The following is a 461,373-nucleotide window of genomic DNA, read 5'->3' on the forward strand; positions in this document are numbered from 1 at the left end:
ATCATCAACGCCAGATAGGACGGGATAATAGAGACCAGATCAATGATGCCGTAGAAACTAAACAGGTATTTCGGCCTGTTGGGGGAACAGAATATACGCAGTGCGTATTCAATGGTGAAAAGCCCGGTAAAAAACCATTCAATCACGAAAAAGGTGGTGGAATACCGGCTATTCAAGGCATCTACAGTGGTCAGAATAACCGCCAGCACACTGATCAAAATGGCATAGATTAGAAAAATATCAAAACGCTGCCCCAGGGGTGTATCTGTGCCAAAAATGATCTGGTAAAGCTTTTCACGCAGTTGTTGATAATTCATTGGTGCGATCCATCTCCCTGATTATGTTCGATTATAGATGGCCGAAAACCCCGTGAAGCCCATGCTAATAAAACCAACGCTATTTGAGTAGTAAAACAGGCTCCACTACCTAAAGGAAGGCTCAACCTCAAACCTTGATTTGTATCAGTCAGATGGTTCTGCCTGCTTGGGTGCTATCTCCCGATTATGCTAGCATTGCATACCCGCCACTGACCGGATTTATCATCCTGATATGCTTAGATATTCTGCCCTGCAAGAAACAACTCTGAAAAACGACCCTTACCCTTACCTGGTACTAACGGACGCTTTCGAAGAAGGGACGTTGCAGAAGGTCTTGTCAGATTTTCCGGTGATACAGCACCCCGGCAGCATACCCGTCGCGGAAGTCGAGAGTGGCCCTGGTTTCGAGGCACTGATCAACGAGCTCAACAGCGATCAGTTCAGGTCTGCCATTGAAGCCAAATTTGATGTGGATTTATCCGACTCACCCACCATGTTCACAGTGAGAGGTGTCATGCGTAAGAAAGATGGCCGCATTCACACCGACTCCAAAACCAAAATCATTACCGTACTGTTTTACTTTAATGAAGATTGGGCCAATGAAGGCGGCTATTTGCGCGTTTTGCGCAACGGGACCGATATCGAAGATTACGTTGAGGAAATTGCCCCAAAGGCTGGCACCATGATGGCATTTAAGGTGACAGACAACTGTTGGCACGGTCATAAGCCAGTGGTGGGCGAACGCCGCTCTATCCAGATGAATTATCTTGTGAGTAAAGCCGCATTGGGAAAACATAATTTCTTTCATGGCTTGAGCGCCAAGCTGAAAAAAATCTTTTCATAACCACCAGTATCGTTACTCCGGGTTATGCAATGCTTCCCACACCACAACACCCGACAGATGAAGCGCCTTAACACCTACAGCTTTCAGTATGGCAAGCTGAACACAGTTGATCATTGATGCAAGTACTCATCGTAAAATTAAGCTCCATGGGCGACCTCGTGCAGGCACTGCCCGCCCTCACCGATGCCCAGCGGGCAATCCCCGGCATTCAATTTGACTGGGCAGTGGATGAAGCCTTTGCCGAAATTCCCACCTGGCACCCCACGGTTCGCAACACCATAAAAACAGCTCACAGACGCTGGCGTAAAAACCTCTTCAATTTCTTTTTTGGTGGCGAGTTAACCCGCTTTACCAGAGAATTGCGACAGGTCGAGTACGACATCGTTATCGATGCCCAGAGCAACCTAAAAAGTTCTTTGGTGACCTGGCTGACCAGAGGCTTGAAGTGTGGCCCGGACAGATCTTCCGTGCGGGAGTTCGGCGCACAATTTGCCTACAATCAGACCTATGCCATCGCCAAAAACCAGTTGGCGATTGATCGCTGGCGACAGCTCTTTTCCCAGGTTCTGGGTTATGAATTGCCAGACACCAAGCCGGACTTTCTGTTGACTGGCGATGGAGCGAAATATGCCGAGTGGCCATCACCGAGCGTTGAACTGCCCAATCGGCCCTACCTGGTCTTTGTTCACAACGCCAGTTGGGACAATAAATGCTGGATCAATGAGCACTGGCGCCAATTAATCGAACTGGCCGCTTCAGAAGGGTTTGATGTCCTTCTTCCCTGGGGCGCAGAGTGGGAACGCCAACAAGCCGAACTTCTGGCTGAGGGTTTTGATCACGCCACCGTCTTACCACGTCTACCGCTAACCGATATCGCCTCGGTGTTGTCACACTCGTCTGGTGCCATTTGTGTCGATACCGGACTGGCTCATATAGCCGCAGCTCTGGAAGTACCTATGGTGACCCTCTACGGGCCCACAGATGCCGCGTTGATCGGTGCCTACGGCAAACACTCAGTGCATCTCTCCGCTCAGGGATTTGAGTGCACACCCTGCTACAAGCGCTCCTGTACCTATCAGCACTACAAAGGTCCGGAGGCCCAGTGTCTAAAAACATTTACAGCGCAAAAAGTCTGGCGTGAATGGCTGAAAGTTAAAGAAAATCTTTAGTGTTATCTATCTGTGAAAAGTGCTCTAGCTCCGTCTCTATCGGAACACAGCAACACTCTCAGGAATGACACCAAGTATTTTTTCTCCCATACTGAAAACTAGGCTTAAAAGCACCTCGGGGGAAAAAGCCATGAAATCAATATCATGGGGCATATTGTTCTTCATTGCGGCCATGTCATCAGCGCATGCAGCCGTGACTATCACCATCGTCGAAGATAGCGGTAATGTGGTAGCGACTGCCGAGGGAACCCTGAACCTCGACGCTCTCACATCCAGCGGTTCATCAACTCTCAATCCAGCTGCTGGAGTCATCTCCGGTGAAAAGCTTTCTCCTACCAGTACAGGAGAAATCTTTTTTGGGGGCGCGTCACCCGTGACCCATTGGCAAATCGAAGCGAACGAACCCGCGTTTAGTACATCATATAGACAGATAACACCTATTGCTTCTGGCACTGTCATCGGGGTGAGGACTGACACCAGGGATGGGCAGGATCGTCTATATACCCGAACGGACTATGATTCAGAAGCACCCATATCTGCAACGGCAACCTGGGAAGCTAAAACCTTCGCGGATATGGAGCTAATTCCCGGTATTTATGTTTATTCCTGGGGCGAGGGAAGCACCGCAGATTCACTCACAATAAAAATTGGCGTCATAACCTTTCCCCCCGAACCGGAAGTGCCCCCCTATGCTGAGACCGCAGGCCATGCGGATACGGCCACTTTGGCTGAACACGCAGACACCGCTACTTATTCTGAGACCGCAGGCCATGCAGAAACTGCCGCACAAGCAGATGTCGCTGACCAGCTGTCAATTACCTGTAACGCCGGACAAATACTTGCCTACGATAATGGCAACTGGATCTGCACTAACGAGGCACCCTACGCTGGGTCAGCGGGAAGTGCAGGTGAAGCCGAGACTGCTCTTGAAGCACTCAGCCTGGCCGACAGCATCTGCACTGATGGACAAATTCTGGCAAAAGAGTCCGGAACATGGGTATGCGCCGATATTAAAGCAAAAGACAAATCCCGGTCGGCAGACGTTGCGAAAGAGGCAGAGGTTGCCAAATCACTTAGCCCTGAGACCTGTATGGATGGCGATGTATTGCTGAAAGAATCTGGGGAATGGCAGTGCACCAACCTGTCTCAGGCGACTGGTTCCGGTATACCTTTCTTCAGCAAAGGCATTGCTATTCGCCCCAACCACACCAATAGTCTTGGATTGCAGTTATTCAACCAGCCCAACGAGAGTTCTGATTGCTGCTACACAGATATCCGGAAATCTAACGTAATTTTGCCGAGGGGTGGCGTATTGTCCAGCCTGACTGTTCGACCTATCGGCCCCCCGATAGATCACACTGAAGTCGAAGTTGTGCTGTGGGTAAACAATTCTCGAACCAGTCTATCTGTACAACACATAGCAGACTCAGATGGAAATGTTGCCACCTATAACGACAGTGAGCGTGTAGAAGTGTCTCCAGGTGATCTGCTATCAGTTGGCTTAGTTGAAGAGGGCAGAGCATGTGGGTTCGTATTTGGTTCAGTGCAGGGTAATTTTGCACGGTTTGAATTTCTTGAGTCAGGCCTTCCAGACATCAAAGACCATATAGCCGATAACGTGTTACCGCTGTTGATACCCTATGATGAACGTAAACGCGATCCAGCAGAATGGGCCCAAGATTGGTTTATAGAAGATGCTGAAGATCAGCTTCGGGGGTTGTATGACCAACTGCAAGCGGAAAAGGATGAGTACTTTTACTGTGGAGAATACAGTATCAGTTTTATTCTGGAGTAAGTATTTATCTGTACTTTTTCCAAAGTTTTCTAGTAAGGAAGAGCATAAAAAAAGCCACCCAAAGGGTGGCTTTTTAAATAATGGCGGACCGGACGGGACTGACTCGCACCCTACGGTTCCTCGGGGCAAACCCCGCCGTTGTTCCTGCGGCGCCCTGATTTGCTCCGCAAATCGGTCGACCCGCTTCGCGGGTTCTCGTCCCGGCAAAGCTTTTTCCATAAAAAAACCGCCCAGATTGGGCGGTTTTTCTAAATAATGGCGGACCGGACGGGACTCGAACCCGCGACCTCCGGCGTGACAGGCCGGCATTCTAACCAGCTGAACTACCGGTCCGCGAAACCTTTCTATAAATTGGTGGGTGGTACAGGGGTCGAACCTGTGACCTACGGCTTGTAAGGCCGTCGCTCTCCCAACTGAGCTAACCACCCCTCGAAAGAGACGCGCATTCTACCGAATTATCGGTCTGTGTCAAACATTTCAGGGTGCGATTTGCTATACAGTCCGGGACTGGCAAATTAACATAGGCACCCTGCTATTCAGACCGGAAAAATCATGGAAATTTTCAAGGAATTCACCTTTGAAGCTGCTCATCTTTTACCCAATGTCCCGGAGGGACATAAATGTGGCCGCTTGCATGGTCATTCCTACCATGTACGACTCTATCTCAGCGGTGAGGTTGGCGAAGACACCGGCTGGGTGATGGATTTCGGAGAGCTGAAAGATTATTTCAAACCACTCTATGACCGCCTCGACCATCGCTACCTGAACGAGATCGCCGGGCTGGAAAACCCCACCAGCGAAAATATTGCCCGCTGGATCTGGCATGAACTGAAACCCTCAATGCCCCTGCTGAGCCAGGTGGAAATTCGGGAAACCTGTACTTCCGGTTGTATTTACCGAGGTGACTAACGTCCGTGGCGCCTTCCGGTTACCGACGTCTATTTATCGCCTTGCCGGTACCGGAGGAGACCAGCAAACAGCTGACCCCATACTGCGTCTCTCTTCCCCATGCCCACTGGATTCCCACGACAAACCGCCATCTCACATTGACATTTCTCGGCCACCACACAGAAGACCAAACCCACAGGGCCATTGAGGTCATCGACAGGATCGACGCCACTGTATTTGAAATAACACTGCATTCAATGCAGCGTTTTCCAGATGACCGGGGACAACATATCGTGGCATTACCGACCGACTGCATGCCTCTGAAACAATTGCATCACCTGGTGGCTAGCGCACTCACGACTCGGGGGTTTGCGTTGATGCAGCGGGATTTCAGGCCACATATCACTCTGGGCAAAATTCACCGGGGAAATTGGTCTTCAGTCGCTATTTCTCCAGCCATCGTAATGGTAGTTAAATCAGTGGCATTATTTGAAACTGTGTTTGTTGACGGAGGCGTCACTTATCACTCCCTGGCAACGCAGCCCTTGCGTTAAGCTTCAGACTCCCCGTTGCCGAGAATCTCTGAAAGCGCAAGGCTCAACTCGGGAAAACGAAAGTGGTAACCCGATTCCAGCAGTTTTCTCGGGACGGCTCGCTGGCCAGTTAACAACAACTCACTGGCCATCTCCCCAAACAGTATTTTTGCCACCAGCGCCGGCATTGGAAAAATGACAGGACGATGTAATGCCTTGCCCAATGCCCGGGTAAATTGCTGGTTGGTCACCGGGTTGGGTGACACGGCATTCACACTACCGTGTAGATCACGGCGTTTCAGGCAGTGAAAAATAATCGCCACCTCGTCATTGATATGCACCCAGGGCATCCACTGTGTACCGGAACCCAACCGTCCACCCAACCCCAACCGGAAAGGGGGTAGCATCCGCGCGAGTGCCCCTTCACCCGCCCCCAATACGATGCCTGTGCGCAGGTAACAAACCCGGGTACCCAGCAATTCAAACCGGGAGGCGCTGTGCTCCCAGGCCGAGCACAGTCGATGGGAGAAACTATCGGTATGTTTTCCAGACTCATCTAGCACCTTGTCCCGATGGGGGCCGTAATAACCCACCGCAGAACCGCTCACCATCACTTCAGGCGGTGTTTCAACTTGCTTGAAATAATCGTAGAGCTGATCAGTAATGCCAACGCGGCTGTCCAAAAAGGCTTGTTTGCGGGCTGCATTCCAGCGACCGGCGACCAAGGGCTCACCAGCCAGGTTAACGATGAAATTGATCGGTTGGTCCTGGGGAATATCTGACAGGTCTCTGATGACAGTGACAGTCGGCAAGCTCGAGCGGGCTTTATCCGGGTTTCGGCTCAGTACGATAACCCTGAGACCTTTCTTAACGGCAGCACGGCAGAAGTGAGTGCCGATAAAGCCACTTCCGCCGGTAACCAAAACAGTTTTGTCTTGCATGACATATCTCCCAATACGAATTTGAACTGCCGTCCTTGACAGTCTAGTCAATACGCTAAGGGCCGATACGTTATTCGCTGCCGATCAGATCCAGTAACTCGCGGGTTTTTTGCTGCATCAACTGCGAGTCGGTTGCCTCAACATTCAGCCTCACCACCGGTTCCGTGTTGCTGCTACGCAGGTTAAAGCGCCAATCTGCAAAGGCCATACTGAGACCATCCAGCTCATCCACCTGAACCGCCTGATCAGAGAAGCGGGCTTTAAGAGATGCCATCAGCCGAGCAGCATCATCAACACTGCGGTTAATCTCCCCGGAACAGGGATATTCAGACATTCTATGGGCAACCATCTGGGAGAGGGGCTGTCCGCTTGTGGACAACAGTTCTGCAACCAACAACCAGGGAATCATGCCGCTGTCGCAGTAGAAAAAATCTCGGAAATAGTGATGGGCGCTCATTTCTCCACCATAAACCGCATTCTTTTCGCGCATGGTCTGCTTGATAAAGGCATGGCCACACTTGGTCTCAATCGCATCGCCGGAAAACTCCCGGCAGATGGACTGGGTATTCCAGATCAGCCGAGGGTCATGAATAATTTTCTCACCGGGGTGCTTGCGCAGAAAGGCTTCGGCCAGCAACCCGACAATGTAATACCCCTCAATGAACGCACCGGTTTCATCAAACAGAAAACAGCGATCAAAATCCCCGTCCCAGGCCAGCCCGAGATCAGCGCCAGAAGATTTCACCATGTCACCGGTGTGGTGCCGACACTCATCCAGCAGCGGGTTAGGAATGCCATTAGGAAAGGTGCCATCGGGCTCATGGTTGACCTTTATCAACTCAAAGGGCAAATGGTTTTCCAGTGCATCCAGCACTGGCCCGGCAGCGCCATTGCCCGCATTGACAACAATTTTCAGGGGCCGTAATTGTTGCGTATTCACGTAACCCAACAAGTGCTCGATATAGTCATCAGAACAGCTGATACGCCGGTAGCTTCCCTTTTTGTCCAGGGGTGTCGGCGGGAATTCACCATCCTCGGCCAATGCTTGTATGTCCTTGAGCCCAGTATCGGCACTAATGGGACGAGCACCTTCCCGAACCAGCTTCATACCGTTGTAATCGATGGGGTTATGGCTGGCAGTGACCATAATGCCACCGGATACGTTGAGGTGAGCGGTCGCAAAATAGATTTCTTCCGTGCCGCAAAGGCCGATATCCAACACATCGACCCCTTCGTCTCGAAGGCCATTGGCAAGGGCACTTTTCAATGCCGGACTTGATGTCCGAATATCTCCACCCACCACTACAGTCTCGGGTTGAAGCCAGCGGGCATAGGCCCTACCAATGCGATAAACCGTTTCCGTCGAGAGCTCGTCCTCAAGCTTGCCCCGAATATCATAGGCTTTAAAACAACTGATTTTCATAACATCCAAATGTGCAAAACCCGCGGTTCTGCGCGGGTTGTATCTGTGAAATTACTGACGGGAATCTTCCATGGCCAGTACGTTTTCCTCGTGGTCCTGGCTCTTCAGGTAGTCTCTGACTCCTGAACCAATATCCTTGTGTCTCAGTGCATAGGCAATATTGGCCTGCATGTAGCCAAGCTTGCTACCGCAATCGTGGCTGCAGCCAACAATGCGGTACGCTTCAACTTCTTCCTGTTTCAGAAGTTCCTCCAGTGCATCGGTAAGCTGGACTTCTCCACCGACGCCCGTGGGTGTTTTAGCCAGCAATTCCCAGATTGCAGGAGAAACCACATAGCGGCCCACTACCGCCATGTTGGATGGGGCTATTTTGGCATCAGGCTTTTCGACCATTTTCATAATGCGGGCTACACCACCGGCCATCAGCTCGACGCCTTTACAATCCACCACCCCGTATTTGTTAACCACCTCCCAGGGCACAGCCTCAACCATAATCTGGCTGTAGCCCGTAGACTGATAGTTCTGCACCATGGCCGCCAGGTTGTCCTGATGAAGGTCTGCACGATACTGGTCCACCAACACATCCGGCAACAGAATGGCAAAAGGCTGGTCACCAACCACCGGTCGTGCACAACTGATGGCATCACCAAGTCCCTTGGCATAGGGCTGCCTCACCGAAATGACGGTAACTTCCTGAGGCACAATAGAACGCACCTCATCCAACAATTGCCGTTTGACCCGAGCTTCCAGCTGAGCTTCCAGCTCAAAACTACTATCAAAATGGTTTTCAATGGAGTTTTTACTGGCATGAGTGACAAGAACAATTTCCGTGATACCCGCAGCAATGGCTTCATTAACCACATACTGAATGAGCGGCTTATCAACGACAGGTAACATTTCTTTGGGAATGGCTTTTGTGGCAGGCAACATACGCGTGCCCAGGCCGGCCACGGGAATTACGGCCCTGGTTACTTCGTTTGAGGTCATATCAGACTAAATCCATATTAGTGATTTGCACAGAATTCCTTGGTTTTTACGGGGCATCTGTTACGGGAAACGTTATCACATTCAACCCAGAGCCTCTATAAACCCTTGGGCAAACTTAGCAGTTGACCATGCAGTCACCACAGCGAATATCACACAACAATAGAGATTATCTAATTGGATGATTTTTACTGGTTTAATTCTTAATGAATATACTGAGAAGCAAAACCGAGAGGAACTGCCACTCCACAATGCAGCCGGTCGATCTTCTTAAGGTGCAAAGCCGGAAATAGCTCAAGGATAGAAAGGAAATTTGGTCGGGGCGGCCGGATTTGAACCGACGACCACCACACCCCCAGTGTGGTGCGCTACCAGGCTGCGCTACGCCCCGAATGAGTATGGGTGCTCAAAGAGGCGCACATAATACCGAATGCACCTGACAATTCAAGAATAAAATCAGGCTTTCAGTACGCCTAGCAGCTCTTCCAGTTCACCCACGGTCTGATCAATCAACTGGCGCACCTGAGTCGCTTCAACGCGGGCATCATCACCATTCATGCGCTGCCGGGCACCACCAATGGTGAAGCCCTGATCATAGAGCAACGAGCGAATCTGACGAATCAGAATAACATCCTGACGCTGGTAGTAACGACGGTTTCCCCGACGTTTTACCGGACTGAGATTTGGAAACTCCTGCTCCCAGTAACGAAGAACATGGGGTTTGACATCACAGAGGTCGCTGACTTCACCAATCGTGAAATAGCGCTTGCCGGGGATGGGCGGCAACTGATCGTTATTGCTCGGTTCCAGCATAGCTTTCCACTCTCGCCTTCAGTTTTTGTCCCGGTTTAAACGTCACAACACGACGCGCTGAAATGGGTATTTCCTCACCGGTTTTCGGATTTCGACCGGGCCTGGTCTTTTTGTCACGCAACTCAAAATTCCCAAACCCGGATAATTTCACCTGCTCGTTACTTTCCAGAGCAGTGCGGATCTCTTCAAAAAAGGATTCGACAATTTCTTTCGCTTCCCGCTTGTTAAGACCCAGATCCTCAAAAAGCATTTCTGCCAATTCAGCTTTTGTCAGTGCCGTCATGTTTCCTATCCCCTGAGGCTTGCTGAAAACTGCTCTTTCATGGCGTTAACCACGTCTTCAACAGCCCCATTTATTTCTTCTTCGGTAAGGGTGCGGGAACTGTCCCTGAACGTCAAGCCCATACCAACACTTTTTCTATTTTTTTCAATACCTTTTCCTTGATAGACATCAAATATCTTTAAGTCAATAAGATAACTACCAGCATTCTGACGAACGGCCATCGAAAGCGCTTCAGCGGACACATCTTGGTCAACAATCAACGCCAGGTCCCGTCGTACTTCAGGGAATTTACTGATACCACCGAATGCCGGCAACTGCCCGGCGAGCACCTCTGCGCTCAGCAGTTCGAACACGTAGACTGGCTGGGAAAGGTCCAACCCCTTCTGCACCCGGGGGTGTATCCGCCCCACATAACCGACAAGACGGCCTTCCCGCTCTATCCTTGCAGCCTGCCCAGGGTGAAGTGCCGGATGATTTTTTTCGACAACGTAGCGATACTCACCGTAACTGCCCGCCTGCTGTAACAGAGCATCAACATCGGCCTTGATATCAAAAAAGTCCACATTTTCTTGGCTGTTTGACCAACGTTCCGGCTGACGCGCTCCGGTAATGGCACCGGCGATCATCGGCTGTTGTTGTAACTGGCCGCCGTCCGGAACAAATCGCAAACCTGTCTCAAATATTCTCACCCGGCTCTGCTGACGATTGAGATTGCGACGCACCGCAGGCAACAAACCCGACCACAGAGTCGTGCGCATAACGGACATATCACTAGCTATGGGATTGGCCAGCACCACACTCTCCTGACCCGGTGAGAGATGTTTTTGCACCTCCGGATCAACAAAACAATAGCTGATGGCCTCCCGGTAGCCCTTCGCGGTCAATTGTTGACGCAGTAGTGACAGGGAGATGTTTTTTTCGTCACCACCAGCGATCGGCAAATGGGCGCTGATCGTGGTCGTCGGCAGCCTGTTGTAGCCGTAGATACGAGCGACCTCCTCAATCAGGTCCATCTCAATAGCTATATCAAAACGCCAGCTGGGCACAACACATGTCCAACCCTGATCATTTTCAGCGATCACGTCCAGTCCGAGACGCTCCAGCATTTCTCGCACCACACCAGCCTCCAGATCGAGGGCAAGCTGCTGCTTCAACTTGGCACTTGTTAGCACTACCTCTGGGGTTGCGGGCAGATGAGCTGGCGATGCTTCTGAAACAACGGGACCAGGCTGACCACCGACAATATCAACTAACAGGGCCGTTGCCCGCTCAATGGCCGCAGCTTGTAACTGCGGATCCACGCCACGTTCAAAGCGATGCGAGGAGTCCGTGTGTAACCCGTAATTTCTAGGGCGACCGGCAATCGCGATCGGGTCAAAGTAAGCACTTTCTAGAAAGATATCCACGGTTTCCGAATTCACCGATGAATCTTCGCCACCCATGATGCCAGCGATTGCCAGGGGTTTTTCGCGGTCAGAAATTAACAGCGTATCGCTGTTCAGTGTGGCCTCGGAGCCGTCAAGCAATTTAAGCTTTTCTCCCTGTTCCGCCATACGCACCACGATGCCGCCCTGTAGCGTGGACAGATCGAAAGCATGCATTGGCTGGCCCAGTTCCAGCATCACGTAGTTAGTGACATCCACCACAGGGTCAATACTGCGCAGGCCACTTCGACGCAATTTTTCCTGCAGCCACAGCGGGGATTCAGCCTTGATGTTGATGCCGCGAATAACACGCCCGGCATAACGGGGGCAGGACGAAGGCGCCTGGAGCTCAACGGGTAATACATCCTCGATGGATGCAGACACCGGAGTCAGATCAGGGGACGTGACAGGGTGTGAATTCAATACACCTGTCTCACGGGCCAGACCGCGCAGACTCAGACAGTCGCCGCGATTTGGCGTCAAATCCACTTCGATCAGCTGATCGTTGAGGCCAAGATAACCGCGCAAATCAGCACCCACTGGAGCGCCAGCAGGCAATTCAAACAAACCCTCACCATTGTCACCCAGTCCCAGCTCATCTTCTCCGCAGAGCATGCCAAACGATTCCACATCACGCAGCTTGGCCTTGCGAATTTTCATGTCGTTAGGCAACTGAGCGCCGACTGTAGCAAAAGGAATTTTCAACCCAGCTCGGGCATTGGGGGCACCGCAAACAACCTGCACCTCGCCATCAGGTCCACCGGCCACCTGACAGACTCTCAGTTTGTCAGCATTGGGGTGAGGCTCAACGGCAATAATTTCCCCGACCACCACGCCACTGAACGGTGGCGCCACCGGTTCGACCGCATCCACTTCAAGGCCGGCCATGGTTAATTGGGCCACCAGCTCTGTGGTTTCAATCGCCGGGTTAACCCATTCCCGCAACCAGGATTCACTGAATTTCATTGGTCACCAAATCTATTAATAGCTTTAAATAAACAGCGTAACTATTTGTTTTAAAATTGATTCAAGAATTGAAGGTCATTCTCAAAAAACAGTCGCAAGTCATTGACGCCGTAGCGCAACATGGCGAGGCGCTCCACACCCATACCAAAAGCAAATCCGGAGAATTCCTCCGCATCAACCTTGCAGTGAGCAAACACATTAGGGTGTACCATGCCGCAGCCCATCACTTCCAGCCAGCCTGTGTTCTTACAGATGCGGCAGCCTGCCCCACGACAATTCGTACACTGAATGTCTACCTCAGCAGAGGGCTCCGTAAAGGGAAAATAGGAGGGCCGAAAACGTACGGGAAGATCCGCCTCGAAGAAAGCTTTGAGAAACTGATCAATGGTCCCCTTGAGGTCAGCCATACTGACATCACGATCCACTACCAGCCCTTCCACCTGGTGAAACATGGGGGTATGGGTCAGATCGGAGTCACAGCGATAGACGCGGCCAGGACAGATAATGCGAATCGGCGGCGCCTGGGTTTCCATGGTGCGAATCTGTACCGGCGAGGTATGGGTCCTCAGCACCGTGTTCTCAGTGACGTAAAATGTATCATGCATGGCCCGCGCCGGGTGATGGGCAGGAATATTGAGGGCCTCGAAGTTATGGTAATCATCTTCAATTTCAGGTCCCTCTTCCACCTTGTAGCCCACTTGGGTAAAGAATGATTCTATGCGTTCCATCGTATGGGTGATGAGATGCAGACCACCACTTTCCTCACCGCGACCCGGCAAGGTAACGTCCACCGACTCCCTGGCCAGCTGCTCCTCGACGGCAGCATTTTCCAAGCTGTCCCGACGCACATTGATCTGCACTTGTAGCTGTTGCTTGACTTCGTTGATTCTGGCACCCGCTGCCGGGCGCTCTTCAGCGGACAACTTGCCCAGTCCCTTCAGGAGATCGGTCAATTTCCCCTTCTTACCCAGAAACTCCACCCGCACCTGGTCAAGAGCGGCAAGGCCATCCGCCTGTTCAATGGCCTGCTGCGCCTCGCTGGCCAGAAGCTCCAGATTTTCCATAGTCACAACCTTTACAAGGAGTTATTAGTAACAAAAAAGGGAAAGAGCTGCGGCCCTTTCCCTTTTCAATTGGCAGTATTCAATACCGGTGTACCGGTAGTGAATATTAAGCCAGGGCAGCCTTCGCCTGTTCTACAACAGCGGCAAAAGCAGCCTTATCGTGAACTGCCAGATCCGCCAGAACGCGACGATCAAGTTCGATGTTGGCTCTTTTCAGGCCAGCGATCAGGCGGCTGTAGCTCATACCCTCAACACGGGACTGAGCGTTGATACGGGTAATCCAAAGAGCGCGGAAAGTACGTTTCTTGACGCGACGGTCGCGGTAGGCGTACTGACCAGCTTTGGTTACTGCCTGTTTAGCAACACGAAATACCCGGCTGCGAGCGCCGTAGTAACCTTTTGCTGCCTTCAGGATTTTCTTGTGGCGACGGTGTGCGGTGACACCTCGTTTTACACGTGGCATATCAATATCCTCTCAAATAAATCAGCTAATCAGGAACGCAGCATGCGATCGACCAGTGGTGCATCAGAACCGTTCATGGTGCTGGTGCCCCGCAGATGACGCTTACGCTTCTGGGACATTTTGGTGAGGATATGACTTCTGTTAGCGTGCTTGTGCTTGTAGCCAGCGCTGGTTTTCTTAAAGCGCTTGGCCGCACCGCTATGGGCTTTTGCTTTTGGCATTTTGGTTCTCCGTTTTATGACGGGTTACTAATATGGAGAAGTCACTCCCGGACAGTCTGCCAAAGGCTGAACGCGGGTAGTGCCGTAGGTATTGATTGTGGGATAAACCACAGCTTACGGATTACTTCTTCCTGCTCTTGGGGGCAATCACCATGGTGAGTTGACGCCCTTCCATTTTCGGGAACTGCTCAACGGTTCCCAGCTCCTCGAGGTCCTGCTCAATGCGTTTGAGCATTTCCATACCGAGTTCCTGGTGAGCCATCTCACGACCACGAAACCTCAGGGTTATCTTGGCCTTGTCCCCATTTTCGAGGAACCGGATCAGGTTACGTAACTTGATCTGGTAATCCCCAATGTCCGTTCCCGGACGAAACTTCATTTCTTTAACCTGGGTCTGCTTCTGCTTCTTACGCTGAGCAGCCTGCTGTTTTTTGGCTTCAAACAGCTTTTTGCCGTAGTCCATGACCTTGCAGACCGGTGGTTCGGCATCCGGTGAAATTTCCACCAGATCCAGGCCGGCTGCCGTCGCTGCACTCAAGGCTTCTTCAATACTGACAATGCCAGCCTGTTCGCCATCGGCATTGATCAAACGCACTTCGAGAACATCGATCTCTTCATTCATTCGAGACCGTTTTGCTGTCCCCTTGCCATAATTTTTCTTGATAATCCAATCTCCAACTTCAGTCTTGTAAACGAACGCGACCGCGGCGTTTGACGTCTTGGGCGAGAAGCTCTGCAAAGGCTGAAACCTGCATAGTGCCGAGGTCTTCACCGCTCCGGGTACGTACTGCCACGGTCTGCGTTTCTACTTCCCGATCACCGATTACCAGTAGATAGGGAGTCTTCTGAATTGTGTGCTCGCGGATTTTAAAGCCGATCTTTTCGTTTCTCAAGTCATTTTCAACCCGGAACCCCTTGTTTTTCAAGGCATCCACCACGCCAGACACATATTCAGCCTGGGAATCTGTGATATTCATCACCACTGCCTGGCATGGGGCCAGCCAAGTGGGAAAGGCACCTTCATAGTGTTCAATCAAAATGCCGATAAAACGCTCAAAGGAACCGAGGATGGCTCTGTGCAACATCACCGGCACCTGCCGGGAACCATCTTCCGAGACATATTGGGCATCCAGACGACCGGGCATGGAAAAGTCCACCTGAATGGTGCCGCACTGCCAGACACGCTCAAGGCAATCTTTCAGGGAAAATTCAATCTTTGGCCCATAAAAGGCCCCTTCTCCAGGCAGCAGCTCGTAATTCAGCCCTTTCGCGACCAGCGCGTCGGCCAGTGCTTTCTCGGCCTTATCCCAGACCTCGTCACTGCCAACCCGCTGCTCGGGACGGGTGGAGAGGCGAATAATCACATCCTCAAAGCCGAAGTCTTTGTAGACCTCGAACAACAAATCAGTAAATACCGAAACTTCGCTCTGAATCTGCGACTCGGCACAGAAAATATGAGCGTCGTCCTGCACAAAGCCACGAACACGCATCAGGCCCTGCAGCGTACCGGAGGCCTCGTTGCGGTGACAGGAACCAAATTCCGCCAGTCGCAACGGCAGATCACGATAGCTTTTAAGCCCCTGATTGAAGACCTGGATATGACAGGGGCAGTTCATGGGCTTAACAGCATAATCCCTGGCCTCGGACTCGACCGTAAACATGTTGTCGCGGAATTTGTCCCAGTGCCCGGAACGTTCCCACAAAGTGCGATCAACCACCTGCGGCGTTTTAATTTCCCGGTAGCCGTTGCGAATCTGCACATCACGCATGTAACTTTCAATCTGCGTGTAGATGCTCCAACCCTTGGGATGCCAGAACACCATTCCTGGGGCCTCTTCCTGGAGGTGGAACAGATCGAACTTCTTGGCCAGTTTTCGATGATCCCGTTTTTCGGCTTCTTCAAGGCGATGCAAGTAAGCCTTCAGCTCTTTTTTGCTGGTCCAGGCAGTGCCGTAGATACGTTGCAACATTTCATTGTTGGAGTCTCCCCGCCAGTAGGCGCCGGCGACTTTCATCAACTTGAAATACTTCAGCTTGCCCGTGGATGGCACATGGGGGCCACGACAGAGGTCTTCAAAATTACCCTGGCGATAAAGAGACAACTCCTCATTACTGGGAATGCTCTCAATGATCTCTGCCTTGTAGGCCTCACCGAGACCCCGGAAATAGCTCACCGCTTCGTCCCGGGAAAGTACGCGACGCTCCACAGTGCTGTCCGCCTCTGACAGCTCGGTCATTTTGACCTCAATAGCCTCCAGATCTTCCGGCGTAAAGGGGCGCTCGTAGGCGAAGTCGTAGTAGAAACCGTTTTCAATCACAGGGCCAATGGTGACCTGCGCCTCAGGAAACAGTTGTTTCACCGCCTGCGCCAGCAAATGGGCAGTGGAGTGACGAATGATTTCCAACCCTTCATCCGAGCGCTCGGTGATAATGGCCAGCTCGGCGTCCTGCTCAATGACATGAGAAGTATCCAGCAGCTGCTCATCGATCTTGCCCGCAAGGGCTGCCTTGGCGAGGCCCGGGCCGATATCGGCGGCGATCTCATGAATGGAAACAGGTTTTGAATAGGTACGTTGACTGCCGTCAGGAAGGGTAATTACAGGCATTATGCGATCCTTTCCAGTGGTGACCCCTACCAAAGGCCACATGGTTTATGCTGCATTGCAGCGCCAAAAGAGTGAGCCGGGCATTCTAACGCCATCACATGGAGAATCAAACCGTTATCCAGCCCGAAAAGCCGCGATTCAGGCTTGTCATGCTGCAGGTCGACTGGTAAATTACGCGCCTCTTTGCAGAGCTTCAAGACAATAGGCACGTAGCTCAGTTGGTTAGAGCACCACCTTGACATGGTGGGGGTCGGTGGTTCGAATCCACTCGTGCCTACCAAACAGGAAAGCCCACCCCTTCGGTGGGCTTTTTTTTGCCTGGCATTCAAGCCGGGTGCACAAAAATTGCCAGCAGGGTTACACTGCGCCCTGCTCAGAAAGACAGAATAATGAGGAAACCCCCATGCCAAGAATACTAATAGCCGCCCTTACCCTGTGTTTGTTCCTGGCGGGCTGTGCCACTTCTGCAGAAAAAGCCGCTCTTCAAACGGTTGAAGGCAAGCCTATCAGCCAGTTGGTAAAGATGTTCGGTGAACCGGATGGGCAGTCCAACAAAGGGGACACGACTATTTATTACTGGCAGCAAACCGAGCGCACACAGTTACAGAACACCAAAAAGGATACCGCCTTCACCAACAACACTATTGACGTCAGCTGCCGCCTGTATGCCTATACAGACAGCAACGACATCGTCGAAAAAACCAAACTTGAGGGTGACTATTACGTCTGTGGTTTTTTCACCCACAAGCTCAAGACCTATGGTCGCCGTTAATCTGCAACTATTTTGGTCGCAGCGGGTCTACCGTGTAACACTTGGTAATCGAAACCAACGCCCCTAAACAAAATAAAGGCACTCCGATGAATAAATTAATTGTTTCAGCTATCGCAGTCCTGCTGCTGATGACAGCTAATGTGCAGGCTGCAGATGGCGACAGTTATACCTGCACGATCGCCAGCATCTATCGAACTGGAGCCGGAGCCTCCGTTGACTCGAATAACGAAACATTCAAGTTCAGTATCAGCGGTGACGTGTTGACCATTACCAACAGCAGTGGCAACAAAACAGAAAATCATGACCTGAAGTTGCAGATCAATAACAACTATGCCGCCATGGCTAAAAATGAAGGCATGATCTTCTCCTACCGATTTGGCAGTGGTGCCTTCGAATGGTCCACCGGAATCGGAGAGTCCGGTTTCAACCGGGACCAGGGGCACAGTGGCCAGCAGATGCGCTTTGCCGGCACCTGCGCAGCTGATTAATGCGGTAGCATCGCTTACTGAAAAGCCCACCATTAAGGTGGGCTTTTTGCTTGTGCCGGGTTTATCTTTTCACTGAACGCTGCACCCGGCGATCACGTCGTATCTAATCACCCTGCGCTGCAGCCAATCTTGATCAAGATATTCCCGCACGGATTCATTGCAGAACAGTTCGCCCGCATCGTTTCGATCACGAAAAATCATGACAAGCACCCACACTCCTAACTCAAATTCTAGGAGGGAAATAAAAATGGTGCCATTGAGATAGAAGTTAATCGTTGTTAGGGGAACTACTGGATAACATGAAAGGGTTTTAGGGTACCCCATCCACCTGCTGCTTCAACTTGTGAACCCGATCTCGCAACTGGGCGGCCTCTTCAAATTCAAGATTTTTGGCACATTCGAACATCTGTTTTTCAAGCATATCAATCTGATGCCAGATATCGCCGGAACTGCTGGCAAGAGCTTGCTCGGCTTCATACTTCCCAGATCGCTCGGCCACCTTGCGACCTCCCTTTCCGGGAATGCTCCGGGCTCCTTCCATGATATCAGCAACCGACTTTTTAATGCCCTGGGGCGTCACATGGTGTTCGCGGTTAAACGCCACCTGCTTTTCCCGACGACGCTCAGTTTCATCCATGGCTCGCTGCATAGAACCGGTTATCTTGTCGGCGTATAAAATGGCACGGCCGTTGACATTTCGGGCCGCTCGCCCGATGGTCTGGATCAGCGATTGCTCTGATCGCAGGAAGCCTTCCTTATCAGCATCAAAAATGGCCACCAGCGCCACTTCCGGCATGTCCAGCCCCTCACGCAGCAGATTGATGCCCACCAACACATCAAATTCACCGAGACGCAGGTCGCGGATAATTTCCACCCGCTCAACCGTTTCTATATCCGAGTGCAAATACCGCACCCGCACACCATGCTCATCCAGGTATTCAGTCAGGTCTTCTGCCATACGCTTGGTAAGCACCGTAATCAGTACGCGTTCACCATGGCCGACACAGAGGTTGATCTCGGAAAGCACATCGTCCACCTGAGAACTTGCCGGGCGCACCGTAATCTGGGGATCAACCAGCCCCGTGGGCCTGACCACCTGCTCCACGACCTGTCCCGTTTTTTCCGCCTCGTACTTGCCGGGCGTTGCCGACACAAAGATGGTTTGAGGAGCCAAACGCTCCCACTCATCAAAGCGCATGGGGCGATTATCCAGCGCTGAAGGCAACCGAAAACCGTATTCCACCAGTGTTTCCTTGCGGGATCTGTCGCCCCGGTACATGCCCCCTAACTGGGGAATGGTCACATGGGATTCATCCACCACCAGCAGGGCATCAGCAGGCAAGTAATCATAGAGTGTCGGCGGTGCTTCCCCCGGCTCCCTTCCAGAGAGGTAACGGGAATAATTCTCAATACCCGTGCAGTAACCCAGTTCCTGCATCATTTCCAGATCGTAGCGGGTGCGCTCGCGCAGGCGCTGCTCTTCCACCAGTTTGTTGACAGAACGTAACTGTTCAAGCCGCTCTGCCAACTCCACCTTGATCGCTTCAATCGCCTCAAGAATGGTATGCCTGGGGGTCACATAGTGAGATTTAGGGTACACAGTCACCCGCGGCACCCGTCCAAACACCTCACCGGTTAACGGATCAAATAGCGAAATATTCTCCACTTCGTCATCAAACAGTTCGACCCGCACCGCTTCGTTGTCAGAATCTGCCGGGTAAATATCGATCACATCGCCACGCACACGGTACGTGGCCCGCTGAAAAACAGAGTCGTTGCGACTGTATTGCAGCTCCGCCAGACGGCGTAAAACAGCCCGTTGATCCACCCTGTCACCGCGGACAAGGTGCAAAACCATCTTCAGGTAGGATTCCGGATCCCCGAGGCCGTAGATAGCCGATACGGTGGCCACCACGATGACATCTTTCCGCTCCATCAATGCCTTGGTAGCCGACAAGCGCATTTGCTCAATGTGCTGGTTAATCGAGGCATCTTTTTCAATAAAGGTGTCAGAGGAAGGCACATAGGCCTCGGGCTGGTAATAATCGTAATAGGAAACGAAGTATTCCACGGCATTGTCTGGGAAAAACTCACGGAATTCACCGTACAGCTGCGCGGCCAGGGTTTTGTTGTGGGCCAGAACAATGGTGGGCCGCTGTACCTGGCTGATGACATTCGCAATCGTGAAGGTTTTGCCCGACCCAGTCACACCGAGCAATGTCTGTGCTGCCAACCCGGCGTGTAGACCATCGACCAACTTTTTAATGGCTTCAGGCTGGTCCCCTGCCGGTTGATAAGCACTTTTAACCGTAAACGCTTTCGCCACTCAGGGCTCTCCAGAATCATCCAACAAAACGTCATATTATACGCCACAAAAACCCGTAAAATGGCCCGGGAGCAGGGCTTGACTACCCCAAATGCGATCTATAAGATACGCGCCTCTCAACGAGACCATTCCGCCTTAGCTCAGTTGGTAGAGCAAATGACTGTTAATCATTGGGTCGCTGGTTCGAGCCCAGCAGGCGGAGCCAAATACTAAAAGGGTTGTAGCAATACAGCCCTTTTTTATTGTCCAAAAAATCTCTTTGGATAACAAACGCCCTCCAATTTGAACAGACGTAAAAAACCCCGATCATGGTGAGAGGACCGGGGTCTTTTAGTTGCTTTGGGGAGAAGCATGTTGCTGTTGTAATGAGTTAGTCATCACGAATGGCTAGAAGTTCCCAAATGTATTAACTGCAAAGTATTTTTTTCTATTGAGAATCCCTTCTAAAGCTTGTCATTAGAAGTTCAGAAATCTTATCGCGGGTGTATTCCTAAGCTATTGTTTCCAAACCGGCAGTTCTCGCATCAGTTTGATATCGTTAATCAAGGACAATGCCGCCCATTCTTCCAGGGGAAAACGAATACCCCCATCTTCCTCCCCGTACTTCTCCACCAGCTCTGACTCTATTTCCTGATTCAGGTTAAAAGTACCGATACCCAGCATGCCCCAGCCACGAAATAATCTGGCATCAATGACAGAAAAACTAATGAGAGTTAGCTCTTCATGTCTGTCATCACGGAAAATACGTCGAAAGAGTGCATTAACATCCTCAAACTTACCCTCTAACGCTTGCAGAAAGTGTGTTTCACTCGCCAACAGAACACCTGTAATCCCAGACTGCTCATTTCTTGGCTCGCTGGACATGATGATGTCCTGAACTAAAGTCCAATTTAGAGGAGCAACACTACGGCTCTTGTAGATAATTCGATACATGTCATAACCCGTTCGTCTCTAAAATTTATACGATGTTAGCTAGTTGTTTTCAGTATCTTTTCTACGGCTATACGCCAATCTCGGATCTGTTCGTGACTTAAGCACATTGCCATTCTTTGCCTTGATAGTCTTAAAAAACTAACGTCCAGCAACCACACAAAAAGCTCACTTAACCACTAGAGTGGCCCTAGAGCATTAAAACACCACAATATACACAGTCACAAAAAACCCCGACCATTGCTGTGATCGGGGTTATGACTGCTGTTTGGGGAGAAGAATTTGCTGGGTGTTATCTATTAGTCAACACTGAATCTACTAAGTTCAAACTTTTTTGAAAAAATTTACCGAGACGCTCGAATGGTCATCTATGAGTCTGGCAGACTGGAACCGGCCGGGATATTGCAGTGGATTTTCTATCCCCATACACTAGGGCGGCCACTAGGCAGGCTCGGTGAGCAATCATATGAAAAAGTTCTTCCGACCCTCTGCCTGCATGCCATTTCACATAAAAATAAACCGACAGGCAGTACCTATGATTTTTAAAACTTTACGCTATTCAGTGCTACTTGGCCTGTTGATATCCGGTCAGACCTTCGCCAGCACCGTCTTTGAGGACACCCTGCAGGAAGCAAAGAATGGCAATCCTCAGGCACAAAGCAAGCTGGGCAATATGTATGCCGAAGGCAGAGGTACCGAGCAAAATAACGTCAAGGCGTTTATCTGGATGTCTGCTGCCAAGGCCAATGGTGACACAGCTTCCGAGCACAGCCTGAATACCCTGCGCAAACGTATGTCATTGAAAGAAGTGATTGACGGCCAGGCCAAGGCTGCCAAGTGTATCGGTTCCCACTACCAACGCTGCAAATAGCCTCTCTCACCCCACCCTGCAATCTCGATACTGGGCGAATAGAACCGGATCGTCTAAGGTGTCGTATAGTTAGATACAGGTTTTTTATCAGGAAGGCTGTTTAAGGTGAATTAGTCATGTTGTTATCGCTGCTATTGTTTATCGCATTGTTGGTCTCCGTGCTCTATTACCAGCCTCCGCTGCGACTGGGATCTGTCATCCTGGTCTTGGGCACCCTGTTCTTGACCACTTACAGCGGCATTATGTGGCTTCTGTTATTCCCCACCCTGCTGATCACCGCCATTCTCAATATTCCCCAGTGGCGGGAACGTGCGCTGATAAAACCCGCCTACCAGCTGCTACGCCGCTCCATGCCAAGCATGAGTAAAACCGAGCGGGAAGCTCTTGAGGCAGGCACCACCTGGTGGGAGAAGGAACTCTTTGGGGGCCAGCCTGACTGGTCCATGTATAGCGATATCACCCTTCCCCAGCTCAGCGAAAAGGAACAACAGTTTCTCGACAACGAAGTGGAACAGCTCTGCCAACTCGTGGATGAGTGGGATATCGGTCAACGCAAGGATCTGTCCCCTGAAGCCTGGGATTTCCTGCGCCAGAATGGCTTTTTCGGACTGATTATTCCAGAAGCATTCGGCGGACTGGATTTTAGTCCCTACGCCCAAAGCCGCATCATGAGCAAGATCGCCAGTAAATCACCCACCACGGCAGTGACCGCCATGGTTCCCAATTCTCTCGGGCCCGGGGAACTGCTGGTCAAATATGGTACGGAAGAGCAGAAGCAATACTGGTTGCCACGGCTGGCCAACGGCACAGAACTGCCCTGTTTTGGCCTCACCGGACCCGAGGCAGGCTCTGATGCCGGCTCAATTCCCGATATGGGCATAGTCTGCCGCGGGGAAATGAACGGCGAAGAGGTACTCGGCCTTAAATTAACCTTCAGCAAACGCTGGATCACCCTGGCACCGGTTGCCACCGTGATTGGCCTGGCCTTCAAATTGCGGGACCCCGAAGGCCTGTTGGGCGATCCGGATACAGTCGACTACGGCATTACCTGCGCACTGTTACCCGCCAATCATCCCGGAATCGAGATTGGTCGCCGTCACAACCCCGGCGGACCCTTCATGAACGGCCCCATTAAAGGTGAAGACGTATTTATTCCCGTGGACTGGATCATTGGCGGGGCCAGCATGGCCGGCAAGGGCTGGCGCATGCTGATTGAATGCCTGGGCGCTGGGCGAGGAGTTTCTCTACCCTCACTGGCCACCGCTGGCAGCGAGATGTGTTATCTCAATGTGGGCGCCTATGCCCGGATTCGTCGTCAATTCAATATGGAGATCGGCAAATTCGAGGGGGTTCAGGAAGCGACGGCAGAAATTGCCTCTGGTGCTTATACCCTTGAAGCCATGAGACAACTGGTTACCCGCGGACTGGATGACGGCGCACCATCGGTACTCACCGCCATGGCCAAATACCATGCCACTGAGCGCATGCGCACCATGGTCAACCACGCCATGGATGTGGTGGGTGGGCGAGCCATTCAGTTGGGACCCCGCAATTTTCTGGCCGCCATGTACCACACCATGCCGGTGGCCATTACGGTTGAAGGCGCAAACATACTGACCCGCTCGTTGATGATTTTCGGTCAGGGCTCCATGCGCTGCCATCCCTACCTGTTTGAAGAGCTTCAAGCCCTGCAGAATGCAGATGAGGTCGCAGGTAAAGAAGCATTTGAGCCACTGCTGATGGCACACCTGGCACACACTGGTAGCAACATGGCACGTACCCTGGTGTTTGGCCTCGGGTGTGGACTGGGCAGCCCCCTACCGATCAATGCCAACAGCTTCAACAAACCCTGGTACCAGAAAATCAATCACCTGAGCGCGGCTCTGGCCACCTGTGCCGATGTGGCGCTGGGCACGCTGGGAGGCAGTATCAAGCGCCGGGAACTGCTGTCTGCAAGGCTCGGCGATATTCACAGCGAGCTGTTAATTGCCTGCAGCATTCTCAAATACCATCAATCATTGCCAACCAGCGATGCCAATGACGCCCATGCCTCATTTGCACTCAAGCGCTCACTGAACAATGCCCAGCAGAGCCTGGTGGCATTCTGTGACAACTTCCCACAACGCTGGCTGGGATGGCTTTTGAAGTTCCTCTGCCTGCCCCTGGGCAGACGCTACCAGGCTCCCGACGACAACCAAATCCGTGAACTGGGGGCGCTGATTATGGAACCCAATCCGGTTCGCCAAGCCCTGAAACAGTATGTTTACGTTAGCGAGAGCTCCGACGATGCCGCTGGACGTGTTGAAAATACGTTCAGCGCACTGCTGAAAGTGGACAGTGCCTGGCAGGCATTCAGTCGTGCGCGCAGCAAAGGTGAACTGGGTGCCAGTGGCGATCTGGACACCGAGCTGTCTGAAGCACTGCGGCTGGAGATTATTACTGAAGCCGATGTCGAGCCACTGAAAACCTACGATCAACTGCGCTTTGACAGCGTTCTCACAGATGATTTTGAGGCATTGTGATCAGCCATACCGCCTGAATCACTTTGATCGGTAGGCTACCCGGCGCATCAAGGGAAGGTACAGGCGATAGGGCAGGATGCGTAATAATTTAAGCCAATACACAAAGCGCGCCGGAAACGTAATTTCAAAACGCCGGGAGCCCAAACCTCGATAAATGGCCTCTGCCGCATCCTCCGGTTCCATCAGCGCCGGCATGTGAAAATCGTTTTTATCCGTGAGCGGCGTGCGGACAAAACCCGGATTGATCACCTGCAAGCGCAGGCCGGTGCCCTGAAGATCCACATAAAGCGACTCACACAAACTGATTAACGCCGCCTTGCTGGCACAGTAGGCAGCCGCCTTAGGCAGGCCCCGGTAACCTGCCACCGAGGACACCACAGCAATATGTCCTGCATGTCGAGACAAGCAGTGGCGCAAGACAACATCCAGACAATTGATGGTTCCCTGCAGATTCACATCCAGAAGTCGCCGGCACCGTTGGGCAGAAAATCTCCCCGCTCCATCCGGGTCGTGGGTGCCCGCATTCAACACAAACAGGTCCGGGGACACCCCCTCACTCTCCCAGCGTTCAAACAGTGAGGAAACTTGCCCCGGTCGACGGATATCCAGCGGTGCAGGAATAAATTTTCCTGGAGTACCGGCGAGGCTATGTTGCAGTTCCAGCAGTTCTTCCACCGTGCGCGACGAGCCGTAGACCGTGCAGCCCTGCTGGCATAATTTTTTGGCCAGCGCCGCACCGATACCGCGACCGGCACCGGTTATCCAAGCTACCCGCCAGGGGCAGACACCTTCACTTTTAGTGCTCATCAATCGCCTCCAGCCTCAGTGTTTGAGATCACAAACAGACCACAGGTTTTTTGGCTCTGCCGTTTTCAGGCGATGTATCGACAGAGTGATTTTGCCGACGGGAATACCAAACTTGCTCATGGTCGCCCTATTGAGCAGGTTGTCCTCATCAATCAGATACAACCAGTCATTGAGCTGTAAATGCCGTTCCTTGCCATTCACAGTCACCGCCAGGGTGTAGTGCCAGTTCAACGCATTGCCCCGGGTCACGCCCTCGGCGGTGCCTATCACATCTCCGGCAACACCGGTGTAGTGATTGCCATCCTTGGTGAGCTTCCAGCAGCGCTGTTGGTGTTCGCCATCATCAAAAAAGAACTGCTCGTCCAGCACACCCTGATTACCGTCCCAAGTGGCATGGATGTCGGCCCGGAAACGGCGAATCACGCGGCCTCGAAAGTCCTGCACCATGCCGTAGGCCTCAAGCCTGCCGTTAAAAAACTGATCCAGATGCAGAGCCGGGGTATTGTTCTGGTAATCGTCAATACTGGCCGAACAACCCGCCAGCAAAGCCCCTGCCAGATAAATGGATTTTGCCTTGATGGTTCTCATACCGATCTCTCCATCATTTGAGTTCACCCCGCAGTTTTCGGGTTAGCTTGGGATAGTCACTGTCATCGCCCAGCCAGATATTCAGGAAGGCGTGGGAAAAGTCCTTTTCGGGAAGCGAACCAATGTGCTGTCCCTGCAGATAAAAGTGACCATGGCCATCCTGATCCATGAAAAAAACCATCTGCTCTCCCTTCTCCACGTTGGGCCATATCACCCCCAGATGATTGAGCCAGTCATCGCGTTTTTTGGAGGACATTTCACCCGCCAGTCGCTTGCGGGTTTCCTTGAGCAATCGGGTATTGCTGATATCCCGATGAAAGGTAAGGCGTAACAACAGCGGCCCCTGCAACCGCTGCAACTCGCCGAAAGGGTTCAACAGTTCCGCCGTGTAGATTCTGAAAAAAAGGAAACTCAGTTCTGCCTGCCCGACGGTCAGAAGGTCTTGCGGGAGCGGCCTGGCCACTGCAGACGGAGGGGCAATCAGCAGGACGATCAGGAGCCAGCGATTAAGCTTTAACATGCCAACCTCCAACGATATCTGCCAATTTCAGCAAGGCGGGAAACAGCAGCAGCCAAACCAGGGCCAGCAAAGCTGCCACCTCCAACTCAGCAAGACCAAAGTTCACCGCTCCCAGACGACCGGCAGCCAGATATGTCAACGTGCCCAACAGAGAACCCGCCAATGCGGAAATCAGGTAACGTCCGGAAAACCAGGTCAATCCCTGTCGCAGGGTGGCACTAAAGGCAAACCACAACAGCAACAACCAAAGCGGCGGCCAACCCTGACCAGAGGAAAAGATAAAGACACCATAGCGTGTCAGGAATGTATCCACCGCAAACCCCAGTAGCGCACAGCTGGTGACAACCAAACATTCGGCAAGGGGTTTGCGGTGACCGAGAAGGTGCAACACCAGCAGCGCTATCACCACCCACAGGGCGTCGTTACCCATCAGGATGCAAAGCCACCAGGCCAGTTGGAATCCAGCCAGGTTAACCCACCAGAATTGTGACAGGCCTGAAAACATATTCACTCCAATACATGGTCGCTCCATCGCAGACTAGGCGCATAAATTTCTCACTGTGCAGATTTTACGCAGCAATTGCGCTGGCAGATCATCCACGCCCCTAAGTGATCCGTCATCAGCGGCCTTACGTAAAGTCTGGTGTTAATGGAAAACCATTATGACGACAAAACAACTGGCAAAATTGCGAAGAAGCGGACAACTATCCGGTGTGAAATTTGTAGCAACATCCTGTGGCCCCATGGTTATTCAGGTCTGGTTCCAACAAGACAAAACCATGGTTAAAAAACTCATCAAAGATGTGCATGGCAAGGTAGTGACCTGCCAAAACCTTTCACAGGCTTATGATGTATGCCGCTCTGCGGGTGTCAGACAAGCAGAACTGATGCAGGTTTTGCCCCATACAGAAACCTGCTCCGCACCTGAAGATAACCTGACAAATCCGTCAATGACCCTATGTTTCTAAACTGAGACGAACAGCAATGTCACATTCACCTTCTTTCTCCAAATGGCCGGGCATTATTACCCTGGCTTGCCTGTTTCTAGCACCAATGCCAGGGGTGGCAGACATGAACAACAACCAACAAATCACCAAAGGCAATGAGGCGACCTGTAACAATATCTACCAATTCAGCGTTCCCGATCTAATTACCAATCAACCCGTAAACTTCTGTGATGCATTCAAGGGAAAAGTGCTCATCATTGTGAATACCGCCAGCAAATGCGCGTTTACCGGTCAATACGAAGGGTTGGAAGCTCTCTACAAAGAATATGCCGACCAGGGCCTGGTGGTATTGGGGTTTCCCTCCAATCAGTTCGGCGGGCAGGAGCCCGGCCGACCAGAGGAAATTCATAATTTCTGCAGGGTCACCTACGGTGTTCAGTTTCCCATGTTTGCCAAAAGTCAGGTGCGAAAAGAAGGCGCAGACCCCATATGGAAATTTTTGGGGGAATCATCGGGGACTTACCCAAAATGGAATTTCTACAAATACCTGATTAACCGTCAGGGAGAAGTCGTCGATGTGTACAGCAGTTTTACGTCGCCGGATAGTATGCGCTTTAAACGGGCCGTGAAGGCATTGCTGTAAAAAAACGGTTACATAAGTCTGTTTTAGAGCGTGTACTGCAGCCAAAAAACAGATCGAATCAAATATAGAATCAAACTATGCCATTAAAAAATATCGCCATTATCGGTGCAGGCCTAGCCGGTGCCACACTCGCAAACCGTCTTACACAGGCCGGGCGGGATGTCACGATTTATGAAAAAAGCCGTGGCACAGGAGGCCGGCTTGCCAGCTGCCGCCTGGGCGATACCCCCACCAATCTTGGAGCACCCTGGTTCCAACCAGAATCAAAGGCTTTTCATGACTGGCTACTGAACCAACCGGACATTCAAGAACGGGTTCTGGAGCCTCAAGATTTCAATGGCTCGCCTCTGGCACCTGTGACCGTATTGTCGGTCGACCCCTACCAAAGCTGCATGACCAGAAGGCTTACTGAGGGCGCCATTCTCAATACTGGCGTCCGAATTTCTGCGCTACATAGCTCGGAAAATGGTGTCACCCTGGAAGATGCCAACGGTCGAAAAATAGCCCGTCATGACGCGGTGGTGGTGACAACACCGGCACCTCAGGCGCTACCCCTATTAGCGCCTGTCGATGATTTTGTACGACTCGCGGCGAGTGTTGACACCCTACCCACCTGGGTCACGGTGGTTGGTCTGGAACAGGGCTGCGGTGCGGGCAGCAGTTACCTTTGTGGCCAACACCCGGTGTTATCCAGGGCAATTTGCCATCAGCGCACCCCCCTCCCTGGAACCCACTCCAACACCAAACCGTTCCAGGAAATCTGGCAACTGGAAGCTAACGCGGACTGGAGCCTGGACCACGAGGATTCACCATCCCGCGAGGTGGCAGTAAAAATGCTGGAAAGCTTTTCCAGGATTACCCAACAAACCCTGAAGATCACCGGGCTGCGTAGCCATCGCTGGCTTTATGCACGCCATGAATCCCCACTGACGGATGATTACCTGTGGAGCGATAAACAATATGTTGGCGCCTGCGGTGACTGGTTCAGGCACGATGGCAGCGAAGGAGCCTGGCTGAGCGCCAATGCCCTGGCCGACAAATTGTTGCAGGAAGATGCTTAACCAATGATGTCCCACAGCAGTCATACGTCATCCGGGTTAACTCAGGGCTCAGCGCTGAAGCCGACCATTGTTTTCTACGATGGTGCCTGCCCCATCTGCCAGAAAGAAATTCACCATTACCGGAAACTGAAAAGCCTCAAGCCCATCGACTGGCAGGATATTTCAGGCCATTGCCCCATGCTTGAACAGTATGGCATTGACAAAGAAGAGGCCATGAAGCGCTTCCACGTGATCGAATACAACGGCGTTATTTCTCAGGGCGCGGAGGCATTTCTTGCCCTGTGGCGGGCATTGCCCGGCTACCGGCACCTGGCAAATATCATCGAGTTCTGCCATTTACAGGGATTGCTTGAATGGGCTTACAGGGGGTTCGCCCGACGGCGCTTTCGCCAGGCCTGCCTGCGTAATGACAAACGGTGCCGCACAGACACAAGCCAATAGCTGCAACCTCACGTTGCCCGCTGATAACTGGCCAGGCTTTCTGCTCTTGCCCGAGAGTAATCAATGATGGGTAATGGACGTCCCAGAGAAGCAGCCCGCTCCGGATCATGACGTTGCAGACCGTTCAGGACCCGCAACTCCGGCAACCACTGGGCCACGTATTCACCCTGTGGATCAAACCGTTCAGCCTGGCGCATGGGACTGAAAATTCGAAAATAGGGGGCGGCATCCGCACCCACCGAGGCACTCCACTGCCAACCGCCCAGATTGGACGCAAAGTCGCCATCTACCAAGTTCTGCATAAAAAACCGTGCCCCGTGCCGCCAGTCCTGTCGCAGCAACTTGGTTAAAAATGAGGCCACAATCATGCGCACCCGGTTGTGCATCCATCCGGTGGCCAGCAACTGCTTCATCCCGGCATCGACAATCGGGTAACCGGTTTCTCCACGGCTCCAGGCATCAAACAGCGATTCATCCTGTAGCCAGTGAATGCGAGACTCTACATCCGGCTTGAAGGGCTGCCAGCGATTCATCTCCGGGAAATGCACCATCAGATGACGGTAAAACTCACGCCAGATAATTTCTGTGACCCATTGGTTGTCCAGCCAGCTATCGGGGGCAAACTCAGCCTGGAGTGCGGCCAGGCACTGACGGGCTGAAATCACCCCACAACTGAGATAAGGGGATAGCGAAGAGGTACCTTCGTGGGCGGGGAAATCCCTCTGGCCACCGTAATCCACTGCCTTGTCTGCCACAAACTGCTGCAGGCGCTGGTGAGCGACCTCTGTTCCCGACGGCCAGAGTTCCTGCGACCAGTGGGTGTTGCCCACAGCATAGGCCAGAGAATTTGGTATTTGGTCACCATCCCGCTGCGGCTGCAACGGCATTCGAGGCTGTGCCTCAGGCAACGGCAGCGGTTGCGGGTGCTGCGACGCAAACTCCCGCCGCCATGCATTGCTGAACGGCGTGAACACCCGAAATGGGTGGCCCTGACCGTTCATGATGGTACCCGGAGCAAACACCACGTCGCCGTGGAAGCCGAAGACCTCTATACCTTCTGCGTGAAAGCGTTCGACAACCTGTTTATCCCGTATGACTTCATTGAGGCAATACTCCTGATTGAGGAATAAACCGTCACACTGCAATTCTCGGGCAAGTGAGCAAAGCTGTTCTGGAACGTGGTCAAAGCTACCGGCGTCAATCACCCTGAGAGGTATATTGAGCTCGGCCAGTTCAGTTTGCAGGGAACGCAGGCATGCCAGCCAGAATTCCACCCTGGCCGTGGATTCATCGTGGCTGGACCATTGTTGAGTACAGAGAGTGACAACCGCCACAACCCCGCCGCCATCAGCTCGCCGACAGGCATTAAACAACGCCGGGTTGTCACGACAACGCAAATCGTTTCGAAACCAGACTAACTTCATTGATAACGATCGCGGGTTACAAACCGAGCAGGGGTTGAGCGAGTTTTCCCATCAGAGAGGTATAGCGCAGGGGAAACTCTGTGGCGATCAGGCAAATACAGTCATGGTCACTGTCCACCAGGGGCTGGTGGGTGATACGGTCATCCAGATCAGCAACATCTCCTGAAGAAAAACGGCCCACGTCGTCCGAATAGGAGCCTCGCAACAGCTGTGTAAGTTCGCTGCCCCGATGGGTGTGGGGAAAGGCAGTTTTGCCCGGTGCGACCCGCAACAGTCGGGTAACACCCTCGCCCTGACTCGGTAAATTATGAATCCATAGACCGGAAACAACCTTCTTCCAGGGAATGTCATCCAGGGAGTCACCCACGTAGCTGGCCAGAGGCCTGGGTACCTCCGAGTCCTGCGGTGCTGAAATAACAGAGGTTTCCAGGGGCTCGGCATCGAGACGTTCCAGCACATGCAGTAGTGAATTATCACTCACGGCCGAGAGGCTGCCCTTTTCAAGCAAGGCGCCGCCTATGGTTTCCAGTTTACGAACACGGTGTTGACAGTGCTCGCACACCGACAGGTGGCAGGCAACCACCAGGGCAGCTCCCTGCCCCACAGCACCAGCCACGTAGCTGAACAATGTCGCCTCATCCAAGTGGTGTTTAATATTCATAATCACCTCCCAGTGTCAGCTTAAGTTTTTCAGCAGCCAGGCGAATTCGCGATTTGACGCTGCCCAACGGAATGGAAAGCCGGTCGGCAATCTCGGAATGAGTGCGGCCTTCATAGAATGACATATAGATTACCTGTGCCTGGTTTTCCGGTAGCTGGTGAATGGCCATGGCCACGCGGTCTGAAATCATTGACTGCTCTGCCCCGTGCTCTTCATGCAATTCACCCTCCTCATCACGCCAGGTATCGAGGTCGTATTCCGGGTATTTTTGCTTGCGCATCCAATCGATGCTCTGGTTTCGAGCCAGGGTATAAATCCAGGTGCTGGCAGCCGCTTTTTCCGGGTTGAACAAGTGGGCCTTGCGCCACACCAGCAGCATGGTCTCCTGGGTAAGCTCTTCTGCAGTACCCTCGGTCAGGCCCAGGCGTACAATGTAGCCCTTGATACGCGGCGCGAAGTGACGAAACAGCTGTATAAAAAGCTGTTTGTCCCTGGTCATGGACAGGGATGCCAATATCGCTGACCAATCAGCGCTTTTTGTCTCAGCCATGTCTCTCGCTTTCAGTGCAATTACATTGTCCACCGTTTCTCCCGGAGGTTTATCCCTCATATCTTCTCCTACGAGTAACATGGCTAAATAGATCAACCGAGCAGACCTTGAAAAATGTTTTCGAGGCCGGTGACGCAAGGCAACATTGAACGAAAAACCGGAGTTGATCACTTATCAATGAGCATTTTGAGTTCAATGTTAACCAAGCAGAAGCTAGGCAGATAGTTTTTCAACTGACTCACAGGGTAGTTGCAAGCCAATACAAAGCCAAACAAAACCGGTGATCCCTCTGAAGGGTATTTGCGTAATAGCCTTGTGTAACTGTTGTAGTTGTTCTGTATGAGTAGAGGTTCTGTATGAATGCCACACCCTTACCGGTGAAACCACCCCGCAAAAAAATTGCCGTGATTGGCTCTGGCATTTCCGGCATGAGTTGTGCGTGGCTTCTCAACCAATCCCAGGATGTCACCCTCTACGAAAAAGATGACCGGCTGGGAGGACATTCCAATACGGTTACGTTTGAGCTTAATCAACAGCCTGTCAGCGTTGACACCGGGTTTATTGTCTACAACCCGGTTAACTACCCGAATCTGGTGGCATTTTTTGATGCGCTGGGCGTGACCACCTGCGAAACCGATATGTCCTTTGCTGTTTCCATCAATGGCGGCGAACTCGAATATTCCGGTAGTGGTCTGTCCGGACTGCTGGCTCAAAAATCCAACCTGGCCAAACCTCAGTTCTGGTCAATGCTGAAAGATCTGATGCGTTTCTACCGGGAGGCCGATGAGCTATTACAAGCCCCGGAAAACAGCCATATAACACTCGGCCAGATGCTCAAACAGCATAACTACGGCAAAGCATTTACCTACAACCACCTGCTGCCAATGGGGGCTGCCATCTGGTCCGTGCCGGTAGAAAAAATGCTCGAGTATCCCGCCACCAGCTTTCTGCGCTTTTGTCGCAATCACGGACTCAACCAGTTGCAAAACCGCCCCCAGTGGCGAACCGTGGTGAACGGTAGCCGCTGCTACGTGGACAAAATTGCACAACACCTGGGAAATGCCGTGCGGCTAAACACTCGCATACAGTCTGTCACTCGCTACGACGATCACGTGGTGGTGGATGACATGCTTGGCAACAGCGAAACTTACGATGAGGTAGTATTTGCCTGCCATAGTGACCAGGCGCTGAACCTGCTAAGCGATGCCAGCAGGGAAGAAAAATCCCTATTGGGATGTTTTCCCTACCAGAGAAATTTTGCCTACCTCCATCAGGACACTTCGCTGATGCCGTTGCGCAAAAAAACTTGGTCCAGCTGGAATTACCTTTCCAGCCAGCGGCAAGATGACACGCGGGTCTCGGTGAGTTACTGGATGAATCGCCTGCAGCCCCTTAACACCGAGCAACCGTTAATAGTGACACTGAACCCCCTGCACATGCCCCGCCAAGGGACGATTATTCGCAGTTTTTTCTATGACCACCCGCTGTTCGGGCAGGCATCACTGGATGCTCAACGTCACCTGTGGTCACTTCAAGGTAAAAACCGCACCTGGTTCTGTGGTGCCTACTTCGGATATGGTTTTCATGAAGATGGCCTGCAGTCGGGACTGGCCGTCGCTGAGGCGCTGGGAGGGGTAATGCGCCCCTGGCAAGTGGATGATCCCAATGGTCGGATCATTCTGCCCCCTGATTACGTTGCCCGTCGCGACAGCGCGGAGACACGTCATGCCTGATAGCCTTAACTCTTCGGTTTACCGTGGCCACGTTCTGCACCATCGTTGGCAGCCCAGACGTCACCGCTTTGTCTATCGGGTCTTTTCACTGTTAATCGACCTGGACGAGTTGCCAACACTGCAACAACGTCTGCGCTGGTTATCGATCAACCGTTTCAATCTGTTTTCTTTTTACGAAAAAGACCATGGTGCAGGCACCCCCGGGTTGAAGAACCATATCTACCAGCTGCTTAAAACGCGGGGTTACCCGGAAGCTTGCGGGAAGATTCAGCTACTCTGCTACCCGAGGATACTGGGATATGTGTTCAACCCGCTGAGTGTTTATTTCTGCTTCGACAAGCAACAACAGCTGCGCGTCATTATTTATGAGGTGACCAACACCTTCGGCCAGCGTCATTGTTACCTGCTATCCGTAGAGGCATCCAGCAAGGATTCTTGGGTCAGGCAACAGAGCGATAAACAAATGTATGTCAGTCCCTTTATGCCCATGGACAGCCATTATCGCTTCCGAATTCTCCCCCCGGACGGCGAACGCCTCGCAGTTTGTATCTACCAGGAACAATCCGCACCGAATGATCGTGAAGCCCACAAATTGTTTGCCAGTTTTAACGGCACCCACCATCCATTAACTAATAGAAGTCTACTGGCGCTCTTTATCCGCTACCCGCTCATGACCCTGAAAGTCATTGGCGGCATTCATTGGGAAGCCCTGAGGTTGTGGATGAAGGGACTGAAACTGCAACCGGGACATGAGCACCACGACACCAACGCCATCAGCTGGCGAGACCAACAAGGAGATATGCACCATGAAAAGTTCTGAGCTGACTGTGACGGGAATGATTCCAGAATCAGGCAAACGTCCAGACTCTATCGAATCCTTGCTGGTTGGCCATTTAGCGTCGCGACTGGACAGTTGCCAGGGGCAATTGACGTTGCAATTCCCCAGTGGTTTTCGCAAACGCTTTGGAAACGGGTCTCCCCAGGTTGAAGTGAGATTGCAATCATTGCGACCTTTGTTGCGACTTTTTCTGGGCGGCACCAATGGCTGGTCAGACAGCTATCTTCAAGGTGAATGGCACAGCAGCGACCTGACCGCACTGGTTCGGTGGGCCCTGCTCAATGAACAACACCTCGGTAACGTTGCCTCTGCACGCTGGTTCAATAACCTGATATACAACATTTACCACTGGTGTCACCCCAATTCCCGCAGTGGAAGCCGTCGCAATATTGCCGCTCACTACGATCTCGGCAACAGCTTCTATGCACACTGGCTAGATCCGGGCATGACTTACTCTTCAGCCCTGTTCGATTCTGACGGGACCAGCCTCGAAGATGCCCAGTCCCTGAAATACAGCCGGATTATGGAGCTGTTGGCACCACAAACCGGTGATGACATTCTGGAAATCGGTTGCGGTTGGGGAGAGTTTGCACGGCAGTTGCTGGAGACCCATGACGTCAGTGTTCACGGTGTCACTCTTTCTAAAGAGCAACTGCAATGGGCGCAAGACAAGTTACACACGGCTGGTCTGGAACAACGGGCGGACATTACCCTCACGGATTATCGTGATATCCGGCAGCAGTATGATGGCGTGGTTTCCATCGAAATGTTTGAGGCCGTCGGCCAAGCCCATTGGGATACCTTTTTCACCCAGTTGAAAGGCATGCTGAAACCTGGCGGTCGGGCGGTTCTGCAGATCATCACCATTGATGACGATCGTTTTGCCGGTTATTCCAGACAGGCTGATTTTATCCAGCGCCATGTCTTTCCCGGCGGCATGTTGCCCAGCGTGGCGATCCTCAAGGAAAAATGCTCTCAGCATGGCTTTCGCCTAGCCCACCAACAAATGTTCGGCAAAGACTATGCCCGAACCCTGGCCTGCTGGCGTGACGCGTTTGAAAACACATGGCCGGAAATCACCAAACTGGGTTTTGACGAACGTTTCTACCGTCTGTGGCGTTACTACCTAAGTTACTGCGAAGGTGGTTTTGAAGAAGGCGCTATCGATGTGGGGTTGTTTGTTCTGGAACACGACGAGGCCTAAACACGGGGCTGCCCATTTAACCACGATAGGCTGTACGTTTTTTCAACCAGTGCATTAAGCGCCCAATAAGGGGCAGGCGCCCATACACTGCTGCACTGTCCCAAAAATCCTGGTGTCGTGCCACTCGACCATTGTCCGCTAAGACCAAACGGCTCGTACCCTGAAAAGTAAACTGGCCGGTGAGTTTGCTGCTGGCACTATAGGTCCAGTAAAGATGGGCAACCATGCCTTCCCGGGAAACCTCGTGCACCGTAAAGTGAATATCATCGAGGCGATCAAACATCTCATTGAGCAACGCCAGATAGTGATCAGCGCCAGTGATATCGTTGAAAGGGTCACTGAAATGAATGTCATCGCAGACCAGGTCCCGCAGTTGCCCGAGGTTGGCTGGGGATAACGTCTCGAGATGTGCGATGTAATGATCCAGTGAGCTCATGACATGTTTCCAGAATGACTCTGTCAGCACCCTATCAGCTATTCCGGCCAGGTGAAACTCGAAACATACCCATGAAAAAGGCCAGCCCGATGGCTGGCCGGTTGTGAACAGATCAGGGTTACTTCAATGTCATTTTATCCCTGTTCTGCTCCATCACTTTTTCACCCACGCCTTTAACTTCCAGCAATTGCTCAAGGCTTGAAAAAGGACCATTGGCTTCACGGTAGGCAACGATGGCCGCCGCACGTTTTTCACCGATGCCGGTTAACATCCCGGACAACTGCTCCGCTGTGGCGGTATTGATGTTGACGGTTTCTGTCTGGGCCATCTCCGATGATGACGTTTCAGCAGCGTACGCCAGCTGCCAGACAGGTAGTGACGTGACAGCAATCAACAATAGAACTTTGATCACGCGAATAAGCGCTTGCATAACGAGCTCCTTGTGCCGAGGCACTTCTGTTACAGATAAGCGGCACCCCATGTGCCGCGGTCCCATTATGTCGAAATTTCAGAATTGATGGCAAGAAGAGTGGCAACGGGATCCGAAGCCTGGGTAATCGGGCGGCCAATCACCAGATAACTGCTGCCATTGGCAATGGCATCGGTAGGTGTCACAACACGGCGCTGATCATCCCCCGCTGCAGCTGCAGGGCGAATACCAGGAGTCACCAGAGTAAAGGTCTCTCCCAATGCCCGACGCAAGCCCTGTGCTTCCATGGCAGAACAGACCACACCATCCATACCGGATGACTGCGCAAGAGATGCCAAGCGCAATACCTGCTCCTCGGGGCTGCATTGAATGCCAATCTCAGCCAGGTCTTCTTCGGCAAAACTGGTCAATACCGTGACAGCTATCAACAGCATGTTACTGTTAGTCTGCTCCAGCACTTCTCGCGCGTCTTCCATCATGCGCCGCCCCCCCGATGCATGGACATCTGTCATCCATACACCCATATCTGCTGCTACTCTTACGGCTTTGGCAACAGTGTTGGGAATATCGTGATACTTGAGGTCAAGAAAGACGTCATATCCCCGGCCTACAAGGCCGGAAACAAATTCCGGACCGGATTGTGTAAACAGCTCTTTACCCACCTTCAGCTTGCAGAGTTCAGGGGACACACTATCCACAAACTTCTGTGCCGATGCGGCCGAGTTGTAATCCAGAGCAACAATTACTTTACTGTCGTTATTCATTGATTATCTCGTCATTTTCGTAATATCCGGGTGTACTACTCACCCTCAATTCCCCTCAGCGGGCGAACGGTTTCCCAATGCTGGCACTGGGGACAAAGCCAGTGCAAGTGCGAACCTTTGAATCCACATTGTATGCAGCGGTATGCCGGATTCCTCTCGATCAGCGCACTCAAAGTATGCTTAAACAATTCAAGATGACGACCGACGGCGCCCTCCGAGGGCCAATAGAAGCCCAATAGCGCATTTAACCCTTTCAGAGATGGGTGACGCTCCAGATAGTCCCCCAGAAAACTGATGGCAGCTTCATCGCCTTGCTGTACCGCGATCTCTTCAGCCACCATGTTCAGGAGGCTGGCACTGGGATACTTTTCCAGCCAACCGGATAACTGGCGAAGCAGGCCCGACTTATCCTCCAGAGCCTGATAACAGTCCCTGACAGGCGACAATATTTCGGTCAGGAACTCCGGCTGCTGGTCCGGTACTGCCAGATAACGCTTCAATGCCAGAGAGTGATTATTGGCCAGTCCTTCCAGCTTGCCCCATAACATACTGGCACGCGATGAATTGCGGTTGAACTTGAGAGCCGACTTGAGATGACCCCGCGCTTCCAGCAGGTCACCTCCTGCCATGGCCCTAAGTGCCAGCTCACAGCAGAAATTGGCCTGTTCTATCCCCAACCCTTCAGGCGTGCGACCAAAACGCTTCTTGTCCATCATGCTAGCCGCACGAATGGCTTTCTCCCACTCCTTTTCATGACGGTAGATATCGATCAGATGAAGTAACGAAGACTGTCTGAATCCACCGCTTTCATCATCCACCAAGTCAAGAAACAACCGCTCTGCTCGGTCAAACAGACCGGCTTTTAAAAAGTCTCGACCCAGCTCCAGGCGGGCCTGCCGCAGCTGCTGGCCAGTGAGGTTGGGACGGGATAATAGATTCTGGTGAACACGGATCGCGCGCTCCGTCTCTCCCCGCTGTCGCATGATATTGCCCAGCGCCAGGTGGGTTTCAAGGGTCGCAGGAGTCACATCAACCGAACGGATAAAGGTATCAATGGCCTGGTCCGGTTGTTCATTTAACAGGAAGTTGATGCCCTGAAAATAGTGCTGGGCAAGCTGACTACTGGCCTCCTTAGCACGGCCCCTACGTACACCGTAGAGGTACCCTGCATACCAGCAAAGTGCGGATAACAGAATAAGGGGAACAGCATACGTGAGTTCGTACATCGGGTACGGATGGGCCTATGGATTTTCTTGGGTCTTGACCAGGCGCTGTTTCGTCAATTGCTTGTTTAACCGGTAGGCACGCCGCTTAACACGCAACAGTGCCGGCAGGCTGACAATAATACCCAGTAGGCATCCTACAGATACCGCCAGCAACAACCACAAGCCGGATGGCATCGGGCCCAGGGAATATCCCAAAAGCACCATGGAAATAGGTTCCGGGTTGGCGAGCACTATCGACAAGCCAAGAAGTATAGCTAACACGCAGACAAGCAATATCCAGAGTTTTTTCAGCAGTGCCATAACGTCCTCATAAAAAAACGGCAAGTACGAAGCCTTGCCGTTTATTGTAACCAAACTCTCGAGATTCAGCCCCGGTTATTGTAAGGCAGAACACCTATGCTCAACTTGTCAGGCTGTCGTTTACCCGTTCGCGTAATTCCTTGCCTGGCTTAAAGTACGGCACATACTTGCCGGACAGCTTCACAGAGTCACCGGTTTTAGGGTTTCTTCCCACTCTGGGTGCCCGGTAATGCAGGCAAAAACTGCCGAAACCCCGAATTTCAATACGGTCGTTATTAACCAGCGCCTGGGTCATACGTTCAAGGATCATTTTCACTGCCAACTCCACATCTTTGGGAGGCAACTGATCCTGCTGACTGACAATATGGTCAATTAATTCTGATTTTGTCATAACTACCTGAGTTTAAAGTAGAAAGGGGTAATGTTTCCATTACCCCTATCTAACCATTACTTCTCTTTCGTGTCCATCTGTGCCTTGATCAAATCACCGATAGTCGTCGGCGCGATGTTATCGGCCTCTGATTTACGGTGCTCTTTGATCGCAGCCTTCTCTTCAGCAACGTCTTTAGCTTTAACGGAAAGATTGATAGCGCGGTTCTTGCGATCCACGTTAACGATCTTCGCTTCCACTTCGTCACCAACATTCAGGACATTACGGGCATCTTCAACTTTGTCACGAGACAGCTCGGAAGCCTTCAGCTGGCCTTCCACTTCGCCACTGAGAGTAATGGTTGCGCTCTTGGCATCCACTTCTTTCACGATACCGGTCACGATTGTGCCCTTGTCATTCTCAGCAACATAGCTGGAGAACGGATCGTCAGACAGTTGTTTCATACCCAGTGAAATACGCTCTCTTTCCGGATCAATGGAAAGAATAACGGTTTCCACTTCATCGCCTTTCTTGAAGTTGCGTACTGCATCTTCACCGGTTTCGTTCCAGGAGATGTCGGACAGGTGAACCAGACCATCGATGCCACCGTTCAGACCGATAAAGATACCGAAGTCTGTGATGGACTTGATGTTACCGGCGATTTTCTCACCTTTGCTGTGCAGTGAAGCAAACTCATCCCAAGGATTAACATGACACTGTTTGATACCCAGGGAGATACGACGACGCTCTTCGTCGATATCGAGAACCATGACATCAACTTCATCGCCCAACTGAACCACTTTGGAGGGGTGGATGTTCTTGTTGGTCCAGTCCATTTCAGAGACGTGAACCAGACCTTCCACACCATCTTCCAACTCAGCAAAACAGCCGTAATCCGTCAGGTTGGTAACCACAGCCTTGACGCGGGCACCTTCAGGGTAACGACCGGAGATATCAGCCCAGGGATCTTCACCCATTTGTTTCATACCCAGAGATACGCGGCTGCGCTCACGGTCAAACTTGAGTACTTTCACATCAATTTCGTCACCGACATTGACGATCTCGCTGGGATGCTTGATGCGCTTCCAGGACATGTCAGTGATGTGCAGCAGACCATCGATACCACCCAGGTCTACAAAGGCACCGTAGTCGGTGAGGTTCTTGACGATACCCTTCAGGGTCACGCCTTCTTCCAGTTTCGCCAGCAGCTCATCACGTTCTTCCGTGTTCACCTGCTCCATCACGGCGCGGCGTGAAACCACGACGTTGTTGCGTTTCTGATCCAGCTTGATGACTTTGAATTCGAGGGGTTTGTCTTCCAGATGTGCGGTGTCGCGAATCGGACGCACGTCTACCAGAGAACCGGGCAGGAAGGCACGCAGGCCATTAATATCAACAGTGAAGCCACCTTTGACTTTGCCACTGATAACACCCTTAACCACTTCATCTGCCTTATGGGCAGCTTCCAGCTCAATCCAGGATTCAGCGCGACGGGCTTTTTCACGGGACAGGCGGGTAGCGCCAAAACCATCTTCCACAGCTTCCAGAGCTACCTGGACTTCATCGCCGATAGCGAGATGGATTTCACCATCGTCGTCCAAGAATTGGCTTTTGGGGATAACACCTTCAGATTTCAGGCCCGCGTGAACGGTTACCCAGTCTTTGTCGATATCAATGACAACACCAGTCACGATGGAGCCGGTGCTCATTTCGACGGTCTTCAAGCTTTCTTCAAAAAGTTCTGCGAAACTCTCGCTCATTGAGATTTACCTGTGATAAAAAACGAGTCGTTAGACTCTCAAACCGCACTACCAGTCATGCGGGCTGTTGGTTTCAGGGCAACACAGCGCGTATCTGGTGAAACGCTGCGAATCCCGGTTTATTGCGGCAGATCAATACCATTGGCGGTCACGTGATCTACAACTTTTTGCAATACCTCATCGATGCTCATGCCAGTACTGTCCAGCAGAATGGCATTGGCGGCGGGAACCATCGGTGACACCTTGCGGTTCATATCCCGCTCATCCCGCTTGCGCACCCGCTCGACGAGGGCGGCAAGGCTAACACTTTCCCCCTTATCAATCAACTGGTTATAGCGTCTCTCAGCTCTCTCCTCGGGGCTGGCTGTGAGGAAAATTTTGGCATCGGCATCGGTAAAAACAACCGTCCCCATATCGCGACCATCGGCCACCAGTCCCGGCATGACTGCAAATGCTCTTTGACGTTGCAGCAACGCTGTCCGCACTTCAGGAAAGGCAGCGACCAATGAGGCCTCAGTGCCCACACTTTCCGTGCGAATCAGGGAACTGACATCTTCACCTTCCAGCATCACCCGAGGGGCATCACCGTTATCCTGGGTGCGGAAGGAAATATCCATATGAGCCGCCAACACTGCCAGGGATTCGACATTGTCGAAGGCCACGCCGTGGCGTTTTGCGGCCAGGGCCAGCAAGCGATAAAGTGCCCCGCTATCCAGATAGTGGTAACCGAGCCTGGCTGCCAGCAATTGGCAGATCGTGCCCTTACCCGACCCGCTGGGTCCATCAATGGTTATTACGGGGACCTTTTTTTCAATCATCTTGTTTCCTCGGCTATCTTCAGCCCGGCATTGTTGGCCAACGCCACAAAACCCGGGAATGATGTCGCCACGTTATTGCAATTCCGTATCAGTATCGGCCCGTTGGCCCGCAATGATGCCACGGCAAACGACATGGCAATGCGGTGATCGCCCAGGCTGTCTACTTCCCCACCGCCAATGGGACCACCGGTGATCACAATACCGTCCGGGGTCGGAACAGTTCTGACACCCAGTATTTCCAAGCCATCTGCCATGGCCTGAATACGATCACTTTCCTTGACCCGTAATTCCTCGGCACCGGACAACACGGTCTCTCCCTCTGCACAGGCCGCTGCGATAAACAGTGCCGGAAACTCATCAATGGCCAGTGGCACTTGATCTTCAGGGATGTGTATGCCGTGCAGGGGTGCATAGCGAACACGAATATCAGCGACCGGCTCCCCGCCCACCTCACGGTAGTTAGTGAGCTCCAGGTCCGCGCCCATCATTTGCAGGATATTGATCACTCCGATCCTGGTCGGGTTAACGCCCACATGAGTCAAAGTGATATCCGACCCGGGTGCAATGGCAGCCGCCACCATAAAAAATGTGGCAGATGAAATATCTGAAGGCACATCGATAGGCGTGGCTGTCATTTTACCACCACCACTCAACTCGGCCACGGCACCATGTCGCTCCACCGGGTAACCAAAACCCGTCAACATGCGCTCGGTGTGGTCTCTGGTCGGCGCAGGTTCAGTGGTTCTGGTCATGCCCTGCGCATATAGACCCGCAAGCAGCACACAGGATTTCACCTGGGCACTGGCCATCGGCAATTTGTAATCGATAGCTTTTAGTGTCTGACCACCTTTTATAAGCAGAGGCGGTCGTCCACCTTCTGCCGTTTCAATGACAGCACCCATCTGTCGCAGAGGGGCCGCCACCCTTTCCATCGGACGCTTCGACAGGGATTCATCACCCGTCAATTCAACATCAAATGCCTGTCCTGCCAGCAGTCCCGCCAGCAATCGCATGGAAGTTCCTGAGTTACCCAGATACAAGGGACCCACTGGAGCCTGTAAACCTTGCATGCCAACACCGTGGATGGTCACACGTCCATTGTCGGGGCCTTCGATGACTACACCCATATCCCTGAATGCCTGCAATGTGGCGAGGCTGTCCTCACCTTCCAGAAAACCGGTGACCTCGGTAGTGCCATTAGCCAAGGACCCCAACATGATGGAGCGGTGGGAAATGGACTTGTCGCCAGGAACACGAATGTCGCCTGTTACTGCTTCAGCGGGAGCAACCCGATAATCGATGGTTTGTGTCATTGGTTCCAGATAGGCCTTGTTTTCCAGCATCTTGGCAAAATGATTACGCGCTTCCCTGGCCCGGGTAAACACCCCCAGCAAATGGGCACTGTCCTTGTTTTTTATTGCCTCTTTGAGGCTGCTTACGTGATCGGTGAAGTTGTCCAGCACCTTTAACAGCGCATCGCTATTGGCCATAACGATGTCGTGCCACATCACCGGATCACTGGCGGCAATGCGGGTGAAGTCCCGAAAACCGCCGGCAGCATACCGGAATATTTCCCGGTTTTCTCGCATATGTGCCAGAGCGTCGACCAAGGTATAAGCCAGCATGTGGGGCAAATGGCTCGTAGCAGCCAGTACTTCATCGTGCTCGGGCACCGGCATTTCGCTGATCACAGCACCCACCCCCTGCCAAAGGTCTCGTACCCGCTGCAGGTGATCCGCACCGGTTTCGGGCAAAGGGGTTAAAATCACACGGTGGTCGTCAAACAATGATGAATTAGCCGCTTCAACACCACTTTTCTCAGATCCGGCTATCGGGTGTCCCGGGACAAATTGCTGAGGAATTTCGTTGTATGCATCCCGCACCGAGGCCACCACACTGCCCTTGACCGAAGCGACATCAGTGATAGTCACCTCAGGGGAAAGTATTGCTTGCAACTGATTCACGATGGCGGGGACTGTCAGGGTAGGAACGCCGATAAGCACCACATCCCCTTTGCCGAGCTCGCCAGCAATGTCTTCCAGGCTAGTCACAACACGATCTACAACGCCGTTGGCCAGAGCCTTTTCAAGTGTCTCAGGATTACGTGAACTGCCTATGACTTCAGCGCAAAGGCCACGCTCACGAGCCGCTTTGGCCAGGCTACCACCTATCAGGCCAAGCCCCACCACTAACAGGCGTTGAATTCTGACAGTCATCAGACCGCGCCCCCATCTGACAGCAGCTGTGACAAGGTATTTAAAAAGCGTTCGTTTTCCTCGGGCAGACCAATGGAGACCCGCAGATGATTGGGCATGCCATACAGCGCAATGGGCCGGACAATAATGCCCTTCTGCAGCAATGACCGATAAAGTTCAGAGGCATCACCCGGCACCTGCACAGCCACAAAATTGCCGGCTGAAGGGATATAGTCCAGGCCAAGCTTCTCGAAACCTGAAGTCAGTTGCTGGTAACCTTGGCGATTCATTTCAATACTATTTTGCAGGTACTCTTCATCCGCCAACACCGCTTGCGCAGCGGCCAGGGCCAGGCCGTTGACATTGAATGGCTGGCGCAGACGATTAAGGATATCCGCCACATCGGGGTGGGAGACTGCGTAACCCACTCGCAGAGCAGCCAACCCATAGGCTTTGGAAAAGGTGCGGGTCACTACTAGGTTGGGGTATTGCTTGATGAGCTCAATGGCCGAACCATACCCGGCTTCATCAACATATTCAAAATAGGCTTCATCCAGCACCACCAGCACATGTGGCGGCACTGATTGAAGCAAGCGCTCTACCGAGCTCAACGGCGCCCAAGTGCCCGTGGGATTATTGGGATTGGCAATAAATAAAAGACGTGTCTGGCTGTCAACAGCTTCCGCCATGGCTTCGAGGTCATGACCCCATTGCTTTGCGGGGACAATCACCACGTGAGCATTCTGAGCAGTGATCACCAGCTGATAGACAACAAATGCGTGCTCGGAGACCACCGCATTGTGCTGTTGACCCAGGAAGCCACGAGCCAGTAGTTCCAGCACGTCGTTAGAGCCATTACCCAGGGTCAGTTGATTGGCACACACACCCAGTTGCTTTGCCAGTGCGTTTTTTAGGTAGTAGCCGTTGCCGTCCGGGTATCGCGCCCCGTCTTTCAATACCCTATCAACAGCCTCGCGAGCCTTGGTGCTGAGCCCCAGGGGGTTCTCGTTACTCGCCAGCTTTATGACATCTGATATCCCCAGCTCACGCTCCAGCTCCTCCACGGGCATGCCGCCCTGATAAGGTTGCAAATGCTGTACGCCGGGCAAAGCCAGACTTTTTAAATCCACGCTCATAAATATTGTTCTTGATTGTTGTTACAACACGGCTTTCGGGTAGGAGCCAAGCACTCGGAGGTCGGCGACGATACTGCCCACTTCTGCGAGCACTGCCGATACATTGGGGGCATCCCTGTGCCCGAGAAAATCGATAAAGAACACATAGGTCCACTTACCGGTCCGCGATGGGCGGGTTTCCACCCGAGTCAAATCAACGCCATTGCGGTGAAAGGGCTCCAGCAGGTTGTGCAGGGCTCCGGGTTCATTGCGCACGGCAACGATGATCGAGGTCTTGTCATCACCGCTAGGGGGAATACTGTCCCGGCCAATGATAAGGAAACGGGTTGAGTTATCCGGTCGATCCTCGATTTTTTCATTCAGTTTGGTCAGACCGTAAAGCTCAGCCGCCATGTCCCCGGCAATTGCCGCACTGTTCCACTCCCCTTTGATGCGCTTGGCCGCCTCTGCATTGCTACTGACGGCGATTCGCTCCGCTTTGGGGTAGTGCCCATCGAGCCACTGGCGACACTGGGCCAAGGACTGGGAGTGAGAATAAACACGAGTAATGTGGTCGCTGTGGGTATTGGGCCCAACCAGCAGATGGTGGTGAATACGCAATTCCACTTCACCACAAATATTCAGGGTGGAATCAAGAAAGGTATCCAGGGTGTGATTGATCATGCCTTCGGTAGAATTTTCTACCGGCACCACACCATAGTTCACCGCGCCAGCAGCCACTTCTCGAAAAACCTCATCAATGGCCCCCAAGGGCACGGTGACGGCGGAATGACCAAAATGCTTGAGTGCGGCTTCTTGTGTAAAAGTGCCTTCAGGGCCAAGGAAAGCCACCTTGACGGGCTGCTCCAGGGCCAGGCAGGCAGACATGATTTCGCGAAACAGCCGTGCCATCTCTTCGTTATCCAGCGGGCCCTGATTTTTCGCCATGATATGGCGTAATACCTGCGCTTCCCGTTCGGGCCGATAAAAGACGGCATCGCCCGCAGACTGTTTGACTTCCGCCACCTGCTGGGCACATCTGGCCCGCTCGCTGATCAACGCGAGGATCTGGTCATCAATACTGTCAATCTGATCGCGTAACCGGGTCAGTTGTTTATCATCTGCCATGCTTGCTGCCCGTCACTCCGTCGTTTCTTCATCAAAAGGCTGTTCCTGCTCTTCAATACGTGCCAGACCCACCAGCGATTCGCCCTCCTTGAGGCGAATGGTTCTCACACCCTGGGTATTGCGGCCAAGTACGGATATCTCTTCACTGCGGGTGCGAACCATGGTGCCCTGATCTGAAATCAGCATAATTTCGTCACCGTCAAACAACTGCACAGCACCCACCAACGGGCCGTTGCGCTCGCTGGCCTGAATAGCGATCATGCCCTTACCGCCACGACCCTTGGTGGGGAATTCAGACAGCGCCGTACGCTTGCCATAACCCTTTTCAGACACCGTCAGCACATAGCCCTTCTGCTGGGGAATCACCATCGACAACACCTGATGCTCTTCCGGCAGGCGCATACCGCGCACACCCTTGGAAACCCTGCCCATGGCACGAACGTCTTCTTCGGCAAAGCGCACAGCCTTGCCTTCACTACTGAACAGCATCACATCACAGCTGCCATCGGTGATGGCAGTGCCCACCAGGTGATCGCCCTCCACCAAATCAACAGCACGCAAACCGACGCTGCGGGGACGTGAAAACTGATCCAGAGAGGTTTTCTTTACCGTGCCATTGGCCGTGGCCATGATCACGTAACGGTCTGCACTGTACTCCTCCACTGGCAGGATAGACGTGATGCGCTCATCGTCATCTAGCGGCAGCAGATTCACCATCGGACGGCCACGGGAATTACGGCCCGCCAAGGGGATTTGATAAACCTTTAGCCAGTAAACCTTACCGGCACTGGTAAAACACAACACTGTGGTGTGGGTATTGGCAATCAGCAGGTGCTCGACGAAGTCCTCGTCTTTTACGGCAGTCGCTGATTTGCCCATACCACCGCGGCGCTGGGCCTGGTAATCGCTGAGGGGTTGTGTCTTCGCATAACCGCCGTGGGAAATCGTTACCACGCGGTCTTCTTCAGTAATCAGGTCTTCAATGGTGAGATCGTGCTGAGACTCAATAATCTCAGTACGGCGATCGTCGCCAAATTCTTCACTGACCGCTTTCAGCTCCTCGCGAATCACCTCCATCAGGCGATCGTGAGAACCGAGAATCGACAGGTATTCTGCTATTTCCTCCAGCTTTTCCTGATACTCGGTGAGCAACTTGTCGTGCTCCATGCCAGTCAGGCGGTGCAGGCGCAACTCCAGAATGGCCTGAGCCTGGGCCGGGGACAGGTAGTATTTACCCTCCCGCATGCCGAATTGAGGCTCCAGATCTTCCGGGCGACAGGCATCACTGCCGGCGCGCTCCAGGAACTGGCTCACTGCAGCAGCTGGCCAACCCTCAGCGATCAGTCGCTCCTTAGCCTCCGCAGGGGTCGGCGAGGACTTGATCAGCTCAATCACCGGATCGATATTGGCAATGGCCACCGCCAGGCCTTCCAGAATATGGCCGCGTTCGCGGGCCTTGCGCAACAGGTAAACCGTACGGCGGGTCACCACCTCGCGGCGATGGCGCACAAACGCCTCAAGCATCTCCTTGAGATTGAGGGTACGAGGCTGGTCATCAACCAGCGCCACCATGTTGATGCCGAACACGTTCTGCAGCTGGGTTTGGGCGTAGAGATTGTTGAGCACTACCTCACCCACGTCACCGCGCTTGATCTCAATGACCACGCGCAGGCCATCCTTGTCAGATTCATCGCGAAGTTCGGAAATCCCTTCGAGCTTTTTCTCTTTAACCAGCTCGGCAATACGCTCTATCAGGCGAGCCTTGTTCAGTTGGTAGGGGATCTCATTGATGATGATGGTCTCGCGACCCGTCTTTTCGTTGGTTTCCACTTCTGCACGGGCGCGTACATAAATGCGACCCCGGCCCGTGCGATAAGCCTGCAGAATACCCGCCTTGCCATTAATAATTGCAGCGGTAGGAAAGTCCGGGCCAGGGATATACTCCATCAACTCGTCAATAGAGATATCCGCGTTATCAATCAGCGCCAAACAACCGTTGACCACCTCTTTCAGATTGTGGGGCGGAATGTTGGTAGCCATGCCCACGGCGATGCCGGAAGAACCGTTAACCAGCAGGTTGGGCACCCGGGTGGGTAACACCTCAGGGATCAGTTCGGTGCCGTCATAGTTTTCCACATAGTCGACGGTCTCCTTATCGAGGTCCGCCAACAACGAATGGGAAATCTTCGACATACGAATTTCGGTGTAACGCATGGCCGCGGCTGAGTCGCCATCGATGGAGCCAAAGTTTCCCTGGCCATCCACCAGCATGTAACGCAGCGAGAACGGCTGCGCCATACGCACAATCGTGTCGTAAACAGCGGAATCACCGTGGGGGTGATATTTACCAATCACGTCACCCACAACCCGTGCCGACTTCTTGTAGGGTTTATTCCAGTCGTTATTCAGCACGTTCATGGCAAACAGCACTCGACGATGCACCGGCTTTAGGCCATCGCGTACATCGGGCAACGCTCTACCGACGATGACGCTCATGGCGTAATCGAGGTACGACTGGCGCAGTTCGTCTTCAATATTGACGGGCAGGACTTCTCTAGCTAATTCACCCATGCTGGTGCTCAATCCCCTTTATGCTTGTTTTGTGCCGAGGCGCCAAATAGCGCCAAAACAAGCGCGCGATCATACCATAAAACCGGCCCGCGACGCCTCTGTATCCCTTTGTTTAACGATCTTTTTTCTGCGGGTATACTGCCCTGCCCCAAGGCCGTTACAGGATCGCCGAACCATGACCAATGAACCCATCGATTTGCTGATTTCAGCGCGCTGGATTATTCCGGTCATTCCCGAGGATCAGGTCTATGAAGATTGCAGCGTCGCCATCGACGGCGGCAACATCACTGCCCTGTTACCTTCGGCAGAGGCAAAGCGCAAATACAGCCCCCGCCAGCAGGTGGAACTCGGCAACCACGTGCTGATACCGGGGCTGGTCAATGCCCACGGCCATGCCGCCATGACTTTACTGCGCGGCTTCGCAGATGACTATCCGCTCAAAACCTGGCTCGAAGAGCACATCTGGCCAGCAGAAATGCGCTGGGTGAACGAAGAATTCGTTCAGGACGGTACAGAACTGGCCATTGCAGAGATGATTCGCAGTGGCACCAGCTGTTTTTCCGATATGTATTTCTTCCCGGAGAGTTCTGCCAAAGCGGCGATACAAGCGGGTATGCGCAGCCAGATTGCCTTTCCGGTTTTTGATTTTCCTTCACCATGGGGGCGCGGCCCCGACGAATACATCCACAAAGGTTTGCAGCTTAGAGACGACTACAAGGGTCGCGAACTGATCAGGATAGCTTTTGGTCCCCATGCACCCTACACCGTGAGCGATGAACCGCTGCGCAAAATTGCCACGTACTCCGAGGAGCTGGAGACCTCTGTTCAGATTCACCTCCACGAAACAGCAGAGGAAGTCGCCACCAGTATCAAACAATATGGCGTGCGACCCATCCAACGCCTGAAAGAGCTGGAATTCTTCTCACCACTCACCCAGTGCGTACATATGACCACGCTGGACGACACGGACATAGAAACCATCGCCGCATTCAATGCCCAGGTAATTCACTGTCCACAGTCCAACCTGAAATTGGCCAGCGGATTGTGCCCGACAGCAAAATTACTGCGGCAAGGCATCAATGTGGCATTGGGTACAGATGGCGCGGCCAGCAATAATGACCTGGATATGTTCGGCGAGCTCAATACGGCAACCCTGGTCGCCAAAGCTGTAGCCGGCGACCCCACTGTCGTCGATGCTCACCAGGCACTGCGCCTGGCCACCATTAACGGCGCCCGCGCCTTGGGCTGGGCTGACCATATTGGCAGTATCGAACCCGGCAAGGCGGCGGATCTGGCCGCAGTCGCACTGGGGACAATTGAAACCGAACCGCTGTATAATCCGGCCTCTCAACTGGTCTACACTCAGTCAGGCAGTCGAGTCAGTCATGTCTGGGTCAACGGCACAGTCCTAATGGCAGGCCGACAATTGCTGACCGTCAATGAAATGGAAGTACTGACCAAGGCCAAACTGTGGCGCCGCAAACTGGTTGATGCGTAACCAGTTCAGCTCCCAATTAACCAGAACACACCCGGAACAACCGATGCCCGCACCCAATGTAGACCGCGCTGAAATTGCCAAATTTGAAGCTTTGGCTAGCCGCTGGTGGGACCGGGAAAGTGAATTCAAACCCCTGCATGACATCAACCCGCTGCGTGCCAACTGGATTGATGAACGCTCCCCGGTTGCGGAATGCAAATTGCTTGATGTCGGCTGTGGCGGGGGCATTCTCGCCGAGGCGATGGCCCACCGAGGCGCAGATGTGACTGGCATTGATATGGGGGAAGCCCCGCTGGCCGTGGCCCAGTTACATGGCCTGGAAAGTGGCATTGCCGTCAATTACCAGCGCTGTACCGCTGAAGAAATGGCGGAACAACAACCCGAAACCTTTGATGTTGTCACCTGCCTGGAAATGCTGGAGCATGTGCCGGACCCACTTTCCGTCATCAAAGCCTGCTCCCGACTGGTCAAACCTGGCGGCCACCTGTATTTTTCCACCATCAACCGCAATCCGAAGTCATACCTGTTCGCCGTTGTCGGCGCGGAATACCTGCTGAGAATGTTGCCCAAGGGTACCCATGAATACAGCAAATTCATTCGCCCTTCCGAGCTTGGCATCTGGATACGCGACTGCGGGTTGGAACTGCAGGATATGACAGGGCTGGTTTATAACCCTTTTTCACGTCGCTACCGTCTTGATGAGCGCGATGTGGACGTCAACTACATGGTTTACGCCCGCAAACCTGCCTGATGTCTGAGCCACTCACAACCACACCAAAATACCGCGCTGTGCTGTTCGACCTGGACGGCACCCTGCTGGACACGGCACCGGATTTTCTCACCTGTACTAATCAATTACTGCACAGCAAAGGAATGCCCCTGCTCGACGAGGCAAACATCCGCCGCCTGGTAACCCATGGCTCAGCCGGCATCATCAACAAGGTCTTCCAGCTGGAGCCGGAACATCCGGATTTCGAGCCCATACGCCAGGAATTGCTGACTCTGTATTTTGACAATCTCGCGGACCGTACCCGGCCCTTCCCTGGCATCCCAGAACTGCTATCTAAACTGGAACAACACAACATACCCTGGGGTATTGTCACCAACAAACCTGAGCGCTACACCCTGGCCATTCTTGATCAGCTACCGTTGTGGCCACCACCCGCCACTGTTATCTGCCCCGATCATGTACAACGCACCAAGCCTGACCCTGAGTCCGTGTTGCTAGCCTTGCAACAGATCAATATTGAACCGCATCAAGCGGTCTTTATTGGCGATCACCTTCGTGACATTGAAGCTGGTCTCCGGGCCGGTACCGCAACCATTGCCGCGGCCTACGGCTACCTCAGTGAAGATGAGGACCCCAACGACTGGGGAGCCCACCACACGGTGGCATCTGCCACTCAGCTGGCCAACCTGATTTTTTAAAGGAAAACCCATGAATCCAAAAAGCTACCAGGCACCTGACAGGCTGTTAGAGAATAAAGTCATCGCCGTCACCGGAGCCGGAGACGGGATTGGCGCGGTTGCCGCCAAGACCTTTGCCGCCCACGGAGCCACCGTTATTCTGATCGGCCGCACAGTGCCCAAGCTGGAAGCGGTCTACGATGAAATTGAAGCTGCAGGCGGTCCCCAGCCGGGGATCTACCCTATCTGTCTGAATGGCGCAGTAGAAAAAGACTATCAGGACATGCACGACCGTCTTGAGGAAAGCTTTGGCAAGCTGGATGGCCTGCTACACAACGCCGGGGAATTGGGTCAACGCACACCTATCGCCAACTATAAACTCGAGAGCTGGCAGAAAGTCATGCAGGTCAATGTTACTGCTCAGTTTCTGATGACCAAGTCGTTACTGCCCCTGCTGGAAAAGGCGGATCACGCCTCTATTATCTTCACCAGCTCAGGGGTGGGACGTGTGGGCAAACCTTTCTGGGGCGCCTATGCAGTCTCCAAATTTGCCACAGAAGGCCTCTGTCAGGTACTCGCCAATGAGCTGGATGGCACCAGCAATATTCGTGTCAACTGCATAAATCCAGGCGCCACACGCACCCGCATGCGGGCTGCTGCCTACCCGGCGGAAAACCCAGCGTCAGTGAAAACCCCGCAGGAGATCATGCCAACCTATCTGTATTTGATGGGTGACGACAGCCTCGACATTACTGGCCAGTCAGTGGACGCGCAGTAAGCCATTTCCACTCAACACCCTCTTAACTCTCCACCAGAACCGGCGCTTTAGCCCGTTCGCTGTGACTACTGCGCATATTCATAAACGGTCGCTCAAGAAACAAAAACACTACCAGTGCCACCAATAGACTGATAGAGATACCTCCGACTGTGGTAATGACAATTTTTTGTAGCACCGGAAGTTCAGGCGCAAACTGGAAGATAGCCGTGTAAATACCAGCAATAACAAACGGGTGGAAAAGATAGGTCGAGTAGGCCAACTGGGCGATCGGATAAAGAAATGACGAAGACAGGAAGCGGGAAATCCAGCGACAAATTCCGTAATCCGCGTAAAGGCTACTGACCATGACGATGCAAATAGCCATCGTGAACAGGTGGCGGCAACTGGCGTAGTAGAGAGCACCCCAGAATTTGGGGAAAGTCGCGTGCTGATTGTTCACGGGAATGGTTGAGATAACAGCGATGGCAAGCAACGCTATCCCCGTCAACCAGGTAATAGCCGCACGATTACGGCGAAAAAAGCTGATCATTGCCTGCTGATGGTAGACGTGAAAATACGCCGCAAAAATCCCCGGCAGGAAACTGCCAAACCTGGTCCAGGGTTTGACATATATGTAGTCGATAACGTCAAAAAAACCCTCGCAAGTAGTTTCATACCAGCAGATGGGCAAAAATAATTCATACCGCCAGATGACGGCCAACCGAACCAGGACAAAGGCGATAAACGCCAACAGCATTGACCAGAAAAGGGTCGTTGGGCGGCAATTGCGCATGCCCAACAGCAATAGCAAGGGAAACAAAAAGTAAAACTGCTCCTCAATAGCCAGAGACCAGGTCCAGGGCATGAAATGGGTAGAGGCAGGCAACAGGTTATTGATGTAGAGCAAGTTGCTCCAGATGTATTCCTTATTTGGCGCGGCTAGCAACCCAAACCCCAATGCCAAAAGATAAGCAGGCATCAGCCTCATGAACCGCCGCTGATAAAAACGTCCAAAACGTATACCACCAGTCTTTTTGTATTCCTTCATCAAAATGGTAGAAATAAGAAAACCACTAATAACAAAGAAGACATCCAGACTTAAATCGCCATTGAAAACCCAGTTCAACCAAATGGGGGCACCGTAAAACAACTCCACTACGCTTTCGTCAAAGATGCTTAAAAACCAGACACAGTGGATAGTCAGAACAAGCAAAATTGATAGTGCTCTCAGACCATCAACGGGCCGCAATTGTCCCTGAGTGGGATTAAAGAGAATCCTGAGATTATTTTTGATTGAAAATGGATTGGCGTTATTAGACACGATAACTCTCTTGAATCCTGATCATTTAACCCACTGCAGTTCTTTCAACATTGGAAGGCAGCGCACGACACCTTCAGCAAAGCCGATCTGTGACACATACCCCAATTCCCGCTCGGCCTTATCGGCAGGAAATTCCAAATCCATGGCCAACAGATTGACGGCCACCTTACTGAGCGGAAGAGTCCGAAGCAACTGCACTTTGGCCAAAAACTCCAGAAGACCCGCTATAGGCCTCACTAGTGTGGCTGGGACAGAGCCAGGTTGTGCTACACCAAGCACTCCAGAGAGCGATCGTGCGAAGCCCTGCCAGGTGGGAGGTGCTTTGGAGCAGGCGTTGTACGCCTGCCCTACTGCCTCCGGCCGCACTGCACAGCGCAGCAGCATATCGGTCAGGTCCGAGATATACACTAATGGAATACGGTTAGCGCCCCCGCCTATCAGTTTGAACTTTCCCTCAGCCATCATGCTTGCAAGCTCGGGAAGGAAACCACCACGACGGTCTCCTGGCCCGTAGATAAATACCGGCCTGACGATAGTAGTTTCTAACTGCCCCGCGTGACACGCTTCGAAGCAGGCTTTCTCAGCAGCAATTTTTGCCTGAGCATAGGGATCAATACTACTGCTCAGCAATGCATGCTGTTCATCGCAAACACCCGCATCACTCAATTCATAAACCGCAACGCTGCTGACATACACAAAACGCTGTACCTCCGATTTATAGGCGGCATCCAGCAGATTGTTCGTGCCTTGTGCAATCACACGGTGAATGTCTGCGCTGCGGTGGCCTACCCCTGTCAGGGCCGCGCAATGGAATACCACATTCGCACCGGACATGGCCTCGGCCAAGCCTTCAGGCTGACAAACATCGCCAAAGGCCAGAGAAACATCCAAAGCACTGAGCCTTGCAGTATCACTTTGGGGACGAACCAGCGCTGTTACTGTCCAGCCATCAGCAGTGAGCTTTTCGGCCAAGGCGCCTCCGACAAAACCTGTGGCGCCGGTAATAAAAGCGTGTTTTTCCTTATTCGACATAAACCCAGCGACCCTGCAACGGCTTCAGAAAGTGACCCTGGAATGACTAGCGGCTGGACGGCCCTCTGGAGCGAAGACGCTTCAACTGTCGATCCCATCGTTTTTTATCTTGCGGCGCCTGTTGCCGCTGCTTTTTGCGAACAGATAGATCCACGGCAGACAACACATCGGATAGCGACTTGTCATCCAGCTCAATCCACTGTCCCTTGCGCACATAGGAAGGCATGAAGATCGGGCCAAAACGCACCCGCTTGAGACGGTTCACTTCCACACCCTGTGACTCCCAGAGACGGCGAACTTCGCGATTGCGACCTTCCATCAGTGCCACCGTATACCAGCCATTACTGCCAACGCGCTCTCCAGGCACCACATCGCTGAATTTGGCGATGCCATCATCCAGCAAAACGCCCTCCCTGAGGCGCTTGATCATGGCATCATCCACTTGCCCGTGCACACGCACCAGATACTCACGATCCACCTCGTACGAGGGATGCATCAGACGGTTGGCCAACTCTCCGTTATTGGTAAACAACAACAGGCCCGTGGTGTTGATATCGAGGCGACCAACAACAATCCACCGCTCACCACTCAATCTGGGCAGGCGGTCAAATACGGTTTTTCTCCCCTCGGGATCAGAGCGGGTACAAACTTCACCTTCTGGCTTGTTGTAAACAAGCACCCGAATACGCTGGTCCGTGCCAAGTAATCTGGCTCGTTTGCCATCTACAATCACCGTGTCATCCGCGGAAACGCGGTCACCCAATTTGGCAACCCGACCATTGACCTGCACACGGCCATCACTGATCCACTGTTCCAGTTCCCGGCGCGATCCATAACCGGCCGCAGCCAGTACTTTTTGCAACTTATCTGCCATCAGTTCTGTTGCAACCTGCTTTCTTCATCTGTCTCGGGCATTTCCTGCTCGACCGCTGATTCCTCGAGAGAATCAGATAGTTGTTCCTCTGCGTTTTCTGTTGTCTCAGCTTCCCTGGTCTCAGCGACCTGTAGTGAGAGCTCAGGGTCAATACTGTCAATATCGCGGATCTCACTCAGTGCGGGCAAATCCTCCAGGCTCTTGAGATTGAAATAATCGAGGAATTCGCGGGTTGTTGCGTACAGTGCCGGACGCCCGGGAACATCCCGGTGACCAACAACTCTCACCCACTCCCGCTCCAGCAGGGTTTTGACGATTTCGGAACTGACCGACACGCCACGAATCTCTTCAATATCACCGCGTGTCAGCGGCTGCCGATAAGCAATCAAGGCCAGTGTCTCAAGCAGCGCCCGTGAATATTTTTTAGGTTTTTCTTCCCACAGTCGATTAATCCAGGGCGCCAGCTCCTGGCGCACCTGAAAACGGTACCCACTGGCGGTTTTGGTCAGTTCATAGCCCCGGTTGCCACACTCATTCTCAATATCCTCAAGCACTGCGAGCAACTGATCTTTTGCCGGCACCTGGTCAATATCAAACAACCCCTGCAGGTGCCCGATATCCAGAGAACGCCCCGATGCCAGGAGCGCGCCCTCTACAATTTTTTTTAGGTGATCGTTATCCATTTTTTCCTTTACTCGTTAACGCGCTTTCACATGGATGGGACCATAGGATTCACTCTGCACAATCTCGACCAAAGACTCCTTGATGAGCTCCATGATGGCGAGAAAAGTGACGACCACACCACTGCGCCCTTCGCTGAGTCGAAACAGGCTGACAAACGGTACGAACTGCTTGTCACGCAGTGTTTCCATCACCTGAGACATACGCTCCCGGGTCGACAACTTCTCCAACTGCACCTTGTGACTCTCAAACATTTCAGCACGGCGCAGCACATCAGCCAGTGACAGCAGTATTTCTTTCATAGCCACATCCGGCTGGGGGCGCTCGCTTTGCCGGTCGGGCTCTTTTGCCGTCGCCATAAAGACGTCACGACCCAAGCGGGGTAATTCATCAATATCTTCTGCCGCCTGCTTGAAGCGCTCGTACTCCTGCAACCGCCGAATTAACTCTGCTCGAGGATCATCCTCTTCCTCCTCGACAGCCTGCCGCGGCAGCAGCATACGGGATTTTATTTCAGCCAGCATAGCTGCCATCAACAGGTACTCAGCTGCCAATTCCAGCTGCATGGCCTGCATCATATCGATATAAGCCATATATTGGCGGGTAATCTCCGCCACATTGATTTCGAGAATATCGAGATTTTGCCTGCGGATCATATAGAGCAACAGATCCAGCGGGCCTTCAAACGCCTCGAGAAAAACTTCCAGGGCTTCGGGGGGAATATACAGATCTTTGGGGAGCTCGGTAATCTGGCGCCCCATGATCATAGCGAACGGCATTTCTTCCTGAAGCGGGTGGGAATGAAGCTCCGCTGCCGGGATGTCCTGAGAGGGGTCTACTTCTGGAACTGTTTGGGGTGCCATGGAACCACGGTTCGCGCTGGTGGAAAGGGCCATTATACTTTGATTCGCTGCTGCGACCAGCGGCACACATGGAAGCTGTATTCAGGTGAGGAAGTCTTCGAATTGCCCGACACCCTGTCTGATGATTTCAGGGGTATCCCCGGTCAAATCAACGACGGTAGTCATTTCAAGCCCGCAAAATCCGCCATCAATAATCAAATCCACCCTGCGCTCAAGCATATCCCGAATATCGTAGGGATCTGTCAGTGGGTATTCGTCATCCGGCATAATCAAGGTCACACTCATTAAAGGTTCCCCCAACTCTTCCAACAGCGCCAGAGCAATAGGGTTTGCCGGCACTCTCAGACCGATGGTTTTCCGTTTTGGGTGCATCAGTCGGCGTGGCACCTCTGAAGTTGCCTCCAGAATAAACGTGTAGGAACCTGGGGTGTGGGCCTTCAGCGTACGATAAACCTGATTGTCGACTTTAGCGTACAGCGCCAATTCTGAGAGATCCCGGCAGACCAGCGTAAAATTATGATGCTTGTCCAGATGACGAATCTGCCGAATTCTGTCCAGTGCTTTCTTATCACCTATATGACAGCCTATGGCGTAGGCCGAGTCCGTCGGGTAAATAATGACCCCCCCTTGCCTGATGATTTCAACCGCCTGATGTACCAGGCGTAACTGGGGATTGTCCGGATGAATGGTAAAAAACTGGCTCATGGATCGCTACTGTATGCTGACTGTAGCCATTATCTCACAGCAGTGAGCGGAAGGGAGCAAGGTTTAACCTCGGTGAAGCCGCTTCTTATTGAACTACAGTTTCTTCAAAGTATTTGTTCTGGAACTCGCTCAGCGGCAGCGGTTTACTGAAATAGAATCCTTGGCAACTGTCACACCCCAGCTGCTGCAAGATTCGGTACTGCTCTTCGTTTTCCACACCCTCAGCCACTGTTTTCAGGCCTATGCTGGTGGCAAGTGCCACAATGCCCGCCACAATTGCCTTGTCGTTTTCATTCTTCTCCATATCCCGAATAAACATGCGATCAATTTTCAGCACATCAACCGGCAGACGTTTCAGGTAATTCAGCGAAGAAAAGCCGCTGCCAAAATCATCAATTGCCAGCGTAAGCCCCATTGCGCGTAGCGCATTCAACTCGTCTTCAAGTTCACTAGGGTTTTCCATCAGTGTGCCCTCGGTGATCTCAAGCTCCAGCGTTTTCGGTGCAATCTGGTACTCTTCGACGACACGCTGCATTTTTTCCTTGAAGTCATTCTGCTGGACATCCTTACCAGACAGGTTTACAGCAACCTGTAATTTGTGGCCACTTTGTTGCCATTGCTTCAATTGTTTACAGGCGGAGTGCAACACCCAATCACTGACCTGGTTGATTAACCCCGACTCTTCGGCCATGGGAATAAACATATCGGGAGAGACAAATCCGTGACGGGGATGATGCCAACGAATGAGCGCCTCAGCGCCCATCAGTTCGCCATTTTTAAGATCAATTTTTGGCTGATAATAGAGAACCAACTCTTCATTTTGTATGGCATTGCGCAACTCCCGTTCAATTTCCATTCGGCGGGCAATTTCGTCTTCCATTCCTTCAACATAGAAACAATAGTTATTGCGCTCTTCTTTAGCACGAAACATTGCTGAGTCCGCATGCTTCATCAGTGAACTGCCATCCTGCCCATCCTGAGGGAATACCGAGATGCCAATACTGGCGGTAACAAACATTTTCTGCTGCAGAAAAACGAAAGGCTGGCTCAACGCATCACAGATTTTGCCGGCAATTTTCGAAACGGTCTCCAGGTCTGTCACACCCTCAAGGATGACAGTAAATTCATCCCCACCCAAACGGGCAATAAAGTCCTGACTTCTTACACAGCGACGTATTCGCTCCGAAACCGCCTTCAGCAACAAGTCCCCGGCATCATGCCCGAGGGTATCGTTGATCATCTTGAAGCGGTCCAGATCCAGAAACAGAATAGCCAACTGTTTTTCTTCCAGTTGCGCCCTGTTCAACATCAAACGGAGTTGCTGCATCAGTTGGGTACGATTGGGCAACCCGGTCAGTGGGTCATGATAAGCCAACTGTTTGACGTGCTTCTCGACCTTGTTGGCCTGAATCAACCGTGAAACCCGCTGCTTCAATACGGAAAAGTGAATGGGTTTCGGTATGTAGTCGGTGGCACCAGACGCAAACGCTTTAACAATGGAGTTTTCGTCTTCCAACGCTGTCACCATCAAGACTGGCGTGTCGGCTCCATTGGGCAGTTGACGAATTCGCTCACAGGCGGCGAAACCATCTACTTCAGGCATCATCGCATCCATCAGTACAAGGTCTGGCATATGACGCTGACAAAGGGCGACCGCCTCCTCACCGTTGCTGGCTTCTTCAATCACATAGTCTTCCGTTTTGAAGACGTTTTTTAACGCCAACCGCATGGAGCGGTCATCGTCTACAACCAGAATGCTGTATGTATTCCCTTTGAGGTGTGCCTCGCTGTCACTACCGACAATATAATCTTGCAGCTCCTTACTGAGACTGGCATAGGCCTCTTTCAGTTGCTTGTGCAGATTCTCGGCATCCACAAGATCATCTATGGCACCCTTTTCTTCCAGGATTTTAGAAAGGTCAGCAACCCGCTTGGCACCAAAGTTAGATGCACTGCCCTTGACGGTATGGGCCAACTCGCGAACCTTTTTGGCATCTCCATCAAGAATCGCATGCTGCAGTGATTGCAGGTACACCGGGGTGTCTTCCAGAAAGGCCTCGATCATGGAGACCAGCACTTCCCCGACACTACCCTTCAATTCCTCTATCACCAGGGGATCAAAACCATCTCCCGGAATATTCAGTTGAGTTGTCTCCTTGAAGTCAACTGCATCATCTCCATGACCACCCAGCACCTCACCCTGATCCGCTGGCACCCATTTCAACAGCATCTTTTTCAATTCATTAATGCGCAGTGGCTTGGAAAGGAAGTCATCCATACCAGAGGCTGAACAGCGTTCGGCTTCCTTCTGGGTATTGTTAGCCGTCATGGCAACAATCGGAACACCATTCCCATCGTAACGACCACCTTCATACATGCGTATCTGTTTGGTGGCATCGTAGCCATTCATGACCGGCATGTAGCAATCCATCAGGATCAGGTCAAAGTTTTTGCGCACTATAGCTTCAACTGCAGCCTTGCCATTATCTGCCAGCTGGCACTCACACCCCATGCGCTCGAGCATTCCGATGGCCACTTGCTGATTGGCCCGATTGTCGTCAACCACCAGCACTTGCCGTGGGTTTGCATAAAGTTTTTCAATGGTATGGGGTTCCATACGCTTGTATTCTTTCGCCGCATCGGGGTTACCCAGAAGATACTGGGCAAAGCAACTCTTCAGATCATTTGCCCTCAAAGGCTTGCTGAGATAGGCGACCCCTTCAATTTTTTCCGGACTTTCTTTGTCCCACGGGTTGTTAAAGACCGTGAACACACAGTTTTTGACGGAGGCCTCATCACGCACCAGGCGCAGAAAATCAGGCGCTCGCAATCCAGGCATATCCTCGTCAATCAGCAGCACATCAAGGGATTTACTCTGTCTGGAAAGCTGTCGGATGTGCTCCAGAGCATCGACAGCGGAGTCGATGAATTCACAACTCACCCCAATCTTCTCAATCTGTTGCGAGCCATAGGCACCGACGATAGCACTATTGTCAATTAACAGTGCCCGCTTGCCCTGGTAGTCATTGGTTTTAACTGGCGGAGCCACTTTCTTGAGGTTTTCAACAACTCCTGTCGGCAAAGAAAACAGAAAGGAACTGCCTTTGCCGGTTTCACTTTCGACACGAATGGATCCACCCATCAGCTCCACAATCTGCTTGCTGATGGCAAGCCCCAGCCCGGTACCCTCGTACTTTTTAGTACTTGAAGAATCCACCTGAGTGAAAGCATCAAAGATTTTTTGCTGACTTTCTTCTGTAATTCCAATGCCCGTATCTCGAACCTCGACTTGCAGCATCTGACCCTCTTCAGGGGAACAGGGGTCATCCAGGCAGGAAACGTAAATCGACACTTCGCCTATATCGGTAAATTTAATGGCGTTACCCACCAGGTTAATAATCACCTGCCGAATTCGGGAACTGTCGCCGTGAATATACCTGGGAACGCCTTCCTCAATCAGATAGCCAACATCAATTTTCTTTTTCAGCGCCTGGTTAGCCAGCAGACTGATGACTTCATCCAACAGTTCATGCAGAGAACAGTCTTCCTTCTTGATTGTCAGGTTATTGGAATCAATCTCGGAAAAGGTCAGGATTTCATCAATCAATTCCAGTAACCCTTCGCCGGAAAGTTTTGCTGTCTCGACATATTCCTGTTGTTTGGGGCTCAGCCCCATCGTCATCAGCAAATCGAGCATGCCGAGAACAGCATTCATGGGGGTTCTCAATTCATGAGTGACATTCGCTGCAAACTCACCCTTGATTCGGGCAGACTCCAGGGCGGCGGACATTGCCCTCATAAGTTCCTGCTGACGATTTTCCAGAGCCTCCATCATTGAGTTAAATGCATGCTGCATCTCAGCAATATCAGCAGGGCCACCGAGGTCAGCACGGATCACAGAATCGCCATTCTCGGCTCGCTTCATGCTGCTCGCCAGTTTTTCCAGGGGATTGGTCAAACGACGAGAAATACCAAGCAGCATTAACAGCAGGATGACGGCAATGACCAGAGAGATCAGCAAATTACTGCGCAGAATACTCTGCTCCATCAGAATTGAGGCATCTTTGCCTATCTGAAGCAGGATATAACCAAGCAATTCCTCGCCGTCCCCAGGGGGGCTGTCAAACTCAGCCCAGATATTATCCTGGGATTCGCCGGCCATCACCGGGGCACTGAACAACCACATATCGCTGTCTTCCAGCACTAGGGATACATCATCTGGGCGCCTGGCAATGGGTGACAGTTCATCATTACTGCTGTAGAGCACTTTACCGGTTTCGGTAAGCACTGCTACAGATTTCACACCTGGAAAATTGAGGGCGTTATCCACCAGTTCCTTGGCGCTGTCCCTGCTCTGGTAGAGCAGCGCTAACTCACCCTGTTTGGCCAGAGAGCCCGCAACCTGCAAGCCCTGCTCGACCTGACGATCGCGAAATATCTGACTGGAAATGTTGCTGACAGCGAGAGAGGTAATCAGCGCCATGAACAAAACGCCAACGACAAATATGAGCATCAGCTGATGCCTAAATTTCATTTTATCGGCAGATTTGTTCACGTAGCGATTCATGAAAAAGCGGTTACCTGGCGGGCAGGATCAGGTCGACTTGTTCCCTGACATCATTGGATAAGGAAATACCCAAATGGCTTCCTGTCCTTTCGTTGACCGCCAGAAGGACATCCCTGAGGGGATGCATGGTTGGCTCAGCATTCTTCGCCAACACCTCGTTGGCAATTTTTCCAAGGCTTACACCCATTTTTTTATTATCTGGATACACTGCAAACAACGCCCCATGTTTTACATGCAGGGGGTTGGAGGAAAACACCACCAGGTTTTTGTTCCAGGCAGCGTCCAGCAGCAGTGAAAATATCGCACTATTTACATAGGAACCATCTTGAAGTATCCAAACTGCATCACCTGAATTGGCCTTCTCCAGCATCTCAGCATAAATGGAAGCTGCCGCCCTGATATCTTCAGCCAGATAGACAATCAGCTCAACATTCCTTTTTTTCAAATACTCAACGGCCCCCAATAGCTGCAAGTCATCACCACTGGATTTCTGAACCACATGAACGCGCTTGACCCCGGGGGAGAGCACCAACAAACGGTCGAGAATCACTTCCGGGTCGGGAATCATGACAATACCCGGATACGCATACTCCCCGCTGTTTACCGCTCCAAGCACCAGCGGCGGACGGTTTTCCAACGCATTCGCCGTCAGCAGACTACGCTTACCCAGGGCAAGAACAATATCCGGTTTTTTTCGACTCACTTCCGGCTGTAGGCTGGTCTTTTCATCCAATTTAACAAAGGTTGTATCGCCCTTAAAACCGCTGCGCGCGCCTTCAGAAATATCTTCAAATACCTTTGAAAATGGAGCTTTGACTTCAGGATACAGCACCATGAGCTCAGCGCTCACGCTTTTGCTGCTAAGCCCAGAAGTAAAAATAACAATAAGTGGCAGGAACAGTCTGGCAAGCCAACTTCCCCACCCACTATTAAGGTATGGATTGTGTTTAATCATCCTTGTGCTCTGCTTAACCGCTAACCTGCAGTTTTCCCTAGAATCGGTAACGGATTTCACCCATCACCGTTTGCCCTGCCAGCGGCAGGTCGTCATATATCAGTGGGCCAAAGTCAGAATTTTGGGTTGGCTCCCTAGCATCTTCATCAAACAGATTTTTGACGATCAATGCTACGTCAATATTGTTCCAAAGCGACTTGCGACGGAGGGTTAAATCAACAAGTGCGTAGTTATCAATATCGGAGCGTGGATCTCCACTGGCACGATTGCGATCCATCACCCAGTTAGCCTGCACATTCATAAACCAGTGGGGCAGAAACTCCCAATCAGCCTGTATATAGACCTGCTTCTCTGGAGAATTGGCAGAGTCTTTATTGAGATTTTTATCTTCTGATTTCTGCCAGGCAAGATTACCGATCAACTCCAGTTTATTAGTTGCCTGCCACCTAGCCTCAAACTCCAAGCCATGCCCGGTCTGTTCGCCGGCATTCTGGGCTTGCTTTACACCAGGGGTTCCAGAATCCACATATTGAATAATGTCCTCCCATTCATAGTAAAACGCATTTAGGTTAAACGTGAGGTTGTAACCAGCCCGATAATCGAATGCCAATTCATAGCTTTTCAACTCCTCCGGCTCAAGACCTGCATTGCCCTGGAATAGTGGATTAAAAAGAGCGCGGGTCTGGGCAAAGGAAGGAGCCCTGAAAGCCTCACCATAGAGGAATTTCGTTGTTAAATTCCTAGTAGTCGACCATACCAGTGCCAAACGCGGGTTCACGGTATCTCCAAAGTCCGAGTAGTGGTCATAGCGAACACCCGCAGTTAACTCCCAATCATTAGCTAACTGCCACACATCTTGCAGAAAGACGTAATTATTTTCTCGCTCATCTTCTGACAAAAACGCTAGCGGCGTATCCGTGACTTCGACAGGCGGGTCACCAGGCATAATGGGCAAAAACGTATACGGGTTAATTCCGTAGTTTCTTGACTCTTTTACCTTATATAAGTCGCCATAGTAATAACCTGCCCCTAAGCCGACCTCATGCTTATCAAAGCCTTTGTAAAAAGAGGTAATATTCAGTCTCGAATGACGCTCATAAACTTCGGGGTTACCAATCACACCATCAGGAAAGCCTCCTGGATACAAGGGAAAGCTCGTTATCGGATCAAAGAATGGTCCTGAAGTACCCTCAGGATAGAGAACCAGATCCCCTTCAATTTCCTGGGTAGTACTCAGATAGCTAGCCTGAATCTTTAACGAAAGGTCTTTAATAATCTCAGCAGTTTCGTAGGTGAGGTCGGCATTATATCTTTTACTTGTAATACCATTATCTTCTACCAGAGCTTGCGCCGTTCCAGCCCCGTCTCCCCCATGGCTTCTGACTTGCCCCCCGGCTCTGAAAGTAAATTCCTTGTACGCTAATTCTATGCGGGCATCATAGTTTTCCCGTTCCATATTAACTGGGCCAGGAGCATGGGACGCATTCGTAAATGTGAAAGAATCGAGGACGCTCTGTGCATCAGAAGTTATTTTTTCGTTATAACCATCCGTGTTAAGGCCTTCAAGTATTCCATAAAACGCAACCTCACCGATGGTTCCACTCTTACTCACCCAGTATTCCTTAGTATTGTATGTGCCGTATCTGGCACCCGTCTCAAAGGAATCCTCCCCGTTAGCTTCATGGGTAACAATATTAATCACACCTGCAAACGCATCTGCGCCATAAAGGGCTGATCCGGGCCCCCTAATCACCTCAATCCTTGAGATTGCCTGCACCGGCATCCCCCCCCATCCTGTATTTCTATCTCCTTGGAACAGGTTGGTAATAGGGATGCCGTTAATCAGCATCAAGACTTGTGGATTGAAACTAGCGTATATACCCCTAAAAGTGTAAATGGGGTTATAACCCGCACTATCTCTGGCAACATGCAGGCCCGGAATAGTTTCCAACACCTCATCAATATCACGAGCGCCCATTTTCTCAATTTCTTTCGCCGTAACCACTGAGGCAACAGCTGGAGCTTTTGCGATAGGCTGAGTCATCCCCGTTGCAATACTGATAAATTCTTCCCCACCATAGAGCGACATCAGATCCATATCTGAAGCTTCACCAAAATCATCAGCAAAACACCCTAGCGTGACGAAAAAAACCGTTCCCACATACCATCTGCACTTCATAATCTTGCCTCCCACTTTCTAGTTTCTGCGTGGCCAATACTCTTCACGCGAGATACCTTTAATGGAAAAAATGTTCCCTCTTCTTTATCCATCGCATCTACCATTGCGGCAAACATCCCAGCCGAAAAAGCCATCGATGCCATCAAGTAGTATTCTCTGGCTGCCAGTCCTGCATCAGCAGCTATGGCCGCATTAACAGCGGCTATATTCATTTTCATTTTTTTCTTTGAAAAGAGAATATTCTCAATCTCAAATGCTAACTTCAAAAACTCACCATCCCCATATCCTGCAGCTTTTGCAGCAGAAACAACGGGAATAATCCTTTCATCAGCTGGCGCTAGTGGGCGTCCATAGCCGGGTACTACCTTGTGCTCTTTCAGATAACTCAGCACAAACTCTTCTAGTAATCGTCCAGAAGCTTTTTCTTTTGAAGCCTTATGCAGAAATTCGTAGGCACCTTTAATGGGCTTCAGCCCATAGATTGTCGCCTCAGAAGCTGCGATACCCGCACTGACACCCAGAACACCCGTACTTCTGGTGGTTCCAGCCATTGCTGCAATTCTATTTGGCCACAACCGAGGTTCAGGATAACTAGTGCTCAAAACCCACATCGTCTCAGTTAAACGGCAAAACGTTTTATTTTCGCGGCCAGTGATCACAAAATAGAGATATTCCATCCATGTGGATGATGAAAAGTTGGAAAATAAGTCGCGCCCACGAAGCACAACCCGCTCACTAGCAAACCAGGCTCCCATTTCGGTTTCCCAGTTATCTTCACGATAACGAAGAAGTGGCAGTCCCTTCATGGCGACACCACAGAAGGCTCATCGGCCACTGGGCCAGGATCATTAAGTAATTTCAATCCATCAGCAAAAAAAGGATATTTGCGCCAGCCCAGCTTTTCCTGCTCAAGTGAATGCACGGCAGCACCGGGTAAACGCAGTAACAAATACAGCATTTCCGCCTGTTCCGGCGAGAACTCAAGATCGGCCATAGCCGCAGCTGCAACACCAGACATAGCCAACGGCAGCCCAGCAATTTCTTCCAGCTTCTTGCGATTGCATAACAACCAGGAAAGACAAGCGCCCTGACCAGCGCTCGCCAGATACTCCAGGGTTTGTTTCACCGGTGTCGCGCAGGAAACACCATTAGGGTCAAATCCAGGAGGATGCTCCATCACTGTCCAGACATCAGCATGATCATGTTCAGGTGGCTCTTTTATTAGCCGACTCCAGGCACTGATATCAGTCCCACAGGCTGACCAGTACTGTACTGCCGTCAGGATTTCATGCCCACCACCCAAATTACCTGCGCCTACGGAAAGGGCACCGATAAGTGCGGATGCGTGTGTTGATCCTCCGACGCCAGCACACATGGCTGCACGCACACTGTGATCCCGAGGACCAGGGTTCGCCAAGGCAACCGCCAATCCTTCCAGCAGTTTGGCCTGACTGGATGTGGGTCGCTCCAGCTTGAATAGCACATACAAATATTCTATGTACGTGGCTTTACCCAACAGGTCACCGTAGACATCGTAACCGGCACAGAAGCATGCGGAAGCAGCAAAGGGGTTGTCCTCCTCTGCTGTCTCCCGCCATATTTTTGTCGTGATTTGTTCAGGTTGTTTTTCGTTCATACCATCTGCTTAAGGCCTTTGGCCCGCATACCCATAGGCGGCACTTCATCTCGATCAATACGAACATCCAACAGGGTAGGTCCTTCCCTACTGCAGATTTCGTCAATATCCAGTGACTGCAAATCCTCAGGAGATTTAATGATGTGACCTGCCGCACCCATAGAGTGGGCAAACTGGGCAAAATCGATTACTGGCAACTCAAATCCGATGGGCTCTGCACCGGTCAATTCCTGCCCATGGCGAACCATGCCATAGCAACTGTCATTCAGAACCACGAACACCACCGGCAACTTTTCCTGAATGGCAACGGTAATTTCCTGGCCGCTCATCAACAGGCTGCCATCACCTGTGATACAAACCACCGGATCGCCTTTCTCTGCCAATGCAGTACCCACGGCACTTCCAATGGCCCACCCCATGGAAGCAAATTCCAGGGATGCACGAAACAAGCCACCCCGAGCATTGCGCTTGCCGGCAATGCGGCGGTCATAGGGATGCAGGTAATGGGTTGCCCAAGTAAAGCTGCCCCCGGAATCTGCGAGATAGCGGGTATTCGGGGGGAAAATTCTCGGCAACTCGCGCATCAGACGCTGAGGTTTGATGGGTGTTGCATCAGAGCAATAACCCTCAAGATCTTCCATCTTAAAATGCAGCGTTTTCTCTTTATCTGCCGAGTCATCGGCGGGCTTGATATCGCTGCCAACCACGCGAATCTGACTTCTTAAAGCCTTTTCAAACCGGTCGACCAGTCGGTCAAAGATGCTGGACAGGCGCCCTCTGACATGCAGTTTCGCCATCGGGGTACGGGTAAAATTCTCTTCCACAGATTCCACATGGATCATGCGGGTGGTCAACAGAGACTCGGTATCCCAGCCATCGCTGGCCCATTCACCAAGGGTTGCACCAACGGCCACCACAAGATCAACGTCCGGGTCACACAACACATCTCGGGCGCTCTGGTGGCCGGCAAAACCGATCACCCCCCTGAACAACGGATGATAGGGACTGACCAACCCTTTACCATGGGGCGTCACCAGGATACGGGCATTGAGGTCCACCGCCAGGGTCAGAATACTCCCTATGGCTTCACTCGCCTCATCACCAATCAGAAACACCGGGCTTTTGGCATTAACCAGTTCTTCATAAACTGTTCTACCGCAACGTCATCCACCAGGGAGGGCTTATTCAGTAAATTCACCAAATCATAGCTGGGCGGTGCCGTCGCCAAATCACGCATGATATCCAATGGCACACTCAAGTGTACGGGGCCCCCTGGCGACTGGGTGGCGGTCATAATCGCGGACACCAGCTTGGCCTCGAATTGTCCAGCATGGGAAACCAACGTGTTATAGCGAGTACAGTATTCAAACAGTCCGACTGTATTTGTGCCGGTACAGGATGACTCCTGAAAAGCGCCTCGACCAAAAGTGGACAACGCCGTTTGCGCGGTGATGACCAACATCGGAATATTGTTCTCATAGGCAGAAGCTACACCGGTGATAAGGTTGGTTGCCCCTGGACCTGTGGTGGCACAGCAAACACCCAGCTTACCCGTGTTGCGCGCATATCCATCCGCCATAAAGGCGGCACCACTCTCATGGCGCGCTATCACCGCCCGAGGGCCTCCCCTGCGCTCGCTACGCGCCAGGGCGCTGTAGAAAGGCTCAATGGCACCACCCGGCACTCCAAATACATACTCCACACCCAATTGCTCGAGATAGGCTATAAGCAGGTCACCAAATTCCATTTTTTCACCCATTGAGAGATTTGCATTTTGCTTGCCAACCCTGAGAGCATCCATAAAAATTTCTCTTATTTATCAAAAGGATATGGATATTTCTTAAATCTGTTGTGGCAGTTTAGCCATTATTGCCTTATTTTTGCTTAAAATTCAACCATGAAAGGTGCAAATTTCCGAATGGCACACGGAATCAATTTAGCGAAGTGGGCAGTATTTTTCAGCCTCGATTCCACACCCGCTATCCCTTACAATTAACCCCTTTTCACACCCCCTGACTTGTAACTTGATGACACAATCTTCCCCTACAGACATTAGTCGTAAAGAGCCCCCTAAAAGTGAAAACCTCCTTCTCAACCTGCTCTTCAATATTATTCTGCCTACGGTAATTCTCACCAAACTCAGCGGTGACGAATATCTGGGCACCCAATGGGGAGTAGTGGTTGCGCTGGCTTTTCCCCTGACCTACGGCCTGAAAGACTTTGTCCAGTCCCGCAAAATCAACTTTTTTTCGGCACTGGGGACGATCAGCGTGTTGCTGACTGGAGGGATCAGCCTGTTGGAACTGGACCCGGCTTACATTGCGATAAAAGAAGCTATGGTGCCTGCAATTTTCGGGGTGGCCACCCTTGTCTCTCTCAAAACCCCCTACCCACTGGTCAAAACCTTTCTCTACAACGACAAAATTTTACAAACCGATAAAATTGCCCTGGCGTTGCAGGAAAATGGCAACGGTAGGAATTTTGAAAGATTGTTGGCTAACGCCTCCTGCCTGGTAGCAGGTTCTTTTTTCCTGTCTTCATTGCTTAATTACCTGCTGGCGACCCTCCTAATTACCAGCCAGCCGGGAACGGTTGAGTTTAATGAACAGTTAGGCAAAATGACGGCCTTGAGCTTTCCTGTCATTGCCCTACCGGCAATGATTGTGCTGATGGGAGCTCTGTTTTATCTCTTTCGGGGTATCACTCGATTGACCGGACTAACGCTCGAAGACGTTATTCACCATCACGAGAAAAAGGGAAAATAGTTCATGTGGTACGCCATTATCAGTGAAGACACCGAAAACAGTCTGGCCAAACGGCTCACGGCCCGCCCCGCCCACCTGGCAAGACTGGAGGCCCTGAAAACTCAGGACCGCCTACTGGTGGCCGGACCGCATCCTGCAATCGACAGTGAAAATCCCGGGGATGCTGGCTTCACCGGCAGCCTGGTCATAGCCCAGTTTGACTCACTTCAGGATGCCCAGTTGTGGGCAGACGAAGACCCCTACATTACTGCTGGTGTATACGCCAATGTGACCGTCAAGCCCTTTAAAAAAGTACTTCCCTAAAACGGGGCGTTGTTACCGAAAGTTATTACCGAAAGTTATTACCGAAAGTTATTACCGAAAGTTATTACCGAAAACAGGATCTACCATGAGGATAATTACTGCGGCAATTCTCGTCTTGCTCGCCTTCAACCTTCAGGCTGAAACGGTTTATGTTTCAGATGAATATCGTGTACCGCTTCGCTCCTCACCCTGCCCCCGCTGCAGCATTCTGCACAAGGGCATCAAAAGCGGCACGGCAATGACCCTAGTGGAAACCAACGCAGAGGGATGGAGTCATGTCACCACCTCGAGCGGCCTCGACGGATGGATGCCCTCACATTACCTGCAAAATGAACCAACTGCGCGCAAGCTAATCGAAAGCATGAAGGAAAGAACAGCTGCTGCTGAACAACAGGCCACGCAGCTTAAGGAACAGCTGGCTTTATTGCAGGAAGAGAACGATCAACTGACCAGTCACCTGGAAAGTCTGCAGAGCAATAACGAGGGCATCAGCAGTGAACTGCAGTCCATCAAGAAAATCTCTGCCAACGCGGTCGCGATCAGCCAGCAAAACAAGGAGCTTCTGGAGCGAAACGGCATGCTACAGAGTGAAATCGACGTTCTCAAAGCCTCCAATGAGCGGCTGTCGAATAACGAGCGCAACACCTGGTTTCTCTACGGAGCACTGGCCGTGGTCATGGGTTCTCTGTTAACACTGCTCCTCCCGCGCCTGAAAAAACGTAAACGCTTTTCTGAATGGGCTTAATGATGAAAAAAATTATTCTTACCGTTTTACTCGCTTTCTCTGCACTGTCACTACATGCCGAAGAATCAAAGCCGGTACACATATTGCTGACCACCAGCATGGGCGATATCAAGATGGAACTCTACCCAGATAAAGCTCCCAAATCAGTGACCAACTTCAGCAATTACGTCAAAGCCAAGCACTATGATGGCCTGGTTTTTCACCGTGTTATTAAAGGCTTCATGATTCAGGCGGGCGGCTTCAATGAATACATGAGTCCCAGAGAGCCGTCGGGCAGACCCGTCAGAAACGAAGCCTACAACGGACTTAAAAATGTTCGCGGCAGTGTGGCAATGGCACGCACGAATGATCCTGACAGCGCCATGGCCCAATTCTTTATCAACTCCGTGGATAATCACTTTCTTGACCGCAGTGGCCAGAATGCAGGTTACACGGTGTTCGGAAAGGTGACCGAAGGAATGGACGTCGTCGATAAAATTTCGGCTGTCCCCACCGGCCAGGTTGGCCCCTATGGCGATGTGCCCAGAAAACCGATTCATATCGTCAGCGCACGTATTATTGGCGACGAGTAAGCGTGTCCACAGCTCTCAGCGTCAATCTCAACAAAATTGCCCTGATTCGCAACTCCAGGGAAGGCAACTACCCGGACGTCATCGCGCACGCCCGGACATGTATTGAGCATGGCGCAAACGGTATCACAGTACATCCCAGACCCGACCAGCGGCACATTCGCACCGGTGATGTCAGGGAGCTGTCGTCCTTACTGTTGCCCCTTGGCGACCTCGAATTCAACGTTGAGGGCAACCCCCTTGCGCCACCCAGAGGCTCCTACCCAGGGTTTATTTCCCTGGTGGAAGAAGTTCGTCCGGACCAGTGCACACTGGTCCCCGACAGCGACAACCAGCTGACATCGGATCACGGGTTTGATCTGACCCGCTCGGCAGACCAGGTCGCCCCAATCATAGAGCACCTGAAATCCCTCGGCATACGCGTCAGCCTCTTCATGGACCCTATTGAGGAGCAGATTCGTCTCGCTAAAGAGGTGGGCGCTGACAGAATTGAACTCTACACAGGCCCCTACGCAGCCGCCTGGGGGACCCATCAGCAGGAAGAGGTTTTTCAGCAACATTATCTAGCAGCTGAACTAGCTATGGAGCTGGGTCTGGGGCTCAATGCCGGTCACGATCTGAACCTGAAAAACCTCGCCATGTACGCCACCATCCCCGGGCTGCTGGAGGTTTCCATTGGCCACGCCCTCACGGTGGATGCCATCGCCATGGGACTTAGCAATGCCGTGGAAGCCTATAAAAAGATTCTTACTTCAGCTTAATGGCCGCCTTCACGGGCCTGCTGGCAGCCAAGGCAGAGTACTGACTCAGGCTTGATCTCCAGGCGACGAGGGTCGATGCACTCGCCACAGTCTTCACAGTATCCGTAATCGCCCGTTTCAAACAATTTCAGCGCGCGTTCTACTGCAAGCAAGCGCAACCGATATGAAGCTCGACTGGCCTGACTCATCTGCTGTTGTTGCATGGCATCCATGCGCGACAATCGCCCAACCCGGGATTGATCAAGCGTCACCACATCACTAGCCGCTGAAGATATTTCCAGTAAATAAAAAAGCTCCTGCTTCAGCTCCGTCAGCTGCAACTGAAATTGCTGTAATTGCTGGTCCGTTAAGGGTTCCATCGCTCTATAATAGCCCTTTGAATCCATACTGATAACGCCATGACAAAGCAGGCTGATCACAACCCCCAGAACAACTACCAGCAGCGCAAACGCTTCTTCGGGAGACTACTGACAATCTACGGTCGAAAACCGGTGCTGGAGGCACTGCAGGACAGACATATACCCTGCTATCGGGTACACCTCGCGGATACCAACAAGCCCGGTGGAATTATTGAGGAAATCAAAGCGCTGGCCAAAAAACGGGAGATTGAAATTTGCTATCACGACCGATTGGCTCTCTCCAGAATCTCCCGAAATGGCAAACAGGATCAGGGCGTTGCCGCTGACCTTGACTGCCCGCACCATATGCAGCTGGAAGATTTTGTTGCCAGCCCGCCCAGTGGTAATTTCAGCCTGATCGCCCTGGATGGTGTCACCAACCCACAGAACCTAGGCATGATCATTCGCTCGGTCACCGCCAGTCCCTGCCACGGAATTCTATTGCCCAGGCAAGGCACGGCATCCATTTCTCCCCTGGTAATCAAAGCCAGCGCCGGCACCCTGTTCAAAAGTCGTTTAATTCACTGTGACAACCTTGCGGATGCACTGACAGCACTTAAAGAGTTGGGGATTACCGCCTGTACACTTTCCTCACACAGCGAACAGCGTCTTGCGGATTTCCAGCCGGCAGCTCCAGTAGTCTATGTGCTCGGTAATGAAACGGAAGGTGTGAGCCCACAAGTCCATGCCTGCTGTGATGCCCATGTGCGCATTCCCATGCACAATGAGGTGGAGTCCCTCAATGTCGCCGTGACAGCTGCCCTGCTGGCCTTTCGTGGAGAATATTGACCCTGTCCAGTTTTTATTCGGATACTGAAGACAAGCTGGTTCGTTTAGGCCCCTGCTGTTTCCAGAGGTCGCTGAATAGCATAGCGACAATCGCAGCCACAACCGTCAACAACCCGAGCACACCAATGGCCGGCAGTACACCAAATGCCGCGATGGCCTGGCCACTCAACCAGGCACCAATAGGTGCCGAACCGAACAATGCCAACTGGTAAACAGACACAACTCTGGCCCGGTAGGCCTGCGGGGATTCTTCATGGGTCATGGAGCGACCCAGCATCATCGCCAAACCGGAAGCACCGCCCCACAGCACAATAGTCAGAAACAGCAGCCACTGGGGCGGGTGCAGGGAAATCACCACCAGAAAGAAACCTCGCACCATCAGGCTGACCAACAATATTCTGCCGGGTTTGGCGAAACGGCCCACCAAGCGAATGATCACCAGATTGGACAAAATCACCCCGAACATAAAGCTGAACTGAATCCAGGCGAAGAAGGCGGCCCCCTGATGATAAACCTCACGGGTCAGCAGCGGCATGGCAACCAGATACATGCCGAACCCGAGAAAACCAGTAGCGGCGACAATCATCATCAACTGCAGCAGCCGGGGGTCTTGCCTTACCAACTGCAACCCGGATTTCATCTCCTGCCAGGTCGATCCACTGTGCCGGCATTTCGCTTCACTCAACGTCCCAAGGCTGCGGTGCAGGAACCATCCAGACACACTCAGCAATAGCAGCTGTACAAGTAACAACAGTGGCAAGCTGACCTGTTCCAGGTAACCCGCCAGCACAATCCCAATGCTCTGGGCCGTGAATTGCACAAACGATGCCCGGGCAACCGCCTGTTGCAATTGGGTATCCACGACCCTGGATAGCAGGCTTTCCCGAGCTGGTTGAACAAAGGCGGTGATCGTGCCGAACACAAAACCGAACACCAGCATCAGGCCGTAGGTCAGGTGCCCTGTCACCAGGGCAGCCAGCAACATCAGGCAAGGCAGGTTATACAACAGATACAAGCGCAGCAGGTGACGTCCGGGGTGGCGGTTATCCGACAACACACCACCCCAGAGAACGAAAAGCAGTTGGGGTAACATCAGGGCCATTTGCCCCAATCCGACGCGCTCTGGGGTTTCACCCAGCACACCTACCAGCAACCAGGGAAACAACACAATCTGCAACCCCTGAGCCATGGAGCTGCTGCCAACCCCCTGTAAATAGGCGCGAAAACTTCCTGTGGGGCTGTTAGTGGGGGCTTGAGGTGACATGGGGGTTAGATCAGCTGATGATTCCGGAAAAGTTCCAGCAACGCAGCCTCATCCACTACCGGAATATCAAGCTCCCGGGCTTTGGCCAACTTCGAGCCAGCACCGGGACCGGCCACCACACAGGCTGATCGGGCGGACACACTGCCAGACACTTTAGCGCCAAGCTGCTGTAATTTTTCCTTGGCCTCGGCGCGCCCCATCGTCTCCAGGGTGCCTGTTAGCACCCAGGTCTGCCCGGCAAGAGGCTGCTCAGAGGTATCGGCAGGACTCGGGTCTGGCCAGTGTACGCCAACATCTTTTAATGACCCGATGACGTCCAGGTTTTCGGCCTGCTGAAAAAATTCCCAGACAAAGTGGGCCACCACCGGCCCCACATCCGGCACCTCCTGAAGGGTTTCAGGGCTGGCGGACTGGAGCTCATCGAGACTTCCAAAATGCTGTGCCAGACTGCGTGCTGTCGCCTCACCCACCTCACGAATGCCCAATGCATAAATAAAGCGTGGCAGAGTAATCTGTTTGGAAGCTTCCAGCGCATCAATCAGGTTTGCCGCTGACTTGTCAGCCATGCGATCCAGTGCTGCAAGCTGTTCCCGGGAAAGCCGGTAGATATCTGCCACAGAATGCACCAAGCCCTGATCGACCAACTGTTCCACCAGTTTGTCACCCAAACCGTCGATATCCATACCCTTGCGCGAAGCAAAATGTTTAATCGCCTGCTTTCGCTGGGCGGCACATATCAGACCACCGGAACATCGGGCAACCGCTTCATTCGCCACCCGCTCCACAGGAGACCCGCACACCGGACAGTGATCGGGAAAAGTAATATCCCGGGCATCGGCAGGACGCCGTTCCTCCACCACCTTAACCACCTGGGGAATGACATCCCCGGCCCGCCGTATGATCACCGAGTCACCAATTTTCAGCCCCAGGCGTGCGACTTCATCCTGATTGTGCAGGGTAGCGTTACTGACGGTGACACCACCGACAAACACGGGTTCAAGGCGAGCTACCGGGGTGACCGCACCTGTTCGTCCCACCTGAAATTCCACATCCAGCAGGCGGGTCATTTCTTCCTGAGCTGGAAACTTACGAGCGATAGCCCAACGGGGTGCCCGGGCCACGAAGCCCAGTCGCCGTTGTAGTGAGAAGTCGTTAACCTTGTAGACAATGCCATCAATATCACAGGGCAGTTGCGGTCGTATCTCCGCCATCTTTTCGTAGTAGGCCAGACAACCCTGCAAATCGTGGTGCAACTCGATATTCGGATTGACCAGAAATCCCCACTCGCGAAGACAGCCCAGTGTTTCCATATGCGTAGGTGGCAGATCCAGCCCTTCTGTCAGACCCAGACTGTAGACCGCCATTTCCAGCTGACGGGATGCCGTGATACTGGAATCCAGCTGACGCAGACTACCTGCCGCGGCATTACGAGGGTTGACGAACAATTTCTGACCCGCCGCCCGGGCCTCATTATTGAGTTTTTCGAAACCAGCTTTTGGCATATAAATCTCACCGCGCACTTCAAGGCTGCTCGGTGGATGCTGCATCTGTAGACGTAGGGGAATGGATTTGATGGTGCGCACATTCTCGGTGATGTTTTCCCCGGTAGTGCCGTCACCTCGGGTGGCGCCGCGCACCAGAACGCCATCCCGGTATAGCAAGCTCACCGCCACACCGTCGAGCTTGGGTTCACAGACATAGCTGACCGGTTCGTCCCGTTTCAAACGCTCCATGACACGGCGGTTAAAGTCCTCCAGTTCCTTGTCACTAAAGGCGTTATCCAGGGACAACATGGGTACTTCATGGGTAACGCTCTCAAAGGCAGAAAGCGGTGGCGCACCCACACGCTGGGTGGGTGAATCCGGAGTTTTCAGAGAAGGATACTGCAATTCCAGTTGTTGCAATCGACGCAGCAGACGGTCGTATTCTGCGTCGGGAATAGAGGGGTCATCGAGGGCGTAATAGCGGTAATTGTGGTCGTGCAGCTGCTGACGAAGGGCCGCAGCCTCTTCCTGCAGCGCCGGGTCGGGCTTGGTCATTACTCAATCCCGGAGAGCTGACTGCGGCAATAATCAGTAATACGCTGCCTGTAATGTTCTTCTGTCTGCTTGGTGAGTACGCTGCGACTTTCGTCCTTGAGCACACCACCCAGCTCGGCAGACATCTTTTTGGCTGCGTCGAGCAATAGCGTAAACGCCTTCATCGGATCGTCCACATCTTCCATGGCAAAAAACAGACTCACCCCAGGAGTGGAAAAGTTTTCCATATTATCGAGATCAAAGGTACCGGGGTTGACCGAGTTGGCAACGCTGAAGATCACTGGGCCCGAACCGTCATCACCGGCATGGCGGTGGAAAATTTTCATTGAGCCATAACGCAAACCGGCACCGAGCAGTGAATCCAGCAGATCCTCACCGGGGAAGGGTTCCTCCGGGGGCGCCATCATGTGTAGTACGACTACACTCACCACTGGCGGCCTGGACTCTTTCGGAGCAGAACTCACGGGTTTTTTCTGCTCTTTGGTCGGTGCTGCCGGCTTACTCTTTTCTATAGCTGGCGCTTCTCTCACCTCAGCCACGGGTTCGTCTTCTACAACCTTTGCCTGCGGCTCTTCAGTATTTGGCTGTGCCTGCTTGGGTTCGACTGCTTCATCACCCAGATTGAGGGAACTCTGTTTTGGCTCACGCTTGGGCACGGTGAGCTTCGGCTTGTTGGCCTCAGCTCGTTCCCGTACTTCGCGGCTCAACTGTTCAACATCGGAATCGTCCCGATAACCCACCACCCGGGCACCACCACTGGGCAATTCACTACCGTAGTCTTCGGGAAGATCATCGTCATCAAAAATTGGCTGCTTGCGCCGCGGCATATGAATTTTTTCATAACGGGCATTGCGTATGCGACGGATTACATCGAGAAGAATTGCCAGGGCTACCAAAGCACCCAAAGCAATCATCATTTCGCGAGCTCCAAATTCCATCGTCATTAAATCCTGTCAGGCTTAAGCAATATTGTAATGAGAAATAGCCGCTTTCGACACCGGCTGTGTATTGTCCTGAATCAGGCTTCGGCCAATTCCACGGCCTGATTCACGTCCACACTGACCAGGCGCGACACCCCCGGCTCGTGCATGGTCACCCCCATCAACTGGTTAGCCATTTCCATGGCAATCTTGTTGTGGGAAATATAAATGAACTGCACTTTTTCTGACATCTCCGCCACCATGCGGGCGTAACGTCCCACGTTGGCATCATCCAGCGGCGCATCCACCTCATCCAGCATACAGAATGGTGCGGGGTTGAGGTGAAAGATAGAGAACACCAGACCGATTGCCGTCATCGCTTTTTCTCCACCGGACAACAGGTGAATGGTGGTGTTCTTTTTACCCGGAGGGCGAGCCATGATCGCCACACCCGTGTCCAGCAGATCATCACCGGTCATTTCCAGGTAGGCATGGCCTCCACCAAATAATTTCGGAAACAGCTCCTGCAGGGAAACATTGATGCGGTCAAAGGTTTCCTTGAAGCGCGTGCGAGTCTCACGGTCAATTTTGCGAATGGCGTTTTCCAGTGTCTCTAGCGCTTCTTCCAGCTCGGCATTCTGGGCATCGAGATAGGTTTTGCGCTCTGACTCGATCTTGAACTCGTCGATTGCTGCCAGGTTGATGGGGCCCAGACGCTGGATGCGATTTGCCATTTTTTCCAGCTCAGTTTCCCACTGACTCAGGTCTGCGTCTTCTGCCAACGACGCCAGTAGAGTTTCCAGGTCAAATTTCTGTTCGCCAATCTGTTCGACAATGGTTTTGCTGCGGGTGACAAGATCCTGTGCCGTCAGCCGCTGCTGTTCAAGTTCGCTGCGCTGTTCCTGGATTTGCTGTTCCAGGTTTGCCCGGCGCTTTTCGCTTTCGCGCATCTGGTGCTCAACTGCCTCCAGAGACTGACGGGCATCTGCCAGTTCTTTCTCCACCAGCAAGCGGCATTCCAGTTGCTCTGCCAGTTGCTCCTTCAACTCCTGGGTGGGATCTTCATCCTGCCTGAATGTGGTACGAAGCTGCTCACGGCGTTCCTGCAGGCGTTCTACCTGGGTTTCCAGTCGACCAATGCCCTCGCGGATTGACTGCAACTGTGTGCTAAGGGATTTTTCGCGCATCGCCAGCTCATGCTTGCGATCCCGATCGTGGCGTGCATGCTGGCGCGACTCATCCAGAGAGGTCCGCAAACCGTCCCGTTGCTGTAACAGCTCCTCCCGCTGTTGTGCATCCTTTTCCATGGTCTCAATGGCTGCAGACAGCAAACGTCGAGCTTCGGCAAGGTTCTCCTGCTCCAGGGTCTGCTGCTGTTTCGCTTCCGCCAGTTCGTTGTCTGCGCGTTCACGTCGAGCGGCAAACTGTTCCACCTGCATCTGACTGGCACTGAGTGAAGACCGCAACTCGGCATAGTGGCGTTGTTGTTCGGAGACCTGGCGGCTAATGGATTCCCGCTGCACTTCCAGATCATGCAATGCTTTTTCAGCCGCTTCTTTCTGTTGAGAGGACGACTCAATGGCTGCTTCGGTTTCTGCCTGACGCTGCTCCAGTGACTCCAGTTCCTGCTGACGCTTCAGAACACCAGCTTGGGCATCCTGATCCCTAGCGACCCGAAGCCAGTTAGCACCCAACCAGAGGCCATCACGTGTTACTACTGATTCACCCGCTTCCAGTTTTGCCCTCAACTGAAGCGCATCAGAAAGCTGCTCGACCGCATAGACACCACCTAGCAACTGCGCGGCATGGGGACTGTTCACCCTGGCAGCCAGTCGGTCTGCCGCAACAGAGCCCTGTGCAGTGACAGAGGCATTATCCACCAACACCAGCTCTCCCTTGCTGAAACTGGCTAGCTGTGCCGACAGGTCTGAGAGATCATCGACACACAGTGCTTGCAGGTAGTTACCCAGCACCACCTCGACCGCAGTTTCCCAACCGCTTTCGACCTGCAGGGTTTCCGCCAATCGCGGCTGTGCCTGCAGTTGATTGTTTTGGATCCACTGCTGTTGCTCATCGTCGCCGCCCAACGCCGCCTGTTGGAGAGCTTCCAGTGAGGCCCGGCGCCCCATCAGGGTCTGCAATTGGCCACGCTGCCTATCCAGTTCACTACCGGCCTGATCGCCCTGGAGCCGGGCCTGTTCTATCTTGCCGTTAATTTGTTCAAGATTGGCTTGCTGGTCACCGAGGGTCAGCTCCACTTCGGCCAGTTGTTCCTGAACCAGAGCAATCTCTTCCTGCACCTGGCTGTCGCCCAGGTCCTGATATTCCTGCTGAATACTCTCAATTCGTTCCCCGAGACGCCTCAACACCTGTTCCAGGTGTTGGATACGGGACTGTTGAACCTCTGCCTGCTGCCTCGGGTCTGCTGCGCGCTGGTTGAAATCATCCCAAGCAGATTGCCACTGTTGCATGGCACTTTCCGAGGCAATGAGTTCTGCCTGGGAAAGCTCTTCCGCCGCGGTGACCTGCTGCAGTTCGGGAACAATTTCCTGTAGTTCCCGCTGCCAGCTCTCGGCTTTCTGGCGATCGCTACGCAGATGTTCTTCAGATTCGGCATAATTGCGCTCGGTCTGGGCCAGATCCTGTTCCAGCTCACGAGCACGATCCTGCACGTGCTGAATCGCCTGTTCGATGCGAGCCACTTCGGCACCGATGGCATAGAAGCGACCCTGCACTTCATTAAAGGTGTCACCCAGCTCTGTATATTCCGTGCGGGCACGCTCAAGGGTGGTGTCGCAGCTGCTGCGCTCAGTGACCAATGCCTCTATCTTTAACTCGAACTCAGTGATTACTTTCCTGCGTTCGGTCATCTGCCCTTCCAGCAAACGCCAACGCAGTGCCTGTAATTCAGCTTTTAAGCGACGTTCTTCCTTTTTCAATTCAGCGTATTTTTCAGCGGCCTGTGCCTGCCGTTCCAGGCGGCCTAACTGGCGGCCCAACTCGTCGCGAATATCCGTCAAACGCTCAAGGTTTTCTTGGGTACGACGCATACGGTTTTCAGTATCCTTGCGGCGCTCCTTGTATTTTGAGATTCCGGCAGCTTCCTCGATATAAACACGCAGCTCATCGGGCTTGGCTTCAATCAGGTTGGAAATCATGCCCTGTTCAATGATGGCGTAACTGCGCGGACCGAGACCGGTGCCAAGAAAAATATCGGTGATATCGCGACGGCGGCATTTGTTGCCGTTCAGAAAATAATTGGACTGTCCGTCCCGGGTAACCTTGCGTTTGATGGAGATTTCACTCCAGCTGGCGTACTCACCGCCAAGTGTGCTGTCGGAATTGTCAAACACCAGCTCAATGGACGCCTGGCCAACCGGCTTGCGCCCGCCGGAGCCATTGAAGATCACGTCTGTCATGGACTCACCGCGCAGGTGCTTCGCCGAGCTTTCACCCATCACCCAGCGCACCGCATCAATGATATTGGACTTACCGCAGCCGTTAGGACCTACAACCGCACAAAGGTTGCTGGGAAAAGACACCGTGGTGGGGTCAACAAATGACTTGAATCCTGCCAATTTAATACATTTAAGGCGCATGTATGTCTCTTTGAAGTCGGCTTTCCGGCCAGAACAAACTCTGCGAAATGCCACCTGTATTGATAGCGATTAGACGCAGCTAAAGGTGTTGATTTTACACGGCTGTACCGGGGCCACAAGCGGCCATCGGTTATAATTTTCGGTCGATAATGACAGCTTCTGAAACACTCCCTTGAGAAAGGTTCAGTGCCCCGCTGACGCCCTCCAGGTCACCCGGCGCGGGAATGGCCGAGCCACTTTGAGACACCCTGGCCACCACCTGAACCTGCTCCACGGAAGACAACGGTTTGCCTCCGGGCATGGCCATGGTGTCATCCAACACAACTGAGGCCGGCAAGTCTGCCACCTGCAGTCGTGTTACCGCCAAAGGCATCGGCGGACCCTGCCATTCTCTGGCGAACACATAAACCAGCAGCTCCGGGTCGGCCGCCAGCTCAGGCGACAACGTTACTTGCACCTTGATACCGGGCAGCTCTTCGCCCAACTGCTGCTTGGCACGAGCTATGCCTGCCTGCAACGCCTGTGCTTGGGGAGTGGCGGGTGAAATGGCCCGCAGCGCCGATTGCCAACTGGCAATAGCCAAGGTGTAATCTGCATTTTCAAAGGCACGAATTCCCTGTAAACCCAAGGCCGTCAGATTATTCGGATCCAGCGATAGCGCCCGATCAAGGGCACTTTCCGCGCTTGGCACAAACTTGTTACCTGAAGCGAAATACATGGCCTGGGCATATTCTGCCAACAGATCCGGATCATCCGGGCTCACCGCCACGGCCTGCTGGTAGGTCGCACTGGCCTGCAGCATATCCCCGCTCTCCAACTGCAAGCGAGCCAGGGAAACCAGATAGTAGATATTATCCGGCTGGCTCATCAGACGCCTGCCGATACGTTGCGTCAGCTGCTCGCGAAGCTGTGCATCTTCAGCCTGATCCAGGTTACCCCGCAGTCTATCCTGCATCATGGTCGTGATGGCCACATCATCACTGGCACCGAGCATCTCGTATAGAGTGAACGTGAACACGGGTACGATCAGCAGCCCGGCAAGTAGCAACCAGGCACCACGACCACGGGCCTGGCGATGGGAGTCCGCCAGGTTTTCATCGGCCAGCAGCAACCGCTGTTGTTCCGCCACCAGTTCAGCGTGCTGAGCGGCATCAATTTCTTCATCCGCCAGCTGCCGGTCCAGATCAGCCAGCTGCTCCTGATAGAGCACCACATTGGCATGCACAGGCTCGGTATGTTGCTGTCGGGAAGAACGGGAAAACAGGGGGTAAACCACGAACGCTGCAGCGACCAGCGACAGCAGCGCAAAAATCAACCACATCAATGTGCATCCCCTTTGGTATCGGCTGAATTGCCAGCGCCTGTTTTGGACTCACTCAGCAGGGCCTGCAGGCGGGCCTGTTCATCACCGTCCAGGGATGAATTCGCATCCGCCGCAGGTTGTTGCCGGCGTCGCACCATAAAAACCACAAATAATCCGATTAAGAGCAATGCGGCTGGCATCAACCAAAGCAGCAGGGTTGTCGATTTCACTGGCGGCTTGTAGAGCACAAACTCCCCGTAGCGTGCCACCAGAAAATCAACAATTTCCTGATCCGACTTACCCTCTTCCAACATGCGATAGATTTCATCGCGCAGATCCTCAGCAATGGGCGAATTGGAGTCAGCGAGGTTCTGGTTCTGGCATTTAGGACAGCGCAACTCATTGACCAATGTCGTAAAGCGTTCCCGCTCCGAGTCACTGCTAAAGCTTTTTACATCCACAGCGGCCATTGCTTGAAAGGGTGTGAGCAACACCAGCCATAGCAGAGCGATGCCAAGACACATCGAGGCCCTATTCATTCCGCTGTTAGTCACAAAAAAAGCACGCATAGACATTGCCGTATTAGAGGTCTTCAATCACTTCCTTCGCTGCTCGAAAGGCCTCCTGAAGAGCCGGAGCACCAATGTACGGGGCAGTATGAAGCAGCACCTCACGAATTTCTTCCGGGGTACAACCATTGCGCAGTGCACCGCGCACATGACCTTTCAGTTCAGTGGGCGACTTCAGAGCCGCCAATGTCGCGATGGTGATAATACTGCGGGTCTTCAGGGGCAGAGTGTCCCTCGCCCAGACGGAACCCCAGCAGTTTTCGTTGATGTAGTCCTGCACCGGGCGAGTAAACTCAGTAATACTATCCATAGCGCGATCGACAAACACATCACCCATCACCTGACGGCGAACCTTCATACCCCGTTGATAGTCTTCTTCAGCCATGCTGCTTCCTCATTGAATCTGTTGCCACACCGGCAGGATTTTCTTTTGCCAGACGCTCTCATCGATAACGCCCACATGTTTGTAACGAATGGTGCCATTGGCGTCGACCACATAGGTTTCCGGGGCACCAAAAACACCCAGGTCCAACCCCAACCGGCCGGTGGCATCAATCACACTGAGTTCGTAGGGATCGCCCTTTTCCGCCAGCCATTTTTCGGCCTCGGCCAAGTCATCCTTGTAATTCAGGCCAACAATTCGGACACCCTGTTGCGCCAGCTTGTTTAAATAGGGGTGCTCAACACGACAGGCAATGCACCAGGTTCCCCAGACATTGAACAGGGCCGGTTTACCCTGAAAGATTTTCTCATCCATCATCTGTTGTTGATCACCCAACACTGGCAATGAGAACGCGGGCACCGGACGATCGATCAGTGCCGAGGGCATTTCATTGGGATCGCGGCTCAGGCCATTCAGCAGAAAGATTGCCAATACCACAAAAACCATCAGGGGAATAAATAACTTCAGTCTCGACACAGTGTCAGCCTCCTCAGGCACCTGATGCCAGGGCATCACTGGCGGTCTGGCTTGCCCGCTGGTGACGGTAGCGCTTATCCAACACGGCGATAAAGCTTCCCAGCGCAATCAACAATCCACCCAGCCATATCCAGCGGACAAAGGGCTTAATGTGTATACGCACGGCCCAAGCATCACCTGCCAGCGGTTCACCCAGCGCAACGTAGAGATCGCGCCAGAAACCACTGCCGATCGCCGCTTCCGTCATGGTTTGACCGCTGGCCATGTAACGTCGTTTTTCCGGATGCAGCAGGTCAATGGCATGGCCATTCCGAGTCACCGCCACCACTGCCTGGTCAGCAATATAGTTCGGCCCCTGAACCCGGCGCATTTCAACAAACTCAAAATGGTAACCCAACAGATCTGCCGAATCGCCGGGAACCATGCGCACATCACGCTGCTCGCTGTAGATAGTGGTCATGCCCGCACCCACCATACAGACGGCAATGCCCAGGTGAGCCAGGACCATGCCAAAATAACTGCCCTTGAGGCGCAGCAATCCGTGCCAGCGGGAACGGGAGTGGCCGCTCTTTTGCCAGATGTCTCTCAGCGTGACGGCAAAAACCCATGTGGACACTGCCACAGTCACAGCCGCCATCAACGAATATTCGTCGCCATAGAAAAGTGGGAACAACGCCCCTGCCAGCAGTGACACAACAACCGGCACATTCAGGAAACGTGTCAAATCGCTCAGGCTGTTACGCTTCCAGCGCAATACCGAGCCCACTGCCATCAGTACCGCCAAAACCAGCATCAGCGGCACAAAAAACAGGTTGAAATAGGGAGGGCCCACTGAGATCTTGCCCCAGTCCAGCACATCCGCAATCAGTGGGTATAGGGTGCCCAGTAGAATAATAACCATGGCACTGACCAGCAGAATATTATTGATCAGCAGAAACATTTCCCGAGAAAACCCGTTAAAACTGGTTGTACTTCTTACCGACGGGCCACGCAGGGCATAAAGAAACAGGGAACCGCCCACCACAATAGCCAGGAAGGCCAGAATAAACACGCCCCGCTCTGGGTCCGCAGCAAATGCGTGAACCGAGGTCAACACCCCGGAACGCACCAGAAACGTTCCCAGCAGACTCAGCGAGAAAGCAAAAATAGCCAGCAGTAGCGTCCAGCTGCGGAATACCCCGCGCTTTTCAGTGACCGCCAGTGTATGCACCAATGCCGTACCCACCAGCCAAGGCATAAAGGAGGCATTTTCCACCGGGTCCCAGAACCACCAGCCACCCCAGCCCAGTTCGTAGTAGGCCCACCAGCTTCCCAGAGCAATACCCAGTGTCAGAAACATCCAGGCGATATTGGTCCAGGGGCGTGTCCATCGTGCCCAGGCGGCATCCATACGCCCCGCCAACAGCGCGGCAATGGCAAAAGCGAAAGCAACGGAAAAGCCCACGTACCCCATGTAGAGCATGGGCGGGTGAACAATCAGCCCGAAGTCCTGCAACAACGGGTTGAGATCTGCACCCTCAATGGGTGAAAACGGCAGTTCGCGTTCAAACGGATTGGAAGTAAACAGCAGAAACAGGTAAAAGCCGACGCTGATGATACCCATCACCGAAATGACCCGCGCCACCAGTGAACGAGGCAGCGACTGGCTGAAGAGCGCCACGGCAAAACTCCACAGCGCAAGAATCAACACCCACAATAACAACGAGCCTTCATGGGCACCCCACACCGCACTAACTTTATATTGTGTCGGCAGCAGGGTGTTGGAGTTATTGGCCACGTAACTCACGGAAAAGTCGTCGTTGAGAAACAGTGCCACAAGGCAGCCAAAACTGAACGCCACCATCACTGTCTGCCCGGCAACCAGCGGGCGCGCAGAGGCCATCCACAATCGGTTACCCACAGAGGCTCCAGCCAGCGGTATCACCGCCTGCAGTACTGCCAGCACCAGGGCCAGAATCAGGGCAAAATGGCCATATTCAGCAATCAAGTTTTATCCCCCTTTGAGAGAAAGACTGTTCCATCAACTGTCTTCACTGGAAGATTGTTGAGCCCGCTGGTGAGCGGCGTCCATTGCATCTGCCACTTCCGGAGGTGTGTAGTTCTCATCATGCTTGGCCAGGACTTCCGAGGCCATGAAAACGCCATCTGCATTCAGTTCACCGGTTACCACAGCTGCCTCACCCTCGGCAAACAGGTCTGGCAGAATCCCGGTGTAATGCACTTCGACATCCGCTTCACCATCGGTAATCAGAAAGCTTACAAAGAGCGAGTCATCCGCACGCTTCATGCTGCCATCCACGACCATTCCCCCGGCACGGATGCGAACATCCTTGGGTGCTTCACCAGAAGCAATTTTTGTCGGCGGATAGAAAAGGTTGATGTTTTCACGCAGGGCGAAGCTCATCAAACCCACGGCGATGGATGCTACCACCACGATAAAAATCACCATTACCAGACGTTGTCGACGTATTGGGTGCATGGTTGTCTAACTCCGGTTCTCTGCCACGTAGTTGTCATCAACAGCGTCTTCAGACTGGCGCAGAGCTTCCCGGCGTTGCTGCCGCTGTACATCGGCCAGTATTTGACGGCGACGGCGCAACGGGCTCGCAACGAGCCAGAGCATGACGGCAATAGAGACCGCATAAGCAGACCAGACGTAGGGGCCGTGCCCACTCATCTGCAGAAAGTCCTGAAGACTGTCAAAACGAAATATCATGGTTGCGTTCCCTCCACGGGGGAGACCATTTCCTGCACCCAGCGGGTACGACGTTCACGGTAAAGAATTTCAGCACGGGTATTCAGTATCAGTACCAGCGCGTAGAAGCAGTAAAACCCGAGGATCATGACTAACAGCGGCTGAAACATGTCCGGATGCATGGACGGAGCCTCCGTAAGTTTGATCGTCGCCGGCTGATGCAGCGTATACCACCAGTCTACGGACTTGTAGATGATGGGAATATTCACCATACCGACTAGCGACAACACAGCACTGGCCTTGTTGGCCGCATCCTGACCACTGTAGGAATACTGCAGTGCAATCACGCCCAGGTATAAGAAAAACAACACCAGCATGGATGTAATTCGAGCGTCCCAAACCCAGTAGGTTCCCCAAGTGGGTTTACCCCAGATCGCACCGGTAAAAAGGGCTATGAATGTCAGTACTGCTCCAATAGGCGCCGCAGACTTCATAACCATATCGGCAAGCTTCATCTTCCAGATCAGACCAACCGCACCTGAAAAAGCCATCACATAATAGCCAGCCAATGCCAGAAATGAGGCTGGCACGTGAATATAAATAATTCGAAAGCTGTTACCCTGCTTGGCATCTCTGGGAGCGAATCCCAGCCCCCAGGCAATACCGACAACCAGCAGCAACACAGTTGCTGCCGTTAACCACGGTAACCACTTGCCACTGGCCTGATAAAACCAGCGTGGCGAACCCAGGCGATGAAACCACTGCCACATTCGTTAATTTCCTCTCTTCAGCCGTTTACTGACCATCGCAGATTCAACCATGCATGCCGACACGCAAAGCACCCGCAGTAGCAAAGGGTGATATTAATAGGGAAAAAGCCAGTAACGCTCCGATTACCGCCAAAGGACCCTGCACCGAAAACCCATCTACCGCTCGCTGCACCGCACTTGAGCCAAAGATCAGCACGGGCATGTACAGCGGAACAACAATTAATGACAGCAGCAGTCCACCTTTACGCAGTGCCACTGTCAGTGCAGCGCCAATAGCACCCACCAGGCTGAGTACCGCAGTACCCATAAATAGGCTTGCTACCAATGGTAGATAACCTTCTTTCGGCAAGGACAGCATCATACCCAAAACCGGCGACAAAAGGGTCAGAGGCAGGCCACTGATCAGCCAGTGCGCAAGTATTTTTGCCAATACCATCAAGTAGAGAGGTTGCGGCGAAATCACCAGCTGCTCCAGGGTGCCATCCCTGTAATCACTGAGGAACAGGCCATCGACGGACAGCAGGGAGGCGAGCAGTGCCATCACCCACAGGATGCCGGGGGCAATTTCTGCCAGACGACTGGCTTCAGGGGTCAATCCCAGTGGAATCAGGGTAACAACGATAAAAAAGAAAATGACCGGGTTGGCGATTTCGCCGCGATTGCGGAAAGCCAGCAACAGATCTCGTCGCAGTATGGAGATAAAACCACTTCCCATGACTAGGACACCCTTCCAGAACCCGCCAGAGAGAGACGGCGCATACCCGGAATGCCGACATCCTGGTGGGTAGACAGAATGACCATGCCGCCGCGCCCGGCGTGATTCACCAGCAGGGACTGCAGCTCGGCAACCCCCTGCTTGTCAATAGCGGTAAACGGTTCATCCAGCACCCACAACAGTGCCTGCGTCACCAATAAACGGGCCAGTGCTGCCCGGCGCTGCTGCCCGGCAGACAGGGAATAACAGGGGACATCCTCGTACCCGCGCAAACCGATCTGGGCCAGCACCTCTTCATCGGCCAACGGGTTCTGATCGGTATGCACACGGCGCCACCATTGCAGGTTTTCCAGTGGTGACAAGGATTGCTTGAGGCCCGGCAAGTGCCCAAGAAAAAGCAGGCTCTGCAGGTATTCACTGCGTTGACGACGGATATCGATCCCCTGCCAGCTCAATATGCCGTCAGTGGGCGAAAGAGCCGTAGCAATGATACGTAATAGTGTGGTTTTTCCCGCCCCGTTGGGGCCCTCAACCTGAAGAATGTCGCCGCCATTGAGCTCCGTGTTGACAGTGGAAAACAGCAGTCTGTCATCACGCTCAAAGGCTATGTCATGGAGTTTAAAAACAGCGGGTTGCGACAACGGCTACGGGTCCGGACAGTGGCAAAAGCGCTATTATGCCAAAACTTATGGAGGGGAGGTAAAAAGTTGACACGGCCAGGATCGACGATAGAGCCCGGCCGAAAAGATTAATCCAGATCGAAATCGTAATCGCGTATCATTTTTTGCAGACGACGTTCTTCCAGTCGGTCTTCAAGACGGCGCCTGGATTCAGATGTCATGACTTTTATCGATTCCGCTTCCGGCTCTTCAGTATTGTTGTCATCCTCGACGTCGAAATCGTCATCTTCTACTGCGTCTTCGCTACTCATACCGAAATACCTCCATCTCGATATTGACCACTACAGCGAAACAGTGAATTTATCACTGCATTTTTGCGCAAAATAGGTGCAAATCAATAAACGGTCAAGAAAAATAACTTCTTATATTTCATGGTATTAGTAGTTTTTCGCAAAAAAATCCAGTTTTTTGTGGCCGGATAGGAGGTGTAAATCAGCCGGGCGGTCAATATCGGGTAGCATTTGCAGCTCCCGCCAGTCCCAACCTATCTCCGTTAAACGTGTCCGGGTGACGCCCATGACACCGGACGAACCCCAAGGAATACCTTGGAACAATGCCGGGTCAAACCGGGTTAATCCCACCAGTACATAGCCACCGTCCTCGGCAGGGACAAAGGCAGCCGGCACCTCATCCAGCAGCTGTAACGTGGTATTGAGGGTTTGAACCGAGAGTGCCGGGCAGTCACTACCGATTAACACGACCTTGTCGTAGTGGTGCAAGCAGGTTTGGAATGCTGACGCCATGCGCACACCCAAATCGCTCCCCTGCTGCAGGTGCAGCGAGACAGGAAGACCTTCAACCAATTGCTGAAAATATGGGTGGGGCTCGCTGCACCAGAGCTGTTGACAGACTCCTGTTTCATGCACGAACTGCGACAGCACGTGTTCTACCAGCGCACAATGCAAATCAAGGCAGCCCTGTTCTCCCAGACTGGATTGCAACCGGGTTTTCACCTGTCCGAGGATAGGCGCCTTGGCAAACTGCACCAGGCAGCTAGCGGGGTCGGTCGATGTCATTCGTGTAATAACTGCCAGCCAGATACTGTGGGGACGCCCCGAAAAAATAGGCCAGTCGCAGGCGCCACATCTCCAGAACTGTTCTCAAGATTCCCCGGGTTTCCCAGCGGCGGCTGGAGGTAGTAACAGGGTGACGCTGTCGTGAGGGACGACACCGGCCCTTGAGAAGCCGACAAATAGACACATCTTCCATCAACGGAATCGCCGGGTAACCACCAATAGCGTCAAACAGGTCGCGGCGCACAAACAATCCCTGATCGCCGGTGGCAATACCCGAGAGAGCCGAGCGCCAGCACATAGCCCTCTCAATCACACGAAAAAGCCAGGCCCGACCACTCAGGCGCACCGGGAAAAAGCCCCATGCCGCCCCAAGCAGATCATCCGCTGAAAATGTCGGCGGTAGATGGCTATCCACATGCAGGAACAACAGGTAGTCACCACTGGCGGCGGACGCGCCCCTATTCATCTGAACGCCCCTGCCGCGGTCACTGTCTATCACCACATCCACCAGGGGCTTTGCCAGCCGTACGGTATCGTCCTCGCTGCCGCCATCCACAAGCAGCACTTCAACTCCCTGATCACGCAATAGCTGCAGTCGTGTCAGGGCATGAACAATTTCACCGGATTCGTTGAGTGCAGGTATCACAATACTCAGGGAAACCCGGGGCATCAGGCCAGTGCCCCGCCACAGCTGCTGCCCTGACCTGCCGCACAACCATAACAATGATCACCCACGACAATGGTTTGCCCCTCCAGATTGGATGGCAGCAGGTCTTGTAAATGGCGCTGCCGGTCCGATGCTATCAGCTGGTCGCTCGCCACCATCGGCATTGCCAGCATCTGGTTAAAATCACAATCAAACAGATTCCCTTGCCAATCAACGCTGACCGTATCGCGACACATCAAGCCCTCCAGATTGGCGGCCTGAAAATTATCTTTCAGTAACTGCATGTAGGGCTCGTAATCACCTTTGGCCAGCAATGTCGCGCCAAACCGGCTGATGGGCATGTTGGTAATGGTGTACAGCTCGTTGAAGTCGATACCAAAATCGCGGTACAGGCGCTCCCGATAGGTTTCCTGTAACTGTTGCTGAGGAGGCGGCAGAAAAGCGCCCCCCGGGTTGTAAACAAGATTCAATGGCAGCCCGGAATCCCTGCCGTAACCCAGTTGATTAAGCCGCTGAAGTCCATCAATACTCTGCTTAAAAATACCCTTGCCGCGTTGCTGGTCGACATTCTGCTCGGTGTAACAGGGCAGTGACGCCACCACGGTCACACCCTTCTCTGCCAGAAATTCGGCCGTATCCTCATACCCCTCAGTGACCAGGATAGTCAGGTTGCAGCGGTCAATAACTGTGATACCCAGGGACACAGCTTCGCGTACGATGTCACGAAACTGTGGGTGCATCTCAGGTGCCCCCCCGGTGAGATCGAGTGTGTCCGGGCAAGTCTGGCGCAATACGTCCACAAGCAGAGACACCGTTTCTGCGCTCATCATCTCTGTACGACCGGGTCCGGCATTGACGTGACAGTGACTGCAGCTCTGGTTACAGCGGTAACCCAGATTCACTTGCAGATTTTTAAGACCCTGGCGTTTTAGGGGGGGAAAGTCGGTTTTGAGCAATAACGGTTTGGTATCAAGCATCGGCTCATTCTGCCAAATTATGTGCAGGTTGAGACCAGGCTGAGGTGAAAAAGTTTGCCATTGCTGCTGCATGACCGTTTGCTAGTATGTATCAACTAAAGACTCCTCAGCTGAGAATAGAAGACATTTTTTTATGGGCACTACACCTTATCAGTCTATTGTCGTGCTAACCGGCGCAGGCATTTCTGCAGAATCCGGTATTCGCACTTTCCGCGCCAGCGATGGCCTATGGGAAGATCATCGCATCGAGGATGTGGCATCTCCTGAAGGTTTTGAGCGCGATCCCGATACTGTCCACCGCTTCTATAACCTGCGCAGACACCAGTTGCTCCACGAAAATATTGTCCCGAATGCCGCCCACAAGGCGCTGGCCGATTTTGAAAAACGGTTTAACGGCACATTCACCCTGGTGACCCAGAACATTGACAACCTCCACGAGCAGGCTGGAAGCCGCCAGCCGCTGCATATGCACGGTGAACTGCTAAAAATTCGCTGCAGCGCCAGCGGAAAAATCTATGATTGCTTGGAAGACACGGCTACCCACTCAGTCTGCCCATGCTGCGGTATCCCGGGCCAGTTAAGGCCCCACGTGGTCTGGTTTGGAGAAATGCCGCTTTATATGGATGAGATCTACCGGGTGCTGGATCAATGTGACCTGTTCATTGCCATCGGCACATCGGGCAATGTCTACCCGGCTGCAGGTTTTTTTGAAATCGCCAGGGCCGCTGGCGCCCATACGGTAGAGCTAAACCTTGAACCCTCTGTCAATGGTTCTCGGTTTGAAGAACAATGCTATGGAATGGCTTCAGAGGTAGTGCCCCAATACCTGCATACTATCTGCCCATGACCACCAGAAATCCGGCTGTCAACCTGAGGACAAGGAACCTACCCCAGCAAAAAAATCGGGCCAGTGGTCATCGGTCGGGGCTTCCTCGAGCTGGTGATAGGATTCTTTAACCGCGTACATCAGACAATCGCTGAGTGCTATCCTCGGTGTGGTTGTCACCATAAACAACTTCAGCGTTACCCGTGGAAACAACTTGCCCTGGCGAGCCACGAAATACTGATCTATCACATTCTGCCCTCTGGCATCGACCAGTCTGAGAGCATCCAGCCCCTTCGGCCCCAACCAGGCCAGGGGAGAATCCACCCGAGCAATGCCAAAATTGCGGCGATCGATCTGCGTGGGTAGTGTGATATCCACGCCTTCACAGGGCGTATCTGCATAACAGAGGCTAGCGCCCTTCTGCAGCTCCAGTCGCACCGGGTGGCGATAAATATCCAGCGCCAGTTTTTCTTCTTTGGGCAGTGAGGCCGCCTCTGCCAGATTGCTCGCGGTAAGAAATCGCCGCAGACCTTCAATAGCGACGTAATCAGACAGTCGTTGATTCGCACCACCGCACTCCACAGTCAGGATCGGGCAGCCCAGGTCCATCACCTCCATGAGAGCGCCAAGACGAATGTCGGTAATGATCAAGCGGTGGGTAAAGAGGGGAGCCAAATCATAAAAGCAGTCGTGCTCAGCCGCGCAGACAGCAAATGCAGGCCCGTCCCCGGACGTATTATGAATATCTATGACCGCTTCCGGTTGATGATCCCGGATCAACGCCAGCAGTGCTTGAGCCAGTTGTCCCTGCTCCCCTGCCACCGGGGAGGTAAACAACCGGTTCATATCCTCCAACGGGGGAAGAAAACGGTGGGTAAACAGCGGCTCCGCCAGTGCCGAAGAGACAGACACAATTGCCACAAACATCGTCACCTGGGGCCGAAAACCTTCTAGTAACAGCTGGTGAATCGCCTTGAGCCCCGAGGGCTCGTTACCGTGTAAAAGTGTCACCACAAAGCGGCAACGACCTTGATCTGCACCATCCAGGCGTAGCAGGGTGGGCACAGCCAGCTGCTGCAGAAACTCTTCTACAGATGCTGGAATGGACGAAACCGGCGGGTTATTCAGTTCCTGAAAGGCTGATCCCTGAGACATCGTCGTCTGCCTACCTCACTGTCATCTTCATAAGTTTAACACCGGCAAGTTAAAGGTCCGGCCACTGGGCTACTGGAACATTGGCGTTGGAGTGATGACAGTATGCTTTCAGCAGTTGCAGACAAGCCTCATGGTTCCCATGCCCGTTGCCCACCAAGCGGTTATATTGTTGCAACTGCCAACTGGCACCCGTCTGCCCGCTCTGCAGCCTGTCACTGATTAACGATAACCAGGTTTGGGCTTCTTCCTTGTTCACACCGACCTGAATCAGACCTTTCTCCGCGACGGGCAATAACTGCTCCAGCACAGCGGCTAATGACCGCTCCTCGAGACTGTTCTGATGGGCGTTGGGCCAGTAGATGGACGCCCCCATTCCGTGCTGAGCGGCACGGTAAAAGTTGGTACGGGCATAGGAAAAGGGTAGCGCAGATAGCAACGGCTCCACATCTTCCGACAACCCCTGGGCCAGCCCAATAAACAATGCTGCGTTAGCCGCCATATCCGCAGCACTGGGGCCCGCAGGCAGGACACGCATTTCTATACGCAAATGGGGGTCATTACACGGATCATAGATCGGGCGATTCCAGGACCAGATGGTGCCATCATGCAGGCGCAGCTCCTCCAGTTTCGGCACGCCTCCCTGAGCCACCACGGCCAACGGGTCCTCATCACTGAGTATCGGGATCAGGGGTGGATAGAGCTGAACAGTCTCGCGGAACAGCTCGATTAGACTATGGCGCAACCAGCCCTGTCCGAAACTGACCCTTGGCGGAGGTACGGGATGTTCGGACTGGCTATTGAGCCCATCAATGGACTGGCAGAACAGTGGCACTCGGGTTTCATGCCAAAGGCGATGGCCGAGCAATAATGGCGAATTTGCCGACACCCCCACCATTAGGGGAGTAACCAGCTGCGTAGCATTCCACAGGTTCACCATGTCCTGCCCTCGAGGGCGATAATGAATCTGGAAGGACGTGCAGGCGCCTTCCAGGGTGACATCATCGTGGACCAGATTCATGCTGTCCTGCCCCTCAATACGAATGCCTGTGCTCTGGCGGCGCTGTTGAACCGCTTCCGCAAGCACACGATAACGGGGTAGATCCGTCATCACCTGTGGACCAAAGTCCCTCTCCTGCAAGGTCGGCAAAATTCCGATAGGTAGTACCTGCCCCTGCCACGGGTCCATCTTCTGGTTCAATCCGGCGAGATTGTCCAGTATCTGCTGCTGCAGAGCGGTGAATGGTGCACCGGTGCCAGGAAGGGGGGTGAAATTGAGTTCGAGGTTATACCGGTTTAATTCCAGTGTTAGCGTTGGGTCGTCATAGGTGTCTTGAACGGCCTGGTTTTCGAGCACGGGACGCCCTTCGCCATCCAGCAGATATAACTCAAGCTCCGCGCCGATGGAGGGCTCTCCCAGCCCAAAACCGGGTCGCTCCAGCACCAGTTCAAGAGCCTCCAGGCACTGGTGCAACTTGTCCTGAAAAGCAAGAAAGTCTTTTTCGCTGAAGCTGGTCTTTTGAATAAATTGCCCCATTCAGACCTCCTAAAAACTGCCTACGGCTCGGACGGTTCAAATATCTTCATATGCTCCACATAGGCACCACTGGCCACCGTCGGGTAAAGATGTTCCAGGCTTTCAGAGCGGCCGGAGTGGGTTTCCATCCTGGCGTGCTTGCGCCGCAACTGCCGAGGTTCCAGTGCACCACAGGAGTGGGCAATCATTCCCACATCATAGGTCATGTTGAACACATAGTTGGCCACGCGGTCCGATTTCTCCAAAGGATCAAGTCCACGCTGCAATTTCGGGTCGTGAGTAGTTATACCGGTGGGGCAGGTGTTCTTATTGCACTGCATGGCCTGAATACACCCCAGGGAAAACATGAATCCCCGTGCAGAAGTGATGAAATCCGCGCCCATACAGAGCGCCCATGCCACGCCGGAAGGTACGATCAGCTTGCCTGAGGCGATGACCTTGATACGCTCCCGAAGACCATAGCCACTTAAGAGGTCCACAACCGCCGGCAGGCTTTCACGTATTGGCATGCCCATGTAATCCAGCAATGCCTGAGGTGCGGCACCCGAGCCACCCTCGGCACCATCAATGGTGATAAAGTCGGGCGCGGACTCAATACCGCGTTCCAGAATCAGTTCACAAAGCTCCGCCAGCCACTGGGTATCGCCAACAACCGTCTTGAAGCCCACTGGCTTGCCAGTCACCCGTCGCACCTGATCCACCATATCCAGCAAGCCGGCAGCGTTAGCAATTTCCGGGTGGCGGTTCGGGCTGATGGCATCTTCGCCAATTTCGATGGCACGGATACGGGCTACTTCCTGGGTTACCTTGGCAGCCGGGAGAATCCCACCTTTACCGGGTTTGGCCCCTTGGCTCAACTTGATTTCAAACATCTTCACTTCCGGGTATGAAGCAACAGCCACCAGGCGCTCTTCGCTGAGTTGACCTTTTTCATCCCTTACCCCGAACTTGGCGGTGCCAATCTGGAACACCAGATCACAACCACCCTCAAGGTGGTAGGGTGACAATCCGCCCTCACCGGTATTCATCCAGCAGCCGGCTTTGGCCGCACCTTTGGAGAGTGCCCTCACCGCTGGTTTGGACAACGCTCCGTAACTCATACCGGAAATATTGATCAGCGAGGCCGTAGTGTAGGGGTGCTCGCAGTAAGGGCCGATGGTTAGCGGGCTGGGCGCAACGGCATCCTCCCCACGGGTCGGATAGGCACAGTTCACAAAGTAAATGGAGCCCACCGGCCTCAAATCGCGGGTGGAACCAAATGCCAAAGTGCGATCCACATCCTTGGCCGCCCGGTACACCCAGGCCCTTTCGGCACGATTGAAGGGCATTTCCTCGCGATCCATGGCAAAGAAATACTGGCGAAAAAAACTGCCCATATGCTCGAAAAGGTAACGGAAGCGTCCAATCACAGGATAATTGCGGCGCACGGTATGTTTTGACTGGGTGACGTCCACCACATACATCACCATCACCCATATCAGCCCTGCAATCACGGCAATAACAAATAGCCCCGCCAGGGAGTTCAAAATCGTATAAACCCAGTTTGTGGCTGTGTGCTGCATAAACGAATCCGGAAGTGTTATTTATTCTGTTGGCAGTAACCGTTTCTACCTTGTCTCATAGTACCCCTGCTCCGCCAGCAAGCCAATTGCCCGGCACAGTGGTGTATCGCCATAAAACTCGGCATAATCGCGGCCTCCATTTCTGCCGGCCAGCATTCCATGCCCAGAAAGACCCTAAGGCGGTTTTTACCCGACCCCCATAAAACACTACAGTTAAGGCCTCTCCGCTGGATGGGCCCATTACTACGTGATCCCAACCTGTTTCATATCAACCGCTTCTCTATTGCCTCATCATTCTTTATCGGCCTGTTTTGTGCGTTCTTGCCAGTGCCGGGACAAATGTTCATCGCCGCTTTCCTGGCGTTGCTGTTTCGCACCAATCTGCCCGTTGCCGTGTCGCTGATCTGGATAAGCAACCCACTGACCATTGCACCGATGTTTTTGTTCTCCTACAGCATTGGCGTATTACTACTAGGCCATCAGGAGACCCAATTTACGATTGAACTGAGCTGGGAGTGGGCCTCCGCCCAGGGCAGTGCGATCTGGCTGCCGCTCATTACCGGCTCGCTGATCTGCGGTCTGGTCTCCGGCATCACGGGTTATTTGACGATCCTTTACCTGTGGCGCTGGAAAGTGATCAAGAATTGGGAACAGCGAAAACGCAATCGTCTAGGCCGTCAACAGGTTAAACAGGATAAAACCCTCGACTAGGACCAAAACACTATTCGTAGCGCAACACTTCTGCCGGACGTGTGCCCGCAGCACGGAATGCCGGGTATAGGGTAGCCAGAAAATTCAGGCCCAGGGCAACCATGACGATCATCGCCACATCGGCCCAGTGAACGTCTGCGGGCAAGTAGTCGATGGGGTAAATTTCCGAATTCAACAGCTGATGCCCCAGCAAGGATTCCAGCCAGTGTGCCAACGCTGTGATGTTGTAGGCACCGACCGTCCCCAGCAACACCCCCAATCCGGCACCGAATACCCCGATGAGAAAGCCTTGGGCGAGAAAGGTCATCACAATTTCTCCGCCGGTAGCACCCTGTGTTTTGAGAATGGCAATTTCCGCGCGCTTGTCGATCACTGTCATCATCAGCATAGAAATTACATTAAACACGGCAATCGCAATGATCAGAAAAACCAGCAGTGAAACCATGTTGCGGGACATTTTGATTGCCTGATAGAGATTGCCATGGGTCTGCAGCCAATCAGAAAAATAAAACTCACCGGGTAACAGATTCATCAACTGAAACCCGGTCTGGCGGGCCTGAAATAGCTGGTCAACTTTCACCTGCATACCCTGAGGATGCCCATTGAGGCCCGCGAGTGCAGAAGCCTCCGGCAAATGGATTAACATGAGGCCCTGATCAAGTGTGGTGTGGGTCGCAAAGGTGCCCAATACGGTAAAGGCCGCCACCCGTGGGGCCACATGAATCGCACCCCCTTCACTACGGGAAGGTACGAGTAACGTTACCCTGTCACCGGCTTTAGCAGAGAGGTTTTCAGCAACAATGGTGCTCAGCACGACGCCACCTGACGTCTGATTCAGTTTCATGATGAGACTGTTTGGCAGAAACTGGCCGATAAACTGCCCGCTGAGAGCAGGCTCTATACCCAGCACTTCCACAGGACGGGTTTTACCATTGCGAGTCAGCATCCCTTCCAGTCGCGTAAACGGCATCACCGCTCGGACATTGGGGTGCTCCAGGAGTGTATCCCGAAGGCTGGCTTCATTGTCGATACCTTCATGGCTGAACAGCCTGATATGAGGCACTGCGCCCAGAATTCGCGTCTCCATTTCCCGGTCAAAACCGTTCATGACCGACACAACGATAATCAACAATGCCACGCCCAGCACCAGCCCCAATATGGCCAGCAGGGAAATAAAGGAAACCAGCCGATTGCGGCTACCGGAAGTAAAATTGCGAAGAGCTAAAAAACAGGGCAGAGGCCTGAACACAGCGATTATTCCCTGCCCGTCACGTCAGTGAGCCGACCACCAGTTAACGACAGGGTTCTATCCATTCGGCCAGCGACATCAGGGTCGTGGGTGACTACCACAAAACTGGTGCCGATATCCCGGTTCAGGGACAAAAGCAGTTGCAGAATGGTTTCCGCTGTCTGTGGATCAAGATTTCCCGTCGGCTCATCCATCAGCACACAAGCAGGATTTGCCACCAACGCCCTCGCAATGGCCACGCGCTGGCGCTCACCCCCGGAGAGCTCTGAGGGTTTGTGCTGGAGACGATGCTCAAGACCCACCTTCGCCAACACATCAGTCGCACGCTGCCGCGCTTCTGCAACAGGACGTTTACCGATCAATAACGGCATAGCCACATTTTCGAGCGCACTGAATTCGCCGAGCAAATGGTGAAACTGATAGACAAAACCAAGGTGCTGGTTGCGCCAACGGGCACGCTCCGATTCACCCATTACCGCCATATCTTTGTCCATCACCCAAACGGAACCCGCATCGGGATCATCCAGGCCACCGAGCAAGTTCAGCAACGTAGTCTTACCTGAACCTGATGTGCCGACAATGGCCACGCGCTCGCCACGGCCAACAGTCAGTGCCAGTTTATTTAAAACATCTATCCTGGCCGAGCCCTGACTGTAGTGGCGACTTAAATCCTGACAAAGGAGGACCGGCTGATCAGTGGTCATAACGCAGCGCCTCCGCGGGCAGCACCTTAGCTGCACGATGGGCAGGGTACAGTGTGGCAATCAGGCTCAAGAAAACGCCAAGCAGGCTAATTGCAAGTACATCCTGCCACATCAGGCGTGAAGGAAGTTCACTGATAAAGTAAACATCGGGATCAAACACCTGAAAGCCCAGATAGCGCTCCAGAAGACCGACAATATCGGCAATACCCAAGGCCATTAGACAACCACATATCACACCGGTGACAACACCAAACAGGCCGACCGCTGTCCCCTGAATGCGGAATATCCGCGAAATGGTTTTTCCCTCTGCACCTAAAGTACGCAATACGGCAATATCACGCCGCTTGTCCGCCACCATCAAGGTCAGACTGGCAACAATATTGAATGCCGCCACGGCAACAATCGCAGCCAGTAACAAACCCACCACTTTTTTCTCCATTTCAATGGCCTGAAAAAGATTTCCCATCTCGCCTGTCCAGGTTTTCACTACCAACCCTTCCTTGGATTCCGAACGCAATCTGGTAGCCACCATGTCGACACCATAAGGGTCGTCAACACGCAGCCGAACACCGCTGACCCGACCGCTCATGCGGTAGAGTTTCTGGGCATCCTGATAATGGATAAAGGCCATGCCGCTATCTACTTGGGCACCTACCTGAAAAACACCCAGCACCCTAAATCGCTTATATCGGGGAAAGATCCCTGCCGGGGTCACATTCAGCTCCGGGAGCGAGAGCATGACATGATCGCCGCGAATCACCCCCAGGCTTCTGGCCAATAAGTTGCCCAGCACAATACCGTATTCGCCAGGTTGCAGTAGGGAGAAGTCGCCTACCAGCATATGATTTGTCACCGGACTGACTCCCTGTTCATAACGGGGATCAACACCGTGCAATAACACCCCCTGACTGCCGGTATCAGAGGTTAACAGCCCATAGCCTTCCACAAAGGGAGCAAATGCTTTCACACCAGGATCTTCCAGCGCCCAGTCACCGAGGGCTTGCCAATCTGCCACACCTTTCTCATTCACCAGTGCAGCGTGAGAAACCACACTGAGAATACGCTCCCGAATTTCACGGTCAAAGCCGTTCATTACTGACAACACCAGGATCAGGGCCATCACACCCAGTGCCATAGCAATAAAAGACAGCAGGGAGATAAAGGAAACAAATCCATTGCGCCTTTTGCTGCGAATGTAGCGCAGGCCAATAAATAGAGGCAGGTTGGCATTCATGGCTGGCATTTAATCGGAATCCACAGGGTCAAACAAGCTCCGATTTATGTGATTGACTGCCTGTTTTTTGCTCCTTGGGGATTTTGCGGTTGCACTTGGCACATTTCTGCTTACTATAATCACAGGTAACGCTGCAAAACTCGGACGCTGCCGGTGATCATTAGAACCAAGGAATTAATTCTATGAACAAGCTTTTGCTAGTGCCCCTTCTCGTTTTACTTTCACTGCCTCTGGCTGCAGAGCAGGTGGTGGTACCGGTTGGGCAACAGGCCGCAGAAAAACAGACGCTGGAGAGACCTCACCGCGGCATCAGCAAAGAACGTGTCAGGGAGCAGTTTGGCGAACCATTAACAATGCAGAATGGCGTAGGCGAACCCCCGATCTCCTCCTGGGAATACAGCGATTTTGTGGTGTATTTTGAACATGATCTGGTTTTACATTCTGTCTTGAAGCGCAGCGAGACTCCAACTGAATAAGCCATCAGTTCTCCGTTACAATCAAAAAAGGCGCCGTTAACGGCGCCTTTTTTATCTGTCTGTTTTATCTCACGGGCTCAAACCAAATCTGCTCTCAAGCCCTAGACAACACACCATCTAAACCACCAGTTTGCGGGACTCCCTGCACAGGCGGTTGATGCCATTGATGGCAGCGATTCGGTAAGCCTCGGCCATGGTCGGATAATTAAAGGTGGTGCGAATAAAATATTCGATGGTATTGGCCTTGCCCTCCTGGTTCATGATGGCCTGGCCAATGTGCACAATCTCGGCAGCCTCGGCACCGAAACAGTGAACGCCCAGTATCTCCAGGGTTTCCTGATGAAAGAGGACCTTCAATACGCCAACTTCCTCACCGGAAATATGTGCCCGCGCAATGTTCTTGAAATATGCCCTACCGATTTCGTAAGGGATTTGCTGCTCGGTGAGTTCAGCCTCTGTTTTACCCACGTAGCTGATCTCGGGGATGGTATAAATACCGGTGGCCACATCCTCCACATGGTACTCACGGGCTGTACCGCACATATGAGCTGCCGCAAAACGCCCCTGATCATAGGCCGCACCGGCCAGGGCGGGCCAACCCACCACATCGCCAGCAGCATAGATATGTGACACGCTGGTCTGATAGTGTTCGTTTACCTCCAGCTGGCCGCGGCTATCTGATTCCAACCCTATGGTTTCGAGCCCCATTCCCTGGGTATTACCTGAGCGGCCATTACTCCAGAGTAACGCCTCGGCGTGAATACGTTTCCCAGACTTGAGCTCCATGGTCACGCCGTTATTACGGGTTTCTACCTTTGCGTATTCCTCATTGTTCCTGACGTTCACATTAAGATCCCGCAGGTGGTAGCTCAGCGCATCAGAAATTTCACCATCAAGGAACGACAACAACCCCGCGCGGGTATTCACCAGTTCTACCCGGGTTTCCAGGCCTGCAAATATGGAGGCATATTCGCAGCCGATAACACCGGCCCCGTAGATAATGATATTACGGGGCGTGCGGTTCAGCTTGAGAATGGAATCGCTGTCAAATATACACGGGTGACTAAAGTCCACATCTTCCGGGTGATAGGGACTGGAGCCAGTCGCAATCAAAAAGAAGCGACCCTTGATGGTTTCATGGGTATGGTCAGCCTTTTTGACAGAGATTTCATGGGTATCAGTAAAGGTAGCGCGACCGACATGCAGGCGAATACGATTGCGCGAGTACTCCCGTGTGCGGCCATCCACCTGCTTGCGAATCACTTCATCCGCGGCCTGCATCAGCTCGGGAAAGGAGAACCATCTCGGTTCGCCGACGGCACGAAACATGGGCATGGTATTGAATTGCACCATACGGCGCACTGAGTGACGCAGTGCCTTGGAAGGAATGGTACCCAAATGGGTGCAGTTGCCGCCCACCTGCATGCGCTCATCCACAACCGCCACGGACCAACCCTGTTTAACCGCTGACATGGCGGCGCCCTCACCCGCAGGGCCGCTGCCGATAATCACAAGGTCATACTGAAAATCCGCCATACCTCACTACTCCACTTACACTCCCACAGCACCCCTGACAATCAGCGATACTGCGTCATTCGATATTCGATTGACCCAAATTGATCAGGTCAATATTTGGATGCGACGTCCGCCTGCTCCAGCAGTATCCGCTCATAGGCCTGGTAGTCACGGCTGGCATTAGTCAGGGCAACGGTAGCTGTCAGCAAATTCTGCTGTTCACTGCTCAACTGAGAAAAATCACCTTCCTGCACTTTCACCAGAGACACCAGGACGTAGTCACCATTGTTCAGAATCAGGTTGTCAATCACTGGCTTGCTGCCAGGCTCCGACATGTCGAACACGCGATCACGTATTTGGCTGACCTGATTGCCGGAAAAACGCTTGGTATCCAGGCTCACCTGCCACTCCAGCTCTTCCTGCTTGGCAATATCTTCAATACTTTCGCCGGCCCTTGCCCGCTCAGCCAGAGCCTCACCACGCTGCTGCAGTTCTCGACTGGCATATTGCGCCTTGAGTATAGTTTCAATCTGATCACGAACATCTGCCAGAGGCTGGAGTGTCTCGGGAATCCGTTCTTTCAGTTTCAGTACCAGTACGTGGTCATCGGCCAGCTCCAATACCTCGCTGGCCAAGCCATCGTCGAGGACAGGCTGACTGAAGGCCGCTTGCACAACCACCGGGTTTGACGAAATACCTGCACCCTCTCTGCGGCCAAAGGGCTGAGAAACCTTCAGCGGCACGCCCAGACGGTTCGCTACGGATTCGAGGGAATCAGCGTTGTAGGAAAGATCTTTCAATTCTTCGATGCGAACCGGAAGCAACTCTAAGGCCAGTTGATGTAACAGCTCCTGACGTACGGAGGGTTCCAACTGCTCACGACTGGGGACATCGGCAGACTTTTCATCCAGCAATTTGATCAGATGCACACCCAGCTCACTTTCCACCAGGCCGGAAACTTCACCAACGGCAAGTTGATCCAACGCAGCACCCAGGGATTCCGGCAGGTCTCCTGCCTGAATATACCCGAGGTCTCCGCCCTGCTCTGCCGTACCGTAGTCCTCAGAATATTCCCGGGCCAAATCAGCAAACGATTCACCGGCTTCTAACTTTTTCTGAATCTCTGCCAGCTTCTCCAGATGACTATCATCATCCTGGACTTCGAGCAGAATTTGCGCCACATGCCGTGAGCGCCTGGAAGCTGCCGCGGCAATTTTCGCGTCAACCACTTCATCCACCATGCTTTGTTCCAGATCGACTTCTTCCGTGAAGCTAGCTGGCGTCAGTTCGACGTATTCCACCACCAGTTTTTCTTCTGAGCGGAATTCATCCTGATTGGCGGTGTAATAGGACTCGATGTCGGCTTCCGCCACTTCGATAGTGTCCAGCAGCGGCGCGCGGGGAATGGTCAGGTAATAATAGTCCCTCGTCTGCTCGGTAATACCCGCCAACAGCTTGCTTTCCTGCAGGGTGGAAAATCCTGTTGCGGCAACACCCTGCATAAACTGATTGGTGACCATATCGGTAGTCAGCAGCTTGTTGTAGGAGGTGGGGGAATAGCCCATCTGCCTCAAAACAAACTCATAGCGCTCGGTATCGAACTTGCCATCAGTCTGAAAATCAGGGACCTCTAGCAGTATCCGATACAGCGTCTTATCCACGCCCATGCCCTGATCCACGGCGGCCTGCTCGACAACTTTCTGACGAATCAACTGTTGCATCACCGGCGATCTCAGTTGATCTTCATCCACCAGGGTGGGATCAATATTCTCGTAGCGGTTAAGAATTTGCTGTTTTTGCAAAACCACTGCCTGTTGCAGGCGAAGCTCGGTAATGGTTTCACCATTAACATTAGCGGCTTCTTCCACGGCACTGCCGCTCATAAAGAGTGCATCGACACCGAACAGAGCAAAGGGAACGATAATGATCGCGATCAAAACCCCCTTGGTTGCACCATGCAGGTTATCTCGAAAATTCTGAAGCATAGAGATCTCTTGGGCTCAGGAAAAAAACTTACTCGTTATTCTATAAAAAAAGGCGCATCGCCGATGCGCCTTTTCATAGCAAAAAATCCAACTACGACACTGTTTTATTTGTTAACAGCGTCCTTCAATGCTTTACCTGCTTTGAAGCTAGGGACAGTGGCTGCGGCAATTTTGATTTCAGCACCAGTCTGCGGGTTACGGCCAGTACGCGCGGCACGTTGTTTTACAGAGAAAGTTCCAAAGCCAACTAGAGATACCGCATCGCCTTTCTTGAGGGCGCTGGTAACAGCATCGATGGCAGCATCAAGAGCGCGACCGGCAGAAGCTTTAGACAGATCGGCTGAATCAGCAATAGCATCAACGAGTTCAGATTTATTCACAATAATCCCCTTGTTATGGTTGATTAAGACTGTTCACCTGCAACACACACAACTCAACGGCTTACTGCAGGCTGTGGCATAGAAGACGACTGCAACGTTATACCAATGAGCCCCCTCGGCGGTCAAGCGCTTTAGTGAGTATTTATGCGGCTTACAGCCTCATTTGTCGATTTTTTGTCATCACTGTCGACTCTCTCAAACTCCTCATCGGACAGTGGTTCCGGTTTGCCTGTGAGCGCGATATCCAAAACTTCATCGATCCACTGCACCGGACGAATATCAAGGTCAGCTTTAATATGTTCGGGTATCTCTTTGAGGTCCCTCTCATTTTCCTGTGGAATCACCACAGTGTGAATACCACCCCGATGTGCCGCCAACAGTTTTTCCTTGAGGCCACCAATTTTCAGCACCTGGCCTCTGAGCGTGATTTCACCGGTCATGGCCACATCGGCTCTCACCGGAATTCCGGTGAGCACGGAAACGAAGGCTGTGCACATGCCAATACCAGCGCTAGGGCCATCTTTTGGCGTAGCGCCCTCGGGAACGTGAACGTGCAGGTCCACTTTCTGGTAGAAGTCACGCCGAATACCCAACCCCTTAGCCCGGCTTCTCACAACGGTGAGCGCTGCCTGGATGGACTCCTGCATGACATCGCCCAGGGAGCCGGTTTTCACCACTTGACCTTTACCCGGCACTGCAGAGGACTCAATGGTCAGCAACTCACCACCTACAGATGTCCACGCCAATCCGGTGACCTGGCCAATCTGACTCTCAGCCTCGGCGCGACCATAATCGTACTTATAGACACCCAGCAGATCTTCAAGGCGCTCGCTGGTTATCAGCTGATGGCCTTCGCAGTCCTTACGCACATAGAGAGTGACGATTTTCCGGCAGATTTTGGCAAGTTCGCGCTCCAGACCGCGCACACCCGCTTCTCGGGTGTAATAGCGAATCACATCACGCACTGCAGACTCTTCGATATCCAGTTCGGTGTCTTTGAGGCCATTGGCCTTGCGCTGCTTTGGCAGCAAGTACTTGAGGGCAATATTAACCTTTTCATCCTCGGTGTAACCGGGGATACGAATCACTTCCAGCCTATCCATTAAAGGACCGGGAATATTCATGGAATTGGCGGTACAAATAAACATCACCTCTGAAAGGTCGTAGTCCACTTCCAGGTAATGGTCGTTGAAACTGTTGTTCTGTTCGGGATCCAAAACTTCCAGCATGGCAGAAGCCGGATCACCCCGATGATCCATGCCCATTTTGTCAATTTCATCCAGCAGGAACAGCGGATTTTTGACACCCACCTTGGACAACTTCTGAATCAGCTTGCCCGGCAGAGAACCAATATAGGTGCGGCGGTGGCCGCGAATTTCCGCTTCATCGCGAACGCCACCGAGAGACATACGCACATATTTTCTGCCAGTGGCCTTGGCAATGGATTCACCCAGCGAGGTTTTGCCCACACCGGGCGGGCCAACCAGGCACAATACCGGACCTTTTAGCTTTTTAACCCGCTGCTGCACAGCCAGGAATTCCAGAATCCGCTCTTTGACCTCTTCAAGACCATAGTGGTCTTCGTTAAGGATTTTTTCAGCCCGAAGCAGATCGTGACGAACCTTGGAACGTTTTTTCCAGGGCACACTCACCATCCAGTCGATATAACCGCGCAGCACTGAGGCTTCCGCGGACATCGGCGACATCATCTTCAGTTTGTTCAGCTCGGACTTGGCCTTATCAAACGCGAACTTGGGCATGCCGGCTTCATCGATCTTGGCTTCCAGCTGCTCGATATCGTTACCGCCTTCCTCAACCTCACCGAGCTCTTTCTGTATCGCCTTCATTTGCTCGTTGAGGTAGTACTCCTTCTGGCTTTTCTCCATCTGCTTTTTAACGCGGCCGCGAATGCGCTGCTCAACTTCAAACAGCTCAATCTCCGATTCCATCAACCCCAAAAGGTTTTCCAGACGCTCATTGACCGTCGCCGTCTCCAGAATCTGCTGTTTCTGCTCAACGCTCAGGGTCATGTGTGTCGCCAGCGTATCGGCCAAACGACTGGGATCATCAATTCCGGCAACAGTGCTAACCACCTCGGAGGGAATTTTTTTACTCAGATTGACGTACTGTTCAAACTGGGTCAGGGAGGAGCGCATCAGCGCACCGGTTTCCTCACTGGAAAGGTCTTCCTCCGACATCGGCACATAGGTGCAGACAAAATAACCGGGAGACTCATCAATGGTTTCGATTTTGACGCGCTCGGAACCTTCAACCAGTACTTTGACAGTGCCATCGGGCAGCTTCAGCATTTGCAGCACGGACGACAAGGTACCGACCCGATATAGATCCTCCGGGGTCGGGTCATCCACAGCAGCGGATTTTTGCGCGATCAGCAAAATTTGCTTGTCGTTGGCCATGGCCTCTTCCAAAGCCAGAATCGACTTTTCCCGGCCCACAAAGAGGGGAATTACCATGTGTGGATAAACCACCACATCGCGCAGCGGCAACATGGTCAATTCATTGTGCACCGTATCCTGTCCCATTCTCACTACCTCATTCTTGAGAATTACAATTTTTATAGCTTACCGCAAATATGGGGACACGCCGGATAAAAACAAGTAAAAGTTGACGGATAATTTCGAGAATAATAAAAAAGGGCCCCGAAAGGAGCCCTGTGGAAAATACCTGCTGGCTTTGATCAATCGTCGCTTGATGCAGCCTTTTTTGGCTCGCTGTTTTCATACACCAGCATGGGCTCAGCCTCACCCCGAATCACGGCACTTTCAATCACTACTTTGCCAACATCATCAGTGGAGGGAATGCTGTACATAGTGTCCAACAACACGTTTTCAATAATTGAGCGTAGTCCGCGGGCGCCGGTCTTTCTCTCCAGCGCCTTGTCAGCAATGGCTTCCAGTGCATCACGACGGATATCCAGCTCTACGCCTTCCATCTCGAAGAGCGCTTCATACTGTTTGACCAGAGAGTTTTTTGGTTCAACCAGAATGTTAACGAGAGCATCCCTGTCCAGCTCTTCCAGCGTAGCAATCACGGGCAGACGACCAACAAACTCTGGAATCAGCCCGTAGCGCACCAGATCTTCCGGTTCGACCTCGGCCAGTGTCTGACCGATGTTCTTATCCTTCTGCTTGCTTTTCACTTCGGCACTAAAACCAATACCGCCTTTTTCGGAGCGGTCACTGATTACCTTTTCCAGTCCGGCAAAGGCTCCGCCACAGATAAACAAGATATTGGCAGTATCAACCTGCAAAAATTCCTGCTGTGGATGCTTGCGGCCACCCTGAGGCGGAACGGAAGCAACCGTACCTTCAATCAGTTTCAGCAGCGCCTGCTGCACACCCTCACCGGACACATCCCTGGTGATGGAAGGGTTGTCTGACTTGCGGGAAATCTTGTCAATTTCGTCCAGATAGACGATGCCACGCTGTGCCTTGTCGACATCATAATCGCACTTTTGCAGCAGTTTCTGGATAATATTCTCAACATCCTCACCCACATAACCGGCTTCGGTCAGTGTGGTGGCGTCTGCGATGGTAAAGGGCACATCAAGCAGGCGCGCCAGGGTCTCGGCCAGCAACGTCTTACCGCTACCGGTAGGGCCAATCAGTAGAATATTACTTTTTCCCAGCTCGATTTCGCCATCACCACCCTTACCTCCACTCTGCAAACGCTTGTAGTGGTTGTAGACAGCCACAGAAAGAATCTTCTTGGCACGCACCTGACCGATAACGTACTCGTCCAGAATATTATTGATTTCAATCGGCTTGGGAAGCTTATCACCGGAAGATTCAGCATCAGTCTCCTGAATTTCCTCGGAGATAATGTCGTTACAGAGGTCGACACATTCGTCGCAGATAAAAACAGATGGACCCGCAATTAACTTGCGCACTTCATGCTGACTTTTGCCACAAAAAGAGCAATACAGCAGTTTTCCGTCATCTCCACCACTTCCGGATTTTTGGTCGCTCATAACCACATCCCAACAATTCTCTTCATAAAAATCCGAACACGGACAACAAAAAACTTAAAAATCAGATACATAGCACAACTTTTGTTGTGCTCTTAAAAAAGCGTACCCATTCTAGGGACGCTTGTCCAGTACCTCATCAATCAGGCCATAGTCTTTGGATTCCAGCGCATTCATAAAGTTGTCGCGTTCGGTATCCAGAGCAATTTTTTCTACTGTCTGTCCCGTGTGGTGCGCCAGACACTCATTCAGCCTTGCCCGTATCTTGAGAATTTCCTGAGCGTGGATATGGATGTCAGATGCTTGTCCCTGTGCACCGCCACTGGGCTGGTGAATCATGACCCGGGAATTGGGCAGGCAGTAGCGCTTGCCATTTGCACCTGCCGCCAATAAGAACGCCCCCATACTGGCGGCCTGACCAATACACATGGTGCTGACATCCGGCTTGATGAATTGCATGGTATCGTAAATCGACATCCCCGCCGTCACAGAACCACCGGGAGAGTTAATGTAGAGGTGGATATCCTTGTCAGGATTTTCGGACTCCAGGAATAGCAACTGAGCAACCACCAGGTTGGCCATGTAATCCTCTACAGGCCCTACCAGAAAGATCACCCGCTCTTTCAGCAGACGGGAGTAGATATCGTAGGACCGCTCACCCCGTGCAGACTGCTCTACGACGATCGGCACCAGACCACCGGCACTTTGCACATCGAGTCCGGAAGAGAAAGAGGGATCAAATTTCATAGGAATTCACTCAATTAATGGAAGTCATTGTCCAGCATTGTAACCAGCACTTGGCATAAGGCAAGCAACCACCTGAGGCGAAATTGCTATTTTCAAAAATGAAACAGCCCCGCACGAATTGACCGCCGGGGCTGCATCTGACACCAGCCGGAATCAGTTTCACCTGACCCCAGCAAGTTCGTCTTTATTCCTGTCCGTCAGGCTTGATAGCTTCCTGATAATTGACAGGTTTCTCAGTGATGTTGGCGACGGCCAGCACTGCATCAACAACCTGCTCTTGCAGCACGGTCGCTTCAATACCCTGAAGCAGCTGCTGGTTGTTCAGATAATGCTGAATTACTTCATCTGACTCTTCGTAGGTGGACGCAATTTCTTCAATGCGCTCACGCACTCTGTCGGTATCAACTTTCAGTTTGTTTGTCTTCACGTACTCGGTCACTAGCAAACCGGTGTTGGCGCGACGCTTGGCCTGATCCATAAACATGTCGTCGGGGAGCATATTGGGATCAAAATTATTGGCGCCCTGCCCCATGCTCTGAACCATTTGATGCTTCATTGCTCTCACTTCATTGGCCACCAGCACATCGGGCAGCTCAACATCACTGTGCATATCGAACAGTGCTTCCATCACCCGGGCCTTAACTTTGGCGCGCAATGAGTTTTTCAGATCGCGCTCCATATTTTGTCTGACAATTTCACGGAATTTTTCCTCACCACCCTGACGCAGGCCGTATTGGGCAAAGAAATCGTCATTCAATTCCGGCAGTACCGCTTCTGTTACAGAATGCAGTGTAACGGTGAATTCAACATCAGCACCGCGCAATTCTTCAGCGTGATAGCTCTCGGGGAACTTCAGGGATAAAACCTTTTGCTCGCCCACTGACATGCCGACAACGCCTTCCTCAAACCCGGGAATGGCTCGGCCTGTGCCCAGTTCGATCAGAAAGTCTTCAGCGCTGCCACCTTCAAACTCTTCACCATCTTTGGTGCCCACAAAGTCAATGGCCACTTCGTCACCAATCGCGGCGGGACGATCAACCTCTTCCCAGGTCGCACCCTGTTTGCGCAGGGCATCCAACATCACGGTCACATCGTCGTCGGTCACTTCAGAAACCGGCGTCTCAATGTTGAGCTGGCTGAAATCCCCCAGGGTAATTTCCGGCAGCACCTCAAACACAGCGACGTATTCCAGGTCCTGGCCCGGCTCATTGGTCACAGACTCAATAGAAGGCTGACCCGCGGGGTTCAGTTTCTCCTGACTGACCGCCTCAGAAAACGTCTTACCCATCAGCTCGCCAACAACTTCTTTACGGATATCCGCACCAAAACGTTGTTTGACAACCTGCATCGGTACTTTGCCTTTACGGAAGCCGTCTAATTTGACCGATTTACTGGCACTTTCCAGTCGCTCGGTAATAGCACTTTCAATACGTTCTGCTGGAACACCTACGGTGACTTTACGCCCCAGACCAGAAGTTGTTTCGATGGAAACCTGCATGTTTACCCTCTAAATGTTTTCTTACTTAATCGTATTATGGTGCGGACGGAGAGACTCGAACTCTCACACCTCTCGGTACCAGAACCTAAATCTGGCGCGTCTACCAGTTCCGCCACGTCCGCAAAATGTCGGGATTGATCGAACGGGCGGCAGAAGGTCGCCCTCGACAAAGGGGGTGGATTTTGCCACAGCCCATACCTCCCGGGCAACCACCGCTGCAAAAGGCTTAAAAGCCCGATTAAGTGCTCAGTGCAGACTCTACACAGGCCAAGCTATCAGAATGGTGATATCACCTGAGGATTGACTATTCAGCGTCAGATCATTCCGTCGTGCAGGAATCAGCATGGCCTCTTCCGCACCCAACAGCTGCTCACCGACCTGCACCTCACCCTCAACACTCATCAACAGGGCATAGTTTCCCGTATCGGGAAGGCTGAATTCGGCATCACTTCTAGCCTGTATGGTCAACCGCTCTACCCTGAAGTCATCAAAGCTGACCACTTCCTCCAGGCGGTAACCGCTGCTCTCTGCCAGAACTGGCAAACCGGAAAGCACCGGCCTTTCCAGCGACATGATCTCAACACCCTTTTCAGAATCCCAGTGACTTTGTGTTAACACCTTCTGGGCAAACGACAGAATCTGGCGTTCGTAAACGGGTGTTTGAAACTCCACCGTCCTGACGCCATGTTGCAGAGCATGGGGCGTGCGCAGGGGGACTTTTACCACATCGCCAACACGCAGGGGCAACAGCGAGGTAAAGCGGTTCATCGCTTTGCGCAACTCGAGCTCCCTACTCTGCAGTGCCTCCGGCACCCTGGCCAACCATGCTTTTAACTGGATGGCAGAAACTGGGGCATTCAGATCAACATCCTCAGCTAAACGGTATTGATCCAACAGTGCATCTATTTCTCGCCTGACAGACTCATACTTCCTAACCGCCAACAGATAATCCTTTCTGAAAGCCTGTTCAGTCTCGTAACCGGCAACCACCTTCTCGTCAAAACCAAAACGAATACTGCCGACACCGTCCTGCCATGCCTGCTTATCCACATGGGTCACCACATAAACTTCGCGCTTTTCCTCATGCAGCTCGAAGTAGAGATCGCCGAAAACTTCCTCAGGCAGCGGATCTAGGATTTTTAACAGGTTTATCCTGCGCCCATGGCCCGCAACCAGCCTGTCCGGCATCACCGACAAGACCCAAGGCAAAGGGACTGATGACACACCATCCGTCACCAACGACAGGCCCCGCTCTTCAATGCCCGTATACCAGATCTCCTGCCCCCAGGGTTTGGGGATTGCCACCGGCCGGAGTCTCAGTGGCTGACCTGCTGACAACAGGGGCCAGCCATGATCTGCACAGAATTGTTCCAGGGAGGTGGGCGACCCACTGCCCTCCAGTTCCGCGCAAAGATGATCGCTGGCCTCACCCACGGTAAAAACGAGCTGACCGCCCGAACACTGACAAATGGCCAACAGCCGGATGACAGGTTCTCCATCTAGATAATATTGAGGAAAGCCGTAGCATAGCGACAGCACATCAGAATCTGCCGGCTGGCTTGCCAGCCAATCCTGAATAGCCTGCTCCGGATTGTCAGAGGTCAATAGGGCCACATTTTTACTCCACACAACACGCGGCAGAGTCTACCAAAAATGTACCAAACTCACCGCGTCTATCTCTCCCGGACCGGGATGACATGGCAATGATGCTGGCATACTCATACAGACATTACTTGACGGCAGCCTGGTGCATGTCTTTACTGAAACCTCCATGCCGGACTAAAACTCCATTCCTGCATTCTTCATCGCAAACAAAAAAAGGGACGTATATATGAATACACGCATTAAATTAATGGCTTTCGCTCTGATTTCCACTCTGGCACTACTCACCGGTTGTGGGGGCGGAGAACCAGCAAGTGAAACATCCGCTGAAACCGGCACTCCAGCCAGTCCATCTACCGAGAAGATGATGGAGCAGGCAGAAACAACGATGGAAACTGCCAGTGAAGCAATGGAAGACGCGATGGGTGAGGCCGATGACAAGGCCGAAGAAGTCATGGAGAACATAGAGGAACAGACTGATGAATCCATGGACGCCCTTGAGGAATCAGCCGACGAGGCCATGGACACTGTGGAAGAGGGAGCCGAAGAAGCTGAAGATGCAGCCGAGGACATGATGGATAAACTGGGTGAAAAAATGCAGTAAAGCGCATATAACACCCAATAAAAAAGGCCGGAAGTTATCCGGCCTTTTTTGTCACTGCTGAGAACTCAGCTAATCCGTTCAAAAACTGTGCTAACCCCCTGCCCCAGTCCAATACACATGGTGGAAACACCCAGTGTTCCATCACGCTGCTTGAGAATGTTCAGCAAGGTACCAGAAATCCGGGCGCCTGACGCACCCAGAGGGTGACCGAGGGCAATCGCACCACCGTTCACATTCACCTTCTGCTCCATACTGTCGAGCAGGCCGAGGTCCTTGATCACCGGCAATGACTGCGCAGCAAAAGCCTCATTCAGCTCCACATAGTCGATGTCTGCCATGGTGAGCCCGGCCTTCTTCAGGGCCAGTCGCGTAGAGGGGACAGGGCCATAACCCATAATGGAAGGGTCAACCCCGGCCGCTGCCACGGAAACCACTTTCGCCATGGGTGTTAGCCCCAGCGACGATGCCCGCTCAGCCGACATAACGAACAACGCCGCTGCACCATCTGTCACCTGCGAAGCCGTTCCCGCTGTTACCGTGCCATTTACAGGATCAAACACGGTTTTTAACTGCCCCAACCCTTCCAAATTGGTTTCCGGGCGGATGGTTTCATCTTCCTTCATCATGTACAGGCCACCGTTCTCGTCGTGACCAAGAACCGGAACGATCTCGTCCACGAAACGCCCCGCTGCGCGAGCCTCTGCGGCCAGGTGGTGGGAACGAACGCCGAATTCATCCTGTTGCTCTCGGCTGATACCGTGGATTCGCGCCAGGTATTCAGCAGTCAGCCCCATCATGCCTGCGGCTTTGGCAACACTGAGATTCATTGCCGGGTTAGGATCGTGGTCGTGGGTCATGGGTACATGCCCCAAATGCTCGGCGCCGCCCACCAGATAAATATCACCCAGCCCGGCCATGACATTGGCCGTAGCCATATGCAGTGCCGACATTGAAGAACCGCACAGGCGGTTAACCGTGATGGCAGGCACTTCGTGCGGAATGCGGGTACGCAGGGCCGTCATCCGCGCGACGTTGAACGACTGTTCCCGCCCCTGCATGACACAACCCCAAATAATGTCATCAATTTCTGCCGGGTTGATCTGTGGATTGCGCTCCAGCAGACCCTCAATCAAATCAGCGCCCAACTCATCGGAGCGACGATTGCGGAAAGATCCGTTTCTGGAACGGCCCATGGGGGTGCGGGCAAAATCAACGATGACCGCGTCTCTAGGTTTCAAACTCACTATCCATCTCCTCCGCTGATCAGCCGTAATAGCTTTCGCCGTTAGCTGCCATTTCACGCATTCTCGCCGTGGGCTCGTAGAGCTTGCCCAGGCTGCTGAATTTATCCGCCATCTCACAGAAGCGGGCCAAGCCCAGTTCATCCATCCAACGGAACACCCCGCCGCGGAATGCCGGGAAACCCAGCCCGTAGACAACGGCCATATCTGCCTCAGCGGGGGAACCCACAATGCCCTCTTCAAGGCAGTGCGCCAGCTCGATACACATGGGCACCATGTAACGGGCCACGATATCCTCGTCACTCAATTGGTGATAGGCGCTGATGACAGGCTTGAACAGTTCGGCAACCGACTCGTCGACAAACTTGCCGGGCTTGCCGCGCTTATCCTTCTGGTAAACATAGAAGCCTTTGCCATTTTTCTGGCCCAGGCGATCGTTCTCAAACAGCATACGGGTGGGAGAGACCTGGCAAAGATCACCCATGCGCTCCGGGTAGCCCTCCACCATGGTCGGGAAGCAATGTACGGCGGTATCAATACCGACCACATCCATCAGGTACGCCGGACCCATCGGCCAGCCCCAGGCTTCCATGACTTTATCAATGCGCTGAAAATCCGCGCCGTTAACAATCATCATGTCAAAACCAAACACCGCCGGGAACAGCACACGGTTCACCAAAAACCCAGGGCAATCGTTGACCACAATAGGTTTCTTACCCATGGCCTGAGCATGGGCCACGACCGCGGCCAGGGTTTCTTCAGAGGTCTTCGAACCGCGAATCACTTCGACCAGAGGCATGGCGTGCACCGGATTAAAAAAGTGCATACCGCAGAAGTTTTCCGGACGCTTGAGGTTACCGGCCAGTAAATCGATGGAAATGGTGGACGTGTTGGAAGCCAGAATGGCGTCCTCCCGCAGACGGGATTCAACGTCCGGCAACACCATGCTTTTCACCTTGACGTTTTCAACGACGGCTTCAATCACAATATCGGTATTTTCAATGCCGTCGTAGCTCAAGGTCGGCATGATCCGCGACAATACCGTGCCCGCATCCAGCGGTTTCATCTGGCCACGTTCCACCCGTTTAGCCAACAGCTTGTTGGCTTCATTCATGCCCAGATCAAGGGACGCCAGATTGATGTCTTTCATCATGACTGGAATACCTTTCACAGCATTCTGATAGGCGATCCCACCACCCATAATACCCGCCCCCAATGCGGTGGCATGGCCAATGGTTTTAGTGGCTTTTTTGGCATATTGCTTGGCCTGCCCACTGATGTACTGGTCATTGAGAAACATGCCGACCAGCGCCCGACACTGGGGTGTCTGGGTCAAGTCGCTGAAGGCCTGAAACTCCACCTCCAGCGCCTCATCACGGGACATTTCTGCCGCCTTCGCCAACACTTCAATTGCAACCAGCGGTGCAGGGTAATTGGTGCCAGCTTTGGCCAGCACGGCATCACGGCTGGTATGTACCGACATCCCCAGCTCGATCTCATTCATTTTCAGGGGCGACTGTTTCTGCTCGCGGCGTGACTCATAGGGCAATTCGCCCTCCGCCGCCCGCATCAGCATCTTAAGGGCTTCATCGTGAAGCAGTTCCGGTTCCACCACCGCATCCACCGCCCCGTCTTTCAGGGCGTCTGCCGCCCTCTTGTGCTTACCACCGGCAATCCATTCGGCAGCATTGTCAAAACCGATCAGGCGAGGCAAACGCACCGTGCCGCCCCAGCCGGGCATGATGCCCAGGGTCGTTTCCGGCAAGCCCACCTGCGCCTTGCTGGACATCACCCGGAAATCACAGGCAAGACAGACTTCGAAGCCACCACCAAGGGCAAAGCCGTTGATGGCCACGAGGGTGGGAAACGGCAGCGACTCGATGGTATTAAATGCATCGTTGGCCAGACCGAGAAAGCTGCGGCGCTCGGACTCGCTGGCCTTAAAAGCGTCGCCAAATTCCGTGATATCGGCCCCGGCTACAAAAACGCTTTTGCCACTGGTCAATAACAGCCCTTTCACATCTGTCTGGCTTTGCAGAGCGTTCAGCGCCTCAAGCAATTCTTTCAGGGTCGCCTGGTTAAAGACATTGACCGAACCCTTCTGGGCATCAAAGTGCAGCTCTACAAAACCGCCCTTCAAGGGCTGTAGGCTGAGCATATTCCCCTGGAACATAGGTGCTCCTCTTGTGATCAGGTGTTAGGTGGTTGCTGGCCATGCACGGGCCAGTAGAGAAATTCAGGCAAAGGATAGTAAGCAGGGGTATCGGGTGCAGCAAAGTGCTTTTGTGACCACTGAGTTCTATGCAAATGCCATCTTCGCAACAACTATAGACTAACCCGTTTGCCGATCTGTAACGAATCGCACGGGCACCAACCTAGTTTTTATGAAACAGCACTACGTCAGCATCCGGGTACAGCACCTCGGCCTGCCACTTCAGTCCCAGATGGTCAAAGGTTTCCCTGCTATAAAAGCAGATATGGGTCGGGTCATTTTTATAGTGCCAGTGGGTAAAGGCTTCACGCCCCGAAACACGCTTGGTCATCAAGCCCAACCAACCTCCGGCATTAAGCAACGACCATATCCGGTCTAACTCCTCACCCGGCCGAGACAAATGCTCCACCACCTCGGTGGCGGTAATAAAGTCATAGTGCTGCCTGAGGCATGAGTGATCAGGGGCGTAATAAGGATCAAAAATGGCCACCCGGTGACCGGCTTCGGCCATCATCAGTGACAGGGTTGGCCCCGGACCGGAACCAAAATCCAGCCCGGCAGACTTGTCCGCCAGTTTTTCCAGCAGGGGTGTGGCGAGGCGACTCAGAAATTTCCGGTAGCCCGGATCTCCCGGGTCATTTTCGTGCAAGTCGTAATGGGCCTTTTCCTCCGCTGCGGACAAATGCTGGTGCGGCGGCACAAAAACCAATCGGCATACCCCGCACTGCTGATAGTCGCGCCGACTGTCAGCCAGATAGTGCTCGACCTGTGAAGAGGCACACAGCGGACAAGGCAAGTCCGTGGCTTCAGCCATAATTTCGCTCCGGTAACAAGTCTGTTGCAGGCGGGGCTATTACCCCATAATCGCCACCTGATTGACCAGCCAAGGAAATACCCGATTACGCTCATGGAAAAAATTCAGCAGCAGATTGCCGACGAACTCAACATCAAAACCACTCAAGTCACTGCCGCCGTGCAACTGTTGGACGAGGGCGCGACGGTACCGTTTATCTCACGCTACCGCAAGGAAGTGACCGGCGGACTGGATGACACCCAGTTGCGGACACTGGAAGAACGCCTCGGCTATTTGCGCGACATGGAAGAACGCCGCACCACTATCCTCGGCAGTATTGAGGAACAGGGAAAGCTGACCCCCGAACTGAAGCAGGCCATTCTCAATGCCGATACCAAGACCCGGCTGGAAGACCTTTACCTGCCCTACAAACCCAAGCGGCGCACCAAGGGTCAAATTGCCATCGAGGCCGGGCTGGAACCCCTCGCCGATATCCTCTACAGCGACCCAACACAGGAACCGGAGCAGCGCGCCGCAGAATTTGTGGACCCCAACAAAGGCGTCCCTGATGTAAAAGCAGCGCTGGAAGGCGCCAAGTACATCCTGATGGAGCGCTTCAGTGAAGAAGCCGAACTGCTGGGTCAATTGCGTGCATTCCTGGCCAGCGAAGCCCTGATCAGCGCCAGCGTGATCACCGGGAAGGAGACGGAAGGCGAAAAATTCCGGGACTATTTTGAGCACAGCGAGCTTTGGAAGCGCACCCCCTCCCACCGGGCTCTGGCCATGTTCCGAGGTCGACGCGAAGGCATTCTCTCCATCCGGGTGGATATCCCCACGGAAACCACCACTGCGCACCCCTGTGAAACCATGATCGCCTCTCACCTGGGCATCAAACATGAAAACCGCCCCGCCGATAACTGGCTGGCGGAAGTGGTGCGCTGGACCTGGAAAATCAAACTGCACACCCATATCGAAACAGACCTGCTGGCGGAGCTGCGTGAGCGTGCAGAAGCCGATGCCATTACGGTCTTTGCCACCAACCTGCAGGATCTACTGCTGGCTGCCCCCGCAGGGCAGCGGGTCACTATCGGACTCGATCCGGGCCTGCGTACCGGCGTAAAACTGGCCGTGGTGGATAACACCGGCAAGGTGCTGGATCACGGGGCCATTTTTCCCACGCCGCCACAGAATAAAGTGCATGAGGCTGAAGCCATTCTGGTGAAACTCTGCCAGACCCACCAGGTAACGCTCATCGCCATCGGCAACGGCACCGCCAGCCGCGAGACAGAGCGTTTTGTCAAAGATGTGCTGAAGCGGCACCCGGAGCTATCCATTCAACCGGTGATCGTCAATGAAGCCGGGGCCTCGGTCTACTCCGCCTCGGAGTTTGCCGCCCGGGAATTTCCCGATCTGGATGTGACTATCCGGGGAGCGATCTCCATTGCTCGCCGCCTGCAGGACCCGCTGGCAGAACTGGTCAAGATCGATCCGAAATCTATCGGCGTGGGTCAATACCAGCACGACGTCAGCCAGATCGAACTGTCCCGCAGCCTCAATGCCGTCGTCGAAGACTGTGTTAACGCCGTGGGCGTGGAGGTCAACACCGCCTCGGCAGCCCTGTTGAATCGGGTGGCCGGACTCAACCAGACCATCGCCGACAATATCGTTGCCTTCCGGGACGAGAACGGCCCGTTCTCCAACCGTGCCGCCCTGAAAAAGGTACCGCGACTGGGAGAAAAAACCTTTGAACAGGCGGCGGGTTTCCTGCGCATTGCCAATGGCGACAATCCTTTGGATGCCTCCGCAGTGCATCCCGAGAGCTACGAGCTGGTGTCGCAGATGGCCAATGACCTGGCACAACCCCTGCAATCCCTGATCGGCGACAGTGGCCTGTTGCGCCGTATCAAACCCCAGCAGTATGTGAACGAGCGGTTTGGCCTGCCCACCATTACCGATATCCTGCAAGAGCTGGACAAACCGGGCCGCGACCCGCGACCTGAATTCAAAACCGCCACCTTTAAAGACGGTGTTGAAAGCCTGAAAGACCTGGAACCGGGCATGACACTGGAAGGCACCGTCACCAACGTCACCAATTTCGGCGCCTTCGTGGATATCGGCGTGCACCAGGATGGCCTGGTCCACATTTCGGCGCTGGCCGAGCGTTTTGTCAAAGACCCCAGGGAAGTGGTGAAAACCGGCGATATCGTCACGGTCAAAGTGATGGAGGTGGATATTCCACGTAAACGCATCGGTCTCAGCATGCGCATGTCTGACGAGCCCGGTCAGAAAACCCCGACACGGGAACATCGCGAGGGAAAAGGTAATAAAAAAGGTGGCAGACAGGCGCCACAAAGGAAACAGCAGAACCCACCGGCCAAAACCGGCACCCTGGGTGCGCTGTTTGCCGAGGCATTGAAAAAGTCCTGATCGGGGGGGCTACAGCTGTCCCTTACTAATGCCCGACTAAAGCGTTGGGCAAAGAAAAAGGCGGTCTGAAAAGACCGCCTTTTTTTGGAATGGTGGGGTGGCTGACGGGGATCGAACCCGCGACCACAGGAATCACAATCCTGTGCTCTACCAACTGAGCTACAGCCACCATTGGTCTATTGCTGCGTTCAAGCGTTGGATGGCGCACCCGGCAGGATTCGAACCTGCGACCGACGGCTTAGAAGGCCGTTGCTCTATCCAGCTGAGCTACGGGCGCTCAACACATACTCTATCGCATTTTGACGCATGAGTGAGGTTGGTCGGGGAAGAGGGATTCGAACCCCCGACATCCTGCTCCCAAAGCAGGCGCGCTACCAGACTGCGCTATTCCCCGTTATCACTCAAGTGCCCTCTTTCGAGAGGTGCGCATAATACTGGCGACGACCAGCCTCGTCAATGAAAAAGCCCCTCAATAAGGGGGTGGCGATTCCCTTCACAGGAACGAAGCGAAGTGCGAAAATGCCCGGCTTTCACTATCCAATCAGGAGCTTAACCAACCATGGCCGCACTCATCCTCGATGGCAAAGCCGTCGCACAGAAAACCGAAGCCGCACTGAGTGAGCGCGTTAACGCCCTGAAAGAGAAAAGTGGCGGTCAGACGCCGATCCTGGCCACCATCCTGGTGGGCGGCGACCCAGCCTCCGCCACTTACGTGCGCATGAAACAAAATGCCTGCAAACGGGTGGGTATGGAATCCATTGCCGTGGAGATGCCGGAATCCACCACAACCGAACAACTGCTGGCCAAGATTGAAGAGTTAAATGCCAACCCCAACTGCCACGGTATTCTGCTGCAACACCCGGTACCGGAACAGATTGACGAGCGCCTCTGTTTTGACAGCATCGCCCTGGAAAAAGACGTGGATGGCGTCACCTGCCTCGGCTTTGGTCGCATGGCCATGGGTGAATTCGCCTACGGCTCGGCGACACCCCAAGGCATCATGCGCTTGCTGGAAGCTTACGATATTCCCCTGTCAGGCAAGCACGCCGTGGTGGTAGGCCGTAGCCCTATTCTCGGCAAGCCGATGGCGATGATGCTGCTGAATGCCAACGCCACGGTGACGATTTGTCATTCCCGCACTGAAAACCTGCCAGCTATGATCGCCACTGCCGACATCGTGGTGGGCGCTGTAGGCAAACCGGAATTTATCAAGGCGGAATGGATCAAGGATGGCGCAGTGGTTGTCGATGCTGGCTATCACCCGGGTGGGGTTGGCGATATCGAACTGGCCCCACTGCACGACAGAGCAGCCGCACTGACCCCGGTTCCCGGCGGTGTCGGCCCCATGACCATCAACACTCTGATTCTGCAATCCGTGGACGCCGGCGAGAAAAAGATGGCCTGATCGGCCAACTCACCAAAGCGACAGGGCTGTGACTTCCCGTCCGACTGGACTAGGATAGGAACAGAACGGAAGGGAAAACAGCCATGCTCGCGGATCGACTGGTAGCCCACCGGGGTTACCCCAAACACTACCCTGAAAACACGCTATTAGGCATGGCGGCGGCCATTGATGCCGGCGCGCACTTTATCGAAACCGATATCCTGTTCAGCGCCGATCAGCAGCCCGTGCTGTATCACGACAACCTCATGACACGCATCAGCGGTGAGGAGAATGCGGTACACCTGCTGACCCTCGACGAACTGGTGAGCCGCTCTGCCCATGAGCCGGAACGCCTTGGCGACCAGTTTATTAACCAGACCATCACACCCCTCTGCGATCTGGTCAGCCTGCTGGAGGAACATCCGGAGGTCACCGCCTTTATCGAAATGAAACGCAGCGGCCTGCACATTGTGGGCCTGGAAGCGGCCTATGACATCGTCAGCAAGATACTCACCCCGGTCAGGGATCAGTGCGTACTGATCAGCTTCAGTGATGAATTTATCGACTATGCCCACCAGCAGGGCTTCCCCAGACTGGGGCTGGTACTGAAGGATTGGGAAGAACGTCAGGGCAATCTGATGCAACGTATCCAACCAGAGTTTATCTTCTGTGATACGGACAAAGTGCCGGAAGGCTCTTCTATGGATGAAATCACGCCCACCTGGGTAATCTACGAAGTGGAAGACCCGGATCAGGCCATTGCCTGGTTTGACCGCGGGGCCGATATGGTGGAGACCTTCGATATCGGTGGTCTGTTGGAAAATCTGGCCCACCGGGCGCTCTGAGCTTGGACGCTATTTCACCCACCTCCTCCACCTCTGAAACCACCGTCGATGTACTGGTGGTCGGCGGCGGCATTCAGGGTGCTGGCGTGGCCCAGGCCACACAGGCTGCCGGTTACCAAACACTCATTGTTGAAAAAACCGCCTGGGCGGCGGGCACATCCAGCAAATCCAGCAAATTGATTCACGGCGGCCTGCGCTATTTACAAAGCGGTGATTTTTCACTGGTGAGAGAAAGCCTGAAAGAGCGCAGTCTGCTCCTGAAGCTGGCGCCGGAGTTGGTACACAGCAACTGGTTTAGCATCCCCATTTACCACGATTCCACCTACCGTCCCTGGCAAATCCGCGCAGGACTGACACTCTACTGGCTGCTAACCGGCTGCAGCAGCGAAGGCCGCTTTGAAGTGGTCCCGTCGGCAGACTGGTCGTCCCTGTGTGGCCTCAAAACAGAAGGACTCCAGAAGGTTTTCCGCTACCGGGATGCTCAGACCGACGACACCCGCCTGACTGAAGCCGTGGTCCGCTCCGCCCAATCCCTCGGGGCTGATACCCGTTGTCCTGCCACACTGCGGTCTGCCACACAAACACCGCAGGGCTACCGGGTAGAGCTGGAAACTACTGCGGGTATCGAAACGATCCATTGTCGCTTGCTGGTCAACGCCGCAGGCCCCTGGATCAATTTGCTTGCCCGCGCTATTACCCCCCAGCCACAGATCATCGATATTGACCTGGTTCAGGGAGCGCACCTCATCCTGGATCAAAAGATCAGCGAGCAGTGTTTCTATCTGGAAGCCCCCAGCGATGGTCGCGCGGTGTTTGTGGTGCCCTGGTACGACGGCACCCTGCTCGGCACCACTGAAACCGCTTTTGACAACAACCCGGATAACACCGCGGTCAAAGATGAGGAAAGGCAGTATCTGCTTGAGGTGCTTCACCATTATTTCCCGGACTACCCCGGGCAAGTCTGCGGCGAAATGGCCGGACTCAGGGTTTTACCCAAAAAGGTCTTACCCAAAGAAGCGACGGGATTTCACCTGCGCAGTCGCGAAGTTCAGTTTGTTGAAAGTAACGGTTACCTGGCCATCTACGGCGGCAAACTCACCGGTTACCGGGCTACAGCGGAAAAAGTGCTGCAACGTGTCGAGAAGCAGTTGGGTCGCGCCAACCACATCGCCGACACCCAACACATACGCCTTTGCGAAGAGCCCAAATCGTAACCCACCGAGGTATTTCTACAGAGGTTTGGCCGTAGCCTCGGCCATCCGTTGTAACCAGTGCTGAAAACGGCCCGCCAGTTCGGCATTTTCTCCTGGGCAAAATTCATCCCCGGGATAAACCAGCCAATCCCCCGGCTGGCCCGCCAACAGAAATGCTGCCCCCCTGCCGGTGGCTTCCGTGTCCGCACTGCGTATTACTGGCAGTCCGGACAAATCCGCGAGCCGCTGACAGAAACCATCCAGTTGCGACAGGCCACCCCCCACCAGTATGCGGGTCAGCGGCTCCTGCTCACCCCGCCAGTCGCGAATGCGCAGCAGATTTACCATCAACAGGAAGACGATACTTTCCAGCACCGCCACCAAGGCGGCCTTATTGTTATTGGCATCGAGATCGACAAATCGACTACAGAAATCTCCCCGCCAATAGGGTGCACCCAGCCCTCCCACGCCATTTAAGAAAAGCGGGATGACGGTTTCGGATTTCAGCCACTGATCGAGACTCCGCTGATAATCGGCAACACCCAGTTCCGCCGCCTGTAATTCCAGCGCACTGGCTGCACCATTAACCGTTCCTTCCACCACAAACCAGCGCGCCGATTCTGCTTCAGTCCCTGTTTCGAAAATTAGCGTCTTCAGAAGTCCCGCCGGAGCTGATACCGCGGGAGCACAGCGCACGGCTATAAACGCTCCGGTTCCGGCATTGATGGTCACCTGCTCCCCGGGCAATTCTCCCTGGCTGAAAAAGGCGGCATTTTGATCACCATTGAGCAGTGCGACAGGTAACTGGAGGTCGCCAATCTGCAGGTCACCAAAGTCGCTGGCGCTGGGTTGTAACGGAGGAAGAATAGATTTTGGAATATCAAACTGCGCCAGCAGGACTTCATCCCAATCCCCCGAAGGCAAGTGCCACAACAATGTCCGCTGGGCATTGCCAGGGTCCACCGCAAAGTGATGTTGTCGGGTCAGGGCGTACAGCAGGTAACTGGCCAAAGGCCCACAAGCCAGACGCTGTTCCCACAGCGCCGCCTTCACCCCGGGAATGGTATCCAGACACCAGCGCAGCTTGCTGGCTCCGTAATGTGCATTGGGTCGCAGACCCGTGTGTAGGGCTATTTCCTCATCACTCAACGACAGTGTTTCCATATACTTGGCAGCCCGGGTGTCCTGCCAACTCAACACCGGCGACAGGGGCGCTGCTGTCTCCCGGTCCCAACACACCAGACTTGAGCGCTGGGTTACCAGCGCCGCCGCTTTAAGCCTGTGAATGTCTGCCCCCAATTGATCGGGGAGCTTATCCAGCAACCTGCGAATGGAGGCCACCACCTCAACCGGGTCCTGTTCCACCCGCCCCGGCATGGGGTGCCGGGTCTGTACCGGTTCGCGCAGTAACAACCGTTGCCTGCCCACGGCATCAAAAACCAGCACCCGGCTGCTTTGCCCACCCTGATCCATCACCAGATAGAGAAAATCATTCATGTTTTCATTAAAGCAAAGTTTTGAGCGACGAGTGTTGTTAGAGCGCGATTTCTACCGCGTAGTCAGATCAGGTTGAGATACAGGACGATCACTATCAGGTAGCGCAGGCCTTTACCGATGGCCGTCAGCAGTAAAAACAGTCCCAGATTCACCCGCATGACACCTGCCACAAATGTCAGCGGATCGCCCACCACGGGCACCCAGGCCAACAGCAGGCTCCATACCCCGTAACGCTGGAACCAATGTTGGGCCCGGTGCAGTTTTACCGGCTTGAACGGAAACCAGGAACGATTTTCAAAATGGATCAGGTAACGGCCTATCCCCCAGTTCAGCGCGGCACCCAAGGTATTGCCCACCGTTGCCACCAGCCAGAGCAACATCGGGTTGCCGTCGTCGAGAAAGGTAACCAGTGCCACTTCTGAATAAAAAGGCAGCAACGAACCCGCCCCCAGTGCACTGATAAACATCAGGAAATACATCAAGGCCTCTGCTCCAGAGCAACACTCCCTGTACTGCCGATTCCGATACTCAACGCAGCAGCAGCCCGTCGTCGATGGGAATAAATTCACTGGCGGCATTGATCAGTGCAGCAGCGGTCAGGCCGGGCACGCCATACACCTCAACCTTTTTGTTTTTATCTTCCCGCAGTTTATGCGCCAGCAGGTCAAAGTCGCCATCGCCGGAAACCAGCACTACGGCGTCTACGCCCCCGGCATATTCCATGGCATCAATGGTAATGCCCACATCCCAGTCGCCCTTGGCCGAACCATCGACACGTTGGATGAAATTTTTGAGTTTCACCTCAAAACCAATGGCCCGCAGAATATTCTGAAATTCCCGCTGCTTTTGGTCACCCCGCTCCGTGGCGTAGGCAAAGGCCTTAACCACCTCTCGCCCGGCAGTGGCCCGGGACCAGAACGCGTTGTAATCGAAATTGCAGCCGTATACCTGTCTGACGGTGTAATAGACGTTTTGCACATCCACCAACAAAAGAACTTTCTGCATGAATCACTACCGGTATTCTGATTTGAGTGGGCAAGGCTACGACAACACACCCAAGAGTGATACCCACACTGAACCTGATAGCTCCAATCTGAGAAAAAATAACACTGCAGGAATCGCCAATAGCCACCGTCTGCGCCGGGTTACCAGGTCCGGCGAAGCTGAGTATGGGTTATATCCTTTGGCTTACTTGCTGAATTGTTCAGGCAGATCAGTAAAGCGTTCCACCGTGAGAGTGGGTTGAAGACCCCAGATATCAAAGAGTGCGGCGTTGGTTAACACCATCGGCGGGTGAAATACGTGTTATGTGGATTATTTCCGTTCCGGCAGCAATACCCCTTCACTCACCAGCTTCTGCTCAATCTCTTCATGGGTCGCCTTGAGATTGGCCCAGCGTTCCGCCGTGGACGGGTGAGAGCTGTTGTAGTGTTCACGGATGCCTTCCGGGTGCTCAATCGCCATGCGCCGCCAGAACGCATTGACGACTTCGGTATCCACACCCGCATTGGCCAGGTAATACATGCCCACATAATCTGCCTCGCGCTCAAAATCCTGGCTGTAGAGGCTGCCACCCACATTGCCGAAAGTACCCTGGGTATTGACCCCGTAACCGGCGGCAATGATGTCGAAGATACTGCCCAACAGGTAGTTGCCAGTGCGTTTCTCAATATGCCCCTCGCTGTTATGGGCGAACTCATGGGCGATGACCGTCATCAATTCCTCGTCGGACTCAGCAAACCGATACATACCCGCAGTGATATAAGTGGCCCTCCCATCCGCTGCGGCGTTCAGGTCATCATCCTTTATCAGCACCACCGGGAAGGAGCAGGTGGTTACCGGCACGATATCCAGTGTCACACGCTGATCGTCCCGCTCTACCTCCAACACCAGATGCTGTTGCGACATCGGCATGGACACCGCCTCTAGGGACTTCACAAATACCTCCGAGGCGTTAGCTGCCGGTATCGTCACCCCATTCACCGAACGGATCACATCCAACTCCCGTAAGCCAGCATAGGCCGCCGGACTCCCGAAGATGACGTGGCTTATAACAATCCCATCCTTGAGTCCGTATACCCCTGAAAACAGGGTTCTGTCTTTTTTATCCAACGTGGCAGTATCTTTCCACACCCAACCCACCGACCGGATATTATCGTCGGGGCACAACGGCACGCCCGCCGTTCTTATCCGCCACGCCAGGTCCTGTAAGTGCGCGTTGCGCTCCAGGTAAACCTTTTCCGCCTCAATGCGCTGCCACTGCTGCTCCTCCAACACATCGCTCCCTGCTGGGCGGGCTATCTTGGTAGTCGGAGCACAACCCACACCCCCAAGCAGAAACAGAACTGCCATTAACAGCGGCCACACATACCGGCCACCAGCTCCCGACGATGCGGGTGAAACCGTTTTCCTATTGACTGAAAACCAGGCTGAACCAGACATGTCAGATCACCGGCGGTTGGTCGAGTGAAAGGTGCACCTCTACGGTATTGCCTTCCATAGAGCGCCTCAGTGGCAAATTCATGTTGTAGAGCACATCCAGCATTTTGTAGTTTTCGCCAAGCACGGCGGCACGAAACTCCCGATATCCTGCCGCACGGCCAATATCCACCAGATGACCCAGCAACAACGAGCCCACGCCGAGACCGTGGTATTCATCTTCCACCGCCAGGGTAATTTCTGCGGTTCTTAGCGGTAGGTCATCGCAACGGAAATAACGCGTCACGCCAACCACCAGTTCCAGATCTTCATCCACAGCAACCAGCGCCACATGGCGGTCAAAATCCGGCTCGGTGAAGTCTTTCAGCTCCTGTAACGACAGGTCATTCTTGAAATGGAAGAAGCGGCAATAGGAAGATTCGGCGCTAAGGCGGTGCAACCCCTCCTGCAACACGTCCTTGTCCTGGGGGTTGATGGCGCGTATCAGCAACCCTCTGCCATTACGCAATTGATCGCGGGCAAAAAAGCTGCGCAGTGATTCCGGCGTCGCATCCATCTGGCAAGCCACCTAAACGGGTACGTACTGACCACCCGGTTCGCCGCCGAGGCAAGGCTTTCGCAACAGGGCAAACCGGCGACGCAAACCAATGCCGCCCGTTAATGGCCAGTAACAAAAATGCAGTCTCATCGTTTAAGCGTAGCCCTTCGCACAGCCAGTAGCGCTCTTAATACTGACCGGTGACAGCGTGATTCGTCTGCACAACAATGGATTTCCAGCCCCCTAACACACGAAGCGGTAACCTGAGCTAGAGGTTTACTCGATTTTCAGGTAAGAACTTTTTTCCATAAAGGTATTGCCGGGGGTAGTAGCCGCAAATCGACTTCGCACGATAAAAATGACTTTTCTGTTGGCAATGTCATAGCGCAATTGAACCGGTGAATTCGGTGAGCTGACATTTGCAACATTAAAGGTAAAAGCGCCGAAGTCTATTCTCAGCTCATCGGTCTGGTAGGTGTATTCTACAGAATAGGGTTCAACTCCCGGCCGACCGTTAACAGAATAGTCAGCGTCGCCAACCACAACCCAGCTCCGATCAAAGAAAATCACGTCACCTCGAAATCCCGTCACCCGGTAATACTGGGATGCTCTGCGGGGATTGCGACTACCCGGCTGATGCATAGACCAAAACCCATCTATGCTGCCAACAAAGGTCTCGGGAGTAAGAAATTCTCCGAGCTTATCGACTTTACCCAATAACTCGGGAGTTGCGTCAACGTAGTAACTGATATCTGTATTTTCTATATCTTCGCTCAATGTCACGAATCCTTTTATTAGTATTTTTCCCTACTGCTTTTTGCCAGAATCGTAGCTGTTAATCACAACTACCTTCAACCCAAGAGGCACTAGCCAAGAACAATACCGGGCTAGGTTTGTCATGAATTAATCAAAGCCCTGAGATTGCCAATGGCAGCGGCTGCTGACGATAGAACTGACAGAGCAGCCGATACACTTCGGGCATTTCTTCCCGCATGTTTTCCGGGGCCTCGAAAAAGGCCTCGCTGCACACCGCAAAGAATTCCGCTGGACTGGTCAAGGCGTAATCATCGAGGGGTAATGTTCGGTGGTGTCGCCAATCATTTTGCAGGCGATCCCAGGCCGCGGTAAAAATATCGTGCCACTCACCAGGGCGCATATCCGGGTGCATCGGCGGCGCGCCGTTGGCGCCATCCCGCAGCATATCCAGCTTGTGGGCCAACTCGTGAATCACCACATTATTGGCCTTACCGTGGCGGGTATGGGCACCGGTTTCGCAAATATCCTGCCAGGACAAAATCACCGGCCCCCGATACCAGGCTTCGCCACTCAGCCCCGGTCCCCGGGAATGCTCGACGCCATCCTCGGTGCGATAGGGGCGGTTCGGTACAAAAGCATCTTCGTAGAGAATCACCGTCTTCCAGCGGTCATACCAGTCCAAACCAAGATGCAGCACCGGCACGCAGGCCATGGTGGCGACCTTCAGGCACATGGCATCGGTGAATTGAAAGCCGCTGCCGGAAGCGAAGGTTTTGCGCACCAGAAAGCGGAAGCACATATTCCGCAGGGCGTCGCGCTCGGCACCCTGATAGCGATGCATCACCGGCCAGTCGGCAATGGCGGACTCCCACTGCTCGGCGGTAAAACCCATTTTTTTAATGCGGCGGTTTTCCAGCCAGTTGCGCAGTCGGTTAAACATATTTAGTGCACTATATCTAACTTCAGATAACTGTCTGAAAGATTGGAAGAAGAAATAGTTTTTTCTTTGATATTGATTTCATTCACCATTCGCTTTAACCGTCATACTTTCACTTTTTGGCTTGATTTCGTAGTACGTAACCAGAACATAGCTGAGCAACCACATTGATAACCAAACACCTATGACAAGTGCAAGTGAAAGCCAAAAAGAGCCACTTAAAAGCAAAAAGAAAAGACAAATCAAATGAATTACAGTAGCAATTAAAAGGCAAAAAAGGACAACCGATAAAAGATATCCATCTTCGCTAGAATTTATAGCTAAAAGCGAAAGTCCCAAACCAAGTGACAGAAAAATTGGACATATTAAAATCAAGCCAAACATAACTAAATCTGGGCTTGCTAGATTACTAAGAATAAACCCAAATGAGATACCTCCTTGCCCATAAGCAATCGCTTTCAGTAACTCATGTATTCCTTTGGAATCATTTTTTGACAAATACTGTTGAAAAAATGGTGCAACAAAAGAAAGCACTCTTTTAATTTTTTCATTGAAACCATTCATATAGATATTCTCGCAATCCATTAACATTCATCTACAACCCCCTTTCCCATTCCTGCCTTAGGGAGATTACTCCGGGCTGGTGAATCGCTGTACGCACCTGCTGCAGCAACTGCTCTTTATCGCGGTTGAGGGTGCCTTTCAGTATCAGGTAGTTGGAGGCGTGGTCACTGCGGAACACGGTGCGCTCCAGTTGCAGGGTATCCAGCAGTATTTCCATTTCTCCAAACAGTTGCCGCTGAGTCAACGGTTGGTATTCGCCGCCAAACCCTTGCTGAAAGCGCTCTTCACCCATCGGGAAACTCACCACCAGGGTGGATAGGAATTCTGGCTGGGTGTCGTTCATCAACTTCGCTGAATTTATCGCGTGCTGTTCGGAATATTGCTGGCCACCGAGGCCATTGAGAATCATCACCGAGCTTTTCATGCCCGCCTGCTTGATCTTGTGCAGGGCGTCCAGTGACGAGGCGTAGGTTTCGCCCTTATCAATTTTTTCCAGCACCAGATCGTCGCCGGATTCGCAGCCCACGTACATCAGGCTGAGGCCGAGCTGTTGCAGCTCCGCCAGTTCCTCGACAGATTTGTTTTTCAGGTTGCGGGGCAGGCAGTAGGAGGAGATACGCTGCACGTTCGGCAGATATTGGCGGATAGCCAGCAGGATTTCCCTGAGGCGGCGGAAGGACAATGTCATGGCGTCGCCATCGGCCAGAAATACCCGGCGCACCGGGTAGCCGCTGGCAGCCACCTGTTGTAGTTCGCTTTCGATATCGGATTGGGGTTTGACGCTGAATTTTTTCTGCGGTGCGGTGTACATCTCGCAGAAGGTGCAGTTGTTCCAGGAGCAGCCGTTAGTCACCTGTATGATCAGTGAGCGGGCTTCGCTGGGGGGACGAAATACAGGTTCGATATAGCTAAACAATTATCTTTACCTCCCCTGCTCTGTATCTATTTACAACAATTATTCCCTGCGCCAGGTAGTGCCTTCGCGAGAGTCTTCCAATACTACACCCTGCGCGAGCAGATCTTCACGAATCTGATCGGCACGCGCAAAGTCGCGATTTTTCTTGGCGTCGGCGCGCTCAACGATCAGTGCTTCGATCTGTGCAGCATCGAGGTCACCCTCGCCCCCACCTTGAAGGAAGGCTTCGGGGTCGGCATCGAGAATACCAAAGATACCCGCCATGGCTTTCAGTTCCGCCACCAGTTGGCGCGCCCGTGCCTCATCAGTCTTGGCCTGGGTGTTGATATCCCTGACAAGGTCATACATGGCCGCCAGCGCTTCGCGGGTGTTGAAGTCGTCATCCATGGCGGTCACAAAGCGCTGGTAGTAGTCGCTGTCTTTCAATGTGTCCAGCGCAACGGGCTGCACATCGGCGAAGGGGCGTAGCGCGGTATAGAAACGTTCCAGCCCGCCCTTGGCCTCAATCAGATTTTCTTCCGAATAGTTGATGGGGCTGCGGTAGTGGCTGGACAGCAGGAAGTAGCGCACCACTTCCGGGTGATATTTTTTCAGCACTTCGCGGATGGTGAAGAAGTTACCGAGGGACTTGGACATTTTCTCGTCGTCCACACGCACGGCACCGGCATGCATCCAGTAATTAACGTACTGCTTGCCGGTGGCGGCTTCGCTCTGGGCAATTTCGTTTTCGTGGTGGGGGAACGGCAAGTCCGGGCCTCCGCCGTGGATATCGAAGGTCTCCCCCAGACAGCAGATGGACATGGCAGAACATTCAATGTGCCAACCGGGACGACCGGGACCCCAGGGGGAATCCCAGCTCACTTCGCCGGGCTTGGCGCTTTTCCACAGGGCAAAATCCCTCGGGTCTTCCTTGATGTCACCCACCTCAACCCGGGCACCGGCCAGCAGGTCTTCAGGATTCTTGTTGCTCAGTTTGCCGTATTCGGGGAAGCGGCTGATACGGTAGTAAACATCGCCATTGTCCGCCACGTAGGCGTAATGGTTATCCACCAGAATCTGCACCATGTCGAGAATATCGTCCATATGGCCGGTGGCGCGCGGCTCAATATCCGGGCGCAGCACGCCGAGGGCATCCTCGTCTTCGTGCATGGCATCGATCATGCGGTCGGTAAGATCGGTAAACGACTCGCCATTTTCAATGGCGCGGTTGAGAATCTTGTCGTCCACGTCAGTGATATTGCGCACGTAGGTGACATCCCAACCCTGAGAGCGCAGGTAACGGGTGATGACATCAAACGACACCATGACCCGCGCATGACCGATATGGCAGTAGTCGTAGACGGTAATACCGCACACATACATGCGGATTTTTCCGGCCTCGATGGGTTTGTAAACCTCTTTCTGCCGCGTCAGGGTGTTATACAGTGTCAGTGCCATGGTACTCAGTTCTTTCGGTTTGTCGGGCCACGGTGCAGCCCGTTGTGAATTCAGTAATGTTTGGAATAGTTACTCAGCTTTTCCAGGTATCCCGCAGGCCAATGGTGCGATTGAATACCGGTTTGTCGGCGCTGCTGTAGCCGCTGTCGAGACAGAAATAGCCTTCCCGCTCAAACTGGTAGTGGTCTCCCACACCGGCTTCCGCCAGACCGATTTCACCCTTGCAGCCCTGTAGAATCTGTAGCGACTCCGGGTTGATAAAATCGAGGAAGTTGCGGTCACCCGCTTCCGGGGACGGATCGCTGAACAGGCGGTCGTATAGACGCACCTCGCAGTCCACACACTCTGTGGCGGAGACCCAGTGAATGACGCCACGGGGGCGGATACCTTCGGGCGGGTCCTCGCCGATGGTGCCGGGAATAATTTCCGCAATGATCTCAACAATCTCACCGCTGTCGTCTTTGACAAAGTCGTTGGCCTGAATCACATAAGCGCCGCGCAGCCGCACCCACTCGCCGGGCACCAGCCGCTTGAATTTTTTGCGAGACAACGAGCTGTCTTCATTGAAGTCTTCGCGGTCAATATAGATTTCCCGAGTGAATGGCAACTGGCGCTCACCTAGATCATCGCGGTTGGGGTGACAGGGGGCGGAGAGCATTTCCACTTCGCCCTCAGGCACGTTGGTCAGCGTGACTTTCAACGGCTTGAGTACGCACATGGCGCGGGCGGCGTTGTCGTTCAGGTCATCGCGGATAAAGTGTTCGAACTGGGCCATGTCCACCACGCCGTCGGTTTTGGCCACGGCAAGGCTGTCGCAGAAGTTGCGAATGGCCGCAGGGGGTACGCCGCGACGGCGCAGCCCGGAAATGGTCGGCATGCGTGGGTCATTCCAGCCGTCCACGTGGTTCTCATCCACCAGCTGCTTGAGTTTGCGCTTGCTGGTGATGTTGTAATTGAGGTTGAGGCGACCAAACTCGTACTGGTGGGGTTTGGAAGGCACCGGCAGGTTTTCGATAAACCACTCATAGAGAGGGCGGTTGGCGGCAAATTCCAGGGTGCAGATGGAATGGGTGACACCCTCAATGGCGTCCTCCTGCCCGTGTGCAAAATCGTAGGACGGGTAGATGTTCCATTTATCACCGGTGCGGTGATGGGCGCGTTTCTTGATGCGGTACAGCACCGGGTCGCGCAGGTTGATGTTGGGCGATGCCATATCAATTTTGGCCCGCAGGGTCATGCGGCCTTCGTCGATTTCGCCGTTTTTCATCTGCTCCAACAGCGCCAGGCTTTCCTCCGCCGGGCGGTCGCGCATGGGGCTGGGTTTGCCCGGTTCCTTGAGGGTGCCACGGTATTCACGCATCTGCTCGGCATTCAGCTCACAGACAAAAGCCTTGCCCTCACGGATCAGTTGCTGTGCCCAGGCATACAACTGGTCGAAATAATTGGAGGCATAGCGGATCTCGCCATCCCACTGGAAACCGAGCCAACGCACGTCCTCAATAATGGCCTGAACGTATTCGTCTTCTTCCTTTTCCGGGTTGGTGTCATCAAAGCGCAGGTTGCAGGCGCCGCCGAACTGGGCCGCCAGACCAAAGTTGAGGCAGATGGATTTGGCATGACCAATATGCAGGTAGCCGTTGGGCTCCGGCGGGAAGCGGGTCACGACTTTATTGACCGTACCCTCGTCGAGGTCGCGGGTAATGATCTGCTGAATGAAATTGAGCGGTTTGCTGTCGTCTGCCATACTGCCGGGCCGTCGTGGCCATCCCCCTGAAAAAGAGCCGGATTATAGCGTTCAGGGAACAGCGTATAAACAACTGATACACCCAAAGCCCGAGTTTTCAGAGCATAGCCCTGCATGCAACCCAACACACGCGCCATTCTTTATCTGCAACTCTGCCTGCTGTCATTCCTGATCGGCGACTCACTGGCGAAGAAACTGCTGGCGACAATTCCTTTGGGACAGGTGATGTGCCTGCGCACACTGGTCTCTTTAGTCGTGCTGACAGCCATGGTCATCGCCACCGGTCGCCTGGCGCTACTAAAAACCCGCAGGCCGGTTCATCACTTCCTGCGCAGCCTGTTTTTTGCGCTGATCAGCCTGGGCTATTACGTGGCGGTGAAATATTTTCCCATGAGCGCCGTAGCGGCAGCGCTGGCCGGGGCACCCATTATCATCTCAGCCATTTCACCCCTGCTTCTGCGCGAACATGCCAACAGCATCCAGTGGATTGCCACTATCACGGGATTTGTCGGCGTGAGCCTTGCCCTGAAACCGGATCTGTCCAGCATAAGCTGGAATTACCTGGCGCTGCTGACACTGCCGGTGTCCTACGCCGGCATGATTCTCTGGTCCCGTTATCTGTCGCGCACGGAATCGGACTGGTCGCTTAATTTCTATTTCTACTTCCCGCTACTGGTGCTGGCGTGGTTCTGGCCTGCCGAATGGGTCCCCCTGACAGCCATGGAGCTGCTGCTGATTTTTATCTCCGGCAGCGGTTGTGCCGCGGGGTTTATTCTGATGGTGGCGGCCTTTCGCATTGGCAAACCCGTGGTGGTAGCACCGTTTGAATACACATCCATCATCATGGCCGCCGGTGTGGACATGCTGTTCTGGCAATTTTTCCCGGATTACGTGATGTGGGTGGGCATTTCCCTGATTTTGCTATGCGCTGTTATTCAGGCCTGGCAGGCGCGTATCGAACCCCCTGCCATCACACCGCACCTGCGGGCCGAGGACACCCATCGTCCTTGACCTGAAAACACAACCCGATGGTGTTTGCATCCCCCTCTGAAAAACGTAACATACCCCCCACTTAAGACAGTTATAGGAAGCACGTTACATGATTACCCTGCACACCAATTATGGCGACATCAGCATTGAACTGAACTTTGAAAAAGCGCCAGTATCTTCTGCCAACTTCCTGAAATACTGCCGTGATGGTTTTTATGAAGGAACGATTTTTCACCGCGTGATCGACGGCTTCATGATTCAGGGCGGTGGTTTCACCCCCGATATGCAGCACAAGCCTGCGGGCGATCCCATTGAGAACGAAGCGGACAACGGTCTGGCCAACGCAACCGGCACCCTGGCCATGGCACGCACCAGCGACCCGCATTCTGCGAGCTCACAGTTTTTTATCAACGTGTCTGACAACGCTTTCCTGAACCACAGTGGCAAAAACCCCCAGGGTTGGGGCTACGCAGTATTCGGTAACGTTGTGGATGGAATGGATGCGGTCAATGCCATCAAAGGTGTGGCTACCGGCCGCCACGGCATGCACCAGGATGTCCCCAAGGAGCCGGTGGAAATCCAGAAAGTGACCATCAGCGATGCCTACGCGGACAAGTAATTACCGCGCGACAGGGTTGGCCGATTTGCGCTGATGTCTACGCTGCTGATCTCCGACCTGCATCTCTCTCCAGAACGCCCGGCGGTAACCCGGGCGTTTTTTGCTTTTCTGCACGACAAAGCCCGCGAAGCCGAAGCGCTCTATATTCTCGGCGACCTTTTCGAATCCTGGATTGGCGACGATGACCCGGCGCCACTGCCCCGGGAAGTGATCGGAGAGCTGAAACAGCTCAGCGACAGCGGCACCCTTCTCTACTTTATGCATGGCAACCGCGATTTCATGATCGCTCGCCGCTTTGCCCGTGAAACCGGCTGCACACTGCTGCCTGATCACTACGTGGCCCGGCTGGCGGGTGAACCGGTGCTGCTGATGCACGGCGACACCCTGTGTACCGATGATGTGGATTACCAGAAATTCCGCCGTATCTCCCGCTTCCGTCCACTGCAGTTTGTCATGCGTCACTTGCCCCTAAAAAAACGCCAGAAAATTGCCGCCGACCTGCGCCGCAAAAGCATGTCTGCCAACGCCAACAAAGCAGACAACATTATGGATGTGTCCCCCGTGGAGGTGGAGCGGATGATGCGGGCGTACGATGTAAAGCGGCTGATCCACGGCCATACCCACAGGCCCGACCGACACCGGCTACCCTGTGGGGAGCGTCTGGTACTGGGTGATTGGCACCATCACGGCTGGTATATCGAGATTGAGAAGGATCGGGAGCCGGAGCTGATTTCTTTTCCGATTGAAGACTAGGCCTATTCTGCCCGCAGGGCGTCGATAGGACTGAGCCGCGTGGCATTCAAAGCTGGCCTTACTCCCGCGATCAGACCGATCAGCATGGAGGCCATCAGCGCCACCGTAACAATTTCTCCTTTCAGAGCCACCGGCAATGCCGGCACAAACAACTGTACTGCAACAATTAACAGGGCAATCGCCAACACACCGGCCAAACCGCCAATCAATCCCAGCATAACCGCCTCACCGAGAAACAAGTTCCGCACCTGACCCCGGGTACTGCCCAACGCCCGCAGCAGCCCCACTTCCGAGGTGCGCTCGGTGACGGTAATCATCAGGATGGTGGTAATACCTACCGCTCCCACCAAAAGGGAGATCGCCCCCAGCCCGCCACCGGCATATTTGAGAATGCGCAGGATATTGTCCATGGTGGCCATCATCTGGTCCTGGGTGACGATGGTGAAATCCTCAAAACCGTGGCGCTCGATCAGCAGCCGCTTGACGTTATCTGTCAGCCGGTCGGTGGGCACGGCGGGACTGTAGAAAATATCCACTTCCATGAGGCTCTCGCGGTTGAAGATCTGCAGCCCCTTGTTGGCAGGAATGTAAATCATGTCATCCAGGTCAGTGCCGAGAAACTGGCCCTTTGGCTCCATGACGCCGATCACCCGAAAACGGTTGCCACCGATGTGCACGAATTCACCAAGCGGACTGGTATTACCGAACAGTTCCTGCTTGAGCTTGCTGCCCAGAACGGCAAAGGCCCGCGCTCGATGTACATCTTCAACCGGTAGAAAGGACCCTTGGGACACTTCCAGCTTCCAGGCTTTATCCGCCAGCGCCCCCACACCGGCAACTTCGGTATAACGACTGCGTCCCAGCGCCTTGATCTGCGCAGTACCAAACACCACAGGCACCACCTGCTCCACCCCGGGAATGCGCTCCAGCGCCTCGGCATCCTCCAACGAAAGGGGCCGGGTGGTATTGAGAATACCCCCGAGGCCAAAGGTCTCGGTCTTTCCCGGGGTGACGGCCACAATGTGGCTGCCGAACTGTGTGAACTCCTGAATCACGAACAGCCGCAATCCCTCCCCCAGGGAGCTGAGCAAAACCATGGCGGCAATACCGATGGCAAAGCCGACAATGGTCAGGGCTGAGCGCATCCGCTGCATCCACAGGGCACGAAAGATCCAGCGCAGATAGTCCAGAAACTTCATTGATCCTGACCCCGCATGGCCAGTACCGGGTCGAGGGCTGCCGCCCGGCGTGCCGGGATCAAGGAAAATATCAGCCCGGACAGTAATGCTGTGCCCACGGCGGCGGGAATGGACCACCAGGGCGGTGCCAGCGGAAATACCGGCCACAGTCGTGCCAGAACGTTCACCACCACCCAGGCCACCACAATACCGGCCACCGATCCCAGACTAACCAGCAGCAACGATTCCCCGAGGAACAGTTGCCGCACCTGGCGACTGCTGCCGCCGAGGGCTTTTAGCAAACCGATCTCCTTGCGCCGCTGGCTGACGGATATCAGGCTGATATTCATGATCAGGATGCCCGCCACCAACAGGCTGATGGCAGCAATGGCAGCGATGGCCAAGGTCAGGGTGGTCAGGATATTGTTGAAGGCGGCCAACATGGAGTCCTGACTGATCAGGGTAATGTCGTCATCGCCCTCGTGGCGCTCGCGAATAATGGCTTTGACCCGATCCTCGGCGCGCTTGAAGTCGGCGTTGCCATCCAGCTCCATCAACACCCGAAACAGGCCCGGGGTATTGAACATCTGCTCGGCGGTGCGAACCGGCACGATAATCATGTCCCGCAGATCCAGCCCGAGGGATTCCCCCCGCTCCTCCAACACTCCGATCACTCGCATGCGGCGGTCGCCTACCCTCACCCACTCACCAATGGCGCGGCGATTACCAAACAGTTCATTTTTCAGCTTTGAGCCCAATACACAAACGGCCATGGCCTCGCTGCGGGCGCGCGCTGGCAGTACTTCGCCCTGAGCCACGTTCATCTTCCGCACCTGAAAAATCGCCGCGGTTGTCCCCAGCACGATGACTTCCCTTGAGCGGCTGGATAATGCAACAGAAGCAGTCCCGGCAATCACCGGTGCCACAGCGCGAACAGCGGGGATGCGCTCCAATGCCTGGGCATCTTCCAGAGTCAGGTCACGGGGTGCTGTGCCATAAATAGGGGGGGCTCCACCGGTGGTTTCCTTACGCCCGGGAAGAATGATCAACAACTGGTTGCCGAGGGCAGAAAATTCCCGGTCTACATAACGGCGGGCGCCCTCTCCCAGACTGGTAAGCAGAATCACCGAGGCCACCCCAAGCCCCACTGCCAGTAACAGCAACCCGGTGCGCACCCGGTGGCGCAAAAATAGCTGGCTGTTAAAGCGCAGTTGATCCAGTAGCAGCATCGCTGTCACCGGTATCCTTCTCTATGCGGCCATCCACCATGCGGATGCGCCGTCGTGCCCGCTTACCGAGGGCCATGTCATGGGTCACCACCAGCAGGGTGATACCCTCGCGATTGAGATTTTCCAGCACGTCCACCACCTCATGGCCGGAGGCCTGATCGAGGTTTCCGGTGGGTTCATCCGCCAGAAGAATGCGAGGTTTCATCACTATCGCCCGGGCAATGGCCACCCGCTGCAGCTGGCCACCGGAAAGCTGGTTGGGACGGTGGGTGGCACGCTCTGCCAAGCCTACCTGCTCCAACACGTCGAGGGCACTCTGGCGGCGTTGTTTGGGACTGATGCCCGCCAGCATCATCGGCAATTCGACATTTTCCAGCGTGGTCAGGCGGTTGATGAGATGAAAGGCCTGAAAGATAAACCCGATGTAGTCGGCCCGCAAACGGGCCCGCGCTTCCTCTCCCAGGGTTTCTGTGGCGGTGCCGTCCAGGCTGTATCGGCCACTGTCCGGCCGGTCCAACAGCCCAACCATATTCAGCAGGGTGGATTTTCCCGACCCGGAGGGCCCCATCACCGACAGGTACTCACCGGCATTGATGGTGATACTCACATCCTGCAGGGCACGCAAGGGAAATTCCCCAACCTGGTAGGTTTTATTGATGCCATCCAGTTCAATCATTGGCTGACGGTCCAACCTTCGCCGCAGCCCCCGCCTCGACGCCGGAACTGCCAATGTTGCTGACTATCTGGTCACCTTCCCTGAGGCCACCCAGCACTTCCGTATAACGCCAGTTGGCCAGCCCTTTCTCAATCGCCTGGCGCTGCAGCACACCATCACCATCCAGCACCAGTACGAACGTCTCGTCCACCACCAACTCAGATGGGATACGCAGAGCGTTATCCCCGCTGTCGAGAATAATTTCCATGTCCGCACTGTATCCAGCCAGCAGTTTTATCCCTTCAGGCAGGGCGGAGAGCTCAGCTTCCACCTCAACAGTGCGAGCCTGTTTTTCCTGATCGAGGATGTAGGGGGAAATGCGGCGCACCTTGGCCGGAAAGATCTTATCTCGGAAAGCATCCAGAGTTACCCGAACAGGCAGCCCTACGTCGATTTCCGACGCATCTACCTCGTCAATGGGTGCACTGATGTAATGACAGCCATCGGTCAGCAGGTCGATAGCGGGGGGCGTCATGACGCCGGGTGGGGAGGGCGTGGCATACTCACCAACTTCCCCGGTGACCTCAGCCACTGCGCCGTCGAACGGGGCTCTCAGGAAGGTCTGCTCAAGTAAAGCACTGGCGGTGGACACCGCTGCCCCGGCCTGCACGACCCGAGCCTTAGCGGCTTCGCAACTGGCGGAACTGGCCTCGGCCTTGGATTTCGCCAGATCCGCAGATTCTTCGGACACCAGGTTCTTGCGCGCCAGGTTGGTAAGGCGTTTTGCCTCGCGCTGGTCGGACTCGGCGGCGATACAAATACTCTGTTGCTCCCGCTGTGCTGAAAGCTCGGACGCTTTGGCTACTTCGAGCTGTGCTGCTCGGTCCTCGTTCCACAACACCATCAGCAATTGACCGGCTTTGACCTGATCGCCCTCTTTCACCAGCAGTTGGTCGATGCGCCCACCGATGGACAGCGCCAGTCGTGAGCGCTGACAGGCTTTAACCGTACCTGCCCGGGTGTTGGCTACGGTACGCTCCACAACACCGCGCTCCACCGTTGCCATTGTCACAATGACCGGCTGCGGTCGCGACCAGTAATAAAAGAGCCCGGCGATGACGACCACCACCAGCAGAGTAACCAGCCACTTTCTCATTCAGCCATTCTCCCTGTGTCAATTACCCAATAATCGCTTTTATCATAGACCCTGAAAAGCCAGGGCCGCTTGATGCACACCAATTAGAGGCTTTTCCCCCTAAGCCAGACATAAAAAAACGGCCCGGAGGCCGTTTTTATTCTGCTAGACACATTTTGTGGTTGCCGAGGCATCCATAAAGGGCCCATCCACGCAGAGCCGTCGTCCATCCGGCGCCGCACAGGCACCACAGAGGCCGACCCCACACTTGGTCAGGTAGTCGATGGCGCTGTGGATGCGCGCGTCGCCACAGAACTCCCGCTCCACCGCTATGGCGGCATGCACCATCGGCGCCGGGCCACAGTTGTAAAACATCAGCTTGCTGCGCTCTTCCTCGCCAAGCCCCTGCAGATAATCCCGCAGCAGTTCAGTGACAAAACCGTGATGACCTTCGCTGCCATCATCGGTAGCGATATGCACCGGCGCAATTTTTTTACACTCTTCAATAAAGTAAAGCCGCTCGGCGGTGCGCGCCCCGGTGAAAATTTCAGTGTTAGGAAAATCCCTCGCCACCTGATAGACCGCTGCCAGACCGGTACCGCCACTGACAGTAATAATTTTCGCCCCTTCTGGCGGGTCCACCGCGATGCCGTGGGGACCGCGCACATAGGCTTCCGTTCCCGGCTGCAGACTCATTAGGTCGTGGGTAAAAACTCCCACATCGATCACTGCAAGGGAAAATGGATCGTCAGTGAGCGCCGAGAACGGCTTTTCACCCAGCCCGGGAATCCACAGGAATACGAACTCACCGGCTTTGAGATTGATCTTGCGATCGAATGTGAGGATGCAGATGTCATCGCAGACACGCTCGTTGGACACCAGGGTCACCGGACGGAACTGCATATCCACATCGTAACGAATCTGGCTCTCGGCATTGTTGCTGCCATGTGCCAGATCAGCTTCCAATGTCTTGAAATACTGGCCCATCTCTTCCGTGGTCAGGCCAACCAAAGAGGAACCTATTCCGACTACAGAGGCACCCGCATCCTGATAGGCGCGCACATCATCGGCGCTGCTGACACCGCCGCAGCCGATAATCGGGCAATCTACGGCTTCCGCCACTTCCCGCACACATTTCAGGCCGATGGGCAGTACACCCTTGCCGGACATCCCGCCGACGCCATTGCTGAGGACCGGGTGACCGTGGGCAGAGGTATAACCAGGTCCCACCGTGTTGATGGCACAGAGACCATCGGCACCACCGGCCACTGCGGCCCTGGCGATCTCGGCAATGTTTGGGGTATTGGGGGTCAGCTTCGGAATCACCGGAATATTCACCGCCGCTTTCACCGCCGCAGTAATCTCGCGCACCAGCTCCGGGTCCTGACCCATGGCCATACCGTAGCCCTTCGCGTGGGGGCAGGACAGGTTCAGCTCCAGGCCGTCGGATACCGGTGCCATGATCTTTGCCACTTCGACAAATTCTTCGACACTGCCGCCGAAGATGGAGGTCAGCAGGAAACGATCCTCCGGCACCCGCAGGGTCGCCAGTTGCGCGGCCAGTTGCTCCGCACCGGGGTTGGTGAGACCCACCGCATTGACGAAACAACCGGGGGCGTACTGGCTAATCACCGGCTCACGGTAGCCCGCCCGTGGAGCCAGGCCGACGCTCTTGGTGGTCATCACCCCCACTTCCGGCATGGTGTCAAAGATGCGCTGGATAATGGTGGTGGCGGTGGTGACGATACCGGAGGGAATGGTAAACGGGGAGGTTATCTGCTTGGTAAAAAAAGGTATTTTCGACATCGAGAAAGTCTGGCCTGAACGGTTGGATGGCAAGGTGCGAAGGATAAACGTCTGCGGGGGTTAAATCCACCGGGAGTGCATTGAGCCACACCGTACCGGCCCGTTGCTTTTAGTGCTATGGCTGGCCTTGGCCTGGTTGCCATTGAACTGACTTCAGGGTTTCACAATGCCCAATACAACCGCAATATTGGCCAGTTCTGCGGCAGTATTGACCCTGAGCTTGCTTTTGATCTTGGTGTTGTAATTGGCCACTGTTTTATAACCCAAACACAAATCGCTCGCGGCTTCATGGGTGGTCATCCCGCTCGCCAGCCGACAGAACACATCGAACTCCCGGGGGGACAATAAATCCACCACCTCACGGTAACTCTCGATATCACTATGTCGGACATCACTCACCTCGGGCATCAGCTGCTGCTCAATGTAACGTTTGCCCTGGGCAACGGTTCGCACCGCTTCTGCTAACATCTCGGCAGCGCTGTTCTTGCTGACATAGCCCCTGGCGCCCGCCTGCAGGGCACGTTCCACGTACACAAATTCATCGTGAATGCTGTAGACGAGGACAACGGCATCCGGCGCCTGCTTGCATAAGCGGCGAATGGTTTCCAGGCCACCGATGCCCGGCATGGATAGGTCCATCACCACCACATCCGGTTGCATCCGCGCATACTCCTGAGCCACAAGCTCACCGCGGTTAACATCCCTGATCTCCCCGATAAACGGTTGCGCCGACAACAGGATCTTGAATCCGGCGCGAACAACCTCATGGTCATCGACCAGGAGGATACTAATCCGACTTTGATCCATCTTGCTGTTTCTCAATAAAAGGCATACTGGCTTTTACACTGACACCCTGCCCCGGTTCGGATTCAAAACTGAATCGCCCGCCGAGACTCTCAACCCGCTCGCGCATGGCTCGCACCCCGAACCCCTCGCCCTCAGACTCGCCGCCAATACCGTTATCTTCTATATGGATCTCAACTTGACGATCACCGTTCAGGCCACTGAGGACAACCGCCACGTTGACGCTTTCCGCCCGGGCATGCCGGATCACATTGGTCAGACACTCCTGGACAATCCGATAGACATGGATAGCGACCTCATGACTGAGCAGCTCAAGATTGTCATCGTAATCCAGTGTGATGCGCAGCCCGGAATGCCGACGCCGATATTCGCTGACCAGGTCTGTCAGGGTCGCACCCAGCCCCAGATCGCCCAGGCTCAGAGGATGCAAGGTACGCATCATCAAGCGCACCTCGCCGGACAAGTGATTGCAGATCCCGATGATCGATTCCGCAATAGTCGGCACGTCGGCATCGCTGCTTTTGCATGCCACCGCCATGGCTTTTATGGCTGCTAATGACTGACCCATCTCATCATGCAACTCACGGGAGAGATGTCGCCTTTCTTTCTCCTGAATCTGCAGGGTATGTCGCGCCAACGCCTGATTATTTTTCCGGGCGTGATTCAAGGCTTCCGACAGATGATTGATTTCGACCGCAATGGCATCAAACTCACTGATGTTAATACGAGGCAGTTTTTCGCCGTATTTACCGGATTCGACCTGGCGCAGGCCGGATAAAATGGCGCCAACGGCACGCAACATGGAGTGGAACACCAGGTTAATCGCCAGAAAGATCACCACCATCATCAGCACAATTGACCAAAAATATATCTGCGACTCCCTCCAGGCTTCCGACACCTCATCCATGGGATCTGCACTAACTTTAATGCGCTGCCCGGCACCTTCCGGCACATTCAGTGGGTACTCTGCATGCAGATAATCGGTCATCACCGCAGCAATAAACCATGCAGGCGGTTTTTTTGCCTCCTCATACTCGGGAACGGACAGTATTTCAGTCTCGGCACCCTGCGCATCTATCAGGGAAATCTCCACATGGCGCATGTGCCCCAGGGCCCTGAATGACTGCAACCAATCATCATTGCCACGGATCATGTCTGCCTGATTCACTTCGGACTTGACCATCTGCGAAATCAGCTGAAACGAGGAGCGAAGCTCCCTGTCAACCGACTGGCGCGCCTGCCAGATCGCTATCGCACCGCCCAATATCAATATCAGCAGCACCGACAACAGAATGCGTAAATTAATTAGATTTCTTAAGCTCATTTTTGTCTTGCAACTTTTGTCTTGCAAACCGGCATCATGAAAACTGACAGGCTGACCACACCCCGCAAATCCCACGTGATGAGTTGACCATAAAGCCTACAGCATAGCCAACCTCTGACGGGCAACTGTTCGCTGTGCTGACCTTAGCGCTTAACAGGATGCCCGCACGGCGCTTTGTCATTGCTGCATCATTGCCAATAAAAAAATGCCAGTCAGACGAACTGACTGGCATATCAATGTTGAGGCGGCAGCCTCATTTGACCGGATGGATTAAAGAGATACTTTGAATCCAATCCATCCAGCCCTGGGGGCACCGGCGCCGACAAAACGCGGGTCTTCCAAATCCAGACCAGGCGCTTCATCCGGCTCACCATATAAGCCAAAGTTTTGATACTGACTGTCAAACAGGTTGTCGACTTTTGCAAAGAACTGAACGTTTTTATTCAGCTTGTAACGACCATGCAGGTTAACCACACGATACGCACTTATTTTTTTGTCCTGGTTGGCCTCATCGCCCCGGAAGTACTGGCTCGATTGGTAGGAAGCCGTCGCACCGATGGACAACTTCGGCGTAAAGGCATAATCGACACCAATTTTGATGTTGTGCTCGGGAATACCCGGCAGGCGATCACCTTTTGTTACCTCAAATGTTTCCACATCATCATCGACTTCACGGGCATAGAGGAAGCGATCTTCGAACGTGGCGCGCACATAGGAATAACTGCTAAACCAGCGCAGGTTGTCGTGCAGACCATTCGCCGCCAATTCCAGCCCGGCACGGGCGGTTTTATCGATATTGTCGAAATTACCCAGGGTTAAACGCGGGTCATTCACGTCATCTTCGACATCAGGGAAGAAAAACAGATCATCTTTCAGCTGGGTATAAAATGCCCCGGCACTCCAATTGATGGAACCATTCTGGCCTCTGAAACCCGCCTCAATGGTTCGGGCAATCACATCATCCAACGGCGGATCTGACAAAAAGGCATTGGGGTAAGAACAGGGGCTGCTTTCTTCAGAACAGGTTAATTCAGACGGGGTTGGCGCGCGATTGGATTCACTGTAGTTACCGTAGGCCGTCAGGTTGTCCTGCAATGCATAGGTAAACCCGACCGTCGGATTGAAACGTTTGAAAACATGCTTATTGCCCGATTCGTTCAGATCCTGCGCACCACCTTCACTGGTACCGGAAATGTCAATCTGAATCCAGTTATAACGACCACCGAACGTCAGGTCCAAACGCTCGGTGAGTGACAGGGTATTGGTAAAGAAGAGGCTGAAGATATCCGTTTCTATCTCACCATCAACCACGGTTTCATCGACAATGAAACCGGTTCCAGATGTGCCGCGGGTATCGGTAAACCGGGCAATTTCCGCTTGCGATGAATAATCCACATCCGATGTGTCGTAGGCTGCGCCAACAATCAACTGGTTTTCTCGCTCCAGCACATCGTTTAGAAATGTCGCCTGAAAACCAAAGCCATAACTGTCCTGCTCGGTTTCACTGGTGTTGTTGAGGGCGATAAATTCTTCACTGCCGTTAAAGCCTAACGGCGCAAATGGCGTGATAACGCCCCCATCATCATCCACGATATTGGCGCCATCAATTTCCAGCTCTGAACCATCACCATTGAAGGTGGAGCGATCACTGCGGCGGTAATAGGTATTGGCGGCTAACATTGTGTAATCATTGAGCCAGTGTGACCCGTTCAGGGTAAACATACGCAATTCATTTTGCGTGTTATCCGGGTGGGTAAAGGCGGCCTCACGATCAGCCTTGACCATTTCAACCGGTGCAGGCCCGTTGCCATTCAGGTCACTGTCTACCAGCGTAACGCCGAAATCCAGGCTGGTGGTGTCATTCTGGTAGCTCAAGTTGGTGAAGAACTGTTCAACCCTGGAAGGTGAAAAATCCCGCCAGCCATCCTCCTTGGTAATTGAGCCCGTGGCAAAGTAAGCAAAGTTTCCATAATTGCCGCCCGTTTCAATGGTGCCGGAATCACGACCAAAAGAGCCGCTGTAGGCTTCAAGGCTATGCCCCGGGTGGGTGAAGCCATTTTTGGTATGCAGGGATAAGGCACCACCCAGGGTGTTCAAACCGAATAACGGATTGGAACCCGACATCATATTCATGCTGGCAATGGCAGATTTTGGCAACAACTCAAAATTGACGGCATCACCAAACGGCTCGTTGATGCGGATGCCATCCTGGTAAACAGAAATACCCTGGGCATTGCCGACCAGCGGGGAAGCGGTAAAACCGCGGAATTTCAAGTCGGGTTGAAAGGGGTTGTTTTGTGCATGGTTGATGCTGATGCTCATCATGGCCTGGTTCATAAAGTCAGAAATATCCAACGCCTGTTGACGTTCAATATCTTCAGCCGTCGCTGTCTGGATATTCACCGGGATCTTATTGGCTGCCAACCCCACACCGGATAAGGGTGTGACGCCAACGACTTCAATATTCTCCAATGGTTGTTGCGACTCATCGGCGCTGCCAAGACCAGGCATCAGTGCCGTAGCCAAGAGTATAGACAAGGTGCTGCGCTGAAATGTAATTGCCATGTTTTGCTCCTACTGCCATCCGGCATAACTATCACACCGGGAACTGGGCGAAATTTTTTATTGTTGAATCTATGAACAGAGTTATCGAGGCAGGCTGTGTCGAGCATATAACGCCTGTCTTTTTTATTAGTCCTAGACAGTAATGCTCAAAGGCACAATCTCCTATGGGAAAAATTCCTTTTGTGGAGTGAAAGCCTGTGTTGTTGGTTGTTTTTTAAAGATAGGCAGATGACAGGAAGGCGTGTTAATTGGCGCTATTGAGTATCCCGCTGACAAAATTGTCACGGGTCTGATCAGAGGTGTCCAATAGTCGGGGTGAAACCCGCATGCTAGGTGCCTGTGAGCGACTCGTTACTTCAAGGGTCCCGAGTGAAACCGAAATTCACTGTCCAGCGCTTCCACCAGTTCCTGCTCTTGCTCACGGAATACGGCGATGCGCTTGTCCACTTCCGCATCCCCGGCTGCCTTGCGGGCCAGGATGAGGTAATCCTTGTAGTGGCGTCCTTCAGAAGTAAGCAGTGACAGGTAGAACTTCTGGAGTTCCGGGTCCAGGTATGGTGCCAGTTTGGCAAGGCGCTCACAGGAGCGGGCTTCGATAAAGGCACCGACAATCAGAGTATCCACCAGTTTGGCAGGCTCGTGGGTGCGCACCTTGCTGCGCAGTCCCGCCGCGTAACGGGCTGCATTGATGTTACGGTATTCAATACCGCGTTTTTTCATGATGGCAATCACCTGCTCGAAGTGACGCATTTCTTCCCTAGCTAGCCGCGACATCTTGTTGAGCAGCTCGAAGTTGTCGATATAGCGGTAAATCAGGTTCAGGGCCGTGCTGGCAGCTTTCTTCTCGCAATTCGCATGATCTATCAACAAAATGTCCAGGTTTTGAGGGGCTTTCGCCTCCTCGACCCAGCTATCAGGCGTGGGGCACGGCAAAAACGCCTGGATTTCCTCCAGTGCTGACATGGTGGTAATTACTCTCCGGACTGCTGGTTGAAGAAGGTTTCGCGCTCGTTAAGGATACTTCGATCCAACTCGGCGACAATGGGCCTGCTGGCGACGTTATCGTACCATTGCTGCAACCCGGACACCGCACCCAGTACTGACCAGCCGTAAACCACCTGCATGGTTTTTTCTACTGGCCCAATGGTGTGATAGGCGACGATATCGGCATAGGTGAAGTCACTGCCAGCCAGGTAAGGGTTGAACTGTACAAGGCGCCCGAGCGCCCGCATGCCTTTTTCCACTTGGGGTCTCACCGAATCCACCGTGCGCTGGGAATTGCTGCCACCGAAAAACACACCGTTGTAGAGTCGCCGGGCGGGTAACTCGATGTAAAGCTCGCATACTTTCATCAATTCACGAGCCTTGGCGCGGGCGAAGGGGTCGGCGGGCATCAGCGGCACTTCCGGGGTGACATCCTCAAGAAACTCGAGAATGGCGGAAGTCTCACTGATGAAACCCTCTCTCGCTTCGAGGCAGGGCACCTTACCCATAGGGCTGATGGTCAGAAACTGCGGCTCCTGGCTGGGATAGGTGCGAATTTCCTCAAACTCAAACCCCTTTTCAAGCAAGGCCAGCTTGACCATGTTGAAGTAGTTACTGACATGAAAACCGTAGAGCTTGAGCATAACCATTTCCCCTTGCCAAACGCCCGCCAGGGCTGATTGTTATGGCGGAAAGTGTAACAGAGAATTTACCCGGTGAATGGCGGTTATCCACTTTAGTCACGTTACCTGAAGCACAGATTTGATGTACTATACTGAGCCCTTGCCCGTGGCTCCTATTGTGGCCCAGCAGCCGAATACCCCTCATCGGTATGTGTTACCGATAGACCCCGCCCAGAGGTGATCCCACTGCGTCGGGTAAACTCACAAGATTAAGAAGAGGATGCAAATCGTGCTTGAAGCCTATCGTCAACATGTTGCGGATCGTGCCGCACAAGGAATCCCCCCGAAACCCCTGACACCAGAATGGACTGCCGATCTGGTGGAATTGTTGAAAAATCCACCCGCAGGCGAAGAAGAGTTCCTGCTGGACCTGATCGCCAACCGCGTACCCCCGGGTGTTGACGAAGCAGCCTATGTGAAGGCCGGTTTCCTGAGTGCCGTCGCCAAAGGCGAAGCCACTTCTCCCCTGATCGATCGTCTGGCAGCTGTCAAACTGCTGGGCAACATGCACGGCGGCTACAACGTAGCTACCCTGGTCGAGCTGCTGGATGACGCCGAGTTGGCCTCCCAGGCAGCCGAAGAGCTGAAAAACACTATCCTGGTATTCGATGCCTTCCACGACGTGGCCGAGAAAGCCGACGCTGGCAACGCCAATGCCAAAGCCGTTCTGCAATCCTGGGCCGACGCCGAGTGGTTCACACAGGAAGACGCTGTGCCAGAAAGCATCAAGGCCATCGTTTTCAAAGTGACCGGTGAAACCAACACCGATGATCTGTCTCCCGCACCTGATGCGTGGTCCCGTCCCGATATCCCGCTGCACGCCCTGGCCGCCTACAAAATGGCCCGCGAAGGCCTGTCGCCTGACGAGCCCGGCTCTATCGGCCCGATGAAACAGATCGAAGACATCAAATCAAAAGGTCTGCCTGTTGCCTTTGTCGGCGACGTGGTAGGTACCGGTTCCTCCCGGAAATCCGCCACCAACTCCGTACTGTGGTTCTTCGGTGAAGACATGCCCGGCGTGCCCAACAAGCGCTCTGGCGGCATCTGTATTGGTGGCAAAGTGGCCCCCATCTTCTTCAACACCATGGAAGATGCTGGAGCTCTGGTCTTCGAAGCCCCCGTTGACGAAATCAACATGGGTGACGTGATTGAAATCCGCCCCTACGACGGCAAAATTCTCAGCGAGTCCGGTGCGGTTCTGTCCGAGTTCGCCTTTAAGTCCGACGTGATTCTGGATGAAGTACAGGCCGATGGCCGTATCAACCTGATCGTTGGCCGCGGTTTGACCCAGCGCGCCCGTGAGCACCTGGGCCTGCCCGCTTCCGACCTGTTCCGCCAGCCAGCCCAGCCCACTGACACCGGCAAGGGTTACACCCTGGCTCAGAAAATGGTTGGCAAGGCCTGTGGCGTCGAAGGTGTTCGCCCCGGCACTTACTGCGAGCCGAAGATGACCACTGTGGGCTCCCAGGACACCACTGGCCCGATGACACGCGACGAGCTGAAAGACCTGGCTTGTCTGGGCTTCTCCGCCGATCTGGTGATGCAGTCCTTCTGTCACACCGCTGCTTATCCGAAGCCCGTGGACATTGACACCCAGCACACCTTGCCCGACTTCATCATGAACCGCGGCGGTGTTTCCCTGCGCCCTGGCGACGGCATCATTCACAGCTGGCTAAACCGCATGTTGCTGCCCGATACCGTGGGCACCGGTGGTGACTCCCACACCCGCTTCCCGATGGGTATTTCTTTCCCTGGCGGTTCCGGCCTAGTGGCCTTTGCTGCCGCTACCGGTGTCATGCCGCTGGATATGCCCGAGTCCGTACTGGTTCGCTTCAAGGGTGAAATGCAGCCCGGCATTACTCTTCGCGACCTGGTTCACGCCATCCCTTACTACGGCATCAAACAAGGCCTGTTGACCGTTGAGAAGAAAGGCAAGAAGAACTTCTTCTCCGGCCGAGTGCTGGAAATTGAAGGTCTCGACAACCTGACTGTTGAGCAGGCATTTGAACTGTCCGATGCGTCCGCTGAGCGCTCTGCCGCCGGCTGCACCATCAAGCTCAGCGAAGACTCTGTCGCCGAGTACCTGAACTCCAACATTACTCTACTGCGCTGGATGATCTCCGAAGGCTACGGCGATGTTCGTACTCTGGAACGCCGCGTACGCAAGATGGAAGAGTGGCTGGCCAATCCATCCCTGATGGAAGCTGACGCCGACGCCGAATACGCCGCCGTTGTCGAAATCGACCTGTCTGAAGTCAAAGAGCCCATCGTCTGCTGTCCGAACGATCCCGACGACGCCAAGCTGCTCTCCGAAGTGGCTGGCGACAACGTGGACGAAGTCTTTATCGGCTCCTGTATGACCAACATCGGCCACTTCCGCGCCGCTGGCAAACTGCTGAACGAAGCGGATCGCGTTAACTCCCGCTTCTGGATCAGCCCTCCAACCCGTATGGATGCCCACACACTGATGGAAGAGGGCTACTACAACATTTACGGTAAAGTCGGCGCCCGCACCGAAATGCCCGGTTGCTCCCTGTGTATGGGTAACCAGGCACGTGTAAACCCCGGCAGCACAGTATTGTCCACGTCTACCCGTAACTTCCCGAACCGCCTCGGCGACGGTGCCAATGTGTACCTGACCTCTGCGGAACTGGCAGCTGTGGGCGGTATTCTGGGACGTCTGCCGACTCCAGCGGAGTACATGGAATACGCCAACAAGGTCAACTCCATGTCTGGCGAGATCTATCGCTACATGAACTTTGACCAGATCGAGTCTTTCCAGAAAGCCGCTGACGAAGGCAAGCGCATTGCTGCCGAGCAGATCGTGGATGTTGCCTGATCTGCTGCGAAAGCAACGCACTACCAAAAAAGCCCCGCTTAGCGGGGCTTTTTTTATGTCCAACCATAAATCCGAGCTGGTCTGTGGCTGCTGTAACAGCCTGTTCTCAGGCGGGTAAATTTGTATGTATGCCGGGAGACATCAATCTTTTGTCTAACCGGTTTTAGGTTGCCTATTCTAATCTGCTGTGCATAAACTGGTATCCACTCATGCAGTTACAAAAAATTATGGCAGGTGCCTATGCAATACCATATTTATGATTTATACCGTCAGTCCCTGGTGCCCATCAATACCGCACTGGATCTGACCCACGATATTATCACCCACGAAAAGAACCCCTTTTCCAAGACCAAGCTGGGCCGATTCAGGAAAGCCTTTCTGGAATCCACCATTCGCCTTCTGAAACATTACCCAAAACAGGGTTTTGAATATGAACCGGTGGTTATCGACGATGTGGAATATGCCGTTCACGAAGATATCGTCATGGACAAGCCTTTCTGTCACCTGTTGCGTTTCCGCCGTGAAGGACTTCCGGCTGATGCACCCAAACTGCTCTGTGTGGCAGCACTCTCCGGCCACCACGCCACCCTTTCCAGGGAAACCTTCCGCGAGTTTCTCGATACCTACGAGGTGTACGTCACCGACTGGCTGGATGCCCGTGACGTCCCCCTGACCGAAGGCAAATTTGGGTTTGAAGAGTATGTTGCTTACCTGATCGAGTTCATGGAATTCATGGGCCCGGGCAGCCATATGTTTGCCATCTGTCAGGCTGCCGTTCCTGGCCTGACCGCCGTCGCGCACATGAGCAAACATGACAACCCGGCGCGCCCCAAAACGCTGACCATGATGGCTGGCCCCATCGACATTCGCGTCAATCCCAATGAATTTACCAAGCGGGTGGACAAAATGTCCGCCAAGGCGTTAAAGCGCGTGCTGATTCACAAAGTGCCCTCCCGCTATCCCGGTGCCGGTCGCAAGGTCTATCCGGGCATGTTGCAACTGGGTGGCTTCATGTCCATGAACATGAAATCCCATATTCAGAAACACGTGCAGTTCTTTAAGGATATCGCCCATGGCCGTGTGGATGAAGCCGACCGCCATCGAGATTTCTACGACGAATACATGGCCGTACTGGACATGGACGCCGACTACTACATGGAAACCATGGAACGGGTTTTCCTCGATCAGAAACTGCCCAAAGGGGCCATGACCTACTATGGCGAACCCGTCAGTTGCAGTGATATCAAGGATGTCGCCATTTTTACCCTCGAAGGGGAAAAGGACGACATGATCAGCCTCGGCCAGACCGAAGCCGCTCTGAACCTCTGCGATCAACTGCCCAAAAAGCTAAAGAAACACCATGTACAACTGGATGTTGGTCACTACGGGATCTTCAACGGCAGCAAATACCGCAAGTTTGTGGCACCACTGATCAAAGAGTGGATTGACGGCCACAACTGATAGGCAAGGATTCCTGTTAAAGCCGGGCACCGCCCGGCTTTTTTCATAGCGCCAGCCCGCTGCAGATAGCTGTATAAATCCTGTACAACCATGTAAAATTGCCGCCCTTTCTTCAGGTGACCACTATGAGCGAGCTGCTATCCCCGGCGGGAACACTCAAAAACATGCGCTATGCTTTTGCCTACGGTGCCGATGCGGTCTATGCCGGTCAGCCCCGCTATAGCCTTCGCGTGCGTAATAACGAGTTTAATCACCTGGATGTGATGGCGGATGCCATCGCCGAGGCCCACGCACAGGGTAAGCAGTTCTACATTGCCAGCAATATTTCTCCCCATAACGACAAGGTACGCAGCTATCTTCGTGATATGGAAGCCGTCATCGATATGAAACCGGATGCGTTGATCATGTCGGATCCCGGCCTGATCATGATGGTGCGCGAAAAGTGGCCAGATATGCCCATTCACCTGTCTGTGCAGGCCAATGCCGTCAACTACGCTACGGTGAAATTCTGGCAGCAGCAGGGTATTGTGCGGACCATCCTCTCCCGGGAGTTGAGCCTGGATGAAGTCGAGGAAATCCGCCAGCATGTACCTGAAATGGAGCTGGAGGTGTTTGTCCATGGCGCCCTGTGTATCGCCTACTCAGGCCGCTGCCTGCTATCCGGCTACATGAACCACCGTGACCCCAACCAAGGGGCCTGCACCAACGCCTGTCGTTGGAAATACGATGCCCACGAAGCCAAGCAGACAGAAACCGGTGACATTATTCCCACCAAGATGTGGGAGCCGGAAAAAGCGCCGGACAATCACGATGAAGTGGAACCGATGATGCTTCTTGAAGAGCAGGGCCGCCCCGGTGAACTGATGCCCGCCTATGAGGACGAGCACGGTACCTACATCATGAACTCCAAAGACCTGCGCGCTGTGCAGCACGTCGAGCGCCTGGTCAACATGGGTATCCATTCCCTCAAAATTGAAGGGCGCACCAAATCCCACTATTACGTGGCCCGCACCGCTCAGGTCTACCGCCGCGCCATCGACCACGCCCTGGCCGGCAAGCCCTTTGACATGAATCTGATGGCAGAACTGGACCATCTGGCCAATCGCGGCTACACCGAAGGCTTTTACCGCCGCCATGTACCGCAGGAATACCAAAATTACCAGCAGGGTGTATCCACCAACCCCAACCAGCAGTTTGTGGGTGAAATCTGCGGCGTAGAAAAGGACAAGGGCTGGTTTACCGTCGAAGTGAAAAACCGCTTTGAAAAAGGCGACACCCTGGAGTTAATCACCCCGGCAGGTAATATGACTTTCAACCTCGATGCACTGGAAAACCGCGACGGGGAAAAGATGGATGCCGCTCCCGGTTCCGGCCATGTGGTACGCATACCCATGCCCGTGGACCTACCCCTTGCAGAAGATGGCGGCTACGCCATGCTGATGCGTTATCTGTAAGTCGTTCGGAACCGCTCACTTTCTTACCAGGGTTCCTGTTAGACTTTGAGTTAAAGCTAACGGACGGTTAACGTGGCACGTATTATTCTGTTGCTGGCGTTGGGGATTCTCGCCTACGTCGCCTGGCAACAATTAATCAGATTATCTCCGGAAAAACGCCGTAATTTCCTGATGCGATCAGGGTTCTTTGCGGTGCTGGGTATCGTTCTACTTCTGGCAGCCACAGGGCGCGTTCACTGGATTGTCGCCGCTGTCACTGCCGTTATACCGTTTGCCAAGGTCCTGCTCGGATTGCTGATGCGCTCCCTCCCTTTCCTCCAATTGTGGCTGAAAAAGCGTCAACAACAGCAGCCCCCGGCATCGCAGGAAAACCGGATTCTCACCGAGCATGAGGCACTGCAACTGCTAGGACTGAAACCCGGTGCCAGCCGAGAAGACATCGTCATGGCGCACAAACGGCTTATACAGAAACTCCACCCCGACCGCGGTGGCAACGATTACATTGCATCGCAGCTGAATGCCGCCAGAGACCTGCTGCTAAAGCGCTACGGCTAGTTTTTCAGCAACAGATGTATATACCGACCCAACCACAAATAAGGTTCGCGGCGCGAATAGCGTAACTCCATATCAACCACGGCCTCTGGCACGGTATTGCCACCACGGGGTGACGTCACATAATCAGAAAACACCCGTACACCACTGGTGGCCATCACCGACAGACCGGCTTCCTCGACCCAACGACCAACCTGCTCGGGAGACTGTGGATTGCCGGGCGTCAGGCTACCGGGATCAGCGCTGAATCCCTGATTACCTGCCAGATTTTCACGTTCCAGCAGATTAAAATTGCCGCGGATCAGGTTGCGGTATTCCAGTGAATGGCGGTTGTAGTAGCTGAGGGACAACACACCGCCCTGCGTGAGAAACTGCTTCAATACTGGAAGTAAAGTTTCCGGCTCTGCCAGCCACTCCATCACAGCATGACAAAGCACCACATCGAATGTACCCAGATCAAGGGCTGGCAACTGCTGGAAGGCTCCGTGATGCCATTGAATAAGACCCTCGACGCCCTCTTTTCTGGCGGCCTCCCGGGCAATGGCAAGCATTTCAGCGGAAATATCATTGACCACAACATCATGACCCATAGCCGCCAAACGGATGGCCAGCTGCCCTAACCCTGCGCCCACATCCAGAATCCGCAGAGGCCGACCCTCTTTCAGTGTCGGCACTTCGCTTTCCAGGTCACGCCAAAGAACAGCCAAACGAATTTCGCCTTTCAGCCCACCATAAATTTTGCGCTGAAAGCGCTCGGCAAGATCATCAAAGTTTCGGTCTTGTTGCATAGCGTCGCGGTAGGTCCCTTGTGAAAATTACCTGCTCGTGGGGCTGTCATTTGCCGCCAACTGGTGCGAACGCTAGAATACCCGCGCTGTCACCATATGTCTTCGCCCCGGTAGCTCAGCTGGATAGAGTGGCCCCCTCCTAAGGGGCAGGTCAGAGGTTCGAATCCTCTCCGGGGCGCCATATATTATTCACCCCTTCGGGCATTTCCTGATGAACCTTTTGCTTTTGGAACCCGGTGATTTTATCGATGAAAATCGGGTTCAGTTGCAGGGACGCCGCCTGCAACATATGCAAGACGTTCACGGGGTCACAACCGGTGACACGTTGAAAGCCGGGGTTCTCAATGGAAGCATGGGCACGGCCCGCATCCTACAGTTGTCGCAGACGCTGGCGGAGCTGGAAGTATCCCTGGACAAAGCACCACCTCCCCCGCTGCCCATCACCCTGTTGCTAGCTCTGCCCAGGCCGAAAATGTTGCGCCGTGTATTGCAGACTGTCGCTACTATGGGTGTCAAACAGCTGTACCTGATCAATAGCTGGCGAGTAGAGAAAAGCTACTGGCAGAGTCCTTTTCTCTCTGAACACGCCATCCGTGAACAGTTGTTGCTGGGGCTTGAACAGGGCTGTGACACACTGCTTCCCGAGGTACACATCAGGCAGCGCTTTAAACCCTTTGTAGAGGACGAATTACCCGGACTGGTGGCCGGAAACATGGCACTGGTCGCACATCCCTCTGGCGAGATGCCTTGCCCCACCTCAGTTCAGGACAACCTGGTGCTGGCCTTGGGACCTGAAGGGGGGTTTATTGATTACGAAATCCAAAAATTTCAGGAAACCGGGTTTGATGCGGTGACTCTGGGCGCGCGTATTCTGCGTGTGGAAACGGCTATTCCAGCTATTCTCGGCAGATTGTTTCAATAACAAGGCCTCGCTTACACCCTCTAAATACACTCATTAAACCCCTCCAAAAAGGTCGGGCATTAGCATTTGCTAAAAACTATCAGAATCGGTATCTTACTTTTCTATCCAGACTGACCAGTCAACTTTTGAGCATGGTCAGCACGCCCACAAGTTCAACATCAAAATAATAAAGAGGTAGTCACTGATGAAATTGTACGATTGCGCGGTAGCACCCAACCCCAGAAGAGCCCGGATGTTCATCGCCGAAAAAGGCCTCGATATCCCCAAAGTGGAAGTGGATATCCTGGGTGGAGAAAACCTGAAAGAGAGCTTTCTCGCGATTAACCCAAGAGGCCTGCTTCCCGTGCTGGAGCTTGACGACGGAACCCGTTTTGACGAGGCAATGGCCATCTGCCGTTACCTTGAGGAACTATATCCCGAGCCACCCCTACTGGGAACCACCCCGGTAGAGCGGGCGCAGATTGAATGCCTGCAACGCAAAATGGAATTTGACGGAATGATTGCGACCTCAGAGGTATTCCGCAACCAGCCCGACAATGAAAGCTTTTGCTACCGCAGTCTGCCTGGCGCCGGCGACACCCCGGCAATTCCGGGGCTCATTGACCGCGGTAAAAAATCCCTCGACCGTTTCTTTTACTGGCTGGAAAAATTCCTGGACGGGAATGAATTCATCACCGGTGATCGTTTTACCATGGTGGATATCACCGCCGTATGTGCCGTGGACTTCGCCAAGTGGGTGGACATCACCATTCCGGATAAAAATACCAACAGCCTGCGCTGGTACGAGGAAGTCTCTGCCAGACCCAGCGCGAAAGCCTGAACAAACGATGTTTAACAAAAAAGCCCGGCATTGAGCCGGGCTTTTTATTTTTGGCGGTGAGGGAGGGATTCGAACCCTCGATACGTTTCCGTATACACACTTTCCAGGCGTGCTCCTTCGACCACTCGGACACCTCACCAGATAAAACTGTCTGCTTGTTTTTTTACTCTCAGGATAAGCACGCCAGGCGTACTCGTTACTCGGGGATACTCCCCTCGCCCTTCGGGTCGCCGTCACAAGCTCCGGCGCTCTCTGCGAAACTGCCTGAATCAATGATTCCGGGCATTTGACCGCACTTTTTGAGGGCCGCAACTGTACACAAGCACCCCCAAAAAAGCAACGATCACGGCCAGTTCGCAAAATACTCAGAGACCTCCACTTCCGGTGCGGGGGGTGGTGTGAACTCCATGGTGCCAAGGTAAAGAAACCCTACGATTTTCTCATCCTGTCTAAGCCCCAGGCCGTCCATCACATTGCGGTCGTAGGCATAGTCACCGGTACGCCAGATTGCACCGACATTTTGCGCGTACGCTGCAGTAATCATATTCTGCACTGCTGCACCAGTAGAGATAACCTGCTCAATCTCAGGCACTTTCAGGTTGGCCTTTGGACTGGCAATGGCCACAATCACCATGGGTGCCCTCAGTGGTCTGCCAAGAGCACGTTGGCGCTCTTTGTCACTCAGATCCGGATTCTTTACTGTCTCCGCATGGGCAAATAATTCGCCCAGTGCCACCAGTCCGTCTCCCTCCAAAACCAGAAAACGCCATGGCCGCATTCGCCCGTGGTCAGCCGCCCGGAAAGCCGCCTTCTGAATATTGGCCAGCACTTCACCGGCAGGGGCTGGTGCCGACAATCTCGGACAGGAGATGCGTTCGTGCAACGCTTTAATGGCATCCATCTATAGATCTTCCTCGGTTAGAAACGACCATCCCGATCACCACCTGGGACAAACATGGACATTTACAGCCAGACATCGTGTAATTAGCCGCACTGGATGGCATGTCGGGGCAACATCTTACAGGATGAATGAAGAGAGTTCGAAAGAGACCGCAAGGTTGATCCGTTATCAGGGCCTGTTTCGTTTTCTTAATGGCTTTGCTGGTATTGCCGCCATTGCCCTCAGTCATGAGGCCCTGAGCCAAGACCTGACCAAAGCGCTGCCTATGCTTCTGGCAGCACTCTATATCGCCTCTGCAAATGGACTGTTGCAGCGCTTTGATGAATCCAGGCGTGCTGCAGTCTGCCGGTTGTTTGCCTTTATCGACGCCCTTTTGCTGGGCTGCGTGCTGGGTTTCCTGCAACTGAGCCCCATACCTTCCCTGATATTTTTCCTAGCCCTGCAATTTAATGCCCTGGCTAACGGCACCTGGCAAAAGCTGGTTATCGACAACCTGGCAATGGTAATCGGCATTGCGGCGACCATGTTTGCCCTGCAGCTGTGGTGGACAACGGAAGTCTCTCTGGCGGTATGCCTGCCGCCCCTGATCGCCCTGGGAGTCTATGCCTGCATATTCGGCCGGAACAGCTTGCGGCAGATGCACGATCAGCATGAAAAAATCAGCCAGTTAGAGAAGCAGCAGATTCAGCTGAAACTTCGCAATTACCGCCTGTCTAAATATCTTTCTCCAACATTGCTCAAAGCGATTCAGTCCGGCAAGGATGTGAAGCTTGAAACCCACCGCCGCAAGCTAACCATTTTCTTTTCCGATATTAAAGGATTCAGTGAACTGGCGGAGGAAATGGAAGGGGAACCCCTCACCAACCTGCTCAATAATTACCTGACAGAAATGTCGCAGATCGCACTCAAGCACGGTGGAACCATCGACAAGTTTATCGGTGACGCCGTGATGGTGTTCTTTGGTGACCCAAGTACCAAGGGAGCCAAGGAAGATTGCCTGGCGGCAGTCTCCATGGCCATCGACATGAAGAAACACATGAAAGAGCTGCAACAGCGCTGGGCCAACCAAGGTATTCGCAAGCCTCTGGAAATCCGTATGGGTATTAATACCGGTTACTGTGCGGTGGGCAATTTTGGTACCGAAGACCGCCTGGACTACACACTGCTCGGAACCGAAGTGAATCTTGCCAGCCGTCTCGAGTCCGCCGCGCAGCCAGGTGAAATCCTGATCTCACACGAGACCTACTCGCTGATCAAAGAATTAGTGTTGTGCGAAGAGCGCGGTGAAATCCAGGTGAAAGGCTTTCAACATCCGGTTAAGGCCTATGCGGCCATCGACCTGCGCAAGAATCTCAAGGGTGCCCACCGCTATTTCGAACATATTACCGACGGTTTTTCGTTCTACATGGACACCGACCGCATCCGCAATTACGACCAGGACAAGATCCTGCGTTCCCTGCTGGAAGCGGCAGAACACCTGCAGAAAACCAGAAAGCCCTGAAAGCCCTGAAAGCCCTGAAAGCCCTATTAACCAGCGTTACTGCCTGGAAAGGCGGATACGGGGTGCATCGCTTTTAATGGAACTGCGGTAGGGGTTGATATCCAAGCCACCACGCCGAGTGTAGCGGGCGTAAACCTCCAGCTGATCCGGCGCACAGAGCTCATTGATCTCCGTAAAGATTCGCTCCACACACTGCTCGTGAAAATCCTGGTGATTTCGGAAGGAAATCAGATAGCGCAGCAACCCCTCATGCTCGATGGGCCAGCCCGTATAGCGAATCAGGATACTGGCCCAATCAGGCTGGCCGGTCACCGGGCAGTTGGTTTTCAGCAGATGGCTGTAAAGCGATTCTGTCACGACCTCTCGCTGACCGGTGAGCGCCAACAGTGTGGCATCCGGAGAATAACTGTCGACCTCAATCGGCAGCTCATCCAGACAGGTACCAGGGAATGAGCCTATACCCCGGTGCCTGAAAGTGTCTGCGGGATGAATTCCCACCTGAACCGGCCCGTTAACGCATGCCGAGATATCCTTTTCCAGCAACGTCGCCACATCCTGGGGTGAGTGGTAGCGTTCCTGATTAAGCGAGTTCAGGTAAAGCTTGAGGGACTTGGATTCCACCAGGTTTTCTGTGTGGCATGGCATGGAAATCTCTACCACAGCCACCACGGGTTTGCCGCGCATATCCAGCCAGGAAAGCTCGTAGCCAGTCCAGAGATCAAAACCGAAAAATTTAGGTTCTCCTTCCAGTCCCAACGCCTGACGCCCTTCACTCCGGGCAATCGGTTGCAGAAGTTGCGGGCTGTACTGATCCGGATACTCGGTTTCAGCGCCAAGCAACAAGGGCTTATCGACCACAGTCACCTCAACTGCGCAGCCTTTTGCCGCGCTCCAGCAGATAGAGTGAATAGACAAACAGCACTACACAGAATGCCATCACCATGATGAAGGCCCACACCACGTTGATATCGGAAACACCGAGCAACCCATAGCGAAAGGCATTGACCATATATAGCACAGGGTTGGCCTGGGAGACGCCCTGCCAGAAAGCGGGCAGCATGCCGATTGAATAGAACACTCCGCCCAGGTAAGTCAACGGTGTCAGCACGAAGGTGGGAATAATGGAAATATCATCAAAACTGTTAGCGAAAACGGCGTTAATGAATCCCGCAAGGGCAAACAATACCGCGGTGAGAAATACGATAGCGATGGTAATGCCCAAGTGGCTGACCTGTAACTTGGTAAAGAACAGGGATAACAATGTCACGATCACCCCGACAGCCAGCCCACGCGCCACACCACCGATCACATAGCCCAGCAGAATAATGTAGTTGGGCACCGGTGATACCAGTAGCTCTTCGATACTGCGTTGAAATTTGGTGCCGAAAAAAGACGACACCACATTGGAATAAGAGTTGGTAATCACCGACATCATGATCAGGCCGGGAACCACAAACTCGATATAGCTGAAGCCGGACATTTCACCGATGCGGGGGCCAATCAAGCGCCCGAAAATGACAAAATAGAGGGCAATGGTTATGGCAGGGGGCAACAGCGTTTGTTGCCAGATGCGCATGAAACGACGGATTTCTTTTTCCAGGATAGTGTAAAACGCCACCCACTGCTGCCGGGCATTCATGGCTGCACCTCCTGCTTGCCACCGTTGTGCGACTCCACCAGTGACACAAACAGCTCCTCCAGACGGTTGGCCTTATTGCGCATGCTGGTGACATGGATGCCCCGCTCACTGAGGCTGGCAAACAGCTCATTGAGTGACTGGTGCTTTTCCACTTCCACCTCAAAGCTGTGGTCGTCGAGCAGCTGTCCCGGATAGCCGTCAATGGCTGGAAATTCGCCTAGCTCTTCCCGGGTATCGAGAATAAACACCTCCTTGTTCAGCTGCTTAAGCAGGGCTTTTATGGTGGTGTTCTGAATGATCTGACCGCGATCAATGATGGCGACATTCCGGCACAGGCTCTCTGCCTCCTCAAGGTAATGAGTGGTCAGAATAATGGTCGTACCCTGGGCATTAATGTCACGCAGGAACTGCCACATGGAACGGCGCAGCTCAATATCAACGCCTGCCGTCGGCTCATCGAGAATCAGCAAGCGGGGTTCGTGCACCAGGGCGCGGGCAATCATCAACCGCCGCTTCATTCCGCCGGACAGCATTCGCGAACGCTGATGTCGTTTATCCCAGAGCCCCAGTTGCTTCAGATATTTTTCAGTGCGCTCTTCTGCCAGCTTCGATGGCAACCCAAAATAACCGGCCTGTGTCTTGACGATATCAAAGACTTTTTCAAACTGGTTGAAATTAAATTCCTGGGGAACTACACCGATGTTTTGCTTGGCCAGGGAGAAGTTGTCATCGATATCGGTACCGAATACGGAGACCTTGCCACTGGTTTTCTTCACCAGCGAACAGATGACGCCGATGGTGGTGGATTTGCCAGCGCCGTTAGGCCCCAACACGGCGAAAAAATCACCCTGCTGAACGTCAAGGCTAATACCCTTGAGGGCTTCAAACCCGTTGTCATAGCATTTGTGAAGATCACTGATAGAGAGTGCGGCAGTCATAGTACTCCAAACCTGTCGAAAAGCCCTGGCGGCTGCCCGGCAATCCACAGGGCGTATTACTGAACAGCACACCGAACGCTAGTCTAAAGAAATTTGTGGGAAAAAACCCGTGGCGTCGTAAACCAGGGACACATGACGCAGCTACTATTCTGAAAAAGCAGCCTTCTCCACCAGCGGAACTACAGACTGACAACACAGCTGTCAGTGTAATACCACGCAGAAAAAGGAGTTTCTTAGAGGAGTATGAAAAAGGAGAGATAAACTGGAGCGGGAAACCGGGTTCGAACCGGCGACCTCAACCTTGGCAAGGTTGCGCTCTACCAACTGAGCTATTCCCGCACTTTTTACCAGTATAAACGATAAAAAAGTGGCGTCCCGTAGGGGAGTCGAACCCCTGTTACCGCCGTGAAAGGGCGGTGTCCTAGGCCTCTAGACGAACGGGACACGTGCATCTCATCAAGAGAGGCGCGCATTCTAAGAAGCAGGACTGATGCTGTCAAGCTTACAGTGGTTTTTTATCGCCTCTCATAAAAACCCGGGGTGACCACCACCTCAGCACCACGCGTGAAGCCCGCGCACTAGCCAATGAACCTACTCTTTTTCAAACGTCAACGATGCAGAATTGACACAATACCGTGTCCCGGTGGGGGCCGGGCCGTCATCAAACACATGTCCCAGGTGGCAGCCACAATGGGCACAGGTTATCTCAGTGCGGATCATGCCGTGGCTCATATCCGGGTGCTCGGCGATAACTCCAGCCGCCACTCCCTGGTAAAAACTTGGCCACCCGGAACCTGAATCAAACTTGTGTTGGGAATGGAACAGCGACTCACCGCAACACTTGCAATAGTAGATGCCCGCCGACTTCTCGGCATTGTACTCGCCGGTGAAAGGTCGCTCTGTGCCCTTCTCCCGACAAATACGATATTCATCCGGAGTCAGCTTATCGCGCCAGTATTCATCATCATACTTTTCACCATCCGCCATTTTTGCACCTCACAGAATTATTAGTTATGACAGGGTTTTGATATACAATGAGTTTTTACTCAAGGTTTGACCACCAACAGCGGTTATTTATGCACCATATCAAGAAATCCGACAAATTGGACAACGTTTGCTACGACATTCGTGGGCCGGTACTGGATCATGCCAACCGCCTCGAAGAAGAAGGGCTGCGGATCCTAAAACTCAATATCGGCAATCCAGCGCCATTTGGGCTGGAAGCACCGGATGAGATTATTCACGACGTGATTCATAACCTGACAAAAGCCCAGGGATACTGCCACGCCAAGGGTATCTACAGTGCACGCAAGGCCGTCATGCAACGCTGTCAACTGGTGGGCATTCCCAACGTCGAAATCGACGATATTTTTCTGGGCAATGGGGTCAGTGAGCTGATTGTGATGGCCATGCAGGCTCTGCTCAATAATGGTGATGAGATTCTGGTGCCAGCTCCGGATTACCCGCTTTGGACTGCCGCCGTCACGTTGGCCGGGGGCAAGGCGGTGCACTACCTGTGCGATGAAGACAACGAGTGGCAACCGGACATTAACGATATCGCCAGTAAAATCACACCCAGAACCCGCGGTATTGTGGTCATCAATCCCAACAACCCGACGGGAGCGGTATACGGCAAAACGGTACTCGAGCAGATTGTCGATCTGGCTCGCAAACATGACCTGATTATTTACGCCGACGAAATCTACGACCGCATCCTCTACGATGATGCGGTGCACGTGCCGATGGGTACACTGGCCACGGATGTACTCTGTATTTCATTTAATGGCCTGTCAAAAACCTATCGTCTGGCTGGCTTCCGTTCGGGGTGGCTTGTGGTGAGCGGAGCAAAGCACCGTGCCAGAAGTTACATCCAGGGCATAGAAATGCTGGCTTCCATGCGTCTGTGCGCCAACGTGCCCGCCATGTATGCGATCCAGACGGCCCTGGGAGGTTATCAGAGCATTGGCGACCTGGTCGCACCGGGCGGACGCCTGTACCAGCAGCGAGAAAAAGCATGGACACTGTTAAATGACATCCCCGGGGTCAGTTGTGTGAAGCCCAAAGCTGCCATGTATCTCTTCCCCAGGCTCGACCCGGAAGTTTATCCCATTGAAGATGACGAGCAGCTAGTGCTGGACCTGTTATTGGAGGAGCGCATTTTACTGGTACAAGGTACGGCCTTTAACTGGCCGAACCCGGACCATTTCCGCATCGTGTTCCTGCCCCGTGAAGATGACTTGGAAGAGGCCATTGCCCGTTTGGCACGATTCCTCGAGAAGTATCGCCAGAACAACCCTAAACAAAAGGCCACGCTGGCGCAGGTCGCGCCCTAACCAATCGATTCAGTACCCGGCAGTCTACTGAAAAACGTTTTTGAGGCCGGTTATGCTAGGCAACATTGGACGAAAAAGCGGAGTTTATAACTCATAAATGAGTATTTTGAGTCCAATGTTAACGACGCGGAAGCCACGCAGATAGCTTTTCAACAGGCTGCCAGGCCTACCGGGTAAAGGATTCGATCCCGGTAGCCCGTCAGTACCGGCAAGTAACCTGCCAGTGACTGATCCAACTGCGGGTCGTTGCTGTCCACCAGCAACGGCCTACCACCCAGCTCAGTAATCTTGGTCTTGGTGGCCACCACCAACAGATTATCCCTCCCGACCCGTTTCAGAATGTCCGGGGTTAACTGCTGGTTGCCGCGCCCCAGCAAAATCCCCTGACCGCCAATAGGCGTGATCACAATTTTCACTGGCCCCTGGTGTACCTGCAGCGCACGTTCAATATCACCAGCACTGACATCGGCAGCCAACAGCTGGCGATTACGGATCAGGTCTACCCCCAGTAGGGTATTCGCAATAGACATCTCTTCCATCAGGGCTGCGGTGGTAGAACCGGGACCAATGATATACAGACAATCATCAGCCATCTCCTCCAGAAGCGTGTCCGCAATATCCTTCAACACCAGCGATTCCACTTCCCGGCCACCGGACTTGACCTGCTGCATAAACTGGCCCGCTCCGGGCACCAGCAATTCGCCGTAATAGCGGGATTTGACACGCCCCTCGCGCAGCGCCTGTTCATCGATATCCCGTACCTCCTGGGGGCGGATATCCACCAATTGTCCGCGAACCAACAACCCCACCAGCTCGCCGGCCGCTTCTGGTGTAATGGCATAAACACCTGACTGCATTTTCACCCCGGCGGGCACACCCAGTACGGGTTGTTGTGCCGGGACGGCATTGCAAATATTGCGGGCCGTGCCATCTCCTCCCACAAACAACAACAGGTCCACCCCGGCAGACACCATCGCTGCCGCCACCTGTTCAGTATCTTCGGGCGTGGTTTCCCCGGAATGCACCTCACCCACCACTTGTGGCTTAAACCCACATTCCCTGGCAACGATTTCACCCATGGAGCCGGGGCCTGTGAGCAGCTGAATCGTTTCAAGATTCAGCGTTTCGGCTATCATCCGCAGCGCTCGCAATGCCCGTTGCGGAGCACGGGGCTCGCTGCCACGACGTATAGCCTCACGCGCGGTTTCACGGCCATCGCTCCCCTTCAAGCCTGCAGGCCCACCCAGCCCGGCCAGGGGGTTGATGATCAAACCCAGTCTAAACACTAACTACTCCACATTTTTTATAAAAAGATTTTAACCTGAGGCTTGCCCCCACAACCAAACATGGTATGTTCAGCAAAAAGCAAATTGAGCATTATTGACTGACATGAGCCAGCAACCCAAAGACAACACATCAGATACAACACAGCCACCGGACTTTCACGGGGCCGCTGTCATTGATGAAAATGGCAATGAAATTCCAATTACTGAAGATATGGTTCAAGAAGCCTTTGAAGAGTTGGAGGAAGAAACCGCTGACAAACCCAACGATCTCAAACAGTAATAGACCGGCCAGACGTCCTTACGGCATCCCTTTTCCCCATCAACAGCACCAATCAACCTGACCTGAAACCCAGTGCGGCAAGTTGTTGCTCCAGCGTACGATCACTGCAACCCCTGACCCGATAATGCTGGAACTCCAGGCGCTGGGGATAACTCTTGCGCAGCTGGTCAAAGGCCATACCAATTGACTCACCCTTACCCAGAAGCTCGGCCCGCATTTGCCTGTCATCCCCTGCCACGTCGTAAACGGCCAGCACAGCTTTGCCTAACGAGGACATCTGAATCAGATCGATAATCTCGGTTTTTTCAGAACTACAGGGCTGCGATTCACCCAACCAGTCACAGAAGGCATCTCGCACCATCCGCGAGCCATTGATCTTGCCATCCCAGCTGTAGCCAGCAATATGCGGTGTACCAATGTTGACGGCCTGCAACAGCGGCAGTGAAACCGTAGGCTCGTTTTCCCACACATCCAGCACCACCTGCCAGGCATATTCCGGCAGCAATTCCAGCAGTGCGGCATTATCCACCACTGCCCCGCGACCGGCATTCAGCAACAGTCCTCCAGGAGAAAAGCGACGGAGCACCTGCTCATCGAAGAGGTGATAGGTCGGATGTGGACCACTTGACGTCAGAGGTGTATGTAGGCAGAGAATGCTGGCATCCAGCACCTCCTCAAATGAACATTTATCGGGAATTTGTTCCACCGTCAGGAATGGATCGTAGCAACGGCAGTCAACTCCGAGTGCTTTCAAAGTACGGTAGAGACGTCCACCCACATTGCCACAACCAACAATGCCCACGGTTTGCCTCAGCCAGTCAGGTCGTACCCGAAACAGGGCAGACAACACATACTGGACTACAGCATTGGCATTGCAACCAGGGGCATTGGCAAAAGCAATGTTGCGACCCTCCAGATAATGCTGGTCCACGTGATCGACGCCGACCGTGGCAGAGCCGACAAAGCGTACGCGGCTGCCTTCCAGTAAGGCCGCATTGACCCGGGTAATGGAGCGCACCAACAAAACATCGGCATCCTTTACCTGCTGGCTGTCTATTTCCCGACCGGGACAGGTTGTCACCTCACCGTAGGGTGAGAATAGTTCCCGCACCAGGGGCATATTTTCATCGGCGACAATTTTCACTGGTTATTGGCTTCTCCTGTGAACCGCTGTATCCGCTGAAATATACGCTGATCAAACCCCATGCGCTGACAAAAATCAGCGAGTTCTGACAAGTGTGCGCGGCGGCGCTCAACGGCAGGCTCACCAATGGGCGCATCTTCAGCGATGCCGGTAAGCTGCCTGACCACCGCCAGTTGCTCCCGGTGACTTTCAATTTTTTCCGGTAACCGGGAAGCCCCTCGTACCGCCGCTTCTGCCAACCTATCGCCAGCAGTCAATATTTTATCCAGAGAGCCAAAGTGGTCCAGCAAAGCCGTGGCGGTCTTCGGCCCAATACCCGGAACGCCGGGAATATGGTCCACCGGGTCACCCACCAGTGCCAGATAATCGGCCAGCTGCTCAGGCCACACACCCATAGTGTCCATAACCCCTTGGCGGTCCCTGGCATCGCCGCGTCCAAAATCCCAGATCAGATCGTCAGCTTTAAGCAGCTGGGCCAGGTCCTTATCGCCGCTGATCACAATCACCTGCTGACCCTGCGCCTGCCCTCGCCGTGCGAGGGTGCCAATAATGTCATCTGCTTCGTGGCTGTTACTGGCGAGACCGGCAATACCGAGCAAACCGGTCACCTCGACACAGGCCGCCAGTTGAAATGCCAGGGCCTCGTCGGGCAGTACCCGGTTAGCTTTGTAGGGTGGATAGATGTCATTTCGGAAACAACTGCCCAGACTTTCATCAAACGCAGCGACAATATTTTTCGGTTGTCGTTGTTCCAACAAACTCAGCAGAAAACCAAGGTAACCATAGACAGCCTGCGTAGGAAATCCTTCTTCGCTGTGCCAGCGTTCCGGCAACACGAAGTAATGGCGAAAAATATAAATGGATGCATCAATCAGGTAGAGCGGCAATAGCATTAGAGTCTGGCCACATCATATTGGTGGGGCTGACTGTAATTTGTACCACCAAAAGATTCCACCAGTGCTTCAGCAAGCTGTGCCGCCCTGGTCGGCATGGGCATGTCACACCAGTAACGTGCTTGTTGAGCCACCGCCTCGACAAAGGCCTCACTGGCACCGATACCGCCACTGAGATTATCTGCACTGATTCGAAAACGATGTCCCGCTGCGTTGGAGAGCATCCACTCCAACGCCTGGGGTTTTACTTCCACCTGCTCAAACGCCTGCTGTTGGGCTTCCGTGCGACCGTCCGGTTGATACCAATAGCCAAAATCGACCTGTTCCCGACGTTCTGGACCCGCGATACACCAGTGGGAAATTTCATGCAGGGCACTGGAGAAGTAATCGTGGCGAAAAACCAGCCGGTGATAAGCAAATGCGTCATCGGCAGGGTAGTAAACCGGTTCATCACCCATGGCAATCAAGCGGGTGTTACAACTGCCCGCGAACAACCGATCAAAAATATCGATCAACTGCCAGGTGCGAGGATCAAAGTATTCGCTGTTACCAGATGACATCCACACTCTCACGACAGCGTGTGTTATCAATTCGTTGCAGGTATTCCCGGGTGAGAAATTCGCGTCCGGCAAGCAGGTGTTCCACATACCACCGTGCCGGGAGAATATTATTGTCGATCACAGCAGGGTTGGCGATGTAGGTCCAGGCTGGAATAACCCCTGCCTCTGTTTGCACAGGAAACATTTCCCGGCTGTACATGTAGGGCGTACCTTCAAAAGGGTCCAGCTTGGCAATCTCCAGATGATTAGCCAGGCGATATAACACACCCTCAACGCGTTCACCCTTTGCATAGACAATATTGGCACAAGCCAGCAGTGCGTCATGTCTCGAGCGCTTATTGAAACGCAGGCCAAAGCCGTCCAGCCAGCCGGGGCACAAATCCACGACCTGCAGTGCCCGTTTAGCCATCCGCTCAGGATTCATATTTGAGCCATAAGCAAAATAGTAGCTCACAAAATATACCCAAGGTATTGTGCTAGAAGTTAATCGGTAGTACTTTATCTTGTGTGGGGCGCTGTTATTTAGACTCCCCCTACAAGGTCCCGGCCAGACCAGGACACAGTCCTTCTGGTCGTGATCGAACTGCCATTTGAGGAGGCTGTATTATGACTACCTCAACACCCGATCACAACACGGATAACGTGGTGGATCTCTTCTCGGGTAAACCCTACTCTTCCCGTTACAATCGTCGCATCATTCGTCTCGCTCCTGAACTCGATGGTCTGGAAATGATCTATTCCAACGAGGCTCACCCCAACAAGTTGTTCAGCATTAAAGTGCTGTGTTGGGCGCTCCGCGCAGACGGTGAAGTGGTGGGCCTGGTGCCCTGGCTTGATGACATCATGCCCTGCACAGAAATTCAGGACCCACTTAACGGTCACTGGGAAGGTTACTACGACCCAGGTATAGACGAGGTGTTTTTCGAAGCCCCCATTCACAAGGTTCTGGAGCTGGAAACCGCTGCCGAATACTACGAATTCGAATGCGACAGTGACAAGGACGTGGTGCAGGAGCTTCCCGACACTATCGGCACCCATGCAGTGCTTTCAGAAGACGGCTTCAAAAGCATTACGCTGAAAGAAGTGGTCAGCTGGCAGCTGCTCAGTGATGGTGTTGTCCGGGGCATGCTGATTGATGATGATAAAGTCATCAGCACACCAGTTCTGCCCGGCGATGAATGCCTTTACTCGGCCAAGGATGAAGAGACTTTCCGCTATTTCTTCCAGCATCACATCGCCAACAAGATCAAGGCGAAAGATCCGGATGCGCTGGCGGCAATCTCCATGCTGGTTGAGTCCTGAGCTGACCTGACCAGCCCCTGATGCTGGTCGGCTGACGGGTCCGCCCACAGGCGGCGGGCTGTCACCCCCTGAAAAAACCGGAGTAGTCAACCAACTCCGGACAGGCTTTTCTCCCCCTCAATTTTTCCCTGTTGCAACCCAGCTTTGGTCAATCCGAAAACCAGCGGATATGGCCTGTCACCTCTTCCCGATCGTGATAAAGCTGCCGAAAACGTAATTCATAACGAACCCCGGTTTCATCCATGCGTGTAGCGATCCGCTCCCGGCAATCCAGCACCGCCTGAAAACGTTGTTTCATCGGCAACTTAAGATTGAAGATGGCTTCACGACACCAGCCTTTAGACAACCAGCGCCCCACCAGATCTGCAACTCGCGCGGGTTTATCGGCAATATCGCTGACCAGCCACTGCACAGGCTTGCGGGGTTCGTAGAGAAACGCATCCTCGCGAATATGCTCTACCATTCCGGTTGCCATTAACTCTGGCGCCATGGGGCCATTATCCACGGCATAAACCGAGATGCCGCGCGCCACCAGCTGGTAGGTCCATCCCCCCGGAGCTGCGCCCAGGTCAACGGCGCGGGTTCTCGCCTTCAGTCGATCAGCCCACTCCTCCTCGGGGATAAAAAAATGCCAGGCCTCTTCCAGCTTCAGGGTAGCTCGACTGGGTGCATCCCTTGGCACCTTCAGGCGAGGAATCCCCATTGTCCAGGGGCTGCTGTTTTCCATCGTACTGATGCCCATCCAGGCTTGGCGTCCTGAGAGAAACAGCAGGTGCAGCCGGTATTTACCGGAAGCTTTTATCAGATTCTTCTTTTTCAGCGCCTGTCGCAGCGGGACCGTTATTTTTCGGCAGAATCCCGACAGCGCCTTGCCTTCGTTGGTGTCTACATATTCGACACTGAAGTCTGCCAGCTTGCCGGGAACAATCTCTTCCACCAATTCCAGCAGGGGGCCGATTCGATTCTGTTCAGGCAAATCATCCAGCAGGGGTGCCGCAGCAAACCACTGGCGGACAAACATCAACTGGTGAAAATCCAGCTGTCGCAGCAACTGTAGGGCACCATCGGCATCATGGGTGACATAACAGACATGCGCGCTGCCTTCCGAGGTTTTTACGTAACCATAGACCCCGACCTGATCTGCAAGATTGGCAATTTCTGCGGCGGCTTCTTTTTCAAAGCCCTGGCGGCAATACAGCAGCAGGTGATTTAACACGACAAACTCCCGGCAAAATCCCGTACCTTCAGAGCGACATCATCCAGGTGCTGCTGCTGGGTCAGCCCGGACTTCTTGCGCGGCTTCAGGTCGTGATCGCCATCTTCAATCCAGCACAGCTGCACCGCGGGACTGAATGCCACCGCCTCAAGCTCCGGCGGCTTGCCAAAGGCATCTCGGGTACCCTGAAAAATTCTCGTTGGGGTGACCATACCGGCAAACTGCTCCACTCGCATTTTTTCCGGCTTGCCCGGTGCATGAAAAGGAAATCCAAAACAGCACAGGCCATCGACCTGCAACTCGTCAGCCACAAGACTGGCCATGCGGCCACCCATGGACTTGCCGCCAATCATTAGCGGGCCGACAAGCTCCTGACAATCGCGAATTTCTGCCACCACTTGCCGCCAGCAATCCAGCAGCACCGGTTGGCGATCCGGGGGTCGTTTGCTGCCACCCGAACGTCGCTGTGCCATATAGGGAAATTCAAAACGCACCACGCTGATTTGATGCCCGGCAATACCCCTGACCAGAGCAGACATAAAGTCACTGTCCATTGGCGCACCTGCACCATGGGCAAAAATCAACGTGCCGCAGCTTTGGCCTGCCCCGCCGCGATCTATCAGGTAATTCATGGTTGTATCTGTCGGAATTGGTGTCGGGTGAGCAGGTTACAGGTTTCGGAGTCCGGGTCAAAGGTAATCACGACCTCACCTGCGGCAATCTGCCGCTTGACCTGAGCAACCTTAACGGAAAAATCCACCTCATGAACACCGTAGTCTGTTGCCTCCCGGGAGACAAAATCCTCGATTACCGCCTCCAGCAGCTCGGGCGACAAGTGGTCCATAGGGATTTCAATCACAGCGTTTCAGGCTTCCTGAATTTCAGAGTCATGCGATCGCTTTCACCGATGGCGAGGTATTTCTCTTGGTTTTCCGACCCCAAACGCAGGGTCGGCGGCAATGTCCAGACCCCGGCCGGGTGATCCGCAGAATCCTTTGGATTGGCGTTGATATCACTTTTTGCGTCCAGGACAAACCCTGCATTTTCTGCCAGCTCAATCACATAGGCCTCAGTCATGTAACCACTGGCAAGCATGGCCTGCCGGGTCGTTCCTTCCTTCGCCCGGTGCTCTACCACCCCCAGAATGCCACCCGGCTTTAAGGCCTGGTAAAACAAATTGAAAGCCTGCTGTTCACTGCCTGTGCGCAGCCAGTTATGTACATTGCGAAACGTCAGCACCCTGTCGGCCGTAGCTTCCGGAGTTAGCAACTGACCGCGGACCGGATCAAAGGTAGACAGCTTCACCTTGCCATAAACCTTGGGGAGAGAAAGCAGCTTTTCCTCGAATCGCTGCCGGGACAAGTCGTAGAATTTTACCCCGATACCCGTGGGAAAGTGGGCCGCATAAAACGTGCCTTCCTGCATTAATGGCGCCAGAATTTCGGTGTACCAGCCACCGCCCGGCCAGATCTCGACCACAGTCATAGCGGGTTCAACATCGAAGAATGCGAGCGTTTCCGCCGGGTGACGCCATACATCCCGCTCGGCAAATTCAGGTGTGCGGTGTTCGCCCTGCAACGGATTGGCCTGTGCAACGGCACAAAACAGCACCATCAGAGCCAACCATGGGGTGTATCGGACTGATTTAATCATGTTGCTAACTCCTGAAATCCTTTCATGGTTTTTAACGTCATGGTCTGTGACAGGGAGATGGGACATAATACTCAGAAAATACCGGGGGCCAACAAACCGATGAAACATTATCTCGTACTGACCATTATGGCAGATGACCGACCCGGCATTGTCGAGCGTATTGCCGACGCCGTGGCCGCAACAGGTGGCAACTGGCTGGAAAGCAACATGTCCCGCCTGGGCGGCAAGTTTGCCGGCATTCTGCTGGTAGATATTGCCGAGGAGAAACAGGGCAGGCTCATCGATAGCCTCAACGGCCTGCAGTCACTGGGTATTCGCGTCACCGCCGAACCCTGTTCCAGTGTTCAGGAGTCTACGGGGGAACCTCTGTTGCTAACCGTCGTCGGCAATGATCGACCGGGGATTGTCGGGGAAATTTCCGCCATCCTGGCACGCCTACAGGTCAACGTGGAAGAGCTGGATACCTGCTGTGAAGATGCCCCCATGAGTTCGGAAATCCTGTTCCGCGCCACCGCCATTCTGCAGTTGCCTGCCGACCTTAGCAGAGACAGCCTGCAATCGGCACTGGAGCAGGTCTCCGACGACCTGATGGTTGAGCTGGAAAAACCCGCGCTCTAGCCCACCAACCCCCTGAGCAACACCCCAACCCCATAGGCCATACTGGCAGCAATACCACCGATGCCCACGGTTTCAATACCGGAAATAAACCAGTGCTGGTCCACAAACCGGCCTTTCATGGCCCCCACCCAGAAAAAGGCTACCACGGTCATCAGGGCGGACCATAAAAATGGCTCGCTGATGAATCCCGGCACGATCCAGTTGGCAACATAGGTCGTCAGCGGAATAAAGCCCACCACACAGAAAGCCACAAAAGTCGCCAGACCAGCTTTGAAAGCATTGTGGTTTTGCAGGGACAGACCAAATTCTTCCTGCACCATGGTATCCACCCATTTTTCCCGGTCAGAGACAATCACATCCACCGCCTCTTCCAGTAACTCGCCCTCAAAACCCTTGCGCGCGTAGATCTGACGAACCTCTTCCACTTCCCCTTCGGGAAACTTCTCAATTTCTTCCATTTCCCGCTGGCGGATTTTCTCGCGATGCTGGTTCTCGGCCTTGGTGCCCAGGTAATTGCTAACCGCCATACTGAACCCATCAGCCAGCAGGTTGGCAAAACCGAGAATGATAATCACACCCGCCGACATACCGGCACCAGCGACACCCGCGACGATCGCAAACGTGGTAATGGCACCATCCACGGCACCATAGATAAATTCTTTCAGGTATACGGAGTCCGGCCCCTCTTCCAGTCGCTGCGCGATCAGGTGGGGATGATGGTGAGCACGGTATTCCTCCAGTTCCCTCAGTTGATCATGGTTTTCCATTCAAGCTCCTTGCCACATACAGCTTGTGGGGCAATGAATCCCGCCAGGGGGACAGACTGGCCAAACAGGCCTTTGGGTAGCATGATAGCGCACACCCAAATTGATGTACGTAACCATGCTGAATATTGTTCTTTTCGAGCCGGAAATTCCTCCAAACACTGGAAACATCATACGTCTCTGCGCCAATACCGGATTTCATCTACACCTTATCGAGCCTCTGGGCTTTGAACTGGATGACAAGCGGCTGCGTCGCGCCGGGCTGGACTACCGAGAGTGGCAAGATGCCAAGGTGCACAGCAACTGGCAAGCATTCCTGGAAAATCAGCGCCCCGATCGTATTTTTGCCATCAGCACCAAAGGACAGACCCGCTATACCGATATTGCTTACCGGGCTGGCGACACCCTGGTGTTCGGCCCTGAAACCCGCGGTCTGTCGGCGGCCTTCCGCGAGGCATTACCCGGCGATCACGTCCTGCGCATTCCCATGCAGGCAGAGAGTCGCAGCCTGAACCTCTCCAATGCCGCTGCACTGATTGTCTATGAGGCCTGGCGACAACTTGGCTTCCAAGGTGCGATCTAAACCGTGAGATGCACCCCCGGGGCAATACCCGTAAAATCCACCCCCCAACGTCTTTGAGAATCGGCCCGTCCATGTCCCGAGCACCCATTGGCCTGTTTTATGGCTCATCCACCTGCTACACCGAAATGGTCGCTGAAAAAATTGCGGCCGAGTTCGGAGAAGGTGGCGTGGACGTGCACAATATCGAGACCGTACCCGTCTCCGAAATGGAAGACTATGACTGGCTGATTCTCGGCATCCCCACCTGGGATTACGGAGAACTACAAGAGGACTGGGAGAACTGCTGGGACGACCTTGACGAACTGGACCTCAGCGGCAAGACCATCGCTCTCTTCGGCCTGGGCGACCAAGTGGGCTACCCGGAATGGTTCCTCGATGCGCTGGGTTATTTATGGGCCAAGGTACGTAACCTCGGCGCCAACACCGTAGGCTACTGGCCTGTGGAGGGTTTTGATTTCGAAGCCTCCAAGGCACTTACCACGGACGAACAGTATTTTGTCGGCCTCGCCATCGACGATGAAAACCAGTTCGATCTCACCGACCAGCGCATCAAAGCCTGGTGCGCCCAAATTCGTCGGGAATTCGGTCTCGACGGAGCCTGAGCAGCCCTAAAAACTGTTCGCCAGCACAATCCCCGCTGACAGCAAAATCATGGTCAAGGTGCCCGCCGTACCGAGAAAACGCGGGGGCGACGAGCCAGCACTTTTGCCCAGACCATACGCATGCAGCAAACGACACACCACCAGCAGGCTACCCAGAGCATGCACCGGCCAGGTACTGCTAAGGGTATTTTCAACAGCAAGCAACAACAGCAACGCCATTGGCATGTATTCCGCGGCATTGCCGTGCACACGAATGCGCCGATTCAACTCACGATTGTCGCCGTCACCAATACCCACCCGGCAACTAAAACGGCCGCGGACCACCCGTAGAGCCAACACCACCAGGAGAATTCCACACAACGCCATATAGATGGCGGACACTTCCATACTAAAGGTACTGGGCATGGCAACAATCTCCTGAACAGCCGTGAATGTGCATCAATTAAACCACAGCCGACTTCTGCTGATAAAATGCGCCCCACCGCCAGGAAATACCCATGTCAGACCCATTCTCAGAGCCACCTCCAGACTCCGTGCAACAGGCCGCCATCCACTGGGATGAGCAGGGCCAGCCGCTGTCCGATGCCTTTGATGATGTGTATTTCTCCAAGGCCAGTGGCATTGAAGAAACCCGTTATGTATTCCTGCAGCACAACGGCTTGCCTCAGCGCTGGCGTGAGTTCCCACAGACACAGTTCACCATCGGCGAAACCGGTTTTGGCACGGGCCTTAACTTCCTCACCGTCGCCGCCAGTTGGCTACAACAGGTCGATGACCCAAACGCCCGGCTACATTTTGTCTCGGCAGAAAAATATCCGCTGTCAAAAAACGACCTCGAAAAAGCCCTGGCGCTGTGGCCAGAGTTATCGCCACTGGCCGCCGAGCTGACTGAACAATACCCACCCCCGGTGGCAGGCATCCATCGCCTTTACCTGGCAGACCAGCGCATCGTCCTGACCCTGTTATATGGCGATGCCGGGGAGATGTTCACCAGTCTCAAAGGCACTGACCACCCATTGTTTCGACGAGCTGGCAACCCGCGCATCGACGCCTGGTTTCTGGATGGTTTCGCCCCGGCAAAAAACCCGGCCATGTGGAGCGACGAACTGTTTCAGGCCATCGCCGATTTGAGCGGACCCGGCACCACCTTCAGTACCTTTACCGCTGCGGGAATCGTGCGCCGCGGTTTGCAGGCAGTCGGTTTCGAGGTACAGAAAGTGCAGGGCTTCGGCCACAAGCGGGACATGCTCTGCGGGCAAATGGACGAACCCATCAGCGAGTCAGCAACAGAGAAAGATTGGCTACCAGCGACCTACAACGCCAAACACCAGCCACCCTGGTATCTGGCACCCCAATTCAAACGCCCGAAATCCGCTCTGGTGCTGGGCGGTGGTATCGCAGGCTGTGCAACGGCAAGAGCTTTGGCGGAACGTGGTATTGCCGTCACCCTGATTGAACGCCACGATGAGCTGGCACAAGAGGGCTCCGGTAATCCCCAAGGGATCATTTACCCCAAACTGTCCAACAAGCACTCCCCCCTGGCGCAATTCGGCCTGATGGCACTGCTCCATGCCAGCCGCTATCACCAACAATTTCTGAACAATGGCGGCAGCCGTTGCGGGGTGCTGGTGCTGCCGGAAACAGACCGGGACCGGCAAACATTTCAGGAAATTGCCACGCAGTTCCCCCCTCAACTGGTCCAGTTGGTCAAGGGCACAGCCTTGAGCGATGTAGCAGGAATAGACCTCAGCGCCGAAACGGGGCTGTTTTTCCCGCAACTGGGCTGGATCAACCCACCCGAGGCCTGTGAGTCACTGGCACAACACCCGCTGATTGAACGGCGCACCGCGCACATTGAACGCCTTATCTATGTAGATGAATGCTGGCGGGCGCTGGATGAAGCTGATAACCCAGTGGCAGAGGCGCCGGTAACAATTATCGCCACTGCATACCACAGCAACCGCTTCGAGCAGACCAGCCACCTACCGTTAAAACAGATTCGTGGCCAGATCAGCTGCCTGCCCGCCACGGCAGATAGCCGAAACCTGAAAACCGTTATCTGCGGCGAGGGCTATTTGGCTCCCGCCAATAACGGCACCCATACTCTGGGCGCCACCTACAATATCGGCGAGACCAGTAGCGACGTCCGCACCGAGGACCACCAAACAAATTTGCAGCAATTGGCAAGAACCGATGCCACAGCAGCGGCACTGTTTACATCCGTAAACCCCGAACAACTTGATGGCCGCGCCGCCTTCCGCTGCACCACACCGGATTACCTGCCCATTGCAGGGCCAGCACCGAAATTTGAGGAATTCCTGGAAAGCTATTCACTGCTGCGCAAAAACGCCCGCTCCCACATTCCCGTTGCAAGCCCGGCCTGGCCGGGGCTATACCTGAATTGTGGCCACGGCTCCCGAGGCATGAGCTATGCCCCGCTGTGCGCGGAATTAATTGCCAGTGAGATTTGCCGGGAGGTTCCACCCCTGTCACTGCCATTGCGACAGGCAGTGCATCCGGGACGGTTTATTATTCGGGATATGAAAAGGGGTCGACTATAACCCTAGCAAATTTCAATCTCGCCAAATATTGTGTTTATCACATACAGACAGCAAGACTTTGCGTTTTACCTTCTGGGTTGGTCAAATCACCTGAAACCAAATCGATTTGGTTTATTTTCATTAATGAGACCAATTCTAGAGTACAAAATTTTGTCTCCCATAGCTCTGTCCTTGCTCGGTTAGCAATAAATGCTTTCTGATCTTTATCCGCATTTGGCAAAGACATTAATTCTGTCAAGGCAGTCCTAAAAGTTAATTTATAAGCCCTTAGTGGAAATTCTGTTGTCTTTATTACAGAAACAAACCTAACAGCTCCATTTTCAGTTGATTCTGAGAGTCTATATCCATAACTTTTTAAGCTCTCTAATGTATCTTCAGCATATAAATCTGTACTACCTAAAGAGAGAAACAAGACACATAACAATATTTTCTTCACGAATTCCTCCTTGATTTTTACTCTTCGTAGTCCGCCAGCCTTTTCTTAGCTTCGCGTTTATTTTTCTCAAGCATTTCAGCCGAGCCGGAGCCGCAAGAGATGATGGTGCGCATGGCCTCTTCCACCGTCACATGAGGCAACAACTGCACACAGTTCTCCGGCAAATGATAAGTCAGACCAGAGGTCGGAATTGGTGCAGTGGGCACAAACACCGTAAAAGCGCCATCGGGGTGACGACTGGTAACAATGGCGGTGACGGTGGTCGGCGAATCCGGGCCAAAAATTTTTGCCAGTGCCGCCTGTCCCTTGAGCAGGCTGTCCTCGCTGCCACCTCCCAGCAATTGGGAAACAATTTCACGAATAGTGCGATAACCCGGTGCCAGCTTCGCCAGCCAGCCATCCAGATGGCCGTGCATCCAGCCACCGAGGCGGGTTTTGATCAGCAGCCCCACCACGAAACAGGCGCCAAGAATAATCCCCAGCACCGCCAGGAAGGCAACAAACTCGTTCAGCGCCGTTTCCTGCTGCAACAGCCCGGTGAGCGGACTGATGAGATCGGAAATCACCCCAAACAACCACACGAAGATCATCGCCAGCAGCGCGATGGGGAGCACTACCATCAACCCACCCAGAATTGTCAGGGTAAGAAATGATCGAACACGTTGCATGGTCTATCCTCAAAACAGATATCGGCGGGGCCGGAGAAACACGGCGGAGTTGATGTCTATCAAATCAGAATTGCCTCAGCACATCTACACTGGGCGCACAAAAATGGAGAGCACAACATGAAAACCAATGTCGGAACTGTCGACCGAGTCATTCGCATTGTGGCCGGACTGGTGTTAATTGCACTGGTATTTGTGGGCCCGCAAACACCCTGGGGCTGGATTGGTATCGTGCCTCTGGCAACCGGCCTGATCAGCAATTGTCCGCTCTATTCCATACTTGGGCTAAGCACCTGCCCAATGAAGAAAGGGTAAAAGTAGCGAAACAACAATCCAGATAAGGGAAGGAAAGGGTCGCCCGCCGGGCAATACCGCCTTCCTTTATTTTTTCTATTTCTTTCCCGGTTCGTCTGATCCTTTACCGTAAACCAGCTCACCCACAATTTTCTGGGCAATCTTCTTTTTCAGTTCGACCAGGCCCACTTCGTCCGTAGCGCCCTTCAGAAAATAGATTTCGTAAACTTCCTGAGCCTTGTAAGCAGCGCGTAACTCCGGGTGCTTGGCAAGCGCGGCATTCTTCTCATCGTTTAAGAAGCTCTCCAGCAGCTCGTTATATTTTTTATCTTTGGCTTCAGCAGAATCTTCCGCCGGCTGCTCCGGTGTGGGTGGAACCATTGTTTGAACCTTCTCAACTATCAGCGCCCTGACCATACCCTATCAAGCGGGCAATAGGCCTCAGCCAGTGACACCACCTTTCAGGGAGGCCGCCAGAATACAACATTTACCATGTGGGGAAAAAACACTCTGATGCCTTCGTCTGAACTCGTGACCCTGTACTAATAGGCGCGGCTGATCCAGGTCAATAAGGTCGCTGTTGGGGAAGCGCACTATGAAAAGAGAGAACCATCAACCAGGAGTAAATGAATGATCAATTACGTAAAAGGCGACATCCTTCAGAGCAAAGCACAACTGATTGTCCACAGCGTGGCACCCAATGACAATTTTGGTCAGGGGCTGGCGCTTTCCCTCAGAGAACAGTGGCCTGCCATGTACAAGGACTTTCGCCATTTCTGCCAGGTTAGCCACCCAAAATCAGGGGATATCTGGGTATGGGCCGGAGCAAGCGGCACGCGCATTGCCGCGCTGCTGACCCAAGAAGCCGCCTACGGCCACGGCGAAAAGCCGGGCAAATCCAGTCTGCCCCATGTCAATCACAGTCTGCGCGCACTGCGCCAGGAAATCGAAAAGGAGGGTGTGACCAGTGTCGCCCTACCCAAGCTGGCGACCGGTGTTGGCGGACTCGACTGGGATGACGTCAAACCCCTGATTGAGAATCACCTGGGCGACTGTGGTGCGGCGATTGAGGTTTATGAGACATATGTGGCTGGGGAAGTGGCTTGATAGGTAGCTATTAACGCTCGGCTCTGGGGCTGCATGGAGCGCAGCATAATGCAGTCCCTAGCAGCCGCTTGTTAAGTGCTTTATTCACGACCAAATACGACAATATCTTCATCATTCGGGTTTTTTATAACATCCGATTTGGTTCTAAAATGCACTTTCTTCTTTTCTATAAGATTATGAAACTCAGGTTGCAGTTGCCCATCTATTACTTTGATATTTGTGATGTAGTATTTCTTAAAATAGTTATAGGCATGTTTGAATACTTCAAGGTTTTTAGAGCCTACTGGAGGATTCATTTCATGTATACGAGTAACCCCCACAAAAAGCGATTCATGTGGGTTTAAACCTGCCGATTCCATTTTGTTTACGATTGCCTGCCACTCAGATCCAATGTGAACCTTATAGTCTAAAGGGGCTTTATCAGATATTTCTCCAATAAAACTAAGTCTGATTTCATCTTCACTATCTACATCACCAAACTGTTTTTTTAATGATGAAAATATTTCTTCTCCAGCAGCATCATCTTCGAATACAAACCCCGCAATAGGAGCAGCTTGCAAGCTTGGATCGCTTACAAATGCCATCCCTCTCCACTTCGCCTTATTCCACAAATCAACGTCTATTATGCTACTAAAAAACATTGATTTTCTTTCTTTAGGGTCAAGAGGTTTTATGGATGCTTCAACTTCCGGCTCTGTACCCAAATCTGGTCTTTTTGATTTTGAAAGACCCAATATTCTATTCTTTAATTTTTCTAAGCTTTCTTGGTTATTGAATTGATAATATGTATATGGTTGCAAAGGAAGAGGAATATGCTTTGTATCGGCATTATTCGCTATGATTGGAATGTATTTGTCGTTTTTTGAATTTAGAGTATACAGGTGCTGAAGAATTAAAGTTGTTTCCCATTTTACGCCAAGGCCGCTCTCATCCCCTGAATGATCATTTGCTCTTTTATATAACAACTCAGAGCAAACAACCAATACGTAATCGGCTTGCTGGATTTGTCTCGCCATCCATTTGGGCCACCCTTCCTGGGGAGCTTCTTCATATTGGTCAATTTCTGAATCAATGCCTTTGCTGCGCAGATAATTAGATAGAGATAAAACAGAATCCGAGAGCTGCTCAGACTCGTGCGCGTAACTAATAAATACCTTTTTTGTCATTTTCTATCCCAGATTACTTATATAGCAGACTAGACACTTAACAGTCTGTTTATGAGGCCTTCGGCCTCATAATCATTATTATCGGGGCGCCTTGATAACAAGTTATCGGGGCAACCCAAAAAAATATAACCCATTGATTAAAATAGAATAAGTGTTTTTCAGCTCTATTGGCTAATCAATTATCAGGGCAAATATTTACTGTGTGACCAAAAAAAGATGGGAATGGTGAACAGGCCTTCCACTGGTCTTTTTTCAAGGAGGAGTGTCACCATTCCTTTGGTCTGCCAACGATTAAGCCATAACTCCCGCCGCTACAAAAGTCCCTGATTGTGCGCCATGCCGGATGCCCGCTCAGTGCTCCACAGCCTGCTCATTATCTGCTTGCGGTTTTTTGCCCCTCGCCAATAACACCCACAACTTCTGGTGAATCACCAGCGCCACCAGAATCAGCCCCGCCCCCGCCAGCATGGTCAGGGTGACGACTTCATCCACCGCCCAGACGCCGAGCAGCATCGCCAGAATCGGGGTGATCAGCGGTATCAGCGACACGGTTTCTACCGCCATGTGGTTGAGGATGTAGTAATAGGCAGCAAAGCCCACCAGTGAGGCAAACAGTGACAGGTACAACAGGGATGCCAACCCTATTGGCGTGTAATGGATGGGGCCGACACCAGTAATGGCCACCCAAGTAATCAGCAACCCCGGCAGTGAAAATGCCATGGACCCCAGGGCCTGCTCCATCGGCGGCACGGTCATGGTTTTATTGAGCTTTTTTATCAGCAGAGAACTGGAGGAAAACACGACATTGGACAGCAACATCAGCCCGATGCCGATGGCGCCGTGCTCCCCCATTCTGGCGCGATCATAAAAAATGAACACCAGGCCGACCACGGCTAGCGCGATGGCCAACAACTTGCGGGGCTGCAGGACGCTTTCCCCCAGAATTGGGCGTGTGAGCACCGCCGTGAAAAATGGCGCAAGACCAAACATCAGCGAGATCAGGCCGGAGGAAATGTAGTCCGCCGCCACGTAGATCAGTGCCATGTTAGGAAAAATACCCAGGGAGGCCGCGGCATAGAGTTTCCAGTGGCGGCGAATATTCAGACCGGCGTAACCGCCGATGGTGCAGATGACACTGCCCACCAGAACGGCGAGCAGAATCCGCAGGCTGAGGCCCGCCATGGGGCTGAAGGATTGCCCGCCCAGTTTGATTGACAGTGGTGTGGTGGCCCAGATCATGATCACCAGTAAATAGGCTAGTTGTACCCGCATGGGTATTCTCCCGAATACGTGCCGCTATTCCTCAATCTGGGGCCAACAACGAAAAAGGCCGCAGAGGGGTTATCTGCGGCCTTTGAAAAAATAAAAGTTCTACTAACTCATTTTTCCGCCGCACAGGGTCGCATCCAGCGCATTGCTTGCACTGGCATGGCCACAACTGGTTTGGCGAAAAACAGACACATAAAAATTGTCATTGGTTGAGTTAATGTCGTGAAACTATACCCGCACAACTCCTGAGCGGACAAGCGAAAATGCCAAAAAATAACGTTGGCGTGGTAATAAACCAGACATACTGTCCAACCGGGCGGGCTGGTATGATAGCGACCTGTTTTTTCAACCCGATGTTATGAACGAATCCTCCCCCATTGCCCTGCTCGCCTTTGCCCTCTCCATTACCGGCCCTATTTTTCTGGTGGTGCTGCTGGGACTGTTCCTGAAACGCATCGGCCAGGTGCCACACGAATTTGTCAAACCCGCATCCAACCTGGTGTTCAACGTCGGCCTGCCGGTGGTGTTGTTCCTGAGTATTTACCGGGCCGATCTCAGTAATTTTGATATGGGGCTGCCACTGCTGGTGGCGGTGCCACTAACTCTGTTGCTGTTTGGCCTGTCCTGGCCAGTGGGCAAGTGGCTGACCAGCACCAGTGCGGAACAAGGCATTTTTGTGCAGGGGGCTTTTCGCGGCAATCTGGCCGTCATCGGCCTGGCCTTTTGCAACAACGCCTACGGTCAGGTGGGGCTGGCGACAGCAGCAGTGCCCATCGCCCTGTTGACGGTGCTCTACAACGTGCTGGCGGTCGTGGCACTGAACCCGCTGCAGAGTGACGACGGCCAATCACCACTGCGACGCATGTTGCGGAATACTCTGCGCAACCCACTGCTAATCAGTATTGCGCTGGGCTTTATGATGAAGTTCAGCGGTCTGCCGCTGCCGAAATTGCTGGAGGATACCGGCAATTATTTTGCTCAGATGACATTGCCGCTGGCGCTGCTGTGCATCGGTGCTTCCATGAACCTGAGTGCGTTGTCCCACTCCGGGGCCAGTACATTGGGTGCTGCGCTGCTGAAGCTGGTGGCAATGCCGGTGCTGATTGTTAGCACTGCTGCCTGGCTGGGCGTTGAGGGAATGGCGATGGGAATTCTGTTTTTCCTGACATCCTCACCCACCGCCGTGGCGAGTTTTATTCAGGTGCGGGCCATGGGCGGCAACGGCGAGCTGGCCGCCAATATGGTGGTCTTGTCGACACTACTCGGCATCCTTACCGTTACCAGCGGGCTTCTGGCACTAAAAGCCCTTGGCCTGGTCTAGGTCATTGTGGCGAACACGGCTGATGTAAGTAGCGCTAACGGTATCCATGTTGACCAGGTGATTCATCAACCAACGCGGGAATTCCGTGAGCAGGTAGTCTTTCAGCCGCGCCACATCCCGGTGACTTCGCCAATACCCCAGTTCTTTACCCATGTCTTCAAGCACATGACGGTGCTCGGCCACATGCAATTCGTAAGCGGGAAAACCGTATTTCTCCATTTCCCGGTCTTCATGTTCAAAATGCACGATGTGGTGGTCCAGTAATTTGGCAAACTCCCGCTCTATTTTCTCGGCATGGTCCAGAGGCGAACCCTCGCTGAGCAAGATTTCCAGGTGGTTACTGATATCCAGAGCTTCCTGATGGTCGCGATTCAGGAAAGAAAGGTCTACTTTGGGAATGTTGTGATGATCGAGCATAGCAAGCACCCTCCAACGTTGGAGTTTCAACCTACACGAAAACGGGGTGTCTCGAGATGATGAAAATCAACTCGGATTGCATTCCCTGTAACATGGCTAACCTTCCAGCCCAAAGGTAGAATAACTTTTTTACCCAAACACCCGATTGAGGTCTTCTATGAGTGCACAGGCACACCCTGCCTTCGAATTTCTGCGCAGCGAGCGTGTGGAGTCACTAAACATTGATGTGGCGGAATACCGCCATCGCAAAACCGGCGCCCAACACATCCATATCAGCACCGACAACCCGGAAAACGTGTTTCTGGTGGCCTTGCGCACGGTGCCCCATGACTCAACCGGTGTCGCCCATATTCTCGAACACACGGCACTCTGTGGCAGCGAGAAATACCCGGTGCGCGACCCGTTTTTTATGATGATTCGGCGCTCCCTCAACACCTTTATGAACGCCTTTACCAGTTCCGACTGGACCGCCTATCCGTTCGCCAGCCAGAACCGTAAGGATTTCAACAACCTGCTCGATGTCTACCTGGACGCAGTGTTCTTCTCCCGTCTGGATGAGCTGGACTTCTGCCAGGAAGGCCACCGGGTGGAATTTGCCGAGCCGGAAAACCCCGACTCACCACTGGTCTACAAGGGCGTGGTCTACAACGAGATGAAGGGGGCCATGAGTTCGGTCTCTTCCACCCTGTGGCATACCATGTGCGAATACTTGTATCCCACCACCACCTATCACTACAACAGTGGTGGTGATCCGGCCTGTATTCCCGACCTGACCTACGAGCAACTGAAAAGTTTTTATAAAACCCACTACCACCCGTCCAACGCTATTTTCATGACCTTTGGGGATATTCCGGCGGCAGAGTTACAGGAAAGCTTTGAAGCCAAGGCGTTGAGCCGGTTCGACAAGCTCGACGTGCATATTGCTGTTCCCGATGAACAGCGTTACCGGGAACCCCTCACCGTAGAGCAGCCCTATGCCTTTAACGAGGAAGGCAGCGCCGACGAGAAAACCCATATTGTCATGGGCTGGCTGCTGGGCAAAGCTACCGATCTGGAGGCCAGCATGGAAGCGCACCTGCTGTGCAGTGTGCTACTGGATAACAGTGCTTCCCCTTTGCAGAGAGCCCTGGAAACCACTTCTCTCGGCACCTCCCCCTCCCCCATGTGCGGATTGGATGATTCCCAGCGGGAGCTTTGTTTCCTGTGTGGTATTGAGGGCAGCGAAAGCAACCGTGCCGACGACCTCGAAAAGCTGGTGCTGGACGTTTTGCGGGAAGTTACTGAAAACGGTATACCCCAGGAGCAACTGGAAGCCTCTTTGCATCAACTGGAACTGCAGCAGCGGGAAATTGGCGGCGACAGCTACCCCTACGGCCTGCAACTGATCCTCACATCCCTGACCAGTGCCACCCATCGGGGTGACCCTATCGCCCTGCTGAACCTGGACCCGGTACTGGAGAAACTGCGCGCCAATATTCAGGACCCGGAATACATCAAACAGCTCACCCGTCGGCTGTTACTGGACAATTTGCATCGGGTGCGTCTCACCATGTCTCCCGATACGCAACTGTCAGCGCAACGGGAAGCGCTGGAAGCTGAAAAGCTGGCGGCCATCAAGAACAAACTTGATGCAGAGGGTAAGCAGGCGGTCGTGGCGCGTGCCGAGGCCCTGAAACAGCGGCAAGAAAGAAAGGACGACGAATCCATTTTGCCCAAGGTAGGTCTGGAAGACGTTCCCCCGGAAATGGCCTATGTGTCGGCTACAGATCGACAAACCAGTCCCCTGCCTCTGACCCGCTACAGCGCTGGCACCAATGGGTTGGTGTACCAGCAGGTCATTCTGTCGCTGCCGACTTTTAGTAATGAGCAGTTGGATTTACTGCCCATTTACTGCCAGAGCCTCACCGAGTTGGGCGTGGGCGACAAGGATTATTTGGGCACCCAGCTGTGGCAGTCACGGGTGTGTGGCAGCATTAATGCCTATGCGAGTGTTCGCGGTAAACCCGATGATGTGCAGCACCTGTCGGGCTTTATGACCCTGTCCGCCAAGGGGCTGAGTAACAACCACGGGGAATTGAGCGAACTGATGCAGGCGACACTGGAAAGCGTGCATTTTGACGAACTATCCCGTATCCGCGAACTGATTGCCCAAACACGCGCCCGCCGGGAAAGCAGTGTCACCGGCAACGGTCACAGCCTCGCCATGACGGCAGCATCCAGCGGCATCAGCCCGGGAGCACGGCTCACCCATCACTGGGGCGGACTGGCAGGCATCCAATATATCAAACAACTGGATGCCGCTCTGGCTGACTCGGGCGAACTGGAGAGGCTGGCCCAGCAACTGGTAGAGATTCATCAATTAATACTGAACGCACCCAGGCAATACCTGCTGGTGGGTGAGGAAGAAAAACTGGCGGATTACAGGCAGACCTTGCAACAACATGCCAGCGGGGGTACTTCAGACGGCTTCCAGGCATTCAGCCAACCCGGGGTTAATCAGCCCGTGGCGGAGTTGTGGAAGGCAAATACCCAGGTGAATTTCTGCGCCAAAGCCTATCCCACGGTGCCCACGGCTCATCCGGATGCTGCGCCCTTGACCGTACTGGGTGGTTTCCTGCGCAATGGCTACCTGCACCGGGCCATCCGCGAACAGGGCGGTGCCTACGGCGGCGGCGCCAGCCAGGAAAACAATGTCGGCGCCTTCCGTTTCTATTCCTACCGGGACCCGCGAATTGAAGGCACTCTTAACGACTTTGATGCCGCACTCGACTGGCTACAGAACGAAAGCCACGAATGGCAGCAGGTGGAGGAAGCCATTCTGGGTGTGATTGGCAGCCTGGACAAACCCGGCTCCCCCGCTGGAGAGGCCAAAGAAACATTCCATGCTGAACTGTTCGGCCGCACCCGTGAGGTGCGAGAGAATTTCAGGAACCGCGTACGCCAGGTACAACTGGACGACCTGAAACGTGTCGCTGCCACCTACCTGACACCGGAGCGTGCCAGTACCGCAGTGATCACCAACCCCGACCAGGCCAAGCTGGCGGATGCGCTGAAACTGACCCCGGTATCCCTTTAGTGTTCGAGTTTCATATCGATCCGCGATTTTCGGAAACCGATGCCCTGGGCCATATCAACAACACGGTGTTACCGGTGTGGTTCGAGGCGGCGCGCGCGGACCTCTTCCGCCTCGTACACCCGCGCCTGACCCGGGACGACTGGCCGATGATTCTGGCGAGCATCAAGGTGGATTTTATCGATCAGATCCATCTCGGCGGTGGAGTCACGATCCGCACGGGCATTCAGAAAATCGGCACCAAATCCTTTACCGTCGAGCAGCAGGCTTTCCAACATGACAAGCTGGTCGCCCGGGGAGAAGCTGTGCTGGTGTGGTTCGATTACCGGCAACAGACTTCCCAACCCATTCCCGAAGAGGTCCGTCTTCTGCTGCAACCACACCTGCTGGAAAACAGCCCCGCATGAGCAAAGACAATATTTATGACACGCCGCAATTGAGCATTGCCGGATTCCGCTTTGACCGGGCAGTAGCCTCGGTGTTTCCGGACATGATCAAGCGCTCAGTGCCCGGCTATGAAACCATCATCGCCATGACCGGCACACTGGCAGAAAGATATGTTCAATCCGGCAGCCGTTGTTACGACCTGGGCTGCTCCCTGGGTGCCTCTACCATCGCCATGCGCCATCATATTCCCCACGACAACTGTCAGATCATCGCCGTGGATAACAGCGAGGCCATGCTCGCCCAGTGTCGCGAGGTGCTGGCACAGGACGATGGCAGAGTACCGGTGGAACTGCTCTTCGACGACGTACAAAATGTCGAGGTCACTAATGCTTCCATGGCGGTGCTGAATTTCACCCTGCAATTCATTCCCGTGGCCCAGCGCAGTGAACTGCTCCAGCACATCGCCGACGGCCTGCGACCGGGCGGCGTATTGGTACTGTCGGAAAAAGTCGCTTTCGAGGACCCGCAACACCAGCAACTGATGATAGAACTTCACCACAACTTCAAACGCGCCAACGGATACAGTGATCTGGAAATCAGCCAGAAGCGCTCGGCGCTGGAAGACGTGCTGGTGCCAGAAACCCTGGCCGTCCACCGCCAACGACTCAGAGATGCCGGTTTCAGCAGCGTCGACGTCTGGTTCCAGTGCTTTAATTTCGCCTCACTCATCGCCATTAAATAACCATGATCGACTTTGCCCCACTGATCGCCAAACTGGCCGAAGGCCCCCTCGCACCCTGGGCGGAATTACTACCGCAACAGGTCGCCGACGGCATGGCCGTGGAACGCTGGGGCGACCTGCCAGATTGGCAGGCGGTGCTGGAACAATTACCAGGCCTGCTGCCATCCCACATCGACCTGAAAGACAGCGTGACTATTGGCGACGACGCCGACTGCGACGAAGCTACCCGAAAGCAACTTCGCGAAGTGCTAATGGGACTGCACCCCTGGCGCAAAGGCCCTTACAACCTGTTCGGTCTGCACCTGGATACCGAGTGGCGCTCTGACTGGAAATGGGACCGGGTGGCACCACACCTGGCGCCCCTCAAAGACAGGCTGGTGCTGGATGTGGGCTGCGGCAACGGCTACCACTGCTGGCGCATGTTGGGCGAAGGTGCCCAGCGGGTGATTGGCATCGATCCATCCTGTAAATTCGTGCACCAGTTCTACGCTATGAAACACTTCATTGGCGACTGCCCGGCGGACGTGCTGCCGGTGGGTATCGAGCAGTTGCCGGAGGGTTTACAGGCCTTTGATACGGTGTTTTCCATGGGCGTTTTTTACCACCGTCGCGCCCCCATGGATCACCTGCGGGAACTGAAAGACTGCCTGCGCCCAGGCGGACAGCTGGTACTGGAAACGCTGGTCATCGAAGGGGAATTGGGTGAAGTGCTGGTACCCGAGGGACGCTACGCCAAGATGCGCAATGTCTGGTTTCTACCGAGCCCGGATACCATGCTGTCCTGGCTGCGCAAATGTGGCTTTGCCAATCCGCGCATGGTGGACTTCACCCCCACCACCGTGGAAGAACAGCGACCGACCGAGTGGATGACCTTTGAGTCGCTGCCAGATTTTCTCGACCCGGCGGACCATAGCCGGACTATTGAAGGCCATCCGGGGCCGATTAGAGCGGTATTCCTGGCTGAATCTTGAAGAAGAAACGATGGCTGGCGATCAGTCGTCCAGTTCGATCACGGGGGTATCGAGCCCAAACTCAGCGTGAATCTGCACGCACCAGCGGTTAAGGCGCTCGGCAGTCTGATCGGGCTGCTGGTCCTCATCAATGGCCAGCCCCACAAACAGGCCCTGACCCGGAATCTCAGCTTTGGATGCATCGTAATCGTAGCCCTGGGTAGGCCAGTGGCCAATAATGCGATCCGCGCTGCGTTCCACCACATCATGAAGCATGCCCATGGCATCAAGAAAAAAGTCACCGTAACCAAACTGGTCGCCGAGGCCAATAAAGGCCACGGTTTTACCAGAAAAGTCGAGGGCTTCCACATCTTCCCAGAAATCCTCCCAATCGGACTGGATCTGACCGAAGTCCCAGGTGGGGATACCGAGAATCAGCTTGTCATAGTCCAGGAACTCCAACTGGGTGACTTCGCCGATATCGTGGATGTCCACCACGTCCTCACCCAGTCGGCGCGCAATGCGATGGGCAACGGACTCGGTGTTGCCCTCGTCACTGCCAAAAAACAAGCCAATTTTGCTGGATACTGTGGTCACTAAAGCCCCTGGATAGAATGCCACTGAAAAAATCAGCGCGAATTTTCCCAGCTTAGGTATCTGGAAACAACTGCCGGAGAACAGAAAATTTGGCGACACAACCCGCGGAAGCAGGTTCCACAATCTACTTATTCAAAAATAGCGGCTGAGTTGCAGTTGGATGTAGTCATCCCGACTAAACGAGTAGAGTGGCTCATCCTGTTCCGCATTGGTGATGGTCCGCAGGCGCAGCTCCAGAGAAATACTGTCACCAAAACGCCGCTCGGCTTCTATGTTAAAGAATGTTTCCGAGGTTTTTTTATCGACCACCGCGCCCACCAGAATGGCGGTATCCTGCGGATCGTTTAAGGACCAGCGAACGCCCATAAACACATCATTGTCCGCTGTGGATACCGGCTCCAGAGAAGAGCGTTCATCGTATTGATATTCCAGCAAAATGCCGATGTCGGCATCGGTCTCATTCACCTGGTAAAAGGTGTATTCAAACCCTGCGACACCGGCCGCAAAGGTTTCATCAAAGCCATCCCTGACGATAGCCTCCAGCTTCCACAACCAGGCGTCTCTGGTGTATTGCAGGTCGAGCCCCACCTGGTCAATCTGATCATAAAAGGGTTTCAGCTCACGCCCATTGTCGGCAAGCAACAACCTGGGTTCACGGCTGGTACCGCGGAAATAATAAAGGCCTATGTCCACGTCGCCAAAGTAGTGACTGTAGCGCAGCGCAACATCCACATGCTTTTCTTTAGCACCGGATTCATAGTCAGCATCATCCCAATCGACGGGCAAGGGGGAGCGAAAGCGGCCATCCAGACCGGGAAATGTGCGTTCCCTGAAGTAGGGAAGCAGGTAGACATTAAGCAATCCCCAGTCTTTCTGCACAGCCAGATTGACCATGGGTTGCCCCAGCTTGTCTTCCTGATCGATGTCTTCGACCAGGTCAGTCTGGTTGACGATATCTACTAGGTGAACCGATTCTGTCACGCCCCAGAAAACCTTGTTGAAACCGACCAGAACTTCAAATTGATCGCCCTCAAAAGCCCAATAGGCTTCGCGAAGATCAAGGTGACGTCGCTCCTCGTCGTTTTCATCCCAACGGGCAAAGGGGATAAACGACGCCCTTTGATCACCGTCTTCACTGCGCCAGCGAGCTTCCCATTCTGCCGAGACGGACACCTCTAAATCACTGCTATTTTGTCCAGGCCACAAGGCGTCTTGAGAGAAACCCCGCAACTGCAGTGCAGTATTTCCGGAAAAATCCCACTCAGAATCACCGGCAAGTGCGTGACTGGCAACAATGGCCAGCATCAGCGCAGCAAGTAAACCCGGCATCGACGTACGAAGGCTGTTTTTTAAATCCATCATCGCAAACGGGACAAGCGGCCTTTTACAAAATCGTTGTCGGTTAATCCGACGCCAAATTGATACTCACCGTAAATTAAATCTGTACTTTTATTGGTCTGTATATTTTTCATCACAAGACGGTGGGGCCGCCAGAATTTATCGTCATATTTTCTGTAATCTTCAAACAATAGTTCTTTAAGCAAGCTGCCACGGCGGTCATAGAATTCAATTTTACGAATTTGATATTCGGTGGTGTCCACCCAGGAAATCTGTTTTGTATAACCTGAATTTTCATAACGGGGGTAACGCTCTACCACATCACACACCAAGTCTCCGCAGGGCTCTTCCCTCAAGTATTTATAACTGAATTTATTTAATTCGCTGGCGGTAAAATCTTCAAAGGCAAACTCTGAACCGACAAATGGGCCAGACTTATTCCGGGAAGAGATTCGCTTCACGCGCTTTAGCGCCGGCAGATAGAGCCACTGGTCATCCGGATCAAGAATTTTGGCATGGGAAAGCAATGCTGTTCCTTCGATATCCTTTGGCGTTGAAAATAACACTAGGCTTTTGTCACCTACGGATTCATCGGGTATTTCCAGCGTCGTGAAATCCATACTCCGAACAGACTCCTGTCCTGCGGCATTGCGAAGAACCATGGTCATTTCAGCTTTGCTGTCACCAAAACCGCGATCGGAACGATCCGAGCGCGCCGCCACATCAAATCCATGTTCTTCAGGCGTCTGGGAAAGTGCTGGCGAGGCCACCACAACACTCACCATCGATAAAACGGCGGCAGTCAATATCTGTAACTGTGTCATCTATTTCACCTTTATTTTTTTCATCTTTGGAAAAGAAAAATCTCTATTTTCATCATTTGTTTTATGTTCGTTCTGCTACTGCCTGAGCACGTTCTGTATCCACTTTTTTCTTATCCATCACCAACAGTAACGCCGGAAGAAAGAGGAAATCGAGCAACAGGGCAAACAGAATGGATAAGATGGTCATCAATCCCATATCCACATTCATTTTGAAGGCCGACGTTGTCAGCACAAAAAAACCGATGATCAGGATGATCGTGTTAACCAAAATGGCCACGCCAACATTGCGAAAGGCATAACGTATCGAATCATCAACCGAGATGCCATGTTCATTCCGTGCCCTGACATATTTGGAAAGGAAGTGCACGGTATCATCGACGATGATACCCAATGATACAGAAGCCACCGTTGCCACTGAGAAGCCTACCTCGCCAATGAGCACAGCCCAGGCACCAAAGGTCATCAGGAGCGGCAGCCCGTTGGGTATCATACTTAACAGGCCCAACCTGATGCTGCGTAAGGCAATCACCATAATCAATGCAATCGCAATAATCGCCACCAGAGTTCCGCTAATCATATTGTCGACATTGCGATCTGTAATATAGGTAAACATGACCTGGGCACTGGTTGGTTGCGACTGCATATATTCAGGCCAGTTTTCAGCCATCCATGCTTGCGTGTCCGCCAGGAATGTTTTCGTTTCGGAGGTCGTCACTTTGCGCAAGGTCGCCGTTACCCTTGTGGCTGACTTGTCCACATTAATGCGGTCGTTCAAATCAAGTCCGTAGGGCAAGGACAATTCATAGAGCAGTAAATACTGTGCGGACAACTCGCGATTTTTTGGAATGTGATAAAACGACTGATCATCACCATGCATATTTTTATTCAGGCGCTTCATAATGTCTGAGATGGAGTAAACATGCTTCACCTCAGGCCTTGTGCGCAAATACTGAACAAATTTTTCAAGGTTCTCCAAGTACTCTGGCTCACTGACGCCACCGGGATTTAATGCAGGCACTGAATACTCGATGGGATACATGCCAAAATGCTTTAACGCCTTGTCGGAATCTGTTCGAAATGCCACGCGCTCATCAAAATATTCCACCCATTGATCATTGAACGTCATCAAAGGGATGCAGGCCATAAAACCGACCACGATCAGACAAGCACCCACCAACAACCTACGGTAATGCGCAATCACAAAGTCGGCCAGCCGTGTCATCGCCACTTGCGACCACTCACGTTCGTGAACTTTTTTCACTTTGATGGGCAATACACTCATTAGCGCCGGCAACAATGTCAGGGAGAACAGCCACGCGGCGGCAATTCCCGTAGCGGTGATGTTGCCGAGGTGCCAAAAAGGTGGGGAGTCAGAAAAGTTCAGGGCCAGGAACCCTACAACCGTTGTGATTGACGTAATGGTTACCGGCATAAAATTCAGACGTACAGCCTCTGCTATCGCATCTACCTTTGACATGCCATCCCGCAGCAGGCTGCGCAGAGAAATCAGGATATGAATCGAGTCAGCCACCGCAAGGGTTAAAATCACCGTGGTCGCGCTCATGGAAATTGGCGTCAGTTTTATCGCAAAAAACCCTGCTATTCCCATGCCCACGATACTCGAGAATAGAATAACCAGCAGAACAGATACTGTTCCTGCGAGAGAGCGAAGGATCAGCCATGTCATCACCAGGATCACGAGAAACATCAGCGGTGTCAGAGTACCGGCATCGATCATGCCCACTTCGGAAAAGCTGTTGTTCAGCATGGACACGCCCGTTAGGGAAATATCAATACCGGGAAACTCCGAGCTGATCCGATCACGTAATTGCCTGGCGGCTTCTACGGCTTCGGGCACTTCGGTGAGACTTTGATCAGGGTATTGCAGCACCACGTTGATGGCAGTAACTGCTCCTGTGGGCGTCACCAGCTGATTCACTAATAAAGGCTCATCCACTGAAATCACCTTGCGTGACTGCATTTCCTCTTGCGTGAGGTTTTTTGCATCGATAATCAGATCTTCCACGATCAGATCATCTTCAATGGCACTGGTGTATTGGAAATTGCTGATGGAATCGACACGGATAGCGAAGGGAATTTTCCAAGCTTCTGCAGTCAGCGCTTCAACAGCGGCCAACGTGTTATTGGTAAATGCCGTATCCTCTTCCGGCTCGAGCACAAACAAAATATTGTCATTCTTGGTATAGGTTGCCTGGAGATTCTCAAAGGCAGACAGCTCCGGATTTTCATCGGAAAAAAACACCCGGTAATTAGAAGCAAATTCCAATCGGGACATCCCTGTTCCAATACCAATTGTCACTGCGACAGCGGCAAGAATGACCACCCAGCGATACCGAATAATGGCTCGTGTTAGCTTCTCGGAAAACCTGTCCACCGCGTCAAAATACCGATCCATGATTCAACCCTTATTTTTTACCAAATAGTAATAAATGCGACAAAAAAATGTAACAAAAGCGCCGCGTTAACCAGGCTCGACCCCGGCTCTACGTTTTACAGCCGCCTTATGTGGCTAAAATTAAACCCAGCTAGCCAAAATATCTTCTAATACCTGACTTGTATGATCAGCGCCCGAAAACCCTTTTACCGTTGCCGCGACCCCCGCCAAAGCTACCATTAAAATAGCAGCCAATCTTTCCGGGTCCTGTTCGGTGGTAATTTCGCCACTGCGCTGGGCCTTATCGATCATGTCGGCTAAAAAACGTTTTTTGATGGTATGACTGCGCTCGATCATCTCCTTGACATCCGGGTCATGCGGCGCGACTTCAACCAATGAATTCAATAACATACAACCATTACCCTTAAGGCAAAGGGTGTTAATTCCGCTGAGTAGCGAACGGAGATTTTCCATGGGAGAGTCAGATGAATAAGCGCTCGCGGCTACTTCTTTAAATGTCTGTTCAATGTAAAAACCAAGCGCCTTCAGAAATAATTGATGCTTGTCACCAAATGCCTGATACAGGCTTGCCTTGTGCAAACCGGTTGCTTCAAACAAATCTTTGAACGATGTCCCTTCGTATCCTTTCTCCCAAAACGTGTTCATCACCGCTTCAAGTACGCGTTCTTCCTCAAACCCTCTGGGCCGTCCCACGCTTTTATTTCTTTCTGACAGCTTCATCGAAACACTTAATTTATTACCGATTGGTAAAATATATATCTCAATCCAAACTGCTGTCAACCATAACGTCCGTTCATAGCCTGTCAGACGAAGCGAACCGGAAGCCATGTTGTCATGAAGCGGTGAAGGATGGAGAAAGCTGGCTTTGATGAAACTCCGCAAAAAAACCGTACGAATTTGTCGACACAAACCAACAGCGGCAACCTCAACACAGAACCTATTTTTTCAGTGCCTCAAATGGGTCCTGATAAGGGTAACCCAGGGAATCGGCGACGCCCTTGTGGGTGACCCGGCCAGAATGAATGTTCAGCCCATTGCGCAGGTTGGCATCCTGAAACAGTGCGCCAACCGGGCTTTCTGCCAGCTTCAACACAAATGGCAAGGTAACGTTATTCAGAGCCTGGGTCGCGGTGCGGGCCACAGCACCTGGCATATTGGATACACAATAGTGAACCACGTCATCCACCACGAAAGTAGGTTGTTGGTGGGTGGTCGGCTTCGATGTCTCAAAACATCCGCCCTGATCGATGGCCACATCCACCACGACCGAGCCGGGGTTCATGGTGCCAATCATTTCCCGGGTAACCAATTTCGGCGTAGAGGCGCCGGGCACCAACACAGCACCAATCACCAGATCCGCATGGCTAACAGCCTCTTCAATGGCCGAAGTGGTTGCATACAGTGTAATGACACGTCCATCAAACTGCTGCTCCAGCTCCCTCAAACGGTCTACTGAACGATCAAGTATGGTCACACTGGCACCTAACCCAACGGCTACCCTGGCGGCATTGGCACCCACGACACCGCCGCCAAGAATCACAACCTTGCCGGGAGCGACACCTGGCACTCCACCGAGCAAAACACCCCGACCGCCCTGAGCTTTCTCCAGATGGTGGGCACCGGCCTGCACCGACATACGCCCCGCCACTTCCGACATGGGGGCTAACAGGGGCAAGCGACCCCGATCATCGGTAACGGTTTCGTAAGCGATACCGATAGCCCCGGATTCGAGCAGACGTTGTGCCTGGGCCGAATCCGCTGCCAAATGCAGGTAGGTGAAGAGCACCTGCTCTGGCCGCAGCATACGGCACTCATCCGCCTGGGGTTCCTTGACCTTGATAATCATGTCGGCGTGGGTAAACACCTCTTCAGGGGTAGCGGCAATGGATGCACCCGCTGCCCGATATTGTTCATCGGTAAAATCGATGGCCTTACCAGCATTCTTCTCCACCAGCACCTGGTGTCCAGCACTGACCAACTCCCGAACCGAAGTAGGTGTTAGCCCCACCCGGTACTCGTAATTTTTCATTTCCCTGGGTATACCAACTCGCATACCAGCCCCCTTCTCGAGCGTTTTCAGGCCATGGCTTATGACCAGACCATTGTTTGTTCTATTATCAATATCTGTTTTGATTATAGAAAATAGAGTCATTGGAGAGAAAACCGTTCGACAGGTGTTACCTGATTCAGGTCATATCATCGGCTAGCCTTAACAGGGTTAGATAGGTAGACCCCTCAACATTCCCCAAGCAGGGAGAACATTGCGTTGGCGATACTGAATAATTCCACATTAAAAACTACCATCGGGGTGTTACACCCACGATCGTTGAAACACCTCAGTGATTCCCTCCAGGGGCTGGTGCACGGACGCCTGTGGCTACAGGTTTTGGTAGGCATGGTATTGGGCATTCTGGTGGGTATCCTGATAGGTCCCAGCGTAGGTTGGGTCAATCCAAGCACGGCTGCCACCGCCAGTGACTGGCTGGCGCTGCCCGGCAGACTCTTCCTGGCACTGATTCAGATGATGGTGATACCCCTGGTTTTCGCTTCCATTATCCGTGGGCTGGCGGCGACCGAGGACTTGGAGCAACTGAAAAAAATTGGTCTGCGCGTGGTGCTGTTCTTTATTTTCACCACCGCACTGGCCATTGTGGTTGGGTTGTCCCTGGCCAACCTGATTCAGCCCGGCCAGTACGTGGACAGCCAGGCACTGCAAGCGACCCTGAGCGCTGCACCGGCAATCGATACAACCCCGACGACTGTCGCCGTGTTTGACGATCTGCCCCGCAAAATTGTGACCCTGCTTCCATCGAATCCACTGAGTTCGATGGTGGAAAGCAATATGTTGCAAGTGGTGATCTTTGCCATGGTCATCGGTGTCGCGCTGGTGATGATGACACCCGTTCAGGCAAAACCTCTGCTGGATCTGATGGGCTCCCTGCAGGAGGTCTGTATGACCGTCGTGCGCTGGGCCATGCTGCTGGCACCCTTTGCCGTGTTTGGCCTGCTCGTTCAACTCACTGCCAAACTGGGCCTCGAAGCCCTGTTGGGCATGGCGGTTTACGTGGGCACAGTTCTTTTGGGCCTGTTAGCCATGTTCTGCGTTTATCTGCTGATAATAGCTCTGACAGCGCATATAAGCCCGCGGACCTTTCTGAGCTCGGTAAAGGAAGTCCTGCTGCTGGCCTTTTCCACCTCCAGCTCCGCCGCAGTGATGCCCCTATCCATCAAAACAGCAGAAGAAAAACTTGGGGTACGCCCCTCTGTCTCACAATTTGTCATTCCCTTAGGGGCAACCATCAATATGAACGGCACAGCGCTGTACCAAGGTGTGGCGGCTATGTTTCTGGCGCAGGTATACGGTATTGAGGTTGGCCTCGGTGGCATGGCCCTAATTGTGATTACGGCAGTGGGTGCGTCCATCGGCTCTCCCGCTACACCCGGTGTGGGTATCGTCATCCTTGCCATGGTTCTGAATACAGTGGGCATTCCGGCATCAGGCATTGCCCTGATTATGGGCGTAGACCGCATACTCGACATGAGCCGTACTGCTATCAATGTCAGTGGCGACCTGGTTACCGCCAAACTGATGGATACCTGGGTGGGCAGTAGCCTCAGCCACCACGAAGAACAACTGGCGGAGCAACAGCGTGAACAGATTCGACAGCAGACTGGTGAGGATGTGCTGACCAGCAATGGAATTGGGGAGTCTCGCTAAAAGAATGGGCACAGGGTAAGGAAAATCCTGTTCACAGATTTGATTAGGCATATACTTTTTACATGACAGAACCAGCAGGTTGTCGCGAGCAAGGGCTCACCCCCATTGGATCAATCGTGGAAGTCCACGGGCCGGTGGCAGTTATCGCCTGCGATACCCTGCCACCGCTACACCAAGCCCTCTGCGCCCACATCAACGGCGAAACCTTTCTGTTTGAAGTACACCAGCACCTGGATGAGCACCACCTCCGCGCCATCACTCTACACCGCAGTAGTGGCCTGTACCGCGGCATGACGGTGTTTGATACCGGAGCGCCACTTCATGTGCCAGTGGCGCCGGAATGTCTGGGCCGGTTATTGAACATCTTTGGCGAACCTCTCGATGACAAGCCACCACTGACACCCAGGCAATACCGCAATGTCCACAGCAAACCCGCACCCCTCAGCGAAGCTGTTGGCGTGGGTGAAGTTCTGCAAACAGGCATTAAGGTCATCGACCTGCTCTGCCCCTTTGTCAAAGGGGGAAAAACCGGGCTGTTTGGCGGTGCCGGCGTGGGTAAAACCGTGTTGATTATGGAATTCATGCACTCTGTGGCCACTCTGCATCAAGGTGTTTCGGTCTTTGCAGGCGTCGGAGAGCGCATCCGGGAAGGCCATGAACTGTGGCATGAGATCGAAAAGGCCGGCGTTTTGCCTCAGACTCTGATGGTGTTTGGCCAGATGGACGAATCCCCGGGCGTACGATTTCGCATAGGGCTATCAGCGCTCACTTATGCGGAATACCTGCGCGACAGCTTGCAGAAGGAAGTATTGTTTGTGATGGACAATATCTTTCGATTTGTTCAGGCCGGTAGCGAAGTTTCCAGCCTGCTGGGGCGCATGCCCGCCACAGTAGGCTACCAGCCGACACTCACGACGGAAGTTGCAGAGATGCAGGACCGCATTCTGTCCACCCAAGCCGGTGCCATCACCTCCGTACAGGCGGTCTACGTGCCCGCAGATGACATGACTGACCCCGCTGTGAGCGCCATCCTCAGCCATCTGGACACCACGGTCATTCTCTCCCGCGCCCAAGCGGGCAAGGGGATCTACCCAGCCGTGGACCCACTACAATCAGGCAGCCGGTTGATGGACCGGCATACCCTGGGCGACCAACACTACATCGTCGCCGAAGCCGTCAGGGAACACTTGGCCCGTTACCATGAACTGGAGGATATTATCGCCATGCTCGGGGTTGAGGAGCTATCGTCGAAGGATCGCAAGATTGTCATGAGAGCGAGAAAGTTACAACGCTACCTCACCCAGCCGTTCTGGAGTACTGCAAGCCACTCAGGAATTCCCGGGGTATCCGTACCCCTGGAGCAGACCATCGCCGACTGCGAGGCATTCCTGCGAGGAGATTACGATGACATGCCGGAGGAGCGCTGCTATATGCGGGGCACCATGGCGGGGGTCAAACAATGAAGCAGTTCAGCCTGGTTCTTCAGGATGCTACCCACAACCAGCAAATTGATGGTGTCACATCTTTTGTTGGTGAAGACAGCAGCGGCAGCTTTGGCATTCTTGCCGGTCATGACCGTTTGATCACCGCTCTGGTTATTGGTCTGGCACGCTTTCGGGTTGGTGACGGGGATTGGCAATACCTGGCTGTACCTGGTGGCATTCTCTATTTTCAGGACAACGTGCTGACCCTCAGTACCCGTCATTATCTGCTGGACAACGATTACAACCGCATCAGCCAGGCCCTTCAGCAACAATTGCTGGCGGAAGAAGAACAGCTGCATGCTATGAAGTCCAGCCTGCACCGCATGGAAGAGGAAGTGCTGAAGCGTCTCTGGGAATTGAGCGCCAAAAATGGAAACCTGAGCCATGACGCAATCAGATGAGCTGAGAAAGCAGGTGGAACGCCAGGTTCGGCGTATGAAGAAGGCCGAACGAGAACGACCTACACTGCTCGGTCAGACCGTCTACATCGGCACCCTCGGCCTCCTTCTGGTGCTGCCGGTCGTGGCCGGCGCTTATCTCGGCCAGTGGCTCGATAGCCTGGCCAGTGAATACTCAAGCCGCTGGACCGTCAGCCTGATCCTGGTGGGCGTCATGATTGGTGCCATTAACGTTTACCTCTTTATTCGGGAGTAAAAAAGTGGAAAACCCGGATATCATGATTCACCCACTATTCCACCTTGGGCCGCTGGCTATCACCAGCACGGTGGTTACTACCTGGGTCATCATGGCAATTCTGTGGTTATGTGCCTGGCTGGTATCACGACGGCTGAGCATCACACCCGGTCCGCTGCAATCTGCGATTGAGGGTATGGTAGTTGCCATTGAAAGCGCTGTGTCTGCTGCGGCACCCCAGCATGCGCGGCAGATTATGCCCCTGATCGCCAGCCTTTGGATTTTTCTGGTAATCGCTAACCTGTGTGGGCTAATACCCGGTGTTCACTCCCCTACCCGAGACCTGTCCGCAACCGCTGCCCTGGCCATCCTGGTTTTTCTTTCCACGCACTGGTACGGCATTCGTATCCAGGGGCTGAAGCCCTACCTGAAACACTATCTTTCCCCGAGCCCGATCCTGTTGCCATTCCACCTGATCAGTGAGGTTACCCGCACCGTGGCCCTCGCCGTGCGGCTGTTCGGCAATATCATGAGCCTGGAAATGGCAGCACTGCTGATTTTACTGGTGGCCGGATTTCTGGCCCCGGTCCCTATTCTTATGTTGCACATTATCGAGGCGCTGGTTCAGGCCTATATCTTTGGCATGCTGGCGCTGATTTATGTCGCTGGCGGAATCCAGTCCCAACAATCCCGACAAGCACGGCAAGGAGATAACAATGCCTGACCTATCCACTTTTACCTTAGCCTCGACTGTGGCCGCCGTCTTCGGTGTCTCACTGGGCGTCATGATGCCCGCCATTGCTATGGGCTGGGCCATCAGCCGTGCGCTGGATGCCTTGTCCCGTCAACCGGAGGCTGAACGCTCTATCATGCGTACCCTGTTTATCGGGCTAGCAATGATTGAATCCCTGGCTATTTACGTGCTGGTCATTGTACTGATCATCCTGTTCCGAAACCCGCTGCTGGAATACCTGACTCAGTAGGGCTGATTGCAACGTCATGCAACTCGTGATTCGAGAAGGATACTGTTCGTGGAATTGAACTGGTCGACCTTTCTGCTGGAAATCATCAATTTTCTGGTGTTGCTTTGGATTCTCAAGCACTTCCTATACAAGCCAGTGCTGAACATCATTGCCAAGCGACAGGAAGGTGTCGACAAAGTACTTGATGATGCCCAGACATTGCGTAGCGAAGCCGAGACCATGCAACAACAATACGAAGCCCGGCTGGATCATTGGGAGCAGGAACGTCAGCAGGCGCGCGATACGCTGAAACGGGAGCTGGAAGCTGTCCGCAATAAAAAACTGGAAGAGCTGAAATCGACACTTGCTCTGGAACGGGAAAAAATTCGGGTGGCAGATACCCAGCGACTTGGAGATCAACAGCGCAAGGTGGAGGCGACTGCCATGGCACATGGTGCCCAGTTTGCCGGGCGGCTGCTTAAACAAGCCGCAGGGCCTGAAGTAGAAGCGCACCTTGTAAATCTGGTTATTGCCGAACTGGGACAACTGACCACGGACCAACTGAAAGCCCTTCACTCACACAATGGGGCCAGCCCCAGCCAGGTTATAGTTCAGAGCGCCTACCCCCTCCCGCAAGAACAGCGCCAACTTCTTCAACAGGTCATTAACCAGAATGGTTGGCAGGCCGAGCTGGTATTTAAAGAAGAGCCCGAGTTGCTGGCGGGCCTGCACATCGCCATGGGTGCCTGGATACTGGCAGCCAACCTTCGCGACGAACTGAGGGGTTTTGCAGAATTAACAGCCTTGAGCGATAAAAACAGCCTTGAGCGGGAATAGAAGCCTTGAGCGGGAATCACAGCCTTGAGCGAGCAACAACAGCCATGAGCAATAAACCCTCAACAGAAAATCGCCCCCTGCAACAGCAGGCCAAATGGTTGGAAACCTACCAGCCCAGCCTGCGCATTCATGAGCAGGGAGCCGTGGTTTCTGTGGGTGATGGCATTGCCTGGATTGCCGGTCTACCCTCCGCAGCCATGGATGATGTGCTGATATTTGCCGATGGCAGCCGCGGCATGGTGTTCGATCTTAATGAAGACATGATCGGTGCTGTGCTGTTGAGTGAGACGGATGCACTCACGTCCGGCACAACAGTGCAGAGAAGCGGGCGAACGTTAAGCATTCCTGTAGGGGACGGGTTGCTGGGCAGAGTCGTCGACCCACTCGGCAATCCACTCGACGGGGGAGAACCACCGGCTCATTCGCGCTGGCAACCCCTTGAAGCCAAATCTCCGCCCATCATTGCCCGGGATTTTGTTCACCGTCCCCTGTATAGCGGCATAAAAATCATCGACACCATGGTGCCCATTGGCCGGGGTCAGCGACAATTGCTGATTGGCGATGAGGGGCTGGGTCGCAGTGCAGTAGCTATTGATACGGTGATCAACCAGAAGGATCAGGATATTTACTGCGTCTATGTGTTGATCGGCCAGAAACGCTCCACCGTCGTCAACACCATTGATACGCTTAAAGAATTTGGTGCTCTGTCATACACCACGATCGTGGCGGCTGAAGCCAGCGGCCTGCCAGGACTTCAGCAGCTAGCCCCCTTCGCAGGCTGCGCCATTGCCGAATACTGGATGCAGCAGGGGCGGGATGTTCTGGTGGTTTATGACGACCTCTCCACCCACGCGAGAACTTATCGAGAACTGTCACTACTGTTGCGCCGTCCGCCTGGGCGCGAAGCCTACCCCGGCGATATTTTTTCTGTACACGCTCGGTTGCTGGAACGGGCGACTTGCCTCAATGCGGCCCATGGTGGTGGCAGTATGACGGCGCTACCCATTGTCGAGACCAAGTTGGGAGAAATCGCTGCCTATATTCCCACCAACCTGATTTCCATCACTGATGGCCAGGTTTATCTTGATCGCAGCCTGTTTGCCAGCGGATTTCGACCCGCGATTGATATTGCCCTGTCTGTGTCGCGAATTGGCGGACAGGCTCAGCACCCCAGCATCAAGGAAGAGGCCGGGCGGATGAAACTGGACTACCTGCAATTCCAGGAACTGGAAGTGTTCACTCGTTTTGGAGCTCGCCTTGAGGCCTCCATGGAAACCGCCATTCGTCGCGGAAAACTGCTGCGTCAGATTCTCAAACAGGATCAACTGTCACCACTTCCAGCCACCTGCCAAATGGCGTGGCTGGTTGCCTTCAACAACCATTTATTGGATGACATTGACATTGAACAGGTGGCCACGCACCTGCAACACATCTTTGAGCAGGTACGTGCCAGCGATCTCAACCTGAACAGCCCAAAAGATTCCTGGCTTAACGCTATCTCCGGTTGGTTAAACAACACACCTGTGGACGTTGTCTGATGAGCCGGCGCCGCAGCCTTGAAAAGCACCGCCAGAGTCTGGCGGAAATTAGCGATATCATGAACTCCATGAAAACCCTGGCTTACATGGAAACTCACAAGCTGGGGCGTTTTCTCGAGGCCCAGCAACGGGTGGTAAGAAGTATTGAAACAGCGGCAGAGGATCTTCTCGACGCTTATCCCCAAATACTGCCCCATAGCGAACATATGACGCCTGTTTACCTACTGCTAGGTTCGGAGAGGGGCTTTTGCGGGGACTTTAATCACGCCTTGCTGGATCGTGTCGTCTCAACCCAAACTGAATCCCGAACGGCCAGCATTATTGCTGTGGGCCATAAACTCTGTACCTTGCTGGAAGATGACCCCCGCGTTTTGTTGGCACTGGATGGTGCCGGGGTGGCCGAAGAAGTCCCGCAACTGCTTAACCGTTTGATCGACATATTAAGCCAGCTCCAATTAGAGCAAGGCCCCCTGTCACTGATTTGTCTGTATCACCAGTCAAAAGATCATCTTGTGGAACAACAACTGCTGCCTCCCTTTATGACTCTAACATCGTCGACTCCGGACAAGTTGCACAGTCACCCTCCCCGTCTGAACCTCGAACCAGCCAACCTGTTGTTACAGCTGACAGAGCAATACCTCTTTGCCGCGCTGCACGAAGTGCTCTTTACCTCGCTTATGTCAGAGAACCATCAACGTGTTGATCACCTGGAGGGCGCTGTTAAACATTTACAGGAAGAGTCAACCCGATTGATAAGAACCGGCAACGTGTTACGGCAAGAAGAAATCACGGAAGAAATAGAAGTCATCCTGCTGAGTGCAGACAACGCATTTGACCCAGCGAAACGCAGCCAGGATGGCTGGGAGCATCGACAGCCGGGATCATATCACCGTGATTGACTAAGGCCGAAGAATCCACCAAAAAAGACCACTGCAAAGGTGGCATTGCCCATGATCGCTGTTCTGAAAACCGGGACTATGAGGATTGACTCAAAACGGCTTGATGCCGTTTTGCCCCCTGCGGGGCGGCGCAACCTGCGGTTGCTAGGTCCAACTTCCTGGCGGAAGTTGTCGAACCTCTATCGGTTCGATCTCTGGCGAATACACCATAAACAAAAAGGCCACCCATTTGGGTGGCCTTTTTGTTTATGGCGCGCTCGGGAGGATTCGAACCTCCGACCGCCTGGTTCGTAGCCAGGTACTCTATCCAGCTGAGCTACGAGCGCGTGAGGCCGCGTAATATATTGAAGTGGGCCCTTGTAGTCAAGCCAAAAACCCCATTTCGCAGGCGATTTACGGTCTTTTTGTTACAAAGGAATTTATGCTATCCAACCGGGACTTCTTGATCCCGTTATGCTCAAATTAAAGTATGCACTGACTGTAATATTTACCGCAGTGAGCAAGATAAGAGGTACAACATGATTCGTATCGCTATCAATGGCTACGGCCGCATTGGCAGAAATATTCTCAGGGCTTTTTATGAGCGTCCTGAGCTTAAGGCACAGATGGAGATTGTGGCCATTAATGATCAAGGTGATGTGGTGATCAACACCCATCTGACCCAATATGACAGTGTGCATGGACGCTTTTTTCTTCCCGTTAGCCACGACAAAGACACCATTATTGTCGGAGATGATCACATTAAGGTTCTATCGGAGAAAGACCCGGCAAAATTGCCATGGAAATCATTAAACGTCGATATCGTATTTGAATGTACCGGTCTGTTTACAGAGCGAGAAAAAGCGGCAGCACATTTACAAGCTGGAGCCAAAAAAGTTCTGATCTCCGCACCAGGCAAAGGCGTGGATGCCACTGTGGTTTATGGTATCAATGACCACATTCTGACATCAGAACACCAGATCATCTCCAACGCTTCCTGCACCACAAACTGCCTGGCTCCAGTGGTTAAACCCCTCAACGAAGCCATTGGTATCGAAAGTGGCTTTATGAGCACAATTCACGCCTATACAAATGATCAACACCTTGTAGATGTTTATCACCCGGACGTTTACCGTGCTCGCTCTGCCACGCTCTCGATGATCCCGACGCAAACCGGTGCAGCCAAAGCCATCGGCCTGGTATTACCTGAGCTGGCAGGAAAGCTTGACGGGATTGCTGTACGCGTGCCGACCGCCAATGTGTCATTGGTCGACCTGACCTTTACGGCAAAACGGGAAACTACCACTACCGAGGTGAACGAGGTGATGCGAAGTGCCGCCCTAGGTACTCTCAAACCAATCCTTGCCTATACGGAAGAACCTTTGGTTTCTGTAGATTTTAATCACTCCAGTTATTCGAGTATTTTTGACGGCACACATACACGTGTGCAAGGCAATCTTGTGAAGGTACTCGCCTGGTATGACAACGAATGGGGCTTCTCTAACCGTATGCTGGACACCTGTAATACGTTATTCAACACAACGATGTAGCCTGATACCGCCTGATTGGATTAAAACGACAGCCAATACTGCCATCAGAACAAGGAAACTGTAAAACAAATGATTGAGCTCGATAGTTCGCCGACCACATTACCTGCCTGGCAAAATCTCGTGCAGCTGGCTGCTTCGGCAAACGATATATCAATCACGGATTTGTTTAAGCAAGACCCTGATCGAGCCCAGAGAATGCAAGTTCAACATGATGGGTTGCTGCTGGATTATTCCAAGAACCTGGTTAATCCATCCATATGGCAGCAACTGATTTCTCTGGCTGATCAATCACAACTAAAAGACCATCGCTCAGCTCTGTTTGCAGGCGAAAAAATCAATGTCACCGAGGGCAGGTCCGTATGCCACCCCCTGCTCAGGGGTACCCCGGCATACGAAACGTCAGAAGCCGTTAAAAAAGTCATCGCTGAAAATCAGAATGCCCACGTTAAGATACAAGATATCAGTGAGCGAATCCGCAATGGCGAATGGCTGGGGTCTACGGGAAAAAGCATTCAATCGGTTATACACATTGGTATAGGTGGTTCAGGGCTAGGTCCGGAGTTATGCTGCCAGGCACTTAAGGGCTACGCTCATCCACAGCTCGATTTTTATTTTATTTCCAATGTTGACGGTGCAGAAATTCTGTCGCTTTTGAAGACACTCGACCCAGAACAAACACTGGTGATAGTCGCCAGCAAAACGTTTACCACGCAGGAGACGCTGATCAATGCAAAAGCGACCATTAAATGGTTTAAAGATCGATTGGGGCTAACTTCACCGCAATCAACCAACCATTTCATTGGCATTACCACCAACCCTGACAACGCAGAACAATTTGGTATAGCCGCCGAGCACATTCTTACTTTTGACGAATCTATTGGGGGGAGGTATTCACTCTGGTCGAGTATCGGGCTAACCATTGCTATTGCTCTTGGCAATGACACCTTTGAGGCTATTCTCGCTGGGGCTAGAGATATGGACCGCCATTTCCTGAAAGAGCCCTGGGGTCAGAACATGCCTGTCATCATGGCACTACTGGGTATTTGGTATAACAATTTTCTTAAAGCCCCAAGCCTCGCCGTGATCCCGTACTGCCAACGGCTCCAATTGCTCCCAGCCTACCTGCAACAACTGGATATGGAGAGTAACGGCAAATCCGTCCGCTGCAATGGCGAAAGCGTTACCTACGAAACAGGCCCGATTATTTGGGGTCAAACGGGCACCAACGGTCAACACGCTTTTTTCCAACTACTCCATCAGGGTACTCATCTGGTTCCAGTAGACTTTATCGGCACAGCGAACGACCCCCTTAGCGAGCGCGAGCCTCATGATGTACTTTTGAACAATATGCTTGCTCAATCAGCCGCGCTCATGAAAGGAAAGCAAGACCATAGCCTGCCACCCTCCCGCTTTTATCCCGGAAATCGCCCCTCAAATGTGCTACTTCTTGATGAATTGACACCAAATATCTTTGGCCAACTTATCGCGCTTTACGAACATAAAGTATTTGTTCAGGGCAGTATCTGGAATATTAATTCTTTTGATCAATGGGGCGTTGAGCTGGGCAAGGAGATGACAAGTGGCTTATTGAGCGATCAGAACGATACAACACATATGGACCCATCAACTAACTTTCTATCACAGTTCATCAAAGATAAGACTCGCTGATAGGGCTTACCAAAAGCCTATTCACCAGCAGATCTAAAATAAGCAAAATGTGCTCAATACTTATCGACTGTGTGTCTGTTTGATTAGTTTCCGGCCAAAAAAAACAGGACCCGAAGGTCCTGTTTTTTTATCGACTGCTTTCCCAAACTCAGGCATTTTCACCAAACAGGAATCTGGGTTTGAAGATGTAAGCAAGTGCAGGCATGAGGAACAGTGCACTCAGTGCAGACACTGCCAGCCACAAGCCGATCAGCATACCCATCTCTGCCTGGAACCGCAGGGAGGAGAACAGCCATACACAAACACTAGCTGTCAGTACAAGTGCTGTTACCAACACACCCCGACCAGCACAGTGCAGTGAGATCGAAATTGCTTCTAGGTGGGATTTACCCGCTTTGTACTCACACTGAATACGGTCACAGATGTAAAGAGCGTAATCCACACCTAAACCAATACCCAATGCTGCCACAGGCACAGTATTGATGTTCATACCGATGTTCTGCCAGGACATGAAGGCAAAAGTTACCAGGTTAGACAGGACCACCGGCACCATAAAGAACATACCGGCAATACTCGAACGGTATACAACAATACACATCATCACCAGGATGAACAGAGCCAAAGCGATTGACTGAATCTGACCAGACAGAATCACTTCGTTTACCGCAGCAATTACACCAATGATACCGCCAGCCAGGTGAATGTTGAGGCCTTCAACTTTCATTCTGGAAGTGAAATCTTTAATCCGCGCAACCGCTGTCTGGATGGTTACACCCTGACGGTCTGTGAAGAACAGTGTTACAGAAGCGTTGGTTTGTTTTACGTCAGTGAAACGAGTCAAGTCACCTGGCTCAGCTGCACGTTCAAACATATAGATCAATTCTGCATTGTTGGTAGTGGTCTCACCCAGTTCTACATAACGGAAGTTACCTTCACGCAGAGTCTGGTTAACAGAAGGAAGAATATCAGCCAGTGACAGACTGCCACCGATTTCTTCCTGAGCTTCCATGTAACGCTGGAATCTCAGCATGCTGTCCAGAGTGTCCACATTTTTGATCAAACCTTCCTGATCCATGGTTTCATTACCGAATACCACGAACATACGGTCTGCACCAGGGAACTCACGGTTGATAGCGGCAGAGTCTTCGTTATAGCGGGCTTCTGGCCACAGAATTGGTGAGCCGGGGTTTGCATCACCTACTTTCAGGTGAACTGCAGAGAAACCACAGACAATAAAGAGAGCCAGACCGATCAACACAACGACATAACGCGCACGGGTTTCTACGATTTTCACGCAGAGATTCAGGAAAGGACGAATCACGTGCAGATCAAGGTTAATCGGGTGAGCATAGGATTTTGGTTTTCTTACCCAGGACAGAAGCACTGGCGTCACAATAATGGAGCTGACGGCAACTGTACCGACCCATACCACGGCAAGAACCACCAGTTTTTGCAGCAGGGGGATAGGGCTGATTGCCACAACGGTCACACAACCCGCATCTGTACCAATACCCAACAGACCAGGACGAAGGAGATCTTTCAGTGTGAGACGTGCCGCTTCAGTTGAGCACAGGTCTTCACCTTCGGTCATCTTGTCAATTTCTTCATGGAAACGAGTAATCATCTGTACCGAGTGCGAAACCGCACGCGCAGTGATCAACATCGCCACAACAACAACCAGTGGGTCAAAGTGAATGCCACAGAGATGCGCTACACCCAGAGCCCAGATCGCACTGATGGCACCTGCCAGCATTGGCAGCAGCGTTCCACGCCAGGTTCTGTTGATCACGAAGAGCAATACCAGGAAGATCAGTGCAGCAATCATAATAAGCTGCATGGTTTCCGGCAGATAATGGTTTACCCATCCATACAGGATTGGATTACCTACCAGGCTGATATTGACACTGTCATCATCAAGGCGCTCTACCAGATCATAGGCTTGTTCATAAGCCAGGTTGTAATCCAGCAGGTTGTCGAAGAAATCTACGGTTACCAGTGTGGCTGTCAGGTCTTGAGAAACATAGGGGCCATAAACCAGCGGACTACGCAGGATAGCTTCCTTCAGGTAGTCGATATCAGCCTGTGTCTCCGGAAGATCCGGCCACATATAAGGGAAACTCTCAATACCTTCGGTTGATGCACGTACTTCCTTTAGTTTTTTACCCGCAATGGAGTAAATCTGGAATTCGTTAATTGCATCAATTTTATAAAGACCTTGAGTCAGTTCACGAATCTTGGTCAATACAGGCATCTGGAATATATCGCCTTCCTCGGCCTGAATCATGAAGGTGATAATGTTGGTACCACCAAAGGTTTCCTTATATTCATTATGTACTTGAATATAGGGGTGACTAGTCGGCATCAAATCGTCAAAGACAGTCTTGACTTCAATGCTCTGAGCGAAATAGGCGAATATGCAAGTCAGGCCCAGAACAACTGCCAGAACGAGCTTTCTGAACTTGATACAGCCAAGTGCAAATTTCTCTAACATTCTATCCTCCACCAACCACCCAACTTAATGGGTGGACGCAATTTCTAATTGGTTATTAGTATCTGTTTTTTAACAGATTAATCATGAAGCAGGGACCAGGTCTTAGTTTTAAGATCCATGTACCCTTCAGTCTCACCCACCGCCAGGAAACCATCATCATGGAGTGCCAACTCAGCATGAGAGGTGAAATCTTTCAGCGACAGGTTGCGAGTATCAAAATCTGTCAACGTAGGAGAAAAGGTGATCCATTTGCCTTTGTTGCCAATACCAATCCACTCATTCATATTTTCTGACCAGGCAACATCCATCAAGTGCTCTGACATGCCAGTAACAGGGGTGTCATAGAAGGTCCAAGTAGTACCACCATCAACAGTGGCTACAATAGAGCCTGCAAGGCCAACGGCCACACCGGCTTCGGGGCTTCTAAAATCGACAGAGGTAAAACTGTTAGCGCTATCCGTGTAGATAGTTTCCCAGGTTTCACCGTTATCCTGTGAGCGGAAAATTTGACCAAATTCAGCCGCTATAACGATTGTCTGGTCGTCAACACGAACTACGTCATTAAAAAAGATATCTTCTTCTTCACGCAGACGCTTCCAGGTATTACCGTAATCATCACTACGGATAATCATACCCATTTCACCTACGGCCAAGGCTTCACCATTGGGGTAGGAGTGCACGCGAATCAGTTTATTTGAAATGTCTGATTTGGGCGCCTCAACCTCTTTCCAGGTTTCACCGCCATCGGCAGTCACCACAACACGACCAAAATTTCCGACAGCTACAGCATGTTTATCATCCCATACTGTGATGTCCTGGAAATGTGTATCCATGGTTGAGTCTTGAACAGACCAGTTATGCCCGGAATCTTTAGTTATTAGTATTTTTCCGTAGTTACCAGCTGCTAAAAAGACATCACCTTCCACATGAGCAACACCAAGAATGATGTCTCTGCGGTCAATCGCATGTGGAATAACCTCTCCTATCTCGGGAGTCGGCTTAATAAAGAGTCCTGCATAGAGAAGAGCGGCAACAATTGCCCAGGGCATGATGGAAAGGATAAGCGCTATTATTTTCTGACCTGCTGTTTTTTCAACGTTGTCTTCTGATGCAGACATATTATTTTCAGCAAGGTTTTGTCCAGCAACGTTCATAAAACCCCCAAAGAATCATAAATGGCTATAACAGCCATCCTTACTACTAAAACGCCATATTTTCTTTAATCGTTAATTTTTGTAACTACACCCGGAAACATGGCTACCAAACAGACTTTCGTCTGATTGGCAACCATGCCCCGAAGCGTATTTATCAAATTACCGAGCCAGAGCGATCAACGTTTTCAGAGAAACGTCTTGCTCTTCTACACCTTCTGGGTTGGCTTTCATGTTTGAAGACCAAGTGGTGGAGAACTCAGCTTTCCAGTCAATGGTGTGACCAACAACAGGCATGATGGCTTTGTATCCGTCATCACCAATATCGGCACGGTTTTGGAAGATAAAGGTTTTCCAGAACTTACCGTTTTTGTCGTAGGCCTCACCCTGATAAGGACGTGGGTAGTCAACTTCCATATAAACGACTTTCTTGCTGTAGGGGTGCTCATCAGGAGGCGTACCTTCGATGTGCCAAACTTCACGCGGCTCCCACTGAACCTGAGGCGCAGGGAAGAAGTGTGGAGCGTTATCCATATCTACAGCCGGGAATTCCTCTCTGGTGTTTTTGTAGCGCAGGTCTACAGTCATCAGAGGGGCGTGAGCGATAGCAAACATCCAACGCTTACCTTTCAGGGTTACGTCTTTGTACTTGGTCGGTACCGCATCCCAAATATCCCAGTCATCATACAGCTGTACAGTACCGCCGATGGGATCCATCCAGGCGTTACCAGACAGACGACGTGCACGACGTACAGACTTCAGGTAGGCAAATACGTCATCAGGGGTTTTTGCACTAGGGTCATTGTATCGAGTAGAGAAGATACCAATACCTTTAATATCCTGCGGATAGATCGCCACAAGAACGGTCTTCTGCATGATAGTGCCATCACCTTCTGAAACAGGACCACCGTCGAGACGGCCTTCCATATAGTAGCGACGTGCCCACCAACGCTGAATACGCTCAATACCTTCGTGGGCATCAAGGAATACCCAAGAGATATGACGCAGATCCATGGTTGCACCGTAAGTCGGTGAACGCAGGTTCCAGATCAGCTTGTCACCAGCGTGTGGATCAGAGCTTGTTTGAGTTTTTTCATCAAACGTTTTCAGAATGTCCTGCGGATCGAAGAACATACCTGCAGTCCAGTTACCAACTTCACGAGTGGCTGGATCAAAGGTTACTTTGTCCTTGCCATCGATAGTGGCTTGCATGTACTTCGGATCCATTTCGATAAACTCTGAATGACGAGTATTAATCTTCAGGTTTTTCTCACGGATCATCCACTCAGTGTTTTCGGTGATCATGTCGCCAACACGTTTTCCTTCGAAATACATGTCTTTGACTTTATCGAAGTTCTCAGCACTGATGACAGTGCCGGCCTTCATCACCTGAGCTTCAGTCACACCTGCAGGCAGTGTTTCGCTTGGCTGCGGAGTGCCATCCCAACGACCAGCCTTGGGTGGATCGCCGTAGTACAAGGGATTCGGTTTCTCACCCCAGGCAGTCGGCTGGACGTAACCAGCGTCACGGTCGGTTGCGTAGATACGCGCATCGACCTCTGCCTTGTCGCCTGCAGCAGTAGCGGTCAATGGAGCGGCTACAAACAGCCCCATTGAAACTACTGACGTAGTCAATAACTTCTTATACATAGTTATACTCCCAGTTTATAAAATGAGTCTTATTTGCGACTTTTATTCTGTGAAATAGTTTCGCAAATATACTTTTTTATCTTTTCTACTTAGAACTGACGAGTCAGCTTGACAACGATCTGGTTGTCGTCGGCGAACCAGTCCATCAGAGCAGCACTGTTCTCGCGCTTACCAAGCCAGCCAGCACCAAAGCCCTGCGAACATCCTGCCATACCGGCTGAAGCGGCAGATGCACCTGATGTATCTGGTGTACCACATACTTTCTTCTTGTCACCGTCGTTCCACCACAGATCAGCTTCGACCTTCAGACGCCAGTCATCGCCCCAGACAAACTCTACAGCCGGGATAGCAAAACCACCACCGTTGGACAGGTCAGTACCGATCACGAAAGATGGGTTAATGGTGTCACGGGTGTAGTTCAACAGAGTGAAGAAAGTCAGGTATACAGTGTGTTCTTTCTTCTTGGAGCCAAAGGATGCGAATTCAACGATTTCATCGTCGTCGTCGTAGTTCATGATCCAAGTATCAAACAACTGCACACTGGACAGCGAGGGGCGGTGAGTGCCAAGCACATCCATCCACTTAAACTCTTTGTCGATACGCAACATGATTTTCATGATGTCCTTTTCAACCACACCTTCCCAACCGGGCAGGTCAGATTGAAGCGCACCGTAGTTGTAGGGACGGTTGGGGATATAGGCCACTTCCGCACTCAACGTGGAGTCCAGCTTCATGCTGAAGTAGTTCATACTAAGACCGAAGATATCGATTTCAGGGAAGATCCAGTCACCCAGAAGCTTGCCTTTTTTCGGGTCTTCAGCATAAGAGTTAACGGTAACGCCTTGCATGGTAAAGCCTGGATTGCCACTCATGCCTGGGTTCGGGTTCATCACAGGAATATCGGTTACAAATGCCTTCATGTACGACAGAGAGTAACCCATAGAACCCCAGGTACCATTCCAGCGGATACCGTAGGTGGTCTTATCCCAGTCGCCTGCTTTGTGATCTGTATCATAGATACCGCTGAACTGAGAGAAGTCTGCACCGCGATAGGGGTGTGGAATCCAGCGACCACCTTCCGCGTTATAGTTACTACCCATATCCTCGTTGCGATCCCACTTACCAGGACGAATAAACCAGTTCAGGCTTCCACCCCACTCATAGAGATCGAGGTTGAAGTTGAACAGGAAAAGCGGTTTACGCCATTCTTCGTTGTTCTCGTAGAAGAGGCGACCGCGGTAATCGTAACCGTGCACCACATCCATCGCCTGGAAGAAGTCGGACTCACCCCATACCAGCTGTTGGCGACCAATACGCACAAACAAGCGATCGGTTACTGCCCAGTCAAAGTAGATTTCACGCAGCATATCCATCACTTCATCAGTGGTTTCATATTGCTCCATGAAATCGCCTTTGCGACCACCTTTACCGTAGTTACTGTAGAAGCTACCACCAAAGGTACTTGATGTTTCGTTAATACGGTCCTCGAGATCATCCAGATAATCTGTCTGATGCTCGTGTTCGAAACGGGTAATTACTTTCCAGTTGAGGGGACCGGTCTTGATATCAAAGTCCAAGTTCAACGTGGCGCGAGCCTGGTTCATGCGCCATTTGTCATCGGCTGCAGTCTCATCGTGATCTTCAAGCAGAACACCGACTGTCGCACGGGCATAACCGCTGTACTTGATATCGAAATTCGGGCCATCACCATAGTTAAGGTCTACAGCTAACGCTGGGGTACTGGCGGCCAAAAGCCCCCCGAACCCCAACAGAAAGCCACCAACTTTCATAATGCTGGTGTTGTCTTTTCTCACCATTCTTCTTCTCCCACTTATCGTTGGATATTTTTTATAACCGCCGCATATTGCGCACAGCAATGCGCAATATAAACAGCTTCTACCCCAACAGCAACTACAGATTTACTACGCAAGCACTACGCCATCGACTTAAAACCGGGCGTTTTTGCCTAGAAACTGATGTATTTAATGCTTGTAAAGTGCCTCTCACCAAAGGGGATACCTCAAAAACCGTTTTATTATCGTACGGCTTCGGCTGCAAATCGTATGATTAAAGAAAACACATAGCAACCCCTAATTACGTCTAAAATGGCCCCAAAGGCTCATCATGCCTACCACCAAAGGGCTATAGACTTGGAGCTGACGGCGTTATTTTCGTTAAAAGCCAGCTGATTGTTCCCCCCGTTGCGCACATGCTATGATCGCATCAAAGCTTTTGAAGCAGCTGGCAAATTTAAGAAGTAACCGGTGAACTGTCCGCACTACAACTACAATAAATGCAAGCCCATACTCAAAAGCAATTCTTTATATATAGGCACTCAGCCAGGGGGCATTAAACGTTGAGGGGCTCAGATCCTAAAAAGACAAGTCAACTCTCAGGAAGCGATCTCACTTCCCAGAGGGGTATAGATCATGCCTGGGAGAAATTCTTGTGCACTGGCGGACAGTCTGACGACCTTCCCATTAGAGACGTTATCGCCAGCTCCTGGCAGCGCTGCCTTTCACAAGGTGTCAATCCCGAACAAAAAGCTGCCCCTTTGCTAGCCACAGAAAACAACCTGTACGACTGCCGCCAAAAAAACTCCGAACTGTTGGAATGCGCACAACCGGTTATTGCCCAGGCAAGTGCCTTTCTTCAGGATCTGGAAACTATCCTTTTTTTGACCGATTACCAAGGCCTCAACCTGCAAATCGTTGGCGACCCTCGAACCCTGGATGATGCTAATCACATTGGGTTAGTAGAAGGCAGCGGCTGGAATGAGGTGGTTGCCGGTTCAAATGCTGTAGGCACCGCAATGGCGACCCGGCGCCCCACACAAGTGCATGGTGAAGAACACTACTGCCAGGGATTTAAGCCTTGGACCTGTACTGCTGCCGTTATCGCAGATCCTTATGACAACCAGATGATGGGTGTCATAGATCTCTCCGGACTGTGCAGCATGTATGACAAATTTCACGTTCCCCTTGTAGTTGCTTGGGTCAGCCAGATTCAGTCCGGCTTGGCCCGGAGGACCTCCGAACAATGGAGCTCCATCCTCGAGCACAGTAACAGCAATTTTGGTCGTTTCAGGAATACCGGCAAACTGTTACTCGACAAGCACGGCAGGCTCGTTAACTTTTCGTCAAACTCCAGCGAAGCTCTTGATGCCCTGGGTATCGACTATGACCCTTACTCCAAACGCCGCTTATCCATGGAAAGATTCGGTGGAGAAAGCATTGTTTACCCCCACGACCGCGGCGAATGGGTCTCAGAAGACTGGGTCGAACCCATTCGCCACAAAGGCGAGATCATCGGCTTTCAACTGCTGGTGCCTGCTGGTCGCATCCATTCGGGAAAACCGCAAATCATTCAGGAAACAAGCCCATCGCTAAAACCTGATTTTGACCCATTCCAAGAAATTTACGGCGAAAGCCCCTCGTTCAAATCGAGCGCTAATAAGGCCCGCAAAGCAGCATCAACACCTTTACCTGTTTTGATACTCGGAGATACCGGAGTTGGCAAAGAAGTGTTTGCCAAAGCCATTCACGACAGTAGCCATTATTCGGAAGGGCCATTTATTGACCTGAACTGCAGCTCCTTCTCCAAAGACATTCTAAACAGCGAACTATTCGGTCATGTAGAGGGCGCATTTACGGGGGCGAAAAAGGGCGGCCTGATCGGCAAAATAGAGGCTGCTAATGGGGGCACTCTATTTCTTGATGAGATAGGTGAAATGCCCTTGGAAATACAACCTGTTTTTCTTCGCGTCCTGCAAGAGAAAAAAATCTACCGAGTCGGGGATGTCAAACCCATTCCCGTTGACTTCCGACTTATTGCCGCCACAAACCGAGATCTTAAGGCTGCTGTAAATGAGGGACTGTTTCGCAAGGACCTCTATTTCCGCCTCTCTACGGTGACCATCAGCCTTGACCCGCTATCTGGCAGAAAAGAGGACATTGAAGGCATCGCCCAGTCGGTGCTGGACCGCTTAAACAAAGAGAACCCAGACCAAATTACCGCTAAACGTTTTTCTCCCGCCCTGCTAAATGCCCTCAAAACCAGGGAATGGCCAGGCAACATTCGCGAACTGGTGAATGTCGTTGAGTGTATGTGTTTTATGTCCCAGAGCGAGACGCTCACCATCGATGACTTGCCGGATGGCTATCGCCCAGGAGAAGTCAGCATTCATTCAGAGTTTGCCGCTGGCCCAGCCAGCATACCCCAAGGCAATCTTGACGTGGTTGAGAAAAACACCATTGAGGCTGCGGTCAAGCAATCGAGTGGCAATATGACGCAAGCTGCAAAGCACCTCGGCATTGCCAAAAGCACCCTATATCAAAAGATGAAAAAATACGGGATCAAGAAACCGTAACAAGCTCTCTAGCAGTTGGCCTTAAGCAAAACCCCCTAATTCGAGGGGGTTTTTTGTAGCTTCAAGTGTTTACCTACATACCTGCTGCCGACCAGAACTGCTGCATTCCGGTCACCCCAACAAGGCCTTAGTACATATGTTGGCCACCATTTATTGACAGGGTTGAACCCGTAATAAATCCGCCCTCATCCGACACCAGGAATAGAATGCCCCGAGCAATATCATGGGCTGTCCCCAAACGACCCACCGGTATTCTGGCAACAATTTTCTCCAGAACATCCGCAGGAACATTTCTCACCATATCGGTATCAACGTAGCCTGGAGCTACCGCGTTAACGGTCACACCATACGCAGCACTTTCCAAAGCCAGGGCTTTTGTAAAACCGTGAATGCCCGACTTTGCAGCTGCATAGTTGACCTGTCCGTATTGACCAGCCTGACCATTGAGGGAGCCAACGTTAACAATTCGTCCGAACTTGCGCTCCCTCATACCATCAATCACACCACGACACATATTGAAGCAAGAGCCCAGGTTGGTATCCAGAACTGCCTGCCACATTTCATGGGTCATCTTGTGCATGGTGCGGTCACGGGTAATACCCGCATTGTTAACCAACACCGATACAGGACCAGCATCACGTTCAATCTGCGCAATTCCTTCCTGACATGCATCAAAGTCCGACACGTCAAACTTATAAACAGGAATTCCCGTTCGCTCTGAAAATTCCCGGGCACGCTCATCGTTACCACCGTAGTTGGATACCGTTTCATAACCGGCTTCTTTCAACTCGACAGCAATTGATTCACCAATACCTCTTGTTCCCCCAGTTACTAATGCCACTTTAGACATGCTACATCTCCTGCTTTATGGGACTGCAAAATAACTCTTTTTACATCTTTAACTACTGACACTGATCAAGCAGTGAATTTTTTATAGGCAGACCGCACCACTACTGCCAAGACTTATAGAATAGAAATGATTTTCGATTAAATGAATGCGACTTTTAGCGAACATACATCATCTATAAGGGCTATTAGACAATTAATAAACCAGCAGAAAACAAAATACAAACACAAATCCAACTTTCGGTAGAAAGGAGAAAGGAGAAAGGAGAAAGGAGAAAGGAGAAAGGAGAAAGGCTGCCGGAACACCACGGCCATTGCCATGGCATTCCGACAGGGGGGTAAAACCCATCACTGCATACGGCGCATTACCGTGACACAGTTGGTAACACCGGAACCACCTATATTCACAGTCATGGCGACTTCGGGGTTTCCTTTGTGAGCAACACCGATAGGCTCACCTATCAGTTGCTTGTATGCCAAGGCATGCATGGAGGCACCTGTTGCACCAACCGGGTGACCTTTGGATTTCAGCCCGCCAGACAGGTTGATCGGACAGTCACCATCAGGGTCATATTTTCCAGCCATGAAGTCATAGCCGGCGCGCCCGGGGGCTGACAAGCCAATGGCTTCCGTACAGAGAATCTGGTTGACCGTGAAACAATCATGTACTTCTGCCAGGTCAATATCGTTAACACCAGCTCCCGCTTCTTCCAACGCCAGCTTCACAGCGTGACGTGTAGCCTGCAACTCATGCAAGCGCCCCGCCCTGGCTGAAAGCGTCATACGATCAGTCACATGACCAATACCAGACAGCTCTACGGCATGTTTGAAATTGGCTTTCGCATTATCAGTGGAAGTCAACACAACTGCTGCGGCGCCATCAGTGATCAGAGAGCAATCATGCAAACGCAGAGGTGGAGCAATCATAGGGTTGCTGCCTTTACCTGACTCCGGCAAATTGAGAATAGCCTCTGCCGTCACCAACTGATTCCTGTCCGGGATACTGCCCGGGCCGAAATGGGCCAGCGGGTTTTGAATACCATTGCGATAGTTCAGCGCCGAAACATGGGCCAGCATGATGCGCAACTGCTCATCCGTCAGCTCATTATTGGCTTGATAGGCTTTACCCAATTCGGCAAACAGCCCCGGAAAAGTCATGCCCTTGGCACCTTCATCAGGCCAGTAAGAGCAACAGGCCAAAGCATGAGTTACCCCAGCCGTATCCAGTGTATTCATCTTTTCAACACCGATAGCCAATACGTTTTTAAAACGGCCTGAGGCTACGGCATAGGCCGCGTTATAGATGGCCAGCGAGGAAGTCGCACAGGCACCTTCGGTGCGGGTAGTTGGTTTTAACAGCAGCCCCTGTGGATCAATCTCCAACGCCAGGGGGCCAACATGCTCCTGATTGACGAACATGGAGGGCGAGCAGGAACCGACCCAAATTGCGTCAATATCCTTTGCCTCAAGCCCTGCATCAGCAATAGCGCCAGCTCCGGCTTCTTCCAGCAATTCATAAAAAGATTTGAGATCTTCGATCTCTCCAGTCTCACGATCGCGCTTTACAAAAGCACCAAACTGGGTGTTATAGGCACCCACAATACTGACCTTCACGGCATAACCCTCGTATTGATTAAACGTTGAAAACTAGTAATAACGTGTGAATATTTGCTTCAGATATTTCGACCGGAATCCTTCCAGAAGACCTTGCGAATCTCCTTCTTCAGCACCTTACCGACAGGGCTCCTTGGCAACTCATCCCAGAAATATACCTGTTTCGGGGACTTAACGCTGCCTAATCTGCTCTTACAGAACTGAATAATCTCCTGTTCATCAGGCGCTTGTACATTAGCCTTAAGTTCAACAACAGCCGTCACTTGCTCGCCCCATTTTTCGTCGGGAACGCCAATGACTGCACAGTCCTTGATGGCCGGATGGCCCCAGATAAGCTGCTCGATTTCACTCGGATAGACATTGAAACCACCAGAAATAATCATGTCCCGTTTGCGGTCCACAATAGAGAGGTATCCACGCTCATCCAGAAAACCGATATCACCAGTACGCTGCCAACCATCGCGACGAATCTCTTCAGTGGCCGCTGGGCTTTGATAATATCCTTTCATCAACAGATTACCTTTGACCGCAATCTCCCCCTCTTCACCCACCGACAGTGGCTGCCAGTCATCATCGAGAATTGCCAACTCCACATGCGGACATACCTTGCCGCAGGACCTGAGGATTTCGGGGTGATCGTTTTCAAGGGCGTAGACATGATCCTCGGCACTCAGGAATGTGCAGATCATCGGCGCCTCAGCCTGACCATAGGTTTGCACCATCACCGGACCAAACGCAGCAATCGCCTCCTTGAGCTTGTCCACCGACATTGGCGCAGCCGCATACCAGAAGTAACGCAAACTTGAATAGTCGAAGTCACGAATCGATGGATCTGCAAGCAGCATATAAATGGCCGTGGGCGGCAGGAAAAGATGAGTCACCCGGTAGTCCTGGATCACCCTGAGCAGCCTATCGGGAATCATCCCATCCATGACCACAACCGATGCACCTTGACGAATGGTGGCAAATGACGCGACCCCGGCCGCATGGGTCATCGGGGCTGAGACAAGATAAGAACCGGGAATATCCGGCTCAGGCATAACCTCGTCCTGAATCGCCGTCAACGTTTCCCAGCTACGACTACTCCATTCCGCCAGCTTCGAATCACCCGTGGTTCCACCCGTGGCAAACAGATTAAGGAGAACATTTTCACCCTCAGGTTTCACGTCAAGTGTCAGAGGCATTACCAGCTCATCGGCCAATGCTTGAAGCTCGACACCCAGCACTTGCTGGCCGTTAAATCTAAGAAGCTTATCCTCAAGATAGGTATCTACTATCTGTGGGATGGACGCCAAAATAGTGTCATCCACAAAGAATTTGACTGCACCAGATTTGGCGATCTGCTTCTGATTTGCTTCGAAAGTATTGCGGACATTGAGCGGCAACCAGACGGCGCCCAGACGTGATATAGCAAAAATACAGCAATAAGCGGCAACCGAATTGGGAGCATAAGTCGCGACAACATCCTGCGACTTAACTCCCCTTTCTCGGAGGACCTCCGCAATTTGCACGGAGGCATTCACCATTTGCCGGTAACTGAGAGAGAGCTCGTTGTCCAGATCAATAAACTTGCCAGCGCCCGACCTCACGGCTGGGCTCTCATCAAGAAAATCGACGAGCCGCATACTCACCCCCTATTAAAGATTAGATTAACCCTTAAGGGTAGCAAGTGTATCGAGTACAGTCTCCGGTTTTGTGCCAGCCGGGATGGTCAAATAGTAGAACCCCGAAGTAGCAGGCAGAGAACCAGACTGGTCACCCCACAAATACTCGGAAATATCCACACCACTCACCTTGGCCGCTGTGGGAGATCCCGCTGGAGCGACAGCAAAAGCCACATCGGCAGGAACATCGTAATCCACATCAGGAGAAGGCAAATAGACCCCAACGGACCAACGGTAATGCTTGGCCACATTGTAGATCGGCTGATACCAACTTAATTCCTCACCGCTAGCCGGCGGTAATTCGGGATCTTCTACCAGTAGCACCCCGGACAGATCGGTTTCGCTGAAATAGCGAAGAAAATCTGCCATGTACATTGATGCAGTATCAATGTTCATTTCATCGGGTTCCGCCACTTCACCGTTGGCAGCTTGATGAGCCTTCACCAGCAATGAACGAGGCGAAGGCATCACCAACGCCAGCGGCGTTGAAGCTCCATAATTGTTACTGAAGGCAGTGATCACTTCTGCCAGCAACTCCCTCGGACCATAAGCTTCGAGCATGGCTTTTAATGCCACGGTGACACGACGCTTACCGGCCATGGACGGAATGGCTTCCGGATCTTCCTTCATCCAATGTTGGAACAGGTCCCAGACATCAAGCACTGCAACCTGCGATTTCACCAAGCCATGGGCCTGCCCGTAAAAAGACATGTAGGCAGCGGGATTCGACCAGGGGTTTTCATCCGCACCCAGCAACAGCTTTTTGGTGTAATCGGTAAAGTTAATCCAAAGCCGGGGGGTCTCCCCCCCGGCGGTTAGGTAAGATGCTAAGTTAACAGCCATACTATTTCCTTTCGTTAGAAGGAGGTAAGCCTGCCGCTTCTCTGACTCTGGCAAGCTCATCCTCAAGCTCACTGATTCTAACATCTTTAGGATGGGTCACATAAATGGGGCCCGGGTTTTTAGCATCACGCTTGTCGTTGATATTACCGGCGTACACGTAATCCAGTTCGTTGTTCCAGGAACCATAGAACGGGATATTTTCCGGAGGAGTATCCTTCACATGAGACTTGACGAACTCTGCGTAGGGTACACCCTGCTTCTTACGAGTTTCACGGTAATCTGCACGAAGCTTCTCAGTAGCAGCCATGTCAACCACGAGGGTTTCTTCATTGAACTCCACTTTGTAAAGTTTCTTCGCGACATCCGGAGTGATCAGACCTTCTTCGATGTCCATGATCACATAAGTGGGATCACGCTCGAGAGGGTCACCATAACCACCACCAGAACCCTGGGAGATCATGTACAGCTCACCACGCTTGGAGATGTCGAAACCAAGACCCATGTGCTGGGTGTGGTAACGGGCACCTTCAAAAGGCTGCTCATTCATGATTTCAGCAATGGAGTGCTTAAATCTTTCAGGTTCTTTGAGCAGGATGTCATAGACGTCCACACCAGATACACGACACATCGGGTAAGTACCGCCGGCGTAACCACCGAACAGACCTTGGATAGTCGGTACTTTAGAACCCTGGGTAGTGGTCATGAAGCCCCACTGATCACTGTCTTTGGTAGACGAGATCATGGTGTAGCCCATACCACCACGGTATTTACCAGGTGCCTGGGTGTTGGTGGTCATTTTCTTGGAAACCAACTGCAGGAACGGTACTTCTTCCTCGTTCATTTCCTGCTCACCGATATCCGCCATGGTTGCGAAGATCGGAGACAGCGCATGCTCACCATCGCGGTCCATACGAGCACCACCGCCCATACCATTCAGATCGGCACAGAGGTTACCCAGAGTTTCACCGTGCTGGTTCACACCACCCCAGATGAAGGTGTTGATCATGTTGTGCCAGGGTGCCAGTACACGGGTGTACTTGTCCGGGCAGCTGTACAGGAACTTGGCCGTCGCATGCTGGGCCACGGTGAAGCTGTGGAAGATGGACATCAAGCTCTGTGAGTTAGGCGCTGAGTAGGAACAGTCAACCAACGTACCTTGCTGAGTTACAAACTCAATGGGAGACAGACCCGCTTGACCACGAGGCAGATCAGGCCAGATGTGGTTCATGAACGCTTGGCCCACCATACCTTTCATACCCGGCAACTGGGTGTTGATGGCACGGTTGGTCAACTCAGGGCTGGTACCGGTGAAGTCGAAGATCAGACGATCGCCTTTCTTGGTCACAGCCAGGTTGATTTTCAGCAGAGCGTTTTCACGCAGAGTACTGTCCATGATGGTTTGAGTGCGAACAGTCATGTCAGGCCACTCGGAGATACGGCGACGTACTTCGGTCACAACGCTCTCGTTGGTGTAGCGCAGACAGGCAGTCAGGGCGTCCGGACCGTCAGTGGCCAGAACTTCCTTGATCCGCTTCTCAAGACGCATACAGGCGAACAGTTTCACCTTAATGTCTTCATACTGCAGCTTCGGCTCACGCACAGAGTTCTGCAGGAAGGTCAGCAGGTCTTTCTTGATCTCATAGCCTTCAACAATCTTGAACGGAGACATTTTCAGGCCTTCGTCAAAAGAGGTTTCAGCCATGGAGGGCATACCGCCCGGCTCAATCGCACCGCATTCACCTTCGTGTACGGTGGAAGCTACCCAGCAGACAAGTTTGCCTTCGTGGAACACTGGAATGATCATGCTCTGGTCAGTGTTGTGCACGTTACCGTAGCGGGAATCATTGTGAATAAAGCCGTCGCCTTCATTGACGCCAACGGTTTTTTCCTCGACCCAGTTCTTGATGATGAACTTGATCGGGTGGTGAACCAGTGCAGAGAAGATCAATACACCACCAGCACTACCGATAGTCAGGTCGCCTGACGCGGAGTAGATACCGGTGATAATGTCACCCCATTTTGCACCAGGCGCCGCACCCATCTGCTCAACCATCTCAAAACCTTCTTCACAGGCAGACTGCAGACGGTCACGGATAGAAGCGATCTGGTTCAGGTCGGTAAATTGCCCCATACACTTTTCTTCATCGGCCGTGCGCGGCTCGATGTTGTGGTGGCGCATGATTTCCGGATCGGGACCCAGGAACAGCGTGGTTTCCTTGAGGAATTTTTCAATCAGCTCCTGATCTTCCAGAGCCGGATTTGTGGTTTCGTTATTCATTGTCTAATACCCCTCTTAATTTTGTTCGACGCGGAAGAACCAAACGGCGCCCTGCTCAGCAGAAACATACTTCCAGCCTGGTTCAATCAAGTAGGTTGTTACTTCAGAGGCAACAATGCCTGGACCTACGATCTCAGTTCCCGGGGGAATGTCGTCCTTACGCCATACCGGTGTCTCAATGCCCTTAGGACCTTCACTGACAAAGTAACAGGTTCTGGTGGACAGCGGAGCTGGAGGAGCAAGACGCTCGCTTTCAGGTACCGGTTTGATGTGTTTAAAGTGAACGGTATCGTGCTCAACAAAAGAAGCCACACGAATGGTGTTGATACGAATACCTGCTTCAGGCGCCTGGCTACCTTCACCAAAACGGTGGCCGTAGTCATCCGAGAACTGCTGCAGGATGTTCAATACATCAACTGCCGAATCCAGAGTGTGCTTGGGAATAACAACAGTGGTTTGTACCAGCTGGTTACCATAGCGCATATCCAGTTCCAGAGAGTGCTTGATAGAAGACTGCTCGGCACCCTGACGCAGCAAGTCGTTTGTACCACGCTCACTCAGCTCAGCAACAATGTCATTGAAGCGCTGGTAATCGCTGAAGACCTTACGGGTGTTTGAATCGTACAGCACCAGGAAGAGAGACATTTCGTGAATGTGCATTTGGTGCATGTTGCCGGCACCCACAGCAGAGAACACGGAGCTCATTGGCGGTGCCAGAATCTTGTCCATGTTCAGGTTGCTGGCGATACCACAGCAGTGCAGAGGACCATTACCACCGTAGGCTAGCATGGTGAAGTCCTCGGGGTCATAACCACGAACACGCAGTTCGGTGTGCAGACCGTTAGCCATGTTGCTGTCAACTTTCTCTTTGATCAGCAGCGCCGCTTCGATTGGCTCGACATCCAGATCGTCACACAGTGCTTCTTCAATAGCGAACATGGAACGCTTCGGATTCAGCGGAATGTGGCCACCGGCGTAGTTGGTGGGATCCAGGTAACCCAACGCCAAGTCAGCATCAGTTACAGTCGGGTTCATACCACCGCGGTCATAACAGGCTGGACCCGGGTCAGAACCGGCACTCTTAGGTCCAACGGCAACAGCATTGTACATACGGTCAAAGGAAGCGATAGAACCACCGCCAGCACCCAGAGTTACCAGGTGAACCATAGGTACAGACACCAACCAGCGGTCGATAACCGGGTTAAAGTCATAGTGCTTGATACCGCCTTCTACCACGATACCGATATCGTAAGAAGTACCACCCATATCGGTAGCAACCACACTGCCCAGATCAGCTTCTTTCGCCAAGTGTTCTGCGGCGCTGATACCGGATACAGGACCGGAGTGAATGGTTTGCAGCGCATCCGTGGAGTTCAACTGCGCCATACCACCGGAGTTGTGAATTACCAGCATCGGCTTGGAGTAGGAGTTGGCGCGCAGGTTTTGCTCCAACTGGCTCATCGCGTGATACATGGTGGAGTGCAGGTAACCATCGACGATGGCAGACGTTGCACGCACATACTCACCTTTACGGCCAGCTACACGGTGAGACAGGATCACCGGAATAGAACCCAGCAGGTGAGAGGGGTATTCATCCAGCAGGATCTGCTCAACACGCTTTTCGTGCTCGGGGTTAACCACAGAGTTAATCAAACAAACCACGATAGCCTGAGCACCTTTGTTCACCAGGCTGCGGATTCTTTCACGAACGTCTTTTTCATCCAGCGGCATAACCAGTTCGCCCTGGAAGCCCAGACGCTCACGAACACCTTCGATCATGTGCGGCAGAACCAGAGGAGCAGGACGCTGTGCGTCGGGCAGGTTTTGCTTGCCCAGCTCATCCAGACCTTCACCGTAACCACGACCACGGCTCAGAGGCACCATCGCTTCGTAGCCAGCTGTTACCAGCATACCGATACGAGGACCATTGTGCTCAATCAGCGCGTTGGTACCCAGAGTGGTCGCGTAACGAACGGAGTCAACACCACCAAGGATTTCTTCCATGGTAATGCCGAGTTCGGTGTAAGCCTTTTCGACAGCCTCGTTAAAACCGAGGGCCAGGTTTTGGTGGGTGGTCAACGCTTTGGTTTCAATATACTTGTTGTCCCACACCACAAAGCAATCGGTGAACGTACCACCGATATCTACTGATATACGTTTCATAACCTATTTCCTAAATCAGTCCTAATTTATTCACTAAACCAACTTACTAGCACGATCAGTGCTTGTGGGTGTGGCAGCGATCGACAAGAACGTTGGGGCCTTTCACCGGCTCGGTGATTTCCTCACGGTGGCTCCATTGTTCCTTCAGGGCGTCAAGATCAACTTCCATGTCGTAGAGCGGCATGTGGTTGGGGAAGGTGTATTCAACCTCAACCTGGGTACCGCATGACGGACAATAGAATTCATAGATGTTGACCCACTCTCTGTCTGGACAGAATGTGAAACGGTATTTTTCCGGGTCAATGATGGACGGGTGGATATCCGCGGGGTCACGGTTATAGACCAACAGCCCTTCTTTATAGTTGCCGCGTGCTGAGCCCACTACGTGATCACAAACACGGCACTCCCAGTTTTCCGTATCCAGGTCGATACGAAGATATTCAGTCATCAATACTTTCATTATTTTTCCCCCTTGGTCAGGCGGATATCGCCCAATTCAGTAACAACGAATTCCCAACCTTCGCGAACCAGACAGGTGAAGAATTCTTCTTCAATAACTGCCGGGCCTACGCCGTGGCCGCCTGGCTCCATGAAGCTGACTTCATAAACAGGCAGTTCCTGAGTACCGGTATCACCAGCGAAAAGAGAACGGGTTTTGGTAGCTTTGGCCGGGCTGCCTTTCTTAACAGAAGCGTGAGAGCTGTCTTCGGTTTTAAGCTGCTTGCGCACGGAAACTTCCAGAGTGACCGCATCGGCTTTAGCCATTTCCTGAGGAATAGCGATAGCACCATTGAGCTTGGATACCAGCTCAGCACCATCTTTCTCGGCAACGAGACGCGCTTCAGTCACATAGTCACCTCTGCCATAACCCTCTGCGAACATATCGCGCTCACCGCGCTCAACCAGAGACGCGTATGCAGCTTCCAGCGCTTCCTGGCGGTTGCCTTTCAGCACAACAGCATAGCTTTGACCGATGTCACAATCGCCAATACCGAACGCACTGAATACAGCAGCAGTTTTCGGGATGAATACAGTGGACAGGCCGCATTTTTCAGCAACGCCACAAGAGTTCATCGGACCGGCGCCACCAAAGGCCATCAGAACGGTGTCATCTTCGATCTTGCCGTAAACTTTCAGCTCATTAGCAATTTTCTGCTCGAATGCATCACGCAGCTGGAACAGCGCCTCATCTACAGTGATACCCAGTGGAGTCGCAATGTTCTCGTTGATGGCAGCGCGTGAACGCTCAGCATCAAGAGCCAGACCACCACCGAAGTAGGTAGAAGGATCAAGAAGACCCAACAGCAGGTTTACATCTGTCATGGTTGCATTCTTGCCACCGCGACCGAAACAGGCTGGTCCAGGTACAGCGCCCACACTCTCGGGGCCTACTTGAATAGCGCCATCTTTAACAGACAGGATGGAGCTACCGCCGACACCGGGGCTAGCGATTTCACACAGGCCGAAAGAAATCGGAACACCTTCCACCAGGCCACGACGATCTTCATCAACAGCGTGGTTGATCACCTGACCCACGTCAGTAGTCGTACCACCAACGTCCATGGACAGAACGTTTTTCAGGTTGTACTGCTTGCTGAAGGTTTTAACGCCTTCCATACCACCACGAGGGCCGGAGCTGTAGGTTTTCAGCGCAATCGTTTTAGCAACACGAGAAGCGTCACCATCGTTGCGGAAAATCAACAGCGGGTTTTTGGTGCGGTATTCACGCAGACGGTTTTCTGCGTTGTACAGGAAGTTTTCCATGGCCGGATGCAGGAAAGAGTTGATCATTGCAGTCCAGGCACGACGCTCTTCAGAGATATCATCAGCCAGTTCGCTGGAGAACAGCATCGGCACAGCACCCAGCAGGTGACGTGGATAGTTATCAAACGCCAGACGCTTGAATTGCGCTTCGTACTCATCCGCCTTGTCAGACTCAAAGCTAACAACGATACGGTTGGCACCAACTGAGGTCAGACGAGTGATAACTGACGTTGTATCAGCACCTTTCGCAACATCTGACAGGGCAGCCAGATCCACTTCAGCCACACGATCACCAACGAGGAAGTCATACAGCTCTTCGTCCAGCTTGCGCAGACGTGAAGGCAAATCAGAGCCTTTATTGACAACCAGACCCAGACGCGGACCTTTACGCTCTACGATAGCGTTGGTGCCCTGAGTGGTGGAGTAACGAATATGGTCTACTTCAGCAAGCAATCTGGCGACGTCTTCCTGACCATAGGCTTCTTGAGAAGCCTTACGTAAACCGTCGAAAAAGCACTTACTCAGGTCGTAAGGCGTAGTGAGGGTTTTAGTTTTGTAGAAATTATTATCCTTCAGCACGCAGATATCGGTGAGCGTGCCTCCGTTATCGATATTTATCAGCATTCCCATATCGAGTTACCTTAGTTTAGTTTCTTTCTAGCCAAAATTGATTAGGTTTATATCCCCTTCTGCAAGGTGTACGACAAGTCGAACACATCACAGGGATAAGATTCTTATGCAACGGTCGTACCAACTCAGAAAAAACAGAGAATATGAATTTTATGTATATGTTTTATATTATTTTTTCATGGGTGGGCTGCATCGACCAAACACCAAAATAACTGTTCGGAAATCGTTCACCTGTACTAAAACGCTATACCGACAGCTACCGGCTATGCACTTGAACCGCAACGGTTTTATAGAAAAAACTGCCATCAAACCGGCAGTGCTCAATGAGTATAGTAGAGATGCTGAAGAAGGCACGAAATCCGTGAATCCACGAAGCACCCTTCCTCTTCAGGCGGCGTAATAGTCAATATGGAATGTAACATTCCCCATGGCAGGAAGAAGGTGATGAAGCAGATTCGGCGCCATAACCCCTGCAAACGATGGGTCCAGGAGGAACCCCCTGCTGGCATCACTCTCCGGCTCAATCACGAACTGCAACATCCCCGCTTCCACAACAACCTTGCCCCAGACACCATCAGGGGTTGTGATTCCCGACCGGAGGTGGTCGGGGAAATTGTCGCGATCATAGGCTTCACTACTCTCTTTCAGTGACAGCCCTTCGGGCAGTGCGGGCATCTCACAGTCAATGCATTCAAACTCATCGCCGATATGTTCCTGTCGGCCCTTTCCGGTACCAATCCAGCGGCACTCCATATACGGAGGGTTATGACGCATCTTCAGCTCGTGGCCGCACTCAAGATCAGCTACCCACTCCTGAAACCGGTCCATATGGAAATCTTTGATTGCTCGTTTCATATTTTAATCTCCTCGTCGTGGTTAGCGCCTTTTATAGCCGCCTCCGCGGGCTTCATGCTCTGTTCCACGTTAGGCCACGGTTTGCCCGCTTGCAAAAAACACCAATATATTTGTCAATAGAGCCCTTCACACCGGGCAAACAAGCGGCCTTATTATGATTATGTTTTTTCCTGTTATCACCATAACGCCACTGCCAACCTATAACCCATAGACTATATCTGATTGTGAATGTTCTCCGCCTTTTTGTACTCACACTGTTTTCCCTGACGGCCCATGCCCAGGAGATTAACGCTGCGGTGGCATCCAATTTCCTGCTGCCCATGAGGGACATCGTTACCGCCTTTGAACAGCAGAGCCAGCACAGGGTGTCTATAGCCAGCGGCTCCTCTGGCAAGCTCTATGCCCAAATTATCCAGGGAGCACCTTTCGACGTATTCCTCTCTGCCGATCAGGAAAAACCCTCAGCCCTGTTGGAAAGCGGGCACGGTATCTCTGGCAGTCGTTTCACCTATGCACAGGGATCGCTGGTTGTCATCGCAACCAACGGACTCACAGACGACCCTAAAGCCCTGCTTTCCAGGGGTGAATTCAGCAGACTTGCCATTGCAAATCCGCGACTGGCCCCCTATGGCGCAGCAGCGGTTGAAACCCTGAAGGCGCTGACGCTCTGGCATGCCGTCAGTCAAAAGTTGGTTATCGGCGAAAGCGTTGGCCAGGCATACCACTTTGTCATCTCAGGCAATGCACAACTCGCTTTTATTGCCAGAGCACAGGTTCAGAACTCACAGGGAGAACATCCCTACTGGCCGGTACCCACGAAATTGCATAACCCCATTTATCAAGATGCAGTATTGCTCAAAAAAGGAAGCTACCAGCTTGCCGCCAAACAACTGCTTGCGTTTTTACAGAGTGAACAGGCCCTGAGTATTATGGATGACTACGGTTACCAACCTGCAGGACAACAATAGCCATGGGATTTTCCGCAGCGGACATTGAAGCGCTCTGGCTGACCCTTCGCCTTGCGGCCATTGTCACCCTACTACTGCTGATGATTGGCATTCCAACCGCCTGGTGGCTGTGCCGAACCCGCTGTCGCTGGAAAGGACTTATCAGCGCCATCATTGCTCTGCCCCTGGTACTACCTCCCACCGTACTGGGATTTTACCTACTGCTGGCCATGGGCCCGAATGGCCCGGTCGGTCAACTAACCGAGGCCCTTGGCATCGGCCTGCTACCTTTTACCTTCGGTGGGCTGGTTCTTGGTTCAATTATTTATTCCCTGCCCTTTGTCGTGCAGCCGATACAGAACGCCATGGAAGCCATCGGGGAACGACCGCTGGAAGTGGCTGCCACCCTCGGCGCTAACCCTCGGGATACCTTTTTCAATGTGGTGCTTCCCCTTGCCAAACCCGGCATTCTGACCGCCACCATTCTGGGCTTTACCCACACCCTCGGAGAGTTTGGAGTGGTGTTAATGATTGGCGGAAATATTCCGGGAGCCACACGGGTCATTTCCGTACAAATCTACGATCATGTGGAAGCCATGGACTATGCCCAGGCCCATTGGCTGGCGGCAACTATGGTGCTGTTTTCCTTTGTGGTGCTGGCCATACTCTACTCGCGTAAACACCTGATGATCTGGAAATGAGTGGAGAACCATGAGCACACTGCCACTCGATGCCCGTTTCAAGCTGTCCTACCCGGGCTTTTGTCTGGACGTGGACCTGCAACTGCCCTGCCAAGGAGTGACCGCACTGTTTGGCCACTCCGGAGCAGGCAAAACGACCCTGCTGCGCTGTATTGCCGGTCTCGAAACCGCCGCCACGGGCCACCTGCGTGTAAACGGTCAAATCTGGCAGGATAACAACACCTTTGTTCCCACCCACCGCCGCGCTCTGGGCTATGTCTTCCAGGAGGCAAGCCTGCTGCCACACCTCAGTGCCAGGGAAAATCTGGCGTTCGCCATTAAGCGTGCAACCCAACCGGTCACTGAGGCCGACCGCATGGACACCATCGACTTGCTGGGCATTGCCCCATTACTGGACCGCTCACCCGGGCAACTATCCGGCGGCGAGCGTCAGCGAGTCACCATTGCGCGTGCACTACTCAGCAAACCGGGATTGTTGTTGATGGACGAACCCCTCGCCTCTGTCGACCAGCCTCTCAAGCAGGAAATACTCCCCTACCTGGAGAATCTGAAGACGACACTGGATATTCCCATCATCTATGTCAGCCACTCCGCCGAGGAAGTGGCGCGGCTGGCCGACACCCTGGTTGCCATGGAAAACGGCCGGATCGTTGCCAGTGGTCCACTGAACGACACACTCACCCGGCTCGACTTTCCCATCAAACTGGGAGAGGAAGTGGGATCGGTCATCGAGGCCACTGTGACGGAGCGCGACCCTCAATGGCAATTGGCAAAAGCGACCTTCGATGGTGGCGAACTCTGGTTCCGAGACAGCGGCTATGACGTTGGAAGCCAGGTGCGGGTACGGGTGTTCGCTCGGGACATCAGTCTCTCCCTGCAACACCATAGCGATACCAGCATCGTGAATTCCCTGCCTGCCGTAGTGGAGGAAATATCCACTGAACAACACCCCGGCCTGGCGCTGGTGAAACTCCGCGTTGGCAACACGCCACTGGTGGCCCGCCTCACCCACCGTTCTGCCCACCACCTGGAACTGGCCCCCGGCAAACCCATCTGGGCACAGATTAAATCCGTGGCAATTATCCAGTAACAAGTGCCACACGTCGGCTGAACCGACCTGTTTCACCCTGTCATCTGTACTGATAAAACACGGTTGTGAACACCCATGAAACGGACGATAACGTCGACAACAATTGCCTAAGATCCATAACTAGGTGTCATTACCTAATAAAATCTGATTGACTACCCTCACTGAGCAAAATTATTCGCTTTTTCGTCGATTCCTCATCCGGTTTCGACGCTGACGTGTTTCAATTCACCGCCCCCATACGTTATTAGGTCGCCATGAAAGTTCCAAAACGGATTCAACCGCTGGTAGATATTGGCCTGGTTGATGAAGTCATCTGCCAGCTAATGAGCGGCAAAGAAGCCACTGTCTATATCGTGCGTTGCGGCGATGAAACCCGCTGCGCCAAAGTTTATAAAGATTCCGCCCAACGCAGCTTCAAAAAAGCTGTGCAATACCAGGAAGGCCGAAAAGATCGCAACAGCCGTCGCGCCAGAGCCATGGGCAAAGGTACGCGATTTGGCCGTCAGCAACAGGAAGAACGATGGCAAAGTGCCGAGGTCAACGCTCTGTATAAAGTGGCGGATGCCGGGGTGCGGGTTCCCACCGCCTACGGTTGCATTGATGGCGTGTTGTTGATGGAGCTGGTCACCGATGATACAGGCGACGCAGCCCCCAGACTCAATGATGTCACCATGTCTCCCGAACAGGCTCTGGAAGATCACGCCACCATGATGAACTATGTGGTTCGCATGCTGTGTGCAGGACTGGTCCACGGCGATTTATCAGAATTCAATGTGTTGGTCGACGCCTATGGCCCCGTGATTATCGACATGCCCCAAGCGGTGGATGCCGCAGCAAACAATAATGCACAGGCCATGTTCACCCGGGATGTCGACAACATGACCACCTACTACGGCCAGTATGCGCCGGAGCTGCTAAGCACCCGCTATGCCCAGGAAATCTGGGCGCTATTTGAGCAGGGTGAACTGGACCCTGAAGTCACGCTCACCGGTCATTTTGATGATCCGGACGATGCCGCAGACGTTGGCAGTGTTCTGCTGGAAATCAAGGCGGCCCTGCAGGAGGAAGAAGATCGCAGAGAGCGGATGTCCGAAAGTGAACCTTATTGAGGTCCATTGAGACAGTTTCACCCCGGTTAGACTCGACGAAGCTGCTACCACCCCTTATAGTACGCGCCTCGTCTTACCCCCCATCTTTATCGCGTTAACCGCGCAGGAATGTTCCCGTGATTTCCAGCTCCAATATCACCATGCAGTTTGGTGTAAAACCGCTGTTTGAAAATATCTCCGTCAAGTTTGGCAACGGCAACCGCTACGGTTTGATCGGCGCCAACGGTTGCGGCAAATCCACCTTTATGAAAATTCTCGATGGCAGCCTTACGCCCACAGCGGGCAACGTCTCCATCACCCCCAATGAGCGCATCGGCAAGCTGCACCAGGACCAGTTCGCCTTTGAGGAATACAGCGTGGTGGACACCGTGATCATGGGCCACAGCGAACTGTGGGAAGTCAAACAGGAGCGCGAGCGCATCTATGCCCTGCCGGAAATGTCTGAAGAAGACGGCATGAAGGTGGCCGATCTGGAAGTACGCTTTGCCGAACTGGACGGCTACAGCGCCGAAAGTCGCGCAGGGGAAATCCTTATCGGCGCCGGTATTGAAGAATCCCTGCACTTCGGCCCCATGAGCGACGTCGCACCGGGCTGGAAACTACGGGTTCTGCTGGCTCAAGCACTTTTCTCCGACCCGGATATCCTGCTGCTAGACGAACCCACCAACAACCTGGACATCAATACCATCCGCTGGCTGGAAGGCATTCTCAACCAGCACAAAAGCACCATGGTGATTATTTCCCACGACCGCCACTTCCTGAACGCGGTGTGCACCCACATTGCCGACATCGACTACGGCGAGCTGCGCGTCTACCCCGGCAACTACGACGACTTTATGACCGCCTCTACCCAGGCCCGCGAACTGCAGTTTTCTGAAAACGAAAAGAAGAAAACCCAGATCGCCGAACTGCAACAGTTTGTCAGCCGCTTTTCTGCCAACGCATCCAAGGCCAAACAGGCTACTTCACGCGCCAAGCAGATCGAGAAAATCAAACTGGAAGACATCAAGCCCTCCAGCCGGGTCAGCCCCTTTATCCGCTTTAACCAGGAGAAAAAGCTCCATCGCCAAGCCCTGACCTTCAAGGATCTCGGCCACGGTTACGACGAGGCGCTATTCAGCGGCGGCAAGCTGCTGCTGGAAGCTGGCGCGCGGCTGGCGGTGATCGGCGAAAATGGCGCTGGCAAATCCACCTTACTGCGCTGCCTGGTGGGCGAACTCACCCCCGACAGCGGCACCATCAAATGGGCCGAGAACGCCACCCTGGGTTATTGCCCACAGGACAGCACCAGAGACTTTGATTGCGACCTGAATCTTTTCGATTGGATGAGCCAGTGGCGCAAACCCAACCACGACGACCAGATCGTGCGAGCTACCCTGGGCCGCATGCTGTTCTCCGCCGACACCTACAAGAAAAAGGTCAAGGTCTGTTCCGGCGGCGAGAAAAACCGCCTGCTGTTCGGCAAACTGATGATGATGGACTGCAACGTCCTGATCATGGACGAGCCCACCAACCACCTGGATATGGAGGCTATCGAAGCGCTCAACCTGGCGCTGGAACACTACCCCGGCACCCTGATTTTTGTCAGTCACGACCGGGAGTTCGTCTCCTCCCTCGCCACCCGCATTATCGAAATCAAGGACCACAAACTGATCGACTTCCAGGGCACCTACGAGGAATACCTCGCCAGCCAGGAACTCAACGCCAAACGGGCGTGATCCAGTCATAGCCTGTTTACTAAGGCGCTGAAAACACCATGGGCCGGCATTACTTGTCGGCCCTTTCATTTCTGGAGAGGCATTTCTGGAGAGGCATTTCTGAATTGGGACAGATGCTAAACAACCGGTTGATTCGAAAAGCGAATCGGCTTAACGTCTGACAAATCTCAACAAAACCGATGGAATGGTGATGAAAACGTCAAGGGATTATCGCTGCGAACAGCTTTATTCTCTGGCTTACCAGCTTTTTTTGCTAATCAAACAGAAAGTTGCCCTGATAATTAGTTTCATCACCCTCGCAACCAACTCCTTTTCCATACAAATCAGAAAGTTGCTACCACCCTCTACTGCCCTGATAACTTATTATCAGGGCGCCCCGATAATAATGATTATGAGGCCGAAGGCCTCATTAACAGACTGTTATGCATCAAAAACACATGCTTGACGAACTCGAAAAATATTACAAAGACAACGGTATTCTCGCCACATCATTCACCTGCGCGAATAAAGCCAAGTGCATGGGTGATTGTGCTGAGTTCACAGGCCCTAAGTCGGCTTTCGTGAGTTCTGGCTATGAGCAAAACAACTTACCAAGGCTTCTATTTTTATCACTTGATTCCGGTAGTGGTGATAAAAACGATGAAAATCGTCTCCCTCAAGCCGTGAGGCAACAAGAGGAAATAGACAGAGATGTGCTTTCGTTGCACAAACACAAGCACTGGTATCGTACTCATGAACTAGCATGGTATGTTTTTCGCCATTTTGACAAAGGCATAAAAATACAAGAAGCAAAACAGCATTTCGCTCATGCCAATTCAGCCAAATGTTGCATGAATAAAGCACAAAGAAAAAAGGCAAATGCAGAATTATTTAAAAACTGCAAAAGGTATCTGCGAGGTGAACTTAAAATATTATCCCCAGATATCATTATCACCCAAGGCAATGAAGCTAAAGAAGCAATATGGTCGCTACGCGACAAAGTTATAAGTCGCATTGACGAGTATGCGTCAGTTATTGAGCTTAATAATCAGCTCGTGTTCTGGCTGCATACTTACCACCCAAACAATTGGGGCGCCTTTAACAGGCAGCGTGATTTTGACAAAACCAATAACGTAGCAAAGGGCTGGATCAAGTATTCAGGTTTAATGCATGAGTTTATACAAAATAATGCATAACAAGGCACTCGTTTGGACGCAAACTACGCTGCGCTTCGTTTGCGCCTCACAGTTTGGTCGTTAGGGCTAGATGATGATGCTTATCGTGCTAGGTGCTTTGTTTCTTGCTTGGGTTCTTATCCAAGTAGCGAGGTATGCAAAAATTAGATCATGGCACCAAGCAGAAGGGTTAATAATTCATTCCTCCACCGAAGTACTCAAACAGCCAGAAGTGTTTGTCATGATCGAGAAGGTTAAGCCCGTAGTGGAATATACTTACGAGGTAAATAACCAAAAATATACTGGCTCCACAATATCTATAGAAGATCGAACTCTTAAGGTGAATTCAGAGTCAAAAACATTTCCTTGGCCTGATTTTACGCTAAATCAAAAATGCACGGTCTATATAAACCCTGCCAACCCAAGTGATACTGTGCTAGTTAATAAAATTCTTCCATATCGAATAAGTCACTATGCTGCCTTAACAATAACTGGAGTTCTTCTTATGTTAATTGGCATAGGTCTTAGATATGTGTAGCCCTAACTATTGCATCAAGATCGCTCACTTTCGTTCGCTGGGACGCCGCTACTGCGGCGCCCCTTATGCAAGGCGTTATGCATCAAGATGAACCCGCGAAGATTTTTCAAAATGTATTATCTTTCACTACCGATATTTTTATTGATAGAGCTAATTATCGCCTCTCGAATTCGCGTAATGCTGCCAGAGGAGTATCTTTCAGCGTACTATGCGTATTACCTGATTAGCTTTGTTCTAGGTGGATTTATCTTTACGGGGAGTTTGAATTCACTTATCTATGGTGTTGTAGAAAGCTCTGTGAGCATTTTTATTCTAATCTCTAGTGTAATGATTCCCGTAATGAGTATTGCTAGTAATCCAGAAGCAGCTAGTTATTCTTTTGGAATAAATGAAGTTGTTAATTTTATTCTGGTTGGCAGTGTCTTGGTTTACGGGTTCAACTCTGCTGTTGGGCAAAGAGCCAAGGAAAATGCCTAACAAGACAGACCAGCAAAGGCCCTTCGGGCCAGGTCGCGATAAAGCGCGCCCCTGTTTTTAACGTTAAACGTATCAATTGAAACTCATCACCCAATACCACGATTTAATGCAAGCGGAAGACGCGGCGATGCGGCTGCGTCAGCAAGGCATTCTGACGCATATTTCCTTTAAGAACTCGTTCGTTGTTTCCGGGTATGTGACCGGGGCCTTTAAGGTGGGATTGTGGGCCGTGCTTGACGCCCAATATGAGGATGCCTGCGCTTACCTTGCTGACGAAAACCACGAAATAATATCAGGCCTGCCTGAAGAGGAATTACTGCAACTGGAATCAGCATCCGACCAGCACGCCTACACCGTTTTCAACAAATTTTTATTTGTTACCGGCCTTACTTTGCTGGCCCTGATTCTGGCTGTTGTATTTATCGCCAACCATTAATCAAACAACACAAGCCAGTTTCCAGATTCTCTCCAATTGGAAATCCCATCGATTAACCTGATTATTACCCTGCTCCGTGTCGGCACTTCAATGTCTGTGTGTTGATATACTTAACCCTTGCCACAAGAGGACACGCAGTGACGCTTGCCACTATTATTTCCACCGCCAACCTGAGTACCCTGCTCGACAGTGCGTTCCAGCAGGAGACCCCGCTTGTCACCTCATCGGAATCTGAACTTGGTGAGCCGTTGCAGCACTTTGACAGCCCGGCGGACATTATGGCAAAGGCCGCAGAATGCGCTAAAGCCGGCATTCACAACTACGCTTTCGGTTTCTGGTATCCCTCGATGAAGGGCCACAGTGTGGAGCGCAAGATCATTCTTGATCCACCCCGCGAGGGAAAGTCATTCCGCTATTCACTGGCAGGTTGGGGCATCATCAACCTGCACCTGTATTTCACGCCACCCAATACGATGCAATGCCGGATTTCCGTCAATTCCGAGGCTCGTGCCTTGTCGCGCCAGGATCGCTATCCCGATCTGGGCCCAGCAGCCGATTGGGACTGGCGGGTTGTAGAATCCTACGCCTTCAGACTTTCCCGCCAATTGGCAAGCATGGGGCGCACGGTGCCCGTGGGGCAGAAACCAGCCCCGGCCAAACGCCCCTCACCATGGAAGCGCAAGCAACCCCATGATTAACCCCTACAACGATAGACCTGACCAAAGGTTCCCCAGCCTATGAGAGTGGTAGAAATAACCAGGGAGCCTGTTGAGCTCTACAAAATTCTGAAGTTTGAAGGCATTGTCGCCAGCGGCGGCGAAGCCAAAGCGGTGATCGAAAACGGTCAGGTGCTGGTGAATGGCGCGGTGGAAACACGCAAAAGGAAGAAGATTGTTTCCGGCGACACCATTGAATTTATGGGTGAACAATTTCAAGTTTCACTGAAGTAGCCGTATGCCATAATGAATTGTGACAACGGCCAATAGCAAAAGGATCGACCATGAGCACATACAACCTCCACTGCGCCTGCAACACCGTTGAACTGACGCTCTCCGGGGAGCCCAAGGTCAAAGCCTATTGTCATTGCATCGACTGCCGCGAATTGATGAACACTCCATTTGCTCCGGTCACCGCCTGGACGGAGGAAAGTGTTTCCATCACTAAGGGAGAAGAGAGCATCACCGCCTACCAGCACCCGACACTTCGCATGCGAAAATATTTCTGCAGCAGCTGCGGGGAGGTGCTTTTCAATAGTAACTGTGTGGACTGGCGCGTGGTGCCCCAACTGCTGATAGCCAAAAGTTACGACAACCAACTGCCTGAGGAATTGGCGTCCACCGCCCATATCTTCTACGAGCAGCGTATTGTCAGCGTGAGCGATGACCTCCCCAAACACACACGAGGCTTTAGCAGTCCGGTTTTTGAAGAGTAAATCCTTCCCCTTGAGCCGGCCTTTAAGCCAACACCAAAACGTTTCGGCATGACCAACTGATAACCTGATCGTTGTGGCTCAAACGAAGCCAGAATCTCAGGGCTTTCAGCATTATTCCCATAGATCCCGGTTACCAGTAAAATCGCCACCTTTCTTTTTCTCGTTGACGGAGCATAACCCCATGGGCAGAGCGTATCAGAACCGCAAAGACTCAATGGCCAAAACATCTGACATGAAGGCCAAGGTGTACAGTCGCTATGGCCGTGAGATTTATGTCTGTGCCAAATCGGGCGGTATCGACCCTGCGGGCAATCTGGCATTGCGCAGCCTCATCGACCGCGCCAAGCGCGATCAGGTGCCGGGGCATGTGATCGACAAGGCCATCGATAAAGCCAAGGGCGGCGCCGGAGAAGATTTTTCACCGGCGCGCTATGAGGGTTATGGACCCGGCGGCAGCATGGCCATCATCGACTGCCTGACCGACAACCCCAACCGCACCTTTGGCGACGTGCGCCAGGCCTTCACTAAAACCAAGTGCAAGATCGGCACCCAGGGCACTGTGGCTCACATGTTCGACCACGCTGCCATCTTTGTCTTCCCACACGACGATGAAGACACAGTACTGGAAGCCCTGCTGGAAGCGGATGTGGATGTCACCGACGTAGAGAACGAAGACGGTAAGATCACCGTGTTCACGCCCCACACTGACTACTTCAAGGCCAAACAGGCGCTGCTCGATAGCCTCGGCGAAATAGAATTTGAAGTGGATGAAATCCAGTTCATTCCCCAGAGCTACACCACCCTGAGCGGTGACGACGTGGCGCTGTTTGAGAAGTTTCTGGGAATGCTCAACGAATTGGACGATGTGCAGCAGGTCTACCACAACGTGGAGCAGTCCTGATCTGAGATAAGTATCAACCCAACAGTCCTCTGGGCGCAGTATTTTGATACGCGCCCCAGTGACTGGGTTACACTGGGCCATGGCCATTGAAACCCTTTTATTAACCACCACTGCTATTACCACGTTCTCAGGCAGCCGGGCCCTAACCAACGCCAGCGGCTTTTTCTTTGAGAACAATGGTCACCTGTTTCTTGTTACCAGCCGCCACGTTTTTATCGACAAAGCCAGCTCACACTTTCCTGACCGCATCGTCATTGAACTTCATACCGATCAGGAGAATGCAACACGCTCGGTCAAATTCTCCATCCCCCTCTATCGAGATAAAAGCTCATTATGGCGACAGGGCGTTGATGCGGCGGGCGAAATTGACGTTGCCGTGATAGAAATTGATCGAGAGGCTCTTCCGGCGGAAGCGTTCTACGCAACCTTCACCCCCGAACACTTGCACGAAGCACTTGAGACCGTTGAGATTGGAACCCCCATGCTTGTGGTCGGATTCCCCCTTGGCTTCCACGACACCTTGCATCACCTGCCCGTGGCACGCCATGCCATCAATGCTTCGTCCTTTGCCCTGCGTTTTCAGGGTCAAGGCTACTTTCTTACCGATGCCCGCACCCACCGTGGAGCCAGCGGGGCTGCCGTTGTCATGCGTTCAGCGGAAAAGGGAACAGCGCTCCCGTGGAAATTGATGGGTATTCACTCCGCAAGGCTGGACGTCACACGGGACACTCAACTCGATGAGGCCCTGGGATTAAACTGCGCCTGGTTTGCCGATATTCTGCCAATACTGACCAGTTAGAGCCCACCACAATGACACAAACTTGCTAGCTTCCGCTGACAGAAAGGAGCACATAGGAGGTGCTTGTTATCAAACATACAACTAACGCTCCCGAAAGTTTGTTAAGAAGAATACGGTAGACGTTAAAGCTTCTGACTTCGAATGTGACAAGGTAAAGTTTTCAATTTCAAAAGCTCCGTTTTTAAGCATCAGGTTACCCTTAGGAAGATGCAGCCAGGAGAAGCCGATAACATTTGCCACAACAGTCATCCAGAAGAGCACCCTGAAACTCACCTTTTTAGTTTTATGCCTGAATCTGTACTGTGCGATCAGGGCGCCGGGCCATCCGCAACACAAACTCACAAAGTGTAATCTGCTCTCTGGGACTCTCCACTCTCCCCGCACTGCTGCTGCCTTATCTCTGCGGTAGTAGTAATAAGCAACAAGGCTCATCCCAACAAAAACCACGCCAACAACTGCTGGAGTAAAACCCAAAAGATATGAAACGCTAATTGCTACCAAGGCGATACAGGCTAGATAAGGCTGGTAATGTGTCATGACTTTCTGTTTGCCAGCCCTCAAATACCGGCGCTATAACTTTTTAACTGTTGATTTATAACCAACCGATTACTCCAGATCAACATACAATCATTACTCTTTCAGAACTTAAAAAAATTCCATCAAATCAAAGTACGATATTGCAATATCAGGCCGATGATTTCGTGATCACTTGCAGTTGAATTTAGAGAACTGTTCAGCGAATTTCTTTGCGGCAAATGTATGTTGAATTTATCTCGAAGTATATTTTCAACTTGTTCATCCGAATCAGGATCAATGTCCTTTCCAGAAAAAATACATATTCGCTTACGTAAAAATTCCTTATTGTTTATTTTCATATTCTTCCTTCATGCTTTGAGTAAGCAATAAATAGTCGTTGGTAGAATTCGTATCCATTCACCATTAACGCATGAGCTTAGCTGTGAGGCTTTATCGCCTCGGCTCCAGCGCATTATTTGGTGGCAATGGCGTCATCCATATGAGTATTCGTGCTGGAGAAAGCCGCAGCTTCACGAACGAGTGCCAGATCTTCTGGCAGTTCCAACTTCTTCTCTGCGCGGGCAAGTGCCATCCTCGAGTGTGCCACCGCAGCCTCACGCATCGCCGAATCTCCCAAGCAGGAAAGCGCCTTAAACGCCTTCTGGAGCCGTAGCATCACCTCAACTGTTCCCGCCCCGTCACGTGCCATCGCCGTAAACGCGTCGTCAAACATATCCCTCGTTGATAGCAAAGGAACTTCAACACGATCGCACTTCGGTGCCTGTAAATCCTCTGTGGGCTCGGCCCATAATACGAACAGCCGTACCAGCGATCCTATGATGGTTATAGCCGTACCGGGATCATTGACACCCGAAGACAGGGCTCTGTCGGCGATCTCCGAGAGAGTCACGAGCCCGAATCGGGGGTCCTCTTCGAAAAGCCGCTCTGTTCCGATCACAAATGCGTCGGTAACGGCCTTCAAATCAAGTTCAGCCGTGCTGGCGGTATCATGAGTCACGTACGCTAGCGCACGACCTGGGTCCGCAAACGTGCCCGGGAGAGCCGCTACGACAATCCGCACGTTTACCGTCTCTGCCCAGGCCTGCAAGGTTTCGATATCGATGTGCTGCAGGTAACCCACTGTGGCTGCATACACTGCCGTCCGCTGCATGTGCCGTGATTCTGTCGGGATACCACCAAATGCCGGCGCTTTCCGGCGGAGTTTCATGGCTGCCGTCGTCGCGGCTTCGACCTTTTCAACCGATGCGCCAACCCGCCCAAGACGAGCAATTGTATCCACCCATCGAACGAACGTAATAATAACCACACCGAACACAAACACCGTCAGAACAAAAAGTGCAGCGAGGCCGGGCTCCCGAAAAATATCGTTCTTGGCGGCAGTCAGCGCAAAGATACTGAAGATAAATGAACCAATGAAGATTGAAAGCGCATTCTTTGAAACGTCGTCCGCGATAATTAGTGTGAACGACCTGGGGGTCGCAGAAGTACTTGCCGAGGCATACGCAGAAATCATGGATCCCACCGCGAAGGTCGCAATCACGAGCATGCTGGCCGCCATAATCTCCAAGAGAGCCTCAACTGACTCGGTATTGATGCTCGGAATGCTCCAGCCCAGATTCATGGAATCCGCAGCCTTGGCGATGAAAACCGCCGCGATCGACAACATGCAGAAGACCAAGGGTCTGAGCCATAGCCGCTCCCCAAGTCGCCGAGAAATAAATTTGAGCCGATCAATAACAGCCATGGAGCTATTCCCCTAGTCGAATATCATGCCCTATAACGCTTTTAGCAGAGGCGCGCGTTCTGTTGCGGCAAAATCCAAACCCCTTCCCATATGGACATTGGAATTTGAAGCTATTCTTTGATGCAGTTTATCCATGACTTTCCATGGCATTTAACCCTCGTCTGCCGCGTTTCGTATTGCGGCGTCGATGCGTCAACAGCCACTGGTTATGTGATCATAGCTTATTCTGACAGTCCCTCGAACACGGGGACTTCCCCTGCCTTCCCATCCCAGGCGGCTTTGCTCGATGAAAAGATGTGCGCAGTTGGCAACATAGTGATTTCAGTGTCCAAACATCCTGCGGGAATGACGAGCAAACCTTCGACCTGTGTGTTTGGCAATGCTGAACCACACAACTTACAAAAGCTTTTGCTGTGGCGAGTACCCGGGAGCGTAAAGGCAGCCACAGATTCTTTACCAGCTACCCAGGTCAATTTAGCTGAATGTGAGAATAGATTTGCCGCATGAGCCGAACCTGTATCTTTTTGGCAGTGATGACAGTGACACAGATAAAAGCTGTCAAAGTCGCCTTTTACCTCAAATCGCACAGCGCCACACAGGCAAGAACCCAAATGATCTGCCATTGGTTATCCTTCTATCTATTCACTGCGGGTGGAGTACACATAATGCCTCAAACACTGGCGGTCGAAACGTCGTGCATGCTATCCAGAACAATGCTCTTTCTGCATTGCACAATCGGCCTTGGCCTTGTTATGTGTGTTTATTTGAAGTTTTACTATATTTAAGGCACAAAAAAAGGCAAGCCATGACAGCTTGCCTTTTTTAAGAATTACCGAGCTATCAAATAGCTACGATATTCTCTGCCTGAAGACCTTTTTGGCCTTGAGTAACTTTGAACTCAACCAGTTGACCTTCAGTTAATGTTTTAAATCCCGAGCTAGCAATTGCACTGAAGTGTGCAAATACGTCTGGACCAGACTTTTGCTCGATAAAACCAAAACCTTTTGATTCGTTGAACCATTTCACGGTACCAGTAGTTGTATTAGACATAATAAATATCCTGTATATGAAAAGTATAAGAGTGCCTTCGTGAGACACGAATAAGCGGGAAATATAAATTGAAATTTAGAAACTACAGGACGAAGAACTACAGAGAATACGACGAAATGGAGATAATCAAAATTGATTTACTTTCAAGCTGCGAACACAGTATAGGCCATACTGGACAAAGTCAAACTATTTCCCAGGCTCGTGACACATAACGCATAGGGTGTAGGACAAGTGAAGCAAAGGGGAATACGGTCCCGCACGACCCACTTGTTAAATGCTCGGGGTTGGTTCGCCGTTGCGGGCTCCGGAGTCCATAACACCCGAAGCTAATTTGTTGAATGGGGGTTTTCCCGAAACCGACCATCACTGGGCAATAAAAAACCCGGCTAAAAAGCCGGGTTTTTTTATTGATGGCGGTGAGGGAGGGATTCGAACCCTCGATAGGGGATTAGCCTATACTCCCTTAGCAGGGGAGCGCCTTCAGCCGCTCGGCCACCTCACCAAAACTGTTACTTTATTCTTTTTTATCTACTAACTGAGGCACTCCCCTGGGTCGCGCATTGCTTCGGGCCTCTGGCCCTCGTCCCTGCGGGATCGACCTTCGGTCGCCCAAGTTGACTTGCAACTTGTCAGCCGCTCGGCCACCTCACCTAAAACTCGTTCTCCAGCCACATCACCTGCCAATGGCAGCCTATGCTGGTGAAATCTATTTTGAGGCTAAAAGGAAGGAACCATGCCGCCTCAAAAAAGTGGCGGCATGATAACATACCATCCGGAAAATCAAAGGGGATTCAGATTACTCTGTAGTTCCCTTTTCTTCTTGTATCCGCTGGTAGATTTCTTCTCTGTGAACGCTGACATCCTTGGGGGCATTGACGCCCAGGCGAACCTGGTTACCTTTGACTCCCAACACGGTCACACTGACGTCATCTCCGATAATCAGAGTTTCGCCGACTCGACGGGTAAGAATTAGCATAGTTAGCTCCTATATACTGCCATTCTCCAGTGGTTACACTGGCTTTCCTTTTTTACCCAGTCTTGTTTTTGTTGTTACTGGGGCACCTTTTTAGGTCGTTGCCAACACAATAGGCGCTAAAACTATACCAATCATTCCATAATGGCGTAAATAGCCGATTTTCACTCCACTTTATCTTTTTCTTCCAGCTCAAAGGCACTATGCAGGGCACGCACTGCCAACTCGAGATATTTTTCATCAATCACTACGGTGATTTTTATCTCTGAGGTGCTGATCATCTGGATATTGATGTTTTCTTTTGCCAGTGCTTCAAACATTTTTGCCGCCACACCCGCATGGGAGCGCATACCCACCCCCACAAGTGCCAGCTTGGCAATGCCGGAATTGGTATCAACAGCAGAAGCACCCAGCTCAACGGCGATGGATTCAACAACTTCTTTTGCCTTGGCCAGTTCATTACGATGTACAGTGAACGTCAGCGACGCAGTATTGTCCTCCGCAACGTTCTGCACAATCACGTCCACTTCAATGTTTGCACGACCCACTGCACCCAGAACTTTGGAGGCAATGCCCGGCACATCAGGAATACCGCGGATTGTCAGTTTGGCTTCATCACGGTTAAACGCAATGCCGGAAACAACTGGTTTTTCCATATCGTCATCATCCTCAAGGGTGATCAGAGTTCCGGGGCCGTCCACAAAGCTGGACAGCACCCGTAGGGGTACTTTGTATTTACCTGCGAATTCCACAGAACGTATCTGCAGAACCTTTGAGCCCTGACTGGCCATTTCCAGCATTTCTTCAAAGGTAATTTTATCGAGTCGGCGCGCACCTTCTACCACCCGGGGGTCTGTGGTGTAGACACCGTCGACGTCGGTATAGATCTGGCACTCATCGGCTTTCAGCGCAGCGGCAAGGGCAACGGCTGTGGTGTCGGAACCGCCACGCCCCAGCGTGGTGATATTGCCGCCACCATCAACGCCCTGGAAACCGGCAACCACGACCACGCGACCAGCAGTCAGGTCTTCCTGCATGCGGTGGGCATCAATTTCTTCGATTCGCGCTTTTGAGTGGGCGCTGTCGGTAAGAATACGTACCTGGCCACCAGTGTAGGAGCGGGCATCACAGCCACGTTTCTGCAGTGCCATACACAACAGTGCGATGGTCACCTGCTCACCCGTAGAAACCAGCACATCCATTTCACGGGCACTGGGGTCCGGGTGAATATCCTTGGCCAGAGCAATCAGGCGATTGGTCTCTCCACTCATGGCGGAAACCACGACAACCACATCTTCACCCCGTTCGCGGAAGGCGTGAACCTTCTCTGCTACAGCTTCAATGCGCTCGGTTGTACCAACCGAGGTACCACCATATTTCTGAACTATCAGGCTCATGGATTTTCTTCAAGGTTGTGGGCCAAAAAACGGCGGCAATTAAACACTAATTAATAAACAAAGTTAAGGAAAATACCGCTTAGACCTTAGTCTCCAAGCTGCTCTTTTACCCATTGTGTTGCCGCAACCAATGCGCCAGGCAACGCCGCCAGGTCGGTACCGCCACCCTGTGCCATATCCGGGCGACCACCGCCTTTGCCACCTACCTGTGCAGCAACAAACTGCATCAGCTCACCGGCTTTGATACGGCCCGTCACATCCTGGGTCACTCCGGAAACCAGCGCCACTTTGTCACCACCGCTAGCAGCCAGCAGTACCACTGCAGAGCCCAGCTTGTTCTTGAGCTGGTCCACCGTGTCGCGCAAGGATTTTGGATCGGCACCCTCAAGGTTGGCCACCAGCACTTTGATACCGTCAACCTCCTCCGCCTGTGAAGCGAGGTCACTGCCGGCCGAGCTGGCCAATTTACCTTTTAACTGTGCGTTCTGCTTTTCCAGCTCTTTCAGTTCTGACCAGAGACTGGCGGCCTTCTGCGCCACATTCTCGGCATTGGTTTTCAGTAAACCTGCCACCTCATCGATTTGAGACTGAAGGCCATCAAGATAGGCCAGTGCCTGTGCGCCTGTGACCGCTTCTATACGGCGGACACCAGAGGCGATACCTGCTTCACTGGTAATCTTTAGTAGACCGATATCACCAGTTCGCGACACGTGGGTTCCACCACAAAGCTCCACGGAAAAGCCCTCACCCATGGTCAGCACCCGAACCACGTCTCCATATTTTTCACCAAACAGCGCCATAGCGCCTTTTTCGCGAGCACTGTCCATATCACAAACGTCGGTTTGTACCGGCGTGTTGCGACGGATTTCATCATTGACGCGCTGTTCAATGGCCTTTAACTCTTCCGGCTTGACCGCCTCGAAATGACTGAAGTCAAAACGCAGTCTTTTGCTGTCGACGAGTGAACCCTTCTGGCTGACGTGATCGCCTAGGATTTCCCGCAGCGCCGCGTGCAACAGGTGTGTGGCAGAGTGATTCAGGGCCGTGGCAGTACGCACCCGGCTATCGACCCGGGTATCCAATGACTGACCGACACTAACTTCCCCACTGAGCAGGGTGCCGATATGCAGGCAATGGACACCTTGCTTCTGGCAATCGCGCACTTCAAATTCCATGCCCGCTGCGTTCAGGTACCCACTATCTCCTGCCTGACCGCCGGACTCGGCGTAGAAAGGGGTCTGATCGAGAACAACGACCCCTTCATCACCAGCGGCTAACGTATCAACCTGTTCACCGCTTTTCAGCAGAGCCACAACGGTACCCTGCCCTTCGGTACCCTCGTAGCCGGTAAATACCGTTTCACCGTCCAGATGAAGTTGGTGGGTGTAATCCACTTTGAAGGAACCGGCGGAACGTGCACGTTGGCGTTGTTCTTCCATGGCCACTTCATAACCAGCCATATCCAACGTCAACCCTCGCTCACGGGCGATATCATTGGTCAGGTCCACCGGGAAACCGTAGGTGTCATAAAGGGTGAAAATCACATCCCCGGGAATCACCTCTGACTGCAACTGGTCGAGTGCGTCATTCAGCACTGCCATACCATTGTCCAGGGTTTTGGCAAACTGCTGCTCTTCCGCCAGCAGCACTTTCTCCACCTGGGCCTGAGCCTTGGCAAGTTCGGGGTAGGCGTCGCCCATTTCGACCACCAGCGCTGCAACCAGCTTATGGAAAAATGCCTGATTCTGCCCCAGCTTATGACCGTGACGAATAGCGCGACGGATGATCCGTCGCAGCACATAGCCACGACCTTCATTGGAAGGCAAAACGCCGTCGACGATCAGGAAGCTGCAAGAGCGGATGTGGTCTGCTATCACTCGCAGGGATTTGTTTTCCAGGTCGTCACAGCCGGTAACGGTTGCTGCAGCTTTCAGTAGCGCCTGGAACAGGTCGATTTCGTAGTTGCTGTGCACGCCCTGCATTACTGCTGCGATACGCTCCAGTCCCATACCGGTATCAATGGAAGGCTTGGGCAAGGGCTCCATAGTACCGTCAGCGCTGCGTTCAAACTGCATGAACACCAGGTTCCAGATTTCAATGTAACGATCGAGGTCGTCATTCTCACTGCCCGGTGGCCCACCGGGCACATCGGCACCGTGGTCATAGAAAATTTCCGAGCTCGGTCCACAGGGGCCGGTGTCACCCATCTGCCAGAAATTATCTTCATCCAGTCTGGAGAAACGCTCAGCACTGACACCAAGCTCCTTGAGCCAAATATCCGCAGCCTCGTCATCGGAAATATGCACGGTAACCCAGAGGCGTTCCGGCGGCAGTTGCAGAACCTCTGTCAGGAATTCCCAGGCAAAGCGAATGGCATCGCGTTTGAAGTAGTCACCAAAGCTGAAGTTGCCGAGCATTTCAAAAAACGTGTGATGTCGGGCGGTATAGCCCACGTTTTCGAGATCGTTGTGCTTGCCCCCGGCACGCACACAGCGTTGCGAGGAGGCAGCCCGGCTATAGGGGCGTTTTTCCGCACCCAGAAAGACATCCTTGAACTGCACCATTCCGGCGTTGGTAAACAGCAGGGTCGGGTCATTGCCCGGCACCAGGCTGCTGCTGGGAACAGTGGTATGCCCCTGGTCTGCAAAGTAACTCAGGAAGGCTTCGCGAATCTCGGCACTTTTCATAAACAATCACTTTCCACGACCTGTCTACAGGTCAATTCCAAAACGATAGGTTGGGGGTTTATTCAGAAACCCAGGCTGTCCTCGGAGAACTTCTTGTTTCCGAGTATATGCAGATGCAGGTGAAACACGGTTTGTCCCGCCCCGGCGCCGTTATTGACCACGACCCGAAAGGCTTCTTCTACCCCAGCCTGCCGGGCAATATCACCCACGGTCAGCATAAGATGTCCAAGTATTGCCTTATCTTCTGGGGAAGCATCCACCAGACGGGGTATCGGCTTGCGGGGAATAACCAGCAAATGGGTGGGCGCCTTAGGTGCAATATCGCGTATAGCGATGCAGTGTTCATCTTCATAAACGATGTCTGCTGGTATTTCACGATTGATAATACGAGTAAACAGGGTTTCTTCTGACATGGTTGCAGCCATCTCTGTTAATGGTCGTTACCGAGCTTTTCGTCCACGGTCAGTGGACGCGCCTCGCTCTCCAACATCACGGGAATGCCGTCGCGAATAGGGTAGGCTAACCCACTGGCCCGACACACAAGTTCGTCATGCTCTTTATCGTATTCCAGAGGTGCCTTGCTAACCGGGCACACCAAAATACTCAGTAATTTTTTATCAATCATCAGGGACCCTGGCGACATTAACTCCAGGGGTGAAGTTTAAGGGAAAGGGGACGCTGTGACCACGCCCGAAAGTGTCAGGTGCTGGGGTTCCAGGGAAGAGTTTTCAGGGACGAGTTTTCGGGTTAGGAAAGCTTTCCATAATCACGGCGGGATCGAGCCGCACATCAAACCAGTTAATTCGCCAGTCGAGATGAGGCCCAGTCGCCCTGCCCGTCGCCCCAACCTTGGCAATCAGGTCACCGCTCTCGATTCGCTGTCCATTTTCCACCAGCACTTTGCTCAGATGGATAAACGTCGAGCTGATACCATAGCCGTGATCGATGATCAGCGTTCCGCCGGAATAAAACATATCCTGATGCACCAGTTTCACTACCCCCGGGGCCGGTGAAAACACATCGGTTCCCGTGGGTGCGGCAATATCCAGCCCATAGTGCGGCCTGCCCGGAGTTCCGTTGTAGACACGACGACTACCGTAAACACCGGTGATGGGACCTTCCAGCGGCCTGCGGAATCCTGACAAAAAGTCCAGTCGGGCATCATCCGCCGTTCTCGCCCCGGCAACCATGGCGGCTTCTTTGCGGATACGCTCCAGCACTTCTTTCGGCGGGGTCACCGTTTTCTGGGGCACTCCGTTGACCCGTTGCTCCTCATAGGTGCGTTGCTTCACTGGAAAACGATGCGCTTCGGTGGCCTGTCCATCCTTGACCACCACCTGGATTTCAGCAGGGGCATCACGGCCCAGGCCAAATACAAAACGCCCCGCCTCATCCACTCGAACCGGTCGGCCCATCAACTCTACCTGCTGACCCGGATTGACCTGCCCCACCAGCATACCGCCCTGTATAAGATCACCAGATAGCTCAATGGCGTTGGCGCAAGGAGGCAGCACGGAGAGAAAAACTAGCAACAGGGGTATTCTGAACATAGACGGTGGCGTCTCGACGGGTCTCTGGGTTACAAGATATCAGTTACTGACGATTGTCGTGGTAGGGCTCGAGTGATTCTACTTCACAGCGGGCACCCGTGTGCAACACCCGGATGGCATTGGTACTGGGACAGACCCGGTTATTCTGGGCGGTGTGCACAAAGCCGTATTGCTCAATGCCCTGGCAGTCGCCGCGGAAACGCATCAGCACCCGCTTGCCACCGATCAATTCAATCATGGCCGCATGTGCGTTGAGCACATAGAAATGATGCACCAAGGCGCTGTTGAGACAACCATTCTCGATTCCCCAGAGAGACAACTCTGCGTCCGGATCTGAACTGCCTGTTACGTAGGCCGGGGCGGCGTAAGCCCGAGGGATAAACAGCTGCCCGGCGACAGTGACGACTGCCAACAACAGAAATATCCAGCTCATTCGTGACCGCAAAATCACACCTCTGACGCACTAAGAAACTGTTTGATTAGATTACCCGTCGAACAATCCGTTCCTCGTCAGGCGCATTTATTTTTCTGAATGCTATGATAGCCCGACAGTCAGATCAACGGATAAAGTCACTACCATGCATACTGACCTGCCGCCCTTTTTCCCGCCCAAGGGCATGGGCAACGCCCACCTGCAAAGCATACTTAACAGCATGGGACCCAGGCCCTGGAAAGTAACCCGAAACAGCTCGGCCATGACGGCACGCAGCCAGACCCTGTTACTGGAAGGTCGCTACGAAAACCAACCGGTTAAATTGCTGGCCTATTTTGATCAGGCGGACCGCAGTAACCAGCGTCTCGCCATTCTGCTGCACGGATGGGAAGGCAGTGCACAATCGACCTACCTGTTATCGGCGGCCAACCACCTCTACCGGCAAGGCTTCAACATTCTGCGTCTTAATCTTCGTGATCACGGCGAGAGTTTTCACCTGACCCCGACAGCGTTTAACTCGACTCTATCAGAGGAGATCAGTACTGCAATTGCCTCTTTTCTGAAGGCATCACCTCACCGGGAACACTACCTGGCCGGTTATTCGTTGGGGGGAAATTTTGCTCTGCGTATTGCTGCCGACGCTGGCGAAATACTTGGTCTGTCTGCTGTCACCGCTATCTGTCCGCCCGTCGACCCCGCCCATGCCATGGATCGCATCATGGCGGGTCCCATGTATCGCAATTATTTTCTCGACAAATGGAGCAACTCACTGCGCACGAAACTGCATTACTACCCTGAACTCCTCAACGGCGGCATGCTGCCCCGATTTGAAGTGCTCACCGATCTGAATGATTTTTTTGTCCGTGAGCTCACGCCCTATGGGAATGCCGAAGAATATTTTGCTGCCTATGCCCTGTACGGCGATCGCCTGAACAACCTGCAGGTACCGGCCTACCTGATCACCAGCGAAGATGACCCCATCGTGCCGGTGTCAGACCTCACCAAGTTGAATAAGCCACCATCACTGCGCGTAGTTGTGACACCACGGGGTGGGCACTGTGGTTTTATTGAGAATTACCGCCTCGACAGCTGGGGTGACCGCTGCCTGTCACAGATTTTTAATCATCATCGAAACACGACCTAATCTGCTCACTACTGAAACCCCGATATTGCAAGAAACGGCTGCGGCGCGCCTGCTCCTGAAAACTGTTGCAAGGAGTGCCCCCGTATTTGCGTTGCACCACCTCGGCAGCCAGTTGAAACCAATCCTGCCCACAGGAAGCCAGGGCCTCCTTGGTGTCTCCTGAAGTAACGCCCCGCTGCTGTAACTCCTGACTGATACGGTATGGCCCCTGCCCCTTGCGAATGCGCGATGCAATAAATGCTTCTGCAAACCGGCGGTCACTTTGCAGATTGTCCCGCTGCAACTCGCTTAACACCTGAACGATGTGCTCTTCAAACTCGGGAAATTTTGTTGCCAGCTTTGTTTCCAGCTCGTGGGCAGAATGTTCCCGCCTAGCCAGTAAATCCATGGCCCGGAATCGTAACAATGCCAGCGAGTCCTTCGCTTCAGTGTCACTCATGAGTCACCAGCGGTCAGGACGGTTTTACCGGCGACTCTGTCTGACTGGAAGGGGGAGGCAATTCAGTCATCGTATTGGCCGCCTGTGTTTCATCCGGGTTTTTGACAAGCCCAAGCCACTGACCAACCTTGCGCAGAATACGGGCTACCAGACGGATCAGCTTGGGCAACAACCAAATCACCAATGCGATAAACAGCACCATCAAACACAGGAATAACAGGGGATAATTAAACATGGCCCACAAACCACCCAGCACCATCAGGTCTTCACTGATCGACGCCGCCCAGTTGGTAAAGGGCTCCGGGGAAGTGTTGATCAAGGCCCTGGTCGACGCCTTCGTCAGGTGGCTTGCCCCCGCCATAGTGCCGCCCATGATGCCCGCAGCGATTTCCAGTGCTGGTGTCACATCTCCCACAGCCCCGGCTGCCAGCATGGCTCCAGCGGGTATGCGGATAAAGGTATGCAGCGTGTCCCAGCCGGTATCCACCCCAGGAATCTTGTCAGCAAAAAACTCCACCACGTACATGGCCCCAGCAGCAAAAATAACCAGTGGGTCCTGCAGCACCGTCAGCTCGGCAGGCAGCTGCACATTGCCCGTCGCACCGGCCAAACCCAATACCAGGAGCGCCGCATACAGGTTAATTCCACTCGCCCAGCCCACACCCATGGTCAGAGCAATAACACCGATTAATTCCTGATAATGTTCCATTTATAGCTCCTGCCGGTCCAATGCCGACCACTATACACCCTTAAATTATGGCGCTTTGTTTCTGCCATCGCCAAGTTATGGCAGATCACCCTGTTCCCGCCGCAAATCATCGGCCTGAAAGGGTATCGCCAATAACTGCCAGAACCCTCTGTCTTGCTGGCGATCAAGACCAATCGACATCTCAGGGGTGCGAGGAGTCTTTGAACGACTGCCGAACAGGCGGTCCCAAAAACTGAAAATAGTCCCGTAATTACTGTCCGTGTCCTGCTGTACAACATGATGATGCACCCAATGGATTGAAGGCGTAATTACCAGAAATGACAGCATGCGCTCCATGCGCTTCGGCAGGCGAACATTGGAGTGGTGAAACGCTGTAGAGATCAGCACCAGTGTCTCAAACACGATTACTGAGGAAATAGGCAACGCAAAGCAGAAGATCACAGCCGCCCGGAATAATGCTGAGAGAATCACCTCACCAAAGTGAAAGCGCACGGCCGAGGTGACATCGAGCCATTGGTCGAGGTGGTGAACGCGGTGAAAACGCCAGAGAAATCCAAGCCGGTGGCTGGCCCGGTGCCACCAGTAAATCCACAAATCCAGCAATAGCAAATCGAAGAGCAGCCACGACCAGGAAGGCACCCAAGCCGACCACCAGTAATGGCTGTGACTGGTAGCAAACAAGGTTACAGGCAGCACGATGAGGACTGAGGCGAACAGATTGCAGACCCACAAACCCAGATTCTTACTTAAACGTGTGGCGCTTGCGATACCAGCAGGTGCCGGAACAGCCGGCACGACGCGCTCAGCGAGAAACAACAGCAGCAAGATCACAGCCACTACCAGGCTTTTGTAGGCCACCAGTTCATTCATTGCTTGCTCCACATCGTTGTCGCCGATATAACCACACCACCTCCTTCAGATAGAAAAACTCCATAAAGATTACAGACAGCCAAACCAGACAATCGTCTTATAACCAGACAAAAAAAACCGCGCAGGTGCTTGCGCGGTTTTTTGGTAGAACGCCAGTGTGATCAGAGATCCGCGGCTTCTGTTTCTGCCGGGTCGATCTTTTCCGCTCTATCCTTGGGTTTTGGGGCGGGCATCAACTGCTCACGTATTTTTTTCTCGATTTCTGCAGCGACCTCGGGGTTTTCCCTCAGGTATTCACAGGCATTGGCCTTGCCCTGACCAATTTTGTTGCCATTATAGGCATACCAGGCACCGGATTTATCCACCAGTCCACATTTCACCCCCAGGTCCACTACTTCACCCAGTTGGTTGATGCCAGCACCGTAGAGAATCTGGAATTCACACTGCTTGAACGGCGGTGACACTTTGTTTTTCACAACCTTGACGCGGGTTTCATTACCCACCACTTCTTCACCTTCCTTCACAGCGCCAATACGGCGGATATCCAACCGCACGGATGAATAGAATTTCAGTGCGTTACCGCCGGTAGTCGTTTCCGGGTTGCCGAACATGACGCCGATTTTCATACGAATCTGGTTGATAAAGATCACCAGGCAGTTGGCCTGTTTGATATTGCTGGTCAGTTTACGCAGCGCTTGGGACATCAAGCGGGCTTGCAGGCCGACATGGTGATCGCCCATTTCGCCCTCGATTTCTGCCCGCGGGGTCAACGCCGCGACGGAGTCGACCACCAGCACGTCAATGGCGCCTGAGCGCACCAGCATGTCCGTCACTTCCAGTGCCTGCTCACCGGTATCCGGTTGGGACATAATCAGGTCATCGACGTTAACACCAAGCTTTTCAGCATAGATAGGGTCAAGTGCGTGTTCGGCATCCACAAAGGCACAGGTGCCGCCCAGCTTCTGGGCCTCGGCGATTACCTGAAGGGTCAACGTGGTCTTACCGGAAGATTCGGGACCATAGATCTCGACAATGCGCCCCTTTGGCAAGCCGCCAATACCCAATGCGACATCCAAGCCCAGCGAACCGGTTGAAATGGCCGGGATGGCTACGTGTTCCCGGTCACCCATACGCATGACAGTTCCCTTGCCGAACTGGCGCTCAATCTGGCCAAGTGCCGCCTGAAGTGCTTTTTCCTTGTTTGGATCCATGACCGTTGCCTCTTTCGTACTTTAACTTGAAGATATTCACTGAATGTCGGTTAGCTTAACGCAACATTACACTACTGTATAGTCATACAGTAGTTCATTTTTTCAGCATGGCAATCAGGCCGCTCAGTGCGGTGGCCACGGCTTCATGCCGAACCTGGTCGCGGTTGCCGTCAAAGTGCAGGCAGCGGGTGCTGATTTCACCGTCCCCGAGCGCCCAGCAGAACCATACGGTTCCCACTGGCTTTGCCTCGGAACCGCCGTCCGGACCCGCGATACCACTGACAGCCACAGCAATATCGGCTTCGGCTTTTGCCAGTGCTCCCCGAGCCATTTCTATCACCACGGCCTCACTGACGGCTCCCTCTCTGGCCAGCGTATCGGGAGACACACCCAACATGCTCTGCTTGGCTACGTTGGCGTAGGTCACCAGCCCCAGCCTGAACCAACTCGAACTGCCGGCGATATCCGTGATGGCGCTGGCAATCCCGCCACCGGTGCAGGACTCGGCACAGGTAACGGTAGCGTTCCTGCTCAACAGCAGCTCGCCGAGCTGCTGAGCCAACATACGGGTGGTAATCGTCATAGTGGGACGGTAATTCAGTGCCGCGACCCGATGCAAGTCATAACCCGGCACCACCTGCTAGGGAAAAGTCACCGTAACCAGCGTTTCGTAGTGATAGGTCCCAGGAAACAGATCGATCAAACTGATGTGTTCAATACTGCACTGGCTTCCCAGCAGCTGCAGATCACGCACAAGAGTCGCCGCATTACAGCTCACATAAATAAGTTTTTCCGGTTTCAGCGCCTTGACCCATTCGTGCAGAGCCGGAAAGCCCTTGCGGGGCGGATCGACCAGTAATACGTCGAACTTCGAGTGGGGACTCCGGGCGCGGAAAGTGCGCAACGCCGTCTCCGAAAACAAGTCGAGATGGAGAAAGCTCAGCGTCTGTTCTTTGACCCGCTCCGGGGCAAAGTCCACCATTACCCGGTCAATGGCTGGCTGGCGCTCAACAATCAGTTCTGACAAGTTGCCCTCTCCGGAGAACAGGTCCAGCAACTTGCCGCTGTTCCTGTCACCAAACTGAGCCAAAACCGTATTGCGCAGCACCTCATTCATGGCTCCATTGACCTGGGTAAAACCGCCGTGGGCATAGGGACTATCCCACGCCGTGCTAACGCCATCACCGGTCAAGTAAATTTCGCAGTGCCCCTTGCCTGAATGCTGTTCTGTCCATTCCGGTTGCTGGTAGAGCGCATCCATAACCGGTTTCAATTGTTCGTCCACAATCTGACACCCCGGCACCGGCAACACCGTATCTGCCACCGGGTCGAGCATACCGATATATTTGTGGCGGTAATGAAGCTGTACTCGATTGCGATAATGCAGGCGCTGCTCGGTACCGTGCACTTCCACGTTGGGCAATGCTCTATCCAGTCGTTTCAGGTGGCCGGCCAGGGCATCTGTTTTATAGGTGAGTTCGCTCTGATAATCCGTGTGCAGAAAATGGCAGCCGGGACAGTGCTCAAAGTGCTCACAGGCTGGCTCAACACGGTTTTCCGCCCGCTGCTCCAGTGTTTCCAGGCGTGCAAACTGCACCCCCTTACTGGCACGGAAGATGGTTGCCGTACCAGTTTCACCGGGGAGTGTTTTCGCAATAAAACAGGGTTTACCGTCGATATGGGCCACACCCTGCCCCATGGTATCCATGGACTCAATTTCAAAAGTGATCTTGCGACCTGCCGGATTGGAGCGTTGTCGTCTAACGGGCTTTCTGGGTTTCAAGGGAGATTCCTGAACATAACATCATGTTATTAACTAGCTAAAGCTTTGTTGCATTGGTACTTCTGCAACAAAGCCTACCAATTTAGTGGCGCATATTAAGTCGCCATGAAATTCTACAGTGTCAGCCACATTCGCGTCTCGCGCCAATACTCATTGGTACATCAGAAAACTTCGTTTACCTGCAATACCGACAACGCCGCTACAAATTTATACCTTTCTTCCCAGGCTGCACTCCTGCGCCAGACTTAAAGCCCGCAACATTTGCAGTTTTTTTATGTCCGAAGCTTCTTTCAATTTTCCTGACCGAGTCCGCATGAAAATTCTGCTTCGGTTGGCAGCAAAGTACTGTCGTATAAGCCTAAAGGATCATACTGCTGCCACGCTCTTTATCCTCATCGCTTTGGATAACAGCAACCTGATTGTCCAGTTCATTGCACCTCTCTTCCAGTAAAGCGCTTCTAGCCGACTGAACGGATTGCCTTCATATTCAGCAATCAAGCCTTCGCTCGTCCTGAAAAAAGTAGCCACATCCCAAAAACACTTCATCAAGGTTAAGAAACTTCATTTCTGGTAGTGTTTTTTCACCAAGGGTATTCACGTAGAATCCAGCGTTTACCCAACCAGAAGTCCCCCGCATGACGTCAGTGGCAACACCTGAAAATCACACCCCGATGATGCAGCAGTACCTGCGCATCAAGGCCCAGCACCCCAACGAGCTGGTGTTTTATCGCATGGGGGATTTTTACGAGCTGTTCTACGACGACGCAAAAAAAGCGGCGCGACTGCTGGATGTCACGCTCACCGCGCGGGGTAAATCCGCGGGCCAGCCCATCCCCATGGCCGGGGTGCCCTATCACGCCGCCGAAGGATACTTGGCGAAATTGGTGAAACTGGGCGAATCGGTCGCCATTTGCGAACAAATCGGTGATCCCGCCACCAGCAAAGGCCCGGTGGAGAGGCAGGTGGTGCGCATTGTCACCCCCGGCACCATCAGTGATGAAGCGTTGCTGGATGAACGCCAAGACAATCTGCTTGTCGCCGTAAGCTGTGGCAAAGAACAGCAATTTGGCATCGCCACCCTGGATATCGGCAGCGGGCGTTTTCTGGTTCTGGAGGTGGATGGTCCCGATGCCTTGCTGGGCGAACTGCAACGGCTCAATCCGGCTGAGCTTCTGGTCGCTGAAGATTTCCCACACATGGAATTACTGCAGCAGCGCCGCGGCGTGCGCCACCGACAGCCCTGGGAATTTGAAGCCGACACGGCTCGTCGCCAGCTGGTCGATCAATTTGGCACCAAGGACCTGGCTGCCTTTGGCTGTGATCACCTGCCACTGGCTCTGACCGCCGCCGGTTGTCTGTTGCAATATGCGCGGGAAACCCAGCGCGCAGCACTGCCCCACATTCGTAATCTCTGTCATGAGAATCGCGATGATAGTGTGATCCTCGATGCTGCCACGCGACGCAATCTGGAACTCAGCCTCAACCTCAATGGCAATACTGAAAACACCCTTCTGTCGGTGATGGATACCACCGCAACGGCCATGGGCAGCCGCCTGCTGAACCGCTGGCTCAATCGCCCCTTGCGCAACCTGGACACACTGCAGTCGCGGCAACAGGGCGTAGCAGCCCTGCGGGTGGATTACTGTTACGAATCACTGAATGAGCACCTGAAACAAGTGGGCGATATGGAACGGATTCTGGGCCGTATTGCACTGCGCTCTGCCCGCCCCCGGGATTTAACCCGTTTGCGCCAGTCCCTGGCCGCCCTGCCCGAGATCCAGCGAATACTGACCCGGCAGGAACCAGCCCATTTGCAGCAACTGTCAGCCCAGGCTGCAGAATTTCCCGAGCTGGTAACACTGCTGGAGCAGGCCATTGTCGACAACCCACCCGTCGTCATTCGCGATGGGGGCGTGATCGCCGAAGGCTACGACAGTGAACTGGATGAGCTGCGCAACCTCAGCAGCAATGCCGGGCAGTTCCTGGTGGACCTGGAAGAGCGGGAAAAACAGAGCACTGGCATCGGCACCCTAAAAGTGGGCTACAACCGGGTACACGGGTACTACATAGAAATTTCCCGGGCACAGTCCGAGCAGGCACCGGCCCATTATATTCGCCGCCAGACACTCAAGAATGCTGAGCGCTATATCACCCCCGAACTCAAGGCGTTCGAAGACAAGGCCCTCAGTGCGAAAAGCCGCGCTCTTACTCGCGAAAAAGCCCTTTACGAAGACCTGATTGAATCCCTGAACGATCACCTTATCCCCCTTCAGGAATGTGCCGCTGCCATCGCCGAGCTGGATGTTCTGGTCTGCTTGGCCGAGCGAGCTGACAACCTCAGCCTGTGCACACCCACTCTGGAGGCTACTCCGGGTATCGAGGTCTGTGGTGGTCGTCACCCGGTAGTTGAACAGGTGCTGGACACGCCCTTTGTCGCCAACGATCTCAGCCTGAACGAACAGCGCCGCATGCTGGTCATTACCGGCCCCAACATGGGGGGTAAATCCACCTATATGCGGCAGGCTGCATTGATCGTCTTACTGGCCCATATCGGTAGCTGTGTGCCGGCCCAGAGCGCAACGATCGGCCTGGTGGACCGTATATTCACACGCATTGGTTCTTCCGATGACCTGGCGGGTGGACGCTCAACGTTCATGGTGGAAATGACGGAAACTGCCAATATTCTCCATAATGCCAGCGAATCCAGCCTGGTTTTAATGGATGAGATTGGACGTGGCACCAGCACCTTTGACGGCCTGTCCCTGGCCTGGGCCTGCGCCTTGGAGCTGGCGGAAAATGTTCGTGCATTCACGCTGTTTGCCACCCACTACTTTGAGTTGACGGCATTGCCGGATAAAACAGCGGGCGTGGCCAATGTTCACCTGGATGCCACGGAGTACAACGACGACATTGTATTTCTGCATGCTATTCAGGAAGGTCCGGCCAGTCAGAGCTATGGCATTCAGGTAGCCAAGCTGGCGGGCATACCTGCCACGGTGATTGCCCTGGCCCGTCAGGAACTGGCACGCTTGGAAGCCGGAGCCCATCCCACGGTTATCCCGGTAGCAGCAAAAAACACTGATCAACCGTTGCAACAGGAGCTGTTCAGCGACCCGATCGGCGCAGCACTCCGGGGCGCGCTGAGTGCCGTCGACCCCGACGATCTCACACCAAAACAGGCCCTGGAGCAGCTTTATGCCCTGAAGCTGTTGTGCAAGGATCAATAAAGATTCACAAAGCACCGCATAATTCCTCTCTGGTGCTTTAAAACGCGGATTTTATTTCTGTATAATGCGCCGCTGTTCCTTTATCTGCTTCACGGAGAGCACCCAATGACCTTTATCGTTGGCGAAAACTGCATCAAGTGCAAATACACTGACTGTGTGGAAGTTTGTCCGGTGGACTGCTTTTATGAAGGCCCGAATTTCCTGGTGATTCACCCGGATGAGTGTATCGACTGTGCCCTCTGTGAACCCGAGTGTCCGGCCGAAGCCATCTTCTCTGAAGACGAGCTACCCGATAACCAGCAGGTTTACCTGGAACTGAATGCGGAGCTAGCGGAAGTCTGGCCCAACATCACCGAGAAAAAAGATTCCCTCCCCGATGCCGAAGAGTGGGACGGCGTGAAAGACAAGTTGCAGTACCTGGAGCGTTAAAGCTCGGCAGGTAATCAAACAAAAAAGGCGGCCTATAGGCCGCCTTTTTTAATACCGCACGAAAATCACGGCACATCACACTCGAAACACTGTAAATACATACCGCGTGGGTCATTCAGACGTCCCAACGGATTCAGTTTGTTACCCAGGCTATAGAGCCCCATCAACCAGCTCTGGGGCATCCAGCCCTGGGAACGCTGGACCAGCCAGCCAGCCACCTGGCCATTGGCCAGTTCCTGCAACAACTGCTCGCGAAAATCCAGGGGTTTACGGATTTCTTCAACTTCATATTGCTCCAGCCCAGCCACCCTAGCTGCCGCCTCAATCGCCGCCTGTAAATCGCCCAGTTCATCCACCAGACCCAGCTCCCGTGCTTTTGCTCCAGTCCAGACACGACCCTGTGCCACTTCGTGTATGGCTTCTGGCGAGGTGCCACGAGCATCAGCCACCAGAGAAAGGAAGTGATCGTAGATATGATTCACCCCGGACTGAACAACCTGCTTGGCCTGATCCGACATAGGTCGATCCAGCTGGTACAGATCTGCCAGCTCTGTGGTACCGATTCCATCATTGTTGATGCCGAGCGCCGCGAGGCTTTCTTCAAAGGTGGGAATCACTCCGAACACACCGATGGAGCCGGTAATGGTGGTGGGGCTCGCCCACACTTCGTTGGCCCCCATGGCAATCCAGTAGCCGCCTGACGCCGCGACCGTACCCATTGACACAATCACCGGCAACCCGGCTTTTCGAGTGGCCAGCAATTCCTGGCGAATCACCTCAGAGGCAAAGGCACTGCCACCGGGACTGTCAATGCGCAAGACCAGTGCTTTCAACTGATCATCCTTGCGCGCCTGCTGGAAGCGCTGGGCGAGGCTGTCGCCTCCCACCGTGCCCGCAGGCTGTTCCCCATCGAGAATCATGCCCTTGGCTACAATGATGCCAATCTTGTCACCCACCGGCGTAGGCTCGAGGGCTTCGGCACGGCGGGTATGGCTCAGGTATCGCTTCATGTCGATACCCTGATAATTTCCGTCCTCATCGACACCGGCCAGCTGTCGCAACCGGTCAGCCATCTGCGGCCTGGTCGACAGTTTGTCCACCAGCCCTGTCGCTACAGCCAACTCTGCGGTGTTGCCCTGGTAGGCGGCCAGCTTGGCACCCAGGTTATTGACGTAATCGTTGATGGCATCGATGGGCTGGTTGCGCTGGCTTTCCACCCGGCTGGTATACACCGACCACAGGGCGTTGAGCCAGGCACTGTTGTGCTCTCGGGATGCCGGTGACATATCTGTGCGGGTGAAGGGTTCAATGGCATCCTTGTAGGTGCCAACCCGGAAGACGTTGACGTTGACGCGCAGTTTATCCAGCGCATCTTTGAAATAACTGTGGTAGCTGCCAAAGCCGGCAATCAGAACCGCACCCATCGGGTTGAGATGGATTTCGTCGGCGTAGCTGGCCAGGTAATACTGTTCCTGGGTGAAATTATCACCCACCGCGATAATGGGTTTGCCGCTTTTGCGGAAATCTTTCAGCGCCTTTCCCACATCTTCCAGCTTGGTGAGCCCTCCCCCAAGCAGGTAGTCCAATTCCAGCACCAGAGAATTAATCCTCGGGTCAGTGGCACCGCGATCAATGGCTTCCACCACGTCCTGAACCAGTGTTTCGGCATCTGCAGGACTGCTTTGCTGCATTAACTGTGTCAGCGGATCGGTATAGGTTTTCTGCTCCACCAGAAAACCGCCCGGCGCGATTCGCAATGCCGCGCTTTCGGGCAATGGCTGCACGTCTTTCTGAAACATACTGATAATCAGCGCCACAACAATCAGCACGAACAGCAGGTTAAACAGCACGCGAATACCGTGGGCGAGCCGACCAATAAAGCGGAAAAAACGGCGAATCAATCCTGGTTTGTCACTCATGGGTTATCTTCCTGATAAAGCGAGTATTGTTTCCAGCGACTGAACATCATGGCTGCTCCAAACAGCACCACAATAAGAACCAGTTCTACCGCATCCAGCCAGTTGGCGCTGGGTGCAAACAGGTTGGTCACTGTCACCATAAAATACATCAACGTGACAAAACACAGCATGGAGATGGTCTTGTAACGCTCCCTGCGCAATCCCGGCAGGAAAATCAGCAGCGGCACCATGGTAAAAACCATCAGGCTGACCGGGGTACCCGACCAGATGGCATTCGCCAGTAACACCGCCATTAACAGCAGGTAACTGCCCCAGGTGAGCTTGCGGGCCACACCCAACTTTTTAGAGAGTTGTGAAATTACCTTGGTCATGGGGTCACCAGCTTTTTCGCCAGGGATGCCATGCGTTTTCCCTGGGCGATACAAAGTGCGACCTCTTCTTCTGTCAGGGGCCGACTGCCATCGCCACCAGCCTGATGAGAGGAACCATAGGGCGTGCCGCCGGAGGCGGTGGTGTGTAATGCCTGCTCGCTGTAGGGCAGCCCGGCAATCACCATACCCTGGTGCAACAAAGGCAGCATCATGCTGATCAGGGTGGTTTCCTGCCCCCCGTGCAGCGACCCGGTGGAAGTGAACACCGAGGCAGGCTTGCCGATCAGACTGCCGTTGAGCCAGAGATCACTGGTACTGTCGATAAAATATTTCATCGACGCAGCCATGTTGCCAAAACGGGTCGGGCTGCCAAGTACCAAGCCCGAACAATCGCGCAAATCTTCCTTGCTGCAGTAGACGGCGCCCTCAGCGGGAATCTCGGGCTCTGTTGCTTCGCAGGTTGCCGACACGGGTGGCACGGTGCGCAGCCGTCCTTCCAGCCCGCCCTGCTCAACACCTAGTGCAATCTGTTCTGCCATGGCCCGAGTATGGCCATAGCGTGAATAGTAGAGAACCAGAATATAGGGCATCACAGAATATCCAGAACCTGTTCAGGGGGGCGGCCCAGGGCCGCTTTGTCGCCGTTGATAACGATCGGACGCTCGATCAGCTTGGGATGCTCCACCATGGCAGTAATCAATTGCGCCTCGCTGAGGCTTGGATCGGCCAGATTGTTTTCTTTGTAGGCATCCTCACCCTTGCGCAACAGCTCGCGAGCTGAAATTCCCAGCTTGGCGAGAATATCGGCCAGGGTTTTTTCATCCGGCGGTGTCTCCAGATAGAGAATGATTTCGGGATCGATACCCTGCTCTTCCAGAAGAGCCAGAGTTTGACGGGATTTGGAACAACGGGGATTGTGATAAATGCTGATCATGATCTTTGTGTAAAATAGCCTTAATAAAAAATGCATTCTAGCGGTAAACGACCCAACGGGGCCAGACGACGTAAGGGGACACCAATGACGCCGAAAGACAAGCTGGACATGGCGAAACTATTTTTTCGCCATTTGGGCCGGCGCTTTGCCAACGACGGCTGTCGCCAGAGCGCCGCGGCGCTCACCTACATGAGCCTGTTTGCGGTGGTTCCGCTGATGACACTGATGTATTCAATGTTCTCCCTCATCCCGGCCTTCCAGGGCCTTGGTGAACAGGTGCAGCAGCTGATTTTTAATAATTTTGTGCCCCAGAGTGGCGCAGAAATTCAGGGGTATCTCAGCGAATTTTCCAGCCAGGCCCGCACCCTTTCGGTTGCCGGCGCCGTGATTCTGCTGATCACCTCCTATTTGATGCTGACCAACATCGAGCACACTTTTAACAATATCTGGGGCACTTCAGGCGCGCGACGCGGGCTGTCCAGTTTTCTACTTTACTGGGGCATCCTCAGCCTGGGGCCGCTGCTGCTCGGTATCGGTCTGATGATGCGCACTTACCTGGTCTCTTTCCAGCTGCTCGTCGATGAGGTCGACGTGCTGGGCATTACCGGGCTGATTTTTGAATACCTACCGGTGATCTTTACCTGGGCGGCATTCACGCTGCTGTTTCTTGCCGTTCCCAACTGCCGGGTCTCAGGACGCTACGCCACCATCGGTGGTTTGATCACGACCCTGCTGTTTGAACTGGCCAAGCTGGGCTTTGGCGCTTTGATCGCCCACTCCAGCTACACCACCGTGTACGGGGCGTTTGCCATCGTGCCGATCTTCCTGATCTGGATATACCTGATGTGGATTATCGTGCTGGGCGGCGCCGAACTGGTCCGCTCCATGGAAACGTTCCAGACCGTGTGGCGGGGCTACGATTATCCCGACATGATCGCGGTACTGGTGGTGATGTGGGAGTGCTGGCGCAATCAGCAGGTCGGCGGTTCCCTATCTGACCAGGATGTCATCGCCAGTGGTCTTGAAGAGCAGCACTGGCGGGAGTTGCGCGATGTCCTGATAGCAAAAAGACTGCTGGTGGTGACCAACAATGGCCGCTACATCCTGACCCGTGACCCCCACCAACTGAAGCTCTCGGATCTGCTGCAGCTGAGTGGCCGCAGTGTCACTGCTTTGCCAGGTGCCAAGGCCAACGAGGCGCTGTCTGATTATCACTGGTATGGTCGCCTGTCCGGCATCCTTCGCCAAAGCAACGAACAACTTCAGCAAAACCTCTCTCTAACACTGGCAGATTTATTTGAACAGGAGGCCGATGTTGAGAACGATCATTAACTGCCTGGTTTGTGCACTTTTTCTTAGCCTGACAGGTTGTTCCGACAAGCCCTCCGGTTATCCCCTCATGGACGGTGGCACACTCAATTTCAATGACCAGCACGGCAAGGTCGTGCTGATCAACTACTGGGCGGAGTGGTGTAAGCCCTGCCGCGAAGAAATTCCCGAATTGAATGCCTTCCAGCAGAAATTCAGCGATCAGGTACTGCTGCTGGCCGTCAACTTTGACGGCGTCACCGGCGACAGACTAAAACAGCAGGCCACAGCACTGGGCATAGAATTTCCGGTTCTCGCCGAAGACCCGAGACAGCAGTTTGGGGTCAAACCCAGTGGTGTGCTGCCGGAAACTCTGGTCATTGATCGCAACGGCCAATTCCGGCAGGTACTGCTCGGCCCCCAGAACGAGGAGAAACTTGAGGCCGTGCTCAAGCAGCTGTCAGTCAGTCCACAGGAACAATGACATGAAAGATTGCCGCCAGTTCTATATCAACGGCCATTGGGTGGCACCGCAGAGCGCAGATGACCTGGCAGTGGAAAACCCTGCCACCGAACAGATCATTGCCGTAATTTCTCAGGGTACCCGGGATGATCTCAACCGCGCGGTTGCCGCTGCTAAAAAGGCATTTCAGGAGTATTCCCAAACCACCAGGGAGCAACGCATTGCCCTGCTGGAAGCTCTGCTGGCTGTTTACGAGGCCCGTTACGAAGAAATGGCATGTGCTATTTCGATGGAGATGGGCGCCCCCATCAGTTTTGCCCGCAGCGATCAGGCCGATTGTGGCCGCGGACACCTGAAAAGCGCCCTGCGGGCATTGCGGGATTACCCCTTTGAGCAATCACTGGGCAAGACACTGGTGGTGCGGGAAGCTATCGGTGTGTGCGGGCTGATCACGCCCTGGAACTGGCCCATCAATCAGATCGCCTGCAAGGTCGCCCCGGCGCTGGCCACCGGCTGCACCATGATATTGAAACCCAGCGAGATTGCGCCGTTGAGCGCCCACCTGTTTGCAGAAATGATTCACGAGGCGGGATTTCCTCCGGGGGTCTTTAACCTGGTCAATGGTGCTGGCCCGCTGATTGGTCAGGGGCTGGCGGAACACCCGGATATCGACATGGTGTCCTTTACCGGCTCCACAAGGGCGGGCGTTGCTGTTGCCAAAGCCGCCGCCGACAGTGTCAAACGCGTGGCTCAGGAACTGGGGGGGAAATCTCCCAACCTGTTGCTGGACGATACCGATATGGAACAGGCCGTGACCCGTGGCGTCGCCTGGTGCATGGAAAATACCGGCCAGTCCTGCAATGCACCCACTCGCATGCTGGTGCCCGAACAACACTACGAGCAAGCCGTGGCCATTGCCGCCAAAGCGGCAGCGGCTGTTACTGTCGGCTTGCCCCATGAAGAGGGCTCACATATCGGCCCACTCTCCAGTCGAGCCCAATTTGACAAGGTACAGCATCTGATTGAGATTGCAATCAAAGAGGGCGCGCGAGTGGTGGCCGGGGGACTCGGTAAGCCAGAAGGATTTACCACTGGTCACTTTGTACGGCCCACGGTATTTGCTGACGTCAACAACCGTATGACTATCGCCCGTGAGGAGGTCTTCGGACCGGTGCTGGTGATGATTCCCTACCGCGATGAAGCCGAAGCCATCGACATCGCGAACGACACCCTCTACGGACTGGCTGCCTACATTCAGACCGGCGACCCGCAACGGGGTCAGCGCATTGCCCGGCGGTTGCGTGCCGGCATGGTCAGGATCAACGGTGCTTCCCACGGCTACAACGCACCCTTTGGTGGTTACAAGCAATCTGGCAATGGCCGCGAGTGGGGTGAATACGGGTTTGAGGATTATCTGGAAATCAAAGCCATTAACGGCTGACTTGAGCTCTGTTTTTGCTACCAGCTGAAGACCTGTTTCACGAAGGGAATGCTCAACTTCCTCTTGGCTTCCAGGGAAGTTTTCTCCAGTGTATCGAGACAGTCCATCAACCCGTGCAGATCCCGCGCTGCGCGATTCACCAGGTAGCGGGCCACTTCATCTTCCAGTGTCATGCCACGACGGGCGGCACGAAATTTCAGGATTTCCTCCCGCTGCACATCATTGGGTGCCTCCAGCTGAAACACCGGGCCCCAGCCAATACGTGACCGCAGGTCCGACAGTGCCAGGGGTAGCTCCCGAGGAGCGGCATCCCCTCCCATAAGCAGGTGACCGCCTACATCCCGAACTCGGTTAAACAAGTTGAACAACGCCTCCTGCCAATCATCCCTGTCGGCAATTGCCTGAACATCATCAATGGCCACCAGTGGCAGTCGTTCCAGCTCGGCGAGAACCGCTTCCGGAGGGTACTCCATCAACTCCCTCAAGGGCAGATATTGCACCGGAAGACCGCTGGAGGCAGCCCGATGACAGCTGGCCTGTAGCAGGTGGGAGACACCACTGCCTGGCCTACCCCAGAGGTACACAGAGGGTTCATCACTTTGGGGCCATGAATCACGCAGCAGGGTTAACAGCAAATGCTTGCTGTCACCGGCGGGAACCAGAAAATTCTCAAAGGTGGCGTCGTCGTTGAGTTTGATTTGCAGGCTAAGCTGTTGAGGCACTTTTTGTCTCTAGCCTCTATCCCTAACGCCCGTGCCAGCGGAACAGGTACTCATTGGGGCCTGCACCGGGAAAGTCAGCGGTGGTCTGTTCAACGAGACGGCTGTCGCGACGCAGGGTATCCAGCAGCAGGGAGAAGTCGCCCTCCACATCCAGACGCAGACCCAACCGACCCCCTTCCACAGAATCGACAATCACCTTGCTCACCAGCTCCAGAGATTCCAGATAGCCAGTCACATCGCTGAACGACTGAAAATTGGTAACCTGATCAACGTTCAGAGTCAATTGCTGGGCATTGGTTTGGGGAATAAACGCATACCTACCGGCAATGCGGTCCACCGCCTCATCCACCAACTGATTGATTAACTGCGCTGCCGAGTCTGCCACCCCACTACTGAGATCTTCACCATCCGGCGTTTTCAGCAGCCGCGCACCGCGCCACTGACCATTGGAACTCTGGTAAAGCCTGACGGCCATCCAGTTATCGGTTTTGTAACGTTGGGCCACATCTGCCAGCTGGCCCGCGCTGAAATTCCACACATCCTCTTCTGTCAGCTGCGAACGGTCGGCGAGATCCAGTAATGGCACCATCAACGGCGCGGCCCTTACCTTCATGGCGCTGCCAAGGAGTGACAACAGCTCCGGCTGCTCATCAACCGAGATAAACTGACGCCCCTGCTCCAGCGTGTCGACCACCATCCATACCAGCAACTCCGGCCGGTCTGAGGGCCAGATCTGCAATTGCTGACTGCGTGCCAGCCGATCTACTGCCGCCTGAGCATAGTGAATATTCAGAGCCAAGCCTGGCTGATCCTGGGAATTTGCGGGGTTATAGCTCACATACCCGTATTCGGTGATCAGGCTTTCCGCGCGGGACAGGGATTGGACAATCTCCGGATTAGTCAACACCTGGCTGTTTCCCGTGACCTTCACCAGCACCTGTCCCAAACCGGAACGAATGGCCCGTGCACGTTCAGCCTCGCCCTGATCGGCCACAGGAACCTGCGCCTGATACAGCTCAGTCATTTGCACCGCACTGGCCATGGGGCTGAACATCAGGTTCAGGGCTACCAGGAAAAAGGAAAGGATTAACTGCCGGGTTTGTTTCATGGGGCCGATTGTAACAGCCAGCGACAAATAGACACATTCTCGAACTGCCAGATTTCGCCTTTTCATATAAAATAGCCGACCTTTGTTAAATCCGTCTCACAACCAAGGCACCTCCTATGAGCAATCCCAAACAACCCTCCCTCAGCTACAAGGACGCAGGTGTCGATATCGACGCTGGCAACGCGCTGGTCGAACGCATCAAGCAGGTAGCCAAACGTACCCGCCGACCGGAAGTGCTGGCAGGTTTGGGAGGCTTTGGCGCACTGTTCAGTTTACCCAGCGGTTACAAGGAGCCGGTGCTGGTATCCGGAACAGATGGAGTCGGCACCAAGCTGAAGCTGGCCATGGATCTGGGCATTCACGACACCATCGGTATCGATCTGGTGGCCATGTGTGTCAATGACCTCGTAGTCTGCGGTGCAGAACCCCTGTTCTTCCTCGACTACTACGCCACCGGCAAACTGAATGTGGAAACAGCCGCGGCAGTCGTCACCGGTATTGGTGAGGGCTGCAGCCAGGCCGGCTGCTCCCTGGTAGGTGGTGAAACTGCTGAAATGCCCGGCATGTATGAAGGCGAAGATTACGATCTGGCTGGCTTCTGCGTGGGCATTGTCGAAAAAGACGGATTGATTGACGGCAGCAATGTACATGTGGGTGATGCCCTGATCGGCATCGCCTCCTCCGGCCCCCACTCCAACGGCTATTCGCTGATCCGCAAGATTCTCGAAGTGTCCGGCACCGATGCCCGCTCAGAAAAGCTCGACGGAAAGCCCCTCGGTGAGCTACTGCTCACGCCGACACGCATTTATGTGAAATCCATCCTTGGCCTGGTTGAGCACGCCCACGTACCGGTGCACGCCATCTCGCACATTACCGGCGGTGGTTTGCTGGAGAATATTCCCCGGGTATTGCCGGACAGCGCCAAGGCCGTCATTGATATCCAAAGCTGGCAGAAACCTGTGATCTTCCAATGGCTGCAACAACAGGGCAACGTCGATCCCCTGGAAATGCACCGCACCTTCAACTGTGGGGTTGGCATGGTGGTCTGTGTGCCAGAAAATGCAGCCCAGACAGCCCTCGACACCCTGCATGCCGCGGGTGAAGATGCCTTCATTATTGGTCACATCGCCCACGCGGAACCCGGCGATGAACGCGTAGAACTCAAAGGTTTATAAGTTATGCAAAAAACCCATCAACCCCGTATCGTGGTGCTGATCTCTGGCAAGGGCAGCAACCTGCAATCAATGATCGACGCGGTTCAGATGCGTGTTGTCGACGGCGAAATTGTCGCTGTTATCAGCAACAACCCCGATGCACCGGGCCTGCAAAAGGCAGAGAAAGCAGGTATTCCCACCCACGTGGTGAACCACCGGGAGTTTCCCGATAGGGAAAGCTTCGACGCCTCACTGGCCGAAGTGGTAGAGCAATACCAACCCAACCTGGTGCTGCTGTGCGGTTTCATGCGTATTCTCACCCCGGAATTTGTTGCCAAATTCGAAGGCCGCATGATGAATATCCACCCGTCCCTGCTGCCCAAATACCCAGGATTACATACCCATCAGCGCGCGCTGGATGCCGGGGATACCGTAGCAGGTGCCACCGTACATTTTGTCACCAGCGAACTGGATGGCGGCCCGGCCATTATTCATGCAGAAGTGCCCGTTATGGAGGACGATACCGCTGAGACCCTGGCCGAGCGGGTTTTCGAGCAGGAGCACCTGATCTACCCCATGGCGGTTCGCTGGTATTGCCAGGGTCGTATCGGCCTGAGCAATGGCCGCGCCTTCATGTTCGGCCGCCCGTTACCCCCAAGAGGCCACCCATTTAGTACCGTTCCCCGTGAACGATAACGGCAAATGACCCTCTAAACCCTGAATGTCATTCTTACAGGAAACACTGAACGCCATGCGCCAAGTCTTGCGCCAAACCTTACCTGCCGCCCTGATGGGCGTGCTGGCATTACTGTTCGCCCAAAGTCCAACCGCCCTGGCCGAGAGCGAAGCTGCGCTGGTTCCCTATCAGCTGGCTTATGCGGCAACCCTTAACGGCATGGATATCGATGCCAAGCGGGAATTGCGCGTCAACGGCAACCGCTACGAAATCATCACCAGCGCCAAAAACCTGCTGGGCAGCATTACCGAGGAAGGCACCTTCAGCCTGGATGAGCAGGGCGTGATCGTGGACCATGGTTACGAATACGAGCGCAATATCATCGGCATGAAAAAAACCGAAGAGCTGTCCTATGACCGCACTACCGGTGTTGCCAATTACGAAGCTAAAAAGAAAAAGCGCCAAGTCAAGCTGGATGGCAACTACCTGAACCGCCTCTCCTACCAAGTGCAATTACAGCGCGACCTCAGCAACGGACAAACCACATTGCAATACCAGGTGATTGCCAGGGGCCGACTGAAAGACTACAACTTTGAAATACTGGGTGAAGAAACCCTCGACACCCCTCTCGGCCCGTTCAAGACCATCAAGGTGAAACGAGTGCGCGAGGATGACGACCGGCAAACCATTATGTGGTTTGCCCCGGAGCTGAACTACCTGCTGGTACAACTGTGGCAGAAAGAAGAAGATGGCGATGATCACAAACTGGTGATTAAATCGGGGACAATCAACCGTCAGCCCATCATCAATGGCGACAATCACTCCTAGGAGAGCAGCGTCGTGGCAACACCGGAAATAGGCGGGACACAACCCATCATCACCAATGTTACCCAAGGTGAAACCTACTGGTGGTGTGCCTGTGGTCGGAGCGCCTCTCAGCCTTTCTGCGATGGTTCCCACAGCGGCACTGAATTTACACCCCAATCCTGGCAGGCCCCGAGAACGGGAAAAGTCGCCTTCTGCACCTGCAAGCGAACCGCCAACGCACCGCTGTGCGACGGTTCACACGCGAACATTATTCAGGAGTAACCCATGGAAATCAGGCCCGACGAAAGGCCCGAAAGACAACAACCCCGCAGCAAAGCCGGTGTATGGATTGCCCTGGTGATTGCTGCCGCACTAATCGGTGGTGGCGCTTACTACCTGCTGAGCGGAGGTAACGCGCCCGAAGAAGAACCCACTGCTGCCATAGAATTTGAGCCAGAACCATTACCTGCCCCCCCGGCAACACCGGCACCGTTACCGGAAGTGAAAGAAGAAATCCCCCCGCAGGCACCACCGCCCGAAGTAAAAAAGGTGCCCCTGCCCAGCCTCGACGAGAGTGACAAGCTGGCACGGGAAAAACTCGCCGAACTGACACCCGACGGCAAACTGGAACTATGGCTGCCTGGCGACTTTATTCTCCGTCGCGGCACTACCCTGGTGGATGGTCTGTCACGGGGTATCGTGTTGCGCAAAATGCTCAACGCACCCGCACCGGAAGGCAAATTTGCTGTCCTCAAGGATGGTGCCAAAATTTCTATCGACTCCGCTAACTACCAGCGCTACAACTACCTGGTGGAAACCCTTGAAGCCCTGGATACCGATAGCATCGTGGGACTGTTTCACTTCCTGCGGCCACTGCTGGAACAAGCCTACGGCGAGCTGGGTTATCCACCAGAGAAAGTGGACAAAGCCTTTATCGCAGCACTCGACCAGATACTGGCCACCCCATTCCCGCTGCAACCGGTGTACCTGACCCAGGAGTCGGTTAACTACAAGTTCGCCGACCCCTCATTGGAAGCCCTATCGCCCCTGCAGAAACAACTGGTACGCATGGGGCCGACAAACACCAAGCGCGTGCAGGACAAAGCCAGAGCCATCAGGGAAGCGCTGTTAAAGTAATGAGCATAACCCGACCCTAGTACCGCCTAGCAGCATGACAAGGAACGAAGTCTGATGGAACAGGATGTTACCAACCCTCTCAAGCACACCTATTTCTGACATATATGACACAGTGACGCAAAGTCTTGCGTCACTGTGCCTGTCTATTTAACCATTATGTTTACGGGGTTAACTAAATGAAGTTACTAAAAATCATTACTGATGAATCTGGAAATAAAAAAGACTCTCTAAAAATAATGGAATCTGAATCCATTATTGATCTTAAAAAAGCAGGTGAGCGCTACGCTACAGAGAAAGGGGTTACGGACATATCTTGGCTAGACTGCACACCCCCAACAATGGGTGATAAAAAATTAGCGGATAGAAAGACTAAATTTACACTTAGCATTTCTGAACTCGAGTATCTGGTTATTGAAAAATAAATATAACAAGACGCTGCACCCGGCATTGTAGTTTCCCCGCTTTGATGGATATCCCATGAGTTTTGATGGAATCATTTTTTTATTAATCCTCGCGCTGATCGCCTACTTTTTCTATTGGAACAAGAAGAAGGCACAACTCGCATTTATTGAAAAATACCGTTTCAGCTCATCTATCGGCAAAAAGGTCCAGAAAAAATATCCTCACCTCACTCAAGATCAAATTGACCTGGTCATAAAAGGGCTCCGGGATTATTTCTATATTTGCAACAAGGCAAAGCGACGAATGGTTGCAATGCCATCTCAGGTTGTTGATGTCGCCTGGCATGAATTTATTCTTTTCACAAGGCCATACCAGGCCTTCTGCAAAAAGGCTCTTGGCAGGTTTCTTCACCATACTCCAACCGAAGCCATGCGGACGGCGACGCTGGCACAAGACGGCATCAAGCGTGCCTGGAGACTGGCATGTGCCAAAAGCAACATTAACCCGTCCACGCCAACACGCTTGCCATTACTGTTTTCAATTGACTCCCTGCTCGGCATAGAGGATGGCTTCAAATATTCTTTAGATTGCAAAGATAAATCGTCACCGTTCTACGGTGATGGCTACTGTGCGGGGCACATCGGATGCGCTTCGGGATGTGCAGGTGATTCTGGAGCCCCTTCAAGCTCTAGCGGTTTTTCTGATGGATGCGGCGGGGACACCAGCGGTTGTGGTGGAGGCTGTGGTGGAGATTAGTTGACTGACACATAAAGCTGGATTGAGAGCGGCGATGTTCAGGGTGACTAGGTTACTTGAGGACAAACCGCTAAGATGCTTCCGTCACTCAATCACAACAAGAAATAAACTATGTATCCCATTATCAAAAATGCCCACATTACCTTTGCACTGATCAGCATTGCCCTGTTTTTGCTACGCGCCACCTGGTCGGTAATGGAGTCGCCAAAACTGCAGCAGAAATGGGTGAAAATTGCCCCCCATATCATCGACACACTACTGCTGGCCTGCGCGATTTACCTGATGATTACCCTCAGCCAGTACCCCTTTGCCGAAAACTGGCTGACCGCCAAGCTGCTGGCGTTGTTTGCCTACATCGGATTGGGAACCTTTGCCATCAAACGCGGCAAGACCGCCGGCAGCCGCATGTTCTTCAGCCTGCTGTCAGTGGCAACGTTCTGCTATATTTTTGCGGTGGCCATCACCCACTCACCCACGCTGTAGGCAGGTGAGGGCATCTAACCACGGATGGGGTATCAGGCTTTGGGCAGAGTAACGCCGGTCTGGCCCTGGTACTTACCACCGCGGTCGGCGTAGGACACTTCGCATACCTCATCGGATTCAAAGAAGAGCATCTGCGCCACACCCTCGTTGGCGTAGATTTTTGCTGGCAGGCTGGTGGTGTTGGAAAATTCCAGGGTAACGTGCCCTTCCCACTCCGGCTCCAGCGGCGTGACGTTGACGATAATGCCGCAACGGGCATAGGTGGACTTGCCGAGGCAAACTGTCAGCACATTGCGAGGAATGCGGAAATACTCAATGGTGCGCGCCAGGGCAAAAGAGTTGGGCGGGATGATGCAGTAGTCGCCCTTCACATCGATGAAGGCATCGTTATCGAAGTTTTTCGGGTCGACGGTCTTGGAATGGATGTTGGTGAAAATCTTGAATTCATCCGCACAGCGCACGTCGTAGCCATAACTGGACACCCCGTAGGAGATCACTTTCTGGCCGTTCGGATCAGGCTGACGAACCTGTCTTTCCTGAAACGGCTCAATCATGCCGTGTTGCTGTGACATGCGGGTAATCCACTTATCGGATTTGATGCTCATAGTTTTTACTCAGAATTGACGGCCTGCGGGCCTGCGAATGAAAGAGGGCAATAATACCGGTTTGCACCGGTCGGTCAACGCCCTGTACCAGCTGCCGGGCCGATTATTCGATCACAATTTCAGGAGCGCTGCTGGTGGCTTCCGGAGGCAACATGGCCGCCACCTTGCGGGCAATCTCGCGATAACTTTTTGCCGCAACTCCCTCGGGATCGGACATCACGCTGGGAGCACCGCTATCAACCCCATGACGAATCCCCATTTCCAGTGGCAGCGAACCCAGCACTTCGGTCTGGTATTCACTGGCTACCCGCTCGCCCCCGCCTTCGCCGAAGATATGCTCCACATGCCCGCACTGGCTGCACTGGTGCATCGCCATGTTCTCGACAATACCCAGTACCGGGATTTTCACCTTGTGAAACATTTCGATGGCCTTGCGGGCATCCAACAACGCGATGTCCTGGGGAGTGGTAACAATCACCGCACCGGCCAGCCGGGCATTCTGGGCCAGGGTTAACTGGATATCACCCGTCCCCGGTGGCATATCAACAACCAGGTAATCCAGGGTTTCCCAGAGGGTCTGGTTGAGCAGTTGCAACAGCGCGCCGGTGGCCATGGGACCACGCCACACCATCGGTGTCTGCTCGGTCACCAGGTAGCCCATTGACATGGATTTGATGCCATGGGCCTCCACAGGTACCAGTAATTTACCGCCGATGGTTTCCGGCCGGGTACCTTCAGGCACACCCAGCATGGTTGGGATACTGGGACCGTAAATATCGGCGTCGATAATGCCCACACGATAACCTTCGGCAGCCAGCGCCAGGGCCAGATTCACCGACGTGGTGGACTTCCCCACACCGCCCTTGCCGGAAGCCACGGCGATAATCTGATGAACGTGCTCCAATACGTTTGGAAGTGCGGCTTCTGCCATGGTCTATCCTCTTGACAACAGATGAAAAACCGGTTGAAAACCGGTATAGTTGCGCCCCTTTATCAACGCCCAATCCCAACTTTGACGACAGTAGTTGTAGCCATGACTGAACGCAGAAAAATTCTTGTGACCAGCGCCCTGCCCTACGCCAATGGTTCTATCCATATGGGGCACCTGGTGGAATACATCCAGACCGATATCTGGGTGCGCTTCCAGAAATTGCGCGGCCATGAATGTTACTACGTCTGCGCCGATGATGCCCACGGCACTGCCATTATGTTGAAGGCGGAGCAGCTGGGTATTACACCCGAGGCCCTGATCGACCAGGTACGCGCCGAACACCAGCAGGATTTCAGTGATTTCCTGATCAATTTCGATAATTACCACACCACCCATTCGGAAGAGAACCGCTACTTCGCGTCGCTGATTTATACCCGACTGCGGGACAAGGGTCATATCGCCACCCGGGAAATTACCCAGGCCTATGACCCTGAAAAGAACCTGTTCCTGGCGGACCGCTACATCAAGGGCACCTGCCCGAAATGCAAAACCGACGATCAGTACGGGGACAACTGTGAAGCCTGTGGCGCCACCTATGCCCCCACCGATCTGATCAACCCGGTGTCGGCCATTTCCGGTGCCACGCCGGTGGAAAAAGCCTCCACCCACTATTTCTTCAAGCTGCCTGATTTCGCTGACTTTCTGAAAGCCTGGACCCGTGCCGGCCACGTGCAACCGGAAGTGGCCAACAAACTCGGTGAATGGCTGGATGCGGGATTGCAGGAATGGGACATCAGTCGAGATGCCCCCTACTTCGGCTTTGAAATCCCCGATGCCCCGGGCAAGTATTTTTACGTCTGGCTGGATGCCCCCATCGGCTACATGGCCAGCTTCAAGAACCTGTGCGACAAACTCGGGCTCGATTTTGACGAGTTCTGGGGACCGCATTCTGACACCGAGTTGTACCACTTTATCGGCAAGGACATCGTCAATTTCCACGCCCTGTTCTGGCCCGCCATGCTGGCTAACGCGGATTTCCGCACCCCGTCCGAAGTCTGCGTGCATGGCTTCCTGACGGTGAATGGCAAGAAGATGTCCAAGTCCCGCGGCACCTTTATTAATGCCCGCAGCTACCTGGACCATCTCAACCCGGAATACCTGCGCTACTATTTTGCCGCCAAGCTTTCCGCCAGCGTGGACGATCTGGACCTGAATCTCGATGACTTTATCCAGCGGGTCAACAGTGATCTGGTGGGCAAGGTGGTCAACATCGCCAGCCGCTGCGCGAAATTTATCAGCAAGGGCAATGATGGCGTGCTGTCCAATACGATTGCCGACCCGGTGCTGTGGCAGCGAGCAGCCGGTGCTGCCAACGGCATCGCCGAACACTATGAGAACCGGGAATTTGGCAAGGCCGTTCGCGACATCATGGCGCTGGCCGATGCCGCCAACGAATACATCGCGGGAAAAGAACCCTGGAAGCTGGCTAAAGAAGCCGGGCGTGAACAGGACGTGCAGGATATCTGCTCCCTGGGCATCAATCTGTTCCGGGTGTTGATGCTATACCTGAAACCGATTCTGCCGGCCATGGCAGAGGCATCAGAGGCCTTCCTCAACGATGAATTGAACTGGCAGGGTGAACCCCAACCCCTATTGGGTCACCGTATCGACAACTTCAAGCGGCTGATGCAGCGGGTGGAGAAAGAAAAAGTGGACGCTATGCTGGAAGCCAGCAAAGAAGCCCTGGCAGCCGCCAGCAGTAAACCCCTCACCGGCCCATTGGTGGATGAACCCCTGGCAGCAGAAATCGGCTTTGACGACTTTATCAAGGTGGACCTGAGGGTGGCCTTGATCGTCAAGGCGCAGCCGGTGGAAGGTGCGGACAAGCTGTTACAGCTGACCCTGGATATTGGCGGTGAGACCCGCAATGTCTTTTCCGGCATCAAATCCGCCTACAACGCCGAGGACCTGGAAGGCCGCCTCACGGTGCTGGTGGCTAACCTGGCACCACGGAAAATGCGCTTCGGGGTATCCGAGGGTATGGTCCTGGCCGCGGGAGACGACAAGGGCATTTATCTACTCTCCCCCGACAGTGGCGCCCAACCTGGCCAGCGCATTACCTGAGTCCACAGCTGGGTTTTTATCACTTAATGCTATGCCTTATGGTCAAATAAACTAAAAGGCTCCAGTTTTATACTTAATAGCAGGGTTGACCAGCCGCTATAATGGCTGACCCAATGAGACCGACGATATGCAGGAATTTGCCGTCATTCTGATCAGCGCCATACTGGTGAACAATTTTGTTCTCGTCCAGTTCCTTGGCCTGTGCCCGTTCATGGGGGTCTCAAATAAACTGGAAACGGCTATCGGCATGGCCGGTGCCACCACCTTCGTACTTACCCTCGCGGCCTTGTCCAGTTACATGGTGAACAGCTGGATTCTGGTGCCCCTCAACCTGGAGTACCTGAAAACCATTTCCTTTATCCTGGTAATTGCAGTGGTGGTGCAGTTCACCAAGATGTTTATCGAAAAGAGCAGTCCGCTGTTATACCGGGTACTCGGTGTGTTCCTGCCACTGATCACCACCAACTGTGCTGTGCTGGGCGTAGCCTTGCAGAATACCGCCAAGGCTCACAGCCTGCTGGAGTCCACACTCTACGGCTTCGGTGCTGCGGTGGGCTTTTCACTGGTATTGATTTTGTTTGCCGCCATGCGTGAGCGACTTGCCGTTGCCGATGTACCGACACCATTCAAGGGTGCGGCCATTGGCATGATTACCGCTGGCCTGATGTCTCTGGCCTTCATGGGCTTTAGTGGGCTGGTCTAGGGGCATTCTTCTGTGTACGACCTGATGATTCAACACCCGTTGATCGCGGCACTGGTGGCCTTAGTGGGACTCGCCGTGATTTTTGGCGCGGTACTGGGTTTTGCCGCCATCAAGTTCCGTGTTGAAGGTGACCCCATTGTTGAGCAGATCGACAAGCTTCTGCCCCAGACTCAGTGTGGTCAATGCGGATACCCCGGCTGCCGACCTTATGCCCAGGCCATCGCCGACGGCGATGCCATCAACAAATGCCCACCCGGCGGGCAAACCACGATCAATGCGCTGGCAGCTCTGCTGGATGTGGACGCTCCCACCCTGGATGCGGAACATGGACAGGAAAGCGATATCAAGAAGGTCGCCTTTATCCGTGAGGATGAATGCATCGGTTGCACCAAATGTATCCAGGCATGTCCTGTAGACGCCATCCTTGGTGCTGCCAAGCAGATGCATACAGTGATCGCCAGCGAATGCACCGGCTGTGATCTCTGTGTCGAACCCTGCCCGGTAGATTGCATCGACATGTTACCGGTCCCACAGGGACTGGCGGACTGGAAATGGGAGATGCCCGCCTCCAGTGCCGAGCAGGTCAAAGCCCTGCGCCCCGGCAATATCATCGCCACTGATCGCGGGGACCGGGCTGCATGAGAAAAATCTGGGATCTGGTCGGCGGCGTTCACCCCCCCGAGAACAAACACCAGTCGGTGCAGCAGCCCATTGGCCGCCTGCCCCTGCCTGAAAAACTGGTCATCCCCCTCAATCAGCACATTGGTGCGCCGCCAAAGCTGGTCGTCAATATTGGCGATGAAGTATTGAAGGGTCAGGTACTGGCAGAACCCAATGGCATGGTCAGTGTCGGTGTACATGCACCAACCTCCGGCGTCATCAGCGATATCAGCGATTATCCGATTCCTCATCCATCTGGCATGTCGGCCCGTTGTATTACCCTCATTCCAGACAACTATGATCGCTGGATTGAACACGCGGGCTTGGACGACTTCAGGGCCTGCAGCCCGGCCAAGTTGCTGGAACTGATTCGCGAAGCCGGAATCGCCGGACTCGGTGGCGCGGGCTTCCCGGCTGCAGTAAAACTATCAGCGCGCAAACCGGTCAGCACCCTGATTATCAACGCCACCGAGTGTGAGCCGTACATCACTGCCGATGACATGCTGATCCGCGAACGTGCCGAGGATATCGTTGAGGGTATACGCATTCTCGCCTACATTCTGGGCGACCCCGAAGAAGTCCTGATCGGCATTGAGGACAACAAACCCGAAGCCTATGAAGCACTGCAGCCCTATCTCGCCGACACCAATATCGAACTGGTGGAATTCCCCACCCGATATCCTTCAGGCGGCGAAAAGCAGCTGATCCAGATCCTGACCGGCAAGGAAGTACCCAGTGGCGGCCTGCCGGCAGATATCGGTATTGTCTGCCAGAACATCGGCACTACCTATGCCGTCCAGCGGGCGATCCGCCACGGGGAACCCCTGATCTCCAGGGTCACCACGGTCACCGGTCGGGCCTGTACGCTGAACCGCAATTATCAAACTCTGATCGGCACCCCCATCAGTCACTTGCTCAAGCATAACGGTTACGATCATCACCACTGTGCCCGCCTGATCATGGGCGGCCCGATGATGGGCTTTACCCTGACGGATATGGACGTACCCGTCATCAAGACCACCAACTGTATTCTGGCACCCTCAAAAGAAGAGCTGCCCACCCCACCTCCCGCACAAGCCTGTATACGCTGCGGAATGTGTGCCGAGGCGTGCCCTGCCAGCCTGTTGCCACAACAACTGTTCTGGTACGCACAGTCTCAGAACTACGAGCGCCTGGAAGCTCACAACCTGTTCGACTGCATAGAATGCGGTGCCTGCTCCTATGTCTGCCCCAGCAATATTCCACTGGTGCAGTACTACCGCGCTGCAAAAGGCGAAATTCGCAAGCAGGCCCAGGAAAAAATCAAATCTGATCGTGCCCGGGCACGCTTTGAATTCCAACAGGCCCGCAAAGCCAAAGAGGAAGCGGAAAAAGCTGCCAAACGCGAAGCGCGTAAAAAAGCTGCAGCCGAAGCACGGGCGAAGAGCGGCGATCCGGCCGCCACCACTGACTCGCAAAGCGATATCGTGCAAGCCGCCATGGCTCGGGCAGCAGAAAAGCAGGCCTCGCCGGAAGCACAGAAAGCTAAACTGGAGCGTGGCGTAGCCCGGGCAGAAAACCACCTGCAAACCGTGGAGCAACGATTGCTGGCGGCAGAACAGGAAGGCAATGAACAACAGGTGGAACAGGCTAGAGCTGCAGTAGCTGATGCACGCCTGCGCCTCGATGATGCCCACGCCAAACTACAGGCTCTGGAAACTGAGGGGGCTAGTACTGAAAATAAGGTCATGGATCGGCTACAGGCCAGTCCCAACGAGGCCCTGCAGAAAAAGATTGCCAGCCTCAGGGAGCGTATTGCGATCACTGAGCAGAAAATTGCCGAGGCCGACGACGAAGCACTGAAAACAGCACTACAAAACGGTCTGGACAAGCAGATCGGCAAGCTGAAAGAGGCTGAAAAACAGTTGGCTGAAACCCCTGCTGGTGACGCTGTGTTGACACCGGCAGGCACCACCGATGCCGCTGCCGCGGCGATTGCCAAAGCCCAGGCCCGTGCGGCAGCCATGGGCAACCTGTCTGAAGAAGACAAGCTCCGTGAGTCCATCATGTCACTGGAGGGCCGTATCGAGAAGGCACAGGCCAAACTCGATGAAGCCCGGGCCAGTGAATCCGAACACGTAGATGCCCTGCAGACCGGTCTCAACAAACTGCAGCAGAAGCTGCTGGACAACCGCGAGAAATACTTTGCCCTGACCGGCCAAACCGTATCTTCAGAACAACCACCAGGCACAGAAGACCAACCACAGGATGCGGCCTCTGCCGCCATTGCCCGCGCCCAGGCGCGTGCCGTAGAGCTGGCCAACATGTCCGAACAGGACAAACTGCGAGAAGCCGTAGATTCCCTGAAGGGGAGACTGGAAAAGTCCCGCCAGAAATTGCGTCAGGCGGAAGCCGAAGGCTCAGAACATGTGGAAGCTCTGCGCACCGCCGCAGAAAAACTTGAAGCTAAACTCGTCACTGCCGAACAGCAGCTGGCTGAATACAACGCCTGACGGATAACGCCCATGGCCTTGCTGAAACTCACCTCACCCCATGCACATGCTGCCCAGAATACCGGGGCTGTCATGCGCCTGGTGCTGCTGGCGACAATTCCCGGTCTGCTGGCGCTGACGGTGTTTTTTGGCTGGGGATCACTGATCAATATTCTGATCGCCGGCACCGTCGCCGTCTGTTGTGAGGCTTTGGTCATGCGCTTGCGCAAGCGCCCGATGATGTTCTACCTGCGCGATTGCAGTGCCCTGGTCACCGCAGTTTTGCTGGGGCTGGCCCTGCCGCCACTGGCTCCCTGGTGGGTGGTGGTGATCGGTACAGGATTTGCCATCCTCATAGCCAAGCATCTCTATGGTGGCCTCGGCTACAACCCTTTCAACCCAGCCATGGTCGGGTATGTCGTCCTCCTGATCTCCTTTCCGGTGCAGATGACCGCCTGGGCCACGCCCCTGCCGCTCTACCCCGAAGGCGTGTCAGCACCGAGCTTCTGGGAATCGTTGCAAATTGTTTTTCCGGTACTCAGTCCGGAAAATATCGATGCCGTCACCGCCGCCACACCGCTGGATACGTTCAAACACAACAGCAGTCTGCTGGTGACGCAACTGTATGAAAAAACCCCGCTGTTCAGTCAGGCCCACTGGGCCGGTCTCGGCTGGGAATGGGTAAACCTCGGGTTTCTCGCTGGCGGAATTTTGCTGCTGGCCCGCCGCGTCTTCACCTGGCATGCTCCAGTCGCCATGCTCAGTAGCCTGGCACTGTGTGCCGCCCTGTTTTACGACAGTGGCAGCTCTGCCAGCCACGGCTCACCGCTGATGCACTTACTGTCCGGGGGCACCATGCTGGGGGCATTCTTTATTGTCACCGACCCGGTGACCTCGGCGACCAGCAATCGCGGACGACTGATCTACGGCGCCCTGATTGGCGTGCTGATTTTCATTATCCGCAGCTGGGGTAGTTACCCGGATGCCGTAGCATTTGCCGTGCTACTGATGAATTTTGCCGCGCCCCTTATCGATAATTACACGCTGCCGCGCACCTACGGCCATACCAAATCCCGTCGCGCCACGGAGAAGAAGGAATAGCCATGGCTACCCTGGGGAAATCCATCAGTTTTAATAGTGTAGTGCTCGGCATCTTTGCCCTGATCACCGCGTCTCTGCTGGCCGGTACTTATCTGGGCACCAAAGACCGTATTGCCGATGCCAAACGGGAAGTGGCAAAGCGGGCACTGCTGGAAATTATTCCGCTGGAACAGCACAGCAATGACCTGCTAATGGACACGTTACCTGTGCCCGCAAATTTTCTGCACACGCTGGGCCTGGATGATGAGGGCGGCGACATCAATATCGCCCGCCAGGGAGATGAGCCGATTGCGGTTATTGTTCCCGCCGTGGCACCCGATGGCTACAACGGTGATATTCAGTTGATTGTCGGCATCAATATCGATGGCACACTGGCCGGGGTCCGCACTATCTCCCACCATGAAACACCGGGGCTGGGCGACAAGATCGACCTGAAAAAGAGTGATTGGATTCTGGGTTTTAACGGCAAGTCCCTGACCAACCCGCCACCCTCCCAGTGGAAAGTGAAAAAAGATAAGGGAGACTTTGATCAGTTTACCGGCGCCACCATCACGCCTCGCGCCGTGGTCAAACAGGTCTACAAAACCCTCAAATACTACAATGAAGACCAAGAACGGCTACTGAAAGCTGCCCGAAAAAAACCGGCAGTTACCCATCAGACCAGCGAGGAAGCCAATAATGGCTAGTACCAGCTCACGAGAAGTCGCCCATAACGGATTATGGAAGAACAACCCGGCACTGGTTCAACTGCTGGGGTTGTGTCCCCTGCTGGCGGTTACCGGATCGGTGGTGAATGCACTGGGACTAGGCCTGGCTACCATGCTGGTTCTGGCTGGCTCCAACACCGTGGTTTCAATGATTCGCAACCATGTTTCCGAGGCAGTCAAAATCCCCGCCTTTGTGATGATCATTGCCACGTTCACCACCTGCACCGAACTGCTAATGCAGGCATTTACCTACGAGCTTTACACTATTCTAGGGATTTTCATTCCACTGATCGTCACCAACTGCATGATCCTGGGGCGGGCAGAAGCCTTCGCCTGCAAAAACCCTGTAGCCATTTCGCTGTTTGACGGCCTGATGATGGGCGGTGGATTTGGCCTCGTCCTGCTGTTGATTGGCGCCATTCGTGAAATTCTCGGCAGCGGCACCCTGTTTGCCGACATGCACTTGCTGTTCGGACCCATCGCTGAAAACTGGACACTACACCTGTTTGGCGAAGGCTATGGTTTTCTGATTGCCGTATTGCCCCCCGGCGCTTTCCTCGTGGCCGGCATGCTCATCGCCCTGAAAAACATCATCGACGACCGCGTTGAAAAACGTCAGGCAGCCCGCCGTGAACCGGTCACCACCGGCACCAAACGTGTGCGCACCACCGGCGTAATCAGCTAGACCGGCGAGATCTAACAAGCACGGCACAAGGCCCAAACACCGGTGGCGTTGACTCACCGGGTTGCCCTGAATAGCATGGTTCTCTCGTTCGCCAATTGAGATGTTGAGGCAAAGATGAAAAAAACCGGGGCATGGCTCACCTGTTACGCACTAGAACAGATTGGTGTCACCCGGGTTTTTGGCATCCCCGGAGCCCACAACGCAGACATCTACCGGGAACTTGAACACTCAGCCCGCATTACCCCACACCTGGTCACTCACGAAGCCAGCGCTGCCTTTATGGCGGATGCTGTCAGCCGCACGACAGACACCATCGGCACCCTGCTGGTGGTTCCTGGCGGCGGCATTACCCATGCAACCAGCGGCATTGCCGAGGCTTTCCTGTCGGGGATACCGTTGCTGGTCATTGCCGGCGGAGTCGAGCAGCAAACCGGCCATCGCTACCAGCTGCATGATATTGACCACCACAGCCTGCTGAAGCCGATCACCAAAGCCACTTTCCTGGTGGAGTCAGCCAACGACATCGCCCCCACACTATTTGAGGCCTACCGCTGCGCCATGGAGGGTGAACGGGGCCCGGTGTTTGTGGAAATTCCCATAGACCTGCAAGCCAATAGTTTTGACGTTCGCACCCTGCCCGAATTTCATGGTCACCCTAACCAACCACATCTGGACTCAGCGGCGATCGAAGAGGCCGCCCAGCGTTTGATTAATGCCAAACAGCCCGGCCTGTTTATCGGCTGGGGGGCTCGCCATGCCAGTGCCAGTTTACAGGCGCTGTCATCACATCTGGGGGCACCGGTGGCCACCACGCTGCAGGGGTTGGGTGTATTTCCCGCCAGTCACCCGCTGCATGCCGGCATGGGTTTTGGCCCCGCCGCCGTACCGTCGGCACAACAGGCATTTGCCGATTGCGATTGCCTACTGGCAGTGGGTACACGCTTTTCAGAAACCTCCACCGGAAACTATGGCATGTCGCCACCCGCCAATCTGATCCATGTGGATATCAACCCCGACGTGTTCAACGCCAACTACGAAGCGGCGCTGACTCTGCAGGGAGACGGCAAGGCCGTGGTAGACGCCCTGCTTTCCAGGGTAAGCGAATTGAAGCCCAATGCCGCCAACAGCCAGGTCCTGGCAAAAACCATCGCGACACTAAAACAGGAGTATCTGGACAGCTGGTTGAAATTACCCGGAGATAGAGTCAACCCGGCCCGTTTTCTGACAGCACTTCGCACTCACCTGCCAGCGGATGCCCTGCTGGCCTGTGATGATGGCAACCATACCTTTCTCGCCGCAGAGTTGTTCCCGATTCTACCGGGCGGCAATTTCATTTCACCCAGCGATTTCAATGCCATGGGTTACTGTGTTCCGGCTACCAACGCCCTGAAACTCTGTCACCCCGACCAGGTCGTGGTCGGCATTGTCGGTGACGGAGCCATGATGATGACGGGGATGGAAGCCATCACTGCCAGCAAATATCACCTGGGGGTCATTTATTGCCTGTTTAACGATGGCGAACTTTCCCAGCGCAGCAGCCAGCGCCCCGGTCGTTACGGTGCCATGTCGAAACTGGGCGAAGCTGACTGGATTGCTTTTGCCCACGCCGTGGGCTGTGAATACGTGGCTGTGGAGGACAATCAGGAAATCGAGTCGGCCCTGAACACCGCGATGTCTCTCGCGGCCAAGCAACAACCGGTATTTATGGATGTACATGTGGATTACAGCCGTCGCAGCGCTTTTTCCGAAGGGCTATTGAAGGCCAGGCAAAAACAATCCGGCCGTACCTCCCGGGCCAGATGGCTGGCACAGGCGCTAAAAGACAAGATCGTTGGCTAGGGTCAAAGCTGTTGAAGCAGAAAAATCTGGTAAGCTGAAGACCCGTTAAAAATTATAAAAACCATGCAAACAACACCTCTGCTGGAAGCCGTCAGACAAGTTCGTCTGTTTGCCCTGATCGGCGGACCCATGCTAGCGGTGCTGGTGTTCTGGCTGGTGCCGGACAGCACCCGGGGACTGAATGGCGAACTGCTGACGCTGGGGGTACCCGGTCGTATTACGGCGGCACTGGCAGTCTGGATGGCAACCTGGTGGCTGACAGAAGCTGTATCCATTTATGCCACCGCCCTGTTACCCCTCGCCCTGCTGCCACTGGCTGACGCCAATACCATTTCCACCACGGCACAGGCTTACGCTCACCCACTGATTTTCCTCTTTATGGGCGGCTTTATCCTCGCCCTCGCCCTGGAGAAGTGGCACCTGCACCGACGTTTTGCAATTTCCGTACTGCGGCTGGTTGGCACCAAACCGTCCACACTGGTCGGCGGCTTTATGTTTGTTGCCGCTTCCATGAGCATGTGGATTACCAACACCGCCACCACATTGGTGATGCTGCCCATTCTGTTAAGTATTATTCAGTTACTGGACAAGGACGCACCCAACCGGGAAAACTTTAGTCTCTGCCTACTGCTCGGTGTCGCCTACGCAGCATCCATTGGAGGTATCGGCACCATCGTCGGCACCGTGCCCAACATGTTCACCGTGTCCTTTATCGAGCGCGAACTGGGAATCGAGATCAGTTTTGCCCGCTGGATGACCATTGCCCTGCCTATTGTCGTGATCTTTATACCCACCGTCTGGTGGATGCTGACCCGCTGGATCTACCCACCGGGCGATCAGCCAGTCGATGGCGACTTTCTCAGGCAACCCCGGGAACCCTGGTCTCTCGGCGCGAAAATGACCTTGACCATTTTCCTGTTAACCGCCCTGTGCTGGATTGTGCGCCCGCTCCTGATCAAGTTACCGCTACTCTCGGGTTTGAGTGATACCGGTATTGCGATCATTGCGGCACTGTTGTTGTTTATTCTGCCGGTCAACCTGAAGGAGAGAGAATTCCTTATTGACTGGGAAACCGCCTTGAAGCTGCCATGGGGCATCCTGTTACTGTTCGGTGGCGGCCTGGCATTGGCTGGCGCTATTCGCAGTACCGGGGTCGGAGAGCTGCTGGCGGTGCAACTTGCCGGACTGCATGGTATTCCTCCACTGGTTCTGACCCTGTTGGTGGTTACCTTGATTATTTTTCTCACCGAGTTAACCAGTAACACAGCCACTACCACGGCTTTGATACCCATTTTCGCCGTTATGGCCGAGGGGCTGGGCATTGACCCTCTACCGATTATCATTCCCGCCACCATAGCCGCCAGCTGTGCCTTTATGTTACCGGTCGCAACGCCACCCAATGCCATCGTGTTCGGCTCCAACCTGATTCGCATTCCGCAAATGGCACGGGCGGGTTTCGGGATTAACCTGGTGGGTATACTGTTAATCAGCCTGACTCTTCACCTGACACTGGGCTAAGAGCCTTAACTACACAACGGAGTACACCACTTCATGCATATCTGGGTTGATGCCGACGCCTGTCCCAATCCCATCAAGGAAATACTGTTTCGTGCAGCATTGCGTTGCGAAGTTCCGCTGACCCTGGTGGCCAACCACGCCATCCGTGTGCCCTCCTCTCCGCTGATCAAGTTCCGCCAGGTGGAAAGTGGTTTTGATGTGGCGGACAACCTGATTGCCCAACAAGCCAGTACTGGCGATATTGTGGTGACCGGCGATATACCGTTGGCGGCTGAAGTGGTGGAAAAGGGTGTACAGGTGATCAGTCCCCGGGGGGAACATTTCACTCCGGCCAATATTCGTCAACGACTGGCGATGCGTAACCTGATGGAAGAATTGCGCAACACTGGCGAGGTTCGCGGCGGACCGTCCAGTCTTGGCAACACGGAACGACAACAGTTTGCCAATGTACTGGATCGCCTTCTCGCCGCCCGAAAGAAATGACTCGAAACAAGAAAAAACCTTTATCCTTCAGGACGATACCCGTATACTTGCGCCCCTCATTTTATCCGGCCTTTGGCCATACAGGCTCCTCATATGTCTTCCCCTGATTTTACTTCACTGGGCATTGCCAACCCGGTGTTGCAAGCCGTGCAATCCCTCGGCTACGAACAACCCTCTCCCATCCAGGCACAAAGCATTCCCATCTTACTTGAAGGCGCTAACCTGCTGGGTGTCGCACAAACCGGCACAGGCAAAACCGCAGCCTTTGCTCTGCCATTATTGAGTCGGCTCGACAGCACCCAGAAAACGCCCCAGGTGCTGGTGCTGACGCCTACCCGTGAGCTGGCGATTCAGGTGGCCGAAGCGTTTCAGACCTACGCCCGCCACATCAAAGGCTTTCATGTACTGCCGATTTACGGTGGGCAGGATATGCGTGGCCAACTGCGAGGCCTGCAGCGCGGAGCTCAGGTGATTGTCGGCACCCCCGGACGTATTCTCGATCACCTGCGCCGCCGCAGTCTCAACCTTGGAGAGGTGCGGGCGCTGGTTCTGGATGAAGCCGACGAAATGTTGCGCATGGGCTTTATCGACGACGTAGAAACCATTCTTTCGGAAACCCCGAACAACTGTCAGCGCGCGCTGTTTTCCGCCACCATGCCGCCAGCCATTCGCCGGGTGGTTTCCAAATACCTCGGCGATGCAAAAGAAGTCAGCATCGCTTCTAAGACCCGCACTGTAGAGCGCATCAGTCAACGCTACCTGATGGTTCAGGGTCGCCACAAAATGGATGCTCTGACCCGCATTCTTGAGGTGGAAGATTTCGATGGCATGATCATTTTTGTGCGCACCAAATCAGCTACCGTGGAAGTGGCGGAAAAACTCGAGGCTCGAGGTTTTTCCTCTGCGGCGTTGAATGGCGACCTGAGCCAGGCATTGCGTGAGCGCACTATCAACCGCCTGAAGAAAAATCAGGTCGACATTGTGGTCGCTACCGATGTTGCCGCCCGCGGACTGGATGTGGAGCGAATCAGCCACGTCATTAACTACGATATTCCCTACGACAATGAAGCCTATGTGCACCGTATCGGCCGCACTGGCCGTGCCGGTCGCGAAGGCCAGGCCATTCTCTTCGTAGCCCCGAAAGAGCGTCGTCTGTTGCGCTCCATTGAACACTCGACCGGCCAGGCTATCACGTCCATGGACCTGCCCACCGGCGAGCAGGTCAGCAATCAGCGGATTGAACAGTTCCAGCAACAGATTTTGAAGACCTTGGAAGCCACCGACCTCGACGTCTTCCGCGAATTGCTTGAAAAACTGGCCCATGATCAGGAACTGTCCATGACAGATATCGCTGCGGCACTGGCCTCGCAGCTGCAGCAGGATCGCCCGCTGTTTCCGAAGTTGGCTCATATTGAAACCGGCGATCGCAACCGCAATGCCGACAGGGAAAAACCTTTACGCGAACCCCGGGAACCACGCAGCCGCGAAAGAAGGGAACCTCGCGAGTCTGCCCGTGCAGAACGCCCGGAGCGTAACCGCGAACCGAGAAAGCAGCGCGATGAGCACGGCGAGTTCGAAATGGTCACCTACCGTATGGAAGTGGGGAAAAACCACGGCGTCACGCCAGGCGATATTGTTGGCGCCATTGCCAATGAAGCCGATATAGAAAGCCGCTACATCGGACACATCAAGCTGAATGATGATTACAGTACAGTGGAGTTGCCGGAGGGAATGCCAAAAGAGCTGTTTGATCACCTTCGCAACAAAGTGCGGGTTTGCCAGCACCCCATGAAGCTCAGCCTGGTGGACAGCGGCACATCGAAAAAACCTAGCAGTAAAGGCAAAGCAGGAAAAGAAAAACCGGCACATCCGAAGCCACGTAAAAAACGTAGCTGATCAACGCCCCCATCAAAGCCGGACACAGAGTCCGGCTTTTTTTTGCACTGACGAATACGGCACTGTCTCCTATACTCAGGCTTTGAACTGGTCAGGGAAGGCAAAAAGATGAAACGCATTGTGATCTGTGCCGATGGCACGTGGAATCGTCCGGAAAAAGATCTTGGCAAGGACCACCCCACCAACATTCTCAAGTTGGCCAGGGCAGTGCGCCCGGTGGACAACCAATCGACACCTCAACAGGTGTTCTATGATTGGGGCGTGGGCTCCTATTATGACCCATTGATCGGAGGCGCCACCGGCAAGGGCATTAATAAAAACATCATGGATGACTACCGTTACCTGGTGCAGAATTATTCGCCGGGCGATGAACTGTTCCTGTTCGGCTTCAGCCGCGGCGCCTACACCATCCGCAGCCTGTGCGGTCTGATCAATAATTGCGGCATACTGAAACGCCCGGATGCCCAGCTCATTCAACAGGCATTTGATCACTACAAAAAACCGGGCAAAGCCTACCACCCGGATGGCGAAGCATCCCTGGCCTTCCGCGCCAAACACGCTCACCCCAGTCGCGAGATCAAGTTTGTCGGGGTCTGGGATACCGTGGGCGCCCTGGGCATTCCCTTTTCCTTTCTCGGTTTACTGGATAAAAAAGACGAGTTCTACGACACCAAGATAGGACCCAACATCCGTATGGCACGTCATGCCATGGCCATTGATGAAGTTCGCTCAGACTTCCAGCCGACCATCTGGCAGCCCCGGCCAGGACTGGACCTGAAACAGGTGTGGTTTGCTGGAGTACACAGCAATATCGGCGGCAGTTATGCGCCGGATGATGATGGCGGTTTGCTTTCGGATATTCCCCTGAAGTGGATGATCAGGGAAGCACGTCACGCGGGGCTGGGTGTGGAACAACACCTGCTCGATAATTTACGACCGGCACATTTGGCCACGCTGCATCGCTCACGCAAACATATCTACCGTTCAAAGAGGCCGTACTACCGGCCAATTGCGCACAATGACACACTATTGATGCACACCACAGTCAAGCAACGCTGGGAACAGGGCTCCAGTTATCGGCCTAAAAATCTGGCACAACACCTGGAAGCCCACGGCTGGCCGACGCTGGTCAGCTAGGCGGAGATACCCTTGTAAGGCAGCATCATCACATTGGTGATTTTCCAGCTTTTATCCTGCTGCCTGACGAGGGTGTAAACCACCTGCCACAACTGCCGGTTGGCATCTGTCACCAGCAGTTCCTGCAATACTTCATCATCATCCAGAGAGCTGCGACCAAAGGTATAGGAAACCGGCCGGTAAAGTGGCTGATACTGATTGCGAACCATGGTGATAAACATTTCCTCGGTAGGAAATGCCTCTCTGACGCTGGGCGCTGCAAACGAATAGGCGGACTGGTGGTCGTCGACACGAAACGCCTGGATCTGCCCATCGATCACGTCCCGCACAGCGGCTCGATCCTCACCCTGTAGAGGTTCATCCGCAAGCGCAGAAAACGCCACGCACGTCAGCAATACCGTTATCAACAGCCGCCCTAAAGGGCTTTTTGATGCGTACACTCCAGCCATAAAATCACCTCATTCCCAGCCATCATCTGACATTAGTTTCCTTCTTATACCCAGGCGACCGGCTATTCGGATCAGTTTATCCCTTTGTCATTACACCCTTGCACTTCCTTAACTCTAGCTCCAGCTCATGAATTCGTCTAATACCTCAGGTAGATAGCAAGCCTGAATAGATCAATCGGTAATAAAAAGTGACAAGACCAGTTTCAACAAGACAAAAAAAACCCGGCCTAAGCCGGGCGCATGGCGCGGAGGTAATCGTATTACAGGGCCAGTCGACGTATGTCGCCCAGCACTGCTGTCAGATAGGTAAAGAAGCGGCCACAATCGGCGCCGTTAATAATGCGGTGATCGTAGGAAACACTGAGGGGGAGCAGCAGCCTTGGCACAAACTCACTGCCATTCCAAACCGGTTTTGTCTGGGATTTGGATACCCCGAGAATGGCAGCCTCAGGAGCGTTCACAATCGGTGTGAAGCCGTTACCCCCAATAGCACCTAGGCTTGAAATGGTGAAACAGCCGCCCTGCATGTCTGTTGCCGTCAACTTGCCTTCCCGGGCCTTGGCCGCCAACTCATTGGTTTCATCAGCCAGCTGCCACAAACCCTTACTGTCTACATCGCGGATCACCGGGACAACCAGCCCCCGAGGGGTATCAACCGCTATACCGATATGGATGTATTTTTTCTGCACAAAGTGTTCGCCATTGGCGGTGATGGAGCGATTGAATTCAGGATTCGCTGCCAGTGCATGGGCGCAGGCCTTGAGCAGGAATGGCAACGGTGTGAGCTTGGTTCCGCGTTTTTCCGCCTCTTGCTTCAAGGATGCCCGGAAGACCTCCAGGTCAGTGATATCGGCATCGTCAAACTGGGTGACATGGGGCACATTCAGCCAACTGCGCTGCATATTTGCCGCCGTCAGCTTGTGAATTTTCTGTAGCGGGATCATCTCGATCTCGCCAAATTTGCTGAAGTCCACATCCGGAATTGCCGGAATACCGGCCCCACCCGCAGACATTACAGGGGCGCTTTCAGCTTTGGCAACAGCTTGTTTTACGTAGTTGTGCAGATCTTCTTTGAGAATACGACCACGAGGGCCGCTGCCGGAAACCTTGCTCAAGTCTACACCCAGCTCACGGGCCAGTGCCCTGGATGCAGGACCAGCATAGACATCTCCTGCCGACACGGCAGGTGCTTTCTCCTTAGTCTCGGCAGGGACCGGAGTTGGGGCCGTTGCTGGAGCCTCAGCCGGTGCCACTTGAGTTTCTGGAGCAGCTTCGCTTGCAGTCGGTGTTGTTACCTGGTCAGGAGCCGAGGTCCTCATTCTGGCAATACGGTCGCCAGTGGAGACTTTATCCCCCACGTTGACCAATACCTCCAGCAATTCGCCATCAAACGGCGCAGGCAATTCCATGGTGGCCTTGTCGGTTTCCACCACCAGAATCCCGTCTCCTTCACTCAGAGTAGCGCCTGACTCAGCAGCAATTTCGATCACTTCCACCGCATCGGCACCGCCGGTATCCGGAACCAGGACATCCTGCTCAGCGGCTACCGCTGAAGCTGATGGCGCTGCGGGCTCGGCCACCGGAAGTTCCGCCTCGGCAACAGCCGGTGCATCACTGGATTCTGAGATAGCGGAAGTCTCACCGTCTGCAGATGCACCAACGATCACAGCCAGCACATCCCCACTGGTAATCCTGTCGCCAACCTTGACCAACAGCTGTTTGATGGTACCACCACAGGAAGCAGGCACCTCCATCGTGGCCTTGTCGGTTTCCACCACCACGATGCCATCACCTTCAGCAATCACATCACCCTCGGCAACAGACAGCTCAATAATTTCAAGCGGTTCATCGGTGCCAGTATCCGGCACTGTGGCCTTTTGCTCTGCGGTACCCTGTGAGGCCGGTTTCGACTGTTCGGCAACCGCTTCCGGTGCTGGATCAGAGGTAGCAGTCTCGGGATTGGCAGCCTCCGTTTTCCCGGCAGCGACAGATGCAGTCTCGATTTCAGCAATTGGCGTACCCTCGCTGACCGTATCGCCCTCTGCCACCAGCATTTTTTTGATGATGCCGATCTGGGGACTGGGCACATCCATGGTCGCCTTGTCGGACTCCAGAACAATCAAGGACTGCTCAAGTTCGACACTGTCACCCTCTGCGACGCAAAGCTCGATGACTTCTACTGACTCGGCTCCGCCGAGATCGGGTACGAATATTGTTTCGGCTGTCACTATCTCTTCTCGTTCTCAGCAGCTCAAGGGGTTGATTTTTTCGGGGTCGAGGTTGAAGTCGGCAATTGCCTTGGCAACCACTGATTTCTCGATTTGACCCTCGTCAGCCAGCGCTTTAAGGGCTGCGACGGTTACAAAGTAGCGGTTGACCTCAAAGAAATGACGCAGTTTTTCCCGGCTGTCACTGCGACCAAAACCATCGGTGCCCAGCACGTAGTAGCTGGCTGGCACGAAGGCGCGCAGTTGCTCGGTGTAGCTTTTCATATAGTCTGTCGCCACCACAACTGGACCCTGACGGTCTGCCAGCTGCTCGGTGATATAGGGAACTTTGGGATCAGACTCCGGGTGCAACATGTTCCAGCGCTGGGCAGCCTGCCCCTCGCGGGCCAGCTGGTTAACACTGGTGAGGCTCCAGATATCCGCCTCAACATTGAACTGCTCCCGCAGTATGTCAGCCGCGGCCCTCACCTCATTGAGAATGGCACCGGCACCCATCAGTTGCACTTTCAATTTGCTGTCACTGCTTTCCTCAAACAGGTACATGCCTTTGATGATGCCCTCTTCCGCACCTTCCGGCATCGCTGGCTGCAGGTAGTTCTCGTTCATGGTGGTGATGTAATAGAAGCAGTTTTCCTTGTCCTGGAACATCGACTTCAGGCCGTCCTGCATAATCACCACCAACTCGTAACCGTAAGCGGGATCGTATGTCCGGCAGTTGGGAATGGTGTTGGCCAGCACATGACTGTGGCCATCCTGGTGCTGCAAGCCTTCACCGTTCAGAGTCGTGCGACCGGACGTGGCGCCTATCAGGAAGCCCCGTGCCTGCATGTCGCCAGCAGCCCATGTGAAATCTCCAATGCGCTGAAAACCGAACATGGAGTAGAAGACGTAGACCGGAATCATCGGGCAATCGTAATTGCTGTAGGAGGTGGCCAGAGCCATCCAGGCGGACACGGCGCCAGCTTCATTGATGCCTTCTTCGAGAATCTGGCCGCGCTTGTCTTCCTTGTAATACATGATCTGGTCGCGGTCCTGGGGTACGTACTTCTGGCCCGCTGAGGAGTAGATGCCCAACTGTCGGAACATCCCTTCCATACCGAAAGTTCTGGCCTCGTCGGGCACGATAGGCACGACCCTTTCACCGATATTCTTGTCTTTCACCAGGGCACCCAGCAGTCTGACAAAGGCCATAGTGGTGGAAATCTTGCGGTCGCCGCTACTCTCCAGCAACTTGCTGAAATCATCCAGCGGCGGTGTCTGCAACGGCTCAAAGTCAGGACGGCGACTCGGTACCGGACCACCCAGTGCTGCACGACGTTTTTTCATGTACGCCATTTCCGGGCTGTCTTCCGGCGGCCGATAATAGGGAACCTTTTCCAACTCATCATCCGGGATGGGGATCCCGAAGCGATCTCTGAAATGCTTGAGCCCTTCAAAGTCCAGTTTCTTGATGGAGTGGGTATCATTGGCAGCTTCACCAACACCCATACCATATCCCTTCACGGTTTTTGCCAGAATCACTGTGGGTTGCCCCTTGTGCGCCATGGCTTCCGCATAGGCAGCGTAGACCTTGTAGGGATCGTGACCACCACGGTTCAGGTACATAATGTCGCGGTCACTGAGGTGTTCCACCATTTCCTTCAGCTCTGGGTAGGCCCCAAAGAAGTGTTCTCGGGTATAGGCACCACCGTTGTGTTTGTAGTTCTGGTAGTCACCATCGCATGCTTCATCCATGCGTTTCTGCATCAATCCCGATTCATCTTTTTCAAACAGGGGGTCCCAATGACGACCCCAGACAACCTTGATGACATTCCAGCCCGCACCGCGGAAAACACCTTCCAGTTCCTGAATAATCTTGCCGTTACCACGCACCGGCCCGTCCAGTCGTTGCAGGTTACAGTTAACCACAAACACCAGGTTTTCCAGTTCCTCACGGCCTGCCAGGGAAATGGCGCCGAGGGTTTCTGGCTCGTCACATTCTCCATCACCCAGGAATGCCCAGACCTTGCGGTCGCCGCGCGGGGATAAGCCGCGAGCCGAGAGGTAACGCATCACGTGCGCCTGATAGATAGCCTGCAGAGGACCCAGCCCCATGGACACTGTGGGGAACTGCCAATAGTCCGGCATCAACCAGGGGTGCGGATAGGATGACAAGCCCTTGCCATCCGCTTCCCGGCGATAATTATCCAGCGCCTCTTCATCAAAGCGGCCTTCCAGGTATGAGCGGGCATAAATACCGGGGGCACTGTGGCCCTGAAAATAAATCAGATCGCCCAACTCATCGCCCTCGTTACCGCGGAAAAAATAGTTGAAGCCGATATCGTATAGCGTGGCCGAAGAGGCAAAAGAAGCGATATGCCCACCAATGCCTTCTTCAGGATTTTTGTTGGCGCGCATCACCATCGCCAGCGCGTTCCAACGAATCATGGAGCGAATGCGCCGCTCCATAAACAGGTCGCCGGGCATACGTTTTTCGCGGGTAACAGGAATCGTGTTGCGATAGGGCGTGGTGATTGCCGGTGGCATACCGACACCGGTGGACGTCGCCCTGTCGAGCAGCTGTTGTAGCAGAAACGCTGCACGTTCAGGGCCTTGGTATTTTAATACAGAATCCAGAGACTCAAGCCATTCCTGGGTCTCGACAGGATCCATATCTTTATGCATTTCCAATACCTTATCTATTAATTCGTTATCGTTGTCGGGGATGCGGCTTTGTTCACTATAGAACATCCTCCGGCTATATGAGTTTGCGGCTCACGCATGTGCCAACGGCGTGTAGTATAACTACATAAAAAAGGGCTTTCAACCACGACTTTGGGACAACCCTTCGCGATCAAAAGCCCTTTTAAAAACACCTATCTTTATGTATTTAAAGATATTTTTATTTTTACAAAAAATATAGTTTTATTACAAATTATTGGAAGGAAGGCGATAAATGTCTTTTTCACCCGCAAAACCATCACCGCCCATAAAGTTGCCGGAGCGGCTATCCAGCTGCAGGGAATAACCGGCCTCGCGCATAATCAGCCCATAGGTTTCCACCACTTGCGGCATGGTCATTTCCTCAATGGCCGCAATAACCTGCTGACGTCGAGCGAAGTCATAATCACGCAAATCAATGCTGCCCCAGTAGCGGGCTGATTGCTCAGCCAGGCTCTTGGGTTTTTCCCTGAGACCAGTGAGAATGGCCGCACGGTGACGCTCAAATTCTTCGCTGCTGAGAGCGCTTACAACCCCAGCGAAGTCTTCGGTAAATTTGTCGATCGCAACCTCCAGTGCCGGTACGTCAGCCACCGGTGATTGCACCAGCAGGCCAAAACCCGGGACACGGTCCAGCCCCTGATCCACTGCCGCCACCACATAGCCGAGCTGCTGCTGGGTTCTCAGATCGTGGAAAAACGGCGCCTTGATCAGCTGTCGCAAAAACAGGAATCGGGCCGTTTCCTCGACACTGTCGTTGCGGCCCTGGTAGTAGCGGAGTATGCCCGCGTCTTTATGGTCAATCGCCATGGGCACCTGCATTTTTGCGCCGGGCAGCACTCGGGTAATACCCCGCTCAGGCCACGGCTGCGAATCTCCACTGACGACCCTGGAGGACAATTTCTCAGCCATCTCAGCGGCCAACTGACCATCGATATTACCGCTGGCGAAAATTTCCAGATAAACGCCACGATAGAGCCCGGCGACAAATTCCCGGAACACTTCCGGATCGAGAGCCTCCAACGCTTCTGCCAAGCGCTCTGGCTGCCAGGCATTCACATCCAGCAAGTAGCTGGGCTCACGCATCAACTGCAGGTACGGAGTGTCTTTGGCCGAGTTGCGCCAACGACGGATCAACTCCTGCCTGAGACGCTCAATCAGTTCTGCCGACGTATCGGGCTTCAACAGACCTTCAGTGACCACATCAACGAGCAGCGGCAGCCTGTCATCAAAACCACTGAACAGCAGGCCGACACCATCGCTTCCACGGCTAACCCCGTAGCGCAAGCCGGCCAGAGCAGCCTCATAACTGGTTTCATTCAAGGTTTCTTCCACCAGACGCACATATAGGTCAGTCATGGCGGCTTCCGCCAAGCCGCCATCTCCCGCGCCGCGAATCGCCACATAGAGCTGCGCTTTAGGTACCTGATAATAGTTGTCAGCATAGTGCCAGAGTCGGTAATGGGGGTTGCTAACCAACGTCTTCGGCTCTTCCGGTTGGGCCGCCCTTTGCGGAAACTTCAAATCAAAGTTTTTCGCCACAAAGGGATTGGCTTCGGGCAGAGCGAGCTGATCCTGGGCGGCAACGACGTCCGGTAGGGATGACACCCTGGTTACGCCGTAAGGTACCTGATATTTCTCGGTCATCCTGGCTGTATCCACATCGGGAGCCATCAGCATCACCATGGCGTTGTCCGGAGTCAGGTACTCAAGCATGCGCGTTAGCAATGCTTCATCGTATTCATCCATACGGTACGGGCCACGCATCACATCCGCGTAGGGGTATTCATGCAGGTTGGCTGCGAGACCGCTGACGCGGTTGATCGGGTCACTCAACTCCTTGAAGCGGAACTGCTGATCCGCCAGAGCGCCCTGCTCTTCAAATCGCCATTGAGCAATACCCTGCTGCTTGACCAGGTCAATTTCCTTGTAGGCCAGTGACAAGACTTCACGCCACTGATCATAACCAGCTGGCGTCAGCGCGATAGTGACATCAAAGCTACTGCCACTGCGATCGGCAATGCCCTCGCCGGCTCTCAGCCCTTCTGCCAGACCACGGGATTTAAGTACCTCCAGCAGACTACCCTTACCCTCGTGACCAATCAAATTACCCAGGTACGCCAAGGGCTTCTGACGATCGAATTCATGCATGGCGGGCATGGGAAACGTCAGGGACAGTTCCCTCAATTCACGTTCGGGCTGCATGGTCACCAGCAAAGGCAGCGAGCCCTCCCTGAACAATGGCTGACCATGGAACGGTTTTTCTGTCTTGAAATTGGGCACTTCCTGAAAGCGTTCCAGCACCATTGCCTGCAGTTCATCCAGGCTACGCGGCGCCAGCACGACCAGCGCCATGCGATCGGCAGAATAATGGGCTTTATAGAAGGCCAATAGATCCTGACGCAGCTTTCCATCGCGGTCCTCCAGGGTATCGAGATTACCGACACTAAATTTTGAAGCCGGATGCTCGGGATTCACCACCTGACTGAAAACATCCATCTGGCGCCGGTAATCATTTTTGATACGCGCCTTGTATTCAGAGTGCACTGCATTTTTTTCCCGATCGACATATTCAGCATTAAACAGCGGTGCCACAAAAAAACGGGAGAAACGGTCCAGAGCCGATTCAAAACTTGCCGGGTTGATATCAAAGAAATAATTGGTGTGCTCAAACGAGGTGTAGGCGTTATGGCGACCACCATGCTCACTGATAAAGGCCTGATACTCATCCGGCTCAGGGTATTTGTCAGTTCCCAGAAACAGCATGTGCTCAAGAAAGTGCGCCAACCCCTGCCGTTGCAGCGGATCGCTGGAACTGCCGACAAACACATCCAGAGATGCCGCGGCCTTATCGGCCGTCGCATCCGAGATTAATAACACCTGTAGATTATTAGGCAGCAACAGATAGCGGTAGGAAGATGTATCCCCTTCACTGCGGGCGATATCCTCCCTGACCAGAAGCTCGCTAAAGGCGGGGACAACAAACAGGAGACAAACGAAAGCTACAACGATTCTTTTCATGAAAATCCGTCTTTGTTTAAACGCACAATAAATAAATGGAGTTACTCAGACACCGTCTCGCCGGCATCAGTTCGCGGCCAGGCGTTATAAAGCGCCTTGACCAATGTCGCCAGGGGAATGGCGAAGAAAATTCCCCAGAAGCCCCACAGCCCGCCAAACACCAGCACGGCAAGAATGATGGCAATCGGGTGCAGATTCACAGCCTCCGAAAACAGTAAGGGCACCAGCACGTTACCGTCCAGTGTCTGGATGATGCCGTAGATGATCACCAACCAAAACAGGTCACTGCCCCAACCCCACTGAAAGTAAGCAACGACCGTGACCGGAATTGTCACCACCACCGCGCCGATATAGGGAATCACCACAGACAACCCCACCAGCAGCGCCAGCAATGCCGCGTACTGCAACCCCATGATCAGAAAAGCGACATAGGTCACCAGACCAACCACCAGGATTTCGATCGCCTTGCCACGCACGTAATTGGCCATCTGCATGTTCATTTCATGCCAGATCCGCCACATGACCGGTCGTTCCTTGGGCAGCAGCGCCGACATCATAGCCAGCAGTTCATCCTTGTCCTTCAGCAGGAAAAAGACCAGCAATGGCACCAGTACCAGATAGACCATCATCACCACCACGCTGGGAAAGGTGCTGAAGGAAAAGGTCACGATACGCTCCGCCATTCCAGCAACTTCTTTCGATGCCTGGGACAGTAGATCCTTGAGTTGCACTTCTGAAATCAGGTGCGGATATTTTTCCGGCAGCAGCATCAGCACACTCTGCCAATGCTTCACCATGGCGGGAATTTCCCCGGTAAGGTTCGCCGCCTGGCGACCGATCAGGGGCAACAGGATCACCAGTATCGCCAGAAATATGCCCACAAACATCAGAAACACCAGAATAACTGCGAGCAACCGGGGCACCTTCCAGGCCACCAGGCGGTTGACACTGCCCTGCAAGAGGAAAGCAAAAATCATCGCCGCCAGAAAAGGTGCCAATATCTCACCCATGGTGACCATCACCACCAGCGCCAACGCCAGCACGAAAGTGAGCAATACCGCTTCTTCTTCACCGAAGTAACGGTTAATCCAGGAATCAAGCACTTTCCACATACCGGCTCCTCGCCAGACATTATGCCTATCAGGTAGCAGGCAGATTACGTAATCCCCCAGCCCGCATCAAGGGACAAGCCCTCAGCTTTAATATCCGCTAAGGTTTTTAGGGAGAAACTGCACGAATCACAATGAATTTGGTCATAGAGTTACGTTAACATGCCAAAAACCCGGCCTGAGAGGCCATAAAATGGATTGAGAATTAGTGTCCAGTAACCGTCCACGTACTTTTCTAACCACCATGGCACTTTGCCTGGCGATATTCCTTACCCCGGAAACCCGCGCCGCCAATATTCAGCTACCCTCTCTGGGAGACACCTCCTCGGCGGTCATATCAACACAACAGGAATACGAGCTGGGTCAGGCATGGTTACGGGCCTATCGCAGCCGCATTTCCGAATATAACGATCCGCTGCTACACGACTACCTGGAAAGGCTATTACACAATCTGGCATCCCACAGCGAACTACAGGACCACCGCCTGTCCCTGGTGGCCATCAACAACGCTTCCATGAACGCTTTTGCAGTGCCCGGTGGCGTAGTGGGCGTCCACCTCGGACTGTTCCGCTACGCCAAGTCAGAGGACCAGCTGGCATCCGTGCTGGCCCACGAACTTGCGCACTTGAGCCAGAGACACTTTGCCCGTCGTGTGGCCGAACAACGTAAGAACAGCATGGTTTCCATGGCTGGCATGCTGGCCAGTTTAGTACTGGCGGCTACCGTGGGTGGAGATGCGGGCATGGCAGCGATGACGGCAACCCAGGCCGCCAGCCTCGAAAACTCCCTGCGCTACAGCCGGCAAAATGAACAGGAAGCAGATCGCCTTGGCATTGAAACCGTTTACGCCGCCGGTATGGACCCCTCGGCAGTCGGCGGCATGTTTGAAGAGATGCTGCGAGCCACACGCTACACCGGCAACCGGCCCCCTGAGTTTCTCCTCACTCACCCACTTACCGAGAGCCGTGTGGCCGATGCCAACAATCGCATTGCCCAGTATCCGAAAAAATATTATCCGGATAACTTGGAATATCACCTGATGCGCGCCCGCTCAATGATGGCCATGGATCAGAATCCGGCGGCATCACTCAACCGTTTCCAGAGCGAACTGGACGGCGACAGCCTGAACCATGAAGCCGCTCGCTACGGCACGGTACTTGCCCATGCGGCACTGGGCAACACCGGCAAGGCGCGGGAAGCACTGGCACCGCTGTTAAAAGCCTCACCCGGAAAACTGACCTACCGCCTGCAGGATATTGCGCTGGACCGTCAGGAACAGAAATTTGTCAATGCCATCGAAAAAAGTCAGCAGCTGCTGCGCCGCCACGCCGACAGCTACCCCCTGCGCATGTCGCTGGCGGAAACCTACATGAAGGCAAACCGCTTTACAGAGTCGGAACAGTTACTGCGGTCTATGACTCCGGAGTACCCGGACAACCCCTATATCTGGTTTCAACTCGCTGAAGTCAGCGGCCTGGCCGGAAATATCTCCGGGGTTCACAAAGCCCGTGCCCAGTACTACCTGTTGAATGGCGTCTTTGACAAAGCCCGGGATCAGCTGGGCTATGCCCGCAAGCTGCTGATTAACGATTTCAAGGAAGTTGCCATCATTGACCAGCAACTGCGTGACCTGGAACAACTGCAGAAAAAAATGGAGGAGTTCAGGGGCGGGTAGTTCAGCGAGCCCCTACAGACCCTGAAGACTCAGCAGCCAGCTGCTGCTCGCGGAAATCCAGCATACGCTGCAATGACACCATTGCCTGCCTGGAAACCTCCGGGTCAACGTGAACTTCATTGAGACCCTGTTCCAGGGACGTCATCAGGTTTTCCAGATGATTCATGGCCATCCACGGACAGTGGGCGCAGCTGCGACAGGTGGCCCCCTCGCCGGCGGTAGGCGCAATAATCAACTCTTTGTCCGGCGCAGCCTGCTGCATTTTGTAGAAAATCCCGCTGTCAGTAGCGACGATCATGCGTTTATTGGGCAGGGTCTTTGCGGCATGGATCAACTGCGAGGTGGAACCCACCGCATCGGCAATATCAACCATCGCATCCGGTGACTCTGGATGCACCAACAACGCCGCATCGGGATACATCTGCTTCAGACTCTCGACACCGCGGGCCTTGAATTCCTCGTGAACGATACAGCTGCCGTCCCACAGCAGCATGTCGGCACCGGTTTTTTTCTGTACGTAACTGCCCAGATATTTGTCCGGCGCCCAGAGAATTTTTTCACCGCGGCTATCCAGGTAATCCACCACATCCAGGGCAATGCTGGAGGTCACCACCCAGTCAGCCCGGGCCTTCACCGCCGCTGAAGTATTGGCGTAGACCACCACGGTGCGATCCGGGTGCTGGTCACAGAAGGCCGTAAAATCGTCAGCAGGGCAACCGATATCCAGAGAGCAAGTCGCCTCCAGAGTTGGCATAAGTACCGTTTTTTCAGGGGTGAGAATTTTGGCGGTTTCACCCATGAACTTCACACCGGCAACCACGAGAGTTGTTGCCGGGTGAGTGCTACCGAAACGGGCCATCTCCAGGGAATCCGACACGAAGCCACCGGTCTCCTCAGCCAGTTGCTGAATCACCGGGTCGGTGTAGTAATGGGCAACAATCACTGCATTTTTTTCCTGCAGCAACTGTTTGATGCGGGAACGGTAATACACCTCTTCCTCCGGTGTATAACGCGGCTCTTCATGCATCTGATTGAGATAATTTTCCACGATATCACGGTGATCGGATTCACTGGCGATATGCAGTTTGGCAGTCTGACTCATAGGCAGGAATAATAATGAATAATGCTTGCCGGAATTTTAACACAGAAGCTCGCACCCTTTTGCACACAACATTAACAAGACACCGGGGCATAATCTGTAAAAAACAACTCATCTGTTGCTTCATAACACCTCCTCAGAAAGTTAAAGTGTTGCCATGACGCTACTTCTGATTTATCTGGCTATTGCCATCGGCATTTCCTTCCTCTGTTCGGTGCTGGAGGCTGTACTGCTGTCCACTACCCCGGCCTATGTCGAACAGCTCCAGGCATCCAACAGCCGGTCCGGCAAAGTGCTTGCCCGCATCAGGGAGCAACTGGACGAGTCCATTTCAGCAATTCTGATTCTGAATACCTTCGCCCACACCATGGGCGCCGTGGGTGTCGGCTCCCAGGCAGTGCAGATCTACGGCGAACGCTGGGAAACCCTGATCGCCATTCTGCTCACCCTAGCTATTCTGTATTTCTCGGAAATCATCCCGAAAACCCTGGGCGCCACCTACTGGCGGAGACTGGCAATACCCTGCGCTTACATAATTGGCTGGCTGTCACGGATTGTTTACCCCCTGGTCTGGGCGTCAACCCGGCTGACAAAACTGTTCAGCAGCGACCACGACCACGAAATTACCCGTGAGGAAATCATTGCCCTGGCGGCACTGGGCAGAAAAGGTGGCAGCCTGCTCAACCGGGAGAACGAATACGTATCCAACGTGCTGCGCCTCCGGGATATCAAAACGGAAGAAATTCTGACACCGCGCACCGTGACCCACGCCCTGCCCGAAACCATGAGCATCAGAGAAGCTCTGGATCAGCCGGGAACCCGGGAATTCACCCGGATTCCGGTGTATGGCAAGAGCATAGACAACATCACTGGCAAGATATTTCGCCTCGACCTTTTTGATGCCGAACGCGCCGGCAACAAGGACATGCCACTGTCAGACATTGCCAAGCCGATTCTTTCCGTCTCCGAAAAACTGCCGGTGCAGCAACTCCTCGATTTGTTTCTCAAACACAAAGCCCACCTGTTCCGGGTAGAAGACGAGTTTGGCCAGACCGCCGGTATCGTTACCCTGGAAGATGCCATCGAAACCCTGCTCGGCAGGGAGATTGTGGATGAAACAGACCAGGTGGCCGACCTGCAGGAACTGGCCAAGGACAAATACCGCGAACGTCTCCGGGATATCAAACTGCACCACAGTGACGACTGACCTCCGTCCACCCCACTACCACCTGCCATACATCTTGCTTCACCGTAGGACAAGCTGAGCATACCGTCATATATCTGAAATATCATATATATGATATTTCAGATATCATGGCGCCAGAAATGACTCACACAAGGCGTGGCAACATGGATCCTGTTCAGTTTTTCAAATGTCTGGCCGATGAAACCCGACTGCGCTCTCTCATGCTGATCGAAGGGGAAGGCGAACTCTGCGTGTGCGAACTCACCGCTGCCCTCGGGGAAAGCCAACCGAAAATTTCCCGTCACCTGGCCCAGCTGCGTCAGTGCGAATTACTGCAGGACCGCCGCCAGGGGCAATGGGTTTTCTACCGCATTAACCCATCACTGCCCGACTGGGCCAGGACCGTTCTGAGGGAAGCCACCCAAAACAATAGTGCGTTCCTTTCAGACAGTCTCGACAACCTCTGCCACATGGGCGAACGCCCGGAGCGAGCCCGAGCCTGCTGTTAACCCACGGCATTCAACCCTGTAACCATCGAGGATTTTAGGATGACCATCAAAGTTGGAATCAACGGTTTTGGCCGCATGGGCCGACTGGCGCTACGCGCCGCCTGGGACTGGGAGGAACTGGAATTCGTCCAGATCAACGACCCCGCCGGGGATGCCGCCACTCTAGGCCACCTGCTGACTTTTGATTCTGTCCACGGGCGCTGGCTGCATGAGGCCACGGCCAACGGGGAACATATGCTGATCGGCGACCGCCGCATCCGCTGCACACAGAATAAAGCCATCGGCGATACCGATTGGTCGGACTGCGATCTGGTGATCGAGGCCTCCGGCAAGATAAAAACCAGGCAGGCGCTACAGGCCTACCTGGACCAAGGGGTGAAACGGGTCGTGGTCACCGCACCCGTCAAGGAAGAAGGGGTGCTGAACGTGGTGATGGGGGTCAACCACCATCTCTACGACAAAACGCGCCACCCCATCATCACCGCCGCCTCCTGCACTACCAACTGCCTAGCTCCGGTGGTCAAGGTGATTCATGAAAACCTCGGCATCCGCCACGGCTCCATGACCACAATTCACGATCTTACCAACACCCAAACCATCCTCGATGCCCCGCACAAGGATCTGCGCCGGGCCCGAGCCTGCGGCATGAGCCTGATCCCTACCACCACCGGTTCAGCCACTGCCATTACGCATATTTTCCCGGAGTTGAAAGGCCGCCTGAATGGACATGCAGTACGGGTGCCGCTGGCCAACGCCTCCCTTACCGACTGTGTATTTGAAGTGGAAAAAGCCACCTCTGCTGAAGCCGTCAACCAGCTTTTGAAAACCGCATCCGAGGGCGAACTAAAGGGCATTCTGGGCTATGAAGAACGGCCGCTGGTGTCCATTGACTACAAGACCGACCCCCGCTCCAGCGTCATCGACGCCCTCTCCACTATGGTGATCAACGATACGCAAGTGAAACTCTACGCCTGGTACGACAACGAGTGGGGATACGCCAACCGCACCGTGGAACTGGCACGAATGGTAGGAATGCAGGACCAGTAAAACACATGTCACCACTCGCCAGACTGAGCCAGGAAGTCCGCCAGTACCTGATTGTCACCGGCAATTACTGGGCCTTTACCCTCACCGACGGAGCCCTGCGCATGCTGGTGGTGCTGCATTTCCATGATCTCGGCTACAGTCCCCTGGAGATCGCCCTGCTGTTCCTGTTTTACGAATTTTTCGGTGTGGTCACCAACCTGGTGGGGGGCTGGCTGGGTGCCCACATCGGCCTCAACCGCACCATGAATATCGGCCTGCTGATGCAGGTGGTGGCCCTGGCCATGCTACTCGTGCCCGCGACCTGGCTCACGGTGCCCTGGGTGATGGCCGCCCAGGCCCTGTCCGGCATCGCCAAGGATCTCAATAAGATGAGCGCCAAAAGCGCCATCAAGCTGCTGGTGCCGAAAGAGTCCATGGGCACCCTGTACCGCTGGGTGGCTCTGTTGACCGGATCGAAAAACGCCCTCAAAGGGGCCGGTTTCTTTCTCGGGGGGGCGCTGCTGGTGCTGCTCGGCTTTCGCACCACCGTGGCCAGCATGGCGGCGGGCCTCACCGTGGTCTGGCTACTGAGTTTGCTGGCGCTGAGGGGCGAGCTGGGTACGGCAAAACAGAAACCGAAGTTCACCCAGCTTTTCTCTCGCAGCGGGCCGATCAATTACCTCTCAGCAGCCCGCCTGTGCCTGTTCGGTGCCCGAGATGTGTGGTTCGTGGTGGCGTTGCCGGTGTACCTGTCGGCGGCGCTCGCTTGGGATCACTGGCAGGTGGGCAGCTTTCTGGCCCTGTGGATTATCGGCTACGGCGTTATCCAGTCCCTGGCACCGCTGCTGACGGGCAGACAGCGCAATCGAGTACCGGATGGCCAAACGGCCTTTGCCTGGGGCTTGCCACTAATAGCAATCCCCGCGCTAATTGCCCTGGCGATCACTCTGGACTGGCAGGCCAACACCGTACTGGTGGCGGGGCTGATGTTGTTTGGCATGCTGTTCGCCATCAATTCCTCTCTGCACAGCTACCTGATTGTCAGCTATGCCCGGGAGGACGGGGTGTCACTGGATGTGGGCTTTTATTACATGGCCAATGCCATGGGGCGACTGCTGGGCACGGTATTATCCGGCTGGCTGTTTCAGGTCAGCGGACTCGCCGCCTGCCTGTGGGTTTCGACACTATTGATTGCCGCTGCCGCCATCATCTCGCTGCGCCTGCCAAAACGCATATCCGGCCCTGAAGCAACTTGAATCGTAGCGGGGCAATCACTTTGTTTAACCCGGGGTTTATACTCCCTAGAGCCCTACACTTAAATTTCTCGGCGGCACAACAAACTGGCCACCGGATTTATCGGGTGAATTAATAACCCGAAACAAGCGCCAGGAGCATCAATGAAGAACAAATGGTTGAACTTGTATCAGCAGAACCCGGCCCAAGTGCGCTTGATGCTGTTGATGGTCAGCGGTTTTTTGGTGATCTATTTTTTACCCCTGGGCGCGGCGCGTTTTGACAATGCCCTGATGGAAGGCTTCAGGCTGACCCACTGGTATGCACGGGAACACGTGATCCTGTGCCTGCTGCCGGCCTTTGTCATCGCCGGTGCCATGGCCGTCTATATCAGTCAGGGTGCCGTAATGCGCCATCTGGGTCCCCAGGCGCCAAAGCCGATAGCATTCGGGGTGGCCTCCGTGTCCGGCTGTCTGCTTGCCGTTTGTTCCTGCACGGTACTGCCACTGTTCGGTGGCATCTACAAACGCGGGGCAGGACTAGGCGCCGCAATCGCCTTCCTCTATTCAGGACCAGCCATCAACGTTATGGCCGTCGTGGTCACAGCCAAGGTGCTGGGAGCCGAACTTGGGATTGCCCGGGCAGTTGGCGCCATCCTGTTTGCCCTGGTGATCGGCGCGATCATGCACCTGATCTACCGTCGTGAAGAGGCGGCCCGCTCCGCCACCGGGAAAGGCTTTGCCACCGAGGATGGTGACCGGCCACTGAGCGCCGTCGTTGCTTTCTTCTCACTCCTGATCGGCATCCTGGTATTTGCCAACTGGGCGGCCGCCGACAGCCCCACCTGGATGTTAATTCACCACTGGAAGTGGCAGATCACCGCACTGCTGGCGGTCGCCTTCGGCGCGTTACTGGTGTGGCGCTGGCATTGGCCCGCCCGCCATCTACTCATCCTTGGCATAGCCATTGCCCTGCTGGTGCTGCTGTTCCCCAACACCCCCGAGCTTCCATTCGCCACCGGCATCATCGGCCTGATGCTATTGGCTGCCGGGCGCGATGATGACCGGGAATGGGCGGCACAGAGCTGGGACTTCACCAAGCAAATTGTCCCGCTGCTTCTCGCGGGGGTATTTGTGGCGGGCCTACTGCTGGGCAGGCCTGGCTTTGAAGGGGTCATTCCCTCCGAGTGGGTGACAATGGCGGTAGGCGACAACAGTTTCCTGTCCACCCTGTTGGCGTCGCTGCTGGGTGGCTTTATGTATTTTTCCACCCTGACGGAAGTCCCCATTGTGGAAGGCTTGATCGGCAACGGCATGGGCAAGGGACCCGCCTTGGCCCTGCTGCTGGCGGGCCCGGCCATCTCGCTGCCAAACATGCTGGTGATCCGCACTATCATCGGCACCCAAAAGACGCTTATTTACTGTTCCCTGGTGGTGGTGATGGCCACCATCAGTGGCTTTCTCTACGGCAATTTTTTCTAGGAGTGACACCAATGAGGCTAACTATTTACGGCAAAGGCTGTAGCAAATGTGAAAAATTGCAGGAGTACACCGAATTTGCCGCCCAGGCACTAGGGCTTGATTACGAGTTGGAAAAAGTAACTGACATGAACCAGATCATAGATGCCGGAGTGATGCATACACCGGCCCTGGCCGTGGATGGAGAGATAGTCCTGGAAGGACGTATCGGCAGTATTAATCAGATTACGGAGTTACTAACGTCGGCAACCTGATTATCGAGTCCAAGCAGGCACCATTCAGAAAAGCAGAAAGCTGTACTTTTGCCTACCTACCCATCGCCTGCCTAATCACTCCTGCGAGGTAACATCACCTGTTCAACAAAGTGGGAGTTTGCCTGTTGAGGCACCCAGTTGGGCTCTGCCGCATACCAGTGCTCACGCTTCAGCCCCAACAATCGGTAGATACCCACCGTCAGGTCGCGCTTGGTGTTTTCAACAACTTCGTGCACATGGGCGTAGCTGAAAACACCGTGAATAAAGTGATAAAGCAGCAAACCTGTCTGCTCCGCATCTACATCCACATCCTCTTCGAGGTAACCACCAGACTTCAGACCATGTACCAGCGCAGCGTTGTATTTCACTGCGTTACTGGAAAGCAGCTCCAGAGCCTCAATCACCTTTTCTTCATTACTGCCAATCTGTGCACCAGAGGTATAAAACGGACAGCCGCGGATGCCTGCCTGATCATTGCCAAGCTTTGCCATGATGAGGAAGTGCAGTAGGTTTTCCAGCTGTACCAGTGGTGAGTTGAGTGGAGAAAAAACCGCATCGAGATCGTTGCGGATCACCTGCCAGTAGTAGGCAGTAGCCTCACAAAACAGGCTCGCCTTGGATTCAAAGTGATGGTAGAACGCACCCTTGGTCACACCGGCCTGTTTACAAATCTCATTAACGCCAACGCAGCTGTAATTACTTTGCCAAATCAGCTCCAGGGCGATTTCCAGCAGGCGTTCACGGGTATCAGTTACAGACATAAGACAGGTAGGTTCTTCAGGAAAGCCGACCAAGTATAGATACCATCTGGTTTCCCAAGCAAGTCTAAATAGCCATCCTTTTGCCTCCAACACCTCTATCTTCAGTCTCCAGCAGCACTCACTGATGCAGAAATAAAATTTAACCTACTGTAATAAAAAAGAAATAATCTAGTCCTCCGCAATTCATCCACAAAGGTCCGCCCCATTGACGAGCATACCAACCGGTATGTATGCTTGCCCATCCTATTCTACAAACACTCCCGACTGCTTGTTCTGACCATCATGATCAGCAGTTAGTGCGCACGGAGCTCTCATGAAAGACCACGCCGACAACAAAGGATTTCGTCGCCCCCTATTAAGTGCTGCTGTCCTTTTCTCGCTGGCAGTTGGCACCTATTACACCCTGACGCCAATCAGTGGACATTCCGATGACTCCAGCAACCCCATGCCGCCACCCACGCACGTCGAAGTAGTAGAGCTGAAAGTAGAACCAGTGCGACTGTGGACCCGTTTTTCAGGACGACTAACGGCAGTGAACAGCGCCGAGATCAAACCCCAGGTGAGCGGCGAAATTCAGCAGGTCCTGTTTGATGACGGACAGCAGGTTGAACAGGGCGAGGTGCTTTTTATTATCGATCCCCGGCCATATGAAGCCGAGGTGCAGCAGGCCCAGGCACAGTTAACCTCTGCCCGATCACGGGCAACCCTTGCCAAGGATGAGCTGGACCGAGCGCGCAAGCTGGTTGAGCGCCAGCTGGTTTCCGAAAGCGTTTTTGATGCCGCCAACAACGAATACCGGATAGCAAATGCCCGCATTGAAGAGGCAGAAAGCGCCCTGGTAAAAGCGAAACTCGACCTGGAATATGCCCATATCAAGGCGCCATTTACGGGACTGATCAGTCGTGCCGAGTTGACCGTAGGCAACATTGTGGAAGCGGGAAGTAGTGCACCAGTACTCGCCACCCTGGTTTCCAACCAGCAACTGTACGCAGAATTTAATGTCGACGAGCAGACCTATATCCGCTCCATGCGGCAACGTGATCTCGTCGGTCAGATGCCTGTGCAATTAACACTGGCAGATGACGATAAGGTCTACCGGGGAAAAATCCACGCCTTTGACAATCGCCTGGATATTTCCACCGGCACGATCCGGGCCCGGGCCATTTTTGAAAACACCGACGGAGCCCTGACCCCCGGCATGTATGCCAACGTACACCTCGGTGCCCCCAAGGAAACCAATGTCATGCTGCTGCCCACAAAGGCCATTGGCACCAATCAGGATAAAAAATTCGTTTATATCGTTGATGAAAACAACACCGTCGGCTACCGGGAAGTGACTCTGGGTGAGCACCACCAAGGACAGCGGGTTATCGAAAGTGGCCCGGAATCAGGATCACTGGTGGTGGTCAACGGCCTGTCGCATATCCGCCCCGGCATGCCGGTTGAAGCCGAAATTGTCAGCGCCTCAACACCGGCCGAAACCACTGATCACTAAACCTGGAACCGCCCCCCGGCAAAGCTGAAGGATCACCATGAACATTTCCAGATTTTTTGTGGATCGCCCCATATTCGCCGCAGTGATGTCCCTGCTGATTCTGATCGCAGGGCTTTTGGCCATGTTCAAGCTGCCCATTTCCGAATACCCGGAGGTCTCGCCACCCTCAGTGGTGGTCAATGCCAGCTTTCCCGGAGCCAACCCGAAGGTCATTGCCGACACCGTGGCACGGCCACTGGAGGAACAACTAAGCGGCGTGGAAAACATGATCTATATGTTTTCCCAGGCCACCTCCGATGGCCGTATGACACTGACCATCACGTTCAAGATTGGCACCGACCCGGACCTGGCCCAGCAAATGGTTCAAAACCGGGTGTCTCAGGCGCTGCCCAGACTGCCCGAAGTGACACGTCAGCTGGGGGTCACGGTGGTCAAAAGCTCGCCAGACCTGACCATGGTGGTTCACCTGGTGTCTCCCGACCAACGCTACGACGAACTCTATCTGCGCAACTATGCCCTGAAGCATGTCAAGGATGAGCTAGCCAAGGTCGAGGGTGTCGGCACTGTGCGCCTGTTCGGGTCCGGCGACTACGCCATGCGCATCTGGCTCAACCCGGAAAAAATTGCGGAACGCAACCTCTCGGCCAACGAAGTGATCGCCGCCATTCGCGAACAGAACGTTCAGGTGGCTGCTGGTGTCATTGGCGGCGCCCCCATGACCAGCCCTGTGGATGTGCAGCTGCCCATCAATGCTCAAGGAAGGCTCGAAACCACTGAAGAGTTTGGCGACATCATCATTCGTGCCGGCGACCGGGGACAGATTACCCGACTGCGGGATGTGGCACGTATCGAACTGGAAGCGGCGGATTACAGCCTCAATGCCATGCTCGACAACCAGCCTGCCGTGGCCGTCCCAATTTTTCAGGCTCCCGGTGCCAATGCCATCGCTATTTCCGATGAAGTTCGTCGCACCATGGAAGCGCTGAAACCGAACTTTCCAGAGGGCGTCTCCTACTCGGTGGTCTATGACCCTACCGTGTTCGTTCGCGACTCGATCAAAGCAGTGGTGAAAACACTCCTCGAAGCGCTAGCGCTGGTGGTTCTAGTGGTCGTGGTGTTTTTGCAAACCTGGCGCGCGTCCATCATTCCACTACTGGCGGTACCGGTCTCCATCATTGGCACCTTTGCTCTGATGTGGGCGTTCGGGTTTTCGATCAACACCCTATCGCTGTTCGGGCTGGTGTTGTCCATCGGCATCGTGGTGGATGACGCCATCGTCGTCGTCGAGAATGTGGAACGGAATATCGCCGACGGACTGGACCCGAAAGAGGCCAGTTATCGCGCCATGCAGGAGGTGAGCGGTCCGATTATCGCCATCTCACTAACACTGGTGGCGGTGTTTGTTCCCATCGCATTTGTCAGCGGTCTCACCGGACAGTTTTACAAGCAGTTCGCATTGACCATTGCCATTTCCACAGTGATTTCAGCGTTTAACTCACTGACACTCAGCCCCGCCCTGGCAGCAAAATTATTACGAGGCCATGATGCCCCGAAAGACCGGCTGACCCGAATTATGGACTATCTGTTCGGTGGCTTTTTCCGCCTTTTTAACCGCGGTTTCAAACGCTCCTCCGAAGCCTACTCGTCCTCGATTTCGGGTTTACTGAGCCACAAGGTTGTGGCTTTCGCTATTTACATGGTGCTGATCGGCGCTACGGCAGTCGGCTTTAATTCCCTGCCCCAAGGTTTTGTTCCTCCGCAGGACAAGCAATACCTGATCAGCTTTGCGCAGCTACCCGATGGATCATCCCTGGCCCGCACCGAAGCCGTTATCAAGGAAATGGGCAACATCGCCATGCAGCAGGAAGGGGTGGCAAACGCGGTGCAATTTCCCGGTCTCTCCGTCAACGGCTTCACTAACAGCCCCAGCGCCGGCATCGTCTTCGTTACCCTTGAAGACTTCGACAAACGCAATACCCCGGAGCTTTCGGCGGCGGCTATTGCCGGTCGACTGCAACAGCAGTATGCGGGCATAGAAGAAGCCTTTATTGCCATTTTCCCACCCCCGCCGGTACGCGGCCTTGGCACAACGGGAGGCTTCAAGCTTCAGATTGAAGATCGTGCAGACCTGGGTTACGAGCGGCTCGCCGAGGTGGTGCAGGCGGTGCAGCAACTCGCCTGGCAGGATCCGGCCCTGATGAATGTTTATTCCAATTACAAGATTAATGTGCCGCAGCTTTATGCAGATCTGGATCGCACCAAAGCCAAGCAATTGGGGCTGAACGTCAAGGACATCTTCGACACCATGCAGATCTATCTGGGCTCGCTATATGTGAATGATTTCAACCGCTTTGGTCGCACCTACCAGGTGATTGCCCAGGCCGATTCGCCCTACCGCGCCAGCCCGGAAAATGCCCTGAACCTCAAGGTCAAGAATCACGAGGGCAGCATGATTCCTCTCGGTAGTGTGCTGGAAATGCAGGAAAGTTATGGCCCCGAAAGTGCCGCCCATTACAACGGCTACCTTGCCGCCGACCTGAACGGTGATGCCGCCCCCGGATATTCCAGCGGCCAGGCCCAGGATGCCATCAGCAATATTCTTGAAAGCACTCTGCCCTCCGGTATGACATTCGAGTGGACAGATCTCACCTACCAACAGGTACTCAGTGGGAACACGGCTATCTTTATTTTCCCCCTGTGCCTGCTGCTGGTCTTTCTGGTACTCGCGGCACAGTATGAAAGCCTGGTGTTGCCCCTGGTTGTTATCAGCATCGTGCCACTCTCGGTATTATCCGCGGTTGTCGGTGTCTGGCTGTCCGGCGGCGACAACAATATCTTCACCCAGATCAGCCTGTTTGTTCTGGCCGGACTGGCGAGTAAAAATGCCATTCTTATTGTGGAGTTTGCCCGTGAGCTTGAGCATCGCGGCTGCGATACCTGGCACGCAGCCGTCACAGCGAGCCGCATGCGGTTACGCCCTATTCTGATGACCTCTTTTGCTTTCATCATGGGTGTCGTGCCAATGGTTTTTTCCAGTGGTGCCGGCTCGGAAATGCGCAGCGATATCGGTGTCGCCGTATTCTCCGGAATGTTGGGCGTGACTTTCTTCGGTCTGTTCTTTACTCCCATCTTCTATGTATTGCTGCGCAAACTGGAGGGTTATCGCAAACTGTATGTCCCCACCCATTAAAGCTGAGTGTTACAAAGCGACAGAACAAAAAAAGGGCCGGTAAACACCGGCCCTTTTTTCATACTTGCTGACAGATCAACGGATCACCAAGTAGAGCGAATGACCACCACGGTTAATGTGCAGCAGCACCGAGCTGTCACTCAGGGTAAGTGCTTTTTTGAAGCTTTCCAGGTCTGCTACCCGCTTGCGATTGGCACCGAGAATAACATCCCCTGGGCGCAAGCCACTGTAAGCGGCACCCGAATTGGGCGATAGCCCGGCGACAATCACTCCGTCGCCGTCAGGATTATTTTCAAAACGGGCACCTTCCAGTAATGAGTGCAGCTTGCCGCTGACTGCTGTCAGCTGTTGCGGCTCACCCACCACTACATCAACAACCTTTTTCTTGCCATCGCGAATGAGGGTCAGCTTCACTTTTTCACCGATTGACTTGACCCCGATCTGGCTGCGCAACTGACCAGCCGAGCTTGTCTCTTCACCGTCTACGGCAATAATGACATCCCCGGCCTTAACACCAGATTTTTCAGCAGGAGAGTCCTCGCCAACACCGGTTACCAGTACACCTTTCTGACCATTTTTCAATTCAAAGGCGTCCCGCAACTCCGGAGTGATGTCCTGAATGCCTACGCCGAGCTGACCACGTTTAACTTCACCATGCTCAACAATCTGCTCTAGACTGGCCCTGGCCATATTTACCGGAATAGCAAAGCCGATGCCGACATTGCCACCGGAAGGGGCCAGAATTGCGGTGTTAATACCTACCAGCTCACCGCGGAGATTGACCAGCGCACCGCCAGAATTACCGGGGTTAATGGATGCGTCGGTCTGAATAAAATTTTCGTAGCCTTCAATGCCCAGGCCAGTGCGACCCAGGGCGCTAACCACACCTGTTGTCACAGTCTGACCGAGGCCAAAGGGGTTACCAATGGCTACTACAAAATCTCCGACCTCAAGATCACTTGAATTACCCATGGGCACCGCCACCAGATCATCGGCCTCGATAGCCAGGATGGCGATATCCAGCTCCGGATCAGCGCCTTTCACTTCCGCCGTGAAGGAACGGCCATCTTCCAGTGAAACCTGGACCTCGTCGGCGCCTTTAATCACGTGATAATTGGTCATCACAATGCCGTCATCGGCATCGATGATTACGCCTGAACCGGCACTCTGCTGGCGTTTTTTAGGTGCCTGCTGGCGAAACTGCTGATCGTCGGGGATATTGAAGAAACGTCTGAAAAAAGGGTCGTTCAGCAGCGGATTATTCACCTGCTGATTGGAAAAAGTTGCAATGTTAACCACTGCCGGATTCACCTGTTTCAACATGGGTGACAGGGTAGGTAAGGACTGTCCTGAGCTGTCTTTCAAGGGAAGCGCTGCCTGGCTGGAGGCAACGAAAAACAACATGGATACCGCGAGCATTAACTGTTTAATCTGCTGCATGGTAAAAACTCCTGATAAGTGATGGCATGATATTTATAGGTTTACATTTCGTAAGGCAGTAAACCGGTTTTTATGGGGTGGATCCGCTTAAACACCCTACCGCCGCTACACGCCGGGCGGTCGGCAAGGGTCAACAAAACCGCTGATCATGGGACAAAAATTGGCGGAAAAAATTCCGAAGAGGGGACAAATTAAAGGGCGGCGGGAAAACCCGTCGCCCCTTGGTCTTGGACTACTTGTCCTCGTCAGCGGTATGTTCCAGAGTTGTTCTGTTATCGCTGATGGGAATGGATTTCGGTTTCATCGCCTCCGGAATCTCGCGCACCAGACTGATGGCCAGCAAACCATTGTTCAGGGAGGCATCGGTCACTTCCACGTGGTCCGCCAGGTTGAATTTACGCTCAAACGCACGACGGGCTATGCCTTGGTGCAAGTAGCGACGATCTGATTTCACGGCTTCTTTTTTTCCGCGAATCGTGAGCACACCTTTTTCAACCTGGATATCCAGCTCGCTGCGTTCAAAACCTGCCACAGCAATGGTAATGGCGTAACGGTTCTCGTCGATCACTTCAATATCGTAGGGGGGATAAGCCGCCGCATGGTCATTGCGTAAGGCCGTTTCCAGCATGGGGGCCAAACGGTCAAAACCAACCGTGCTGCGATACAGTGGGGTCAAATCTATTGTTGCCATAATATATTCTCCTAATGAAGCAATATGAATAAATTGGGTTGCGAACTGCCACTCTGCAAGAGACATGACATCCGCATAATTTATTTATGTGCAGCAAAATAGATTTCAAGGCTTAACAACAAAATTTTTTCACCGGCGGATACCGGGAAACAATCAACGCACCATCAGCACGGAGATTGGAGAAAACAATGCCACCTGGTGACTGAGCGTACCGAAGGGTTGCCGGTCAGTTTCAAGACTGCGTGAGGCCATCACAATAAGATCAATATGCGTCTTCTCGCAAAAATTGATAATTTCCTGTGCACGTTTCCCCAACACAATATTTTTTTCAATTCGCACACCGGGAAACTCCGACTGAAAGCGTTGCTGCCATTGGGTCAATGTATGATCGGCCGTCTCCCCCAGCTTTAGATAAAATGCTTCCATTTCGGCATCGGTTTCACCCCCCAGCTTCTCGAGCACATGCAGCAGATATATATTTGCACCGGACTGAACTGCCAGACTCAGTGCGGTACGAATGGCTTTTTCATTTTTATCGGCAAGACCGGTAGGCACCAGGATATTTTTGAACATTACCACCACCTGCTGTTGACTTATTATTCGTTAATTTTTTTATTTCGTCATACAGTGACAAGAATAGACGCTGGAGAAAGCTCCCGTAAAGGGGCGATGTCGAACAACTGGAGAATGGCATGAAGGCTGTGATACTGACCAAAACCGAGGGGCCACATTCCCTTGTCGTAGACGAGATAGACACCCCGGAACCATTACCCGGGGAGGTGCGGGTACGTCTCAGGGCATGCGCCCTCAATAGGCGAGACTACTGGCTAACCCTTGGAAAATATCCGAAGTTAACACTGCCATGCATACCAGGATCTGATGGTGCAGGGGTAGTGGAAGCCGTAGGAGCCAATGTTGACCACGGGCTTCTGGGCCAGGAAGTGATGATCTACCCAGCACTGGACTGGGGCGATGACGAAGCCTGCTGCGGTACCGATTTCCGTGTTCTGGGCATGCCTGACCAGGGCACATTTGCCGAGGCAATTTGTGTTCCCGCCGACAATGTCCATCCCAAACCCCCACACCTGGACTGGGCTCAGGCTGCCGCCATGCCTCTCGCCGGCCTCACCGCCTGGCGGGCCTGTGTTACCCAGGCCGAAGTGCGCCCGGGGCAGCGGATCCTGATTACAGGCGCTGGCAGTGGCGTCTCGGGATTTGCCATTCAGTGGTGTCTAAAACTCGGCGCTGAAGTTTATGTCACCAGCGGCAGTCAGGAAAAACTCAGCCATGCCATCGCGCTGGGTGTCAGTGGTGCAGAAAACTACCACGACCCCGATTGCTACCGAAAACTCAGGCAACAAAGCGGCGGCTTTCACGCCATTATTGACAGCGCCGGGGGCAATGCCGTCAATGCATTGCTGGACACCCTGCTACCTGCGGGCCGATTTGTTTTTTTCGGTGCCACACTCGGCAACCCGGAGACTGGCTTGGAAATGCCGAAACTGTTTTTCCGTCAAATTCGCATCCAGGGCACCACCATGGGCACCAATGCCGAATTCGCCGCCATGCTGGACTTTGCCTGCCGACATCAGGTGAAACCCGACATCGACCGGGTCATGCCATTGCACGCAGCCGCCGAAGCTTGTCAATTGATGGCTGATTTTTCCCAGTCGGGAAAAATTGTGCTTTTAACCAGCTGACATTTCCGGCCCCCGCTCAAAGTCGTTAACATAGGGTTTTTAAAACCCTGAGCCTCATCTATGTCAGCCCATCGCGGAGAGTTTTCATCGAAAGCCGGTTTTATTCTGGCGGCCTCCGGCTCTGCGGTGGGGCTGGGCAATATCTGGGGGTTCCCCACCAATGCGGCAGAAAATGGTGGCGGAGCGTTCGTACTTATGTATTTCCTGCTGGCATTCTGCCTTGCCTATCCGGCGCTGATGGCCGAACTGGTGATCGGCAGGTATACCAAAGCCAATATGGTCCATGCACTGCAGGCAATCGCACCCGGCCGACTATCAAAACTTCTGGGAAAACTGACGGGGTTTTACGGCATTCTGGTGGCATCGCTGATCCTCGCCTTTTACAGCATTGTCGCCGGCTGGATGCTCGCCTACTTTTTTGAACCGGTGGCAACATTGCTGGGGTTAGAAACTCTTGCGTCCTGGCTGACCAGCGACAGCATTGTGCGCAATCTGGTGTTATGTTTTCTGTTTTTAGCTCTCACCTGCAGTGTCATTGTTGCAGGAGTTGAAGAAGGCATCGAAAAATGGTCCTGTCGGCTGATGCCAGCACTGTTTCTGATGATGGCCGGGCTGATTGTTTATGTGATGCTGCAACCCGGTGCCATCAGCGGCCTCAAACTTTACCTGATACCGGATTTCAATCAGCTGCTGGACCCCAAACTGGTTGTCAGCGCTCTGGGACAGGCCTTTTTTTCGCTGTCTTTAGGGGTCGGCACCATGTTGATTTACGGCTCTTACCTGCGTCCGGAAGAGAGCCTGCCCACCATGGGAGCTATCGTCACGCTGGTGGATTCTTCTATAGCCTTTCTCGCAGGATTACTGGTACTGCCTGCCCTGTTTGTCGCGCAACAGCAGGGCCTGAGCATTTATACCGAGAGCGGCAGCCTGATTGCCGGTCCCGACCTGATCTTTCAGACAATTCCAGCGCTATTCAAAAACATGGGCACGGTGGGTATCTGGGTGGCCATGGTCTTTTTTGCCCTTATGTCTATTGCCGCTCTAACCTCCTCCATTTCCATGCTGGAAGTGCCGGTTTCGTTCACCATCGAACACCATGCCACTCATCGACGCAGTGCCACCTGGCTGATCGGGGCAATTATCTTTGCTTGCAGCAGTGTCATTATTATTAATTTCGATGCGCTATTCGGGCTGGTGGTCACACTCGCCACAGAATACAGCCAACCCCTACTGGGATTGATGATCTGTGTGTTTGCGACCTGGGTGTGGCACCGGGATCTGGTGCTTGAAGAAATTCGCAGCGGTCATCCGGACGTGGAGCAAAGCCTGTTCTGGAAAATCTGGCCCCACTATGCGAAGTATTGCTGCCCCATTCTGATTCTGGTGTTACTGGCTCAGAGTTTTATTAACAGTTAAACGCGGTGCTCAGCTGAATACTACGTTAATGGGTGCCTGGACTAGAACGTGCCGCGATAATTTCCACCGTCCACGAGAATGTTCTGACCTGTGATATAGGCCGCGTGCTGGCTACAGAGAAAGGCACAGGTGGCGCCAAACTCATCAATCATGCCCAATCGGCCGGCGGGAAGTGTTTCAATATATTCGTCGGCAGAAAGCCCTGAACCACCACCAATCAGTGCGGCCGCACCCCTGCCACGCTCGGTATCAAACAAACCCGGCAACAGGTTATTGATGGTGACATTGTGACGGGCCGTATCCCGCGATATCCCCGCCACAAACCCTGTCAGACCAGAACGGGCACCATTGGACAGGCCCAGGGCATTGACCGGCTGTTTGACAGCGGCACTGGTGATATTGACGATCCGCCCGAAACGTCGCTCGAGCATGCCATCCAGTGTGCGCCGAATCATGTCGATAGGACTGTACATATTGCCATTGATGGCTTCGAACCAGTGCTGCTGACGCCAGTCGCGGAAATCACCCGGTGGTGGACCACCGGCGTTATTGATCAGGATATCCGGGGCCGGGCAGGCCGCCAGTGCAATGTCCCGCCCCTCTTCCGTTGTGATATCGGCAACAACAACATTGACCTGTGCACCGGTCTGATTCCGAATCTCTTCTGCCGTCTGATCCAGCACATCACGCTGTCGGGCCAGAATAGTAACCATGGCACCCTCTTTGGCAAGGGCCATTGCGCAGCCTTTGCCCAGGCCTTTACTGGCCGCACAGACCAATGCTTGTTTTCCCGCAATACCCAGTTCCACGACAGAGACCCCACACAACAGTCAGGGTGCAGAGGCTAACATGAAACTGTCGAGATAGGTGAGCTTAAAGCCAGCGGGAATTGCGGGAAAACTGGCCGCGAAGGAACTCCATTTGGTCACCCAGTATCCGCTTGGAATTAATCAGCGCCAGGTACTCCGCATTGTTGGGACGGAACGGCAAGGCTACCAACTGCATGTTGATCTCTTCGAGGAGTTGATCTGCCTTGTGCTGGTTACATCGGCGACAGGCTGCCACCACATTCTCCCATTTATCAAAACCTCCTCTCGACGTCGGTACAATGTGGTCGCGGGTCAGACTCGCCGCCGAAAACGGTCGGGCACAGTACATACACAGATAGCCGTCGCGGGCAAACAACGCCGGATTGGTAAGCGGGTAATTGGTCCTCGGACGCGCCAGTTGCTCACCCCCGGTGGCGATAATGCTGGGCAGAACAATCTGCGAGGTCTGCCCTGTCAGTCGGGAGCATCCCCCGCGGACTCGCTTCACTTCATCTCCCAGCGTCCAGACGATCATCTCACGTGCAAACAGGCATACTGCCTCCTGCCAGTCCAGCCACTCTATCGGCTGACCCGCCTGATTCAGTCGCAAAATTCTAGGCTGCATGATGGCTATCCCCCCGCAGAAGATAAAAAGGCATTGACCCATAAGCAAAAAGCCCCGCCAGGTTTACAGGCAGGGCTTTGAGAAGAATGTTAGAGACGCGGAGGGAGTATCCGGCACACCACGATATGTGGGGTTGTATGCGACAAATTCGATGGGGCCTGGGCACCCTGACACCGATTATCTGCTTGAAAGCTGACCCTCCAAAGGGTGTGTTTGAACCATAATACCCCAGTCTTATGACCTGTCAATGACAGAAAATAAAGCCCCGACACCTTCCGGTATCGGGGCTAAAGGCAGTATAGGAAAGTCGCGTGTCCAGCCTTGGAACAGATGTTACCGAACGTCCTTGTTGCTCCTTGGTAATACACATCCGTGTGCCGCAGCATCCATGCAAAGCCAATATCCCCTTTTTGGGGGTACTTTGATATTGGGTCTTTTCTGCTTTTCCTGTAGGAAAAAGCTTACACAGACTTAATTCTTCAAATTGACCCGTCTGCACAGCTCGGTTAGTGTTGCGGCTTCCTCCCTGGAGTAAACACCGTGACATCGCGAAAAAAAGCCGTCGACTTCGAACAGAAACTGAACCAGCTGGAATCGCTGGTGAATGACATGGAACAGGGAAGCCTCACCCTTGAAAACTCTCTCAAGGCTTTTGAGGAAGGCATCAAGATTACCCGTGAATGCCAACAGGCGCTCAAGGAGGCGGAATTACGGGTGGATATGCTCACCCGGGACAGTGATAGCCCCACTGAGTTTGTTCCCGAGAAAGACTGATGTCCGTTTCAGTAACCAGCTTCATTCCAGCTTATAAAAGCCGCATTGATTCTCACCTTGAAACTGTACTGACATTTCCAGACAGCCACAGTAGCAGCCTTTTCGATGCCATTCGCTACAGTGTGCTCAACGGTGGCAAACGTATTCGGCCAGTTCTGACCTATGCAGCAGCTACAGCTGTGGGTGAGATCAATTCAGCAACCGATGCCTCTGCGGCTGCGGTGGAATTGATTCACGCCTACTCCCTGATCCATGATGACCTCCCGGCAATGGACGATGACGACCTGCGCCGTGGTATGCCTACCTGCCACATTGCATTTGACGAAGCGACGGCAATTCTCGCCGGAGATGCCCTGCAAACTCTTGCCTTTGAGGAGCTGTTAACAGTTGCTGCGCACTCCCCGCAATTATGCGTACAGTTATTATCACTGCTCTGTAGAGGTGCAGGCGCCTCGGGGATGGTGGTGGGACAGGCACTGGATATCGCCGCTGTGAATCTGTCACCCGATTTACAGCAACTTGAACAGATTCACTGCAACAAGACCGGGGCCATGATCAATGCCAGTATTCTTATGGGTGCGGTATCAGCAGGAGCCGATAACCAGCAACAAGCTGCTCTCTCCGAGTACGGGGATGCCATTGGCCTGGCTTTTCAGGTACAGGACGACATCCTGGATGTTACCGGGACCACAGAAGTTATCGGCAAACGCCAGGGCGCAGATGAGGCTCTGAACAAACCCACGTACGTCACACTGCTGGGGCTGGGCGGTGCCAGAGAAAAAGCCGCCGACCTACACCAAAAAGCATTGGCCGCCCTGCGGACATTTGACAGCCGGGCCGATCAGCTGCGGGCTATTGCCGACTATATCGTCAACCGGAATAGCTGAAACCTGCCGAGACCTCCATTTGATGCGGCTCCGCTGGCAATTTTGGTGTAAGATTGCTCCCTTTGCGCCCATTCGATCTGCATGCTCAAGACGTTCAACGACATACCGCTGATCCGGCCGGAAACCCCGCTTCTGGACAGCATCGACCATCCGTTTCACCTGCGTGAACTGGATGTTGAGCAATTGCCTGAGCTGGCAGATGAACTGCGCGCCTATCTGCTCTACAGCGTCGGGAAAAGTGGCGGCCACTTCGGTGCCGGACTAGGGACTGTCGAGCTGACCATCGCCCTGCACTATGTTTTCAATACACCCCATGATCGGCTGGTGTGGGATGTAGGACACCAGGCTTACCCCCACAAGATCCTCACTGGCCGGCGAGAGCTGATGCCACAGATTCGGCAGGCAAACGGTCTATCCGCTTTCCCCAAACGGGAAGAGAGTGAGTACGACACCTTCGGGGTGGGCCATTCAAGCACTTCTATCAGCGCCGCTCTCGGTATGGCCCTGGGTGCCGCCATGAATGGTGAAAAAAGAGAAGTCGTGGCGGTGATCGGGGATGGGGCCATGACGGCAGGCATGGCGTTTGAGGCTCTCAATCATGCTGCACATACCAACGCCAACATGCTGGTAGTGCTCAACGACAACAACATGTCGATATCCCACAACGTCGGAGGCCTGGCCACCTATTTTTCCAAAATCTGGTCCAGCCGTTTTTATAATTCCATCCGTGAAGGTGGCAAGAAGGTCTTGCGCTCAATTCCCTCAGCAGCGTCTTTTGTCCGCAAGACCGAGGAGCACCTCAAGGCCATGGTCGCTCCGGGTATTGTTTTTGAGGAGCTGGGGTTCAACTATATCGGACCCATTGACGGCCACAACCTGCCACTGCTGGTTCAAACGCTTAGCAACCTGAAACAGCTGGATGGCCCTATCCTGTTGCACACGATCACCCGAAAAGGCAAAGGCTTTGGTCCGGCCGAAGCAGACCCGGTAGGCTATCACGCACTTAACAAAATCGAACCCAAAAGCAAGCCCCAGGTTGCCGTCGCCAAACCTTCGGCGGTAGTGACTCCCCCCAAGGTGAAATACCAACAGGTATTTGGAGACTGGCTTTGCGATATGGCAGAAAAAGATTTCCGCCTGGTGGGAATAACGCCGGCCATGTGTGAAGGATCCGGCATGGTTGAGTTTTCCAAAACCTATGCCGATCGCTACCACGATGTGGCCATTGCCGAGCAACACGCGGTGACACTGGCAGCCGGGCTAGCCTGTGAGGGGTTGAAACCCGTGGTGGCCATTTACTCCACCTTCCTGCAACGGGCCTACGACCAACTGATTCATGATGTGGCACTGCAGAACCTGGATGTTCTATTCGGCATTGACCGGGCCGGGCTGGTCGGCGAAGACGGCCCTTCACACGCAGGCAGCTTTGATCTTACCTATCTACGCTGTATTCCTAACATGCTGATCATGGCGCCCTCGGACGAAAATGAAACACGGCAGATGCTCTATACCGGCTTCATTCACCAGGGTCCTGCTGCCGTTCGCTATCCCAGGGGTACAGGTCCAGGCACTGTCATCGAAAAACAAATGACGGCACTCCCCATCGGCAAGGGAGTGGAGAAGCGCACTGGAAGCCATGTCGCTATTTTAAATTTTGGCACCCTGCTCCCGGCAGCATTGCAGGCCGCTGAAGAGCTTGGCGCCACCGTTGCCGACATGCGTTTTGTGAAACCACTGGATACCGCACTGGTTGATCGGCTGGCATCACAACATCAATTGCTGGTTACCCTGGAAGAAAACACGGTACAGGGCGGAGCCGGAGCAGCAGTCAGTGAGCACTTGGCCTGTACCGGAATGGTTGTGCCAATCATGCACCTGGGCCTGCCGGATCAATTTGTGGACCATGGCAGCCATTCGCAACAACTCGCCGCCATCGGACTGAACGCGGAGGGTATTACCCGTGCTATTCAACACCGCCTGGATGAACTGAAGGGTACCCAGGGCGCCGTTTCCTGATACTGATCCCAGCAATAGGTTAAATATTGGTCGTTAACAGCCGATCAATGGCGACTAACAGCTCGATTAATTCCCGACTGTTCTCCCCCCTCTTGCGAAAATACTCCTCGGCCATGGGGCTGACGGCACAGTTTTCAGGCAGTTTGGCTTTGTTCTCAACCAGATGTTGCAGTCGAGGCAGAAAAATGAACTGGAGCCACTGTTCAAACGAGAGGGTATCAATGGCAAAGGGCTCCCGGCTGGACAATGCCGCAATTGACGGCATCGTTTCTGACCACAACATCATGTCCCGCATCTGCTGCTCAAGGCTGACCAGTATGGCGGCCAGCTGCCGGTGTTTATCATTCATCTCAGGTCCTGACGACTACCCGGTTTCGCGCCGGAAAGGAGGCAGGTCGTCCAGCATCTGTTTACCGTAACGTTTGCTGATAATTCGGCGGTCGAGGATTGTGATTCGCCCCCGGTCTTTCTCTGTGCGGATCAGGCGACCGCAAGCCTGATGCAGCCTGAGAGAGGCATCGGGTAACATCAGCTGCATAAAAGGATTCTCTCCACGATGTTCCAGCCAGCCGGACAGGGTCTGATAGACGGGATCATCCGGCACGGCAAACGGCAACTTGGCGATAACCACGTGAGAACAATAATTCCCCGGAAAATCCATCCCCTCGGCGAAACTGGCAAGACCAAAAATTACACTGCCCTCTCCACCATCAATTGTGGCCCGATGCCGGCGCACAATTTCCTGGTGTGACCATTGTCCCTGTACAAGAATCTGATCCTGCCGTTCTTCTCCCAGTCCGTCATAAACCAGTTCCATCTGGCGGCGGGATGCAAATAACACCAGCGTCCCTTCATGCCAGTCAATCATCTCGGGCAGCACGCTGATCAGCGCCTCGGTATGTAACTGACTGTCTGAACCATCAGCGCCGATATCCGGCACCGCTATCACTCCGGAGTTGGCATAATCAAAGGCCCCCGCCACTGCCGTGTACACCGTTGTGGCAGGCAGCCCGCATCGTTTGCTGAAATTTTCAAATGAACCCAGGGTCTGCAGGGTCGCGGAGGTGATGATCGCTGCATAACACCGTTGCCACAAATTGAGGCGAAAGATGCCTCCGGCATCTGTGGGAGACGCTGACAAACGAATATCCGGGTTGCCCGCTCCCTCTTCCAGGCTTAGCCACCGGGCAGTGGGCGGTGCTTTTTGTGTATCATCTTCTCGGGCGTAGGATTCCCAGAGACGCAATGCTCCTTCGATGCGGCCTTGCCACACCCCCACTTGCTGGAATAGTTGTTCGAGATCGACTCGGGGTACCGGAAAGTGCGTCTCATCCATCGCGTCACTCAATCGGTCGGAAAGAAGTTCCAGGGTACTGAACAGCACTCCCAACCCCTGCACCAGGTGGCCTGCCAGTTCTCTTATTTCCTCGCCGGGATCGCCGTCGACAAAACACCAGCGCAGCTCTGTGCTGCCTTCTACGGCCCCTTCCAGGTATTTTTCCAAGAGCGGATAACTCAGCCCCATTAAACGCTCACTGTCCGCAGCAGAGCTGGCCAGTTTTTCCAACCGTGACACAATATCCGGAGCGTCCCTGAACAGCGGCAGCCAGGCATCTGCCTGTTTCTGCATACGTCCCAACCAATTACCTGTAGTTCGAATCCGGCAGGAGCCAGCAAAGTGGTTAAGGGCGGTGGGCGCGATGCGATGACCTTCGTCAAAAATATAAATGGTCTCTTCCGGCGGAGGAAGAATGGCACCACCCCCCAACGACAGGTCTGCCATCACCAGGTCGTGATTGGCGACAATACAACCGGCCTCATCCAATTCATCCCGTGCTTTAAAAAAGCAACAGTTGCGAATCAGCCGACAGCGTCGCCCGGTACACTGGCGACGATCAACAGTCAGGGGACGCCAGTCACTGTCTTCCAGAGAATCGGGCCAACTGTCCCGGTCACCTGCCCATTCGCCCGCAGCCAGCGAGTTATCCATGGCGCGGTAACTGGCGATCAGATTTGCCGTTGGATTGAACTGGATTTCATCTTCAAAGAGAAACAGCCCGTTATCCCGAGCTGAAGCAGAATCGAGGCACTGCTCGAGTCGAATCGGGCACAGGTAGCGCCCACGCCCCTTGGCAAGGACTACCTGGTAGTCCCAGCCGGTACTGCTCAACAGGTTAGGGATATCGCGATTGACCAGTTGCTCCTGCAGTGCAACCGTACCCGTTGCCACCACCACTTTTTTGCCAAGCGCGCGGGCAATGGGCAATGCTGCCAACAGGTAGGCGAGTGTTTTCCCGGTTCCGGTGCCTGCCTCAACAACGTTGACAGGGTTATCCGAGCGCCGTCGGCCTTCGGCATCCTCCTCGATAGCGGCCAGACCATTAGCAATGGCGGCGATCATCTGCTTCTGGCCGAGACGGGGACGCAGCTCGTTAACGTCCAGGAATGTCCGGTAACCCTTCTGAATTTCTGCTTTCAGGTCAGCGCTCAGCACCGTTAATCAAGACCAAGTCTTAGCTTGCTGCGCACCGGATTGGCATACATATTGAGGATAATTTCCCGGTGCGCCTGAGGTACCGCATTCAGGCGCTCTTCAAACTCACGAACTTTTTGTGGCCAGCTCCCGCTAAATACTGATTTCCACTGTGCCAACTCAGGCACCTTGCCCTCCAGCATTTCGTAGGCAATGAGATTGCTGGGGTGGAGTCGGTAGTTACCGATGATCTGACGGTCAACGGCTTCGGCCATTTCCTCGGGGGTATCGATACCCTCTTCCAGCGGATCACCAAACGCAACGTGCACCGCCCCTTTGCGTCCAACAATGCCCTGATAGATGCTCAGCAGGTCCTCGTGGGCTTCTTTCCGGTAAACCCCCTCCGTCTGTTTGGCATAGAGCTCACGACCTTTGGCTGCGTCCAGGGGGTCCAGCTCATAGGAAATAGCTACCGGTACGACTTTCAGCTCACGAATGGCGTCAGCAAATGTCTGTTCTTTCTGTTTGCTGAGTGAAAGCATTTTCAACAGGGCCTTTTCCGTTTTATCGACCCCATCCTTGGCACGACCTTCACGTTGGGCAATCCAGACGCTGGCGTGCTCTTCAACCAAGGAAAACCGAATGTAGCGCGACAACTGCAACAGCGCGTTCAGCTTTTCACGACGCCCTTCCACAGAGCGTTTCACAATAAAACTTTTGTTGATGCGCATTAAGTCCGAGGCAAACTCTTTGCTCATCAGGTTGTCGCCGATGGCGATGCGCACCGTGTCATAACCGGCGTGGTAGCGGACGAAATTCACAAAGGCCGGGTCCATGGCAATATCACGGTGATTACTGATGAACAGGTAGGAGCTTTCAGAAGAAAGCTTATCCTGCCCGGAAACCGTCAGATGGCATTCAATTTTTTTCAGCAGTTTGCCCATGCTCTCACCCACTGCTTCCTGAAAATCACGCACATTATGAATTTTCTCAAAGCTGTGGCGTAACACCCGAGCAATCAGCGGCCGCATTAGCCAGGGCGCATACCGCCCGAGCCGTGGATATTTGATGGACATCAGGGTATCAACAAACTCGCGACTGGCCGCGAGACGAGCTAACACTTCTGGAACTTCTGAGTCGTAATAAGGACGGATATCGTCAAATTCATTCATAACGGCGATGTACTGATTGTTGTTATAACGGCTTGCCAAAACAGCGGCAAAAACTCAGGAGCCCAGACGAGGGTTGTGCCAACGCACTTCCGTGGAGTACTTTTCGACCAGGTGTGTCACATCAAGAATCATGGCAAACAGCGCCATACGCACCAGTAGACCATTGTCCGTCTGGCGAAAAATTGCGAGATTCGGGTTGCTGTCCAGATCGCTGTCGAGCTCATTGGCCTCTGCCCGCGAATCCCGCGGCAGAGGATGCATGATCACCGTATTGGGCTCGCAGTTGGACGTGTAAATCGCCTGGTTAAGGCGAAAACGGCCGCGGTACAAATCGGCTTCATCCTTACTGGCGAAACGCTCTTCCTGAATGCGGGTGGAATAGACTATATCAACGTGGGAAATACTCGATTCCAGGCGATCAGATTCGTCTACGTGGATTCCAGCGGCTCGCATATCCTCAACCAGCTCTCTTGGCATCGCCAGCTCCAGCGGAGAAACCAGCTGTACTGAAACCCGCTGGAATAACATCAGCAGCTTGCAAAGGGAGTGGACGGTGCGCCCGTGCTTGAGGTCACCAATCATGGCGATGCGCAGACCATCCAATTGACGCCCACGATCGCGAAGTTCTTTTTCTATGGTGTACAGGTCCAGTAATGCCTGACTGGGGTGCTCATTGCTGCCATCACCACCGTTGATCACCGGAACCCTACTGGCGGCGGCAAAATCCGCCACGGAACCAGACTCGGGATGGCGCATACAGATTACATCACTGAATCCGGACAGAACCCTGGCCGTATCCTGAAGTGATTCACCCTTGGCCAAGGCTGAGGCTTCAAACCCTACCGTCTCCCTGACCTCACCCCCCAGCAGATTAAAGGCACTGCCGAAACTGATTCGGGTTCGGGTACTGGCCTCAAAAAACATGTTGCCGAGAATCGCGCCTTCGAGAACCCGGGTGATTTTCTGGCGCTGGGCATAGGGCTCCATACGATCAGCAACGCGAAAGATACGATCAATATCAGTGCGCTCGAACTGACTGATGGAAAGTATACTGCTACCCTTGAATTCCACATTGCCCCCACGGCTTAGCCCATCAAGCGCAGCATTTTAGCGGCTTTGCCAAAATCGGACCAGCGGCTTTGTCGTTATAAAATCTGATCGCCCCATTCTTGCAACGCGTGCAGCAGTGAGCGTTCACGTTCGCCCGTTTCCTCACTGGCCATCAGCTGGTCGATTTCCGCATGATAGGCTTCCAGGCTGAGGTATCCGGTAGAGGAACCCGTGAGCCGCTGAAAGCGCCATTCTTCCCACTGGTTTATCTCTTCTTCGCTCAATGACTCCGGAAAATTTCTGGCGCGATAAAGAAACAGTAACTGCCGATAGCGAGGGTCCTGAAAATGAAAGCGGTCTGCCCCCAGCTCGTCCGCCGATGCCGAGCGTACCTCACTCAACAAATTCCGATCAGCGTCATTAAGAAAACCCTGATAGAGCTGGCGATCTGCTTCCTCAGGGCTTTCCTGCCCTGGTGCAGAAAACAGTTGTGACAACTTTGCCGTCAGATCCTGGCCGCGCAGCAAGCGCCAGTTTTCCTCGCAGCGCTCCAGGTCTATACCCAGACGCTTGGCCACCGCAGCATCCAGTAGTTTTGGCGTTGCCACCACAGGGCAGCGGTTAATCTGAACATTTTTTAGGGGGATACGCTCCACACCCTCGGGCAAATCCTGGGTGCGGGTAAAAAGCCGATCGTGAATTTGATCTACCGGTAGATTGATGAGCCCCTGAGCATCCCCTGACAGATTAAAACAGATAATGGCGTTGTTGTTGGTCGGGTGTTTGGCCAGCGGCATCATTAACGCCACGTAACCATTATCCCGCGGCAACCGGCCCGACACGTGCAGGAATGGCAGCTGGTTCTGCAGATCGATCAGTCCGGCCACCTTATGCTTCTGGCGATGCTCGTAAATATAGTCGTACAGTTTGGGTTGTTTATCCTTTACCAGACGTGCCATAGCGATAGTTGCCATGACATCGGAGAGCGCATCATGGGCTGATTCATGGGTTATACCGTTGGCCTGGGTGAGTTGTTCCAATTTGAAACAGGGGGAACCGTCGTCGTAGTTGGGCCACTCGATACCCTCCGGTCGAAGTGCCCTGGCCAACCGAACCATATCGATAATGTCCCAGCGAGAGTTCCCATGCTTCCACTCTCGCTCATAGGGATCGTAGAAATTCCGGTAAAGGGTATAGCGAGTCACCTCATCGTCAAAGCGGATACTGTTATAGCCAACTCCGCAGGTACCCGGTTGTGACAACTCCCGGTGCACTTGAGCAATAAATTCCGGTTCTGGCACCCCTTGCTCCCGGGCTTTCTGGGGAGTAATGCCCGTAACCAAGCAAGCCATCGGGGAAGGCAGCCGATCCGTGGGCGGCTGGCAATACAGGGATAAGGGTTTACCAACCAGATTGAGGTTTTCGTCGGTGCGAACACCGGCAAACTGTGAGGGGCAGTCTCGAGACGGGTCAGTGCCAAACGTTTCGTAGTCGTGCCAATAAAGCGTTTTCACAGACTCAGCACCCTTTTTCCAGAACAAAAAAAACGGCGTCCCCAGACGCCGTTTTTAGATAACGCAACAGACTGTGCGTTCCGGTCAGATCACTCAACCACTTCGGTATAGGTCATTTCGCCTACTACACGACGGTTGCGAGCACGACCTTCATCGGTGGCATTGTCCGCAATCGGACGGCTTTCACCGTAACCTTCTGTGGTGATGCGACTCGGGTCAATGCCATAGTCTTCAACGATTTTGGCTTTAACTGCGGCAGCACGGCGCTCTGACAGGCCCTGGTTGTAGTCATCCGAACCACGGGCATCGGTATGACCTTCAAGCACGAGAGTGATGTCATCGTGCACTTTCATGGCATTGGCAACAGCATTTAGCTCATCACCGTAGATGGCACGTACAATGGCCTTGTCGAATTCAAACTCAACATTCAGGCGCACGGTAATGGTACGAGTCTCAGGCTCTGGTGCAGGCATTTCCGGTACGCGAGGCTCTACGGGTTCTTCAACAACCGGCGCAGCAGGCTTGTTGAAGTAGTAGTTGAGGGCAAAGTTCAGCGAACCGTCATTGATACCCTCGTTGCCTTCACGCAATTTGTGGGCGATGCGAGCATCACCACGGAATTCCCACTGATCACTGATCATCTTGGACAGACCAAAACCGATTTGCGCCTGATGGGTGTATTCCTCATCTGACCAGAGGTTGTTTTCACCATCGCGGTCGTAATAGCTGAAGCCTGCCACTACATAGGGGCGCCAGCCACCGTTATCTTCTCCCAGCCAGAAATAGGCATTGATTTGGGCAACATCCAGATCGTCACCGGCAATGTCTTTGCCGTAACCGGCTTCCAGAGCCCAATCATTAAAGAAGCGATAACCAACATTGAAACCAGCAACGCCGGCTTCATCATGACCACTGACAACACGTTCGCTATCGAGGTAGTAGTAACCCAGCGACGGCCCGAGGTATAAACCCTCTTGCGCAAATACAGAGGCCGACAGCGTCAGCAACGATACACCAATAGCAGCAGCAAGCTTTTTCATAAACTTCACCATTAATTCCGATTTAAAAACACAGGCACCCTCGCCTGAACAATAAAAACAGCAAGCGTAATCATAATACAGCTACTGTTTTTTTTTCCGCATATAAGGCCTAAATTTTGCCAAAAAACACAAACAAGATCAAAAAAATGCCGCTGACTTCTAAAGCTTCGTCGAACGCATTTTTTTCTCTGGGTTTTTAGGCGGCAACAGCCGCGCCTTGAGTGCGGCGCGAATATATACCTCTGTTTTTCAATAAGCCAGTACTAGATGACCAATTTCCGCTCTTCAATTTTGGCCTGCCAGATTTTCGGGCCAGTTTGGTGGACGGCTTCTCCCTTGGTATCCACCGCAACGGTCACCGGCATATCAACAATCTCAAATTCATAGATTGCCTCCATACCAAGATCCTCAAATGCCACTACTTTGGCTCCGGTAATCGCTTTTGAGACCAGGTACGCGGAGCCGCCGACAGCCATCAGGTAGACCGCCTGTGAATCGCGAATAGCATCAATAGCCGTGGGACCACGCTCAGCCTTACCGATCATGCCAATCAGGCCGGTTTCTTCCAGCATGGTACGGGTAAATTTATCCATGCGGGTTGCTGTGGTTGGGCCAGCGGGGCCCACTACTTCCTCCCGCACCGGGTCCACGGGACCCACGTAATAAATAAAGCGACCTGTCAGATCTACCGGAAGCTTTTCGCCCTTCGCCAGCATATCGACCATGCGCTTGTGAGCGGCATCACGGCCCGTCAGCATTTTGCCGGAGAGAAGCAGGGTTTCACCGGGCTTCCAGTCTTTAATATCTTCCTTGGTCACTGTATCCAGGTTCACGCGGCGCACGCTATCACCTACTTCCCAGGCAATCTCGGGCCAGTCTTCTAGGTTTGGCGGCTGCTGCTTCGCGGGGCCACTGCCATCCAACTTGAAGTGTGTATGTCGTGTCGCTGCACAGTTTGGAATCATCGCCACGGCCTTGTTGGCGGCGTGAGCCGGAAAATCTCTGACTTTGATATCCAGCACCGTGGTCAATCCACCCAGACCCTGCGCACCGATACCCAGTCCGTTAACCTTATCAAACAACTCCAGGCGCAATTCTTCGGCACGATTGGAAGCACCGCGAGCCTGTAGTTCATGAATATCAATGGGATCCATGAGTGATTCTTTTGCCAGCAGCATGGCTTTTTCAGCGGTACCGCCAATACCAATACCCAGCATACCCGGCGGGCACCAGCCAGCGCCCATTTTAGGCACCTGCTCCAACACCCACTGAACCACGGAATCAGACGGGTTCAGCATGGCAAACTTGGATTTCGCCTCTGAGCCACCACCCTTGGCCGCCACATCTACTTCCACGGTATCGCCGGGAACAATTTCGTAATTGATCACTGCAGGGGTGTTATCGCCGGTGTTTTTACGGGCACCGTCAGGGTCGGCCAAAACCGATGCTCGCAGCACATTGTCAGGGTGCATATAAGCGCGTCTGACACCTTCGTTAATCATATCGGAGACACTCATGTCTCCCTCCCACTGCACGTTCATACCCACTTTGACAAAGACATTCACGATGCCGGTATCCTGACAGATCGGGCGGTGTCCCATCGCACACATGCGGGAGTTAATCAGGATCTGCGCCATGGCATCCTTGGCCGCCTGCGACTCTTCGCGCTCATAGGCTTCGTTAACCGCCTGGATAAAATCCACGGGGTGGTAATAGGAGATAAATTGCAGCGCATCCGCCACACTTTCAATCAGATCATTTTGTTTGATAACAGTCATTTCGCTCTCACAACCTGTCATTTCCAGAAAAACCACATCGGCTCATACTCAGCCGGGGGGAGCCCCCAACTGTTGTTTGATCAGTTGCAAATCCCGGTTAATTTGCAGCCGGTATGCATCGATGGCACGAATTGCCTCCTCATTACCCGCAACACGGGCATTCAACGACTGCTTGGAGTCATTGATAGTCTGTTCCATCCGGGCCAAACGGTCAGCCACATCCTGAACCTGACTCACCAGGTCGTTGACCTCCAGTTTTGCCGCCAACGCCGAACTCGCGGCCGACTCCACAGATTTTGTCGCCTTATCCACCTTGCCAGTCAGGGTTTCTATTTCTTTCTTGCGAGCAGACATGGAGGCCTGCAGGCCCTTGACCGCCTTGGCCTGATCATCAATAGACTTACCCTGATCTTCAATAGACTTGCGATTACGATCATAGGCCACACCCCAGAGTTTCTTGATCTCGGACCAGTGTTCATCCAGGCTGGTCTGGTGCTCCTTGAGTTTTACCGACAAGGCTGCACCGGATTGGCTCAGTGACTCATCGGTGGAAACAATTTTTGCTTCCAGATCATTGAAGCGAGTCTGCAGGGTTTCAAAACGCTGGGTCTGTTCAACAAAAAAGTACCCCAGACCAGCGACACCGAGAACCACTACCAGCAGCAGAAATTTCCACAGGGTTCCGACACTACCTGACGGTGCAGGCGGCTTTGCCCGGGGCCGTTCCCTGCTGGGACGTACATTGTCTGCCCCCCGCTCCCGACCTTCGCCACGGCCTATGCGGTCATCACTGGTGGGGACAATTGGATCAAAGCGAGGGTTATCACTGTCACTCATAGCACATCAAACCTGAAGCAGGCCTCTCATCAGAAGGCGATTGGAATAGAAGCTTGGATACACGAGGCAGGCATTATACGACAAACATAAAAAAACCGGCCATTCGGCCGGTTTTTTATCAAACTGCACTTACAGGAAGCAGAGGGAGCCAACCAGCACGGCAGTCAGAACCAGGCTGGAAACAATCACACCACGAACGGTGGTCATTGGCCCTTGTTTGCCGAACAGCGCATTGGCTTCCAGCACCAGCACAATGGCCACTGCAAGATAAAGACCTAAACCACCACCATTAGCGGATGTCAGGTGTTCGGCACTATAACCCATGTGGGGAGATGCCAGCATGCAGTACGCCATTGGCGCAGAAAACAGGGTGTTGGTGCGCGATGCCAGCAGAGCTTTTGCCGCTGCTGCAGGGCCGTCACCCTCTTTCATGCCGAGGGCAATCTGTTGCGCCGGCCAGATTACCAGCCAGACGTTGAGGAACATCAGGGTACCCAGTAGCGCACCCACCTCAATGTAGTCATTCATGACGTGCTGCTTACCAACACCCGCCAGCAGAATCACACCGGTGATGAAAGTGAACATGGCACCCCAGCGGAACCACCAGAGGGCACTGGGAGCCAATTTAGCCTTAGCATCAGCCAGGGCTTCAGGACTGGCCTGTTTGAAGTAACCGCCCTGAACAAAATTGAAGTAGTACAGCATACCAATCCAGGTAATACCGAACAGCAGGTGACCCCAGCGGGCCAGAAAATTAATGAATTCAAGTGACATGTCTTTCTCCTTAGCAGCGAGATGCTAGTTTATTGGGCCGGGTTTTGTTTGTAATCAACTAATTGTTATACCCGCCAGAGTTGAGCACTGGCGATTTCCCCTCGATCAAACCGCCCAGAAACCCTATAAAACAAGAGGTTATAGGACGGCTTCACGTGACGGCAATTTTGTCATAAAGTGCCCGAAAATAAAAAGCCCCGACCAGCGGGGCTTTTTGTCCTTGATGGATGGGGACGATTACATCATGCCGCCCATGCCACCCATACCACCCATGTCAGGCATACCGCCACCAGCATTTTCTTCCGGTGAGTCAGCAACCATGGCTTCAGTGGTAATCATCAAACCGGCAATAGAGCCCGCTGCCTGCAGCGCAGTGCGAGTTACTTTGGCGGGGTCAAGGATACCCATGGCGATCATATCACCATACTCACCCGTACCAGCGTTGTAACCAAAGTTACCTTCACCCTGCTTGACCTTGTCGACAACCACAGAGCCTTCTTCACCGGCATTGGTGACAATCTGGCGCAGTGGCGATTCCATGGCACGACGGGCCAGATTAATACCAACGGTCTGATCTTCATTATCGCCTTTGAGACCTTCAATAGCCTGCAGGGCACGAATCAAGGCTACACCACCACCGGGAACAACACCCTCTTCGACAGCTGCACGGGTCGCGTGCAGAGCATCTTCAACACGGGCTTTCTTCTCTTTCATTTCAACTTCAGTCGCTGCACCAACCTTGATGACCGCAACACCACCTGCCAATTTGGCAACGCGCTCTTGCAGTTTCTCACGATCGTAATCGGAAGACGTATCTTCAATCTGAGCACGGATCTGATTAACACGGGCTTGGATAGCATCGTGATCGCCTGCACCGTCGACAATGGTGGTGTTTTCCTTGGAGATAGTCACACGCTTGGCAGTACCCAAGTGATCCAGGGTGGCGGACTCAAGATCCATACCCACTTCCTCAGAAATCACGGTTCCGCCAGTCAATACAGCGATGTCTTCCAGCATAGCCTTGCGGCGATCACCAAATCCAGGAGCCTTACAGGCTGCCACCTTGACGATACCGCGCAGGTTATTCACAACCAAAGTTGCCAAGGCTTCACCCTCAACGTCTTCAGAAATAATGACCAGCGGCTTGCCTGCTTTGGCCACGCTTTCCAGCAGCGGCAGCAGTTCACGGATGTTTGAGATTTTCTTGTCAAACAACAGGATGAAGGGCGAATCGTGCTCAACGCTCATACTTTCCTGGTTGTTGATGAAGTAAGGGGACAGGTAACCGCGGTCAAACTGCATACCCTCAACGATATCCAGTTCATTTTCGAGACCGGAACCTTCTTCAACAGTGATGACCCCTTCCTTGCCAACTTTCTCCATGGCCTCGGCAATGATATCGCCGACATGGGAATCGCTGTTGGCAGAGATCGTACCAACCTGGGCAATCTCCTTGGTGTCGGCGCAGGGCTTGGCGATTTTGGCAATTTCAGCTACTGCTGCGGTAACTGCCTTATCAATACCGCGCTTCAGATCCATCGGGTTCATTCCGGCGGCTACAGATTTGAGGCCTTCGTTCACGATTGACTGGGCCAATACTGTCGCCGTGGTGGTGCCATCGCCGGCCTCGTCGGAGGCTTTGGATGCCACTTCTTTCACCATCTGGGCACCCATATTTTGAAGCTTGTCTTTCAGTTCGATTTCTTTCGCTACAGACACACCGTCTTTGGTAACCGTGGGTGCGCCGAAAGATTTATCCAACACAACATTGCGTCCCTTGGGACCCAAGGTCACTTTCACAGCGTCGGCCAGGACATTGACGCCTTCCAGCATCGGGTTGCGGGCGTTATCACCAAACATTACGTCTTTTGCTGACATGACTTACCTTCCTTAAACAATTCGTTTGACGAGATTAAATCTGCTTTGTGTTCTCAGCCGTCAATGACAGCCTTGATATCGCTTTCGCTGAGAATGACCAGTTCCTGGCCGTCCAGCTCAATAGTGTCACTTCCAGCGTACTTGCCGAACACGACCGTATCTCCAACTTTTACATCCACAGGGCGCACTTCACCATTGTCCAGCACGCGGCCGATGCCAACGGCAATCACTTCTCCCTGGTTCGGTTTTTCTTTGGCGGAGCCCGGCAACAAAATACCACCGGCTGTTTTTTCTTCTTCTTCCTTGCGACGAACCACAACACGATCGTGTAAGGGACGAATTTTCATTGTCTATTCTCCAACTATTATGGTCTAACCTGTTCAATTCATCAGAGTTCGGATGTTACCGAGCTGAGGCTAATGTGGAGGCTTTCCAAATTATTTCAAGGGGCCAAACAAAAAAAAGTTTCTTTACAGAACAATCTGTTATTTTGGAAGCTGCCGGTCATCGTTTTCCTGCCAGAACTCACCATCAACCACCTCTCCATCTGCTTCTGGAGGATGCGACCCGCCAGAGCGATAGGTCTGTTGATTGCTGTAGCTGACGACCTCCATTTTTGCAACCATCCCCAACACACAGCGTCGCCTTAAGGGCGGGAAAAGGCCCGCGAAGCCTATCACGTCTGTCACAAAACCCGGGGTTAAAAGCAAAGCACCACAGACCGCCAGTATCAGCCCTTCTGCCATCTCCATCGCCGGCAGCTCGCCCGCATCAAGTTTGCTTCGCGCCCGGAACAGGGTCGCAAAACCCTGTTGGCGAAGTAATGACAGCCCAACCACCGCCGTCAATAACACCAGTCCAATGGTGGGTAGCGCACCGATTTCACGGCCCACGGTAATCAAAAGCCACATCTCGACAATGGGCATGGCAATGAACAGTAATAGCAGATATCTCAAACTGAACTCCTGAAGGTATTTTTTGAATATGGGGCCATCTGCGTTCAATTCAATACAACACTGGACGGAAGTTCCAAAACCTCACTATGATGAACGTCCTAAACAGGACAAATCAGCAGATGAAAAGCGAAGTTGAAGTTCTGATTTACAGTATTCTCAGCGCCATCCCCAAAGGTCAGGTTGCCAGCTACGGGCAAGTGGCCAACTTTGCCAGACTGCCGAAAGGTGCCCGCCTTATTGGACGCATTCTCAGCCGTTTACCCCCGGAAACCACGCTACCCTGGCATCGTGTACTGAAGGCCAATGGCCAGATCGCCTTTGCCCCGGACAGCAGCGCCTACCACCGTCAAAAACAGTTACTTGAGTTGGAAGGCATCAAAGTCTCTCAGGGCAAGGTGGACTTGAGACTGTTTGGCTGGCGGGACTGAGCGAGAGAATGTCGCCACAACAGCCAGGATAACAGGATTGCCGGTGTTCCCATGACAGCAGCGTAAGAGAAGAAAACCTCATAGTTACTGGCATCAACGATAACCCCCGAGAAACCACTTAAAAACTTGCCTGGCAACGTCATCAGAGAACTAAACAGCGCATATTGCGTAGCGGTATAGGCCCTGTTGGTCATGCTCGACAGGTAGGCCACAAACGCCGCATTGGCAAACCCGCCGCTCAGATTATCGCCACTGATCGCCACTGCCAGCCACACCAGGTCTGAACCTACCATGGCCAACTGCACAAACAGCAGGTTTGTCAGCGCCACCATAATGGCTCCAGCCAGCAAGGGTCGAAAGATGCCGTAGCGCACCACGAACAATCCCCCGAGGAAAGAACCCGCCAGGGTCATGAAGAACCCGAAGACTTTACCAATATCGGCAATTTCCTTTTTGGTAAAGCCCAAATCCAGATAAAAAGGATTGGCCATAATCCCCATGGTGATATCACTGAGGCGATAGAGACCGATGAAGGCCAGGATCAACAGAGCCCAAGAGCCATTGCGGCGAAAAAACTCCACAAACGGAGCGACCACCGCACCCACAAACCACGCCTCAAGCCGCCTCCAGCGACCGGGCTGATCGGCATGCAACTGATGCTTCAGCGACAGCTCCATGGCCTCGGTAGTGTCTGGCACATGGCGCTCCGGTTCCGACACCAGCAGTACTGTCACCACACCCACCAACATCAGCAGCGCCATCACCAGATAGGAAACATCCCAACTCGACCAATCGGCTATATAGAGCGCACCCGCCCCGGCAACCAGCATAGCCAACCGGTAGCCAAAGATATAACTGGCAGACATGGCACCCTGGTATTCATCCACCGCAGACTCTATGCGAAAAGCATCGATAGCGATGTCCTGGGTAGAGGAAGAGAACGCCACCAGCAACGCACTGAGCGCGATGCTCACCAGAGACACCTGAGGATCAGACAACACCATGGCGACCAGTCCGGCCATGACGCCAAATTGACCAACCAACATCCAACTACGGCGCTGGCCCAGACTACGGGTTAACAGGGGCAACTTCAGCCGGTCCACCACCGGTGCCCAGATCACCTTGATGGAATAGGTAATGCCAATCCAGCCAAAAAATCCTATGGTGCTGCGACTTATATCGACATCCCGCAACCACGCTGTGAGAGTTGAAAACACCAACAACAGAGGCAATCCGGCGGCAAAGCCCAGGAAAAGCATGGTGATCACCTGCGGTCGGGTATAGACACGAACGGCCTCGCTCCAGCTGACCACCCCCTGCTCTACACCTTGTTTTGACGCCATATAGCCTGCTCCTGACAGGCGCATACCCTAACAGATAATTGCACAGATGCTATACACTCTCCGCCCATGAGCGCCATTCTTGAAATTCGCAATCTCAGCAAAAATTTCCGTCATCTCAAGGCCGTGGATGACGTATCTTTTGCTATCCCCCGTGGATCCTGTTTTGGGCTGCTGGGCCCCAATGGCGCGGGCAAAACCACAACGATCGAAATGATTGAGGGCATCACCACGCCATCTTCCGGTGAGATTTTTTATCAGGGACAGATTCGTGACCGACGCTTTCTGGAACAAACCGGCATCCAGTTCCAGTCCACCGCATTAATGGATTACCTGACGACACGTGAGGTGATCGGGCTGTTCAGCAACTTTTACCCCCGTGCCCTGCCGCTAGAGGAGTTGGTCGAGTTGTGCCAGCTGGAGGAATTTCTTGATACCTACGCCACTCGTTTGTCCGGGGGTCAACGCCAGCGCCTGCTACTGGCGGTGGCGTTAATCAATGACCCCGAAATTCTGTTTCTCGATGAGCCAACCACCGGCCTCGACCCACAATCCCGCAGACACTTCTGGTCCCTGATCAGTAACATTAAGGCACGTGGTAAAACCGTACTGCTCACCACCCACTACATGGAAGAAGCCGAGCTGTTATGCGACCACATGGTGATCATGGATAAAGGAAAGATCATTGCTGAAGGCACACCGCAAGGGCTGTTGCGACAACATTTTGATTTCACCTACATCTGTATTGATTACGAGGATTTTAGCTGCGACCCCAACAACCTGCCTTTTGCCATTGAACGCCGGGAGGACTGTATCGCCATCGCCACCAACTCTGTCGAGCAGACGCTTGCCAAGCTGGTGACCATGGACATCAACCTGCAATCCCTACGTGTCCGGAACCCCTCTCTGGATGACTTGTTCCTGAAACTTACCGGGCACTCCCTGAGGAATTAAGACAATGCGCCGTATTCTGGCTCTGTGGGCAGCCCGCAACCGCGAGTATTATCGAGACAAGGGTTCTTTATTCTGGTCCTTTGTTGCCACACCAATGATTGTCATTGTGCTGGCCATTGCCTTTTCCTCCAGCAACGACCACCTCTTCAAGGCGGGTCTTTTACTGGACACACCCGATATCAATCGGGATACCCTGCCATTTGCTAAGGAACCGGCCATTGACTGGGTGGAATATCAGGATCTCGACACAGCCTTGCGACGCATCCAGTTTCACCAACTGGATATTCTTATCACCACGTCCTCACCCCGACGCTACTGGATCAACCCGGAGTCAGCCAAGGGGCGCATTCTGGAAGCACTGCTTCGCAACGACGGGCAGGCCGACACAAGCATCTGGCAGGGTCAGGAGATATTCGGTGAAAAGATTCGGTATATCGACTGGGTGATACCCGGTGTGCTGGCCATGAACATGATGTTCAGCGGCCTGTGGGGCATCGGTTATGTCATTGTTCGCTATCGAAAAAATGGGGTTCTGAAGCGGCTACAGGCAACTCCTCTGAAGGCCTGGGAGTTTCTTTTCTCACAAGCGCTATCCCGTCTGGGCATCATGCTCGCTGTCACCATCATCGTATTTACCATCTGCAATCTATTTATCGGTTTCAGAATGGTTGGCAGCTACCTGCTGCTGTTGCTGATTGCCGTTGTGGGCAACCTCTCCATCATCAGCATTTCCCTACTGATGGCTTCGCGCACAGCCAGTGAAGAACTGGCCAACGGCCTGCTTAACCTCATCAGCTTCCCGATGCTGTTGTTATCGGAGTTGTGGTTTTCGCTGGATGATGCTCCCGAATGGCTACAGGACCTCTCCCAACTATTGCCTCTGACCCACCTGGTGAAAGCCGCGCGGGGAGTGATGCTGGAGGGAGATGGGATTCTGCAGGTCTCCCCCCAGTTATTGATACTTGTCCTGATGACAGTCACCTGCCTGACACTGGCGGGATGGCTATTCCGTTGGCGGGATTAGGCCCACAACCCTGCATAGTTACTCTACCCGCTATAGCAGTACCACCAGTACAGCCACCATAAACACCGCAAAAATCAGGGTGCGAGTAAACAGTGCTTCAATACCTGCTTTGCCAACAAAACTGTCTTTCTGATCACCTCCCGTTAAAGAAGCCGCTAGTGTGAAGTTACCCAATACCTCCACACTGCTTGCCGAGGAAACAATCGACTCGCTTAACCGCGCCAAACATGCGGGGAAGTTGCCTACCACAGCCAATGAAATACCCACCAACCTCACCGGCAACCATTCCAGCAACCACAAGCATCGGTTTTGAAAATCTGTCTCGGGACTATCCTGTAATCGTTGCTGGTCATAGATCACAGACAACCTGTACAACAACGCCCCCGGCGCGCCGGCGAGAATAAACCAGAACATCACTGCGAAATAACGCTCGAAATAGCGGTAAGCAATGGTCCTGACCGCCTCCGCATGTGACTGAGTAGCAGTTTCCACCTCACCCTGCTGCTGACCAACTTTCAACTCAACGATATCGTTATAAGCTGCCTGTTCATCACCACGATCCAGGTCCTCCTGGTAGTTTTCTACATCCTTTTCCAGGTCTCCCCGACCCAGTGAGTAGAGAAAAACCAGCAAGCTAATCAGAAAAACGGGAAGGCCCAACCAACGATCCGTCAGAAACAAAAGTAACGCAGCCAGTATCAGTACGGGCAGGGCAATAGCGACACACGCCTTCAACCACTCCATGGAGCCACACCCCTTGTGCAGCTTTACCAGCAACCCAAGAAACCATTGATCACTCTGCAATGCGCCCAGAGAACCCATCTGCCGGATCAGAAGCAGGCCAATCACGATAACAATAAACTCCATATCAGGTCTCCAGAGAGCTCAGGTAGTGCGGCCAATCAAAAGCTGGCCCGGGATCAGTTTTGCGGTCCGGGGCAATATCGCTGTGACCAACAATACGCCCTATGTTGATAGAGGGGTAATGTTCCATCAAAGCCAGCGTCACTGCTGATAATGCCCGGTATTGGTCCTCTGTGTAAGGGATATCGTCAGTACCTTCCAACTCAATACCAATGGCGAAATCATTGCAGTTTCCCGCCCCCTCATAACAGGAGTTTCCGGCGTGCCAGGCACGATCATCGAAAGAAACGAACTGCACCAATTCACCATCGCGCTGGATTAATAGATGCGCAGACACCTTCAAGTCTGAGATGGTTTCAAAATAGGGATGCTCGGCAGGGTTAAGACAATTGACAAAGAAATCACAGATGTATTTACCGCCAAACTCCCCGGGAGGCAGGCTGATATTGTGAATCACCAGCAACGATACCGGTGTTCCTTCAGGGCGTTCATTATAGTTGGGGGAGGGTTTGCAAATTGCGTTTTGCAACCAACCCTGCTGATTGATCAAAAGGCGTGTAATAACCGGTCTCCCATACCCCTCATTTATCTGATCATAGTAAAAAAGGGCTACAGGCTTGTCTACGCGCGCCTTGAACCCCCGCTGCGCTTCTTTTTTATATACAGTAAAGGTCAGTGCAGTGAGCGATTCTGGCACAAATCGCTAACCACCCCCTCCAGGGCCCTATCAAACAATTGGGATTTGTCCAATGTCCGCAGTTTCTCGTCCTTGAGTTCCCGCGCCACCCGTTTACGGTTTTTCTGCCCAACCTTGGCACCCTGGCGGTTCACGAAAACGAATTTGCCTTCCGGCATAATAATACCAGCCACCTTGCAGCGCCGGCGTGACGGTGACTCTTCAGCGAATTCGACCCAGACACCGCGGGTCAGGCTGTCCGCCCGCCGCAAATACTGTTCTTCAATGTCCTCATCATCTTCATCATCCGACATATCGGGGTTGCCGGGAATATCGGTTCTTAACACCTGAATGTAGACATCATCTAACGGATTGGCGGAAATTCCTCGGGTGAGCTCATCGTGCTGCAGCCCCTTCTCAGGTATTTCTTCACCAAAAAAGTATTGCTCCATTGCCCCCATCAGTCGACCGAGGTCATAGGCATCGTAGGAAATGGACTCCAGGCTGCTGCGAATGGCCTCCAGCACCGGCTTCACCGCAGCCTCATGGCGATCCCCTAGACGCACCAGTTCCAGCAAACTGTCCAGCAACTGCTCACTGTGCTGCCACTCGGTGGAATCGACGCCACAACGAAGGTGGTTCAAGAACATCACTTTGCACCAGGCATCTTCGGCAAAGCTCATAACAAAGCGGGGGAATGTCTGCCCCTGGATTTTCCTGATCAATACTTTAAGAACCGCCTGATGGGCCTGGTTTACTTTTTCCGCAGCGGCCACTTCTTCCATGAGTCGTTGCTCCAGAACAGCCACCCTGCGCCGCTCCTTATCAACCAAATCGATAAAATTCAGCAATAGCTGGGTCAACGCCACATTATCCTGACGGGATTCGTTACACAGCTCGTCCACCACGCTGGCAATGGCCTTAGCCACGGGATCATCGGCAGTGGATTGATCATCAACATAACCGATGGATGCTTCGGCAATTTCATTCAGCAAACGCCGCGCTGGGTGCTTTTCACGATCAAAAAATGTGTTATCCCTAAGCGCAATCTGCAACACAGGCAACTCAAGCTTGCGCAGCTCTTCGGCGATTTCACTGGAGGCGATGGCCTGGGTATTGACCCGTGCGAAGAGCTGGTCGAGCAGGTCAATCATCCCTCGCTCGGTACCACCCAAGTTGCGTCCCTGTTGGGCCAGATGCTTTTCAACCATATCAAGCAAGCGGCTTGAACTCTCCGGGTCCTGTGGCATCTGCGCCCAGTCCTGCTGTAGATTGCTCACCAGCGAATTTAGCTGCTCCAGGTCAACACGTTCATGCCGAGAAGTTTCACCCTCCTCGGCTGCCTCGCTGGCCATGGGACTCCGTGATTCCCACTGCAATCTATTTTTCAGCTGAGAAATAAATTGCCCATAACTACTGCCACCGCTGTGGACCGCCGAAGGCTTAGCAGCAGGTCGCTGGCGAGACTCGTGGGAACTATGGTCGAATTGCCGGGGCTCAGGCACATTCTTCTGTTGAGATTCAGCAGGTTTTGGCTCTGGTTTTTTAGGGGGCTGAGACTTGGCTTTTTTGAGTTTTTCGAGGTCTGGAATAATCCCCATGTCTTTGAGACGGCGGTTACTATCAACCAAAAAATCCTGCAAAGCGGCCAGCACCAGACGATCGAACAGCTTAAAGAACACCAGCTTAATGGAGATTTTCAAATCCAGGTGAGCAACCGACTCGTTGAAGGCCTCACAGATTACATCGGGACCGACAGGGTTGTTCTTCATGGTAACTTTCGCAGGCACCAGCGAGTCGATGCGGATATTCAGGGCTTCCAGTTCAGACTTAGACTGCTCCACCAACTTCGACACCATGGTATCAAGGGCGATAATCTCCTCAAGTTGCTCGTTCTCGATGACCTCCAGCCCTTTATCCTTGGGTTCCACAAAGCCGGTTGACCTAGGGTTACCTAGTAGTTGAAACCCTTGGGTCAGGCAACGAAAGAAATGATGCTCGATATTTTTCCGCTCCATACGTATCTGGCGCATGGCATCGAAATACATGGTTTGCTGACGATTGTTATCGGCACGATCAGCGAGATCAAAAAAGGTATCATCCACTTGATCAAACATGCTGGTCAGGCAAGTGGATAGATAGGTGCGAGCACGCCCCTGCAACGCCAGCACTGGCTGAGGCAGTTTGTAGAACGCTTCTGTGGGGCTTTTTGTATCGATCACTTTGAGACTCTATACCGACACCTTGAAACTCTACTTCTGGCCAGACCTAATAGATATACTTTTATAATTGCAACCAATCCAATGTTTCCATAGTTTCTATCAATCGGGCGTATCCTATTGATTCGATTATATCTGGATTAGTTTAGATAAAAAGCGCTCCATACGTTATCTAACGGATAAAGTGATTTTTTTCTGAGTTTCTAACCGGCACACATTACTGGCGGACTTGAAGCACACCATATCCAAAAAGCCAGCGACTGATATAATCGCCCCTTGCTGTTTGGAAGCTGAAAATGATCGACGACCTGCTCCACCAAGACATTAAAGAAGCTGTAAGCCGCGCCCTCGAAGAGGACATCCGCGATGGTGATATCACAGCACAATTGATTCCCGCAGAAAATAAGGCAACAGCCACCGTCATCACTAGGGAATCAGCGGTAATTTGTGGCACTGCTTGGGTCGATGAAGTCTTTAAACAACTGGATGCAGCCATCACACTAAAGTGGCTGGTTCAGGATGGCGATGAAGTCCAGCCTGGGCAAACCCTGGTTGAACTATCAGGCCCAGCCCGCAGCCTTCTAACTGGTGAGCGCACTGCTCTGAACTTTCTGCAAACCCTGTCAGGTACGGCCACCCTATCAAGGCAATATGCCAAGCTTGTCGAAGGCACGGATATCAAAATTCTGGACACCCGCAAGACCATTCCCGGTTTACGACTGGCCCAGAAATACGCTGTCAAAGTGGGTGGTTGCCACAACCATCGCATGGGTCTTTACGATGCCTTCCTGATCAAGGAAAACCATATCGCTGCCTGCGGTGGCATCACCGCCGCGGTAACCAAAGCCCACGACATTGCCCCCGGCAAACCGGTAGAAGTGGAAGTGGAAAACCTTGATGAGTTGCAACAAGCTTTGGAGGCTGGCACCGATATCATCATGCTGGACAACTTTAATCCCGATCAGATTCGTGAAGCAATCACCGTTAATCAGGGACGTGCAAAACTGGAAGTTTCTGGCAACTTAGAGGCTAACAACCTCACCAGCAAAGCGATATCCGGCATTGACTATTTATCTTCTGGCAGCCTGACCAAGCACTGCAGAGCTGTAGACCTGTCAATGAGGGTATATTTACATGCCGATATGGTTTAAAAAATGGAGTCTTGAAAATTTCACAACAACCATATTGTTTGGGGCATTATTTTTAATTCCGGTATTGGTCTCTGTTAACCATTATTCCTATTATGTTAACAACACAGCTGCCATTATAATGGCACTGATTTCTATCGCCTTATCTATAACATTTTTCCCCAACGCTCAGATTGTCAATAGAAAAATAACCCTAAAACAACTCATGGGGCCAATTGCATTCATAATTATAGCGGGAGGCTGGACATATCAATATATACCCTTTTACGGCATCGACAGGTCTTTGATCTACCTTTCCGCTCTTATTTTTTATCTATCACTTCACAGGAAATTTCAACAATCGCCAGAACTGGCAAACATATTTCTTCACCACAAGCTCTTGACAGTCACGGCCACCTGTATTTTTTTCATATTGTTTGTTTTATTTTTTGCGAATGCAGAAGATGTTCCCCAACTAAAGCCTTCCCCTCCACTATACAGGCACCTGCGACACCTGAATTATGAAATATTCTTTGGGGCGGTTATCGCCTTGCTGCACCTGCCCTCAAAAAATCGCCATCACGAGAGTCTGGCAATACTTTTTATCTGCGCATTGCTGACTATTTGGTCCGGGGCAAGAGGAGCTGCCATTGCGATAACCATTTCTTTCATAATCATCTTGCTGAGGACACCAAGAAAAGAAGCAATTAAGACTACCTTTATACTGACTGGTTTTGTCCTCATTTCACTGCTGCTGGTCTTATCGTCAGATTATGATGCCATTCTTAAGGACACGCTAGGTATAACAGCCGGCGACACTATAAACCGTATTTCAAGCGGCAGATTAGGTATTTGGTCTGAGTCTGTAGAGACCCTCATCAAGCAGGGGCCTGTCGCCATACTCACTGGACTAGGGCCTGATGCATTTTCGAGATGGAGTTTATTCAAAAGTATTGTGCAACCACACAACGCTCTGGTACAGGTTGTTATGGAATTTGGGCTAATCGGCCTGGCCATTTTCTGCTTTGCGATCGGCAGGGTTAGCAAACAGGCCCTCTATTTGATAAGGCACTCAAAAGACAATCTGCAAATCGCCCAGTCGGCCGCTTTTATCGGAGGCCTGGCCTACTCTTTGGTCGATGGTATTTTCTATCATGCCTACCCTCTGGCAATGATGATATTCCTGGCTGCCGCCATCCATTCATCCGCGGCCTCCATGCAGGCTCAGGCACTACCTTAATTCGAGGTTGAACTCATGTTTTGGCTGAACACTTATCAACTTCCCCGGCTCTGAAAAGACCCTTTGATTGTCAAAGGCAACCATTTCATAACTTGCCTGGTAAAGGTTGAACAACTTTTCATTCACTTTTTTCGGTACTGTCTTGCCGCCCTGTAACAGGTCACCATCATGTGTCTCGCAAGCAATATCCTTGGCAACATCCTTGACACTCAGACTGGAGAAACACGACTGCTGTGCACCACCACACTCGACCGTCGGGTTGTAACAGACATTATCTCCGTACCGCAAAAAAAGCTCTCCACCTTTTCCATACACTGCCCAGGGTGCCTCTACCCGTGAAAGTATATTTCTCCCCACATGAGGAGTGCTATCCATACTGATACCCAGCAGGGAGGCTAGAGTAGGCATAATATCGATCTGGCTTGCCGGACCATTAATAACCACAGGCTCTGTCAGATCGGGGTGATAGATAACGAGCGGCATACGGAAAAAATACTCATTGCGCACCGACTGATCCTGAACGCTTTCAGGAAAACTCCATATGCCATGGTCACCGGTAATGACCACTATGGTTTTTTCAAACAAAGGGGAATGTCTAAACTTCTTCCAGAAAGCCCCAAAGGCATAGTCCGCATAGGCCACAGACCGCTTGTACCCCCGGTAGACTCTGTAACTTCTGTCTTTTTTACCCCTACTGCTCTGATCGGAATCCAGCACGTCTACCGGCAGATCCGCATTAAAAGGATAATGACTGGTCAATGTCATGATGTTGGCAAAAAAAGGCTTATCACTCATCCTGTTTTCAAGGTGGTCCAGCATAATTTCGTACATATCACCATCCGAGAGCCCCCATCCGGAATAGCTGCGCCCATCCTTTCCCGCCCCTTCCTGATCCTTGTGAAAGTAGCTCTCGCCGAAGCCAATCTGTGGCAAATACTCGTCCCGGTTATAAAACCTGGCGGTATTACCATGAAAGTAGTAGGTATCATATCCGCTGTTTTTTAACAGTCTGGGCAGGCACTGTACCTGCTTTTTATCAGGGTATTCAGCGATGGAGACTTTTGCGCCGTGGTCATATAACCCGCAAAATATGGACGTCTCCGCCTTTATCGTGAGGTTGGAGTTTGCATAAAAATCTTCAATGACAATACCATGCTTGCCCACCTCGTCGATATTGGGCGTCAACCTGCTGGCGGGGTTGTACAGCCCAACCATGGATGCCCGCATAGACTCCATAACAATCGTAATAACATTGTATTTTTTTGCCCCGGCACCCGCTATCTCTGAAGCAGCCACTCCATTAGCGACTTGCTGATTCAGGGCCTTGAATGTTTTCCAGCCCTTGTCACCGACACTCCCCGACTCATAGCTGAGGAAAAAGGCATGTAGCGGATGAAAATACTCCGGCAACAACACAAAGGCATTTCGCTTTTTGAGCACATCAGTGACGTCCGATACCGACTCGAAGCTGTACAACGCCAATCCGATACACACCACCTTCATCAGCACCACACCGGCGCCACGATAAAATTCCCGCCGATAAAGCAGTACCGTGCCAACCAGGGCGATACCCGTTGTCAAAAAGAGCGCAAGCGACTCCCATTTGTACTCAAACGCGGGCAACGAGCGAAATGCCTCCAGCACATCGCCACCCAGTTTTAATGACTCGAGGTTGAAATAGGCCCGAAAAAACTGATAGTGCCACCAGTTGGCTACCACCAGCAGGCTGCACAAAAGCCAGAAAGTGACGAGATAGGCCAGAAAAAAACGCTTGCCCAACATTCCTGACAACAGGGCCCCCGTCAGACCTAGGGAAAAAACCAGCAGATCACTCAACAAACCGACGCGACTGGGAACCACAACCCCAAAATAGGCACATAGGGTCGGAATGAGAAAAACACACAAAAGCAACAGAAACGACCACATTTCTTTTCTCATGATCAACCCATATGACCCTCACCCCCGCAGGGCAAAATATCTATTCTCATGACAGCTTTCACATGCCCGACAGCGCCGAACGGCAAAAGCAAAGGGTTTGAAACGCCTATCTTCCCCCCAGCATGTTCCGGGCACAACCACCACACGCCGCACTCGTTGGCTAACGCAAAAAAGCCCCCGCTGGGCGGGGGCTTTTTTGGATACCAGTCCTAACCTGTTAGCTTAGAAAGTAGCACCATCATCTTTACATGAACCGGGAAGGTATTTTGCCGGAATGGGATTAGTGGAGGACGGACCACATTTGTAACCACCTACCTGGGTCGGAAGATCAGCTATCTCCAAATCATCACCTGCTGCATCTGTGGGCCAAAGGGTTATAGCCGTTTCTGCGGCATCATCCAAATCAGCTTCATCAGAGAGTACCACTCGAATTGCACCATCAGCACTTGTTTCAATCTCACCAACATATTTGGTGGTTTGAGCGGAGGATTCGCAACCCCAGCCGTCTGCACCGGGTTCGGTGTCTTCGGGGGCGGTTTGATAGACCTCAGACACGGCGGTACGGCATTGACTCGCCGCCAGAATGGCTTCCGAGACTTTTGATTTGATGATGTAGCTCTGATAGGCCGGTAGTGCGACAGCGGCCAGAATACCGATGATCGCAATCACGATCATCAATTCAATCAGGGTAAAACCCTTCTGGATGTTTTGAACTTGCTTTTTCACTGTGTTTCTCCCTTGTCAGAAATTTTTAAACACGGAATTTAATAAGCAATGAATGTACCAAGTTAGAAAAACCCTGTTATCTCTTCAGCCAACCGTTGCACTGTGTGACATTTTTTGTCACACCCTTGCATATTCTGCTATTTACTTACCACTCAAAGCGCTTAACCCTGTATGCCTCTGGCTCGAACTGTCTGGTTGTATTACTATCAACACCTTGCGGGCAGCTATTAATGGATCATCTGAGCCTATGAAAAACAGCGACCAACTCAAGGGCCTTCCAAAGCGGCTGGTAACCGATGGCTTAATGGAAGAAACCGCCGCACATGAAGCACTGGCGGAGTGTGAAAACGATAAAATCAATTTTGTACATTACCTCACCCACCACAATATTTTACCTGCCCATTTAATCGCTTCCGTTGCAGCCAATGAGTTTGGCACACCACTTTATGACCTCGACGCCCACAACATGGAGGTTTGTCCTAAAGAGGTGGTAGAAAAAAAATTGATCCGCAAACATCAGGTTTTACCTCTCTTCAAGCGCGGTAACAGGCTGTTTGTTGCACAAAGTGACCCCACCAATCATATGGCGATTAGTGAAGTTCGCTTTCAGACCGGCCTTTCCATTGAGGCCTTGCTAGTCGAGCACGACAAGCTTCAAACCGCCCTCGCCGAATTCCTGGATTTGCAGGATGACGATATCGGTGATGCTCTTGGCACCATGGATGACGTGCACCTTGACGACCTGGATGTCGAAGCGCTGGATGATGACGCCGCCGAAACCGGGACTATGAACTTTTCGGATGCAGATGATGCCCCGATTGTTCGCTTCATCAACAAACTGATGCTCGATGGCATCAAGCAAGGCTGTTCAGATATTCACTTTGAACCTTACGAGAAAACCTACCGCATCCGCTTCAGAACCGACGGCATCCTTAGGGAAGTGACAAAGCCCCCGGCAAACCTGGCGCCCAGGCTGGCAGCCAGATTGAAAGTGATGTCATCGTTAGACATTTCAGAACGAAGGGTGCCTCAGGATGGCCGTATCAAGTTGCGCATCTCAAAGAACCGGGCTATCGACTTCCGAGTCAATACCCTACCTACCCAGTTCGGCGAGAAAATCGTATTGCGGATTCTCGATCCAACCAGCGCCCAGGTAGGCATTGAAAACCTGGGCTTTGAGGAAGATCAGAAAGAAGCCTACATGGAAACACTGCACCAACCTCAGGGAATGATTCTGGTGACAGGACCAACCGGTAGCGGTAAAACCGTTTCTCTCTATACCGGACTTAACATCCTCAATACCACCGAGCGCAACATTTCCACGGCGGAAGATCCGGTGGAAATCAATATGCCTGGCATCAACCAGGTACAGATCAATTACAAGGTCAAGCTGACTTTTCCCGAGGCACTGCGCGCATTCCTGCGGCAGGACCCGGACATTATCATGGTGGGGGAGATCCGGGATCTGGATACTGCCGAAATTGCCATCAAGGCCGCACAAACCGGTCACTTGGTCTTGTCCACGCTCCACACCAACAGTGCCCCGGAAACTCTCACCCGCTTGCTAAACATGGGTGTTCCGGCCTTTAACGTGGCAACCTCAGTGAACCTGATTATTGCCCAGCGATTGGCTCGAAGGCTTTGTACTCACTGCCGTAGACCGGCAGAAGACATTCCAGAGAGCATTCTCATTGAGGAGGGGTTTGGCGACATAGGCCGCCCCATAGAGGAAGTCACCTTGTACCACCCAGAGGGCTGTTCAAAATGCACCAATGGCTACAAAGGCCGAGTCGGCCTTTATGAAGTATTAAAGGTGACACCCAAAATCTCAAGAATCATTATGGAAGGCGGCAACTCTATTGATATAGGCGACGCCGCGCGCGAAGAAGGTTTCAGAACTTTGCGCCAGTCGGCACTCCGTAGAGCCGCCGAAGGTATAATAAGTTTGGAAGAGGCAAATAGGGTAACCAAGGACTAATCCATGGCAACTGCGCAATCTCATACCTTTACCTATAAAGGTAAGGACAAGAAAGGCAGGCAGATTCAGGGAGAGATCAAGGGGAGTAACACCAACCTGATCAAGGCACAGCTGCGCAAGCAGGGCATTATCCCTTCATCCGTCAAGAAAAAAACGCCCAGACCTTTCAGTGGTGCCTCAAAGGCAATCGTCCCTGCTGATATTGCCATTTTCACCCGCCAGATGGCCACCATGATGAAAGCAGGCGTGCCCCTGGTACAGAGCTTCGATATTGTGGCAGAGGGGGCTGAAAAAAATGCTCTCAAAGACATGATTCATGATATCCGCGATGATGTCTCATCCGGCACGAGCTTTGGCTCATCTTTGCGTAGACACCCGAAATTTTTCGACGACCTGTTTTGTAGCCTCGTAGAGGCCGGGGAACAGGCCGGCGCCCTTGAGACCATGCTCGACCGTATTGCCACCTATAAGGAAAAAACCGAAACCCTGAAGGCTAAGATCAAAAAGGCCATGACCTATCCCATAGCGGTTGTCTGTGTGGCCATTATTGTTACGGGTATTCTGCTGGTAAAAGTGGTGCCGGTTTTTGCGGAAACCTTCAGTAACTTTGGAGCCGATTTGCCCGGCTTTACTCTGTTTGTGATGGGTATTTCAGATGCTGCTCAGGAATGGTGGTTTATCTGGTTGGTATCTGTAATCGGTGTTTTTATTGCCTTTAAGGAAGCCAAGCGAAGATCGAATAGATTTAACGCCTTTATTGACAAGTATTCTCTCAAAATACCCGTAATAGGCACTATCCTCTATCAGGCCATTAACGCACGTTTTGCCAGAACTCTATCCACCACCTTTGCTGCCGGTGTTCCCCTCGTGGATGCATTGACGTCTGTCGCCGGCGCCTCGGGGAACGCCGTATACCGGGAGGCTATTCTTAAAGTGCGCGACGATGTCACCACTGGCTTGCAGCTAAACCACGCCATGCGCTCAACGGGCAGATTTCCGGTCATGATGTTGCAGATGACCGCTATTGGCGAAGAGTCCGGTGCGCTCGACGAAATGCTGGAAAAGGCTGCCGTTCATTATGAAGAAGCCGTCGATAACGCGGTGGATAACCTGACCACGTTGCTTGAACCACTGATTATGGCGGTGCTCGGGGTACTGGTAGGCGGCCTGCTGATCGCTATGTACCTGCCAATTTTCAAGCTCGGCGCCGTTATTTAATGCCTTAAGGCCCAGAACTATGCCTGACTATCTGGGCCTGTCCCTCAGCATCATATTGCCCATCGCAATCATTTTTGGTTTGTTGGTGGGCAGTTTTCTGAATGTAGTGATCTATCGTCTGCCCCTGCAGCTTTCCAGTGCCTGGAAACGGGATGCCATGGACTTTCTGGGCTTGGAGGCGCCGGAACCACATCATATCAATATTGTCTTTCCCGCCTCACACTGTCCTTCCTGCGGGGAAAAGGTCAAACCCTGGCAAAATATCCCCCTACTCAGCTACGTGATTCTCAAAGGAAAGTGTGCCTACTGCGCATCACCCATTTCGATACAGTACCCCCTGATAGAGTTCATCTGCGCATTGATGACTGCCTTTGTAGTCTACCATTTTGGATTCACACTTGAGGGCTTATTGGCACTGCTGTTCAGCTGGTCACTGCTGGCTCTTACCGGTATCGACTTTAACGAACAGTTGCTGCCGGACAACATTACCCTGCCACTTCTCTGGCTGGGTCTGCTGGTAAACCTCAACAATACTTTTGCCAGCCTCGATAGCGCTGTGCTGGGAGCTGTTTTCGGATACCTGAGCCTGTGGTGGGTTTTCTGGTTGTTCAAACTGCTCTCTGGCAAAGAGGGTATGGGCCATGGTGATTTCAAATTACTGGCGGCGCTGGGCGCCTGGCTCGGCTGGCAACAGTTGCTTCTGATTATTCTGCTTTCTTCCATGGTAGGCGCGGTCGTTGGCATTCTCTTAATCATGTTTACAGGCCGCGACAAGCAGATACCGATTCCTTTTGGCCCCTACCTGGCCGCGGCTGGCTGGATAGCCATGATGTGGGGTGAAGAACTCACCAACAACTACCTTTCGCTGTTCAACTACTAACCTATCCCAACCCCTGGCATGTCTGACAAAAACCACGTTTTCACCATAGGCCTGACCGGAGGTATTGGCAGCGGCAAAAGCGCCGTTGCCAATCAATTCAGAGCGTTAGGTATTGATGTGATCGATGCTGACCAGGCGGCTCGACAGGCGGTAGAAGTTGGCAGCGACACATTAAAAGCCATTGCGGATCATTTTAGTGAAGAAGCCTTACTTGAAGACGGCTCCCTCAATCGGGCTTATTTACGCAAGCTGGTTTTTGATCACCCCCAGCATCGCCAGTGGTTAGAGTCTCTGCTTCATCCCATTATCAGAGACCTCATCGATCAGGCTCTTCAGCGCGTCAACGGCCCCTACGCCATACTTGAGTCACCCCTGTTACTGGAAACAGACCAACACCTGCGCGTCGATAGAGTACTGGTGGTCGATGTTCCCGAGGCAGTGCAAATCGAGCGCGCAACAATACGTGATGGCAGCAATGAATCGCAGATTTTGGCCATCATGAAAAGCCAGTTGACCCGCGAGCAGAGGCTGTCGAGGGCGGATGATATTCTGGATAACAGTGGCCCACCTGGCGACCTGACTGATGCTGTTGCACAATTGCACAAGCAATACTTGAAACTGGCTGGGGAGCAACGATGACAAAAATGGTCAATTGTCCGGAATGCGGGAAACCCGTTGAATGGAAAGAGGAGTCCCTGTTTCGCCCTTTTTGCAGCAAACGTTGTCAGCAACTGGACTTTGGCGGCTGGGCTAACGAGAACTTCAGCATTCCCGGCGAAGAGGTTTACCTTGATGCCGAACAAGATGACAGTGATCATCACTAGTCACACAGGGTATTAGCAAGATATTTTAGCCACTACCGCCTCAATAATTGGCTGATTGGCTTCCGGAAACGCGTAGTTTGCTAGCTGCTTTTTGCTGACCCAACACAACGGCTGTCCCTCGTTACCACTAGGAACCCCCGTAAATCTGTTCACACACCAAACATCCAGCAACACACACTTATCCGGGTAGTCGTGTCTTATTTCGATCAGGGGTTCAGCAGCCTCAACCCGGATAGCCAGCTCTTCCCAGACTTCTCTTTTCAGGGCATCAAACACAGCTTCTCCAGGTTCAACCTTGCCGCCGGGAAACTCCCACAAGCCACCCTGGTGAACATGGTCAGGACGCCGGGCTATCAGTATCTGACCATCACCATCATCAATCACTGCCACGGCTACATGAACCACGTCCATCAGGTACGGTATTCAGCATTGATGGTGACATACTGGTGAGAGAAATCCATGGTCCAGACCGTTTCCTCGGCAGTGCCTCTGTGCAGGTCAATGGTAATCGCAATTTCTTCCTTGGCCATGACCGCCGCACCCTGTTCTTCGGTATAACTGTCGGCACGGCCACCATTTTTGGCAATCAGCACTTCATCGAGAAACACCTCAATGACATCCACGTTGAGCATTTCTATTCCCGCACGCCCAATGGCTGCAAGAATGCGCCCCCAGTTAGGGTCTGAGGCAAACAGCGCTGTTTTGACCAGTGGAGATTCAGCCACGGTGTAAGCCACCGCCAGACATTCTTCTGTATCTACACCGCCGACCACGTTGACAGTGACAAACTTGGTGGCACCTTCACCATCCTGAACAATCTGCTGTGCCAGGGAGATAAACAGGTTGTTGAGCGCCAGTTCAAAATGTTGCTGTTCTTCCAAAGACAAGTTTTGCCAGGCGATAGATGAAGCGCCTGTAGCAATCAGCATGGCGCAGTCATTGGTGGAGGTATCTCCATCGACGGTAATGCGATTAAAAGAACAATCCGCAGCATTGCCTACCAGGCTCTGCAACTGGTCGCGGTCAATTTTCATGTCCGTCGCAACGTAAGCGAGCATAGTGGCCATGTTGGGCTTGATCATCCCGGCACCCTTGGCGATGCCAGTAATGGTAACCACCCCGCCACCCAGTGGCAGCTTGATGCTTTCCCCTTTCGGGCGTGTATCAGTGGTCATAATCCCTTTTGCCGCCTGTCCCCAACTGTCTTCAGACAGTGCTGCATGGGCCTCGGGCAATGCCGCAAGAATTTTATCGACAGGCAGTGGCTCGCCAATCACCCCAGTAGAAAACGGTAAGACCGACTCAACAGCTACCCCACCGATGGCAGCCATCTGCTCGCACACCTGTAACGCATGAGCTCTACCCGACTCTCCCGTACCGGCATTGGCATTGCCCGTGTTGGTAACGAGATATCGACTGGGCTTATCGACAATGTGAGACTTAGTTAGTTGTACCGGAGCGGCGCAGAAAGCGTTTTTGGTGAAAACGCCTGCCACAGCGCCACCTTTAGCCACTTCCATCACCACCAGGTCCTGTCGCCCGGGCTTTTTGATCCCCGCACTGGTCGTGCCCAACCGGAAACCGGGCACAGGATGCATGATTGGAAAAACATCTTTTCCCACTGCCATGACATTATCTCTCAGACGTAAAAACAACAGCGCCGTGCCTTATTAGGGCACGGCTTTTTTATAATTAACCAGAGTCCTCTACCGGAGATCGGCAGCGGAAAAGTCCAGGGCCGTATTTAACTCTGAATTGAATGAAGGAACAATCTTAGCCTAGACGTCCATGGCATTGTTTGTATTTTTTGCCGCTGCCGCAGGGGCAGGGGTCATTGCGCCCGACCTTGCGACCATCCCGCACAAACGGTTGTGGATTATTGCCCTGTTGCGGCTGAGCTTCACCACCGAGTGCGGAGACTTCCTCATGCTGCATCTGCAATTGCTGACGCTTCTGCTCCTCCAACTGGCGCGCCTCCATGGCAGCAACTTCTTCCGGACTACGCACCTGAACACGACTCAGGAAACGAACGGTATCCAGCTTGATGGATTCCAACATCTGTTGGAAAAGCTCGAAAGATTCCCGCTTGTACTCCTGCCGGGGGTTTTTCTGGGCATAAGCACGCAGACCAATCCCCTGACGCAAGTGATCCATGTTTGACAGGTGCTCCTTCCAGAGGGTATCCAGAACCTGCAGCATCACCTGTCGCTCAATGACGCGAATATCCGCACCCAGGGTTTCACACTTCTGCTGATACGCTTCGTTAGCCGCCTCGTGAATTCGCGTGCGCAACCCCTCCTCATGTAAACGATTATCTTCAGCAAGCCACGTCTGAATAGGCAACTTGAGCCCAAATTCTGCATACAGGTGGTCTTCCAGGCCGGGGATATCCCACTGCTCAGCCAGACTTTGCGGAGGAATATAAAAACTGATGGCACTGTCAATCACGTCATCGCGGATGTTACTGATGATGTCGGCAATATCGTCAGCCGCCAGCAATTCATTACGCTGTTGATAAATCACCTGACGCTGATCGTTGGCAACATCATCAAACTCAAGCAGGTGTTTACGAATATCAAAGTTGCGCCCTTCCACCTTGCGCTGGGCTTTTTCAATGGCGTTGGTGACCATGCGGTGTTCAATGGCTTCACCATTCTCCATACCCAGAGCACGCATCATGTTCTTCACACGATCCGATGCAAACAGGCGCATCAGCTGATCTTCCAACGACAGGTAAAAGCGGGATACCCCTGGATCGCCCTGACGTCCGGCACGACCCCGCAGCTGGTTGTCGATGCGGCGGGATTCATGGCGCTCTGTACCCAGAATGTGCAATCCTCCTGCCGCAATCACTTGATCATGGCGCTTTTGCCAGGCTTCCTTGACCTGCTTCACCTGCTCATCGGTCGGATTGTCCATTGCAGCAACTTCAACTTCCCAGTTACCACCAAGCACGATGTCGGTTCCGCGACCGGCCATATTGGTAGCAATGGTCACAGCACCAGGCTGGCCCGCCTGTGCAATGATCTGTGCCTCTTTTTCATGGAATTTGGCATTGAGCACTTCATGGGGGATTTTCGCAGCAAGCAAGCGCTGAGACATCGCTTCAGAGGTCTCAATCGATGCAGTACCCACCAGCACAGGAGCACCTTTTTCCACGCAGGCGCGCACATCTTCAATCACCGCATCATATTTTTCGTCAGTTGTCAGGTAGATAAGGTCATTCAGGTCGGTTCTGGAAATGGGTTTATTGGTGGGTATGACCACCACGGCCAATCCATATATCTGGTGAAATTCGTAGGCTTCGGTGTCGGCAGTACCGGTCATGCCTGCCAGCTTTTCGTAAAGCCTGAAATAATTCTGGAAGGTGGTCGAGGCTAACGTCTGGCTTTCGCTGTGGATGCTCACCCCTTCCTTGGCTTCAATCGCCTGATGCAGTCCCTCAGAGAGTCGACGGCCCACCATGGTACGGCCGGTGTGCTCATCAATCAGGACAACCTGACCTTCCTGGATAATGTATTCCACGTCTTTGTGGAAAAGATGGTGAGCCCTGAGTGCCGATTGCACGTGGTGTAGCAATCCCAGGTTGCTGGCGTTATACAGACTATCACCCTGCTGAAGTAAGCCTTCACTTTCAAGAAGAGACTCTATTTTAGAATGTCCCTCTTCCGTTAATTCAATTTGTCGCGTTTTTTCGTCAACGATGAAATCACCGGGAACATCATCACTGTGGGGTTTGAGCAACGGCATCAGGCCATTCATACGCTTGTAGAGCGCCGAACTGTCCTGAGCGGCACCGGATATAATTAGCGGGGTACGGGCCTCGTCAATCAGGATCGAGTCGACCTCATCGACGATAGCAAACACCTGACCACGCTGGGTTTTTTCTTCCAGACGCAGCACCATGTTGTCACGGAGGTAATCAAACCCGAATTCATTATTGGTTCCATAGGTAATATCGGCCTGGTATGCCTGGTGTTTTTCCTCCAACCCCTGCTGGGAAAAAATTGTCCCTACCTGCAGACCCAAAAACTCATACACAGGTGCCATCCACTGGGCATCCCGCTTGGCAAGGTAGTCGTTCACGGTAACAATGTGCACACCGGTGGCCGGGATGGCATTTAGGTAAGCCGCCAGCGTCGCCACCAACGTTTTACCCTCACCGGTACGCATCTCAGCAATGCGCCCTTCGTGCAGGGTAATACCGCCTATCAACTGCACATCGAAATGGCGCATGCCCAAGGTGCGTTGAGCAGCTTCCCGCACCGCGGCAAATGCCTCCGGCAAAAGTGCGTCAAGGCTCTCACCGCTACTGTAACGTTGTCGAAATTCGTCTGTTTTCGCTTTTAACTGTTCATCGGAGAGCGCGGTGATTGTTTCTTCCAGAGCATTGATCTGTTTGACAAGTTTTGACATCCGCTTGATTTCGCGGTCATTTTTAGTGCCAAACAACGTCTTTAAGAGTTTCATTATCTAATCCACATCAATAGGTGCGCATCTGCGCAGAATGTTTTCGAACCAGGGAGGAGATAGAGAGGGGTGTTAGCGGATGGTACGGCGAATATAGCTGGCGGGGTCGACGGCCCGACCATTTTTATACACTTCAAAATGCACGTGGGGACCGGTGGAGCGGCCACTGCTACCCATGAGGGCGACCACTTCACCTTTCTTGACGACATCGCCCACTTTGACCAGGTTTTCGCTGTTGTGAGCATAGCGGGTGGCATAGCCTTCACCGTGATCAAGCTCTACCATCTGGCCATAACCATTGCGCTCGCCTGACCATGTCACGACGCCCGCAGCAACTGCGATAATTTCAGACCCGGCTTTGCCTGCAAAATCGACACCGTTGTGCCAGGCTCGGTGACCAGTAAAAGGATCCGTGCGGCGACCAAAGCGGGATGACAGCCAGCCCTTTTTAATGGGGCGGCCAGTGACCGCACTCTGGCGTTGCACATTGCGATCCATCATCAGAGATTCAAGAATACCCAATTGACTTTCGCGACTGTCCAGTTGCTCTTCAAGCTGCTGGAAAAGGGCTTCCAGTTCAGTGTGCTGATAGGACTGCAGAGAATCCTGTTCTGGACCACCCACAGCGGGCTGCTGGCCAAAATCAAACTCACCATCTTCCAGGCCAGCCACTTCAGAGAGGCGCTCACCGAGTGCATCCAACCTCACCAAGCGTGCCTGAAACTCCGCCAGCTTAAGGGTGATGGCTTTGACCTTTTGCTGTGCATCCTCACGCCCGAGATCCAGTTCGGACTGCTGCTGTTCCAGTTCCTGACGCATGGAGTTGATAAGGGTGATATCAATGGGATGGTTGCCGCTAGCGAGCAACGAGCCAATCAATATGCCGCCCGAAATGGGGAGGCCCAGCAAACACAGGGACAACAGCGCCTTGGCCCAGTTACTGAGCACCATGGAGCGGGTCGTCCCCTTGCGATTACTGATAAATATAATTTTCACAGTCTATTGGCATCATCTACTGATCGCTGTTAGCCAGACTATACGGTAAGCAGCGGTTTCATATATGAGATCGGCGCCTCATCTTCATCATTTTCAAAGGTGACCACTTCCCAGGCATCTTTCTGGGCAATCAGCTCCCGCAACGAAGCATTGTTCAACCCATGGCCTGATTTGTGGGCAACGAACTCGCCGATCAGACTATTGCCAAGCAAATACAGATCGCCGATAGCATCAAGGATCTTGTGCTTCACAAATTCGTCTTCGTAGCGAAGACCGTCCTCATTTAACACCTGATACTCGTCAACGACAATAGCATTGTCCATACTTCCACCACGGGCCAGGCCCATGGAGCGCAAATATTCAATCTCGTGCATAAAACCAAACGTACGGGCACGGCTGACTTCTTTAACAAAAGAAGTAGTACAAAAATCCACCTCAGCTTTCAGGGTACGGTTATGAAAAACCGGATGGTCGAAGTCAATAGAAAAGCTGACCTTGAAACCATTGAACGGCCGAAAGGATGCGGTCTTGTCGCCATCGGTCACGGTCACCGGGCGCTTGATGCGAATAAACTGTTTCGGTTCTTCCTGCTCGCGGATGCCCGCAGACTGTAACAGGAAGACAAAAGGTCCGGCGCTGCCGTCCATGATCGGCACTTCGGGCGCGGTCACATCGATAATGGCATTATCGATGCCCAGTCCCGCCATGGCGGAAAGCAGGTGTTCAACCGTAGAAACTTTGACGTCGCCGTTGACCAGTGTGGTGGACAGGGTGGTTTCACCCACATTCTCTGCCTTGGCAAAGATTTCGACCACAGGATCGAGGTCGGTGCGGCGGAAAATAATACCGGTATTAACGGGGGCGGGATGTAAAGTCAGGTACACTTTTTCGCCAGTGTGCAAGCCAACACCCGTGGCGCGAATCATATTATTCAGGGTACGCTGTCGAATCATGCCTTACCAATACCTGCAAGAAAAGCAGTGGAAATGAAAAACTGGCCGCAATACTAACAGATGTCTCCCCATAGCTCCATAAACGAACTGCCAGCAGGTTCGAGGGGTAGCTGGCAGCTCGTCTTTTACGGAAGCCTGATGCAGCCTTGCAATCAGTCCGCCTGGCGACGCAGGAACGCGGGGATATCCAGGTAATCCATGTCTGCATCAGCACGGACATCCATTTTCCGCGCCACCGCTTCTCCACCACTGGGTCCGCGACGAATCACAGTCGGCTTGTCCAGCACGTCGTAATCAGGCTCACCGGTAGTGGCTTTCCTGACATTGGGGGTCGGTGCCGGCCCATTATCAACAACCTTGGTTGGCTGCTTGCGCTCAATGCCCTGCCCCAGGCCAGTGGCCACCACGGTAACGCGCAGTTTGTCGCCCATTTCGGGATCGATAACGGTGCCTACCACAACAGTCGCATTATCAGACGCAAATGCCTCGACCGTATCGCCCACATCGGAGAATTCACCAAGTGAGAGATCCGGACCAGCGGTAATATTCACCAGAATGCCTCGGGCGCCCTGCAGGTTGATATCCTCCAGCAGCGGGCTATGGATCGCGGTTTCCGCGGCAATACGGGCACGATCTTCGCCCGTAGCTTCGCCTGTACCCATCATGGCCTGCCCCATCTCGGACATCACTGTACGCACATCGGCAAAGTCGACGTTAATCATGCCGGGGCGGATAATCAGATCAGCAATACCCTGTACAGCACCTAACAGTACATCGTTGGCCGCTTTGAAGGCTTCCAGCAGACTGGTTGTTTTACCCAGTACCTGCAGGAGTTTTTCGTTGGGAACGGTGATCAGAGAGTCCACCTTATCCTTCAACTCCACCAGCCCCTCTTCGGCAATCGCCATGCGCTTGCGACCTTCGAATACAAACGGGCGGGTGACCACCGCAACGGTCAGAATACCGAGCTCCTTGGCCACATCGGCAACGATGGGCGCCGCACCTGTACCCGTGCCACCACCCATACCGGCGGTGATGAACACCATATCGGCGCCCTGCAGCACATCGGCGATACGGTCGCGGTCCTCAATGGCCGCATGGCGGCCCACCTCGGGATTGGCGCCTGCACCCAGTCCCTTGGTCAATCCATTACCCAACTGCAGGATGGTGGCGCTGCCAATATCCTTCAGTGCCTGGGAGTCGGTGTTGGCACAGATGAACTCAACCCCTTCCACGGAGCTGTTCATCATGTGGCGCACGGCATTCCCGCCGCCGCCACCGACACCTATCACTTTGATTTCCGCGCTATCTGGCACGCTGTCAACGATCTGAAACATGGTTAGTACCCCTCGATTGGTCCTGTGTGAAATACCTGTTGATTACAAATTGCCCTGAAACCAGCTTTTCAGCCGGGTGAAAAAACCTTCCTTACTACTTTCGCTGCGTCGGCTGGGGCGATTGCCTTCCTGTTGCTGCTGCATGCCGTACATCAGCAGACCGACGCCGGTGGAATAGATCGGGTTGTCGACAATGTCCGTCAACCCTTTGATGTTCTGTGGTGATCCCAGTCTGACGGGCATATGGAAGATCTCCTCCGCCAGCTCTACGACTCCTTCCATCTTTGCAGTGCCCCCCGTGAGTACGATGCCGGCCGCTACCAGGTCCTCAAACCCGCTGCGCCGCAACTCCGCCTGCACCAGGGTAAACAGCTCGTCATAGCGGGGCTCCACCACCTCCGCCAGAGCTTGGCGGGAGAGATCACGGTGTGGACGGTCGCCAACGCTGGGCACTTTGATGGTCTCGTCTGCACCGGCCATCTTGGCCAACGCACAGGCGTATTTGATCTTCAATTCTTCAGCGTGGGCCGTGGGCGTGCGCAGTGCATGCGCGATGTCATTGGTCACCTGATCACCAGCAATGGGAATGACACCGGTATGACGAATAGCGCCCTCGGTGAAAATGGCGATGTCGGTGGTTCCACCACCAATATCCACCAGACAGACACCCAGCTGTTTTTCATCTTCCGTGAGCACGGCGTAGGAAGACGCCAGTTGCTCAAGGATGATGTCATCCACTTCCAGGCCACAGCGGCGGATACATTTCTTGATGTTCTGCGCGGCATTGGCGGCGCAGGTCACCAGATGCACCTTGGCTTCCAGTCGAACCCCGGACATGCCCAGAGGCTCCCTCACCCCCTCCTGGTTATCGATAATGAATTCCTGGGGCAACACATGAAGGATTTCCTGGTCTGCAGGAATCGCGACAGCGCGGGCGGCATCGATGACGCGCTCAATATCCAGTGTCAGCACTTCACGATCCCGGATTGCGACGATGCCGTGGGAGTTCAGGCTACGAATATGGCTACCGGCAATCCCCGCGTAAACGGAGTGAATATGGCAGCCCGCCATCAGCTCCGCCTCTTCAATGGCGCGCTGAATGGAGTGCACAGTGGACTCAATATTGACCACCACACCCTTTTTCAGGCCGGAAGATGGATGCAGGCCGGTACCAACAATTTCCAAAGTGCCACCGGGGCCGGCCAGGCCAACTATCGACACCACTTTGGACGTGCCAATATCCAGCCCAACGATCAACCTTTCATCACTAGAGTTCGCCATTTTTCGACCTCACACTTTTCCCGTAGACCCGGAGATACTCGTTAATTTCTGCTCTGCCCATCCACTGATATTCCCTTGCTCTTCCAGCCACTGCACCGCCACACCGTTGTCGTAGCGAATATCTACTCTGGCGATCTGCTCTGCCTTCTGCTTCAGCTCCTGCTCCCAGACCTCGAGAAAGCGGCGCATTTTTTCCATCACCTGATCACGACCGATAACCAGTTCCAGATCATTATCCAGTCGCAACCACCAGGCACCGCGGTCATCCCGTTTCAGGGTGGCAATACGCAAACCGGAGTGCTGCAGTAACTGCACCATCTCCCGGTAGGATTTCATCAAGTGACGTTCGCTCTGGTCACCGCCCTGCAGCTTGGGCAAAAACGCCAGTGAGCTGTTGTCACCAATATCGCGCCGCTCGCCCCGCACATTGAGAAAACCCGTGTCCCCCCAGCGAGCGATGGGCACCTCTTCCGTCACGGTGATCACCAACCCGTCTGGCCAGCGCCGACTGACCCGGGCCTGGTGCACCCAAGGGTGGAGCTCCAGCTCACGGCGGATGGCCTGCAGGTCGAGGCTAAGAAAACCCCCGCTCACCAGCGGCTCCACCAATCGCTGAATTTCTGCCTGATCGACCTGAGCAAATTCCCCTTTCACCGCAATAACACCAATGGCGACATTGAGGCGCTCGTAGAGTTTCTCCACGCCCCAGCCTGCACCCAGCAGCGCTCCAACCAGCAACATCAGAGAAACAACCCGCGGCAGCCAATACAGCCTTTCCCGCAGCGCTGGTCTCGTCTCTTGGCGCATTGCACCGGTGTGTTGCCGATTAGCGATCATTCGCATCTCCGCTGAGACTGGTATCGAGAATTTTTAATACCAGCTCATCAAAACTGTATCCCGCCACCCGGGCAGCCATTGGCACCAGGCTGTGATCGGTCATGCCGGGCACGGTATTCACTTCCAGCAGAAGAAATTCGCCGTCGGCGTTCGCCATCACGTCCACACGCCCCCAGCCACTGCAACCGAGACTACTGAAAGCGTTCAAAGCCAAGGCTTTCAACTCGCTTTCCCTTTCGTCGCTCAGACCACAGGGACACAAATACCGCGTATCGTTGGCCAGATATTTGGCATCGAAATCGTAAAAACCATGGTCGGTTTCCAACTTGATCGGCGGCAAGACTTCGCCATCCAGAATCGCTACCGTATATTCCGCACCGCTGATCCATTGTTCTGCAATCACACTGCTATCCAGTGCAGCCGCTTCTCGCCAGGCATTGCGTAACGCTTCAGGAGTGTCAGCTCGGGTCATTCCCAGGCTGGAACCCTCGTGCGCAGGTTTTACCATCACCACGCCACCGAGATCCTGAAGGGTCTTAGCCCAGTCCGTCTCCCCTGTCAGGACGGCAAACTGTGCGGTTGGCAAGCCAACACCGTGCCAGAATTGTTTGCTGTGCAATTTGTCCATCGCGAGGGCAGAGGCAAACACCCCACTGCCGGTATAGGGCAGGCCCAGCAATTGCAGCGCACCCTGAAGAGAGCCATCTTCACCACCCGGGCCGTGCAACATGATCAACACACGGTCAGGAGCCTGAGTCGACAATTGGTGAAGCAGGTCTGAACCAGCATCCAACGACACAAGGTCAACACCGCTGCGTTCCAGGGAAGCAATAACTGCAGCGCCTGAAATCAGGGAGATCTCACGCTCGGCAGACGTTCCGCCGTACAGTACAGCGACCCGACCATATTTCTTTTGCATTGCTTCACTGACAGCCATAAATGCGCTCTGCTCTTCCCCGTTATCTCAGCTTTCGCTCTTCCAGCATTTTCACCAGTTTGCCGACGCTGCCCGCACCCTGGGTAATCACCATGTCGCCACCGTGGACAATATCTTTCAGCACATCCGCCACCGATTCGATATCCGGCACGTAGATGGGGTCCACCAATCCCCGCTGACGAATGCTGCGACACAGTGAACGGCTATCCGCCCCCGGTATCTCGTCTTCACCGGCGGAATAAACCTCCAACAAAATCAATACATCGCAGCTCGACAACACACCCACGAAGTCTTCATACAGATCCCGGGTCCGGGTGTAGCGGTGTGGCTGAAAAATCATCACCAGCCGCTTTTCAGGCCAACCCTCGCGGACAGCCTTGATAGTGGCGGCCACCTCGCGAGGATGGTGACCGTAATCGTCCACCAGCATGGCCTCGCCACCGGAAACCGGGTATTCCCCGTAAATTTCAAAACGCCTGCCGACACCCTGAAAGCCGCTCAGCCCCAGTTGAATGGCCTCATCTGCAATTCCCTCATCGGTGGCAATGGCAACCACGGCCGCGGCATTAAGAACGTTGTGTACGCCCGGAATATTCAACTCGATATTCAGGGGCTCGCTGTGTTCCGGGCGAAAAATCTTGAAGTGGCTATTGTTTTGGCGAATGGAAACATCCTCGATGCGGAAGTCGGCATCGTCGGAAAATCCGTATGTCAAAACAGGCCTGGAAACGTCCGGCAATATCTCGCGCACCACCGGGTCATCAATACAAAGCACCGCCAGCCCATAAAAAGGCAAGTTGTGGAGGAACTCGATAAAAGTCTGTTTCAGCCGATTGAAATCAAACCCATAGGTTTCCATGTGATCCGCATCGATGTTGGTCACCACGGCCACCATCGGCTGTAAGTGCAGAAAAGAAGCATCACTTTCATCGGCTTCAGCCACCAGATAACGACTAACACCCAGGCGGGCGTTGGTGCCAGCGCCTTTGACCAGACCGCCGATGACGAATGTCGGGTCCATGCCACCGGCTGCGAGCACCGAGGCCAACAGGCTGGTGGTGGTGGTCTTGCCGTGAGTACCGGCCACGGCTATGCCGTGTCGATAGCGCATCAGCTCCGCCAGCATTTCCGCACGGCGGACTATCGGTATGCGCAGTTCCCTGGCGCGTATCACTTCCTCGTTGCTGTCGGATACCGCCGAGGACAACACCACCACATCGGCACCGTCGACGTTATATCCGGCATGACCCATCATGATGGTGACGCCCATGCGACGCAGACGGGAAGTATTGCTGTTATCTGCCAAGTCAGAACCGGAGATCGTGTAGCCCTGGTTAAACAGAACTTCGGCAATACCACACATGCCGCTGCCGCCAATGCCGATAAAGTGTATGCGGCGGATACGGCGCATTTCCGGAACCGGGTGAAAACCATCAGCGCCCACGGCACACCTCCTCACAAATATCCGCCACTGTTTCGGCCACATGTGGCCTGGACAGCTTGCGGGCATTGCTCGCCATCCGGACTAACAGCTGGTCATCGGCCAATCGGGCCTGCAACCTTTCGGCCAGCGCCACTGCCGTCAGCTCTGACTGCTGGATGATTTCAGCGGCTTCACCATCCACCAGCCATTGGGCGTTGTGGGTCTGGTGATCGTCGATAGCAAACGGAAACGGCACCAGAATAGAACCCACGCCGGCTGCCGCCAGCTCCGATACTGTCAGGGCACCCGAACGACAGATCACCAGATCCGCCCAACCGTAGGCTTCCGCCATATCGGCAATGAAGGGTTCCAAATCTGCCTCAACACCAGCCTGTTGATACGCCTCTTCAGTCACCTGCTGATGGGCTTTACCACATTGATGACGCACCAACGGTCTTTTATTTTCCGGCATCAGCGCCAGGGCTTCGGGTACCAACTTGTTGATGGCCAGGGCACCAAGACTGCCACCGAGCACCAGCAGATGCCGCGGCCGATCTTCCGCACCAATACGTTGCGCGGGTTCCGCCAAAGCACTGATTTCAGGACGCACCGGATTGCCGGTCCATTCGCCGCGGGGTAGCGCGCCGGGAAAAGCCTCGAGCACACGACTGGCTATCTTGCCGAGTAATTTATTAGTGGTACCGGCAATGGCATTCTGCTCGTGGATCACCAGCGGAATCCCCAACAGCCTGGCCGCCACGCCACCTGGGCCTGAGGCAAAACCGCCCAGCCCTAGAACAGCATCCGGGCGCTCGCGGCGCAGAACGCCCAGCGCCTGCCACAGAGCACGGGTCAGCAACAACGGTGCCCAGATCAACTTGAGGATACCCTTGCCACGCAGGCCAGTGACGTCGATGTAATTGATCGGCAGGTTGTTGGCGGGGACCAGTTCTGCCTCAATACCACGCCGGGTGCCCAACCAGGATACGGCGACATCACGGGCGCGCAGTGCCTGTGCCACCGCAAGTGCGGGGAACACATGACCACCGGTGCCACCGGCCATCACCACCACCTTGTTACATCTCCGCTCTGTCACGTCTCACCTGTCTCGCAACCGCCGGGACATCATCCATCTCCCGGTTAATCCGCAATACCAGTGCCACCATGGCACAACACATCAATAAACTGCTGCCGCCATAACTGATAAATGGCAGCGTCAGCCCTTTGGTGGGGAGCAACCCTGAGGTCACACCCATATTGATAAAGGCCTGCCCCGCCAGCATGGTGGCAATACCAAAACAGCTGTAAGCAGCAAACCAGTCTTCCTGGGCTACAGCCCGACGGGCCACATGTAGAATCCGTGATACCAGCAGGACGTAGAGCGCAATCGCCAACACCACACCCAGCAGACCAAACTCCTCGGCATAGATAGCAAACACGAAATCCGTGTGTGCCTCCGGCAGGTAAAACAGTTTCTGCACGCTGTTACCCAATCCCACGCCCAACCATTCCCCACGACCAAACGCAATCAGAGACTGGGTCAACTGGTAGCCACTGTCATACTGATCCGCCCAAGGGTCGAGAAAGGTCACGAGTCGCTGTAGACGATAAGGAGAGAGAAGAGCCACTGATGCCATGGCACCCAACCCGGCAAGCAGGATCAGGGTAAATTGCCAGACCCTGGCACCGCCCATAAACAACATGCCCATCACCGTCGCAGCCATCACCACCGATGAACCAAAATCCGGCTCCAGCAACAGCAACACAGCCACCACGCCCAGCAGCCCGATCGGCTTGGCAAAATACCGCCAGTTCTCCCGCAGCTCTCTCTGGTAGCGCTCCAGATAGCCCGCTGTGAATAGAATCATCACGAACTTTGCGATCTCCGAGACCTGCAGATTCAAAGGTCCCAATGGGATCCAGCGCTGACTACCATTTACCCGGCGACCCACGCCGGGAATCAATACCGCCACCAGCAACAGCAGAGTCAGAACCAGCAAAGGCACACCATAGTGAAACCAGAAGCGGGACGGCACATTGAGGAACACTGCGGCCACCCCTGCCCCCATCAGCAAAAACAGTAAATGGCGCTTCAGGTAGAAGAAGGCATCTCCGTAGCTGTGATCGGCGAAACTGATGGAGGCGGAACAGATCATTACCAGACCAATGGAGGCGATGGCCAATGCCGGTAACAGCAGCGCCCGGTCCAGCTCCCGTACAAAGTCCGAGCAGCGCATCAGTTGCAGGGCCAGCATGTTCATTGCAATGCCTCCACTGCCGCAGCAAACTTCCGACCGCGATCTTCGAAACCACTAAACATGTCAAAGCTGGCACAGGCAGGAGACAACAACACCACATCCCCCGCAGTGGCCACCTGGCTGGCAGCGGCCACCGCCGCCGCCAGGCTGGTAGCGTGAACGGTATCGACCAGCCCACCAACGGCGCGATCAATGGCCGGAGCATCTTCACCCATCAGCACCAGCTGTTTAACGGCACCGGGCAGCGCGGCAGCCAACGGTGCAAAATCCTGCCCCTTGCCTTGCCCCCCGGCGATCAGAATCAGGTTCTCTCCCCGGGCCAGGCCGGTGATCGCCGCCAGCGTGGCGCCCACATTGGTGGCTTTGGAGTCATTGATATAGGAAACGCCGCCCACTTCGCCAACAACCTGGCAGCGATGATCCAGCCCCTTGAAGCGGCGCAGCGTGTCGAGCATTGACGCCATCGGCAAGCCACAAGCCGTGCCGAGGGCGAGGGCTGCCAGTGCATTGGCACAATTATGTCGGCCCTTGATACCCAACTCCCGCTCCGGCATAAGCGGATCAAACTGGTAGTAAAGCCAGGACTCTCCCTCATGCTGACGTAAACCGAAGCCCTTGAAATCCGGCTGACCCAGCCCAAAACTCCACTGTTTGACCCCATCGCCGACCAGCGGGTTGGTCAGGGCATCATCTCTATTCATCACCACCTGGCGAGCACCGATAAAGATCCGGTGTTTGGCCTGGTGGTAATCCAACAGGCCGTTGTATCGATCCATATGGTCGGCACTGATATTCAGCACCACCGCCACCTCGGCATTGAGCGCCTGCACCGATTCCAGCTGGAAGCTGGACAATTCCAGTACGTAAAGCTGGGCGTCAGACTGCAGCAGATCAAGCGCTGCCACACCGAGATTGCCACCCACGCCGGCAACCACTTTTGCGTCCGCACACATCTCGCCAACTAGGGTGGTAACGGTACTTTTGCCATTGGAGCCAGTGATCGCAATGATTGAGGCATTGGCACTGCGAGCGAACAATTCAATGTCATTGATCACGGGGATATCTGCCGCAAGCGCCTGCTGGACTGCAGGGTGCTGGCGCGTCAGTCCAGGACTGAGAATCACTTCATCCGCAGTCAGCAACGCATCTGAAGACAGCTCGCCAAGCATCACTGGCACATCCGGCATATCCGCCTTCAACTGCTCCAGGCCAGGGGGCTGCTGGCGGGTGTCACACATCACAAAGCGCTCGCCGAGGCGAGTCAGATGACGAGCCACAGACAAACCGGTGACGCCGATACCGACGACCACTTTCAGTTTGCTACTCGCTATCAATTGCGACATTGCCACTCTCCGCGCCCCCTTAATCAACGCAGCTTTAACGTTGCCAGGCCAAACAACACCAGCACCAGGGTAATAATCCAGAAACGCACGATCACCCGAGGTTCCGGCCAGCCTTTCAATTCAAAATGGTGGTGGATGGGCGCCATGCGAAAAATCCGTCGGCCAGTCATCTTGAAAGACGCGACCTGCATGATCACTGACACCGTCTCCAGAACGAACACGCCACCCATGATGAAAAAAACAATTTCCTGACGCACGATCACCGCCATCACGCCGAGCGCTGCGCCGAGGGCCAACGCGCCCACGTCGCCCATGAAAACCTGCGCGGGATAGGTGTTGAACCACAGAAAGCCCAATCCGGCACCGGCGAGCGCTGCACAGAACACCACCAGCTCCCCGGCGCCCGCGACGTAGGGAATATGCAGGTACTCTGAAAACTGCACATTACCCACCAAGTAGGCAAATACCCCGAGCGCACCCGCCACCAATACACTTGGCATGATGGCGAGGCCGTCGAGGCCATCCGTGAGATTGACAGCATTACTACTGCCGACAATGACAAAGTAGGTCAACACCACATAAAACATGCCAAGCGGCAGGGCCACTTCCTTGAAGAACGGCACAATCAGCTCATTTTCCGCGCCGCTACTGCCAGTACTGTAGAGAAAAATGGCAGCCCCCAATCCCGCGACAGACTGCCAAAAGTATTTCCAGCGAGCCGGCAGGCCCCGGGAATTTTTTTCCACCACCTTGCGGTAATCATCCACCCAACCCACGGCACCAAACACAAAGGTGACGATCATGACGACCCACACGTAGTGATTACTGAGATCTGACCAGAGCAGAGCGCTGACAAAGATCGACAATAAAATCAGGGCTCCACCCATGGTGGGCGTCCCTGATTTGCTGAGGTGGCTCTGTGGGCCATCGGTGCGAACGGACTGCCCGATTTGCAGGTAATTGAGGCGTCGGATCATCATCGGCCCCAACAACAGCGACAGACCCAAGGCCGTTAATACTCCGAGAATCGCGCGAAACGTTAGGTACTGCACCACGGCAAATGCCGTGAAGTACTGGGACAGGTATTCAGCCAACCAAAGCAGCATGATCAGGATTCCCCAAACTCTGTTATCTGTTGCACTACCGTTTCCATCGCCATGTATCGCGACCCCTTGACCAGCACTGTCATCTCCGGGCCCAACAACTCCCGCAATGCGCTCACCAGTGCATCCTTGCCGTCAAAATGTTGTCCCCGATCACCGAATGCTTTAACCGTGTGAATGCCGAGTGGCCCTACAGCAAGCAACTGATCCACTCCATGGCGGGCGGCATAATCACCCACTTCCGCGTGCATTTTTGCTTCATCGCTGCCCAGCTCGCCCATGTCTCCCAGCACCAGAACGTGCTTGCCAGGCTGTGCGGCCAGCACATCAATGGCAGCTTTTACCGAACCGGGGTTGGCGTTATAGGTGTCATCAATAACCACCACCCCATTGCTCAACACCTTGCGATTGAGGCGCCCCGAAACCGGTTGCACTGTGGCCAAACCCTTGGCGATGTCATTCAGATCAGCACCGGCAGCGTATGCACAGGCTGCGGCGGCCAGGGCATTGGCGACGTTGTGACGCCCGGCTGTCGGCAGCGTGACCGACACGTCACCCACCGGGGCAAGCAGTGTGAAGTTGAAGCAACCGAGCGCATCACAGTGCAGGTCGCGGGCGCGGAAATCGGCGTTATCGGAGCTAAGCGAGTAAGTCAGCACTGGCGCTGCAGCACTGTTGCGCCAGCCTTCGCACCAGCTTTCATCCAGATTGATCACCGCGGTTCCTTCTGGAACCACACCCTGGTATATCTCGCCCTTTGCTGTGGCCACCCCGGCAATGCTGCCAAACCCTGCCACATGGGCGGGCATGACATTGTTGACCAGCACCACATCCGGTTTTGCCAGACTGCACAAATAGGCGATTTCCCCCGGCCCACTGGCACCCATTTCAATGACGGCATAGCGGTGAGCCGGCTGTAACTGCAACAACGTCAGTGGCACACCAATTTGATTGTTGAGGTTGCCCTTGGTGGCCAGCACCGGGCCGCACTGCCGAAGAATGGCAGCGATCATCTCTTTCACCGTGGTTTTGCCACTGCTGCCAGTGATCGCTACCACGGGACCAAAAAATTGCCGCCGGTTTAACAGCGCGAGCTGCCCCAAGGCAATTGTGGTATCCGGAACCACCCACTGGGGCACATTGATATCCCGCATGGGTTTTTCGACAACCAAACCACAGGCCCGGGTAGCAACTTCCGGCAGAAATTCGTGGGCATCAAAGCGTTCTCCCCTCAGCGCCACAAACAGCTCATCATCAGCCAGTTTTCGGGTGTCGGTACTGATCGAGGTAAAACCGCAGTCGGGGTACATCAGCGTACCGCCGAATTCCTGAGCCGCTGAAGAGAGGGTTAGCGCCCGCATCATTGGCGCCCCCCGCGCTGACGCAATGCCAGCCTGACTTCCTTGTGGTCACTGAAAGGTAATCGCTGATCACCGACCAGTTGGTAATCCTCATGGCCCTTCCCCGCCACCAGAATGACATCCCCGTCTGCCGCATTAGCAATGGCATAACGAATAGCCTCAGCGCGATCGGCAACCATTTCGACTGATTCCTGGGCAGTGATACCAGACAGAATATCCCTCAAAATTTCATCGGCGTTTTCATGCCGCGGGTTATCGCTAGTCACCACGACTCGATCTGCATACCGAGCGGCAATACCACCCATTTGCGGGCGTTTTCCCGCATCCCTATTGCCGCCACAACCAAACACACACCACAACTGTTTTTCGCAGTGATCGCGCAGGGTCATCAGGGCTTTCTGCAGGGCATCCGGGGTATGGGCGTAGTCAATGACCACCTGGGGCCCCTTGCCATCACCCACCAACTCCATACGACCGACCACCGGCTGCAGGCGAGGAATGAGCGACAACACTGTTTCCAGCGACAACCCCTGAATGCAAGCCACAGCCACCACGGCCAACAGGTTTTCCAGATTGAACCGACCAAGCAGCGAACTCGATAACTGCCCCACACCCCATGGGGTGTGAACTGTCGCCTCCAGGCCACGGGGGGAAAGCTTGATATCCATGGCGGAAATTGCGGCACCGGGATTGCTCAGGGAGTAACCATACAATTCGACGCCGGCCGGGAGATTTGCAGCAATTTCTGCACCCACCGGATCATCGACATTGATTACTGCCTGCTCCAGTCCGACCATGCTGAACAAGCGCATCTTGGCTTGGGCGTAGCTGACCAGATCACCATGGTAGTCCAGGTGGTCCCGCGACAGATTGGTGAATACCGCTGTGGTGAACCGCAACCCCTCAACGCGATATTGGTCGAGGCTGTGGGACGAAACCTCCATCGCCAGATATTCCACATTGGCACTGGCATATTCAGCAAGCAGTTGTTGCACAACAACCGCGTCCGGGGTCGTCATCCCCGTATCCGTCAGCGTAACCACCCCATTCCGATAGGTCCCGTGACCCAACGTGCCGATCACTGCCGAACTGCGCCCCGCCAGACTGAACAATTGCGCCAACAACTGGCTGCAGGTGGTTTTGCCGTTGGTTCCTGTTACCCCGGTCAATGTCAGGTGCTCGGATGGCTCGCCATAAAACCGTCCGGCGATGTCGCTGATTTTTCTGCTCAGACCGGCAACCGGTATCACGTTGGCGCCGCTCACCTGAAGTCCTTCAGCTTCGGCAAGGATGACTGCAGCCCCCGCAGTACTCGCCTGCTCGATAAAATCACGTCCATCAACGGCCAGCCCGGGAATGGCGAAGAACAGGTCACCAGGGCGCAGCTGCCGACTATCGAGACACAACCCCGTAACAACGAGGGATGACAGTGAATCGTGCAGAGGTAAATCTGACAGCAATTCACCCAGGGTCACACCTGTATGCATCTGTGTGGCAACCATCACGTTGCACCTCCAGATTTTTTACCCACCACACTGGTAACTTGCTCGGAGGCCTTTATCTGCGGCGGCACTTTCAGCATGCGCAGGGCATCGGCTACCACGTTGCCAAACACCGGTGCTGCCACTTCGCCGCCGAAATATTTTCCGCCCTTTGGATCATTGATAACCACTACAGCCACCAGGCGCGGGTTGTCCGCCGGGACCATGCCGGCAAACATCCCCACATAGCGATTTTTCTCGTAACCGTTTTTACCGACCTTGTGAACAGTGCCGGTTTTGCCCGCCACCTCGTAAGCGGGGATCGCCGCCCGGGTCGCAGTACCGCCACTACCGGTTACGCTGGTCATCATGGTGCGCAACTTGGCCACCAGCTCAGCATCCACAACCGGCACACCTTCCGGCACCGTTTCTGTCTTTAACAACGTAACCGGCTTTTTGATGCCGTTATTGGCAAGTACTGCATAGGCCTGGGCGATTTGCAGTGCCGATGCGGACAGTCCGTGACCAAAAGCAAAATTGGCCCGCTCAACGGGCCGCCACCGACGGTGATCTGGCAAACTTCCCGGCGTCTCTCCCGGGAACCCTGTACCCGGGCTTTCACCTATTCCCACCCGGGCAAACATTTCGCGAATATGCTCCGGTTCCAGGTCGAGTGCGATCTTGGTGGTTCCCACCTGACTGGACTTCATCAACAACGTGGTCAGGTCTATAACGCCGTAATTGCGGTGATCGTAAAACGTTTTTCGACCCACCCGGATATACCCGGGGTTTGTGTCAATAACGGTCTCCGGAACGTATTTTCCGCTCTCCAGCGCCGCCAGTACGGTAAGGGGCTTCATGGTCGAACCCGGTTCCACCAGGTCGGTCACTGCCCGGTTGCGCAGGGCGTCTGAATTCAACTGGCCTCGGTCATTGGGGTTAAAGGATGGCTGATTGGCCATTGCCAGCACTTCACCAGTGCGCGCATCCAGCAATACCACCGAACCGGAAGCGGCCTGAAACTTGTTCACAGCTTCTTTCAACTCACGGTATGCCGTGTATTGCAGGCGCAGATCGATACTCAGGGCCAGGTTCTCACCTGCTTTTTCACTACGCAGCAGACCCAGCTCCTTAATCACTCGTCCCTTCAGGTCCTTCAGAACCTGCTTCGCACCGGGCACACCAGTCAGCCATTCGTCATAGGCCAGTTCCATACCTTCCTGGCCATGGTCATCAATATTGGTAAAACCCACCAACTGTGAGGTCACTTCCCCCGCCGGGTAAAAACGCTTGTATTCCCCCTGGCCGTAGATGCCGGGAATTTCCAGACGCAATGCCTCTTCCGCCTGTTCCGGAGTGAGCTGACGCTCGAGATACATAAACTCCTTGCCGGCATAACGGATCAACCGCTGCTTCAGCTCCCCGTGACTGATCGCCAGAGTTTTTGCCAATTCTTTCAGCGCCGGAGACTCTACATTGACCAGTTGCGGGTTTGCCCACAAGGTCACCACCGGCGTACTGACTGCCAGCGGTTCCCCTCGCCGGTCCGTGATCACACCACGGTAGGCGGGTATAGATTCGGTGCGCAACGTTCGGGCCATACCCTGGCCCTGCAGGAATTCATAGCCCTTATCTACATCGGGCATTACCTGAAGCTGAGCTATATGCCAGAGTCCAGCCACCGGCAGCGTCGCCAGCACCGTCACCACCAGAAGGTAGCGCCAGCGCGATATGGTCAGCTTGCCCGGCTTCACTCTGTTCACCTGCTCCTATTACATGTCTGACGGGTCCACGGTACGAACGATGACAATTTCGCTCGGCTCAGGTACCCGCATATTCAGTTCACTGATCGCCATTTGCTCAACACGGCTGAGGGAGGCCCATGAGCTCTGCTCCAGCAGATAACGCCCCCACTCAACCTGCAACGCGTTGGCCTCCTGCTCCAGCTTGGCGAGCTCGTTGTATAGCTGCCGACACAGGTGGCTCACATACACCACGGACAGGGCCGACACGATGACCGTCAACCACAACAGTGGAAATAACCAACCTGCCTGCCTGCGAGCTACGACCCGCACTGTCAGGCAACCTTTTCCGCCACTCGCATCACAGCACTGCGCGCCCGCGGATTGGCTTTCACTTCAGCAACACCTGGTTTTACTGCCTTTCCCACAGAGCGCAGACGCCGCACAATGTCTTTTTCCATCACCGGCAACCCCTTAGGGATGGGCTTACCTTTTTCCTGCTCCCGGATAAACCGCTTAACCAATCGATCTTCCAGCGAGTGGAAACTGATCACCACCAGCCGCCCACCGATAGCCAACACATCCAACACCGATGCCAACACTTTCTCCAGGTCATCCAACTCCCGGTTTATAAAAATGCGGATACCCTGAAATGCCCGGGTCGCCGGGTGCTTGCCCTTCTCCCAAGCAGGGTTCGCTTCGGCAACAATCTTTGCCAACTGCGCCGTTCGCGTAATCGGCTCCTCTGCGCGCGCAGCGACAATCGCCCTGGCCATTCGTCGCGAGAAGCGCTCTTCGCCGTAGTCGCGCAACACCTGAGCAATATCATCTTCCGGCGCATCAGCCAGCCACTCGGCGGCACTCATCCCGCTGTCTGGGTCCATGCGCATATCCAGCGGACCATCTCGCAAAAAACTGAAACCTCTTTCGGCGTCATCAAGCTGGGGAGACGAAACACCAAGGTCCAGCAATACACCCTGCACATCACCAGCGTGTTGCCGCTCAGCCACCATGGAGGCCAGGTCCGCAAAACTGCCACGCACGATGTCAAAGCGGAGGTCACCCGCAAACATTTCCCGGGCGGTCTTGCAGGCTTCCGGATCTTTATCGATCGCCATTAAGTGCCCGCCAGATCCAAGCCGGGAAAGAATGAAGGTGGAGTGGCCGCCGCGGCCAAAGGTGCCGTCAACATAGAATCCGTCGGGGTCGGCAATGAGGGCAGTGACTGCCTCATCAAGTAAAACGGTCGTGTGCTCGACCTGTGCCGACATAAACGTTCCCCAGTGTTATAACGACAGCGACTGCATTTCTTCCGGAATTTCTAGATCACCACTGGTCTCTGCCAGCCAATCCTCTCTACCGGCATTCCAGTTTTCTTCGCTCCACAATTCCAAACGGTGACGCTGGCCAACCAGAATCACCTTCTTTTCCAGCTGCGCGTATTGACGCAACTCGGGCGGAATCAGTATGCGACCATTACCATCGAGCTCCATTTCCCGGGCATGACCGATAAGAATTCTCTGCAATTTGCGAGTGGTTGGATTAAAGGTGGGCAACTGGGCGATCTGCTCTTCAATTTTTTCCCATTCCTGCAGCGGATAGATCAATAAACATTTATCCTGCACATCGATAGTGGCGATAAGTGCTCCGCCGCAGCTTTCATCAATATCCGCGCGATAGCGTGCCGGGATCGCCATACGACCCTTGGCATCGATATTGATTTCATTGCTGCCTCTGAACACGCCAGATTTATCCCGCCAAAAATAAACTGCTTGAAGGACAAAAAACCACTTTGCCCCACTTTCTCCCACTTTTCGTCACTATATGCTCACCAAGAGCAAAGTCAAGGCTTTCAAAGGGAAGAAAATCACCAAAAAAGTCTTAGTAACTCAATAAGTTGCAGAAAAATTGTCGAGAGCAAAAATCAGGGATTTCAATATCGCATTCAGAAACAATTTGATAGAAAACGCAGTTAAAGTATTACTTTAATAAAATTGAACGAAAAAACTGAAGAGCACAAAAAATAAACAAATTGTTTATTTTTTGATCATTCCAATGAAATTGAGAACTGGCTCGCAGTGATCTAAATCTGCCACAGCAGCCTTTCAGAGACAGTCTGTACACCCGAGGTAAACAAACTAATAAAAAAAGGGGAGTTGGCCTGTAAGCCGGGTTCTGTCGTGGACAACCATTCCTCTAGGGTGCATGTCACCATACACCTCAAGCGACCTACCCGAGTCCAGCGCGGGCCACGCCAATGGACTCCTATTTGGTCTTGCTCCGGATGGGGTTTACCGTGCCACAAACTGTTACCAGTTGCGCGGTGCGCTCTTACCGCACCCTTTCACCCTTACCTGTGCCGATACTTTCAAAAAGAAAGCCGGCCATCGGCGGTCTACTCTCTGCTGCACTTTCCGTAGGCTCGCGCCCCCCAGGGGTTACCTGGCACCCTGCCCTATGGAGCCCGGACTTTCCTCCCCTGAAAACCCTGTGCCACCTTCGGAGGCGCAGAGAAATTCAGCGGCGGCTGCCCGGCCAACTCCCGCGGCAAGATTACCACGATAAGTTTTTTTTGCAGCGATAACCCACCAAAACTCCCCTATTTATTCACAACACTCGTTATTTTTTGACCTAATCGATAGTTCACCAAGGCAATGTTGGCTAGGGTAGGCGTCTCCATGGGACGAGGAATCATCCAAATGCAGCGTATTGTAGTCGTCAATCCAAAGGGTGGCTGCGGCAAAACCATGCTGTCCACCAATCTGGCGAGTTTTTTCAGCCATCAGGGCGCGATTACGACATTAATGGATCTGGACCCCCAGGGGTCCAGTGTCTTCTGGGCGCTCAACCGCCCGGACAATGCCCCTCACATACAACTGGTCGACGCACACAACTGCCCACTCAATGTCACTCGCAGCTGGGCCATTCAGCCACCCAGAAATACCGAAGTATTGATTTTGGATACGCCGGCGCGGCCTGACCTGGTCAATCTCAGCCCTCTCCTTAGAGAAGCCACGGCCATTTTGCTCCCCGTGGTGCTGGAGGAATTTGACCTCCACGCCGTCACACACACGGTTCAGGAATTGCGACGAATGCTGCCATCCCGGCAGAATATGGCGGTGGTCATCAACCGTTTTGCAGCCTCACCCACGGCCACACGACGAGCTCATGATCTTGAAAAAACCCTATCGCTGCCGATTGTTGCCTACTTGCGCCAATCGAGAACCTTTCTGCAGGCCGCATCCGAGGGGAAAGGGGTCTATGAAATGGCCGGTAGCCATTATCGCAGGGACAAACAGGGCATTGCCGGAATCGGCGAGTGGTGCAGCAACCGAGGGGCAGAAAGTGCGGGTGAAACGGGATTGAAACGTCTTCATCCCGACGTTATCGCGATGGCCAGCAACCTGTAGGCCTAACCTTTGAGGGACAGGGCCAACTGGTAGAGAGCATTCTTATGTCCGCCGGTGATTTTTGCTGCCAGTGCTGCCGCCTGTTTTAACGGTAACTCTTCCATTAATAATGCCAAAACACGTCGTTGTTCGCTCTCGCTGACGGCAACTTCCGGGGCACCACTCACCAGTATAACGATTTCACCCCGCTGCTGATTGGCATCCTCTTCAACCATTTGGCAAAGCTCCTCAAGACTGCCCGCCAGAAAGGTTTCAAAGGCTTTGGTCAACTCCCTTGCCAATACTGCTTCTCGGTCAGCGCCCAGTTCCGCGACCATATCTGACAGCGTGTCCAGCACACGATGAGGAGATTCATAAAACACCAGGGTGCGGGGATCATCGGCAAGAGCCGACAGTTTTTTCTGGCGGGCACCAGACTTCGCGGGGAGAAATCCCTCAAAGGAAAAACGGTCACTGGGCAAACCCGAGGCACAGAGTGCCGCGATTAGCGCACAGGGGCCGGGAATAGGGACAACCTTCACCCCCAACTGGCGGGCTTTGCGGACCAGACGGTATCCCGGATCTGAAATTAATGGCGTGCCGGCATCCGAAATAAGGGCCACTGTTTGGCCCTGGCCCAACGTCTGTAGAATTCGCTGGGACTGATGCTCTTCTCCGTGATCATGGTAGGGCACCATGGGAGTATCAATACCCAAGTGCTTCAATAAACGACCACTGTGACGTGTGTCTTCTGCGGCAATGAGATCTACAGCATGGAGAACATCCACCGCTCGGGGTACCATATCCCCCAAGTTGCCGATCGGCGTTGCCACCACATACAATTCACCAGCCATAAAGAACGTTTTCCTATGCCCAATTTCCGTGTAAGTGCAGTAATGCTTGTCTGGCTCCTGACCTTGTTAGTCGGGTGCAGTCAACCCGGCATGGTGACGCCGGTGCGGGAACACCAGGCAACACCTGTGGAGCTGGCCGAGCAGGCGCTTTCCCAAGCCGCCGGGAGCATAACACCCGAACGGCAGCTCCTCCAATTAACAGCAGCGGAACTGTTTTACCGTGCGGGCAAGCCCCAGCAAGCACTCAACACCCTGCAGATAATTGATAGCAGCGGCTTGCCGGATGACCGCTATGGCGATTTTATTCTGCTGTTTGCCGAGCTCACACTGGCAAATGAGGCGTTTTTTGAAACCCGCGACCTGCTCACCAACAGCCGCATGACAGCTATCATCTACCGGCTTCCCCTGGAGCAACAGACCCGCTGGCTGCAGATGCGAGGCGATCTCTTCTCACTACTGGGCGAGGATGAAAACAGCATTCGTGCCTATGCCACACTGGCCAACCTCGTAGATGACAAAAACACTAGGCAGGAAGTTCACGAGAAGTTATGGCAGGTTTTGACACACCTTTCAGGACCACACCTGTCTTCATTGCTGGAACTTGAAACTGATACCACACTGCTGGGCTGGTATAACCTGGTCAATGTGTTACGCAACAGCCAGGGCGACGTCAACCAACAACTAAGCCAGTTAGAACAATGGCGCACTCGTTGGCCAACCCATCCCGCCGTTGTCGATCCGCCTGCCAGTCTGCTGGCACTTCAACAAATTGCGAATTCGCTACCCGAGAGCATTGCAGTACTGCTTCCCTTTGAAGGCTCACTGGCCCAGGCAGGCAAAGCAATACGTAGTGGCTTTCTCGCTGCATGGTATGAAGCTTATGGTTATGCAGCCAAAGCGCCAGTGATCCGTTTTTATGACACGGCGGGAGCCACCGATATAGCCACCCTCTATCAGCAGGCCACCACCGAAGGGGCGCAGCTGGTCATTGGACCCGTTCAGCGTGAAACTGTGGAGCAATTGATACAGCTGACAGAACTGCCAGTCCCCGTCATCGCGCTCAATTATCTGGAAAACCCGGCTTTACCCATTCCCGACAATTTTTACCAGTTTGGGCTATCCGTCAGTGATGAAGCCCGACAAATCGCCGACAGGGCCTGGGTTGAGGGTCAGCGTACTGCGTTGACCGTAACACCCAACTCCGGATGGGGAGACAGGGCACTCACCGCGTTCCGTGAACGCTGGCTAGAGCATGGTGGAACGCTGGTAGAAGCACCTGCCTACGGGACTGCACAGAGCGATTTTGCCCCCCTCCTCCGGCCCACCCTGCATATCACCCAGAGCGAAGAACGCAAGACTCGACTGCAACGCCTACTGGGGAAATCATTAAACTTCACGCCTCGGCGCCGCCAGGATCTGGACATGGTATTTATGGTCGCCTATCCCGATCAGGCTCGACAAATCAAGCCCACCCTGGACTTTCTGTTCGCGAGCGACCTGCAAATTTACAGCACATCGCAACTTTATACGGGTGTTCAGGACCCGGGGCGCAACCGGGACCTGGAGTCCATTCGCTTCAGCGCCATGCCCTGGACACTGCCTGGCGCCGGGCATGAAAAACTGCAGCCGGCCCAGGACCTGCAACCCATCTACCGCCATCTGTTTGCACTGGGAATTGACGCTTACCACCTACATCAGGGGTTACCGCAAATGCTGCTTCTGCCGGAAATCAAACTGTCGGGCAGTACAGGCACACTGCAACTGGACAAGCGCAAGCACGCCATTATGAGGGAACAACCTTGGGCAGAGTTCAGGGGCGGTCGGGTAAAGCAAGCGCAGCAGTTGAAGCTCAACTAATCAGTCAGGTTCTCTGTACTCGCCTCGCAACGGACCAATAATTGCTCTTTAAGATAAGCCTGAGAGTCGGCAAAGCTCACTTCGATGACCTTGCGACTATCGCCAAGACTTAGCAGCGTTACCTGTCCTTTATGGAACGGCAACCCAGAGGCAACATCACCGCTATAATCGAGCCAGACCGGATAATCCAAATCCCGCAATCGCGGCACGGCGATAAATTTTGATACTAATTTCGGCATACCGCTGATATTGGCCAGATAGATAACGCGACCGTCCTGCAGGCAACCGGGATCCACTTCTGCCAATGTCTCTCGAACCATGTCTTTGACTTTCATCCCGGCAACCAGCATGACAAGGGTATCACCATCTCTTCCCTTGAAGGGTTCTCCGAATTGATTCACCAGGCTGCTAAGGTCCGGCAGCTGATAATCTGGTACCGCAACATCATCGGCCCAGCTTCCAGCCACCATAAAACATCCCACCATTAGGGCAACTAACGAACTGACAACGGACGAGCTTTTGAACATCACGACACCTACACTAGAACAAGACAAGGATGTTAGAGGGATCGGAGCCAACCAGGCAAGTCACCAGCCATTTTTGGCCACACTGATCTTTTGAAACACCCGAACCCGGTGCATCATTAACCTTCAGACAAAAGGAATTGTTCAAATGATATTTTCTATTAAACCCAAGCACCGAAAATTACAGAACCCTTCTGCGGGTGCCATGGCTGAAAACCGGGCCAGATCCTGGCTGGAGAAACAAGGCTTGCAACTCCTGGAGAAGAATTATCGAACTACTCGCGGCGAGATTGATCTGATCATGCAAGATGGGGATACCCTGGTGTTTGTGGAGGTCAGAATGCGACAGAACGAGCGGTTTGCCACGGCGGCCCAGAGCATAGATCACCGCAAGCAGCAGCGTATCATCTCCACCGCTCAACACTATTTGCAGGCTCAAGGACTCTGGGAAAAAATCCCCTGCCGCTTTGACGCCATTTGCCTGCAAAGAGACACCGACAACGGTAATGGCTATCGGGTAGAATGGCTACAAAATGCATTTAGCTAGCCGCAGAGAACCGTTGTAGAGAGCTATGGAATCAAGTGTTATCGAACAGTTTCACCAGAGCATCGAGGCAAAAATGGCCGCCGGTGAAACACTGGCTCCTCTGATTGCCAAAGCAAGCACCAAAATTGTCGAGCAACTGGTACAGGACCACCAGGTATTATGCTGCGGGAATGGCCTGTCCTCGGCACTGGCGAAAATTTTCACTCAGTCCCTGCTACTGCAATACAAACTGGAACGACCTGGATTTCCCGCCATCTGCCTCAGCAACGATTGCTCGCTGATCACAGCTATCAGCCACTACCACAGTGTTAGTGAAATTTTCAGTCGACAGGTAAAAACCCTGGGCCGCCCAGGGGATGTACTGGTTATATTCAGCCTTGGCACCAACCCGAGCAACCTGGTGCAGGCCATTCATACCGCCCATGACCGGGACATGTCTGTGATCGGTTTCACCGGAGCTGGAGACAAGGATCTGTCCGCACTCCTCAGTGGCGATGATATCGAGATTCGTGTCGACCACGACGACCGTCACCGCATCAGTGAAGTACATTTATTAAGTATTTTTTGTCTTTGTGAATTAATTGACCAACAACTATTTGGAGGAACCGCCTGATGTACCAGCGCCTGGCAGCTTTGCTGCTGATCAGCGTCATCGGCCTGACCGGCTGCACGAATATCATTCACGCCACTACGGATGAACCTATCAAGCCGGACCCTACAAATACCTCACTGGGCACTGACATTGATGACTGGCAGCTGGAAACACTGATTGGTGTGAATATCAAAAAGGCGAGCAGCCAGCTGGAACATGCCCATGTAAACATCAATGCCTACAATGGCGTGATTCTGCTGACCGGCGAGGTTGCCAGCAATGATTTGCGCACTCTGGCCGGCAACACGGCACGGGACTTCCGGGGCGTACGTCAGGTACATAATGAATTACAGGTTACCGGCACTTCTTCACTGGTATCCCGCAGCAACGATGTCTGGCTTTCAACCAAGGTACGCTCCAAGCTGATCGCGGAAAAAAATATCAAATCCACCCGTATCAAGGTGGTTACGGAAAGTGGTGTCATCTACCTGATGGGTCTGGTAACCCGCAGCACGGGAGATCAGGCCGCACTAGTGGCGAGTACGACGCGAGGCGCCAAGCGAGTCGTAAAAGTATTTGAATATATTGATTAGCCAATGCCTGGACATAAAAAAAACGGCCCTGATGGGCCGTTTTTTTACAGGGGGACGTTTTACAGCACCTCAACCGCGAGGGCCGTCGCTTCACCACCACCGATACAGATACCGGCGATACCCTTGGTTTTACCATAGGTCTGCAAGGCAGCCAGCAAGGTGACGATGATACGCGCACCTGACGCGCCAATGGGGTGTCCCAGTGCACAAGCACCCCCATGAACATTGACCTTTTCATGGGGGATATCCAGCTCTTTCATGGCGGCCATGGTAACCACGGCAAATGCCTCATTAATCTCGAACAGGTCCACCTCATCCTTGGTCCAGCCGACTTTATCCAGCAGCTTACTAATAGCCCCTACGGGTGCTGTAGTAAACCATTCGGGCTCCTGGGAATGATAACTGTGAGCAAGGATGCGGGCCAACGGCTTAAGTCCCTGCTTTTCCGCCACTGACTGACGGGTGAGCACCAGAGCGGCGGCGCCATCACTGATGGAGCTGGCATTAGCCGCCGTTACCGTGCCGTCCTTGATAAAGGCTGGACGCATTTGTGGAATCTTATCTGCATTGGATTTACCCGGCTGCTCATCGATACGGTACTCCACATCTCCTTTACGGCTGGACACAGTGACAGGTGCAATTTCACTGTCAAACTTACCCTCGGAAATGGCTTTATTGGCACGCTCCAGAGAAGCAATGGAAAACGCATCTTGTTCCTCACGGGTAAACCCATACTTGGAAACACACTGCTCGGCAAACAGACCCATTGCCTGGCCATTGTATGCGTCTTCCAGGCCATCCATGGTCATGTGGTCAAAAATCTGATTGTGGCCAAAACGGTAGCCGCTACGACCCTGCAACATCAGGTAAGGCGCATTGGTCATGCTTTCCATGCCACCCGCAACCGCTACATCGACGTTACCCAGGGTCAGGCTATCAAAAGCGTTCATCACCGCCTTCATGCCGGAACCACACACCTTATTCAGCGTGGTGGAGGTGACACTGTTGGGCAAACCCGCTCCCAGGGTCGCCTGTCTCGCCGGCGCCTGACGCAACCCAGCCGATAAAACACAGCCCATATCTACAGAATCAACCTGCTCTGGAGCGACGCCAGCACGCTCAACCGCCGCCTTGATGGCCGATGCTCCGAGCTGTGTCGTGGGAACACCACTGAACTGGCCTTGCATGCTGCCGATCGGCGTGCGTGCCATACCGACAATTACGATAGGATCTGACATGATTTTTACCTCTATTTAACTACTCTAAGGGAAGGCTTGACCGTCTTATCACTTGGCTTGACCGCTTTACCCTCCTTTACAGCCTTGGGTTTACTGGGTCCTGGTCCTTGCGGATCAGGATCCGTATCTTTTTCGGGCTGAAATACCATGCCCTGCCCATTTTCACGCGCGTAAATCCCTGTGATGGACTGGATAGGAAGTCGAATATTGCTGGGGACACCGCCAAAACGGGTACTGAAAGCTACCTGATCATTATTCATAACAAAGGCAGCCACAGCCCTAGGCGCAACATTCAATACAATCTGACCGTCGTTGACATGCTCCTGTGGCACCTCAACGCCCGGAAAGTAGGCATCTACCACCATGTAGGGCGTACATTGATTGTCCACTATCCAGTCATAGAAAGCCCGGATCAGGTACGGTCGGTTTGATGTCATTTTCATACGCGCCATAGGTTCCGGGTAAATGGGCCGACATTGTACAAAAAAAGGGACAACGAGGTCCCTTTTTAAACATTTCGCAAAAACGACCTAGCTGGCCATTTCTTTTTCCAGCTCAGAGAGGCTCTCGCGGAATGACTCCCTTTCAAACAGCCTCTGCATGTAATCATGTAAGGGTTTTACCTGGCGGTTGTTGGGCAACTTAATACCCAAACTGTCCAAACGCCACAAAATCGGCGCCAGACAACAGTCGACCAGAGTAAACTCTTCACTCATAAAGTAAGGCAGGTCTGCAAAAATAGGAGCAATGCTGCAAAGGCTGTCACTGAGCTCTTTGCGTGCTTTGTCGGCCTCAGCGCTGTCAGGATTGCTGATAATGATATCAATCTGACTACAACAGTCGCGCTCAATACGATGCATAAACTGACGGCTCAATGCCCTGGCAACCGGATAAACAGGCAGCAACGGTGGATGAGGGAAACGCTCATCCAGGTACTCCATCATTACCTTGGTTTCGTAGAGTGCCAGATCCCGATCGACCAGGGTTGGCAGGGAGGCATAAGGGTTCAGCTCCAGCACATCTTCGGGCAGGTTTTGATCATCCACCTCTTCAATCTCAACCGTTACCCCCTTTTCAGCCAGCACGATACGAACTCGGTGACTGTAATGACAGGACGGATCAGAGAAAAAAGTCATCGAAGATCGTTTGGCAACAACCCCCATATTGGAACCTCTATTTTGATTGACAAAGAAAAGATGGCCGCTGTTGCGGCCATCCCCATAAAAAATTAGTGAATGCCTTTCCAGTATTCCCGGTTAAGCAGCCATACCCAGATAAACAGGAAGGCCAGGAATAACAGAACGTAGATACCGATACGCTGGCGATCTTCAGCCATAGGCTCGGCAATATAGGTCAGGAAGTTAACCAGATCGTAAACCGCTTCGTCATACTCCTCGGGACTCATGGTTCCCTCGGTCACCAGGCTATAGCGACCGCAATCATCTTCCAGGATTTCTGCACGAGTCAGAGGATCACGCTTGATCCCACCGTTGGCCGCATGAACCGGGCCCGGGGCACATTCTTGCAAGCCCTGAACGTCCAGCAATGCATGTGGCATACCCACGTCTTTAAACACCTTGTTGTTGACGCCAAACGGACGGGAAGGATCCTTGTAGAAGTGGCGCAAATAGGTGTAAACCCACTCGGAAGAACGAGCACGAGCGACCAGTGTCAGATCCGGCGGCGCAGCGCCAAACCAAACTTTGGCCTTATCCGCCGGCATGGCGATACTCATCAAGCTACCAATTTTCTGGTCGGCAAACACCAGGTTGTCCATCACCATGCCAGCAGGCATTTTCAGGTCTCTGGCTACTCGTTCCCAGCGCGAATATTTAGCCGAGTGACAGCCCATGCAGTAGTTGACGAACAACTTAGCGCCATGTTGCAAAGATGCCTTATCTGACAGATCCGCTTCAAACTCGTCACAGGCGATGGTGCCACATTCATGCTCTGACTCAGAACCCACCGCTTTCAGCGGCAGCCAAGCCAGCAGGGCCACAAAAATCAGGGCTGCCAGCGATTTCCAGGGGCCAAATCCGCCATTGGTGGTAACGCGTTCCGGCTGCGGTGTGGTTTTTTCCAGCTTGGTCCAGATGGGCATTGCCAAGAAGAACACAAAATAAAGGATGGTACAGATCTGAGCCAGCAGTGTGCGGGCCGGTGTCGGCGCCTTCACACCCAGAACGCCCAAAATAATGAAGGATGCAGCAAACACCAGCAGGGCGATACGGCTGAAATTACCCTTGTAGCGGATTGACTTCACAGGGCTGCGATCCAGCCAGGGCAGCACAAACATGATGGCAATTGCCGCCGCCATCACCATGAAGCCAGCAAACTTATCTGGTACAGCTCGCAACATGGAGTAGAACGGAGTGAAATACCACACCGGGGCAATGTGTGCTGGTGTCTTCAGCGGGTTGGCGATTTCAAAGTTGGCATGCTCAAGGAAATAACCACCCATTTCCGGTACGAAGAACATAATAAAGGCAAACACGAACAGGAAGACCACAATCGGCACCAGATCGTGAACAGTATAATAGGGGTGGAACGGAATACCGTCACGGGGTATACCGTTTTCATCCTTGTTCTTCTTGATCTCAACACCGTCGGGGTTATTAGAACCTACTTCATGCAATGCCAGGATGTGCAATACCACCAGGGCCAGCAGAATGATCGGCACGGCTACGACGTGCAGAGACATGAAACGATTGAGAGTGATACCGGAGATCAGGTAATCGCCGCGCACCCACTGCACGATATCTTCACCGACCACGGGAATCGCACCGAACAGGGAGATAATCACCTGGGCACCCCAGTAGGACATCTGACCCCAGGGCAGTACGTAACCAAGGAAAGCTTCGGCCATCAGCGCCACATAAATGGTCATACCGAAGATCCACACCAACTCACGCGGTGGCTTGTAGGAACCGTAGAGCAGACCACGGAACATATGCATATAAACCACAATAAAGAAGGCAGAGGCCCCGGTGGAATGCATGTAACGGATAATCCAGCCGTAATCTACATCGCGCATGATGTATTCAACGGAGGCAAACGCCTGTTCAGAAGAACCCTGATAACTCATCAGCAGCCAGATACCTGACAGCAGCTGAATAACCAGTACCACCATCGACAGAACGCCAAAGAAGTACCAGAAGTTGAAATTTTTCGGGGCGTAATACTTACCCATGTGGGTATCCCACGCCCGCTGCACGGGAAGACGTTTATCGACCCAGCCCCACAAACCAGTTAACCAATTCATTACGCGCCCTCCTGATCCACACCGATGACAATGACACTGTCGCTCTCGTAGGAATACGGAGGAACATCCAAGTTGGTTGGAGCAGGAACCCCGGTGAATACACGGCCAGACAAGTCAAACTTGGAACCGTGACAAGGGCAGAAGAAGCCACCAAACCATTGATCGCCGCCCAGATCCTGAGCGCCCACATCCGGACGATACATCGGAGCACAACCCAGGTGCGTGCAGAGGCCAACCAATACCAGATACTCTTCATGCCCCGGAATAGCACGGGTCACACCGTCAACGTAGGCCGGCTGATTGGACTGCAGTGAAGTTGGATCCCGGAACATCTCGTCGTGACCATTCAGTCCATCGAGAATTTCCTGGGTACGACGAACGATATACACGGGCTTTCCGCGCCATTCGACGGTCACCATCTGACCTGGTTCAATTTTGGCGATATTCGCCTTGACCGGTGCACCAGCAGCTTTCGCCTTGGCGCTTGGGTTCCAGGAACCCACAAAAGGAACGGCAGCTCCAACTACCCCGGCAGCACCCACTACACACGTGGCCCCTGTCAGGAAGCGTCGACGCCCCTGATTAACACCGTCATTGCTCATGACGCTCTCCCGTTAACAGCAAAGGTTGGCAAAATTTTTATCTGTGGAAAATGGCGTGCAATAGTAATGAAAAGCACCATTTTTTACAAGACAAACACCCACAAAAAGTAGGTAATTTGTTGTTTTGAAAAACAAAAAAACCCGGCATTAAAGCCGGGTTTTTCATATACATGCAAAGCCAAATTAGCGCTTAGAGAACTGCGGGCGCTTACGGGCTTTGTGCAAGCCAACTTTCTTACGCTCAACTTCACGAGCATCACGTGTCAGGAAGCCTGCTTTACGCAGATTGCTGCGCAAACCTTCATCGTATTGCACCAGTGCACGGGCTATACCGTGACGGATAGCGCCTGCTTGACCGAAGCTACCACCACCAGCAACGGTAATTTTCAGGTCGAATTTCTCGACACTGTCTACCAGCTCCAGGGGCTGACGAACAATCATCCGCGCCACTTCACGACCGAAGTATTGATCCAGAGTGCGGTTATTGATGGTGATGTTGCCGGCACCAGACTTCAGAAAAACTCTTGCTGAAGAGGTTTTGCGGCGACCGGTACCGTAGTATTGAGAGTCTGCCATAATTAACTATCCGTCAGATATTCAGTTCTTGTGGCTGTTGAGCAGTATGAGGATGCTCGGCGCCAGCGTACACTTTCAGCTTCTTGAACATAGCACTACCCAGCGGCCCTTTTGGCAGCATACCTTTTACAGCATTCTGGATAGTGCGTTCCGGAGCTTTATCAATCAGCTTTTCAAAGCTGATTGACTTCAGGCCACCCGGATAACCGGTGTGGCGGTGGTAAATTTTGTCTTTCGCCTTGTTGCCTGTTACTCGAACCTGCTCAGCATTTACAACCACGATGTAATCCCCAGTGTCGACATGAGGAGTGTACTCAGGCTTATGCTTGCCACGCAGACGCGAAGCAATCTCGGCAGCCAAACGGCCCAATGTCTTGTCAGCAGCATCAACAATGTACCAGTCGCGCTGAACGGTTTCGGGCTTCGCAATAAATGTTTTCATCTTTTCCTGCCTGAACTTTTTGGCCTTCCCAAAAGGAGGGCGCATTTTACAGATGGCGTACAGCCATTTCAAGGATATTTTTTGCCGATAAAACAACGCCGCAACTGGCCCTGAAAACAGCTGGTTTCTCCCTGCTCAGGGGCGGTGTGGCCGAGCCAGATAATCGTGGGACTGCATTTCCAGGAGACGACTGCGGGTGCGCTCAAACTCAAAACTGAGCTTACCCTCTGTATAGAGTGAAACCATATCCACTTCCGCCGATAGCACCAGCTTGACATTACGGTCGTAGAATTCATCCACCATATTCACAAAGCGGCGTGCATGGTCGTCATTTTTTCGCCCCATCTGATGCACATTGCCCACCAGCACAGCGTGAAACTCTTTTGCCAGCTCAATATAGTCATTCTGGCTGCGGGGAATATTACAAATCACCTCAAAATCAAACCAGATGACATCTTCAGCAATAAAGCGGCAGGGTATTCGGCGCCCTTCCACTTCAATCTCCACCGCCTCCTTCACTTCTTCAGTTGCAGGAGCAAGACGGTTAAATGCATCAAGCATAGCCCTCTCAGCGTCTGGCCCCAATGGGGCATGGTAGAGCTCGGCCTGCTCCAATGCACGAAGCCGGTAATCCACGCCACCATCGACATTTACCACGCTTGTATGACGGTTGAGCAGGGCAATGGCCGGCAGAAAACGTTGTCGCTGCAAGCCATTTTCATACAGCCGATCCGGCACGATATTGGATGTCGCGACCAGCGTCACGCCGCGAGCAAACAGATGCTCCAGCAATGTACCCAGCAACATAGCGTCGGTGATGTCGGAGACAAAGAATTCGTCGAAACAGATAACCCTCGCCTCTTCCGCAATATTGTCGGCGACTCTTTCCAGGGGGTTCTTTTCACCCGCCAGCTGCTTCAACTCGCGATGTACGCGCCGCATGAAGCGGTGAAAGTGGGCGCGCATCTTCTCCCGAAACGGCAGGGACTCGTAAAAATTGTCCATCAGGTAGGTCTTTCCCCTGCCGACACCACCCCAGAAGTACAGTCCTTTTACTGGTAATACTGGTTCAGGGGAACGAAAGCGCTGCCTCATGCGACCCAACACGCCACCACGCTGCCTGGCAACGGGAACCGTCAACTCATCATAAAGCGACTGCAACATGGCAACAGCCTTCTCCTGAGAAGGGTCATAGTTGAATCCTGGCTGCTGCAGATCTTTCTGATATCGCTGTTTTGGGGACAGACAATTGCCGGAAATAGCCTGAGTCATAAGCTAGTGGTGTCGTCAAAGTGCATTGGAAAATACAGGGCGTGAACTGTAGCTCTGCCGTAGAAAGTTCGCAACTGGCACTCCATTCGCCCTCAGGCACGGCCCGTTTCAGTTTGAAAAACGGTTGCCTAGCGCGCATCCTTCTTTCAGACTATAACATCTGAAGTATCAATAACTACCAGGGGAAGCCAGTTGGACAACTCAATCGTGTTATTTACAGGTCTATTATGCCTTGCAGCCGGCCTTGTAATCGGCTTTATTTTTGGGCGCTCACTTCACCCTAAGGAGCAGCAGCGCAAGGATACAGAAAACAAACTGAAAGAGGCTCAGGATCAGCTCAAGGATTATCAACACGAAATCACCGAGCACTTTGCCAAGACAGCAAAACTGTTCAATGACCTCTCTCTCAGCTACCGCGATGTTCACGAACACCTGTCTTCTTCAGCCATGCGCCTGGCTAACCCGGAAACCAGCCGACAAATTGTCGATGCAGGATTTGGACAACTGAAAAAAGATAGCGTCACCATCTCTGAACTGCCTGAAGCGCCCAAAGACTATGCGCCGAAAGTCCCTGGCGGGGTCCTCAGCGAAGGTTATGGGTTAACAGATGAAAACCGCACTTTCGACGGCCCCAAACTCAAAGTGGCCAATGATGTCGCCCAACAAGTCACCGACGAGGAAGACCCAACCTTTAAAGTCAGCTGATCTGTTTTGACAGAACAGGTCGGCACCCGGATAGCGCCAGCCCCTGTTATTCGAGATTGCCTGCTTTGTGCCATAATGGCCGACCTGAGCTGAGAGGAGGGGCAAGTGACTTCCCTTTATAAAATTTTACGCTACATCAGCTGGCCGGCCATCGCCGGCCTGTTGATGGCTGCCGTGGCACTGCTGTTATTCCCTCAGGCACTCAATCATAAAAATGGCATGGAGACCGGAGGCTTGTCCCCAGACGTCAGCGACAGTTGGGAGGGCCCTGTGTCCTATTCTGCTGCCGTGCAACGGGCCTCACCCTCTGTCGTTAACATTTATACCCAAAAAACGTTAGCACGCACACGACACCCTCTGCTGGACGACCCGTTTTTCAGGCGCTTCTTTAATAGCAGCAATCTTCCCCAACAGCAGCGCATGGAATCCTCGCTGGGCTCCGGGGTCATTCTTACCCAGGAAGGGTACATCCTCACTAATAACCATGTTGTCACCAGTGCCGATGAAATTGTCGTGCAGCTTCAGGATGGCAGAGAGGCGATGGTGAAAGTTGTGGGCAGCGACCCGGATACAGACCTGGCCGTATTAAAAGTAGACTTGGACCGACTAACCCCCGCCAAAATTGCCGACCCGGGACAGGCCAGGGTTGGCGATGTCGTTCTGGCCATTGGCAACCCCTTTGGCGTGGGCCAATCCGTGACCCAGGGCATCATCAGCGCCACCGGGCGCAATGGCCTGGGCCTGAACACCTTTGAAAATTTTATTCAGACTGATGCGGCCATCAACCCCGGTAATTCAGGAGGTGCCTTGGTAGATGCCCACGGCAACCTGCTGGGCATCAACTCAGCCATTCTCGACCGCACCGGCTATTCCGTCGGCATCGGCTTCGCGATTCCCGCCAACACTGCCATGAAAGTACTCAAGGATATTGTCGAACACGGCTACGTCATTCGCGGCTGGCTCGGCGTGGAAGCCCGGCCCCTCACACGCGAGGCCGCCCAGCAACTTGATCTCGACCCACCCTCCGGACTTGTCATCACCAACATCTATATCAACAGCCCCGCCCATCTGGCGGGACTGCAGCCAGGGGATATCATTACCCGTATTAACGATTACTGGGTGGTGGACAACGAGCGCAGCATGAACCTGATCGCCGACCTGTCTCCGGGGGATTCAGTCAAACTGGAAGTGATTCGCAACGGCGAGAAAAGCACCATTATGGCGGTGGCGGGAACGCGCCCAACCACCAATAGCTAACAGCTGGCTATGAAGATACCAGCTCGCTTAATGCCGAGATGAGTTGTGCATTTTGCTCTGGTGTTCCCACGGTAATCCGCAGGTATTGATCAATCCGCGGCTGGCTGAAGTAACGCACAATAATGCCTCGCGCTCTCAATTGACTCATCAGATCAGCTGCCACCTTCTCCGGGTGGCGAGTCAGGATGAAATTTGCGGCTGATGGCAATGTATGAAACCCAAGCTCATCAAGCTGCCCCACCAACTGCTCGCGGCTATCCATCACCCTCCGGCACGTGGTCTGAAAGTATTGCTCATCTGCAAATGCCGCCACCCCACCAACGATGGCAAAGCGACTGAGAGGATAGGAGTTAAAACTGTTTTTGACCCGCTCAAGCGCTTCAATTAATGCCACATCCCCGATCGCCAGACCGATTCGCAACCCAGCAAGGGATCGGGATTTGGACAGTGTCTGGGTTACCAGCAGATTGGGAAAGCGTTTCACGAGAGTAACCGCCGACTCACCACCAAAATCAATATAGGCCTCATCCACAACCACCACCGAGTCAGAGTTTTTCTCCAACAGCCATTCAATCCTGTCCAGAGACATCAGAACACCCGTGGGAGCATTGGGGTTGGGGAAAATGATCCCCCCGTTCTCTCTGCAATAATCTTCAACATCAATACTAAAGTCTTCGGCCAACGGCACCCGGTCATAGGAAACCTGGTAAAGGCCACAATAGACCGGGTAAAAGCTGTAGGTAATATCAGGAAACAGGATGGGGCTGTCATGCTTGAGCAACCCCTGGAATATATGCGCCAACACCTCATCTGAACCGTTGCCCAGAAAGACCTGATCAACATCTACGGAGTAATAGTCTGCTATGGCCTGCTTTAGCTCCAGGGCATTGGGATCCGGGTAGAGACGCAGGTTATCTCCGGACTCAGTAGCGATTGCAGCCAACACGTCCGGAGAGGGGCCGTAAGGGTTCTCGTTGGTATTCAACTTGACCAGATTGGCTATCTTCGGCTGCTCCCCAGGAACATAGGGATCGAGCTCGCGAACAATGTCACTCCAATAAGGATTGCTCACCACAGCACCTCAGTCCTGAATACGGTATTCAGCGGAGCGTGCGTGAGCCGTCAGGCTTTCACCCCTGGCCAATGTCGACGCTGTTTTGCCCAAACGGGAAGCCGCCTCGGCTGAGCACATAATGATCGAACTACGCTTCTGAAAATCGTAAACGCCCAGCGGAGACGAGAAGCGCGCCGTCATGGAGGTGGGTAATACGTGGTTGGGGCCGGCACAGTAGTCCCCCAATGCCTCTGCCGTATAACGACCCATAAAGATCGCTCCGGCATGGCGAATACGAGGTAATAACGCTTCCGGTTCGGCGACAGATAACTCCAGATGCTCTGGCGCAATACGGTTTATAAGCTCGAGAGCCTCATCCATATCTCTCACGGCAATCAGCGCACTGCGGTTTTCCAACGCAGCGCGAATCATCCCAGCACGCTCCATGGTGGGCAACAACTGCTCCATGCTACTCTTCACCCGGTCGAGAAAAGCCGAATCCGGGCTGACCAGAATAGCTTGGGCATCTTCATCGTGCTCGGCCTGTGAAAACAGATCCATGGCAATCCAGTCGGGATCTGTTTCACCATCGCAAACCACCAGAATCTCGGAAGGACCAGCAACCATATCGAGGCCAACCGCACCAAAAACTGCACGCTTGGCGGTGGCGACATAAATATTACCGGGACCAACTATCTTATCCACTTTGGGAACACTTTCAGTACCATAGGCCAGCGCCGCAACTGCCTGCGCCCCGCCAACGGTAAACACCCGGTCTACCCCCGCTATGGCAGCGGCGGCCAACACCAGGGGATTCAACTCACCATCCGGCGCAGGGACCACCATAATAATCTCACCAACGCCGGCCACTTTGGCAGGCATGGCATTCATCAGCACCGAGGAGGGATAACTGGCTTTGCCGCCGGGCACATAGATACCTACCCGATCCAGAGGAGTGACCTGTTGCCCCAGCAAAGTACCGTCATCTTCTCTGTAGTTCCATGAATCCTGTCGCTGGTGCTCGTGGTAACAGCGAATACGGTCCGCCGCCAGCTGCAGCGCCTCGCGTTCTGTATCACTAATCGCATCGAGGGCCTGAACAAAGTCTTGCTGAGTCATTTCCAGTTCAGAAATAACCGTAGCCACACGACGGTCAAAGCGGTTGGTATATTCAAGCAATGCCGCATCACCACGCTGGCGAATGGCTGACAAAATTTCGTCAACGACCTGCTCTACACGACTGTCCGAAACGGTTTCCCAGGCGAGCAGTTTCTGCAGGCTTTCGTCAAAGCCGTCATCACTGGTGGCAAGCCGTTTAATGTTCACTGATTGTGTCATCGTTTATCGGGCCACCGCCTGGCGCAGACTATCGATAATGCCCTGCAACTGCACATGCTTCACCTTCATGGCCGCCTTATTCACAATCAAGCGCGAACTGATATCCGCGATGGTTTCCCGTGACTCAAGGCCATTCGCTTTCAGGGTGTTACCGGTATCCACGATATCCACGATCTCGTCTGCCAGCGCCATAATAGGCGCCAGTTCCATCGCGCCGTAAAGCTTGATGATGTCGGCCTGCCGCCCCTGCTCAGCGTAGAATCGCCGTGCTATGTTGACGTATTTGGTGGCCACCCGGATGCGGCCTTGCCTGGGAGGCTCCCCAGCAATGCCTGCAGTCATCATACGACAACGGGCGATCCCCAGATCCAACGGCTCGTAGAGACCATCGCCGCCGTGTTCAAGCAGTGTGTCCTTACCAGACACACCAAGATCCGCAGCACCAAATTGCACATAGGTAGGCACGTCCGAGCCACGCAACACCAATAGCCGCACATCACTGAGGGACGTTTCGAACACCAGCTTGCGACTGCGGCTGATATCCTCTGTCGGCTCAATGCCGGCCTGGGCAAGCAATGGCAATGTCTCTTCCAGTATTCGCCCCTTGGTCAGGGCAATGGTTATTTGCATAGTACTCACACACTCATCGGCAGAGGGCTGTCAACCGGGAATACGGCGTATGTTTGCGCCCAGCTGCTGCAATTTTTCTTCAATACATTCGTAACCGCGATCGATATGGTAAATGCGATCGACTATGGTTTCACCATCGGCCACCAACCCAGCAATAACCAGACTGGCTGACGCCCTGAGATCCGATGCCATTACAGGTGCCGCCTTGAGCCGCTCAACACCCGTCACAATTGCGGTATTCCCTTCCAGGCTGATCTTCGCACCCATGCGATTCAATTCATGGGTTTGCACCAGGCGATTTTCGAAGATGGTTTCTGTGATGGTTCCCACCCCTTCAGCCACTGCGTTTACCGTGGTCAACTGTGCCTGCATATCTGTTGGAAATGCCGGATAAGGCGCAGTCTTAAAGTTAACTGCCTTGGGCCTGCGCCCCTGCATATCCAGCTCAACCCAATCATCACCTGTCGTGATAATGGCACCAGCCTCCTCCAGCTTTAACAGGACAGCCTCCAGCGTATGGGGATCAGTATCCTTTAGCTTGATATGCCCTCGTGTGGCCGCTGCTGCGGCCAAATAGGTGCCGGTCTCGATACGATCAGGCATGATTCGATACGCCCCGCCATGCAGGGTTTCGACCCCCTGAATGGTCAGTGTGGTCGAACCGACACCACTGACCTTGCCGCCAAGCGCATTAATACAGTTCGCCAGGTCGACTACTTCCGGCTCCCGTGCGGCGTTTTCAATGATGGTTGTTCCATCCGCCAGCGCAGCAGCCATTAACAGGTTTTCTGTTGCACCCACAGAGACGGTATCCATGAGAATGTGAGCGCCTTTCAATCGACCATGGCTTTTGGCATTAATATACCCACCAGCTATCTCGATCTCAGCTCCCATCATCTCCAGACCACGCAAGTGCAGATCAACAGGGCGGCTGCCAATGGCGCAACCGCCGGGGAACGAGACACTGGCGACACCGAATTTGGACAACATCGGACCCAGAACCAGAATAGACGCCCGCATGGTTTTGACCAGGTCATAGGGCGCCACATGGCTATGCAACGTGGTTGCATCCACTTCCACCTGCATCTTTTCATTCAGTACGACACTGACACCCAGACACCCCAGCAGCTCAAACATGGTGGTGATGTCATTGAGATGGGGGATGTTGGACACCATCACCGGACCATCGGCCAGCAAGGTGGCGGCAAGAATCGGCAGCGCCGAGTTTTTAGCACCGGAAATGCGGATTTCCCCGGAAAGCGGGCCACCTCCCGAGATCAACAATTTATCCATTCTAGACCCTTGAGATCAGTATAGGCAGGTCGCCGACAACCACCTGTGGGACGAAAAAACCTACGGCTTTTCGTCAGGGGTATAGGTTTGCACCTCTTTTACCGCGTGAATTTCACCGGAAGTAATCAGGTCATGCAGAACGCCCAGCACTTTCTGCTGGCGCTGCACTTTCCTCAAGCCCTGAAAAACTTCACCCACGGCAACAATATTAAAATAGTAGCCGTCAAATTCTACGGTCACTTCACAATCGGGAAGCCCTTCAACCAGGCGCGCCTTTACCTCTTCTGCATTCATATCTGCAATCAGGCCTCTGTGCTCACCTGAGTTGTCCAGCTGTCAATAACCTGGTCAATATCGCCACCGAACTTTTGTGCGCGCTGGGAAAACTGGTTGCGAAATGTCTTGCCAAGGTTAATGCCGTTAATCACGACATTGGTAATTTTCCACTCGTTGCTCTTGTTGCGAGCCATGGAATAATAAAGAGGAAACACCCCGTCCACGCCATGAATTTCTTGGGCAACAGTGACTTTACGCTTCTCTCCCAGCTCATCCGCAAGAGGCAAGACAACAATGGTTTCATCGCCGTAGGACACCAGTCCTCGGCCGTAGGTTTCGATCAAATCACGGCGGAAGGCATCGGCAAAACGCTTCAACTGCTCATCCGTAGCCTGTGCGCGATAGGGCCCCATGACGTTGTAGGCAATAAAGCGGAAATCCACAACTTTACCCAACAAACAACCCAACTCTTCGAAGAAAGGCTCAGGGTCCTGTTCAAAGGACTCCCGGTGTTTGCCGATCGCTTCAAGCAACTCACCCGTCACCGATTCCACCAACTCGTGGGGACCCAGAGCGACTGGCTCTGCATTATTTTCTACCACCTCTGCCAAAGCTGTTCCAGACAGCAGAAAAAATAGGATGGTCATTATTGTGTGCTTGAACCTGACGTACATCACAGATTTCCTCTCTCAATATTCTCAAATCAGAAACCGCTCGGCTTACTTGCCGGTAGGTCTTCGACCACAGCGTCTCAGTCAAGTGCCAATATCAGGCAATTAAAACGGCGTGCACTATAACATTGACCCGAATTTTGCGAAACACGCGCACGACGGCATAAAAGAGCACAACATTTTTATAGATAGTGGCCATTCAGTGTTGAGACTTACAGGGACAACTGGTTGCGGCTATACTTGCGGAAAATTTTTAGGTAGAAAATGTCCACCGTTAATCTTACCGAGGCAGCTCGACGCACAATTCGCTTGGAAGCTGAGGCTGTCAGCCTGTTAGAGGCGCGCATCGGCGAAACATTTGAACACGCCTGCTCGCTGATTCTGCAATGTACAGGACGCGTCATTGTCACTGGCATGGGAAAATCCGGCCATATCGGCCGAAAAATTGCTGCCAGCCTGGCAAGCACTGGCACTCCATCCTTTTTTGTACACCCGGGTGAAGCCAGCCATGGCGACCTGGGTATGATTACTGACAAGGACGTGGTTCTGGCGCTCTCCAATTCCGGATCAACCGCTGAAGTTATTACCCTGCTGCCGCTGATCAAGCGCATGGGGATCCCCCTAATCAGCATGACAGGGAACCCCGACTCCGTTCTGGGCACCGCTTCCGATGCCCACCTTGATGTCAGCGTCCCCAGCGAAGCCTGCCCATTGGGGCTGGCACCGACCACCAGCACCACGGCAACACTGGCAATGGGCGATGCCTTGGCAATAGCGTTACTGGAAGCCAGAGGATTTACCGCAGAGGATTTTGCCTTTTCCCATCCTGGCGGCGCCCTCGGCCGCAAGCTGTTATTAAAAGTCAAAGACATTATGCACAGCGGCAGCGAGTTGCCCCGCGTGGAGGAAACCGCCCAACTGAAACATGCCCTACTGGAAATGACGACCAAGGGCTTTGGTATGACCACAGTGGTAAACAGCTCCGGAGAAATTCTCGGCGTGTTTACCGACGGCGACTTGCGCAGGGCGGTGGATCAGGACGTTGATATCAACCACAGTCAGGTAGGGCAGCTGATCAGACACGGCTGCAAGGCTGTCCAACCGGAGCTGCTGGCCGCAGAAGCACTCAAAGTGATGGAAGATTTCAAAATTACTGCACTGGTTGTGGAAGACAGCTCCCACCACCCCATCGGAGTGCTCCACATGCACGACATTCTGCGCGCAGGAGTAATGTAGTCATGACGCCAGAAAACCAACGGGTGATTCACTGCGCAAAAAATATCCGCTTACTGCTTCTGGACGTTGACGGCGTTCTCACGGACGGCCGGCTGTACTACGGTAATCAGGGCGAAGAACTCAAGGCCTTTAATATTCAGGATGGACTGGGCATAAAACTTCTGCAGAGAAATGGTATCGAAGTGGGGATTATCACCGGCCGCAGCTCCCAGTTATTATCGAGGCGGGCAACCGAACTGGGTATTGAGCTGGTGGTTCAGGGCCGCGAAGACAAGCTCACCGCACTGGATGAAATGCTGGAAACATCCCATTACGATATGCAGGAAATTGCATTTCTGGGTGATGATCTGCCGGATCTTGCAGTTATCCGTCGAGTAGGCCTGGGCGTTGCTGTTGCCAATGCCCGCCCGATTATTGCCGAGCACGCACTCTGGCAAACCAGCGCCTGCGGAGGCCATGGGGCAGTTCGCGAGCTGGCGGAATTGCTACTGAGCGCTCAGGGAAAATTGGAAGAAACACTGGCGGGTTACCTGTAAGCCATGCGAAATATTCTGTTAATGATCATGCTGTTGGGCTCGTCAGGTATTTTCCTGCTGTTCTGGCTGTCTCCGCCAGAGGTCTTCTTGGAAAAGCCTGTCAGTGACAGCGACGGTCTCCCCAAAGCAGACAGCTACATGCTAAACATCAGCATGCTGACCTACAGCAAGACCGGCGAGAAAGCCAATAGCATGCTGGCCACCGAGGCTCGCCATTTCAAGCGAGCCAACCGGCTGGAAGTGGAAAAACCCGACATGGTGTCTTTTGGCAAAACTCCGGAAGACCAACCTTGGCACATGACCGCAGAAAAAGGCACTGTCATCAAGGGCGGTGAACAGGCGGTGTTTACCGGGTCTGTTTACGCCTGGCAGACAGTCGGTCCTACAGAAAGAAAAGAATTAACCACAGAAAAACTGGTCTTATATCCCGAGACACATATCGCTGAGACAGATCGCCATGTCACAATCACCACCGCACAGGGCAAGACAACCGGGGTAGGCATGTGGTCGGACCTTGATTCAGAAGTATTCAAACTCCTTGCCAATGTAAAGGGGATACACCGTGCACGTTAGGTTGTTGTTAATTGTACTGATGTCACTGTCTGCACCGCTGTCTCATGCGCTGCAGAGTGATGCCAACCAGCCCATTAAAATTGAATCGGACAAAGCAGAGCGCAACGATAAGAAAGGCACCACGGTTTATGAAGGGTCCGTGGTGATCCGTCAGGGCACCATCAAAATTCGCGCAGACAAAGTGATTGTCTACAGTGAGCGAAACAAGGTGGATCGCATTGTCTGCATTGGCAAACCGGCCCACTACCAGCAACAGCCAAAACCTGAGGACGGATTGGTTCTGGCCAGTGGTGACACCATTGAATACCACCTGGCGGCAGACCGGATTGACCTACTGAAGAATGCCAGCCTGGAGCAGAATGGCACCACCATCACCGGTGAAAAAATCCATTACGACCTGAAAGCTGAAGTCGTCAAAGCCAGCTCGGGGGACAACCCCAAACAGCGCATCCAGATGGTGATTCCACCCAGCAACCAGAAGGAAGGAAATTAATGCCCCTCCTGAAGACAACCAACCTGGCAAAGAGTTACAAAAAGCGGCCGGTCATTCGCGATGTCTCCCTCAGTGTTGAAAGCGGTGCCATCGTTGGGCTGCTGGGGCCCAATGGTGCAGGAAAAACCACCTGTTTTTATATGATTGTCGGTCTCGTTGAACAGGATGGTGGGAGTGTCTTTATCGATGATGAGGACATCACACATCTGCCCATGCACGGGCGCGCCCGTAAAGGCATTGGCTATCTGCCCCAGGAAGCTTCCGTTTTCAGGAAGATGAGTGTTGCCGACAATATCCTCTCCATCCTGGAAACTCGCAAAGATCTGGACAAAGAACAACGCTTATCGAAACTCGAACACCTGATGCAGGAATTTCACATCACCCATATCAAGGACAGCCTCGGCATGAGCCTATCCGGAGGGGAACGCCGCCGGGTGGAAATTGCCCGGGCTCTGGCCATGGAACCCGCCTTTATTCTGCTGGATGAACCCTTTGCCGGTGTAGATCCGATTTCCGTCAATGACATTAAACAGATCATTCGCCACCTACGCGATCTGGGCATTGGCGTACTAATCACGGACCACAATGTCCGTGAAACCCTGGATATCTGCCAACACGCCTACATCGTCGGGGAAGGAAAAGTCATTGCCGAAGGCGTACCTGAAGAGATTATTGCCAATCAGCAGGTCAGGGACATCTACCTCGGGGATGACTTCACCCTTTAATTTCGGATGATTGCTCAACATTCAACCAAAGCGGCATACAATTTGCTTGTCATCCAACCGCCCTGCGGTCTACACTTTCCCTGTAGATACTCATTTTTCGGAAAAGACTCGTTGTAATTTAATGAAAACAAGCCTGCAACTGAAAATTGGTCAGCAGTTGACGATGACCCCTCAGCTGCAACAGGCTATTAGGTTGTTACAGCTCTCCTCCCTGGACTTGCACCAGGAAATCCAGCAGAACCTCTACGACAATCCACTTCTTGAACTGGCTGAAGAGTCGGAACATCAACTGTTAGGCAAAGAAGACAAGCCTCAAAAAGAAGCACCGGAAGCAGAAGCCACCGACCTGAACGGTACGGATTGGGAAAACAAAATCCCCAATGACCTGCCAGTAGATGTTAACTGGGACGATATCTATCAGCCACCTGCCACCCCCCGGCTTTCCAACAACAATGACACCTATGATTTTGACAGCGTTCACAGTGTTACCGAATCGCTTCAGGACCATTTGTTGTGGCAGTTGAACCTGACACCCATGTCGCCCACCGACCATCTGATTGGCGAAAATATTATTGACTCCATCGACAGCCGGGGCATGCTGACCATTCCAATCGAAGAAATCTGGTCAGCTCTTGACGATGACATTGAGCTGGATGAAGTCATTGCCGTACTGCATCGCATCCAGCAGTTTGACCCACCGGGCGTCGGCGCTACCAGCCTCTCCGAGTGCCTGATGATTCAACTGAACCAGTTTTCGCCCGACACCCCTTTCCTCAAGGAAGCCAAAGTTCTGGTCTCGGATCATCTGGAGCTGGTGGGCCAAAGGGACTACCGACAAATTGAACGGCACACCCGTTTCACCCAGGATTTTATTGCCAACGCCATCGAGCTGATCCAGAGCCTGACACCAAATCCCGGCGACTCAATCAGCAATGACGACATTGAGTATGTTGTTCCCGATGCAAGAGTGATCAAAGTCGACAACCACTGGCAGGTGACCCTCAACGATGAAATCACGCCTAAGCTCAGCATCAATCAGCACTACGCACAATTAATTAAACGAGCGGACTCCAGCCAGGACAACACCTTTTTGAAGAACCATCTGCAGGAAGCCCGCTGGTTTTTACGCAGCATTGAAAGCCGCAACGACACCCTGATGCGGGTGGCCTCTTGTATCGTACAAATGCAGCAGGGCTTTCTGGAACAGGGTCCCGTGGCGATGAAACCCATGGTGCTGGCTGATATCGCCGACCGACTGGAACTCCATGAGTCCACTATTTCCAGGGTTACTACCCAGAAATATCTCGACACCCCACAGGGTGTATTTGAGCTGAAATACTTTTTTTCCAGTCACGTCTCCACCGCCAGCGGCGGAGAGTGTTCATCAACTGCCATCCGCGCTATCCTGAAAAAAATGATCAGTGCTGAGAATCCTGGCAAACCCCTCAGTGATAACAAGCTGACGTCCCTGCTTCAGGATATGGGCATTCAGGTAGCACGGCGTACGGTGGCAAAATACCGAGAAGGGATGGGCATCCCCTCCTCCAGCGAGAGGAAACGCTACAATCCCAATGTTTAATCCGACAATCAAAAACCAAGGAGTACCGCATGCAAATGAATATTAGCGGACATCATCTCGACATCACTGATGCGATTAAAGATTACGTGAATACCAAGCTCTCCAAGCTGGAGCGTCATCACGATCACATCACCAGCACCAATGTGATTCTCTCTGTAGACAAATTGATTCAGAAGGCAGAAGCGACCGTGCATGTGAGCGGTGGTGAGTTTTTTGCCAACTCGGAAGACGAAGACCTCTATGCCGCTATCGATACGCTGGCTGACAAACTCGACCGTCAGCTGATCAAACACAAGGAAAAAACCCGCGGTAGATAACCCCTGATGAAACTAACTGATGTACTGCCCCCGGAAAACGTCGTCGCCGACGCTCCGGGCGGCAGCAAAAAACGCGTGCTCGAAAATTTGTCCAGCTTCCTGTCCGAACGCATGGACACAGTCACCGCCGATGAACTCTACCAAGGTCTGTTATCAAGAGAGCGTCTTGGCAGCACCGGCATCGGCGAAGGGGTTGCCATTCCTCATTGCCGCCTTGGCGGTTGCGAAAAAATTACGGCCGCCTTGATCAAATTACAGGAACCGGTCGATTTCGACTCCATTGACGGTGAAGAAGTTGACCTGATCTTTGCCTTGATAGTCCCCGAAGAGCAAAATGACCAGCACCTGCAGATATTGTCAGCAATTGCCGAGCTGCTCCAGGATGAAACTGTTCGCAACCAGCTCCGGCAGGCCGATTCCAATGACGCTCTGTATCGCATAGCTGTCAACGAGACCTGAGGACAGCATCCATGAGACTGGTGGTGGTAAGCGGGCGCTCCGGCTCTGGCAAAAGTACGGCTCTCAACGTACTTGAAGATGTGGGATTTACCTGTATCGACAACCTGCCAGCGAGCCTACTACCGGGACTGTTTGAACTCGCCAGCGACCCCAACAACAGGCAATGGCTGGAAAAAATTGCCGTTGGCATTGATGTCAGGAACTTGAGCAGTGACCTGGGACAGTTGCCCCAGGTTCTGAATCAACTTAAGGATTCTGGCGTGGAATACCAGGTGGTGTTCCTGAATGCCAATAAAGACGTTCTGATTCAACGCTTCAGTGAAACCCGGCGCAAGCACCCGCTCAGCTCAGCCAACCTCGATATCAAACAGGCACTTGCCCTGGAAACCGAGCTGCTGAACCCCATCGCTTCCATCGCCGACCGACACATCGACACCAGCAACATGACGCTGCATGAGTTGCGGGACGCCATCAAAAACCAGATTGTTCCCGACAGCAAGGACGACATGGCGATCCTGTTTGAGTCTTTCGCATACAAACGGGGAATACCTACCAATGCGGATTTTGTCTTCGATGTTCGCTGCCTGCCCAACCCCCACTGGAAACAGGAACTGCGCCCCCATACTGGCAACCATCCCGCGGTGATCGAATTTCTGGCGTCCCAACCGGAAGTCACGAGCATGGTGGAGGAGCTCAAGCAATTGTTTGAGCACTGGGTGCCTTCATTTCGGGCAAACAACCGCAGCTACCTGACTATTGCCATTGGCTGTACTGGCGGGCAACATCGATCAGTTTACATTTGCAATCAGCTGGGTAACCATTTCACCCAGAAATACCCCAATGTACAGGTTAGGCACCGTGAGCTGTCATAATAGCCCCAGATAGGGACCCCCATGTCGCAATTGATTCGCACAGAACTAACAATAATTAACCGCCTGGGCCTTCATGCCAGAGCGGCTGCGAAACTGGCCTCGACAGCCGGAAAATATGGCTGCGCCATCAAAACAGGCCGTGAGCCGGAAAAAATGGTGGATGCCAAGAGTGTCATGTCCCTGATGTTGTTGGCAGCCACCCAGGGCACCACCTTACATTTCCATTTTGAAGGTTCCGATGCTGAGCGTGCCCACAGGGATGTCGAACAGCTGATCGCCAATCGTTTTGACGAAGAACAATAAACCTCTCAGCCAACAACTCCGCTGTAATTTTATAACGCCCCCCTATAAACTATCGGCCATCCATCCGAGAGCCAGGGATTTTTCATTAAATGCAGGCGTCCAACGAAAAAGTCAGCGAATTGTCACGGCTCGCCAGCATCGATGAACTGATGCACTCCAGCAATGTGCGCCTGCTGCGGCACATGCTCAATAATCTTACTCCCGCTGATATTGCCGACCAGATAGAATCGGCCCCACCCAAGGTCCGCCGGGTACTCTGGGACCTCGTCGACGGCGAGCTTGAAGGTGAAGTCATCGGCGAGCTCAATGAAGAGCTGCGCGGTGAAATCCTCAGCGAAATGGAAAGCCATGAGGTGGCCTCCCTCACCGAGGGTCTCGACCCCGATGATGTCGCCGACATTCTCCAGCAACTGCCAGATCAAGTAATTCCCGAAGTGCTCCAGGCCATGACCAGCCAGGATCGACTGCGTGTTGAGCGAGTACTCACTTACGCAGAGGATACTGCGGGCGGGCTGATGAATACCGACACCATCACGGTGCGGCCCGATCTGACCATTGATGTGGTGTTGCGTTATTTACGCCGTCACGAAGAAATTCCGGAAGTCACCGACTGTATTTTTGTGGTCAACCGTGAGGATACTTTTCTCGGCACACTGCCCCTGACCAAGCTGTTAACCGCCAGTCCAAATATCACAGTGCGGGAAATCATGGATACAGAGGTAGAAGCCATTGCAGCGGACATGCCCGATTCAGACGTGGCATTGCTGTTCGAAAAGCACGACTGGGTATCGGCACCTGTCATCGGCGATGATCGCAAATTGTTGGGACGGATCACTATTGATGACGTGGTCGACGTGATCATGGAAGATGCCGCCCACTCCCTGCTGGGTTTGGCCGGTCTAAGTGACGAGGAAGAGACGTTTGCCTCCGTCAAGCGAACTGCTCCGAGGCGGGCGATCTGGCTGGGACTCAACCTGATGACCGCCATCCTCGCATCGGCGGTCATCAATATCTTTGAGGCGACCATCGATAAAGTGGTGGCACTGGCCATTCTAATGCCGATTGTTGCCAGCATGGGCGGTGTCGCCGGCAGCCAGACACTTACTGTGGTGATTCGCGGTATGGCTCTGGGACAGATAAGCCGCAACAACATGCGTTGGTTACTGAGCAAGGAGTTCGCTGTCGGGGCACTAAACGGCATGCTGTGGGCACTGATCATGGGTGCCGTAGCTGCACTGTGGTTCAATGATCCTACCATTGCCGTAATTATCGCCGCCGCCATGTTGATCAACCTGCTGGCTGCCGCAATTGCAGGTGCGGGTCTGCCTATTCTGCTGAAGGCCTGCAGGATTGACCCCGCCCTCGCTGGCAGTGTGGCCTTGACTACAGTGACCGATGTGGTCGGCTTCCTTTCATTCCTTGGGCTGGCCACCCTTTTCTACGGTTAAACAGTCACTCATGAGCAATACAGACGACTTCCCCGAACTCACGCCGGACGAGGAGTTACCGAAAAGTAAAACGGCGATCAAGCGGGAAATGACCGAGCTTCAAAAGCTGGGTGAAGAACTGGTAAACCTGCCAGCGGCCAAACTGGAAAAAATCAGCCTCCCAGAGGACCTTGAAGAAGCAGTGATGCTGGCTCGGCGCCTGAAAAACCGTGAAGGCAAACGACGCCAGCTTCAATACATCGGCAAACTGATGCGGGTCATCGATAGTGACAGCATCCGCGAATCTCTGGAGAGCTTCCATCAGGATAGCGTCGCATTTCGACAACAATTTCATAAACTCGAAATCTGGCGCGACCGACTACTGAATGAGGGTGATAGCGCACTAGAAGAACTTATGCGTGAAAAACCTGGAATGGATCGTCAGCACCTACGCCAACTGATTCGCCAAGCACAAAAACAGGCCTCACAAAACAAGCCGCCCGCAGCCGCCCGCAAACTTTTTAAATATCTGCGGGAAAACAGCTGATCAGGAGGCATCCATCAGTGTTTTAGCCATCTCATCCGTCGCCTCGATCAAGGCCGACAATGTGCCCGGTTCGGAAGAGGCATGACCTGCATCGCGAATGACTTCAAGCCGCGCTTCCTCCCATACCTCACAGAGATCAAAGGCCTGATCAACGGGGCAAACCATGTCATACCGCCCATGCACAATCAGGGCCGGAATACCCCTTAAACGATCAACTTGCCGAATGATTTCGTTCTCGTCGAGAAAAGCATCGTGAATAAAATAGTGGGCTTCAATCCGCGCCATCGACAGTGCCGTATGGGGGCTGCCCAAATGCTCTACCAAATCGGGGTTGGGGTGAAAACTGGCACACCTTCCTTCCCAGGTACACCAGGCTTTGGCTGCCGCCATACGCACGATTTCATTATTGCCCGTCAGGCGCTGATGATAGGCGTCCAGGAGATTATGGCGCTCGGCCAGCGGAATCTGAGAGACAAAATCTTTCCAGTAATCCGGAAAGACATGGCTGGCACCATCCTGATAGAACCAATGAATATCCTGCTGGCGACAGAGAAAAATACCCCGCAGAATCATACCCATCACTCGCCCGGGGTGTGCCTGAGCGTAGATCAGGCTCAGGGTTGAGCCCCAGGAGCCGCCAAACAGAATCCACTGCTCAACCTTCAACTTGATACGAATTTTTTCCATATCCGCCACCAGCTCAGGGGTGCTGTTATGGCGCAATTCTGCATGGGGTTTGGAACGACCACTGCCGCGTTGATCAAACAGGATGATGCGGAATTTTTCAGGATCGAAAAAGCGCCGGTCATTTTCTGTACAACCGGCACCGGGACCGCCGTGGACAAACACCACCGGGATACCGTCAGGATTACCAACTTCTTCGACATACAGGGTATGCAGTGAATCCACCGCCAACCTGTGTGTGGCATAGGGCTTAATACGCGGATAAAAGGTTCTCATCAGCGGATCCATGTCAAAGTCAGTGGAGCTACATTACCCCTATCTGAAATGAGAATCTACCGCGCCGGCGCCCCATTATCCGGGGCGCACTTCTGATGTTATTCGTGACAACTCAGATATTTTTACCCGCCCGCTTGCGCTCGTTTTCGGTGAGCAACTTCTTGCGCAGGCGGATGTGGTGGGGGGTCACCTCCACCAGCTCATCTTCCTCGATAAACTCCAGCGCCTGCTCCAGGGTATGGCGAACCGGCGGTGTCAGAATCAGGTTTTCATCGGTGCCCGCTGCACGCACATTGGTCAATTGCTTGGCCTTGGTGGGGTTCACCGGCAGATCGTTGCTGCGGGAGTGCAGACCTATAATCTGCCCCTCGTACACCTCTGCACCGTGCCCCAGAAACAGCCTGCCACGCTCCTGTAGGTTAAACAATGCATAGGCAAGGGTTTTGCCCTTGATCATGGAAACCAGTACCCCGTTCTGGCGTCCGGCCAGTTCTCCAGCTTTCACCGGCCCGTAATGATCAAAAATACTGGTCATAATGCCCGAGCCACTGGTGAGCGTCAGGAACAAGGAACGGAAACCGATCAGGCCTCTGGAAGGCACCATAAACTCCAATCTGACCCGGCCTTTGCCATCCGGCTCCATGTTGGTCATCTCAGCCTTTCGCAACCCCAGCTCTTCCATGACCGAGCCCTGGTGCTGATCCTCGATATCGATCACCACCTGCTCGTACGGTTCCTGAATTTCGCCATCCACCTCTTTCTGGATTACTTCCGGACGAGACACACCAAGCTCAAAGCCCTCGCGGCGCATATTTTCGATCAGCACCGACAGGTGCAATTCACCGCGACCGGAAACCACGAATTTGTCCGGGCTGTCACCCTCTTTAACCCGCAGGGCCACGTTGTGGATCAACTCCTGCTCCAGGCGTTCCTTGATGTTACGTGACGTCACGAACTTGCCATCCTGCCCAGCAAAGGGCGAATCGTTCACCTGGAAGGTCATGCTCACGGTGGGCTCATCCACGCTGAGCGGCGGCAACGCCTCCGGGCTATCCGGGTGGCAGAGAGTGTCAGAGATATTTAGCTTGTCGATGCCGGTAATACAGACAATATCACCCGCCTGGGCCTGGTCCACCTCAAAGCGCTCCAACCCACGGTACCCCATGACCTGAAGCACTCTTCCGCGCCGGGTCTTGCCTTCGCGGTCTACCACCACGACCTGTTCATTGGTTTTCAGCTTGCCACGGGTAATACGGCCGATACCGATAACACCCACGTAACTGCTGTAATCCAGCGCACTGATTTGCATCTGCAAGGGGCCGTCGAGGTCCACTTCTGGCGCCTTGACCTGGTCAACCACCATCTGGAACAGCGGCGTCATATCCTCCTGCATATCTTCAGGATCATTACCCGCTATACCATTCAATGCCGATGCATAAATAATGGGAAAATCCAGCTGTTCGTCAGTGGCGCCAAGGCGGTCAAACAGGTCAAACACCTGGTCCACTACCCAATGGGGGCGCGCGCCGGGGCGGTCCACCTTGTTGACCACCAAGATAGGGTTCAGTCCCTGCTCGAAGGCCTTTTGGGTGACGAATCTTGTCTGCGGCATCGGTCCGTCGACAGCATCCACCAGCAGCAACACCGAATCCACCATTGACAGCACCCGCTCAACTTCTCCGCCGAAGTCTGCGTGCCCGGGGGTATCCACAATATTGATGCGGTAACCGTTCCACTCAATGGCCGTATTTTTGGCCAGAATGGTAATGCCTCGCTCACGTTCCTGGTCATTGGAGTCCATGATGCGCTCAGCACCCATCGCCTTTCGGTCCAGTGTTCCGGATTGCTGCAGCAGCTTGTCCACCAGTGTGGTTTTGCCATGGTCAACGTGTGCAATAATGGCAATATTGCGGAGTTTCTCGATCACAGGAATTCTCGACAGGAAAAAACAGGCGCGGATTATAGCCGCTGTATTCTCCGAAAACAGATATTTCTTCGTTCAGCACTTCTGTAGCCTTCAAATTCGATGATTTAAGTGCTGAGCGCCATAATCGACAGCAGAGTAGAGTAGTCGTATTATCTCCCGCAAATTATGACAATAGGGTGATCCGGATGATCAACAAACCCGAGCAAACTGAATTTGCCATCAACCTGATGCAACACCTGGTGACGGCTACCTTTGTGCTGGATACTGACGGCAACGTGATTATCTGGAATCGTTCATGCGAGCGGCTTACCGGCATTACAGCCGATGAAGTCATCGGCACCAGCAATCACTGGAAGGCCTTCTATTCCAATCATCGTCTTTGCCTTGCAGACACCATCATTGAGGGCCGCACGAATGAACTGGACAATCTTTACACCGTATCAGCACAACCCTCAGTGTATGGAAATGGTTACAAAGCGGAAAACTGGTGCGTCATGCCACGCATCGGCAAACGGCTTTACCTGGCCGCTGACGCAGGTCCAATCTACGATAACCATGGCCAGCTGATTGCCGTCGTTGAAACCATCCGGGATCAGACAGACCAGAAAATTGCGCAAAAGAAACTGGAGGAACTGGCCGTCGTTGATGAGCTGACCGGACTTTTCAATCGCCGCTATTTTAACGATCATCTGGACTCCGAGTGGAAACGATGTGCCCGGGAAGGTTCCCCCCTCTCGGTGATCCTCCTTGATATCGACTATTTCAAACAATACAACGACAACTTTGGCCACCTTGTTGGTGACGAGTGCCTGAAGTCTGTGGCAGGCACGATACAGCGCAGTCTGTTACGGGGGAGTGATACCGCCACGCGTTTCGGCGGTGAAGAATTCTGCGTTCTTCTTCCAGGAATTCAGCAGAAGGGCGCGACAAAAATTGCCGAGCGTATCTGTGCCAACATAGAGAAACTGGAAATTCCCCATCCCACCAGCCCCGTATCACAATGGGTCACGCTAAGTATTGGGGTTGCCTGTATCCTGCCTTCTGAAAATGACACTCCGGCTAACTTGCTCACTCTAGCGGATGAGGCCATGTACAGGGCCAAGGCAGGCGGCCGCAACCAGAGTTTCTGCGCGGAAACTGACTGATTTCCCCCAGCCTGCTACCCGTTAAACGCTGATTAAAAGAGAATCATTTTCAGTCCGATAAGAATCAGCACCACGCCGCCAAAAAGCTCCGCCTTGCTCTCTAGCCAGGTGCCACTTTTTGTGCCAATAAGCACACCCGCCATACTGAAAAAAAACGTGGTCACCCCGATGATCAGACAGGCGAGCAGCGGCTCAACATCCAGCAGAGTTAGAGCAAATCCTGCTGCCATTGCATCGATACTGGTGGCTATGGCCAGCATCAGCATCACTCGGTGGGTGATCGTGGCGATATCTTCCTCCACCCCTTCGGCAAAGGATTCATAAATCATTTTTCCACCGATCAACACCAGTAACAGAAACGCAATCCAGGGTGCGGCAGCTTCTACCCAACCCAGCACACCCCTGCCCCCCAAGTAACCGAACACCGGCATTAACGCCTGGAAAACACCAAAATAGATGCCCGCCATGATGGCTAACGACATAGGTCGGCGCTGGTGCTTTGCACCCAAGCCGATAGATACCGCAAAAGCATCCATACTTAGTGCAACCGCCAACAACAGCACTTCCAACATACTCAGCTTTTCCTTCACTACATAAGGCGGAGAAACTGTAGAGATAACCTCTGCCGCTTTCAAGTAATGTTGATTCGACGACACAATGCCGATGGAGGAAAACAAAGCAGGCCACCTGATCAGGTGGCCTGCTTCTTCCCTAGGAATAGCTTTCTTGCTTGTTAACGGAAGAACAGCAGCTCCCGGTATTTTGGCAGCGGCCATAGTTCGTCAGAGACCTCCAGCTCAAGATAATCTGCATGCTCTCTAACCTCATCCATGAGGCCGCGAATGGTATCGGCACAGAATTTCATATGATCTTCTGTCGTATCAAAATCGTGCTTACCGATTAGTGATGATAATTCCTCGACCGCTTTCATCATGGCGCCGGTTTCAGCAGCTACCTTATTAACCACGGTGGCATCAAGTTCGACGCCCACTTCGCGGGCACCCGAGATAGCACTACTCAAATCCGAGAGATAGCTCATGGCTGCGGGGTAGATCAACGTCTTGGCCATATCGACAACCAGCTTTGCCTCTACTTCGATGGCCAGAATGTACTGTTCCGCATACACCTCGTATCGGCTTGCCAACTCCACCGGTGTCAACACACCGGTTTTCTTGAACAGTTCAATAACATCCGCCTCGAGCAGGGCTGGCAGCGCATCGGCTGTGGTGGGGATATTTTTCAGGCCGCGCTCTTCAACCGCCATACGGTGCCACTCTGGTGAATATCCGTCGCCACCAAAAACAACATTGCCATGCTGTTGCATCAACTCCTGCAGCACTTTGATAACGGCTTCTGTCTGATTGGAAGAAGCCGCCAGACTGGCCTCAAGCTTTTCAGCGATCCAATCCAGGGAGTCGGCAAGCATCGTATTCATCGCCACCAGCGGGCCGGATACCGATTGCGAGGAGCCTACAGCCCGAAACTCAAAGCGATTACCCGTGAAGGCAAAGGGTGAAGTGCGATTACGGTCCCCAGGGTCACGTTCAAACTTGAGGATCTGGGTAAGCCCCAGATCCATCTCACCGCCTTTGGCCGTTTCATTCAGCTTGCCTTCCTTGATATCCATGAACAGCTTTTCCAGCTGATCACCCAGGTACACGGAAAGAATCGCCGGCGGTGCTTCGTTCGCTCCCAGGCGATGATCATTTGCCGCAGACGCAATGGCAGCCCGCAGCAGGGGGCCATAGGCATGTACGCCGCGAATCACGGCGCCGCAGAACAACAGGAAGATCAGGTTTTTATCCGGGGTGCTGCCGGGGTCCAGCAAGTTACCCTGGGTGGAATTTCCCACTGACCAGTTAACGTGCTTACCAGAGCCATTTACACCGGCAAAGGGCTTTTCATGTAGCAGGCAGAGAAAACCATGTTTTTTGGCGGTCAGTTTGAGCAGAGTCATCAGCATTTGCTGATGGTCAGAGGCAACGTTGGCCGATTCAAAATAGGGTGCAATTTCAAACTGACCAGGTGCCACCTCGTTGTGGTGCGTTTTCGCGGGAATTCCCAACCGATACAGCTTGTCTTCCAGGTCCTGCATAAAGACCTGTACACGCTCGGGAATAGCACCAAAATAGTGGTCATCAAATTCCTGCCCCTTGGCTGGAGGAGCCCCAAACAGACTGCGACCTGCCAGCAACAGATCCGGGCGACTGCTGGCAAAATTTTCATCCACCAGAAAATACTCCTGCTCGGCACCGCAGCTGGAGTTCAGGGTGGCAATGTCGGTTTCCCCCATCAACGACAGCACTTTTCTTGCCGACTTATCCATCGCCGCGTTGGAACGCAGCAGAGGAATCTTTTTATCCAGCGCTTCACCGGTCCAGGACATAAACACGCTGGGGATCATCAGGGTTGCACCATTGTCCGTGTGCATGATGTAGGCGGGACTAGTGGGATCCCAGGCAGTGTAACCCCGAGCGGCATTGGTCATCCGCAGACTACCATTGGGGAATGAGGAGCCATCCGGCTCGCCCTTGATCAACAGGCTGCCGGTAAATTCGGTAATGGCGCCGCCATCGGAATTGGTGATGATAAAACCATCATGCTTTTCGGCCGTGGCATTGGTCATCGGGTAGAAGATATGTGAGAAAAATTTCACCCCTTTTGAAATGGCCCAGTCCTTCATGGCGGCAGCCACGACATCTGCCGTGCCGGGATCCAGAGCGGCGCCTGTTTGCACGGTGTTTTTCATGGCTTTGAAGGCATTTTTCGATAATGCTTCTTCCATGGTTGCCAGGTTAAACACATCTGTTGCCCAAATTTTGCTCAGGGCTTCCGGCATATCAACAGGCATTGGCTCGCGGTTATTGATTTCTGCAATGGCGAGCATTCGGGGTTGGTTTCCGCTCATGGGAGGATCCTCTGGTTTTGGGTGGAGAATTGATCGACTGTCTCCGCGCAAACAGCCCAGGGGTCCCATTCCGGGTAGTGAATGGTGTGAGGGGCCTGGTCGAATTGCTCTGGCAACAGAATGTTTCACAGACGAGTTTTTCGTATGTACCCGTTACCAAAGCAATTTTCAGTCCAATTTCTGAGAAAACCGTGACAAAGTGCTGCAACGCCATGAATACGCGCTAATAGATGACTACAGGCACAATAACCGCCTGCTCAAGTGAAAAGCATCGCCCACATCGGCCCACCACATGGCCTCGAGCGCACCCCGATCGAACACGCCTTGGATCTTCAGGTGTTTTTTGGTGCGTGAATCAGGAAGTAGGCCGGTAAACCGCCACATTGTGGAACCCCTGTTCGAGCAGGAGTTCGGCATGCAAACGACTCATAACCCCTTTTTCGCAATAAAGGAGGTAACTTGAACTCTGTTCAAGGTGTTGAAATTTGTTTTGCACTGCAAAAAAAGGTAATGCCTCAACGGTCACCCCCTGAATAGACAGAGGTCGCATCTCCACTTCATCCGGGTGGCGTATATCCAGAATCGTGGCACCCGGTTGTGGCGACTGAAAAATCTCCACGTCTACGGCATTGGCATCAACTTCCATGACTTCATCGATATTTTGTACACGGCTATTGGCCACGGCCTGCTCAAGCACGGAGAAATCGAAGTTTGCTTCTTCTGCGACAACCTTGTCTTCCCGGGCTCTAGTCGTCGGCTTCACAGAAATCACGCCACAGTATTCCGGCATACTGGCGGCAAACTCTTCAGTACCGATGGCCCTGGCAATATCGATGATGTCATTTTTATCCGAGGTAATGAGTGGCCGCAGAACCAGGGTTTTGGTTACCGAGTCGATCACCGCCAGATTAGCCAGCGTTTGACTGGAAACCTGGGCCACACTCTCGCCGGTAACCAGTGCCTGCACGCCCATTTCCTCGGCCACCTGTGTCGCGGCCCGCAGCATCATGCGTTTCAACACCACACCCATTTCGGAATTGCGAACCTTGCTTAAAATCTCCCCAACCACGCCGTCAAAGGGCACCGTAATAAAACGCACGCGATGGGAGCTGCCAAACTTGCTCCAGAGATAAAAAGCCACCTCCTTCACCCCCACCTCATGGGCACGCCCACCGAGATTGAAAAACAGGTAATGGGTCCGCAATCCACGCTTGGTCGTCAGGTAACTGGAAACGGTTGAATCAAAGCCGCCAGAGATCAGTGAAATCACCGTATCCTGTGAGCCCAATGGGAACCCCCCCAACCCCTTAGTTGTTTCCTCAATAACAAACAGCTCCTGCTGCTTGATTTCAAGGCGCACAGTAAGGTCCGGTTGTTTGAGGCTAACCCCCGCTGCCTCAGACTGGTGCAATAGGCCACCACCCACAATGCGTTCAACGTCGCCAGAGGTGAATTCGTGCTTGCCACTGCGCTTTACGCGAAGCACAAAGGTCTTACCATTCAGCTTTTCTTTCCACACCGACAGGGTATTTTGAAGAATGTCATCAAAGCTCCCCAGGGGGAAATGTTGCACCCTGGAAAAATTGGCAATGCCCGGGGTTCGCGCCAACAAATCTGCCACACGAAGCGCGACCTCATCGCTTTCCGGGCCGATAATCTGTAATTTTTCCCAGTCCTGCTCAACCTGTATCGCCGGATCAATAGCACGCAGCATTTTGCGAAGGTTTTCGCGTAACTGCCGGGTCATTCGTTTACGAACGGGGGTACTTTTGATGATGATTTCAGGAAACAGCTTGATGATAAAGTGCATGGCGAAAAGGGTTCACTGCATATGGGTATTGGGGCGGCAGATTATATTACAAAAAAAGTACTATTCGGCTTATGATGAGAAACAGCACCACAGCGTGCGCACGGCGCACCAAATATGATCTTTTAGCTTAACTTGTGCTTTATTATGGTGCATAACGGCGCAAACCATACGGCGTGCTAACTATAACCCATTGATTTTATTAATAGCCGCCGCTGGCATAACTTTTGCTTCAATTTGGCACACTGATTGCTAAATCACAAATTGAGCTGAAACAACAATCAATTTAACTATTTTGTATCATCGTGGTCCCGTCACTTCGGGCACCCGATTCAATCTGGATATCCATAACTGGAGGAGCTAATGTCCAACAAAACCCTCACACTGATTAAAGAAAGCGAAGCCCAATGGGTAGATTTGCGCTTTACCGACACCAAAGGTAAAGAACAGCACGTCACCATCCCCGTTAGTGCTGTTGACGAAGAATTCTTTGAAGTCGGTCAAATGTTCGACGGCTCCTCTATCGCCGGCTGGAAAGGTATTAACGAATCCGACATGGTACTGATGCCGGATGACAGCACGTCTATGCTGGATCCTTTTTCCGATGCCGTAACCGTCATTCTGCGCTGCGATATTCTCGAGCCATCAACTATGACAGGTTATGAGCGCGACCCCCGCTCCGTAGCCAAGCGCGCTGAGGAATACCTGAAAACTACCGGTCTGGGCGACACTGCATTCTTTGGTAACGAGCCTGAGTTCTTCATCTTTGACGACATCAAATGGGGCTCAGACATGAGCGGCAGCTTCGTTAAGATCAGCTCTGAAGAAGCCGCCTGGTCTACCGGTGAGACCTTTGCCGAAGGCAACATGGGCCACCGCCCTCGCGTGAAAGGTGGTTATTTCCCGGTTCCGCCAATTGACTCACTGCACGACATTCGTGCCGCGATGTGTGAAGCCATGTCTCAAATGGGCCTTGATATTGAAGTACACCATCATGAAGTGGCTACCGCTGGTCAGTGTGAAATCGGCATTAAATTCAACACTCTGGTGAAAAAAGCCGACGACACTCAGATCCTGAAATACTGCGTACACAATGTGGCCCACGCCTATGGCAAAACTGCTACCTTTATGCCTAAGCCCATCGTTGGCGATAACGGCTCCGGCATGCACTGCCACCAGTCTTTCTGGAAGGATGGCGTCAACCAGTTTGCTGGCGACGGTTATGCTGGACTGAGTGAAACTGCCCTGTACTATATCGGTGGCATTATCAAGCACGCCAAGGCATTGAACGCCTTCACCAACCCCGGCACCAACTCATACAAGCGTCTGATCCCCGGCTTTGAAGCCCCGGTAATGCTGGCCTACTCTGCACGCAACCGCTCCGCTTCCATCCGCATTCCTTACGTTGCATCTCCGAAAGGTAAGCGCATTGAAGCACGCTTCCCCGACCCTATTGCCAACCCTTACCTGGCGTTCGCCGCCATGTTGATGGCTGGCCTGGACGGTGTTCAGAACAAGATCCACCCCGGCGATGCCGCAGACAAAGACCTGTACGATCTGCCCGCAGAAGAAGCAGCCGCCATACCACAAGTATGTGGCAGCCTTCGCGAAGCACTGTCTTCCCTGGATGCAGACCGTGAGTTCCTCACCAAGGGCGGTGTCTTCACCGACGACATGATCGATGCTTACATTGAACTGAAAATGGAAGATGTCTACCGTGTCGAGCACACTACTCACCCGCTTGAGTTCGACCTGTACTACTCCGTATAAATCGATACTCAACACAGAGTCGGCGGTCCGCTAATACGGCCCGCTCTCTCAAACACAAAAAAAGCCCGCTATTTTTGAATGGCGGGCTTTTTCTTGTGTCAAAGGAAGGCTAGTCTTAGAAGACTCAACAAGGAGAATTGTTACTGATGAGTGGATACTGTCGTTTAATTGCCCTTACCCTGGCGTTCACAATCGCTCAGCCCGCACTGGCAGAGGTCTACAAAACTGTCGACGAAGACGGCAATATCACTTATACCGACAACCCTACGGCCAAAGAAGGCAAAGCCGAAGAGGTTAAATTACCGGCTATAAACACTCAGCCCGCACTGAAAACAAAAGCCGAAAAACCGAAAAAATCCGACACCGGCAACGGTTACAAGGAAGTCAGCATTCTATCTCCAGCCCAAGATGCCACCATCCCGCCAGGCCAGCTTAATGTTGTTGTACAGGTCTTTATGGAACCGGCTCTCCAGCCTGGCCATCTGATTCAACTTCTCCACAATAATCAGCCCTACGGCGAAGCGGCCTACGCCACTTCCTTTTCTATCGACGAACTGATCAGAGGCGAACATAACGTTCAAGTCCGGGTTATCGATACAAAAGGAAACTCTGTTGCCACCTCGGACAAGGTTACATTTTTCGTAAAAAGAGCCTCTCGCCTCAATAAAGAGGCCATTCAGACACAAAAATCAGACAGAGCAAAAAGAGTTCAACAGGCCACCCAGGGGTCTAAATAGCCTCTGTTCGATTTTCAAAAAAATCCCAATGAGCATGGCGCACCATTATGGTGCGCCATGCTACACTTATAATCGTTAATCCTTCTGTTTACAGGGGCTTAACGCACACCATAATTGGCCCGCTATTTGCTTTGAGTTAATGAACCACTGAACCATAAAAGGGCGACGGCCTTTTAGCGCACCGTAAGCCAGCGATAAATTGATCCTAATGACCGACGAACAGCTTCACCACTTACTACTGGACAACCTGAGCACCGCCGTTCTGCTGCTGAATGACAGTCTGGAAATCTGTTATTTGAACCCATCGGCAGAAAATCTGCTTGCGGTTAGCGCAATGCGTCTGTGTGGCAACTCCGTCAGCACGCTGTTTACCGAAAACGATTCGCCAACGCCCTCTCTGCGGGAAGCTTTGGAGTCAAACCACCCATTTACCCAACGTCAAGCCACCATGGTTCTACCTGACCAGTCGCAGATCACCGTAGATTTTACTGCCACCCCGCTCCAGACATCGGTGACACGTATGCTGGTGCTCGAAATGCAGCAAATGGACAGGCTCATGCGTATCAACCGCGAAGAAGCGCTGATTACTACGCACGATACGACTCGCAACCTGGTGCGGGGACTTGCCCATGAAATCAAAAATCCCCTGGGTGGTATCCGGGGAGCAGCGCAGTTACTGTCGGAAGACCTGGGTGACGAACCGGAGCTGCGGGAGTACACCGATATTATTTCTGCGGAGACAGATCGGCTTTGCAGCCTAGTAGACCGCCTGCTGGGGCCGACCACCATGCCTAAATTTGTCCCAGTCAACATCCACGAAGTACTAGAGCATGTGGCGGCATTGGCAGAAGCCGAAACCCGTGGCGCCATCGCCATCAAGCGCAGTTATGACCCCAGCATCCCTGAAATCAGTGGCGACCGAGGACAACTGATCCAGGCTGTCCTGAACATTGTACGCAACTCTATTCAGGCTCTGCGTAACAGCAATCAGAAACGCCCCACTATCAAACTGGTAACCAAAATTCAGCGTCATTTCACCATTGGCAAGGTGCATCACAAAGTGATCTGTCGCATCGACATTATCGATAACGGTCCCGGTATACCCGAAGACCTGATAGATCGAATATTTTTTCCCATGATCAGTGGTCGAGCTGAAGGCAGTGGACTGGGCCTACCCATAGCCCAGTCCGCCATCAACCTTCACCACGGGCTGATCGAGTGTGAAAACGGGAAGGGAGAAACCCGTTTCACCATCTATTTACCTTTGGATATTTAAAACATGGAAAAGCGCAAAGTCTGGATAGTTGATGATGATCGTTCCATACGTTGGGTGATGGAAAAAGCGCTTAGCCGTGCTGACATGACAGTAACCAGCTTTGAAGATCCCTATGATCTGCTAGCCAAGCTGGATAAAACCAAGCCGGACACCATCATCAGCGATATCCGTATGCCTGGCATCGACGGATTACAGTTGTTACAGAAAATTCATATTTCCAACCCTTCATTGCCGGTCATCATTACCACCGCTCACTCTGACCTTGACAGTGCCGTTGCCGCCTACCAGGGCGGGGCTTTCGAATACCTGCCCAAACCCTTTGATCTTGAAGAATTGATTGCTGTCACCCAGAGGGCCATCAACTTTGCCGGTGAGCAGGGGCAGGAGAAGGAGCCCAGAGAAGAGGAGGTAAGCGGTGAAATCATTGGCGAAGCCCCGGCCATGCAGGAAGTTTTCCGGGCCATTGGCCGTCTGTCTCACTCGAACATCACGGTATTGATTAACGGGGAATCCGGAACCGGCAAGGAACTGGTCGCCAAGGCATTACACGATCACAGCCCGCGTCGGAACAATCGGTTTGTTGCCCTGAACATGGCAGCCATTCCCCATGACCTGATTGAATCAGAGCTGTTTGGACACGAAAAAGGCGCCTTTACTGGTGCCACCCAACGCCGGGAAGGTCGTTTTCAACAAGCAGATGGTGGCACCCTGTTCCTGGATGAAATCGGTGATATGCCACCCGAGGCTCAGACACGCCTTCTGCGCGTGCTCGCCAACGGAGAATTTTATCTGGTGGGTGGTCACACGCCGGTGAAAGTCGATGTACGCATTATCGCCGCCACTCACCAGAACCTGGAAGAGCTGGTAGAGGAAAACCGATTCCGTGAAGACCTGTTCCATCGCCTCAATGTGATCCGCATTCACCTGCCAACACTGTCAGATCGGCGCGAAGATATCCCGAAATTGATGCAGCATTTTTTCCAACTTGCCGCCAAGGAGTTGGAAACAGAACCCAAAACACTCTCCCCTGAGGCAGAGCACTACCTCAGCATGCTGCCCTGGCCCGGCAACGTACGTCAGCTGGAAAATATCTGCCGCTGGTTAACTGTCATGGCCTCTGGTCGTGAAGTGCACATTGAAGATTTGCCACCTGAACTGCGAGACAGTCCGGTAGAGAAAAATAATGTAGCGGGAAGCTGGGAGCAGCAACTTCGCTCCTGGGCAGACAATGAGCTCAGTGCCGGACACCATGACATACTGGCGTCAGCAGTCCCCACCTTCGAGCGCGCGCTGATTGAAACAGCATTGAATCACACCCATGGTCGTAAGCGTGATGCAGCAGAATTGCTTGGCTGGGGCAGAAATACCCTGACCCGAAAGCTTAAAGAGCTGGGGATGAGTGACGACGATCTTTGAGAATGGCTGAAGAGATGAGGTGCAGGCAAGCTACACCCCATCTGTTTTTAGCGATTAATGAGCAGTTTCTGACTCAGAAGCCTGCTCGTCCTGCTTGGCTTTTCTTTCTGCCAGGGCCTGTGCAAACAGTGCATCGAAATTCACGGGCGGCAGCATCAGTGCAGGGAATGTACCTTTGACCACCACATTATCCACAACCTCTCTGGCATAGGGGTACAAGGTTGCAGGACAAAGTACGTTCAGGACATGCGCCATCTGTGCTTTTTCCAGCCCTTTTACCATGAAGATACCTGCCTGATGCACTTCAGTCAGGAAGACCACATCGTCTTTATCTTTCACCGTAATTGTCAGTGTCATTACCACTTCAAAATGGGTTTCATCTAACTGCTCAATTTTGGTCGACAACTCCTGACCGATTTGTGGCTTCACTTCACGCTGGAAAGCCTCCACACCCATCGGCGTTTCAAAGGAAAGATCCTTCAGGTAAATGCGCTGCATGGCAAAATGGTTTTCTGCCCTCTCTTCATTGGCGACAGCGTTACCGGTATTTTCTTCAGTCATGTATCCACCTTCGTTACATCATTACTTGTTAGATAATTTAAAACACAGTTTGGTGTCGGGACAGCTGGGGGCTTTAACCCTGCGCAGCCAGCAATTGATCAAGCTCACCCTGTTGCTCCAGTCGGCGCAAATCATCGTAACCACCAACGTGCGCATCACCCACCCAAATTTGGGGAACAGTGTGGCGGCCACTCATCACAACTAGCTCCTTGCGCTTGGCCTGATCACCATCAACGGAAATCTCCTCAAAATTGAGGCCTTTATTGGCGAGCAGATTCTTGGCGGCTACACAGTACCCACAGGTGCGTGTCGTGTAGATCCTGACCTGGGTCATTTAGCTTTTGATTACTGGCAGATTCTGGTTTTGCCATTCCATCATGCCGCCCGTCAGCCGGAACACCTTAAAATTCTGTTGCTGCAGCTGCCGCCCTACGGCCCCGGCCTGCTGACCAACCTTGTCGGCGATGATAATGAACTTTTCGCGATAACTTTCCAGTTCGCTAATCTTGTCCTTTAGTTTTGCATGGGGAATATTCACGGCACCGGCAATATGGCCCGCCTTGAATTCCTTACTGTCGCGAACGTCGAGCAAGATGGCTTCCTCCGCATTTAACATGCGGGTCACAGCATGCACCGAGATCGGCCTGCCACTCTTGATTCTCTCATTGATGGCAAATAGGTAAACCAGCACCATAAGCACGCTGACCAGCACCCACTGCTCACTGATAAAAACAAAAAAATCCACTATCAACAGCCTCTTGGAAGTTCCAGCTGGACCACCCAGCCCAGCAAAGCCGCAAAAGTATACACACCGCATACTGCTCAAGGAACCACCAATGGCACTGAATACACTTTGCGGGTAAGATTCGCGGATCATTCACCCCAGAAGACCACTCCATAGAGATCATGAAAGAAGCAAAAAAACCACTTCTGCTGCTGGTCCTCGACGGCTATGGCTACAGCGACAATCCAGAATACAACGCCATCTATACAGCTGAGACTCCAGTACGTGACCGCTTGTGGGAAACGGCTCCGCACACATTTATTCAAACGTCTGGGCTGGCCGTAGGCCTTCCGGAAGGACAGATGGGCAATAGTGAAGTGGGCCATATGACGCTGGGATCAGGGCGAGTGATCTACCAGAACTTTACCCGCATCAACAAGGCCATCAGCGAAGGGGCTTTTTTTTCCAACCCGGTGTACTGCCAGGCCATTGACCAAGCTATTGCCAACAACAAGGCCGTACACATCTTGGGGCTGCTTTCTGAAGGGGGCGTTCACAGTCACGAATCACATATCAATGCCATGGTTGAACTGGCCTCACAGCGCGGTGCCAAAGCAATCTACGTTCACGCCTTTCTCGATGGCAGGGACACGCCACCACGCAGTGCTGAAGCCTCACTACAGCGCACTGCAAAAAAACTGTCTGACACTGGCCGAGGTCGTATCGCCAGTATCTGCGGCCGCTTTTACGCCATGGACCGTGACAACCGCTGGGACCGGGTGCAGGCGGCCTATGACCTATTAACTCTGGGCAAGGCCGAACATTATGCACCCGATGCCATCAGCGGCCTTCGTGCAGCCTACGAGCGCGGCGAAAATGACGAATTTGTACTACCCACCGCAATCCATGCCCCTGGAGAAGATACCGTTACCATCCAGGATGGGGACACCGTCATCTTTATGAATTTCCGTCCCGACAGGGCAAGAGAAATAACCCGGGCATTTGTTGACAAGCAATTTGACGGGTTTGAGCGTATCGCACACCCGACATTGTCTGACTTTGTGATGACCACCGAGTATTCGGCGGATATTCATACCAGTTGCGCCTTCCCACCTCAGGACATCCACAATTCTCTGGGCGAATTCCTGGGCAATCACAACAAAAGCCAGCTGCGCATCGCCGAGACAGAGAAATATGCCCATGTGACTTTCTTCTTTAATGGCGGCCAGGAAACCCTGTTCCCGGGAGAAGAACGAATTCTTATCCCATCACCCAAGGTCGCCACCTATGACCTGAAACCGGAGATGAGCGCCTACGAGCTGACTGACCAGCTCGTCGCTGCCATTGAAGGAGGAGCATTCGATGTCATTATCTGCAACTACGCCAATTGTGACCAAGTGGGCCACAGCGGGGTCTTTGATGCCGCGGTTAAAGCCGTTGAAGCCGTAGATCAATGCCTGGAGCGAGTCTTATCCGCCCTGCATAGGGCGGGTGGAGAGTGCCTGATTACAGCAGACCATGGCAATGTCGAACAAATGTTCGATCTCCAGTCCGGCCAAGTGCATACCCAGCACACCACCCTACCGGTACCTCTGATCTACGTTGGAGATAGACAACTCACCCTGAGCGATGGTGGCTCACTGGCAGACATCGCACCCACTATGCTGACATTGCTCGACTTGCCGCAACCGGCCGAGATGACCGGGCACTCCCTTGCTCAACTGACCACATAGAGAGAATGAAGAAGGCGCCAATGAGGCTGCTCCAGCATTGGCTGTTAATTCTGCTGCTATCTGCGGCCTGCCCGACACAGGCCGGGGAAAAGGAGGATCGCCAGAAGCTGCAGCAGATCGGCAAGGATATCCTCAAGCTCGAAGAGAGCGTCAAAGGTGACAGCAAGGAACAACAGCGTCTTGCCAGGGAACTGAAAAAAACCGAACTGGACGCCGCACGACTCAACCAGGCGATACACGACCTGGAAGCCCAACTGGAGAAACTGAATAGCGAGTTGCTGCAACTGCAATCACAGAAATCCTCACTGGAAAAATCCCGCCAGGCCCAACAGGACCTGATCGCCAAACAGATCACAGCGGCCTATCGGCTGGGCAACGAGGAATCCATCAAACTGCTGCTCAACCAAGAAGATCCGGATAAGGTCAGTAGGGCCCTGAAATACTACGACTATTTCCTCAAGGCGCGCGCCGAAAAAATTGAACAGTACCTGCAAACCATGGGCGAACTGCATCGTGTCGAATCAGGCATTGGCGAAAGACAGGCTGCTCTCACTCAGCGCCATGTGGCACTGTCCGAACAGCAACAGCAGCTGGAGGAAAACCTGCGTATCCGCAGCGAGGTCTTGGGTCGCCTGGATCGCCAAATCACGAGCTCAAAGCAAGCGCTGAAACAACTGCACGCTGAGCACAAACGGCTTGAAACAGTTATCAGGACCCTTGAGGAAAGTATTACCAAGCTGGTATCGCCAACAAACACCGAGCCCTTTTCTCGTCGCAAGGGCAAACTGCCCTGGCCTGTTAAGGGCACATTGAGCCAGTACTTTGGCGCCACACGAACGGCAGATATCACCTGGAATGGCTGGCTACTCAAAGCCAGTGAAGGAACCCCGGTTCACGCCATACACCATGGCCGCATTATTTTTTCTGATTATCTGCGGGGCCACGGCATGCTGGTCATCATTGACCATGGCGATGGCTACATGAGCCTCTATGCGCACAATCAGGTACTATTGAAAGTCACTGGGGACTGGGTACAGAGCGGTGAAGCCATCGCCAGGGTCGGCAACAGTGGCGGGCAACGGGATCATGCACTTTACTTTGAAATTCGCCATAATGGCAGACCAACAAACCCAAAAACTTGGCTGACACGTAAAGGATAATAGTCTTCACTACCGCCAATGCCGCGCGTGAGACTTCTACAACAACAACTCCCTAAACCACAACGCCGCCGGCGAATGCCAGGATCGTTCATGAACTCACTAAGTAAGTTGCTGTTTTTTGCCTTCCTCCTGCTCTCAGGAGCTACTGCCTTTGCGGCAACTGAACAGGAAGACAACGGGCGCATGCCCCTGGACGAGCTACGCCGCTTTACCCAGGCTTTTGATCAGATTCGCCAGGCCTACGTCGAAGAAATTGACGATAAAGAGCTTCTGGAAATGGCCATCAGTGGTCTCCTCAGCAGCCTAGATCCGCACTCTGCCTATCTCAATGAAACCGATTTCCAGGACCTTGAGGAACATACCACGGGGGAGTTTGGTGGACTGGGTATAGAAGTCGGCATGGAAGGGGGTTTTATCAAGGTGATTACCCCTATCGATGACACTCCCGCCGAACGGGCTGGCATTCAGACCGGGGACCTGATCATAAAACTGGATGAGCAATTGGTGCAGGGCATGAGCCTCAGCGAAGCCATCGAAATCATGCGCGGGCCCAAAGGATCCAAGCTGAAACTGACCATTGTTCGCCCCAACCGCGATGGTCCATTTGAGGTTGAAGTTATTCGCGACGTCATTCAGGTTCACAGTGTTCGTTCACGGATACTGGAACCCGGATTTGGCTACGTTCGCATTGCACAGTTCCAGGAAAACACCGGCACATCATTCCGGCAAGCCCTGGAAAATTTCACCAAAGATGATCCCAACCTCAAAGGCGTAATACTCGACCTGCGCAACAACCCCGGTGGTCTCTTGAATGCCTCGGTAGAGGTGGTGGACACGCTGCTGGATCAAGGCCTTGTGGTCTATACCGAAGGACGGCTAAACACGTCCAACGCCAAGTATTATGCTAAACCCGGCGACATTCTTAATGGCCTCCCAGTAGTCGTGCTGATCAATGAAGGTTCTGCTTCAGCCGCGGAAATTGTTGCCGGCGCACTACAGGACCACAACCGCGCAGTGATTCTCGGCACCAGCAGCTTTGGCAAAGGCTCCGTACAAACGGTGATTCCCCTGGGAGAAAGACGTGGCATTAAGCTCACTACCGCGCGCTACTTTACACCCAGCAAACGTTCCATTCAGGCAGAAGGTATCCAGCCTAATATTGTGGTCAAACCTGCCGAGGTGAGGCTGCTGGAATCCCGAGGGCAAATTAAAGAAGAGAACCTGGCGGGACATCTCTCCAACACGGAAAGCCCTCAAGCCGAGGTCGCTGACGATCTCTCACAGGAAGACAATCAGCTATACGAAGCGCTTAACCTCCTCAAAGGGCTGAATATTTTTACTTCAGCCAAAAAACACCAAAAGGCGCCATAAGCAGACCAAAGGGCCTTTCAGCTTGATGCGCCTCATTGACTTTTGGCTAAAAAATAGGCTGAATACATGAAGATTGTTGTTCTTGCGTCGATAGTATGTAAACAATCCCTGTTTACAACGGACTGTGCTAACAAAAGAAGAATTGCTGCCTTTTTAGCCTCTTTTTAAATTATGCTTATTAAAGAGGTGGCAACTATTATAAAAATACAAGAATTAGTACGGCAGTGTACAAAGTGAGGAAACAACATGGTAATGCCCAGAACTGGTGAACAAAGCGAGCATAAACCTGCCATAAGAAGTGATCGGTTTTTCAAACTGCACAACTTCTGGTTTTTTGCAACTCGCGAAGGTGCCGCTGTTGGCCCATTTGACTCCAAGGAAGGCGCTGTGCAAGCAGTATCAGATTACGTTGAATTTGTGCAAAAAGCTGGTCCGGAAGCGCTGGACTTTTTCACATCTGAGGCCCGCTACGCAGTATAGGTCAGGATTAACGCCGCACCTCGACACCTCGCTCAGCCATATAATCCTTGGCCTGGGCGATGGTGAACTCCCCAAAATGAAAAATACTCGCGGCTAATACCGCATCAGCTTTTCCCTCTACCACGCCATCCACCAGGTGCTGAAGATTTCCCACCCCGCCTGATGCTATCACCGGAATATCTACTGCTTCACTGATAGCCCGCGTCAGCGGCAAGTTAAAGCCCGTCTTGGTACCATCCTTATCCATACTGGTGAGAAGAATTTCACCGGCCCCATATTCGGCCATCTGCACAGCCCATGCCACAGCATCAATTCCGGTAGGATTGCGTCCGCCGTGGGTAAAAATTTCCCAACGCAACGGCTCTCCTTCCCCGCTGACCTGCTTTGCATCAATAGCAACGACAATGCACTGTGAACCAAACCGCTGCGCCGCCTGTCTGACAAACTCAGGGTTCTTTACCGCCGCCGAATTAATCCCAACCTTATCGGCACCCGCATTCAACAGTGCACGAATATCTTCGAGGGTGCGAACACCTCCACCCACTGTCAAAGGTATAAATACTTCGCTGGCCATGCGCTCAACCGTGTGAACCATGGTATCCCGCTCTTCATGGCTGGCCGTAATATCTAGGAAAGTAATTTCGTCTGCACCTTCCTCGTTATAGCGTTTCGCCACCTCAACCGGATCACCCGCATCGCGGATATCGACAAATTGCACACCCTTGACCACTCGCCCCTTGTCTACGTCAAGGCAGGGGATGATTCGTTTCGCTAACATCAGTTTTCGCCCTCGCTCTCACCCTGCTCATCAAACAGGTGGCCCAACTTCCCAGCTTTGGTAGCCAGGTAATACAGATTATGCGGATTGCGCCCGGTCTGCAGCGCCAGACGCTCAGCCACATGAATATCCAACTGCTGAAGCGCCTCGACCTTGCGCGGGTTATTGGTCAGCAATCTTACCTGACCGATATTCAAGTGACGCAACATAGAACGACAAATACTGTAGTCCCTCATATCGGCACCAAAGCCCAGCTTCTCATTGGCTTCAACGGTATCGGCACCCTGATCCTGAAGGTGGTAGGCCTTGATCTTGTTAATTAGCCCGATACCCCTTCCCTCCTGCCGCAGATATAAGATGGCCCCCCGCCCATCAGCCGAGATCCGACGCATCGCCTCTTCAAGCTGGGCACCGCAATCGCAGCGCACACTGAACAAAGCATCCCCGGTCAGACATTCGGAATGAATACGAAGCAGTACCGGTTCACCATCGGCAACATCACCCATGGTGATGGCGACATGCTCTTTATCACTGACCGTGTCTTCAAAGCCATGAATATCAAACACGCCCCAACGAGTAGGAAGTTTGGAGCTTTCAACAAAACGGAGTGTCACTTAAGACTCCTAAAGATCAGGCGGGTGGCTATTTTAGCCGGGATACACATTGAGTAAAGTGAAGCCGGTAATTTTCAATACTAAACAATGGACTTACGGGCTGCCGAACCACATTTACGATTCTGTCACGACAGGGATTTCATCAGAACTTGGTTCTCAACACCATCACTCCTTCCTCCTCGCTCATTTCCACACGGCTGAGGAAGCTGTTTCCCAACAAAATCTGTGAGGGAAAATCACCAACTACTACTGTCGCATCCACCTGGTTCAGGGTGATATTACCGATAGTCAGTTTCTGTAACGGTATATGGTAGGCATTGACGATGCCCCCCGCCGTGCTGGCGGAGCCCTTGCGACCGCGGCGAAAATTCACGCCCAACTGCTCGGCATGGTGCAAATTCATGGCGATGGAAGTGGCGCCTGTATCCACCATAAAATCTGCCGGACGGCCATTGATAAAACCGCTCACAAAATAGTGGCCATTTTCTGCCCGGGGGATTCTTACCTCCGCCATTTCAGCGGCCTGAAAACTGGAAGAAATATGGTCCGACAGGCCCAGTGTCATTTGCCTACCATCAAGCTCGACAACAGCGCGGCGACTGTTGCTGTCAATCAACGTTACACCCTCAGGGCTGGTCTGACCCTGCTTCAACAAACGCTGCTTGCCATTAATCACCAGCACTGCACTGCCACCAAACAGGCCATTCACACGGATATCCGCCGCCCAACACGAACTGGCGAACAGCCCCATCAACACAAATGCTACGACAAGTCCCTTCATGGCCAGCACCCCCGGCAATTCCCTAAATCATCCATTGCGACGCAGAAAACAGTATCACCCAGGCGAACAAACCTGCCAACAGGTCATCTACCATGATACCCACCCCCCCATGCACCTGGCGGTCCAGCCAGCTAATGGGCCACGGCTTCCAAATATCAAAGAGACGAAACAGGACAAAGCCGGCCAATGCCCAGGACCAGGTGGCTGGCAATGCAGTCATGGTCAACCAGTAACCCGCTATCTCGTCCCAGACAATACCGGGATGATCATGCACGCCCATATCACGAGCGGTTTTACCGCAGAGGTAGAAACCCAGCAGCGACACGGCAACCACCACCCCGATATAGGTATAGAGCGGCAGGGTCGCCAGCAACGTCCACAGCACAAGCGCCACCACCGTGCCAGCCGTACCCGGCCCCTTCGGCGCCAAACCACTGCCAAAACCAAATGCCAGAAAATGCACCGGGTTTTTCAGCAGCTGGGAAAACTTCGGGTTAATGCGATGATCCATAATCTATCTGCCGGTTGAGCACATCAAAACAGGGGGAGAACACCCCGTAGCCGCCTCAATTAAAATGCCGATATCCCTTGCAGGCAACCGTCTGAACCTGACCCTCAGCATCGAGACAGACTATGCCAGGTTCTGATGTCATAAGGCCAATCCGGGTCGCCAACAACTCTCCACGATGAATCATGCCATCAACGAGAGACTGCTTGCTCTCAGGCACGGTAAAACACAGTTCATAATCATCGCCGCCTGAGAGTACCCAGGACTGTAGTTGGTCTGGGTTTACAGCTTCCGTCAGCCACGGTGCGACTGGCACCTGTTGCAACTGTAGCTCAGCCCCCAAGCCACTGCACTCAGCGATATGCCCAAGATCCGCCAGCAGCCCGTCGGAAATATCGATGGCCGCCGAAGCCACTCCCCGCAGTTTCCTGCCTACGGTTAACCTCGGTTCTGGCCGATAAAACCGTTTTAGCAGCGCCTCTCGCTGGGAGTCATTGTAGGAACAACCGGGAGAAAAGACTTGCAGCGCCGCTGCACCCTCACCCAGGGTCCCCGTGACATAGACACCATCACCAGCTTGCGCACCGCGCCTGACCAGCGCCTGCCCCCTTGAAACAGTGCCCATCATCTGAATGGAGATACTCAGTGGTCCGGAAGTGGTATCGCCACCCACCAGGGCACAGCCAAAATATTGCGCATCCTCGGCCATCGCTTCGGAAAAAGCCTGCAGCCAATCGGCTTCGGCCTGCGGCAGAGTCAAAGCGAGGGTAAACCAACGGGCGTCTGCCCCCATGGCCGCCATATCACTGAGATTCACCCGTAAAGTGCGGCGAGCAATATCTTCAGGCGCGGCATCCTGCGGGAAATGAACCCCGGCGACCAGGGTATCGACACTGACCACCAGTTGCTTGTCTGGAGTGATGTCCAGCACCGCCCCATCATCACCCACACCCAGCGCCACACCCTCGGCGCCACCCACCGAAGAGAAGTACTGCTTAATCAGCGCAAATTCACTCAGGGACATGGGGCACCGCAAAAGGTGTACGACGACGTATTAACGTCGCCGCTCGGCCTTGACCTCAATAGCGCGATGGGTAGCCGCCACTTTATCGAGAATGCCGTTGATGTATTTGTAGGCATCCGTGGGGCCGAAGGTTTTTGCAAGGTTCACAGCTTCGTTGATGGCCACCTTGTAGGGAATATCAATCCGGAAACACAGCTCGTAACAACCCATTCTCAACAGTGCCCTGGAGATCGGGTCCAGATCCTTGGACTGGCGGTCGAGGTGGCTTTCGTAGGCCGCATCCACTTCATCCAGCTTTTTTGGAATACCGTGTAATAGCTCACGAAAATACTCGGTGTCCACTTTGCGCATATCGTTGTCGGTGAAAAATTCCGCTTCAATACTGTGCAGATCCGAGCCGGATAATTGCCACTGATACAAGGCCTGTACCAGCAGTTGACGGGCTTTCTTTCGGGTAGAGGGAAGTGACACGTATTGGCTCCTATAGCTGGCGAAACAGGCTAATCATTTCCAGCGCTGTCAGCGCAGCTTCTTCACCCTTGTTCTCGGCATTGTCGCCGGAACGCTCCTGCGCCTGGGCCAGGGTATCCGTGGTCAACACACCAAATGCAATCGGCAGCCCTTCGCGCAGGGCGACTTCGCCAATACCCCGGGTGGTTTCCCCCGAGACATACTCGAAGTGAGGCGTTCCACCGCGGATCACACAACCGAGTGCAATCACCGCATCGAAACGGCCTGACTGCGCCAGCTTGCTGCAGGCCAGAGGCAATTCAAAGGCACCCGGCACACGGAAGACATGCACATCCTTTTCGGCAATGCCATGGCGCAGTAATGCACGCTGCGCACCCTGCAAAAGACTTTCGGTGATCTGGCTGTTCCAGCGTGCGACGGCAATCGCCACTCTGGCACCATCGATATTAAAGCTGCCCTCATCGGGCCGGTATTCACTCATGCTGTTATCCGACTTGTTTCTGTTCCTGGCTGCGCTAACGCTCAGCCATCAATCACAATTAATGTATTCCACCACTTCCAGATCAAAACCGGATATCCCGGTAAACCTGAAGGGTGCGCTCATCAGTCGCATTTTATGTACCCCCAGATCCATCAGAATCTGCGAGCCGGTACCCACCTGCTGATAAACCACATCCGCAGCGCGTTGAGGCTGCGAAGGCAAGTTGCTGAGCATCTCGTCCACACTGGCATCGATATCATCGGCAGTTTCCGGATAGTAGATAAACACCACCACGCCCCGGCCTTCCTCGGCCACCTTCTCCATAGCGCGGGACAAGCTCCAGCTGCGGTAGCCGTCACCGGGCTCCATGGCAAACAGGTCCCGGGCTGACTTGTTGATATGCACACGCACCAACGGTGGTTCACCATTGGCCACATCACCCATCACCAACGCAAAGTGCTTTTCGTTGCGGGCACTATCCAGGTAAGTCTTGAGAACGAACTCCCCATAATGGGTCTGGATGGGACGCTCGTTGATGCAGTTGATGGTCTTCTCGGTGACCAGGCGGTAGTGGATCAGGTCGGCAATGGTGCCGATCTTCAGGTTGTGCCTGGCGGCAAAGGCCTCCAGGTCGGGACGGCGCGCCATGGTACCGTCATCATTCATAATTTCGACAATCACCGCTGCCTGCTCGAACCCCGCCATACGCGCCAGATCACAGCCTGCTTCGGTATGCCCGGCGCGGCTCAACACACCACCGCGCTCTGCCCTCAACGGAAAAATATGTCCGGGCTGAACAATATCCTGGGGGCGGGCATTGCTTGCCACGGCGGCCTGTACGGTGCGCGCCCGGTCGGCAGCGGAAATACCGGTGGTCACACCCTCGGCCGCCTCGATGGAAACGGTGAAATTGGTACCATGACCAGACTTGTTTGAGTCCACCATCAGTGGCAGGTTGAGCTGATGGCAACGCTCTTCGGACAGTGTCAGGCAGATCAACCCACGTCCGTGGGTGGCCATAAAGTTGATATCCTCTGGCCTGACCATAGTAGCGGCCATCACCAGATCGCCCTCGTTCTCGCGATCCTCATCATCCATCAGGATAACCATCTTCCCCTGACGAATATCCGCAACCAGTTCTTCAATACTGTTCAAAGCCATAAACAATTGCCGTCAATCTTGTTTGTGTATTTGTCTGTCAGGCATCTGCCGCACCATCACCCTGCAGCAAGCGCTCCAGGTAACGGGCAATCAGATCCACCTCCAGATTCACGCGGGTACCCGCTTTATAGGTGTCCATCACCGTTTTCTCAAGGGTATGGGGCACGATATTCAGTTCGAACTCGGCGCCTTCCACCTTGTTTACCGTGAGGCTGGTGCCATCCACCGTGATGGATCCCTTGTGGGCGATATATTTAGCCAGCTCACGGGGTGCTCGCAGCCTGAAGCGTTCGGATCTCGCATCCGGATGGCGACTTACCACCTCCCCGATCCCGTCCACGTGGCCTGACACCATGTGCCCACCCATACGCGTTTGCGGAGTCAGCGCCTTCTCCAAATTAACTTTCGCACCCACGCCCCAGTCACCCACCGTGGTCAGGGACAAGGTTTCTGCGGAGACATCCGCCACATAGCCATCTCCGGGCAGCTCCACTACCGTGAGACAAACACCGTTGGTGCTGATGCTGTCACCCAGCGCGATATCGCTCATATCCAGATCGTTGGTTTTTATCCGCAGCCGCAGATCGCCGCCCTTTTCCTCGCAGGACGCCACTTCTCCAACTGCTTCAACAATACCCGTGAACACCTATGCTTTCTCCACTTGCGTCAGTGACTTTTCAGTTTATACCCTGTGCCGGAACAGGATGTGCCGTAATACGCCAGTCATCCCCAACGGGCTGAATATCCACAATCTTAACTGACACTGCATCGGACATATTTTCCAGAGGCAGTGCCAACAGGGGCCGAGCCAGACTGCCCAGCAGTTTGGGGGCCATATAGATAATCAACTCATCCACCACCCCTGCAGCAATAAATGCCCCTGCCAGTTTTGCGCCAGCTTCAACCAGCACCTCATTGCATTCACTGGTGGCCAGCACTTTCAGCAACCCTGTCAGATCAACCTGGCCTTTGCCGTTGTCCAGCACTACCACCTCAGCGCCCGGCAGCTGTCCCCCTTGAGCACTAGCCACCAGCGTGTCGCCGCCATCCGTCAATAATTGTGCATCCCTTGGGGTGCGCAACTTGCTGTCCACCACCACCCGCAGAGGTTGGTCCCGGGCAATATCTGCTGCATTTTCCAGATTCAGCTCGGTCGGCCTCACGGTGAGGGCCGGGTTATCGAGTAACACGGTGTCCACACCAGTAATGATCGCTGAACTGCGAGCCCGCAAACGCTGCACATCACTGCGGGCAGCAGGCCCGGTAATCCACTGACTCTCGCCACTGGCCATAGCTGTGCGACCATCCAGGCTCATGGCCAGTTTTACCCTTACCCAGGGCAAACCGAGCCGCTGTCGTTTGATAAAACCGGGATTCAAGGTCATGGCTTCAGCTTCAAGCATGGGTCCATCAACCAAAATTCCTGCCTGACGCAGCGCTTCCAGCCCCCTGCCCGACACATTCGGGTTCGGGTCCTGCATACCGTAGACCACCCGACTGACACCAGCCTTGATAAGGGCATTGGCACAGGGAGGGGTTCGCCCCTGATGACTGCAGGGCTCCAGTGTCACATAGGCAGTGGCACCCCGGGCCAGCTCTCCGGCCACCGCCAGAGCATTCACCTCTGCGTGGGCTTCTCCGGCGCGACGATGCCAGCCCTCGCCTACCACCCGATCACCATGGGCAATCACACAGCCCACCGAGGGATTCGGCATAGTCGTGTAACAACCCCGAGCGGCCAGTTCAACCGCCCTGGCCATGAGACTGGCATCCAGGGTGTCTGACATTACCGTCAATCCCTACTGCTTTCAGGTAGGTTTTGCTCCAGGCGGTCCAACTCGGCGCGGAACTCACTGAGGTCCTGGAAGCTGCGGTAAACCGATGCAAAGCGCACATAGGCCACTTCATCCAGTTCCCGTAAATGTTCCATCACCAGCTCACCGACCATACGGGAGGTTACTTCACGCTCACCGGTCGCCCGCAACTGGTGCTGAATCTGTGAAATGGCACCTTCAATGCGCTCAATGCTCACCGGACGTTTTTCCAGCGCCCGCAGCAGTCCTGCACGCAGTTTCTCTTCATCAAAGGGTTCGCGGGTTTCATCCTGCTTGATCACCCGCGGCATCAATAGCTCTGGCATCTCGTAGGTGGTAAACCGCTCTTTGCAGGACAGGCATTCACGGCGACGGCGCACCTGACCACCTTCGGCCACCAGTCGCGAATCGATCACCTTGGTTTCATCGGCATTACAGAAGGGACAATGCATGGCTCAAGCCACCTGTTTGAACTGGGGCGCATGGTACCACATTTTGGCTGCCAGCCCGCCTGCAGCACCGTTTCGCCAGCATAGGGCGAAAGACAAAAAAGCCCCGCCTAAGCGGGGCCACGAGAGACTTTAACAAGGCTTAGCTGTATACCGGGAAACGACCACAGATCTCCAACACCTTGGCCTTGGTCGCCGGAATCACTTCTTCAGACGTGCCATTCTCCAGGCTGTCCAGCACATCGCAGATCCAGTGAGCCAGCTGCACGCTCTCTTCCTCTTTGAAACCGCGGGTAGTGATCGCGGGCGTGCCCACACGCAAGCCGGAAGTAATGAACGGCGAACGGGGATCATTGGGCACCGCGTTTTTGTTCACGGTGATGTAGGCGCGACCGAGAGCCTCGTCCGCATCCTTACCTGTGTATTCCTTGCCGATCAGGTCCACCAGCATCAGGTGGTTCTCGGTACCCTTGGAGACGATGTTAATGCCGCGCTCCATGAACGTGGCCGCCATGGCTTTGGCATTCTTCACAACCTGCTGCTGGTAGGTCTTGAACTCATCGCTCATGGCTTCCTTGAAGGAGACTGCCTTGGCTGCGATCACGTGGCACAGTGGGCCACCCTGACCACCGGGGAATACCGCAGAGTTGATCTTCTTGGCCAGATCTTCACTGTTGGTGAGGATGATGCCTCCACGTGGACCACGCAGGGTTTTGTGTGTGGTAGACGTCACCACATCGGCAAACGGCATCGGGTTCGGGTAGACGCCTGCGGCAATCAGGCCGGCTACGTGGGCCATATCCACCATCAGATAAGCACCCACTTTGTCGGCGATATCGCGGAAATGCTGCCAGTCGAGGATGCCGGAATAGGCGGAGAAACCGGCGACGATCATTTTCGGTTTGTGTTCCAGGGCTAGGGCTTCCACTTGGTCGTAATCGACCAGGCCGGTTTCCGGGTTCAGCCCGTACTGAACAGCATGGTAGATCTTGCCAGAAAAATTCGGCTTGGCGCCGTGGGTCAGGTGACCACCGGCATCGAGACTCATACCCAGCACAGTGTCACCGGGCAGGCACAGGGCCTGGTACACGGCACTGTTGGCCTGTGAACCGGAGTGTGGCTGCACGTTGGCAAAACCCGCACCGAACAGTTGCTTGACCCGTTCGATGGCCAGCTCTTCCGTCTTGTCGACAAACTCACAACCGCCGTAATAACGCTTGTGGGGATAGCCCTCGGCGTACTTGTTGGTGAGCTTGGTACCCTGAGCCGCCATAACAGCGGGGCTGGTGTAATTCTCGGAAGCGATCAGCTCAAGATGCTCTTCCTGGCGCTGCTCTTCCTGCTGGATGGCAGCCCAGATTTCCGGGTCAAAACTGGCAATGGTGACGTCTTTATCGAACATGGATCTCACACTGGTGGTTGGCCTGAAAAAAGAGCGCGAATTGTACACAAATCCACCAGTGAATCCCACGCTAAAAATGCCCTAAACGGCCCCGGAATTTACATATTGCGTCGGTACAGCCCCCCCACCCGGTAAAGTGCCTCACTCATCTGCCCCAGGGAGCAACTCTTGGCCACGTCCATCAGGCATTCAAAGGTATTGCCTCGACTCAGCACCACCTGCTGTAACCGCTTCAGGGCTTCGTCACACTGTCCGTGGTGTAGCGCTTTGTAGGCATTGAGGTTATCGACCTGTTGCTGCTTTTCGGCATCATCGGAACGAGCCAGTTCGCGGCCTTCAATAGTTTCCTCAGCACCGGCTTCCGGCAGGAACGTATTGACTCCAATCAACGGCAAAGAGCCATCGTGCTTACGATGCTCGTAATACATGCTCTCTTCCTGAATTTTTCCGCGCTGATACATGGTATCCATGGCTCCCAGCACCCCGCCGCGCTCGGAAATTCGTTCGAACTCGGCGTACACCGCCTCTTCCACCAGATCGGTCAGTTGCTCGACGATAAACGAACCCTGCCAGGGGTTTTCGCAGAAGTTGAGCCCGAACTCCTTGTTAATAATCATCTGGATCGCTACCGCACGGCGCACGGATTCCGTCGTCGGCGTGGTAATCGCCTCGTCGTAGGCATTGGTATGCAGACTATTAGTGTTATCGAAAATCGCGTAAAGCGCCTGCAACGTGGTGCGAATGTCGTTGAAACTCATCTCCTGGGCATGAAGGCTGCGGCCCGAGGTCTGGATGTGATATTTCAACATCTGGCTGCGGGGGCTGGCCCCGTAGCGTTCTTTCATGGCCCGCGCCCAGATGCGCCGCGCCACCCGGCCCATCACCGTGTACTCCGGGTCCATGCCGTTGGAAAAGAAAAAGCTGAAGTTGGGTACAAAGTCATCCACCTTCATACCCCGCGCCAGGTAATACTCCACCAGCGTAAAGCCATTGGACAGGGTAAACGCCAACTGCGAGATCGGGTTGGCCCCGGCCTCAGCGATGTGATAGCCACTCACCGATACGCTGTAGTAGTTGCGCACCTTGTTGTCGATAAAGAATGCCTGCACATCACCCATCATGGTCAGGGCAAAGGCTGTGGAGAAAATACAGGTGTTCTGGGCCTGATCTTCCTTGAGAATATCCGCCTGCACAGTGCCGCGCACCGCCGCCAGGCTTTCGGCACGGATGCGTGCATAAGTTTCGGCATCCACCAGCTTGTCACCGCTGATACCCAGTAGCGCCAGACCCAGGCCATTGTGCCCCTCGGGCAAGTCACCGGCGTACTGAGGGCGCGGTTTGTCGCCGAACCAGGCATCGAGTTTCTGCTGTGTCTCATCCCAGAGATTATTTTCTTTCAGGTATTTCTCCACCTGCTGATCGATGGCGGTGTTCATAAAGAACGCCAGAATCATCGGCGCCGGACCGTTGATGGTGATCGACACGGAGGTGGTCGGCGCGCACAGGTCGAAACCGGAATAGAGTTTCTTCATATCGTCCAGGGTGGCGATCGACACCCCGGAATTACCCACCTTGCCCCAGATATCGGGACGCGGGTCCGGATCAGCGCCGTACAGGGTCACCGAATCAAACGCGGTGGACAGTCGTGCGGCGGCCTGCCCCCGTGACAGGTAATGGAAACGGCGGTTAGTGCGCTCCGGCGTACCCTCACCGGCAAACATGCGGGTGGGATCTTCCCCCGCGCGCCGATAGGGAAAGACTCCGGCGGTGTAGGGATAACTGCCGGGCAGGTTTTCCGCCAGCAGGAAGGCCAGCAGTTCACCCCAGTCCTTGTAGGGCGGCGGTGAAATTTTCTGAATCTTCAGGTGACTGAGGGATTCCACATAGTTATCACCCGTGATGTCCTTACCGCGCACCTGGTAACAGTACTGGTCGGCCTCAACTCCAGCCTTTCGGGTGGGCCATTCCTGCAACAAGCGAATGGATTCACCGCTGAGATCGGAAACTGCCGCGTTATAACGCTGGCGCAGGGTGCGCAAGGTGTTGTCCACTTCACCGTCGGTTAACGCGGACGCTGGGTAAAGCCCCAGAGGTTCCGGGCGCTGTGGATCATCCAGCTCACCCAGTACCTGGTAATGGTGATAAGCCGTGGCTGCCAGTTCCGCCTGCTGCACATTTCGGGCTTTCACCTGTCGGGCACTTTCGCTGATTTCCGCCAGGTAGCGCACCCGGCTGCCGGGAATTAACGCTACAGACCGTGATTCCTCAAGCTCATCACCGGAGGGGGGCAACCAACGCTGCTCATCCAGACCTGCCTTGTTCACCAGCAAGCGGCACAGATGGTAGAAGGCACGATTTACACCGGGGTCGTTGAACTGGCTGGCGATGGTGGGATACACCGGAATCTGGTCGCCACTGACATCAAAGGCATTGCGATTGCGCTGCCACTGCTTGCGAATATCCCGCAGGGCATCTTCGGCACCGCGCTTGTCGTATTTGTTGAGAATCACCATGTCGGCATAATCGATCATGTCGATCTTTTCCAACTGGCTGGCCGCGCCGTAGTCGCTGGTCATGATGTACAGGGAGAAATCCACCAGATCGACAATCTCGGAATCGCTCTGGCCGATACCGGCGGTTTCCACCAGCACCAGATCGTAGCCAAGAGATTTCAGAAACAGGGTAACGTCCCCGAGCATTTCGCTGGTGGCCAGATGCTGGCGGCGTGTAGCCATGGAGCGCATATAAATTTGCGTTGATGACAGGCTGTTCATGCGAATGCGATCACCGAGCAACGCCCCGCCGGTACGGCGGCGCGTCGGGTCCACCGCCAGCACGGCAATGCGCATGTCCGGGCGATGCAACAAAAAACGGCTCAACAACTCATCCACCGTGCTACTCTTGCCAGCCCCACCAGTTCCAGTCACACCAACCACTGGGGTGTTCCCCGCAGCCAGCTGCCAGGTTTTTTTCAGCCGCGCCAGTTCGGCGTCCGACACAGCCCCTTCCTCGATGGCTGATATCATCTGCGCGACGGCAATTTCATCATCGATGTTCGGGGAAGATGGCGACAGCGTCGCGGCCCGCGCCTGCCTCGCCCGAGCCACCAGATCCTCGATCATGCCGGTCAGACCCATTTCCATACCGTGGGTGGGGTGGTAAATACGGTTCACCCCAGCCGCTTCCAGCTCGGCAATTTCTTCCAGGGTAATAGTGCCGCCACCGCCGCCAAACACCTGAATGTGCCCGGCGTTGTGCTCCTGCAACAGTGCCATCATGTAGCGGAAATACTCCATGTGCCCGCCCTGGTAAGAGCTGATGGCAATCGCATCGGCATCTTCCTGAATCGCCGCCCGCACCACATCGTCAACACTGCGGTTGTGGCCAAGGTGAATCACCTCCACGCCACTGGCCTGAATCAGCCTCCGCATCACATTAATGGCGGCATCGTGGCCGTCGAACAGTGAAGCCGCGGTCACAATGCGTAGCGGCGTGGTTTCAGCCGCCGGTTGTTGCTGTTGTTCTGGTATGACAGCAGTCATGGCTACCCCCGAGATAGCAATGGCGAGACAAGGATTTCGGGCAAGGTGAACCCAAGCCTTTGCCCCCCATATTATTAATAGCTCAAACGATGCTGACATATTGTCGGACAATATGTCAATTATGGAAAAGTCTGCTATTCTCGCCCTATTGATTACCTATCGCGGTACCGGAAGCCCGCAAAGGAACCACACAACATGCCAACATCCGTCAGCTTTGACCGCCTCGCCCACCAACCCGCCTACAAAGTGGTCAGCGAAAAGATCCGCAACGCCATTGTCAGTGGTGAAATTGCCGCGGGAGACCTGCTACCCACCGAAACCGATCTAGCAGAACAGTTTGGCGTCACCCGCTCCACCGTACGGGAAGCCATTCGCCTGCTGGAACACGGCGGCATCCTCGGCCGCGCCGGACGCAAACGGCTGGTCGTCACCCTACCGGGCATGGAAGCCGTGGGCCGCTCCGTCAGTTCCGCCATGTTGATGCACCAGGTCACCTACGAAGAACTCTGGCAGGTGGCCATGGGGCTAGAGCCCCTGGCAGGCAAACTGGCCTGCCTGTCCGCTACCGACGAAGAAAAGCAGTTGCTGGCAGATAACCTGGCGCTTACCGAACAGGTGATGGACGACCACGACGCCCTACTGAAAGTAGAAATCGAATTTCACAACCTGGTCGCCGAAGCCACCCACAACAATGCCCTGCTGCTAGCCCGCGCCCCCCTCAACGAATTGTTCTACCCCGCCTGGGGCGCCATCATTCGCGCCCTGTCACCGGGTGAACGCATTCTGGTTGCCCACCAACATGTCTACGATGCCATTTGTGCGGGCGATCAGGACAAGGCCGAAGAGTGGATGGAAAAACATATGCGCGACTTCCGTCGTGGTATCGAGATGGGCAATCTGGGATTTGATCAGCCGGTGCAGGGGTAACCCGCAATTTCAAAATTGTTGTTTATACCCATTGATGGTTCGATAGGTTATATTTCCGAAATATAACCAATTGTGATGTCTCTCATGACATCACAACACGGCAGGGAGGCAAAAAGAATGAGACAGGATGTCATTTCTAATTGAAACAAATCACCTTTTCAGACACCTGGCTTAGCCTCGTAGAGCTTACGTCAACGTACAGCCTATCTAGTCGTATAGCTCTGCCACGACTTAACCGTGAACAGTATGCAAAAAGGAATATGCGTGTTCAAAAAATTTATTAATGGCTTAGTATTTGGAGCAGGTTTCACTATTTCATTTATTGTTCTGTGGTTTCTAGCGACTTTTTTTATACAGCCTTTACTATCGGAGTCACTACTTGAACACTTAAACAACCATCACGTCGAAATAACACAAGAGCAATCTACCTCGCTTCAATCAAAAAGTACTACAACAACTAAAAAGAGCCCACTCTCTTTTCATGAGTTAAGCATTGATGAACAAATACAACAGTCAAGTGCTATTGCTGTCGCCAGATATGAACCAACAGGCAGCGGCCAAGTAGATGCAATCATCACAGAGTTTCTTAAAAAAGATCCCACTACAACTGTTTATTACAACGTGGGCGATAAATTCCCAGCAGCAAGCTATACACCAAAAGAAGATACAAATTACGGCGATGGTGTAGTTATATTTTTTACAGGGTCACCAGCTTCAATGAGGGTATCGATGTCCTTTTCAGGCGACCGAATACTAGGACTTGGGGACCTCCCGCTAGAACTCTTAAGAAAAAAATCTGAATAAAACAAAATAACCAACATTAATGGTATAGCGATTAATTTAGAAAAAAGGATGTTTCGATATGACAAAATTATTTTTAGCAGTTTTATTTTTAATAATTGGGACAATTATCGTTTTAAATAAATCAAATGGAACCCCCACTGAAAGAAGGATCAATATAGTCGGATATTTATGCTGGGTGGTCTCTGCCATATTGCTCTTGATGTCGGTCGTGATCACAGTGCCTGCTGGCCATGTGAAAGTTGCCACCCTATTTGGAAAAGTTCAAGACAACAACTATCGCGAAGGCTTGCATATTGTAAATCCACTTTTGGCATTTACCGCATTTGATTTAAGACAAAAAACTCACCTGGAAACTGCGGGCATTCCAGCAGAAGACAAGCTCATCACAAAAATGGATGTTTCGGTCCAATACAGGACTGTCGGTGAGATGGCCCCTGACATATTAAGAAATACCGGAACAACGGAAGCATTAATTCAAGTACATATGATCCCAAAACTCAGATCCATTCTTCGTGAACAAGGCAAGGGTGTTGCTGTATCCCAAGATTTTTTTAAGGAGGCGGTTCAGCGGCAATTACAGGAAACCCTGCAACTCGGTCTGGCAGAGTTTCTAGCACCAAAAGGGTTGCAAATAGAAACAATCCTCATACGTGATGTTCAATTGCCCGAGGTTATTCGAACAGCCATCACCGAAACAAAGAAGAGAGAGCAGGAAGTTTTAAAGCAGCAAGCTGAGTTAGAGCGATTTGCCACGGAGCAGGATCAGAAAGTCAAGCAGGCAGAATCTGAACTTAAGGCAGCCAAACTGGAAGCACAGAAAATTAAAGAGCTGGCTGATGCAGAAGCCTACAAGATTAATGTCATCAATAAAACTTTGGCACAGTCGCCCAACTACATCGAACTGAAGAGGGTCGAACAGTGGAATGGCGTTCTTCCTGTCTATGCCGGAGGTGAAAACATTCCAATGATAGATCTACGAAAGACAGGCAAAAATTGATTACAATCCGTCCTGCAAAAAAAAGCCGCGCAATGCGCGGCTTTTTTATCTGAGTGCGAGACAAAAATCTTCACCGCACCAACATTTCATTCCCTATCAAGCCGAAGGATGCCACCCCGCATCCGCCCAGAGCTCACCTGAAACCACTGAGTTCGAAATCATAAAGCAGATAGCATCGGCAATTTCTTCGGGTTTGATCAGTCTGCCCAGCTGGGTAAAGGGCAGAATATATTTCTCGATATAGTCATCGCCCATGGCTCGCACCATCGGGGTGTCGGTAAAGCCGGGGTGAATCACACCGCAACGCACACCGTGGAAGGTGGCCTCTTTGGCCAGGGTCGAGGCCGCACCTTCCAGCCCCGCCTTGGTGGAAGCGTAAGACACCTGCCCTTTGTTGCCCTGGGATGAAATGGAGCCGATAAAGATTACTGTGCCCTGCACACCTTCACTGGCAGCCCATTTTTTCAGGCCGTTGGCGGCACGATGTTCGGCAACGCGGGCAATCAATTCCATGGCCCAATAGACCGGGGCGATCAGGTTGACGTTGACCACCATTTCGAAATTTTCCTGCGGGTAAATGCTGGCCTTACCGCTTTCCTTGTTAACGCGAACAGCGAGATCATCGCGGGTGATACCGGCGGCAGGTACGCAGATACTGACGACACCGTGATCCTTTTCCATCTGGTCATACACCGATTGGCGAAACTCGGCATCGGTGACATTGCCCTGAAATGGCACGGCGACATCGCGCCCGGCCTGGGCATTGATATCCGCAGCCACCGCGTCGATACGATCGGTCATATCCACCACGGCAATTTTTTTCACGCCACGCTCGGCAAGCAGAGTAGAAACTGCCTGACCAATGCCGCTGGCCGCACCTGTTATCACTGCAACTTTATCTTTAATCTGCATTTACTCACTCCCACCTTTTTTTGAGCGTGCCAGAGTATAGCAACGTTTCGGGTTATTACGTTCAGTCCCCGTTAACCGCCTATTGCAATCCGCATCTGCACTGACGCCACCCAATAACAATGATCTCTCGTTGTTGAATCACCGCGTGCCTGACGACAATTGCGGTATGATGAACGCCTTCTTTTTTACTCTGATCAAGGCCCATCATGAGAGCACTTCTCCGAAAACTGTTTGCCCCGGTGCTTAACCCATTTGAATCTGGCAGCGATGAATTCGTTTATCGATCATCCCACCGAAAAATTCTGATTGCCTTGGGCCTTCTGTTTCTGCTGCTATCATCCGGCTGCCTGTTCGCGTCAATCACTGCAGAGGCTACCGCCGGGCTTCTTCCCACCACGGTATTTTTTGTGGTGGGCTCAGTGTGCGAAATTGTTGGCTGGCTGGGCAACGAGCGGGCCGTGGCCAGAATCTGGAAAAGCCGGTGATACCAGAACCCCGCCCTGGAAAAACTGTTACTTTTCACCGCCCACCGGCAACGTTCTAATAGCTGAGCAACACAACACAACAACTGCTGTTGGCATCAGGTATAAGCAGCCTCACCATATTTTTTCTTCCACCAACGGATGGTGAGCGGCACGGAAACGTTTAGCAGAAAGGCACAAAGCATTAGTGTGTAAAAGGCGTCGACCGTCATGATGTGGTATTGAACATAGGCAATATCCATGACCACAAACGCCAGCTCGGCTCGTCCCAGCATGCCGAAACCGATCATCCAGCTCGCAGGCCAATCAAAACTGCCGGTATAGCGCGCGGCAAGTGATGCGGAGAGCACCTGACCCAAAAACAGGCCAACGAATAACAACAAGCCCTGGGGCAACACGGAAATAAATACGTCGAAATCAAATACCAGTTTGGTGCCGAGAGAGACAAAAAACACGGGGCCAATCCATGAGAAAGCCACGTTATCGATAATCTGTTTGGCCTGGCCGTGAAAGTCGATCTGTTCACCTGGGTGGAAGTCAAAGTATTCCCGTTTGATCACCAGGCCCGCCATGTAGGCTCCCACTGCTGGGTGAAAACCGAAATGGTGCCCGGTAATCGCCACCAGAACCGCTACCAGTAGCAACGCCAGCACCGTGTATTCGCCGCGCGCCATGGACAAGATCTGACGCAGACTGAAATGGCCGATAAAAGGAATTCTCGCAACCCAACCCTCACTGGCGGGGAACAGCCAGGCACCGAGAAAGGTAATCAGCACAAAGAACATCAGCGCTTTACCCACTACCAGCGCGATACCCGCAAACGACAGGCTGGCCTCCCCTGTGGCCATGGGCACCATCACGGCCACCAGCGCCAGGGAGGCGATGTCGTCCAACACCGCAGAGGTCATAATGCCGGTGGCTGCCGGGGTTTTGCTGAGCCCTTCGGTTTTGAGTGACACCATGGTCAGCGAGACGGCTGTGGCGGTCATGGCCAACCCACAAAGCAGGGCCATGTTGTTGTCGCCCCAGAAATAGAGAGTGGCAAAATACGCCACCGTAAATGGCGCCACCGCGCCAAAAAAGGCGATACCCCAGCTTCGCTTGATACTGCTGAGAAAATTGCCGGTATTTTCCTCAAACCCCAGGGCAAACATGATAAGAATGATGCCCAACTCCGAAAAATCCTGGATAAAGACCGGCATTTGTTCCGGTAGCCAACCGAGATTGACCATGATCGCACCGAAAAACAGGTACCAGAGCACTGGGGTCAGCCGGGTGTGGTGGGCAGCAAAAGATGCGGCAAAAACTCCCAGCCAGATAATGGCCAGCAATGACAAATCGTGCATGGTGAAGCTCCTGGGGACTGAAAATCATTATCCAACGATAGGGCCGAGAGCGGAACAAAGACGATCCATCACACAGAAAAAACTCGCACCTTTACTGATTTACCTCAACAAAAACAGGGCCCTATAGGGCCCTGTTGTGGGTGGCATCGCCAGTTGTTGATGTCAACTCTGGCTTACCAAGGCTATTTTGAAGTGATGATTACATTTCAAAACGATCCAGATTCATCACCTTGGTCCAGGCCGCAACGAAGTCGTTAACGAACTGGCCACTGGCATCGTCCGCCGCGTAGAACTCAGCAACGGCACGCAACTCAGAGCTGGAACCAAACACCAGGTCTACCGGAGAAGCAGACCAGCGTTTCTTGCCGGAGCTGCGATCAACACCGTCGTAAACACCTGCTTTATCAGACTTCTGCCACTGGGTGGACATGTCCAGCAGATTGACGAAGAAGTCATTGCTTAAAGTTCCGGGTTTGTCGGTGAACACACCCTGCTTGCTGCCACCAGCATTGGCGTTCAGCGCACGCATACCACCTACCAACACGGTCATTTCCGGTACGGTCAGGCTCAGCAGGTCTGCCTTGTCGATCAGCATCTCTGCAGGGGACAGGCGGCTGTTTTTGCCATAGTAGTTACGGAAACCATCAGCGGCAGGCTCCAGGTAGGCAAAGGACTCTACGTCTGTCTGTTCCTGAGAAGCATCAGTGCGGCCGGGATGGAAGGGCACGGTCACGTTATGACCCGCATCCTTGGCAGCTTTTTCAATGCCTGCAGCACCGCCCAGCACGATTAGGTCAGCCAGTGAGATTTTCTTGCCGCCCTTCTGGGCACCGTTGAAATCCTTCTGGATAGCCATCAGCTTGCCAATCACTTTCACCAGCTCGTCGTGATCGTTCACCGCCCAGTTGCTCTGGGGAGCAAGACGAATCCGCGCACCATTGGCACCACCACGCATATCCGTGTCACGGAATGTTGACGCAGAGGCCCAGGCAGTTCTGACCAGCTCAGGCACGGTCAGACCGGAATCGAGAATCTTGCCCTTGAGGCTGGCAACATCCTTATCATCAACCAGCTTGTGATCAACCGCCGGTACCGGGTCTTGCCAGATCAACACGTCTTTGGGCGCTTCGCCACCCACATAACGGGCACTTGGACCCATATCGCGGTGGGTCAATTTGAACCAGGCACGGGCAAAGGCATCGTTGAAGGCATCCGGGTTTTTGGCAAAACGCTCGGATATCTTGCGGTAGGCAGGGTCTTCACGCAGTGACAGGTCTGTGGTCAACATCACAATCGGGTTGCGTTTACCTTCGATGTGAGCATCCGGGGCCAATTCGTGAAGGGCCTTGTCTTTGGGAATCCACTGCACAGCACCCGCCGGGCTCTTGGTCATTTCCCACTCGAAGTTCAGCAGGTTTTGCAGGAAGGCCGTGGTCCACTGGGTAGGCGTGGGTGTCCAGGCACCTTCCAGACCACTGGTAATGGTGTCTTCAGCATTACCCTTGCCACAGGTGTTTTTCCAACCCAAGCCCTGCTCTTCCAAAGCCGAGCCAGCCGGGTCTGCACCAACACACTTACCCGGACCTCGGGCACCGTGGGTTTTACCCAGGGTGTGACCACCGGCGATCAAGGCAACGGTTTCCTCGTCGTTCATGCCCATGCGGCCAAAGGTGTCACGGATATCCGCAGCGGCGGCAATTGGGTCACCGGTGTGGCCGGTAGGGCCTTCCGGGTTCACGTAAATCAGACCCATCTGTACAGCCGCCAGCGGGTTTTCAAGATCACGCTTGCCACTGTAGCGTTTGCTGTCATCCAACCATTTGGTTTCCGGACCCCAGTACACCAGGTCAGCTTCCCAGTCATCGGCACGACCACCGGCAAAGCCGAATGTCTTGAAGCCCGCTTTTTCCAGCGCGACGTTACCAGCCAGCACCATCAGGTCGGCCCAGGAAACATCACGACCATATTTTTTCTTCACCGGCCACAACAGGCGACGCGCCTTGTCGAGGTTGGCGTTGTCCGGCCAGCTGTTCAGCGGCTCAAAACGTTGCTGACCTCCATCAGCACCACCACGGCCATCTTGCGCCCGGTAGGTACCGGCACTGTGCCAGGCCATGCGAATAAACAGGCCTGCGTAGGTGCCCCAGTCAGCGGGCCACCAATCCTGCGAGGTGGTCATTTCCTTGGCGATGTCCGCTTTCAGCGCATCCAGGTCTACCTTTTCAAAGGCCTTGGCGTAGTCAAAATCAGCGCCCATCGGGTTGGAGCGGGCGTCATGTGCACGCAACGCGCCGAGGTCCAGCCGGTCTGGCCACCAGAATTCATTGGACATGGTATCCGCGTGCATGGGTTCAGCATGCACCGTTGTCGCCACCGGCGACATGATGACGGCCAATGCCGCCAACACAGGTATAGTTATCGTTTTCATTGAGTTGTTTCCCCTCGATTTATGATCTATCCGGGATAGAAATATAGTTGGCAAATAGCTGTTGCGATATTTTGTTAGTGCTATGGGGTGAATAGAATTTCTTTATCAGAGAGCACAAAGCCCGTCTCAGACTGTATAGCAAGAAGGAAAAAATAGACGCTAAAAAATTTTAATTTCCACTCTATGTTAATAGTTGTTGTATTCGCTGCTTCCTTTCTTTCACTAGCTATTAACCAAGTCGTAAAAAAATTATTTAACCCCCCAAAAGATACATTTTTTTACAAAAAACAGCCGACAGATGATTGAAATAAATTCCCCTAAAAATGTATTTTTACACCTCAATTTTTTAACTTTTACAACAAATTACAACTATTAACATACGATTATTATTTGCTTGCAAATAAATACAAAAATGGACAGATTATTATGAAACAGGTAGTTATTGCACTCATGTCACTCACATTCCTGCTCGGCACCGCCCACGCAGGAGAATCAGCCAGCAACGCAACATGCGAAGGGTTTGGCCCCCAAACTCCCCGCGACATCGACCAGAAGGACGGGGATAACCCTGTAAAATTTTCTCTGGCAAAACCCGCCTCGGAAATGAACCTGTGTAACATCCACTTTCACGAAGGTGCCGAACACAAGGCCAAGGCTTTCTCCATTTATAAGGGAGAGGGTGACCACGGCTACGGCGGCGGATACCAGTGCGGTATCAGCAAAGAACTTTCTGAAGCAGAACTGGCTCCCACCAAGGAGTCGATCTGTAAAGGTGATCACGGCGAGTTGAAACCGGGTGATACCATCGAGGTACACTGGGTACACACCTCCTGTGATGTCGAGCCTGGGCCAACGCTGGGTTCATGTCTCTCCAAAGGATGTGGCAACCCGGAACTGCGCGTTGAAACCCAGGTGTTCACCCTGGTGAATGACCCCAACGCCCTTGACTTCAACGACTTGGAACAGGCCAGCGACCTGCCCACCAACACCGGTACACCGGTTCAGTTCCTGGGTTCCACCACCGGCCCGAGTTACACCGAAGCGGTTTGTTCACCCTACCAGGTCACCTGGAGTGTCCGGCCCCAGTGTGCCAAGCTCGATATCAACACAGTTGGCGAATGGTGTAAGGGCAACACCTTTGACGAGGACCACGCGCACGGCGTTCGCAAGCTGGTGACCAATCCGAAGTTGCTGTCGGATATTGAATAACACACCCGCTGTGTAATCGCGCGGTATAACCCGCCGCGATATGGGAAGCCGGGCTTTTTCGCCCGGCTTCTTTCATTCTGCCGATAGCTTCTGGCAATACCCAGTTTCCGCTACAATCCCAAACTTGCTCAGGGCCGGGAATTTTCCGGCGCAACACAGATAAATAGACTCAGGCAAGTTACCCAATGGCTCAATACGTTTACACCATGAACCGGGTGGGGAAAGTTGTTCCGCCCAAACGCCAGATCCTCAAGGATATCTCTCTGTCTTTCTTCCCCGGCGCCAAGATCGGCGTACTGGGACTGAATGGTGCCGGTAAATCTACCCTGCTGAAAATTATGGCCGGTATCGACACCGATATTCAGGGCGAAGCCCGGCCCATGCCCGACATCAAGGTCGGCTACCTGCCCCAGGAACCACAGCTTGACCCGGGAAAAGACGTGCGCGGCAATGTCGAGGACGGTGTGCGCGAAGCGGTGGACGCCCTGAAGGGACTGGATGAGGTCTATGCCGCCTACGCGGAACCGGATGCGGATTTTGACAAGCTGGCAAAACGCCAGGGCGAGCTGGAAAACATTATTGAAGCCTGGGACGCCCACAACCTGAACCATACGCTGGAGGTAGCTGCCGACGCCCTGCGTCTGCCGCCGTGGGATGCGGACGTCACCAAGCTGTCCGGTGGTGAAAAGCGTCGGGTCGCGCTGTGCCGCCTGCTGCTGTCAAAACCCGACATGATTTTGCTCGACGAACCCACCAACCACCTGGATGCGGAATCTGTATTCTGGCTGGAAAAATTTCTTGAGGAATTTCCCGGCACCGTGGTCGCGGTCACCCACGACCGCTACTTCCTCGACAACGTCGCTGGCTGGATTCTCGAACTGGACCGTGGCCACGGCATCCCCTACGAGGGTAACTACACCACCTGGCTGGAAGCTAAGGAACAACGCCTGGAAGTGGAACAGAAGCAGGAAGATGCCCGCCAGCGCACCATCAAGCACGAACTGGAATGGGTACGCCAGAATCCGAAAGGCCGCCACGCCAAGAACAAGGCCCGTCTGGCCCGCTTTGACGAAATGAATTCCCAGGAATTCCAGGCCCGCAACGAAACCAACGAAATCTATATTCCACCGGGTCCGCGCCTCGGGGACAAAGTGATCGAACTTGACGGTGTGTGCAAAAGTTTTGGCAACGAATTGCTGATCGACAACCTCACCCTGAGTGTGCCGAAGGGCGCTGTGGTGGGTATTGTCGGGGGTAACGGCGCCGGTAAATCCACCCTGCTGCGCATGATTGCCGGTACCGAACAACCAGACAGCGGCACGATCACCCTGGGAGAGACCGTGGAAGTCGCCTTTGTGGAACAGAGCCGCGAAAATCTTGATGACAAGAAAACAGTCTGGGAAGCAGTATCCGATGGCCAGGACATCCTGCATATCGGCAACTACCAGGTACCGTCACGGGCCTACGTGGGTCGTTTCAACTTCAAAGGCAGCGACCAGCAGAAGCGCGTCGGCGAATTGTCCGGCGGTGAACGCGGCCGACTGCACCTGGCCAATACCCTGAAGCAGGGTGCCAACGTGCTGCTGCTCGACGAACCATCCAATGACCTGGACGTGGAAACCCTGCGCGCCCTGGAAGAAGCCATCCAGAACTTTCCCGGCTGTGTGCTGGTGATTTCTCACGATCGCTGGTTCCTGGACCGTATCGCCACCCATATCCTCGCCTACGAGGGCAACAGTGAAGTGGTGTTCTTCGAGGGCGACTACACCGAGTACCATGAAGATTTCATCAAGCGCAACGGCGAAAATGCCACACCCCAGCGCATGAAATACAAGCGCCTGAAAAGCTGATCATGGTCTTTACCCGCACCGCCGCTACCGGTGGTGCGGGAATTTCAGGGCCCAAATAGAAACCGCAGCTGTGATCCACTGCGCGTTTCCCCGCCAGACAGTTGCCCACTTCAGGCAAAATACCTATTCTGAAAACCGGAATCTTTTCAGGGACGCGCCATGACTGTTTTTATTTTTATTCTTCTGGGCCTGGTGATACTCGTCGCCGGATACATCATTACCCTCTACAACAATCTGGTGGCTCTGAAGCACCGTGTTTCTCAGGCATGGTCCAACATTGATATTCTGCTCAAACAACGCCATGAGGAGCTGCCGAAGCTGGTCGCCACCTGTAAGGAATATATGGAATACGAGCAGGCTACCCTGGAGCGCGTCATCAGTGCTCGCAACATGGTTTCCAACGCCGCCTCCAACAACGACCTTGCCGCACTGGGTGTTGCAGAAACCACTCTACGCAAAGGCCTGGGACAGTTGTTTGCATTGGCGGAAAACTACCCCGACCTGAAAGCCAACGATTCCTTCCGTCACCTGCAAGCTCGTATCTCAGACCTGGAGAACGGCATTGCCGACCGCCGCGAGCTGTATAACGACGTGGTCAACCAGAACAACACTCGCATTGAACAGTTTCCAGATGTGCTGGTGGCCAATTTTTTCAAGTTTGGCCCGAAAGAGTTGCTGGAATTCAGTGATGAGGAAACAACCGATGTGGACATCAAGGGGCTGTTTCATTCCTGAAGCCCTTCACGTCACTCTACCAGTCTCTGTTAACACCGCTGTGACGGATACCAACCCATGGGCTTAGCCTGAATGGATTTGACCAGCCTGTTTTGTGCCGACTGTGTGCGCCATATGCCGTCGATGGAGTTTGCTCTGTGGCTAGCCGTCACCGCCGGCATTTCTCTTTTCAGCTTGAGAAAAGGGCATCGACAGTTCAAACGTGCGCGTCTGATCGAGGATATGCCGACATCGAAAATTCGCTCCGCCAGCCAGGGCTATACGGAACTGATCGGCGTGGCCGAAAACCGGGGCATCACACTTTCATCCCCGCTGAGCGGCTCACCCTGTGTTTGGTGGCGTTACACCATTGAGAAATACCAGCGTTCCGGCAAATCCAGCCACTGGGTGACCGTGGAGAAGCACGCCTACCAACAGCCTTTCAACCTACGCGACAATACTGGAGTTTGTGAAATTGACCCCGAGGGCGCAGATATCAGCTGCCGACACCATCATGTCTGGTATGGCAGTACACGCCGCCCCGTCAGCTTGCTGGTGCCGCCCCGACACCGGAACAATTTTCTCGGCCTGAAGACATCCATTGGTTTTTCGGGCCGCTACCGCTATACGGAATACCTGATATTGGAGGGTGACCCTATTTATGCCCTGGGTGATTTCGTCAGCGACCGTGCCGGCCAGCGCAGTCTCACCCCGGAACAGATACAGGGTGACATTTTGCGCACCTGGAAAGGGGATTTCGCCGCACTGCTGGAAAAATTTGATCACAATAACGATGGACAACTGGATGCGAGAGAATGGCAGCTTGTCCGCGAGGCGGCTCTGGATGAAGCACGACGCCAACAGTCAGAAATATCGGGGCAACCCCTGCAGCACCAACTGGCAAAACCCCGTCACGAAGGGCTGCCGTTCATTATTGGCAGTGCCGAACAGGAACAGCTCAGCAGCCGTTTTCGGCGCGGAGCCCTGCTGTATTCAGGCGGGTTTCTGGCAGCGGGATCAATGGCCAGCTGGTTGCTTGGCGCTCGCCTGCTGGGCTAGCCGGGTTTAGTAAAAAACCGCCAGCCAGATGGTTTCTGTGTCGGGGTCAGTCCAGGCCACACGGTGCTTGCGGTGGGCCGGAATGGCCACATAGTCACCCACTTCCATGGTCATGTATTCGCCGTTGTCGAACTCCAGCTTACCCCGCCCCTGCATGATGATAATCAGTTCATTTTCCGGCTGGTCGTACCAGAAACCCTCGGGTGAACTCTGGCCGCGGGAGATAATGCGCTGAATGCGGGTAAAGTCGGTGACAATCACATCCTCGAACAACTCATCCATGGTGATGACCGGGATATTTGAAAAAAGGTTGCCCACCGTCACCGGGCTATTTGACGCCATCAAATTCTTCCTTCTCGGGTTAGTCGGCGGTGCACCCACCAACGATACAATCGACTGACCAGTGGTCGTATGACCGGCAAGCCAATCAGCCAACCGATCGGCTTGAGCAGTGTCGCCCGCGCCATCAACAACCGGTAGGCATCAATTTCTGAACTGATGTTGCCCTGTTCATCCTGCACATGCAACTCCGTGAGCGCTTTGCGGGGATCGATACCCAGAGCGTTCAACGTGTCATCTGCACCGGTGATATCCACCCAGCAGACATTGTTATTTTTTCCGGTGAGTTTCTGGTAGTTGTCCCGGTCACGCACACAGGTCGGGCAGGCTCCGTCGAAATAGACAGTCAGTTTTTCAGGTTTGTTTGTGGCTTGTTTAGCCATCCACTTCTGCGGCAGCTTGGGCTGTGTTATCCAGTGAGCTGACTGATCTGACCCAGGGCTCAATACCGGGATAACGCTCGGATATTTTGCGCCAGGCACTACGAGCCTCTTCCGGGGATGCAAATTCACCCCAGGTCAACACCTGCCAGAGTTGCTTCCGGCTATAGGTTTGGGAGCGATGTACCGGCAAATCCGCCAGCTTGTGACTTGAGAGAAAACTCTGCAATTGATCGTTATCGGCGAATGCACCCAGTTGCAGGGTATACCCTGAGCGGGCACCGGAAACATCTATTCCCTTCACCGGCTGCAAGGGCTCGGCCATGGCCTTGACCACCACTGGCTGGGACGGACTATGTTTCTCCGGCTCCGACCAAACCTCTGACACGGGCTCTGCCACCCTTGGCGAGCGCTTTACTGTCGGCTTCACGGTTGGCCGAGCCCCCTCCTGATGCGGCGGTGTCGCCGTCATGCTGGGTAGCTGTTCACGCCAATCCCGGCTGGGCAACCCGACAACCTGTGTCGCTTTTACGGGTGTCGAAACTTGTTCCGGCTCGACCGCTGAATCGGTGCTACTTGCAGGTGTAGCCGCTATTGCCTTATCGCCGTTCTCGCCCTGCATAACGCAGGACCAGTTGCCGCTGTTGCGGGGTCCATCACACACCCAGCCGACGTAGGGTTCGTCCGGGGTACTCTGGGAGGCGCAAGCCACCAACAGACTGCTACCCAGCAGCAGACCAATGGCGCGATACTTCATCATGCTACACAACTGCCTATTAGATGCCCATGCGATTCAGCGCATCCAGAACCTGCCGAATCACTCCAGCCAGGCGCGGGTGATCGATTTCGAATTCACTTTCTTTCTGCTCAAGTTTTTCACGCAGGGTGAGATGATGCTCTTCGGGCATTTCACTGCCCTGGGCAATTTTCACCATATCGGACATCAGGTTACCAAATACATCCCGCTCTTCCCGGGAAATGTTTTTGGCCTTTTCCAGCTCGTCATGTAACTGAGTCAGCTGGTCACGAAGTTCTTCATTTGCCATGATCAAAATCTCCTCGTTGTGCCGGATTACCATCGCTGCAGCAACCACCTTTGCATCCCGCCCGCGACAATCTTCTCCGACAGGTTTCTCTGTCTTTAGTATATGCCCTTTAAAGGAGCTGGCACGTTAGTCTGCACATGGGCGACCGGCGGCGAAACCGCCCCTATGACCGGGAATTACCCGAGCACCATTAAAAATGATGGACATCATAGTCATTTTTTTAGATTTCTGTCACAGCTTTTGAGAAACTTACGGCGCACGCCCAACAGAGGCTGAAAATAACAAACGCCCCGGTCTGATGGGGTCTTGTATGCACTGCCTATGGTGCAGAAAACGGGATTAACATTATGACAATAACGAAAACTCTCTTATCGATTCGAGCGGCTCTGGTTTTGCTGTTGCTGTCACCACTGATGGCCCACGCCGACGAACTCAATGGTGCAAACACCGCCTGGATCATTACCGCCACAGCCCTGGTGCTGTTTATGACCATACCCGGGCTTTCACTATTTTATGCCGGGCTGGTGCGAGTTAAAAACTCCCTGTCGGTGCTGATGCAGTGCTTTGCCATTACCTGCGCGGCATCGCTAATCTGGATGATCTGTGGCTACAGCCTTGCCTTTGGCGATGGCGGCTCAGCCAATGCCTGGATTGGCAACCTGAGCAATTTCATGCTGGGCAATGTGATGGAAGGCTCCCTGTCGGGAGACATTCCGGAATCTGTCTTTGCCATGTTCCAGATGACTTTCGCTATTATCACCCCGGCTCTGATCGTCGGTGCATTTGCCGAGCGCATGAGATTTTCTGCGGTACTGATTTTCAGCTGCATCTGGTTGCTGGCGGTCTATGTGCCCGTCACCCACTGGGTTTGGGGCGGCGGCTGGCTGGGTGAAATGGGCCTGCTGGATTTTGCCGGCGGTACCGTTGTACACATCACTGCCGGTGTCGGCGCACTGGTGGCCGCACTGGTGATTGGCAACCGCCGCGGATTCCAACACCAACCGATGATGCCACACAACCTGACTATGACCGTTGCCGGTGCTGGCATGCTCTGGGTGGGCTGGTTTGGCTTTAACGCCGGATCGGCACTGGCCGCCAACGGCGACGCCGGTATGGCCATGCTGGTGACACACATTTCCGCTGCCACCGGTTCGCTGGCGTGGATGCTGATGGAATGGGTGAAACACGGCAAACCATCGGTACTGGGTATTGTTACCGGCATGGTGGCAGGCCTCGGCACCATCACACCCGCGTCAGGATTCGTGGGTCCCGGCGGTGCACTTATCATCGGTTTTACCGCGGGCATCGTCTGTTATTTCGCCACCCAGCTGGTAAAACTGAAATTTAAAATTGATGACTCGCTGGATGTTTTCCCCGTGCACGGCATGGGCGGTATTCTCGGCACCCTGTTGGCCGGTATTTTCGCCTCCGCAGAGCTGGGTATTTTCAGCGGCCAGGGCTACGCCGAGGGCATGACCATGACCTCACAGTTCAAAGTTCAGGTCATCGGAGTGCTGAGTACATTCGTCTACACCGCCGTTGTGACCTTTATCATTCTGAAGCTGGTGGACATCATGGTCGGTCTGCGTGTCGACGACGAGCAGGAAGTTCAGGGCCTGGATCTGTCGCAACACGACGAACGCGGTTACGATCTGTAATCCCCTGTTCGGGTAGCAATCTGAAAAAAGCCGCCTTATGGCGGCTTTTTTTATGGTGTTTTACGGGAGAGGACGGCGACCCTGATCGATAGCTTCACACAACTGCTTGGCACCCTGAACAATACGCGGGGTATGGCGGTGCAGCAGATACGGGTCCACGTTGTAGATACGTCCATGTTTCACGGCACTTAACTCCGGCCACTGTCGCCAGTATGCATAAGCGGTCTCC

436 protein-coding genes, 15 tRNA genes and 1 other RNA gene (2 of these 452 cut by a window edge) are annotated in these 461,373 nt (G+C 53.3%); 174 read left to right on the top strand and 278 right to left on the bottom strand.

The annotated features are described in order from the left end of the window. A protein-coding gene (locus Q8A57_RS01750; protein WP_305169201.1) for an ion transporter crosses the window boundary here: on the bottom strand, positions 1-317 show its 5' end (the start). The gene continues 529 nt to the left of window position 1, outside the view; 317 of the gene's 846 nt are visible here — the first part of the coding sequence; the start codon lies at positions 315-317; its stop codon lies beyond the left edge, outside the window. Between the two features lie 232 nt (positions 318-549). Here Q8A57_RS01750 and Q8A57_RS01755 point away from each other — a divergent pair, with 232 nt between their 5' ends. From Q8A57_RS01755 to Q8A57_RS01765, 3 genes are all read left to right on the top strand, one after another. Further along, positions 550-1,161: a 2OG-Fe(II) oxygenase gene (locus Q8A57_RS01755; RefSeq protein WP_305169202.1), complete on the top strand. Its 612-nt coding sequence runs from the start codon at positions 550-552 to the stop codon at positions 1,159-1,161. Positions 1,162-1,277: 116 nt separating this feature from the next. After that, entirely contained in the window at positions 1,278-2,330 is a 1,053-nt protein-coding gene (waaC, locus tag Q8A57_RS01760) for a lipopolysaccharide heptosyltransferase I (protein WP_305169203.1), read from the top strand. A 130-nt stretch (positions 2,331-2,460) separates the two neighbouring features. Next, positions 2,461-4,125, top strand: coding sequence for a hypothetical protein (locus tag Q8A57_RS01765; RefSeq protein ID WP_305169204.1), 1,665 nt, complete (start codon positions 2,461-2,463; stop codon positions 4,123-4,125). A 256-nt stretch (positions 4,126-4,381) separates the two neighbouring features. Here the strand turns inward: Q8A57_RS01765 and Q8A57_RS01770 are convergent. Both Q8A57_RS01770 and Q8A57_RS01775 read right to left on the bottom strand, forming a co-directional pair. Continuing rightward, positions 4,382-4,458: transfer RNA gene (locus Q8A57_RS01770), tRNA-Asp, on the bottom strand. Between the two features lie 19 nt (positions 4,459-4,477). Continuing rightward, positions 4,478-4,553 (bottom strand) — tRNA-Val (locus tag Q8A57_RS01775). 124 nt (positions 4,554-4,677) lie between these two features. On the opposite strand from Q8A57_RS01775, the gene queD reads away from it, so the two are divergent. After that, positions 4,678-5,034: a 6-carboxytetrahydropterin synthase QueD gene (gene queD, locus Q8A57_RS01780; protein WP_305169205.1), complete on the top strand. Its 357-nt coding sequence runs from the start codon at positions 4,678-4,680 to the stop codon at positions 5,032-5,034. Positions 5,035-5,039: 5 nt separating this feature from the next. After that, positions 5,040-5,567, top strand: coding sequence for an RNA 2',3'-cyclic phosphodiesterase (thpR, locus tag Q8A57_RS01785; RefSeq protein ID WP_305169206.1), 528 nt, complete (start codon positions 5,040-5,042; stop codon positions 5,565-5,567). Here the strand turns inward: thpR and Q8A57_RS01790 are convergent. The 12 genes from Q8A57_RS01790 to thrS all read right to left on the bottom strand — a co-directional run bounded on the left by Q8A57_RS01790 (position 5,564) and on the right by thrS (position 16,734). Then, a complete protein-coding gene (locus Q8A57_RS01790; protein ID WP_305169207.1) occupies positions 5,564-6,487 on the bottom strand; it encodes a TIGR01777 family oxidoreductase in 924 nt (307 codons plus the stop codon). The genes thpR and Q8A57_RS01790 overlap by 4 nt on opposite strands. Before the next feature lie 70 nt (positions 6,488-6,557). After that, a complete protein-coding gene (locus Q8A57_RS01795) occupies positions 6,558-7,910 on the bottom strand; it encodes a phosphohexomutase domain-containing protein (protein ID WP_305169208.1) in 1,353 nt (450 codons plus the stop codon). A gap of 51 nt (positions 7,911-7,961) precedes the next feature. Then, positions 7,962-8,897, bottom strand: coding sequence for a UTP--glucose-1-phosphate uridylyltransferase GalU (galU, locus tag Q8A57_RS01800; RefSeq protein WP_305169209.1), 936 nt, complete (start codon positions 8,895-8,897; stop codon positions 7,962-7,964). 311 nt (positions 8,898-9,208) lie between these two features. After that, positions 9,209-9,285, bottom strand: a tRNA-Pro gene (locus Q8A57_RS01805). A 65-nt stretch (positions 9,286-9,350) separates the two neighbouring features. Further along, positions 9,351-9,707 carry a MerR family transcriptional regulator gene (locus Q8A57_RS01810; RefSeq protein WP_305169210.1) on the bottom strand — a complete coding sequence of 119 codons (357 nt, stop codon included), beginning with the start codon at positions 9,705-9,707 and terminating at the stop codon, positions 9,351-9,353. Next, the gene (gene ihfA, locus Q8A57_RS01815; RefSeq protein WP_305169211.1) at positions 9,688-9,990 is read right to left on the bottom strand and encodes an integration host factor subunit alpha; all 303 of its coding nucleotides are present in this window, start codon (positions 9,988-9,990) and stop codon (positions 9,688-9,690) included. The genes Q8A57_RS01810 and ihfA overlap by 20 nt, the downstream gene beginning before the upstream one ends. Before the next feature lie 5 nt (positions 9,991-9,995). Beyond that, positions 9,996-12,380 (bottom strand): phenylalanine--tRNA ligase subunit beta, encoded by a 2,385-nt coding sequence (gene pheT, locus Q8A57_RS01820; protein WP_305169212.1) that lies wholly within the window; start codon positions 12,378-12,380, stop codon positions 9,996-9,998. A 50-nt stretch (positions 12,381-12,430) separates the two neighbouring features. Next, positions 12,431-13,444 carry a phenylalanine--tRNA ligase subunit alpha gene (pheS, locus tag Q8A57_RS01825; protein WP_305169213.1) on the bottom strand — a complete coding sequence of 338 codons (1,014 nt, stop codon included), beginning with the start codon at positions 13,442-13,444 and terminating at the stop codon, positions 12,431-12,433. Between the two features lie 106 nt (positions 13,445-13,550). After that, entirely contained in the window at positions 13,551-13,907 is a 357-nt protein-coding gene (gene rplT, locus Q8A57_RS01830; protein WP_305169214.1) for a 50S ribosomal protein L20, read from the bottom strand. 29 nt (positions 13,908-13,936) lie between these two features. Further along, positions 13,937-14,128, bottom strand: coding sequence for a 50S ribosomal protein L35 (gene rpmI, locus Q8A57_RS01835; protein ID WP_305169215.1), 192 nt, complete (start codon positions 14,126-14,128; stop codon positions 13,937-13,939). Between the two features lie 121 nt (positions 14,129-14,249). Further along, the gene (gene infC / locus Q8A57_RS01840) at positions 14,250-14,900 is read right to left on the bottom strand and encodes a translation initiation factor IF-3 (protein WP_439651637.1); all 651 of its coding nucleotides are present in this window, start codon (positions 14,898-14,900) and stop codon (positions 14,250-14,252) included. Then, positions 14,809-16,734 (bottom strand): threonine--tRNA ligase, encoded by a 1,926-nt coding sequence (thrS, locus tag Q8A57_RS01845; RefSeq protein WP_305169216.1) that lies wholly within the window; start codon positions 16,732-16,734, stop codon positions 14,809-14,811. Before thrS ends, infC begins: the two co-directional genes overlap by 92 nt. Positions 16,735-16,937: 203 nt before the next feature. Here thrS and Q8A57_RS01850 point away from each other — a divergent pair. The 3 genes from Q8A57_RS01850 (at position 16,938) to Q8A57_RS01860 (ending at position 17,994) form a co-directional block, all read left to right on the top strand. After that, positions 16,938-17,014: transfer RNA gene (locus Q8A57_RS01850), tRNA-Val, on the top strand. A 123-nt stretch (positions 17,015-17,137) separates the two neighbouring features. Further along, positions 17,138-17,506 carry a hypothetical protein gene (locus tag Q8A57_RS01855; RefSeq protein ID WP_305169217.1) on the top strand — a complete coding sequence of 123 codons (369 nt, stop codon included), beginning with the start codon at positions 17,138-17,140 and terminating at the stop codon, positions 17,504-17,506. Between the two features lie 86 nt (positions 17,507-17,592). Beyond that, complete coding sequence (locus tag Q8A57_RS01860; RefSeq protein WP_305169218.1) at positions 17,593-17,994, top strand: hypothetical protein; 402 nt, start codon at positions 17,593-17,595, stop codon at positions 17,992-17,994. A 310-nt stretch (positions 17,995-18,304) separates the two neighbouring features. Here the strand turns inward: Q8A57_RS01860 and uvrB are convergent, their stop codons facing one another. Continuing rightward, positions 18,305-20,320, bottom strand: a complete 2,016-nt coding sequence (gene uvrB, locus Q8A57_RS01865; protein WP_305169219.1) for an excinuclease ABC subunit UvrB — start codon at positions 20,318-20,320, stop codon at positions 18,305-18,307. A 129-nt stretch (positions 20,321-20,449) separates the two neighbouring features. Here uvrB and Q8A57_RS01870 point away from each other — a divergent pair. Continuing rightward, a tRNA-Asn gene (locus tag Q8A57_RS01870) sits at positions 20,450-20,525 on the top strand. A 290-nt stretch (positions 20,526-20,815) separates the two neighbouring features. Here the strand turns inward: Q8A57_RS01870 and Q8A57_RS01875 are convergent. Continuing rightward, on the bottom strand, positions 20,816-21,253 hold the full coding sequence (locus Q8A57_RS01875) for a BLUF domain-containing protein (protein WP_305169220.1): 438 nt from the start codon (positions 21,251-21,253) through the stop codon (positions 20,816-20,818). A 532-nt stretch (positions 21,254-21,785) separates the two neighbouring features. Between Q8A57_RS01875 and Q8A57_RS01880 the strand changes: the two genes are divergently transcribed. Both Q8A57_RS01880 and Q8A57_RS01885 read left to right on the top strand, forming a co-directional pair. Beyond that, on the top strand, positions 21,786-22,121 hold the full coding sequence (locus Q8A57_RS01880) for a hypothetical protein (protein WP_305169221.1): 336 nt from the start codon (positions 21,786-21,788) through the stop codon (positions 22,119-22,121). A gap of 116 nt (positions 22,122-22,237) precedes the next feature. Further along, entirely contained in the window at positions 22,238-24,643 is a 2,406-nt protein-coding gene (locus tag Q8A57_RS01885) for an acyl-CoA dehydrogenase (RefSeq protein ID WP_305169222.1), read from the top strand. A gap of 18 nt (positions 24,644-24,661) precedes the next feature. On the opposite strand, the gene Q8A57_RS01890 is transcribed toward Q8A57_RS01885, so the two are convergent. The 4 genes from Q8A57_RS01890 to Q8A57_RS01905 are packed head-to-tail and all read right to left on the bottom strand — an operon-like array spanning position 24,662 to position 27,063. Continuing rightward, on the bottom strand, positions 24,662-25,450 hold the full coding sequence (locus Q8A57_RS01890) for an SDR family NAD(P)-dependent oxidoreductase (protein WP_305169223.1): 789 nt from the start codon (positions 25,448-25,450) through the stop codon (positions 24,662-24,664). A gap of 15 nt (positions 25,451-25,465) precedes the next feature. Continuing rightward, positions 25,466-26,038, bottom strand: a complete 573-nt coding sequence (locus tag Q8A57_RS01895; RefSeq protein ID WP_305169224.1) for a DUF3833 domain-containing protein — start codon at positions 26,036-26,038, stop codon at positions 25,466-25,468. Positions 26,039-26,051: 13 nt separating this feature from the next. Next, complete coding sequence (locus tag Q8A57_RS01900) at positions 26,052-26,558, bottom strand: chalcone isomerase family protein (protein ID WP_305169225.1); 507 nt, start codon at positions 26,556-26,558, stop codon at positions 26,052-26,054. After that, positions 26,545-27,063, bottom strand: a complete 519-nt coding sequence (locus Q8A57_RS01905; RefSeq protein WP_305169226.1) for a DUF2878 domain-containing protein — start codon at positions 27,061-27,063, stop codon at positions 26,545-26,547. The genes Q8A57_RS01900 and Q8A57_RS01905 overlap by 14 nt, the downstream gene beginning before the upstream one ends. Before the next feature lie 157 nt (positions 27,064-27,220). On the opposite strand from Q8A57_RS01905, the gene Q8A57_RS01910 reads away from it, so the two are divergent. The 4 genes from Q8A57_RS01910 to Q8A57_RS01925 all read left to right on the top strand — a co-directional run bounded on the left by Q8A57_RS01910 (position 27,221) and on the right by Q8A57_RS01925 (position 29,650). Then, positions 27,221-27,526, top strand: a complete 306-nt coding sequence (locus Q8A57_RS01910) for a hypothetical protein (protein WP_305169227.1) — start codon at positions 27,221-27,223, stop codon at positions 27,524-27,526. Between the two features lie 16 nt (positions 27,527-27,542). Beyond that, complete coding sequence (locus tag Q8A57_RS01915) at positions 27,543-28,148, top strand: glutathione peroxidase (protein WP_305169228.1); 606 nt, start codon at positions 27,543-27,545, stop codon at positions 28,146-28,148. Between the two features lie 77 nt (positions 28,149-28,225). Beyond that, a complete protein-coding gene (locus tag Q8A57_RS01920; RefSeq protein WP_305169229.1) occupies positions 28,226-29,209 on the top strand; it encodes an NAD(P)/FAD-dependent oxidoreductase in 984 nt (327 codons plus the stop codon). 3 nt (positions 29,210-29,212) lie between these two features. Then, positions 29,213-29,650 carry a thiol-disulfide oxidoreductase DCC family protein gene (locus Q8A57_RS01925; protein ID WP_305169230.1) on the top strand — a complete coding sequence of 146 codons (438 nt, stop codon included), beginning with the start codon at positions 29,213-29,215 and terminating at the stop codon, positions 29,648-29,650. Between the two features lie 8 nt (positions 29,651-29,658). Here the strand turns inward: Q8A57_RS01925 and Q8A57_RS01930 are convergent, their stop codons facing one another. The 3 genes from Q8A57_RS01930 to Q8A57_RS01940 are packed head-to-tail and all read right to left on the bottom strand — an operon-like array spanning position 29,659 to position 32,345. Continuing rightward, entirely contained in the window at positions 29,659-31,074 is a 1,416-nt protein-coding gene (locus Q8A57_RS01930) for a cryptochrome/photolyase family protein (RefSeq protein ID WP_305169231.1), read from the bottom strand. A gap of 16 nt (positions 31,075-31,090) precedes the next feature. Next, positions 31,091-31,735, bottom strand: coding sequence for a ChrR family anti-sigma-E factor (locus tag Q8A57_RS01935; protein ID WP_305169233.1), 645 nt, complete (start codon positions 31,733-31,735; stop codon positions 31,091-31,093). Continuing rightward, a complete protein-coding gene (locus tag Q8A57_RS01940) occupies positions 31,725-32,345 on the bottom strand; it encodes a sigma-70 family RNA polymerase sigma factor (protein ID WP_305169234.1) in 621 nt (206 codons plus the stop codon). The genes Q8A57_RS01935 and Q8A57_RS01940 overlap by 11 nt, the downstream gene beginning before the upstream one ends. Positions 32,346-32,641: 296 nt before the next feature. Between Q8A57_RS01940 and Q8A57_RS01945 the strand changes: the two genes are divergently transcribed. From Q8A57_RS01945 to Q8A57_RS01955, 3 genes are read left to right on the top strand one after another with little or no spacing between them, the layout of a single operon-like run. Further along, positions 32,642-34,018: an NAD(P)/FAD-dependent oxidoreductase gene (locus tag Q8A57_RS01945; RefSeq protein WP_305169235.1), complete on the top strand. Its 1,377-nt coding sequence runs from the start codon at positions 32,642-32,644 to the stop codon at positions 34,016-34,018. Further along, entirely contained in the window at positions 34,011-34,838 is an 828-nt protein-coding gene (locus Q8A57_RS01950; protein WP_305169236.1) for a DUF1365 domain-containing protein, read from the top strand. The genes Q8A57_RS01945 and Q8A57_RS01950 overlap by 8 nt, the downstream gene beginning before the upstream one ends. Beyond that, positions 34,825-36,060: an SAM-dependent methyltransferase gene (locus tag Q8A57_RS01955; protein ID WP_305169237.1), complete on the top strand. Its 1,236-nt coding sequence runs from the start codon at positions 34,825-34,827 to the stop codon at positions 36,058-36,060. The genes Q8A57_RS01950 and Q8A57_RS01955 overlap by 14 nt, the downstream gene beginning before the upstream one ends. Before the next feature lie 16 nt (positions 36,061-36,076). On the opposite strand, the gene Q8A57_RS01960 is transcribed toward Q8A57_RS01955, so the two are convergent. The 12 genes from Q8A57_RS01960 to gyrA form a co-directional block, all read right to left on the bottom strand. After that, on the bottom strand, positions 36,077-36,496 hold the full coding sequence (locus Q8A57_RS01960; protein ID WP_305169238.1) for a nuclear transport factor 2 family protein: 420 nt from the start codon (positions 36,494-36,496) through the stop codon (positions 36,077-36,079). A 118-nt stretch (positions 36,497-36,614) separates the two neighbouring features. Then, positions 36,615-36,926 carry a ComEA family DNA-binding protein gene (locus Q8A57_RS01965; protein ID WP_305169239.1) on the bottom strand — a complete coding sequence of 104 codons (312 nt, stop codon included), beginning with the start codon at positions 36,924-36,926 and terminating at the stop codon, positions 36,615-36,617. A 65-nt stretch (positions 36,927-36,991) separates the two neighbouring features. Next, complete coding sequence (gene pyrF, locus Q8A57_RS01970) at positions 36,992-37,690, bottom strand: orotidine-5'-phosphate decarboxylase (RefSeq protein WP_305169240.1); 699 nt, start codon at positions 37,688-37,690, stop codon at positions 36,992-36,994. A 35-nt stretch (positions 37,691-37,725) separates the two neighbouring features. Continuing rightward, complete coding sequence (gene lapB / locus Q8A57_RS01975; RefSeq protein ID WP_305169241.1) at positions 37,726-38,916, bottom strand: lipopolysaccharide assembly protein LapB; 1,191 nt, start codon at positions 38,914-38,916, stop codon at positions 37,726-37,728. A 15-nt stretch (positions 38,917-38,931) separates the two neighbouring features. Beyond that, on the bottom strand, positions 38,932-39,216 hold the full coding sequence (locus Q8A57_RS01980; protein ID WP_305169242.1) for a LapA family protein: 285 nt from the start codon (positions 39,214-39,216) through the stop codon (positions 38,932-38,934). A 100-nt stretch (positions 39,217-39,316) separates the two neighbouring features. After that, positions 39,317-39,607, bottom strand: a complete 291-nt coding sequence (gene ihfB / locus Q8A57_RS01985) for an integration host factor subunit beta (RefSeq protein WP_305169243.1) — start codon at positions 39,605-39,607, stop codon at positions 39,317-39,319. Positions 39,608-39,663: 56 nt separating this feature from the next. Then, positions 39,664-41,346: a 30S ribosomal protein S1 gene (gene rpsA / locus Q8A57_RS01990; protein WP_305169244.1), complete on the bottom strand. Its 1,683-nt coding sequence runs from the start codon at positions 41,344-41,346 to the stop codon at positions 39,664-39,666. 119 nt (positions 41,347-41,465) lie between these two features. Next, complete coding sequence (gene cmk, locus Q8A57_RS01995) at positions 41,466-42,164, bottom strand: (d)CMP kinase (protein ID WP_369427761.1); 699 nt, start codon at positions 42,162-42,164, stop codon at positions 41,466-41,468. Continuing rightward, the gene (locus Q8A57_RS02000; protein WP_305169245.1) at positions 42,161-44,380 is read right to left on the bottom strand and encodes a bifunctional prephenate dehydrogenase/3-phosphoshikimate 1-carboxyvinyltransferase; all 2,220 of its coding nucleotides are present in this window, start codon (positions 44,378-44,380) and stop codon (positions 42,161-42,163) included. The genes cmk and Q8A57_RS02000 overlap by 4 nt, the downstream gene beginning before the upstream one ends. Then, complete coding sequence (hisC, locus tag Q8A57_RS02005) at positions 44,380-45,495, bottom strand: histidinol-phosphate transaminase (protein WP_305169246.1); 1,116 nt, start codon at positions 45,493-45,495, stop codon at positions 44,380-44,382. Before hisC (Q8A57_RS02005) ends, Q8A57_RS02000 begins: the two co-directional genes overlap by 1 nt. Positions 45,496-45,516: 21 nt before the next feature. After that, positions 45,517-46,602 carry a prephenate dehydratase gene (pheA, locus tag Q8A57_RS02010; RefSeq protein ID WP_305169247.1) on the bottom strand — a complete coding sequence of 362 codons (1,086 nt, stop codon included), beginning with the start codon at positions 46,600-46,602 and terminating at the stop codon, positions 45,517-45,519. 12 nt (positions 46,603-46,614) lie between these two features. Continuing rightward, a complete protein-coding gene (gene gyrA, locus Q8A57_RS02015; RefSeq protein WP_305169248.1) occupies positions 46,615-49,173 on the bottom strand; it encodes a DNA gyrase subunit A in 2,559 nt (852 codons plus the stop codon). A 175-nt stretch (positions 49,174-49,348) separates the two neighbouring features. Here gyrA and Q8A57_RS02020 point away from each other — a divergent pair, with 175 nt between their 5' ends. The 4 genes from Q8A57_RS02020 to Q8A57_RS02035 are packed head-to-tail and all read left to right on the top strand — an operon-like array spanning position 49,349 to position 52,856. Continuing rightward, positions 49,349-50,671, top strand: coding sequence for a TRZ/ATZ family hydrolase (locus tag Q8A57_RS02020; protein ID WP_305169249.1), 1,323 nt, complete (start codon positions 49,349-49,351; stop codon positions 50,669-50,671). 43 nt (positions 50,672-50,714) lie between these two features. Next, positions 50,715-51,422, top strand: coding sequence for a bifunctional 2-polyprenyl-6-hydroxyphenol methylase/3-demethylubiquinol 3-O-methyltransferase UbiG (gene ubiG, locus Q8A57_RS02025; RefSeq protein ID WP_305169250.1), 708 nt, complete (start codon positions 50,715-50,717; stop codon positions 51,420-51,422). Continuing rightward, on the top strand, positions 51,422-52,099 hold the full coding sequence (locus Q8A57_RS02030) for an HAD family hydrolase (RefSeq protein WP_305169251.1): 678 nt from the start codon (positions 51,422-51,424) through the stop codon (positions 52,097-52,099). Before ubiG ends, Q8A57_RS02030 begins: the two co-directional genes overlap by 1 nt. A gap of 10 nt (positions 52,100-52,109) precedes the next feature. After that, complete coding sequence (locus Q8A57_RS02035; RefSeq protein WP_305169252.1) at positions 52,110-52,856, top strand: YciK family oxidoreductase; 747 nt, start codon at positions 52,110-52,112, stop codon at positions 52,854-52,856. Between the two features lie 22 nt (positions 52,857-52,878). On the opposite strand, the gene Q8A57_RS02040 is transcribed toward Q8A57_RS02035, so the two are convergent. The 13 genes from Q8A57_RS02040 to Q8A57_RS02100 form a co-directional block, all read right to left on the bottom strand. After that, on the bottom strand, positions 52,879-54,156 hold the full coding sequence (locus tag Q8A57_RS02040; RefSeq protein ID WP_305169253.1) for an acyltransferase family protein: 1,278 nt from the start codon (positions 54,154-54,156) through the stop codon (positions 52,879-52,881). Between the two features lie 21 nt (positions 54,157-54,177). Next, the gene (locus Q8A57_RS02045; RefSeq protein ID WP_305169254.1) at positions 54,178-55,188 is read right to left on the bottom strand and encodes an NAD-dependent epimerase/dehydratase family protein; all 1,011 of its coding nucleotides are present in this window, start codon (positions 55,186-55,188) and stop codon (positions 54,178-54,180) included. A 46-nt stretch (positions 55,189-55,234) separates the two neighbouring features. After that, the gene (gene rluB / locus Q8A57_RS02050; RefSeq protein WP_305169255.1) at positions 55,235-56,062 is read right to left on the bottom strand and encodes a 23S rRNA pseudouridine(2605) synthase RluB; all 828 of its coding nucleotides are present in this window, start codon (positions 56,060-56,062) and stop codon (positions 55,235-55,237) included. Beyond that, positions 56,062-56,745 carry an SMC-Scp complex subunit ScpB gene (scpB, locus tag Q8A57_RS02055; RefSeq protein ID WP_305169256.1) on the bottom strand — a complete coding sequence of 228 codons (684 nt, stop codon included), beginning with the start codon at positions 56,743-56,745 and terminating at the stop codon, positions 56,062-56,064. The genes rluB and scpB overlap by 1 nt, the downstream gene beginning before the upstream one ends. A 15-nt stretch (positions 56,746-56,760) precedes the next feature. Next, positions 56,761-57,606 carry a segregation and condensation protein A gene (locus Q8A57_RS02060; protein WP_305169257.1) on the bottom strand — a complete coding sequence of 282 codons (846 nt, stop codon included), beginning with the start codon at positions 57,604-57,606 and terminating at the stop codon, positions 56,761-56,763. Between the two features lie 81 nt (positions 57,607-57,687). Then, positions 57,688-58,311 (bottom strand): L-threonylcarbamoyladenylate synthase, encoded by a 624-nt coding sequence (locus Q8A57_RS02065; RefSeq protein WP_305169258.1) that lies wholly within the window; start codon positions 58,309-58,311, stop codon positions 57,688-57,690. 85 nt (positions 58,312-58,396) lie between these two features. After that, on the bottom strand, positions 58,397-62,824 hold the full coding sequence (locus Q8A57_RS02070) for an EAL domain-containing protein (RefSeq protein WP_305169259.1): 4,428 nt from the start codon (positions 62,822-62,824) through the stop codon (positions 58,397-58,399). Positions 62,825-62,888: 64 nt separating this feature from the next. After that, positions 62,889-63,893, bottom strand: a complete 1,005-nt coding sequence (locus Q8A57_RS02075) for an ABC transporter substrate-binding protein (protein ID WP_305169260.1) — start codon at positions 63,891-63,893, stop codon at positions 62,889-62,891. Then, positions 63,871-66,012, bottom strand: coding sequence for a TonB-dependent receptor plug domain-containing protein (locus tag Q8A57_RS02080; protein ID WP_305169261.1), 2,142 nt, complete (start codon positions 66,010-66,012; stop codon positions 63,871-63,873). The genes Q8A57_RS02075 and Q8A57_RS02080 overlap by 23 nt, the downstream gene beginning before the upstream one ends. Next, positions 66,009-66,818, bottom strand: a complete 810-nt coding sequence (locus tag Q8A57_RS02085; RefSeq protein ID WP_305169262.1) for a citrate/2-methylcitrate synthase — start codon at positions 66,816-66,818, stop codon at positions 66,009-66,011. The genes Q8A57_RS02080 and Q8A57_RS02085 overlap by 4 nt, the downstream gene beginning before the upstream one ends. Continuing rightward, positions 66,815-67,648: a citrate synthase family protein gene (locus Q8A57_RS02090; RefSeq protein ID WP_305169263.1), complete on the bottom strand. Its 834-nt coding sequence runs from the start codon at positions 67,646-67,648 to the stop codon at positions 66,815-66,817. The genes Q8A57_RS02085 and Q8A57_RS02090 overlap by 4 nt, the downstream gene beginning before the upstream one ends. Next, the gene (locus Q8A57_RS02095) at positions 67,645-68,763 is read right to left on the bottom strand and encodes a thiamine pyrophosphate-binding protein (protein ID WP_305169264.1); all 1,119 of its coding nucleotides are present in this window, start codon (positions 68,761-68,763) and stop codon (positions 67,645-67,647) included. The genes Q8A57_RS02090 and Q8A57_RS02095 overlap by 4 nt, the downstream gene beginning before the upstream one ends. Further along, positions 68,754-69,449, bottom strand: a complete 696-nt coding sequence (locus tag Q8A57_RS02100; protein ID WP_305169265.1) for a thiamine pyrophosphate-binding protein — start codon at positions 69,447-69,449, stop codon at positions 68,754-68,756. Before Q8A57_RS02100 ends, Q8A57_RS02095 begins: the two co-directional genes overlap by 10 nt. Before the next feature lie 226 nt (positions 69,450-69,675). On the opposite strand from Q8A57_RS02100, the gene Q8A57_RS02105 reads away from it, so the two are divergent. The 5 genes from Q8A57_RS02105 (at position 69,676) to Q8A57_RS02125 (ending at position 72,791) form a co-directional block, all read left to right on the top strand. Further along, a complete protein-coding gene (locus tag Q8A57_RS02105) occupies positions 69,676-70,413 on the top strand; it encodes a VC0807 family protein (protein WP_305169266.1) in 738 nt (245 codons plus the stop codon). A 3-nt stretch (positions 70,414-70,416) separates the two neighbouring features. Beyond that, entirely contained in the window at positions 70,417-70,716 is a 300-nt protein-coding gene (locus Q8A57_RS02110) for a YciI family protein (RefSeq protein WP_305169267.1), read from the top strand. An 85-nt stretch (positions 70,717-70,801) separates the two neighbouring features. Further along, positions 70,802-71,461, top strand: a complete 660-nt coding sequence (locus Q8A57_RS02115; protein WP_305169268.1) for a TIGR04211 family SH3 domain-containing protein — start codon at positions 70,802-70,804, stop codon at positions 71,459-71,461. Continuing rightward, positions 71,461-72,033 carry a peptidylprolyl isomerase gene (locus Q8A57_RS02120; protein ID WP_305169270.1) on the top strand — a complete coding sequence of 191 codons (573 nt, stop codon included), beginning with the start codon at positions 71,461-71,463 and terminating at the stop codon, positions 72,031-72,033. The genes Q8A57_RS02115 and Q8A57_RS02120 overlap by 1 nt, the downstream gene beginning before the upstream one ends. 2 nt (positions 72,034-72,035) lie before the next feature. Then, positions 72,036-72,791, top strand: a complete 756-nt coding sequence (locus tag Q8A57_RS02125; protein WP_305169271.1) for a pyridoxine 5'-phosphate synthase — start codon at positions 72,036-72,038, stop codon at positions 72,789-72,791. On the opposite strand, the gene Q8A57_RS02130 is transcribed toward Q8A57_RS02125, so the two are convergent. After that, a complete protein-coding gene (locus tag Q8A57_RS02130) occupies positions 72,788-73,150 on the bottom strand; it encodes a TraR/DksA family transcriptional regulator (RefSeq protein WP_305169272.1) in 363 nt (120 codons plus the stop codon). The two genes, Q8A57_RS02125 and Q8A57_RS02130, sit on opposite strands and share 4 nt — an antisense overlap. 39 nt (positions 73,151-73,189) lie before the next feature. Between Q8A57_RS02130 and Q8A57_RS02135 the strand changes: the two genes are divergently transcribed. Continuing rightward, positions 73,190-73,978 carry a TrmH family RNA methyltransferase gene (locus Q8A57_RS02135; protein ID WP_305169273.1) on the top strand — a complete coding sequence of 263 codons (789 nt, stop codon included), beginning with the start codon at positions 73,190-73,192 and terminating at the stop codon, positions 73,976-73,978. 13 nt (positions 73,979-73,991) lie between these two features. Here Q8A57_RS02135 and Q8A57_RS02140 read toward each other — a convergent pair whose 3' ends face one another. The 18 genes from Q8A57_RS02140 to arsS form a co-directional block, all read right to left on the bottom strand. After that, on the bottom strand, positions 73,992-75,242 hold the full coding sequence (locus Q8A57_RS02140) for an MFS transporter (RefSeq protein ID WP_305169274.1): 1,251 nt from the start codon (positions 75,240-75,242) through the stop codon (positions 73,992-73,994). 5 nt (positions 75,243-75,247) lie between these two features. Next, positions 75,248-77,281, bottom strand: coding sequence for an NAD-dependent DNA ligase LigA (ligA, locus tag Q8A57_RS02145; protein ID WP_305169275.1), 2,034 nt, complete (start codon positions 77,279-77,281; stop codon positions 75,248-75,250). Further along, positions 77,281-78,225 (bottom strand): cell division protein ZipA, encoded by a 945-nt coding sequence (gene zipA, locus Q8A57_RS02150; RefSeq protein WP_305169277.1) that lies wholly within the window; start codon positions 78,223-78,225, stop codon positions 77,281-77,283. The genes ligA and zipA overlap by 1 nt, the downstream gene beginning before the upstream one ends. A 74-nt stretch (positions 78,226-78,299) precedes the next feature. Further along, a complete protein-coding gene (smc, locus tag Q8A57_RS02155) occupies positions 78,300-81,800 on the bottom strand; it encodes a chromosome segregation protein SMC (RefSeq protein WP_305169278.1) in 3,501 nt (1,166 codons plus the stop codon). 130 nt (positions 81,801-81,930) lie between these two features. Continuing rightward, positions 81,931-83,121, bottom strand: coding sequence for a c-type cytochrome biogenesis protein CcmI (gene ccmI, locus Q8A57_RS02160; protein WP_305169279.1), 1,191 nt, complete (start codon positions 83,119-83,121; stop codon positions 81,931-81,933). Continuing rightward, on the bottom strand, positions 83,121-83,672 hold the full coding sequence (locus tag Q8A57_RS02165; protein ID WP_305169280.1) for a cytochrome c-type biogenesis protein: 552 nt from the start codon (positions 83,670-83,672) through the stop codon (positions 83,121-83,123). Before Q8A57_RS02165 ends, ccmI begins: the two co-directional genes overlap by 1 nt. A gap of 13 nt (positions 83,673-83,685) precedes the next feature. Next, positions 83,686-84,057, bottom strand: a complete 372-nt coding sequence (locus Q8A57_RS02170; protein WP_305169281.1) for a carboxymuconolactone decarboxylase family protein — start codon at positions 84,055-84,057, stop codon at positions 83,686-83,688. Between the two features lie 9 nt (positions 84,058-84,066). After that, positions 84,067-84,591 carry a DsbE family thiol:disulfide interchange protein gene (locus Q8A57_RS02175; protein WP_305169282.1) on the bottom strand — a complete coding sequence of 175 codons (525 nt, stop codon included), beginning with the start codon at positions 84,589-84,591 and terminating at the stop codon, positions 84,067-84,069. 13 nt (positions 84,592-84,604) lie between these two features. Beyond that, on the bottom strand, positions 84,605-86,578 hold the full coding sequence (locus Q8A57_RS02180) for a heme lyase CcmF/NrfE family subunit (protein ID WP_305169284.1): 1,974 nt from the start codon (positions 86,576-86,578) through the stop codon (positions 84,605-84,607). Between the two features lie 33 nt (positions 86,579-86,611). Then, positions 86,612-87,070, bottom strand: a complete 459-nt coding sequence (gene ccmE, locus Q8A57_RS02185) for a cytochrome c maturation protein CcmE (protein ID WP_305169285.1) — start codon at positions 87,068-87,070, stop codon at positions 86,612-86,614. A 6-nt stretch (positions 87,071-87,076) separates the two neighbouring features. Further along, positions 87,077-87,307 carry a heme exporter protein CcmD gene (gene ccmD, locus Q8A57_RS02190; protein ID WP_305169286.1) on the bottom strand — a complete coding sequence of 77 codons (231 nt, stop codon included), beginning with the start codon at positions 87,305-87,307 and terminating at the stop codon, positions 87,077-87,079. Further along, positions 87,304-88,056, bottom strand: coding sequence for a heme ABC transporter permease (locus tag Q8A57_RS02195; protein ID WP_305169287.1), 753 nt, complete (start codon positions 88,054-88,056; stop codon positions 87,304-87,306). Before Q8A57_RS02195 ends, ccmD begins: the two co-directional genes overlap by 4 nt. A gap of 43 nt (positions 88,057-88,099) precedes the next feature. Then, on the bottom strand, positions 88,100-88,771 hold the full coding sequence (ccmB, locus tag Q8A57_RS02200) for a heme exporter protein CcmB (RefSeq protein ID WP_305169288.1): 672 nt from the start codon (positions 88,769-88,771) through the stop codon (positions 88,100-88,102). A 2-nt stretch (positions 88,772-88,773) separates the two neighbouring features. Beyond that, positions 88,774-89,412 (bottom strand): cytochrome c biogenesis heme-transporting ATPase CcmA, encoded by a 639-nt coding sequence (gene ccmA, locus Q8A57_RS02205; protein ID WP_305169289.1) that lies wholly within the window; start codon positions 89,410-89,412, stop codon positions 88,774-88,776. Positions 89,413-89,519: 107 nt separating this feature from the next. After that, positions 89,520-89,702 (bottom strand): PA3496 family putative envelope integrity protein, encoded by a 183-nt coding sequence (locus Q8A57_RS02210; RefSeq protein WP_305169290.1) that lies wholly within the window; start codon positions 89,700-89,702, stop codon positions 89,520-89,522. A 126-nt stretch (positions 89,703-89,828) separates the two neighbouring features. Further along, the gene (locus Q8A57_RS02215; RefSeq protein ID WP_305169291.1) at positions 89,829-90,467 is read right to left on the bottom strand and encodes a TIGR04282 family arsenosugar biosynthesis glycosyltransferase; all 639 of its coding nucleotides are present in this window, start codon (positions 90,465-90,467) and stop codon (positions 89,829-89,831) included. Then, entirely contained in the window at positions 90,445-91,137 is a 693-nt protein-coding gene (locus Q8A57_RS02220) for a TIGR04283 family arsenosugar biosynthesis glycosyltransferase (RefSeq protein WP_305169292.1), read from the bottom strand. The genes Q8A57_RS02215 and Q8A57_RS02220 overlap by 23 nt, the downstream gene beginning before the upstream one ends. Next, positions 91,137-92,111 carry an arsenosugar biosynthesis radical SAM (seleno)protein ArsS gene (gene arsS, locus Q8A57_RS02225; RefSeq protein WP_305169293.1) on the bottom strand — a complete coding sequence of 325 codons (975 nt, stop codon included), beginning with the start codon at positions 92,109-92,111 and terminating at the stop codon, positions 91,137-91,139. Before arsS ends, Q8A57_RS02220 begins: the two co-directional genes overlap by 1 nt. Before the next feature lie 133 nt (positions 92,112-92,244). On the opposite strand from arsS, the gene cobB reads away from it, so the two are divergent. Beyond that, entirely contained in the window at positions 92,245-92,958 is a 714-nt protein-coding gene (gene cobB / locus Q8A57_RS02230; protein WP_305169294.1) for a Sir2 family NAD+-dependent deacetylase, read from the top strand. A gap of 18 nt (positions 92,959-92,976) precedes the next feature. Here the strand turns inward: cobB and Q8A57_RS02235 are convergent, their stop codons facing one another. From Q8A57_RS02235 to Q8A57_RS02245, 3 genes are read right to left on the bottom strand one after another with little or no spacing between them, the layout of a single operon-like run. Then, positions 92,977-94,092 carry a M14 family metallopeptidase gene (locus tag Q8A57_RS02235; protein ID WP_305169295.1) on the bottom strand — a complete coding sequence of 372 codons (1,116 nt, stop codon included), beginning with the start codon at positions 94,090-94,092 and terminating at the stop codon, positions 92,977-92,979. Positions 94,093-94,141: 49 nt separating this feature from the next. Beyond that, the gene (locus tag Q8A57_RS02240; RefSeq protein WP_305169296.1) at positions 94,142-95,626 is read right to left on the bottom strand and encodes a glutamate--cysteine ligase family protein; all 1,485 of its coding nucleotides are present in this window, start codon (positions 95,624-95,626) and stop codon (positions 94,142-94,144) included. A gap of 20 nt (positions 95,627-95,646) precedes the next feature. After that, positions 95,647-97,188, bottom strand: a complete 1,542-nt coding sequence (locus Q8A57_RS02245) for an FMN-binding glutamate synthase family protein (RefSeq protein ID WP_305169297.1) — start codon at positions 97,186-97,188, stop codon at positions 95,647-95,649. A 231-nt stretch (positions 97,189-97,419) separates the two neighbouring features. Between Q8A57_RS02245 and Q8A57_RS02250 the strand changes: the two genes are divergently transcribed. Further along, a complete protein-coding gene (locus Q8A57_RS02250) occupies positions 97,420-97,899 on the top strand; it encodes a DUF2062 domain-containing protein (protein WP_305169298.1) in 480 nt (159 codons plus the stop codon). Between the two features lie 10 nt (positions 97,900-97,909). Here the strand turns inward: Q8A57_RS02250 and Q8A57_RS02255 are convergent, their stop codons facing one another. Genes Q8A57_RS02255 through Q8A57_RS02265 form a run of 3 tightly spaced genes read right to left on the bottom strand, consistent with a single transcriptional unit; the run spans position 97,910 to position 101,095 of the window. Further along, on the bottom strand, positions 97,910-99,148 hold the full coding sequence (locus Q8A57_RS02255) for a lipoprotein-releasing ABC transporter permease subunit (RefSeq protein ID WP_305169299.1): 1,239 nt from the start codon (positions 99,146-99,148) through the stop codon (positions 97,910-97,912). Positions 99,149-99,153: 5 nt separating this feature from the next. Continuing rightward, positions 99,154-99,852, bottom strand: a complete 699-nt coding sequence (gene lolD / locus Q8A57_RS02260) for a lipoprotein-releasing ABC transporter ATP-binding protein LolD (RefSeq protein ID WP_305169300.1) — start codon at positions 99,850-99,852, stop codon at positions 99,154-99,156. Beyond that, positions 99,842-101,095: a lipoprotein-releasing ABC transporter permease subunit gene (locus Q8A57_RS02265; protein ID WP_305169301.1), complete on the bottom strand. Its 1,254-nt coding sequence runs from the start codon at positions 101,093-101,095 to the stop codon at positions 99,842-99,844. Before Q8A57_RS02265 ends, lolD begins: the two co-directional genes overlap by 11 nt. A 173-nt stretch (positions 101,096-101,268) precedes the next feature. Here Q8A57_RS02265 and Q8A57_RS02270 point away from each other — a divergent pair, with 173 nt between their 5' ends. Beyond that, positions 101,269-101,562 carry a hypothetical protein gene (locus Q8A57_RS02270; RefSeq protein ID WP_305169302.1) on the top strand — a complete coding sequence of 98 codons (294 nt, stop codon included), beginning with the start codon at positions 101,269-101,271 and terminating at the stop codon, positions 101,560-101,562. A gap of 117 nt (positions 101,563-101,679) precedes the next feature. Here Q8A57_RS02270 and sthA read toward each other — a convergent pair whose 3' ends face one another. The 9 genes from sthA to Q8A57_RS02315 all read right to left on the bottom strand — a co-directional run bounded on the left by sthA (position 101,680) and on the right by Q8A57_RS02315 (position 113,289). Beyond that, complete coding sequence (sthA, locus tag Q8A57_RS02275) at positions 101,680-103,098, bottom strand: Si-specific NAD(P)(+) transhydrogenase (RefSeq protein WP_305169303.1); 1,419 nt, start codon at positions 103,096-103,098, stop codon at positions 101,680-101,682. An 89-nt stretch (positions 103,099-103,187) separates the two neighbouring features. Continuing rightward, complete coding sequence (locus tag Q8A57_RS02280; protein WP_305169304.1) at positions 103,188-105,062, bottom strand: SurA N-terminal domain-containing protein; 1,875 nt, start codon at positions 105,060-105,062, stop codon at positions 103,188-103,190. A gap of 104 nt (positions 105,063-105,166) precedes the next feature. Further along, positions 105,167-105,442 (bottom strand): HU family DNA-binding protein, encoded by a 276-nt coding sequence (locus Q8A57_RS02285; protein ID WP_305169305.1) that lies wholly within the window; start codon positions 105,440-105,442, stop codon positions 105,167-105,169. Between the two features lie 131 nt (positions 105,443-105,573). After that, positions 105,574-107,985, bottom strand: a complete 2,412-nt coding sequence (lon, locus tag Q8A57_RS02290; protein WP_305169306.1) for an endopeptidase La — start codon at positions 107,983-107,985, stop codon at positions 105,574-105,576. Between the two features lie 155 nt (positions 107,986-108,140). After that, the gene (gene clpX / locus Q8A57_RS02295) at positions 108,141-109,433 is read right to left on the bottom strand and encodes an ATP-dependent Clp protease ATP-binding subunit ClpX (protein ID WP_305169307.1); all 1,293 of its coding nucleotides are present in this window, start codon (positions 109,431-109,433) and stop codon (positions 108,141-108,143) included. A gap of 111 nt (positions 109,434-109,544) precedes the next feature. Continuing rightward, positions 109,545-110,177, bottom strand: coding sequence for an ATP-dependent Clp endopeptidase proteolytic subunit ClpP (clpP, locus tag Q8A57_RS02300; protein WP_305169308.1), 633 nt, complete (start codon positions 110,175-110,177; stop codon positions 109,545-109,547). A 184-nt stretch (positions 110,178-110,361) separates the two neighbouring features. After that, the gene (gene tig, locus Q8A57_RS02305; protein WP_305169309.1) at positions 110,362-111,675 is read right to left on the bottom strand and encodes a trigger factor; all 1,314 of its coding nucleotides are present in this window, start codon (positions 111,673-111,675) and stop codon (positions 110,362-110,364) included. A gap of 37 nt (positions 111,676-111,712) precedes the next feature. Beyond that, positions 111,713-111,797, bottom strand: a tRNA-Leu gene (locus Q8A57_RS02310). A gap of 136 nt (positions 111,798-111,933) precedes the next feature. Further along, complete coding sequence (locus Q8A57_RS02315) at positions 111,934-113,289, bottom strand: hypothetical protein (protein WP_305169310.1); 1,356 nt, start codon at positions 113,287-113,289, stop codon at positions 111,934-111,936. 217 nt (positions 113,290-113,506) lie between these two features. Here Q8A57_RS02315 and Q8A57_RS02320 point away from each other — a divergent pair, with 217 nt between their 5' ends. Then, positions 113,507-113,881, top strand: a complete 375-nt coding sequence (locus Q8A57_RS02320) for a hypothetical protein (RefSeq protein WP_305169311.1) — start codon at positions 113,507-113,509, stop codon at positions 113,879-113,881. Between the two features lie 65 nt (positions 113,882-113,946). Here the strand turns inward: Q8A57_RS02320 and fadA are convergent, their stop codons facing one another. The 3 genes from fadA to Q8A57_RS02335 form a co-directional block, all read right to left on the bottom strand. Then, the gene (fadA, locus tag Q8A57_RS02325; protein WP_305169312.1) at positions 113,947-115,125 is read right to left on the bottom strand and encodes an acetyl-CoA C-acyltransferase FadA; all 1,179 of its coding nucleotides are present in this window, start codon (positions 115,123-115,125) and stop codon (positions 113,947-113,949) included. 19 nt (positions 115,126-115,144) lie between these two features. Next, positions 115,145-117,295, bottom strand: a complete 2,151-nt coding sequence (fadB, locus tag Q8A57_RS02330) for a fatty acid oxidation complex subunit alpha FadB (RefSeq protein WP_305169313.1) — start codon at positions 117,293-117,295, stop codon at positions 115,145-115,147. A gap of 202 nt (positions 117,296-117,497) precedes the next feature. After that, positions 117,498-118,148, bottom strand: a complete 651-nt coding sequence (locus tag Q8A57_RS02335) for a class I SAM-dependent methyltransferase (RefSeq protein ID WP_305169314.1) — start codon at positions 118,146-118,148, stop codon at positions 117,498-117,500. A gap of 93 nt (positions 118,149-118,241) precedes the next feature. Here Q8A57_RS02335 and Q8A57_RS02340 point away from each other — a divergent pair, with 93 nt between their 5' ends. Then, on the top strand, positions 118,242-120,554 hold the full coding sequence (locus Q8A57_RS02340) for a Tex family protein (RefSeq protein WP_305169315.1): 2,313 nt from the start codon (positions 118,242-118,244) through the stop codon (positions 120,552-120,554). A 93-nt stretch (positions 120,555-120,647) separates the two neighbouring features. Here Q8A57_RS02340 and Q8A57_RS02345 read toward each other — a convergent pair. The 3 genes from Q8A57_RS02345 to Q8A57_RS02355 form a co-directional block, all read right to left on the bottom strand. After that, positions 120,648-120,723: transfer RNA gene (locus Q8A57_RS02345), tRNA-His, on the bottom strand. 31 nt (positions 120,724-120,754) lie between these two features. Further along, positions 120,755-120,831, bottom strand: a tRNA-Arg gene (locus Q8A57_RS02350). 40 nt (positions 120,832-120,871) lie between these two features. Further along, positions 120,872-120,948, bottom strand: a tRNA-Pro gene (locus Q8A57_RS02355). 165 nt (positions 120,949-121,113) lie between these two features. Between Q8A57_RS02355 and folD the strand changes: the two genes are divergently transcribed. From folD to Q8A57_RS02370, 3 genes are all read left to right on the top strand, one after another. Beyond that, positions 121,114-121,959 carry a bifunctional methylenetetrahydrofolate dehydrogenase/methenyltetrahydrofolate cyclohydrolase FolD gene (gene folD / locus Q8A57_RS02360; protein ID WP_305169316.1) on the top strand — a complete coding sequence of 282 codons (846 nt, stop codon included), beginning with the start codon at positions 121,114-121,116 and terminating at the stop codon, positions 121,957-121,959. 83 nt (positions 121,960-122,042) lie between these two features. After that, positions 122,043-122,783: a glycerophosphodiester phosphodiesterase family protein gene (locus Q8A57_RS02365; protein ID WP_305169317.1), complete on the top strand. Its 741-nt coding sequence runs from the start codon at positions 122,043-122,045 to the stop codon at positions 122,781-122,783. Between the two features lie 2 nt (positions 122,784-122,785). Continuing rightward, entirely contained in the window at positions 122,786-123,997 is a 1,212-nt protein-coding gene (locus Q8A57_RS02370; RefSeq protein WP_305169318.1) for a glycerol-3-phosphate dehydrogenase/oxidase, read from the top strand. Between the two features lie 15 nt (positions 123,998-124,012). Here Q8A57_RS02370 and Q8A57_RS02375 read toward each other — a convergent pair whose 3' ends face one another. From Q8A57_RS02375 to Q8A57_RS02425, 11 genes are all read right to left on the bottom strand, one after another. Beyond that, on the bottom strand, positions 124,013-125,473 hold the full coding sequence (locus tag Q8A57_RS02375) for an FGGY family carbohydrate kinase (RefSeq protein ID WP_305169319.1): 1,461 nt from the start codon (positions 125,471-125,473) through the stop codon (positions 124,013-124,015). Between the two features lie 62 nt (positions 125,474-125,535). After that, a complete protein-coding gene (locus tag Q8A57_RS02380; protein ID WP_305169320.1) occupies positions 125,536-125,952 on the bottom strand; it encodes a YqaA family protein in 417 nt (138 codons plus the stop codon). A gap of 49 nt (positions 125,953-126,001) precedes the next feature. Further along, positions 126,002-126,478, bottom strand: a complete 477-nt coding sequence (locus Q8A57_RS02385) for an NYN domain-containing protein (RefSeq protein ID WP_305169321.1) — start codon at positions 126,476-126,478, stop codon at positions 126,002-126,004. Between the two features lie 309 nt (positions 126,479-126,787). After that, a complete protein-coding gene (locus tag Q8A57_RS02390; RefSeq protein ID WP_305169322.1) occupies positions 126,788-127,825 on the bottom strand; it encodes a M48 family metallopeptidase in 1,038 nt (345 codons plus the stop codon). 91 nt (positions 127,826-127,916) lie between these two features. Then, positions 127,917-128,468 (bottom strand): GNAT family N-acetyltransferase, encoded by a 552-nt coding sequence (locus tag Q8A57_RS02395; protein ID WP_305169323.1) that lies wholly within the window; start codon positions 128,466-128,468, stop codon positions 127,917-127,919. Positions 128,469-128,726: 258 nt separating this feature from the next. After that, entirely contained in the window at positions 128,727-129,227 is a 501-nt protein-coding gene (locus Q8A57_RS02400; protein ID WP_305169324.1) for a hypothetical protein, read from the bottom strand. Positions 129,228-129,357: 130 nt separating this feature from the next. Beyond that, positions 129,358-130,146: a M90 family metallopeptidase gene (locus Q8A57_RS02405; protein ID WP_305169325.1), complete on the bottom strand. Its 789-nt coding sequence runs from the start codon at positions 130,144-130,146 to the stop codon at positions 129,358-129,360. A gap of 78 nt (positions 130,147-130,224) precedes the next feature. Then, positions 130,225-130,707 (bottom strand): hypothetical protein, encoded by a 483-nt coding sequence (locus Q8A57_RS02410; protein ID WP_305169326.1) that lies wholly within the window; start codon positions 130,705-130,707, stop codon positions 130,225-130,227. 31 nt (positions 130,708-130,738) lie between these two features. Then, a complete protein-coding gene (locus Q8A57_RS02415) occupies positions 130,739-131,623 on the bottom strand; it encodes a radical SAM protein (protein ID WP_305169327.1) in 885 nt (294 codons plus the stop codon). Positions 131,624-131,662: 39 nt separating this feature from the next. After that, positions 131,663-133,060, bottom strand: coding sequence for a cysteine--tRNA ligase (cysS, locus tag Q8A57_RS02420; protein WP_305169328.1), 1,398 nt, complete (start codon positions 133,058-133,060; stop codon positions 131,663-131,665). Positions 133,061-133,133: 73 nt separating this feature from the next. Further along, the gene (locus tag Q8A57_RS02425) at positions 133,134-134,804 is read right to left on the bottom strand and encodes a glutamine--tRNA ligase/YqeY domain fusion protein (protein WP_305169329.1); all 1,671 of its coding nucleotides are present in this window, start codon (positions 134,802-134,804) and stop codon (positions 133,134-133,136) included. 114 nt (positions 134,805-134,918) lie between these two features. Between Q8A57_RS02425 and Q8A57_RS02430 the strand changes: the two genes are divergently transcribed. The 3 genes from Q8A57_RS02430 (at position 134,919) to Q8A57_RS02440 (ending at position 137,166) form a co-directional block, all read left to right on the top strand. Next, complete coding sequence (locus tag Q8A57_RS02430; protein ID WP_305169330.1) at positions 134,919-135,815, top strand: DMT family transporter; 897 nt, start codon at positions 134,919-134,921, stop codon at positions 135,813-135,815. Positions 135,816-135,903: 88 nt separating this feature from the next. Then, positions 135,904-136,413: a peptidylprolyl isomerase gene (locus Q8A57_RS02435; RefSeq protein WP_305169331.1), complete on the top strand. Its 510-nt coding sequence runs from the start codon at positions 135,904-135,906 to the stop codon at positions 136,411-136,413. Positions 136,414-136,446: 33 nt separating this feature from the next. Beyond that, positions 136,447-137,166, top strand: a complete 720-nt coding sequence (locus tag Q8A57_RS02440; RefSeq protein WP_305169332.1) for a UDP-2,3-diacylglucosamine diphosphatase — start codon at positions 136,447-136,449, stop codon at positions 137,164-137,166. Between the two features lie 2 nt (positions 137,167-137,168). Here Q8A57_RS02440 and Q8A57_RS02445 read toward each other — a convergent pair whose 3' ends face one another. The 10 genes from Q8A57_RS02445 to Q8A57_RS02490 form a co-directional block, all read right to left on the bottom strand. After that, a complete protein-coding gene (locus tag Q8A57_RS02445; RefSeq protein WP_305169333.1) occupies positions 137,169-138,365 on the bottom strand; it encodes an ABC transporter permease in 1,197 nt (398 codons plus the stop codon). Continuing rightward, a complete protein-coding gene (locus Q8A57_RS02450; RefSeq protein ID WP_305169334.1) occupies positions 138,362-139,573 on the bottom strand; it encodes an ABC transporter permease in 1,212 nt (403 codons plus the stop codon). The genes Q8A57_RS02445 and Q8A57_RS02450 overlap by 4 nt, the downstream gene beginning before the upstream one ends. After that, a complete protein-coding gene (locus tag Q8A57_RS02455) occupies positions 139,545-140,249 on the bottom strand; it encodes an ABC transporter ATP-binding protein (protein ID WP_305169335.1) in 705 nt (234 codons plus the stop codon). Before Q8A57_RS02455 ends, Q8A57_RS02450 begins: the two co-directional genes overlap by 29 nt. After that, the gene (locus Q8A57_RS02460; RefSeq protein ID WP_305169336.1) at positions 140,242-141,384 is read right to left on the bottom strand and encodes an efflux RND transporter periplasmic adaptor subunit; all 1,143 of its coding nucleotides are present in this window, start codon (positions 141,382-141,384) and stop codon (positions 140,242-140,244) included. Before Q8A57_RS02460 ends, Q8A57_RS02455 begins: the two co-directional genes overlap by 8 nt. 144 nt (positions 141,385-141,528) lie before the next feature. After that, positions 141,529-143,169, bottom strand: a complete 1,641-nt coding sequence (locus Q8A57_RS02465) for a tRNA-dihydrouridine synthase (RefSeq protein WP_305169337.1) — start codon at positions 143,167-143,169, stop codon at positions 141,529-141,531. Positions 143,170-143,322: 153 nt separating this feature from the next. Then, a complete protein-coding gene (locus tag Q8A57_RS02470; protein ID WP_305169338.1) occupies positions 143,323-143,976 on the bottom strand; it encodes a response regulator in 654 nt (217 codons plus the stop codon). Further along, complete coding sequence (locus tag Q8A57_RS02475) at positions 143,957-145,297, bottom strand: ATP-binding protein (protein ID WP_305169339.1); 1,341 nt, start codon at positions 145,295-145,297, stop codon at positions 143,957-143,959. The genes Q8A57_RS02470 and Q8A57_RS02475 overlap by 20 nt, the downstream gene beginning before the upstream one ends. A 270-nt stretch (positions 145,298-145,567) precedes the next feature. Further along, complete coding sequence (locus Q8A57_RS02480; protein ID WP_305169340.1) at positions 145,568-147,862, bottom strand: TonB-dependent receptor; 2,295 nt, start codon at positions 147,860-147,862, stop codon at positions 145,568-145,570. 351 nt (positions 147,863-148,213) lie between these two features. Continuing rightward, entirely contained in the window at positions 148,214-148,825 is a 612-nt protein-coding gene (locus Q8A57_RS02485) for a MiaE family protein (RefSeq protein ID WP_305169341.1), read from the bottom strand. Between the two features lie 8 nt (positions 148,826-148,833). Further along, positions 148,834-149,490: a glutathione S-transferase family protein gene (locus Q8A57_RS02490; protein ID WP_305169342.1), complete on the bottom strand. Its 657-nt coding sequence runs from the start codon at positions 149,488-149,490 to the stop codon at positions 148,834-148,836. A gap of 268 nt (positions 149,491-149,758) precedes the next feature. On the opposite strand from Q8A57_RS02490, the gene acnB reads away from it, so the two are divergent. The 4 genes from acnB to Q8A57_RS02510 all read left to right on the top strand — a co-directional run bounded on the left by acnB (position 149,759) and on the right by Q8A57_RS02510 (position 155,838). Continuing rightward, positions 149,759-152,368: a bifunctional aconitate hydratase 2/2-methylisocitrate dehydratase gene (gene acnB / locus Q8A57_RS02495; RefSeq protein WP_305169343.1), complete on the top strand. Its 2,610-nt coding sequence runs from the start codon at positions 149,759-149,761 to the stop codon at positions 152,366-152,368. A 240-nt stretch (positions 152,369-152,608) separates the two neighbouring features. Next, entirely contained in the window at positions 152,609-153,829 is a 1,221-nt protein-coding gene (gene phaZ / locus Q8A57_RS02500; protein ID WP_305169344.1) for a polyhydroxyalkanoate depolymerase, read from the top strand. Positions 153,830-153,954: 125 nt separating this feature from the next. Continuing rightward, positions 153,955-155,283, top strand: a complete 1,329-nt coding sequence (trhP, locus tag Q8A57_RS02505; RefSeq protein WP_305169345.1) for a prephenate-dependent tRNA uridine(34) hydroxylase TrhP — start codon at positions 153,955-153,957, stop codon at positions 155,281-155,283. Between the two features lie 72 nt (positions 155,284-155,355). Then, entirely contained in the window at positions 155,356-155,838 is a 483-nt protein-coding gene (locus tag Q8A57_RS02510) for a J domain-containing protein (RefSeq protein ID WP_305169346.1), read from the top strand. Here the strand turns inward: Q8A57_RS02510 and Q8A57_RS02515 are convergent. After that, positions 155,835-156,623, bottom strand: a complete 789-nt coding sequence (locus tag Q8A57_RS02515) for a methyltransferase domain-containing protein (protein ID WP_305169347.1) — start codon at positions 156,621-156,623, stop codon at positions 155,835-155,837. The genes Q8A57_RS02510 and Q8A57_RS02515 overlap by 4 nt on opposite strands. Before the next feature lie 104 nt (positions 156,624-156,727). Between Q8A57_RS02515 and Q8A57_RS02520 the strand changes: the two genes are divergently transcribed. The 3 genes from Q8A57_RS02520 to Q8A57_RS02530 all read left to right on the top strand — a co-directional run bounded on the left by Q8A57_RS02520 (position 156,728) and on the right by Q8A57_RS02530 (position 158,365). After that, positions 156,728-156,804, top strand: a tRNA-Arg gene (locus Q8A57_RS02520). A 30-nt stretch (positions 156,805-156,834) separates the two neighbouring features. Beyond that, positions 156,835-157,545 carry a 16S rRNA (uracil(1498)-N(3))-methyltransferase gene (locus Q8A57_RS02525; protein ID WP_305169348.1) on the top strand — a complete coding sequence of 237 codons (711 nt, stop codon included), beginning with the start codon at positions 156,835-156,837 and terminating at the stop codon, positions 157,543-157,545. 184 nt (positions 157,546-157,729) lie between these two features. Next, the gene (locus Q8A57_RS02530) at positions 157,730-158,365 is read left to right on the top strand and encodes a glutathione S-transferase family protein (RefSeq protein WP_305169349.1); all 636 of its coding nucleotides are present in this window, start codon (positions 157,730-157,732) and stop codon (positions 158,363-158,365) included. A 51-nt stretch (positions 158,366-158,416) separates the two neighbouring features. Here Q8A57_RS02530 and Q8A57_RS02535 read toward each other — a convergent pair. Together Q8A57_RS02535 and Q8A57_RS02540 are read right to left on the bottom strand one after the other, a co-directional pair. After that, positions 158,417-158,504 (bottom strand) — tRNA-Ser (locus tag Q8A57_RS02535). A 204-nt stretch (positions 158,505-158,708) separates the two neighbouring features. Continuing rightward, positions 158,709-159,266, bottom strand: coding sequence for a nitroreductase family protein (locus Q8A57_RS02540; RefSeq protein WP_305169350.1), 558 nt, complete (start codon positions 159,264-159,266; stop codon positions 158,709-158,711). A gap of 124 nt (positions 159,267-159,390) precedes the next feature. Here Q8A57_RS02540 and Q8A57_RS02545 point away from each other — a divergent pair, with 124 nt between their 5' ends. Beyond that, on the top strand, positions 159,391-160,767 hold the full coding sequence (locus Q8A57_RS02545) for an adenylate/guanylate cyclase domain-containing protein (protein ID WP_305169351.1): 1,377 nt from the start codon (positions 159,391-159,393) through the stop codon (positions 160,765-160,767). 36 nt (positions 160,768-160,803) lie between these two features. Here the strand turns inward: Q8A57_RS02545 and queF are convergent, their stop codons facing one another. From queF to msrB, 6 genes are all read right to left on the bottom strand, one after another. Then, complete coding sequence (gene queF / locus Q8A57_RS02550) at positions 160,804-161,631, bottom strand: NADPH-dependent 7-cyano-7-deazaguanine reductase QueF (protein ID WP_305169352.1); 828 nt, start codon at positions 161,629-161,631, stop codon at positions 160,804-160,806. Position 161,632: 1 nt separating this feature from the next. Beyond that, complete coding sequence (locus Q8A57_RS02555) at positions 161,633-162,406, bottom strand: ABC transporter permease (protein WP_305169353.1); 774 nt, start codon at positions 162,404-162,406, stop codon at positions 161,633-161,635. Continuing rightward, positions 162,403-163,344, bottom strand: coding sequence for an ABC transporter ATP-binding protein (locus Q8A57_RS02560; RefSeq protein ID WP_305169354.1), 942 nt, complete (start codon positions 163,342-163,344; stop codon positions 162,403-162,405). The genes Q8A57_RS02555 and Q8A57_RS02560 overlap by 4 nt, the downstream gene beginning before the upstream one ends. 263 nt (positions 163,345-163,607) lie before the next feature. Beyond that, positions 163,608-163,683, bottom strand: a tRNA-Gly gene (locus Q8A57_RS02565). A gap of 29 nt (positions 163,684-163,712) precedes the next feature. Then, positions 163,713-163,788, bottom strand: a tRNA-Glu gene (locus tag Q8A57_RS02570). A 147-nt stretch (positions 163,789-163,935) separates the two neighbouring features. Beyond that, the gene (msrB, locus tag Q8A57_RS02575; protein ID WP_305169355.1) at positions 163,936-164,331 is read right to left on the bottom strand and encodes a peptide-methionine (R)-S-oxide reductase MsrB; all 396 of its coding nucleotides are present in this window, start codon (positions 164,329-164,331) and stop codon (positions 163,936-163,938) included. 89 nt (positions 164,332-164,420) lie between these two features. Between msrB and Q8A57_RS02580 the strand changes: the two genes are divergently transcribed. Continuing rightward, positions 164,421-165,677, top strand: a complete 1,257-nt coding sequence (locus Q8A57_RS02580) for a pyridoxal phosphate-dependent aminotransferase (protein WP_305169713.1) — start codon at positions 164,421-164,423, stop codon at positions 165,675-165,677. A 149-nt stretch (positions 165,678-165,826) separates the two neighbouring features. On the opposite strand, the gene Q8A57_RS02585 is transcribed toward Q8A57_RS02580, so the two are convergent. Next, entirely contained in the window at positions 165,827-166,963 is a 1,137-nt protein-coding gene (locus tag Q8A57_RS02585) for an ATP-NAD kinase family protein (protein WP_305169356.1), read from the bottom strand. Positions 166,964-167,066: 103 nt separating this feature from the next. Here Q8A57_RS02585 and Q8A57_RS02590 point away from each other — a divergent pair, with 103 nt between their 5' ends. Beyond that, entirely contained in the window at positions 167,067-167,243 is a 177-nt protein-coding gene (locus Q8A57_RS02590) for a PA1571 family protein (protein ID WP_305169357.1), read from the top strand. 52 nt (positions 167,244-167,295) lie between these two features. Here Q8A57_RS02590 and Q8A57_RS02595 read toward each other — a convergent pair whose 3' ends face one another. Genes Q8A57_RS02595 through Q8A57_RS02610 form a run of 4 tightly spaced genes read right to left on the bottom strand, consistent with a single transcriptional unit; the run spans position 167,296 to position 170,294 of the window. Further along, entirely contained in the window at positions 167,296-168,387 is a 1,092-nt protein-coding gene (locus Q8A57_RS02595; RefSeq protein WP_305169358.1) for a 4-phosphoerythronate dehydrogenase, read from the bottom strand. After that, entirely contained in the window at positions 168,384-169,280 is an 897-nt protein-coding gene (locus Q8A57_RS02600; RefSeq protein ID WP_305169359.1) for a 5'-3' exonuclease, read from the bottom strand. Before Q8A57_RS02600 ends, Q8A57_RS02595 begins: the two co-directional genes overlap by 4 nt. Further along, positions 169,280-169,840: an elongation factor P hydroxylase gene (locus Q8A57_RS02605; protein ID WP_305169360.1), complete on the bottom strand. Its 561-nt coding sequence runs from the start codon at positions 169,838-169,840 to the stop codon at positions 169,280-169,282. Before Q8A57_RS02605 ends, Q8A57_RS02600 begins: the two co-directional genes overlap by 1 nt. Further along, entirely contained in the window at positions 169,827-170,294 is a 468-nt protein-coding gene (locus Q8A57_RS02610; protein ID WP_305169361.1) for a gamma-glutamylcyclotransferase family protein, read from the bottom strand. Before Q8A57_RS02610 ends, Q8A57_RS02605 begins: the two co-directional genes overlap by 14 nt. Before the next feature lie 152 nt (positions 170,295-170,446). Here Q8A57_RS02610 and Q8A57_RS02615 point away from each other — a divergent pair, with 152 nt between their 5' ends. Further along, positions 170,447-171,142 (top strand): hypothetical protein, encoded by a 696-nt coding sequence (locus Q8A57_RS02615; protein ID WP_305169362.1) that lies wholly within the window; start codon positions 170,447-170,449, stop codon positions 171,140-171,142. Between the two features lie 148 nt (positions 171,143-171,290). On the opposite strand, the gene rlmM is transcribed toward Q8A57_RS02615, so the two are convergent. The 4 genes from rlmM to Q8A57_RS02635 are packed head-to-tail and all read right to left on the bottom strand — an operon-like array spanning position 171,291 to position 174,011. Next, on the bottom strand, positions 171,291-172,358 hold the full coding sequence (gene rlmM / locus Q8A57_RS02620; protein ID WP_305169363.1) for a 23S rRNA (cytidine(2498)-2'-O)-methyltransferase RlmM: 1,068 nt from the start codon (positions 172,356-172,358) through the stop codon (positions 171,291-171,293). Further along, positions 172,352-172,990 (bottom strand): alpha/beta family hydrolase, encoded by a 639-nt coding sequence (locus Q8A57_RS02625; protein WP_305169364.1) that lies wholly within the window; start codon positions 172,988-172,990, stop codon positions 172,352-172,354. The genes rlmM and Q8A57_RS02625 overlap by 7 nt, the downstream gene beginning before the upstream one ends. Beyond that, complete coding sequence (locus Q8A57_RS02630) at positions 172,987-173,217, bottom strand: YheU family protein (protein ID WP_305169365.1); 231 nt, start codon at positions 173,215-173,217, stop codon at positions 172,987-172,989. The genes Q8A57_RS02625 and Q8A57_RS02630 overlap by 4 nt, the downstream gene beginning before the upstream one ends. After that, on the bottom strand, positions 173,214-174,011 hold the full coding sequence (locus Q8A57_RS02635) for a class I SAM-dependent methyltransferase (RefSeq protein WP_305169366.1): 798 nt from the start codon (positions 174,009-174,011) through the stop codon (positions 173,214-173,216). The genes Q8A57_RS02630 and Q8A57_RS02635 overlap by 4 nt, the downstream gene beginning before the upstream one ends. 99 nt (positions 174,012-174,110) lie before the next feature. On the opposite strand from Q8A57_RS02635, the gene Q8A57_RS02640 reads away from it, so the two are divergent. Further along, positions 174,111-174,629 (top strand): glycine cleavage system transcriptional repressor, encoded by a 519-nt coding sequence (locus Q8A57_RS02640; RefSeq protein WP_305169367.1) that lies wholly within the window; start codon positions 174,111-174,113, stop codon positions 174,627-174,629. Here Q8A57_RS02640 and Q8A57_RS02645 read toward each other — a convergent pair. Further along, entirely contained in the window at positions 174,626-175,396 is a 771-nt protein-coding gene (locus Q8A57_RS02645) for a VIT1/CCC1 transporter family protein (RefSeq protein WP_305169368.1), read from the bottom strand. The genes Q8A57_RS02640 and Q8A57_RS02645 overlap by 4 nt on opposite strands. A 115-nt stretch (positions 175,397-175,511) precedes the next feature. On the opposite strand from Q8A57_RS02645, the gene trmL reads away from it, so the two are divergent. Both trmL and fldB read left to right on the top strand, forming a co-directional pair. Continuing rightward, entirely contained in the window at positions 175,512-175,976 is a 465-nt protein-coding gene (trmL, locus tag Q8A57_RS02650; RefSeq protein WP_305169369.1) for a tRNA (uridine(34)/cytosine(34)/5-carboxymethylaminomethyluridine(34)-2'-O)-methyltransferase TrmL, read from the top strand. 71 nt (positions 175,977-176,047) lie between these two features. Further along, positions 176,048-176,578, top strand: a complete 531-nt coding sequence (gene fldB, locus Q8A57_RS02655; RefSeq protein ID WP_305169370.1) for a flavodoxin FldB — start codon at positions 176,048-176,050, stop codon at positions 176,576-176,578. A gap of 6 nt (positions 176,579-176,584) precedes the next feature. Here the strand turns inward: fldB and Q8A57_RS02660 are convergent, their stop codons facing one another. Then, positions 176,585-176,983, bottom strand: a complete 399-nt coding sequence (locus tag Q8A57_RS02660) for an MAPEG family protein (protein ID WP_305169371.1) — start codon at positions 176,981-176,983, stop codon at positions 176,585-176,587. 92 nt (positions 176,984-177,075) lie between these two features. Between Q8A57_RS02660 and mnmC the strand changes: the two genes are divergently transcribed. Beyond that, the gene (gene mnmC, locus Q8A57_RS02665; protein WP_305169372.1) at positions 177,076-179,139 is read left to right on the top strand and encodes a bifunctional tRNA (5-methylaminomethyl-2-thiouridine)(34)-methyltransferase MnmD/FAD-dependent 5-carboxymethylaminomethyl-2-thiouridine(34) oxidoreductase MnmC; all 2,064 of its coding nucleotides are present in this window, start codon (positions 177,076-177,078) and stop codon (positions 179,137-179,139) included. A gap of 37 nt (positions 179,140-179,176) precedes the next feature. Here the strand turns inward: mnmC and Q8A57_RS02670 are convergent, their stop codons facing one another. Next, the gene (locus Q8A57_RS02670) at positions 179,177-179,575 is read right to left on the bottom strand and encodes a hypothetical protein (RefSeq protein WP_305169373.1); all 399 of its coding nucleotides are present in this window, start codon (positions 179,573-179,575) and stop codon (positions 179,177-179,179) included. A gap of 17 nt (positions 179,576-179,592) precedes the next feature. After that, complete coding sequence (locus tag Q8A57_RS02675; protein ID WP_305169374.1) at positions 179,593-180,243, bottom strand: DUF502 domain-containing protein; 651 nt, start codon at positions 180,241-180,243, stop codon at positions 179,593-179,595. A gap of 117 nt (positions 180,244-180,360) precedes the next feature. On the opposite strand from Q8A57_RS02675, the gene Q8A57_RS02680 reads away from it, so the two are divergent. Continuing rightward, positions 180,361-180,555: a YgaP family membrane protein gene (locus Q8A57_RS02680; protein WP_305169375.1), complete on the top strand. Its 195-nt coding sequence runs from the start codon at positions 180,361-180,363 to the stop codon at positions 180,553-180,555. A gap of 75 nt (positions 180,556-180,630) precedes the next feature. Here the strand turns inward: Q8A57_RS02680 and Q8A57_RS02685 are convergent, their stop codons facing one another. Then, on the bottom strand, positions 180,631-180,915 hold the full coding sequence (locus Q8A57_RS02685) for a hypothetical protein (RefSeq protein WP_305169376.1): 285 nt from the start codon (positions 180,913-180,915) through the stop codon (positions 180,631-180,633). Between the two features lie 249 nt (positions 180,916-181,164). Between Q8A57_RS02685 and Q8A57_RS02690 the strand changes: the two genes are divergently transcribed. Next, the gene (locus Q8A57_RS02690) at positions 181,165-181,641 is read left to right on the top strand and encodes a macro domain-containing protein (RefSeq protein WP_305169377.1); all 477 of its coding nucleotides are present in this window, start codon (positions 181,165-181,167) and stop codon (positions 181,639-181,641) included. Positions 181,642-181,721: 80 nt separating this feature from the next. On the opposite strand, the gene Q8A57_RS02695 is transcribed toward Q8A57_RS02690, so the two are convergent. Then, positions 181,722-182,807 carry an SEFIR domain-containing protein gene (locus Q8A57_RS02695; RefSeq protein WP_305169378.1) on the bottom strand — a complete coding sequence of 362 codons (1,086 nt, stop codon included), beginning with the start codon at positions 182,805-182,807 and terminating at the stop codon, positions 181,722-181,724. Between the two features lie 351 nt (positions 182,808-183,158). Continuing rightward, positions 183,159-184,079, bottom strand: a complete 921-nt coding sequence (locus Q8A57_RS02700; protein WP_305169379.1) for a DMT family transporter — start codon at positions 184,077-184,079, stop codon at positions 183,159-183,161. A 355-nt stretch (positions 184,080-184,434) separates the two neighbouring features. Here Q8A57_RS02700 and Q8A57_RS02705 point away from each other — a divergent pair, with 355 nt between their 5' ends. Continuing rightward, positions 184,435-185,397, top strand: coding sequence for an AEC family transporter (locus Q8A57_RS02705; protein ID WP_305169380.1), 963 nt, complete (start codon positions 184,435-184,437; stop codon positions 185,395-185,397). Here Q8A57_RS02705 and Q8A57_RS02710 read toward each other — a convergent pair. After that, positions 185,374-185,814, bottom strand: coding sequence for a bacteriohemerythrin (locus Q8A57_RS02710; protein WP_305169381.1), 441 nt, complete (start codon positions 185,812-185,814; stop codon positions 185,374-185,376). The two genes, Q8A57_RS02705 and Q8A57_RS02710, sit on opposite strands and share 24 nt — an antisense overlap. A 157-nt stretch (positions 185,815-185,971) precedes the next feature. Between Q8A57_RS02710 and Q8A57_RS02715 the strand changes: the two genes are divergently transcribed. Genes Q8A57_RS02715 through cmoB form a run of 4 tightly spaced genes read left to right on the top strand, consistent with a single transcriptional unit; the run spans position 185,972 to position 190,987 of the window. Further along, positions 185,972-188,890, top strand: a complete 2,919-nt coding sequence (locus tag Q8A57_RS02715; protein ID WP_305169382.1) for an insulinase family protein — start codon at positions 185,972-185,974, stop codon at positions 188,888-188,890. Next, positions 188,890-189,294, top strand: a complete 405-nt coding sequence (locus tag Q8A57_RS02720; RefSeq protein WP_305169383.1) for an acyl-CoA thioesterase — start codon at positions 188,890-188,892, stop codon at positions 189,292-189,294. The genes Q8A57_RS02715 and Q8A57_RS02720 overlap by 1 nt, the downstream gene beginning before the upstream one ends. Then, on the top strand, positions 189,291-190,016 hold the full coding sequence (gene cmoA / locus Q8A57_RS02725) for a carboxy-S-adenosyl-L-methionine synthase CmoA (RefSeq protein ID WP_305169384.1): 726 nt from the start codon (positions 189,291-189,293) through the stop codon (positions 190,014-190,016). Before Q8A57_RS02720 ends, cmoA begins: the two co-directional genes overlap by 4 nt. Positions 190,017-190,018: 2 nt before the next feature. Continuing rightward, positions 190,019-190,987: a tRNA 5-methoxyuridine(34)/uridine 5-oxyacetic acid(34) synthase CmoB gene (gene cmoB, locus Q8A57_RS02730; RefSeq protein WP_305169385.1), complete on the top strand. Its 969-nt coding sequence runs from the start codon at positions 190,019-190,021 to the stop codon at positions 190,985-190,987. A 21-nt stretch (positions 190,988-191,008) separates the two neighbouring features. Here cmoB and Q8A57_RS02735 read toward each other — a convergent pair whose 3' ends face one another. The 6 genes from Q8A57_RS02735 to ald form a co-directional block, all read right to left on the bottom strand. Further along, positions 191,009-191,563: a flavodoxin gene (locus Q8A57_RS02735; RefSeq protein WP_305169386.1), complete on the bottom strand. Its 555-nt coding sequence runs from the start codon at positions 191,561-191,563 to the stop codon at positions 191,009-191,011. Positions 191,564-191,695: 132 nt separating this feature from the next. Then, positions 191,696-192,925 carry a hypothetical protein gene (locus tag Q8A57_RS02740; RefSeq protein ID WP_305169387.1) on the bottom strand — a complete coding sequence of 410 codons (1,230 nt, stop codon included), beginning with the start codon at positions 192,923-192,925 and terminating at the stop codon, positions 191,696-191,698. Continuing rightward, positions 192,922-193,725: an outer membrane lipoprotein-sorting protein gene (locus Q8A57_RS02745; protein WP_305169388.1), complete on the bottom strand. Its 804-nt coding sequence runs from the start codon at positions 193,723-193,725 to the stop codon at positions 192,922-192,924. Before Q8A57_RS02745 ends, Q8A57_RS02740 begins: the two co-directional genes overlap by 4 nt. Positions 193,726-193,786: 61 nt before the next feature. Further along, positions 193,787-196,141: an efflux RND transporter permease subunit gene (locus Q8A57_RS02750; protein WP_305169389.1), complete on the bottom strand. Its 2,355-nt coding sequence runs from the start codon at positions 196,139-196,141 to the stop codon at positions 193,787-193,789. A 120-nt stretch (positions 196,142-196,261) separates the two neighbouring features. Beyond that, positions 196,262-196,969: a TetR/AcrR family transcriptional regulator gene (locus tag Q8A57_RS02755; protein WP_305169390.1), complete on the bottom strand. Its 708-nt coding sequence runs from the start codon at positions 196,967-196,969 to the stop codon at positions 196,262-196,264. A gap of 109 nt (positions 196,970-197,078) precedes the next feature. Then, entirely contained in the window at positions 197,079-198,194 is a 1,116-nt protein-coding gene (gene ald, locus Q8A57_RS02760; protein ID WP_305169391.1) for an alanine dehydrogenase, read from the bottom strand. Between the two features lie 213 nt (positions 198,195-198,407). On the opposite strand from ald, the gene Q8A57_RS02765 reads away from it, so the two are divergent. From Q8A57_RS02765 to Q8A57_RS02805, 9 genes are all read left to right on the top strand, one after another. Continuing rightward, the gene (locus tag Q8A57_RS02765) at positions 198,408-199,859 is read left to right on the top strand and encodes a dicarboxylate/amino acid:cation symporter (protein WP_305169392.1); all 1,452 of its coding nucleotides are present in this window, start codon (positions 198,408-198,410) and stop codon (positions 199,857-199,859) included. A gap of 62 nt (positions 199,860-199,921) precedes the next feature. Continuing rightward, positions 199,922-201,322 (top strand): F0F1 ATP synthase subunit beta, encoded by a 1,401-nt coding sequence (gene atpD / locus Q8A57_RS02770; RefSeq protein WP_305169393.1) that lies wholly within the window; start codon positions 199,922-199,924, stop codon positions 201,320-201,322. After that, positions 201,319-201,744 (top strand): F0F1 ATP synthase subunit epsilon, encoded by a 426-nt coding sequence (locus tag Q8A57_RS02775; RefSeq protein ID WP_305169394.1) that lies wholly within the window; start codon positions 201,319-201,321, stop codon positions 201,742-201,744. Before atpD ends, Q8A57_RS02775 begins: the two co-directional genes overlap by 4 nt. Then, entirely contained in the window at positions 201,728-201,997 is a 270-nt protein-coding gene (locus Q8A57_RS02780) for an AtpZ/AtpI family protein (RefSeq protein ID WP_305169395.1), read from the top strand. The genes Q8A57_RS02775 and Q8A57_RS02780 overlap by 17 nt, the downstream gene beginning before the upstream one ends. Before the next feature lie 4 nt (positions 201,998-202,001). Then, positions 202,002-202,700, top strand: a complete 699-nt coding sequence (locus tag Q8A57_RS02785) for a F0F1 ATP synthase subunit A (protein ID WP_305169396.1) — start codon at positions 202,002-202,004, stop codon at positions 202,698-202,700. Continuing rightward, the gene (gene atpE, locus Q8A57_RS02790) at positions 202,693-202,959 is read left to right on the top strand and encodes an ATP synthase F0 subunit C (RefSeq protein ID WP_305169397.1); all 267 of its coding nucleotides are present in this window, start codon (positions 202,693-202,695) and stop codon (positions 202,957-202,959) included. Before Q8A57_RS02785 ends, atpE begins: the two co-directional genes overlap by 8 nt. A 48-nt stretch (positions 202,960-203,007) precedes the next feature. Continuing rightward, positions 203,008-203,775: a F0F1 ATP synthase subunit delta gene (locus Q8A57_RS02795; protein ID WP_305169398.1), complete on the top strand. Its 768-nt coding sequence runs from the start codon at positions 203,008-203,010 to the stop codon at positions 203,773-203,775. Positions 203,776-203,819: 44 nt separating this feature from the next. Next, positions 203,820-205,313 carry a F0F1 ATP synthase subunit alpha gene (locus Q8A57_RS02800; RefSeq protein WP_305169399.1) on the top strand — a complete coding sequence of 498 codons (1,494 nt, stop codon included), beginning with the start codon at positions 203,820-203,822 and terminating at the stop codon, positions 205,311-205,313. Continuing rightward, positions 205,313-206,212 (top strand): F0F1 ATP synthase subunit gamma, encoded by a 900-nt coding sequence (locus Q8A57_RS02805; protein WP_305169400.1) that lies wholly within the window; start codon positions 205,313-205,315, stop codon positions 206,210-206,212. Before Q8A57_RS02800 ends, Q8A57_RS02805 begins: the two co-directional genes overlap by 1 nt. A gap of 249 nt (positions 206,213-206,461) precedes the next feature. Here Q8A57_RS02805 and Q8A57_RS02810 read toward each other — a convergent pair. Continuing rightward, positions 206,462-206,538, bottom strand: a tRNA-Arg gene (locus Q8A57_RS02810). Positions 206,539-206,730: 192 nt separating this feature from the next. On the opposite strand from Q8A57_RS02810, the gene gap reads away from it, so the two are divergent. Continuing rightward, complete coding sequence (gap, locus tag Q8A57_RS02815) at positions 206,731-207,741, top strand: type I glyceraldehyde-3-phosphate dehydrogenase (RefSeq protein WP_305169401.1); 1,011 nt, start codon at positions 206,731-206,733, stop codon at positions 207,739-207,741. A gap of 69 nt (positions 207,742-207,810) precedes the next feature. After that, positions 207,811-209,409: a glucose-6-phosphate isomerase gene (pgi, locus tag Q8A57_RS02820; protein ID WP_305169403.1), complete on the top strand. Its 1,599-nt coding sequence runs from the start codon at positions 207,811-207,813 to the stop codon at positions 209,407-209,409. Positions 209,410-209,557: 148 nt separating this feature from the next. On the opposite strand, the gene Q8A57_RS02825 is transcribed toward pgi, so the two are convergent. The 4 genes from Q8A57_RS02825 to Q8A57_RS02840 form a co-directional block, all read right to left on the bottom strand. Continuing rightward, on the bottom strand, positions 209,558-211,900 hold the full coding sequence (locus Q8A57_RS02825; protein WP_305169404.1) for an efflux RND transporter permease subunit: 2,343 nt from the start codon (positions 211,898-211,900) through the stop codon (positions 209,558-209,560). Positions 211,901-211,977: 77 nt separating this feature from the next. Continuing rightward, positions 211,978-213,054, bottom strand: a complete 1,077-nt coding sequence (locus Q8A57_RS02830) for a WD40/YVTN/BNR-like repeat-containing protein (protein WP_305169405.1) — start codon at positions 213,052-213,054, stop codon at positions 211,978-211,980. A gap of 159 nt (positions 213,055-213,213) precedes the next feature. Beyond that, positions 213,214-214,686 carry a DUF1329 domain-containing protein gene (locus Q8A57_RS02835; RefSeq protein ID WP_305169406.1) on the bottom strand — a complete coding sequence of 491 codons (1,473 nt, stop codon included), beginning with the start codon at positions 214,684-214,686 and terminating at the stop codon, positions 213,214-213,216. Positions 214,687-214,790: 104 nt separating this feature from the next. Next, positions 214,791-216,518 (bottom strand): DUF1302 family protein, encoded by a 1,728-nt coding sequence (locus Q8A57_RS02840; protein ID WP_305169407.1) that lies wholly within the window; start codon positions 216,516-216,518, stop codon positions 214,791-214,793. A 629-nt stretch (positions 216,519-217,147) separates the two neighbouring features. Between Q8A57_RS02840 and Q8A57_RS02845 the strand changes: the two genes are divergently transcribed. Next, positions 217,148-219,070, top strand: coding sequence for a sigma-54-dependent Fis family transcriptional regulator (locus Q8A57_RS02845; protein ID WP_305169408.1), 1,923 nt, complete (start codon positions 217,148-217,150; stop codon positions 219,068-219,070). A gap of 127 nt (positions 219,071-219,197) precedes the next feature. Here Q8A57_RS02845 and phbB read toward each other — a convergent pair whose 3' ends face one another. The 9 genes from phbB to Q8A57_RS02890 all read right to left on the bottom strand — a co-directional run bounded on the left by phbB (position 219,198) and on the right by Q8A57_RS02890 (position 231,727). Beyond that, positions 219,198-219,920 (bottom strand): acetoacetyl-CoA reductase, encoded by a 723-nt coding sequence (gene phbB / locus Q8A57_RS02850; protein ID WP_305169409.1) that lies wholly within the window; start codon positions 219,918-219,920, stop codon positions 219,198-219,200. 344 nt (positions 219,921-220,264) lie between these two features. Next, complete coding sequence (locus tag Q8A57_RS02855) at positions 220,265-221,530, bottom strand: thiolase C-terminal domain-containing protein (RefSeq protein WP_305169411.1); 1,266 nt, start codon at positions 221,528-221,530, stop codon at positions 220,265-220,267. Positions 221,531-221,589: 59 nt separating this feature from the next. After that, entirely contained in the window at positions 221,590-223,155 is a 1,566-nt protein-coding gene (locus Q8A57_RS02860; RefSeq protein ID WP_305169412.1) for an AMP-binding protein, read from the bottom strand. A gap of 24 nt (positions 223,156-223,179) precedes the next feature. Then, positions 223,180-224,037 carry a hypothetical protein gene (locus Q8A57_RS02865; protein WP_305169413.1) on the bottom strand — a complete coding sequence of 286 codons (858 nt, stop codon included), beginning with the start codon at positions 224,035-224,037 and terminating at the stop codon, positions 223,180-223,182. Between the two features lies 1 nt (position 224,038). Further along, positions 224,039-226,315, bottom strand: coding sequence for a hydantoinase B/oxoprolinase family protein (locus tag Q8A57_RS02870; protein WP_305169414.1), 2,277 nt, complete (start codon positions 226,313-226,315; stop codon positions 224,039-224,041). Positions 226,316-226,330: 15 nt separating this feature from the next. After that, complete coding sequence (locus Q8A57_RS02875) at positions 226,331-228,478, bottom strand: hydantoinase/oxoprolinase family protein (RefSeq protein ID WP_305169415.1); 2,148 nt, start codon at positions 228,476-228,478, stop codon at positions 226,331-226,333. Positions 228,479-228,533: 55 nt separating this feature from the next. Next, positions 228,534-228,926: an acetone carboxylase subunit gamma gene (locus Q8A57_RS02880; protein ID WP_305169416.1), complete on the bottom strand. Its 393-nt coding sequence runs from the start codon at positions 228,924-228,926 to the stop codon at positions 228,534-228,536. Between the two features lie 11 nt (positions 228,927-228,937). Then, positions 228,938-230,872: a hydantoinase/oxoprolinase family protein gene (locus Q8A57_RS02885; protein WP_305169417.1), complete on the bottom strand. Its 1,935-nt coding sequence runs from the start codon at positions 230,870-230,872 to the stop codon at positions 228,938-228,940. A 387-nt stretch (positions 230,873-231,259) separates the two neighbouring features. After that, positions 231,260-231,727, bottom strand: coding sequence for a DUF3565 domain-containing protein (locus Q8A57_RS02890; protein WP_305169418.1), 468 nt, complete (start codon positions 231,725-231,727; stop codon positions 231,260-231,262). Between the two features lie 224 nt (positions 231,728-231,951). Here Q8A57_RS02890 and modA point away from each other — a divergent pair, with 224 nt between their 5' ends. The 14 genes from modA (at position 231,952) to Q8A57_RS02955 (ending at position 243,029) form a co-directional block, all read left to right on the top strand. Continuing rightward, the gene (modA, locus tag Q8A57_RS02895; RefSeq protein WP_305169419.1) at positions 231,952-232,695 is read left to right on the top strand and encodes a molybdate ABC transporter substrate-binding protein; all 744 of its coding nucleotides are present in this window, start codon (positions 231,952-231,954) and stop codon (positions 232,693-232,695) included. Between the two features lie 2 nt (positions 232,696-232,697). Further along, on the top strand, positions 232,698-233,375 hold the full coding sequence (gene modB, locus Q8A57_RS02900) for a molybdate ABC transporter permease subunit (protein ID WP_305169420.1): 678 nt from the start codon (positions 232,698-232,700) through the stop codon (positions 233,373-233,375). Positions 233,376-233,385: 10 nt separating this feature from the next. Beyond that, complete coding sequence (gene modC, locus Q8A57_RS02905; RefSeq protein ID WP_305169421.1) at positions 233,386-234,465, top strand: molybdenum ABC transporter ATP-binding protein; 1,080 nt, start codon at positions 233,386-233,388, stop codon at positions 234,463-234,465. A gap of 254 nt (positions 234,466-234,719) precedes the next feature. After that, positions 234,720-235,574 carry a PA4780 family RIO1-like protein kinase gene (locus Q8A57_RS02910; protein ID WP_305169422.1) on the top strand — a complete coding sequence of 285 codons (855 nt, stop codon included), beginning with the start codon at positions 234,720-234,722 and terminating at the stop codon, positions 235,572-235,574. Positions 235,575-235,690: 116 nt separating this feature from the next. Next, on the top strand, positions 235,691-237,292 hold the full coding sequence (locus Q8A57_RS02915) for an ABC-F family ATPase (protein ID WP_305169423.1): 1,602 nt from the start codon (positions 235,691-235,693) through the stop codon (positions 237,290-237,292). Between the two features lie 437 nt (positions 237,293-237,729). Beyond that, the gene (locus Q8A57_RS02920) at positions 237,730-238,467 is read left to right on the top strand and encodes a uracil-DNA glycosylase family protein (protein WP_305169424.1); all 738 of its coding nucleotides are present in this window, start codon (positions 237,730-237,732) and stop codon (positions 238,465-238,467) included. A 220-nt stretch (positions 238,468-238,687) separates the two neighbouring features. Then, entirely contained in the window at positions 238,688-238,984 is a 297-nt protein-coding gene (locus tag Q8A57_RS11110) for a DUF3592 domain-containing protein (protein ID WP_439651641.1), read from the top strand. Positions 238,985-239,095: 111 nt separating this feature from the next. After that, on the top strand, positions 239,096-239,461 hold the full coding sequence (locus Q8A57_RS02925) for a hypothetical protein (protein WP_305169425.1): 366 nt from the start codon (positions 239,096-239,098) through the stop codon (positions 239,459-239,461). A gap of 76 nt (positions 239,462-239,537) precedes the next feature. Continuing rightward, positions 239,538-239,897 carry a hypothetical protein gene (locus Q8A57_RS02930; RefSeq protein ID WP_305169426.1) on the top strand — a complete coding sequence of 120 codons (360 nt, stop codon included), beginning with the start codon at positions 239,538-239,540 and terminating at the stop codon, positions 239,895-239,897. Positions 239,898-240,034: 137 nt separating this feature from the next. Beyond that, positions 240,035-240,595, top strand: coding sequence for a hypothetical protein (locus Q8A57_RS02935; protein ID WP_305169427.1), 561 nt, complete (start codon positions 240,035-240,037; stop codon positions 240,593-240,595). Between the two features lie 39 nt (positions 240,596-240,634). Next, on the top strand, positions 240,635-240,847 hold the full coding sequence (locus Q8A57_RS02940; RefSeq protein WP_305169428.1) for an RNA-binding S4 domain-containing protein: 213 nt from the start codon (positions 240,635-240,637) through the stop codon (positions 240,845-240,847). A 50-nt stretch (positions 240,848-240,897) separates the two neighbouring features. Further along, positions 240,898-241,329 carry a GFA family protein gene (locus Q8A57_RS02945; protein ID WP_305169429.1) on the top strand — a complete coding sequence of 144 codons (432 nt, stop codon included), beginning with the start codon at positions 240,898-240,900 and terminating at the stop codon, positions 241,327-241,329. A 181-nt stretch (positions 241,330-241,510) separates the two neighbouring features. Then, positions 241,511-242,230 (top strand): YebC/PmpR family DNA-binding transcriptional regulator, encoded by a 720-nt coding sequence (locus Q8A57_RS02950; RefSeq protein ID WP_305169430.1) that lies wholly within the window; start codon positions 241,511-241,513, stop codon positions 242,228-242,230. 79 nt (positions 242,231-242,309) lie between these two features. Then, entirely contained in the window at positions 242,310-243,029 is a 720-nt protein-coding gene (locus Q8A57_RS02955) for a S1 family peptidase (protein WP_305169431.1), read from the top strand. A gap of 81 nt (positions 243,030-243,110) precedes the next feature. Here Q8A57_RS02955 and Q8A57_RS02960 read toward each other — a convergent pair whose 3' ends face one another. The 12 genes from Q8A57_RS02960 to Q8A57_RS03015 form a co-directional block, all read right to left on the bottom strand. Then, positions 243,111-243,566 (bottom strand): DUF1294 domain-containing protein, encoded by a 456-nt coding sequence (locus tag Q8A57_RS02960; RefSeq protein WP_305169432.1) that lies wholly within the window; start codon positions 243,564-243,566, stop codon positions 243,111-243,113. Positions 243,567-244,017: 451 nt separating this feature from the next. After that, positions 244,018-245,310 carry a DUF2254 domain-containing protein gene (locus tag Q8A57_RS02965; RefSeq protein ID WP_305169433.1) on the bottom strand — a complete coding sequence of 431 codons (1,293 nt, stop codon included), beginning with the start codon at positions 245,308-245,310 and terminating at the stop codon, positions 244,018-244,020. 221 nt (positions 245,311-245,531) lie between these two features. Further along, on the bottom strand, positions 245,532-245,933 hold the full coding sequence (locus Q8A57_RS02970; protein ID WP_305169434.1) for a GFA family protein: 402 nt from the start codon (positions 245,931-245,933) through the stop codon (positions 245,532-245,534). Between the two features lie 217 nt (positions 245,934-246,150). Further along, the gene (locus Q8A57_RS02975; protein ID WP_305169435.1) at positions 246,151-246,360 is read right to left on the bottom strand and encodes a cold-shock protein; all 210 of its coding nucleotides are present in this window, start codon (positions 246,358-246,360) and stop codon (positions 246,151-246,153) included. Between the two features lie 411 nt (positions 246,361-246,771). Continuing rightward, positions 246,772-246,862, bottom strand: a tRNA-Ser gene (locus tag Q8A57_RS02980). Positions 246,863-247,156: 294 nt separating this feature from the next. Continuing rightward, positions 247,157-247,336 (bottom strand): carbon storage regulator CsrA, encoded by a 180-nt coding sequence (gene csrA, locus Q8A57_RS02985; protein ID WP_305169436.1) that lies wholly within the window; start codon positions 247,334-247,336, stop codon positions 247,157-247,159. Positions 247,337-247,497: 161 nt separating this feature from the next. Further along, entirely contained in the window at positions 247,498-248,730 is a 1,233-nt protein-coding gene (locus Q8A57_RS02990; protein WP_305169437.1) for an aspartate kinase, read from the bottom strand. Between the two features lie 86 nt (positions 248,731-248,816). Further along, a complete protein-coding gene (gene alaS / locus Q8A57_RS02995) occupies positions 248,817-251,417 on the bottom strand; it encodes an alanine--tRNA ligase (protein WP_305169438.1) in 2,601 nt (866 codons plus the stop codon). A 62-nt stretch (positions 251,418-251,479) separates the two neighbouring features. Further along, complete coding sequence (locus Q8A57_RS03000) at positions 251,480-251,830, bottom strand: histidine triad nucleotide-binding protein (RefSeq protein ID WP_305169439.1); 351 nt, start codon at positions 251,828-251,830, stop codon at positions 251,480-251,482. A gap of 17 nt (positions 251,831-251,847) precedes the next feature. Continuing rightward, the gene (locus Q8A57_RS03005; protein WP_305169440.1) at positions 251,848-252,042 is read right to left on the bottom strand and encodes a Trm112 family protein; all 195 of its coding nucleotides are present in this window, start codon (positions 252,040-252,042) and stop codon (positions 251,848-251,850) included. A gap of 103 nt (positions 252,043-252,145) precedes the next feature. Next, positions 252,146-252,967: a M23 family metallopeptidase gene (locus tag Q8A57_RS03010; protein WP_305169441.1), complete on the bottom strand. Its 822-nt coding sequence runs from the start codon at positions 252,965-252,967 to the stop codon at positions 252,146-252,148. A 43-nt stretch (positions 252,968-253,010) separates the two neighbouring features. Next, positions 253,011-253,400, bottom strand: a complete 390-nt coding sequence (locus tag Q8A57_RS03015; RefSeq protein WP_305169442.1) for a hypothetical protein — start codon at positions 253,398-253,400, stop codon at positions 253,011-253,013. 145 nt (positions 253,401-253,545) lie between these two features. Between Q8A57_RS03015 and Q8A57_RS03020 the strand changes: the two genes are divergently transcribed. Further along, the gene (locus Q8A57_RS03020; RefSeq protein WP_305169443.1) at positions 253,546-254,544 is read left to right on the top strand and encodes a YheT family hydrolase; all 999 of its coding nucleotides are present in this window, start codon (positions 253,546-253,548) and stop codon (positions 254,542-254,544) included. Here the strand turns inward: Q8A57_RS03020 and Q8A57_RS03025 are convergent. From Q8A57_RS03025 to Q8A57_RS03050, 6 genes are all read right to left on the bottom strand, one after another. Continuing rightward, positions 254,519-254,983, bottom strand: coding sequence for a regulatory protein RecX (locus Q8A57_RS03025; RefSeq protein WP_305169444.1), 465 nt, complete (start codon positions 254,981-254,983; stop codon positions 254,519-254,521). The genes Q8A57_RS03020 and Q8A57_RS03025 overlap by 26 nt on opposite strands. A gap of 13 nt (positions 254,984-254,996) precedes the next feature. Further along, complete coding sequence (locus Q8A57_RS03030) at positions 254,997-255,692, bottom strand: DUF4126 domain-containing protein (protein WP_305169445.1); 696 nt, start codon at positions 255,690-255,692, stop codon at positions 254,997-254,999. 75 nt (positions 255,693-255,767) lie between these two features. Further along, complete coding sequence (locus Q8A57_RS03035; RefSeq protein WP_305169446.1) at positions 255,768-256,562, bottom strand: sterol desaturase family protein; 795 nt, start codon at positions 256,560-256,562, stop codon at positions 255,768-255,770. A 161-nt stretch (positions 256,563-256,723) separates the two neighbouring features. Continuing rightward, on the bottom strand, positions 256,724-257,773 hold the full coding sequence (gene recA, locus Q8A57_RS03040) for a recombinase RecA (protein ID WP_305169447.1): 1,050 nt from the start codon (positions 257,771-257,773) through the stop codon (positions 256,724-256,726). A 94-nt stretch (positions 257,774-257,867) separates the two neighbouring features. Next, a complete protein-coding gene (gene pncC / locus Q8A57_RS03045; RefSeq protein WP_369427764.1) occupies positions 257,868-258,392 on the bottom strand; it encodes a nicotinamide-nucleotide amidase in 525 nt (174 codons plus the stop codon). A 21-nt stretch (positions 258,393-258,413) separates the two neighbouring features. Beyond that, positions 258,414-259,556 (bottom strand): class I SAM-dependent RNA methyltransferase, encoded by a 1,143-nt coding sequence (locus Q8A57_RS03050; RefSeq protein ID WP_305169448.1) that lies wholly within the window; start codon positions 259,554-259,556, stop codon positions 258,414-258,416. A 635-nt stretch (positions 259,557-260,191) separates the two neighbouring features. Here Q8A57_RS03050 and mutS point away from each other — a divergent pair. Continuing rightward, a complete protein-coding gene (gene mutS, locus Q8A57_RS03055) occupies positions 260,192-262,783 on the top strand; it encodes a DNA mismatch repair protein MutS (protein ID WP_305169449.1) in 2,592 nt (863 codons plus the stop codon). Positions 262,784-262,888: 105 nt separating this feature from the next. Continuing rightward, entirely contained in the window at positions 262,889-263,212 is a 324-nt protein-coding gene (gene fdxA / locus Q8A57_RS03060) for a ferredoxin FdxA (protein WP_305169450.1), read from the top strand. Positions 263,213-263,277: 65 nt separating this feature from the next. On the opposite strand, the gene sppA is transcribed toward fdxA, so the two are convergent. Genes sppA through arsC form a run of 4 tightly spaced genes read right to left on the bottom strand, consistent with a single transcriptional unit; the run spans position 263,278 to position 266,436 of the window. Beyond that, entirely contained in the window at positions 263,278-265,131 is a 1,854-nt protein-coding gene (gene sppA, locus Q8A57_RS03065; RefSeq protein WP_305169451.1) for a signal peptide peptidase SppA, read from the bottom strand. Then, positions 265,128-265,502: a DUF2069 domain-containing protein gene (locus Q8A57_RS03070; protein WP_305169452.1), complete on the bottom strand. Its 375-nt coding sequence runs from the start codon at positions 265,500-265,502 to the stop codon at positions 265,128-265,130. The genes sppA and Q8A57_RS03070 overlap by 4 nt, the downstream gene beginning before the upstream one ends. Then, positions 265,499-266,092, bottom strand: a complete 594-nt coding sequence (gene wrbA / locus Q8A57_RS03075) for an NAD(P)H:quinone oxidoreductase (RefSeq protein ID WP_305169453.1) — start codon at positions 266,090-266,092, stop codon at positions 265,499-265,501. The genes Q8A57_RS03070 and wrbA overlap by 4 nt, the downstream gene beginning before the upstream one ends. After that, positions 266,092-266,436: an arsenate reductase (glutaredoxin) gene (gene arsC / locus Q8A57_RS03080; protein ID WP_305169454.1), complete on the bottom strand. Its 345-nt coding sequence runs from the start codon at positions 266,434-266,436 to the stop codon at positions 266,092-266,094. The genes wrbA and arsC overlap by 1 nt, the downstream gene beginning before the upstream one ends. An 84-nt stretch (positions 266,437-266,520) precedes the next feature. Between arsC and Q8A57_RS03085 the strand changes: the two genes are divergently transcribed. The 3 genes from Q8A57_RS03085 to Q8A57_RS03095 are packed head-to-tail and all read left to right on the top strand — an operon-like array spanning position 266,521 to position 269,648. Continuing rightward, positions 266,521-267,768, top strand: coding sequence for a YihY family inner membrane protein (locus Q8A57_RS03085; protein WP_305169455.1), 1,248 nt, complete (start codon positions 266,521-266,523; stop codon positions 267,766-267,768). Continuing rightward, on the top strand, positions 267,749-268,228 hold the full coding sequence (locus Q8A57_RS03090) for a TlpA family protein disulfide reductase (protein WP_305169456.1): 480 nt from the start codon (positions 267,749-267,751) through the stop codon (positions 268,226-268,228). The genes Q8A57_RS03085 and Q8A57_RS03090 overlap by 20 nt, the downstream gene beginning before the upstream one ends. 1 nt (position 268,229) lies before the next feature. Then, entirely contained in the window at positions 268,230-269,648 is a 1,419-nt protein-coding gene (locus Q8A57_RS03095) for an aldehyde dehydrogenase family protein (protein ID WP_305169457.1), read from the top strand. A gap of 17 nt (positions 269,649-269,665) precedes the next feature. On the opposite strand, the gene hda is transcribed toward Q8A57_RS03095, so the two are convergent. Both hda and Q8A57_RS03105 read right to left on the bottom strand, forming a co-directional pair. Next, the gene (gene hda / locus Q8A57_RS03100; protein WP_305169458.1) at positions 269,666-270,370 is read right to left on the bottom strand and encodes a DnaA regulatory inactivator Hda; all 705 of its coding nucleotides are present in this window, start codon (positions 270,368-270,370) and stop codon (positions 269,666-269,668) included. A gap of 22 nt (positions 270,371-270,392) precedes the next feature. Next, the gene (locus Q8A57_RS03105; RefSeq protein ID WP_305169459.1) at positions 270,393-271,544 is read right to left on the bottom strand and encodes a DUF2066 domain-containing protein; all 1,152 of its coding nucleotides are present in this window, start codon (positions 271,542-271,544) and stop codon (positions 270,393-270,395) included. A gap of 50 nt (positions 271,545-271,594) precedes the next feature. Here Q8A57_RS03105 and purM point away from each other — a divergent pair, with 50 nt between their 5' ends. The 8 genes from purM to Q8A57_RS03145 all read left to right on the top strand — a co-directional run bounded on the left by purM (position 271,595) and on the right by Q8A57_RS03145 (position 276,893). Next, positions 271,595-272,653: a phosphoribosylformylglycinamidine cyclo-ligase gene (purM, locus tag Q8A57_RS03110; protein WP_305169460.1), complete on the top strand. Its 1,059-nt coding sequence runs from the start codon at positions 271,595-271,597 to the stop codon at positions 272,651-272,653. A gap of 3 nt (positions 272,654-272,656) precedes the next feature. Beyond that, entirely contained in the window at positions 272,657-273,328 is a 672-nt protein-coding gene (gene purN / locus Q8A57_RS03115; RefSeq protein WP_305169461.1) for a phosphoribosylglycinamide formyltransferase, read from the top strand. A 55-nt stretch (positions 273,329-273,383) separates the two neighbouring features. Next, a complete protein-coding gene (locus tag Q8A57_RS03120) occupies positions 273,384-274,136 on the top strand; it encodes a DUF3108 domain-containing protein (protein WP_305169462.1) in 753 nt (250 codons plus the stop codon). A gap of 12 nt (positions 274,137-274,148) precedes the next feature. Continuing rightward, complete coding sequence (locus Q8A57_RS03125; RefSeq protein WP_305169463.1) at positions 274,149-274,397, top strand: CDGSH iron-sulfur domain-containing protein; 249 nt, start codon at positions 274,149-274,151, stop codon at positions 274,395-274,397. 3 nt (positions 274,398-274,400) lie between these two features. Then, positions 274,401-275,252, top strand: coding sequence for a DUF3014 domain-containing protein (locus tag Q8A57_RS03130; protein ID WP_305169464.1), 852 nt, complete (start codon positions 274,401-274,403; stop codon positions 275,250-275,252). Between the two features lie 176 nt (positions 275,253-275,428). Next, a complete protein-coding gene (locus Q8A57_RS03135; protein ID WP_305169465.1) occupies positions 275,429-275,674 on the top strand; it encodes a hypothetical protein in 246 nt (81 codons plus the stop codon). Between the two features lie 55 nt (positions 275,675-275,729). After that, positions 275,730-276,410, top strand: a complete 681-nt coding sequence (locus Q8A57_RS03140) for a glycine-rich domain-containing protein (protein ID WP_305169466.1) — start codon at positions 275,730-275,732, stop codon at positions 276,408-276,410. A gap of 111 nt (positions 276,411-276,521) precedes the next feature. Next, positions 276,522-276,893 carry a SirB2 family protein gene (locus tag Q8A57_RS03145; RefSeq protein ID WP_305169467.1) on the top strand — a complete coding sequence of 124 codons (372 nt, stop codon included), beginning with the start codon at positions 276,522-276,524 and terminating at the stop codon, positions 276,891-276,893. Positions 276,894-276,925: 32 nt separating this feature from the next. Here Q8A57_RS03145 and dcd read toward each other — a convergent pair whose 3' ends face one another. Together dcd and apbC are read right to left on the bottom strand one after the other, a co-directional pair. Then, positions 276,926-277,498: a dCTP deaminase gene (gene dcd / locus Q8A57_RS03150; RefSeq protein ID WP_305169468.1), complete on the bottom strand. Its 573-nt coding sequence runs from the start codon at positions 277,496-277,498 to the stop codon at positions 276,926-276,928. A gap of 103 nt (positions 277,499-277,601) precedes the next feature. Further along, positions 277,602-278,429: an iron-sulfur cluster carrier protein ApbC gene (apbC, locus tag Q8A57_RS03155; RefSeq protein ID WP_305169469.1), complete on the bottom strand. Its 828-nt coding sequence runs from the start codon at positions 278,427-278,429 to the stop codon at positions 277,602-277,604. A 102-nt stretch (positions 278,430-278,531) separates the two neighbouring features. Between apbC and metG the strand changes: the two genes are divergently transcribed. From metG to Q8A57_RS03215, 12 genes are all read left to right on the top strand, one after another. Next, positions 278,532-280,553: a methionine--tRNA ligase gene (gene metG, locus Q8A57_RS03160; protein WP_305169470.1), complete on the top strand. Its 2,022-nt coding sequence runs from the start codon at positions 278,532-278,534 to the stop codon at positions 280,551-280,553. Between the two features lie 127 nt (positions 280,554-280,680). Continuing rightward, positions 280,681-281,256, top strand: coding sequence for an electron transport complex subunit RsxA (gene rsxA, locus Q8A57_RS03165; RefSeq protein ID WP_305169471.1), 576 nt, complete (start codon positions 280,681-280,683; stop codon positions 281,254-281,256). Positions 281,257-281,280: 24 nt separating this feature from the next. Next, positions 281,281-281,898: an electron transport complex subunit RsxB gene (gene rsxB, locus Q8A57_RS03170; RefSeq protein WP_439651642.1), complete on the top strand. Its 618-nt coding sequence runs from the start codon at positions 281,281-281,283 to the stop codon at positions 281,896-281,898. Beyond that, positions 281,895-284,408 carry an electron transport complex subunit RsxC gene (gene rsxC, locus Q8A57_RS03175; RefSeq protein WP_305169473.1) on the top strand — a complete coding sequence of 838 codons (2,514 nt, stop codon included), beginning with the start codon at positions 281,895-281,897 and terminating at the stop codon, positions 284,406-284,408. Before rsxB ends, rsxC begins: the two co-directional genes overlap by 4 nt. A 12-nt stretch (positions 284,409-284,420) precedes the next feature. After that, positions 284,421-285,488, top strand: coding sequence for an electron transport complex subunit RsxD (gene rsxD, locus Q8A57_RS03180; protein ID WP_305169474.1), 1,068 nt, complete (start codon positions 284,421-284,423; stop codon positions 285,486-285,488). A 2-nt stretch (positions 285,489-285,490) separates the two neighbouring features. After that, a complete protein-coding gene (rsxG, locus tag Q8A57_RS03185; RefSeq protein ID WP_305169475.1) occupies positions 285,491-286,174 on the top strand; it encodes an electron transport complex subunit RsxG in 684 nt (227 codons plus the stop codon). Further along, positions 286,167-286,880, top strand: coding sequence for an electron transport complex subunit E (locus Q8A57_RS03190; RefSeq protein WP_305169476.1), 714 nt, complete (start codon positions 286,167-286,169; stop codon positions 286,878-286,880). The genes rsxG and Q8A57_RS03190 overlap by 8 nt, the downstream gene beginning before the upstream one ends. A 114-nt stretch (positions 286,881-286,994) precedes the next feature. Continuing rightward, positions 286,995-288,719, top strand: a complete 1,725-nt coding sequence (locus tag Q8A57_RS03195; protein ID WP_305169477.1) for a thiamine pyrophosphate-binding protein — start codon at positions 286,995-286,997, stop codon at positions 288,717-288,719. 63 nt (positions 288,720-288,782) lie between these two features. Beyond that, positions 288,783-290,237, top strand: a complete 1,455-nt coding sequence (locus tag Q8A57_RS03200) for an SLC13 family permease (protein WP_305169478.1) — start codon at positions 288,783-288,785, stop codon at positions 290,235-290,237. Positions 290,238-290,270: 33 nt separating this feature from the next. Then, on the top strand, positions 290,271-290,720 hold the full coding sequence (locus Q8A57_RS03205; RefSeq protein WP_305169479.1) for a YaiI/YqxD family protein: 450 nt from the start codon (positions 290,271-290,273) through the stop codon (positions 290,718-290,720). 93 nt (positions 290,721-290,813) lie between these two features. Then, the gene (locus Q8A57_RS03210) at positions 290,814-292,616 is read left to right on the top strand and encodes a DEAD/DEAH box helicase (RefSeq protein ID WP_305169480.1); all 1,803 of its coding nucleotides are present in this window, start codon (positions 290,814-290,816) and stop codon (positions 292,614-292,616) included. 108 nt (positions 292,617-292,724) lie between these two features. After that, entirely contained in the window at positions 292,725-293,753 is a 1,029-nt protein-coding gene (locus tag Q8A57_RS03215; RefSeq protein ID WP_305169481.1) for a DUF2235 domain-containing protein, read from the top strand. On the opposite strand, the gene Q8A57_RS03220 is transcribed toward Q8A57_RS03215, so the two are convergent. From Q8A57_RS03220 to Q8A57_RS03240, 5 genes are all read right to left on the bottom strand, one after another. Next, the gene (locus Q8A57_RS03220) at positions 293,750-294,202 is read right to left on the bottom strand and encodes a DUF4864 domain-containing protein (RefSeq protein WP_305169482.1); all 453 of its coding nucleotides are present in this window, start codon (positions 294,200-294,202) and stop codon (positions 293,750-293,752) included. The genes Q8A57_RS03215 and Q8A57_RS03220 overlap by 4 nt on opposite strands. 260 nt (positions 294,203-294,462) lie before the next feature. Beyond that, on the bottom strand, positions 294,463-296,430 hold the full coding sequence (gene aceF, locus Q8A57_RS03225; RefSeq protein WP_305169483.1) for a dihydrolipoyllysine-residue acetyltransferase: 1,968 nt from the start codon (positions 296,428-296,430) through the stop codon (positions 294,463-294,465). A 15-nt stretch (positions 296,431-296,445) separates the two neighbouring features. Next, a complete protein-coding gene (aceE, locus tag Q8A57_RS03230; RefSeq protein ID WP_305169484.1) occupies positions 296,446-299,094 on the bottom strand; it encodes a pyruvate dehydrogenase (acetyl-transferring), homodimeric type in 2,649 nt (882 codons plus the stop codon). A 243-nt stretch (positions 299,095-299,337) separates the two neighbouring features. Next, positions 299,338-302,151 (bottom strand): insulinase family protein, encoded by a 2,814-nt coding sequence (locus Q8A57_RS03235; RefSeq protein ID WP_305169485.1) that lies wholly within the window; start codon positions 302,149-302,151, stop codon positions 299,338-299,340. A gap of 41 nt (positions 302,152-302,192) precedes the next feature. Next, a complete protein-coding gene (locus tag Q8A57_RS03240) occupies positions 302,193-303,263 on the bottom strand; it encodes an AI-2E family transporter (RefSeq protein ID WP_305169486.1) in 1,071 nt (356 codons plus the stop codon). A 205-nt stretch (positions 303,264-303,468) separates the two neighbouring features. Between Q8A57_RS03240 and Q8A57_RS03245 the strand changes: the two genes are divergently transcribed. Beyond that, the gene (locus tag Q8A57_RS03245; protein WP_305169487.1) at positions 303,469-304,935 is read left to right on the top strand and encodes a M48 family metalloprotease; all 1,467 of its coding nucleotides are present in this window, start codon (positions 303,469-303,471) and stop codon (positions 304,933-304,935) included. A gap of 1 nt (position 304,936) precedes the next feature. On the opposite strand, the gene nadA is transcribed toward Q8A57_RS03245, so the two are convergent. After that, entirely contained in the window at positions 304,937-306,037 is a 1,101-nt protein-coding gene (gene nadA / locus Q8A57_RS03250; RefSeq protein WP_439651638.1) for a quinolinate synthase NadA, read from the bottom strand. Positions 306,038-306,191: 154 nt separating this feature from the next. Here nadA and Q8A57_RS03255 point away from each other — a divergent pair, with 154 nt between their 5' ends. The 6 genes from Q8A57_RS03255 to Q8A57_RS03280 all read left to right on the top strand — a co-directional run bounded on the left by Q8A57_RS03255 (position 306,192) and on the right by Q8A57_RS03280 (position 311,720). Next, positions 306,192-307,241 carry a CNNM domain-containing protein gene (locus Q8A57_RS03255; protein WP_305169488.1) on the top strand — a complete coding sequence of 350 codons (1,050 nt, stop codon included), beginning with the start codon at positions 306,192-306,194 and terminating at the stop codon, positions 307,239-307,241. A 143-nt stretch (positions 307,242-307,384) separates the two neighbouring features. Continuing rightward, positions 307,385-307,729 (top strand): metalloregulator ArsR/SmtB family transcription factor, encoded by a 345-nt coding sequence (locus Q8A57_RS03260; protein ID WP_305169489.1) that lies wholly within the window; start codon positions 307,385-307,387, stop codon positions 307,727-307,729. 39 nt (positions 307,730-307,768) lie between these two features. Further along, on the top strand, positions 307,769-308,776 hold the full coding sequence (locus tag Q8A57_RS03265) for an ArsJ-associated glyceraldehyde-3-phosphate dehydrogenase (RefSeq protein ID WP_305169490.1): 1,008 nt from the start codon (positions 307,769-307,771) through the stop codon (positions 308,774-308,776). A 5-nt stretch (positions 308,777-308,781) separates the two neighbouring features. Then, positions 308,782-310,011, top strand: coding sequence for an organoarsenical effux MFS transporter ArsJ (gene arsJ / locus Q8A57_RS03270; RefSeq protein ID WP_305169492.1), 1,230 nt, complete (start codon positions 308,782-308,784; stop codon positions 310,009-310,011). A gap of 141 nt (positions 310,012-310,152) precedes the next feature. Then, complete coding sequence (locus Q8A57_RS03275) at positions 310,153-311,469, top strand: permease (protein ID WP_305169493.1); 1,317 nt, start codon at positions 310,153-310,155, stop codon at positions 311,467-311,469. Positions 311,470-311,480: 11 nt separating this feature from the next. Then, positions 311,481-311,720: a thioredoxin family protein gene (locus Q8A57_RS03280; protein WP_305169494.1), complete on the top strand. Its 240-nt coding sequence runs from the start codon at positions 311,481-311,483 to the stop codon at positions 311,718-311,720. 71 nt (positions 311,721-311,791) lie between these two features. On the opposite strand, the gene Q8A57_RS03285 is transcribed toward Q8A57_RS03280, so the two are convergent. Further along, positions 311,792-312,481 carry a TetR/AcrR family transcriptional regulator gene (locus tag Q8A57_RS03285; RefSeq protein WP_305169495.1) on the bottom strand — a complete coding sequence of 230 codons (690 nt, stop codon included), beginning with the start codon at positions 312,479-312,481 and terminating at the stop codon, positions 311,792-311,794. 313 nt (positions 312,482-312,794) lie between these two features. On the opposite strand from Q8A57_RS03285, the gene Q8A57_RS03290 reads away from it, so the two are divergent. After that, positions 312,795-313,976: an efflux RND transporter periplasmic adaptor subunit gene (locus Q8A57_RS03290; RefSeq protein ID WP_305169496.1), complete on the top strand. Its 1,182-nt coding sequence runs from the start codon at positions 312,795-312,797 to the stop codon at positions 313,974-313,976. A 37-nt stretch (positions 313,977-314,013) separates the two neighbouring features. Next, positions 314,014-317,166: an efflux RND transporter permease subunit gene (locus tag Q8A57_RS03295; protein WP_305169497.1), complete on the top strand. Its 3,153-nt coding sequence runs from the start codon at positions 314,014-314,016 to the stop codon at positions 317,164-317,166. Between the two features lie 75 nt (positions 317,167-317,241). Here the strand turns inward: Q8A57_RS03295 and Q8A57_RS03300 are convergent, their stop codons facing one another. From Q8A57_RS03300 to Q8A57_RS03310, 3 genes are all read right to left on the bottom strand, one after another. Beyond that, positions 317,242-318,606 (bottom strand): Do family serine endopeptidase, encoded by a 1,365-nt coding sequence (locus Q8A57_RS03300; RefSeq protein ID WP_305169498.1) that lies wholly within the window; start codon positions 318,604-318,606, stop codon positions 317,242-317,244. A 232-nt stretch (positions 318,607-318,838) separates the two neighbouring features. After that, the gene (locus Q8A57_RS03305) at positions 318,839-319,297 is read right to left on the bottom strand and encodes an Hsp20 family protein (protein ID WP_305169499.1); all 459 of its coding nucleotides are present in this window, start codon (positions 319,295-319,297) and stop codon (positions 318,839-318,841) included. A 153-nt stretch (positions 319,298-319,450) separates the two neighbouring features. Further along, positions 319,451-319,870 carry a universal stress protein gene (locus Q8A57_RS03310; protein ID WP_305169500.1) on the bottom strand — a complete coding sequence of 140 codons (420 nt, stop codon included), beginning with the start codon at positions 319,868-319,870 and terminating at the stop codon, positions 319,451-319,453. 119 nt (positions 319,871-319,989) lie between these two features. Between Q8A57_RS03310 and Q8A57_RS03315 the strand changes: the two genes are divergently transcribed. Both Q8A57_RS03315 and Q8A57_RS03320 read left to right on the top strand, forming a co-directional pair. Next, positions 319,990-320,997 carry a zinc-binding dehydrogenase gene (locus Q8A57_RS03315; protein ID WP_305169501.1) on the top strand — a complete coding sequence of 336 codons (1,008 nt, stop codon included), beginning with the start codon at positions 319,990-319,992 and terminating at the stop codon, positions 320,995-320,997. A 60-nt stretch (positions 320,998-321,057) separates the two neighbouring features. Next, positions 321,058-322,413, top strand: coding sequence for a sodium-dependent transporter (locus Q8A57_RS03320; protein ID WP_305169503.1), 1,356 nt, complete (start codon positions 321,058-321,060; stop codon positions 322,411-322,413). Between the two features lie 41 nt (positions 322,414-322,454). On the opposite strand, the gene Q8A57_RS03325 is transcribed toward Q8A57_RS03320, so the two are convergent. Beyond that, positions 322,455-323,222, bottom strand: a complete 768-nt coding sequence (locus Q8A57_RS03325; RefSeq protein ID WP_305169504.1) for an SDR family oxidoreductase — start codon at positions 323,220-323,222, stop codon at positions 322,455-322,457. Between the two features lie 64 nt (positions 323,223-323,286). Next, on the bottom strand, positions 323,287-323,847 hold the full coding sequence (locus Q8A57_RS03330; protein WP_305169505.1) for an HNH endonuclease: 561 nt from the start codon (positions 323,845-323,847) through the stop codon (positions 323,287-323,289). 540 nt (positions 323,848-324,387) lie between these two features. On the opposite strand from Q8A57_RS03330, the gene Q8A57_RS03335 reads away from it, so the two are divergent. The 3 genes from Q8A57_RS03335 to dxs all read left to right on the top strand — a co-directional run bounded on the left by Q8A57_RS03335 (position 324,388) and on the right by dxs (position 327,524). Continuing rightward, entirely contained in the window at positions 324,388-324,621 is a 234-nt protein-coding gene (locus tag Q8A57_RS03335; protein ID WP_305169506.1) for an exodeoxyribonuclease VII small subunit, read from the top strand. Further along, a complete protein-coding gene (locus Q8A57_RS03340; RefSeq protein WP_305169507.1) occupies positions 324,621-325,508 on the top strand; it encodes a polyprenyl synthetase family protein in 888 nt (295 codons plus the stop codon). Before Q8A57_RS03335 ends, Q8A57_RS03340 begins: the two co-directional genes overlap by 1 nt. Before the next feature lie 81 nt (positions 325,509-325,589). Beyond that, positions 325,590-327,524, top strand: coding sequence for a 1-deoxy-D-xylulose-5-phosphate synthase (dxs, locus tag Q8A57_RS03345; protein ID WP_305169508.1), 1,935 nt, complete (start codon positions 325,590-325,592; stop codon positions 327,522-327,524). Between the two features lie 19 nt (positions 327,525-327,543). Here dxs and Q8A57_RS03350 read toward each other — a convergent pair whose 3' ends face one another. From Q8A57_RS03350 to Q8A57_RS03405, 12 genes are all read right to left on the bottom strand, one after another. Continuing rightward, a complete protein-coding gene (locus tag Q8A57_RS03350; RefSeq protein ID WP_305169509.1) occupies positions 327,544-327,873 on the bottom strand; it encodes a YqcC family protein in 330 nt (109 codons plus the stop codon). A gap of 15 nt (positions 327,874-327,888) precedes the next feature. Next, complete coding sequence (gene dinG / locus Q8A57_RS03355; RefSeq protein WP_305169510.1) at positions 327,889-330,018, bottom strand: ATP-dependent DNA helicase DinG; 2,130 nt, start codon at positions 330,016-330,018, stop codon at positions 327,889-327,891. A gap of 2 nt (positions 330,019-330,020) precedes the next feature. Beyond that, a complete protein-coding gene (locus Q8A57_RS03360) occupies positions 330,021-331,169 on the bottom strand; it encodes a 1-acyl-sn-glycerol-3-phosphate acyltransferase (protein ID WP_305169511.1) in 1,149 nt (382 codons plus the stop codon). Positions 331,170-331,223: 54 nt separating this feature from the next. Continuing rightward, positions 331,224-332,240 (bottom strand): aspartate carbamoyltransferase, encoded by a 1,017-nt coding sequence (locus Q8A57_RS03365; protein ID WP_305169512.1) that lies wholly within the window; start codon positions 332,238-332,240, stop codon positions 331,224-331,226. Positions 332,241-332,314: 74 nt separating this feature from the next. Next, positions 332,315-333,733, bottom strand: coding sequence for an exodeoxyribonuclease I (sbcB, locus tag Q8A57_RS03370; RefSeq protein WP_305169513.1), 1,419 nt, complete (start codon positions 333,731-333,733; stop codon positions 332,315-332,317). A gap of 89 nt (positions 333,734-333,822) precedes the next feature. Beyond that, positions 333,823-334,773: an OmpA family protein gene (locus tag Q8A57_RS03375; RefSeq protein WP_305169514.1), complete on the bottom strand. Its 951-nt coding sequence runs from the start codon at positions 334,771-334,773 to the stop codon at positions 333,823-333,825. 263 nt (positions 334,774-335,036) lie between these two features. Beyond that, the gene (locus tag Q8A57_RS03380) at positions 335,037-336,551 is read right to left on the bottom strand and encodes a fumarate hydratase (RefSeq protein ID WP_305169515.1); all 1,515 of its coding nucleotides are present in this window, start codon (positions 336,549-336,551) and stop codon (positions 335,037-335,039) included. 48 nt (positions 336,552-336,599) lie between these two features. Then, entirely contained in the window at positions 336,600-337,388 is a 789-nt protein-coding gene (locus tag Q8A57_RS03385) for a phage tail tape measure protein (protein ID WP_305169516.1), read from the bottom strand. A 129-nt stretch (positions 337,389-337,517) separates the two neighbouring features. Further along, a complete protein-coding gene (locus tag Q8A57_RS03390) occupies positions 337,518-338,162 on the bottom strand; it encodes a urate hydroxylase PuuD (protein WP_305169517.1) in 645 nt (214 codons plus the stop codon). A gap of 237 nt (positions 338,163-338,399) precedes the next feature. Beyond that, positions 338,400-340,040 carry a chaperonin GroEL gene (gene groL / locus Q8A57_RS03395; RefSeq protein ID WP_305169518.1) on the bottom strand — a complete coding sequence of 547 codons (1,641 nt, stop codon included), beginning with the start codon at positions 340,038-340,040 and terminating at the stop codon, positions 338,400-338,402. Positions 340,041-340,093: 53 nt separating this feature from the next. Next, a complete protein-coding gene (gene groES, locus Q8A57_RS03400; RefSeq protein ID WP_305169519.1) occupies positions 340,094-340,387 on the bottom strand; it encodes a co-chaperone GroES in 294 nt (97 codons plus the stop codon). Between the two features lie 138 nt (positions 340,388-340,525). Continuing rightward, positions 340,526-340,996 (bottom strand): FxsA family protein, encoded by a 471-nt coding sequence (locus tag Q8A57_RS03405; protein ID WP_305169520.1) that lies wholly within the window; start codon positions 340,994-340,996, stop codon positions 340,526-340,528. Positions 340,997-341,115: 119 nt separating this feature from the next. Here Q8A57_RS03405 and Q8A57_RS03410 point away from each other — a divergent pair, with 119 nt between their 5' ends. Continuing rightward, on the top strand, positions 341,116-341,424 hold the full coding sequence (locus Q8A57_RS03410; protein WP_305169521.1) for an MGMT family protein: 309 nt from the start codon (positions 341,116-341,118) through the stop codon (positions 341,422-341,424). Here Q8A57_RS03410 and Q8A57_RS03415 read toward each other — a convergent pair. After that, complete coding sequence (locus tag Q8A57_RS03415; RefSeq protein WP_305169522.1) at positions 341,382-342,767, bottom strand: AmpG family muropeptide MFS transporter; 1,386 nt, start codon at positions 342,765-342,767, stop codon at positions 341,382-341,384. The two genes, Q8A57_RS03410 and Q8A57_RS03415, sit on opposite strands and share 43 nt — an antisense overlap. A 66-nt stretch (positions 342,768-342,833) precedes the next feature. On the opposite strand from Q8A57_RS03415, the gene Q8A57_RS03420 reads away from it, so the two are divergent. Both Q8A57_RS03420 and Q8A57_RS03425 read left to right on the top strand, forming a co-directional pair. Further along, positions 342,834-343,718 carry an ABC transporter ATP-binding protein gene (locus Q8A57_RS03420; protein ID WP_305169523.1) on the top strand — a complete coding sequence of 295 codons (885 nt, stop codon included), beginning with the start codon at positions 342,834-342,836 and terminating at the stop codon, positions 343,716-343,718. Positions 343,719-343,722: 4 nt separating this feature from the next. After that, positions 343,723-344,742: an ABC transporter permease gene (locus Q8A57_RS03425; RefSeq protein WP_305169524.1), complete on the top strand. Its 1,020-nt coding sequence runs from the start codon at positions 343,723-343,725 to the stop codon at positions 344,740-344,742. A 30-nt stretch (positions 344,743-344,772) separates the two neighbouring features. On the opposite strand, the gene ampE is transcribed toward Q8A57_RS03425, so the two are convergent. The 3 genes from ampE to Q8A57_RS03440 all read right to left on the bottom strand — a co-directional run bounded on the left by ampE (position 344,773) and on the right by Q8A57_RS03440 (position 348,504). Beyond that, positions 344,773-345,609, bottom strand: coding sequence for a regulatory signaling modulator protein AmpE (gene ampE / locus Q8A57_RS03430; protein WP_305169526.1), 837 nt, complete (start codon positions 345,607-345,609; stop codon positions 344,773-344,775). Between the two features lies 1 nt (position 345,610). Further along, positions 345,611-346,156: a 1,6-anhydro-N-acetylmuramyl-L-alanine amidase AmpD gene (gene ampD / locus Q8A57_RS03435; protein ID WP_305169527.1), complete on the bottom strand. Its 546-nt coding sequence runs from the start codon at positions 346,154-346,156 to the stop codon at positions 345,611-345,613. Positions 346,157-346,278: 122 nt separating this feature from the next. Continuing rightward, entirely contained in the window at positions 346,279-348,504 is a 2,226-nt protein-coding gene (locus Q8A57_RS03440; protein ID WP_305169528.1) for a DUF1631 family protein, read from the bottom strand. 293 nt (positions 348,505-348,797) lie between these two features. Here Q8A57_RS03440 and nadC point away from each other — a divergent pair, with 293 nt between their 5' ends. After that, positions 348,798-349,652, top strand: a complete 855-nt coding sequence (gene nadC, locus Q8A57_RS03445) for a carboxylating nicotinate-nucleotide diphosphorylase (protein ID WP_305169529.1) — start codon at positions 348,798-348,800, stop codon at positions 349,650-349,652. Further along, complete coding sequence (locus Q8A57_RS03450; protein ID WP_305169530.1) at positions 349,636-350,868, top strand: O-antigen ligase family protein; 1,233 nt, start codon at positions 349,636-349,638, stop codon at positions 350,866-350,868. Before nadC ends, Q8A57_RS03450 begins: the two co-directional genes overlap by 17 nt. Here the strand turns inward: Q8A57_RS03450 and Q8A57_RS03455 are convergent. Together Q8A57_RS03455 and Q8A57_RS03460 are read right to left on the bottom strand one after the other, a co-directional pair. Next, a complete protein-coding gene (locus tag Q8A57_RS03455) occupies positions 350,860-352,806 on the bottom strand; it encodes an LTA synthase family protein (protein ID WP_305169531.1) in 1,947 nt (648 codons plus the stop codon). The genes Q8A57_RS03450 and Q8A57_RS03455 overlap by 9 nt on opposite strands. Positions 352,807-353,028: 222 nt before the next feature. Further along, a complete protein-coding gene (locus Q8A57_RS03460; RefSeq protein ID WP_305169532.1) occupies positions 353,029-353,532 on the bottom strand; it encodes a pilin in 504 nt (167 codons plus the stop codon). A 247-nt stretch (positions 353,533-353,779) separates the two neighbouring features. Here Q8A57_RS03460 and pilB point away from each other — a divergent pair, with 247 nt between their 5' ends. Genes pilB through yacG form a run of 5 tightly spaced genes read left to right on the top strand, consistent with a single transcriptional unit; the run spans position 353,780 to position 358,432 of the window. Next, positions 353,780-355,510 (top strand): type IV-A pilus assembly ATPase PilB, encoded by a 1,731-nt coding sequence (gene pilB / locus Q8A57_RS03465; RefSeq protein WP_305169533.1) that lies wholly within the window; start codon positions 353,780-353,782, stop codon positions 355,508-355,510. A gap of 3 nt (positions 355,511-355,513) precedes the next feature. Then, complete coding sequence (locus Q8A57_RS03470) at positions 355,514-356,728, top strand: type II secretion system F family protein (RefSeq protein WP_305169534.1); 1,215 nt, start codon at positions 355,514-355,516, stop codon at positions 356,726-356,728. 19 nt (positions 356,729-356,747) lie between these two features. Beyond that, a complete protein-coding gene (locus tag Q8A57_RS03475; protein WP_305169535.1) occupies positions 356,748-357,608 on the top strand; it encodes a prepilin peptidase in 861 nt (286 codons plus the stop codon). Positions 357,609-357,626: 18 nt separating this feature from the next. After that, positions 357,627-358,247, top strand: a complete 621-nt coding sequence (coaE, locus tag Q8A57_RS03480) for a dephospho-CoA kinase (RefSeq protein ID WP_305169536.1) — start codon at positions 357,627-357,629, stop codon at positions 358,245-358,247. Then, positions 358,244-358,432 (top strand): DNA gyrase inhibitor YacG, encoded by a 189-nt coding sequence (yacG, locus tag Q8A57_RS03485; protein WP_305169537.1) that lies wholly within the window; start codon positions 358,244-358,246, stop codon positions 358,430-358,432. The genes coaE and yacG overlap by 4 nt, the downstream gene beginning before the upstream one ends. A 12-nt stretch (positions 358,433-358,444) precedes the next feature. Here yacG and mutT read toward each other — a convergent pair whose 3' ends face one another. The 21 genes from mutT to rnpB form a co-directional block, all read right to left on the bottom strand. Then, entirely contained in the window at positions 358,445-358,843 is a 399-nt protein-coding gene (gene mutT / locus Q8A57_RS03490) for an 8-oxo-dGTP diphosphatase MutT (protein WP_305169539.1), read from the bottom strand. Next, a complete protein-coding gene (gene argJ / locus Q8A57_RS03495) occupies positions 358,843-360,060 on the bottom strand; it encodes a bifunctional glutamate N-acetyltransferase/amino-acid acetyltransferase ArgJ (RefSeq protein WP_305169540.1) in 1,218 nt (405 codons plus the stop codon). The genes mutT and argJ overlap by 1 nt, the downstream gene beginning before the upstream one ends. 145 nt (positions 360,061-360,205) lie before the next feature. Further along, positions 360,206-362,902, bottom strand: a complete 2,697-nt coding sequence (secA, locus tag Q8A57_RS03500; protein WP_305169541.1) for a preprotein translocase subunit SecA — start codon at positions 362,900-362,902, stop codon at positions 360,206-360,208. A gap of 72 nt (positions 362,903-362,974) precedes the next feature. Next, entirely contained in the window at positions 362,975-363,898 is a 924-nt protein-coding gene (locus tag Q8A57_RS03505) for a M23 family metallopeptidase (protein WP_305169542.1), read from the bottom strand. A 38-nt stretch (positions 363,899-363,936) separates the two neighbouring features. After that, positions 363,937-364,851, bottom strand: coding sequence for a UDP-3-O-acyl-N-acetylglucosamine deacetylase (lpxC, locus tag Q8A57_RS03510; RefSeq protein ID WP_305169543.1), 915 nt, complete (start codon positions 364,849-364,851; stop codon positions 363,937-363,939). A gap of 152 nt (positions 364,852-365,003) precedes the next feature. Continuing rightward, positions 365,004-366,188: a cell division protein FtsZ gene (gene ftsZ / locus Q8A57_RS03515; RefSeq protein ID WP_305169544.1), complete on the bottom strand. Its 1,185-nt coding sequence runs from the start codon at positions 366,186-366,188 to the stop codon at positions 365,004-365,006. A 42-nt stretch (positions 366,189-366,230) separates the two neighbouring features. Next, positions 366,231-367,469 (bottom strand): cell division protein FtsA, encoded by a 1,239-nt coding sequence (gene ftsA / locus Q8A57_RS03520; RefSeq protein WP_305169545.1) that lies wholly within the window; start codon positions 367,467-367,469, stop codon positions 366,231-366,233. 9 nt (positions 367,470-367,478) lie between these two features. After that, positions 367,479-368,306 (bottom strand): cell division protein FtsQ/DivIB, encoded by an 828-nt coding sequence (locus tag Q8A57_RS03525; RefSeq protein WP_305169546.1) that lies wholly within the window; start codon positions 368,304-368,306, stop codon positions 367,479-367,481. Next, on the bottom strand, positions 368,296-369,243 hold the full coding sequence (locus Q8A57_RS03530) for a D-alanine--D-alanine ligase (protein WP_305169547.1): 948 nt from the start codon (positions 369,241-369,243) through the stop codon (positions 368,296-368,298). The genes Q8A57_RS03525 and Q8A57_RS03530 overlap by 11 nt, the downstream gene beginning before the upstream one ends. Before the next feature lie 22 nt (positions 369,244-369,265). Next, positions 369,266-370,654 (bottom strand): UDP-N-acetylmuramate--L-alanine ligase, encoded by a 1,389-nt coding sequence (gene murC / locus Q8A57_RS03535; protein ID WP_305169716.1) that lies wholly within the window; start codon positions 370,652-370,654, stop codon positions 369,266-369,268. A 22-nt stretch (positions 370,655-370,676) separates the two neighbouring features. Then, positions 370,677-371,762, bottom strand: a complete 1,086-nt coding sequence (gene murG, locus Q8A57_RS03540; protein WP_369427768.1) for an undecaprenyldiphospho-muramoylpentapeptide beta-N-acetylglucosaminyltransferase — start codon at positions 371,760-371,762, stop codon at positions 370,677-370,679. Continuing rightward, positions 371,743-372,927: a putative lipid II flippase FtsW gene (ftsW, locus tag Q8A57_RS03545; RefSeq protein WP_305169548.1), complete on the bottom strand. Its 1,185-nt coding sequence runs from the start codon at positions 372,925-372,927 to the stop codon at positions 371,743-371,745. Before ftsW ends, murG begins: the two co-directional genes overlap by 20 nt. Continuing rightward, positions 372,924-374,267, bottom strand: a complete 1,344-nt coding sequence (murD, locus tag Q8A57_RS03550; RefSeq protein WP_305169549.1) for a UDP-N-acetylmuramoyl-L-alanine--D-glutamate ligase — start codon at positions 374,265-374,267, stop codon at positions 372,924-372,926. Before murD ends, ftsW begins: the two co-directional genes overlap by 4 nt. A 23-nt stretch (positions 374,268-374,290) precedes the next feature. Further along, positions 374,291-375,373 (bottom strand): phospho-N-acetylmuramoyl-pentapeptide-transferase, encoded by a 1,083-nt coding sequence (mraY, locus tag Q8A57_RS03555; protein WP_305169550.1) that lies wholly within the window; start codon positions 375,371-375,373, stop codon positions 374,291-374,293. A gap of 2 nt (positions 375,374-375,375) precedes the next feature. Next, positions 375,376-376,734 carry a UDP-N-acetylmuramoyl-tripeptide--D-alanyl-D-alanine ligase gene (locus tag Q8A57_RS03560; RefSeq protein ID WP_305169551.1) on the bottom strand — a complete coding sequence of 453 codons (1,359 nt, stop codon included), beginning with the start codon at positions 376,732-376,734 and terminating at the stop codon, positions 375,376-375,378. After that, entirely contained in the window at positions 376,731-378,233 is a 1,503-nt protein-coding gene (locus tag Q8A57_RS03565) for a UDP-N-acetylmuramoyl-L-alanyl-D-glutamate--2,6-diaminopimelate ligase (RefSeq protein ID WP_305169718.1), read from the bottom strand. Before Q8A57_RS03565 ends, Q8A57_RS03560 begins: the two co-directional genes overlap by 4 nt. Next, positions 378,233-379,975: a peptidoglycan D,D-transpeptidase FtsI family protein gene (locus Q8A57_RS03570; RefSeq protein WP_305169552.1), complete on the bottom strand. Its 1,743-nt coding sequence runs from the start codon at positions 379,973-379,975 to the stop codon at positions 378,233-378,235. The genes Q8A57_RS03565 and Q8A57_RS03570 overlap by 1 nt, the downstream gene beginning before the upstream one ends. A gap of 9 nt (positions 379,976-379,984) precedes the next feature. Then, positions 379,985-380,287 (bottom strand): cell division protein FtsL, encoded by a 303-nt coding sequence (gene ftsL / locus Q8A57_RS03575; protein ID WP_305169553.1) that lies wholly within the window; start codon positions 380,285-380,287, stop codon positions 379,985-379,987. A gap of 2 nt (positions 380,288-380,289) precedes the next feature. Further along, positions 380,290-381,225 carry a 16S rRNA (cytosine(1402)-N(4))-methyltransferase RsmH gene (gene rsmH, locus Q8A57_RS03580; RefSeq protein WP_305169554.1) on the bottom strand — a complete coding sequence of 312 codons (936 nt, stop codon included), beginning with the start codon at positions 381,223-381,225 and terminating at the stop codon, positions 380,290-380,292. A 15-nt stretch (positions 381,226-381,240) separates the two neighbouring features. After that, on the bottom strand, positions 381,241-381,696 hold the full coding sequence (gene mraZ / locus Q8A57_RS03585; RefSeq protein WP_305169555.1) for a division/cell wall cluster transcriptional repressor MraZ: 456 nt from the start codon (positions 381,694-381,696) through the stop codon (positions 381,241-381,243). 406 nt (positions 381,697-382,102) lie between these two features. Further along, positions 382,103-382,497: RNase P RNA component class A (rnpB, locus tag Q8A57_RS03590), an RNA gene on the bottom strand. 156 nt (positions 382,498-382,653) lie between these two features. On the opposite strand from rnpB, the gene Q8A57_RS03595 reads away from it, so the two are divergent. Beyond that, entirely contained in the window at positions 382,654-383,364 is a 711-nt protein-coding gene (locus Q8A57_RS03595) for a ParA family protein (protein WP_305169556.1), read from the top strand. 2 nt (positions 383,365-383,366) lie between these two features. Here the strand turns inward: Q8A57_RS03595 and rsmI are convergent, their stop codons facing one another. Beyond that, on the bottom strand, positions 383,367-384,197 hold the full coding sequence (rsmI, locus tag Q8A57_RS03600) for a 16S rRNA (cytidine(1402)-2'-O)-methyltransferase (protein WP_305169557.1): 831 nt from the start codon (positions 384,195-384,197) through the stop codon (positions 383,367-383,369). Positions 384,198-384,239: 42 nt separating this feature from the next. On the opposite strand from rsmI, the gene Q8A57_RS03605 reads away from it, so the two are divergent. Then, positions 384,240-386,054, top strand: a complete 1,815-nt coding sequence (locus Q8A57_RS03605; protein ID WP_305169558.1) for a penicillin-binding protein activator — start codon at positions 384,240-384,242, stop codon at positions 386,052-386,054. Here the strand turns inward: Q8A57_RS03605 and Q8A57_RS03610 are convergent. Continuing rightward, positions 386,051-386,581 (bottom strand): hypothetical protein, encoded by a 531-nt coding sequence (locus Q8A57_RS03610; protein ID WP_305169559.1) that lies wholly within the window; start codon positions 386,579-386,581, stop codon positions 386,051-386,053. The two genes, Q8A57_RS03605 and Q8A57_RS03610, sit on opposite strands and share 4 nt — an antisense overlap. A 145-nt stretch (positions 386,582-386,726) precedes the next feature. On the opposite strand from Q8A57_RS03610, the gene Q8A57_RS03615 reads away from it, so the two are divergent. Genes Q8A57_RS03615 through Q8A57_RS03625 form a run of 3 tightly spaced genes read left to right on the top strand, consistent with a single transcriptional unit; the run spans position 386,727 to position 388,310 of the window. Continuing rightward, positions 386,727-387,125: a YraN family protein gene (locus Q8A57_RS03615; RefSeq protein WP_305169560.1), complete on the top strand. Its 399-nt coding sequence runs from the start codon at positions 386,727-386,729 to the stop codon at positions 387,123-387,125. 25 nt (positions 387,126-387,150) lie between these two features. Then, positions 387,151-387,738, top strand: coding sequence for a D-sedoheptulose-7-phosphate isomerase (locus Q8A57_RS03620; RefSeq protein WP_305169561.1), 588 nt, complete (start codon positions 387,151-387,153; stop codon positions 387,736-387,738). Further along, positions 387,738-388,310, top strand: coding sequence for a BON domain-containing protein (locus Q8A57_RS03625; protein WP_305169562.1), 573 nt, complete (start codon positions 387,738-387,740; stop codon positions 388,308-388,310). The genes Q8A57_RS03620 and Q8A57_RS03625 overlap by 1 nt, the downstream gene beginning before the upstream one ends. Positions 388,311-388,369: 59 nt before the next feature. Here the strand turns inward: Q8A57_RS03625 and Q8A57_RS03630 are convergent, their stop codons facing one another. From Q8A57_RS03630 to zapE, 8 genes are all read right to left on the bottom strand, one after another. After that, positions 388,370-389,548, bottom strand: a complete 1,179-nt coding sequence (locus tag Q8A57_RS03630; RefSeq protein WP_305169563.1) for an acetyl-CoA C-acyltransferase — start codon at positions 389,546-389,548, stop codon at positions 388,370-388,372. 11 nt (positions 389,549-389,559) lie between these two features. Then, the gene (locus Q8A57_RS03635) at positions 389,560-389,991 is read right to left on the bottom strand and encodes a ClpXP protease specificity-enhancing factor (protein WP_305169564.1); all 432 of its coding nucleotides are present in this window, start codon (positions 389,989-389,991) and stop codon (positions 389,560-389,562) included. A gap of 87 nt (positions 389,992-390,078) precedes the next feature. Next, positions 390,079-390,711, bottom strand: a complete 633-nt coding sequence (locus tag Q8A57_RS03640; protein ID WP_305169565.1) for a glutathione S-transferase N-terminal domain-containing protein — start codon at positions 390,709-390,711, stop codon at positions 390,079-390,081. A gap of 65 nt (positions 390,712-390,776) precedes the next feature. Next, positions 390,777-392,810, bottom strand: a complete 2,034-nt coding sequence (locus Q8A57_RS03645; RefSeq protein ID WP_305169566.1) for a ubiquinol-cytochrome c reductase — start codon at positions 392,808-392,810, stop codon at positions 390,777-390,779. Next, the gene (gene petA, locus Q8A57_RS03650; protein WP_305169567.1) at positions 392,810-393,412 is read right to left on the bottom strand and encodes a ubiquinol-cytochrome c reductase iron-sulfur subunit; all 603 of its coding nucleotides are present in this window, start codon (positions 393,410-393,412) and stop codon (positions 392,810-392,812) included. The genes Q8A57_RS03645 and petA overlap by 1 nt, the downstream gene beginning before the upstream one ends. Positions 393,413-393,595: 183 nt before the next feature. Then, complete coding sequence (gene rpsI / locus Q8A57_RS03655; protein WP_305169569.1) at positions 393,596-393,988, bottom strand: 30S ribosomal protein S9; 393 nt, start codon at positions 393,986-393,988, stop codon at positions 393,596-393,598. 13 nt (positions 393,989-394,001) lie between these two features. Then, positions 394,002-394,430 (bottom strand): 50S ribosomal protein L13, encoded by a 429-nt coding sequence (gene rplM / locus Q8A57_RS03660; RefSeq protein ID WP_305169570.1) that lies wholly within the window; start codon positions 394,428-394,430, stop codon positions 394,002-394,004. Positions 394,431-394,565: 135 nt separating this feature from the next. Further along, positions 394,566-395,702 (bottom strand): cell division protein ZapE, encoded by a 1,137-nt coding sequence (gene zapE / locus Q8A57_RS03665; protein WP_305169571.1) that lies wholly within the window; start codon positions 395,700-395,702, stop codon positions 394,566-394,568. 192 nt (positions 395,703-395,894) lie between these two features. Here zapE and Q8A57_RS03670 point away from each other — a divergent pair, with 192 nt between their 5' ends. Continuing rightward, on the top strand, positions 395,895-396,407 hold the full coding sequence (locus Q8A57_RS03670) for a Z-ring associated ZapG family protein (RefSeq protein ID WP_305169572.1): 513 nt from the start codon (positions 395,895-395,897) through the stop codon (positions 396,405-396,407). A 105-nt stretch (positions 396,408-396,512) separates the two neighbouring features. Further along, positions 396,513-397,664 (top strand): trypsin-like peptidase domain-containing protein, encoded by a 1,152-nt coding sequence (locus Q8A57_RS03675; protein ID WP_305169573.1) that lies wholly within the window; start codon positions 396,513-396,515, stop codon positions 397,662-397,664. A 7-nt stretch (positions 397,665-397,671) separates the two neighbouring features. Here the strand turns inward: Q8A57_RS03675 and hisC (Q8A57_RS03680) are convergent, their stop codons facing one another. The 6 genes from hisC (Q8A57_RS03680) to Q8A57_RS03705 are packed head-to-tail and all read right to left on the bottom strand — an operon-like array spanning position 397,672 to position 402,902. Then, positions 397,672-398,736 carry a histidinol-phosphate transaminase gene (hisC, locus tag Q8A57_RS03680; protein ID WP_305169574.1) on the bottom strand — a complete coding sequence of 355 codons (1,065 nt, stop codon included), beginning with the start codon at positions 398,734-398,736 and terminating at the stop codon, positions 397,672-397,674. 9 nt (positions 398,737-398,745) lie between these two features. Next, positions 398,746-400,056 carry a histidinol dehydrogenase gene (hisD, locus tag Q8A57_RS03685; protein WP_305169575.1) on the bottom strand — a complete coding sequence of 437 codons (1,311 nt, stop codon included), beginning with the start codon at positions 400,054-400,056 and terminating at the stop codon, positions 398,746-398,748. Positions 400,057-400,059: 3 nt separating this feature from the next. Then, positions 400,060-400,686: an ATP phosphoribosyltransferase gene (gene hisG / locus Q8A57_RS03690; protein WP_305169576.1), complete on the bottom strand. Its 627-nt coding sequence runs from the start codon at positions 400,684-400,686 to the stop codon at positions 400,060-400,062. Positions 400,687-400,716: 30 nt separating this feature from the next. Continuing rightward, positions 400,717-401,979: a UDP-N-acetylglucosamine 1-carboxyvinyltransferase gene (gene murA, locus Q8A57_RS03695; protein ID WP_305169577.1), complete on the bottom strand. Its 1,263-nt coding sequence runs from the start codon at positions 401,977-401,979 to the stop codon at positions 400,717-400,719. A 60-nt stretch (positions 401,980-402,039) separates the two neighbouring features. Then, on the bottom strand, positions 402,040-402,273 hold the full coding sequence (locus Q8A57_RS03700; protein WP_305169578.1) for a BolA family protein: 234 nt from the start codon (positions 402,271-402,273) through the stop codon (positions 402,040-402,042). 8 nt (positions 402,274-402,281) lie between these two features. Next, a complete protein-coding gene (locus Q8A57_RS03705) occupies positions 402,282-402,902 on the bottom strand; it encodes an MlaC/ttg2D family ABC transporter substrate-binding protein (protein WP_305169579.1) in 621 nt (206 codons plus the stop codon). Between the two features lie 288 nt (positions 402,903-403,190). On the opposite strand from Q8A57_RS03705, the gene Q8A57_RS03710 reads away from it, so the two are divergent. The 12 genes from Q8A57_RS03710 to yjgA all read left to right on the top strand — a co-directional run bounded on the left by Q8A57_RS03710 (position 403,191) and on the right by yjgA (position 411,993). Continuing rightward, entirely contained in the window at positions 403,191-404,162 is a 972-nt protein-coding gene (locus tag Q8A57_RS03710; protein WP_305169580.1) for a KpsF/GutQ family sugar-phosphate isomerase, read from the top strand. Between the two features lie 2 nt (positions 404,163-404,164). Beyond that, on the top strand, positions 404,165-404,698 hold the full coding sequence (kdsC, locus tag Q8A57_RS03715) for a 3-deoxy-manno-octulosonate-8-phosphatase KdsC (protein WP_305169581.1): 534 nt from the start codon (positions 404,165-404,167) through the stop codon (positions 404,696-404,698). 3 nt (positions 404,699-404,701) lie between these two features. Next, positions 404,702-405,271 carry an LPS export ABC transporter periplasmic protein LptC gene (gene lptC, locus Q8A57_RS03720; RefSeq protein WP_305169582.1) on the top strand — a complete coding sequence of 190 codons (570 nt, stop codon included), beginning with the start codon at positions 404,702-404,704 and terminating at the stop codon, positions 405,269-405,271. After that, a complete protein-coding gene (gene lptA, locus Q8A57_RS03725; protein WP_305169583.1) occupies positions 405,261-405,764 on the top strand; it encodes a lipopolysaccharide transport periplasmic protein LptA in 504 nt (167 codons plus the stop codon). The genes lptC and lptA overlap by 11 nt, the downstream gene beginning before the upstream one ends. After that, positions 405,764-406,489: an LPS export ABC transporter ATP-binding protein gene (gene lptB / locus Q8A57_RS03730; RefSeq protein ID WP_305169584.1), complete on the top strand. Its 726-nt coding sequence runs from the start codon at positions 405,764-405,766 to the stop codon at positions 406,487-406,489. Before lptA ends, lptB begins: the two co-directional genes overlap by 1 nt. 121 nt (positions 406,490-406,610) lie before the next feature. Next, on the top strand, positions 406,611-408,068 hold the full coding sequence (locus Q8A57_RS03735; protein ID WP_305169585.1) for an RNA polymerase factor sigma-54: 1,458 nt from the start codon (positions 406,611-406,613) through the stop codon (positions 408,066-408,068). A 29-nt stretch (positions 408,069-408,097) separates the two neighbouring features. Beyond that, the gene (gene hpf / locus Q8A57_RS03740) at positions 408,098-408,385 is read left to right on the top strand and encodes a ribosome hibernation-promoting factor, HPF/YfiA family (RefSeq protein WP_305169586.1); all 288 of its coding nucleotides are present in this window, start codon (positions 408,098-408,100) and stop codon (positions 408,383-408,385) included. 6 nt (positions 408,386-408,391) lie between these two features. Further along, positions 408,392-408,844 carry a PTS IIA-like nitrogen regulatory protein PtsN gene (gene ptsN / locus Q8A57_RS03745; RefSeq protein WP_305169587.1) on the top strand — a complete coding sequence of 151 codons (453 nt, stop codon included), beginning with the start codon at positions 408,392-408,394 and terminating at the stop codon, positions 408,842-408,844. Between the two features lie 11 nt (positions 408,845-408,855). Then, positions 408,856-409,716 carry an RNase adapter RapZ gene (rapZ, locus tag Q8A57_RS03750; protein WP_305169588.1) on the top strand — a complete coding sequence of 287 codons (861 nt, stop codon included), beginning with the start codon at positions 408,856-408,858 and terminating at the stop codon, positions 409,714-409,716. A 21-nt stretch (positions 409,717-409,737) separates the two neighbouring features. Next, complete coding sequence (locus Q8A57_RS03755; RefSeq protein WP_439651639.1) at positions 409,738-410,019, top strand: HPr family phosphocarrier protein; 282 nt, start codon at positions 409,738-409,740, stop codon at positions 410,017-410,019. Between the two features lie 89 nt (positions 410,020-410,108). Beyond that, positions 410,109-411,467 (top strand): magnesium transporter, encoded by a 1,359-nt coding sequence (gene mgtE, locus Q8A57_RS03760; protein ID WP_305169589.1) that lies wholly within the window; start codon positions 410,109-410,111, stop codon positions 411,465-411,467. Positions 411,468-411,477: 10 nt separating this feature from the next. Next, on the top strand, positions 411,478-411,993 hold the full coding sequence (yjgA, locus tag Q8A57_RS03765) for a ribosome biogenesis factor YjgA (RefSeq protein ID WP_305169590.1): 516 nt from the start codon (positions 411,478-411,480) through the stop codon (positions 411,991-411,993). Here the strand turns inward: yjgA and pip are convergent, their stop codons facing one another. Further along, positions 411,994-412,953 (bottom strand): prolyl aminopeptidase, encoded by a 960-nt coding sequence (gene pip, locus Q8A57_RS03770; protein ID WP_305169591.1) that lies wholly within the window; start codon positions 412,951-412,953, stop codon positions 411,994-411,996. A 112-nt stretch (positions 412,954-413,065) separates the two neighbouring features. Then, complete coding sequence (gene typA, locus Q8A57_RS03775) at positions 413,066-414,880, bottom strand: translational GTPase TypA (RefSeq protein WP_305169592.1); 1,815 nt, start codon at positions 414,878-414,880, stop codon at positions 413,066-413,068. Between the two features lie 185 nt (positions 414,881-415,065). Between typA and Q8A57_RS03780 the strand changes: the two genes are divergently transcribed. Further along, complete coding sequence (locus Q8A57_RS03780) at positions 415,066-416,025, top strand: sensor domain-containing diguanylate cyclase (RefSeq protein ID WP_305169593.1); 960 nt, start codon at positions 415,066-415,068, stop codon at positions 416,023-416,025. Positions 416,026-416,057: 32 nt separating this feature from the next. On the opposite strand, the gene Q8A57_RS03785 is transcribed toward Q8A57_RS03780, so the two are convergent. The 3 genes from Q8A57_RS03785 to thiI all read right to left on the bottom strand — a co-directional run bounded on the left by Q8A57_RS03785 (position 416,058) and on the right by thiI (position 420,743). Beyond that, positions 416,058-416,597, bottom strand: a complete 540-nt coding sequence (locus tag Q8A57_RS03785; RefSeq protein WP_305169594.1) for a manganese efflux pump MntP — start codon at positions 416,595-416,597, stop codon at positions 416,058-416,060. Positions 416,598-416,758: 161 nt separating this feature from the next. Next, complete coding sequence (locus tag Q8A57_RS03790) at positions 416,759-418,933, bottom strand: glutamine synthetase III family protein (RefSeq protein ID WP_305169595.1); 2,175 nt, start codon at positions 418,931-418,933, stop codon at positions 416,759-416,761. A gap of 355 nt (positions 418,934-419,288) precedes the next feature. Further along, the gene (gene thiI / locus Q8A57_RS03795; RefSeq protein WP_305169596.1) at positions 419,289-420,743 is read right to left on the bottom strand and encodes a tRNA uracil 4-sulfurtransferase ThiI; all 1,455 of its coding nucleotides are present in this window, start codon (positions 420,741-420,743) and stop codon (positions 419,289-419,291) included. Between the two features lie 360 nt (positions 420,744-421,103). Between thiI and glnA the strand changes: the two genes are divergently transcribed. The 4 genes from glnA to ntrC all read left to right on the top strand — a co-directional run bounded on the left by glnA (position 421,104) and on the right by ntrC (position 425,939). Beyond that, positions 421,104-422,510: a glutamate--ammonia ligase gene (gene glnA, locus Q8A57_RS03800; RefSeq protein WP_305169597.1), complete on the top strand. Its 1,407-nt coding sequence runs from the start codon at positions 421,104-421,106 to the stop codon at positions 422,508-422,510. A 146-nt stretch (positions 422,511-422,656) separates the two neighbouring features. After that, on the top strand, positions 422,657-423,247 hold the full coding sequence (locus tag Q8A57_RS03805) for a DUF4124 domain-containing protein (RefSeq protein WP_305169598.1): 591 nt from the start codon (positions 422,657-422,659) through the stop codon (positions 423,245-423,247). 208 nt (positions 423,248-423,455) lie between these two features. After that, complete coding sequence (glnL, locus tag Q8A57_RS03810) at positions 423,456-424,523, top strand: nitrogen regulation protein NR(II) (protein WP_305169599.1); 1,068 nt, start codon at positions 423,456-423,458, stop codon at positions 424,521-424,523. A gap of 3 nt (positions 424,524-424,526) precedes the next feature. Further along, positions 424,527-425,939, top strand: a complete 1,413-nt coding sequence (ntrC, locus tag Q8A57_RS03815) for a nitrogen regulation protein NR(I) (protein ID WP_305169600.1) — start codon at positions 424,527-424,529, stop codon at positions 425,937-425,939. A 54-nt stretch (positions 425,940-425,993) separates the two neighbouring features. On the opposite strand, the gene secB is transcribed toward ntrC, so the two are convergent. From secB to Q8A57_RS03830, 3 genes are all read right to left on the bottom strand, one after another. Further along, complete coding sequence (gene secB, locus Q8A57_RS03820) at positions 425,994-426,500, bottom strand: protein-export chaperone SecB (RefSeq protein WP_305169601.1); 507 nt, start codon at positions 426,498-426,500, stop codon at positions 425,994-425,996. A 73-nt stretch (positions 426,501-426,573) separates the two neighbouring features. Further along, entirely contained in the window at positions 426,574-426,834 is a 261-nt protein-coding gene (gene grxC / locus Q8A57_RS03825) for a glutaredoxin 3 (protein ID WP_305169602.1), read from the bottom strand. Further along, positions 426,835-427,245: a rhodanese-like domain-containing protein gene (locus Q8A57_RS03830; protein ID WP_305169603.1), complete on the bottom strand. Its 411-nt coding sequence runs from the start codon at positions 427,243-427,245 to the stop codon at positions 426,835-426,837. 161 nt (positions 427,246-427,406) lie between these two features. Between Q8A57_RS03830 and gpmI the strand changes: the two genes are divergently transcribed. The 4 genes from gpmI to Q8A57_RS03850 all read left to right on the top strand — a co-directional run bounded on the left by gpmI (position 427,407) and on the right by Q8A57_RS03850 (position 431,968). Next, positions 427,407-428,957, top strand: coding sequence for a 2,3-bisphosphoglycerate-independent phosphoglycerate mutase (gene gpmI / locus Q8A57_RS03835; RefSeq protein WP_305169604.1), 1,551 nt, complete (start codon positions 427,407-427,409; stop codon positions 428,955-428,957). Between the two features lie 20 nt (positions 428,958-428,977). Beyond that, a complete protein-coding gene (locus Q8A57_RS03840; RefSeq protein WP_305169605.1) occupies positions 428,978-430,117 on the top strand; it encodes a murein hydrolase activator EnvC family protein in 1,140 nt (379 codons plus the stop codon). A gap of 90 nt (positions 430,118-430,207) precedes the next feature. Further along, complete coding sequence (locus tag Q8A57_RS03845; RefSeq protein WP_305169606.1) at positions 430,208-431,488, top strand: S41 family peptidase; 1,281 nt, start codon at positions 430,208-430,210, stop codon at positions 431,486-431,488. Positions 431,489-431,734: 246 nt separating this feature from the next. Further along, the gene (locus Q8A57_RS03850) at positions 431,735-431,968 is read left to right on the top strand and encodes a DUF6316 family protein (protein ID WP_305169608.1); all 234 of its coding nucleotides are present in this window, start codon (positions 431,735-431,737) and stop codon (positions 431,966-431,968) included. A 7-nt stretch (positions 431,969-431,975) separates the two neighbouring features. On the opposite strand, the gene hisF is transcribed toward Q8A57_RS03850, so the two are convergent. The 13 genes from hisF to Q8A57_RS03915 form a co-directional block, all read right to left on the bottom strand. Beyond that, positions 431,976-432,749: an imidazole glycerol phosphate synthase subunit HisF gene (hisF, locus tag Q8A57_RS03855; RefSeq protein WP_305169721.1), complete on the bottom strand. Its 774-nt coding sequence runs from the start codon at positions 432,747-432,749 to the stop codon at positions 431,976-431,978. Beyond that, complete coding sequence (gene ribA / locus Q8A57_RS03860) at positions 432,746-433,360, bottom strand: GTP cyclohydrolase II (RefSeq protein ID WP_305169609.1); 615 nt, start codon at positions 433,358-433,360, stop codon at positions 432,746-432,748. The genes hisF and ribA overlap by 4 nt, the downstream gene beginning before the upstream one ends. Positions 433,361-433,502: 142 nt before the next feature. Further along, positions 433,503-434,141, bottom strand: coding sequence for a retropepsin-like aspartic protease family protein (locus Q8A57_RS03865; RefSeq protein WP_305169610.1), 639 nt, complete (start codon positions 434,139-434,141; stop codon positions 433,503-433,505). A 22-nt stretch (positions 434,142-434,163) separates the two neighbouring features. Beyond that, on the bottom strand, positions 434,164-434,652 hold the full coding sequence (locus Q8A57_RS03870; RefSeq protein WP_305169611.1) for a phosphatidylglycerophosphatase A family protein: 489 nt from the start codon (positions 434,650-434,652) through the stop codon (positions 434,164-434,166). Positions 434,653-434,707: 55 nt separating this feature from the next. Then, positions 434,708-435,673, bottom strand: a complete 966-nt coding sequence (gene thiL, locus Q8A57_RS03875; protein WP_305169612.1) for a thiamine-phosphate kinase — start codon at positions 435,671-435,673, stop codon at positions 434,708-434,710. 30 nt (positions 435,674-435,703) lie between these two features. Continuing rightward, a complete protein-coding gene (nusB, locus tag Q8A57_RS03880; protein ID WP_305169613.1) occupies positions 435,704-436,144 on the bottom strand; it encodes a transcription antitermination factor NusB in 441 nt (146 codons plus the stop codon). 10 nt (positions 436,145-436,154) lie between these two features. After that, complete coding sequence (gene ribH, locus Q8A57_RS03885) at positions 436,155-436,625, bottom strand: 6,7-dimethyl-8-ribityllumazine synthase (protein ID WP_305169615.1); 471 nt, start codon at positions 436,623-436,625, stop codon at positions 436,155-436,157. Positions 436,626-436,673: 48 nt separating this feature from the next. Next, positions 436,674-437,786, bottom strand: a complete 1,113-nt coding sequence (ribBA, locus tag Q8A57_RS03890) for a bifunctional 3,4-dihydroxy-2-butanone-4-phosphate synthase/GTP cyclohydrolase II (protein WP_305169616.1) — start codon at positions 437,784-437,786, stop codon at positions 436,674-436,676. 37 nt (positions 437,787-437,823) lie between these two features. After that, the gene (locus Q8A57_RS03895) at positions 437,824-438,432 is read right to left on the bottom strand and encodes a riboflavin synthase (protein ID WP_305169617.1); all 609 of its coding nucleotides are present in this window, start codon (positions 438,430-438,432) and stop codon (positions 437,824-437,826) included. A gap of 31 nt (positions 438,433-438,463) precedes the next feature. Next, complete coding sequence (gene ribD / locus Q8A57_RS03900) at positions 438,464-439,573, bottom strand: bifunctional diaminohydroxyphosphoribosylaminopyrimidine deaminase/5-amino-6-(5-phosphoribosylamino)uracil reductase RibD (RefSeq protein ID WP_305169618.1); 1,110 nt, start codon at positions 439,571-439,573, stop codon at positions 438,464-438,466. Positions 439,574-439,578: 5 nt separating this feature from the next. Beyond that, entirely contained in the window at positions 439,579-440,052 is a 474-nt protein-coding gene (nrdR, locus tag Q8A57_RS03905; protein WP_305169619.1) for a transcriptional regulator NrdR, read from the bottom strand. A gap of 139 nt (positions 440,053-440,191) precedes the next feature. Continuing rightward, positions 440,192-441,451 (bottom strand): serine hydroxymethyltransferase, encoded by a 1,260-nt coding sequence (glyA, locus tag Q8A57_RS03910; protein ID WP_305169620.1) that lies wholly within the window; start codon positions 441,449-441,451, stop codon positions 440,192-440,194. A gap of 98 nt (positions 441,452-441,549) precedes the next feature. After that, entirely contained in the window at positions 441,550-444,993 is a 3,444-nt protein-coding gene (locus tag Q8A57_RS03915) for a methylmalonyl-CoA mutase family protein (protein WP_305169621.1), read from the bottom strand. Between the two features lie 195 nt (positions 444,994-445,188). Here Q8A57_RS03915 and Q8A57_RS03920 point away from each other — a divergent pair, with 195 nt between their 5' ends. The 3 genes from Q8A57_RS03920 (at position 445,189) to Q8A57_RS03930 (ending at position 447,721) form a co-directional block, all read left to right on the top strand. After that, positions 445,189-445,920, top strand: a complete 732-nt coding sequence (locus Q8A57_RS03920) for a FadR/GntR family transcriptional regulator (protein ID WP_305169622.1) — start codon at positions 445,189-445,191, stop codon at positions 445,918-445,920. A gap of 264 nt (positions 445,921-446,184) precedes the next feature. Then, positions 446,185-446,724: a hypothetical protein gene (locus tag Q8A57_RS03925; protein ID WP_305169623.1), complete on the top strand. Its 540-nt coding sequence runs from the start codon at positions 446,185-446,187 to the stop codon at positions 446,722-446,724. Positions 446,725-446,782: 58 nt separating this feature from the next. Then, on the top strand, positions 446,783-447,721 hold the full coding sequence (locus tag Q8A57_RS03930) for an SPFH domain-containing protein (protein ID WP_305169624.1): 939 nt from the start codon (positions 446,783-446,785) through the stop codon (positions 447,719-447,721). Positions 447,722-447,817: 96 nt separating this feature from the next. On the opposite strand, the gene Q8A57_RS03935 is transcribed toward Q8A57_RS03930, so the two are convergent. Then, positions 447,818-448,633: an SDR family NAD(P)-dependent oxidoreductase gene (locus Q8A57_RS03935; RefSeq protein WP_305169625.1), complete on the bottom strand. Its 816-nt coding sequence runs from the start codon at positions 448,631-448,633 to the stop codon at positions 447,818-447,820. 206 nt (positions 448,634-448,839) lie between these two features. Between Q8A57_RS03935 and Q8A57_RS03940 the strand changes: the two genes are divergently transcribed. Further along, positions 448,840-449,118, top strand: coding sequence for a hypothetical protein (locus Q8A57_RS03940; RefSeq protein WP_305169626.1), 279 nt, complete (start codon positions 448,840-448,842; stop codon positions 449,116-449,118). Positions 449,119-449,213: 95 nt separating this feature from the next. Here Q8A57_RS03940 and Q8A57_RS03945 read toward each other — a convergent pair whose 3' ends face one another. Together Q8A57_RS03945 and katG are read right to left on the bottom strand one after the other, a co-directional pair. Beyond that, complete coding sequence (locus tag Q8A57_RS03945) at positions 449,214-450,461, bottom strand: cation:proton antiporter (RefSeq protein WP_305169627.1); 1,248 nt, start codon at positions 450,459-450,461, stop codon at positions 449,214-449,216. A 199-nt stretch (positions 450,462-450,660) separates the two neighbouring features. Continuing rightward, on the bottom strand, positions 450,661-452,889 hold the full coding sequence (katG, locus tag Q8A57_RS03950; RefSeq protein ID WP_305169628.1) for a catalase/peroxidase HPI: 2,229 nt from the start codon (positions 452,887-452,889) through the stop codon (positions 450,661-450,663). A 426-nt stretch (positions 452,890-453,315) separates the two neighbouring features. Between katG and Q8A57_RS03955 the strand changes: the two genes are divergently transcribed. From Q8A57_RS03955 to Q8A57_RS03970, 4 genes are all read left to right on the top strand, one after another. Next, entirely contained in the window at positions 453,316-454,098 is a 783-nt protein-coding gene (locus Q8A57_RS03955) for a delta-class carbonic anhydrase (RefSeq protein WP_305169629.1), read from the top strand. 185 nt (positions 454,099-454,283) lie between these two features. Next, entirely contained in the window at positions 454,284-455,948 is a 1,665-nt protein-coding gene (gene ettA / locus Q8A57_RS03960; RefSeq protein ID WP_305169630.1) for an energy-dependent translational throttle protein EttA, read from the top strand. 159 nt (positions 455,949-456,107) lie between these two features. Continuing rightward, positions 456,108-456,683 carry a LemA family protein gene (locus Q8A57_RS03965; RefSeq protein ID WP_305169631.1) on the top strand — a complete coding sequence of 192 codons (576 nt, stop codon included), beginning with the start codon at positions 456,108-456,110 and terminating at the stop codon, positions 456,681-456,683. 72 nt (positions 456,684-456,755) lie between these two features. Beyond that, on the top strand, positions 456,756-457,721 hold the full coding sequence (locus Q8A57_RS03970; protein WP_305169632.1) for a GIDE domain-containing protein: 966 nt from the start codon (positions 456,756-456,758) through the stop codon (positions 457,719-457,721). A gap of 6 nt (positions 457,722-457,727) precedes the next feature. Here Q8A57_RS03970 and Q8A57_RS03975 read toward each other — a convergent pair whose 3' ends face one another. From Q8A57_RS03975 to Q8A57_RS03990, 4 genes are read right to left on the bottom strand one after another with little or no spacing between them, the layout of a single operon-like run. Further along, entirely contained in the window at positions 457,728-458,063 is a 336-nt protein-coding gene (locus Q8A57_RS03975) for a cupin domain-containing protein (RefSeq protein WP_305169633.1), read from the bottom strand. Further along, complete coding sequence (locus Q8A57_RS03980; protein ID WP_305169634.1) at positions 458,063-458,443, bottom strand: thiol-disulfide oxidoreductase DCC family protein; 381 nt, start codon at positions 458,441-458,443, stop codon at positions 458,063-458,065. Before Q8A57_RS03980 ends, Q8A57_RS03975 begins: the two co-directional genes overlap by 1 nt. After that, complete coding sequence (locus tag Q8A57_RS03985; RefSeq protein WP_305169635.1) at positions 458,436-459,200, bottom strand: SPOR domain-containing protein; 765 nt, start codon at positions 459,198-459,200, stop codon at positions 458,436-458,438. The genes Q8A57_RS03980 and Q8A57_RS03985 overlap by 8 nt, the downstream gene beginning before the upstream one ends. A gap of 16 nt (positions 459,201-459,216) precedes the next feature. Then, positions 459,217-459,486, bottom strand: a complete 270-nt coding sequence (locus Q8A57_RS03990; protein ID WP_305169636.1) for a DUF4404 family protein — start codon at positions 459,484-459,486, stop codon at positions 459,217-459,219. A 347-nt stretch (positions 459,487-459,833) separates the two neighbouring features. Between Q8A57_RS03990 and Q8A57_RS03995 the strand changes: the two genes are divergently transcribed. Continuing rightward, the gene (locus tag Q8A57_RS03995; RefSeq protein ID WP_305169637.1) at positions 459,834-461,144 is read left to right on the top strand and encodes an ammonium transporter; all 1,311 of its coding nucleotides are present in this window, start codon (positions 459,834-459,836) and stop codon (positions 461,142-461,144) included. Between the two features lie 60 nt (positions 461,145-461,204). Here the strand turns inward: Q8A57_RS03995 and Q8A57_RS04000 are convergent, their stop codons facing one another. After that, positions 461,205-461,373 carry the end of a cobalamin-binding protein gene (locus tag Q8A57_RS04000; RefSeq protein WP_305169639.1) on the bottom strand. 704 nt of this gene lie beyond the right edge of the window, so the window shows 169 of its 873 coding nt (coding positions 705-873); its start codon lies off the right edge, out of view; the stop codon is at positions 461,205-461,207.

The organism is Porticoccus litoralis (assembly GCF_030676955.1).
Taxonomy (GTDB): Bacteria; Pseudomonadota; Gammaproteobacteria; order Pseudomonadales; family Porticoccaceae; genus Porticoccus; species Porticoccus litoralis.

What these genes read in the sequence shown, in the direction of transcription:
- Q8A57_RS01755 (WP_305169202.1), top strand. Translation starts at nt 550, where the DNA reads ATGCTTAGATATTCTGCCCTGCAAGAAACAACTCTGAAAAACGACCCT.
- waaC (WP_305169203.1), top strand. Translation starts at nt 1,278, where the DNA reads ATGCAAGTACTCATCGTAAAATTAAGCTCCATGGGCGACCTCGTGCAG.
- Q8A57_RS01765 (WP_305169204.1), top strand. Translation starts at nt 2,461, where the DNA reads ATGAAATCAATATCATGGGGCATATTGTTCTTCATTGCGGCCATGTCA.
- queD (WP_305169205.1), top strand. Translation starts at nt 4,678, where the DNA reads ATGGAAATTTTCAAGGAATTCACCTTTGAAGCTGCTCATCTTTTACCC.
- Q8A57_RS01790 (WP_305169207.1), bottom strand. Translation starts at nt 6,487, where the DNA reads ATGCAAGACAAAACTGTTTTGGTTACCGGCGGAAGTGGCTTTATCGGC.
- Q8A57_RS01795 (WP_305169208.1), bottom strand. Translation starts at nt 7,910, where the DNA reads ATGAAAATCAGTTGTTTTAAAGCCTATGATATTCGGGGCAAGCTTGAG.
- galU (WP_305169209.1), bottom strand. Translation starts at nt 8,897, where the DNA reads ATGACCTCAAACGAAGTAACCAGGGCCGTAATTCCCGTGGCCGGCCTG.
- Q8A57_RS01810 (WP_305169210.1), bottom strand. Translation starts at nt 9,707, where the DNA reads ATGCTGGAACCGAGCAATAACGATCAGTTGCCGCCCATCCCCGGCAAG.
- ihfA (WP_305169211.1), bottom strand. Translation starts at nt 9,990, where the DNA reads ATGACGGCACTGACAAAAGCTGAATTGGCAGAAATGCTTTTTGAGGAT.
- pheT (WP_305169212.1), bottom strand. Translation starts at nt 12,380, where the DNA reads ATGAAATTCAGTGAATCCTGGTTGCGGGAATGGGTTAACCCGGCGATT.
- pheS (WP_305169213.1), bottom strand. Translation starts at nt 13,444, where the DNA reads ATGGAAAATCTGGAGCTTCTGGCCAGCGAGGCGCAGCAGGCCATTGAA.
- rplT (WP_305169214.1), bottom strand. Translation starts at nt 13,907, where the DNA reads ATGCCACGTGTAAAACGAGGTGTCACCGCACACCGTCGCCACAAGAAA.
- rpmI (WP_305169215.1), bottom strand. Translation starts at nt 14,128, where the DNA reads ATGCCAAAAGCAAAAGCCCATAGCGGTGCGGCCAAGCGCTTTAAGAAA.
- thrS (WP_305169216.1), bottom strand. Translation starts at nt 16,734, where the DNA reads ATGCCTGTAATTACCCTTCCTGACGGCAGTCAACGTACCTATTCAAAA.
- Q8A57_RS01855 (WP_305169217.1), top strand. Translation starts at nt 17,138, where the DNA reads ATGCCAAGAATACTAATAGCCGCCCTTACCCTGTGTTTGTTCCTGGCG.
- Q8A57_RS01860 (WP_305169218.1), top strand. Translation starts at nt 17,593, where the DNA reads ATGAATAAATTAATTGTTTCAGCTATCGCAGTCCTGCTGCTGATGACA.
- Q8A57_RS01875 (WP_305169220.1), bottom strand. Translation starts at nt 21,253, where the DNA reads ATGTATCGAATTATCTACAAGAGCCGTAGTGTTGCTCCTCTAAATTGG.
- Q8A57_RS01880 (WP_305169221.1), top strand. Translation starts at nt 21,786, where the DNA reads ATGATTTTTAAAACTTTACGCTATTCAGTGCTACTTGGCCTGTTGATA.
- Q8A57_RS01885 (WP_305169222.1), top strand. Translation starts at nt 22,238, where the DNA reads ATGTTGTTATCGCTGCTATTGTTTATCGCATTGTTGGTCTCCGTGCTC.
- Q8A57_RS01890 (WP_305169223.1), bottom strand. Translation starts at nt 25,450, where the DNA reads ATGAGCACTAAAAGTGAAGGTGTCTGCCCCTGGCGGGTAGCTTGGATA.
- Q8A57_RS01895 (WP_305169224.1), bottom strand. Translation starts at nt 26,038, where the DNA reads ATGAGAACCATCAAGGCAAAATCCATTTATCTGGCAGGGGCTTTGCTG.
- Q8A57_RS01900 (WP_305169225.1), bottom strand. Translation starts at nt 26,558, where the DNA reads ATGTTAAAGCTTAATCGCTGGCTCCTGATCGTCCTGCTGATTGCCCCT.
- Q8A57_RS01905 (WP_305169226.1), bottom strand. Translation starts at nt 27,063, where the DNA reads ATGTTTTCAGGCCTGTCACAATTCTGGTGGGTTAACCTGGCTGGATTC.
- Q8A57_RS01910 (WP_305169227.1), top strand. Translation starts at nt 27,221, where the DNA reads ATGACGACAAAACAACTGGCAAAATTGCGAAGAAGCGGACAACTATCC.
- Q8A57_RS01915 (WP_305169228.1), top strand. Translation starts at nt 27,543, where the DNA reads ATGTCACATTCACCTTCTTTCTCCAAATGGCCGGGCATTATTACCCTG.
- Q8A57_RS01920 (WP_305169229.1), top strand. Translation starts at nt 28,226, where the DNA reads ATGCCATTAAAAAATATCGCCATTATCGGTGCAGGCCTAGCCGGTGCC.
- Q8A57_RS01925 (WP_305169230.1), top strand. Translation starts at nt 29,213, where the DNA reads ATGATGTCCCACAGCAGTCATACGTCATCCGGGTTAACTCAGGGCTCA.
- Q8A57_RS01930 (WP_305169231.1), bottom strand. Translation starts at nt 31,074, where the DNA reads ATGAAGTTAGTCTGGTTTCGAAACGATTTGCGTTGTCGTGACAACCCG.
- Q8A57_RS01935 (WP_305169233.1), bottom strand. Translation starts at nt 31,735, where the DNA reads ATGAATATTAAACACCACTTGGATGAGGCGACATTGTTCAGCTACGTG.
- Q8A57_RS01940 (WP_305169234.1), bottom strand. Translation starts at nt 32,345, where the DNA reads ATGAGGGATAAACCTCCGGGAGAAACGGTGGACAATGTAATTGCACTG.
- Q8A57_RS01945 (WP_305169235.1), top strand. Translation starts at nt 32,642, where the DNA reads ATGAATGCCACACCCTTACCGGTGAAACCACCCCGCAAAAAAATTGCC.
- Q8A57_RS01950 (WP_305169236.1), top strand. Translation starts at nt 34,011, where the DNA reads ATGCCTGATAGCCTTAACTCTTCGGTTTACCGTGGCCACGTTCTGCAC.
- Q8A57_RS01955 (WP_305169237.1), top strand. Translation starts at nt 34,825, where the DNA reads ATGAAAAGTTCTGAGCTGACTGTGACGGGAATGATTCCAGAATCAGGC.
- Q8A57_RS01960 (WP_305169238.1), bottom strand. Translation starts at nt 36,496, where the DNA reads ATGAGCTCACTGGATCATTACATCGCACATCTCGAGACGTTATCCCCA.
- Q8A57_RS01965 (WP_305169239.1), bottom strand. Translation starts at nt 36,926, where the DNA reads ATGCAAGCGCTTATTCGCGTGATCAAAGTTCTATTGTTGATTGCTGTC.
- pyrF (WP_305169240.1), bottom strand. Translation starts at nt 37,690, where the DNA reads ATGAATAACGACAGTAAAGTAATTGTTGCTCTGGATTACAACTCGGCC.
- lapB (WP_305169241.1), bottom strand. Translation starts at nt 38,916, where the DNA reads ATGTACGAACTCACGTATGCTGTTCCCCTTATTCTGTTATCCGCACTT.
- Q8A57_RS01980 (WP_305169242.1), bottom strand. Translation starts at nt 39,216, where the DNA reads ATGGCACTGCTGAAAAAACTCTGGATATTGCTTGTCTGCGTGTTAGCT.
- ihfB (WP_305169243.1), bottom strand. Translation starts at nt 39,607, where the DNA reads ATGACAAAATCAGAATTAATTGACCATATTGTCAGTCAGCAGGATCAG.
- rpsA (WP_305169244.1), bottom strand. Translation starts at nt 41,346, where the DNA reads ATGAGCGAGAGTTTCGCAGAACTTTTTGAAGAAAGCTTGAAGACCGTC.
- cmk (WP_369427761.1), bottom strand. Translation starts at nt 42,164, where the DNA reads ATGATTGAAAAAAAGGTCCCCGTAATAACCATTGATGGACCCAGCGGG.
- Q8A57_RS02000 (WP_305169245.1), bottom strand. Translation starts at nt 44,380, where the DNA reads ATGACTGTCAGAATTCAACGCCTGTTAGTGGTGGGGCTTGGCCTGATA.
- hisC (WP_305169246.1), bottom strand. Translation starts at nt 45,495, where the DNA reads ATGAGCGTGGATTTAAAAAGTCTGGCTTTGCCCGGCGTACAGCATTTG.
- pheA (WP_305169247.1), bottom strand. Translation starts at nt 46,602, where the DNA reads ATGGCAGATGATAAACAACTGACCCGGTTACGCGATCAGATTGACAGT.
- gyrA (WP_305169248.1), bottom strand. Translation starts at nt 49,173, where the DNA reads ATGGGTGAATTAGCTAGAGAAGTCCTGCCCGTCAATATTGAAGACGAA.
- Q8A57_RS02020 (WP_305169249.1), top strand. Translation starts at nt 49,349, where the DNA reads ATGACCAATGAACCCATCGATTTGCTGATTTCAGCGCGCTGGATTATT.
- ubiG (WP_305169250.1), top strand. Translation starts at nt 50,715, where the DNA reads ATGCCCGCACCCAATGTAGACCGCGCTGAAATTGCCAAATTTGAAGCT.
- Q8A57_RS02030 (WP_305169251.1), top strand. Translation starts at nt 51,422, where the DNA reads ATGTCTGAGCCACTCACAACCACACCAAAATACCGCGCTGTGCTGTTC.
- Q8A57_RS02035 (WP_305169252.1), top strand. Translation starts at nt 52,110, where the DNA reads ATGAATCCAAAAAGCTACCAGGCACCTGACAGGCTGTTAGAGAATAAA.
- Q8A57_RS02045 (WP_305169254.1), bottom strand. Translation starts at nt 55,188, where the DNA reads ATGTCGAATAAGGAAAAACACGCTTTTATTACCGGCGCCACAGGTTTT.
- rluB (WP_305169255.1), bottom strand. Translation starts at nt 56,062, where the DNA reads ATGGCAGATAAGTTGCAAAAAGTACTGGCTGCGGCCGGTTATGGATCG.
- scpB (WP_305169256.1), bottom strand. Translation starts at nt 56,745, where the DNA reads ATGGATAACGATCACCTAAAAAAAATTGTAGAGGGCGCGCTCCTGGCA.
- Q8A57_RS02060 (WP_305169257.1), bottom strand. Translation starts at nt 57,606, where the DNA reads ATGGCACCCCAAACAGTTCCAGAAGTAGACCCCTCTCAGGACATCCCG.
- Q8A57_RS02065 (WP_305169258.1), bottom strand. Translation starts at nt 58,311, where the DNA reads ATGAGCCAGTTTTTTACCATTCATCCGGACAATCCCCAGTTACGCCTG.
- Q8A57_RS02070 (WP_305169259.1), bottom strand. Translation starts at nt 62,824, where the DNA reads ATGCTCATATTTGTCGTTGGCGTTTTGTTCATGGCGCTGATTACCTCT.
- Q8A57_RS02080 (WP_305169261.1), bottom strand. Translation starts at nt 66,012, where the DNA reads ATGAAGTGCAGATGGTATGTGGGAACGGTTTTTTTCGTCACGCTAGGG.
- Q8A57_RS02085 (WP_305169262.1), bottom strand. Translation starts at nt 66,818, where the DNA reads ATGAAGGGACTGCCACTTCTTCGTTATCGTGAAGATAACTGGGAAACC.
- Q8A57_RS02090 (WP_305169263.1), bottom strand. Translation starts at nt 67,648, where the DNA reads ATGAACGAAAAACAACCTGAACAAATCACGACAAAAATATGGCGGGAG.
- Q8A57_RS02100 (WP_305169265.1), bottom strand. Translation starts at nt 69,449, where the DNA reads ATGGATGCTCTCAGGGTTGGCAAGCAAAATGCAAATCTCTCAATGGGT.
- Q8A57_RS02105 (WP_305169266.1), top strand. Translation starts at nt 69,676, where the DNA reads ATGACACAATCTTCCCCTACAGACATTAGTCGTAAAGAGCCCCCTAAA.
- Q8A57_RS02110 (WP_305169267.1), top strand. Translation starts at nt 70,417, where the DNA reads ATGTGGTACGCCATTATCAGTGAAGACACCGAAAACAGTCTGGCCAAA.
- Q8A57_RS02115 (WP_305169268.1), top strand. Translation starts at nt 70,802, where the DNA reads ATGAGGATAATTACTGCGGCAATTCTCGTCTTGCTCGCCTTCAACCTT.
- Q8A57_RS02120 (WP_305169270.1), top strand. Translation starts at nt 71,461, where the DNA reads ATGATGAAAAAAATTATTCTTACCGTTTTACTCGCTTTCTCTGCACTG.
- Q8A57_RS02130 (WP_305169272.1), bottom strand. Translation starts at nt 73,150, where the DNA reads ATGGAACCCTTAACGGACCAGCAATTACAGCAATTTCAGTTGCAGCTG.
- Q8A57_RS02135 (WP_305169273.1), top strand. Translation starts at nt 73,190, where the DNA reads ATGACAAAGCAGGCTGATCACAACCCCCAGAACAACTACCAGCAGCGC.
- Q8A57_RS02140 (WP_305169274.1), bottom strand. Translation starts at nt 75,242, where the DNA reads ATGTCACCTCAAGCCCCCACTAACAGCCCCACAGGAAGTTTTCGCGCC.
- ligA (WP_305169275.1), bottom strand. Translation starts at nt 77,281, where the DNA reads ATGACCAAGCCCGACCCGGCGCTGCAGGAAGAGGCTGCGGCCCTTCGT.
- zipA (WP_305169277.1), bottom strand. Translation starts at nt 78,225, where the DNA reads ATGACGATGGAATTTGGAGCTCGCGAAATGATGATTGCTTTGGGTGCT.
- smc (WP_305169278.1), bottom strand. Translation starts at nt 81,800, where the DNA reads ATGCGCCTTAAATGTATTAAATTGGCAGGATTCAAGTCATTTGTTGAC.
- ccmI (WP_305169279.1), bottom strand. Translation starts at nt 83,121, where the DNA reads ATGTGGTTGATTTTTGCGCTGCTGTCGCTGGTCGCTGCAGCGTTCGTG.
- Q8A57_RS02165 (WP_305169280.1), bottom strand. Translation starts at nt 83,672, where the DNA reads ATGCGTGCTTTTTTTGTGACTAACAGCGGAATGAATAGGGCCTCGATG.
- Q8A57_RS02170 (WP_305169281.1), bottom strand. Translation starts at nt 84,057, where the DNA reads ATGGCTGAAGAAGACTATCAACGGGGTATGAAGGTTCGCCGTCAGGTG.
- ccmE (WP_305169285.1), bottom strand. Translation starts at nt 87,070, where the DNA reads ATGCACCCAATACGTCGACAACGTCTGGTAATGGTGATTTTTATCGTG.
- ccmD (WP_305169286.1), bottom strand. Translation starts at nt 87,307, where the DNA reads ATGATATTTCGTTTTGACAGTCTTCAGGACTTTCTGCAGATGAGTGGG.
- Q8A57_RS02195 (WP_305169287.1), bottom strand. Translation starts at nt 88,056, where the DNA reads ATGTGGCAGTGGTTTCATCGCCTGGGTTCGCCACGCTGGTTTTATCAG.
- ccmB (WP_305169288.1), bottom strand. Translation starts at nt 88,771, where the DNA reads ATGGGAAGTGGTTTTATCTCCATACTGCGACGAGATCTGTTGCTGGCT.
- Q8A57_RS02210 (WP_305169290.1), bottom strand. Translation starts at nt 89,702, where the DNA reads ATGAGTAGCGAAGACGCAGTAGAAGATGACGATTTCGACGTCGAGGAT.
- Q8A57_RS02215 (WP_305169291.1), bottom strand. Translation starts at nt 90,467, where the DNA reads ATGACATCGACCGACCCCGCTAGCTGCCTGGTGCAGTTTGCCAAGGCG.
- Q8A57_RS02220 (WP_305169292.1), bottom strand. Translation starts at nt 91,137, where the DNA reads ATGCCCCGGGTTTCCCTGAGTATTGTGATACCTGCACTCAACGAATCC.
- arsS (WP_305169293.1), bottom strand. Translation starts at nt 92,111, where the DNA reads ATGCTTGATACCAAACCGTTATTGCTCAAAACCGACTTTCCCCCCCTA.
- cobB (WP_305169294.1), top strand. Translation starts at nt 92,245, where the DNA reads ATGGGCACTACACCTTATCAGTCTATTGTCGTGCTAACCGGCGCAGGC.
- Q8A57_RS02235 (WP_305169295.1), bottom strand. Translation starts at nt 94,092, where the DNA reads ATGTCTCAGGGATCAGCCTTTCAGGAACTGAATAACCCGCCGGTTTCG.
- Q8A57_RS02240 (WP_305169296.1), bottom strand. Translation starts at nt 95,626, where the DNA reads ATGGGGCAATTTATTCAAAAGACCAGCTTCAGCGAAAAAGACTTTCTT.
- Q8A57_RS02245 (WP_305169297.1), bottom strand. Translation starts at nt 97,188, where the DNA reads ATGCAGCACACAGCCACAAACTGGGTTTATACGATTTTGAACTCCCTG.
- Q8A57_RS02250 (WP_305169298.1), top strand. Translation starts at nt 97,420, where the DNA reads ATGGGCCCATTACTACGTGATCCCAACCTGTTTCATATCAACCGCTTC.
- lolD (WP_305169300.1), bottom strand. Translation starts at nt 99,852, where the DNA reads ATGACCACTGATCAGCCGGTCCTCCTTTGTCAGGATTTAAGTCGCCAC.
- Q8A57_RS02265 (WP_305169301.1), bottom strand. Translation starts at nt 101,095, where the DNA reads ATGCCAGCCATGAATGCCAACCTGCCTCTATTTATTGGCCTGCGCTAC.
- Q8A57_RS02270 (WP_305169302.1), top strand. Translation starts at nt 101,269, where the DNA reads ATGAACAAGCTTTTGCTAGTGCCCCTTCTCGTTTTACTTTCACTGCCT.
- sthA (WP_305169303.1), bottom strand. Translation starts at nt 103,098, where the DNA reads ATGGCGGATTTTCAGTATGACCTTGTGATTATCGGCAGCGGCCCTGCG.
- Q8A57_RS02280 (WP_305169304.1), bottom strand. Translation starts at nt 105,062, where the DNA reads ATGCTTCAGAATTTTCGAGATAACCTGCATGGTGCAACCAAGGGGGTT.
- lon (WP_305169306.1), bottom strand. Translation starts at nt 107,985, where the DNA reads ATGGGACAGGATACGGTGCACAATGAATTGACCATGTTGCCGCTGCGC.
- clpX (WP_305169307.1), bottom strand. Translation starts at nt 109,433, where the DNA reads ATGAGCGACCAAAAATCCGGAAGTGGTGGAGATGACGGAAAACTGCTG.
- clpP (WP_305169308.1), bottom strand. Translation starts at nt 110,177, where the DNA reads ATGAAATTTGATCCCTCTTTCTCTTCCGGACTCGATGTGCAAAGTGCC.
- tig (WP_305169309.1), bottom strand. Translation starts at nt 111,675, where the DNA reads ATGCAGGTTTCCATCGAAACAACTTCTGGTCTGGGGCGTAAAGTCACC.
- Q8A57_RS02320 (WP_305169311.1), top strand. Translation starts at nt 113,507, where the DNA reads ATGAATACACGCATTAAATTAATGGCTTTCGCTCTGATTTCCACTCTG.
- fadB (WP_305169313.1), bottom strand. Translation starts at nt 117,295, where the DNA reads ATGTTCCAGGGGAATATGCTCAGCCTACAGCCCTTGAAGGGCGGTTTT.
- Q8A57_RS02335 (WP_305169314.1), bottom strand. Translation starts at nt 118,148, where the DNA reads ATGGCTGAAGCCACGGACTTGCCTTGTCCGCTGTGTGCCTCTTCACAG.
- Q8A57_RS02340 (WP_305169315.1), top strand. Translation starts at nt 118,242, where the DNA reads ATGGAAAAAATTCAGCAGCAGATTGCCGACGAACTCAACATCAAAACC.
- folD (WP_305169316.1), top strand. Translation starts at nt 121,114, where the DNA reads ATGGCCGCACTCATCCTCGATGGCAAAGCCGTCGCACAGAAAACCGAA.
- Q8A57_RS02365 (WP_305169317.1), top strand. Translation starts at nt 122,043, where the DNA reads ATGCTCGCGGATCGACTGGTAGCCCACCGGGGTTACCCCAAACACTAC.
- Q8A57_RS02375 (WP_305169319.1), bottom strand. Translation starts at nt 125,473, where the DNA reads ATGAATGATTTTCTCTATCTGGTGATGGATCAGGGTGGGCAAAGCAGC.
- Q8A57_RS02380 (WP_305169320.1), bottom strand. Translation starts at nt 125,952, where the DNA reads ATGTATTTCCTGATGTTTATCAGTGCACTGGGGGCGGGTTCGTTGCTG.
- Q8A57_RS02385 (WP_305169321.1), bottom strand. Translation starts at nt 126,478, where the DNA reads ATGCAGAAAGTTCTTTTGTTGGTGGATGTGCAAAACGTCTATTACACC.
- Q8A57_RS02390 (WP_305169322.1), bottom strand. Translation starts at nt 127,825, where the DNA reads ATGGCAGTTCTGTTTCTGCTTGGGGGTGTGGGTTGTGCTCCGACTACC.
- Q8A57_RS02395 (WP_305169323.1), bottom strand. Translation starts at nt 128,468, where the DNA reads ATGGATGCGACGCCGGAATCACTGCGCAGCTTTTTTGCCCGCGATCAA.
- Q8A57_RS02405 (WP_305169325.1), bottom strand. Translation starts at nt 130,146, where the DNA reads ATGTTTAACCGACTGCGCAACTGGCTGGAAAACCGCCGCATTAAAAAA.
- Q8A57_RS02410 (WP_305169326.1), bottom strand. Translation starts at nt 130,707, where the DNA reads ATGAATGGTTTCAATGAAAAAATTAAAAGAGTGCTTTCTTTTGTTGCA.
- cysS (WP_305169328.1), bottom strand. Translation starts at nt 133,060, where the DNA reads ATGGCACTGACACTGTATAACACCCTGACGCGGCAGAAAGAGGTTTAC.
- Q8A57_RS02425 (WP_305169329.1), bottom strand. Translation starts at nt 134,804, where the DNA reads ATGGCAGACGACAGCAAACCGCTCAATTTCATTCAGCAGATCATTACC.
- Q8A57_RS02430 (WP_305169330.1), top strand. Translation starts at nt 134,919, where the DNA reads ATGCAACCCAACACACGCGCCATTCTTTATCTGCAACTCTGCCTGCTG.
- Q8A57_RS02435 (WP_305169331.1), top strand. Translation starts at nt 135,904, where the DNA reads ATGATTACCCTGCACACCAATTATGGCGACATCAGCATTGAACTGAAC.
- Q8A57_RS02440 (WP_305169332.1), top strand. Translation starts at nt 136,447, where the DNA reads ATGTCTACGCTGCTGATCTCCGACCTGCATCTCTCTCCAGAACGCCCG.
- Q8A57_RS02445 (WP_305169333.1), bottom strand. Translation starts at nt 138,365, where the DNA reads ATGAAGTTTCTGGACTATCTGCGCTGGATCTTTCGTGCCCTGTGGATG.
- Q8A57_RS02450 (WP_305169334.1), bottom strand. Translation starts at nt 139,573, where the DNA reads ATGCTGCTACTGGATCAACTGCGCTTTAACAGCCAGCTATTTTTGCGC.
- Q8A57_RS02455 (WP_305169335.1), bottom strand. Translation starts at nt 140,249, where the DNA reads ATGATTGAACTGGATGGCATCAATAAAACCTACCAGGTTGGGGAATTT.
- Q8A57_RS02460 (WP_305169336.1), bottom strand. Translation starts at nt 141,384, where the DNA reads ATGAGAAAGTGGCTGGTTACTCTGCTGGTGGTGGTCGTCATCGCCGGG.
- Q8A57_RS02465 (WP_305169337.1), bottom strand. Translation starts at nt 143,169, where the DNA reads ATGTCGAAAATACCTTTTTTTACCAAGCAGATAACCTCCCCGTTTACC.
- Q8A57_RS02470 (WP_305169338.1), bottom strand. Translation starts at nt 143,976, where the DNA reads ATGGATCAAAGTCGGATTAGTATCCTCCTGGTCGATGACCATGAGGTT.
- Q8A57_RS02475 (WP_305169339.1), bottom strand. Translation starts at nt 145,297, where the DNA reads ATGAGCTTAAGAAATCTAATTAATTTACGCATTCTGTTGTCGGTGCTG.
- Q8A57_RS02480 (WP_305169340.1), bottom strand. Translation starts at nt 147,862, where the DNA reads ATGGCAATTACATTTCAGCGCAGCACCTTGTCTATACTCTTGGCTACG.
- Q8A57_RS02485 (WP_305169341.1), bottom strand. Translation starts at nt 148,825, where the DNA reads ATGTCAGCACTGGAGGAAATCCAGGCGTTTTTGCCGTGCCCCACGCCT.
- Q8A57_RS02490 (WP_305169342.1), bottom strand. Translation starts at nt 149,490, where the DNA reads ATGCTCAAGCTCTACGGTTTTCATGTCAGTAACTACTTCAACATGGTC.
- phaZ (WP_305169344.1), top strand. Translation starts at nt 152,609, where the DNA reads ATGCAATACCATATTTATGATTTATACCGTCAGTCCCTGGTGCCCATC.
- trhP (WP_305169345.1), top strand. Translation starts at nt 153,955, where the DNA reads ATGAGCGAGCTGCTATCCCCGGCGGGAACACTCAAAAACATGCGCTAT.
- Q8A57_RS02515 (WP_305169347.1), bottom strand. Translation starts at nt 156,623, where the DNA reads ATGCAACAAGACCGAAACTTTGATGATCTTGCCGAGCGCTTTCAGCGC.
- Q8A57_RS02525 (WP_305169348.1), top strand. Translation starts at nt 156,835, where the DNA reads ATGAACCTTTTGCTTTTGGAACCCGGTGATTTTATCGATGAAAATCGG.
- Q8A57_RS02530 (WP_305169349.1), top strand. Translation starts at nt 157,730, where the DNA reads ATGAAATTGTACGATTGCGCGGTAGCACCCAACCCCAGAAGAGCCCGG.
- Q8A57_RS02540 (WP_305169350.1), bottom strand. Translation starts at nt 159,266, where the DNA reads ATGGATGCCATTAAAGCGTTGCACGAACGCATCTCCTGTCCGAGATTG.
- Q8A57_RS02545 (WP_305169351.1), top strand. Translation starts at nt 159,391, where the DNA reads ATGAATGAAGAGAGTTCGAAAGAGACCGCAAGGTTGATCCGTTATCAG.
- Q8A57_RS02555 (WP_305169353.1), bottom strand. Translation starts at nt 162,406, where the DNA reads ATGAATGCCCGGCAGCAGTGGGTGGCGTTTTACACTATCCTGGAAAAA.
- Q8A57_RS02560 (WP_305169354.1), bottom strand. Translation starts at nt 163,344, where the DNA reads ATGACTGCCGCACTCTCTATCAGTGATCTTCACAAATGCTATGACAAC.
- msrB (WP_305169355.1), bottom strand. Translation starts at nt 164,331, where the DNA reads ATGGCGGATGGTGAAAAGTATGATGATGAATACTGGCGCGATAAGCTG.
- Q8A57_RS02580 (WP_305169713.1), top strand. Translation starts at nt 164,421, where the DNA reads ATGCACCATATCAAGAAATCCGACAAATTGGACAACGTTTGCTACGAC.
- Q8A57_RS02590 (WP_305169357.1), top strand. Translation starts at nt 167,067, where the DNA reads ATGAGCCAGCAACCCAAAGACAACACATCAGATACAACACAGCCACCG.
- Q8A57_RS02600 (WP_305169359.1), bottom strand. Translation starts at nt 169,280, where the DNA reads ATGCTATTGCCGCTCTACCTGATTGATGCATCCATTTATATTTTTCGC.
- Q8A57_RS02605 (WP_305169360.1), bottom strand. Translation starts at nt 169,840, where the DNA reads ATGTCATCTGGTAACAGCGAATACTTTGATCCTCGCACCTGGCAGTTG.
- Q8A57_RS02615 (WP_305169362.1), top strand. Translation starts at nt 170,447, where the DNA reads ATGACTACCTCAACACCCGATCACAACACGGATAACGTGGTGGATCTC.
- Q8A57_RS02625 (WP_305169364.1), bottom strand. Translation starts at nt 172,990, where the DNA reads ATGAATTACCTGATAGATCGCGGCGGGGCAGGCCAAAGCTGCGGCACG.
- Q8A57_RS02635 (WP_305169366.1), bottom strand. Translation starts at nt 174,011, where the DNA reads ATGATTAAATCAGTCCGATACACCCCATGGTTGGCTCTGATGGTGCTG.
- Q8A57_RS02640 (WP_305169367.1), top strand. Translation starts at nt 174,111, where the DNA reads ATGAAACATTATCTCGTACTGACCATTATGGCAGATGACCGACCCGGC.
- Q8A57_RS02645 (WP_305169368.1), bottom strand. Translation starts at nt 175,396, where the DNA reads ATGGAAAACCATGATCAACTGAGGGAACTGGAGGAATACCGTGCTCAC.
- trmL (WP_305169369.1), top strand. Translation starts at nt 175,512, where the DNA reads ATGCTGAATATTGTTCTTTTCGAGCCGGAAATTCCTCCAAACACTGGA.
- fldB (WP_305169370.1), top strand. Translation starts at nt 176,048, where the DNA reads ATGTCCCGAGCACCCATTGGCCTGTTTTATGGCTCATCCACCTGCTAC.
- Q8A57_RS02660 (WP_305169371.1), bottom strand. Translation starts at nt 176,983, where the DNA reads ATGCCCAGTACCTTTAGTATGGAAGTGTCCGCCATCTATATGGCGTTG.
- mnmC (WP_305169372.1), top strand. Translation starts at nt 177,076, where the DNA reads ATGTCAGACCCATTCTCAGAGCCACCTCCAGACTCCGTGCAACAGGCC.
- Q8A57_RS02675 (WP_305169374.1), bottom strand. Translation starts at nt 180,243, where the DNA reads ATGCAACGTGTTCGATCATTTCTTACCCTGACAATTCTGGGTGGGTTG.
- Q8A57_RS02680 (WP_305169375.1), top strand. Translation starts at nt 180,361, where the DNA reads ATGAAAACCAATGTCGGAACTGTCGACCGAGTCATTCGCATTGTGGCC.
- Q8A57_RS02685 (WP_305169376.1), bottom strand. Translation starts at nt 180,915, where the DNA reads ATGGTTCCACCCACACCGGAGCAGCCGGCGGAAGATTCTGCTGAAGCC.
- Q8A57_RS02690 (WP_305169377.1), top strand. Translation starts at nt 181,165, where the DNA reads ATGATCAATTACGTAAAAGGCGACATCCTTCAGAGCAAAGCACAACTG.
- Q8A57_RS02695 (WP_305169378.1), bottom strand. Translation starts at nt 182,807, where the DNA reads ATGACAAAAAAGGTATTTATTAGTTACGCGCACGAGTCTGAGCAGCTC.
- Q8A57_RS02700 (WP_305169379.1), bottom strand. Translation starts at nt 184,079, where the DNA reads ATGCGGGTACAACTAGCCTATTTACTGGTGATCATGATCTGGGCCACC.
- Q8A57_RS02705 (WP_305169380.1), top strand. Translation starts at nt 184,435, where the DNA reads ATGAACGAATCCTCCCCCATTGCCCTGCTCGCCTTTGCCCTCTCCATT.
- Q8A57_RS02710 (WP_305169381.1), bottom strand. Translation starts at nt 185,814, where the DNA reads ATGCTCGATCATCACAACATTCCCAAAGTAGACCTTTCTTTCCTGAAT.
- Q8A57_RS02715 (WP_305169382.1), top strand. Translation starts at nt 185,972, where the DNA reads ATGAGTGCACAGGCACACCCTGCCTTCGAATTTCTGCGCAGCGAGCGT.
- cmoA (WP_305169384.1), top strand. Translation starts at nt 189,291, where the DNA reads ATGAGCAAAGACAATATTTATGACACGCCGCAATTGAGCATTGCCGGA.
- cmoB (WP_305169385.1), top strand. Translation starts at nt 190,019, where the DNA reads ATGATCGACTTTGCCCCACTGATCGCCAAACTGGCCGAAGGCCCCCTC.
- Q8A57_RS02740 (WP_305169387.1), bottom strand. Translation starts at nt 192,925, where the DNA reads ATGATGGATTTAAAAAACAGCCTTCGTACGTCGATGCCGGGTTTACTT.
- Q8A57_RS02745 (WP_305169388.1), bottom strand. Translation starts at nt 193,725, where the DNA reads ATGACACAGTTACAGATATTGACTGCCGCCGTTTTATCGATGGTGAGT.
- Q8A57_RS02750 (WP_305169389.1), bottom strand. Translation starts at nt 196,141, where the DNA reads ATGGATCGGTATTTTGACGCGGTGGACAGGTTTTCCGAGAAGCTAACA.
- Q8A57_RS02755 (WP_305169390.1), bottom strand. Translation starts at nt 196,969, where the DNA reads ATGGCTTCCGGTTCGCTTCGTCTGACAGGCTATGAACGGACGTTATGG.
- ald (WP_305169391.1), bottom strand. Translation starts at nt 198,194, where the DNA reads ATGCGAGTTGGTATACCCAGGGAAATGAAAAATTACGAGTACCGGGTG.
- atpD (WP_305169393.1), top strand. Translation starts at nt 199,922, where the DNA reads ATGACAGAACCAGCAGGTTGTCGCGAGCAAGGGCTCACCCCCATTGGA.
- Q8A57_RS02775 (WP_305169394.1), top strand. Translation starts at nt 201,319, where the DNA reads ATGAAGCAGTTCAGCCTGGTTCTTCAGGATGCTACCCACAACCAGCAA.
- Q8A57_RS02780 (WP_305169395.1), top strand. Translation starts at nt 201,728, where the DNA reads ATGACGCAATCAGATGAGCTGAGAAAGCAGGTGGAACGCCAGGTTCGG.
- atpE (WP_305169397.1), top strand. Translation starts at nt 202,693, where the DNA reads ATGCCTGACCTATCCACTTTTACCTTAGCCTCGACTGTGGCCGCCGTC.
- Q8A57_RS02800 (WP_305169399.1), top strand. Translation starts at nt 203,820, where the DNA reads ATGAGCAATAAACCCTCAACAGAAAATCGCCCCCTGCAACAGCAGGCC.
- Q8A57_RS02805 (WP_305169400.1), top strand. Translation starts at nt 205,313, where the DNA reads ATGAGCCGGCGCCGCAGCCTTGAAAAGCACCGCCAGAGTCTGGCGGAA.
- gap (WP_305169401.1), top strand. Translation starts at nt 206,731, where the DNA reads ATGATTCGTATCGCTATCAATGGCTACGGCCGCATTGGCAGAAATATT.
- pgi (WP_305169403.1), top strand. Translation starts at nt 207,811, where the DNA reads ATGATTGAGCTCGATAGTTCGCCGACCACATTACCTGCCTGGCAAAAT.
- Q8A57_RS02825 (WP_305169404.1), bottom strand. Translation starts at nt 211,900, where the DNA reads ATGTTAGAGAAATTTGCACTTGGCTGTATCAAGTTCAGAAAGCTCGTT.
- Q8A57_RS02830 (WP_305169405.1), bottom strand. Translation starts at nt 213,054, where the DNA reads ATGAACGTTGCTGGACAAAACCTTGCTGAAAATAATATGTCTGCATCA.
- Q8A57_RS02840 (WP_305169407.1), bottom strand. Translation starts at nt 216,518, where the DNA reads ATGGTGAGAAAAGACAACACCAGCATTATGAAAGTTGGTGGCTTTCTG.
- phbB (WP_305169409.1), bottom strand. Translation starts at nt 219,920, where the DNA reads ATGTCTAAAGTGGCATTAGTAACTGGGGGAACAAGAGGTATTGGTGAA.
- Q8A57_RS02860 (WP_305169412.1), bottom strand. Translation starts at nt 223,155, where the DNA reads ATGCGGCTCGTCGATTTTCTTGATGAGAGCCCAGCCGTGAGGTCGGGC.
- Q8A57_RS02865 (WP_305169413.1), bottom strand. Translation starts at nt 224,037, where the DNA reads ATGGCTGTTAACTTAGCATCTTACCTAACCGCCGGGGGGGAGACCCCC.
- Q8A57_RS02870 (WP_305169414.1), bottom strand. Translation starts at nt 226,315, where the DNA reads ATGAATAACGAAACCACAAATCCGGCTCTGGAAGATCAGGAGCTGATT.
- Q8A57_RS02875 (WP_305169415.1), bottom strand. Translation starts at nt 228,478, where the DNA reads ATGAAACGTATATCAGTAGATATCGGTGGTACGTTCACCGATTGCTTT.
- Q8A57_RS02880 (WP_305169416.1), bottom strand. Translation starts at nt 228,926, where the DNA reads ATGACTGAATATCTTCGTATCGACCTGGATACGGAAAACTGGGAGTGC.
- Q8A57_RS02885 (WP_305169417.1), bottom strand. Translation starts at nt 230,872, where the DNA reads ATGGGAATGCTGATAAATATCGATAACGGAGGCACGCTCACCGATATC.
- Q8A57_RS02890 (WP_305169418.1), bottom strand. Translation starts at nt 231,727, where the DNA reads ATGAAACGAGCAATCAAAGATTTCCATATGGACCGGTTTCAGGAGTGG.
- modB (WP_305169420.1), top strand. Translation starts at nt 232,698, where the DNA reads ATGGGATTTTCCGCAGCGGACATTGAAGCGCTCTGGCTGACCCTTCGC.
- modC (WP_305169421.1), top strand. Translation starts at nt 233,386, where the DNA reads ATGAGCACACTGCCACTCGATGCCCGTTTCAAGCTGTCCTACCCGGGC.
- Q8A57_RS02910 (WP_305169422.1), top strand. Translation starts at nt 234,720, where the DNA reads ATGAAAGTTCCAAAACGGATTCAACCGCTGGTAGATATTGGCCTGGTT.
- Q8A57_RS02920 (WP_305169424.1), top strand. Translation starts at nt 237,730, where the DNA reads ATGCTTGACGAACTCGAAAAATATTACAAAGACAACGGTATTCTCGCC.
- Q8A57_RS11110 (WP_439651641.1), top strand. Translation starts at nt 238,688, where the DNA reads ATGATCGAGAAGGTTAAGCCCGTAGTGGAATATACTTACGAGGTAAAT.
- Q8A57_RS02925 (WP_305169425.1), top strand. Translation starts at nt 239,096, where the DNA reads ATGTATTATCTTTCACTACCGATATTTTTATTGATAGAGCTAATTATC.
- Q8A57_RS02940 (WP_305169428.1), top strand. Translation starts at nt 240,635, where the DNA reads ATGAGAGTGGTAGAAATAACCAGGGAGCCTGTTGAGCTCTACAAAATT.
- Q8A57_RS02945 (WP_305169429.1), top strand. Translation starts at nt 240,898, where the DNA reads ATGAGCACATACAACCTCCACTGCGCCTGCAACACCGTTGAACTGACG.
- Q8A57_RS02950 (WP_305169430.1), top strand. Translation starts at nt 241,511, where the DNA reads ATGGGCAGAGCGTATCAGAACCGCAAAGACTCAATGGCCAAAACATCT.
- Q8A57_RS02955 (WP_305169431.1), top strand. Translation starts at nt 242,310, where the DNA reads ATGGCCATTGAAACCCTTTTATTAACCACCACTGCTATTACCACGTTC.
- Q8A57_RS02960 (WP_305169432.1), bottom strand. Translation starts at nt 243,566, where the DNA reads ATGACACATTACCAGCCTTATCTAGCCTGTATCGCCTTGGTAGCAATT.
- Q8A57_RS02965 (WP_305169433.1), bottom strand. Translation starts at nt 245,310, where the DNA reads ATGGCTGTTATTGATCGGCTCAAATTTATTTCTCGGCGACTTGGGGAG.
- Q8A57_RS02970 (WP_305169434.1), bottom strand. Translation starts at nt 245,933, where the DNA reads ATGGCAGATCATTTGGGTTCTTGCCTGTGTGGCGCTGTGCGATTTGAG.
- Q8A57_RS02975 (WP_305169435.1), bottom strand. Translation starts at nt 246,360, where the DNA reads ATGTCTAATACAACTACTGGTACCGTGAAATGGTTCAACGAATCAAAA.
- csrA (WP_305169436.1), bottom strand. Translation starts at nt 247,336, where the DNA reads ATGCTAATTCTTACCCGTCGAGTCGGCGAAACTCTGATTATCGGAGAT.
- Q8A57_RS02990 (WP_305169437.1), bottom strand. Translation starts at nt 248,730, where the DNA reads ATGAGCCTGATAGTTCAGAAATATGGTGGTACCTCGGTTGGTACAACC.
- alaS (WP_305169438.1), bottom strand. Translation starts at nt 251,417, where the DNA reads ATGAAAAGTGCCGAGATTCGCGAAGCCTTCCTGAGTTACTTTGCAGAC.
- Q8A57_RS03000 (WP_305169439.1), bottom strand. Translation starts at nt 251,830, where the DNA reads ATGTCAGAAGAAACCCTGTTTACTCGTATTATCAATCGTGAAATACCA.
- Q8A57_RS03005 (WP_305169440.1), bottom strand. Translation starts at nt 252,042, where the DNA reads ATGATTGATAAAAAATTACTGAGTATTTTGGTGTGCCCGGTTAGCAAG.
- Q8A57_RS03010 (WP_305169441.1), bottom strand. Translation starts at nt 252,967, where the DNA reads ATGTTCAGAATACCCCTGTTGCTAGTTTTTCTCTCCGTGCTGCCTCCT.
- Q8A57_RS03015 (WP_305169442.1), bottom strand. Translation starts at nt 253,400, where the DNA reads ATGAGCTGGATATTTCTGTTGTTGGCAGTCGTCACTGTCGCCGGGCAG.
- Q8A57_RS03020 (WP_305169443.1), top strand. Translation starts at nt 253,546, where the DNA reads ATGCATACTGACCTGCCGCCCTTTTTCCCGCCCAAGGGCATGGGCAAC.
- Q8A57_RS03025 (WP_305169444.1), bottom strand. Translation starts at nt 254,983, where the DNA reads ATGAGTGACACTGAAGCGAAGGACTCGCTGGCATTGTTACGATTCCGG.
- Q8A57_RS03030 (WP_305169445.1), bottom strand. Translation starts at nt 255,692, where the DNA reads ATGGAACATTATCAGGAATTAATCGGTGTTATTGCTCTGACCATGGGT.
- Q8A57_RS03035 (WP_305169446.1), bottom strand. Translation starts at nt 256,562, where the DNA reads ATGAATGAACTGGTGGCCTACAAAAGCCTGGTAGTGGCTGTGATCTTG.
- recA (WP_305169447.1), bottom strand. Translation starts at nt 257,773, where the DNA reads ATGGATCCAAACAAGGAAAAAGCACTTCAGGCGGCACTTGGCCAGATT.
- mutS (WP_305169449.1), top strand. Translation starts at nt 260,192, where the DNA reads ATGACGTCAGTGGCAACACCTGAAAATCACACCCCGATGATGCAGCAG.
- fdxA (WP_305169450.1), top strand. Translation starts at nt 262,889, where the DNA reads ATGACCTTTATCGTTGGCGAAAACTGCATCAAGTGCAAATACACTGAC.
- sppA (WP_305169451.1), bottom strand. Translation starts at nt 265,131, where the DNA reads ATGAGTGACAAACCAGGATTGATTCGCCGTTTTTTCCGCTTTATTGGT.
- Q8A57_RS03070 (WP_305169452.1), bottom strand. Translation starts at nt 265,502, where the DNA reads ATGACCAAGGTAATTTCACAACTCTCTAAAAAGTTGGGTGTGGCCCGC.
- wrbA (WP_305169453.1), bottom strand. Translation starts at nt 266,092, where the DNA reads ATGCCCTATATTCTGGTTCTCTACTATTCACGCTATGGCCATACTCGG.
- arsC (WP_305169454.1), bottom strand. Translation starts at nt 266,436, where the DNA reads ATGATCAGCATTTATCACAATCCCCGTTGTTCCAAATCCCGTCAAACT.
- Q8A57_RS03085 (WP_305169455.1), top strand. Translation starts at nt 266,521, where the DNA reads ATGACGCCGAAAGACAAGCTGGACATGGCGAAACTATTTTTTCGCCAT.
- Q8A57_RS03090 (WP_305169456.1), top strand. Translation starts at nt 267,749, where the DNA reads ATGTTGAGAACGATCATTAACTGCCTGGTTTGTGCACTTTTTCTTAGC.
- Q8A57_RS03095 (WP_305169457.1), top strand. Translation starts at nt 268,230, where the DNA reads ATGAAAGATTGCCGCCAGTTCTATATCAACGGCCATTGGGTGGCACCG.
- Q8A57_RS03105 (WP_305169459.1), bottom strand. Translation starts at nt 271,544, where the DNA reads ATGAAAAGGCGAAATCTGGCAGTTCGAGAATGTGTCTATTTGTCGCTG.
- purM (WP_305169460.1), top strand. Translation starts at nt 271,595, where the DNA reads ATGAGCAATCCCAAACAACCCTCCCTCAGCTACAAGGACGCAGGTGTC.
- purN (WP_305169461.1), top strand. Translation starts at nt 272,657, where the DNA reads ATGCAAAAAACCCATCAACCCCGTATCGTGGTGCTGATCTCTGGCAAG.
- Q8A57_RS03120 (WP_305169462.1), top strand. Translation starts at nt 273,384, where the DNA reads ATGCGCCAAGTCTTGCGCCAAACCTTACCTGCCGCCCTGATGGGCGTG.
- Q8A57_RS03130 (WP_305169464.1), top strand. Translation starts at nt 274,401, where the DNA reads ATGGAAATCAGGCCCGACGAAAGGCCCGAAAGACAACAACCCCGCAGC.
- Q8A57_RS03135 (WP_305169465.1), top strand. Translation starts at nt 275,429, where the DNA reads ATGAAGTTACTAAAAATCATTACTGATGAATCTGGAAATAAAAAAGAC.
- Q8A57_RS03140 (WP_305169466.1), top strand. Translation starts at nt 275,730, where the DNA reads ATGAGTTTTGATGGAATCATTTTTTTATTAATCCTCGCGCTGATCGCC.
- Q8A57_RS03145 (WP_305169467.1), top strand. Translation starts at nt 276,522, where the DNA reads ATGTATCCCATTATCAAAAATGCCCACATTACCTTTGCACTGATCAGC.
- dcd (WP_305169468.1), bottom strand. Translation starts at nt 277,498, where the DNA reads ATGAGCATCAAATCCGATAAGTGGATTACCCGCATGTCACAGCAACAC.
- apbC (WP_305169469.1), bottom strand. Translation starts at nt 278,429, where the DNA reads ATGGCAGAAGCCGCACTTCCAAACGTATTGGAGCACGTTCATCAGATT.
- metG (WP_305169470.1), top strand. Translation starts at nt 278,532, where the DNA reads ATGACTGAACGCAGAAAAATTCTTGTGACCAGCGCCCTGCCCTACGCC.
- rsxA (WP_305169471.1), top strand. Translation starts at nt 280,681, where the DNA reads ATGCAGGAATTTGCCGTCATTCTGATCAGCGCCATACTGGTGAACAAT.
- rsxB (WP_439651642.1), top strand. Translation starts at nt 281,281, where the DNA reads ATGATTCAACACCCGTTGATCGCGGCACTGGTGGCCTTAGTGGGACTC.
- rsxC (WP_305169473.1), top strand. Translation starts at nt 281,895, where the DNA reads ATGAGAAAAATCTGGGATCTGGTCGGCGGCGTTCACCCCCCCGAGAAC.
- rsxD (WP_305169474.1), top strand. Translation starts at nt 284,421, where the DNA reads ATGGCCTTGCTGAAACTCACCTCACCCCATGCACATGCTGCCCAGAAT.
- rsxG (WP_305169475.1), top strand. Translation starts at nt 285,491, where the DNA reads ATGGCTACCCTGGGGAAATCCATCAGTTTTAATAGTGTAGTGCTCGGC.
- Q8A57_RS03190 (WP_305169476.1), top strand. Translation starts at nt 286,167, where the DNA reads ATGGCTAGTACCAGCTCACGAGAAGTCGCCCATAACGGATTATGGAAG.
- Q8A57_RS03195 (WP_305169477.1), top strand. Translation starts at nt 286,995, where the DNA reads ATGAAAAAAACCGGGGCATGGCTCACCTGTTACGCACTAGAACAGATT.
- Q8A57_RS03200 (WP_305169478.1), top strand. Translation starts at nt 288,783, where the DNA reads ATGCAAACAACACCTCTGCTGGAAGCCGTCAGACAAGTTCGTCTGTTT.
- Q8A57_RS03205 (WP_305169479.1), top strand. Translation starts at nt 290,271, where the DNA reads ATGCATATCTGGGTTGATGCCGACGCCTGTCCCAATCCCATCAAGGAA.
- Q8A57_RS03210 (WP_305169480.1), top strand. Translation starts at nt 290,814, where the DNA reads ATGTCTTCCCCTGATTTTACTTCACTGGGCATTGCCAACCCGGTGTTG.
- Q8A57_RS03215 (WP_305169481.1), top strand. Translation starts at nt 292,725, where the DNA reads ATGAAACGCATTGTGATCTGTGCCGATGGCACGTGGAATCGTCCGGAA.
- Q8A57_RS03220 (WP_305169482.1), bottom strand. Translation starts at nt 294,202, where the DNA reads ATGGCTGGAGTGTACGCATCAAAAAGCCCTTTAGGGCGGCTGTTGATA.
- aceE (WP_305169484.1), bottom strand. Translation starts at nt 299,094, where the DNA reads ATGCATAAAGATATGGATCCTGTCGAGACCCAGGAATGGCTTGAGTCT.
- Q8A57_RS03235 (WP_305169485.1), bottom strand. Translation starts at nt 302,151, where the DNA reads ATGAAAAGAATCGTTGTAGCTTTCGTTTGTCTCCTGTTTGTTGTCCCC.
- Q8A57_RS03240 (WP_305169486.1), bottom strand. Translation starts at nt 303,263, where the DNA reads ATGTGGAAAGTGCTTGATTCCTGGATTAACCGTTACTTCGGTGAAGAA.
- nadA (WP_439651638.1), bottom strand. Translation starts at nt 306,037, where the DNA reads ATGAGTCAGACTGCCAAACTGCATATCGCCAGTGAATCCGATCACCGT.
- Q8A57_RS03255 (WP_305169488.1), top strand. Translation starts at nt 306,192, where the DNA reads ATGACGCTACTTCTGATTTATCTGGCTATTGCCATCGGCATTTCCTTC.
- Q8A57_RS03260 (WP_305169489.1), top strand. Translation starts at nt 307,385, where the DNA reads ATGGATCCTGTTCAGTTTTTCAAATGTCTGGCCGATGAAACCCGACTG.
- Q8A57_RS03265 (WP_305169490.1), top strand. Translation starts at nt 307,769, where the DNA reads ATGACCATCAAAGTTGGAATCAACGGTTTTGGCCGCATGGGCCGACTG.
- arsJ (WP_305169492.1), top strand. Translation starts at nt 308,782, where the DNA reads ATGTCACCACTCGCCAGACTGAGCCAGGAAGTCCGCCAGTACCTGATT.
- Q8A57_RS03275 (WP_305169493.1), top strand. Translation starts at nt 310,153, where the DNA reads ATGAAGAACAAATGGTTGAACTTGTATCAGCAGAACCCGGCCCAAGTG.
- Q8A57_RS03280 (WP_305169494.1), top strand. Translation starts at nt 311,481, where the DNA reads ATGAGGCTAACTATTTACGGCAAAGGCTGTAGCAAATGTGAAAAATTG.
- Q8A57_RS03285 (WP_305169495.1), bottom strand. Translation starts at nt 312,481, where the DNA reads ATGTCTGTAACTGATACCCGTGAACGCCTGCTGGAAATCGCCCTGGAG.
- Q8A57_RS03290 (WP_305169496.1), top strand. Translation starts at nt 312,795, where the DNA reads ATGAAAGACCACGCCGACAACAAAGGATTTCGTCGCCCCCTATTAAGT.
- Q8A57_RS03295 (WP_305169497.1), top strand. Translation starts at nt 314,014, where the DNA reads ATGAACATTTCCAGATTTTTTGTGGATCGCCCCATATTCGCCGCAGTG.
- Q8A57_RS03300 (WP_305169498.1), bottom strand. Translation starts at nt 318,606, where the DNA reads ATGCAGCAGATTAAACAGTTAATGCTCGCGGTATCCATGTTGTTTTTC.
- Q8A57_RS03305 (WP_305169499.1), bottom strand. Translation starts at nt 319,297, where the DNA reads ATGGCAACAATAGATTTGACCCCACTGTATCGCAGCACGGTTGGTTTT.
- Q8A57_RS03310 (WP_305169500.1), bottom strand. Translation starts at nt 319,870, where the DNA reads ATGTTCAAAAATATCCTGGTGCCTACCGGTCTTGCCGATAAAAATGAA.
- Q8A57_RS03315 (WP_305169501.1), top strand. Translation starts at nt 319,990, where the DNA reads ATGAAGGCTGTGATACTGACCAAAACCGAGGGGCCACATTCCCTTGTC.
- Q8A57_RS03320 (WP_305169503.1), top strand. Translation starts at nt 321,058, where the DNA reads ATGTCAGCCCATCGCGGAGAGTTTTCATCGAAAGCCGGTTTTATTCTG.
- Q8A57_RS03330 (WP_305169505.1), bottom strand. Translation starts at nt 323,847, where the DNA reads ATGCAGCCTAGAATTTTGCGACTGAATCAGGCGGGTCAGCCGATAGAG.
- Q8A57_RS03340 (WP_305169507.1), top strand. Translation starts at nt 324,621, where the DNA reads ATGTCCGTTTCAGTAACCAGCTTCATTCCAGCTTATAAAAGCCGCATT.
- dxs (WP_305169508.1), top strand. Translation starts at nt 325,590, where the DNA reads ATGCTCAAGACGTTCAACGACATACCGCTGATCCGGCCGGAAACCCCG.
- Q8A57_RS03350 (WP_305169509.1), bottom strand. Translation starts at nt 327,873, where the DNA reads ATGAATGATAAACACCGGCAGCTGGCCGCCATACTGGTCAGCCTTGAG.
- Q8A57_RS03360 (WP_305169511.1), bottom strand. Translation starts at nt 331,169, where the DNA reads ATGAATGAATTTGACGATATCCGTCCTTATTACGACTCAGAAGTTCCA.
- Q8A57_RS03375 (WP_305169514.1), bottom strand. Translation starts at nt 334,773, where the DNA reads ATGAAAAAGCTTGCTGCTGCTATTGGTGTATCGTTGCTGACGCTGTCG.
- Q8A57_RS03380 (WP_305169515.1), bottom strand. Translation starts at nt 336,551, where the DNA reads ATGACTGTTATCAAACAAAATGATCTGATTGAAAGTGTGGCGGATGCG.
- Q8A57_RS03385 (WP_305169516.1), bottom strand. Translation starts at nt 337,388, where the DNA reads ATGAGTGACAGTGATAACCCTCGCTTTGATCCAATTGTCCCCACCAGT.
- Q8A57_RS03390 (WP_305169517.1), bottom strand. Translation starts at nt 338,162, where the DNA reads ATGTCACTTGAATTCATTAATTTTCTGGCCCGCTGGGGTCACCTGCTG.
- groL (WP_305169518.1), bottom strand. Translation starts at nt 340,040, where the DNA reads ATGTCAGCAAAAGACGTAATGTTTGGTGATAACGCCCGCAACCCGATG.
- groES (WP_305169519.1), bottom strand. Translation starts at nt 340,387, where the DNA reads ATGAAAATTCGTCCCTTACACGATCGTGTTGTGGTTCGTCGCAAGGAA.
- Q8A57_RS03410 (WP_305169521.1), top strand. Translation starts at nt 341,116, where the DNA reads ATGAAAAGCGAAGTTGAAGTTCTGATTTACAGTATTCTCAGCGCCATC.
- Q8A57_RS03415 (WP_305169522.1), bottom strand. Translation starts at nt 342,767, where the DNA reads ATGGCGTCAAAACAAGGTGTAGAGCAGGGGGTGGTCAGCTGGAGCGAG.
- Q8A57_RS03420 (WP_305169523.1), top strand. Translation starts at nt 342,834, where the DNA reads ATGAGCGCCATTCTTGAAATTCGCAATCTCAGCAAAAATTTCCGTCAT.
- Q8A57_RS03425 (WP_305169524.1), top strand. Translation starts at nt 343,723, where the DNA reads ATGCGCCGTATTCTGGCTCTGTGGGCAGCCCGCAACCGCGAGTATTAT.
- ampE (WP_305169526.1), bottom strand. Translation starts at nt 345,609, where the DNA reads ATGGAGTTTATTGTTATCGTGATTGGCCTGCTTCTGATCCGGCAGATG.
- nadC (WP_305169529.1), top strand. Translation starts at nt 348,798, where the DNA reads ATGATCGACGACCTGCTCCACCAAGACATTAAAGAAGCTGTAAGCCGC.
- Q8A57_RS03450 (WP_305169530.1), top strand. Translation starts at nt 349,636, where the DNA reads ATGCCGATATGGTTTAAAAAATGGAGTCTTGAAAATTTCACAACAACC.
- Q8A57_RS03455 (WP_305169531.1), bottom strand. Translation starts at nt 352,806, where the DNA reads ATGAGAAAAGAAATGTGGTCGTTTCTGTTGCTTTTGTGTGTTTTTCTC.
- pilB (WP_305169533.1), top strand. Translation starts at nt 353,780, where the DNA reads ATGAAAAACAGCGACCAACTCAAGGGCCTTCCAAAGCGGCTGGTAACC.
- Q8A57_RS03470 (WP_305169534.1), top strand. Translation starts at nt 355,514, where the DNA reads ATGGCAACTGCGCAATCTCATACCTTTACCTATAAAGGTAAGGACAAG.
- Q8A57_RS03475 (WP_305169535.1), top strand. Translation starts at nt 356,748, where the DNA reads ATGCCTGACTATCTGGGCCTGTCCCTCAGCATCATATTGCCCATCGCA.
- coaE (WP_305169536.1), top strand. Translation starts at nt 357,627, where the DNA reads ATGTCTGACAAAAACCACGTTTTCACCATAGGCCTGACCGGAGGTATT.
- yacG (WP_305169537.1), top strand. Translation starts at nt 358,244, where the DNA reads ATGACAAAAATGGTCAATTGTCCGGAATGCGGGAAACCCGTTGAATGG.
- mutT (WP_305169539.1), bottom strand. Translation starts at nt 358,843, where the DNA reads ATGGACGTGGTTCATGTAGCCGTGGCAGTGATTGATGATGGTGATGGT.
- argJ (WP_305169540.1), bottom strand. Translation starts at nt 360,060, where the DNA reads ATGGCAGTGGGAAAAGATGTTTTTCCAATCATGCATCCTGTGCCCGGT.
- secA (WP_305169541.1), bottom strand. Translation starts at nt 362,902, where the DNA reads ATGAAACTCTTAAAGACGTTGTTTGGCACTAAAAATGACCGCGAAATC.
- lpxC (WP_305169543.1), bottom strand. Translation starts at nt 364,851, where the DNA reads ATGATTCGACAGCGTACCCTGAATAATATGATTCGCGCCACGGGTGTT.
- ftsZ (WP_305169544.1), bottom strand. Translation starts at nt 366,188, where the DNA reads ATGTTTCAGATCGTTGACAGCGTGCCAGATAGCGCGGAAATCAAAGTG.
- ftsA (WP_305169545.1), bottom strand. Translation starts at nt 367,469, where the DNA reads ATGGCGAACTCTAGTGATGAAAGGTTGATCGTTGGGCTGGATATTGGC.
- Q8A57_RS03525 (WP_305169546.1), bottom strand. Translation starts at nt 368,306, where the DNA reads ATGATCGCTAATCGGCAACACACCGGTGCAATGCGCCAAGAGACGAGA.
- Q8A57_RS03530 (WP_305169547.1), bottom strand. Translation starts at nt 369,243, where the DNA reads ATGGCTGTCAGTGAAGCAATGCAAAAGAAATATGGTCGGGTCGCTGTA.
- murC (WP_305169716.1), bottom strand. Translation starts at nt 370,654, where the DNA reads ATGCGCCGTATCCGCCGCATACACTTTATCGGCATTGGCGGCAGCGGC.
- ftsW (WP_305169548.1), bottom strand. Translation starts at nt 372,927, where the DNA reads ATGAACATGCTGGCCCTGCAACTGATGCGCTGCTCGGACTTTGTACGG.
- murD (WP_305169549.1), bottom strand. Translation starts at nt 374,267, where the DNA reads ATGTCGCAATTGATAGCGAGTAGCAAACTGAAAGTGGTCGTCGGTATC.
- mraY (WP_305169550.1), bottom strand. Translation starts at nt 375,373, where the DNA reads ATGCTGCTTTGGTTGGCTGAATACCTGTCCCAGTACTTCACGGCATTT.
- Q8A57_RS03560 (WP_305169551.1), bottom strand. Translation starts at nt 376,734, where the DNA reads ATGATGCGGGCGCTAACCCTCTCTTCAGCGGCTCAGGAATTCGGCGGT.
- Q8A57_RS03565 (WP_305169718.1), bottom strand. Translation starts at nt 378,233, where the DNA reads ATGGTTGCCACACAGATGCATACAGGTGTGACCCTGGGTGAATTGCTG.
- rsmH (WP_305169554.1), bottom strand. Translation starts at nt 381,225, where the DNA reads ATGTCGGCACAGGTCGAGCACACGACCGTTTTACTTGATGAGGCAGTC.
- Q8A57_RS03595 (WP_305169556.1), top strand. Translation starts at nt 382,654, where the DNA reads ATGCAGCGTATTGTAGTCGTCAATCCAAAGGGTGGCTGCGGCAAAACC.
- rsmI (WP_305169557.1), bottom strand. Translation starts at nt 384,197, where the DNA reads ATGGCTGGTGAATTGTATGTGGTGGCAACGCCGATCGGCAACTTGGGG.
- Q8A57_RS03605 (WP_305169558.1), top strand. Translation starts at nt 384,240, where the DNA reads ATGCTTGTCTGGCTCCTGACCTTGTTAGTCGGGTGCAGTCAACCCGGC.
- Q8A57_RS03610 (WP_305169559.1), bottom strand. Translation starts at nt 386,581, where the DNA reads ATGTTCAAAAGCTCGTCCGTTGTCAGTTCGTTAGTTGCCCTAATGGTG.
- Q8A57_RS03615 (WP_305169560.1), top strand. Translation starts at nt 386,727, where the DNA reads ATGATATTTTCTATTAAACCCAAGCACCGAAAATTACAGAACCCTTCT.
- Q8A57_RS03620 (WP_305169561.1), top strand. Translation starts at nt 387,151, where the DNA reads ATGGAATCAAGTGTTATCGAACAGTTTCACCAGAGCATCGAGGCAAAA.
- Q8A57_RS03625 (WP_305169562.1), top strand. Translation starts at nt 387,738, where the DNA reads ATGTACCAGCGCCTGGCAGCTTTGCTGCTGATCAGCGTCATCGGCCTG.
- Q8A57_RS03630 (WP_305169563.1), bottom strand. Translation starts at nt 389,548, where the DNA reads ATGTCAGATCCTATCGTAATTGTCGGTATGGCACGCACGCCGATCGGC.
- Q8A57_RS03635 (WP_305169564.1), bottom strand. Translation starts at nt 389,991, where the DNA reads ATGAAAATGACATCAAACCGACCGTACCTGATCCGGGCTTTCTATGAC.
- Q8A57_RS03640 (WP_305169565.1), bottom strand. Translation starts at nt 390,711, where the DNA reads ATGGGGGTTGTTGCCAAACGATCTTCGATGACTTTTTTCTCTGATCCG.
- Q8A57_RS03645 (WP_305169566.1), bottom strand. Translation starts at nt 392,810, where the DNA reads ATGAATTGGTTAACTGGTTTGTGGGGCTGGGTCGATAAACGTCTTCCC.
- petA (WP_305169567.1), bottom strand. Translation starts at nt 393,412, where the DNA reads ATGAGCAATGACGGTGTTAATCAGGGGCGTCGACGCTTCCTGACAGGG.
- rpsI (WP_305169569.1), bottom strand. Translation starts at nt 393,988, where the DNA reads ATGGCAGACTCTCAATACTACGGTACCGGTCGCCGCAAAACCTCTTCA.
- rplM (WP_305169570.1), bottom strand. Translation starts at nt 394,430, where the DNA reads ATGAAAACATTTATTGCGAAGCCCGAAACCGTTCAGCGCGACTGGTAC.
- zapE (WP_305169571.1), bottom strand. Translation starts at nt 395,702, where the DNA reads ATGACTCAGGCTATTTCCGGCAATTGTCTGTCCCCAAAACAGCGATAT.
- hisD (WP_305169575.1), bottom strand. Translation starts at nt 400,056, where the DNA reads ATGACACAATCAGTGAACATTAAACGGCTTGCCACCAGTGATGACGGC.
- hisG (WP_305169576.1), bottom strand. Translation starts at nt 400,686, where the DNA reads ATGCAAATAACCATTGCCCTGACCAAGGGGCGAATACTGGAAGAGACA.
- murA (WP_305169577.1), bottom strand. Translation starts at nt 401,979, where the DNA reads ATGGATAAATTGTTGATCTCGGGAGGTGGCCCGCTTTCCGGGGAAATC.
- Q8A57_RS03700 (WP_305169578.1), bottom strand. Translation starts at nt 402,273, where the DNA reads ATGAATGCAGAAGAGGTAAAGGCGCGCCTGGTTGAAGGGCTTCCCGAT.
- Q8A57_RS03705 (WP_305169579.1), bottom strand. Translation starts at nt 402,902, where the DNA reads ATGACCATCCTATTTTTTCTGCTGTCTGGAACAGCTTTGGCAGAGGTG.
- Q8A57_RS03710 (WP_305169580.1), top strand. Translation starts at nt 403,191, where the DNA reads ATGTCCACCGTTAATCTTACCGAGGCAGCTCGACGCACAATTCGCTTG.
- kdsC (WP_305169581.1), top strand. Translation starts at nt 404,165, where the DNA reads ATGACGCCAGAAAACCAACGGGTGATTCACTGCGCAAAAAATATCCGC.
- lptC (WP_305169582.1), top strand. Translation starts at nt 404,702, where the DNA reads ATGCGAAATATTCTGTTAATGATCATGCTGTTGGGCTCGTCAGGTATT.
- lptB (WP_305169584.1), top strand. Translation starts at nt 405,764, where the DNA reads ATGCCCCTCCTGAAGACAACCAACCTGGCAAAGAGTTACAAAAAGCGG.
- Q8A57_RS03735 (WP_305169585.1), top strand. Translation starts at nt 406,611, where the DNA reads ATGAAAACAAGCCTGCAACTGAAAATTGGTCAGCAGTTGACGATGACC.
- hpf (WP_305169586.1), top strand. Translation starts at nt 408,098, where the DNA reads ATGCAAATGAATATTAGCGGACATCATCTCGACATCACTGATGCGATT.
- ptsN (WP_305169587.1), top strand. Translation starts at nt 408,392, where the DNA reads ATGAAACTAACTGATGTACTGCCCCCGGAAAACGTCGTCGCCGACGCT.
- rapZ (WP_305169588.1), top strand. Translation starts at nt 408,856, where the DNA reads ATGAGACTGGTGGTGGTAAGCGGGCGCTCCGGCTCTGGCAAAAGTACG.
- Q8A57_RS03755 (WP_439651639.1), top strand. Translation starts at nt 409,738, where the DNA reads ATGTCGCAATTGATTCGCACAGAACTAACAATAATTAACCGCCTGGGC.
- mgtE (WP_305169589.1), top strand. Translation starts at nt 410,109, where the DNA reads ATGCAGGCGTCCAACGAAAAAGTCAGCGAATTGTCACGGCTCGCCAGC.
- yjgA (WP_305169590.1), top strand. Translation starts at nt 411,478, where the DNA reads ATGAGCAATACAGACGACTTCCCCGAACTCACGCCGGACGAGGAGTTA.
- pip (WP_305169591.1), bottom strand. Translation starts at nt 412,953, where the DNA reads ATGAGAACCTTTTATCCGCGTATTAAGCCCTATGCCACACACAGGTTG.
- Q8A57_RS03780 (WP_305169593.1), top strand. Translation starts at nt 415,066, where the DNA reads ATGATCAACAAACCCGAGCAAACTGAATTTGCCATCAACCTGATGCAA.
- Q8A57_RS03785 (WP_305169594.1), bottom strand. Translation starts at nt 416,597, where the DNA reads ATGTTGGAAGTGCTGTTGTTGGCGGTTGCACTAAGTATGGATGCTTTT.
- Q8A57_RS03790 (WP_305169595.1), bottom strand. Translation starts at nt 418,933, where the DNA reads ATGAGCGGAAACCAACCCCGAATGCTCGCCATTGCAGAAATCAATAAC.
- thiI (WP_305169596.1), bottom strand. Translation starts at nt 420,743, where the DNA reads ATGCACTTTATCATCAAGCTGTTTCCTGAAATCATCATCAAAAGTACC.
- glnA (WP_305169597.1), top strand. Translation starts at nt 421,104, where the DNA reads ATGTCCAACAAAACCCTCACACTGATTAAAGAAAGCGAAGCCCAATGG.
- Q8A57_RS03805 (WP_305169598.1), top strand. Translation starts at nt 422,657, where the DNA reads ATGAGTGGATACTGTCGTTTAATTGCCCTTACCCTGGCGTTCACAATC.
- glnL (WP_305169599.1), top strand. Translation starts at nt 423,456, where the DNA reads ATGACCGACGAACAGCTTCACCACTTACTACTGGACAACCTGAGCACC.
- ntrC (WP_305169600.1), top strand. Translation starts at nt 424,527, where the DNA reads ATGGAAAAGCGCAAAGTCTGGATAGTTGATGATGATCGTTCCATACGT.
- secB (WP_305169601.1), bottom strand. Translation starts at nt 426,500, where the DNA reads ATGACTGAAGAAAATACCGGTAACGCTGTCGCCAATGAAGAGAGGGCA.
- grxC (WP_305169602.1), bottom strand. Translation starts at nt 426,834, where the DNA reads ATGACCCAGGTCAGGATCTACACGACACGCACCTGTGGGTACTGTGTA.
- gpmI (WP_305169604.1), top strand. Translation starts at nt 427,407, where the DNA reads ATGAAAGAAGCAAAAAAACCACTTCTGCTGCTGGTCCTCGACGGCTAT.
- Q8A57_RS03840 (WP_305169605.1), top strand. Translation starts at nt 428,978, where the DNA reads ATGAGGCTGCTCCAGCATTGGCTGTTAATTCTGCTGCTATCTGCGGCC.
- Q8A57_RS03845 (WP_305169606.1), top strand. Translation starts at nt 430,208, where the DNA reads ATGAACTCACTAAGTAAGTTGCTGTTTTTTGCCTTCCTCCTGCTCTCA.
- Q8A57_RS03850 (WP_305169608.1), top strand. Translation starts at nt 431,735, where the DNA reads ATGGTAATGCCCAGAACTGGTGAACAAAGCGAGCATAAACCTGCCATA.
- Q8A57_RS03865 (WP_305169610.1), bottom strand. Translation starts at nt 434,141, where the DNA reads ATGAAGGGACTTGTCGTAGCATTTGTGTTGATGGGGCTGTTCGCCAGT.
- Q8A57_RS03870 (WP_305169611.1), bottom strand. Translation starts at nt 434,652, where the DNA reads ATGGATCATCGCATTAACCCGAAGTTTTCCCAGCTGCTGAAAAACCCG.
- thiL (WP_305169612.1), bottom strand. Translation starts at nt 435,673, where the DNA reads ATGTCCCTGAGTGAATTTGCGCTGATTAAGCAGTACTTCTCTTCGGTG.
- ribH (WP_305169615.1), bottom strand. Translation starts at nt 436,625, where the DNA reads ATGAGTGAATACCGGCCCGATGAGGGCAGCTTTAATATCGATGGTGCC.
- ribBA (WP_305169616.1), bottom strand. Translation starts at nt 437,786, where the DNA reads ATGGCTTTGAACAGTATTGAAGAACTGGTTGCGGATATTCGTCAGGGG.
- ribD (WP_305169618.1), bottom strand. Translation starts at nt 439,573, where the DNA reads ATGTCAGACACCCTGGATGCCAGTCTCATGGCCAGGGCGGTTGAACTG.
- nrdR (WP_305169619.1), bottom strand. Translation starts at nt 440,052, where the DNA reads ATGCATTGTCCCTTCTGTAATGCCGATGAAACCAAGGTGATCGATTCG.
- glyA (WP_305169620.1), bottom strand. Translation starts at nt 441,451, where the DNA reads ATGTTCGATAAAGACGTCACCATTGCCAGTTTTGACCCGGAAATCTGG.
- Q8A57_RS03915 (WP_305169621.1), bottom strand. Translation starts at nt 444,993, where the DNA reads ATGACTGCTGTCATACCAGAACAACAGCAACAACCGGCGGCTGAAACC.
- Q8A57_RS03920 (WP_305169622.1), top strand. Translation starts at nt 445,189, where the DNA reads ATGCCAACATCCGTCAGCTTTGACCGCCTCGCCCACCAACCCGCCTAC.
- Q8A57_RS03930 (WP_305169624.1), top strand. Translation starts at nt 446,783, where the DNA reads ATGACAAAATTATTTTTAGCAGTTTTATTTTTAATAATTGGGACAATT.
- Q8A57_RS03935 (WP_305169625.1), bottom strand. Translation starts at nt 448,633, where the DNA reads ATGCAGATTAAAGATAAAGTTGCAGTGATAACAGGTGCGGCCAGCGGC.
- Q8A57_RS03940 (WP_305169626.1), top strand. Translation starts at nt 448,840, where the DNA reads ATGAGAGCACTTCTCCGAAAACTGTTTGCCCCGGTGCTTAACCCATTT.
- Q8A57_RS03945 (WP_305169627.1), bottom strand. Translation starts at nt 450,461, where the DNA reads ATGCACGATTTGTCATTGCTGGCCATTATCTGGCTGGGAGTTTTTGCC.
- katG (WP_305169628.1), bottom strand. Translation starts at nt 452,889, where the DNA reads ATGAAAACGATAACTATACCTGTGTTGGCGGCATTGGCCGTCATCATG.
- Q8A57_RS03955 (WP_305169629.1), top strand. Translation starts at nt 453,316, where the DNA reads ATGAAACAGGTAGTTATTGCACTCATGTCACTCACATTCCTGCTCGGC.
- ettA (WP_305169630.1), top strand. Translation starts at nt 454,284, where the DNA reads ATGGCTCAATACGTTTACACCATGAACCGGGTGGGGAAAGTTGTTCCG.
- Q8A57_RS03965 (WP_305169631.1), top strand. Translation starts at nt 456,108, where the DNA reads ATGACTGTTTTTATTTTTATTCTTCTGGGCCTGGTGATACTCGTCGCC.
- Q8A57_RS03970 (WP_305169632.1), top strand. Translation starts at nt 456,756, where the DNA reads ATGGATTTGACCAGCCTGTTTTGTGCCGACTGTGTGCGCCATATGCCG.
- Q8A57_RS03975 (WP_305169633.1), bottom strand. Translation starts at nt 458,063, where the DNA reads ATGGCGTCAAATAGCCCGGTGACGGTGGGCAACCTTTTTTCAAATATC.
- Q8A57_RS03980 (WP_305169634.1), bottom strand. Translation starts at nt 458,443, where the DNA reads ATGGCTAAACAAGCCACAAACAAACCTGAAAAACTGACTGTCTATTTC.
- Q8A57_RS03985 (WP_305169635.1), bottom strand. Translation starts at nt 459,200, where the DNA reads ATGATGAAGTATCGCGCCATTGGTCTGCTGCTGGGTAGCAGTCTGTTG.
- Q8A57_RS03990 (WP_305169636.1), bottom strand. Translation starts at nt 459,486, where the DNA reads ATGGCAAATGAAGAACTTCGTGACCAGCTGACTCAGTTACATGACGAG.
- Q8A57_RS03995 (WP_305169637.1), top strand. Translation starts at nt 459,834, where the DNA reads ATGACAATAACGAAAACTCTCTTATCGATTCGAGCGGCTCTGGTTTTG.